The sequence below is a fragment of the Tamlana sp. s12 genome (assembly GCF_016767215.1).
Lineage (GTDB): Bacteria > Bacteroidota > Bacteroidia > Flavobacteriales > Flavobacteriaceae > Pseudotamlana > Pseudotamlana agarivorans.
Genome location: NZ_CP068547.1, coordinates 2,710,558 through 3,171,930 on the forward strand (window position 1 = coordinate 2,710,558; position 461,373 = coordinate 3,171,930).

357 protein-coding genes, 4 tRNA genes, 2 other RNA genes and 2 pseudogenes (2 of these 365 cut by a window edge) are annotated in these 461,373 nt (G+C 34.8%); 176 read left to right on the top strand and 189 right to left on the bottom strand.

Annotation, left to right across the window (positions count from 1 at the left end):
• The 27 genes from JJL45_RS11845 to JJL45_RS11975 form a co-directional block, all read left to right on the top strand.
• Nucleotides 1–195, top strand: partial view of an AbrB/MazE/SpoVT family DNA-binding domain-containing protein gene (locus JJL45_RS11845; protein ID WP_067145653.1) — the 3' portion only. 51 nt of this gene lie to the left of the window's left edge; 195 of the gene's 246 nt are visible here — the last part of the coding sequence; the start codon falls outside the window, past its left edge; its stop codon occupies nt 193–195.
• The gene (locus JJL45_RS11850; RefSeq protein WP_067145652.1) at nt 186–509 is read left to right on the top strand and encodes a type II toxin-antitoxin system PemK/MazF family toxin; all 324 of its coding nucleotides are present in this window, start codon (nt 186–188) and stop codon (nt 507–509) included. The genes JJL45_RS11845 and JJL45_RS11850 overlap by 10 nt, the downstream gene beginning before the upstream one ends.
• Before the next feature lie 349 nt (nt 510–858).
• On the top strand, nt 859–1,299 hold the full coding sequence (locus tag JJL45_RS11855) for a hypothetical protein (protein WP_068605360.1): 441 nt from the start codon (nt 859–861) through the stop codon (nt 1,297–1,299).
• Nucleotides 1,300–1,588: 289 nt separating this feature from the next.
• Nucleotides 1,589–4,714: a sacsin N-terminal ATP-binding-like domain-containing protein gene (locus tag JJL45_RS11860; protein ID WP_068605362.1), complete on the top strand. Its 3,126-nt coding sequence runs from the start codon at nt 1,589–1,591 to the stop codon at nt 4,712–4,714.
• Between the two features lie 2,109 nt (nt 4,715–6,823).
• A complete protein-coding gene (locus tag JJL45_RS11865; RefSeq protein ID WP_068605382.1) occupies nt 6,824–7,942 on the top strand; it encodes an ATP-binding protein in 1,119 nt (372 codons plus the stop codon).
• A gap of 174 nt (nt 7,943–8,116) precedes the next feature.
• Nucleotides 8,117–8,527: a hypothetical protein gene (locus tag JJL45_RS11870; protein WP_068605384.1), complete on the top strand. Its 411-nt coding sequence runs from the start codon at nt 8,117–8,119 to the stop codon at nt 8,525–8,527.
• An 824-nt stretch (nt 8,528–9,351) separates the two neighbouring features.
• Nucleotides 9,352–9,888, top strand: a complete 537-nt coding sequence (locus JJL45_RS11875) for a hypothetical protein (protein ID WP_202664147.1) — start codon at nt 9,352–9,354, stop codon at nt 9,886–9,888.
• A 797-nt stretch (nt 9,889–10,685) separates the two neighbouring features.
• Nucleotides 10,686–11,396 (top strand): hypothetical protein, encoded by a 711-nt coding sequence (locus JJL45_RS11880; protein ID WP_068605343.1) that lies wholly within the window; start codon nt 10,686–10,688, stop codon nt 11,394–11,396.
• Nucleotides 11,397–11,703: 307 nt separating this feature from the next.
• Entirely contained in the window at nt 11,704–12,048 is a 345-nt protein-coding gene (locus tag JJL45_RS11885) for a DUF3024 domain-containing protein (RefSeq protein WP_068605345.1), read from the top strand.
• On the top strand, nt 12,041–12,487 hold the full coding sequence (locus JJL45_RS11890) for a UPF0158 family protein (RefSeq protein ID WP_068605347.1): 447 nt from the start codon (nt 12,041–12,043) through the stop codon (nt 12,485–12,487). Before JJL45_RS11885 ends, JJL45_RS11890 begins: the two co-directional genes overlap by 8 nt.
• A gap of 198 nt (nt 12,488–12,685) precedes the next feature.
• Nucleotides 12,686–13,096 carry a hypothetical protein gene (locus JJL45_RS11895; protein ID WP_068605349.1) on the top strand — a complete coding sequence of 137 codons (411 nt, stop codon included), beginning with the start codon at nt 12,686–12,688 and terminating at the stop codon, nt 13,094–13,096.
• Nucleotides 13,097–14,407: 1,311 nt separating this feature from the next.
• Entirely contained in the window at nt 14,408–15,367 is a 960-nt protein-coding gene (locus JJL45_RS11900; RefSeq protein WP_082936010.1) for a transglutaminase domain-containing protein, read from the top strand.
• A 241-nt stretch (nt 15,368–15,608) separates the two neighbouring features.
• Entirely contained in the window at nt 15,609–15,950 is a 342-nt protein-coding gene (locus JJL45_RS11905) for a type II toxin-antitoxin system RelE/ParE family toxin (protein WP_068605352.1), read from the top strand.
• A complete protein-coding gene (locus JJL45_RS11910) occupies nt 15,937–16,239 on the top strand; it encodes a helix-turn-helix domain-containing protein (protein WP_068605355.1) in 303 nt (100 codons plus the stop codon). Before JJL45_RS11905 ends, JJL45_RS11910 begins: the two co-directional genes overlap by 14 nt.
• A gap of 160 nt (nt 16,240–16,399) precedes the next feature.
• The gene (locus JJL45_RS11915) at nt 16,400–17,026 is read left to right on the top strand and encodes a hypothetical protein (protein WP_202664148.1); all 627 of its coding nucleotides are present in this window, start codon (nt 16,400–16,402) and stop codon (nt 17,024–17,026) included.
• A gap of 738 nt (nt 17,027–17,764) precedes the next feature.
• Nucleotides 17,765–18,010, top strand: coding sequence for an AbrB/MazE/SpoVT family DNA-binding domain-containing protein (locus JJL45_RS11920; protein WP_067145653.1), 246 nt, complete (start codon nt 17,765–17,767; stop codon nt 18,008–18,010).
• Nucleotides 18,001–18,324 (top strand): type II toxin-antitoxin system PemK/MazF family toxin, encoded by a 324-nt coding sequence (locus JJL45_RS11925; RefSeq protein WP_067145652.1) that lies wholly within the window; start codon nt 18,001–18,003, stop codon nt 18,322–18,324. The genes JJL45_RS11920 and JJL45_RS11925 overlap by 10 nt, the downstream gene beginning before the upstream one ends.
• A gap of 189 nt (nt 18,325–18,513) precedes the next feature.
• Nucleotides 18,514–19,602 carry a toxin-antitoxin system YwqK family antitoxin gene (locus JJL45_RS11930; RefSeq protein WP_068605364.1) on the top strand — a complete coding sequence of 363 codons (1,089 nt, stop codon included), beginning with the start codon at nt 18,514–18,516 and terminating at the stop codon, nt 19,600–19,602.
• A 189-nt stretch (nt 19,603–19,791) separates the two neighbouring features.
• Nucleotides 19,792–20,921 (top strand): IS3 family transposase gene (locus JJL45_RS11935; protein ID WP_202664149.1). Its coding sequence is split into 2 segments (ribosomal slippage): nt 19,792–20,053 and nt 20,053–20,921, totalling 1,131 coding nucleotides; the frame shifts between segments, so codons are not numbered across the junction.
• A 70-nt stretch (nt 20,922–20,991) separates the two neighbouring features.
• A complete protein-coding gene (locus JJL45_RS11940) occupies nt 20,992–21,981 on the top strand; it encodes a hypothetical protein (RefSeq protein ID WP_068605367.1) in 990 nt (329 codons plus the stop codon).
• A 1,708-nt stretch (nt 21,982–23,689) separates the two neighbouring features.
• On the top strand, nt 23,690–24,316 hold the full coding sequence (locus JJL45_RS11945; protein ID WP_068605408.1) for a hypothetical protein: 627 nt from the start codon (nt 23,690–23,692) through the stop codon (nt 24,314–24,316).
• A gap of 774 nt (nt 24,317–25,090) precedes the next feature.
• Nucleotides 25,091–25,432, top strand: coding sequence for a type II toxin-antitoxin system RelE/ParE family toxin (locus JJL45_RS11950; protein WP_068605352.1), 342 nt, complete (start codon nt 25,091–25,093; stop codon nt 25,430–25,432).
• Nucleotides 25,419–25,721: a helix-turn-helix domain-containing protein gene (locus JJL45_RS11955; RefSeq protein ID WP_068605355.1), complete on the top strand. Its 303-nt coding sequence runs from the start codon at nt 25,419–25,421 to the stop codon at nt 25,719–25,721. Before JJL45_RS11950 ends, JJL45_RS11955 begins: the two co-directional genes overlap by 14 nt.
• Nucleotides 25,722–26,971: 1,250 nt before the next feature.
• Nucleotides 26,972–28,180, top strand: coding sequence for a hypothetical protein (locus tag JJL45_RS11960; RefSeq protein ID WP_068605369.1), 1,209 nt, complete (start codon nt 26,972–26,974; stop codon nt 28,178–28,180).
• Nucleotides 28,181–28,416: 236 nt separating this feature from the next.
• A complete protein-coding gene (locus JJL45_RS11965) occupies nt 28,417–29,220 on the top strand; it encodes a DUF4241 domain-containing protein (protein WP_202664150.1) in 804 nt (267 codons plus the stop codon).
• 599 nt (nt 29,221–29,819) lie between these two features.
• Nucleotides 29,820–30,086: a transposase gene (locus JJL45_RS11970; RefSeq protein ID WP_068602456.1), complete on the top strand. Its 267-nt coding sequence runs from the start codon at nt 29,820–29,822 to the stop codon at nt 30,084–30,086.
• A 35-nt stretch (nt 30,087–30,121) separates the two neighbouring features.
• Nucleotides 30,122–30,964, top strand: a complete 843-nt coding sequence (locus tag JJL45_RS11975; protein ID WP_242521433.1) for an IS3 family transposase — start codon at nt 30,122–30,124, stop codon at nt 30,962–30,964.
• A gap of 77 nt (nt 30,965–31,041) precedes the next feature.
• Here JJL45_RS11975 and JJL45_RS11980 read toward each other — a convergent pair whose 3' ends face one another.
• Entirely contained in the window at nt 31,042–31,896 is an 855-nt protein-coding gene (locus JJL45_RS11980; protein WP_068602482.1) for an AraC family transcriptional regulator, read from the bottom strand.
• A 201-nt stretch (nt 31,897–32,097) separates the two neighbouring features.
• Between JJL45_RS11980 and JJL45_RS11985 the strand changes: the two genes are divergently transcribed.
• The 6 genes from JJL45_RS11985 to JJL45_RS12010 all read left to right on the top strand — a co-directional run bounded on the left by JJL45_RS11985 (nt 32,098) and on the right by JJL45_RS12010 (nt 38,742).
• Entirely contained in the window at nt 32,098–33,258 is a 1,161-nt protein-coding gene (locus JJL45_RS11985; protein ID WP_068602454.1) for a cytochrome P450, read from the top strand.
• Between the two features lie 15 nt (nt 33,259–33,273).
• Complete coding sequence (locus JJL45_RS11990; RefSeq protein ID WP_068602453.1) at nt 33,274–33,582, top strand: 2Fe-2S iron-sulfur cluster-binding protein; 309 nt, start codon at nt 33,274–33,276, stop codon at nt 33,580–33,582.
• 6 nt (nt 33,583–33,588) lie between these two features.
• The gene (locus JJL45_RS11995; RefSeq protein ID WP_068602452.1) at nt 33,589–34,833 is read left to right on the top strand and encodes an NAD(P)/FAD-dependent oxidoreductase; all 1,245 of its coding nucleotides are present in this window, start codon (nt 33,589–33,591) and stop codon (nt 34,831–34,833) included.
• Nucleotides 34,834–34,845: 12 nt separating this feature from the next.
• Nucleotides 34,846–35,961, top strand: coding sequence for a Zn-dependent alcohol dehydrogenase (locus tag JJL45_RS12000; RefSeq protein ID WP_068602451.1), 1,116 nt, complete (start codon nt 34,846–34,848; stop codon nt 35,959–35,961).
• A gap of 30 nt (nt 35,962–35,991) precedes the next feature.
• A complete protein-coding gene (locus tag JJL45_RS12005; protein WP_068602450.1) occupies nt 35,992–36,792 on the top strand; it encodes an alpha/beta hydrolase in 801 nt (266 codons plus the stop codon).
• 111 nt (nt 36,793–36,903) lie between these two features.
• The gene (locus JJL45_RS12010; RefSeq protein ID WP_068602449.1) at nt 36,904–38,742 is read left to right on the top strand and encodes a carbohydrate-binding protein; all 1,839 of its coding nucleotides are present in this window, start codon (nt 36,904–36,906) and stop codon (nt 38,740–38,742) included.
• Between the two features lie 3 nt (nt 38,743–38,745).
• Here the strand turns inward: JJL45_RS12010 and JJL45_RS12015 are convergent, their stop codons facing one another.
• Nucleotides 38,746–39,504 carry an IclR family transcriptional regulator gene (locus JJL45_RS12015; RefSeq protein WP_068602448.1) on the bottom strand — a complete coding sequence of 253 codons (759 nt, stop codon included), beginning with the start codon at nt 39,502–39,504 and terminating at the stop codon, nt 38,746–38,748.
• A gap of 107 nt (nt 39,505–39,611) precedes the next feature.
• Here JJL45_RS12015 and JJL45_RS12020 point away from each other — a divergent pair, with 107 nt between their 5' ends.
• The 7 genes from JJL45_RS12020 (at nt 39,612) to JJL45_RS12050 (ending at nt 49,361) form a co-directional block, all read left to right on the top strand.
• Nucleotides 39,612–42,146, top strand: a complete 2,535-nt coding sequence (locus tag JJL45_RS12020) for a glycoside hydrolase family 2 protein (RefSeq protein ID WP_068602447.1) — start codon at nt 39,612–39,614, stop codon at nt 42,144–42,146.
• Nucleotides 42,147–42,271: 125 nt separating this feature from the next.
• A complete protein-coding gene (locus tag JJL45_RS12025; RefSeq protein WP_068602446.1) occupies nt 42,272–43,429 on the top strand; it encodes an extracellular solute-binding protein in 1,158 nt (385 codons plus the stop codon).
• 10 nt (nt 43,430–43,439) lie between these two features.
• Nucleotides 43,440–44,585, top strand: coding sequence for a CaiB/BaiF CoA transferase family protein (locus tag JJL45_RS12030; RefSeq protein ID WP_068602445.1), 1,146 nt, complete (start codon nt 43,440–43,442; stop codon nt 44,583–44,585).
• A gap of 2 nt (nt 44,586–44,587) precedes the next feature.
• Nucleotides 44,588–45,733, top strand: coding sequence for a CaiB/BaiF CoA transferase family protein (locus tag JJL45_RS12035; protein ID WP_068602444.1), 1,146 nt, complete (start codon nt 44,588–44,590; stop codon nt 45,731–45,733).
• Between the two features lie 12 nt (nt 45,734–45,745).
• Nucleotides 45,746–46,528, top strand: coding sequence for an enoyl-CoA hydratase/isomerase family protein (locus JJL45_RS12040; RefSeq protein WP_068602443.1), 783 nt, complete (start codon nt 45,746–45,748; stop codon nt 46,526–46,528).
• Between the two features lie 19 nt (nt 46,529–46,547).
• On the top strand, nt 46,548–47,999 hold the full coding sequence (locus JJL45_RS12045; RefSeq protein ID WP_068602442.1) for an aldehyde dehydrogenase family protein: 1,452 nt from the start codon (nt 46,548–46,550) through the stop codon (nt 47,997–47,999).
• 108 nt (nt 48,000–48,107) lie between these two features.
• Nucleotides 48,108–49,361 (top strand): Ig-like domain-containing protein, encoded by a 1,254-nt coding sequence (locus tag JJL45_RS12050; RefSeq protein ID WP_068602441.1) that lies wholly within the window; start codon nt 48,108–48,110, stop codon nt 49,359–49,361.
• Nucleotides 49,362–49,469: 108 nt separating this feature from the next.
• Here the strand turns inward: JJL45_RS12050 and JJL45_RS12055 are convergent, their stop codons facing one another.
• Entirely contained in the window at nt 49,470–50,555 is a 1,086-nt protein-coding gene (locus JJL45_RS12055; protein WP_068602481.1) for an MBL fold metallo-hydrolase, read from the bottom strand.
• A 245-nt stretch (nt 50,556–50,800) separates the two neighbouring features.
• Here JJL45_RS12055 and JJL45_RS12060 point away from each other — a divergent pair, with 245 nt between their 5' ends.
• Together JJL45_RS12060 and JJL45_RS12065 are read left to right on the top strand one after the other, a co-directional pair.
• Complete coding sequence (locus JJL45_RS12060; RefSeq protein ID WP_068602440.1) at nt 50,801–51,706, top strand: phosphatase domain-containing protein; 906 nt, start codon at nt 50,801–50,803, stop codon at nt 51,704–51,706.
• Nucleotides 51,703–52,599: a diacylglycerol/lipid kinase family protein gene (locus JJL45_RS12065; RefSeq protein WP_068602439.1), complete on the top strand. Its 897-nt coding sequence runs from the start codon at nt 51,703–51,705 to the stop codon at nt 52,597–52,599. The genes JJL45_RS12060 and JJL45_RS12065 overlap by 4 nt, the downstream gene beginning before the upstream one ends.
• 52 nt (nt 52,600–52,651) lie before the next feature.
• Here the strand turns inward: JJL45_RS12065 and JJL45_RS12070 are convergent, their stop codons facing one another.
• The 15 genes from JJL45_RS12070 to JJL45_RS12140 all read right to left on the bottom strand — a co-directional run bounded on the left by JJL45_RS12070 (nt 52,652) and on the right by JJL45_RS12140 (nt 78,485).
• Nucleotides 52,652–55,711: an FG-GAP-like repeat-containing protein gene (locus JJL45_RS12070; protein ID WP_068602438.1), complete on the bottom strand. Its 3,060-nt coding sequence runs from the start codon at nt 55,709–55,711 to the stop codon at nt 52,652–52,654.
• Nucleotides 55,712–55,979: 268 nt separating this feature from the next.
• Nucleotides 55,980–57,548: a SwmB domain-containing protein gene (locus JJL45_RS12075; protein ID WP_068602437.1), complete on the bottom strand. Its 1,569-nt coding sequence runs from the start codon at nt 57,546–57,548 to the stop codon at nt 55,980–55,982.
• A gap of 10 nt (nt 57,549–57,558) precedes the next feature.
• Nucleotides 57,559–59,286: a RagB/SusD family nutrient uptake outer membrane protein gene (locus tag JJL45_RS12080; RefSeq protein WP_068602480.1), complete on the bottom strand. Its 1,728-nt coding sequence runs from the start codon at nt 59,284–59,286 to the stop codon at nt 57,559–57,561.
• Between the two features lie 19 nt (nt 59,287–59,305).
• Nucleotides 59,306–62,380, bottom strand: a complete 3,075-nt coding sequence (locus JJL45_RS12085) for a SusC/RagA family TonB-linked outer membrane protein (RefSeq protein WP_068602436.1) — start codon at nt 62,378–62,380, stop codon at nt 59,306–59,308.
• 577 nt (nt 62,381–62,957) lie between these two features.
• Nucleotides 62,958–64,181, bottom strand: a complete 1,224-nt coding sequence (locus JJL45_RS12090) for a glycoside hydrolase family 117 protein (RefSeq protein WP_082935872.1) — start codon at nt 64,179–64,181, stop codon at nt 62,958–62,960.
• A 21-nt stretch (nt 64,182–64,202) separates the two neighbouring features.
• Nucleotides 64,203–65,234: an L-rhamnose/proton symporter RhaT gene (locus tag JJL45_RS12095; protein WP_068602435.1), complete on the bottom strand. Its 1,032-nt coding sequence runs from the start codon at nt 65,232–65,234 to the stop codon at nt 64,203–64,205.
• A 41-nt stretch (nt 65,235–65,275) separates the two neighbouring features.
• Entirely contained in the window at nt 65,276–66,322 is a 1,047-nt protein-coding gene (locus JJL45_RS12100; protein ID WP_068602434.1) for an aldose epimerase family protein, read from the bottom strand.
• A 14-nt stretch (nt 66,323–66,336) separates the two neighbouring features.
• Entirely contained in the window at nt 66,337–67,431 is a 1,095-nt protein-coding gene (locus JJL45_RS12105; RefSeq protein ID WP_066218867.1) for a mandelate racemase/muconate lactonizing enzyme family protein, read from the bottom strand.
• 14 nt (nt 67,432–67,445) lie between these two features.
• Nucleotides 67,446–69,629: a glycoside hydrolase family 3 C-terminal domain-containing protein gene (locus JJL45_RS12110; RefSeq protein WP_068602433.1), complete on the bottom strand. Its 2,184-nt coding sequence runs from the start codon at nt 69,627–69,629 to the stop codon at nt 67,446–67,448.
• Between the two features lie 5 nt (nt 69,630–69,634).
• A complete protein-coding gene (locus tag JJL45_RS12115; protein WP_068602432.1) occupies nt 69,635–71,209 on the bottom strand; it encodes a sulfatase family protein in 1,575 nt (524 codons plus the stop codon).
• 16 nt (nt 71,210–71,225) lie between these two features.
• Nucleotides 71,226–72,680: an aldehyde dehydrogenase gene (aldA, locus tag JJL45_RS12120; RefSeq protein ID WP_068602431.1), complete on the bottom strand. Its 1,455-nt coding sequence runs from the start codon at nt 72,678–72,680 to the stop codon at nt 71,226–71,228.
• Between the two features lie 18 nt (nt 72,681–72,698).
• A complete protein-coding gene (locus JJL45_RS12125) occupies nt 72,699–74,102 on the bottom strand; it encodes a sulfatase (RefSeq protein WP_068602430.1) in 1,404 nt (467 codons plus the stop codon).
• Between the two features lie 22 nt (nt 74,103–74,124).
• On the bottom strand, nt 74,125–74,889 hold the full coding sequence (locus JJL45_RS12130) for an SDR family NAD(P)-dependent oxidoreductase (protein ID WP_202664391.1): 765 nt from the start codon (nt 74,887–74,889) through the stop codon (nt 74,125–74,127).
• Between the two features lie 26 nt (nt 74,890–74,915).
• Nucleotides 74,916–75,932 carry a zinc-dependent alcohol dehydrogenase gene (locus JJL45_RS12135; protein ID WP_068602428.1) on the bottom strand — a complete coding sequence of 339 codons (1,017 nt, stop codon included), beginning with the start codon at nt 75,930–75,932 and terminating at the stop codon, nt 74,916–74,918.
• 15 nt (nt 75,933–75,947) lie between these two features.
• Nucleotides 75,948–78,485 carry a glycoside hydrolase family 2 TIM barrel-domain containing protein gene (locus JJL45_RS12140; RefSeq protein ID WP_068602427.1) on the bottom strand — a complete coding sequence of 846 codons (2,538 nt, stop codon included), beginning with the start codon at nt 78,483–78,485 and terminating at the stop codon, nt 75,948–75,950.
• A gap of 1,147 nt (nt 78,486–79,632) precedes the next feature.
• On the opposite strand from JJL45_RS12140, the gene JJL45_RS12145 reads away from it, so the two are divergent.
• Complete coding sequence (locus JJL45_RS12145) at nt 79,633–81,243, top strand: tetratricopeptide repeat protein (RefSeq protein ID WP_068602425.1); 1,611 nt, start codon at nt 79,633–79,635, stop codon at nt 81,241–81,243.
• A 501-nt stretch (nt 81,244–81,744) separates the two neighbouring features.
• On the opposite strand, the gene JJL45_RS12150 is transcribed toward JJL45_RS12145, so the two are convergent.
• Nucleotides 81,745–82,698 (bottom strand): family 16 glycosylhydrolase, encoded by a 954-nt coding sequence (locus JJL45_RS12150; RefSeq protein WP_169815710.1) that lies wholly within the window; start codon nt 82,696–82,698, stop codon nt 81,745–81,747.
• Between the two features lie 516 nt (nt 82,699–83,214).
• Here JJL45_RS12150 and JJL45_RS12155 point away from each other — a divergent pair.
• From JJL45_RS12155 to JJL45_RS12200, 10 genes are all read left to right on the top strand, one after another.
• Nucleotides 83,215–87,123 carry a two-component regulator propeller domain-containing protein gene (locus JJL45_RS12155; RefSeq protein WP_068602424.1) on the top strand — a complete coding sequence of 1,303 codons (3,909 nt, stop codon included), beginning with the start codon at nt 83,215–83,217 and terminating at the stop codon, nt 87,121–87,123.
• A 195-nt stretch (nt 87,124–87,318) separates the two neighbouring features.
• Nucleotides 87,319–90,489, top strand: coding sequence for a SusC/RagA family TonB-linked outer membrane protein (locus JJL45_RS12160; RefSeq protein WP_068602423.1), 3,171 nt, complete (start codon nt 87,319–87,321; stop codon nt 90,487–90,489).
• A 10-nt stretch (nt 90,490–90,499) separates the two neighbouring features.
• The gene (locus JJL45_RS12165) at nt 90,500–92,035 is read left to right on the top strand and encodes a RagB/SusD family nutrient uptake outer membrane protein (RefSeq protein WP_082935871.1); all 1,536 of its coding nucleotides are present in this window, start codon (nt 90,500–90,502) and stop codon (nt 92,033–92,035) included.
• Between the two features lie 13 nt (nt 92,036–92,048).
• Nucleotides 92,049–94,427, top strand: coding sequence for a glycoside hydrolase family 3 N-terminal domain-containing protein (locus tag JJL45_RS12170; protein ID WP_082935870.1), 2,379 nt, complete (start codon nt 92,049–92,051; stop codon nt 94,425–94,427).
• Between the two features lies 1 nt (nt 94,428).
• Nucleotides 94,429–96,114, top strand: coding sequence for a sulfatase (locus JJL45_RS12175; RefSeq protein WP_242521386.1), 1,686 nt, complete (start codon nt 94,429–94,431; stop codon nt 96,112–96,114).
• A complete protein-coding gene (locus JJL45_RS12180) occupies nt 96,104–97,675 on the top strand; it encodes a sulfatase (protein ID WP_082935869.1) in 1,572 nt (523 codons plus the stop codon). Before JJL45_RS12175 ends, JJL45_RS12180 begins: the two co-directional genes overlap by 11 nt.
• 47 nt (nt 97,676–97,722) lie before the next feature.
• A complete protein-coding gene (locus tag JJL45_RS12185) occupies nt 97,723–99,174 on the top strand; it encodes a sulfatase (protein WP_068602421.1) in 1,452 nt (483 codons plus the stop codon).
• 98 nt (nt 99,175–99,272) lie between these two features.
• A complete protein-coding gene (locus tag JJL45_RS12190; RefSeq protein WP_082935868.1) occupies nt 99,273–100,697 on the top strand; it encodes a sulfatase in 1,425 nt (474 codons plus the stop codon).
• Between the two features lie 6 nt (nt 100,698–100,703).
• Nucleotides 100,704–102,449, top strand: a complete 1,746-nt coding sequence (locus JJL45_RS12195) for an endo-1,4-beta-xylanase (protein ID WP_068602418.1) — start codon at nt 100,704–100,706, stop codon at nt 102,447–102,449.
• Nucleotides 102,449–104,122 (top strand): sulfatase, encoded by a 1,674-nt coding sequence (locus JJL45_RS12200; RefSeq protein WP_068602416.1) that lies wholly within the window; start codon nt 102,449–102,451, stop codon nt 104,120–104,122. Before JJL45_RS12195 ends, JJL45_RS12200 begins: the two co-directional genes overlap by 1 nt.
• A 156-nt stretch (nt 104,123–104,278) precedes the next feature.
• On the opposite strand, the gene JJL45_RS12205 is transcribed toward JJL45_RS12200, so the two are convergent.
• The 3 genes from JJL45_RS12205 to JJL45_RS12215 form a co-directional block, all read right to left on the bottom strand.
• Entirely contained in the window at nt 104,279–104,710 is a 432-nt protein-coding gene (locus tag JJL45_RS12205) for a type II toxin-antitoxin system VapC family toxin (RefSeq protein WP_068602414.1), read from the bottom strand.
• Nucleotides 104,700–104,954 carry a DUF6364 family protein gene (locus JJL45_RS12210; RefSeq protein WP_068602412.1) on the bottom strand — a complete coding sequence of 85 codons (255 nt, stop codon included), beginning with the start codon at nt 104,952–104,954 and terminating at the stop codon, nt 104,700–104,702. Before JJL45_RS12210 ends, JJL45_RS12205 begins: the two co-directional genes overlap by 11 nt.
• Before the next feature lie 111 nt (nt 104,955–105,065).
• Nucleotides 105,066–108,503: a T9SS type A sorting domain-containing protein gene (locus JJL45_RS12215; RefSeq protein ID WP_082935867.1), complete on the bottom strand. Its 3,438-nt coding sequence runs from the start codon at nt 108,501–108,503 to the stop codon at nt 105,066–105,068.
• Between the two features lie 186 nt (nt 108,504–108,689).
• Between JJL45_RS12215 and JJL45_RS12220 the strand changes: the two genes are divergently transcribed.
• The 10 genes from JJL45_RS12220 to JJL45_RS12265 all read left to right on the top strand — a co-directional run bounded on the left by JJL45_RS12220 (nt 108,690) and on the right by JJL45_RS12265 (nt 121,962).
• Nucleotides 108,690–110,165, top strand: a complete 1,476-nt coding sequence (locus JJL45_RS12220; RefSeq protein WP_068602409.1) for a sulfatase — start codon at nt 108,690–108,692, stop codon at nt 110,163–110,165.
• A gap of 52 nt (nt 110,166–110,217) precedes the next feature.
• Complete coding sequence (locus JJL45_RS12225) at nt 110,218–111,810, top strand: sulfatase-like hydrolase/transferase (RefSeq protein ID WP_202664151.1); 1,593 nt, start codon at nt 110,218–110,220, stop codon at nt 111,808–111,810.
• A 2-nt stretch (nt 111,811–111,812) separates the two neighbouring features.
• Nucleotides 111,813–113,066: a purple acid phosphatase family protein gene (locus tag JJL45_RS12230; protein ID WP_068602406.1), complete on the top strand. Its 1,254-nt coding sequence runs from the start codon at nt 111,813–111,815 to the stop codon at nt 113,064–113,066.
• A gap of 9 nt (nt 113,067–113,075) precedes the next feature.
• The gene (locus JJL45_RS12235; protein WP_068602403.1) at nt 113,076–114,641 is read left to right on the top strand and encodes a sulfatase family protein; all 1,566 of its coding nucleotides are present in this window, start codon (nt 113,076–113,078) and stop codon (nt 114,639–114,641) included.
• A 2-nt stretch (nt 114,642–114,643) separates the two neighbouring features.
• Nucleotides 114,644–116,359, top strand: coding sequence for an alpha-L-fucosidase (locus JJL45_RS12240; RefSeq protein ID WP_068602401.1), 1,716 nt, complete (start codon nt 114,644–114,646; stop codon nt 116,357–116,359).
• Between the two features lie 31 nt (nt 116,360–116,390).
• Nucleotides 116,391–117,818 (top strand): sulfatase, encoded by a 1,428-nt coding sequence (locus tag JJL45_RS12245; protein WP_068602399.1) that lies wholly within the window; start codon nt 116,391–116,393, stop codon nt 117,816–117,818.
• A gap of 115 nt (nt 117,819–117,933) precedes the next feature.
• Nucleotides 117,934–118,809: a sugar phosphate isomerase/epimerase family protein gene (locus JJL45_RS12250; protein WP_068602396.1), complete on the top strand. Its 876-nt coding sequence runs from the start codon at nt 117,934–117,936 to the stop codon at nt 118,807–118,809.
• A 168-nt stretch (nt 118,810–118,977) separates the two neighbouring features.
• On the top strand, nt 118,978–119,322 hold the full coding sequence (locus tag JJL45_RS12255) for a hypothetical protein (protein ID WP_068602394.1): 345 nt from the start codon (nt 118,978–118,980) through the stop codon (nt 119,320–119,322).
• Nucleotides 119,323–119,335: 13 nt separating this feature from the next.
• Nucleotides 119,336–120,757: a cellulase family glycosylhydrolase gene (locus tag JJL45_RS12260; RefSeq protein WP_082935865.1), complete on the top strand. Its 1,422-nt coding sequence runs from the start codon at nt 119,336–119,338 to the stop codon at nt 120,755–120,757.
• Between the two features lie 11 nt (nt 120,758–120,768).
• Nucleotides 120,769–121,962: a T9SS type A sorting domain-containing protein gene (locus JJL45_RS12265; protein WP_068602390.1), complete on the top strand. Its 1,194-nt coding sequence runs from the start codon at nt 120,769–120,771 to the stop codon at nt 121,960–121,962.
• Nucleotides 121,963–122,273: 311 nt separating this feature from the next.
• Here JJL45_RS12265 and JJL45_RS12270 read toward each other — a convergent pair.
• The 3 genes from JJL45_RS12270 to JJL45_RS12280 form a co-directional block, all read right to left on the bottom strand.
• Nucleotides 122,274–122,348 (bottom strand) — tRNA-Pro (locus tag JJL45_RS12270).
• A gap of 25 nt (nt 122,349–122,373) precedes the next feature.
• A tRNA-Ser gene (locus JJL45_RS12275) sits at nt 122,374–122,457 on the bottom strand.
• 93 nt (nt 122,458–122,550) lie between these two features.
• Complete coding sequence (locus JJL45_RS12280) at nt 122,551–124,605, bottom strand: HD family phosphohydrolase (protein WP_068602388.1); 2,055 nt, start codon at nt 124,603–124,605, stop codon at nt 122,551–122,553.
• A 206-nt stretch (nt 124,606–124,811) separates the two neighbouring features.
• Between JJL45_RS12280 and JJL45_RS12285 the strand changes: the two genes are divergently transcribed.
• From JJL45_RS12285 to JJL45_RS12295, 3 genes are all read left to right on the top strand, one after another.
• Nucleotides 124,812–125,990 carry an acetyl-CoA C-acyltransferase gene (locus JJL45_RS12285; RefSeq protein WP_068602386.1) on the top strand — a complete coding sequence of 393 codons (1,179 nt, stop codon included), beginning with the start codon at nt 124,812–124,814 and terminating at the stop codon, nt 125,988–125,990.
• A 9-nt stretch (nt 125,991–125,999) separates the two neighbouring features.
• Nucleotides 126,000–126,749, top strand: coding sequence for a C40 family peptidase (locus tag JJL45_RS12290; RefSeq protein WP_068602384.1), 750 nt, complete (start codon nt 126,000–126,002; stop codon nt 126,747–126,749).
• A gap of 82 nt (nt 126,750–126,831) precedes the next feature.
• Complete coding sequence (locus JJL45_RS12295) at nt 126,832–127,278, top strand: hypothetical protein (protein ID WP_068602383.1); 447 nt, start codon at nt 126,832–126,834, stop codon at nt 127,276–127,278.
• A gap of 97 nt (nt 127,279–127,375) precedes the next feature.
• On the opposite strand, the gene JJL45_RS12300 is transcribed toward JJL45_RS12295, so the two are convergent.
• Both JJL45_RS12300 and gyrA read right to left on the bottom strand, forming a co-directional pair.
• Nucleotides 127,376–128,629: a tetratricopeptide repeat protein gene (locus JJL45_RS12300; protein WP_068602381.1), complete on the bottom strand. Its 1,254-nt coding sequence runs from the start codon at nt 128,627–128,629 to the stop codon at nt 127,376–127,378.
• Between the two features lie 39 nt (nt 128,630–128,668).
• Nucleotides 128,669–131,212 (bottom strand): DNA gyrase subunit A, encoded by a 2,544-nt coding sequence (gene gyrA, locus JJL45_RS12305; protein WP_068602380.1) that lies wholly within the window; start codon nt 131,210–131,212, stop codon nt 128,669–128,671.
• Nucleotides 131,213–131,472: 260 nt separating this feature from the next.
• Between gyrA and JJL45_RS12310 the strand changes: the two genes are divergently transcribed.
• The gene (locus JJL45_RS12310; RefSeq protein ID WP_068602379.1) at nt 131,473–134,025 is read left to right on the top strand and encodes an ATP-dependent Clp protease ATP-binding subunit; all 2,553 of its coding nucleotides are present in this window, start codon (nt 131,473–131,475) and stop codon (nt 134,023–134,025) included.
• Between the two features lie 82 nt (nt 134,026–134,107).
• Here JJL45_RS12310 and JJL45_RS12315 read toward each other — a convergent pair whose 3' ends face one another.
• Entirely contained in the window at nt 134,108–134,566 is a 459-nt protein-coding gene (locus JJL45_RS12315) for an Lrp/AsnC family transcriptional regulator (RefSeq protein ID WP_068602378.1), read from the bottom strand.
• A 161-nt stretch (nt 134,567–134,727) separates the two neighbouring features.
• Here JJL45_RS12315 and metE point away from each other — a divergent pair, with 161 nt between their 5' ends.
• The gene (metE, locus tag JJL45_RS12320) at nt 134,728–137,031 is read left to right on the top strand and encodes a 5-methyltetrahydropteroyltriglutamate--homocysteine S-methyltransferase (protein WP_068602376.1); all 2,304 of its coding nucleotides are present in this window, start codon (nt 134,728–134,730) and stop codon (nt 137,029–137,031) included.
• Nucleotides 137,032–137,067: 36 nt separating this feature from the next.
• On the opposite strand, the gene JJL45_RS12325 is transcribed toward metE, so the two are convergent.
• Nucleotides 137,068–138,372, bottom strand: coding sequence for an MFS transporter (locus JJL45_RS12325; RefSeq protein ID WP_068602374.1), 1,305 nt, complete (start codon nt 138,370–138,372; stop codon nt 137,068–137,070).
• 82 nt (nt 138,373–138,454) lie between these two features.
• Nucleotides 138,455–139,273 (bottom strand): M48 family metallopeptidase, encoded by an 819-nt coding sequence (locus JJL45_RS12330; protein WP_068602371.1) that lies wholly within the window; start codon nt 139,271–139,273, stop codon nt 138,455–138,457.
• A gap of 158 nt (nt 139,274–139,431) precedes the next feature.
• On the opposite strand from JJL45_RS12330, the gene msrB reads away from it, so the two are divergent.
• Nucleotides 139,432–139,911 (top strand): peptide-methionine (R)-S-oxide reductase MsrB, encoded by a 480-nt coding sequence (gene msrB / locus JJL45_RS12335; RefSeq protein WP_068602369.1) that lies wholly within the window; start codon nt 139,432–139,434, stop codon nt 139,909–139,911.
• Between the two features lie 19 nt (nt 139,912–139,930).
• On the opposite strand, the gene JJL45_RS12340 is transcribed toward msrB, so the two are convergent.
• Nucleotides 139,931–141,220, bottom strand: coding sequence for an NAD(P)/FAD-dependent oxidoreductase (locus JJL45_RS12340; RefSeq protein ID WP_068602367.1), 1,290 nt, complete (start codon nt 141,218–141,220; stop codon nt 139,931–139,933).
• 106 nt (nt 141,221–141,326) lie between these two features.
• Here JJL45_RS12340 and lpdA point away from each other — a divergent pair, with 106 nt between their 5' ends.
• On the top strand, nt 141,327–142,718 hold the full coding sequence (gene lpdA, locus JJL45_RS12345) for a dihydrolipoyl dehydrogenase (protein ID WP_068602365.1): 1,392 nt from the start codon (nt 141,327–141,329) through the stop codon (nt 142,716–142,718).
• A 156-nt stretch (nt 142,719–142,874) separates the two neighbouring features.
• Here lpdA and JJL45_RS12350 read toward each other — a convergent pair whose 3' ends face one another.
• The 3 genes from JJL45_RS12350 to aroQ form a co-directional block, all read right to left on the bottom strand.
• Complete coding sequence (locus tag JJL45_RS12350; protein ID WP_068602362.1) at nt 142,875–143,327, bottom strand: hypothetical protein; 453 nt, start codon at nt 143,325–143,327, stop codon at nt 142,875–142,877.
• Entirely contained in the window at nt 143,324–143,860 is a 537-nt protein-coding gene (locus JJL45_RS12355; protein WP_068602361.1) for a hypothetical protein, read from the bottom strand. The genes JJL45_RS12350 and JJL45_RS12355 overlap by 4 nt, the downstream gene beginning before the upstream one ends.
• A 143-nt stretch (nt 143,861–144,003) precedes the next feature.
• Nucleotides 144,004–144,417, bottom strand: a complete 414-nt coding sequence (gene aroQ / locus JJL45_RS12360; protein ID WP_068602359.1) for a type II 3-dehydroquinate dehydratase — start codon at nt 144,415–144,417, stop codon at nt 144,004–144,006.
• 430 nt (nt 144,418–144,847) lie between these two features.
• Here aroQ and JJL45_RS12365 point away from each other — a divergent pair, with 430 nt between their 5' ends.
• On the top strand, nt 144,848–145,561 hold the full coding sequence (locus tag JJL45_RS12365) for a DUF481 domain-containing protein (protein WP_068602357.1): 714 nt from the start codon (nt 144,848–144,850) through the stop codon (nt 145,559–145,561).
• A gap of 91 nt (nt 145,562–145,652) precedes the next feature.
• Here the strand turns inward: JJL45_RS12365 and JJL45_RS12370 are convergent, their stop codons facing one another.
• A complete protein-coding gene (locus JJL45_RS12370; RefSeq protein ID WP_067146363.1) occupies nt 145,653–146,144 on the bottom strand; it encodes a hypothetical protein in 492 nt (163 codons plus the stop codon).
• A gap of 202 nt (nt 146,145–146,346) precedes the next feature.
• Between JJL45_RS12370 and xerD the strand changes: the two genes are divergently transcribed.
• Nucleotides 146,347–147,243 carry a site-specific tyrosine recombinase XerD gene (gene xerD, locus JJL45_RS12375; RefSeq protein ID WP_068602356.1) on the top strand — a complete coding sequence of 299 codons (897 nt, stop codon included), beginning with the start codon at nt 146,347–146,349 and terminating at the stop codon, nt 147,241–147,243.
• Nucleotides 147,244–147,406: 163 nt separating this feature from the next.
• On the opposite strand, the gene rny is transcribed toward xerD, so the two are convergent.
• The 4 genes from rny to JJL45_RS12395 form a co-directional block, all read right to left on the bottom strand.
• Nucleotides 147,407–148,981, bottom strand: a complete 1,575-nt coding sequence (gene rny, locus JJL45_RS12380) for a ribonuclease Y (protein WP_067146359.1) — start codon at nt 148,979–148,981, stop codon at nt 147,407–147,409.
• Nucleotides 148,982–149,039: 58 nt separating this feature from the next.
• A non-coding RNA gene (ssrS, locus tag JJL45_RS12385) (6S RNA) lies at nt 149,040–149,148 on the bottom strand.
• A gap of 62 nt (nt 149,149–149,210) precedes the next feature.
• On the bottom strand, nt 149,211–149,498 hold the full coding sequence (locus JJL45_RS12390) for a cell division protein ZapA (RefSeq protein WP_067146357.1): 288 nt from the start codon (nt 149,496–149,498) through the stop codon (nt 149,211–149,213).
• 15 nt (nt 149,499–149,513) lie between these two features.
• The gene (locus JJL45_RS12395; RefSeq protein WP_067146355.1) at nt 149,514–149,804 is read right to left on the bottom strand and encodes a hypothetical protein; all 291 of its coding nucleotides are present in this window, start codon (nt 149,802–149,804) and stop codon (nt 149,514–149,516) included.
• Nucleotides 149,805–149,982: 178 nt separating this feature from the next.
• Here JJL45_RS12395 and JJL45_RS12400 point away from each other — a divergent pair, with 178 nt between their 5' ends.
• On the top strand, nt 149,983–151,668 hold the full coding sequence (locus JJL45_RS12400; protein WP_068602354.1) for a M23 family metallopeptidase: 1,686 nt from the start codon (nt 149,983–149,985) through the stop codon (nt 151,666–151,668).
• Nucleotides 151,669–151,682: 14 nt separating this feature from the next.
• Nucleotides 151,683–154,142 (top strand): TonB-dependent receptor, encoded by a 2,460-nt coding sequence (locus JJL45_RS12405; RefSeq protein ID WP_068602352.1) that lies wholly within the window; start codon nt 151,683–151,685, stop codon nt 154,140–154,142.
• Here the strand turns inward: JJL45_RS12405 and JJL45_RS12410 are convergent.
• Nucleotides 154,139–155,284 (bottom strand): cysteine desulfurase family protein, encoded by a 1,146-nt coding sequence (locus JJL45_RS12410; RefSeq protein ID WP_068602350.1) that lies wholly within the window; start codon nt 155,282–155,284, stop codon nt 154,139–154,141. The genes JJL45_RS12405 and JJL45_RS12410 overlap by 4 nt on opposite strands.
• Nucleotides 155,285–155,393: 109 nt before the next feature.
• On the opposite strand from JJL45_RS12410, the gene JJL45_RS12415 reads away from it, so the two are divergent.
• Nucleotides 155,394–156,311, top strand: coding sequence for a hypothetical protein (locus JJL45_RS12415; RefSeq protein ID WP_068602348.1), 918 nt, complete (start codon nt 155,394–155,396; stop codon nt 156,309–156,311).
• On the opposite strand, the gene JJL45_RS12420 is transcribed toward JJL45_RS12415, so the two are convergent.
• Nucleotides 156,308–156,868, bottom strand: coding sequence for a Smr/MutS family protein (locus JJL45_RS12420; protein ID WP_068602346.1), 561 nt, complete (start codon nt 156,866–156,868; stop codon nt 156,308–156,310). The two genes, JJL45_RS12415 and JJL45_RS12420, sit on opposite strands and share 4 nt — an antisense overlap.
• A complete protein-coding gene (locus tag JJL45_RS12425) occupies nt 156,865–157,062 on the bottom strand; it encodes a hypothetical protein (protein ID WP_068602345.1) in 198 nt (65 codons plus the stop codon). Before JJL45_RS12425 ends, JJL45_RS12420 begins: the two co-directional genes overlap by 4 nt.
• Before the next feature lie 168 nt (nt 157,063–157,230).
• Here JJL45_RS12425 and JJL45_RS12430 point away from each other — a divergent pair, with 168 nt between their 5' ends.
• Entirely contained in the window at nt 157,231–157,512 is a 282-nt protein-coding gene (locus JJL45_RS12430) for a DUF2752 domain-containing protein (protein WP_067146341.1), read from the top strand.
• A gap of 10 nt (nt 157,513–157,522) precedes the next feature.
• The gene (locus JJL45_RS12435) at nt 157,523–157,855 is read left to right on the top strand and encodes a CCC motif membrane protein (RefSeq protein ID WP_068602344.1); all 333 of its coding nucleotides are present in this window, start codon (nt 157,523–157,525) and stop codon (nt 157,853–157,855) included.
• A 169-nt stretch (nt 157,856–158,024) separates the two neighbouring features.
• Here JJL45_RS12435 and JJL45_RS12440 read toward each other — a convergent pair whose 3' ends face one another.
• From JJL45_RS12440 to tssD (JJL45_RS12525), 18 genes are all read right to left on the bottom strand, one after another.
• Nucleotides 158,025–159,005: a type IX secretion system membrane protein PorP/SprF gene (locus tag JJL45_RS12440; RefSeq protein WP_067146337.1), complete on the bottom strand. Its 981-nt coding sequence runs from the start codon at nt 159,003–159,005 to the stop codon at nt 158,025–158,027.
• A 35-nt stretch (nt 159,006–159,040) separates the two neighbouring features.
• The gene (locus JJL45_RS12445; RefSeq protein WP_068602343.1) at nt 159,041–172,885 is read right to left on the bottom strand and encodes a T9SS type B sorting domain-containing protein; all 13,845 of its coding nucleotides are present in this window, start codon (nt 172,883–172,885) and stop codon (nt 159,041–159,043) included.
• A 534-nt stretch (nt 172,886–173,419) separates the two neighbouring features.
• Nucleotides 173,420–176,290, bottom strand: a complete 2,871-nt coding sequence (locus JJL45_RS12450; RefSeq protein ID WP_082935862.1) for a PorP/SprF family type IX secretion system membrane protein — start codon at nt 176,288–176,290, stop codon at nt 173,420–173,422.
• 1 nt (nt 176,291) lies between these two features.
• Nucleotides 176,292–177,761 carry a gliding motility-associated C-terminal domain-containing protein gene (locus JJL45_RS12455; protein WP_068602341.1) on the bottom strand — a complete coding sequence of 490 codons (1,470 nt, stop codon included), beginning with the start codon at nt 177,759–177,761 and terminating at the stop codon, nt 176,292–176,294.
• Between the two features lie 219 nt (nt 177,762–177,980).
• Complete coding sequence (locus JJL45_RS12460) at nt 177,981–179,297, bottom strand: hypothetical protein (protein WP_068602340.1); 1,317 nt, start codon at nt 179,295–179,297, stop codon at nt 177,981–177,983.
• A 372-nt stretch (nt 179,298–179,669) separates the two neighbouring features.
• Complete coding sequence (locus JJL45_RS12465) at nt 179,670–180,116, bottom strand: hypothetical protein (RefSeq protein ID WP_067146329.1); 447 nt, start codon at nt 180,114–180,116, stop codon at nt 179,670–179,672.
• A gap of 148 nt (nt 180,117–180,264) precedes the next feature.
• Nucleotides 180,265–183,414, bottom strand: a complete 3,150-nt coding sequence (ccsA, locus tag JJL45_RS12470) for a cytochrome c biogenesis protein (RefSeq protein ID WP_068602338.1) — start codon at nt 183,412–183,414, stop codon at nt 180,265–180,267.
• Between the two features lie 93 nt (nt 183,415–183,507).
• Nucleotides 183,508–185,004, bottom strand: coding sequence for an ammonia-forming cytochrome c nitrite reductase (nrfA, locus tag JJL45_RS12475; RefSeq protein WP_068602336.1), 1,497 nt, complete (start codon nt 185,002–185,004; stop codon nt 183,508–183,510).
• Nucleotides 185,005–185,018: 14 nt separating this feature from the next.
• Nucleotides 185,019–185,615 carry a cytochrome c nitrite reductase small subunit gene (gene nrfH, locus JJL45_RS12480; protein ID WP_067146324.1) on the bottom strand — a complete coding sequence of 199 codons (597 nt, stop codon included), beginning with the start codon at nt 185,613–185,615 and terminating at the stop codon, nt 185,019–185,021.
• Between the two features lie 278 nt (nt 185,616–185,893).
• The gene (locus JJL45_RS12485) at nt 185,894–187,720 is read right to left on the bottom strand and encodes a type VI secretion system Vgr family protein (RefSeq protein ID WP_068602334.1); all 1,827 of its coding nucleotides are present in this window, start codon (nt 187,718–187,720) and stop codon (nt 185,894–185,896) included.
• Between the two features lie 36 nt (nt 187,721–187,756).
• Nucleotides 187,757–188,266: a type VI secretion system TssO gene (tssO, locus tag JJL45_RS12490; RefSeq protein WP_067146320.1), complete on the bottom strand. Its 510-nt coding sequence runs from the start codon at nt 188,264–188,266 to the stop codon at nt 187,757–187,759.
• Nucleotides 188,267–188,305: 39 nt separating this feature from the next.
• Nucleotides 188,306–189,454, bottom strand: coding sequence for a type VI secretion system baseplate subunit TssK (locus JJL45_RS12495; RefSeq protein ID WP_068602332.1), 1,149 nt, complete (start codon nt 189,452–189,454; stop codon nt 188,306–188,308).
• The gene (locus tag JJL45_RS12500; protein ID WP_068602330.1) at nt 189,455–190,447 is read right to left on the bottom strand and encodes a PKD domain-containing protein; all 993 of its coding nucleotides are present in this window, start codon (nt 190,445–190,447) and stop codon (nt 189,455–189,457) included.
• 8 nt (nt 190,448–190,455) lie between these two features.
• Entirely contained in the window at nt 190,456–192,285 is a 1,830-nt protein-coding gene (locus tag JJL45_RS12505; RefSeq protein ID WP_082935860.1) for a type VI secretion system baseplate subunit TssF, read from the bottom strand.
• Nucleotides 192,286–192,294: 9 nt separating this feature from the next.
• The gene (locus JJL45_RS12510) at nt 192,295–192,726 is read right to left on the bottom strand and encodes a GPW/gp25 family protein (RefSeq protein WP_068602322.1); all 432 of its coding nucleotides are present in this window, start codon (nt 192,724–192,726) and stop codon (nt 192,295–192,297) included.
• Nucleotides 192,727–192,776: 50 nt separating this feature from the next.
• Nucleotides 192,777–194,129, bottom strand: a complete 1,353-nt coding sequence (locus JJL45_RS12515) for a DUF5458 family protein (RefSeq protein WP_068602321.1) — start codon at nt 194,127–194,129, stop codon at nt 192,777–192,779.
• A gap of 10 nt (nt 194,130–194,139) precedes the next feature.
• Nucleotides 194,140–194,592 (bottom strand): hypothetical protein, encoded by a 453-nt coding sequence (locus JJL45_RS12520; protein ID WP_068602319.1) that lies wholly within the window; start codon nt 194,590–194,592, stop codon nt 194,140–194,142.
• 145 nt (nt 194,593–194,737) lie between these two features.
• Nucleotides 194,738–195,127: a type VI secretion system tube protein TssD gene (gene tssD, locus JJL45_RS12525; protein ID WP_067146305.1), complete on the bottom strand. Its 390-nt coding sequence runs from the start codon at nt 195,125–195,127 to the stop codon at nt 194,738–194,740.
• 279 nt (nt 195,128–195,406) lie between these two features.
• Between tssD (JJL45_RS12525) and JJL45_RS12530 the strand changes: the two genes are divergently transcribed.
• From JJL45_RS12530 to JJL45_RS12540, 3 genes are all read left to right on the top strand, one after another.
• Nucleotides 195,407–197,881: an AAA family ATPase gene (locus tag JJL45_RS12530; protein WP_068602317.1), complete on the top strand. Its 2,475-nt coding sequence runs from the start codon at nt 195,407–195,409 to the stop codon at nt 197,879–197,881.
• Nucleotides 197,882–197,944: 63 nt separating this feature from the next.
• Nucleotides 197,945–201,055: a TonB-dependent receptor gene (locus tag JJL45_RS12535; RefSeq protein WP_068602315.1), complete on the top strand. Its 3,111-nt coding sequence runs from the start codon at nt 197,945–197,947 to the stop codon at nt 201,053–201,055.
• Nucleotides 201,056–201,067: 12 nt separating this feature from the next.
• On the top strand, nt 201,068–202,510 hold the full coding sequence (locus JJL45_RS12540) for a DUF5689 domain-containing protein (protein WP_068602313.1): 1,443 nt from the start codon (nt 201,068–201,070) through the stop codon (nt 202,508–202,510).
• A 152-nt stretch (nt 202,511–202,662) separates the two neighbouring features.
• On the opposite strand, the gene JJL45_RS12545 is transcribed toward JJL45_RS12540, so the two are convergent.
• Nucleotides 202,663–204,207 carry a hypothetical protein gene (locus tag JJL45_RS12545; protein WP_068602311.1) on the bottom strand — a complete coding sequence of 515 codons (1,545 nt, stop codon included), beginning with the start codon at nt 204,205–204,207 and terminating at the stop codon, nt 202,663–202,665.
• 241 nt (nt 204,208–204,448) lie between these two features.
• Here JJL45_RS12545 and JJL45_RS12550 point away from each other — a divergent pair, with 241 nt between their 5' ends.
• From JJL45_RS12550 to JJL45_RS12575, 6 genes and pseudogenes are all read left to right on the top strand, one after another.
• The gene (locus tag JJL45_RS12550; RefSeq protein WP_068602309.1) at nt 204,449–208,303 is read left to right on the top strand and encodes a T9SS type A sorting domain-containing protein; all 3,855 of its coding nucleotides are present in this window, start codon (nt 204,449–204,451) and stop codon (nt 208,301–208,303) included.
• Between the two features lie 143 nt (nt 208,304–208,446).
• Nucleotides 208,447–209,868 carry an L-serine ammonia-lyase gene (locus JJL45_RS12555; protein ID WP_068602307.1) on the top strand — a complete coding sequence of 474 codons (1,422 nt, stop codon included), beginning with the start codon at nt 208,447–208,449 and terminating at the stop codon, nt 209,866–209,868.
• A 204-nt stretch (nt 209,869–210,072) separates the two neighbouring features.
• Nucleotides 210,073–210,360: pseudogene (locus JJL45_RS12560) on the top strand (3-methyl-2-oxobutanoate hydroxymethyltransferase); the annotation flags it as partial.
• Nucleotides 210,357–210,509 (top strand): annotated as a pseudogene (locus tag JJL45_RS12565) (L-serine ammonia-lyase, iron-sulfur-dependent, subunit alpha); the annotation flags it as partial. The pseudogenes JJL45_RS12560 and JJL45_RS12565, both read left to right, overlap by 4 nt.
• Nucleotides 210,510–210,713: 204 nt before the next feature.
• Nucleotides 210,714–211,532, top strand: coding sequence for a 3-methyl-2-oxobutanoate hydroxymethyltransferase (panB, locus tag JJL45_RS12570; protein ID WP_068602305.1), 819 nt, complete (start codon nt 210,714–210,716; stop codon nt 211,530–211,532).
• 123 nt (nt 211,533–211,655) lie between these two features.
• Nucleotides 211,656–212,360 (top strand): RluA family pseudouridine synthase, encoded by a 705-nt coding sequence (locus tag JJL45_RS12575; protein WP_068602303.1) that lies wholly within the window; start codon nt 211,656–211,658, stop codon nt 212,358–212,360.
• Nucleotides 212,361–212,382: 22 nt separating this feature from the next.
• Here the strand turns inward: JJL45_RS12575 and JJL45_RS12580 are convergent, their stop codons facing one another.
• The 4 genes from JJL45_RS12580 to JJL45_RS12595 all read right to left on the bottom strand — a co-directional run bounded on the left by JJL45_RS12580 (nt 212,383) and on the right by JJL45_RS12595 (nt 215,711).
• Nucleotides 212,383–213,228 carry a sensor histidine kinase gene (locus JJL45_RS12580; RefSeq protein ID WP_202664152.1) on the bottom strand — a complete coding sequence of 282 codons (846 nt, stop codon included), beginning with the start codon at nt 213,226–213,228 and terminating at the stop codon, nt 212,383–212,385.
• Nucleotides 213,229–213,908: 680 nt separating this feature from the next.
• The gene (locus JJL45_RS12585) at nt 213,909–214,409 is read right to left on the bottom strand and encodes a hypothetical protein (protein WP_068602300.1); all 501 of its coding nucleotides are present in this window, start codon (nt 214,407–214,409) and stop codon (nt 213,909–213,911) included.
• 37 nt (nt 214,410–214,446) lie between these two features.
• The gene (locus JJL45_RS12590; protein ID WP_068602295.1) at nt 214,447–215,187 is read right to left on the bottom strand and encodes a hypothetical protein; all 741 of its coding nucleotides are present in this window, start codon (nt 215,185–215,187) and stop codon (nt 214,447–214,449) included.
• Nucleotides 215,188–215,195: 8 nt separating this feature from the next.
• The gene (locus tag JJL45_RS12595) at nt 215,196–215,711 is read right to left on the bottom strand and encodes a hypothetical protein (protein ID WP_068602293.1); all 516 of its coding nucleotides are present in this window, start codon (nt 215,709–215,711) and stop codon (nt 215,196–215,198) included.
• 692 nt (nt 215,712–216,403) lie between these two features.
• Here JJL45_RS12595 and nhaC point away from each other — a divergent pair.
• The 4 genes from nhaC (at nt 216,404) to JJL45_RS12615 (ending at nt 219,213) form a co-directional block, all read left to right on the top strand.
• Nucleotides 216,404–217,870 carry a Na+/H+ antiporter NhaC gene (nhaC, locus tag JJL45_RS12600; protein WP_068602291.1) on the top strand — a complete coding sequence of 489 codons (1,467 nt, stop codon included), beginning with the start codon at nt 216,404–216,406 and terminating at the stop codon, nt 217,868–217,870.
• A 138-nt stretch (nt 217,871–218,008) separates the two neighbouring features.
• On the top strand, nt 218,009–218,647 hold the full coding sequence (locus JJL45_RS12605; RefSeq protein WP_067146280.1) for a peroxiredoxin: 639 nt from the start codon (nt 218,009–218,011) through the stop codon (nt 218,645–218,647).
• A 13-nt stretch (nt 218,648–218,660) separates the two neighbouring features.
• The gene (locus tag JJL45_RS12610) at nt 218,661–218,975 is read left to right on the top strand and encodes a thioredoxin family protein (protein ID WP_068602290.1); all 315 of its coding nucleotides are present in this window, start codon (nt 218,661–218,663) and stop codon (nt 218,973–218,975) included.
• A complete protein-coding gene (locus JJL45_RS12615; RefSeq protein WP_067146275.1) occupies nt 218,956–219,213 on the top strand; it encodes a DUF6952 family protein in 258 nt (85 codons plus the stop codon). The genes JJL45_RS12610 and JJL45_RS12615 overlap by 20 nt, the downstream gene beginning before the upstream one ends.
• A 984-nt stretch (nt 219,214–220,197) precedes the next feature.
• On the opposite strand, the gene JJL45_RS12620 is transcribed toward JJL45_RS12615, so the two are convergent.
• Nucleotides 220,198–221,817 carry an ABC-F family ATP-binding cassette domain-containing protein gene (locus JJL45_RS12620; RefSeq protein WP_068602289.1) on the bottom strand — a complete coding sequence of 540 codons (1,620 nt, stop codon included), beginning with the start codon at nt 221,815–221,817 and terminating at the stop codon, nt 220,198–220,200.
• A gap of 194 nt (nt 221,818–222,011) precedes the next feature.
• On the opposite strand from JJL45_RS12620, the gene JJL45_RS12625 reads away from it, so the two are divergent.
• Nucleotides 222,012–223,433, top strand: coding sequence for a TlpA family protein disulfide reductase (locus JJL45_RS12625; protein ID WP_068602288.1), 1,422 nt, complete (start codon nt 222,012–222,014; stop codon nt 223,431–223,433).
• 183 nt (nt 223,434–223,616) lie between these two features.
• Here JJL45_RS12625 and JJL45_RS12630 read toward each other — a convergent pair whose 3' ends face one another.
• Nucleotides 223,617–224,420, bottom strand: coding sequence for an SDR family oxidoreductase (locus JJL45_RS12630; RefSeq protein ID WP_068602286.1), 804 nt, complete (start codon nt 224,418–224,420; stop codon nt 223,617–223,619).
• Nucleotides 224,421–224,574: 154 nt separating this feature from the next.
• Between JJL45_RS12630 and JJL45_RS12635 the strand changes: the two genes are divergently transcribed.
• Nucleotides 224,575–225,348 carry an XRE family transcriptional regulator gene (locus JJL45_RS12635; RefSeq protein WP_068602285.1) on the top strand — a complete coding sequence of 258 codons (774 nt, stop codon included), beginning with the start codon at nt 224,575–224,577 and terminating at the stop codon, nt 225,346–225,348.
• On the top strand, nt 225,345–226,682 hold the full coding sequence (locus JJL45_RS12640; RefSeq protein WP_068602284.1) for an exonuclease domain-containing protein: 1,338 nt from the start codon (nt 225,345–225,347) through the stop codon (nt 226,680–226,682). The genes JJL45_RS12635 and JJL45_RS12640 overlap by 4 nt, the downstream gene beginning before the upstream one ends.
• A 698-nt stretch (nt 226,683–227,380) precedes the next feature.
• Here JJL45_RS12640 and JJL45_RS12645 read toward each other — a convergent pair.
• The 7 genes from JJL45_RS12645 to mnmE form a co-directional block, all read right to left on the bottom strand.
• The gene (locus tag JJL45_RS12645) at nt 227,381–230,260 is read right to left on the bottom strand and encodes a hypothetical protein (protein WP_202664153.1); all 2,880 of its coding nucleotides are present in this window, start codon (nt 230,258–230,260) and stop codon (nt 227,381–227,383) included.
• 6 nt (nt 230,261–230,266) lie between these two features.
• Entirely contained in the window at nt 230,267–231,184 is a 918-nt protein-coding gene (locus JJL45_RS12650) for a hypothetical protein (RefSeq protein ID WP_068602281.1), read from the bottom strand.
• 12 nt (nt 231,185–231,196) lie between these two features.
• Nucleotides 231,197–234,094 carry an Eco57I restriction-modification methylase domain-containing protein gene (locus tag JJL45_RS12655; protein WP_242521388.1) on the bottom strand — a complete coding sequence of 966 codons (2,898 nt, stop codon included), beginning with the start codon at nt 234,092–234,094 and terminating at the stop codon, nt 231,197–231,199.
• Nucleotides 234,048–234,356, bottom strand: a complete 309-nt coding sequence (locus tag JJL45_RS16190) for a hypothetical protein (protein ID WP_242521389.1) — start codon at nt 234,354–234,356, stop codon at nt 234,048–234,050. Before JJL45_RS16190 ends, JJL45_RS12655 begins: the two co-directional genes overlap by 47 nt.
• A 168-nt stretch (nt 234,357–234,524) precedes the next feature.
• Nucleotides 234,525–234,656, bottom strand: coding sequence for a hypothetical protein (locus JJL45_RS16245; RefSeq protein WP_262895010.1), 132 nt, complete (start codon nt 234,654–234,656; stop codon nt 234,525–234,527).
• 68 nt (nt 234,657–234,724) lie between these two features.
• A complete protein-coding gene (locus JJL45_RS12660) occupies nt 234,725–235,810 on the bottom strand; it encodes a Fic family protein (protein WP_068602279.1) in 1,086 nt (361 codons plus the stop codon).
• A 205-nt stretch (nt 235,811–236,015) separates the two neighbouring features.
• Nucleotides 236,016–237,419 (bottom strand): tRNA uridine-5-carboxymethylaminomethyl(34) synthesis GTPase MnmE, encoded by a 1,404-nt coding sequence (gene mnmE / locus JJL45_RS12665; RefSeq protein WP_068602277.1) that lies wholly within the window; start codon nt 237,417–237,419, stop codon nt 236,016–236,018.
• A gap of 581 nt (nt 237,420–238,000) precedes the next feature.
• Here mnmE and JJL45_RS12670 point away from each other — a divergent pair.
• A complete protein-coding gene (locus JJL45_RS12670; protein WP_068602275.1) occupies nt 238,001–238,405 on the top strand; it encodes a hypothetical protein in 405 nt (134 codons plus the stop codon).
• 1 nt (nt 238,406) lies between these two features.
• Here JJL45_RS12670 and JJL45_RS12675 read toward each other — a convergent pair whose 3' ends face one another.
• From JJL45_RS12675 to JJL45_RS12705, 7 genes are all read right to left on the bottom strand, one after another.
• On the bottom strand, nt 238,407–239,237 hold the full coding sequence (locus JJL45_RS12675; RefSeq protein WP_068602273.1) for a S1 RNA-binding domain-containing protein: 831 nt from the start codon (nt 239,235–239,237) through the stop codon (nt 238,407–238,409).
• A gap of 136 nt (nt 239,238–239,373) precedes the next feature.
• Entirely contained in the window at nt 239,374–241,179 is a 1,806-nt protein-coding gene (gene menD, locus JJL45_RS12680) for a 2-succinyl-5-enolpyruvyl-6-hydroxy-3-cyclohexene-1-carboxylate synthase (RefSeq protein ID WP_068602271.1), read from the bottom strand.
• Between the two features lie 47 nt (nt 241,180–241,226).
• Nucleotides 241,227–242,342 carry a chorismate-binding protein gene (locus tag JJL45_RS12685; RefSeq protein WP_068602269.1) on the bottom strand — a complete coding sequence of 372 codons (1,116 nt, stop codon included), beginning with the start codon at nt 242,340–242,342 and terminating at the stop codon, nt 241,227–241,229.
• A 5-nt stretch (nt 242,343–242,347) separates the two neighbouring features.
• Nucleotides 242,348–242,773: a PaaI family thioesterase gene (locus JJL45_RS12690; RefSeq protein ID WP_068602268.1), complete on the bottom strand. Its 426-nt coding sequence runs from the start codon at nt 242,771–242,773 to the stop codon at nt 242,348–242,350.
• A gap of 93 nt (nt 242,774–242,866) precedes the next feature.
• Nucleotides 242,867–243,529, bottom strand: coding sequence for a hypothetical protein (locus JJL45_RS12695; RefSeq protein WP_068602267.1), 663 nt, complete (start codon nt 243,527–243,529; stop codon nt 242,867–242,869).
• 115 nt (nt 243,530–243,644) lie between these two features.
• Entirely contained in the window at nt 243,645–244,592 is a 948-nt protein-coding gene (locus JJL45_RS12700; protein ID WP_068602474.1) for an NAD(P)H-dependent flavin oxidoreductase, read from the bottom strand.
• Between the two features lie 64 nt (nt 244,593–244,656).
• Nucleotides 244,657–245,880: a class I SAM-dependent rRNA methyltransferase gene (locus tag JJL45_RS12705; RefSeq protein WP_068602266.1), complete on the bottom strand. Its 1,224-nt coding sequence runs from the start codon at nt 245,878–245,880 to the stop codon at nt 244,657–244,659.
• Between the two features lie 225 nt (nt 245,881–246,105).
• Here JJL45_RS12705 and JJL45_RS12710 point away from each other — a divergent pair, with 225 nt between their 5' ends.
• Both JJL45_RS12710 and JJL45_RS12715 read left to right on the top strand, forming a co-directional pair.
• Nucleotides 246,106–246,798, top strand: a complete 693-nt coding sequence (locus JJL45_RS12710; RefSeq protein WP_068602264.1) for a Crp/Fnr family transcriptional regulator — start codon at nt 246,106–246,108, stop codon at nt 246,796–246,798.
• A gap of 150 nt (nt 246,799–246,948) precedes the next feature.
• On the top strand, nt 246,949–247,479 hold the full coding sequence (locus JJL45_RS12715; protein ID WP_068602263.1) for a hypothetical protein: 531 nt from the start codon (nt 246,949–246,951) through the stop codon (nt 247,477–247,479).
• 92 nt (nt 247,480–247,571) lie between these two features.
• Here the strand turns inward: JJL45_RS12715 and JJL45_RS12720 are convergent, their stop codons facing one another.
• The 3 genes from JJL45_RS12720 to dnaK form a co-directional block, all read right to left on the bottom strand.
• Nucleotides 247,572–248,090 (bottom strand): lipocalin family protein, encoded by a 519-nt coding sequence (locus JJL45_RS12720; protein WP_082935859.1) that lies wholly within the window; start codon nt 248,088–248,090, stop codon nt 247,572–247,574.
• Nucleotides 248,091–248,097: 7 nt separating this feature from the next.
• A complete protein-coding gene (locus JJL45_RS12725; protein WP_068602260.1) occupies nt 248,098–248,616 on the bottom strand; it encodes a hypothetical protein in 519 nt (172 codons plus the stop codon).
• 196 nt (nt 248,617–248,812) lie between these two features.
• Nucleotides 248,813–250,717 (bottom strand): molecular chaperone DnaK, encoded by a 1,905-nt coding sequence (gene dnaK / locus JJL45_RS12730; protein WP_068602259.1) that lies wholly within the window; start codon nt 250,715–250,717, stop codon nt 248,813–248,815.
• Nucleotides 250,718–250,908: 191 nt separating this feature from the next.
• Between dnaK and JJL45_RS12735 the strand changes: the two genes are divergently transcribed.
• The gene (locus tag JJL45_RS12735) at nt 250,909–251,988 is read left to right on the top strand and encodes a BamA/TamA family outer membrane protein (RefSeq protein WP_068602258.1); all 1,080 of its coding nucleotides are present in this window, start codon (nt 250,909–250,911) and stop codon (nt 251,986–251,988) included.
• A gap of 29 nt (nt 251,989–252,017) precedes the next feature.
• Here the strand turns inward: JJL45_RS12735 and JJL45_RS12740 are convergent, their stop codons facing one another.
• Entirely contained in the window at nt 252,018–253,451 is a 1,434-nt protein-coding gene (locus tag JJL45_RS12740; protein WP_068602256.1) for an FAD-dependent oxidoreductase, read from the bottom strand.
• Nucleotides 253,452–253,453: 2 nt separating this feature from the next.
• Nucleotides 253,454–254,125, bottom strand: a complete 672-nt coding sequence (locus JJL45_RS12745; RefSeq protein WP_068602254.1) for a phosphoglycolate phosphatase — start codon at nt 254,123–254,125, stop codon at nt 253,454–253,456.
• A gap of 241 nt (nt 254,126–254,366) precedes the next feature.
• Between JJL45_RS12745 and JJL45_RS12750 the strand changes: the two genes are divergently transcribed.
• From JJL45_RS12750 to JJL45_RS12760, 3 genes are read left to right on the top strand one after another with little or no spacing between them, the layout of a single operon-like run.
• Nucleotides 254,367–255,845 carry a hypothetical protein gene (locus JJL45_RS12750; protein WP_068602252.1) on the top strand — a complete coding sequence of 493 codons (1,479 nt, stop codon included), beginning with the start codon at nt 254,367–254,369 and terminating at the stop codon, nt 255,843–255,845.
• Nucleotides 255,842–257,140: a GDSL-type esterase/lipase family protein gene (locus JJL45_RS12755; protein WP_068602250.1), complete on the top strand. Its 1,299-nt coding sequence runs from the start codon at nt 255,842–255,844 to the stop codon at nt 257,138–257,140. Before JJL45_RS12750 ends, JJL45_RS12755 begins: the two co-directional genes overlap by 4 nt.
• Complete coding sequence (locus JJL45_RS12760) at nt 257,133–258,791, top strand: MBOAT family O-acyltransferase (RefSeq protein ID WP_068602248.1); 1,659 nt, start codon at nt 257,133–257,135, stop codon at nt 258,789–258,791. Before JJL45_RS12755 ends, JJL45_RS12760 begins: the two co-directional genes overlap by 8 nt.
• Nucleotides 258,792–258,966: 175 nt before the next feature.
• Here JJL45_RS12760 and JJL45_RS12765 read toward each other — a convergent pair whose 3' ends face one another.
• The 10 genes from JJL45_RS12765 to ffs form a co-directional block, all read right to left on the bottom strand.
• The gene (locus JJL45_RS12765) at nt 258,967–259,383 is read right to left on the bottom strand and encodes a hypothetical protein (protein ID WP_068602245.1); all 417 of its coding nucleotides are present in this window, start codon (nt 259,381–259,383) and stop codon (nt 258,967–258,969) included.
• Nucleotides 259,384–259,474: 91 nt separating this feature from the next.
• Complete coding sequence (locus JJL45_RS12770; RefSeq protein WP_202664154.1) at nt 259,475–259,819, bottom strand: hypothetical protein; 345 nt, start codon at nt 259,817–259,819, stop codon at nt 259,475–259,477.
• A gap of 171 nt (nt 259,820–259,990) precedes the next feature.
• On the bottom strand, nt 259,991–260,401 hold the full coding sequence (locus tag JJL45_RS12775) for a hypothetical protein (RefSeq protein WP_202664155.1): 411 nt from the start codon (nt 260,399–260,401) through the stop codon (nt 259,991–259,993).
• Nucleotides 260,402–260,445: 44 nt separating this feature from the next.
• Nucleotides 260,446–260,853: a hypothetical protein gene (locus JJL45_RS12780; RefSeq protein ID WP_068602239.1), complete on the bottom strand. Its 408-nt coding sequence runs from the start codon at nt 260,851–260,853 to the stop codon at nt 260,446–260,448.
• On the bottom strand, nt 260,854–261,924 hold the full coding sequence (locus tag JJL45_RS12785; protein WP_068602237.1) for a hypothetical protein: 1,071 nt from the start codon (nt 261,922–261,924) through the stop codon (nt 260,854–260,856).
• A 50-nt stretch (nt 261,925–261,974) separates the two neighbouring features.
• On the bottom strand, nt 261,975–262,367 hold the full coding sequence (gene tssD, locus JJL45_RS12790) for a type VI secretion system tube protein TssD (RefSeq protein WP_068602235.1): 393 nt from the start codon (nt 262,365–262,367) through the stop codon (nt 261,975–261,977).
• A gap of 29 nt (nt 262,368–262,396) precedes the next feature.
• Entirely contained in the window at nt 262,397–263,263 is an 867-nt protein-coding gene (locus JJL45_RS12795; RefSeq protein ID WP_202664156.1) for a TssN family type VI secretion system protein, read from the bottom strand.
• A gap of 11 nt (nt 263,264–263,274) precedes the next feature.
• Nucleotides 263,275–264,189, bottom strand: coding sequence for a hypothetical protein (locus JJL45_RS12800; RefSeq protein ID WP_068602233.1), 915 nt, complete (start codon nt 264,187–264,189; stop codon nt 263,275–263,277).
• Nucleotides 264,190–264,216: 27 nt separating this feature from the next.
• Nucleotides 264,217–264,813, bottom strand: a complete 597-nt coding sequence (locus tag JJL45_RS12805) for a C40 family peptidase (protein WP_068602232.1) — start codon at nt 264,811–264,813, stop codon at nt 264,217–264,219.
• A gap of 323 nt (nt 264,814–265,136) precedes the next feature.
• An RNA gene (ffs, locus tag JJL45_RS12810) (signal recognition particle sRNA small type) lies at nt 265,137–265,235 on the bottom strand.
• An 88-nt stretch (nt 265,236–265,323) separates the two neighbouring features.
• On the opposite strand from ffs, the gene JJL45_RS12815 reads away from it, so the two are divergent.
• From JJL45_RS12815 to JJL45_RS12825, 3 genes are all read left to right on the top strand, one after another.
• On the top strand, nt 265,324–266,358 hold the full coding sequence (locus JJL45_RS12815; RefSeq protein WP_068602230.1) for a glutaminyl-peptide cyclotransferase: 1,035 nt from the start codon (nt 265,324–265,326) through the stop codon (nt 266,356–266,358).
• A gap of 102 nt (nt 266,359–266,460) precedes the next feature.
• A complete protein-coding gene (locus JJL45_RS12820; RefSeq protein ID WP_068602229.1) occupies nt 266,461–267,765 on the top strand; it encodes a cytochrome ubiquinol oxidase subunit I in 1,305 nt (434 codons plus the stop codon).
• A gap of 1 nt (nt 267,766) precedes the next feature.
• Nucleotides 267,767–268,786, top strand: a complete 1,020-nt coding sequence (locus JJL45_RS12825) for a cytochrome d ubiquinol oxidase subunit II (RefSeq protein WP_068602226.1) — start codon at nt 267,767–267,769, stop codon at nt 268,784–268,786.
• 254 nt (nt 268,787–269,040) lie between these two features.
• On the opposite strand, the gene JJL45_RS12830 is transcribed toward JJL45_RS12825, so the two are convergent.
• The gene (locus JJL45_RS12830) at nt 269,041–269,511 is read right to left on the bottom strand and encodes an ankyrin repeat domain-containing protein (protein ID WP_068602224.1); all 471 of its coding nucleotides are present in this window, start codon (nt 269,509–269,511) and stop codon (nt 269,041–269,043) included.
• A 76-nt stretch (nt 269,512–269,587) separates the two neighbouring features.
• The gene (gene katG, locus JJL45_RS12835) at nt 269,588–271,795 is read right to left on the bottom strand and encodes a catalase/peroxidase HPI (RefSeq protein ID WP_068602223.1); all 2,208 of its coding nucleotides are present in this window, start codon (nt 271,793–271,795) and stop codon (nt 269,588–269,590) included.
• A gap of 198 nt (nt 271,796–271,993) precedes the next feature.
• On the opposite strand from katG, the gene tpx reads away from it, so the two are divergent.
• From tpx to JJL45_RS12870, 7 genes are all read left to right on the top strand, one after another.
• Nucleotides 271,994–272,491 (top strand): thiol peroxidase, encoded by a 498-nt coding sequence (gene tpx, locus JJL45_RS12840; RefSeq protein WP_068602221.1) that lies wholly within the window; start codon nt 271,994–271,996, stop codon nt 272,489–272,491.
• A 1-nt stretch (nt 272,492) separates the two neighbouring features.
• Complete coding sequence (locus JJL45_RS12845) at nt 272,493–272,861, top strand: diacylglycerol kinase (protein WP_068602218.1); 369 nt, start codon at nt 272,493–272,495, stop codon at nt 272,859–272,861.
• Nucleotides 272,862–272,971: 110 nt separating this feature from the next.
• Entirely contained in the window at nt 272,972–275,389 is a 2,418-nt protein-coding gene (locus JJL45_RS12850) for a DNA translocase FtsK (RefSeq protein ID WP_068602217.1), read from the top strand.
• A gap of 11 nt (nt 275,390–275,400) precedes the next feature.
• Nucleotides 275,401–276,036, top strand: a complete 636-nt coding sequence (locus JJL45_RS12855; protein ID WP_068602215.1) for a LolA family protein — start codon at nt 275,401–275,403, stop codon at nt 276,034–276,036.
• An 8-nt stretch (nt 276,037–276,044) separates the two neighbouring features.
• Nucleotides 276,045–278,066, top strand: coding sequence for an LptF/LptG family permease (locus JJL45_RS12860; RefSeq protein WP_082935856.1), 2,022 nt, complete (start codon nt 276,045–276,047; stop codon nt 278,064–278,066).
• Between the two features lie 55 nt (nt 278,067–278,121).
• On the top strand, nt 278,122–279,288 hold the full coding sequence (ribB, locus tag JJL45_RS12865; protein WP_242521390.1) for a 3,4-dihydroxy-2-butanone-4-phosphate synthase: 1,167 nt from the start codon (nt 278,122–278,124) through the stop codon (nt 279,286–279,288).
• Between the two features lie 236 nt (nt 279,289–279,524).
• Complete coding sequence (locus tag JJL45_RS12870) at nt 279,525–280,679, top strand: serine hydrolase domain-containing protein (RefSeq protein ID WP_068602211.1); 1,155 nt, start codon at nt 279,525–279,527, stop codon at nt 280,677–280,679.
• Between the two features lie 66 nt (nt 280,680–280,745).
• On the opposite strand, the gene JJL45_RS12875 is transcribed toward JJL45_RS12870, so the two are convergent.
• The 4 genes from JJL45_RS12875 to JJL45_RS12890 form a co-directional block, all read right to left on the bottom strand.
• Complete coding sequence (locus tag JJL45_RS12875) at nt 280,746–281,417, bottom strand: hypothetical protein (protein ID WP_068602209.1); 672 nt, start codon at nt 281,415–281,417, stop codon at nt 280,746–280,748.
• Between the two features lie 408 nt (nt 281,418–281,825).
• A tRNA-Tyr gene (locus tag JJL45_RS12880) sits at nt 281,826–281,907 on the bottom strand.
• 61 nt (nt 281,908–281,968) lie between these two features.
• Nucleotides 281,969–284,680: a TonB-dependent receptor gene (locus JJL45_RS12885; RefSeq protein ID WP_068602207.1), complete on the bottom strand. Its 2,712-nt coding sequence runs from the start codon at nt 284,678–284,680 to the stop codon at nt 281,969–281,971.
• A gap of 26 nt (nt 284,681–284,706) precedes the next feature.
• Complete coding sequence (locus JJL45_RS12890; RefSeq protein WP_068602204.1) at nt 284,707–285,561, bottom strand: GLPGLI family protein; 855 nt, start codon at nt 285,559–285,561, stop codon at nt 284,707–284,709.
• Nucleotides 285,562–286,256: 695 nt separating this feature from the next.
• On the opposite strand from JJL45_RS12890, the gene JJL45_RS12895 reads away from it, so the two are divergent.
• Together JJL45_RS12895 and JJL45_RS12900 are read left to right on the top strand one after the other, a co-directional pair.
• On the top strand, nt 286,257–287,036 hold the full coding sequence (locus tag JJL45_RS12895) for a hypothetical protein (protein WP_068602203.1): 780 nt from the start codon (nt 286,257–286,259) through the stop codon (nt 287,034–287,036).
• A gap of 4 nt (nt 287,037–287,040) precedes the next feature.
• Nucleotides 287,041–287,655, top strand: a complete 615-nt coding sequence (locus JJL45_RS12900; protein ID WP_067146144.1) for a deoxynucleoside kinase — start codon at nt 287,041–287,043, stop codon at nt 287,653–287,655.
• Between the two features lie 174 nt (nt 287,656–287,829).
• Here the strand turns inward: JJL45_RS12900 and JJL45_RS12905 are convergent, their stop codons facing one another.
• Both JJL45_RS12905 and JJL45_RS12910 read right to left on the bottom strand, forming a co-directional pair.
• Nucleotides 287,830–290,175, bottom strand: coding sequence for a sodium-translocating pyrophosphatase (locus JJL45_RS12905; protein WP_068602202.1), 2,346 nt, complete (start codon nt 290,173–290,175; stop codon nt 287,830–287,832).
• Between the two features lie 428 nt (nt 290,176–290,603).
• Complete coding sequence (locus JJL45_RS12910) at nt 290,604–291,137, bottom strand: inorganic diphosphatase (RefSeq protein WP_068602199.1); 534 nt, start codon at nt 291,135–291,137, stop codon at nt 290,604–290,606.
• A gap of 338 nt (nt 291,138–291,475) precedes the next feature.
• On the opposite strand from JJL45_RS12910, the gene trmD reads away from it, so the two are divergent.
• From trmD to JJL45_RS12935, 5 genes are all read left to right on the top strand, one after another.
• The gene (gene trmD, locus JJL45_RS12915; protein ID WP_067146138.1) at nt 291,476–292,153 is read left to right on the top strand and encodes a tRNA (guanosine(37)-N1)-methyltransferase TrmD; all 678 of its coding nucleotides are present in this window, start codon (nt 291,476–291,478) and stop codon (nt 292,151–292,153) included.
• A 318-nt stretch (nt 292,154–292,471) separates the two neighbouring features.
• Nucleotides 292,472–292,822 carry a 50S ribosomal protein L19 gene (rplS, locus tag JJL45_RS12920; protein WP_067146553.1) on the top strand — a complete coding sequence of 117 codons (351 nt, stop codon included), beginning with the start codon at nt 292,472–292,474 and terminating at the stop codon, nt 292,820–292,822.
• A 799-nt stretch (nt 292,823–293,621) separates the two neighbouring features.
• Nucleotides 293,622–295,832: an NADP-dependent isocitrate dehydrogenase gene (locus JJL45_RS12925; protein WP_068602197.1), complete on the top strand. Its 2,211-nt coding sequence runs from the start codon at nt 293,622–293,624 to the stop codon at nt 295,830–295,832.
• A gap of 120 nt (nt 295,833–295,952) precedes the next feature.
• A complete protein-coding gene (murQ, locus tag JJL45_RS12930) occupies nt 295,953–296,774 on the top strand; it encodes an N-acetylmuramic acid 6-phosphate etherase (RefSeq protein WP_068602195.1) in 822 nt (273 codons plus the stop codon).
• A complete protein-coding gene (locus JJL45_RS12935; RefSeq protein ID WP_068602194.1) occupies nt 296,761–297,000 on the top strand; it encodes a DUF6095 family protein in 240 nt (79 codons plus the stop codon). Before murQ ends, JJL45_RS12935 begins: the two co-directional genes overlap by 14 nt.
• 9 nt (nt 297,001–297,009) lie before the next feature.
• Here the strand turns inward: JJL45_RS12935 and JJL45_RS12940 are convergent, their stop codons facing one another.
• Nucleotides 297,010–297,513 carry a hypothetical protein gene (locus JJL45_RS12940; protein WP_202664157.1) on the bottom strand — a complete coding sequence of 168 codons (504 nt, stop codon included), beginning with the start codon at nt 297,511–297,513 and terminating at the stop codon, nt 297,010–297,012.
• A gap of 162 nt (nt 297,514–297,675) precedes the next feature.
• Nucleotides 297,676–300,117: a helix-turn-helix domain-containing protein gene (locus tag JJL45_RS12945; RefSeq protein WP_068602191.1), complete on the bottom strand. Its 2,442-nt coding sequence runs from the start codon at nt 300,115–300,117 to the stop codon at nt 297,676–297,678.
• Between the two features lie 144 nt (nt 300,118–300,261).
• Between JJL45_RS12945 and JJL45_RS12950 the strand changes: the two genes are divergently transcribed.
• The 3 genes from JJL45_RS12950 to JJL45_RS12960 all read left to right on the top strand — a co-directional run bounded on the left by JJL45_RS12950 (nt 300,262) and on the right by JJL45_RS12960 (nt 304,862).
• Nucleotides 300,262–304,191, top strand: coding sequence for a two-component regulator propeller domain-containing protein (locus JJL45_RS12950; protein ID WP_242521391.1), 3,930 nt, complete (start codon nt 300,262–300,264; stop codon nt 304,189–304,191).
• Nucleotides 304,192–304,297: 106 nt separating this feature from the next.
• On the top strand, nt 304,298–304,435 hold the full coding sequence (locus tag JJL45_RS12955) for a hypothetical protein (RefSeq protein WP_202664158.1): 138 nt from the start codon (nt 304,298–304,300) through the stop codon (nt 304,433–304,435).
• A gap of 13 nt (nt 304,436–304,448) precedes the next feature.
• The gene (locus tag JJL45_RS12960) at nt 304,449–304,862 is read left to right on the top strand and encodes a lipocalin family protein (RefSeq protein WP_068602190.1); all 414 of its coding nucleotides are present in this window, start codon (nt 304,449–304,451) and stop codon (nt 304,860–304,862) included.
• 189 nt (nt 304,863–305,051) lie between these two features.
• On the opposite strand, the gene JJL45_RS12965 is transcribed toward JJL45_RS12960, so the two are convergent.
• From JJL45_RS12965 to JJL45_RS13025, 13 genes are all read right to left on the bottom strand, one after another.
• Nucleotides 305,052–305,756: a response regulator transcription factor gene (locus JJL45_RS12965; RefSeq protein WP_067146124.1), complete on the bottom strand. Its 705-nt coding sequence runs from the start codon at nt 305,754–305,756 to the stop codon at nt 305,052–305,054.
• A 4-nt stretch (nt 305,757–305,760) separates the two neighbouring features.
• Nucleotides 305,761–307,293 carry a sensor histidine kinase gene (locus JJL45_RS12970; protein WP_082935855.1) on the bottom strand — a complete coding sequence of 511 codons (1,533 nt, stop codon included), beginning with the start codon at nt 307,291–307,293 and terminating at the stop codon, nt 305,761–305,763.
• Between the two features lie 98 nt (nt 307,294–307,391).
• On the bottom strand, nt 307,392–307,982 hold the full coding sequence (gene coaE / locus JJL45_RS12975) for a dephospho-CoA kinase (RefSeq protein ID WP_068602187.1): 591 nt from the start codon (nt 307,980–307,982) through the stop codon (nt 307,392–307,394).
• The gene (locus JJL45_RS12980; protein ID WP_068602186.1) at nt 307,979–308,938 is read right to left on the bottom strand and encodes a hypothetical protein; all 960 of its coding nucleotides are present in this window, start codon (nt 308,936–308,938) and stop codon (nt 307,979–307,981) included. The genes coaE and JJL45_RS12980 overlap by 4 nt, the downstream gene beginning before the upstream one ends.
• 4 nt (nt 308,939–308,942) lie before the next feature.
• Entirely contained in the window at nt 308,943–309,941 is a 999-nt protein-coding gene (locus tag JJL45_RS12985; RefSeq protein WP_068602184.1) for a glycosyltransferase, read from the bottom strand.
• 108 nt (nt 309,942–310,049) lie between these two features.
• The gene (locus JJL45_RS12990; RefSeq protein WP_068602182.1) at nt 310,050–310,871 is read right to left on the bottom strand and encodes an enoyl-ACP reductase; all 822 of its coding nucleotides are present in this window, start codon (nt 310,869–310,871) and stop codon (nt 310,050–310,052) included.
• Between the two features lie 51 nt (nt 310,872–310,922).
• On the bottom strand, nt 310,923–312,575 hold the full coding sequence (gene recN, locus JJL45_RS12995; protein WP_068602181.1) for a DNA repair protein RecN: 1,653 nt from the start codon (nt 312,573–312,575) through the stop codon (nt 310,923–310,925).
• A 66-nt stretch (nt 312,576–312,641) separates the two neighbouring features.
• Nucleotides 312,642–313,529 (bottom strand): DUF4835 family protein, encoded by an 888-nt coding sequence (locus JJL45_RS13000; RefSeq protein ID WP_068602180.1) that lies wholly within the window; start codon nt 313,527–313,529, stop codon nt 312,642–312,644.
• Nucleotides 313,529–314,734, bottom strand: coding sequence for a bifunctional phosphopantothenoylcysteine decarboxylase/phosphopantothenate--cysteine ligase CoaBC (gene coaBC, locus JJL45_RS13005; RefSeq protein ID WP_068602178.1), 1,206 nt, complete (start codon nt 314,732–314,734; stop codon nt 313,529–313,531). Before coaBC ends, JJL45_RS13000 begins: the two co-directional genes overlap by 1 nt.
• 9 nt (nt 314,735–314,743) lie before the next feature.
• Nucleotides 314,744–315,073, bottom strand: a complete 330-nt coding sequence (locus JJL45_RS13010) for a DNA-directed RNA polymerase subunit omega (protein WP_068602177.1) — start codon at nt 315,071–315,073, stop codon at nt 314,744–314,746.
• A 12-nt stretch (nt 315,074–315,085) separates the two neighbouring features.
• Nucleotides 315,086–315,886 (bottom strand): outer membrane protein assembly factor BamD, encoded by an 801-nt coding sequence (locus JJL45_RS13015; protein WP_068602176.1) that lies wholly within the window; start codon nt 315,884–315,886, stop codon nt 315,086–315,088.
• A gap of 118 nt (nt 315,887–316,004) precedes the next feature.
• Nucleotides 316,005–316,883: a 4-hydroxy-tetrahydrodipicolinate synthase gene (gene dapA / locus JJL45_RS13020; protein WP_068602174.1), complete on the bottom strand. Its 879-nt coding sequence runs from the start codon at nt 316,881–316,883 to the stop codon at nt 316,005–316,007.
• Between the two features lie 3 nt (nt 316,884–316,886).
• Nucleotides 316,887–317,408, bottom strand: a complete 522-nt coding sequence (locus JJL45_RS13025) for a DUF6913 domain-containing protein (RefSeq protein WP_068602173.1) — start codon at nt 317,406–317,408, stop codon at nt 316,887–316,889.
• 58 nt (nt 317,409–317,466) lie between these two features.
• On the opposite strand from JJL45_RS13025, the gene JJL45_RS13030 reads away from it, so the two are divergent.
• Together JJL45_RS13030 and JJL45_RS13035 are read left to right on the top strand one after the other, a co-directional pair.
• A complete protein-coding gene (locus JJL45_RS13030; protein ID WP_068602172.1) occupies nt 317,467–318,225 on the top strand; it encodes a 5'-nucleotidase C-terminal domain-containing protein in 759 nt (252 codons plus the stop codon).
• Nucleotides 318,226–318,229: 4 nt separating this feature from the next.
• Complete coding sequence (locus JJL45_RS13035; protein WP_068602170.1) at nt 318,230–319,141, top strand: bifunctional metallophosphatase/5'-nucleotidase; 912 nt, start codon at nt 318,230–318,232, stop codon at nt 319,139–319,141.
• Nucleotides 319,142–319,332: 191 nt separating this feature from the next.
• On the opposite strand, the gene JJL45_RS13040 is transcribed toward JJL45_RS13035, so the two are convergent.
• From JJL45_RS13040 to JJL45_RS13055, 4 genes are all read right to left on the bottom strand, one after another.
• Complete coding sequence (locus JJL45_RS13040) at nt 319,333–320,055, bottom strand: hypothetical protein (RefSeq protein WP_068602168.1); 723 nt, start codon at nt 320,053–320,055, stop codon at nt 319,333–319,335.
• 91 nt (nt 320,056–320,146) lie between these two features.
• Entirely contained in the window at nt 320,147–322,147 is a 2,001-nt protein-coding gene (gene ligA / locus JJL45_RS13045; RefSeq protein ID WP_068602166.1) for an NAD-dependent DNA ligase LigA, read from the bottom strand.
• Nucleotides 322,144–322,992, bottom strand: a complete 849-nt coding sequence (gene prmC, locus JJL45_RS13050; RefSeq protein WP_068602470.1) for a peptide chain release factor N(5)-glutamine methyltransferase — start codon at nt 322,990–322,992, stop codon at nt 322,144–322,146. The genes ligA and prmC overlap by 4 nt, the downstream gene beginning before the upstream one ends.
• On the bottom strand, nt 322,989–323,480 hold the full coding sequence (locus JJL45_RS13055) for a GNAT family N-acetyltransferase (protein WP_068602164.1): 492 nt from the start codon (nt 323,478–323,480) through the stop codon (nt 322,989–322,991). Before JJL45_RS13055 ends, prmC begins: the two co-directional genes overlap by 4 nt.
• Before the next feature lie 54 nt (nt 323,481–323,534).
• On the opposite strand from JJL45_RS13055, the gene JJL45_RS13060 reads away from it, so the two are divergent.
• Genes JJL45_RS13060 through JJL45_RS13075 form a run of 4 tightly spaced genes read left to right on the top strand, consistent with a single transcriptional unit; the run spans nt 323,535 to nt 326,222 of the window.
• Nucleotides 323,535–323,990 (top strand): LEA type 2 family protein, encoded by a 456-nt coding sequence (locus tag JJL45_RS13060; RefSeq protein ID WP_068602162.1) that lies wholly within the window; start codon nt 323,535–323,537, stop codon nt 323,988–323,990.
• A 3-nt stretch (nt 323,991–323,993) separates the two neighbouring features.
• The gene (gene ribD, locus JJL45_RS13065) at nt 323,994–324,998 is read left to right on the top strand and encodes a bifunctional diaminohydroxyphosphoribosylaminopyrimidine deaminase/5-amino-6-(5-phosphoribosylamino)uracil reductase RibD (RefSeq protein ID WP_202664159.1); all 1,005 of its coding nucleotides are present in this window, start codon (nt 323,994–323,996) and stop codon (nt 324,996–324,998) included.
• Nucleotides 324,991–325,605 carry an HAD family hydrolase gene (locus JJL45_RS13070; protein WP_068602160.1) on the top strand — a complete coding sequence of 205 codons (615 nt, stop codon included), beginning with the start codon at nt 324,991–324,993 and terminating at the stop codon, nt 325,603–325,605. Before ribD ends, JJL45_RS13070 begins: the two co-directional genes overlap by 8 nt.
• 8 nt (nt 325,606–325,613) lie before the next feature.
• Nucleotides 325,614–326,222, top strand: coding sequence for an IMPACT family protein (locus tag JJL45_RS13075; RefSeq protein ID WP_068602158.1), 609 nt, complete (start codon nt 325,614–325,616; stop codon nt 326,220–326,222).
• A 1-nt stretch (nt 326,223) separates the two neighbouring features.
• Here JJL45_RS13075 and JJL45_RS13080 read toward each other — a convergent pair whose 3' ends face one another.
• Nucleotides 326,224–326,622 carry an acyl-CoA thioesterase gene (locus JJL45_RS13080; protein ID WP_067146542.1) on the bottom strand — a complete coding sequence of 133 codons (399 nt, stop codon included), beginning with the start codon at nt 326,620–326,622 and terminating at the stop codon, nt 326,224–326,226.
• A 190-nt stretch (nt 326,623–326,812) separates the two neighbouring features.
• On the opposite strand from JJL45_RS13080, the gene dnaA reads away from it, so the two are divergent.
• The 3 genes from dnaA to JJL45_RS13095 are packed head-to-tail and all read left to right on the top strand — an operon-like array spanning nt 326,813 to nt 329,426.
• Nucleotides 326,813–328,240, top strand: a complete 1,428-nt coding sequence (gene dnaA / locus JJL45_RS13085; protein WP_067146086.1) for a chromosomal replication initiator protein DnaA — start codon at nt 326,813–326,815, stop codon at nt 328,238–328,240.
• A 12-nt stretch (nt 328,241–328,252) separates the two neighbouring features.
• Nucleotides 328,253–328,708, top strand: coding sequence for a low molecular weight protein-tyrosine-phosphatase (locus tag JJL45_RS13090; RefSeq protein WP_068602156.1), 456 nt, complete (start codon nt 328,253–328,255; stop codon nt 328,706–328,708).
• Nucleotides 328,709–328,712: 4 nt separating this feature from the next.
• Nucleotides 328,713–329,426, top strand: a complete 714-nt coding sequence (locus JJL45_RS13095) for an SAM-dependent methyltransferase (protein ID WP_068602154.1) — start codon at nt 328,713–328,715, stop codon at nt 329,424–329,426.
• A 7-nt stretch (nt 329,427–329,433) separates the two neighbouring features.
• Here JJL45_RS13095 and JJL45_RS13100 read toward each other — a convergent pair whose 3' ends face one another.
• The 4 genes from JJL45_RS13100 to dapF all read right to left on the bottom strand — a co-directional run bounded on the left by JJL45_RS13100 (nt 329,434) and on the right by dapF (nt 333,077).
• Nucleotides 329,434–330,090: a peptidoglycan-binding protein LysM gene (locus JJL45_RS13100; RefSeq protein ID WP_068602468.1), complete on the bottom strand. Its 657-nt coding sequence runs from the start codon at nt 330,088–330,090 to the stop codon at nt 329,434–329,436.
• A gap of 648 nt (nt 330,091–330,738) precedes the next feature.
• Nucleotides 330,739–331,782 carry an endolytic transglycosylase MltG gene (gene mltG / locus JJL45_RS13105; protein ID WP_068602152.1) on the bottom strand — a complete coding sequence of 348 codons (1,044 nt, stop codon included), beginning with the start codon at nt 331,780–331,782 and terminating at the stop codon, nt 330,739–330,741.
• A complete protein-coding gene (locus JJL45_RS13110; RefSeq protein ID WP_068602150.1) occupies nt 331,783–332,307 on the bottom strand; it encodes a GNAT family N-acetyltransferase in 525 nt (174 codons plus the stop codon).
• The gene (dapF, locus tag JJL45_RS13115) at nt 332,304–333,077 is read right to left on the bottom strand and encodes a diaminopimelate epimerase (RefSeq protein ID WP_068602148.1); all 774 of its coding nucleotides are present in this window, start codon (nt 333,075–333,077) and stop codon (nt 332,304–332,306) included. The genes JJL45_RS13110 and dapF overlap by 4 nt, the downstream gene beginning before the upstream one ends.
• Nucleotides 333,078–333,251: 174 nt before the next feature.
• Here dapF and JJL45_RS13120 point away from each other — a divergent pair, with 174 nt between their 5' ends.
• From JJL45_RS13120 to JJL45_RS13135, 4 genes are all read left to right on the top strand, one after another.
• Nucleotides 333,252–334,661: a trypsin-like peptidase domain-containing protein gene (locus JJL45_RS13120; RefSeq protein WP_068602146.1), complete on the top strand. Its 1,410-nt coding sequence runs from the start codon at nt 333,252–333,254 to the stop codon at nt 334,659–334,661.
• A 126-nt stretch (nt 334,662–334,787) separates the two neighbouring features.
• Entirely contained in the window at nt 334,788–336,236 is a 1,449-nt protein-coding gene (locus JJL45_RS13125; protein ID WP_068602144.1) for a glyceraldehyde-3-phosphate dehydrogenase, read from the top strand.
• Between the two features lie 141 nt (nt 336,237–336,377).
• Nucleotides 336,378–336,980 carry a tRNA (guanine-N1)-methyltransferase gene (locus JJL45_RS13130; protein WP_068602467.1) on the top strand — a complete coding sequence of 201 codons (603 nt, stop codon included), beginning with the start codon at nt 336,378–336,380 and terminating at the stop codon, nt 336,978–336,980.
• 172 nt (nt 336,981–337,152) lie between these two features.
• A tRNA-Leu gene (locus tag JJL45_RS13135) sits at nt 337,153–337,237 on the top strand.
• Between the two features lie 340 nt (nt 337,238–337,577).
• Here the strand turns inward: JJL45_RS13135 and JJL45_RS13140 are convergent.
• Nucleotides 337,578–337,811, bottom strand: coding sequence for a helix-turn-helix domain-containing protein (locus tag JJL45_RS13140; protein ID WP_202664160.1), 234 nt, complete (start codon nt 337,809–337,811; stop codon nt 337,578–337,580).
• Nucleotides 337,812–338,006: 195 nt separating this feature from the next.
• Here JJL45_RS13140 and JJL45_RS13145 point away from each other — a divergent pair, with 195 nt between their 5' ends.
• From JJL45_RS13145 to JJL45_RS13160, 4 genes are all read left to right on the top strand, one after another.
• The gene (locus JJL45_RS13145; RefSeq protein ID WP_202664161.1) at nt 338,007–338,510 is read left to right on the top strand and encodes a hypothetical protein; all 504 of its coding nucleotides are present in this window, start codon (nt 338,007–338,009) and stop codon (nt 338,508–338,510) included.
• A gap of 184 nt (nt 338,511–338,694) precedes the next feature.
• On the top strand, nt 338,695–338,844 hold the full coding sequence (locus tag JJL45_RS13150) for a hypothetical protein (protein ID WP_202664162.1): 150 nt from the start codon (nt 338,695–338,697) through the stop codon (nt 338,842–338,844).
• A 16-nt stretch (nt 338,845–338,860) separates the two neighbouring features.
• Nucleotides 338,861–339,244 (top strand): hypothetical protein, encoded by a 384-nt coding sequence (locus JJL45_RS13155; protein ID WP_068602141.1) that lies wholly within the window; start codon nt 338,861–338,863, stop codon nt 339,242–339,244.
• Nucleotides 339,245–340,320: 1,076 nt separating this feature from the next.
• Entirely contained in the window at nt 340,321–341,076 is a 756-nt protein-coding gene (locus JJL45_RS13160; protein WP_068602137.1) for a hypothetical protein, read from the top strand.
• 434 nt (nt 341,077–341,510) lie between these two features.
• Here JJL45_RS13160 and JJL45_RS13165 read toward each other — a convergent pair whose 3' ends face one another.
• From JJL45_RS13165 to JJL45_RS13205, 9 genes are all read right to left on the bottom strand, one after another.
• Nucleotides 341,511–342,404 (bottom strand): hypothetical protein, encoded by an 894-nt coding sequence (locus JJL45_RS13165; protein WP_068602136.1) that lies wholly within the window; start codon nt 342,402–342,404, stop codon nt 341,511–341,513.
• Nucleotides 342,405–342,406: 2 nt separating this feature from the next.
• Nucleotides 342,407–342,727 (bottom strand): helix-turn-helix transcriptional regulator, encoded by a 321-nt coding sequence (locus JJL45_RS13170; protein ID WP_068602134.1) that lies wholly within the window; start codon nt 342,725–342,727, stop codon nt 342,407–342,409.
• A gap of 168 nt (nt 342,728–342,895) precedes the next feature.
• Nucleotides 342,896–343,750, bottom strand: coding sequence for a hypothetical protein (locus JJL45_RS13175; RefSeq protein WP_068602131.1), 855 nt, complete (start codon nt 343,748–343,750; stop codon nt 342,896–342,898).
• Nucleotides 343,751–343,752: 2 nt separating this feature from the next.
• Entirely contained in the window at nt 343,753–345,060 is a 1,308-nt protein-coding gene (locus JJL45_RS13180) for a site-specific integrase (RefSeq protein WP_068602127.1), read from the bottom strand.
• Nucleotides 345,061–345,344: 284 nt separating this feature from the next.
• Nucleotides 345,345–345,911, bottom strand: a complete 567-nt coding sequence (locus JJL45_RS13185) for a TlpA family protein disulfide reductase (RefSeq protein ID WP_068602126.1) — start codon at nt 345,909–345,911, stop codon at nt 345,345–345,347.
• 109 nt (nt 345,912–346,020) lie between these two features.
• Nucleotides 346,021–346,449, bottom strand: coding sequence for a DUF5606 domain-containing protein (locus JJL45_RS13190; RefSeq protein WP_068602124.1), 429 nt, complete (start codon nt 346,447–346,449; stop codon nt 346,021–346,023).
• A 54-nt stretch (nt 346,450–346,503) separates the two neighbouring features.
• Nucleotides 346,504–347,094: a peptide deformylase gene (gene def / locus JJL45_RS13195; protein ID WP_068602122.1), complete on the bottom strand. Its 591-nt coding sequence runs from the start codon at nt 347,092–347,094 to the stop codon at nt 346,504–346,506.
• 285 nt (nt 347,095–347,379) lie between these two features.
• Nucleotides 347,380–347,790, bottom strand: coding sequence for a Holliday junction resolvase RuvX (gene ruvX, locus JJL45_RS13200; RefSeq protein WP_068602465.1), 411 nt, complete (start codon nt 347,788–347,790; stop codon nt 347,380–347,382).
• An 86-nt stretch (nt 347,791–347,876) separates the two neighbouring features.
• A complete protein-coding gene (locus JJL45_RS13205) occupies nt 347,877–348,167 on the bottom strand; it encodes a hypothetical protein (RefSeq protein ID WP_068602120.1) in 291 nt (96 codons plus the stop codon).
• 338 nt (nt 348,168–348,505) lie between these two features.
• On the opposite strand from JJL45_RS13205, the gene JJL45_RS13210 reads away from it, so the two are divergent.
• From JJL45_RS13210 to JJL45_RS13220, 3 genes are read left to right on the top strand one after another with little or no spacing between them, the layout of a single operon-like run.
• The gene (locus JJL45_RS13210) at nt 348,506–349,321 is read left to right on the top strand and encodes a 2,3,4,5-tetrahydropyridine-2,6-dicarboxylate N-succinyltransferase (protein ID WP_068602118.1); all 816 of its coding nucleotides are present in this window, start codon (nt 348,506–348,508) and stop codon (nt 349,319–349,321) included.
• The gene (locus JJL45_RS13215) at nt 349,322–350,365 is read left to right on the top strand and encodes a glycosyltransferase family 9 protein (protein WP_068602116.1); all 1,044 of its coding nucleotides are present in this window, start codon (nt 349,322–349,324) and stop codon (nt 350,363–350,365) included.
• Nucleotides 350,366–350,393: 28 nt separating this feature from the next.
• Entirely contained in the window at nt 350,394–351,152 is a 759-nt protein-coding gene (locus JJL45_RS13220; protein ID WP_068602114.1) for a glycosyltransferase family 2 protein, read from the top strand.
• Here JJL45_RS13220 and JJL45_RS13225 read toward each other — a convergent pair.
• The gene (locus JJL45_RS13225) at nt 351,149–351,913 is read right to left on the bottom strand and encodes a lipopolysaccharide kinase InaA family protein (protein WP_068602112.1); all 765 of its coding nucleotides are present in this window, start codon (nt 351,911–351,913) and stop codon (nt 351,149–351,151) included. The two genes, JJL45_RS13220 and JJL45_RS13225, sit on opposite strands and share 4 nt — an antisense overlap.
• A gap of 95 nt (nt 351,914–352,008) precedes the next feature.
• On the opposite strand from JJL45_RS13225, the gene JJL45_RS13230 reads away from it, so the two are divergent.
• The gene (locus JJL45_RS13230; RefSeq protein WP_068602110.1) at nt 352,009–353,124 is read left to right on the top strand and encodes a glycosyltransferase family 4 protein; all 1,116 of its coding nucleotides are present in this window, start codon (nt 352,009–352,011) and stop codon (nt 353,122–353,124) included.
• A 60-nt stretch (nt 353,125–353,184) separates the two neighbouring features.
• Nucleotides 353,185–353,619: a VOC family protein gene (locus JJL45_RS13235; protein ID WP_068602109.1), complete on the top strand. Its 435-nt coding sequence runs from the start codon at nt 353,185–353,187 to the stop codon at nt 353,617–353,619.
• A 119-nt stretch (nt 353,620–353,738) separates the two neighbouring features.
• Here the strand turns inward: JJL45_RS13235 and JJL45_RS13240 are convergent, their stop codons facing one another.
• Both JJL45_RS13240 and JJL45_RS13245 read right to left on the bottom strand, forming a co-directional pair.
• Complete coding sequence (locus JJL45_RS13240; RefSeq protein ID WP_202664163.1) at nt 353,739–354,494, bottom strand: hypothetical protein; 756 nt, start codon at nt 354,492–354,494, stop codon at nt 353,739–353,741.
• Nucleotides 354,495–354,877: 383 nt separating this feature from the next.
• Nucleotides 354,878–355,627: a glycosyltransferase domain-containing protein gene (locus tag JJL45_RS13245; protein WP_202664164.1), complete on the bottom strand. Its 750-nt coding sequence runs from the start codon at nt 355,625–355,627 to the stop codon at nt 354,878–354,880.
• A 112-nt stretch (nt 355,628–355,739) separates the two neighbouring features.
• Here JJL45_RS13245 and JJL45_RS13250 point away from each other — a divergent pair, with 112 nt between their 5' ends.
• The 7 genes from JJL45_RS13250 (at nt 355,740) to JJL45_RS13280 (ending at nt 361,400) form a co-directional block, all read left to right on the top strand.
• Nucleotides 355,740–356,693: a hypothetical protein gene (locus JJL45_RS13250; protein WP_068602104.1), complete on the top strand. Its 954-nt coding sequence runs from the start codon at nt 355,740–355,742 to the stop codon at nt 356,691–356,693.
• 2 nt (nt 356,694–356,695) lie between these two features.
• Nucleotides 356,696–357,256 carry an L-threonylcarbamoyladenylate synthase gene (locus JJL45_RS13255; protein WP_068602102.1) on the top strand — a complete coding sequence of 187 codons (561 nt, stop codon included), beginning with the start codon at nt 356,696–356,698 and terminating at the stop codon, nt 357,254–357,256.
• A gap of 141 nt (nt 357,257–357,397) precedes the next feature.
• Complete coding sequence (locus JJL45_RS13260) at nt 357,398–357,772, top strand: GxxExxY protein (RefSeq protein ID WP_067146045.1); 375 nt, start codon at nt 357,398–357,400, stop codon at nt 357,770–357,772.
• A gap of 28 nt (nt 357,773–357,800) precedes the next feature.
• Complete coding sequence (locus JJL45_RS13265) at nt 357,801–359,219, top strand: CCA tRNA nucleotidyltransferase (RefSeq protein WP_068602101.1); 1,419 nt, start codon at nt 357,801–357,803, stop codon at nt 359,217–359,219.
• Nucleotides 359,220–359,316: 97 nt separating this feature from the next.
• Nucleotides 359,317–359,679 (top strand): four helix bundle protein, encoded by a 363-nt coding sequence (locus tag JJL45_RS13270; protein ID WP_068602098.1) that lies wholly within the window; start codon nt 359,317–359,319, stop codon nt 359,677–359,679.
• A gap of 153 nt (nt 359,680–359,832) precedes the next feature.
• Nucleotides 359,833–360,846: a COX15/CtaA family protein gene (locus tag JJL45_RS13275; protein ID WP_068602096.1), complete on the top strand. Its 1,014-nt coding sequence runs from the start codon at nt 359,833–359,835 to the stop codon at nt 360,844–360,846.
• A gap of 38 nt (nt 360,847–360,884) precedes the next feature.
• Nucleotides 360,885–361,400, top strand: coding sequence for an IS1096 element passenger TnpR family protein (locus JJL45_RS13280; RefSeq protein ID WP_067146037.1), 516 nt, complete (start codon nt 360,885–360,887; stop codon nt 361,398–361,400).
• Here the strand turns inward: JJL45_RS13280 and JJL45_RS13285 are convergent.
• Nucleotides 361,397–362,470 carry a hypothetical protein gene (locus JJL45_RS13285; RefSeq protein ID WP_068602094.1) on the bottom strand — a complete coding sequence of 358 codons (1,074 nt, stop codon included), beginning with the start codon at nt 362,468–362,470 and terminating at the stop codon, nt 361,397–361,399. The two genes, JJL45_RS13280 and JJL45_RS13285, sit on opposite strands and share 4 nt — an antisense overlap.
• Nucleotides 362,471–362,592: 122 nt before the next feature.
• On the opposite strand from JJL45_RS13285, the gene JJL45_RS13290 reads away from it, so the two are divergent.
• The 5 genes from JJL45_RS13290 (at nt 362,593) to uvrB (ending at nt 374,325) form a co-directional block, all read left to right on the top strand.
• A complete protein-coding gene (locus JJL45_RS13290; RefSeq protein ID WP_068602093.1) occupies nt 362,593–363,492 on the top strand; it encodes an ABC transporter ATP-binding protein in 900 nt (299 codons plus the stop codon).
• Nucleotides 363,493–363,514: 22 nt separating this feature from the next.
• On the top strand, nt 363,515–364,339 hold the full coding sequence (locus JJL45_RS13295; protein WP_068602091.1) for an ABC transporter permease: 825 nt from the start codon (nt 363,515–363,517) through the stop codon (nt 364,337–364,339).
• 25 nt (nt 364,340–364,364) lie between these two features.
• Nucleotides 364,365–367,067 (top strand): T9SS type B sorting domain-containing protein, encoded by a 2,703-nt coding sequence (locus JJL45_RS13300; protein WP_068602089.1) that lies wholly within the window; start codon nt 364,365–364,367, stop codon nt 367,065–367,067.
• A gap of 379 nt (nt 367,068–367,446) precedes the next feature.
• The gene (locus JJL45_RS13305) at nt 367,447–372,294 is read left to right on the top strand and encodes a T9SS type B sorting domain-containing protein (RefSeq protein WP_202664165.1); all 4,848 of its coding nucleotides are present in this window, start codon (nt 367,447–367,449) and stop codon (nt 372,292–372,294) included.
• 27 nt (nt 372,295–372,321) lie between these two features.
• The gene (gene uvrB / locus JJL45_RS13310) at nt 372,322–374,325 is read left to right on the top strand and encodes an excinuclease ABC subunit UvrB (RefSeq protein WP_068602085.1); all 2,004 of its coding nucleotides are present in this window, start codon (nt 372,322–372,324) and stop codon (nt 374,323–374,325) included.
• A 55-nt stretch (nt 374,326–374,380) separates the two neighbouring features.
• Here the strand turns inward: uvrB and JJL45_RS13315 are convergent, their stop codons facing one another.
• Nucleotides 374,381–374,794 (bottom strand): hypothetical protein, encoded by a 414-nt coding sequence (locus tag JJL45_RS13315; RefSeq protein WP_068602084.1) that lies wholly within the window; start codon nt 374,792–374,794, stop codon nt 374,381–374,383.
• A 346-nt stretch (nt 374,795–375,140) separates the two neighbouring features.
• Between JJL45_RS13315 and JJL45_RS13320 the strand changes: the two genes are divergently transcribed.
• The 3 genes from JJL45_RS13320 to JJL45_RS13330 all read left to right on the top strand — a co-directional run bounded on the left by JJL45_RS13320 (nt 375,141) and on the right by JJL45_RS13330 (nt 377,416).
• The gene (locus tag JJL45_RS13320; RefSeq protein WP_068602082.1) at nt 375,141–375,392 is read left to right on the top strand and encodes a DUF1456 family protein; all 252 of its coding nucleotides are present in this window, start codon (nt 375,141–375,143) and stop codon (nt 375,390–375,392) included.
• Between the two features lie 281 nt (nt 375,393–375,673).
• A complete protein-coding gene (locus JJL45_RS13325; RefSeq protein WP_202664166.1) occupies nt 375,674–376,957 on the top strand; it encodes a hypothetical protein in 1,284 nt (427 codons plus the stop codon).
• A gap of 21 nt (nt 376,958–376,978) precedes the next feature.
• Nucleotides 376,979–377,416, top strand: a complete 438-nt coding sequence (locus tag JJL45_RS13330) for a hypothetical protein (RefSeq protein WP_202664167.1) — start codon at nt 376,979–376,981, stop codon at nt 377,414–377,416.
• 362 nt (nt 377,417–377,778) lie between these two features.
• On the opposite strand, the gene sucC is transcribed toward JJL45_RS13330, so the two are convergent.
• Nucleotides 377,779–378,972 (bottom strand): ADP-forming succinate--CoA ligase subunit beta, encoded by a 1,194-nt coding sequence (sucC, locus tag JJL45_RS13335; RefSeq protein ID WP_067146010.1) that lies wholly within the window; start codon nt 378,970–378,972, stop codon nt 377,779–377,781.
• A 193-nt stretch (nt 378,973–379,165) separates the two neighbouring features.
• On the opposite strand from sucC, the gene lysA reads away from it, so the two are divergent.
• Complete coding sequence (gene lysA, locus JJL45_RS13340; RefSeq protein ID WP_068602078.1) at nt 379,166–380,401, top strand: diaminopimelate decarboxylase; 1,236 nt, start codon at nt 379,166–379,168, stop codon at nt 380,399–380,401.
• A 211-nt stretch (nt 380,402–380,612) separates the two neighbouring features.
• Here the strand turns inward: lysA and JJL45_RS13345 are convergent, their stop codons facing one another.
• From JJL45_RS13345 to JJL45_RS13360, 4 genes are all read right to left on the bottom strand, one after another.
• A complete protein-coding gene (locus JJL45_RS13345; RefSeq protein WP_068602076.1) occupies nt 380,613–380,870 on the bottom strand; it encodes a Txe/YoeB family addiction module toxin in 258 nt (85 codons plus the stop codon).
• 1 nt (nt 380,871) lies between these two features.
• A complete protein-coding gene (locus JJL45_RS13350; protein ID WP_068602074.1) occupies nt 380,872–381,126 on the bottom strand; it encodes a type II toxin-antitoxin system Phd/YefM family antitoxin in 255 nt (84 codons plus the stop codon).
• Between the two features lie 84 nt (nt 381,127–381,210).
• The gene (locus JJL45_RS13355; RefSeq protein ID WP_242521392.1) at nt 381,211–381,786 is read right to left on the bottom strand and encodes a hypothetical protein; all 576 of its coding nucleotides are present in this window, start codon (nt 381,784–381,786) and stop codon (nt 381,211–381,213) included.
• A gap of 112 nt (nt 381,787–381,898) precedes the next feature.
• A complete protein-coding gene (locus JJL45_RS13360) occupies nt 381,899–382,756 on the bottom strand; it encodes a PPK2 family polyphosphate kinase (RefSeq protein WP_067145999.1) in 858 nt (285 codons plus the stop codon).
• A 136-nt stretch (nt 382,757–382,892) separates the two neighbouring features.
• On the opposite strand from JJL45_RS13360, the gene JJL45_RS13365 reads away from it, so the two are divergent.
• Nucleotides 382,893–383,666 carry a hypothetical protein gene (locus JJL45_RS13365; RefSeq protein WP_068602070.1) on the top strand — a complete coding sequence of 258 codons (774 nt, stop codon included), beginning with the start codon at nt 382,893–382,895 and terminating at the stop codon, nt 383,664–383,666.
• Nucleotides 383,667–383,750: 84 nt separating this feature from the next.
• Here JJL45_RS13365 and JJL45_RS13370 read toward each other — a convergent pair whose 3' ends face one another.
• The 6 genes from JJL45_RS13370 to JJL45_RS13395 all read right to left on the bottom strand — a co-directional run bounded on the left by JJL45_RS13370 (nt 383,751) and on the right by JJL45_RS13395 (nt 390,216).
• A complete protein-coding gene (locus JJL45_RS13370) occupies nt 383,751–384,914 on the bottom strand; it encodes a sigma-54-dependent transcriptional regulator (RefSeq protein ID WP_068602068.1) in 1,164 nt (387 codons plus the stop codon).
• A 35-nt stretch (nt 384,915–384,949) separates the two neighbouring features.
• Entirely contained in the window at nt 384,950–385,879 is a 930-nt protein-coding gene (locus JJL45_RS13375; RefSeq protein WP_082935853.1) for a mechanosensitive ion channel family protein, read from the bottom strand.
• Nucleotides 385,880–385,885: 6 nt separating this feature from the next.
• Nucleotides 385,886–387,199, bottom strand: a complete 1,314-nt coding sequence (locus JJL45_RS13380) for an ABC transporter permease (protein WP_068602066.1) — start codon at nt 387,197–387,199, stop codon at nt 385,886–385,888.
• A gap of 6 nt (nt 387,200–387,205) precedes the next feature.
• A complete protein-coding gene (locus tag JJL45_RS13385; protein ID WP_068602064.1) occupies nt 387,206–388,132 on the bottom strand; it encodes an ABC transporter ATP-binding protein in 927 nt (308 codons plus the stop codon).
• 393 nt (nt 388,133–388,525) lie between these two features.
• On the bottom strand, nt 388,526–389,644 hold the full coding sequence (gene dnaJ, locus JJL45_RS13390) for a molecular chaperone DnaJ (RefSeq protein WP_068602062.1): 1,119 nt from the start codon (nt 389,642–389,644) through the stop codon (nt 388,526–388,528).
• 8 nt (nt 389,645–389,652) lie between these two features.
• Entirely contained in the window at nt 389,653–390,216 is a 564-nt protein-coding gene (locus JJL45_RS13395; protein ID WP_068602060.1) for a nucleotide exchange factor GrpE, read from the bottom strand.
• A 150-nt stretch (nt 390,217–390,366) separates the two neighbouring features.
• Between JJL45_RS13395 and JJL45_RS13400 the strand changes: the two genes are divergently transcribed.
• Nucleotides 390,367–391,029 carry a YceI family protein gene (locus JJL45_RS13400; protein ID WP_068602058.1) on the top strand — a complete coding sequence of 221 codons (663 nt, stop codon included), beginning with the start codon at nt 390,367–390,369 and terminating at the stop codon, nt 391,027–391,029.
• Nucleotides 391,030–391,086: 57 nt separating this feature from the next.
• Here JJL45_RS13400 and JJL45_RS13405 read toward each other — a convergent pair whose 3' ends face one another.
• Both JJL45_RS13405 and mnmD read right to left on the bottom strand, forming a co-directional pair.
• On the bottom strand, nt 391,087–391,989 hold the full coding sequence (locus JJL45_RS13405; protein ID WP_068602056.1) for a TIGR01777 family oxidoreductase: 903 nt from the start codon (nt 391,987–391,989) through the stop codon (nt 391,087–391,089).
• 158 nt (nt 391,990–392,147) lie between these two features.
• Nucleotides 392,148–392,846 (bottom strand): tRNA (5-methylaminomethyl-2-thiouridine)(34)-methyltransferase MnmD, encoded by a 699-nt coding sequence (gene mnmD / locus JJL45_RS13410; RefSeq protein ID WP_068602054.1) that lies wholly within the window; start codon nt 392,844–392,846, stop codon nt 392,148–392,150.
• 135 nt (nt 392,847–392,981) lie between these two features.
• On the opposite strand from mnmD, the gene JJL45_RS13415 reads away from it, so the two are divergent.
• The gene (locus tag JJL45_RS13415) at nt 392,982–394,049 is read left to right on the top strand and encodes a branched-chain amino acid aminotransferase (protein ID WP_068602052.1); all 1,068 of its coding nucleotides are present in this window, start codon (nt 392,982–392,984) and stop codon (nt 394,047–394,049) included.
• Between the two features lie 57 nt (nt 394,050–394,106).
• On the opposite strand, the gene JJL45_RS13420 is transcribed toward JJL45_RS13415, so the two are convergent.
• Together JJL45_RS13420 and JJL45_RS13425 are read right to left on the bottom strand one after the other, a co-directional pair.
• Nucleotides 394,107–394,493: a nucleoside triphosphate pyrophosphohydrolase family protein gene (locus JJL45_RS13420; RefSeq protein ID WP_068602049.1), complete on the bottom strand. Its 387-nt coding sequence runs from the start codon at nt 394,491–394,493 to the stop codon at nt 394,107–394,109.
• A 506-nt stretch (nt 394,494–394,999) separates the two neighbouring features.
• Nucleotides 395,000–397,039: a dipeptidyl-peptidase 3 family protein gene (locus JJL45_RS13425; RefSeq protein WP_068602047.1), complete on the bottom strand. Its 2,040-nt coding sequence runs from the start codon at nt 397,037–397,039 to the stop codon at nt 395,000–395,002.
• Between the two features lie 179 nt (nt 397,040–397,218).
• Between JJL45_RS13425 and JJL45_RS13430 the strand changes: the two genes are divergently transcribed.
• Both JJL45_RS13430 and crcB read left to right on the top strand, forming a co-directional pair.
• Complete coding sequence (locus tag JJL45_RS13430; RefSeq protein WP_068602045.1) at nt 397,219–398,241, top strand: SRPBCC family protein; 1,023 nt, start codon at nt 397,219–397,221, stop codon at nt 398,239–398,241.
• Between the two features lie 3 nt (nt 398,242–398,244).
• Nucleotides 398,245–398,616 carry a fluoride efflux transporter CrcB gene (crcB, locus tag JJL45_RS13435; protein ID WP_068602043.1) on the top strand — a complete coding sequence of 124 codons (372 nt, stop codon included), beginning with the start codon at nt 398,245–398,247 and terminating at the stop codon, nt 398,614–398,616.
• Here the strand turns inward: crcB and JJL45_RS13440 are convergent.
• Complete coding sequence (locus tag JJL45_RS13440; RefSeq protein WP_068602041.1) at nt 398,613–399,221, bottom strand: DUF1684 domain-containing protein; 609 nt, start codon at nt 399,219–399,221, stop codon at nt 398,613–398,615. The genes crcB and JJL45_RS13440 overlap by 4 nt on opposite strands.
• Before the next feature lie 98 nt (nt 399,222–399,319).
• Here JJL45_RS13440 and JJL45_RS13445 point away from each other — a divergent pair, with 98 nt between their 5' ends.
• Nucleotides 399,320–400,297 carry a YpdA family putative bacillithiol disulfide reductase gene (locus tag JJL45_RS13445; protein ID WP_068602039.1) on the top strand — a complete coding sequence of 326 codons (978 nt, stop codon included), beginning with the start codon at nt 399,320–399,322 and terminating at the stop codon, nt 400,295–400,297.
• Between the two features lie 5 nt (nt 400,298–400,302).
• Nucleotides 400,303–400,686, top strand: coding sequence for a VOC family protein (locus JJL45_RS13450; protein WP_068602037.1), 384 nt, complete (start codon nt 400,303–400,305; stop codon nt 400,684–400,686).
• Between the two features lie 48 nt (nt 400,687–400,734).
• On the opposite strand, the gene JJL45_RS13455 is transcribed toward JJL45_RS13450, so the two are convergent.
• Nucleotides 400,735–401,178 carry an Lrp/AsnC family transcriptional regulator gene (locus tag JJL45_RS13455; protein WP_067145956.1) on the bottom strand — a complete coding sequence of 148 codons (444 nt, stop codon included), beginning with the start codon at nt 401,176–401,178 and terminating at the stop codon, nt 400,735–400,737.
• Nucleotides 401,179–401,301: 123 nt separating this feature from the next.
• Here JJL45_RS13455 and JJL45_RS13460 point away from each other — a divergent pair, with 123 nt between their 5' ends.
• Nucleotides 401,302–401,697 carry a hypothetical protein gene (locus JJL45_RS13460; RefSeq protein ID WP_067145954.1) on the top strand — a complete coding sequence of 132 codons (396 nt, stop codon included), beginning with the start codon at nt 401,302–401,304 and terminating at the stop codon, nt 401,695–401,697.
• 434 nt (nt 401,698–402,131) lie between these two features.
• On the opposite strand, the gene JJL45_RS13465 is transcribed toward JJL45_RS13460, so the two are convergent.
• A complete protein-coding gene (locus JJL45_RS13465) occupies nt 402,132–405,569 on the bottom strand; it encodes a methylmalonyl-CoA mutase family protein (RefSeq protein WP_202664168.1) in 3,438 nt (1,145 codons plus the stop codon).
• 144 nt (nt 405,570–405,713) lie between these two features.
• On the opposite strand from JJL45_RS13465, the gene purU reads away from it, so the two are divergent.
• The 4 genes from purU to JJL45_RS13485 all read left to right on the top strand — a co-directional run bounded on the left by purU (nt 405,714) and on the right by JJL45_RS13485 (nt 408,002).
• Nucleotides 405,714–406,568 carry a formyltetrahydrofolate deformylase gene (gene purU, locus JJL45_RS13470; RefSeq protein WP_067145951.1) on the top strand — a complete coding sequence of 285 codons (855 nt, stop codon included), beginning with the start codon at nt 405,714–405,716 and terminating at the stop codon, nt 406,566–406,568.
• A 48-nt stretch (nt 406,569–406,616) separates the two neighbouring features.
• Complete coding sequence (locus tag JJL45_RS13475; protein ID WP_068602032.1) at nt 406,617–407,339, top strand: DUF4197 domain-containing protein; 723 nt, start codon at nt 406,617–406,619, stop codon at nt 407,337–407,339.
• 172 nt (nt 407,340–407,511) lie between these two features.
• Complete coding sequence (locus tag JJL45_RS13480; RefSeq protein ID WP_067145947.1) at nt 407,512–407,715, top strand: Lacal_2735 family protein; 204 nt, start codon at nt 407,512–407,514, stop codon at nt 407,713–407,715.
• Between the two features lie 89 nt (nt 407,716–407,804).
• Complete coding sequence (locus tag JJL45_RS13485) at nt 407,805–408,002, top strand: Lacal_2735 family protein (RefSeq protein WP_202664169.1); 198 nt, start codon at nt 407,805–407,807, stop codon at nt 408,000–408,002.
• Between the two features lie 193 nt (nt 408,003–408,195).
• Here JJL45_RS13485 and JJL45_RS13490 read toward each other — a convergent pair whose 3' ends face one another.
• From JJL45_RS13490 to JJL45_RS13520, 7 genes are all read right to left on the bottom strand, one after another.
• Nucleotides 408,196–408,999 carry an ABC transporter substrate-binding protein gene (locus JJL45_RS13490; protein ID WP_068602030.1) on the bottom strand — a complete coding sequence of 268 codons (804 nt, stop codon included), beginning with the start codon at nt 408,997–408,999 and terminating at the stop codon, nt 408,196–408,198.
• An 8-nt stretch (nt 409,000–409,007) separates the two neighbouring features.
• Complete coding sequence (gene pyrF / locus JJL45_RS13495) at nt 409,008–409,832, bottom strand: orotidine-5'-phosphate decarboxylase (RefSeq protein WP_068602028.1); 825 nt, start codon at nt 409,830–409,832, stop codon at nt 409,008–409,010.
• Between the two features lie 91 nt (nt 409,833–409,923).
• Nucleotides 409,924–411,000 (bottom strand): peptide chain release factor 1, encoded by a 1,077-nt coding sequence (gene prfA, locus JJL45_RS13500; protein ID WP_068602025.1) that lies wholly within the window; start codon nt 410,998–411,000, stop codon nt 409,924–409,926.
• Nucleotides 411,001–411,162: 162 nt separating this feature from the next.
• The gene (locus JJL45_RS13505) at nt 411,163–413,718 is read right to left on the bottom strand and encodes an adenosylcobalamin-dependent ribonucleoside-diphosphate reductase (protein WP_068602023.1); all 2,556 of its coding nucleotides are present in this window, start codon (nt 413,716–413,718) and stop codon (nt 411,163–411,165) included.
• A 341-nt stretch (nt 413,719–414,059) separates the two neighbouring features.
• Nucleotides 414,060–415,022, bottom strand: a complete 963-nt coding sequence (locus JJL45_RS13510; RefSeq protein ID WP_068602021.1) for a DUF3078 domain-containing protein — start codon at nt 415,020–415,022, stop codon at nt 414,060–414,062.
• A 77-nt stretch (nt 415,023–415,099) separates the two neighbouring features.
• Nucleotides 415,100–416,278, bottom strand: coding sequence for an AIR synthase related protein (locus JJL45_RS13515; RefSeq protein WP_068602019.1), 1,179 nt, complete (start codon nt 416,276–416,278; stop codon nt 415,100–415,102).
• A gap of 81 nt (nt 416,279–416,359) precedes the next feature.
• Nucleotides 416,360–418,546, bottom strand: a complete 2,187-nt coding sequence (locus tag JJL45_RS13520) for a glutamine synthetase III (protein ID WP_068602017.1) — start codon at nt 418,544–418,546, stop codon at nt 416,360–416,362.
• 266 nt (nt 418,547–418,812) lie between these two features.
• Here JJL45_RS13520 and JJL45_RS13525 point away from each other — a divergent pair, with 266 nt between their 5' ends.
• Entirely contained in the window at nt 418,813–419,835 is a 1,023-nt protein-coding gene (locus JJL45_RS13525) for a glutamine synthetase beta-grasp domain-containing protein (RefSeq protein ID WP_068602015.1), read from the top strand.
• A gap of 91 nt (nt 419,836–419,926) precedes the next feature.
• Here the strand turns inward: JJL45_RS13525 and JJL45_RS13530 are convergent, their stop codons facing one another.
• On the bottom strand, nt 419,927–420,871 hold the full coding sequence (locus JJL45_RS13530; protein ID WP_068602012.1) for a calcium/sodium antiporter: 945 nt from the start codon (nt 420,869–420,871) through the stop codon (nt 419,927–419,929).
• A 107-nt stretch (nt 420,872–420,978) separates the two neighbouring features.
• Between JJL45_RS13530 and JJL45_RS13535 the strand changes: the two genes are divergently transcribed.
• Nucleotides 420,979–421,131 carry an SsrA-binding protein gene (locus JJL45_RS13535; RefSeq protein WP_067145926.1) on the top strand — a complete coding sequence of 51 codons (153 nt, stop codon included), beginning with the start codon at nt 420,979–420,981 and terminating at the stop codon, nt 421,129–421,131.
• Here the strand turns inward: JJL45_RS13535 and mazG are convergent, their stop codons facing one another.
• From mazG to JJL45_RS13590, 11 genes are all read right to left on the bottom strand, one after another.
• Entirely contained in the window at nt 421,132–421,905 is a 774-nt protein-coding gene (gene mazG, locus JJL45_RS13540) for a nucleoside triphosphate pyrophosphohydrolase (RefSeq protein WP_068602011.1), read from the bottom strand.
• A gap of 166 nt (nt 421,906–422,071) precedes the next feature.
• On the bottom strand, nt 422,072–422,950 hold the full coding sequence (locus tag JJL45_RS13545; protein ID WP_068602009.1) for an anti-sigma factor: 879 nt from the start codon (nt 422,948–422,950) through the stop codon (nt 422,072–422,074).
• Between the two features lie 111 nt (nt 422,951–423,061).
• Nucleotides 423,062–423,733, bottom strand: a complete 672-nt coding sequence (locus JJL45_RS13550; protein WP_068602007.1) for a Crp/Fnr family transcriptional regulator — start codon at nt 423,731–423,733, stop codon at nt 423,062–423,064.
• A gap of 182 nt (nt 423,734–423,915) precedes the next feature.
• Nucleotides 423,916–426,186: an aconitate hydratase gene (locus JJL45_RS13555; RefSeq protein WP_068602005.1), complete on the bottom strand. Its 2,271-nt coding sequence runs from the start codon at nt 426,184–426,186 to the stop codon at nt 423,916–423,918.
• 124 nt (nt 426,187–426,310) lie between these two features.
• Nucleotides 426,311–428,635: a penicillin-binding protein 1C gene (gene pbpC, locus JJL45_RS13560; protein ID WP_317191950.1), complete on the bottom strand. Its 2,325-nt coding sequence runs from the start codon at nt 428,633–428,635 to the stop codon at nt 426,311–426,313.
• A 26-nt stretch (nt 428,636–428,661) separates the two neighbouring features.
• Nucleotides 428,662–434,160 (bottom strand): alpha-2-macroglobulin family protein, encoded by a 5,499-nt coding sequence (locus JJL45_RS13565; RefSeq protein ID WP_068602001.1) that lies wholly within the window; start codon nt 434,158–434,160, stop codon nt 428,662–428,664.
• Nucleotides 434,161–434,470: 310 nt separating this feature from the next.
• Nucleotides 434,471–437,248 (bottom strand): bifunctional aconitate hydratase 2/2-methylisocitrate dehydratase, encoded by a 2,778-nt coding sequence (locus JJL45_RS13570; RefSeq protein ID WP_068601998.1) that lies wholly within the window; start codon nt 437,246–437,248, stop codon nt 434,471–434,473.
• Between the two features lie 564 nt (nt 437,249–437,812).
• Nucleotides 437,813–438,766: an AAA family ATPase gene (locus tag JJL45_RS13575; RefSeq protein ID WP_068601996.1), complete on the bottom strand. Its 954-nt coding sequence runs from the start codon at nt 438,764–438,766 to the stop codon at nt 437,813–437,815.
• Nucleotides 438,767–438,769: 3 nt separating this feature from the next.
• Complete coding sequence (locus JJL45_RS13580; RefSeq protein ID WP_068601994.1) at nt 438,770–440,224, bottom strand: peptidylprolyl isomerase; 1,455 nt, start codon at nt 440,222–440,224, stop codon at nt 438,770–438,772.
• The gene (locus tag JJL45_RS13585) at nt 440,187–441,038 is read right to left on the bottom strand and encodes a peptidylprolyl isomerase (RefSeq protein WP_068601992.1); all 852 of its coding nucleotides are present in this window, start codon (nt 441,036–441,038) and stop codon (nt 440,187–440,189) included. The genes JJL45_RS13580 and JJL45_RS13585 overlap by 38 nt, the downstream gene beginning before the upstream one ends.
• 5 nt (nt 441,039–441,043) lie before the next feature.
• Complete coding sequence (locus tag JJL45_RS13590; RefSeq protein WP_068601991.1) at nt 441,044–442,999, bottom strand: peptidylprolyl isomerase; 1,956 nt, start codon at nt 442,997–442,999, stop codon at nt 441,044–441,046.
• A 136-nt stretch (nt 443,000–443,135) separates the two neighbouring features.
• Between JJL45_RS13590 and JJL45_RS13595 the strand changes: the two genes are divergently transcribed.
• Nucleotides 443,136–443,375: a hypothetical protein gene (locus JJL45_RS13595; RefSeq protein ID WP_067145903.1), complete on the top strand. Its 240-nt coding sequence runs from the start codon at nt 443,136–443,138 to the stop codon at nt 443,373–443,375.
• 15 nt (nt 443,376–443,390) lie between these two features.
• Here the strand turns inward: JJL45_RS13595 and JJL45_RS13600 are convergent, their stop codons facing one another.
• From JJL45_RS13600 to bshC, 5 genes are all read right to left on the bottom strand, one after another.
• Entirely contained in the window at nt 443,391–443,618 is a 228-nt protein-coding gene (locus JJL45_RS13600; protein ID WP_067145901.1) for a DUF3820 family protein, read from the bottom strand.
• Nucleotides 443,619–443,746: 128 nt separating this feature from the next.
• A complete protein-coding gene (locus JJL45_RS13605) occupies nt 443,747–445,687 on the bottom strand; it encodes a LysM peptidoglycan-binding domain-containing protein (protein ID WP_068601988.1) in 1,941 nt (646 codons plus the stop codon).
• Between the two features lie 292 nt (nt 445,688–445,979).
• The gene (gene guaA / locus JJL45_RS13610) at nt 445,980–447,515 is read right to left on the bottom strand and encodes a glutamine-hydrolyzing GMP synthase (protein ID WP_068601986.1); all 1,536 of its coding nucleotides are present in this window, start codon (nt 447,513–447,515) and stop codon (nt 445,980–445,982) included.
• A 62-nt stretch (nt 447,516–447,577) separates the two neighbouring features.
• Entirely contained in the window at nt 447,578–448,951 is a 1,374-nt protein-coding gene (locus JJL45_RS13615) for a pyridoxal phosphate-dependent decarboxylase family protein (protein WP_068601984.1), read from the bottom strand.
• Between the two features lie 93 nt (nt 448,952–449,044).
• Complete coding sequence (bshC, locus tag JJL45_RS13620) at nt 449,045–450,646, bottom strand: bacillithiol biosynthesis cysteine-adding enzyme BshC (protein ID WP_068601982.1); 1,602 nt, start codon at nt 450,644–450,646, stop codon at nt 449,045–449,047.
• Nucleotides 450,647–450,915: 269 nt separating this feature from the next.
• Between bshC and JJL45_RS13625 the strand changes: the two genes are divergently transcribed.
• From JJL45_RS13625 to JJL45_RS13635, 3 genes are all read left to right on the top strand, one after another.
• Entirely contained in the window at nt 450,916–452,445 is a 1,530-nt protein-coding gene (locus JJL45_RS13625; protein WP_202664170.1) for an alkaline phosphatase PhoX, read from the top strand.
• A gap of 6 nt (nt 452,446–452,451) precedes the next feature.
• Nucleotides 452,452–454,263: a cytochrome-c peroxidase gene (locus tag JJL45_RS13630; RefSeq protein ID WP_068601980.1), complete on the top strand. Its 1,812-nt coding sequence runs from the start codon at nt 452,452–452,454 to the stop codon at nt 454,261–454,263.
• A 77-nt stretch (nt 454,264–454,340) separates the two neighbouring features.
• A complete protein-coding gene (locus tag JJL45_RS13635; RefSeq protein WP_068601977.1) occupies nt 454,341–455,609 on the top strand; it encodes a carboxypeptidase-like regulatory domain-containing protein in 1,269 nt (422 codons plus the stop codon).
• A 5-nt stretch (nt 455,610–455,614) separates the two neighbouring features.
• Here JJL45_RS13635 and JJL45_RS13640 read toward each other — a convergent pair whose 3' ends face one another.
• From JJL45_RS13640 to JJL45_RS13655, 4 genes are all read right to left on the bottom strand, one after another.
• Nucleotides 455,615–456,652 carry an endonuclease/exonuclease/phosphatase family protein gene (locus JJL45_RS13640; RefSeq protein ID WP_202664171.1) on the bottom strand — a complete coding sequence of 346 codons (1,038 nt, stop codon included), beginning with the start codon at nt 456,650–456,652 and terminating at the stop codon, nt 455,615–455,617.
• A gap of 11 nt (nt 456,653–456,663) precedes the next feature.
• Nucleotides 456,664–459,270, bottom strand: coding sequence for a DNA gyrase/topoisomerase IV subunit A (locus JJL45_RS13645; protein ID WP_202664172.1), 2,607 nt, complete (start codon nt 459,268–459,270; stop codon nt 456,664–456,666).
• A gap of 3 nt (nt 459,271–459,273) precedes the next feature.
• Nucleotides 459,274–459,420 carry a hypothetical protein gene (locus JJL45_RS13650; RefSeq protein WP_157614075.1) on the bottom strand — a complete coding sequence of 49 codons (147 nt, stop codon included), beginning with the start codon at nt 459,418–459,420 and terminating at the stop codon, nt 459,274–459,276.
• A 174-nt stretch (nt 459,421–459,594) separates the two neighbouring features.
• Nucleotides 459,595–461,373, bottom strand: partial view of a DNA topoisomerase IV subunit B gene (locus JJL45_RS13655; RefSeq protein WP_067145881.1) — the 3' portion only. The gene runs 72 nt beyond the window's last position; only the last 1,779 of its 1,851 coding nucleotides appear in the window; its start codon lies off the right edge, out of view; its stop codon occupies nt 459,595–459,597.

Sequence of the window (461,373 nt, forward strand, 5' to 3'; positions counted from 1 at the left end):
AAGACTATTTTAGAAAAGTATAACATAAAAGACAAAGTTGAGATGATTTTGGAAAAAGGACAAATAATCCTAAAGCCAATTAGTAGTCCAAGAAAAAACTGGGAAAAAGCTTTTCAAGAAATGCATGAGAATAATGACGATCGATTATTATTCAATGATGTTTTTGAGGACGAAAATTTTGAGGAATGGAATTAGAACAGTATTCTATCGTACTCGTAAATCTTGACCCAACAATTGGTAGTGAAATTAAAAAAACAAGACCTTGTGTAATTATTTCGCCAAATGAAATTAATAAGTTTTTAAGAACAATCGTTGTTGCACCAATGACAACGAACTTGAAAAATTATCCGACCAGAATAAAAGTAAAACACAGCGGAAAAAAAGGAATGATTGCAATAGACCAAATTAGGACAATTGACAAATCCCGTATATTAAAAACCTTTGACCAATTATCGAAATCTGAAATACAGAATTGTAAAGATATTATTAGAGAAACTTTTGTAGATTAAAACTAAATTTTGAACAATAAAAAGTACTAATGGCAACAAGGTGTATAATTAATGGCTAGGTCGAGCTTACTTACGAATATTCCTGCGGAATATTCTATTCGGTTTTTATTTGTTAATTTCCGTGCTAAATCACGCCACTAATTATACACGAAACCGTTGTGCGTAATCCCTCATAGAAACCCAAAAATTCCTCAGTACATTGGCTAACGAAAAATTGAGTAAATTCGATCTCTAAATTCTAATAAATATGATAATATCTGAAATATATAAATTATTGATTTTCAGAAACATAATTTTAGGTTAGTCAGAATTTGAGAAACAGTACCCAGAAAACAAAATTTTACGATTTATGAACGAAGATTTACTAAATGAATTAACCGAAATGGACGAAATTCATTGTGTTTTAAGTTTACAGAAAGAAGCGGAAAACTATTTAAAAAGTTTTGACTGGTGTTTAAAAATAAAAAAATCTTGGTACGACAGCGGTTTTAGTTCTTACGACATAATTGGAGTTTTTCTTTTTGAAATTGAGCCTATAAATGAAAATGTGGATGATTTTATTTGGGTTATTGTTGGCGACTTACCAACTGTATATCTGGACAAAACTGTGACTTCTGGAATGGAAGCAATAGAAGTTTACTGTGACTTAATGGAGGATTGGATTGATAATGTCAAAAAAGGACAATCTTTGGAGGAATGTTTTCCTGTACCAAGTGAACCGACCATTGAAAATGCTGATTTATTAAAAACCCGAATAGAATTAATAAAAGAAATATTTTTAACGGAATAATAAAAACTACGCACAACAACGTATATAATTTATTGCTAGTTCTAGCCTACTTACGAAAATCCTTGCGGATTTTCTATTCGGTTTTTATTTGCTAAATTAGGTGCTTAAACCACGCAACAAACCATATACAATCACGTTGTGCATAATGCGAAAATCGTGCTGAAATTGAACATTTGAGCTAAAAAAGCCAGCCGCATAAACAGCACATTTGGTTTTTATCAACACATAAGCCAACGCTGAAAAAACTAAAAGAGCTGTTTTCAGCCTACGCTCAATACTGAAATATTAAATGGAAATTAAAAATACTGAAACGACTATAAACAGAGCACTATCAAGAGAAAGAGCGGAAAATGAATCTAAAAGAGCTGATGTCAAACAACACGCAGATAAATTAATTCAAGGATTTGAAAAACTGGAAGAAAGTCACGCAAAACGAGCAATTTGGGAACTTTTCCAAAATGCTATTGACCTTTCAGATAATTGCGAAGTTATAATTAGATTAACAGAAAATCACATAATTTTTGAACACAATGGAAAACCGTTTACATCTAATACGTTAAGCTGTTTAATAAAACAAGTCAGTTCAAAAAATTCACAAAATAACGAAGATGAAGTTGGTCAATATGGAACTGGATTTATCACAACTCATTCTTTTGGAAAAAAAATATTAATTACAGGTTCATTAAGGGAAGGAAACTACTACATACCTATCGAAGATTTTGAAATTGATAGAGTTGTTGATAATTCCGACCAACTCATAGACAAAATAATAGACCAACAACAGCAAGTATTTGATTTAGTAGGTCAAGGAGAATTAACATCAGAATGCTCACCATTTACAAAATTTGCTTATGAAACTTCAAGTACAATTGAAAAACAAAATGCAGTTAAAGCTGTTGAAAGTTTAAAAATCATCCTTCCTTATGTAATGATGATAAACAATAAATTGAAACAAGTACAATTTTATGATAAGCAAAATAACCTAACCACTTATACAAAAGGTAGTTCTCAACGAATTGACGAATTATTTGTAACAGACATCCATATAAATCATAATACAACTAAAATCTTCTCGCTTTATTCAAACGAAGAAGATTTGACAGTAATTCTTCCATTATCAGAATCTGATAAGAGCATCATTTTAGACGAAAATCTTTCTAAACTATTTCTTTACTATCCACTTATTGGTTCGGAAAACTTTGGTTTCAATTTTGTTGTTCATTCTAAAAGATTTGCACCAACAGAACCAAGAGATGGAATACATTTAAAAAGCAAAAACGAACAAGTCCAAGAAAAAGAATCGAGTAATCGAGAACTTCTCGACAAAGCTTCATCAATAATATTTGAGTTCGTTGAAAAAAATGCTACGAAAATTGAGCAACCTATAAATTTGGGCTATATCAATTTCAATACCGCAATACCAAATATTCATTTATCAGAATATTTTAAGGAGTTAAAAGAGAGATGGGTTGAGAATTTTAAGAACTTTCAAATTGTAGAAACCCAAGAAGGCAGGCTTAAACCTAAAGAAGTTCTTTTCTTATCTAATGAACTTTTATTGGATGACGAGTATTATGCTTCGATTTATTCTATCATAAATCTATTCTGGAAAAATATTCCAAAAAAAGAATTAGCAAAAGATTGGACAGAAAATATTAATAATTGGGAGGACGTCAATACTGATTTTATCAAGATTGAAGATATTGTTAGGAAAATAGAAGAAGTAAAAACTTTAGATTTTTTTCCAAACGAAAAAGAACTAATCAGCTTTTACGAGTATCTGCAAAAACATCAATTTGGCGATTTATTTAACAAACATTCACTACTTCCAAATATTAAAAATGAATTTAGATTGTTTTCTCAACTAAATTCAACACATAACATTGCTGAAGTATTAATAAAAGTTGCAGATGTTATTATTCCAGAAGTTCCAAAACGGTACATCAAAAAAGGATTTGAATTGAATCTTGGTTTTGAACTTTACGACAGAAAGCAATTCTCAAAGGACATAAATTCTCAAATTGCTGAAGTAAATAAGACTTTGGGAGAATCGTCTTTATTGGAAAATGAGGATTTGTTGGCCTTAATTGATTATTGCAAAATTTTCCCAACCAATGATTCTACATCCACACGAGCAAAACTCGTCAAATCTCTATGTAATTTCTATAATGTTGATTCAACCTTTATAGTCTTGCCTACAATTGTAAATCAAGAAATAGATTGGCTACAATCAACAAGATGTTTACTTAAAAATCTCATTTGGGACCTGAACACAAAAGATGCAGAATGGATTGAATCAAATATCACTTTCTTAACAAACTTACTCGATATTATTCATAATTACTATGAATTCGATGATATTGTACAGACACTTCCAATATTCCCGAATCAACTTTTCGATTTATGCAAACAAAGCGAATTAAAGACAGATGGAAGCATAAGTGAAGAGTTAAAAGATTTATTTGATGAAATCGTTAATCCCGAAAAAAAGATAAGAAGCACTTTGGTTTTGTCAAAATTTTCAAAGTATATCAAGGATAACGAAACAAAATATTCTCATAGCCTTGGAATGAGCATTGAAAAAGTATTTGAAGATGCTATGCCACTCACAAACATCAATAACCATCCTTACAAAAAAGAAATACTTTGGATTATTAAGAAAATATCAGATGACAATAAATGGTCCAAATATTTCTTAAATATTGAAGATGATAAAGCTACAATAATGATGGCAAGAATCTCTAATGCAGAAACCAAAAATGATTTGTTTTCGATTATCGGATTAGAGCCAAAACAGATTTCATTATTAGGAGAGTTAGCTAAACAAAGTGATTTAGAACGAATTATTAATTTGGGTAAAATCGCATTAGAAGAAGAAAAAAGAGAAAAACAAGATTTTCAATTCAAACATACAATTGGTACACATATTGAAAAATTAGTAAGAGATAAAATAGGTGCGGATTTGATTAACTTCAAAATTACTGTTCGTGACGAACAAGGAGGACAAGACATAATTGTAGAGTATAACGATTCTATTGTCTATTACATTGAAGTCAAATCACGTTGGGATGCTAGAAACTCTATATCTATGAGTGCATTACAAATGAAAAATTCAGTCATCAATAAAGACAAATATTCTCTTTGTTGCGTGGAAATGTCTGACTATAAGATTGGCGATGAAAGTAGATATGAGGGATCAGATATAAACGAAATTAAAAGTCGTATAAATGTAATAAATGATATCGGGAATAGAATAAAACCTCTTTTAGATGGCGTACTTTCTGTTAAAGACATTGAAAACGAGATTTCACTTGTTGGAGACTATCGTGGAACAATCCCTCAAACAATTGTCAAGAAAGGACAGTCTTTAGATGATTTTATTAATTTTCTGATTACTAAAATTAAAACAAATTGATAATATAGTGCCAACGCTTCAAGCCATACACATTTGCAATTCGCTTCAGCCATAACACAAGTCAAAAATTGCAAAAGAGTATGTCTCGCCAACGCTCACTTCCGAACTAAATAACAAACATCGGAAAACCAAGTTGAACGTGAAAAGCACTATGCACAACAACGTGTATAAAACATAGCTATTATAGGCTTTCCGAGAGGTTTTTGTATATTTACAAAGTACGCCAAATTTTTAATTTTGTTATATTTATAAAAGAAAAGTAAACATAAAAATTAAAAAATCGGCTCGTGCTAAATCCGAAAAGTTAGCGTTTATTTATACGCTACGTTTCATACACAAGACCGTTGGCGCTCATGATTGCGTAACGTAATAAAAATAGCCGTTTAATATTCCTATAAACTAATTTTACGGCAAATCTAAACGCTCTAATCGGAATTTTACACTCTTACAATTTCGGACCAAAGCAATACGCAAATATTACGGCGGACTGATAACCAGTGCGTATATCAAAACCTAATAAATCGGACTTCACTCACTCATGCGATTTCGGACCATAGCAATGCGCAAGCATTATGGCGGACAGACAAACTGTGCTGCATAACAAAGCACAATAATCGATTATATTAATCTTACCGTTTCGGATCCATAACAATACGCAAACTAGACGGCAAAGCAAAACGCAAAAACTAGTGTTTTAAGATTGGATAAGCAGATTCTTAAAAATGTCACGTGCGCCAACAATATGTATAAAAAATTGCTATTTTAGGCAAAACTTAATGGCAAGTGCATTTTAGGACGGCTGATTTTCCTGCGGAAAATCATTCTCCTTTTGTCCGCAACTTCCCATACATGAGACCGTTGGCAAACATGCTCACTCAGTTCTAAAAAAAGTGGTTTAATAAACAAAATCTAAAGCTCACTCCTACTCAATTCTAACTCAAAAATCATCTAATAACAATTACAGTTTATAAATTTTACGGCAAAGCAAAACGTAGCCAATCGGAATTTCTTACTCTTGCGATTTCGGACCATAGCATGACGCAACCTGGACGGCGGACTGATAAACTGGATGGAAAAGCAAAGCGGAAAAACTCGGATTAATTTACTCAGCCGATTTCGGACAAAAGCAATACGTAAGCAATACGACGGATTTATAAAAATTACGGCAAAGCGAAACGCAGATATTAGTTGTTTAGTCGTGGATATAGCAAAATCTTTAAAAACATACGTGTGCCAACAATATGTATAATTAATTGCTTTGGTTAGTCATTACTTGGAAAATTCCTTCGGAATTTTCTCGCTCTCGGTTTTGTTTGTTAAATTAGTCCCATAATACGCAACTAAATTATACATGTAGCCGTTAGCGTTCATGGCTCACTCAAATCGAAAAACAGTGGTTTAAAAGCTAAAAACCCCAGCACTCTCCTACTCTTTCCAAACTCAAAAAGTGCTTAAAATATAAATGGTTTTATAAGTTTTATGGCAAAGCATAACTTAACTAATCGGAATTTCTTACTCAGCCGATTTCGGACCAAAGCAATACGCAAAGATTACGGCGGACTGCAAAACATTACGTATATCAAAACCTAATAAATCGGACTTCTCTCACTCATGCGACTTCGGATCCTAAGCAATTCGCAAAGATTACTGCGGACTGATAAACTGGATGGAAAAGCGAAGCGCTTTAATTCGGATTTAATTACTCAAACGGTTTCGGATCAAAGCAACACGCAATCTATACGGAGGATAGACAAACTTGATGGAAAAGCAAATCGTCTTAACTCGGATTTAATCACTCAAACGGTTTTGGTCAAAAGCAAAACGCAATAAAATAGTTGTTTAAAAATGGACTTCCCATAATTCTATAAATAGCACGTACGCTAACAATATGTATAAAAAATTGCTACTTTAGGCAAAAAATTATGGCAAGTGCATTTTAGGACGGCTGATTTTCCTGCGGAAAATCATTCTCCTTTTGTCCGCAACTTCCCATACATGAGACCGTTGTAAACAAGCAAAAACTCTACTAAATACAATTTTAATTCACTAAAAAACATAACTATTAGTGAATATGTTTTATTATTCATATATTTGAACAAAGCTTAAATTATGTATGAAAGAATATTATCAGATAAAATTGAGAAAAAAATAGGTAATGGAAAAGCTATTATTTTAATTGGCCCTAGACAAGTAGGAAAGACAACTTTAATTAGAAAATTAATAGACGATAAAAAACACCTTTTCCTAGATGCTGATGACCCAACAGTTAGAAGCATCTTAAGTAATCCTAACACGGAACAGATTAAAAGCATCATAGGTTCTAATAAAATTATATTTATAGATGAAGCTCAGAGAATACCTGGAATTGGATTAACACTAAAAATAATAACAGATCAATTTAAAGATGTTCAACTATTAGTAAGCGGATCATCCTCATTTGATTTATCTAGAGAACTTAATGAGCCACTTACCGGGCGAAAATGGGAATACGAATTATTTCCTATATGCTGGGAGGAACTAGAAAACAAACACGGATATCTTGTTTCAGAACAGCAAGTTGAGAATCGAATGTTATATGGCTTCTATCCTGATGTTTTAAATAATCCTGGCGAGGAACAAGAAATTCTAAAACAATTAGTGAATAGTTATTTATACAGAGATATACTAGCTTATTCTAATATTAGAAAACCTGAAGTTTTAGAAAGACTTGTGCAAGCTCTAGCTTTACAACTGGGAAGTGAAGTAAACTACAATGAACTCGCTCAAATTGTTGGTGTCGATAAAAACACTGTTTCAAATTATATTGACATATTGCAAAAAGGATATGTAGTATTTAAATTAGACAGTTTTAGTAGAAATTTAAGGAATGAAATAAAAAAGAATAAGAAAATTTATTTCTATGATAATGGGGTTAGAAATATGGTTTTAGGAAACTTCAATTCATTAAATCTTAGACAAGATACAGGTGCATTGTGGGAGAATTTTTTGATATCAGAAAGACATAAACAAAACACTTACAAAAACACCTATACCAAAATGTATTTTTGGAGAACAAAGCAGCAACAAGAAGTCGATTTAGTTGAAGAAAATAATGGAATTATTACCGGATTTGAATTTAAGTGGAATGCGAAGAAAAAAATAAGATTACCAAAAACGTTCGTAAGTGAATATAATGCAAATGAAGAAATAGTTGATAGAACTAACTTTAGAGAATTTATAACAATCTAAAATGCCGGTTTACAACACGGTGTATAATTAATGGCTAGGTCGAGCTTGCTTACGAAAATCCTGCGGATTTTCAATTTAGTTTTTATTTGCTAACTTCCGTGCTTAATAACGCCACTAATTATACACGAGACCGTTGCCATTCATTGCGGAACGCACTCAAAAGGAAAAAATTGAATGAATAAAAAGAATAAATTTATTGCTTTAATACCTGCTTTATGGACCTGTCTATTTGATATTTCTATAACAATAACTCACCAACCAAAAGAATATTGGAATGGAAATCTTAATACGGGAAATGAGGCAAACCCAATTGGAGACTTTATAATGAAAACTCATGTTTCTGGAATATTTATTATTTCAATCCTTTGGTTAATCTTTATTGGAATTTGTGGTTATTATTTACCACGAAAAATATCTCGAATTTTTCTTCTTTTTGTTTTCCTGACTCATAGTGCTACAGCAATATCCTGGATTACACCGAATTATGGATTTTGGTTTACAATCATATTTATGTTATTTAACTCAATTTTATTTTATCAAATTGATGATAAGATTAATAAGAAAAATATTTCAATAAGAATTTAGCAAGTTACCGAATTTCTTACTCAATCGGAGTTGAAAAATATTGCGGAATAAAACGCTAACTGAATTCACTCAAACTCTGAAAAGGGGAGCACTAAATTTAGTGTAATAATTAAAAAATCTGAATAAAAACAACGAAATGGCAACAAGGTGTATAATTAATGGCTAGGTCGAGCTTGCTTACGAATATTCCTGCGGAATATTCTATTCGGTTTTTATTTGTTAACTTCCATGCTAATTCACGCCACAAATCATACACGAGACCGTTGGCGCTCATGATTGCGCAGCATAATAAAAATGGCGGTTTAATATTCCTAAAAACCAATATTACGGCAAATCTAATCCTGTAAATCTGACTTTCTTACTCAGACGATTTCGGACCATAGCATTACGCAAATATTACGGCGGACTGATAACCAGTGCGTATATCAAAACCTAATAAATCGGACTTCACTCACTCATGCGATTTCGGACCATAACAATACGCAAGCATTACGGGGGACAGACAAACTTTGCGGCATAACAAAGCGCAACAACCGAATTTAATTACTCTTGCGATTTCGGATCCATAACAATGCGCACGCCTAGCGGCAAAGCAAAACGCAAGAAATTGTGATTTAAGATTGGATAAGCAGATTCTTAAAAATTTCACGTGCGCCAACAATATGTATAAAAAATTGCTACTTTAGGCAAAATTTAATGGCAAGTGCATTTTAGGACGGCTGATTTTCCTGCGGAAAATCATTCTCCTTTTTGTCCGCAACTTCCCATACATGAGACCGTTGCCAGTAATGGGAAAAATATACTAAAATCAAAAAACAAATTTAATGCTTGGAACAATCCTCTTATTATTAATTTCATTCCTAATTGGACTTCCTTTTTATTGGCTTTACAAATTCATTTTCAAAAAGAAAAAAATCGATATAATTAATGAAGCAAAAATTGCCGAAATTAATTCAGAAACTAAAATTCAGGATTCAATTTCTGAAAGAAAATATCTTTTTATGGAAGATTATAAAATGTGGAAAGGCCTATCTATATCTGAAAAAAAAGACCGCTTAACTGATATTCAAGTTATTTTCGATTATGGAAAAGAACTTATCACAAAGGAAATGATAAAGAAAGGTTTTCAATCTGGATCAAAAATCATAGATATTAAATATTTTTCAGGATTAAGCGAATTTGGTTCTGGTATTATATCATTTTTAATTCAACATGAAGAAGGTGGTGAAATCAGAGAATTATCAATACGTCTTAATTTAAAAGATATGGAATTTATAGCAACCAGGAATAGTTTTTATAGTAATGGAAAAGAGAAATATTGGTATTTAAAAGACAAGAATAAAGATTTAATGAAAATATAAGTACTACTGGCAACAAGGTGTATAATTCATGGCTTGTTCGGGCTTGCTTACGAATATTCCTGCGGAATATTCTATTAGGATTTTATTTGTTAACTTTCCTGCTAAATCACGCCACAAATCATACACGATACCGTTAGCGTTCATGGCTCACTCAAATCGAAAAACAGTGGTTTAAAAGCTAAAAACCCCAGCACTCTCCTACTCTTTCCAAACTCAAAAAGTGCTTAAAATATAAATGGTTTTATAAGTTTTATGGCAAAGCATAACTTAACTAATCGGAATTTCTTACTCAGCCGATTTCGGACCAAAGCAATACGCAAAGATTACGGCGGACTGCAAAACATTACGTATATCAAAACCTAATAAATCGGACTTCTCTCACTCATGCGACTTCGGATCCTAAGCAATTCGCAAAGATTACTGCGGACTGATAAACTGGATGGAAAAGCGAAGCGCTTTAATTCGGATTTAATTACTCAAACGGTTTCGGATCAAAGCAACACGCAATCTATACGGAGGATAGACAAACTTGATGGAAAAGCAAATCGTCTTAACTCGGATTTAATCACTCAAACGGTTTTGGTCAAAAGCAAAACGCAATAAAATAGTTGTTTAAAAATGGACTTCCCATAATTCTATAAATAGCACGTACGCTAACAATATGTATAAAAAATTGCTACTTTAGGCAAAAAATTATGGCAAGTGCATTTTAGGACGGCTGATTTTCCTGCGGAAAATCATTCTCCTTTTGTCCGCAACTTCCTATACATGAGACCGTTAGGCAACATTAAAAACGAATGAGGTACCTTCAAATATTTACGATTTCAATTTTACTAATTAGCTGTTCATTTAGCAAGAATGTTACGACCGATTTAGAAAAAATTGGACTCACAGGAAAAGTTAAAAGCCTAAAGTTTGAACACGAAAGAAATAGTACGGAAAAAGAAAACACTTACTTTATTGATAACGAATTTTACTTCAATCAAAACGGTATGATTTACGAACAAAGGCAATATTCTTCGGAGGGTTTAATACATATTAATTCTTATAATTATGATAAAAAGAACCTTTTGATTTCGAAAACATATTTCAATGGTTCTAGGGAATTTGTAAATAAATCCAAAATTGAAAACGCAATAAATAAAAAAGGAAAATTAATTAAGCAATCTGAATACAGAGCTCTAGGAAACTCTTTAACAGATTCAATAAATTTAAAATACAGTGTATTTCCTGACCAAATAACAGAGTTTTTATATGATTCAAATTGGAATTTGATTAAGTATAATGTTTACGATAGAATGTCTTCATTTATCAAAGAAGTTACTGAATTGAATAACGGAGAAATAATGAAAAGCTCAACCGTTGTTATTGAAGATGGAGAAATTTTCAGCGAAAGTATTTATGATTGTGTCGAATATGATTCTAAAAAAAACTGCATCAGATATAAGGTTACGGAAAATGATTCAACGGAATCTTTTATAAATGCAAAAATTGAATATAATAAATAACGTTGCCTAACACCGTGTATAATTAATTGCTTAGTCACTGCCGACTTACGAACATTCCTGCGGAATATTCTATCTGTGATTTATTTGCTAAATTAGTTGCTTAACCACGCAACTAACCATACACAAACCCGTTGTGAGCAATCCCTCATAGAAACCCAAAAATTCCTTGGTATGTTGGCTAACGAAAAATTGAGTAAATTGCCTCTAAGAATTTTAATAAATATGAGAAAATCGAACATTTATAAACTACTGATTTTCAGGATCATATTTTTACATTAGTCAGAAGTTGAAAAAAGAACCGAAATAAATGAAAAATACTGCAATCGATATAAATGAATCTACAATAAAAAAATATATAGAATCATTACGGCCTGAAGATAATGAAATCCGCAAAAAGTTGGATTTTGGGTATTCTTATGATGGAAAAGTTGTAATTCTTTATGAAATTAGACCTTTTTGGAACAATCCAGAAGAAATAGAAAATATTGAATTTGCTAAAATCAGATTTTATAAGTCCAGAAAGGAATGGAATTTATATTGGATGCGAGCAAGTGGGAAATGGGAAATTTATGACCCTTTTCCAAAATCAACACACTTAGAAAAAATAGTTAACGTAATTAAAGAAGATAAACACGGTTGTTTTTTTGGATAATCTGAAACAAAATATCATCAAAAATATTGCGCAGGAATTGGATTGTGGATTCGACTGCTATTTTAATGTGAAAACAAGTGAAATTATATCTATTCCAGGGATTTCTTATGTATCAGACCAAGATGACTTTAAAAAATCTTTTGAACAGGATTTTAAAAGCATAGAAAATAACACAACAGATTTTATAAAATTCGCTGTTTTGGAAAGCTTTGAGTCATTTAAAATTATGGAATTATTTGTACAACAATTAACTGACCAAAATCTTAAGGCAGAATTGGGAAAAGTATTGGAAAACAAAAAGCCATTTCAGAATTTTAAAAGTAAAGTAGACCAATCAAATTTTAGACAAAATTGGTTTGATTTCAAGCAAAAAAAAATTGAGAAAAAAGTAGAAACTGAATTAAAAACAAATAAAGCCAGCTCACAACAATGGCTATAATTAATACGGGGTTAGGTGCTTAACCTAAATTTTAGTATGTTTTTGTAATGTCCGCCAAATCTTTTGATTTGGCTTTAGAACAAAAAATATAAAACAAAATAAAAAGTTTTGGCTAAGTGTTTAATTGGAAGTTAATTTCTTTTTTATTCCCGTACTAATCATAGCCGAGACCGTTGTGCTTAATGTCGGAAACCCAAAATGGAAGAACTGAAAAGGAAAATAAAGGAATTAGTAATCGGATTTGAAAACGGAAAGGAAACCGCTGAAAAGACGGTAGAAAACATTAATGAATTATCATCCTTAAAAATAGATGTGGATTTTCTGAGAAACCATTGGAGAAGCTCTGACTTAGAAAGTTTTATTGAATTAATATCAACACCTCAAATCGAAAACTGGACTGAAATTGATGATGACTATGCCAACAAATTAATTGCGGAAATTTTAGATAATTTGAGTAACGATGCGTTGATTAACAGAAACTCAACAGCATTGGAAAGGCGATATAAAAAAACAACTGGAACAATATCGGATTGGATTTTTTATAAGGATATTTCTGATAGAATAAAAATTTTGGAATTATTAAAAACGAACACAACAATTCAACTTTAAAACTGACTGAATTGATTGTGAAAAAATAAATAAAAAACACTAAGCACAACAAGGTGTATAATTAATGGCTAGTTCGAGCTTGCTTACGAATATTCCTGCGGAATATTCTATTCGGTTTTTATTTGTTAACTTCCGTGCTAAATCACGCCACAAATCATACACGAGACCGTTGTTTACAATGCTGCGCGACGTTTCCAAAACAGAACATCACTCAATTTTACCAAAAAAAATATTGTGGTTTAAGTCTAAAAACTCATAATATTTCGGATAAATCACTCAGCAGATTTCGGACACATAACAATTCGCAATCAGGACGGCGGACTGATAAACTTTGCGGCAAATCAGAACGTAAATAATCGGATTTCACTCACTCTTGCGGTTTCGGACACATAACAATTCGCAAGCAGGACGGCGGACTGATAAACTTTATGGCAAAGCAAAACGCATTAAATTGGATTTTTATCACTCTTGCGATTTCGGACATATAACAATTCGCAAGCAATACGGCGGACTGATAAGCTGCATGGCAAAACAAAACGTAAAGCAGATACTTAAAATACCCAATTCTACTATTCTCAGCAGCGAACTAAAAACTGTACGGTAAAGGTAGACGTTTAAAAAAGATTTAATTCTAAAGTTGTTTAAATATATAATGTTAAATAAATTGCACTGTAAACAACAAGGTGTATAATTAATGGCTAGGTCGAGCTTGCTTACGAAAATCCTGCGGATTTTCTATTCGGTTTTTATTTGTTAACTTCCGTGCTAAATTACGCCACTAATCATACACGAAGCCGTTGGCAAACATGCTCACTCAGTTCTAAAAAAAGTGGTTTAATAAGCAAAATCTAAAGCTCACTCCTACTCGATTCTAACTCAAAAATCATCTAATAACAATTACAGTTTATAAATTTTACGGCAAAGCAAAACGTAGCCAATCGGAATTTCTTACTCTTGCGATTTCGGACCATAGCAAGACGCAATCTGGACGGCGGACTGATAAACTGGATGGAAAAGCAGAACGGAAAAACTCGGATTAATTTACTCAGCCGATTTCGGACAAAAGCAATACGCTAGCATTACGACGGATTTAAAAATATTACGGCAAAGCGAAACGCAAAAATTAGTTGTTTAGTTATGGATATAGCAAAATCTTTAAAAACATACGTGTGCCAACAATATGTATAATTAATTGCTTTGATTAGTCATTACTTGGAAAATTCCTTCGGAATTTTCTCGCTCTCGGTTTTGTTTGCTAAATTAGTCCCATAATACGCAACTAAATTATACATGTAGCCGTTGCCACCAATTATGAAACAAACTTTCTGCTTTACATTTTTCATAGTGTTTTTCGCTAATTCAGTTTTCTCTCAAACAGAAAAAATAAAAGATTTGGTTGAAAAAACGAGTGAATTGAATCTTGAAATGTCGGATTTGATAACTTATGCAGAAGAAAATATCAAAGACGAAGAACAACTTGCAAGATTTTTTTACTATTGGATTGGTTCAAATTTAGAGTATGACAAAGGAACATATCAGAAAATCGTAGATGGAACAATAGATAATGAAATATTTTGGCAAAGTCAAGAAGAGTCTGTTGTATATAATACAAGAAAAGGTATTTGTGCTGGATATGCCAAATTATATCAATGGTTTTTAGATTCAGTAGATATTGAAACAGTAGTAATATCTGGACACATTCGTGACGAAAGAAATCATTATGTTGAATTGGCGGCTGATGATATCTATAGACACGCTTGGAACGCCATTAAACTAAATATTAAGTGGATGTTAGTTGATACAACTTGGGGAACTTCAAATGAGGAATCACAATCTGAATTTTATTTTAACATTAAACCTGAATATTCTATTATAACTCATTATCCTGAAAATAGCAAATGGCAATTACTTAAAAAACCTTTGTCATTAGAAGAATTTAATAATTCAAAATTTATTAAACCTATTTGGTTTTTTTCAGGATTTTCAGATATACCTAAACTGAAATCTGATAAAGATTATTACTACTTTGTATTTAAAAATAATCCAAATAAAGATTGGACAGTTGGGTTGCAATTTAGTATTGATAATTTAAATTTTAAACCTATACCTTTTATTAAAACTATAGTGCAAGATGGTTATACTTATTTTCGATTTGAAAAAAGTCTAATATCAAAGACCGCTTTTTTTAAAGTTAAAATTGCTGAATTTAAAAATACAGAAAACTCATATACATTAAAAGAATGCAACGATGTAATTAATTTCAAAATATAAATAACTGGTGGCAACACAGTGTATAATTAATTGCTAGGTCACTGCCGACATACGAACATTCCTGCGGAATATTCTATCTGTGAGTTATTTGCTAAATTCGGTGCTTAACCACGCAACTAACCATACACAAAACCGTTGCCAGTAATACGCCAAAATCCATTTTCACATTAAAAAACAGTTTTAAACTTTGAAATTGTTACCTTTTTAGGTAACTTTGTTCTGAATTTAACGACTAATAATATTGAGCGAATTTAAAAGAGAAATAGGATTATATGAAAATCACTTTAAAGATTTCTATTTAAAACAGTCGCTTACTGTTCGTAAGAAAATAGATTGGACTCTTTTACTTTTGAGAAATACTCGAATTGTACCAGAGAAATTTTTAAAAAACCTTACGAATACTGACGGACTTTGGGAAGTGCGAATTTCAGCAGGAAATGGAATATTCCGAATTTTCTGCTTTTTCGACAAAGGGAATTTAATAATACTATTGAGCGGATTTCAAAAGAAAACGCAAAAAACACCCAAGAAAGAAATTAAAAAAGCGGAACGATTAAAAAAGGAATATTATGAAAACAGATAAAAGAATTACATCCTTTGATGACCATTTAGACGAGCAATACGGAAAAATCGGAACTGAATCTCGTAATGAATTCCAAGAAGAATTTGAAACATTTAAAATTGGAATTTTAATTCAAGAAGCGAGAAAAAAACAACAATTAACGCAACAACAGCTTGCTGAAAAAGTTGGAACGACTAAAAACTATATTTCTCGAATTGAGAATAATGCAAGTGATATTCGACTTTCGACTTTGATGCGAATAATCCGAGAAGGATTAGGCGGAAGTTTGAAATTATCTATGGAAATTTAATAACAGAAAAATAAGTACTACTGGCAACAACGTGTATAATTCATGGCTAGTTCAAGCTTACTTATGAATATTCCTGCGGAATATTCTATTCGTTTTTATTTAGTAAATTTGGTGCTGAATCACGCCACAAATCATACACGAAACCGTTAGCATTAATTTGATGAAAATCCTAAACTACTATAGAAAAGCATTATCTTATTTTTCTATTATAGCTTTATCAACATTGTTATCTACCATAATAACAGGAAGCTTTAATATGGGAATAGATGGTTTTTTTCATCTATTGTTGCTTATTATATGTTTATCAATTTTTATTGGAACTATATTCTTTACCTACGATAAATATGTTGGACCGAAATTAAGGGTGAAAAAAATTAAAACTACAAAATTTACAGATTTCCTTAAAGTTGGGTTCAAAACAGAAAAAGACTATTTAATCGGAAAAATTAATGGGTATACTGTAATTATAGGTTATAATTGGAGAAATAGTAATGGATCAGAAAGTTTGATAACAATGATTCTTTTTGACCCTAGAATAAATGGTGAACATTTGAATAGTTATTTTTTAAACAAATGGCAAGAATCAATCAAGGATGATTATAATTATTGGGAATATGGTAGATTGTTTACCGATTGGCCATATGGAAATGGTACTCCAAAACTTAAAAGTGTTTTAAAAAAGTTAGATAAAAACACTAAATTAATTTCAAGAAAAGGTTTAAAAAAAATCGAATATCCGGAATGGAAAAAAGAAATTGAAAATTATATTTCTAAAGTAAAAAACTAATGCTAACAAGGTGTATAATTAATGGCTAGGTCGAGCTTGCTTACGAATATTCCTGCGGAATATTCTATTCGGTTTTTATTTGTTAACTTCCACGCTAAATCACGCCACTAATCATACACGAGACCGTTAGCCAACATTCTCACTCGGTTCTAAAAAGTGGTTTAATCACAAAATATCTGCTTACTCCTACTCCAAAATAATTTGCTAAAAACTGAATTTATTACTCTTACGATTTCGGACAAATAACTTTACGCAATCTGGACGGCGGACTGATAATCTATACGGTAAAGCAATTCGCAATAAATCGGATTTTCTCACTGTTGCGATTTCGGACACATAACTTTGCGCAATCTGGATGGCGGACTGAAAAACTGTGCGGCAAAGCAAAACGATATAAATTGGATTTTCTCACTGCTGGGATTTCAGATCTTAACAGTTCGCAAGCAGTAAATTGGATAAATAAAGTTTACAGCAAATCAGTTCGTGAAAAATTTGTTGTTTAAATTGGGTAATACAGATTCTACAAAAACAAACGTGGGCTAACAATATGTATAATTAATTGCTTTGGTCAGTGATTACTTGGAAAATTCCTTCGGAATTTTCTTGCTCTCGGTTTTGTTTGTTAAATTAGTCCCATAATACGCAACTAAATTATACATGTAGCCGTTGCCATTAATACTGAAAAAACTTTGCGGATTGAATGTTTTGTACTAACTTTGTAATTACAAATAAAATGTTATGGAAACAGCAATTATAAAAATCGGAAATTCTAAAGGTCTACGTTTAAGTAAGACTATTTTAGAAAAGTATAACATAAAAGACAAAGTTGAGATGATTTTGGAAAAAGGACAAATAATCCTAAAGCCAATTAGTAGTCCAAGAAAAAACTGGGAAAAAGCTTTTCAAGAAATGCATGAGAATAATGACGATCGATTATTATTCAATGATGTTTTTGAGGACGAAAATTTTGAGGAATGGAATTAGAACAGTATTCTATCGTACTCGTAAATCTTGACCCAACAATTGGTAGTGAAATTAAAAAAACAAGACCTTGTGTAATTATTTCGCCAAATGAAATTAATAAGTTTTTAAGAACAATCGTTGTTGCACCAATGACAACGAACTTGAAAAATTATCCGACCAGAATAAAAGTAAAACACAGCGGAAAAAAAGGAATGATTGCAATAGACCAAATTAGGACAATTGACAAATCCCGTATATTAAAAACCTTTGACCAATTATCGAAATCTGAAATACAGAATTGTAAAGATATTATTAGAGAAACTTTTGTAGATTAAAACTAAATTTTGAACAATAAAAAGTACTAATGGCAACAAGGTGTATAATTAATGGCTAGGTCGAGCTTACTTACGAATATTCCTGCGGAATATTCTATTCGGTTTTTATTTGTTAAATTCCGTCCTAAATCACGCCACTAATTATACACGAGACCGTTGTGTGTAATTTAAACCAGATAACCTACTAAATTGAAAAATAAACTTTTCATCCTTTTCTTAATACTTCTTTGCTCTTGTGAAGACAACCCAAATAATTCTAGATACAAAAATTCAGACTATGTTTTTTACGAGGAAGATGGCAAAAAAGGTTATTGGCAAAGAATAAGTAAGGATTCAGATTTTAAATACAAAAAAGGTACACTTAAATATTACTACGATAATGGTAACAGATTTGGAGAAATAGAAATATTGGATAGTCTACCAAACAGAATTGAAAAATTATTCGATAAAGAAACAGATAGCTTAATAAAAACAGTTTGGAAAAAAAATAATGAGGAATATAAACGGATTTATGAAAATGGATATTACAAGCATTTTTATTCAAACAAGGGAGAAATAATAATCGAAGAAGGTTTGGTTGAAAATAATTTAGAGCAAGGTCTTTGGAAAAGATATTGGAATACAGATGGTAGTCTTAAACAAACAATTAATTTCCGAGATGGACAAAAGCATGGAAAAAGAATAAATTATTGGAAAAACGGAAACACAAAAGATATCTCTTATTGGGAAATGGACAAACAAATTGGTCAAGGAATTATTTATTATGAAAATGGAAATATTGAGGAGTCTAACTATGTGAAAGATGACAAACTTCATGGTTTGAGCAAAAACTATTATAATGACGGAACACCTAAATTAATATGCAGCTATTGGTACTCAAAAAGCATAGACACTTGCAAGAAATATTTTCCTAATGGAAAATTGAAACAACTTGATATAATTAAATTAGACACATTAAGTTTAACTTCAATAGGACAGACCTTCACTTACTATGAAAATGGGAACTTACACAAAATGGTTGAATCTAAAAATTATAAAATAAACGGGAAAGCAAATATTTATTTTGAAAATGGGAACCTGAGTCAAGAATTAAATGTTGTTAATGGAATTAAGAATGGACAAGTAAAAGGTTATTATGAAACTGGCGAACTATGGTTTGATGGATTTCTTAAAAATGATGAGCATCATGGAAAAACAAAATATTTCGACAAAAAAGGTAAATTAACTAAAACAATTATCGCAGAAAATGGAATTGCTATAGATTCAATAATTCATTAAAAAACTACACACAACAATGTATAAAAATAATTGCTTGGTCATTGTTTACTCGGAAAATCCTGCAGATTTTCCTCTGGCTAGTTTTTGTTTGCTAATTTAGTGACTTAACCAAGCAACTATTCTTGTAAGCTCCCCTTAAAACCGAACTGTTTAAAAGTGTAAAAATAATATTAACTTTAAACAGTAATTATGAGAAAAAGTAAATTCAGTCCACAGCAAATAGCTAAGATTTTAAAAGAGTTCGATAACGGTAAGAGTGTTGAACAGATAACGCGTGAACATGGTGTAAGTACATCTGCCTTTTATAAATGGCGAGAACGTTATGCTGGTATGAATGGAAAAGAACTAAAGCGTATTAAAGAATTAGAAGAGGAAAATCGCAAACTTAAACAGATGTACGCAACTTTAGCTTTAGACCATCAAATGGCTAAAGAAATAATTGAAAAAAAGCTATAAAGCCCTGCCGTAAACGGAGTATTGCAAAGGAACTTATACATTACGGCATCAACAGGGCGTGTCGCGTATTGAATATGAGTAAGAGCGTCTATTATTACACACCATCACCCAAGGACGATCTCGAGATAGAACAAGCTTTACAGCAGAAAGCTGAAGCGCATTCTGAAGAAGGATTTTGGAAAGCCTATGACCGATTACGAGAAGAAGGCAAACCCTGGAATCACAAACGTGTGCATAGGGTTTATGTTTCTTTAGGGCTGCCTTTGAGAAGAAAGGTAAAGAAACGTTTGCCTGCTAGAGTAAAAGAGCCTTTAGAGGTCCCTAATGAGCTCAATCATACTTGGAGTATGGATTTTGTAACCGACGTTTTAGAGAACAAAAGACGTTTTAGAGCATTTAATATCATTGATGATTTTAACCGAGAAGTTCTTCATATAGAAATAGATTTTTCATTGACTAGTAATCGCATAGTCTGGGTGCTTAACCACCTAATAAATAAAAAAGGAAAACCCCAGAAGATACGAATGGATAACGGTCCTGAGTTTATCGCTAATATCACTAATGAATGGAGTCAAATGCATGGAATAGATTTTAAATATATTCAGCCAGGAAAACCAACTCAAAATGCTTTTATAGAACGCTTTAATGGAAGTTATAGACGTGGAGTCCTAAACAAATACATATTCGAAGATCTTGATCAGGTTAGAGAACAAACCCAGATATGGATAGATGACTATAACAACCACAGACCACACGATGCTCTAGGAAAAACTTCTCCTATTAAGTATGCAAAAATTAATTCTCTTGGGGCTAGCCCCAAGAGAATTAAAAACAGTAATTTTAAACCAGTTTTAGAAAATTAGGCAGTTCTAATATGGGGAAGCCTACATTCTTATACGAGACCGTTGTAACACATTTGACCAAATTAACAAAATGAAGAAATACAAATTAAACATTCTGACTTTTTTACTTTTAGTTCCAATTTTTGCGATTGGACAAATACCGAAAGGACATTTTTTAGATGCCGACAAAACTGCTGAAAGAGGATATAAGGCAAAACCGTTTAAACAAGAGAAAGAAGGAATTTATCATTATGCTGTTTTGACAGAACTACCATTTGAAAATGATTGCGATTCTGGACTTTCAGAAAAAGAACAAATCGCTTGTTCTGAAAAGAATTTGAGAAATTTTATTTACCCTAAACTTTCTTCAGAAATTAAATTTAAAGGAAATGTTTATGTTTATTTGACAGTCACAGAAGATTCAAAAGTTACAGATGTAACTGTAAGTTCATACCCAAATTCGGAATCGACAAAAAATCTCATAAAAGAAGCTCTTAATTCAATCGAATTTAGACCAGGAAAGTTTGAAAACGAAATTGTTAAATCAAGACTTTGGACTTCATTCACATTTCCTTCTTCTTCAAACGAGCTTTTTTCTGTGTCTTTAGCAAAAATGCAAGAAGATAAAAATCCTGAATATGAGAACTATGAAAATCTGATTTTTGATGCAAGTCAATATATTTTTTCGAACCCTGTTTATCCTAATGGAACTGAATTTAGAGCTGCTGCGCAAATCGTTGGATTTTGGATGAATAAAGATATTGGAATGGGAATCCCAACTTTTGGTGATTTTTTCACTTCTCTTACCAACAAAGACAAACAACAGTTTCTTTATTCTGTTGCAATGATAAATTACGGATTAGACCAAAAGATAAATCATAACCGAATTTTAGAATGTAAACCAAAAGACGGTGAAAAGTATAGCGAACAAGAAGATGTTAAAGAAGTACAACTTGGCGGAGCAAAAATTTTATTAGAATTTATAGGAGATGAGAAGAATAACGTTCCGATGACTTCAAAGACAAAAAAGTTTTACAAAGCCTACGAAAAGGGAAAACTTGAAGAAAAATTATTTAAATAAAAACGTGTTACAACAACGTGTATAATTAATTGCTTTGGCAAGTGCTTATTTGGAAAATTCCTTCGGAATTTTCTCTGGTTCGTTTTTGTTTAGTAAATTAGTTACTTAACCACGCAACTAACCATACACAACAACGTTGGCGCTCATGATTGCGGAGCGTAATAAAAATGGCGGTTTAATATTCCTAAAAACCAATATTACGGCAAATCTAATCGTGTAAATCTGACTTTCTTACTCAGCCGATTTCGGACCAAAGCAATACCCAAATATTACGGCGGACTGAAATACAATACGTATATCAAAACCTTATAAATCGGACTTCACTCACTCATGTGACTTCGGATCCCAAGCAATACGCAAGCATTACGGCGGACAGACAAACTGTGCGGCATAACAAAGCGCAATAATCGGAATTATTTACTCTTACGATTTCGGATCCATAACAATGCGCAATCTGGACGACGGACTGATAAACTATGCGGCAATGCAAAATGCAAAAATTAGTGGCTTAAAAATGGATAAGCAGATTCTTAAAAATGTCACGTGCGCCAACAATATGTATAAAAAATTGCTACTTTAGGCAAAATTTAATGGAAAGTGCATTTTAGGACGGCTGATTTTCCTGCGGAAAATCATTCTCCTTTTGTCCGCAACTTCCCATACATGAGACCGTTGGCGCTCATGATTGCGCAGCGTAATAAAAATGGCGGTTTAATATTCCTAAAAACCAATATTACGGCAAATCTAATCCTGTAAATCTGACTTTCTTACTCAGACGATTTCGGACCATAACATTACGCAAATATTACGGCGGACTGATAACCAGTGCGTATATCAAAACCTAATAAATCGGACTTCACTCACTCATGCGATTTCGGACCATAGCAATACGCAAGCAGTATGGCGGACAGACAAACTTTGCGGCATAACAAAGCGCAATAATCGGATTTAATTACTCTTGAGATTTCGGATCCATAACAATGCGCAAGCCTAGCGGCAAAGCAAAACGCAAGAAATTGTGATTTAAGATTGGATAAGCAGATTCTTAAAAATTTCACGTGCGCCAACAATATGTATAAAAAATTGCTACTTTAGGCAAAATTTAATGGCAAGTGCATTTTAGGACGGCTGATTTTCCTGCGGAAAATCATTCTCCTTTTGTCCGCAACTTCCCATACATGAGACCGTTGGCAAACATGCTCACTCAGTTCTAAAAAAAGTGGTTTAATAAACAAAATCTAAAGCTCACTCCTACTCAATTCTAACTCAAAAATCATCTAATAACAATTACAGTTTATAAATTTTACGGCAAAGCAAAACGTAGCCAATCGGAATTTCTTACTCTTGCGATTTCGGACCATAGCATGACGCAACCTGGACGGCGGACTGATAAACTGGATGGAAAAGCAAAGCGGAAAAACTCGGATTAATTTACTCAGCCGATTTCGGACAAAAGCAATACGTAAGCAATACGACGGATTTATAAAAATTACGGCAAAGCGAAACGCAGATATTAGTTGTTTAGTCGTGGATATAGCAAAATCTTTAAAAACATACGTGTGCCAACAATATGTATAATTAATTGCTTTGGTTAGTCATTACTTGGAAAATTCCTTCGGAATTTTCTCGCTCTCGGTTTTGTTTGTTAAATTAGTCCCATAATACGCAACTAAATTATACATGTAGCCGTTGTGCATAATACCTAGCAATGACAAAAAAAATAGAAAAAGAAATTCAAAAGTTAGAATTTAAAGAAACCCAACTCTTGGATGTAGCTAAAAAGCTAAATTCTGGAAAATTTTACCCCTTGGACTTCTTGTCAAACGCAGTAATTAATAGGTCCTTAAAATTGGTTTTTGGTTTCACAACATTATTAAAAGATGATAACTTCATAGCTGCATCACATTTAGTTAGATGCCACCTTGATAATATAATTAGATTCTCTGCTTGTTGGATTGTAAATGACCCTCACAATTTCGCAACAAAAGTAATTGACGGAATAAAAATAGATACCTTAAAAGACAAAAATGGAAAATTAATGAAAGATTGGTATTTGAGAAATCTTTTAAATGAAGAATACCCTTGGATTACTAATGTTTATAAGCAATCATCTGGGTATATTCATTTTAGCGAAAAACATATCTATAATACAATTCAATCAGCTGACTCAAATAAACGAACTATGCAATTTAGCTTTTCAAAAAAAGATAATAATATCGACGAAGACTTAAAAATAGAAGCAATTCATTGTATGGCAGAAATAACTGAAATTTTACTTGAGTATTTGAATGGCTGGAATTACACCAAAGTGAACTCTGATATTATTAAAACATAAAATACTATGCACAACATGGTGTATAATTAATGGCTAGTTAGAGCTTGCTTACGAATATTCCTGCGGAATATTCTATTCGGTTTTTATTTGCTAAATTAGTTTCTGAAACACGCCACTAATCATACACAAGACCGTTGTTTACAATGCTTCGCGACGTTTCCAAAACACAACTTCAACTAAATTTTGCGCTAAAAATATTGTGGTTTAAATCTAATAACTCATAATATTTCGGATAACTCACTCAGCCGATTTCGGACACATAACTTTACGCAATCTGGACGGCGGATTGATAAACTTTATGGCAAAGCAAAACTCATTAAATTAGATTTTTATCACTCTTGCGATTTCGGACATATAACAATTCGTAAGCAAGACAACGGACTGATAAGCTGCATGGCAAAACAAAACGTAAAGCAGACACTTAAAATACTCAATTCTACTATTCTGAGCAGCGAACTAAAAAAATGTAAGGTAAAGCAAGACGTTCTAAAAAGATTTAATTCTAAAGTTGCTTAAATATATAATGTTAAATAAATTGCACTGTAAACAACAAGGTGTATAATTAATGGCTAGGTCGAGCTTGCTTGCGAAAATCCTGCGGATTTTCTATTCGGTTTTTATTTGTTAACTTCCGTGCTAAATTACGCCACTAAATATACACGACACCGTTGCCAGTAATACGCCAAAATCCATTTTCACATTAAAAAACAGTTTTAAACTTTGAAATTGTTACCTTTTTAGGTAACTTTGTTCTGAATTTAACGACTAATAATATTGAGCGAATTTAAAAGAGAAATAGGATTATATGAAAATCACTTTAAAGATTTCTATTTAAAACAGTCGCTTACTGTTCGTAAGAAAATAGATTGGACTCTTTTACTTTTGAGAAATACTCGAATTGTACCAGAGAAATTTTTAAAAAACCTTACGAATACTGACGGACTTTGGGAAGTGCGAATTTCAGCAGGAAATGGAATATTCCGAATTTTCTGCTTTTTCGACAAAGGGAATTTAATAATACTATTGAGCGGATTTCAAAAGAAAACGCAAAAAACACCCAAGAAAGAAATTAAAAAAGCGGAACGATTAAAAAAGGAATATTATGAAAACAGATAAAAGAATTACATCCTTTGATGACCATTTAGACGAGCAATACGGAAAAATCGGAACTGAATCTCGTAATGAATTCCAAGAAGAATTTGAAACATTTAAAATTGGAATTTTAATTCAAGAAGCGAGAAAAAAACAACAATTAACGCAACAACAGCTTGCTGAAAAAGTTGGAACGACTAAAAACTATATTTCTCGAATTGAGAATAATGCAAGTGATATTCGACTTTCGACTTTGATGCGAATAATCCGAGAAGGATTAGGCGGAAGTTTGAAATTATCTATGGAAATTTAATAACAGAAAAATAAGTACTACTGGCAACAACGTGTATAATTCATGGCTAGTTCAAGCTTACTTATGAATATTCCTGCGGAATATTCTATTCGTTTTTATTTAGTAAATTTGGTGCTGAATCACGCCACAAATCATACACGAAACCGTTAGCCAACATGCTCACTCGGTTCTAAAAAAGTGGTTTAATCACAAAATATCCGCTAACTCCTACTCCAAATTAATTCGCTAAAAACGGAATTTCTTACTCTTGCGATTTCGGACACATAACTTTACGCAAGCAGTACGGCGGACTGATAAACTGTGCGGCAATGCAAAACGCAACAAATCGGATTTTCTCACTGTTGCGGTTTCGGACACATAACTTTGCGCAATCTGGACCGCGGACTGATAAACTGTGCGGCAAACCAAAACGGAATAAATTGGATTTTCTAACTGTTGGGATTTCAGATCTTAACTGTTCGCAAGCAGCACATCGGATAAATAAAGTTTACGGCAAATCAGTTCGTAAAAAATTTGTTGTTTAAATTGGGTAATACAGATTCTACAAAAACATACGTGGGCTAACAATATGTATAATTAATTGCTTTGGTCAGTGATTACTTGGAAAATTCCTTCGGAATTTCCTCGTTCTCGGTTTTGTTTGTTAAATTAGTCCCATAATACGCAACTAAATTATACACGAGACCGTTAGCCAACATTCTCACTCGGTTCTAAAAAGTGGTTTAATCACAAAATATCTGCTTACTCCTACTCCAAAATAATTTGCTAAAAACTGAATTTATTACTCTTACGATTTCGGACAAATAACTTTACGCAATCTGGACGGCGGACTGATAATCTATACGGTAAAGCAATTCGCAATAAATCGGATTTTCTCACTGTTGCGATTTCGGACACATAACTTTGCGCAATCTGGATGGCGGACTGAAAAACTGTGCGGCAAAGCAAAACGATATAAATTGGATTTTCTCACTGCTGGGATTTCAGATCTTAACAGTTCGCAAGCAGTAAATTGGATAAATAAAGTTTACAGCAAATAAGTTCGTGAAAAATTTGTTGTTTAAATTGGGTAATACAGATTCTACAAAAACAAACGTGGGCTAACAATATGTATAATTAATTGCTTTGGTCAGTGATTACTTGGAAAATTCCTTCGGAATTTTCTTGCTCTCGGTTTTGTTTGTTAAATTAGTCCCATAATACGCAACTAAATTATACATGTAGCCGTTAGCACACATACGAAAAAACCTATGGGAACATTTATTACTTTAGTTATTATTGGAGCAATTATAGTTTTAATTGCAAAGTCTTCAAAGAAAAATAAGCAACCGAAAAATATCATAAAGGAACAAAGTCCAATAACAGTTGAAATAAAAACTTCATATAGTTCAGGTTCAAGTTCGTACCGAGAAGAAAAATTTCCGCCAATTAAACAAGATGCTAATCAAGATTGGATTTTGAATCCTAAATCGCCTTTCATTATTACATTACAAAACGCTGAAAAACAAATAGCGGAAAAGCTACGAGCTATTTTAGATGACGATGAAAGTCGTGGATATAAAAAAGAGCAAGAAATTGTTGGATTATTTGCACTACATAATTTGCGGATTAAGGAAATAGAATCTTATAAATCAAAATATGCAAAACAGTATTTTGAGAAAATTGAAGAATTAAAAAAAGCATCAAAAGATTGGGAAATTTCAGGAATTAAAGACAAAGAAGATATTCTTGTGGATTTTAGAAAAGAGGCTATCAACGAACTTTACGAAAAAGCCAACTGCGATTTAGAAGTATTGTTTGAATACGAACCGAAAGACATCACGATTGACGATGAATTAATAAAGGAATACGGATTTGAAAACATTCAGACATATTTAAGCTATGCAGACAAATTGGACAAAGTTCGTGTTATGTCCGCAGATGCTTATGCTCGACCAATGTTTGAAAAACTTTCAGAATCAGGTTTAGCAAAACGTGGAAATGAAATTCCAAATGACGAGATATTATTGACTTTAACGCTTAAAGAATTAAATGAAATTGCAGATAACCCAGAAAAGCAATATTATAGGAAAAAACAAGCTGTGGAATTTATATTGGAGAAAGGTAATGCAGAAGAACTAATTGGAAAGAAAATTTCACTTCGAGAACTGTTTAAGCTAAACCCATTACCAGAAAAATATAATTCTATTAATCTTAACGAGTTGTCCCAAACTTGGAGATACCACGAAGAGGAAGTAAAGTTATTAACTCAAACTTTCAGAAATTCATATTATTCGTGGCGTGATTTGAAAGAAGATAAAGAGTATATTAAAGGCTATACAGTAGAACCATTACATAACGAAAATGCTTGTCCAAAAGCTGTCGAATGTTCCAAGAAAAAGTACTCGAAGAACTCACCACCGAAAGTTCCTTTTCATATTGGTTGTGATTGTTATTTGAATAAAGATTTGGACTTTTGAATTAGAAAACGGAATAAGTACGTGTGCTAACAACGTATATAAAACATAGCTATTATAGGCTTTACGAGAGGTTTGTGTGTATTTGCAAAGTCCGCCAAATTTTTTAATTTGGCTTTTTGAGAAAATTAAGATAAAAAGAAAATTAAAAAATTCGGCTCGTTTATAATCCGAAAAGTTAGCGTCTATTTATACGCCACGTTTCATATACAAGACCGTTGCCAGTAATTTAAGAGACATTGAGAAAACTATTAATATTTGCAATAATTCTAAGCTTTTTGTCTTGTAATTCATCGGACAAAAAAACTGAACCACAAAAAGAAAAGGAAATGTTTGGACTGTTTAAGAAAAAAACTGAAAAGAAAACCGAAGTGCTTTCTCACGCAGATTATAACCTGATTTTTGACAATAAAGAAATAGAAGAAACACCAATTGAATTACTTGAAATTGGAATGCTTAATGTTCCAAGCGGACAAATAGTAGTTTGTGACCCATTGGTTTATTCTGAAACAAAACCTTTGACTAGCAGAGTTAAACCAGGCAAATATCCAATCAAAATTTATATTGCAAAAACTAAAGATTCTGGAGATAGATATGCTATTGCAAAACTTGAATTTAGCGAGAAAAAGGCAGAGAAATGGGTAATGGCATTACGAGAAGAAGATAATATAGCAGAATTGACAGACGAAGCTGACTATTTCGGATTTCCTGTTGACGCAGGATTAGGTGGGTTTTATGACTTTCAATCTGGAAAAGAATATGTGAAATTTGAATCTGAGTTTATGAAAGCTAATCCAGACGGAAATATTTATGATGACCTTTTCGCTTCTGAATTTAAGAAAAATGCTAAAGACCAAAATGACGAAACTGATTATGGAGATTGGATAAACTTTCAATTACCAAACTCGGAATTAAATATAACTATGTTTCATTCAGGTTACGGTGACGGAACGTATCCATCATATTGGGGAATTGACAAAGACGGAGAAATTGTTTCTCTTGTGATTGATTTTTTAGTGTTGTTAGTGCCAGAATATGAATAAAAAACTACTGGCAACAACGTGTATAAAACATAGCTAGTAAGCGTTAAACCGAAAGGTTTGTGTGTATTTAGAAAGACCGCCAAATTTTTAAATTTGGCTTTTAAGATTGATAAGTTAAAAACAAAATATAAAAATTCGGCTCTGTGTTTATCCGAAAAGTTAGCGTCTTTTTATACGCTACGTTTCATACACAAGACCGTTGTACGCAATCCCCCATAGAAACTCAAAAATTCCTCAGTACGTAAGCTAACGTAAAATTTGTAAATTACTATTCTAATATTTAGCTCTTTGCAAGGCCGTTTTTCAAAGTGTTGCTGCTTTATGTAAGCACGTGCGCAATCCTGGTTAGAATGTTTGCCATCAGTACATTGGCGACCACGCTTTGTGTGTGGATCCCGTTCAGAATAATCTCTTAGCCTAAAGCACATTCTCTTAGAGCTTTTTAAATTTAAGTTTTATGGATGATAAAATCACACTTGATGTAATCAACAAAAATGCTGCTGGAATTGACATAGGTAGCCGGAGTCATTGTGTAGGCTTCCCTAAAAATAGGACAGTAAATAATTCGAATTTATTAACTTTAAATTCAAACTGTTACAATGAAACACAGCAAATTTAGCGAGAGCCAGATCATAAAAGCTCTCAAGGAAAATGAACAGGGAAGATCGGTAGGCGATCTATCGAGAGAATTAGGAATAGACAAAAGTACGTTCTATTACTGGCGAAAGAAGTATGGAGGTATGGAACAGCAGCAGCTTAAACGGCTTAAGGAGCTCGAAGACGAGAACAACAGGCTTAAACAGATGTACGCAGATGTGAGCCTAGATAACAAGATGCTAAAGGACGTATTGTCAAAAAAGTTCTAAAGCCTTCCGACAAAAGAGTTCGTGCAAAGTATCTTATCAAAGCATATGTTATCCCTATCATGCGCGCCTGCAAAGTTGTAGGCCTTAGCAGATCGATGTGGTATTACCATAGTAAAAAAGATGATAGCGAGGTTATAAATAAATTAACCGAGCTTGCTGAGTCATATCCGACCAGAGGTTTTGATGAATATTATTATAAGATCCGTCGCGAAGGCTTACAATGGAATAGAAAACAAGTGCTGCGTGTTTATCGAGAGATGAAACTCAGTTTAAGGCGTAAACACAAAAAGCGTTTGGTTAAACGTGTGAAACAGCCTTTAGAAACACCTTCTAGCCTCAATGAGTGTTGGAGCATGGATTTTATGAGCGATGCCCTTACCGATGGCAGAAAAGTGCGTGTGTTGAACGTTATAGATGATTGTAATCGAGAAGCACTAGCTATTGATGCAGGGCTTTCGTATCCAGCAAGAGCTGTTGTTGAAACACTAGAGCTCTTAAAGGAAGAGATAGGAACACCTAAATATATTAGATGTGACAATGGTCCAGAATTTATATCTAAGACCTTTATGAACTGGTGCAAAAGGAATTTTATAGAAATCAAATACACACAACCTGGTAAACCGATGCAGAACGGATATATAGAACGCTTCAATCGCTTCTTTAGAGAAGATATATTGGATGCTTATTACTTTAATGACACCTATCAGCTCCAAAGAATCAGTGATAACTGGAGAGAGGACTATAACTTTAATCATCCGCATAAATCTTTAGGTAATAAATCCCCTAAGGAATATATGCCCAGATTTGATGAAGAATTTAAATTCTTCATCAAATCTGACCTAAATAATAATTATTTGTCGAATTTAGAGGTGTCCTAAAATGGGATAGGCTACACCGACTAACCATTTAATAAACCAACAATATAGACACTTCTAAATGTTATTCGGTAATCTATCTATAACTTCCGATACTGTTTCCTAAAACTCAGGGGAGAACAGCCCTTATATTTCTGAAACTGCTTATAGAAAAACGGTAGACTTTCAAAACCACAGTTATAAGCAATTTGTTTGACTTGCTTATTGGTTTCAATTAACTGTTTGCATACCATGGTAACTCGGTACTCATTAATAAAAGCGAATAAAGATTTGTTTAGTGATTTTTTAAAAAACCGACAAAAGGCTTCTTCTCCCATAGACACTAAATTGGCCACATCGTGCAGTACAATTTTATTACTGTAATGGTTGTGAATGTAATTATAAACCTTATCGATCCTAGCGTTGGTTTTTGTGTTTAAATCACTTGCAAAATGCTCATTACCTAAAAAATGATAATCTGTTGTTAAAGCCAATTTCTGAAGCACTTCTACAAAAGCCATGAGTTTTTTAAAAGGCGGTAAATTTATAATACGATTTAAATCACTGTGAAATTTAGAGCTAAACATCGGACTAAATTTTATGCCACGAGCCGATCTTATCAGCAATTCTTTAATATTGTAAAACTCCTTTTTCTCGATCCAATTTTCACCTAACAAATCGTCATCCCATTGAAACACCAGAGATTTAACCCCGTTTTCATCAACCAAATCCTCCTTCCAACAATGCGGTAAATTACTACCTAAAAGCACCATATCCCCAGTCGTAAATGGCTCGACACTATTGGCAACATAACGGATTCCCTCCCCTTTTTCTATGAATGTAAGTTCAAATTCTGGATGAAAATGCCAAGGTGCCGTGAAAGTAGCGCCTTCATAAACAAAAGCGTGTACCGCCGTATTCTGAATCTTAGGTATTTTTTCAAACTGCGCTTTCAAATGACTGACTTTTAAAACTTCAAAATTAATCAACTTAAAGCATAAAAACATGTTTTACATACCTTAATTGAAGTGTTTTTAATCTATTTACAAATTTATAAGTCAAAATAAGTACTTAAATAGCTAATTCTGATTAATCACCGTTTCGCCTTTTTATTCAATTTTGCCACAACCACAACGTTTGAATGAAAGTATTAAACCATGAAAAAAAGCAATATAGACGATCCGTTTAAAGAAGCCCGGGAAACTAAAGGCTTTGGAACTATGAACGATCAGAATGATCCTGTAACCATGATTCTAGGTCATAAAGACGTTAGAAAATGTGCCCACAACTGGAAAACTTTTCAATCGGGAGGTGACGAAATAGGCAGAATTGTAGTACCCTCGGAGGTACACATTCGTGATACACGACAAATTCCGTTTGAAGTCGATCCTCCACAACATAAAAGCTATCGAGATCTTGTAGAACCTTGGTTTAAGCGTCCGTTAGAAGAAGAATACCAAGAAAAATTAACTGATATTATCAATATCATTGTAGATGAAGCCCTTACAAAAGGCAGTATGGAAGTTGTTTCAGAATTTGCTCTAAAATTACAATCACGCGCTCTAACCCTGTTACTCAATATTCCATTTGAAGAATCGGAACTTTGGATTTCCTGGGGAACGCACGTATTTAGAAGTGAAGACACGGCTTTAGATGGCGACAAAGCGAATATTTTATATGACTATATTGATGCACAAATCGACAAAGCCATTGCTAATCCGGGAGCCGATTTATATTCAAAATTATTAGCTTCCGAAATAGATGGCAAAACATTAACTAAAGAGGAAGTTAAAGGCGTACTCATTTTAACCTTCGCAGGTGGAAGAGACACCGTAATTAATGCCATCACTAATACCATAGCTTATTTTGCCGATAACCCTCAGGCATTGCAACAATTACGTGACCAACCAGAGCATCTTAACTCGGCAATTGAAGAACTACTGCGTTACTATTCTCCGTTAACACAAATGGGACGTGTGGTTACAGAAGACACGCAAGTCTGCGAGCATGCCATAAAAGCACAAAGCCGTATTTCCATGTGTTGGGCTTCTGCCAACCGAGACGAACGCGTATTCGAGAATCCTAACGAAGTTGTATTAGATCGTAAAGTGAATCCGCATGTCGCTTTTGGCTTCGGCACTCACAACTGTTTAGGTGCTACACATGCTCGTCAAATTTTACGTATTTTATTAAATACACTCACTCAAAAAGTGGGTTGCATGCAGATTACCGATGCAAAAGAGAATATTGAAGATTTAGACGAGTTTAATCGTAAAGTAGGTTTCGATAGCCTACAAGTTGCCTTTCATAAACTATAAACGAACCCATATATAATGAAAACCATAACATTTATTACCAGCGAAAACGATATTATTGAAACCCAAGCCAACTCTGGAAGTCTCATGGAATTGGCTGTAAAAAACAAAGTAAAAGGCATTGATGGCGACTGTGGAGGTGTTTGCTCTTGTGCCACTTGCCACGTTCATGTAAACCAAGAATTCTGGAATGCCGTTGGAGGTCCAAGCGAGTTGGAAAGCGACATGTTAGAATTTGATGACAATGTGAGCGATTACAGCCGATTATCATGCCAGATGCAAGTAAGTGAAGTTCCTGACGGATTGGTTCTTAAAGTCGCAAAATAACAAGCCATGCAAGCTACAACAGACCAAACCTGTGTTATTATAGGTGCCAGTCATGCTGGTATAAACTGTGCTTTTGCGCTACGGAAGGAAGGTTGGGAAGGCACTATTATCATCTACGATAAAGACCCCGAATTCCCATACCACAGACCACCGCTTTCTAAAGCCTATTTAACTAGCGAAGCAGGAACCGAACACAGTTTACTTTTTCCGAAGGAAAACTACGCCGAGGATAACATTCAACTAAAACTGGGGGTTTCCGTACTATCTATTCATGCTGAAAAACAAATAATTACCCTGAGTGACGGGAGCGAACAACCCTACCATAAACTAGTATTGGCCACTGGTGCCCGTCCGTTTATACCGCCAATAGAAGGCATGGCCACGGCAAAAAATGTTTTCCCGATGCGCACCGCCGCAGATGCGAATAACATCAGGCAAGCTTTTAGTACCGCTCCTAAAAAACGTGTGCTAATCATTGGAGGCGGCTATATTGGCTTAGAAACAGCAGCCTCATTAAAAAAACTAGGGGCTGAAGTTAGCGTTCTAGAACGTGAATCGCGGGTTTTGGCTCGTGTTACAACTCCCGAGATGTCGGCATTTTTCACAAAACTTCACGAACAAAACGGTGTAAATATCCTAACAGACAAAACGGTTACTAAAATAACACCATTACCAGAAGGAAATTTAGTGCATTGCAGTGATAACTCACAGTACGAAGCCGATGTTATTGTCGTTGGCGTAGGTATTTCAGTCAATACCGAATTGGCTCAAAGTGCCAATTTAATACTTGAAAACGGCATTAAAGTGTCGGCCTCTTGTCAAACTAGTAATCCAAATATTTATGCCATTGGCGATTGCACTTTTCATTACAATATACATTACCAAACCAACATACGCTTAGAATCGGTGCAAAATGCCGTAGATCAAGCTAAAGTAGCTGCCAAGGCCATTTGCGGTCAACCGGAAGTAATTTATGATAGCATCCCATGGTTCTGGTCCGATCAATTCGATGTCAAATTACAAATCGTCGGACTATCAGCAGGCTACAACAATTTGGTCATTCGAAATGAAGAAACCGAAAACAGTTTTTCTATGTGGTATTTTAAAGATGAGGAACTCCTTGCTGTTGATGCCGTAAATTTCGCAAAAGCATACATGCTGGGAACGCGATTTATAAAAGCCAAACAAAGAATAGACAAGATTAAACTTGCTGATACCAGCATTCCATTTAAACCAAACAGTTTTATTTAAAAACCATAACTCATGCCATTACAAGCTAAATCGGCCATTGCTACCGCCGATGGAAAATTTATTATAGATCACATTACCATTGCCGAACCACAAGCCGACGAAATTATTGTCAAAATCCAGGCTGCTGGATTGTGTCATACCGACCACGACTCCCTAAACTGGGGTAAGCCCATTATTCTAGGTCACGAAGGTGCCGGTATCGTTCACCAAATAGGAAGCGGAATAACCGATTTTAAAGTGGGCGATAAAGTCATTTTAAACTGGGCCACGCCTTGTATGACTTGTTTCCAATGCCAAGAAGGCAATCAGCATATTTGCGAAAACAATTCACCCGTAACAGCTGGCGGAAACGGCTACACACCAGGACATGCCCATTTAGAAGGATCCACATGGCATAACAAACCCATCGAGCGCTCTTTCAACATAGGAACTTTAGCAGAATACACATTAGTAAAAGCTTCAGCATGTGTAAAACTTAATAGCGATATGCCTATGCCTTCAGCAAGTATTATTAGTTGTGGGGTTATGACGGGTTATGGCTCGGTAGTCAATTCAGCTAAATTAAGTGCTGGTAGTTCTGCTGTTGTTTTAGGCACAGGCGGCGTTGGACTTAATGTTATTCAAGGTGCTAAAGTGTCGGGAGCTGCTAAAATTATTGCTATCGATATCAACCAAGAGCGTTTAGAAATGGCGAAACAATTTGGTGCGACACACACGATTTTAGCCGATAAAGCGGATATTGGCTTACAAAAAGCTGCCCAAACCGTTAAAAGTTTAACCGATGGACGCGGTGCCGATTACGCCTTTGAATGTACTGCCGTTCCAGCCCTAGGTGCTGCGCCACTTGCCATGATTAGAAATGCGGGAACAGCGGTTCAAGTTAGTGGGATTGAAGAAGAGATCACCATCGATATGAATTTATTCGAATGGGATAAAATTTATATCAATCCGCTTTACGGAAAATGCCGTCCAGACATTGATTTCCCTAAACTCGTATCGCTTTATGACAAAGGAGATTTGCTTTTAGATGAAATGATTACTAGAACGTATCCGCTAGAAAACTTGCAACGAGCTTTTGACGATATGCTTGCAGGAAGAAACGCTAAAGGCGTTATCGTTTTTGAATAAAAGAAACCGCATTAAAATCAACTAAAAGGCATGGCATCAATTTTTAAAACCACCGAAATTTCAAATCCTGAATTTGAAAGGAATAACTTAAGATTCATTACGGTTAAAACCAAGAATTTAAATGGTCGCGGCGATATTTGCGTATTTGTTCCGCCATTTAAAAACCTTGAAAACCTACCTATTGTAACACTTTTACATGGTGTTTATGGTAGTGCCTGGATTTGGGCGCACAAAGCCGGAGTTCATTTTACGGCTTTAAAATTGATGGAAGCAGGAGTCATTAAACCTATGGTCATTGCCATGCCTTCCGATGGTTTATGGGGCGATGGTTCGGCCTATTTACCACATAACGAAGCGAATTACGAAGCTTGGATTGTAGATGATGTTATTGCGGCTGTTAACGAAAACATTGCTTGCACCAGTGAAGCCTCACCCCTATTTATCTCGGGTTTATCCATGGGTGGGTTTGGTGCCTTACGATTAGGCGCTAAATACTGTAAAAAGTATCAAGGAATTTCAGCACATTCTTCAATCACCAATACCAATCAGATGCATTTGTTTGTGGAAGAAGACGAAGCAAACTACAAGCAAAAAAATCGCCATAATGAAGATGTGTTTCAAACCATGCTTACAAACAAAAACCAGTTACCACCAGTTCGATTTGACTGCGGAAAAAATGATTTACTAATTGAATACAACCGTGATCTTCATCAGAAATTAATTTCAGAAAACATCCCTCATAATTACCAAGAATTTGAAGGTGCTCATGAATGGTCCTACTGGCAAGAGCATGTGAAAAAATCCCTATTGTTTTTCAGTAACTTGACATAAACCTCTAAAATAGTAGGTTTTAACCAGGTTGTTTAGTTCGTGTCTAGTCTAGTTTTAAGGCTAAAAGCCTATTAATCTGTAATATTATCCAAACTAATTTAAAACCTACTTATGACTAATACACAACGCATTTTATGTGCATTATTATTTTCTATTATCCAGACGCAAGCCCAGGATTGGTCGGGAATACCGATACCAGCAAACGCAGGATCTGGAAAGATTTGGGAACTTCAAGACAATGTTTCTGATGATTTTAATTACAATTTCAACGCCTCCTCTTGGTCTAATTTCGGAAATAATAAGTGGTACAATTTCTATCACAACGCATGGGATGGCCCTGGGTATACCTATTGGAAAAATGGAAACGTTACCGTCGATGGTAGCGATTTGGTAATTAACGTTGGTTATACCTCCGAAAACAGTAAAGGTGGTAGCTACGGCGTTGCTTCTGGCTGTGTTACTTCCAACAATAAAGTTAAGTTCCCAGTATATGTGGAATCGGCTATAAGTGTTGCCAATATTTCCTTGGCTTCCTGTTTTTGGCTATTAAGCCCCGACGATACCGAAGAAATCGACATTATTGAAAACTACGGAGGGGTTAACGGCTTTAAACATTTAACCCACATTAGCCACCACTCTTTTGTTCGTAGCCCCTTTACCGATTACCAACCAAGAGATTGGAATTCCTGGTATCCAGACAGTAGAGTTTCTTCTAATTACGGTTGGGGAGACTGGTGTTATAACAATGGGGGTGCACGCCGTTACATGCGAATGGGGGTAAATTGGATTGGTCCAAAACACTTCGAATATTATATAGACGGCGAGCTAGTTCGTGTTATGTACTACAACGCCATCGCTACAAAATTCAACGGCACTTGGGAGTATACCTATTTTAATTCTATGAATTGGAATGTAAACGGTTATAACTTACCTACAAACAACAGTTCCGGATATACCGATGTTACCGTACATGCCACATCAAGCACGTATAATTTTAACACCCTAAAAGAAACATCCAACGCTTCTAACGGGTATAATGTTATAGATCCAGCTTGGTTTCAAGGTGGAGACGATAGCGATATCGATGGAAATGGTATTACTGTGGAAGCTAAAGGTTTCACCAAAGAAATGGACATCATAATTAATATGGAATCTCAAAGTTGGTTAACGGGCTCAACGCCTTCTAATGCCGATTTAAACGACCCTGCAAAAAACCAAATGAAAGTAGACTGGATACGTGTGTATAAGCCTGTAAACGACCCTTCATCTGGAGGCGGATCGGGATCGAGCTCCTCCTTAATTATCGAAGCCGAAGATTTCATCAACACACACGGTACTTACGATGACGGTTATGTACCGTACGGTGTAAATAAAAGTTCTGTTGGCATCAATTATGTTAACGAAGGCGATGAAGCAGAATACACCTTAAATGTAGCTAATGATTTGGCTGGCGAATACAACATTGCGTACCAAATTTCAACGCCTTTAGACGATACTAAAATAGCAATTTACTTAGATGGCGTTTTGGTTAGTGATGATGCCGTTACAAACAACGGAAGTTGGGATAGCTACCAGGCGCTTACTGCTGGAATTACTATTACCTTGCCTGCAGGAACACACAATGTTAAAATTGTAGCTTCCGGTACCAACGCATGGCAATGGAATTTAGATAAAATTGTGTTTTCCCTAGAAAACAGCTTATCAACACCAGAAATCACTCACGAAGATGTTGCTATCTACCCAAATCCGGCAAGTCAAATCATTAATATAAAAAGTAAAGTACTTATAAACCATATTGAAGTTTACAATGTACTGGGGGCAAAAGTGCTAGAAAAGCATTCAGAATTCAGTACGATTTCTGTAGCGGATTTAAAACCAGGAAACTATTTTTTACGATTAGCCACAGCAAATGGAAGCATAACTAAACATATTGTAGTAAAACATAATTAAAAATTAATCTAAACCCGATTCATTTTGAATAGCCTGGGAGGCTTCTAGCAATTTATCAATAAGAAGCTCCCCAATGCTATTTTTTTCATCAATAGAAGATAAGGACGAAATGGCCAAGGCACAATACATATTAGAATTCGGATTACCGATAGCTACGGCTATATCTGTAACCCCCATGGTTAGATCGCTTTGCGAAATTTCGTGCTTATCTTTATTTATACGTTGAAGACGTTCTTTAAAATCTTTTTGCTCTTTTTTAGAAAGGCTGATAAACTCTTGATTATTATTTAATAACTCATTCAGCTTATCGCCTTCTAAATGAGCCAATAATACACGACCCGAAGCGGTTTTTGTTAAAGGAAACAAACTCCCTTCTTCAATGGACAACGATACCGGCCCAGGACTTTTCATTTGAGAAACCACCATAAGCTGTCCATGATATATAATACTTAAATGGCAAGATTGCTTGGTACTATTAGAAAGCTCTTCCATAACAGGTTTTGAAGCTTTTAGCAAACCATCAATAGGACTGTGCCTATGAGATAACTGATAGAGTTTTAAGGACAACGAGTATTTACCAGATTGAGCACTTTTAAGTAAGTAGCCGCGCTGCTCTAAACACACGAGCATACGATATAACTCATTTGGCGATTTATTTAAGCCTTGGGCGATTTCCATTTGAGATTGCGGAATTTTTATCTGAGATAGATATTCTAAAATATCCAAACCCTTATCTAATGCAGGTGCTACGTATTTACTCATAATGCTGTTTTATTAGAAACCAAAAATAATGGTATTTGAAACAATAACCACAATTTTAATTATTCAAATATAAATATTATATTTACATCTGAATAAATATAACAACTATGATAACTAAATTTTCACAACTTTTACTGTACTTTTCTTTTCTGTTAAGCACAGTATTAACGTATGCACAACCCAACACCACACTTGCACTTGAAGACTCAAACCAACAAGTTATTGATTTAAGCGGCATGCGCTGGCGATTTAAAATGATGGCGCCAGGAGAAGGCGTTAAAAAAGGCCTGCATAAGTTACCTGCCGAAGACATTGAAACCTTAGTATGGAACAACGCTAAAGTTCCGGGCGATGTCTACACCGATCTTTGGAAAGCAGGCATTATTGAAGATCCTCATTTCGGACGAAACAGCGTAAAAGCACAATGGGTACAACAATACGAATGGTGGTACGCTTTACAATTTAGTGTTACCGAAGATGTAGAAAACCAATTAGTAGACCTAGTTTTTGAAGGCGTAGATTATGCCTGTGAGGTGTGGCTAAACGGTCATTATTTAGGAAAACATGAAGGGGTATTTTCTAAATTTTCTTTTGATGTTGCCGATTTTCTTCGTATCCATAAATACGATTTCCTAAAAGGCCGAAACATGCTCGTGGTTAAATTAGACACACCGCCGCAAGTAAACGCTTTTGTTGCCGGAAAAAAAACACCTTGGTTTGGCGATTATTGGAGAGACATCACTCCTATTGGTATAGTACGCCCTGTTAAATTAGTACGTACAGGAAAAATCCGTTTCAAAGATGTGTATGCCAACAATACCATCAATAAAGATGGATCGGCCGATGTAAATCTTGAAATCACCTTAGAAAACACCAATAAAGTTGCTAAAGAATTTTTATTTGAAGCGGCCCTTAACGGGAAAAACTTTAAGATGAAAGAGCAAAAAGTAAGCTTTAAGAAAACCATTCAACCGGGAACTCATAAAGTCATTCAGAAAATACATTTAAAAGAAGCCAAACTATGGTGGCCATGGGATTTAGGTGACCAAAACTTATACACTGCAAAAATTGCAGTTAAAGATGGTAAACTAAATCAAGATATTAACGAAACCACTTTTGGTATTCGTGAAGTCACTTCTAAATGGAATCCTGGTTTCGTTAAAGATGTCGATGTTACCTTCCCAAGATCTACTTATATAAACGGTAAGTTTCACTTCATCCGTTCGGCATGTTGGGGTGGCCCACCAAATATTTTTGTAGGGCGTACCGAAACAAGCGATTATAAAGAATTAATTCGTTTGGCTAAAGAAATGAATATGAACAATATTCGAATCTTCGGATGGCACCCACCAGAAGTTCCTGAATTTTACCAATACTGTGATGAAATGGGTATGACCGTTTGGCAAGACATGATTCCTTTAGGAACTGGAAATATTCCTTCAGACGAAAAGAATCTAGCTGAAATATTTAACGAAGGTGTTAAAGTGGTTGTAGAACGCAGAAACCATCCATCGTTAATTATGATGGAAGGTGGTGAAGAAATGATGTTCCGTACCCGTGACCCTAAATTTGGTCGTGAATTCTTAGAGCGTTTAGGCGATTCACTGCAAGCTTATGTCGATTTACCGTATGTGCCAGATTCTCCAATGACCGATCATGTTGGGCAACAAGCAGGTTTCAAACCTAAAGAAGCCGTTCATGCCTTACGTTACTTTTACGATATGGGGAAATGGCTGCACGAAGATTGGTACCAAACCAAAGCAGACGGCTACCCTATTGTTCCAGAATTTGCAATTACCTCGGTGCCTTCCGTAGAAAGTTTAAAGAAATTTATTCCTGAAGAAGAATTATGGACTCCTGGTTTAAGTTGGGGACACCATTGGGCTGACTTAACCCGTTTACGCATGCAAAACTGGGATGTTTTTGGTAGTGAAATGAAAGGTTCTTTAGAAGAATTTGTAAATGCTACTCAAGATGCACAAGGGATTATTTTCCAAAACGGGATTGAGCATTTCCGTCGTGATAAACCAAGTTTAAGTGGTATTGCGCTTTGTCATTATATTACTTACGGACCAGACATGAAATGGGCTATTGTTGATAATTACAGAAAACCTAAAAACTCATACTACTTTGTTCAAAAGGCTTACCAACCGCTTTTAGTGAATTTTGAATTTAAAAAACGTCGTTGGGATACTAAGGAGTCTTTTGTTGGAAATATTTGGGTGATTAATGATTACTATAAATCATACAAAGATTGTACGGTAAAGTTTGAAATGAAAGACGATTCTGGAAAAGTGATTGCTAACAAAACTTTCTCCATTGATAAGATTGAAGAAAACAGTGCAAAATCATTCTTCCCGATTAAAGAAAAGGTTTTAAAATCGGTAAAATCTAAGTTTTTTGTGAACCTAGAATTAACCGATAAAAGCGGAAAAGTCATCTCTAAAAACGATTATTTCTTCCTAATTGGCGATCAAAAAGAAGCCACAAAACATTTTAACGCTTGGAAAGATGAACGTTTGAAAAACGAAAACGAAAATGGCGGATATGGTTCATACTACCACTTCTTCAAAGATTTTACAGGAGAAGATGGACAACGTTACGAGAGTCAAACACAAATTCCAAGAGCATCAGGATTTTAATAACAACTAACATTATTACTAATTGCAGAGACTGTCTAAAAACAACACCCAAATCGAAACAACTACTTAGAAACTACCAATAAATTGGGTTTTTAGATGGTCTCTTTTTTACTAGACTACGAATTATGTCAGAAAAACATATAAAATTAAAAGGAATAACCTGGGACCACAGTCGTGGTTTCACATCGGCCGTTGCTACAGCCCAACGTTTCCATGAGTTAAATCCGAATATAGAAATCACCTGGGAAAAACGTTCGTTACAAGCTTTTGCAGACGAACCAATCGATGCCCTAGCAAAACGTTATGATTTACTAATTATAGATCATCCATGGGCAGGTTTTGCAGCGCGAACAGGCGTTATCATTCCGTTAAACGAACATTTACCGAAATCTTTTTTAGACGATCAAGCCGCGAATTCGGTTGGGAAATCACACGAAAGCTATTGTTTTGATGGCTACCAAAGTGCCTTAGCCATCGATGCCGCAACGCCCGTAGCAGCAAGCAGACCAGATTTATTAAACAAACTCGGAAAAACGCTACCAAAAACTTGGGCCGATTTAATCGACTTAGCAAAGGACGGCTTGGTAGCCATTCCTGGGATTCCGCAGGATACTCTAATGAGTTTTTATATGATTTGTTGCACGCTTGGTGAAGATGTGGCCCTAACAAAAGAGTATTTTGTTTCGGAAGACATCGGACTAAAAGCCTTAGATATTTTAAGAGATTTAGGTCAGTATATTGATGCTTCTTGCTACGACATGAACCCCATTAAGGTTTACGAAGCCATGACACGCAGCGATAAATTTGCCTACTCCCCTTTTGCTTACGGCTACACCAACTACTCGAAACGCGGCTATGCCAATCATATTTTAAAATTTCATGATACCGTTACTTTGGAAGGTCAGCATTTAATTACCACTTTAGGTGGAACGGGTTTAGCCATTTCATCAAATTCAAAACATAAAGAAACCGCTTTGGCTTACGCCGAATATGTAGCGTCGCCTAAAACTCAAAAAACCGTATTCTTTGATTATGGCGGGCAACCCGGACACCGAGAAGCTTGGTTAGATACCACGAATAATTTCAATGCTTTAGATTATTTTAAAGACACGCTACCCACTTTGGATAGAGCCTTTTTAAGACCACGTTACCACGGACACATGTATTTTCAGGATAATGCAGGGGCTCCTATTCGTGAGTTTATGAAAAACGGTGGCCATGCCAAATCGCTTTTAGATAGCTTGAATAAATTGTATCTTGAATCTTTAAAGAAAACAACCTAATCATTTATAAATGTTACCATTAGAAGGCATTACCGTATTAGAGTTTGCGCAATTCATGGCAGGGCCATCGGCTGGATTAAAAATGGCCGATTTAGGTGCTCGTGTGATAAAAATTGAACGTCCAGGTTCTGGTGAAGCGGGCCGACAAATTGCGCTTAAAAATATTTTTATTGATGAAAGCTCTATGGTGTTTCATACGGCCAATCGAAATAAACAATCGTATGCAGCCAATTTAAAAGACCCAGACGATTTAGAAAAGGTTAAAAAACTCATTGCGCAGGCCGATGTGATGACCCATAATTTCCGACCAGGCGTTATGGAAAAAATTGGTTTAGATTATGAAACTGTAGCTGCTATAAATCCTAAAATGGTGTACGGTGTGGTTTCTGGATATGGTCCCGTTGGTCCTTGGGCTACCAAACCCGGACAAGATCTACTTATTCAGTCCTTGTCGGGCTTTGTTAATTTATCGGGAAACGAAGCCGATGAACCCACAGCCACAGGACTAGCCACTTCTGATATTTTTACAGGAGTCCATTTAGTTCAAGGTATTTTAGCTGCACTTATTGCCAGAAACCGCACCGGAAAAGGCTCTAAAGTTGAAGTAAGTTTATTGGAGTCGACTTTAGACATTCAGTTTGAACTGTTAACTACTTTCTTAAATGATGACGAAACACTACCAAAAAGAGCAAAAAAAGGCAATGCCCACGTGTATCTAGAGGCTCCTTATGGTATTTATGAAACCAAAGATGGGCACATCAGTATTGCGTTAACACCTTTAGATACTTTGGCAAAAGCGATGAACTTGCAACTTCCTGATGCTTTTCAAAATCCGAAAGTATGGTATGAAAAACGCGATGACATCATGGCCTTTTTACAAGAACAACTCATTAAAGAAACCTCAGAACATTGGTTATCTATTTTTGAAGCTTTAGACTTTAGAGTTTCAGAAGTATTTGATTATAAAACTTTATTGAATCATGAAGGCTACAAAATCCTTCAAATGGATCAAGAGGTTGAAACTTCCGATGGTATTTCAATGAAAACCACGCGCTGCCCCATCCGAATTGATGGCAATCGTATTTTCAATAAAAAATCGGCACCAAAAGTGGGTGAAGATAATGCTTTAATAGAAAAAGAATTTAATCTAAGTTAATCATGAAAAAACCATTAGAAGGCATTTTAGTTGTAGACTTTAGTCAGTATTTATCTGGCCCTTCAGCGAGTTTAAGATTGGCTGATTTAGGTGCTAGAGTCATTAAAATAGAAAAACCAGAAACTGGAGATTTGTGTCGTGAATTGCATTTTTCGAATCTGGTCATGAATGGAGAATCTTCCATGTTTCATGCCATCAACAGAAATAAGCAGAGTTACGCAGCGAACATGAAAGCTGCCAATGAACGCGAAAAAGTCTATCAATTAATCCAAAAGGCCGATGTTTTAATTCATAATTTCAGACCTGGTGTTGTAGACAAACTAGGCATTGATTTTGAAACCATAAAATCTATAAATTCTAAAATCGTTTATGCTGAACTATCAGGTTATGGCAAAGAAGGCGTTTGGAAAGACAAACCAGGACTAGATTTATTATTGCAATCACTTTCAGGATTAACACAATTAAACGGAAACGATGGCGCAGGCCCTATCCCTATTGGATTGGCCGTAGTAGATATTTTATCTGGCGCCCATTTAGCACAAGGTATTTTAGCCTGTTTGTACAGAAAAGAAACCACGGGTGAAGGCGGTCGCGTGGAAGTTAGCATGCTGGAATCGGCCTTAGAATACCAGTTTGAATCCATTACCTGTTACTTTAGAGACGGCGGGCAACCAACCATCCGACCTAAAAGCAATTCGGCACATGCCTATTTAGGTGCACCTTACGGGGTTTACGCGACTAAAAATGGCGCTATGGCTTTGGCCATGGGATCTATTCCTTTTATTGGCGGTTTAATAGGTTGTGAAGCTTTATCAAAATATGAAACACCTGAAAGTTGGTTTAATCAAAGAGATGAGATTAAAGACATCCTTGCCAAACACCTAGCTACAAAAGACACGAAAGCGTGGTTAGCCGTTTTAGAACCTGCCGATATTTGGTGTGCCGAAATCATGGATTGGAAAACACTCATGGATCAAGACGCCTTTAAAATTTTAGAGATGATTCAGGAAGTTAACATGGCCGACGGCTACCGTTATAAAACGACACGTTGCCCGATTCAAATTAATGGTGCTTGGTTAACCTCGGAAATTGGCAGTCCCGTTTTAGGCGAACACAATGAGAAAATCAATAAAGAACTAGCATCGTAATAACTGAATTTTATGAGTGATTTATCAACCAACATACTAGTCAAAAAAGAAGCAGGCCTTGCTACCATTAGCTTAAACAGGCCTAAAGCGAATAGTTATTACAAAGACTTTTTAGAATTAATTAGCCAAGCTGTAAAAGAAGCTAGCGCAGACGATGCTATCAAAGTTATTTTAATCAATAGCACTTCCGAAAAGTTTTTCTGCGCTGGAGCTGATATTAAAATCTTCAGTAGCAATACTACCGAACAAAATGCCGAGATGGTAAAAGCCGCTCGCGAAGTTTCCGAAGCGATTACCTCAAGCAGTAAAATTGTTATTGCAGCCGTTAGCGGTCATGTTTTAGGTGGCGGATTAGAAATGATTATGGCTTGCGACATCCGTCTTGCTTCAGAAGGCAACTATTTAATTGGCTTACCCGAAGTTAAACTAGGCTTAATGCCTGGAAACGGCGGTACACCAAGACTCATCGATTTAATTGGAGCAAGTAGAGCCATGGAATTGTTGGTAACCGGAAACAACATATCACCACAAAAAGCTTATGATTATGGCCTATTTAATCAATTATACCCTGCGGATGCCTTTGAATTAAGCGTAACACATTATGTAAATGAATTAGCGCAAGGCGCCGGACAAGCCATGGCGACCATTAAACATTATGTGCAAAAACATAAAGGCATGAACTTACAAGAATCGTTAGATTACGAAACCACATCGGTTAACGCCTTGTACGATACGCATGATGCTAAAGAAGGTTTTTTAGCCTTTGTAGAAAAGCGTACACCAAAATTTTATTAACCAATAAAACATACTAATAATGGCAAAAGAAATTAAACATTACCCCTGTTTCATCAATGGTGAGTGGTTAGATTCCTCAAAAAGAGCACTTATTGAAGTAGAAAACCCAGCTAACAATGACGTTTTTGCAACGGTTACCGCATGTACAGAAGCAGACGTGCAATATGCTTTAGAAACTTCAGAAAAAGCGCAATTTGGATGGCAATTAACACCTGCTCAAACGAGAGCCAATTACATTTATGCCATTTGTGATCGTTTGAAAGCGGAACGGGAATATTTCGCCAAATTATTAGTTATGGAGCAAGGAAAAACCTACGCTGAAGCCCTTGGTGAAGTTGATGACACGATTCGCTATATGACCTATTCCGCGGAAGCAGGACGTCGTATTCAAGGTGCCATTTTTCCAACTGAAAATGCAAACGAGCGTTTAGAGATCCATAAAGTTCCTTATGGCGTTACCGTGGCATTGTGTGCCTTTAATTATCCTTTAGCTTTAATCGGACGAAAATTAGGTCCGGCTTTGGTTACCGGAAATACCATTATTTTAAAACCACATGAATTAACCCCTGTAACTGCTTCAGAATTTTGCCGATTGGTAGAAGACGCAGGCCTTCCTAAAGGCGTTGTTAATATGGTAGCGACACAAAATGCACAAACCGCTTCTTTATTAGTTGAAAGTCCAATTACCAAATTAATCAGTTTAACCGGAAGTACCAATGCGGGACGCGCCATGTATCGCGCTGCTGCGAATAACATTACAGGCCTAATTTTAGAACTGGGTGGTAAAGCACCATTTATTGTTTTAGATGATGCGGATATCGATAAGGCTGTTGAAGCTGCCGCCATTTCTAGATATGCCAACTGCGGACAAGTATGTATTTGCAACGAAATGGTGATGGTTGACGAAAAAATAGCTGATGAATTTACCGAAAAACTCATTAAACGTGTGGCACAGATTAAAACGGGTAACCCATTTGATACTTCGATAAATATGGGTCCCAATGTAAGTTCGCAAGGTTTAGCACGCGTGCAAGATTTAGTAAATCAAGATATTGCCAATGGCGCCGAACTGGTTATGGGAGGCGGCCGACCAGAAGGTGCTGAATTTGAAAAAGGCAACTGGTTTGCTCCAACCATTCTTACCAACGTTAAAAACGGCGATGCCACAACAAAACACGAATTATTCGCGCCTGTTTTACCCATCATTAAAGTAAATGGTTTTGATGAAGCTATGGCCTATTCGAATGCCAGAGAAGAAGGTTTATCGGCATACTTATTTACCAATAATTATAAGATTCATCAAAAAGCCATTGATCAATTACAGGTGGGAACAATTTTCATCAACAAACAAATTGTTGGCTATATTCAAGGCTATCATTCGGGGCATAAAACCTCGGGAATTGGTGGTGAAGATGGTATTTATGGTATAGAACATCATTTACAAAAACGCACGGTTTATTTGGAGTATTAATACTAAAATTAAAATCTAGACCTTTCAGGTTTTTTAAACCTGAAAGGTCTAATATATCAAAATTTGTGAGTCCGTCACAAATAATAAATAACTATAAAAAAGAAAAACATGACTTATAAACAATCTATTTTAACTCTACTCCTTCTGCCCGCATTTCTTACCAATTGCGGCTGTTCATCAGATTCAGAAAAAGACACATCTAACGGGTCTAAACCCGTAGCTGTAAATGATGTTTTAGAAGTTGAAGAAAACAGTACTTCAGGAACCACCAACCAAATTGATGTATCTAAAAATGATACTGTTGAAGATGTAGATTCAGCAACTTTCAGTCTCACTTCACAAGCCAACAACGGTACCGTAAGCGAAATTGATGAAGGTGTGTTTGAATACATTCCTAATGAAAATTACACAGGAACCGACAGCTTCGATTATAAACTTACAGACGATCAAGGCAACAGTGATGAAGCGACCGTTAATGTAACAGTAACCCCTTGGGTACCTAGCGCTGAGGATTTCGAAAATATAGACCCGAACTTCCCATCCTTTGTCTCGGTTAGAAACACAACGCCGGATAATAAAAAATGGGTAAAATTAGAAGCCATGTCTGATGAGTTTGACGCTTGGAACAGTTCAAAATGGTTTAAGTCCAATTGGCACTATGGGGTACCTGTTTTTATGTCGACTTCTAATAATAACTCGGGGGTTAGCAACGGTAATTTATGGATTAAAGCCACTTTAAATGAAAACAATCCTGACGATCGTTGGTTCCAGACTGCTAGAATTCATTCCAGAGCGAAAACCTCTTATCCGATGTATACCGAAGCACGCATTAAGGCTGCTCATATTTCGGCATACAACACGTATTGGTTAAACAATGGCGATATTAATAATAGAGATGAAATCGACATCATTGAAAACAACTCAAAACCGTCTTGTAATTGTCAGCCAGATTTCCCAAATCAGATGAATTCGCAATACTTTCAAGCTGATGACAGCAAAACACCGCAAACCATAAGAAATTATGGAAACTTTTTAAGATCAGATTTAGCTGCTACGAATCCGCTGCGCAATGTTGGCTGGAATGAAGACTACCACACTTTTGGCGTATGGTGGCAAGATTCGAAGCACATTCAGTTTTATTTAAATGGACAACCAGCAGGAAGCGTTGTAGTTGGTGAAGACCGAAATGGAAACACTTACTCCGAGCGTGAATTTACACGAGAATTAGAAATTATATTCGATTTATGGACCAACGCTGCCGATTATTTAGGAGGACTTCCTCCAAAAAGTGATTTAAATGATAATAGCATCAATACCATGTACATTGATTGGGTACGTACTTGGACCTTAGAAGACGAATAGCATTTGCTACTTTAATTTAACACTTGATTATACTTTAGCCCTTTAAGAACTAAACCTCTGAAAGGGCTTTTTAATGGCCAAAAGGAAAGTAGTCCATCATCATTATATTTAGAAATCCCACCACAATTTAAAGGTTTGTAAACTGTCGGTTAAATTAACCTGCTGCCCTATTAATGGCGTTATCACTCTTATGTTTTTGTTTTTAGCGGCTTCAACCATTTTTTCTAAAGGTTCATTCCAAGCATGATTTGCTAAAGTAAATTTAGCCGTATGCACAGGTAGAATGGATTTAGCTTGCAAATCGGTAGCGGCTACTAACTGTTCCCCTGGTAGCATATGAATGTATTTCCAATTTTTATCATACTGTCCGTTTTCTAAAATCACCAAATCGAATGGTCCGTACTGTTCTCCTATGGTTTTAAAATGCGTATAATAACCACTATCCCCTCCTATATAAATATTAGAACTAGGCGTTTTAAGTACGAAGGAAGCCCATAGCGTTTGGGCTCGTTTAAGGCCTCTTCCCGAAAAATGCCGTGCTGGAGTCATGTAAATTTCAAAACCGTTTTCGTTTACAACCAAGTCATTCCAACCACCTTCTACAATAATTTCTGGTTTATACCCCCAATGTTCTAAATGAGCACCATTACCAAGACCAGTAATCACCGTCTTTATTTTCGGCTGCAATTGTTTTAGGGTTCTATAATCCATATGATCCCAATGATCGTGTGACAGGAATAAGTAATCTATATCAGGGATATCTTCAGCAGTATACACATCGGTTCCTTTATAAGCTTTTGTTGTGAACGACAAAGGCGAAGCATTGCCACTAAACACAGGATCTACCAGGATTTTTTTACCATCAATTTGAATAAAATAAGACGAATGTCCCATCCAAATTAAAACAGCTTCATCCGCATTTAGCGATTTTAAATCCGTTTTCACTGAAGGGATTTCAGTAGGCTCTTTAGGTTTTGATGAAAACAAAAACTCCGATAACACCGTGCTGTAACGTACGCCTTCAGAAAGCATTGGGGTGTCATTTAAATTTTGAAAACTACCATTTTTATAATTTGGTGACTGTTTTATTCTAGCTAGACGTTCGCCGGAAGGGTGTTTACCGAAACGTTCGGTATTAAGAAACCATAGGGTTCCTATGCCTATGATGATGGCTACAAGTAATACTCCAATCATGATGTTTTTTATTAAACGCATGTTATTAAATATAACGACAAAGATAAGTTTAAAAGCACATCTAGTTTGATACAGATTTTCATAAGATGTATACTTTTTGGCTGCACCCAAAAATTTTATGTAATAGAAGTCAACGGTGACATCTAAATAACACAAGCCTAAATTATTATTCGTATATTTCTATAAAGTTAATCACATTGAGCAAAATTACCTCCCCCATAATTTGGCAATTAAACCTTATAGAAATGCCAACCAAAATCACGTTGGTTCAAGGCATTTTATTAAAAAATAACACCTTAAACATCAATAAAAGCACCAGCGTATTAAAACATTTAATGTATGTATTAAAAGCATATACATTAAAGCCCATTAAACACACAAACCTTAATATTTTTAGCAACAATAAGCTTTATTCATGTAGTACCGATAATACAGGAGCCTTTACAGCTAGCATCAACACGCCTTTAAAAGATTTTGACATTTATATTTCCGGAAATAAAACGCCATTAAAAACAGTTCAATCTTACCCTACTCATTTCCAACATAAAGACTATAAAATAAATGTTATTTCCGATATTGATGACACCATACTTGTTTCATATACTGCCAAAATTGCGAAAAGGATAAAAACGCTTTTATTGACACATCCTTCAAAAAGAAAAACAATCGCTTATACCAAATCCTTGCTTGATTTCTTTAGTAAAAATGATATCGGTATTTACTATTTATCAAAAAGTGAAAGCAATTTTTTTCAGCTACTAACACATTTTATAACACATCACAATTTACCAAAAGGACCGCTTTTATTGACACCATTTTTAAACTTCAAACAGTTATTAATGAGTTCAAAAAATAAAGCCTATAAAATAACGCATTTACGATTAATTTTTAAGAATAGTCCAAACCAAAGATTTGCTCTGATCGGAGATGATAGTCAAAAAGATTTAGAAGTGTATTACCAAATAGCGAAGGAATATCCAGAACAAGTTTTAAAAATATACATCCGAATTACCAATGATCACATTAATAAAAAACAACATGATATTAGAAATAAATATCAGAACTTACAGGTTCCTGTAACTTACTTTAAAACTCAAGACGAGATTGATTTAGACAACGAATTACAACAACTAATACAAAAATTGCCATGAAACTATTAATCGTTTTAAATCCTATTTCTGGAAATATTGACAAGAAAAGCTTTGTAAGAAAAGTAAAGGATACTTGTAAATATTATGGTATTTCCTATAAAATTTATAAAACGACAGGGCATGATGACTTAAAACAGTTAATTGAAACGCTTAAAACATTTAATCCTGATAGAGTTGCCTCTATAGGCGGAGATGGCACCACACTATTAACTGCTCTTAGCATACTGAACACCAAAATTCCGATGGGTATCGTCCCGCTTGGTTCAGCTAATGGCATGGCCGAAGAGTTAGCGATAAACAACACACCCATTGAAGCCTTTAAAGATCTTTTAACGACTCAAATAACTGGCAAACTTGATATTATTGAAGTAAACAACAAGCACTACTCCATTCACATAGGGGATGTCGGACTCAATGCACAAATTGTAGCCAACTATGAAGCCGATGAACAAAGAGGCATGATCACCTATGCTAAATACTTTTTTGACTCTTTAAAAAACACCCAACCTTTTTCTATAGAAGTACATGCCAACGGAAAAACAATTAAACGAGAAATCGTCATGGTTGCCATTTGCAATGCTAGAAAGTATGGCACTGGAGTTCCCTTAAATCTGCATGGCAGTCCTATGGATGGTAAATTTGAACTTGTTTTAATTAGTAACATTAATGTAAACAGCATTATAAGAGCTGGTCTTTCTAAATTTGATGAGAATTTTTACGCAAATAACAACGTAGAAATTATTTCCACACAACAAGCTCAATTACAATTTGAAAAAGCCCTAAAGTTACAATTAGACGGTGAAGTGATAGGTAGCTTTAAACATTTAGACATCAACATCCTTGAAGGAGCAGTCAATTTATTGACCACCGCAAACAACCCGTATCTAAAGTAATTCTAAGACTCTTCCTTTTTTTCTTTAATAAATAATCGAATTCGTATTTAGATTATTTAATCTCTAAGGGATACAACTCATCGCTATACATTTTACCATCACTCGCCGTAAAAGTAGCTCTAATCATATAAAATTGACCTTCAGGTAAATTTTTAGTAGGAACCATGTCTTTTAAAGAAAACGTTTTAACCGTAGTTCCTGATGTTTTATACAGGGCTGTTTCATCAACTAAAACTGTGTCTTTAATAGGTATCCATTGGTTTTTAAAGTGCCTAAACCATACACGAACACCACCCTCATCGGCATTAATAACTTGATGTTTTGAACCTGCATGATAGTTTACCTTCACTTGTATATGACTACCTGATTTTAGCTTCTGCAAAGCCTTTTTATTTACTATTTGAATACTAGGTTTTACCAACGGTTTCACGGTAATTTGAACTTGTTTTGAAAGCTTGGGGTTATCTTTTAAAGCCACTTTAATAGTTGTGGTTCCTGCATTCTCCAAAAAGAGCATGCCTGTATTTGATACATGAGCAACTTTAGGATGCGTACTTGTCCAAACCAATTCTTTGTTGTCGGCTAACTGCGGAGCTACTTGAGCTATAATTTGTAAACTATCTTTTTCATACAGGTCATCCTTTATAGGGTTCAGAATAATATTTTCCGCTGAAATGGGTTCATATTTCACAATCTCAAAGGTGGATTCAGTTTGCTTGTTGTTGGCAACGCTAGTAGCTGTAATTGTAGCATTCTCACCTACTTGGCCTACAGCTTTAAGCATGCCGTTTTTATCCACTTTTAAAATATTTTCATCACTAGAATGCCATAGCACTTCTTGCTCGGCATTTTTAGGCGTAAGTTCTACATCTAAAGGCATTGAAGTACCTTTTCTAATCTGTTTAGAAGTAGCTAAAAGGCTTATGTTTTCAGGATCCAAGGCATCGGTATCTAGAATCGTATTCGCTTTTTTATCATTAAAAACAACTGTTTCGCCATTTCGCCATTTTACTGTTACTTTTTTAATATGATCTTCTGCACCTAAGCCAAAATGAACGTTATTCAATAAACTTTGTGAAAATACTTCTCCCGAGGAACCAACGCGTTTGTGGTAAGTATGTTTTTCGGTTTCCAGAGTGACTTGTGCAGACGTCGCATCGATATGCGAATTTGGTGCATAGCCCACACGAACTATAGCGTAATGACCTTGCTTTTGGGTATTCTGTTTATAAAGATACCATTGCCCACCTTCACTTCCACTTAAAATATCTAAGTGCCCGTCTAAATCAAAATCAAAGGCTTGCCCCATATCTCCGTTACCAACATCACCAACGGCATTAGCACCGTGCATGGTTGTAGTTTGAAAACTATGATTTCCAGTATTTAACAGCATGTAATCTGAAGTTCTTTTTCCAATGAATCCCCAACGGTAAACGAATAAATCTTGATGACCATCGTTATTGAAATCGCCAGTAGTTACTCCCAATGAATTGCTTCCTTCGGGTAAATTCCATGCCTTTGAAACATCAACAAATTGGCCATTTTCATTTTTAAGGAGCACATCTTGTACGTTTCGGTTTTGTGGTTCAAATTCTGGTGTTACGCTCGTTATACCGCTTAAACTAAAACGGTACGCCCAAAATAAGTCGCCATTACGTACCAAAGCCGCTTTCCATCTATTTTCTCCTACAGCGCCAAAATACAAGCCATCTTCAGAGGTATCTTCTGGCCAACCTGCAGCGGTATTTTTATCGAAGCTAAAATCGTCACCAGAAACAATTTCGTGTCTTTCTTTGTTTTCTCCTAGAAAAATAGGATAGGTTGTTCCGCGGTAATTTCCTTGAGCTAAATAGTAGTAATTAGTAAGGTTAATGGTATGGTCGCCTTCAAATTCAAAGGCATCAACACCTTTATACCCTCGGGTTTTAATAGCCATTTCTTTATGAACAGGATCGCTATCTAAAAATGGAGGTTCGCCTTTTCCGCCTTCAACCGACATACCTCTAGCTAGATACAAATCTAAATCGCCATCATTGTCAATATCGATATCGCTAATCGCCATAACTTGTTCGTATTCGGGTAAATCTTTAAGCATGGTGTTAGTGACATCGGTAAAAGTAAAATCGCCGTTACCTTTCCAAATCGACATAGGTCCGTATAAAATAATATCATCGATGCCATCGACGTTAATATCAGTCACTAAGGCACGAGAAGGATGTGCATCTTGAATCCCTTCAACCGATTTAAACTTAAAGGTACCATCACCTAAATTTTCATAAAAGAAATGCTGTGGTTTTTCCTTCTTTAAACCTTCTTCATTGACTAACATAAAATCTAAATCACCATCCATATCAAAATCTCCCCAACGAGCACCACGACCACGAGCACCACGCGAAATGCCTACATCGCCAGTGTAACGAATAAATTTACCGTTATCATTTTTATAAAAATTAGCACGAGAAGGCGCTGTACCATTACCACCACCTTGGGTAAGAATTAAATCGAGATCACCATCATTGTCATAATCGCCTAATGCCGTACCATGCAAATCGTGCATAAACCATCGGGCTAAATCCTGATGATGTTTGGTAACTGAACCGTCACCATTATTCCAATACAGTTTACTGGTTTCTTCATTATGATTATTAACTATAAAATCGTAGTAGCCATCCTGATTGATATCAGCAACCGTTGGTCCACCATACTTAATAGAGTTGACTTTGTCGAGACCAGCAGACACACTAATATCCTCAAATTGGGGTATGGATAGTGTATTTTGATCTTCAACTTCCACTTTGTTTAAAGTGATATGGGCATCTCGTACTTCGATTTTTAACTGTGTTTGCCCTAAATCGGGGAAACTAACCAATGCATTTACCGTTTGCTTTCCTCTTTTAGGAATGTTAAGATTCTCAATTAACAAATGATCATTGGCATATAAACTTAAACTGGCATAATGGGCAGGATTATCTAAATAAAAATAGACCTTCTTCACCACAGTCCCAGAAATTTCTGTTTGAAATTCTAATGGATTTAGACTCGTAATGTCTGTTGCATTTGAAAAAATAACTACCTGATTCTTTTTGGAATCGTCGTGACAGGATTCTGCCATTAATAAAGTTATTAGTACAACAAAACAGACTACTAATATGGATTGAATGGATTTAAAGGTCATAAAAATGAAGATGTTAAAATTTATTCTGGCTTATACACGCGAATCCAATCTACTTTCATAATGGTTAATATTACGGTAGTTACGATAGGATCGGTTAAGAAATGATGTAAACATCACTCTGAATGTTCATCAAAATACAATTGAAAAAAAACTCCAAAACGTTTTAAGGCTCTGGAGTTTTAACAAACTAAACTAAACAAATGTATTAAGGTCTTAAATTCGCTTCAATTAAAGTTAAATTGTCCATGTAAAACTTAAGAGGTTCTGGATTGTTTTGATTATCAGCTCTAATGCTAATTGTTTTCTCGCCTGTTTCGAAAAAAGATACAATTTGCGAGCTATACACCCACTGCCCCACTTGATAGTCGACAGTGAACGTTGGATTCCCTGCTACACCCCAATTGGTGTCTGGGAACCAATAGAAACGTACATCTGGAGGGTTAACACCTGCATTAATTGTTCCTAAAGATTCTACATAAATCCAAACTCCCAGTTCGTATGATTTCCCTGCTTCCGCATGGAAGGTTACTGCGTTTTTATCACCATCTTCTTGCCCAACAATCATTCCACCATTAGCATGAACTTCCGCATAACCACTAAAATCACCTTCATACGCATGCGCACTACTAACACTAAAATCGTATTCTTTCCATGGTACTAGATCCCAATTTTGGAATACCCAACTGATATCGCTTGTTCTTTCAAAACTATAATCAAAAATACCATTATCGAAAATATTTTCTCCAACGAATACCATCGGAGAATCTGTAATGGCATCAACGGCAACTTCATCTAATGTTTTTAAGGTTCCAGGCGTGTAAGAAACAGTTACCTGATCATCATTATACACCACGTCGCCCAAGGTTAATACCACGATATTCCCTTCATTAACATCTACACTTGCATTAGCTATCATAGGATTTACAACTGTACCACCATTGCTCGCTGTCACAGTGAAATCTGCCAAATCTACAGTAGAAGGCTCAATTTCTCTACTAAATTCTAGATTTAGAATGCCTCCTGAACTATCTGCATTATAAACAGCGTCAAGAGTTACCGGGTCTGTAGAAGGGATTACAGTTATTAGATTGTCATACACTAAACTAAACTCACCAAATGGGCGATCGCGTCCCGCGACCAATTCTATTCCAAATTCTCCCATTCTACTATATTTAACATCTACAATCTCTGTATTCTCCATAGTTCCAGGTTTACCACCTTCAAATGACCACGTTGTTGAAGTTGGGGCTCCAACCGCAGTATACGTATATCGAATTGAACGCCCTGCTTGTAATTCATTATTAGCATTCTCTGCTAAGCTCAATGCCCCGCCAATAGTGCCATCTGGGTTAATGTAGTTTGCTGTAACAGAAACATCAATAGGTTCCAAAACGGTTACAACGATAGTTGTGTCTAATTCTTTACCCATTAAGGTTTGATCGACATAAGCGTCTTTCTTAAATACCTGATGCAAAGTTACGTCGAATACACCTGCCGTGTTAAAGTAAGCCTTAACAATATCTTCACTAGACGTTGCGCCTTCAACATTGGTAACATTTTCTGGGAAAGTCCAAGTACGTGAGCTTACCCCTGGAGAAACATCTCCAAAAGTGAGGAAACTACCCACCTCAATCTGATTATCAAAATCCATTTGACTGGTGTAGATTACTCGTTCACTAGGCTCTTGCAATTGCAAATCGTCCTCCTCATTACATGCCGTAAAACCTAGAGCAGCAATAAATAAGTATTTCGCTATATTTTTATTTAATTTCATAAGTTTGGTTTTAGTTGTTCAACAAGTCGTTCGTTTCTATTTCTTGAGCAGGTATAGGTAAATAATCATGCGCAGATGGATGATAATTTTCACTAGCTAAGATAAAATCTGGTCTTACACGCTCTTTAATAAAAAGTGGTGCTACACCCTCACTATCAATCTCTAAAACTACTTTATTTTGCTCTCTCCATACTTCGTCTGCACGTAATTCGTCAAACACTTCTTGCACAATTCCCCAACGTACAAGATCTTTCCAACGGTGTCCTTCGAAGGCCAACTCAACAGGACGCTCAACACGTTGAATATGTGTCAACACAGTTTCCTTTGACGGCGCCACAAAAGGTTGAGTAGAATGTACTTGTTTACTAATATGCAACTGAGGAAATTCTCCTGCATTTTCAGCCATATATTTACTCAAAGTTATAACACCTGCACGCTCTCTAACTAAATCGATATAATTGATAGCTTCAGTAAAATTACCAGTGCTTTGAAGTACTGCTTCTGCATACATAAGATATACATCAGCTAAACGAATATGTCTAAAATTAATACCCGAGCGACTGTTTGCATCTTCTTGAGGTAAATGGTACCAGTTAGTGTACTTTTTTATGTAAGCACTCTGACCAAAAGACCATCCTCCACGATCACCAATTGGCAATAGGTAATAGTCTGTTTCACCATTAATAGGACATATACTAGACGAAAATCGTGTAGAATGCATTTTTCCATCATTAATAGGGTTATCTACATCGATTTCATCATTAACATACAATTCATGTAAGTAATAAGAAGGCAGTAAGGTATTAAACGCTCCAAAATTTAATTGCCCAAATGCTGTTGCAATAGCCGTAGCCTCTGCTCCTGTTTCGTTTATATTATCATCAACAATATTCCCATTCGCTCCTGGATTTACATCAGCATTATAAGCCACTTCTAAAATAGACTCTTCATTAAACTCATTCAAATGAGTGAAGTTATCCATAACATTAGGCGTAAGCTCATAAATACCAGAATCGATAACTTCTTTAAATTCTGAAGCTGCCTCGCCATACATTTCACCATACAGATATACCTTACCTAATAAACTTGTTGCTGCACCCCAAGTCATTCTTCCTAAGTCTGAAGCAGGCCACTCTTGTGGCAGGTTATTTTTTGCAAAATTTAAATCTGGAATAATAATCGCGGTGGTCACATCATCTATACTACTAAATGGTTTTTGAAAATCAGCTTGAGTTTCTGCAATATTCGTATGGATTACAGCCCCACCATAAGTATGTACTAACTGAAAATAAAAGAAAGCTCTTAAACAACGTGCTTGCGCCTCTATACTTTCTTTTTCTCCTTCTCCAAACTGTACATCACCTGTTTGCAGTTTTTCAATTACTTGATTGGCTCTAAAAATACCAACATAAAGTTCGTTCCATTTCTCTCTTACGTAGGTACTACCATCATTGTACGTTAAATTTCTAAAGGAAAACGGGGCATACCAGGATTCTGTACCACCAATATCTCCTTTAATCATTTCAGAAACTAAACCCGTTCCACTTACACTTTGAAATTGTAAAGCACCATAAACTGTATTTAAACCTGTTTGAAATTGATTTGGAGTATTCCAAAAGGTATCCGATGTAATGGTATTCGGGTTCGTTTGCTCTAAAAATGTATCTTCGTTACATCCCAGTAGCAAAGAAAAGCCAACCATAGGAAGTAGCATGTATTTTTTTATTGTATTTTTCATGTTTGTCATTCTTTTTGCATTAAAAATTAAATTGCGCACCAATAATAAATCGGCGTGTTACAGGGTAATTTCCACGATCTACACCACGTGTAAATATTCCATCCCCTCCAACTTCTGGATCATACCCTGTATAATTTGTAAATGTAAACGGGTTCATTGCTGTAAAATATATTCTTGTACGTTTTAGAATGTTAGTATTAGGTAAGGGTATTGTATACCCTAATGTTAAGTTTCTAATTCTAAAGTAAGACCCGTCTTCGATAAAATAATCAGAACGTGCTCTTACGTTACTATGGTATGCATCTTGTCTATATGTAGGCACATTAGAATCTGCATTTTGAGGTGTCCACATATAGAACTGCTCTTCATGTCTTCCTTGAGTGTATGCATATAAACGCGCTCCATTATAAATTTCAGCCCCTTGAGAATAATAAGTTTGTGCGTAAAAATCAAAGCCTTTGTATTCCAGATTTAAATTGAAGCCCATTTCAAATTCTGCTTGTCCTGACCCCGAATAAACACGGTCATTATCATCAATTTTACCATCATTATTTTCATCAATATACATCATATCCCCAATTTGAGCACTTGGTTCAATAGCTCTATATTCAGCTAACTGTTCATCGGTTTTAATAACACCATCATGTTGCACTAAGAAGAAAGCACCAGCCTCATAACCTTTAGCTAAATAGGTTGTATAATCAATATTATCTCCTAATGAAATTACTGGACGTCCATTACCATATCCACGTTCCACACCGTTAAGGTCTGTCACTTCATTAACATTTTTAGTAAAGGTCGCTGCTAAATTATATTTCAATCCTCCAGTAGTTTCATTCCTATAAGAGGCCGCCAATTCAATACCTCTATTCACCATGTTACCAGCATTAGTTGTACGGACATCATACACCCCTAAAGCTCTTGTGTGATATGTTCCTGATGAAGGAGGTAAACGTTCTTCAATAAGCATATCCTCTTTCTTCGTTTCATATAGATCCGCTGTAAAGCTAAAACGGTTTTTGAACATGTTCAAATCGATACCAATGTTTGAAGACACACTTGTTTCCCACTTAATATTAGGATCGGCATAACGTCTTTGAATAGCTCCTACCGCTAAGTCTTCATTCGGTCCAAGCGGATAATTAATACCACTTTCTATCTGAGGAGAATACGAATATGGCGGTATACTTTGATTACCAACTTCAGCCCAACTTGCTCTCAGTTTTAAATTATTAATAGCATCAACGTTAAAGAATTTTTCTTCACTAATGTTCCAACCCCCTGAGAACCCCATAAAATCACCATAGCGATTTGAAGGTGCGAAATTTGATGACCCATCACGTCTGTAACTCGCTGAAAACAAATAACGCTCATCGTAATTGTATTGTACTCTAAACAGTTTACCAGTTAAGGTATTTACAAAATCATAACTACTTGGTTTTATCGCTTCAGTCCCTGCCCCTAATGCTGGTGTATCGTTACTTAATAAACCTATTACACCTGTACTTAGTGATTTAGATGTAAACTCCTCGTAACTTAACACACCTAGTAAGTTTAAGTTGTGCTTACCAAAGCTTTTTTGATACTTAAATAAATTTTCAAGTACACGACGCTCGGTAAAGATATAATCTTCATCTAGTATAGCATCAGGCCTAGAAGCCGTTGGATTATAATCTCCTTGAAAATCATAAACTAAATACTGTGGTCTGAAAAATTTACGTTGGTAGTTATAAGTATTCATACCACCATTAAGTTGATAACTAAAGCCATCAAAAAACTCATATTCCAAGTTAACAGCAATATTAGTACTGTTGGTTTTTCTAGTATCTTCATTTTCTAATTCTCTAGATAAATAACTGTAAAGAATAGCATTACGTACAGGAATTTCAACTGTATTTTCACCTGCACTCTGAATTTGATTTATTGCTGGTTGCCAAGGTTTTTGAGACATAGAATACTCATACAATCCCCATGGCTCTTGCTCTCTATTTTCTTGAGAAATAGCTAAACTTGCAAAAGCTCTAAATTTCCCTTTTGTAAACTGACCATTTAAACGTGTACTTAAACGATCGAACCCAGAATTAATTAAGACACCATCTTGTTTGAAATAATCGGTACTTAAGTTCATGGTCAAATTATCAGATCCGCCAGAAACACCTAAACTATAATTTTGAATACCTGCGTTGTTATTTTGAACATCGCCAACAAAATCTGTGTCATAATCCAAAGCATTTGGATTAAAGAAAAAGATTAAAGGCTCTCTTCCTAAAGCTTCCAGCATTACTTTCTCTGAATACATTTGCTGCTTGGTATTCTGTAAAGGTGTTCCTGAAGTAATGTTTTGAACCCCACCATAAGTGCTAAAGTTAACCTTTATATCTCCCTTAGTACCTTTTTTGGTAGTTATAATAATTACACCATTAGAAGCTCTTGTACCATAAACCGCAGCAGCGGCACCATCTTTTAAGATATCTATTTTCTCAATTTGCTCTGTTGGAATGTTTGGGTTTCCTTGAAAAGGAACACCATCTACTACATATAAAGGACCTAACGCTGTATTACTTACAGACCCTAAACCTCTAATTTGAATATTAGCAGCCTCTCCCGGTCTACCGCTACTAGATTGCACATTTACACCGGCAACTTGACCTTGAATAGATTCACCTAAATCGGCTACTGGTGCTTTAGCAATGACATCTGAAGTTACTAAACCAACAGCTCCTGTTACTTCTTTCTTCTTTTGTGTACCGTAACCAACTACGACAACTTCTTCAAGACTTTGAAGATCTTCTTGTAAGGAAATTTTGTATCTCCTTTGATCGGTGATTACCACTTCCTGAGCTTGGTAACCTAAAAAAGTAAAGACTAAGGTATTTCCCGAACTTGCTTCTATCGAAAATTCACCATCAAAATCTGTTACTGTTCCAACCGTTGTTCCTTTTATTACAATTGCAACTCCCGGCAACGGAATACCGTTTTCATCCACAACTGCACCTCCAACGGTGTTTTGTGCATAAGCATTTGTAATCGTTAGCAATAGAAAAGAACAAACCAATAAAAATTTGTTCCTCCATAATTTCAATTTTTGTTTCATACTTAAATAATTAGAAATAGTTAGTTTTAGTTATTCCTTAATTTAGAGTCAACTATTAACAATAGCATAACACCTAAAGGTTAACAATTGCTAATTTATAAATACCTTTAAGCGACACACAAAATTGAGACTCGATTAAAACTAGACAAACTCAAAATACTCTGATTTTCAACAAGTTAAAACTAACATTTATTCCCTTTGTACAGATTTTGTAAGTGAAAATCTATAAAAATATAGGGGGTAATTAGGCTTATTTTCACATTTCTTTAACTATTTACACCTATTAAACGTTAAATTATTCTAAAAAAGAAGACCATGCAAGCTAAAAAACAAGCAATTTTATCAATGTCGCAAAAATGATCTCTTTTAATTTCATATTACAAAATTTAAATACTCTTTTATTAACAAATAGAAACTTGACATGGCATAACACATTATTTAATATTTTGTAATTTTAAAGCATTTTTATCTAGCCATTTGAAGCTGAATTAAACCTAAATTTTTGGAAAAAAAAAGCCTTCTAAAAAATTAGAAGGCCCTCACAAAGTAAAAAATAACAAATATAAAATTATTCCCGCTAGTTACTTTCACCTTTGGCAACATGAGTTGTTTTTCTATGCGACTCAAAACGCATAATACTTTGATAATCGTAAGAATTATAAATATGAGATAAGCCCCAACGTAATATTTCTGTTGGTTCTTTTTCTACCTCTGCCGTTCTATTTAAACCAATAGCGTGGGCATTAACTCCTGGAATAACCGACATAATTTCGAAGTTTATACCATCTTCAGCCCATTGAATGGTATTTTTCTCAGGACCATCAGTAGTTATTAATGAAGCAATACCTCCATTATACGGCCATACACAAATTTCATGACCACTATTACTAATTGGGTTATACGGTGATTTTACATAAGGCCCTTTAGGATTATCGGCAATAGCCACACCATGACGAATTTGACGTCCGCCAAAAGTAATCGCTTCACCCATTTGCTCACCTTTATAATACAAGTAGAATTTTCCTTTGTAAGGAATAATACAAGGATCGTGTACTTTATGGCTATCGAAATCTCCTTTTTTCTCTACTAAAAATCTATTTTGCTCAGTTCCTTTCCAAACCCCATTATCTGCTGGACTTAAAATTGGTTCTTCACTTTTTGTCCAAGGACCATCAGGCGAATTCGACCAAGCTAAACCTACTTGATTTTTAACACGTACATTATAAGGTGATTTCACGGTTTGGTAACATAAGTAGTACATACCGTCGTTTTCCATAATTTCCACAGTAAAAACCGAACGATCGTCGTAGCTACCTTTTTCTCCTCTTGGCACTGCCATACCTTCTTCTTTCCATGTCCAACCATCTTCTGAAGTAGCATACCAAATATCACAACGGTCCCATGGGAATACTTTATCATTTTCAATATCTCCTGCAAAACCATCCGTTTTTCCAACAGATTTACTGTACCACACATAGTATTTTCCGTCGTGCTTAATCATCGCACTTGGGTCACGACGCACCACACCTTCTTCATATGCTAAATCTCCCTTTAAAGGTTGAAGTTGTGAAAACTCTATAAACCATTCGTTACCTAAATCGGTTGGCCATTGTAATGCTCTTTTTGAAGCAGCACTAAGGTGATTGGCATCGGTGATTCCTAAAAAGTCAATTTGCGCCTCAGTTGGCGCTGTGTCTGTTGTTTTGGTTTCTTCAGCTTTTTGAGGGTTCTCAGGTTTCTGATTACAAGCACTCATCATAAGTATTAAAGCTAATACGGTTAAATTTATTTTATGTCTCATGTTAATATATAGTTTTTAAATTTATAAAAAAGCAATGATTAATACACCAATGATCATAGCGGCTAATCCCAAATATAAAGCTGATTTTGCTTTTACAGGTGCCCCTTTCCATTCGTTGGCAAATACCCCTGCGGTTACTGCTGTTACTACCGACAAGGTATTGAAAATAGCATAACCAATAGAGCCTCCTTCACTACCTAAAACAAAGGATGAATAGGCAAATACGATTGAGGCCGCAAAATTCAAGGCTGCCATAAGCCCGGTTAAACTGATGTTTTTTCCAGCTTCTGGCACTTTAAAACTGCCCCATAACTTCTTTTTGCTTAACATAATAACGAAGTACGGCACCACAAAAACACCACCAGATACATACACGATAAACATAGAAGCCACAGACGTTAACCAGGCCGCATTGCCTTGAGCTACAACCATATCACTAATAATATTTTTAGCAACCTCACCTTCGTGTGTAATTTCTAAAGCCACATTAAAACCAGTACATAAAACACCACCAATTATGGCTATTATGATACCTGTAAGCATGGAACCATCATAAGTTTTATCGCCATCGGTATTCTCTTTAGCCGAACGCAATATTCCAGCTCTACCATTTAACATGATACCCGAAAAAATGATAAGGATGCCTACTAAAATGGTTATGATTTTCGCTCTATTAATACCTCCGGTTTCTAACTCTGGAAGACCAGATAGTCCCCATGGTAATAAGGAACCTACAACGATAATAGTGCCTATAAAAATGGAAAAACCCAATGACATTCCTATATAGTTGATGGCCTTTCCCCAAAGCATCATACCTACACCCCATAAGAATCCTGGAATTAACATTTTTAGGAGTACTGGAGCTCCTACATCGGTTAGCACTTGACTAAAATTATTAATCATAGAAAAGGCTACCACAAATGGTATCACCCATAACATAAATAAGTAACATAAACCCCATGCATTTTCGAAGGCATAGTTTTTTATGTATTTTTCAGGCATGGCCCAAAAGCCGAGCATAATGCCCGCGGTAATCGCTAATAAAATTCCCATAGTTTAATTTATTAAGTTAATGGTTTAATTGGTTCATGTTTCTACCAACCAAATTTAAAAATGGTGGTACTTTTAAAGATGTCGCCAGCCTTGGTTACAGACTTTGGAGACCCCTCAATATTTGGTCCGTTTGGATAGCGGTGTGTTTCGCAACAAAATCCGCGGTATTTTCCAAATTTCTGACCGTTTTCACGTTGTAAATCGTCTGAGGTGTATTTGCCTGTATACAGTAGCATACAAGGCTCTGTGGTGTACACATCTAAGCGTCTTTTTGTATTTGGATCTGTTATAGATGCCGTGTGTTTTAACTTAGAATCATCAGCATCAAAAATGTAGAAATGCTCGAAACCATCGTTCATTTGTTTATGCACATCGCCAATCATTTTTCCGTCTCTTAAATCGTCGGCTTCACCTTCAACATTTAAAATCTCGCCTGTAGCAGCTCCAGTTTCATCGGTTTCTAAGCGTTTGTCGGAAAACACTTTAGCGATATGATTTTCTATGTTTTCTGAAAAACCAGATAAGTTAAAGTAGGTATGATTGGTTAACGACAATGGTGTATCTTGATCTGGCGTTCCTTCGTACTGAATGGTTAATTCGTTATTGTTATTGAGTGTAAAGCTTACTGAAACCTTTACATTCCCCGGAAATCCTTCTTCTAAATCCTGACTTAACAAAGTCATTTTAATGGCTGAAGCATCTTTAGTATCGACTAAGGAAGCTTCCCATATTTTTTTATCGAAACCTTCAATTCCGCCGTGTAAATTATTATCGCCTGCGTTTTTTGCCAACTGAAATGTTTTTCCGTTTAAAGAAAACTCAGCATTTTTAATTTGTGAGCAATAACGTCCAACAGTCCCTCCAAAATAAGGCGAATTGTTTTTGTATGCTTCAGAAAAATAACTCTCTAAAGTATCAAAACCACAGGTGATGGTCTCAATGGTTCCGTTAGCTTTAGGCACTTTTATTGAAGTGATTGTCGCGCCGTAATTGGTTATTTTAACTTCAACACCATTGGCGTTTGATAAAGTAAACAACGCAATATCTTGATCTTTTAATTGTCCGAAATTCGTTTTTAATATCTTCATAAGTAGGGTTTAGTTTAGTTTTGTTCGTACGGACTTAATTTTTCCCAGTTGAAAACAACACCAACACCTGGATAATCTGGTGCTACGGCACGGTGATTCTCTACCACTAATGGTCTGGTTGTATATTGGTCTATAGGGAAACTATGCACTTCTAACCATCCTGAATTTGGTTGTGCAGAAACTAAACTCACGTGTAATTCTTGCATCCCATGCGAACAGGCTGGAATACCATGTTTATCGGCTAATCTAGCAGCTGCTAACCAACCTGTAACCCCACCACAATTGGAAGCATCGGGTTGTACAAAAGATAGTTTTGATTGCTCCATAGCATACTCAAACTCGTGAATGGTATGTAAATTTTCACCCATAGCTAAAGGAAATCCTGTAGCATCAACAATCTCGGCGTAGCCTTTATAGTTATCTGGAATAATAGGCTCTTCAAACCACGTAATATTTTGGTCTTTAAACCCTTCAATGGCTTTAATAGCTTGCTCTACGGTCATCGAATAATTCGCATCTACCATAAAGGTTACATCTGGCCCAATATATTCGCGAACCGCTTTGATACGCTCTAGATCTTCCTCTAAATTTTCACGTCCGATTTTAATTTTTACGGCATTAAATCCGCTTTCCAAATAGCCTTTCATATTACTTAAAAGCTTCTCTATTGGAAACATTAAATCGATTCCACCGCAATAGGCTTTACAAGTATTTCCTGCGCCACCAGCCATTTTCCAAAGTGGTTGTCCTGCTTTTTTACAACGAATATCCCATAAAGCAATATCGACTGCTGAAATTGCAAACGAAGCGATCCCACCACGACCTACGTAATGAATGTGCCATTCTAAGAAATCGTAAATACCTTCTACATCGGTACCATCTTTACCAATTAAAGCTTCAGTAAAATCGTGTTCTACCATGGCCTTAATGGCAAATCCGCCTTTTCCGCCGGTGTAAGTATATCCTGTGCCCTCGGTACCATCTTCTAAAGTGATGGTAACTGTTACCAATTCAAAATGATAGTGATCGCCATGTTTAGCGTCGGACATTACCTCTGGTAAAGGCACAGTGAATAATCTTGTTTTTATGTTTGCTATTTTTGTACTCATAATTTTATGCTTTTTTAATGTAATTTAATCCCAAATTCAACCGGTTTTGAAGCGCCGAGATTAACACTTCGCTCACTTGGCAAGGCATTTGAAATCGCAATTTTATAACGTCCTTTTAGCCATGCTTTTTTGCCTTCTAAATCGGTTTGATAAAAATCTTTATCGGTTAAAGTAAATGTCAATTCTTGTGATACATTAGGTTTCAATGCAACTCTTTTGAAGGCTTTTAAGGCATATTTTGGAAGAAAGCCTTTGTCGTCTTCAGGAATTAAATAAACCTGTACTACATCTTCTAAATGGATATCACTTTGATTTTTTACGTTAACTAAAAATGAAACCCCTTCCCCTTTTTTAATCGTTTTAGACTTTGGTGAAACGGCTTCAAATAAAATTTTGCCATAACTCAATCCAAAACCAAAAGGATACATTGGTTCTTTTTCCATGTATTTGTACGTGCGTCCTTTCATGCTATAATCATCGAAAGGTGGTAATTGCTCCACGTTTTTAGGAAATGTAATAGGTAAATGCCCTGAAGGTGATACATCGCCAAAAATAACATCGGCCACCGCGTTTCCGCCTTGTTCGCCAGGATACCACATTAAAACTATGGCATCTACATAAGGCTCTACTTCTTCTAAAGACACCGGACTTCCTGTACCTAGAACTAGAATTAGCGGCCCTTTTTTGTTTTTACTGACATCTTTAATGTAGTCGATTTGGCTTTGTGGTAATTTTAAATCTTGTCGATCGCCTTTGTGTTGCGAGGCAATAGCATCGACTTCTTCGCCTTCAATTTCGTTTGAAATTCCAGCGACTAAAATGGTAGCATCAACGGTTTTTGGCACTTGAACTGCCCAATTTAATGGGTTTAAATTATTTTGAAAAGGTAAAACGCCAAGACGGTATTCTACGGAAGTGCCTAGTGACACCTTATCGGCAACACCTTCTAAAACGGTTACCATATTTGGCGACATCCCGTAATAATTCGCGATTAAAATTTCGGTTGAAGCTGCGAATGATCCTGTAACATACAGGGATTTTATATTTTTATCTAATGGTAAAACGTTGTTCTCATTTTTCAATAAAACGATTGATTGTTGAGACGCTTTACGCGCTATGTTTTTATGCTTTTCGGAATTGATAACTTCTGTTCCCAATTTGGTGTATGGGTTACTAGCATCAGAATCAAAAAAGCCTAGTTTAAATCGGATTAAGAATAATTTTCTCAAACGCTCATTAATCAAGTCTTCAGAGATAAGTCCTTTTTTTACGGCAGATGCTAACTTTTGGTAAACCCATCCGCAGTTTAAATTCACACCTGCTAACATGGCAAGTGCAGCTGCTTCTTCTTGAGTTTTTGCTTTTTTATGACCTTTCATAATATCTCCCAAAGCCCCACAATCGGAAACAATATAACCGTTGAAACCCCAAGCTCTCTTCAAGGTTTCATCTAATAAAAACGTACTACTTGTTGATGGCTCGCCGTAAACAGCGTTGTAAGCGCCCATAACCCCTTGCACATGGCCTTCTTTTACCAAAGCTTCAAAAGCTGGCAAGTAAGTTTCATATAAATCTAATTTAGAAGGATTTGCATTAAAACTATGACGTAAAGCTTCTGGTCCCGAATGCACTGCAAAATGTTTGGCACAAGCGGTTGATTTAAAATACTTCTCGTCAGCGCCTTGTAAACCTTCAACAAAGGCTACGCCTATTTTAGAAGTTAAAAACGGATCTTCACCATAGGTTTCTTGTCCGCGACCCCAACGCGGATCTCTAAAAATGTTCACATTTGGCGACCAATAGGTTAATCCGGCATACATACCACGATTACCAATCGATTTTGATACTTGAAATTTCGCCCGTCCTTCATCTGAAATCGCATTAGCAACTTCCTTAATTAATTCCGGGTTAAACGTGGCGCCCATGGCAATCCCTTGAGGGAAAATTGTAGCTTTTCCGTTTCGGGCAACCCCATGTAAAGCTTCATTCCACCAGTTATATTCAGGAATTCCTAAACGTGTTATGGCTGGAGAATCTGACATAAATTGACTGCATTTCTCCTCTAAAGTCATAGCATCAAGTAAGGCGTCTACCCTTTTTTCAAAAGGAAGAGCTTCATCAAACCAAACAAAAGATTGCTGGCTATTTGCTTGAAACAGACTTATAAAAAGACTTAAAATGAAGACAGATTTACGCATAAATTTTATTTTAATTCTAAATCTTCAATGTTTGAATAGGCATTGCCACGCTTTGCATTGAAATGCTCAACCATCAGTTTTAATTGTTCTGGATTAGATTCTGAAAGGTTTTGTTGCTGACCAGGATCTGTTTTCAGATTATACAATTGATACTCTGGAGCTATCCCGATTTCTATTTGAACATCTTCATAATAACTTTTGCCCTCGTATGGCGGAATCATAATCCAATCGCCTTCACGATACGCAGTTCTAGTATTCGCTTCTAATATTAAAGACTCACGTCCCTTTTGACTTTCGCCTAAAAATGCTTTTAAAATGTCTTTGCTATCTGAAGGTTTTATGTCACCATCAATAAGTGTTGCAAAAGAGGCCATTAAATCCACCTGACATACTAAAGCATCAGACACTTGTGGTTTTATTTTTCCTTTCCAATAGGTAATAAATGGTACATGCGTACCCGCTTCAAACAAACTGTATTTTCCACCACGAAGTCCACCTTTTGGATCGTGATCTCCTAGTTTTTCAACCGCATCATCTTCATAGCCATCATTTAAAACAGGGCCATTATCACTTGAAAAAACAATTAAAGTGTTCTCTAAAAGTCCTTCAGATTTAAGGGTATTTATAAATTCACCAATTACCCAATCGGCTTCTAAAATCACATCGCCACGAGGCCCTAAACCAGATTTTCCTTCAAAACGCGGATGAGGTGTTCTAGGCACATGCGGTTGCTGTAGTGCGTAATACAAGAAAAAAGGTTGATCTTTATGACTTTTAACGTAGGACTGTGCCTTCTCTAAAAAGTGATCGGCCATATCGATATCTTTCCACTTGGCTGCTTCACCACCTTTCATATAACCAATTCTAGGAATACCGTTTACGATGCTGTTATTATGCCCATGGTGCCATTTCATTTTAAGCATTTCAGGGTTTGAAATTGCAGTAGGCTCCCCTTCAAAGTTTTTATTATAATTCACTTCTATAGGATCGTTTGGATCTAATCCAACCACATCGCCATTTTCAATATACACCGTTGGCACGCGGTCTTGAGTTGCTGCCATGATGTATGAATAATCAAATCCTACTTCGTTAGGACTCGGTGAAATGTGTTTATTCCAATCGACATGCCCAGAACCTAAACCTAAATGCCATTTCCCTACAACGGCTGTTTCATAACCTTTAGATTTAAAAAGTTTTGGAAGTGTTTCCTGAGTAGTAGAAATTAATAAAGGAGCTGTTCCTGGAAGAATTTTAGCATCCTTATTACGCCAAGGATACACCCCTGTTAATATGCCATAACGGCTTGGTGTACACGTTGCAGAGGTTGCATAACCGTTAGTAAAGCGTACACCACCGTTAGCCAATTTATCAATATTTGGTGTTTGTAAAGCCGTTGCACCATAGCTACTTAAATCGCCATACCCTAAATCGTCTAAATAAATAACCACCACATTAGGTTGTGTTATGGTTTTTTCAGCTTTAATTTCAGCTTGTTTTTTATCGCTTTTACAATGCATAAAAGTGATGCTTAACACAGCTAAAAGGAGGTATTTGAATTTAATCGGATTAGGGAAAATCATAATATTGACGTTTTAATTAAGCTTTATGTTTAATGTAGAATGTTTTCTTTTCTAAATACTGTTCGAAACCGTATTTACCATCTTCACCACCAGAACCTGATAATTTATATCCGTTATGGAAACCTTGGTGTTGTTCACCATGTCCTCTATTTACATAGATTTCACCGTATTCTAACTCATCATTACACTTCATAATGGTGTTCATATCGTTAGTGAAAACCATAGCCGCTAAACCGTATTCACAGTCGTTTGCATAACCAATAACTTCTTCAAAAGAAGAGAATTTAAGTACTGGTAAAATAGGTCCGAAAGACTCTTCATGAACAATCGTCATATCCTGTGTTACATTGGTTAAAACCGTTGGTTCGAACCAGAAACCTTTTTCAAATTGAGCGCCTTCAGGACGTTTTCCTCCTGTGGCTACTGTAGCGCCTTCTTCAATAGAAACGGCCACTAAATGCTCCATGTGTTTTAATTCTGAACCGTTTACTTTTGGTCCCATATCGGTTTCTTCTAACATCGGATCACCCACTTTTAAAGTTTTCACTTTAGCAATGAATTTTTCCATAAACACATCGTAAATACCTTCATGCACATACATACGTTCGTTACAGGTACATACTTGTCCGCAGTTATCAAAACGCGAATGTAAAGCCGCTTCAACTGCTGCATCAATATCGGCATCTTCAAACACGATAAATGGTGCTTTTCCACCCAATTCTAATTGAACATGTGTTAAGTTATTCGCTGCTAATCTTGCAATTTGCTGTCCTACAGGCGTAGACCCTGTCATGGTTACCATTTTGGTAATTGGGTTTTCCACTAAAGCATTCCCCATAACACGACCTGGGCCGGTTAAGATATTGATAACACCTGCTGGAATACCTACTTTGTTAGCTAAAGTTCCTAATTCTAAAGTAGCTAAAGGCGTTTCGGAAGTTGGTTTAATAACAATCGTATTTCCTGCCACTAAAGCAGGACCTAATTTACGACCAGCTAAAGCTAATGGGAAATTCCAAGCGGTAATAGCAACAACCACACCACGAGGTACTTTTTGAATCCAAATTTGCTCGTTAGGGTTGTCTGAAGGAATGATATCCCCTTCAATACGACGCGCACCTTCACAAGCATATCTAATAAATGAAGCCGTAACAGACACCTCAAAACGGGCTACCTTTAGAAGTTTCCCTTGCTCTTTAGTTAATAAATTGGCTAAATATTCGTTATTAGCGTCTATTTCATCCGCCAATTTATATAATAATTCAGCACGTTGACGCGCTGGTAATTTTTTCCACTCTTTTTGAGCTTTATCGGCAGCTTCTAAAGCTTCATTAGCTTCTTCGGCAGTTCCGTTTTGTACGCGCGCAACAACTTCTTCAGTTGATGGGCTTACAATATCAATCGTTTCTCCTGATGTTGATGTTCTCCATTCTCCGTTAATGAATAACTGATAGTCTTTTATTTTTGTCATAATTAACCGTTTTAATTATTAGTTTCTGTATTTATCTAATCGCTCTATGGCGTCTTTTTCATATTGATGTTTTAGCATCCAACGTGGGCGTTCCAAAGTCACTTCCCACTCAAAAAATTGCTTATATAAGTCGTTTACAATGTCTGGATGCGTTGTCGCTAAATTGTTAACTTCCGATTCATCTTCAGCTAAATTGTACAATTCTGCAGGGCGATCTGGATAGCGAATTAATTTCCAATCCTGGTGTCTAATGGCACCTCTAACCTCTTTCTTCCAATACAATGTTTCGTGCGGTCTCGATGTGTTTTCTCCTGTTACGAATGACAATAGGTTAACACCATCTAAACCTGCAATTTGCTTTTCATTTCCTCCTGCTAGATTATAAAACGTAGGAAATAAATCTAAGGTGCTTATGGGGTATTGGTAAGTTGTATGCTTTTGTTGCTGATTTGGTAAGGCCATTAAAAAGGGTACACGAATACCGCCTTCCAAATGATTGGCTTTAGTACCGCCTAAAGGTTTATTTAAAGACGCATTGGTATCTGAGGGGCCGCCATTATCATTGGTAAAAACAATGATGGTGTTGTCTCGTAAACCTAGCTCGTCTAATTTATCGAATACTTTTCCGCAGGCACGATCTAAAGCCAAGGTCATGGCTGCTAAAGTTTTTCGTTTGCCTTTTAACTTTGGAAACTTTTTTAAATCGTCTGGATGCGCTTCCATAGGTGTATGCACCGCATTAAATGACAAATAGACAAAAAATGGTTGTGCTTTGTTTTCTTCTATAAACTGAACCGTTTCATTAGCCAAGGCATCGGTTAGATACTGTTTAGTCTCTTCAAAAGTGCCAAAACCACGTTCCATGCGATCTTCTTTTCTAGAGCTTTTATTATTCTCATCAAACTCGTAATAACTTCTCGCACCGCCTCTAAATCCGTAAAAGGTATCGAAACCGCGTTTTGTTGGATGAAAGCGGTCGGCGTTGCCCATATGCCATTTTCCGAATAAAGCCGTTTTATAACCTTGTTCCTTAAGGTATTCTGAAATTAATTTTTGATCAAGTGGTAAGCCCATATCATCGCCTGTAGTTCCAGAAGCACTCATGTAACCAGGTACATTGTTTTCTTCGTAACCAAAACGTTGTTGGTATTTCCCGGTTAAAATCCCGGCTCTTGAAGGACCGCAAACCGCAGCAGATACGTAAGCTTGGGTAAAGCGAATGCTTTGTTCAGCCAGCTTATCTAAGTTTGGAGTTTTGAATTCCTTACTGCCTTGAAAACCAAAATCGGCATAACCCGCATCATCCGATAAGATGAATATGATGTTAGGCTGATTTTGACCATATACAAATGAAAACACTCCAAAAATAAACGCTGTTAAAATTGGAAATTTATAAGGTATTATGTTTAGAGTGTTTTTCATATTTATTTAATTGTGGAATAGATTAGCGTCCCATCCAACCGCCGTCTACTAACACGATAGAACCGTTCATGTAGCTAGCAGCTTCTGAAGCTAGGAACACTGTTGGACCAGCAAAATCTTCTGCTTTACCCCAACGTCCTGCTGGAATACGTGATAAAATTGATTCCGAACGTGCTGGATCGTTTCTTAAAGCTTCAGTATTATCTGTAGCGATGTATCCTGGAGCAATGGCGTTTACATTCACACCTTTTCCTGCCCATTCGTTAGCAAAAGCCATAGTTAACTGACCTATAGCGCCTTTACTAGCCGCATAACCTGGTACAGTAATCCCTCCTTGGAAGGTTAATAATGAAGCTGTGAAAATGATTTTTCCAGCGCCTCTTGCTACCATTTCTTTACCGATTTCACGAGTTAAAATGAATTGTGCATTTTGATTTACCTCAATCACTTTATCCCACATCTCATCTGGATGTTCTGCAGCAGGCGTTCTTAAAATAGTTCCTGCATTGTTTACTAAAATGTCAATTTGTGGATGATCGGCTTTAGCAGCTTCAATAAATTTATAAAGCGATTTTCTATCTGAAAAGTCACATTGGTATGCCGAGAATTTTTTTCCTCTAGCTTCCACTTCTTTAGCCACATCGCTTCCCGATAATTCTAAAGATGCCGAAACACCAATAATATTTGCACCAGCTTCGGCCAAACCAATAGCCATAGCTTTACCAATTCCTCTTTTACAACCTGTAACTAAAGCTGTTTTTCCTTCTAAACTGAATGTATTTAAAATGCTCATTTTTATTTATTTTTTAGAATTTATAACTGACAATCCATTAATACTTTTAAGCCATCAGGATTGCTGTCTATGTTTTCGAAAACTTGTTGAATGTTACTTAAAGGCTGTACATCGGTAATCATCTCTTCAAACGGTAACTCGTTTGCTGTGATCAGTTCGATAGATTTTTCGTAATCTTCCTTCTCATAAACTCGAGCCCCTATTAAGCTTAGTTCCTTCCAGAAAAATTTAAATAAATCCACTGGTTTTTTCTCTCCGTGAATAGCCACCATCACGATACGACCGCGAATTCCAGCAACTTCACACATAATATCTAATGCAGGTTGTACGCCAGCTACTTCAAAAACCACATCGGCTCTACGGTTTTCTGTTTTACTTTTTACGTATTCCACTAAATCCACATCAATCGGACTTACAGCATCAAAACCAAGAGCTTTTGCTTTTTCAATACGCTTCGGGTTCACTTCAGAAATGATCACTTGTGCGCCAACTTCTTTAGCCACCATAGCCACTAATAAACCAATTGGACCACCACCTAAAACTACAGCAGTTTCACCTTTTACTAAACCACTTCTGCGTACATCGTGTGTAGCAACCGATAAAGGTTCAATTAAAGCAGCCAGTTTTAAATCGGTTGTTTCTTTTAATTTGTGTAAGGTAAATGTTGGTACATTCCAATATTGTTGCATTGCCCCTTCACTATCGATACCGATAAATTTTAATTCTTCACAAATGTGATTGAAACCTTTATCGGAAGCTTTTACCTTTCTATCATCCAACGGACGAACTACAACTTTATCGCCAACGGCATAATCGGAAACACCATCGCCAACGGCATCAATAACCCCTGACATTTCATGCCCGATGGTTACAGGAATGTTTACACGTTTGTCCATCATACCGTGGTAAATATGAACATCGGTTCCGCAAACACCAACATAAGCGACTTTAATTCTAACTTCGCCAGCAGCTGGATCTGCCATTTCTTTTTCAATTACTTTGAAGGTTTTATCCCCTTCGTAACGTGTTGCTTTCATATCTTTTTTAATTTTTTATTTACTTTTTATTGAAATCGTTTCCGTTTTTAATCCGCGACCTTTAGCCTTCACATGAATGGTTCCTGGCGTTCCTGTAGCCTGAACAACTAATAAGGTTTTACCGTTATGTGTGGTGTTTATGTTAGACTGAAAAGGTTGTACACTCTTTTTCCAACCGTTATCGACACCTAATAATTTGGCAGGTCCAGAAATTTCAAAATGAATTTCACGATCGTCTGTAGCTACAGGATTTCCGTGTTTATCTTCCAATTGCAACACAATATTTGATACATCGTAATGATCTGCATCAAGTGTTAAGTCATCAGCTATTAACTCGATTTGAGACGATTTGGTGGCCGTAATAAGCTTCGATTCGGTTACAACACCATCTTTAGAGCCTTTAGCCAGTAAAGTTCCTTCTGCAAAAGGTACACCCCACTTATAGATATGATCTTCGAAATCTTTTAAATATTTTTTCCCTAGAGATTTACCATTTAAAAACAATTCAATTTCATCGCAATTTGAGTAGATTTCAACCGAAATCATTTTCCCTTTTTCATAGTTCCAATAGTCATTAACATCTTGCCATTCCCAAAGGGCGTGCTTCCATTTGTTAGGGTTTTTAGCCACAATGTTACCGTTGTCATCAATTTTATTTAATGACTTTTCAATGGTTTGTGTCGCAATATGAATCATTGGTTTTTCGGTCCATAAGGACTGCATCATATAATAAGACCCTTTTGGAAAACCAGCGGTTGTTAACAAGCCTGAAGGTTGTACCCGTACTGGCCAAGGCGATCTAATTTCACCCATATAATCAATACCTGTCCAAAGAAAAGTTCCAGAAATAAACGGACGCTCCATAATGGATTTCCATTCGTGGTACTGCGCTAAATTTTCGGTTCCCATAATTGGTTTATCCGGGTAGTTTTCGTGTCCGTAATCATATAAAATTCGTCGGTAGCTATACCCAACTACATCTAAAGCATCGGTGTAACCAGACAAATGACTTACCGATGGTAAAATTAAATTTGCTGTAACAGGACGAGTCGTATCTAAAGCTTTTGTCCAGCGTGACAACTTTTGAGCCGTTTCACCAATATCGTATTTACCTCTTGGTAACGTTTCTAGCTGTTCCTTAATTTTTTCTGGAGAATATGGCGGCTGGTCCCAAAAGTAATTTCCGTTCCAGTTCATATTTCCAAAAAAACCGGTTGCATCGGCATTTCTTGGGTAGGTCCACTCGATTTCATTACCAATACTCCACTGAAAGATTGAAGGGTGGTTACGATGACTTAACATGATAGCCGTTAAATCTTTCTTTGCCCATTCTTGAAAATGTTCTTGATAACCACGAGTAACGTAATCGACACTTTTTTCATTAGTATTTAAACGTTTATCTTTAGGGTTATCCCATTCATCAAAAAACTCATCTTGCACCAAAAAGCCCATTTCATCACATAATTCTAAAAATTCCTTTGAAGCTGGATTGTGAGAAATTCTTATGGCATTAACACCACCATCTTTAAGAATTTTAAGGCGTCTTTCCCAAACATCTTTTGGCACTGCTGCTCCAACAAGACCGCCATCGTGATGTAAACACACACCTTTAATTTTCATGTTTATACCATTTAAAAAGAAACCTTTATTGGTGTCAAACTTAATCGTGCGAATTCCGAATGGGGTTTCAACCACATCAATAACCCTATTGTTTTTACTAATAGTTGTTACTGCTTTGTATATATATGGTGAGTTAACATCCCAAAGTTGAGGATGGTTCACATTTAAATCCTGAGTGATTTCAGCTTTTGATTGCGCTTTAATAGCTAATTCAGAACTTGTTTTTGCGATTTCATTTTGTTTAGCATCAAAAATCTTAGTGGTAACAAAGACTTTTTCATCCGAATTGTATTCATTATTAAAAGTTAAATCCATTTTAACCTTTGCCAGATCTTCCGTAACAGAAGGTGTTGTAACAAAAGTCCCCCAAATAGGAATATGAAGTTTATTAGTAGTAACTAATTTAACGTTTCTGTAAATTCCTGCTCCAGTGTACCAACGGCTATCGGCAAAGCGGCTATGATCTACCTTTACTATAATAGTATTAGGTTTACCATTTGTATTTAAATGCGGTGTTAAATTGTAATAGAAAGGTGAATACCCATAAGGATGAAATCCTAATTTGTGACCATTTATATATACCTCTGAATTATTATATACCCCATCAAAAAGAATATAGGTTAATTCATTTGATTCTGTTTTTAAACTAAATTCCTTTTTATAATAGCCATAACCTACACTTGGAATAAAACCGGTAGCTTTAGCATCATCGCCTAAAGTCTCATCAAAACCATTTTCAACAACCCAATCATGAGGCAGATTAACTTTTTTGAATTTAGATTTGTTTATAGTCTTATAATCTTCATCGGATTCACTTAAATAAAAGTCCCAATTTAAATTAAAGTCCAATTCCCTATCAAATTCACTATTATTTTGAGAATAAGATAAAAATTGAATACAAATAATAAAAACAACACAAAATAGATTCTTCATTTTTAATAAATTATTAGAATACAAAAATGGTTTATAATATTAGATCAACAGGGAATTAGCACTAGACTAGAACTGTACAATAGTTACCATACCTCGATTTTTAACTACAAAAACACTCAACAAGCTGTTAATAACGTATGTATTTACATCATAAATAGATTAGTCTAAACCTAAACACGAAACCTTAAGATCACTTCAAAACTTATACTTTACATATAATAAATAGCTCCAAGGGGCATGCAAAATGAATCTATTGTTTTTTGTAGATTAAAACTAGTTGAACCACGCTCTACCCCATAAACCACCAGCTTTTTGTGTAATTTACAAACAAAACTGATAAACTTTTAAATCCTTTTGATTACGATCAGAAAATAATTTTTAAAACTACAGAACAACATAAATTCTCAAAAACGAGAAAAACACAGGCCATTTCTATTAAGAACCAAGCTCACTATAATATAAGATGTACATATTAGAAATACCTTTTAAAAATGTTTCACACGACTAGACAGGACATTCTGATAACTCACAATCAAGACTAAATAATTCCATATTTATAACATATGAACTGAATTTATTTCAGGTAGAAGCATTTTAAAGAAGTCATTTACAATAACAATCACATTACATAAAGCACTAACATACATGAGCTTGTGTTGATAACATTTGAAAAATGATGAAGTAAAATACACCTATATACTATTCACTCATTATCATATTTAACTCAACATTTTAGAAAAAGCATTTCTAATAACATCAAAATCTACTCGAGTAAACTACATTTTACACACGATAAGCAATATGGATTTGATGACAAAAACAAGTAAAAATTACCAATTATATATTTTAACGGAGATATTTAAAGAATTTAACACTAGACAACAACTGAACATTACAAAACAACAAAGCAGATGTGTACACGACAAATAAAAAACACACACACAACTTAACCAACTCATTTACAGGTATTTACTTCAATAATTTTATTTAAAATAAACAAAAAATCTAAAAACACACTAGACACAAACAAGTAGAACACAGCGAAGCCAACCCTTTTTGCACTGATTTTTTTATTTACATTTGAAAAAACAGAAATACCAACTCCACCACAATTATAGCGACTAAAACAAACTAACAATTAAATATTATGAAGTCCTTAAAATTCTTCCTACTAACTATTTTAACGCTTTTACAAGTTCAGACTATATTCAGTCAAAATCCAGCTGAACGAGATTCATTTTACCAAAAAGCAGATAAACTAAAATACGATAAGCCAGATAGTGCTGCCGTTTATTTTCAAAAAAGTGTTGATTTTCAACTTAAAGAGAAAGACACCTTAGCTGCTATAAACAGTTTAAAAGATTTATCTTTTTTATATGCCCACAACGTGAATTACGGAAAATCTTATGACGGCTACTGGAATGCCCTTCTTTTGGCCGATAAATCTAAAGATTCCGTTTCTATAGCAAGTATCTACAACCAACTAGGATGGCTTTATAGCTATTATAAAAGAGATGACGAGGCTTTAAAGTACTTCAACAAATCTATTGCTATTGATAAAACATTACGACTCGATCCTGTAGATTACAATACAAATTTAAGAAGCGATTATTTTTCTATTGCCGTTTTCTATAGAAATAATGAGGAATTTGATCTGGCACGAAAATATCTAGATAGTAGTAACGTATACCATAGCAAATTAACCGATAACCCACCGTATTTTGCGACTTCCGAGCTTGGATACATTATGTGTAAACAAGGTAGTTGTAAGGAAGGTATTGACATGTTGAAAGAATCTGAAGCCTATTTCAAAAGAGTTGATCCCTCCTACCTTACCATAATTTACTATTTATTTGGTGAAGTGTATCGCGACTTAAATGATTTTGAATTGAGTGAGAGTTATTTCAAAAAATCACTAGAGCTCGGTGAAAAATACCATACTCATAGTAATTATGCCCCAAGAAACTATGAATCTTTATCGGAATTATATCAAGCAAACCATAAATACAAAGAAGCTTACCAAGCGCTTTTACAAGCCAATGAGTTAAACAATAATATTTTTGGTGGCCGTAGTAAAAACAACCAGCATTTATTAGAGATTAAAGATGATTTTAGGGTTGAAAAACAAAAACAAGACGCCTTATTAAAAGAGAAACGACTAGCTGAACTAGAGCATGAAGACAAAATCTGGTTGCTAAAAACCATCCTTTTAGTTGTCGTTGTTTTATTTATTTCCTTGTTTGCCGCAGTCTTTATTAGAAACTTAAGAATCAAGCATAAATCGGAAAAACAATACATTAAAAAGCAACAAGAAATTGAGCGTAAAAGGCAAAATGATATTCTAGAGTTAAAAAACAAGCAATTGGCGTCTTCAGCTTTACAACTTATTGAAAAGGATGAGTTTTTAGAGTCTATAAACTCTAAATTATCCAAGCAGAATAACCAAATAGACACAACGGTTATAAAACGTATGGTAAAGAGCATTCAAGGCAATACGGCGAGTAATTGGAAGGAATTTGAAGCTAGGTTTACCAACATTAACCAAAGCTTTTATGCTAACATCACTGAAAAATTCCCTAAACTAAGCCAAACCGACCAAAAGTTATGCGCTTTAATTAAGCTAAATTTCTCAAGTAAGGAAATGGCATCCATTTTAGGAATAAGTGTAGAAAGTGTACACACATCACGCTACAGACTAAGAAAAAAATTAGGTTTAGAACGCAATGATAATTTATCCGATTTTATAAATGATTTTTAAAATTTAAATGAATAACATGTATCGGATTCGAATTGAATCTGTGTAACGCAAATATCTTAAACAAAACCTCATAAGTCTATTGATTTATGAGGTTTATTTAGTTTACAATTGAATTTCTTCGAAGTGATAGGATTTATTACGAATTCAAGTTTAGATTATATACTTATACTAACTAAAGTAGTCTCTTCATCAATTATTTAGGTTTTTAATAGCTTCTGCGGCTAAAATATCTGCTTGGTTTTAGAAACCTTTGGAGTCGAAATTTTTAATCCTAAAAGGCTTCAGTTCCGCCGCACCAGACACCCCATCTCCTTAATCCATGAAAAATTTCAAGTATTTGTACCATTATATCATCTTCTAGAGAAAAATTTCTAGCCGTTAAAACTGTTGCTGATGATGTATGCGAGCTATTTCTTTCTATTAACGTTAAAGGTCTATCATAAAAAAAAACGTCTAAAAATGTAAATTTTTAGACGTTTTATATACAGATTAAAAAGTGGTTTACTCAGGCTTAAATACCCTGATATAATCAAAATAATTTCTAGTTCTTTCTGGAGTTGTTACTCCCGGATCGGTAAGGTAGTCTATTCCACTATTCTCTCTCCAACCCTGTGCAGCTTGACTTATAATTAAATACATAGGTTTTACTAAACCAGTACCATTTGTGTAATTTTCTGGATCTATTTCATCTTCAGGAGTTCTTCTAACTTCTTCACCATCTACATAATATCTTAAATCTCTAGGGCCCCACCATAAAACGCCGTACGTATGGTAATCTTGCGACCAAACGGTGTTTTTACCATCAGCATACCAAGTTTCTGGGCCTGTTGGCTGATAATCTTGAAACGGATCTCTAATAAACACATGATGACTTAAATGTAATCGCTTAGAAAAATAGTCGTTTGTCACATCGCCATAGGCCTCTAGATTGTCTATTTCTTGCGTAGAATCTTCACTTAGCATCCACACAGCAGAAGACAATGGCGAATTGCTAATTTTAACTCGAGCTTCCATATACATAGGATACTCAACCATTTCTTTAGAGCTAATACAACCTGTTTCAACAGTTCCATTAACCACAGCAGCTTCAAATATCATTTCGCCATCTACAATTGAAGAACGCGACGCGGTATATCTCGTTTTATCAGGCCCTTTCCAACCATTGAAAAATTTATCCTGCCAATTAGCTGTAAATTCTTCAGATGATTTATCGGCTGAAAATTCGTTTGAAAATTTATCTTGGTACGTCCAAGTTTTACCTGCTTCTAAAACAGGCAGTGCTTCGGGAAGCATATACATATCTTCTTCTTCATTTTCACCACCTTCATTCTCATTACCTTCATTTTCATCACCTCCGTTTCCTGGATCTTCAATTTCTTGGTCATCATTAATAGGAGTGTCTGCTTTATCACAACTAAAAGCGAACATGACGCATAATAATATTACATATTTCATTTCATTCATTTTTTTAAATTTTATTTAGGTTAAATTGGTATATAGCTCGAATCCAATTTCTGGAGTCGTATTATTTTCTAAATTACTTAGTTCTTCATCGGTTGGAGTATAACAAGACAAAACACTAAACTCTGTTAGTAGTAATAAGAATTTATTTACTGGTATTTAATTTCATTTTATACTTTCCGCAATATTAGAAATTATAAATTATAAAATGCTTTTAGAAAACTAGACTAAAACTGAACACTTTTATAATCGACTGACTTAAAACTAATTAAACCCATTTTAGTTGAACCTTCTATGTAATTTTAAAACAATCTGAGGTGCCAAACGGTGTATTCAAAAAAAAATTTAAGTTTGTTTTAACAATGAGGGAATTACCATTTAAAAGTGTAGATTTTAAAGTCACAGGTTAAATTTAATCTGATTTTTTTTATTAATTAGATTTACAACTTCTATAACAATTGTATTCAATAAAAATAAATTAAGTACATTTATTTGCTAATAAACTACGCCTTGACATTAAAACTAAACATAAAACTGTTTATTTTCTTTCTTTTTATTCAATTCACTTTTTCTCAAAATAACATTGAATTTCAGAAATTAAAAGGAGAGAATGTATCTACACAAAGTATTACCTACGCTTTGGCACAGGATACTATTGGGAATTTATGGATTGCAACCGAAGAAGGTGTTTTAAAACATAATTCTAAATTCTATAAAATATACAATACGTATAGTGGTTTACCCGATTTTTTTAGCAACCGAACCAAAGAAGTTTTTATAGATTCCAAACAACGGGTTTGGATTGGACTAGAAAACGGCGTGTGCCTCTACGATTCTAAATTAGATGTTTTTAAACCGGTTAAGAATAATTCGGACATAAACCCCTCGTTAGTCACTACAATAAAAGAAGATAGTCGTGGTAATATATGGGTTGGCGGATTTAATGGTTTATGGAAATACGACACCACATCGAATACTAACGAATTGATTAGGATGGTTAGTAATCATAACATTCAATCATTAAACACTTATCAAGACCATATTATTTTCGGCACTCAAAAAGGACTTTATGTATATGATACTTCTCATGACACTTTAGAAAAAAAGAATTTAGACAACGAACTTAATAAGATTAGCCTTGTAACACGGTTAGACAACAATTTTATAATTGGTACAAAAACAGGGAAACTGTTTAAAATAAATACGAAATCTCTTGCGGTTACTAAAATAGATTTAAAAACAAACCTGACACACTCTATAACCGATGTGATTAAAAACAGGGACAATAGCTATTATATTTCTACCGATGGTGATGGGATTTATCACGTAACACCTACTTTTTCTATCCTCGATCATTTTATTGAAGACCCTAATAACCCAAACACCTTATCTAGTAATGGTGTTTATGATATTCTCTTCGATAAAGAAAATATTTTATGGGTTGCTACCTATGGTGGTGGTATTAATTACTTCGATTCCAATAGATTACCTTATATTAAAATACGTCACCGTTTTAATGACAAAAACAGTATTGTTTCTGATTTTACTAGGGCTATTGCCAAAGATAAAAATGGTAACCTATGGTTTGGCACCAAAAAAGGAATTAGTATTTGGAACAGACCCAAAAACACATGGCAGCACATCCCTAGCCTCTCTGGTCAACAAAATAACCAACAAGACATTGTAATGGCCTTAGAGCCCGACAATGATTATATGTGGGTTGGCACATACAACGACGGCCTTTTTAAACTGGATGTTAACTCACTTAAAATCACGCATTACAACAAAATACACCCGGAACTTTTAACCAAAATATATTCGGTCTACAAAGATTCTAAAAGCAACATTTGGGTTGGTGGTATAGAAGGTGATTTAGCTGTAATTAAACCAACTGGAGGTATTGAAACTTACCCCATACAGCAATTAAAATCTATTACAGAAACACATAAAGGAAACATACTTACTACTGGAAGATATGGTGTATATACCATAAACCCAATTACGAAAGATTTCAATTTAATTGAAGCTTTAAAACCTAATATTAATACATTAGGATACTCTACAATTAATAGTAGCTACGAAACCCAAAACGGCAATCTTATTTTAGCAACCAACGGTCAAGGTCTTGTATTTTATAATTCCGAAACAAATGCTGTAAAAAAACTCACCATAGACTCCGGAATGCCTTCTGACATTGTTCAAGGCATTGTAACGACGTCAGACTCTACTATTTGGGCAAGTACTACCAAAGGATTAGCTAATATAAACATTAACCAAAAAGACACCATTATAAATGTTTTTGATAGCCGTGATGGTTTAGCGAGCACCGAATTTAATTACGGAAGTTACAATAAACTAAGCGACAGTTTATTTGCATTTGGAGGCGTTACAGGGGTTACCCTTTTTAATCCGTATAGCATTAAAAACGACAGTTACACACCCAAATTAGTATTCGATTCCTTCAAGCTATTTAATAAAACCGTTCAACCTGGAGGAGGCATCCTAACAAAACCTATTAACGATACAGAGTCTATCACTTTAAACCATGATGAAAACTCTATCGAAATCCATTTTACAGGGGTTTTACACAGTTCGGCATCGAAAATCAAATATGCCTATATTCTAGAAGGTTTTGACAAAGCCTGGACGCCCCCTAGCCCTGCACATTATGCATCTTATACCAATTTAAGTCCTGGCCAGTATGTTTTTAAAATTAAAGCCTTCAGCAAATACGCTAATTCTAGTGATACACGCCAAATCAAAATCACCATTCTATCGCCTTGGTGGGCTACCAACAAAGCTTATTTCTTGTATTTTGTGCTTTTAATTGGCATTATTTTAACCATTATACATTTTACTAGTGTTATCGTAAAAAAGAAAAATGCCGATGAACAAATCGATTTTTTCAACAATGTTACGCACGAAATTAAAACGCCTTTAACCATTTTAATTTCATCACTTGATAGTGTTACCGAAAACGCAGGAACTAACGAAGATTCTAAAAAAAGAATAAAAACAACGGTTAAGCGCATCAATTCCCTTTTTGAACAAATGCTGAATTTTCAAAAAGCGACATCAGATTCTGCGGAACATATTGATATTACTAAAATCTACGTTGAACGCCACATCAAAAAACGCATTCATAATTTTGAACCTTTAACCAAAGAAAAAAACTTAAAAATTGAACTTAACAACCATTGGAATGAAGGCGAATTTTATTTTGATAAAGACGATTTCGATAAAATTATATTAAACCTCATCACCAATGCTATAAAATATTCCTTCGAAAACAGCACCATAACCATAAACCTCTACCAAGACAACATGCGGGAGTTGAAAATCGAGGTTAGTGATGAAGGTTTAGGCATCCCAAAAGACCAACAAAAGTTTATTCTTAAGCGTTATTACCGTGCTAGAAACGTAATTAACAGTCAGCGCCCCGGAACAGGTCTAGGTTTAATGATGGTTAAGAAACTATTAGAAAAAACAGGAGGTAGTATCGATTTTACCAGTGAAGAAAATAAAGGCACGACATTTACTGTAGTACTTAAGAATTTGAAATTTGAATACGATAAAAAAATATTTTCAAAAGAAAAACCAGTCGACAATATTATTGAATTAGAAAGTGAAGACCCTTCTGAAATTGAAACCTTTAGTGATAGCAAAATTTTAATTGTTGAAGATAATGATGAACTGCGAGACGTTTTGGTAAAAACCCTTGGGGTCTATTTTCAAATATTTGAAGCCTCTAACGGAAAAGAAGGCTTGGAAATGGCCTCGCAAATATTTCCGGACATTATTCTTACCGACCTTATTATGCCAGAGATGGATGGCATGCAAATGGCTAAACAGTTGAAAGACGATATAAATTTAAATCACATTCCTGTTTTTATGCTAACAGTGCTACAAAATTCGGCACAAAAACTAGAAAGTATAGAGAATGGTATTTCAGAATACATCGAAAAACCTATAGAAATTAAGTTTTTACTAGCCAAAATGGTAAATACTTTAAAGTGGCAGAAAAAATTACGCGATAAATTTATTCAGAATAACGATGCCGATAATGCGTCATTATTCAGAAATAAAAACGACCAGGATTTTCTAGAAAACTTAGAGGATACTATTATTAAGAATATTGAAAATGAATCGTTCTCTGTACACGATTTATCGGCAAGTTTTAACATGAGTAGAACATCCTTATATATGAAGCTTAAAAATCTGGTTGATTTATCACCTCAAGATTTTATTATACATACCAAATTAAAGCATGCTAAAAAATTGCTTATAGAAAATACTAGCAGCATTAAAGAAGTGGCTTACCGCTCCGGATTTTCAAATCCTAAATATTTTAGCACCTCATTTAAGAAGTTTTATGGCCTTACGCCTAGTAAGTTTTTAGATTCTTTGAAGGAAAAATAATCTAAAATCGTGTTTTACTTCTAGTATCACATTCATAAAAAACACATCTTTTTTTTATATTAATCAATTAACAAACCCTTAAAAACCCAGTATTTTTAAGGGTTTGACAATAATTGAACCTTTTATGATGTATTTCAAACTGCATTTTTAAACCAATAAAGTAGTTTAGCTAAACTAAATTCAAACTAAACCATTATGAAAAAACGTTTCTGTTTATTACTACTAATTCTACCCTTCGGATTGTTTGCTCAAAAAACAATTAAAGGAACCGTGGTAGACGACTCTAAGTTTCCCTTACCAGGAGCTTCTATAATCTTAAAATCTACTACTACAGGTACGGTAACAGATTTTGATGGATATTTTGAAATCACCGTACCAAACCTACCTGCTGTTTTATCTGTTAGCTATTTAGGATTTGTTTCTAAAGAAATTACTGTTAAAAACCAATTAGATTTAACTATAATACTTGAAACCGACCAAAAAGTTTTAGACGAGGTCGTTGTTATTGGTTACGGCCAGGTTATGCGTAAAGACTTAACAGGATCGGTAGGTACTGTAAAACCAACCCAAAATAGTGTCGATCAAACACAAGGTGTTGAAGGACTTTTACAAGGTAATGTAGCCGGTGTTACTGTAAGACAATTGGGTTCTGAGCCTGGTGCACCTTCTAGCATTAAAATTAGAGGTCTTAATAGTTTAACAGGAAACACAGAACCATTATATGTTATAGATGGTATTATTGTAGATTCTGCTACCGAAGATACTTTAGACCCTTTATCTGGAGGAAATAGTTATTTATCACCACAAGGCGGTATTACAGGAATAAACCCTAGAGATATTGAAAATATTGAAGTGTTAAAAGATGCTTCTGCTACCTCTATTTATGGTTCAAGAGGAGCTAATGGGGTTATTTTAATTACAACCAAAAAAGGAAAAAGTGGCGAAGCTAAATTTAATTTTAGCGCGGTTTCTTCTATTGGTACTATTTCAAACAATATTGATGTACTTGACACTAAGGGCTATGTTGATTATCAAAATGACATAAAAGCAAATGATGGTTTTTTACCTAGTTATTACACTTATCCTGATGGTAGTATTGCGCAATTTGTTAACAGTGAAGATTACATGATTAATAACGCCGATTCTATTGAAAGATTAGAAGGCGTAAATTGGAGCGATGACACTTACCAAACGGCAATCTCTACCAACTACAGACTTACTGTTTCTGGTGGTGGCGAAAATGGCAACTACTATATAGGTGGAGGGCATTCTAATACAGAAGGTATTGTTCCAAGATCATTTGCTAAAAGCACCGATTTTGTTGTTAACTTAAATAACGATTTAACTAGTAAATTAGAATTAGGTACAAAATTGTCTGCTTCATACACCGAAAATTCAGCATCTAAAGGCACCGATAATTTAGGAGGAACAAATAACAACTTGATTAGACAAATTGTTTCAGGAGCGCCTTTTCTAGGTTTTGAAGACAATAATAATGCTGGTGATGATTTTGAAGAAAATTTAGATGGACCAAGAGCGTGGATTTCAGATTATGATGATTTATCAAACGAACTGAGATTACTAGGTGCCGTTAAATTAGATTACAAACTGACTAACGATTTAACTTACCGTTTACGTTTTGGTGCAGATTACAGAAATAAAGAACGTCAAGTTTGGTATGGAACAGGGCTAGACAGAGGTAACAGAGCTAATGGTGAAGCTGGAATGAGTACATTAAATCGCTTTAGATATAATGTTGATAATACGTTAATGTATAAAAAACGTTTCAACAAAAACCATAGAATAAACGGAACTGTAGGTACAGTATTTGATCAAAGCATCATAAAACGTACTACCAACCAGGCATCCGATTTCCCTAATGAAGATTTAAGAGCAGATGGTATTTCTTACGGGCAAGTTTTTCAGCCTATGTTTTTAGACAAACAAAGAGAAACTATTATTTCATTCTTAGGGCGTTTTAATTATACCTTATTAGACCGTTACTTATTTACCGCTACGTATAGAGCTGATGGAAGTAGCAAGTTTGCTAACGGAAACCGTTGGGGGCACTTCCCTTCTTTTGCGCTTGCTTGGAAAATAAACGAAGAAGCCTTTTTAAGAAATTCTGAAAGTGTTACCGAAACCAAATTACGTGTAGGTTGGGGATTAACAGGAAACCAAGGCATTCCTAATTACAGAACTATAGCACCTTATGGCCCAACCCAAAGCCCTTATTCTAGTGCAAATGGTGGTGCTTTAACAGCAATTACCCCTATTAATTTGGCAAATCCAGATTTAACTTGGGAAACTACTAGCCAATATAATGCAGGTTTAGACTTAGGGTTATGGGATAGCAGAGTATTAATTACAACAGATGTTTATTACAAAGACATTTCAGATTTATTACTTAATGTTGAAATAGGCCCTTCTACTGGATTCTCAAATTACTATGCCAACCAAGGAAATATTACTAACAAAGGTGTCGAATTCTCTATATCAGCAGATATTATCTCTAAAGAAGATTTCACATGGAATGTATATGGGAACTTTGCTGTAAACAGAAATGAAATTACAGAGTTAGACTTACCTCCCGCACAATTTGGAACCGAAACCTACTCTGCCTTTTTAGGTCGTCAAATTTCTGGTGGTAATTACTTTAAAACACCTGCAAACATTTTTATTGAAGGAGAAGCACCAGGTTTATTTTACGGTTATGCTACCGATGGTATTATTTCTAACGATACAGAACTTACCAATGCTGCCGTTTTTAATGGTATGGCCCCTCAATTAGGTGATGTTAATCTTGTAGACCAAAATAATGATGGTGTTATTGATGATAGCGATTTAACAATTATTGGAGACCCTAACCCAGATTTCAACTACGGTTTTGGTACTAAGTTCGATTATAAAGGTGTTTCATTAAGCTTATTCTTCTACGGAACAGAGGGTAATGAAATTGCTAATGGAAATTTACTTCGTGAAGCTTATGCTGATAACAACTCAAACAATGTTAGAACAGAAGCTTACACCAAAGCATGGACTCCAACAAACACTAGTGGAACTTACCCAAGAGTTGGTTACGATTTAGCCGACGATACAGGATTTACAGATCGTTTAGTTGAAGATGGCAGCTTCATGCGTTTAAGCTATATAACCCTTGGTTACAATCTTCCTGTTGATGACATTGGTTTTATTGATAATGCTTACCTGTCGGTATCCGGAAGAAACCTGTTGTTATTTACTAAATACAGCGGATTTGATCCTGAAGTTAACAGCTTCTCTTATGACCCAGGTCGTGTAGGCCTTGATTGGAATTCATTTCCAAATCAAAGATCTTTTGCAATCTCATTAAACCTCACATTTTAGAAAATTAATTATGAAAAAATATATAACACCCTTCGTTTTAGTACTCGTGATATTTGTTCTAAGCAGCTGTGAAAAAATGTTAGACGAGGAACCTCAAACTTTTTTCAGTGAAGATCAAATATTTTCAACTGAAGACGGCTTAGAATCAGCCATTAATGGTTTATACCAAAGTTATGCAGACCCAGGATACCACGGGTCGTCAATCCACGGCTTGGTAGCCCCTATGTCTGGTAAATTTTGGTCTAACCAAGGCGCCAGTCAAGATGCTACAAGTTTAAACTGCTTACCAAACAATACTTGGTTAACCCGTTTATGGCCTGCTATGTATACTACTGTAAATGTAGCTAATGGCATCATTAAAAATCTTGAAGACTCAAATCTTACTAATAGAGATATTGCTTTAGGTCAAGCCCATTTTATTCGTGCAGCCACTTATTTTGATTTAGTACGTTATTTTGGAGGTGTACCTTTAAAATTAGAGCCAACAACTGCAGAAACGCTTCATACGCCAAGAAGTAAAAAAGAAGATGTTTACGATCAAATTATAGCCGATTTTGAAATGGCAAAATTATTATTGCCAAACCCAGGTGAATATCTTGTAGATCGTCCTGTAAAAACAGCAGCAAATATGTTTTTAGCTAAAGTTTATATGACATTAGCTGGCGAACTTAACGAAGACTTTTTATGGCAAAAAGCGTACGACGAGGCTATTCAAGTTTATGGTGCTTATAGCTTAACGCCTACTTACGCCGAACTTTTTGTACCTGGAAATGAGAATACCACCGAAGCTATATTTGAAATTCAGTATGGTGAAAATGGTGCGGTACGAAATTCTGATATAATCAGATCTTATACTTTAAAAGGTTACTACGAGTATGATACTTTTGGTAGAATTCGCCCTAACAAAGAAGTATATGACCAACATATCACTCAATACCCAGGTGATCCAAGGATAGAATCTACTTTTTTATATGATAGTTTCGAACAACACAACCCGAATAACGGTTCATATAAAACTAAAAAGATATACCCGAAACAACTTAATGGTAACGATGGCTATGCTGCCATTAAAAAATATTTAGAGCCTGATTTTAACGGGACAACCACCAGTAGAAATTTATTAAAATTAAGATATGCCGATTTATTACTGATGTTAGCTGAAATAACAAATGAAATAAATGGCCCTACTGCTGAAGCTTTAGGTTATGTTAATGAAGTTTTAGCACGTGCTAGAAATACAGAATCTGGAACAGCAACAGAGCCGGCAGATTTTCCAAGTACACTTTCTCAAGACGATTTTAGAACCCGTATTATGAGAGAACGTCAATATGAGTTATTAGCTGAAAACCATGAGTTTTTCGATACGAGAAGACGTGGGTTTGACTATTTCTTAGAAGAAGTGATTCACACACATAACAATTCGGTTATGGGGAATAAAGATTTTGTTTACCCAGAAGATGAAAAAAACATGTTGTTACCAATCCCTTCTACTGAATTATCTGGAAATCAAGCGATAACTCAAGACGACCAAAACCCAGGATATTAATAGCAAATAACATATGAACATTTTTAAAAACATAAGCATTACCGCATTCTCACTACTAACAGTACTAGTGTCGTGCAAAAACCAAGATAATACTAAAGCAAGTTCAACAGATGGTAATCCACTGTATTTGGACGCGACTGCCTCTGTGAACGATCGTGTTTCAGATTTAATGTCTCGTATGACGTTGGAAGACAAAGTCTATCAAATGTGTCAGTACGTAGGTTTAGAGCATATGAAACATGCCGAAAACGAACTGACACCTGAAGAACTTGAAAAAAATGATGCTTTAGGATTTTATCCAGGGGTGCATAGCGATAGTATTGGGCGTTTAGCTGAAGCTGGTCACGTGGGGTCTTTTCTTCATGTGGTAACACCTGAAGAAGCCAATCACCTGCAACGTTTAGCGCAAAAATCACCATTAAAAATTCCTTTATTAATCGGTATCGATGCCATTCATGGAAACGGGTTGGTAAGTGGTTCGACCATTTACCCCTCGCCTATTTCGCAAGCTGCAACTTTTGATGATGCTTTAATTAAAGAAGGTAGCCGCCAAACAGCATTAGAAATGCGAGCAAACGGAATGCACTGGTCGTTTACTCCAAACATAGATGTTTTACGCGACCCGCGTTGGGGACGTACTGGCGAAACCTATGGTGAAGACCCTTTTTTAGTGGGAAATATGGGAGTTGCCACAATAAACGGTTTACAGTCTGATGATTTTTCGGGAACAGAAAGCGTTATTGCTTGTGCCAAACATTTAATTGCAGGAAGTTCTTCAATTAACGGTTTAAATGCCTCTCCAACCGATGTGTCTAAACGTACTTTATTCGAAATATTTTTACCACCATACCGTCGTGCTGTACAAGAGGCAAATGTGTATTCAATCATGGCTGCACATAACGAAGTTGCTGGATTACCAGGACATATGGATAAGTTCATGATGAACGATTTAATGCGCGACCGTTGGGGGTTTGAAGGCTTCTACGTAAGCGATTGGAACGATATTTCTAGAATTGATATTTGGCATCACGTAGCTAAAGATTTTAAACAATCCATCGAGTTTTCTATAAATGCGGGTATGGATATGAACATGCACGGCCCTATTTTCGACAAACTTCTTATCGAATTAGTTAACGAAGGTAAAGTTGATGAAGCGCGTGTAGATTATGCATGTCGTAAAATTTTAGAAGCTAAATTTAAATTGGGACTTTTTGAAAACCCTTTTATAGATGTTGAAAAAGCCAAAAGCACAAACTTTGCAAAATCACATCAAGAAAATGCCTTAGAGCAAGCTAGAAAAGCCATTGTTTTACAGAAAAATGATAAAAACATTTTACCATTATCAACCAATGGTAAGAGTAAAACCATTTTTATTACAGGACCAAATGCCAATAATCAAACCACTTTAGGTGACTGGGTATCTCCACAGCCTGAAGAAAATGTTGTTACTATGCTAGAGGGCATCACTACAATTGGTGAAGCTAACGGTTATAGCATCGATTATTTTGATGCTGGCGATCGTTCTAAAGAAATTACCGATGCCAACATTTCTAAAGCGGCTCAAAAAGCAAAACAAGCCGATTTATCGGTATTAGTTTTAGGTGAAAATTCTTTCCGTCACGATTGGGGTCGCAAAACGACAGGCGAAAATGTAGATCGAGCTACTTTACAGCTTTCTGGAAACCAATTAAAACTGGCTAAAGAAATTATAGCTTTAGGGAAACCTGTAATTGTAGTTTACGTTAGTGGAAGCCCTATTGCAGAACCTTGGTTAGAAAATAACGTTGCTGCGGTTTTAAACACTTGGGAAAGTGGTGCATTTGCAGGACAAGCTACTGCCGAAATTTTATTCGGACAAGTAAATCCTTCAGGGAAGTTACCATTAACCATTCCGCGTAGTGTTGGTCAATTACAAATGGTGTACAACCACAAACCAACCGCTTATATTCATAAATACAACACCGAGAAAAAAGTGCCTTTACACCCTTTTGGATTCGGATTAAGCTATACAACTTTCAAGTTTTCAGAACCTAAATTATCAAAAACTTCCTTTTCCGGAATTGACGATGAAATTACGGCTACTGTCGAAGTTACCAATACAGGAAAAGTTGCTGGAGACGAAGTGGTTCAACTCTACATTCACGACGAAGTGAGCTCGTACACACGTCCTGTAAAAGAACTAAAAGCATACAAACGTGTATCGCTTAACCCTGGAGAAACAAAAACGGTATCATTAACTATTAATGCGGAAAGTTTAGCCATGTACGACAGTGCATACAATTTTGTTGTTGAGCCTGGAGATTTCACGATTATGACTGGAAACTCGTCATCAGATAAAAGCTTGAAAACAACCATGCTTAATGTTCCACAACTAATTAAATTAAAAAATTAAGATGAAAAGACACACACATAAACTTAAGTACTTCATGCTAACCACAGCATCACTGGCTATGGTAGTTATGACAATTGCTTGTGGTCAAACAAAAAAGTCTACAAAAATTGCTAAAGCAGATCACCAAGAGGACACCCAAAAGCCTAATATTATTTATATCATGGCTGATGATTTAACAACCCAAGCGATTAGTGCTTACGGTGGCATTTATAAAGATCTTGCACCAACGCCAAACATCGATAAAATTGCTGACGAAGGCATGTTATTTCAAGATGTGTTGTGTACAAACGCCATTTGTGGACCAAGTCGTGCCGCTATTCTTACGGGCGATTACAGTAATAAAAATGGCTTTTTCAAAAATGAAAGCGGAGGGAAATTTGATGAAACAAAATGGACATTCCCTCAAGAGTTTCAAAAAAACGGTTACCAAACGTCACTTTTTGGTAAATGGCATTTAGGCTCAGAACCAAAAGGATTCGATGAATTTAAATATCATAATTCCGCAGGACAACAAGGTCATTATTGGGATCCTGTGTATAACGAAAACGGTAAGGATGTTAAAGAAAAAGGATATTCTACTAATTTAAGCACCGAATTTGCTTTAGAGTGGTTAGAAACAGGAAGAAAGCAAAACGATCCGTTTTTAATGGTGTTACAATACAAAGCACCACACCGTCCTTGGCAACCAGATACCAAATATGAAAAATTATGGGATGATGTCGAATTTCCTTATCCTGCAACTTTTAACGACGATTATAAAGGTCGTGAGTTAACGGCTGGAGATACCGAAATGACCATGGATTACTTTTCGCGTCGTGATATGAAATTTGAAGAACCTGCGAATTTAAAAGGTAAAGAAAAAATTCAATGGGCGTTTTATGGAGCCAAACCAGGAGAAATTGTTCAACCAGATGGCATGAGCGCCGAAGAAGGTAAAAAATGGCGTTACCAAACCTATATTAAAGATTATTTAGCTTGTGTAAAATCTGTAGATGATAACATTGGTCGTATTTTAGAGTATTTAGATAAAAACGGATTAACAGATAACACGATTATTGTTTTAACTTCCGATCAAGGCTTTTACCTTGGCGATCATGGTTTTTTCGACAAACGTTTTATTTACGAAGAATCCTTACGTATGCCATTTATGGTACGCTACCCAAAAGCTGTTAAAGCGGGAACTGTAAACGAAGATATTATTACTAATATCGACTTTGTGCCTACCCTTTTAGATATGGCTAATATTAAAACCGACCATAAAATGCAGGGTGAAAGTTTTAAATCTATTTTACACGGAAAAACGCCTAAGGATTGGCAAAAAGGAATGTATTACCATTATTATGAGTTTCCTTACTGGCACCATGTGCAACCACACTATGGCATAAGAACTAAAAAATACACTTTAGCGCATTTTTACTATAATATCGATGTTTGGGAACTTTACGATTTAGAAAAAGATCCTGAACAAATGCACAACATCATCAACGATCCGCAGTACAACAATGTGATTAAAGATTTAAAGGCACAGTTGAAAGATTTAATGATTAAATACGAAAACAATAAATCGCTTGCAGATTTTAGAGTGATTACTGATGCCGATTTTGGTTCGATTGTAGATCATGAAGATGATGAAACTTCGGTTCAAGATATCTTAACGAATAGAACTGGTAAAAAAAATGAAAAATAATAAGCTTATTTACATTATGTTACTGTGTTTTGCTACAATTTCGTGCAAAACTCAGCAGCCTTCAAAAGTAGTTTCAAAAACGTCTACCGCTAAAAAGAACATTCTTTTTATTGCGGTGGATGATTTAAAACCATTATTATCCAATTATGGTGAATCGCAAATGATTACGCCTAATTTTGATCGCTTGGCTCAAATGGGTATGACCTTTACCAATGCGCATGTACAATATGCTGTTTGTGGGCCTTCACGTGCTAGTGTGATGACGGGCGCAAATCCTGATAAAACGAAAGTTTGGGATTTACATACCAACTTTAGAGAATCTGCTCCAGAATTAATTTCAATGCCAGAGTATTTAATTTCTCAAGGTTATGAAACCACAGCGGTAGGAAAAATTTACCATAAAGGTTCTACCTCTGGAGGACACGATGCTAAAAGCTGGACTATGCCACACCAGTTACCAGATAATTTTGATCCTGCTGCTGGTAAAGCTGCCTTTTCTTATTATCAAAACCCTGAAACCAAACGGGAGTTTGAACGTTTAGAAAAAGAAGCTAGAGCGAAAGGCATCACAAAAAACGGAAAAATTAGAAGCTATGTGTTTAAGAAATTAAAACCTTCAACCGAATGCATCGATGTGAGCGACACCGCGTATCAAGATGGGCTATACACACAAACTGCTTTAAAACAATTAGGTGACCTAGAAAAATCGGGTAAACCTTGGTTTTTAGGTGTTGGTTATCAAAAACCACATTTACCTTTTGTAGCCCCTAAAAAGTATTGGGATTTATACGATAGAGATAAAATTGAGTTGGCTAAATTTCAACAATTGGCTGAAGGCACACCAAAGTTCGCCTACCATAATTATGGTGAGTTAAGAGCTTTTAGTGATGTTGATGACAACTACAATATTGGCGATATTATTGACGAAAACAAGCAACGTGAATTAATTCATGGTTATATGGCTTGTACCTCTTATATCGATGCACAATTAGGCTTGCTTTTAGACGAATTGGAACGTCGCAATATATTAGACAATACCATTATTGTACTTTGGGGCGACCATGGTTGGCATTTAGGCGATCATACCGAATGGTGTAAACATTCAAATTTTGAGCAAGCCACACGCATTCCGTTTATGTTTGCAGGACCAGGCATTGCTAAAAACAAGAAGGAGCATCACCCTGTTAATTTAGTTGATTTATTTCCAACTGTTTTCGAATTATCAAACGTACCACAAAGCACTCAAACCGACGGAAAATCTTTAGTGCCTTTGTTAGATGATGATGCTTCAACAACCATAGAAATGGATTATGCTTACCACCAATATGCGCGTCAGAAACGTATGGGCTACTCCGTAAGAACAGAACGTTACCGTTATACCGAATGGCATGATAATAACTATAGAAGTTATAAACCTTATAAAGACAATGAAATAGTAGGACGCGAACTTTACGATTATGAAAAAGATCCGTTAGAAACTAAAAATTTAGTAAACGAACCGAGTTATAAGAGCACCGTAGCCGCTTTAAAAGCGAAGCTTAAAACACATTTAACTCAATAATTCATAATTTTAAAACGCATCATAGTCCTAGTTAATACAAATACCATATGAAAAAGTACAGCTTCATTTTTATGTTTTGTGTGTCGTTAATCAGCTTAGCACAAAACAAACCAAATATCTTAATCATCCATACCGACGATTTAGGATATCATGATTTAAGCTTCACAGGTTCTCAATTGTATAACACCCCTAGTATTGATAAACTAGCAAGCGAATCTGTTGCCTTTACAAATGCATACAGCAGTTATCCGCGTTGTACACCATCGCGATATGGTATGATGACAGGCACGTATCCGGTTAATGAAAACAAAGGATGGTTAGGGAATATTCCTGAAGATAAAAATTTAATAAAACAATTTGGTAATGCTGGATATCATTCAATTTACATTGGAAAATGGCATTTAGGTGAAGGCGATAGCACACCGAAAAAATTTGGTTTCGATGAAAGTTATGCCGCTGGACGATCGGGAGGTATTGGTTCAAGGTTCTACCCTTTTAACACCCAATTAAACGGTAAACCAGCTAAAGAACCTGTTGAAAACCTTGAAGAAGATGGAAAAGAAGGTGATTATGCTTCAGATTTGTTAACCAATAGACTGTTAGAGTTTATTACTAACAGACCAAAAGGCCAACCATTTTTAGCCGTATTGGCTTTTTATGCGGTACACACGCCTATTGAAGCTAAACCTGAAGATGAAGCTAGAAACAAAGAACAATTAAAGTCCATCGATTTTGGTGATACTCCAGAATATATTAAAGAAGGCGAAGGCCGAAGAAAAATGCGTCAAGACGATGCTGCTTATGCCGGTATGGTTGAAAATGTTGATGAAAATGTAGCCCGTATTTTAAAAACCTTAAAAGCTGCAGGCATCGATAAGAATACCATTATTGTGTTTTCATCAGATCACGGCGGATTATCAAACGACGGAAATAAAAACGAGCGTCATTTAGCAACCACCAACAATCCGTTAAAAGCAGGAAAAGGCCATTTATACGAAGGTGGTATTCGTGTACCACTTTTCATTAAATGGGACGGCAAACTAAAACCAAGAGTAGAAAACGAATCTATCGTGCTTGGTATGGACGTGTTCCCTACCCTACTCGATTTAGTTACAAACAACACCGTTTCTAGTATTGACGGTAAGAGTTATAAAAAGGTTTTAGAAGGTAAAGACAATTGGAAAGACCGAACTGTATATTGGATTTCACAAAAAGCAAGACCACATAGTACAGGCGATAGTAAAGCGGCTGTTGTTCGTTCTGGCGATTTTAAATTGATTCAGTTTTTAGACACTAATAAAGTTGAGCTTTTTAATCTTAAAAAAGATATTAGCGAGGCGCACGACCTTTCAGCTTCAAATCCTGAAAAAACAAAAGAACTCTTAGGGCTTTTAGAGTCCTGGAAAAAAGCTTATTTAATTCCTGAAAAAACTAAAATTTTAAAACCCAAGGGAAAAGGAAAAAAGAACAAAAATAAAAACAAGAAGAATAAGAACTAAAACACGATAAAAACCTATTGGCGTATCATCTAAACAAGATTTATACGCCAATTTACTTTAACGCCATTCGGAACCAACTAATCAAAACCTCTCAATTGATGAAAAACAACTCACGCTACTACTTTCTTTTATTTGTATTGATGTTCACTTTTGGTTGTAAATCAAAAGTAGCTAACACCACAAAAAAAAGTGCTTCAACCGAAAAGCCAAACATACTCATTATTCATGTCGACGATTTAGGTTATCATGATTTAAGTGTAAACGGATCAAAAATATATCAAACACCAAATATTGATGCCTTATCAAAACAATCTGTTGTATTTGATAATGCCTATGCCAATTATCCGCGTTGCGTACCCTCTCGTTTTGCGATGATGACTGGCAACTACCCCGTTCAAAATGGCGATGTTCCAGATGATGGGTTTGAAATGAACAACGTAAAAGACAATAAAAACTTCGTAAAAAACATTAAAGCGGCTGGCTACCAAACTGCTTATTTTGGAAAATGGCATTTGGGTAGCGAAGAAAGCTTAAAAGACTTTGGTTACGACTTTAGTTTTGCTGCTGGTCACGCTGGATCGCCAATTAGTTTTCTATATCCTTTTAATGAGAAAAAAGGAAAGGGAGCTAATAAAAAATCACCTATTCCAGATGTTGATGCCGTAAGTAAAGCAGGTGATTATTTAATGGATGTAATGACCGATAATGTTGCGAAATACATTAGCAATGCCGATAAAAGCAAACCATTTATGGCCATTTTTTCATTCTACGCGGTGCACCAACCTTTAGAGGCTAAGGAGAAAGATATTAAACGTAACCGAGAAGAAATTAAAAATTTCGACTACGGAAATCTACCTGAATACATTAATGAAGGCACAGGACGAACAAAAATGCGTCAAGACAACCCCACTTATGCTGCAATGGTTGAAACCATGGATGAAAACGTTGGGAAATTATTACAACTTTTAAAAGATTTAAAAATAGACGATAACACCATTGTTATTCTGTCTTCAGATCATGGCGGATTATCCAACGATGGCACCAATAAAAGACATTTAGCCACCAGTAATTATCCGCTTCGTGCCGGAAAAGGTTGGTTATACGATGGCGGTATTAAAGTGCCCTTAATGGTGAAATGGAACGGGAAATTTCAACCAAAAACAGACAAAAAATCCATTGTGATGCTTATGGATGTATTCCCTACGGTATTAGACATTGCAGCAAATAAAAACTTAGACACAAACGGTAAAAGCTTATTACCATTACTTCAAAACAAAGAATCCTGGGATGACAGAATGGTATTTTGGCACTCATCAAAAGCACGTCCTGTAAATACAGGCGACACCAAATCTTCAGCCATTAGAAAAGGGGAGTATAAGTTAATTAATTGGTATGAAGAAGGTCGCACCGAATTATACAATATTGCTTTAGATCCTTCTGAAACACAAGACCTTTCAGAAAAAATGCCTGAAACCACAACACGTTTGTTAACGAAACTTAACGATTGGAAGTCTAAATTCTAAAACATTATGAAACAACTATTTTATATCATTCCATTTTTATTTTTCAATAGTATTTTAGCTCAAAATAATCCTAAAGGACAAGATTTAATTATAGCCGAACGCTTAAAATTTATTTCAGCAAATCCAGACTATGGTAAAGTTGAAAAAATGAACGTTGGAACCGATAGCTTAGAGCTTCTTTTTAAAACCGAAAAAGAACCCAAGTTTATACACAATTTATCATCCAACTTTCACATAACAAAAAGTGATTATAAAAAAGGGCGTGTTTTTCTTTTATCTTTTCAAGCGAAAACGGTGACCTCAAGTTTAGAAACTGGTGAAGCCAAAGCCCTATTTATCTTCAAACAACTCGATAATTATCAAGGTAATATTGCTTCTACACAAACGTTTTCTAGCAATTGGCAAACCTACTACATCCCTTTTGAAACGAACCGATACGTTAAGAAAGAAGATTTAGGCATTGTGATGCAATTCGGATTTAGAGAACAATCTTTTCTTCTTAAGAATTTGAAATTTGAAAGTTTCCCAGAAGGTACCGCTTTTGATGATTTACCAAAAACAGAAATCACTTATGCAGGCATGGAAGCCGATGCCCAATGGCGTACAGAAGCCAACAAACGTATTGAAGCCATTAGAACAGGTCAATTTCAATTACACTTAACAAAAAACGGAACGGTAGTACCGAATAAAAAGGTACACATCAAATTAATAAAACACAGTTTTCCTTTTGGTGCAGCACTTAATGCCAAAGATGTTGTTGAAGACAATTCAAAATATAAAAGCTTTAAAAAAGCCTTCAATCTTGCGGTTTTTGAAAACGATTTAAAAATTAAAAGTTGGGAAAAACCAAAATCTAGACAAGCAACTTTAGATGCGATTACGCATTTAAGAAGCGACGCTATTCATGTTAAAGGTCATGTTTTAATTTGGCCAGGCTTTCGTTATTTAACGCCTAAAATTAAGGAAAACAAAGACGACCCTGAAAAAGTAAAAAGCTTAATGCACGAACATGTAACCAATGTATTAACCCTTACAAAAGGGCAAATTTCTAACTGGGATGTGGTTAACGAAGCTTACACCAACAAAGATTTACAAACCATAACCGGCTCGGAAGATATTTTATACGAAGGTTTTAAAAGCGCAAAAGCTTTACAACCTCAAGCCCGACGTTTTACTAACGAATACGGCATTATTAGTAAAGGTGGTTTAGATACCCAAAAGCAACAATGGTATTACGATTTTATAAAACGTATAGACGAAAATACCAACGGTTTAGTACAGGGCATTGGTATACAAAGTCATATTGGTAGCGACCTCACACCACCAGAACGCGTTTTAGAAATTTTAGCCTTTTATGCGACGCTAGGAAAACAAATTAGTATTTCAGAGTTTACTATGGACATTCAAGAGCCTAAAATTAGAGAACAATACACCCGTGATTTTATGATTGCTGCCTTTTCGCACCCGAACGTCTCTGAATTTTTGTTTTGGGGCTATACCGAAAACGCCAAGAAAAAAGTAGATATCTTTAAAGAAAACGGCGACATTGGTGCTATGGGTAAAGCCTATTTCTCTTTAGTTGATGGCGCCTGGAAAACCGACTTAAATGCGGTAACCGATACCACTGGAAACTTAAAAGCAAAAGGTTTTTATGGCGAATATGAATATGCTTTTGTTGAAAATGGTAAAGTGGTAACCGGAACATTTTTAGTGCAACCAAGACATCAAAACTTTATAAAAATTGAACTGTAATGAAACCTATTTTATTTTCACTTTTAGTTATTTTAAATCTATCCTGTAAAGTAGAACAGGACAAAAAAGCCCCTGAAATTGCTAAACAACAACCTAATATCCTTTGGATTGTTTGTGAAGACATTAGCCCTACCCTTTCTTTCTATGGCGATAACACGGCTAAAACACATCATTTAGACGCTTTATCTAAAGAAAGTTTAATTTACGATAACGCTTATGCTGTTGTTGGTGTTTGTGCACCAAGCCGATCTGCCATTGTAACAGGTATGTATCCTACAACTTTAGGTACCATGCACATGCGCACAGGAAAAGATATTCAATCTTGGGGAAATAGAAATTATAAAAAGGAAACTAATGTTGTCGATTTAGAAGGCAACCCCGTTATTGAATATGCCGCAGTGATCCCAGAATACGTTAAATGTTTCCCAGAATATTTACGCGAAGTGGGATATTTTACGAGCAATCATCAAAAAACAGATTATCAATTTGCAGCGCCTGTAACGGTTTGGAATCAAAATAACGCACAAGCACATTGGAGAAATCGTGCCAAAGGCCAACCCTTTTTCTCAGTGTTTAATTTTGATATAACCCACGAAAGTAAAATCTGGAAGAACAGCAAATTACCCATGACGGTTAATCCAGACAGCGTACCTCTACCCCCTTATTACCAAGATACCAAAACTTCTAGAACCGATGTGGCTCGTAATTATAGCAATATTGAACTGCTAGACCAACAAGTGGGGAAATTAATTGCTCAGCTTAAAAAAGACGGACTTTACGATAACACCATCATATTTTTCTACAGCGATCATGGAGGACCATTACCAAGACAAAAACGCGATATTCACAAAAGTGGATTACACGTACCTTTTATGGTGAAGGATTTAAAAGGCACTAAAGGCCGTACCGATCGTTTGGTTTCCTTTGTAGATTTAGCGCCTACTATTTTAAGTTTGGCTGGTGCCGAAATTCCAGATTACCTCCAAGGCAAAGCTTTTATGGGTGAAAAGGATAGCCAACCGCGTGATTATGTTTTTGGAACCTCCGATCGTTTTGATGAAATAACCGATCGTTCGCGTGCGGTTTACGACAAACAATACCTTTATGTGATTAATGATTTTCCTGAAAAATTGTGGTATAAAGATATTTCATACCGCTTGCAAGTCCCTATGATGAAAGAAATGATTCAGCTTCGTGATGAAAACAAATTAAACGCTGTACAAAGCACTTGGTTTCAACCGAAACAAGATGAAGAATTATTCGATATAAAAAACGACCCAAACAGGTTACATAATTTAGCCAATAACCCAAAATTTGCTGATGTTAAAAAACGCATGCGAACGGCTTTACTAAAGTTTCGTGACTCCCATACCGATTTAGGCATGTTGCCTGAAAGCCAATTAATAAAAAACATGTGGCCTAATTTTGAGCAGCCTGTAACAGCTTCAGTAGAAGTAAAAAATAATAAGGGTGTAGTTTCCTTGAATTCTAAAACCAAAGGCGCTTCAATAGCCTATATTATTTCAGATACATCTGAAGAAAAACTCGATTTTAATAGTCCATGGCAAGTGTATTCAAAACCAATCAATGTAAAACAAGGGCAATACATTTACACCATGGCACAACGTATTGGTTATAAAGAAACTGAAATTTCAAAAACCAAAATAGAGTAACCTTTTAATAAAGTCGGAGTTTACCGTTACCTAAAACGGTCTCGGCTATGAGTAGTTTCGTGGGTTTAGCGGTTGATTTAACAAATACACATCAGACTAAAAATCCGCGAAGATTTTCAGAAGTAGGCTAGAACAAGCAATTACTTAAAGCCAATATTAGCTCTCATTTTTTTCTTTCATTTTTAGAAAATTCAGCGGTGTCATAACGGCAATCGAAGAATTTCTGTAATCTTTTACATTTCGCGTAATAATTGCGTCCAAATCTTTAATTGTTAAAGCAGAAGAATATTGAACGGAATCCTCATAATCAGTAAAATTATTTTTCAATGCTTGAATAATTTCCTTTTTTGTTGTTCCAATAATTTCCGTCATTTCGGTTAGCAACTCAACGACTTCAAGTGTTTTTTTATGTCCTAAAAATCTTCTTGTTATATAATAAATGTTATTAATGCTTAAAGCTGACAAGTACAATTTTATATTTCCTTGTTCGTTAAGTTCAAAGAGTTCACTTGCAGGGTTTACGTGAGGCGCTCTATCGGTAAAAAAGTCAATGACTACATCCGAGTCAACAAAAAGCTTATACTCCATACTTTTTTGAAAGTTCTTCAGTTAATATTTTTTTGTAGTCAAGGTCATTTTCAGATTTTATAATTCCTCTAAGTTTTCTAACTTTAGGTGAAAGTTGTTTTTCTTTAAGGTTAATCCTTTTTACCGTAACAAATTTGAAATAGTTTTCTACCATTTCAGAAAGACTTAATCCTTTCTCTTTTGCATATTCTTTGGCGATTTTGATGACTTCTTTTTCTATTGTCAAAGTTAATTTCGTATTCATACTATTTGCTTTTTAACAAAAATACGTGTTTGTTTTTACTTTTGCAACACGTGTTTGTTTAAAATGAGAGCTAACAACCATGTAAACTGCGACTAATATTTGTTATAAGTTTTACTCTTTAACGATTTTAAGTAAAGCGTTTAAATTGTTATCGCCAGTAATCTTCACAAAATACAAGCCCACTGGCCCATTGAATTGCAGTTGGGTATGGGTTAAATTATCAAAGTGATTTAACAACACGGTTTGTCCCAATAAATTATAAATACTAATATTTACATTATTGTAATTCTTATTTAGCTTTATATTTAAAAACCCTTCCGTAGGGTTTGGATATACTTTAATTAAGTTTTCGGCAATAGGATCATTACTTAAAGTTCCTGTATAGGTACGTCCAACCACTTCAATTTCTGCGAATTTAAGTTTGATATTGCTTGGGTGCGACGACTGAATTCGCATATACCGTCCAATAGCATTCAAATTATTTTGAGAAAACTTACGGGTTGGTGTCGCATTTTTATCGTACTGATAATCGGCTTCCGACTTAGAGCCTGCATAAGTTGTGTTTGTAAATGGTGTATCTGAAATAAATACAGAGAAGTTTTTAAAATGATTAGAAACGGTTTCAATATCGGAACCATTAAGTTCTACGGTGTTCCAAATATCGAAATAACTAATCTGCTTAATTTCTCCGAAATCTAAATCGTAGTAAGGTTCACTTTCTTCTTTAGTTTGAGAAAAACTCCCCACTGGCACTAAACCTCTTTGGTAATATTGCGCATTTATGCGTCCGTTATTATTTCCATCTACAGCCTTTTCTGCTTCTAATGTAATGGTAGCTGTTGGGTGTGTGCCATCGGTATAACTTAAATTACTTTGTGTAGAACTTTGGGAAACAGTTGCCAAACGACTAATCATTTGATCTTTTGGTTCTAGAGCTGCCGCAGTTTCTACTTTAGCGTTTGCAAAGACGCCAGATGTTGGCGCGTTTTTAATTTTCACGCGAACTGGAAATTCTGTATACTTAAAAGTGCGTCGGTTGGGTAAACTTTCTTTAAGTATAAAATACAGTTGGTTATTATCGTTTTCATCTTTATAAACACCGTTTGCAGCCAGATATTCTTCAAATTTAGCATGAGAAGCAAATTGATAGATACGTTTAGGGTACCCATAGCGTAAAGTCCCTTGAGCCCAAGCTTGTTGAATCCCCATATCATAACTTCCAAAATCATCGGTAATAACACCATCAACTTCAAAACGCAAGGCATTCTCTCCTGTTTCAGCATAATCAACTTCTAAGGTAGAATCGTCAATAACGGTGAATGTTGTTGGTCTAGAAACAATATCAGTAGCACTTAAATGAATGGCATTATCGGTATGCTCTGTATAATTAAATGTACCATTGACACTCGGATTATCAACTTCCAAATCGTAAAGTTCATCAACACTAATCGTTTCTAAATTCACAAAAACCCAGGGTGTAAATCCGTTATTTCTTGTTTTAGGTCCCTGAGAATTGCTCAATACCGTTTTAGATACTTTAATACCATGTTTTAAATCCACCATTTTTATGTTTTCAAAAGTTTGGTTGTGTGAGTGTTTCCACATATCGACACCTAAAGTTTTACTAGAATTATCGCCAGAAATAAAAACATTTTTAAAGCTATAATCGGCTTGATAGGTAATAGATAGACCCGTTTTTATTCCCCAGGCTACAAAACCATCAAAAACAGAGCGCGACTCATGGTTAACCCCCATATCGCGTTCAATAGAACGTAACCCCATATTAGAATCTATCACCAAGGTATTTTCCATAATTAATGCGGCTTCAACAGGCATAACCCCATCGCCTTCCTTACTATAACCGTTTATGCTTAGCGGAAAATTATCAACCTCATGCCCCACTCGAGTAGTAGCCAATGCTTGTGCATCTAGGCGGTCTAGGTTATTAATGGAGTTATTCATATTAATAACCCCTACGCCCTGTTTTACATTGGCAATCACGTTATTTCTGCATAGTACAGCACGACCTTTCATGGCTAAACCTTGCCCTGAAAACAAATAATCATCATGATATAATGACGCTGTATAAGGGTCTGTTTTATGGCCTTCGGCAACATTTACTACCAAATTATTATCCCAAGTTCCGGTTTCGCTTCCAGTTTCTGAAACAATACCTGCGCCTATAATTTTATAAACGACGTTTTTAGAAACGTCGGCATGAGAATCGTGATGCGTAATACCCCAACCCGGATTATCCCAAACCACATTTCCTATAACCTCTGCCATGCTTGCGTTATACGCAGCGCCTAATTTATGTAAATGAATAGAATAGCGTCCTCTAGGATTTGTAACTTCATTGATTGGTACGGGGCGCATTTCAGCACATTCTTGACCTAATGCCGATATTTTTGAAACAAAAACTTTAGGATCAAGCCAATTGTTCCAGATAAAATCATCTAATAATTTTGATTTATCTGTACGTCCTAATCTTAAAAATTGGGCGTTTTTAATTTGTACATTATCAGCGTTATGCATGGCCATAATATGACCACGTTGCGATACCACTTGAGTTGAAGGCGATTTAAATACAATATTACGTGTTAGGTTCCCCACATAACAATGCAATTGATCGGCCGATCGACCTTGATGGTTTTTAGAGAGATTTGAAGTTAATGAAATGGTTGTCCCTGAAATATTCTGAATTTTCACTTGATCCTCACCATTGTTTGAAGCTATAGCATTCCCTCCACTGGTAATAATAATATCATCGTTAATTTTCCAACCTGTAGGTATTTCAGAAAGCTCAATACTGCTTTGTCCAGAAGTAGCATCGGTTGCTAGTTTAGCCATATTCAGTTTTTCTTGTCCGATAATTTCTAATTGCCCCATAGTTACCAATCCCAAACTTAATTGCGTAGGGTCCCAACTGTAACGGCCTAAAACGCCCGCGCCATCGTTAATAACAGTACCTGCAGATTCAATAATTTGAAAATCTCCATTATTAGCTTGTTCTATAGTATTGTATCTGTCATCACCTTGTCCCGATCTGTTTTTAAAAGTAACGACATCATTATCTTTAAAATGATTTTTTGCCGATGCAGACCAATTATTCGTTCCCGATTTATAAGCTTCGATATCGAAAGGGGCAATTTCAACTATAATTTTTCCGTCTGAAGCCTTATTTGCCAAGAATGTAACATAAGACGAATGCATAGAAAAGAAAGTATCAAATTTCAACCTTGTAGTTTGATTGGCATTGGTTTGTTTGCAATTAAAAACCCCATCAACACGAATTGCAAAAATGTGGTCACCGGAAGAACCTTCATAATTAACCGTGATATTTTTAGGAATGTAAACGATCGCTCCTGTTGAAGGAATTGTTCCTGTATTCCAAGTATTGGTATCAAACCAAGAGCCAGTTTGTTTCGCGGTATGCGTAGCGAGATTAGATGGAATTACATTCATCATATCCATTTGCGCATTAACCTGTGTAACAAATAGAATACACAATGTAAAAAACAAAAAATGTTTGTAGTAAAAATGTTTCATAAGTATAGTTTAGTTATGCTGGTAAAATTATCTTTAAAACAAACAAAGGAGGTTTGCTTTTTAACCTAAAAGGTTTCATTTAAGTCTATTTCGCTATTTTTTTGACAATTATTGGTGCATTATTGTTTAATCTCAAACCTTTGTTTTAGTCTATAGTTCTAATTTTATAATTCCAAATAAGAGCCTATGGTCTTTAGATTCATTTTAAAATTAATTTGTGTTCTGAGCTTCACATGTCTAATAACATGTAAAAATCAAAACTCAATAAACACCGTTCAAAAACCCAACATACTTTTGCTTTACATGGACGATCTGCGTCCGGAATTAGGTAGTTATGGTCTTGTACAAATAAAATCACCAAATATCGATGCCTTAGCTTCAAAAGGCGTTCAATTTAATAACGCTTATTGCAATGTTCCTGTTTGTGGTGCTTCAAGAGCAAGTATGCTTACGGGCATGTTGCCAACTAAAAACAGATTTTTAAACTACAATACTTTTGTAGAGCAGGAAACGCCAAATGCAGTGACACTTCCGCAGTTATTTAAAATTAATGGTTACAAAACCATTTCTAACGGAAAAATCTATCACCATTTAGATGATAGAGAATCCGATTGGGACGAACTTTGGCGCCCTTATGCTTTTGATGAAAATGATAAAAACTTAGCGCCAATCGATTATTGGCAATCCCTTTGGAAAGATTACCAAAATCCAGAAAATATGATGGAATACAAAGCCACAAATACAGGTCCTGCTTTTGAAAGTGCCAACGTAGCAGACTCGATTTATATTGATGGTTTGGTCACTCAAAAAGTGATTCGTGATTTAAAAAAGCTAAAAAACACGAACCAACCTTTCTTTTTAACCGCTGGATTTATTAGTCCGCATTTACCATTTAACGCGCCAAAAAAATACTGGGATTTATACGATAGAAACAGCATCAAACAACCCGAAAACTTCAATTATATTCCTAAAGATGCTCCAAAAATGAGCATTAGTACTTGGCCAGAAATGCGCGCCTATTCAAATATTCCTAAAAAAGGACAGGTTTCAGATTCGCTAGCCGTAACTTTAATTCACGGTTATTATGCCACGGTAAGTTATGTTGATGCGCTTATTGGAAGCATTTTAGATGAATTAAAAGCTCAAGATTTAGACAAAAATACCATTGTGGTTTTGGTTTCCGATCACGGTTATAATTTGCAAGAACACACGCAATGGGCAAAATTCACGAATTACAACACCTCCACGCAAGTGCCTTTAATTATTTATAATCCGTTACAACATAAAAAAGGACACACTAATGCGTTAGTGGAGTTGGTAGACATCTATCCTACTTTAGCTGAATTATGTGAATTAGAGCACCCTAAAAACCAATTGGACGGGACAAGCTTGGTTTCTGTTTTTAATGATTTGTCTTCGGAAGGTAAACCCCATGTTTTCATCAAAAAAGGAAATGGGTTTACTTTAAAAACGAAAGATTTTAGTTATACCGAATTTATAAAAGCAGAAGACAACGCAACCATAACATCGATGCTATACGACCATAGAACCGATAAATCTGAAAACGAAAATGTAGTCAATCATCCAGACTATAAAAACGTGGTTTCACAACTAAAAAATACCCTTCATACGGCATATAAACAGCAAATTGAAGGCGAATAATACGAACTAAATAATGTATAAAATTGCTATTAAACCTAATACAATCTCAAAAATGAAAAAAATTGCCATCTTATTAACACTAGTATTGCTGGTTTTTAAAACCACAAACGCTCAAAACACAGACCCTAATAAACCTAATGTTTTATTAATTTGTGTAGACGATTTACGAAATAACTTAGGCGTATATGGCGATATCCAAGCCATTACACCAAATATTGATGCCTTGGCAGAACACGGCGTAACGTTTAGAAATCATCAAGTACAATATGCCGTTTGCGGTCCTTCTCGTGCAGCTTTAACAACCAGTTTAATGCCAGAAGAAACGGGTGTTATTGGTTTTAAACCCATCAGACAAAAACTGCCTAACGTGACTTTCTTACCTCAATATTTTAAAAATAACGGGTATATAACAGCTGCAGCAGGAAAAATTCACGATCCAAGAACTGTTGGTAATGGTAAAAATGGCGATGGCGACGACCCTGCTTCATGGAGCATTCCGTATTTAGCTCCAAGAGGCGGCCACAACCCTAAAGGTGTTGCTATAGATTTTCAAGATTTACCCGATGAAGATTATGTAGATGGTATTATTCGTGTAAAGGGCAACGCATTATTGGAAGAAGTTGCTAAAAAAGACCAACCTTTTTTTATGGCTATCGGGTTTAAAAAACCACACGAACCTTTTATCGCTCCAAAGAAATATTGGGATTTATACGCGAATACAAAATTTGAGGTTGCAGCCAATCAGAAAGCACCAATTGGTCGCGACGATTTAAAAACTTATGTGCCGCATGGTGAAGATGTGAAGCAAAATATAGATCCAGAAACAGGACGTATTAATGATGCCTTTCAATTGGAACTTAAAAGAGGGTATTATGCCTGTACATCGTATGTAGATGCACAAATTGGATTGGTTGTAGAAAAACTGAAAGCATTAGGAGTAGCTAACAATACCATTATTGTAATTTGGGGCGATCATGGTTTATTTTTAGGTGAACATGGCCGCTGGAACAAACACTCGAATTTAGAAGTGGCTTCGTCTTCCCCGTTAATTATTATCGATCCTAGAAACCCAAAAGCAAAAGGTGAAACTTTTTCGGCAGTATCTACCACCGATATATACCCAACACTTTGCGAATTGGCAGGGTTAGCAATTCCAGAACAACCAAAAAATGCCAATAGTACAACAGGTAGACCTCTTAAAGGACGCAGCTTAGTACCTATTTTAAACGATACCAATGCCGAAGTTAAAATTGGAGCTGTTACCGTTTATAAAGGGCAGCGTGGTTTAGGTTACGGCTATCGTGTAAACGGAAAATACCGTTACATCGAATGGGTAAAAAAGGGAAAAGAAAATTTTTATGAGCTGTATGATTATGAAAGAGACCCCAACGAAACTAGAAATTTAGCGGTGGTTGAACATGAAATTTACGAGCCTTTACTACATAAATTCTCAAGAAATATTAGAAATGAAGGCGAAGGTGATGGATGTATGGCTTTGCTAAAAACGAAACCTTATGAAATGTCTTCAAAAAACAAAGGAAAAATTTTAGTTCGTGATGCCGATAACGATGGCATTCCAGACGACATGGAAGGCGCTAGTGACTCAGATAACGATGGTATTCCTAACTATTTAGATAAAAATTAAAAATGAAACGCATTGCGCTAATTCTTGTTATTTTACTTAGTTTCTCAGCATGTAAATCTGCAAAAGAATCTCAACCGGAACTTGTAGACCTTAAGGCGGAACCTGTTTTAATTCGTCAGCCCTATTTACAAATGGTTAGACCAAACACGGTAACTATTACTTGGAAAACCAATGCCGTTACAGGACACTGTAAAGTTGTTTATAACGACCTTAACAGCTTAGAAGAAAATGAAGTCGCAGGAAAACTGGTACTGCATGAAGGTGATAAATTCAACGAGGTGGTTATTAAAAACCTAAAACCACAAACGGCGTACAACTATGCCATTTATTCCAATGGTTATTTATTAGCCAGTGGTAAAGATTATTTTTTTACTACGGCTCCAGATAACAAAAACACGGCTTTTAGTTTTTATGCCTTGGGAGATATTGGTGCCAAAGAAAAACAAAGTTTTGCCATAGAACCTGCAACACGCATTACAGAACTAGGCATTAAACCCGATTTTGGCTTAGGTTTAGGCGATATTGTTTACCCAAAAGGCGAAAGTAAAAATTACGACAACCACTTATTTAAACCCTTTGAAAAGGTTTTTAAAAACACCCCGTTTTACCCAGTTGCAGGAAACCACGATTGGCTATCGGATCCTGAAAAAAACTTTGAAAAAGAATGGGCCTTGCCTGATAACGAGCATTACTACGGATTTTCGTATGCTAATGCCTATTTTATTGGTTTAGATTCCAGAAATGGAGGTTTTTTCGAACTCGAAAAGCAAACCAAATGGTTAAATAAAGAATTAAAAAAAGTACAAGGTAAATACGATTGGATTATAGTGTTTTTACATCACAATGGAAAAACCTGTACCTATAAAGAGAATTACCATCATGTTGAAAACCTCTACCCTATTTTTGCCAATTCTAATGTCGATTTGGTTTTAAACGGACACGCACATACTTACGAACGCTTAAAACCTTATGATGCCTCTGGAAACGTTGATAGATCTGTTACAAACCAGTCTGAATATAAAAATTTAGAAAACCGTTTTATATCCATAACCTTAGGTGCTGGTGGAAAACTAAACAAAAAATGGTTTCCAGACCCGTTTAATTTAGAGCACTATAAAGATGGCACTATAGTAGCTCATGCTGAACACGTTGGGAGTTTTGGATTATTCGAAATTAATGGAAAGTCTTTAGTTTTTAAAGCTTATAATTCCTTTACAGGTACCGTGTTGGACAGTTTTATCATTAAAAAAAACTAATTACTACTCATGACTAAGACATTTTTTCTCATGGTATGCTTGCTTAGCTTTTCGCTTTTTAACGCGCAAACCCCGCAGCCAAATATCGTCTTTATTTTAGCAGACGACATGGGTATAGGCGATGTTTCTGGTTTAAATCCCGAAGCAAAAGTAAACACGCCTAATATCGATTTATTGATAGATAACGGCATGAGTTTTACTGATGCTCATACCACATCATCGGTATGTACGCCTTCTCGATATAGCATTATGACTGGAGAATACGCTTGGAGAACTCGATTAAAATCTAGAGTATTGGATGGCTATTCTAAAGCAATGATTGAGGACACAAAAGATACAGCGCCTAAACTATTACAACGAAATGGTTATGAAACGGCTATGATTGGAAAGTGGCACTTGGGCTGGAATTGGGTTATTGAAGATGAGGCTAGCCTTGAAATGAATCCGAAAAACCCATATCAGTTTAATGAAGATATCAGTAAAAAAGTAGATTACAGTAAACCCTTTACAGGAGGCCCAACAGATTGCGGTTTTGATTATTTCTTCGGGTTAAATGCCTCGTTAGATTTTCCGCCTTATGTCTATTCAGAAAATAATAAACTCATAGCTCTCCCTACAGAAACCATGAAAGCCGATGGGAAGGATAAAGATTTTCCTGGTGGTAGAAAAAATGATTTAGTTGGTGGACAAAAATTAAAACGTAAAGGGGATAAAGCTCCAGGTTTTAAAGCCGAACAGGTCATGTTAGATTTAACCAATAAATCGGTAGCATACATAAATAATCACAAAAAAGACAAACCATTCTTTTTATACATTCCTTTAACTGCTCCCCATACCCCTGTTTACCCAAGAGATGAATTTTTGGGCACCAGCAAAGCTGGAATTTATGGCGATTTTATTCAGGAATTAGATTGGACGGTAGGTCAAATTGTTTCGGCTATAAAAGCTAATGGTATAGAAAACAATACCATCATTATTTTTACAGCAGATAATGGCGCATCAAAATCTTCTTTCCCTGTGGAATTTGAATCTAAATACCAACATAAACCAAGTAAAAATTTACGAGGCAGAAAAGCCACGTTACATCAAGGCGGACATACAGTTCCCTTTATTGTGCAGTGGAAAAACGTAGTGCAACCCAATTCAAAAAATAATACAACAATCTCCTTAAGCGATTTATATGCCACCTGTGCCGATATTTTGAATGTAAAAACAGATCCTAATCAAGGTGTAGACAGTTACAGCATTTTATCATTGTTGAAAGGCAAGAATGACTATAGCCGAGAAGCCTCGGTGTATAGCAATTTTGCTGGTCGTTTTTCCATTAGAAAAGGTGATTGGAAAATGGATTTAAATCCTAAAAAAGGAGGTAGTTATTTGTTCAATATTGCAAAAGATCCTTCAGAAAAAAATAATTTATTTTATGATAACGCTTACGCGGATAAAACACAAGAACTCACATCAACTTTAAACAACATCATTTTTAACGGTAGAAGCACCGAAGGAGAAAATCTAGAAAATGAAGGTCCGAAAACATGGAAAGCCCTGTTTTGGTTGAAAAACAAACACAACTAAGCATGATAATAAAAAGAAACTGCTTACTAGCCATTGCTATAGTATTTGCAATTTACACCAATCTATTTGCTCAAAAAGATGAAATTCAGTCTTATAAAGTAGACAAAAACGTAAAAGTTGAAAAAGCCAGTCCGGAAGCTGTAGAACGCTTTAAGGACAAACGTTTTGGGATGTTTATTCATTGGGGACCTATAAGTCAGCTAGGCAAACAACTCAGTCATTCTCGAAACAGTAAAAGTCATAAACCAGGAGGAAAACCATATAAAATAGCAGATATTGAACCCGAAGTTTACGATGTGCAATACAAAACCTTTAATCCTACTAAATACGATCCTGACTATATTGTAGATTTAGCCAAACGTGCGGGGATGAAATATCTGGTATTTACTGCAAAACATCACGCTGGGTTTTCCATGTTCGATTCTAAAGTAACAGATTACGATATCATGAATACCCCTTATGGAAAAGATATTTTAAAGGAATTAGAACAAGCCTGTAGAAAACAAAATTTCGATTTCGGATTTTATTATTCACCTCGAGATTGGTATAATCCTGATTGCGATTCCAAAGATCATCATGATAGATATATTACTTTCTACAAGGCTCAAATGGAAGAGTTATTAAACAATTATGGTAAAATAAATGAAATTTGGTTTGATGGTTTAGGTCCTGGCGATTGGAAAAATACTTCTGCAGAAGTCATGACAAGAATTCATAAATTACAGCCCGATGCAATGGTAAATGACCGCGGTGGTGTTGGTGCCGATTTTTACACGCCCGAACATACGGTTAGTCAGTTTAACAACCAACAACTTTGGGAAGCTTGCCATACCACAACAAGCCAGTGGGGATACAACCCAGACACAAACGCAAAAAGCCTTAAACCATTAATGCAGATTCTGCTTTACACATGGGGAGCCGATGGCAATATGTTATTAAATATTGGTCCAATGGGAGATGGTGCTTTAAACCCTGAAGAAGTAAAACGCTTGGAACAAATTGCCGATTGGTGGGCAGTAAATGGCGAAAAAAGTATTGCAGGAAGCCGTGGTGGCCCCTACTTTCCAAGTAATTGGGGTGTTTCAACGCGAAAAGGCAACAAAGTATTTTTACATGTTTTCAATTGGCAAAAAAACGGCACATTAACCTTGCCTAATTTCCCTAATAAAACAATTAAATCGGTTTCATTATTAAATGGGAAGAAGATTGAATTATCTCAAAATACTGAAAATTATACCTTAACTATTCCAAAGCAATCTTTAGAAAGTATAGTAACGACTGTAGCCATTGAATTGAATGCTAGTGCCATGGATATGACACCAATGTACTCTATAAAAACCTTAACACAACAAGCGACTTTAACGGCTTCACAAAACCAAGAAGCCACAAAAAATGTTATAGATGGTAACCCAACAACGGTTTGGCATGCGTCTACTAAAAAAAATAAAGACATTTGGATTCAAGCCAATTTTGAAAAACCCGTAACTATTGAAAGTTTTGTTGCTGGTCGTGGTGAAGAATGGGTAACGAAAAACAACCCTGAATTACAGATTCCCGATGGTAATGGTGGATGGAAAACGATTTATAAATGGAAACCTAAATTCGAGCCATTAAAGTACTTAAAAACCCCTGTTACAACCGATAAAATTCGTTTGAAAGTTAAAAACACGAAAGATTATTATTTGGCCGAATTTGAATTATACGCACCATTGAAGTAAAATGTACTCAAAATCATAAACCATTTTTAAGATGAATAGAATAGTTTTTTTAGTGTCTCTTTTAGCTTTCAGTTTTTGTAATGCCCAGAAACCGAATGCCAAATCCGATAAGAAACAACCCAATATCGTTTTTATTTTGGCCGATGATTTAGGAGTAAATGCTCTAAACTGTTACGGGAATACATTAGTTGAGTCGCCCAATATTGATAAACTATATGCCGAAGGTTTACATTTTACAAATGGCTATTCCAACGACCCGACTTGTGCGCCATCGAGAGCATCCATCATGTCTGGACACTATGTACCAAGACATAAAGTATACCGTGTGGCAGATCGCTATAAAACAGATAAAAAAACATTGCAAGCCATGCGCTTTCTCCCACCCGAAATTAACAGAGTAAAAGGTTCGGGTGCCGGATTATCTTTAGATGAAATTACTATTGCCGAAGCATTAAAAAATAACCATTACGCCACAGCAGCTTATGGCAAATGGCATTTAGGAAAAGGCGCGTTACAAATTCAAAATCAAGGCTTTGATGAAGGTTACGAAATTACAGGACATTATAATTTTAAGACATTTCCTGAGCAAAACCAGTTAGATAACACGCCATATTCAGCCGATGTAATAACTGAAAAAACCATAAGTTTTATTAAAAAAGCGCAATCTGAAAACAAAGCATTTTTTGCTTATGTACCGTATTATTTAGTGCATAAACCTTTAGAGCCAAAAGCTGAATATCTCAAACATTTCAAACAAAAACTAAAAGGATACAAAGACGTTGGCCCAGATGAAATCAAGGTTTTAGCCATGATTAAAAGTCTAGATGATAGCGTTGGTCAGTTATTAAAAACCTTAGAAGATTTAGGTTTAGAAGACGACACCATCATTGTTTTTACCAGCGATAATGGGCATTACAAAACGGAAAGTAATATTTTTAATCAGCCATATCGAGGCGTTAAAGGTCAGACTTTAGAAGGCGGCATTCGTGTGCCATATATTTTCAAATGGAAAAATAAAATAAAAGCAGGTTCTACTTCCGAAGCACCAATAATTCATGTGGATCTTTATCCAACACTTTTGGGTTTAACTCAATCTCCAAACCCAGAAAACTACGTTTTAGATGGTGAAGACTTATCGCCAATTTTATTAGGTAAAGCTTCAAAAACTAAACGTGATGCACTTATTTGGGAATACACCAATTACGCACGGTATAACGAAAAAACAAAAACTTTTGCCAGCGCATGGGTGAATGTGATTCAAATGGATGAGTATAAAATGACTGAAGCTGTAGAAACGTCGACCTATACCCTATTCAATTTAAATTCGGATCCTTATGAAACCAGAGAGGTTTCTAAAGAAAATCCGCAAGTCATTTCAAAATTAAAAAAACGTTTAGAGCTTTGGAAAAAGGAAACTGGTTATGAATCTCCAAAACCAAACCCTGATTTCAAACACTAACCAAACCTGTCATTTTGTGATGTTTGACGATAATTGCTACTAATCAAACAATTATCAAACCTTATTGCCAGTACTTAGTTTTAGATTTGAAATAACTGAAACAAACTAAGCATACATGAAAAAAACGCTGTATTTAATCGTTTTAATTATTAGTTTTTGGAGTTGCAAAACTTCTAAACAGGAAAGTACAAATCGTTATCCTTTTGAAAAAAGCAACCTTGTCCCTTGGTCTATTGTAGGTTTCGATGTAAAAGAAAGAAGTCCAAAAGCCCGTATCGACATGCTGAAACATTTAGGATTCGAGCGTTATGGCTACGGAAATAGGCCAAAACACATTCCAACCATGCAGGAAGAATGGGAACTTGCTCAAGCCGAAAACATAAAAATTGATGCGGTTTGGCTGTATTTAAACTTGGACAAAGACCAACCAAATGACTTAAGAGACCAAAATGAAGCCGTTTTTAAAAACTTAAAAGTTGTTGGATTAAAAACGCAAATCTGGATAGGATTCGACCCCAAGCATTTTGAAAATTTATCGGATGCTGAAGCTTTAGATGATGCTGTAAGCATGGTATCCTATTTATCAAATCGTGCATCAAAATTAGGCTGTAAAATTGCCCTTTACAATCATGGTGGTTGGGCTGGACAAACCGAAAATCAATTAAAAATTATAAAGGCACTTCCTAACACAAATTTGGGTGTGGTTTTTAATTTTCATCATACCCATCACGATTTAGAAAACTACCATAAACATATAAAAATGTTAATGCCCTATTTATGGTGTGTTAATTTAAATGGCATGAAAAAAGACGGTCCGAAAATTATAACTATCGGTGACGGCGATCTTGAAAAAGACATGATTCAGCAATTATTGGATTTAAATTACAAAGGCCCTTTTGGAATTTTAGGCCATGTAAAAGGAGGCGATCCAGAAGTGATTTTACAAGAAAATGTAGATGGATTATGGAAATTGTTTCCTCAAAACATCTAATTTTTTTAGTTCATTATTTAACAAAGTAGCCATTAAACCCTCCGTAAAAATCCTCATATTCGTCAATAAACATAGGGTTTTCACGATTTTCAAACCTTTTCAGACTCTAATCAAACCTCATTAAAGGTCTAGTTATATAATTTTACAGAACAAACAAATCACGTCATTATGAAAAAAATAATATTTGCAGCCCTTCTATTCATAGGACTTGCTCTTTCAGGCTTCGCACAATCCGAAAAGCTTATTGAAAAAGCAAATCAAAAAGTTGAGGAACTAAATACTGAAATAATTGCCGGTGATAAAACTCAAGCATTATCGGAAGCTCAAAAATCAGAAATTCAAAAATTATATATCGAAAGAACTCAAGCTATAAGAAAAGCAAAAAAAGCTGGTGCCGATGATACGGAGACCAAAGCAATCATAAAAAATTATAATCAGAAAGTATTTAAAGAAGTACTTACTAAAGAGCAAATAAAAGCACGAAAAAAAGGCAAAGAACAGGAGGAGAATTAATAGCAATTTGTACATGAAACACTATTCAATGTTTATTATCGCATTTGTAATTTATGGCTTAGGCTATGCTCAAATTACGCCTCATACTATGGTTGGGAATATGGGGAGAGGTATAAATATTGGTAATGTTTTAAGTGCTCCTAAGGAAGGAAATTGGGCGCTAGCTTTAACTGATACGTATTTAAAAGACGTTGCTAGTGCCGGATTTACTTCAGTTAGAATCCCGATAGATTTCTTTGGAGATAGAACTTCTGGTAATACATCGGTTTATTCAAAAGCTGAAAACACTTCTGCTTCATATACGGGCACACCTTCAGATTATGTTGTAAATCCAGCTTATTTAGACCGTATTGAAGAGGTAATTACCTGGGCTTTAAATGAAAACTTAATTGTTGTTTTAGATTTTCATGGCAATACCTTAAAAGATGAGTTTCTGCATACGTTTAGTACAAAAAGTAAAGATGCCCCGTACTATACACATCCTACTTCAGCAAAAAGAGCAGCAGATAATGAGAAATTCAGAACTATTTGGTTGGCCATTGCAACGCGCTTTAAAGAATATTCAGATCAATTGGTTTTTGAAATTGTAAACGAACCTTACTTTTCACTATCAGCCACCGAAATGGATATTTTAAACACGGACATTATCAATATAATTAGATCTACGGGCGGCAAGAACACTTACCGAAATATTATTATTACCGGAGGAGGCAAAAATTCATTTGAAGCACCACTCCAGATTAGTGATCAGGTTTTGAATATGGACAACTATTTAATAGCAACCTTTCATTATTATTGGCCACGAGATTTCACAGCTTCCGCTAGTGAAAATCATAATGATTATGATTGGGGTACCCCTACTGATAAAACTGAAATAGACAAAAATTTCGGAGCCGTTCAAACTTGGTCTGCAGACAAAAACATCCCCATTTATTTAGGTGAATTTGGCGCAGATAATGAAGGTGGATTCAATTACAATAAAAACACGTATGGTGCTTTTGGAGGACCTGAAGAAGCTTCTCGTATTTTGTATCATGAATATTTAGCTGAAAAAGCCATCGATTTAGGGTTTTCGTTTTCAGCCTGGGATGCCGGACACAAATCGGGAAAGACCATTTATATAGCTCCATCACGAACTTGGGCCAAAGGTATAAAAGAAGCCTTACTTGGAAATACTTTAAGTAATAATGAAAGTAATAAATCGGAATTTATAAAAGTGTATCCGAATCCTTCAAGGGACCATATCAACATTAAAAGTAATCAAACTATAGATAACGTAGAGCTTTATAACCTTCATGGCAGCATGATTTATAAAAATAACACTAAAAATATAACCCAACTACATTGGCCACCAATAGCCAATGGCACCTATATTTTAAAAGCCAAATTAACCAATGGCGCACATTATAATACTAAAATATTAATATTAAACTAAATTCGAAAATCATGAAAAAAATTACATTTTTATTATTAGCAATTATCCCAGTATTCGGGTTTTCTCAAACCTTTGATTTTACAAATTCAGATGATGGATGGGATGTACTTAGTGGTTTTAGTGCCACAAACAACGCAAGCTCCATGACGCTTACAACAGTTGATGGCGATGGTACCAAGAAAAACCCGACTATAGGGACATTAGCTGCAGGTGTAGTTACTGGAACTAATTCATTTGTAGGGATAACCCTTAAAAATAGTAGTGCCATGGGACCTGACTATTTAAGAGTTTCTTACCCTAAACCTGGATCAGGAAGATTTTATGTTAATTTAGATATTACAACTGGTGATACTGATTTTGTAACCTATTGGTTTGATTTATCTAGTGCAGTAAATTGGGTAGGCACTATGGACGATATTAAGCTTCACTTTAAAACAGCTGGTAATAGCGATTATGTTTTACCTGATAGTCCTAATAACATCACTATTGAAATCGACAAAATTGAATTTGCTGCTAGCATTCCTACAACTCCTAAGAATTCGTACCAATTTAACATCAATAATGATACAGAAGGTTTTAGTGCTACAAATGGATCCATTACTGGACCAACAGGTGGGGTGTTAACTTTTGAGCCTGTTGCTACAAAATTTGCCAAATTAGACCAATTGGTTTATCATGTTGATGCTTCTGTGTTCAAGCAAATTCATATAACCTTAAAAAACAATTCTGCATTAAATGATCAATTACGTTTTATATCAGAAAACGTTCCAAATCAGACGCAAACTATGACCACAAGTGATTCTGCAGAAAAAACATATTCATTTGATATGTCTAGTGTTGCTGAATGGACAGGAAATAAAACGTTTACTATTGGTATAGGCTCTCTAGCCGACGGGAAAGCAACTGATAATGGAACTGTAGAAATTAGTTCTATTGTAATAGATAATACCTTAAGCAGCTCTGATGGTCTTGAAACAGCTTCATTCGCTATCTATCCAAACCCTGCAACTTCTCAAATTACAATTAATGGTATTCAAAAAATTTCAGAAGTTAGCATTTTTGATGTCATGGGTAAACAAGTATTAAGATCGAATACCCTTATCAACAATCAGCTTAATATAAACCAATTAAATTCGGGTGTTTACCTTGTTCGCATTCAAGATGTAAATAATTTTATTACTGTAAAAAGAATTATAAAAAAGTAGGAACTTAAAAAAAACCTTTAAGTCTACTTAAATCATATTGATTAAAAAAAGGTAGGTTTTTGACTAACTCTAATTTGCGGTTAAATGAAGATATTCTTTATTTAGCCGCTCTTTTTTTTATAAAATTGTGTGACCCTGAACTACTTGTTAAAGAAAACCTGAGTGCATTGAGCACATACTAAGCTCTGGATATGGGAAACATTGTAGAGGGATTATTCTATATTCTAAAACGCCAACTTATAGAAGAGAAATAAAAAAAACCTTGATAATAAAATTACCAAGGTTTTTAATCAAATTGATCTTTTAAAAAGTCGGGGTGGCAGGATTCGAACCTGCGACCTCCGCGTCCCAAACGCGGCGCGATAACCGGGCTACGCTACACCCCGAATAATGGTTATCATAAAAAATTTGCGGAGAGACCGGGACTCGAACCCGGGCAACACTTACGCGTTGACAGATTAGCAATCTGCTCCATTACCACTCTGGCACCTCTCCTAAATTTTAATAAGAACTTGCAATAAATTTGCGGTTGCAAAAATATACTAAAGAAGCGTATAACACAACTTTTTTTTGCCTTTTTTTCTTTTTTTATTCTGGGTATTCTATTCGTAAATGGTAAATGTTTGCTAGCTTGTGTTTTAGCACTTTTTTTATAGATTCTATTTCTTTAAAAGTAATGTTCGCATTTAGGAACTGACCCTCCTCGATTTGCTTATTTATGATATTTTCAACGAACGCTTCAATTTTAGTAGACGTAGGTTCTTTTAAACTTTTAGAAGCAGCCTCAATACTATCGCACATCATTAAAATAGCCGTTTCTTTACTAAATGGTTTCGGGCCTGGGTAACTAAATTCGGCTTTATCAATTTCTATATCAGGAAAGGCTTTTTTCTCCTGCATATAAAAATAATACACCACACTAGTACCGTGGTGCGTGCGAATAAAGTCGATGACACGATCGGGTAGATTATTCTTTTTGGCGATTTCTATGCCGTTTATAACATGATTGGTGATGATCCTAGCACTTTCCCTAGAAGATAACTCGTCATGAGGATTAATGCCCGTAGCTTGATTTTCGGTATAATACGTTGGGTGTTTCATTTTACCAATATCATGATAAAGAGCTCCTACCCTTACTAACATAGCGTTTGCACCAATTTCATTAGCTGAAGATTCGGCTAGATTGGCCACATTTAAAGAATGGTGAAAAGTTCCAGGTGCTTGATTGGCTAATTCTTTAAGAAGTTTTGAATTGGTATCAGATAATTCTAAAAGTGACACATCAGATACGAGTCCGAATAACTTTTCATAAGCATAAATTAGTGGCTGAACAAACAAGGTTGCCAATCCGCATAAAATAAACCAAATGAATGTTTCCCATTTCAAATCATCTACACTGCCTTCATGAATCACGAAAAATGCAAAATAGGCTATGATATAAATCAATGTGATCTGTCCTACCGAAATAAATAAATTCGCGCGCTTATAAAGCTCAGAAACCGTTAAAATGGTTACAATTCCAGCTATGATTTGAAGAAACATATATTCGTAGCTATTCGGAACTATAAAACCGATAAGCAGTACAGTAAGCACATGAGAAAACAAACCTAAACGCGCATCGAAAAAAGCCTTAAATATTAAAGGTAGAATACAAATAGGAACAATATATATGTATTTTGAATTATAATTAACTACTAAAGTGGTGATGAATATAATTAATGAAATATTAAAAAATATAAATGTGACTTTCGTGTTATTTTCAAAAACTTCATAACGGTATTTCATTAAAAATAAGAGCAACATGAGTAATGCTAAAGCCACTAATAAAGTATAAGCGAACAATACCCAATTATAATCGGCCTCATTCCAGACTTGAGATTCGTATTCTAATTGAAGTGATTTTAAAATTTGATATTTTCCAACATCAACAACTTCACCTTTTGAAACTATAAGCGTCCCTTTAACAACGCTTCCTCTAATATACACGATACCATCCAAATCGTCTTGAAGCGCCTTTTCCGTAAAACCTTTATTGAAGGTTAAATTAGGATGAATTAAATCAAAAAATAAAGAAACAAAGGCCGTTTTAAACTCTGATAAGTTGTTTTTATTAAGTACTTTGTTAATAATAGGCGTTACTTCATTTTGACTTATAAGATTCGAATAAAAGCCATCTTGAACCTTTTCTCTTCCATCGATAATGGCTATACTTTGATCATATGAAAAATCGTAGTTTTCATTTAATACACCGTATTCATAAAGCTCTGAAATAATAGCCTCACCCACTTTTTTGAGTTCCTGAGCATTATAACGGTTTAATGAATCGCCTAACTGCGTTTGAAAAGCCTTCGAATACGAAGCTAAAACACTTTTCTCTATAGAATCATTTAAATCAAAATATAAAACAGAGTTTTCCTTGGCAATACGTTTTTCTTCAGTGATTTCGGCTTCTGTCTTTCGAATAGCAAAATCAAAAGGCGCATATAAATTCTCTGACTGCCAAGGCTTTCCCTTTTCAAAATTGTATTTAAACTTTCCACTTTTAGGAAATAAATACACAATTAAAAAAGTGGTAAAAATGAATAATAACCCTTTGTAAATTAAAGAATGATTTCGATATAATCTATTGATGAAGTCTTTCATATGGCGGTATGGAATCCACTTTTATAAATAAATTGTAGCATCCATATAATCATTGTGTTAAACATGATGTTTAACTTTTTAATGTCCTTTCTAATTTCCAAATGTAATAAAATTATGAACTTTAACCATTTTTTATAATAATTGAATCGTTCCAAATTCTACCAAAAATTCGTTATTTTCGCAAGTACTAATTAAAACTTCCATTCATGAGTCAAGAAGTCGTTATAGTTTCTGCTGCCAGAACCCCAATTGGGAGTTTTATGGGGGCTTTATCTACCGTTCCTGCTCCTAAATTAGGGGCTATTGCTATTTCTGCTGCTTTAAAGAAAGTTAATTTAAAACCAGAATTGGTTGATGAAGTTTTTATGGGACAAGTCATTCAAGCCGGTGCTGGTCAAGCTCCTGCAAGACAAGCGGCCATATATGCAGGTATTCCAAACACAGTACCATGTACAACCGTAAATAAGGTTTGTGCTTCTGGAATGAAAGCGGTGATGCAAGGCGTACAATCTATAGCGCTTGGTGATACCGAAATTGTAGTCGCTGGAGGTATGGAAAATATGAGTCTTATTCCTCATTATTTATATACAAGAACAGGGACAAAATTCGGACCTTCAACCCTTGTTGATGGCATGCAAAAAGATGGTTTAGTTGATGCTTACGATCAAAATGCCATGGGTGTTTGTGCTGATGCTTGTGCCAATAAATATGAATTTAGTAGAGCAGATCAGGATGCATATGCCCTACAATCCTATAAACGTTCAACCGAAGCCTGGGAAACAGGGAAATTTGACAATGAAGTCGTTCCTGTTGAAGTCCCTCAGCGTCGCGGTGAACCTATCATCGTTTTTAAAGACGAGGAATTTTCTAATGTGAATTTTGAAAAAATACCTCAACTCCGTCCAGCGTTTACTAAAGATGGAACGGTTACAGCTGCCAATGCCTCTACTATAAATGATGGTGCAGGTGCCGTTATATTAATGAGTAAAACTAAAGCGGATAGCTTAGGCTTACAACCATTAGCAACCATAAAAGGGTATGCCGATGCTGCTCAAGAGCCAGAATGGTTTACTACTGCTCCAGCAAAAGCCCTTCCTAAAGCTTTAGGTAAAGCAGGAATTAGCCTTAGCGATGTCGATTTCTTCGAATTTAATGAAGCCTTTTCGGTTGTTGGATTGGCCAATATAAAATTGCTAGGTCTTTCAGATAAAAATGTAAATGTGAACGGTGGTGCCGTATCATTAGGTCATCCGCTTGGGTGTTCTGGGGTTAGAATCATCATTACACTACTTAACATATTAGAACAGAATAATGCAAAAATTGGTGCAGCAGCTATTTGTAATGGTGGCGGTGGCGCATCGGCAATTGTTATAGAACGAAATTAAAAGTATTTAATGCAATACGGAATTTGTAATTTAAGCATTGTTCCTCTACGAAATGAGCCTGCAGACCCTAGCGAATTAGTTTCGCAAGTGCTTTATGGTGAAATTTTTAAAATTATTGAACAACGCAAAAAATGGAGTAAAATAAGACTGGCTTTTGATAAATATGAGGGTTGGATAGACAACAAACAATACCTTGAAATTTCGGAAGATCACTATAAGACATTAAATCAACAACCTATTAAGCTTTCCACCGATTTAGTAGAGTTTATTGAAGATGAAAACCAGCAAATATTCCCCATTTCAATTGGCTCAAGTCTAAACGGTCTTACCTTATTAAACCATGTGTATGATGGCAATTTTGTTGAGCATCAAATTGAAAAATCTAACATCATTAAAACCGCGTTTCTTTACCTGAATACACCGTATTTATGGGGAGGAAAAACACCTTTTGGTATTGATTGTTCTGGATTTACACAGATGATTTACAAACTTAATGGTTACAAATTACTACGTGATGCCTCACAACAAGCCACACAAGGTGAAGCGCTGAGTTTTATTGAAGAAAGCGAACCAGGAGATTTAGCTTTTTTCGATAATAGCGAAGGCGCTATTATACATGTCGGCATCATCATGGAAAACAACTACATTATTCATGCTCATGGCAAAGTGCGCATTGATCGCTTAGATCATTCTGGTATTTATAACGTCGACAAGAATACGCATACACACAAACTACGAGTTATCAAGAAGATTATTTGATAAAGTTGTCATTTTTTAAAATTAATTTTTATTAAAATTCCTTATATTTAATACAAGTTAATTAATTAAATATGAGACACTCATGAAAAAAAAACTTAGCTACTTGTTCGCAACCCTATTAGCTGTTTTTCTATGCTTTCAAAATGCAAATGCACAGTACCGAAAAGGAGTTCATACGGTAAACAACCACAACAATCAGGTTGGAAAGTGGGTGAACCTTGGAACCACTCATGCCAATCATACGGCGGATCATGATAGAATAAACGTCCCAGGACCTTATGATTATTACCGTAAACTAAAATTTAAAGTAAGAGATTCCCCATTAAACATACAACGCATGATCGTTACTTACGATGGTGGCGGTGCTCCCGAAAAAATTGAAACGCGTTTTTCTATACCTAAAAATGGTGAAAGTCGTGTTATCGATTTAAGAGGTGGAAAGCGCAAATTACGAAGCATCGAATTTTGGTACGATACCAAAGGTATCTTAAATGGAAAGGCAGACGTAACAGTTTATGGACTAAGGTAATTATAAATACTTCTTTTATTGATCCTTTTAAATATAAACATAAAAAAAGCCGCTTTCAAGAAAGCGGCTTTTTTTATGTTTATATATTAGGTTTTCATTACATACCTGCTTCTTCAAGCGCATCAACTTTTTCTTTCAGTCCCTTAGCCTTTTCTGTTTCGCCAAGGATACTGTAGATATTCATTAAAGTTTTAGCAGCATTAAGGTTATTATGATCAATTTCTAATGCTTTAGATAAATAAGGCACAGCATCTTTATATAAGTTTTGACGCTTTTCTCTTAATTCATCGTAACGTAAGTCATCCTTTTTAGAACTTCCTAAACCATTCATTTCTTCAATAATTGGTTTCTCTTCTGCTAAAATTAAGGCTGATAAGTTAATGTAAGCATTTACGTAATTTGGATCCAATTCTACAGCTTTTTCATAGTATTTTCTAGCTTCATCTGGATGCTTTGTTTCCGCTGCAATTACTCCTAAGTTATACTGTAATTCAGGGTTTTTAGGATCCATAGCTACAGCTTGCTCTAGTAATTTCTTAAACTCTTCGGTATTGCCCATTTTGTAATGCACATTAGCCTCAGATAAAATTAAGTTTACATCATTAGGGCTTTCTGCTCTTGCTTCTTTCATAGCTGCGATCGCTTTTTCATTATCACCATTACTTACATAAATAAGGGCAATATTTTTTACGATTTCAGGCTTTTTAGATTCAGTTGTACGCTCACCTGGCTTTATATGTGTTTTTGATTTCACATATAAATCTCTTGTTGCTTTGTCTAAAATCTCCTCTTTACCAGTCTCTACATTAGTTGCATAATATTCTTTAGCAATACCAGTATATCCTAAATCTTTCAATTCTTCATATAAAGTTAAAGCTCTATCGTATTCTGGAACACTAACAGACATAGTTGCAGCATAATAAAGATATACCGTATCCTTAGTGCTCAATCTGTATGTTTTCTCGAAGTAATTAGAAGCTTTTGAAAAATCTTTAGCTTCATAGGCAGTATTACCAGTTTTAAGTAAACTATTTACCATTTTCTGCTTCAACTCTTCAGACTCCTTAACATAGTCTCCTTCTACTTTAGACAAACTTGCAATGGCAGAATCAATATCTTTCATTGAGCCCTTACCGTTTGCATATAATGCCTCTGCATTTAAATAATAATATTTAGCTTTAAGCTTATCATCCATAGCAGACATTAATGATTCTGCTTGACCTAAAGCCGATTTCGCTTCAGAATAATTACTTGATTTGATAGCTTTTTCAGCTGTTTTCAATTCCTTTTTTTGTGCAAAAGAAAAAGCACTAATTGAAATCGCCAAAGCTATTATACCTTGTTTCTTCATTTTTGTAATATATTTAATTTAATTCTATTTATTTATAATCTAATTATTGTCAAGATTCCCTTCATCTCCATTAGGATTAATGTTTTCAGGAGCTTCTACCCCATCCTCTTCAACGACTTCTTCTTCATGGACAACTTTAGCAACGGCTGCAATAGAGTCGTTACCTTTAAGGTTAATTAATTTTACACCTTGAGTGGCTCTTCCCATGACTCTTAAGTTTGCAATAACCATTCTAATGGCTATTCCCGACTTATTGATAATCATTAAATCATCATTATCCGTCACACTTTTAATAGCTACTAAATCACCTGTTTTTTCGGTAATAGAAATGGTTTTAACCCCTTTTCCACCACGGTTGGTAATTCTGTATACTGGTTCTCCATCTTCCGGATCATCAATGTAAGTACGCTTACCGTATCCGTTTTCAGAAACTACCAATACCGATTCTTCTTGAGAGTTCTCAATAGTTACCATGCCGATTACCTCATCTTTATCATGAGCCAAAGTAATACCACGAACACCAGAAGCACCACGACCCATAGGACGTGTTTTAGCCTCTTCAAAACGAATAGCTTTCCCTGATTTTAGAGCTAACATAACCTGACTGTTTCCAGTGGTTAATTTTGCTTCTAACAACTCATCGTTATCCTTAATAGTGATGGCGTTAATACCGTTTGTTCTCGGACGTGAATACTGCTCTAAAGAGGTCTTTTTAACCTGACCATTTTTAGTAGCCATAATCACATAATGACTATTGATATAGGCTTCATCCTTTAAATCTTGAGTACAGATAAAGGCCATAACCTTATCATCTTGCTCAATATTAATTAGGTTTTGAATCGCTCTACCTTTAGATGTTTTACTACCTTCTGGAATTTCGTAAACACGCATCCAGAAACATTTTCCTTTTTGTGTAAAGAATAACATGTATTGGTGGTTAGTCCCCACAAACAAATGCTCTAAGAAATCCTCATTACGTGTGGTTGAAGCTTTTTGTCCCACACCTCCACGGTTTTGAGTTTTATATTCCGAAAGTGACGTTCTTTTAACATAACCCGCGTGAGAAATGGTAATCACAACCTGCTCATCTGGAATCATGTCTTCAATACTTAAATCACCTCCAGCATATTCGATTGTAGAACGACGCTCATCACCATATTTATCTTTAATCACTTCTAACTCCTCCTTAATGATACTCATTCTTCGCTCTTTATTAGCTAAAATATCTTTAAGGTCTTCAATTGTTATCATGATCTCCTCGTATTCGGCACGTAATTTATCTTGCTCCAGTCCTGTTAATTGTCGCAGACGCATTTCTACAATGGCCTTGGCTTGAATTTCAGAAAGCTTAAAACGTTCAATTAAATTGGTACGGGCTTCATCAGCATTAGATGACGCTCTAATGATTTTAATTACTTCATCAATATTATCAGAAGCAATAATTAATCCTTCTAAAATATGAGCTCTTTCTTCCGCTTTACGTAATTCATAAGTTGTTCTTCTTACAACAACTTCATGCCTGTGCTCTACGAAATAGTGAATAAGCTCTTTTAAGTTTAACAGCTGCGGTCTTCCATTTACAAGCGCAATGTTATTCACACTAAATGAGGACTGTAGCGCCGTGTACTTAAATAATTTATTTAATACGATATTTGGAATAGCATCACGCTTTAACACGTAAACAATACGCATTCCATTTCTATCAGACTCATCTCTAATCGTAGCAATCCCTTCAAGTTTTTTCTCATTTACCAAGTCAGCAGTTTTCTTAATCATATCTGCTTTATTCACTTGGTAAGGAATCTCCTCAACAATGATACACTCGCGACCGTTAACCTCTTCAATATTGGCTTTAGCACGTATAACAATACGTCCTCTTCCTGTCAAGAAAGCCTCTTTAACACCGTCATATCCATAAATTGTTCCTCCGGTAGGAAAATCTGGGGCTTTAACGTGCTGAATCAGTTCTTCTATTTCAATATCGTTATTTTCAATGTAGGCGATCGTTCCGTTAACGACTTCTGTTAAATTGTGTGGTGGCATATTCGTTGCCATACCAACAGCAATTCCTGATGCACCATTTACTAAAAGACCTGGGATTCTTGTAGGTAAAACTGTTGGCTCTTGAAGTGTATCATCAAAATTCAACATATGATCTACGGTTTCCTTTTCGATGTCTGCAAGCATTTCTTCTGAAATTTTACGCATACGAGCCTCCGTATAACGCATTGCTGCAGGACTATCGCCATCAATAGAACCAAAATTCCCTTGTCCGTCTACTAGCATATAACGCAAGCTCCATTCCTGAGCCATACGCACCATAGCATCGTAAACTGATGAATCACCGTGTGGGTGATACTTACCTAGAACTTCTCCAACTATTCTTGCGGATTTTTTATGTGCCGAATTTGCTCTAACTCCCAGTTCGTGCATACCGTAAAGTACACGTCTATGAACTGGTTTTAAACCATCTCTTACATCTGGTAAAGCACGAGACACAATGACTGACATCGAATAATCGATGTAGGCCGATTTCATCTCATCCTCAATATTAATAGGGATCAATTTCTCTCCTTCTGCCATAAATATTCTTATTTAATTTTATGTCTTTTTCAAAACACGCTAATATAAGACTTTCATCAGTCATAGCAGGACAAAGAGGCGTGTTTTTTAATGTTATTTATTAACAATTAATACGACTATATTATTAATAAGTTATAGGCGCTAAAATTTTGATTTTATAAAGTTTTTTTCGTCAATTAGCACTTTACCCACAAAAACAGGTACAGTTTTTGTCTTTGGTAAAATGTTTTATTATTTTTAATGCAGAAAGGATAAGATATATGGATGATAATTTTTCCCCAAGAGTAAAGGATGTGATTGCTTACAGCAAAGAGGAAGCCCTGCGTTTAGGTCATGATTTCATTGGCACTGAACACTTAATGCTTGGCCTATTGCGAGATGGAAACGGAAAAGCGATAAGCATCTTAAATGCTTTAGATATTGATTTAAATCATTTAAGAAGAAAGGTTGAAATACTGAGTCCTGCAAACCCCAATATAAATGTAGCTTCAAATCAAAAAAAGAACTTACACCTTACTAGGCAAGCAGAACGTGCTTTAAAAACAACATTTTTAGAAGCCAAGTTATTTCAGAGTACCTCAATTAATACAGCGCATTTATTGCTCTGTATCCTGAGGAATGAGAATGACCCAACGACCAAGCTTTTAAATAAGCTGAAAGTTGACTATGACAATGTTAAAGAACAATTTAAACTTATGATTACAAACGATAACGACGATTATATAGACCCAAAGGCCGAGTTTCAAGATGATGATGCACATACGGAAGACGATTCGGCTAAAGACAATATTTTTAACACCCCCACTGGAAACAAAGCCAATAAGAAATCTAAAACCCCTGTTTTAGACAATTTTGGACGTGATTTAACCGCACTTGCCGAAGAAGGTAAACTTGACCCTGTAGTGGGTAGAGAAAAAGAAATAGAACGCGTTTCACAAGTTTTAAGTAGAAGAAAGAAAAACAACCCTTTACTTATTGGTGAACCTGGTGTTGGTAAATCTGCCATTGCTGAAGGTTTAGCGTTAAGAATAATTAAGCGAAAAGTTTCTCGAATTCTATTCAATAAACGTGTGGTAACCCTTGATTTGGCCAGCTTAGTAGCAGGTACAAAATACCGCGGACAGTTTGAAGAGCGCATGAAAGCCGTGATGAACGAGCTTGAAAAAAACGATGATGTTATTTTGTTTATTGACGAGATACATACCATTGTTGGTGCCGGTGGTGCCACAGGAAGCTTAGACGCTTCAAACATGTTTAAACCTGCCCTTGCAAGAGGTGAAATTCAATGTATTGGTGCTACAACTTTAGATGAATACAGACAGTATATTGAAAAAGATGGCGCTTTAGAGCGTCGTTTCCAAAAGGTTATTGTGGAACCAACTACGGTTGATGAAACTATAGAAATCCTTAATAACATTAAAGGGAAGTACGAAGAGCACCATAATGTTAACTATACACCAGAAGCTATTGAAGCTTGTGTGAAGTTAACCAACAGGTATATGTCGGAAAGATTCCTACCGGACAAAGCTATTGATGCTCTTGATGAAGCAGGATCTCGTGTTCATATTACAAACATCGATGTTCCAAAGCAAATTATCGAGCTTGAAAAGCAACTTGAAGACATTAAAGAGTCTAAAAATGCCGTTGTAAGAAAGCAGAAATACGAAGAGGCTGCTAAACTTAGAGATGACGAAAAACGCATCGAAAAAGATTTAGCCATGGCCCAAGAAAAATGGGAAGAAGAAACGAAACAACATCGTGAAATTGTAACAGAAGACAATGTGGCAGATGTGGTATCTATGATGACTGGTGTTCCTGTGAATCGTATTGCACAAAAAGAAATTAACAAATTGGCCGAACTTCCTAACCATATTAAAGGAAAGGTTATTGGTCAAGATGAAGCCGTAGCGAAAGTCGTTAAAGCCATTCAGCGTAACCGAGCAGGCTTAAAAGACCCTAATAAACCCATTGGATCATTTATATTTTTAGGTCAGACTGGTGTTGGTAAAACCCAACTTGCTAAAATTTTATCTCGTGAGTTATTTGATAGTGAAGATTCTTTAGTTAGAATTGACATGAGTGAATACATGGAAAAATTCGCTATTTCTCGTTTAATTGGAGCACCTCCAGGATACGTTGGTTACGAAGAAGGTGGTCAATTAACAGAAAAAGTAAGACGTAAGCCTTATGCTGTTATTCTGTTAGATGAAATTGAAAAAGCACATCCAGATGTTTTCAATATGCTTTTACAAGTACTTGACGATGGTTATTTGACTGATAGTTTAGGAAGAAAAATTGATTTTAGAAATACTATTATCATTATGACTTCTAATATTGGAGCTAGAAAATTAAAAGATTTTGGTACAGGTATTGGTTTTGGTACTGCTTCACAAAAAGCTCAAGAAGACGCAAATGCAAGAAGCGTTATCGAAAATGCACTTAAAAAGTCATTTGCTCCAGAGTTTTTAAATAGAATTGATGATGTTATTGTATTCAATCCTCTTGAAAAAGAAGACATCAACAAGATTATAGATATCGAATTAGAAAAGCTTTTAATCAGAATTGAAGGCCTTGGTTATCATTTAACTCTTTCGGAATCGGCAAAAGATTTTATTGCTGAAAAAGGATTTGATAAGCAATATGGTGCAAGACCTCTAAAAAGAGCTATTCAAAAATATGTTGAAGATGCTTTAGCCGAAGAAATTGTTACTTCTCACTTAGAGGAAGGTGACAAAATTAAAATCGATTTAGATTCCGCTACCGATGAATTAAAAATCTCTATAGAAAAGGCTGAAAAACCAGCTGAATCTTAGTGATCATTATTTATAACTACATAAAAAGCCCGATATATTTATCGGGTTTTTTTATTTCATCAATTTACTACCTTGAACAGTACTATATAGGAACAGCGTAGGTGTTTTTAATTTCTCCCATAACAAACGTACTATGTGCACTACCTATATTTTTAATTCCCCCTAAATGATCAAGAACAAAATTTTGGTATTCTTTCATATCACTTACCACTATTTTTAGGAGAAAATCATAATCTCCTGAAATATTATAACACTCCACCACTTCTTTCAGTAATAAAATATCTTTCACAAACTGATTACCAATCTCACGTGTGTGTTCTTTTAAAGTTACATTGCAAAACACCATAAGACCTTTATTCAACTTTTCGGCATCTAAAACAGCGATATAGTTTTTTATATAACCGTTTTTTTCTAACCGTTTTACCCTTTCAAAAACTGGAGTCGTCGACAAGTTCACTTTGGCTGCTAAATCTTTTGTAGTCAGGCTAGAGTTTGTCTGTAGTAATTTTAAAATCCGAATATCAATATCATCAAGCATCATTGTAGAATTATTTTCTGTTTAGCATAGCATCGCAACTTCTTAAAAGATAATTTAACTTACAAATCATCATATTTCAGAATATAGAACCAATTTTTAAGCTAAATTACTTAAAAACATTCTTTAAACATAATTTTGAACAGTAATAAAAACTACAACAAATTATGAAAACAACAATTTTAGGACACCCTAGAATAGGTCGTAAACGAGAACTAAAAAAAGCATGTGAAGCTTTTTGGGCACATAACATAGATGAGCATACCCTCCAAGAAACAGCATCTTCCATTAAAAAACAAAATTGGTTACAACAGCAATCTTTAGGCGTAGACTATATTCCTTCAAATGACTTTTCGTTTTACGACCAAATACTAGATGCTTGTTTAACATTTGGCTGTATCCCTAAGCGTTATCAAAACATCAATAAAGACAACTTTTTAGAGTTATATTTTGCTATGGCACGTGGCCTTCAAAATGAGCATATTGATGTCACTGCTATGGAAATGACTAAATGGTTTGATACGAACTACCATTATATCGTTCCAGAATTTGAAGAAAATCAACAATTCGAATTCTTTTCAAAAAAAATAATTGATGAGTATCAAGAAGCTTTAAAACTAGGCATTAAAACAAAACCTGTATTAATAGGTCCTGTCTCCTTTTTACTTTTAGGAAAGGAAAAAGAATCAGGCTTTCATAGACTGGAACTCCTAGAGCGTTTATTACCTGTATATTTCGAAATTCTTACCGAATTAACCGCATTAGATGTAGAATACATTCAAATAGACGAACCTTGTCTTGCTTTAAACCTATCCAACCAAGCCCGTAAAGCCATTGCTTCAACCTATAAAGCGATTGCTGAACGTTATCCAAAGTTAAAAATATTTCTAGCAAATTACTTCGATTGCTATGGTGAAAACCTAGAAACAGCCCTTCAGCTTCCGGTAGACACCCTTCACCTCGATTTAGTGCGATGCCCGCTTCAATTAGATGATATTTTAGCGTCTAAATACTTCAATCCGCATGTCAATTTATCATTAGGACTCATTGACGGGAGAAACATTTGGAAGAATGATTTTGAAGCTTCATTAAAACTTATTGAAAAAGCTTCAAAAAAGCTACCAATAGAAAATTTATGGATTTCAACATCCTGCTCCCTACTTCATACGCCTTATGATTTAGATCTTGAAACAAATATCGATTCTGAAATCAAACAATGGCTTGCGTTTTCAAAACAAAAAATTGAAGAAGTCATCGCATTAAAACATCTTTCTTCCGAAGAAAACAACAGTTATTTATACCTTTTTGAAGAAAACAAACTAGCAAACCTTAATAGAAAGAAATCTAAACTGATAAATAACGAGACTGTAAAATCTCGCATTGAAAACCTTAAAGTATCAGATGCGCATCGCGAAAATAGATTCCCGATTAGGCAAGCCAAGCAAAAAGAAGCTTTAAAACTACCTCTATTTCCAACCACCACTATTGGTTCCTTTCCTCAGACCAAAGAGGTAAGAAGCTGGCGTTTAAAACATAAAAGAGGATTAATTTCTGATGAAGCATACGATAAGTTAATTGCCAAAGAAATTGAAAGCTCCATTCGTTTTCAAGAAAATATTGGTCTTGACGTTTTAGTTCATGGTGAGTTTGAACGTAATGATATGGTTGAATATTTCGGTGAAAAACTTAATGGTTTTGTGTTTAGTAATTTTGGTTGGGTTCAAAGTTATGGTAGCCGTTGTGTAAAACCTCCTATTTTATTTGGTGATGTTTCGCGCCCAGAAGCCATGACCGTAAAATGGTCAAAATATGCTCAATCCTTAACCGATATTCCTGTAAAAGGCATGTTAACAGGCCCTGTTACCATATTACAATGGTCTTTTGTTAGAAATGATCAACCCAGATCAACCACGTGCAACCAGATCGCTTTAGCTATTAGAGATGAAGTCATCGACCTTGAAAACAATGGTTTAAAAATTATTCAAATTGACGAGCCAGCCATCCGAGAAGGACTTCCTATTAGAAAAGAAGACTGGAAAGCCTATTTAGACTGGGCAGTAAAAGCTTTCCGTATTTCAGCCTCTGGTGTTAAGGATGAAACCCAAATTCACACACACATGTGTTATTCTGAATTTAATGATATCATTTCAAATATTGCTGATATGGATGCCGATGTTATTACCATTGAAACCTCCCGTTCGGAAATGGAATTACTTGACGCTTTTGTTAATTTCAAATATCCTAATGAAATTGGGCCTGGTGTTTATGATATTCACTCGCCAAGAGTCCCTTCTTTAGAAGAAATTGAACATCTTATTAATAAAGCGAAAAATGTACTTCCTAAAGAACATATTTGGGTAAATCCCGATTGCGGATTAAAAACTAGAGATTGGCCAGAAACCAAAACAGCGCTTAAAAACTTAGTAAAGGCCGCCAAAAAACTACGCGAAAACGCACTGGAATTGGTGTAATTATTTGAGATTTTGTCAGGACTATTTAGACATTAGCTAAGTAGTCTTGACAGTTTCTTTTGGGACACGTAACAACAATAAAATACCTCCTAAAAAGAACACAAACAAAAATAAAATGGAATTACGCATACTCCCTGTTATTTGATCGATGGTTCCATAAATAACCATACCAATTACAATTCCAATTTTTTCAGCAACATCGAAAAAACTAAAATACGAAGTCGTATCTTCTGTTTTTGGCAAAAACTTAGAGTAAGTTGATCGCGCTAAAGACTGTATCCCTCCCATGACTAAGCCTACAAATGCAGCTGCAATATAAAATTCCATGGGTGAATGCATAAAATAAGCATAAAAACAAATGGCAACCCAAATGACATTAACATAGATTAGTGTTTTAATATTACCAAACTTTGCAGAGGCCTTTGAAGTTAAAAAAGCTCCTAAAATAGCAACCAACTGAATCACTAAAATACTCACAATTAGTCCTGTTGTTTTTTCATCGTCACTACCCCAACTTATTTCTTCCTCACCAAAATATACGGCTACTAGCATAATGGTTTGCACAGCCATACTAAATACAAAAAAAGCATATAAATAACGTTTCAACCTCAAGTTGTTTTGTAAATCACGCCATACTTCGCGCAGTTCTCTAAATCCGTTAAACACAATAGCACGCGTTACTTTCGCTCCTTTATTAGTCCCTTTAGGTAAATAATAAAAGGAATACTGACTAAACAAAACCCACCATATCCCCACTGAAACAAAAGCATAGCGCATCATTAACCTTTTAGCTTCACCTGTTTCCTGGCTCATAACCATAGCTAAATTAATGACTAACAAAATAACACTTCCTATATATCCTAAAGAAAATCCTTTCGCACTAATATGATCTTGCTGCTCCTTAAAGGCAATGTCTGGCAAATAAGAATTATAAAACACCAAACTCCCCCAATACCCAAGTAAGCCCATAAAATAAAATACCAAACTCAAATGGATATGCTCTAAGCTAAACCAATATAAACCGATACAGCCTGCACTTCCTAGGTAACAGAAAAACTTCATGAAGTTTTTCTTATTTCCAACGTAATCGGCAATTCCTGATAATAAAGGTGATAACACAGAAACCACTAAAAAAGTAAAAGCAGTAACAAAAGTGATAAGGGCTGTATTTTTCAATTCAAAACCAAAAGCCACTACAGTTTTTACTTCGGAAAGAAATAATGACGAATAAAAAATCGGAAAAAGCGATGATGCAATGGTTAAGGTATATACAGAATTCGCCCAGTCGTAAAATGCCCAGGCATTTAGAAGTTTTTTACTTCCTTTTTTAATATTTTCCATAAAAAAAGCTGCTCATTTTTTAGCAGCTTCTAAAGTAAACAAATATTTTAATTTGAGTTTATTTTTCCAAGATCAACTAAATCTATTCTCTAAATTTAGTTACTCCAAACTTTTTAGCTTCCGCAATAGCACTAGGAGCAAGAGCTCGTAAGTTCGCTATACGCGAATCGTTTGAAGGGTGCGTACTAAGTATTTCAGGTGGAGCCCCTCCTGCACTATTAGCTTTCATACGCTGCCAAAGTGCTGCTGCTTCTGTTGGATCGTAACCTGCTACAGCCATAATATACAATCCTATTTTATCAGCTTCCGTTTCATGACTTCTACTAAAAGGCAACATAACACCTACCTGTGAACCTACACCATAATATTGATTAAACAAATTTCTATCACTTTCATTTTGTAACACCACATTTCCTGCAACAGCTCCAAACTGTTGTAACATACCGGCGCTCATACGTTGTTGTCCATGATTTGCTAAAGCATGTGCAACCTCATGCCCCATAATTACAGCCACACCTGTTTCATTTTTTGCCACAGGCAAAATACCTGTGTAAAAAACGATTTTTCCACCAGGCATGCACCAAGCATTTTCTGTTTTATCATCTACTAAGTGATACTCCCATTTATAATCATTTAAATACCCATGGTAACCATTGGCATTTAACCAACGTTCAGAAGCTGCCGCTATACGTTCGCCAACACGTGTAATCATTTGGGCGTCTTTAGTACCTGTTACAACTTTATGTTCAGACAAAAACTGATTATATTGTGCGAATGACGTTGGAAACAAATCGGAATTAGGTACCAAAGCCATGGTTTTTTTCCCTGTAAACGGATTTGTTGCACATGAATAAATAAGGGTTATTACTAGTAATGAAACTATAGTTTTAAACTTTAGCATTGTTAAAATTTATTTAGATAGAGTTATTTTCGATTAGCTAAAATATATCATATTAATCAAAAAATTTAACGCTATTGATTTAAATTGTTTAAAAATCAATTTTGTTAAGAACCATAAATATATACGACAGATTATAATAATATATTAAATGTAATCTTATGTACAAAATTCTTGTTGCACTTTGCTTTCTATTATTTAATTGTAACTCTTCGGCTCAAAAACCCAAAAATAGAACTTCTGAAACATACGAAATTACCAAAACGGATGCACAATGGAAAGCACAATTAACAGACATGGAATACCATGTATTACGTCAGGCAGGTACAGAGCCTAGATATAGTAGTCTGCTAAATAAAAACAAACAAGCAGGAACCTATGTATGCAAAGCCTGTAATACACCATTGTTTAAAAGTGAACATAAATACGACTCTGGATCAGGATGGCCAAGTTTCGATAGAGAAATTGAAGGCAACGTCGCTTTTTCAACCGATAACGATTTAGGCTATACCCGCACAGAGGAACATTGTGCTACATGTGGCGGACATCTCGGTCATGTTTTTAACGATGGTCCTAGAAACACCACAGGTAAAAGACATTGTATCAATGGTGTCGCTTTAACTTTTATTCCGAAACACTAAATTGCTACTTAGGTGGGTTCTATATTTTTTCCTTCAATTTTTTTCGATAAGGTCTAATAATTAAACGTGCTTCTCGATCAAAACGCACATAATTATAAACCCAATTTATAAAAACGACCATTCGGTTTCTAAACCCAATAAGAAAGAACAGATGTACAAACATCCACACATACCAAGCAAAAACACCTTGAAATTTAAACTTTTTTAAATCCACAACAGCTTTATTTCGACCTATAGTTGCCATAGCGCCTTTATCTGAATATTTAAAAGGCTTCATTGGTTTTTCCTCAAGTAAACGAAGTAGATTATCACCCAATTGTTCGCCTTGCTGAATAGCCGGTTGTGCCATCATAGGGAAGCCATTAGGGAATCCGTCGGTAACCATACAAGCAATATCGCCAACGGCAAAAATATTTTCAAAACCTTTTATTTGATTAAACTCATTTACCAAAATACGGTTTCCTCTCGTTACAAAAGATGCACTATCCAAACCTTTAATTAAAGCTCCTTTTACACCCGCTGCCCAAACTAAAGTTTCGGTTCTAAAAGTTAAATCGGTATTCGTGGTAGCCACCCTACCGTCATAGCTTGTAACTCGCAAATTTTTCCAGACATTTACACCTAATTTCTCAAGAAACTCTTCGGCTTTTTCCGAAGCTTCTGCACTCATTCCTTTAAGTAAACAATCGCTGGATTGCACTAAATTAATTTGTGCCATTCGGGTATCTAAATCGGGATAATCTTTAGGAAGAATGCCTTTTTTAATTTCAGCCAAAGCACCTGCTAATTCCACCCCTGTAGGTCCTCCACCAACAATAACAAAATTCATTAAGGCGTTGCGTTCATTTAAATCAGAAGTCAATAAAGCATCTTCAAAATTTTCCAGAATCAAACTCCTCAAATCTAAAGATTGGGGTATGGTTTTCATGGCCATACTGTGTTTTTCAATTTCAGAATTCCCAAAATAATTGGTCTCTGAACCCGAAGCCACGATTAAATAATCAAATTTAAGATGTCCAATGTTCGTTTTTAATTCGTTGTTCTCCGTATCTATAAACTCAACATCGGCTAATCGGAAATAAAAATTAGGAAAGTTTTTTAAAATTTTACGAATCGGGTAAGCTATAGAATCTGGCTCTAAACCGCCAGTAGACACTTGATATAGAAGTGGTTGAAAATTATGATAATTATTTCTGTCTAGTAGTACGACTTGTACTTCTTGCTTAGATAATTTTTTAGCTAAGGCGACCCCAGCAAAACCTCCGCCTATAATAACCATGCGGGGATAACTTGTTCTTGGTATATTCATAAAATAAAACTTGCTTAACAAAGGTAAGATAAAGATGTAAAAATTAAACGGACATTATTCCATATTCGGTTTCGATTTCGTAAATTCGTAGCCTAAAAAATAACAAATGAGTAAATACGACATCATCATTATTGGAAGTGGTCCTGGCGGATATGTAACAGGAATTAGAGCCTCGCAACTTGGATTTAAAGTAGCGATTGTTGAAAAAGAAAACCTTGGAGGAATCTGTTTAAACTGGGGATGTATTCCTACAAAAGCTTTATTAAAAAGTGCTCAAGTTTATGACTATTTAAAACACGTTGATGAATACGGATTGAAAGCTGAAGCTATCGATAAAGATTTTGAAGCGGTTATTAAACGTAGCCGTGGCGTAGCTGAAGGTATGAGTAAAGGTGTTCAGTTTTTAATGAAGAAAAACAAAATCGATATTATTAAAGGTTTTGGTAAAATTAAAACAGGAAAAAAAGTAGATGTTACTGCTGAAGATGGTACTGTGACAGAATACAGCGCTGATAACATTATTATTGCTACTGGAGCAAGATCTCGTGAATTACCTAATTTACCTCAAGATGGTAAAAAAGTGATTGGTTACCGTCAAGCCATGTCTTTACCAAAACAACCTAAGAAAATGATTGTTGTTGGTTCTGGAGCTATTGGTGTTGAGTTTGCACACTTTTACAACTCTATGGGAACAGAAGTTACTATTGTAGAGTTTATGCCAACCGTAGTACCTGTTGAAGATAAAGACATTTCTAAAGCTTTTGAAAGCTCATTAAAGAAATCTGGAATTAAGGTGATGACAAATTCTTCTGTAGAATCTGTTGATACTTCTGGAGAAGGTGTTGTAGCTACTGTAAAAACTAAAAAAGGCGAAGAAACTCTTGAAGCCGATATTTTATTATCTGCTGTGGGAATCAAATCTAACATTGAAAACATTGGTTTAGAAGATGTTGGTATTGTTGTAGATAGAGATAAAATATTAGTTAACGATTTCTACCAAACTAATATTCCTAGTTATTACGCTATTGGTGATGTAGTTCCAGGACAAGCTTTAGCACACGTTGCTTCTGCTGAAGGAATTACTTGTGTTGAAAAATTAGCTGGATTACATACTGAGCCTATCGACTACGGAAATATTCCAGGTTGTACTTACGCATCTCCTGAGATTGCATCAGTAGGTTTAACTGAAGCTAAAGCCATTGAAGAAGGATACGATATTAAAGTTGGAAAATTCCCATTCTCTGCTTCTGGAAAAGCAAGTGCTTCTGGAAACAAAGAAGGTTTTGTTAAAGTAATTTTCGATGCTAAATACGGCGAATGGTTAGGATGCCACATGATTGGTGCTGGTGTTACCGATATGATTGCTGAAGCTGTTTTAGGTAGAAAATTAGAAACTACTGGTCATGAAGTATTAAAAACAGTTCACCCTCACCCAACTATGAGTGAAGCGGTAATGGAAGCTGTTGCTGATGCTTACGATGAAGTTATACATTTATAAGAAGAGCCCCTCCTAGCCTCCTCAAAAGGGAGGAACTTTTACCCGGACGGGATTAAAAATATAAAATGCGATTCAAAATTTGAATCGCATTTTTTTATTCGTCTGATTTCTACAAAATAAACAATCCTACGTTCTGAGAAGTAAAGAAAACGCCATTTAAAACCTTAATTTCGAACCCAATGTAAAAGATTGTTTTGAACCAAAAGTATAATCCTTTTCCATAGGTATTTCACCAGTAAAACGCTGATTAAATTTAGCCTCAAATAATAAGTTTTCGGAGGCATCGTATTGAACACCAAGTACACCTGATGCCGTTGGTATCCCAACCCCATTAATATCATTATAGAGATTAATTTTTGACCCTATTAGTAAACTTAGTTTTTCAGTAACTTTATATTTAAGTAGTAATGGAAATTCGTAAACACTATAATCTGTTTCTACCCTAGATTCTCGTTCTCCTATAATGGCCCAATCATCGTTTAATTTGTATTGATTAAAAAATGATGATTTCTCAACTTTAGAATCTTTGGTTTGCTTTTCATTTATATTAGTTTGCGCTACTAAGTTCATGGTAGACAATATAAATATTGTAATGATTTGAGTTTTCATAACCTAAATTCTAATCCTACTGTAATCATATCCATAGTTTTATCAACTATATAGAATTGGCTTCCTTCACTAATTAATACATTAAAATTGGCTAACCTATAACCTAAAACAATATCAGCATAATCAAAAATTTGATATTGAATTTTTGGTGCAAAATAAAGTCCGTCATTAACCGCTATATCTGTATTTACTGCAAATGCATAACCTAAATCGAGCCCTATATCTAATCTTTTTACCAGATTAAAGCGTGTGGTTAACGCTACAGGAATCATAGAAGCCTGATCTTCTTTAGCTACCTGTAATCCTCCTCCTAACTGATACGTTGGCATTTTAAACCAAGTAGCAAAACCCGAAGTCAATCCGACTTCAAAGGCATCTGTAATTGGTAAGACATAACTAACATCTAATGCAGCAGCATGTCTTGTCGTGTCAAAAACAGGTAAAGTTGAACTAATAGCAATTTTAAAATCTTGAGCTTGTAGTTGTCCCAAACTCACCATTGTAAACGCAAATAAGAATAATTTTTGTTTCATAATAGAAATGTTTTATTGATTAATAAAAACAAATCTAATACGTCAACATCTTAAAATTCTCACAAGACAATCACAATAAAAGTAAAAACGAAAGTTAATTATATGTGAAAAATCTTAATAAAACTTTAATGTTTTTCTTATAATCAAAAACTTTGTATCGCTAGCTCATAACTTTGCATACCAAAGCCAAGAATTACCCCTTTAGCATTAGGAGAAATATACGATTGATGCCTAAATTCCTCTCGACTAAAAGTGTTAGAAATATGAACTTCTACCACTGGTGTTTCAATACCCTTTATAGCATCACCAATACCTATTGATGTATGGGTGTACGCACCTGCATTCAACACAACACCATCAAAACTAAAACCAACGTCATGTAATTTGTTAATCAGTTCACCTTCAACGTTCGACTGGTAGTAGCTTAATTCTACATTAGGATATTTGCTCTTAAGTGTTTCAAAATAGTCTTGAAAACTTAAGCTTCCATATATCTCAGGCTCTCTTTTTCCCAAAAGGTTGAGATTTGGTCCATTGATAATAATTATTTTCTTCATTAATTTACTTTATATAGAAGGTAAAAATACAAAAGTTATACTTGACATTCATTTACCATTTAAAAAACGAAAAAAATAAAATGCTTTTCTGTAATTAAAAAAATTCAAAGTTTAAAGCGTATATATAATTAAGATTTTTGATAAACACTTAAATAACATCTTTTTAAATTTTACAACAATGGAACTCCTTTCTAAATCTTAGATAAATATTTAGCTTCAGGAATTATTTAATTTTGCTCTAGGACTATTTAACTGTATATTTAACGCATAATCTTAGCAGATTTTCTAAACACGATTTTGAATTCATAAGGTTAGCAAACACATAATAGTGAAAAGTATTATAGAGAAAGTGCAATACAACTTCGTGAAACCCTCATTTTTTATTCTTATTCTATCGTTTAGCCATGTTATTTATGGTCAAATATTTAATATGGAAAATTTTATTATAGAAAAGGATACGGTTGGGTTTTCTGGCGGCATTGAATTGAATGGTAGCTTGATAAAAAACACGAAAAATATTTTCACATTGCACAGTTACTCCTATGTTGAATATAAAAAGGAGAAAAATACCTTAGCCTTAATTACCTCTATAAATAGGAAAATAACCGACAATGAGGATGATGTAAACAACACAACCATACAGCTTCGATATGACTACCGTTATAAGGAAAATTTATTTTGGGAATCCTTTGTTCAATCATTTGTAGATAGGGTTGCTAATATCGACCATAGAATGGTTCTTGGTAGTGGCACGCGATTTCAGCATACCAAAAACAAAAAGTTCATGTATTCCTTCGGCACCTATCTGATGTTTGTATATGAACATGAAGATGATAATATCGAGGATGATGAAGTTGATAACCTTCCTACGATCTATCGCTATGAAGTTCGATTTAATGGTTATGCCTCCTTTGTTTATGACATCAATGAAAATATTTCAGTAAAATTAGCAGGATATTATCAACCTCGAGTAGATTTTATTAAGGACCATCGTATTGATGGCATGGGAAGATTATCTATTAAAGTGTTAGAGAATTTAGACTTCAACCTCACTTACGTTATTAATTTAGACCCCTATCCTGCGAAAAATATCCCCACAACACAGTATCAATTAGTGAACGGATTGTCCTATACCTTTAAGTAAGTCACTTATTTACTGCAATCAATTTTACATAAAAAAGAGGTTTAAAAGGTATTATAACTTTTTAAACCTCCTTTTAGTTTATAATATAACTTTAGAATTGAAATAGCACACCACAGTTTAAATTTCCATAATTAACATAATCAGAAATATTTTCATACGAAACAAAAACTTCAATGATATCTGCGACATCAACAGAAACTACTGGCTTCACATAAAATCCACCATCTAAAAAATCTGATAGACCAAAGGCATATCCTAAATCAACGCCACCAGAAAACAAACCAAATAATTTAACACGTGCAGCACCAGCTACTGGTAAAAATAAAGAATCTTCACTTTCAAGGTTTAAAACGCCGTCATATTCCTTTCCAAAAAAGTTTCTAAAACCCACGTTTCCTCCTATTGAAATAAACTGATCTATATTCGTAAAATAATAATATACATCAGCACCAACTACAACAGAGCTAAAATCGGAAGCATCAGATAAAGGCACACCTACTGAGCCTCCCACTTTAAACGTTTGAGCATTCATACTTATTAATGCGAATAGACCGAAAATTGAGGTAAATAGTAATTTTTTCATAATTAATTAATATTTAAATAGTTTATACTTCAACAAGTTAAAACAATTCTGTGCTAATTAAAAACATACATGTTTAACTTTTCAACATATTGATTAACAAATTATTAAATAGCACATTGATTTTCTATAAAATAACTAAAACACACTTTCTTTAATAACAAGAAGATTTACATACCACAACTTTTAACTATTTTTACCAACTATGACGTGGCAACAAGCACTTAAAGATTATCAATTATATCTCACCATCGAGCGCGGGTTATCGAAAAACTCTATAGACAACTATGTGTTAGATGTAAAGAAACTCATTACTTATTTAGAGACGAACAAGCATGCTGTTTCTCCACTATCAATTAGTTCCGATACCATACAACAATTTATATACGAAACGGCAAAACACATTAATGCGCGTTCACAATCACGATTAATTTCAGGCTTACGCAGCTTTTTCAGTTATTTGATTTTTGAAGATTATATCAGAATCAATCCCTTAGAACTTATTGAAAGTCCGAAAATAGGTAGAAAACTTCCTGATACTTTATCCGAAGATGAAATAGACGCTATTATAAAAGCCATTGATTTAAGTAAACCTGAAGGCGAACGCAATAGAGCTATGCTTGAAACTTTATACGGTTGTGGTTTAAGGGTAAGTGAACTTATCAACCTTAAGCTTTCCGATTTGTTTTTTGAAGAAGGTTTCATCAAGGTGACAGGTAAAGGCGATAAGCAACGTTTCGTGCCTATTGTTGAAATCACCCAAAAGTATATTAACATATATAGAAAGGAAATTAGAACCCATTTAAACATACAGGTAGGCTTTGAGGACACCCTCTTTTTAAACCGCCGTGGAAAGCAATTAACCCGTGCCATGGTATTTACCATCATTAAGCAATTGGTTGAAAAAATTGGACTAAAAAAAACAGTTTCACCACACACCTTTAGGCATTCTTTTGCTACGCACCTATTACAAAACAACGCCGATTTAAGATCCATTCAACTTATGTTAGGCCATGAAAGCATCACTACAACCGAAATTTACGTGCATTTGGATAGAAGTCATTTAACCGAAGTTGTTGAAAAGTATCATCCTAGGAAATAGTTAATGGTTAATGGATAATGGATAATGGATAATGGATAATGGATAATGGATAATGGATAATGGATAATGGATAATGGATAATGGATAATGGATAATGGATAATGGATAAACAAAAAATCCAGCAATTGCTGGATTTTTTGTTTTTATAATATGAGACGTATTCCTATTTAGCAATATTAACGGCTCTAGTTTCTCTAATAACAGTAACTTTTACTTGTCCTGGGTAAGTCATATCGGTTTGAACTTTTTGCGAAATACTGAAAGATAATTCAGCAGCTTTTTGATCGTCTACCTTCTCACTTTCTACAATAACACGAAGTTCCCTACCAGCCTGAATAGCGTATGCTTTTTTAACCCCTGAGAATCCAAATGCAATATCCTCTAGATCTTTTAAACGTTGGATATAACTGTCTAAAACTTGACGTCTTGCTCCTGGTCTAGCTCCAGATATAGCATCACAAACTTGAATGATTGGTGCTAATAGCGACTTCATTTCAATTTCATCGTGGTGCGCTCCAATAGCATTACATACATCAGCTTTTTCATTAAACTTCTCAGCCCACTGCATACCTAAAATAGCGTGCGGTGTTTCCATATCAGCTTCTGCATCTGGCACTTTTCCGATATCGTGTAGTAATCCAGCACGCTTCGCTAATTTCGGATTTAAACCAAGTTCTGCAGCCATCACACCACAAAGTTTAGCAACTTCACGCGAGTGTTGTAGTAAATTTTGTCCGTAAGAAGAACGATACTTCATTCTACCTACCATTTTAATAAGTTCTGGGTGTAAATTATGAATACCTAAATCGATAACGGTGCGTTTACCAACTTCAATAATCTCTTGTTCGATTTGTTTTTGGGTTTTCTTAACCACCTCTTCAATTCTCGCTGGGTGGATTCTACCATCGGTTACTAACTTGTGTAAAGATAAACGCGCTACCTCTCTTCTTACCGAATCAAAACAAGATAAAATAATAGCTTCTGGGGTATCATCAACAATAATTTCAACTCCTGTTGCAGCCTCTATCGCTCTAATATTACGACCTTCACGACCAATAATACGTCCTTTAACATCATCAGATTCGATATTAAATACAGAAACGCAGTTATCAACCGCTTCCTCGGTACCAATACGCTGAATCGTATTAATAATCACTTTCTTAGCTTCTTGCTCTGCTGTTAGTTTAGCTTCTTCTAAGGCACTTTGAACAAAAGCCATGGCATCATTTTTAGCTTCTCCTTTTAAAGACTCCACTAATTGCTCTTTGGCCTCTTCTGCAGAAAGACTAGAAATCACTTCTAATTGCTGCACTTGACTTTTATGCAAACGATCGACTTCTTCTTGCTTTTTTTCAACCACATCAAGCCTGTGATTATAGTCTTTTATTTTACTTTCAAGACTTTCATTAAGTTTTTTAGATTTTGAAAGCTCGCTAGACACTTGAGATTCTTTATCTCTGGTACGTTTCTCGGCATCAGCCATTTTCTTATCACGTGATAAGATCACCTTTTCGTGCTCTGATTTGAGCTCTATAAATTTTTCCTTTGCCTGAAGTATTTTATCTTTTTTAAGGTTTTCACCTTCACTTTTTGCTTCCTTAAGTATTAAAGCGGCATTTTTTTTAGCTTCTTTTACTAATTTAGAAGCATTTTTTTTCTCTAGTGTCTTTGCTATTATAAAGCCTATTACAAGCCCTAAAACGACACCTCCTACTACAAATATAATTGAGTTATCCATCGTTGATTGGTTAATTTTCGTATATAAAAAAAGCCTACACCAGCATAAAATTTTGTATAAACTCCTTAAAAACAAGTTTAGGGCTAACAAGCTGATCAAGGGTCTGCTAAAAATGCAGCATGCTTTTACAACTTAAACTCACCCTTTTTAAAGAATTAACGTTGAGTTTATCAAAAAAAATAACCAATGTAGGCAGTAACTTTAGTTTATTTTAAAGAACGTTTAGAGTCTATACATAAGATTCTAACAGGCTGTCTAAAGCTTTAAGCTTCTCTTCAACATGTTCAGACATATTTTCTTTATCTATAGATTTCTGTTCAACTTGAGTTGCAAATTGCAAAGCACACATGGCTAACACATCTTGCTTATCTCGAACAGAATAACTTTGCTCAAATTGTTTTATCATATTTTCAATGTTTTTAGCAGCTTTTCGTAAACCTTCTTCTTGACTTGCATCAATGGTTAAAGGGTATACACGATTTGCTATAGATAGCTTTATTTTAAGCTTTTCAGACATTGAATTTAACTAGCTTTAATCTGATAATTGAGCAATACAATGATCAATATCTCGAATTAAGGCATTTATTTTAAGCTTTGTTTCTCTTTTATTATCGTCACTACCGAGTATTGAATTTGCCATTTTTAAAGCTTCATATTTTTCTTCCCAATCTGAATTTCTTTCTTTTTGGATCAAAATTTCTTGCTTCGAAACCTCTAATTCTTCCAATAATTTCAAATTATCAAGCTTTAAAAGCTCCATCTTGCGTAGTAATTTTTCAATTTTGCCTTCTAACGAATTTACAATATCTTCAATATTACTCATTTACAATTTTCAATACTTACCTCACAAAGTTAACATACCTTAGCTTAAATAACAATTGTTTTCTCATAAAATTTTAAAATGTCATTTTGCGATAGCATAGATAAACAGTGACTTGATTTTTGTTTTATTCTTTGCTTTTTAATGCCATGATTGATATTTTAGCCCGAATACTTTTTATATGCGAATCATACTATTTTCTGTTTTTTTTATTTCATTTTTTTCTAATGGTCAATCGAATTATCCTCAAGATTATTTTACCAACCCTTTAGAAGTCCCCATTGTTCTTTCTGGAACTTTTGCAGAGCTACGCTCCAACCATTTCCATTCTGGTATGGACATCAAGACGCAACATCGCACGGGTTTGAATGTGGTAGCATCTGCCGATGGTTATATCAGTCGTATAAAAGTATCACATTGGGGCTACGGAAAAGCATTATACATCACACACCCTAACGGTTATACAACAGTTTATGGCCACCTTTCAAAATTTGCTCCTGAAATAGAAGCTCATGTTAAAAAATTGCAATATGAGCAGGAATCTTATGAAATAGAAGATTTTCCTAAAGCTGGGGTTTTAAATGTTACCAAAGGCAGTCTTGTTGCTTACAGCGGAAACACAGGGGGTTCTGGTGGTCCGCATTTGCATTTTGAAATTCGTGATAAAGAGGAGCGTCCTATGAACCCGATGCTTTTTGGAATTAATACCGCAGACACCACAAACCCAATAGTCAAATCCATTTATGCTTTTCCTTTAGACGATAAATCTTTTATTAATGGAAAAAACAGCAAGCAAAAACTAACCTTAGCACCTCTAAAAGGAGGCGATTATACTACCGAAATTATTGACGCTATAGGAAACATTGGATTCGGAATTGAAACCATAGACCGGTTGGATTTGGCACCTAATTCAAATGGTGTATACAACATTCAATCCTTTGTAAATGGCACACAAAACTATGAGCTTGATTTTAAACGTTTTTCTTTCAGTGAAACTAAGCATATCAATCAACTCATCGATTACGAGACCTATACAACATCCAAAAAACGCATTCAAAAATTATTCAAAATCAATAATCCGCTTAGCATTATTAAACCATTAGTTAACGATGGTATTGTGGAAGTTCAAGATCAAACGAGTATGGTTTATAAAATTCGAGTTTCCGATTTTGAAAGCAATTCATCATGGGTAACTATTCATATCAATGGTAAAACAGATAGTCTTGCTCAGGCAGAAACTCCTAAAGTGACGCCTTATTTTATAAATGCCAACCAAACTACAAATTTAAAAGAAGGACGGGTTTCGGTTGATTTCTATAAAGACACGTTTTATGAAAACTTCTACATGGATTTTGAAGTTAAAAATGATACGGTTAAACTTCATGAAGACGTTAAAGCCACTAAAAAGAATTTTAAAATAACTTTTGATGTCAGCCATTATAATGAAGCTGATAGAAGTAAATTATACATTGCTCAACTTATTGGAAACATCCAAAAACCTAGTTATATATCTACAAAAAAAGAAGATAATTTACTGATTGGCAGCACGAAAAAACTAGGAACCTACACGATTGCTTCAGATACTATTGCTCCTACTATTAGGCCTGCTAATTTTAGCAATGAGCAATGGATAAGCAACCATAGTGAATTAAAGATTAAGATTTCTGATGATGCTTCAGGCATTTCAAAATACAGAGCAACCATTAATGGTAAATGGATTTTGATGGAATATGAATATAAAAACAACACACTAACTTACGATTTTAGTGATCATATTATTAACGAAACTAAAAACAATTTTAAGCTTATTGTAACCGATAATGTGGGAAATAATTCTACTTTTGAAGCGTTATTTTACAGAAAATAAACCAACACATACCTTTGAAAGCTAAATCTTTACTAACCTCCATCTTATTTTTCGTCTTAATTTATACTAGTGCTGCCCAAACAGCTACTATAAAAGGAGTTATCCTAGATGATCAGAATTTACCTGTTGACAAGGTGAATATCAAGTACCTGAATCAAGGAACTGTAAGCAATGAAAACGGGTTTTATTCACTATCGATTCCTGCAAATCAGGATATCAAAGTTGTATTCACTCATGTTTCCTATAAAAATATTGAAAGCGTTTTCAATTTAAAAAATGGTGAAACTTACGAGTTTAATCCTATTTTGAATACTTCTGTAGAGCAAATTGCAACGGTCATCATTAATAGCGGACAAAGAAAAGAAGTTGAAGGCATTACTACCCTAGATCCTGAAGCCATTAGAAAAATACCTGGAGCCAATGCTGGTGTGGAAAACCTATTGCTAACCCTACCTGGCGTTAGTAATAATAATGAGTTAAGTACGCAATACTCGGTTCGTGGTGGAAATTATGATGAAAATTTAGTGTATGTAAATGATATTGAGGTTTATCGTCCTTTTTTAATCCGTTCGGGACAACAAGAAGGCTTAAGTTTTGTAAACACCAATATGGTAAAGAATGTTGATTTTTCTGCTGGTGGTTTTCAAGCAAAGTATGGTGACAAACTATCTTCTGTATTAGACATCACTTACAAAACACCATATCAATTTGAAGCGAATGCCGACGTGAGTTTGTTAGGCGCCAGTGTTTCTGTTGAAAATATGAGTAAAGACTCTAAATTTTCTGCTATTGTAGGAGCGAGATACCGAGATAACAGTTTATTGGTAAATGCTAAAGAAACCGAAACTAATTACAGACCAGCTTTTGGTGATATTCAAGGTTTTTTTACCTATAAATTTTCAGATAAATTTCATTTGAGTTTTCTTGGAAACGCTTCCTTAAACAAATACAGTTACGAACCTGAAACACGACAAACCAATTTTGGAACATTAGCCGATCCTATGGCACTATTAGTGTTTTATGAAGGTCAAGAAAAAGACCAATACCAAACCTTATTTGGCGCTTTTAAAGGTAGTTATTTTGCGAACGACAAGTTAACTTTACATCTTATCGCCTCTATGTATAATACCCAAGAACAAGAGCACTTTGATATTTTAGCACAATACCGATTGGGTGTTGTTAACGCCAATATTGGAGACGAAGACTTGGGTGAAGTTGAATATAGTGAAGGCATTGGCGGACAGTTAACCCATGGGAGAAATGACCTGGATGCGCTTATAACCAACATTGAACATAAAGGAAACTTTAAGGTTGAAGACCACCGTATCGATTGGTCTTTAAAATATACTAATGAAGATATTCGAGACCGCTTGGTTGAGTGGGAAGTTATTGATTCTGCCGGATTTTCAATTCGCCCACCTAAAATTCCTGCAAACGAACAGCCTTACGAACCATACACGGGGCCACTAGAACCCTTTCAAAACGTGAGAGCGTTTAATCACACTCAAATTAACAGAATTCAAGCTTATGCGCAATGGAGTAAGCGTGATAATATAGGATCTAGCCAAGTTTGGTACAATGCGGGTGTTCGTATGCACAATTGGACGGTTAGCGGCGATGGTATCTCCTCATCAAATCAAACCGTATTTAGTCCAAGAGGTCAATTTTCCATAAAACCAGATTGGAAAAAGGACATGCTTTTTAGAGTAGCCACAGGTTTGTATTATCAGCCTCCCTTCTACCGAGAGCTTCGCGATATGTATGGTGAGGTTCAGCCCGATGTTAAAGCTCAAAAATCATTTCATTTGGTTATAGGAAACGATTACAGTTTTAAAATTTGGAAACGCCCTTTTAAATTAACTTCGGAAGCATATTACAAAAAACTTACCGACGTTAATCCATATACCCTTGAAAATGTCCGCATCAGATACCTCGCTAATAACAATGCTGAAGCCTATGCTTATGGCCTAGATTTGCGTATAAACGGCGAGTTTGTTCCTGGAACTGAGTCGTGGTTTAGTTTTGGATTTTTAAAAACTGAAGAAAATATTAATGACCGTGGATACATTGCTAGACCTACCGATCAACGCTTAAAATTTGCTGCATTATTTCAAGATTATGTACCCAATGTACCAAGCTTGAAAATGTATCTGAACATGGTTTATAACACAGGTCTTCCTGGAGGTTCACCAAGTTACGCCGATCCTTATGAATACCAACAACGCTTACCCGATTACAAACGAGCGGATTTAGGTGTGCAATATGTTGTAGTGGATCGTAATAAACAATTTAATAAAGGGTGGCGAAAAGCTTTCAAGGAATTGTCATTCGGTATTGAGATCTTTAACATTTTCGATGTTCAAAACTCCATAACCAATACTTGGGTTAGAGATGTAAACAGTAAACGACAAATTGCCATCCCTAATTATTTAACACCACTCGTGTTTAATGTTAGAACAACCATGAAATTTTAAGCATTTACAAAGTCCTTTAAAACATCTACGACGTAATCAACCTCTTCTTTTGTATTAAAAACACTTAAAGAAAAGCGAAGCGATGGTTTTTGTAAGTCTTCATCACATAGTATCGCTTCTAAGACATGTGATTTTTTAGTGCTTCCACTTTGGCAAGCACTACCTCGAGAACAGGCTACACCCTTTAAATCCATTTGAAACAAAATCATAGCTGCCTTATCTTCGGGTAACGGCAAACGCACATTTAATAAGGTATGGCTACTTTTTTCTAAATCATTAGACTGTCCGTTAAAGGCGATATTAGGAATCTCGGTGGTTAATTTTTCAATAAAATAGTGCTTTAAGGATTTTAAAAACTCGAACTCCGTTTCAAAATTGTTATGAGCTAGAATTAATGCGGTTTCCATACCCACAATGCTAGGCACATTTTCTGTTCCAGCTCGAAGGCCACGCTCCTGCTCTCCACCTACAATTAAGGGTTGTATTCCAGAGTTTTTTCTAATAAAAGCAAATCCTAAGCCTTTAGGACCATGAAACTTATGAGCAGAAGCCGTTAGAAAATCCACGGCAATAGCCTCTAAATTCAATTTATAATGTCCTATAGATTGAACGGCATCGGTATGAAATAAAGCTTGGTGCGCTTTACACAGGTCTGAAACACGTTTTAAATCTAAGATATTACCAATTTCATTATTAATATGCATCAAACTCACTAAGGTTTTATCCTCAGTTTGGAGTAATGCTCCCAAATGATTAAAATCGACATCACCATAGGCATCCAAATTCACATAACTTACTTTAATCGAATTATCTAATTCCAATTGTTGTACGGTATTTAAAACTGCATGATGTTCTATACGCGACGTGATAATGTGTGTTATGCCTAAATCTTTTATAGCACTTTTTAAAATGAAGTTGTTGGCTTCTGTGCCTCCAGATGTAAAAATAATTTCACCAGCAGATACATTTAAGTATTTCGCTATGGTTTTTCTCGATTTTTCTACTAAAGTTTTTGATAAGCGGCCAAAGCTGTGTGATGAAGATGGGTTACCAAATTGACTTTTCATAACTTCAGCCATACCTGTAATTACCCCATCTCTAAGAGGCGTTGTCGCTGCATTATCAAAATAAACCTGTACCATCTTACTTGTGAAATTATGTTTTAAGCTCAAAAGTAATTCAAATAAAATTATTATCAATATGATGCGTTATAATTTACAATTCCATTATTTTTGCCTAAAATAACATGCTATGCGTAAACTGTATTTTGTCTTAACTTTATTGAGTTTAGTGTTTAATTTATCTTGTGATGACGGTGATATCATTACAATAGAATTAGATTTTGATGACACTTTTTATAGTTGTGGCATAGATAACTTAGTATTTTATAAAACAAAAGATGACCCCTCAGAATCGCTTTCTCTAAAACTCACAGGCGTTACTTTAGATGATATTCTCACTGTAGATGCTGGTGGTATTTTTGAGGAGGATTATATTATTAGTTCCACAAACCCTTTCAATTATAGAACGTATAGTAACACGACGTTACCAAATGATTTATTTTGTAGCGATGTACCTAATTCTGAAGTAGATATTACAAAAGACATTCAAAGTACCAGTGGGATAGCCGATGTTAAAACCGTTTTAACGGAAGCTGATGATGATGGTATCCTTTCTGCATTGGAAGACCCAGATAATATCGGAGATATAACCAAAGTCGACACAGATAATGATGGTATTCCAAATTATCTTGATGCCGACGATGATGGTGATAATATTTTAACCAAGGATGAAAACCCAGACCCTAATGGTGATGGCGATCCGAGTGATGCTCAGGACACCGATGGCGATGGTATTCCAGATTACTTAGACGATGATGATGATGGTGACGGTGTAAAGACACGTGACGAAGAAAACGACTCCACAGATAATAACCCTGCTAACGATATCACTAATAGCGCTATAGGACCAGATTATCTTAACCCACAAGTAGCAACAGTAGTTCCTGCAACGGGTTATAGAGGTCATGTTTACACGCAATATTACAAGGTAACTGTCATTCTTAGAAATATTGATATTGATATTTTATCGGCTGATGAACTTGATTTCGGTGAATTAGAAGACAGTGCTTTAACCAAAACCGTTACAGCAAATCCTGTGTTCAACTAATCGGCTGAAACATTCTGGTAAATATAAACTTCGGTGGCTCCTAGACCATATTTCTGGTAATTGGCATCGTAAAATTTGACGTTGTTATAGCGCCCGAATAAATACTCCAGTTCTGTTTTAAGCACCCCCTCACCCACGCCGTGAATGAACACTATTTTTTGAATACGTTTCGAAATAGCGAAATCTAGTTTATGCCTAGCGGTATCTAATTGCAAGGTCAACATATCGTGATTAGTCATCCCTCGGGTAGACTTTATCAGTTGATGAATGTGTAGATCAACTTCCATAGTGGGCTCGTACCTGTCTTTAGTACGTCTTTTAACCTGCTGTTTACGCTTTGGTTGCTCTTTTTCTGAAATAACTGAATGAATACTCGATTTAGAAAATAAACCTGTTAAATCAGCTTCTTTTTGACTTTTAACCAACTCATTGCTTTGGAATTCTAACAAAAATCCATCTTCGGTTTCAATGGTGATGGTTTGTGTTTTAATTTGACTTACGGTTCCAGAAATATCTTCATCCAAAACCAAAACATAATCACCTATTTTAAAATTCATAAGGCATCATGGTCTTGGTTATCTAAATCTTCATGATCACTTTTACTTGGTACCGTTCTAGCCACTCTATAAATCCCAAGCATAAGCACTACAATACCTCCAATTAATACATATTGATTTTGATTAGCATTGGTTTTAGCATACATCGCTACAAAAGCGCCTATAACAATGAGAATATAATTTAGGTATTTCATGATCTTTATGATAATTGAATCATGTACAAATTACGGTAAAATTTAGGACTCATTTTAAATTCTTAAAAATAAAATCCAGTAAGAAGAATTTCTTATGGATAAAAATCAGGCTATATTTCGTACGTTTTAGTATTTTCGTTTCATCAAAATCAGATTATTTTACCTTCTATGGAAGAATACATGCTACCATGTTTCAATAAAAAGTATTTAGGTTTTGAATGCTTAGGTTGTGGTATTCAAAGGTCTCTAGCATTTATTTTACAAGGTGATTTTATAGCAGCTTTTAAAATGTACCCAGCTATTTATACGCTGATTCTCCTTTTTGGACTTATTGCCATTCATGCTGTAAAAAACATAAAATATGGAAATAAAATTATTACAGTTTTAGCCATCCTTAATGGTTTTATAATTATTACCAGTTTTATAATAAAAACATTTATAACCAATTAATCAATTACATATGGAACAACAAAAACTCCCCAATTCAACCCTTATTTTAGTATTTGGAATACTATCTATTCCTTTGTGCTGCTGTTATGGTATTGTTAGCATAACACTTGGTATTGTAGCCATCGTATTGGCTAACAAAGCCGCTAAATTATATGCCGAAAACCCAGAACTTTATACAGGATACCAAAATGTAAAAGTTGGAAAGATATTAGCTATTATTGGTATTGTTTTAGGAGTATTATATATCGTATTTATTGTTATGTTAATCTCCATGTTTGGATGGGAAACATTACAAGACCAAGAATTATTACAAGAAAGAATTCAAGAACTTGTACAACCATAAGTCTAGAATTATGCTCAATAAAAAAGTTGGCTACTCAATTCCATATTTAATGAATTTTGAGTAACCAACTTTTATTTATAATCTATTCAAGAAGGCCCATATTTTTTAAAGCAAGTTTTTTACACGAATAAACTTCTTGTTATATATCATGGTACTTACACACTAACAATTAATAATGAATAGGGCTTTGTGTACACGGACAGTTACTAATACCTTGTAAGAAGTTTAAACCTAAGGTTATTAGGTGTGTTCCAGAGTTGTATGCACCGATATCATTTGTGGTTACTTGATACGCATATCCGAAATAAAACATACCCTTTTGAAAGCCTGCCATTGGTCCGATACTAAGCGGTTTTAGAAATTGATCATTTAAGAATCGGTAAGATACGCCTCCCCAAATGTAATCTTCTTTTCTGTTATAAGCTCTAACTTTAAAATTCACATCGGTACTAGAACGTTTATCCGAGCTAAACATTTGGTAAAACACAGAAGGTTCATATTCTACTCTACCATATTTTCTTCCTAAAGTAATACCTGAATAGATTTGATAATTAAGTAACAAATCAGGCTCTAAAGTACGGATGGCTTCATCGATATCTTTAGGTAAAATGTTGTTTGCATTAAAACTTAGAAAATAGCCTTTATTTCTATACAATAATCCCACATCGAAGTTATTATTAGAAGTTCGGCGATCGTCTGTTACGGCCCCATCTATAACCTGATTTTCATAACCTCCGTCAAAGTTGTGAATATTTAGCTTAAAACTATTCAAATTATAAGATAAACCAAAGGACAAATATTGCTTTGAATAATAATCCAAAATAATATGGTGTGCAAAAGAAATTTTTAAACCCGACTGGAGGGTATTTCCATTTCTATCATTATACAAAGACAACCCCACTCCTGTTCTATCGGCAATTCTTACATCCCCATAAAACGCTTGGTTATCAGGTGCATTCTCTATACCAACCCACTGTGTTAAGCCATTAAACCTAAGTTTAACATTATCCCCAATACCAGCGTAAGTTGGAGATATCACAAAATTATTATCTGCTAAATACTGTGTGAATACAGGTAAGTTTAACTCTTGGCCATAGCTTTTTACTACGACCATGAGTACTAGATATATAATGAATTTTCTTATTTGCATAATTTTAATTTCAGCGGTTAGTGCTACTAAATATTCTACCTATAAAGCGTAAAGTGTCCTACATAATCTCTATCGTAATTAGGATCATTAAGGTTGATAACATACCAGTAATCTCCAGAAGGCAACTGTTTACCTTCATAAGTACCATCCCATTTCTCATTCACTTTTAATTCGGCAAGTTTACGGCCGTAGCGATCGAAAACTTGAACTATTAAGTCTTTGTATTGCGTTGCACATCCAGGACCCCAGCCATCAAAATTATTATCACCGTTAGGTGTAAAGTAATTTGGTATACATACATCAATAAATTCGAAATAACCAGTTCCTGAAGCCTCACAACCATAGAAATCACGAACAGTAACCGTATAGTCACCAGACTCATAGATTAAGAATTTATCGGTGCTACTAAAAGGACCTCCGTTTAATGAGTACTCATAAGGTGCAACACCTCCAGTTGCAGTAACAACAATTTGATTTAAATCACCTTCGTCTAGAAGCACTTCTAACTGCGTTACGTGATCAACATCGAACAATCTAGTTTGCTTAATACAGCCATTCGCATGTCTAACATCCACATATTGATCGAAACCACCAGGAACATCAATAAAAATATTACTAGCTTGATAAGGACCTCCATTAAGTGAGTATTCAACTAAACTTAAATCTTGCACACTATCATCTACCGAAACGATCACGCGGTTTGTAGACGTATTATTTAAACAATCGTATTCAACTACTACTGTAGGATTTAAGTTCACAGACTCAGGGAAATCAATCTCCCATTCCGAATCACAGCCTTGAGCATCCACCACATAAACCGTATGGTTACCTCCTGCAAGTCCTGTAAAATCAAATTGTGTTTGCGTTAAAGTTCCAGTCACATAGTTTCCATTAATATCATCTAAGGTTACGCTATATGGAGCTGTACCTCCTGTAATATTAACACTAAAAGCTCCATTTAAATCTCCTGCACAAACTTCAGGAATTATAGACGTTGGAATTTCAGTAAGAATAACTGGAGTAGGTTCGCCAATGGTAAAGTCAATAACTTCAAAACAACCCGCTTCATCTTGAACTACTACTTGATAAACTCCTTCTGCTAAATCCTCAAACAGACCTGAATCAAAGAATTGATTTAACTGCGGTGAAATCGCATATTTAATAATTCCTGTTCCACCTGTACCCATAACTTCAATGCTACCATCGTTACCTCCAGCACAAGCGACATCAGATATTACAAATGGCGCAGTTAATGGTGCACTAGGCTCACTAATAGTAACTGGTACTGAAGTTACCTCACAGTCTACACCACTAGTAACATATACTTGGTAATCGCCTGCAACAAGCTCGGTAAATACACCAGGACTATTTTGAACTACAGGTGTGATATCGTTTCCTGAAGCATCTTGTAAAGTATAAGTATAGTTACCTAAACCACCTTGCGCTTTAGCAACAATAACTCCTGTGTTATCTCCATAACAGTTAATGTCGGCATTAGTCGCATCAATATCTACAGTTAATGGCACTAACGGATCAATTTTCACTTCATTAGAAAGTCCAGTAGCACAACCATTAGCATCTCTAATATAGTACTGATATGTCCCTGGGCCCACGTTGATATCTACAGTTGAGATAAAAGGAACTACTGTTGTAAACGTATCATCGACACTGTAAACATAAGGTCCAGTACCACCAGTTGCAGATAATGTAAGCGTTGTTGAATTAGGCGCACAGGTTTGTGTTTTCGTAATCACCAAGTTACTTTGAATCGTTGTTGGTTCTGTAATGGTAATATCAGCTGAAGTCGCTGTACAGTTCCAACCATCTGTAACCGTTACATTATATGTTCCTGCAGTTAAACCAGTAAAACTTGTTCCAGTTTGCGGACCAGTTTGACTCGCTGTAGGCCCCACTCTATTTAGTACATAAGTATAATTTGAACCTTGTCCGCCAGTACTTGTCACATTTATGATTCCTGTAGCATCACCGTAACATAGTAGTGCTGAAGCTGGATCAAATACGGCTGTAATAGCTATTGGCGTAGGATCAACAAGCGTTACTAGAGTTGTAGCAACACAACCACTAGAATCTCTAACGTTTACATTATAATCACCTGCATCTAAGCCAGTAAAATTAAATGTTGAACCAAAGGCCGTTGCTGTACCTCCTACTTTTTCTAATTGATATTCATAACCACCTGGCCAACCACCAGTCGCACTAGCAGAAATGATACCATTTGCTAAATCACATGTAATTTCTGTATGTGTTTCTAATGCTGTCAATGCAGCTGTAGGACCTGTAATCGTGAAGGCTTTACTTACTTCACATTCTGGTCGGTTAGTTAAAGTAGCTGTAATAGTATATGTTCCAGCTTCCAATCCTGAAAGTGTTTCTGGACCAGCATTCGCAACTGTACCCGAAGACACAGGGTTACCTAAAGCATCAACAATACTATATGTGAATGCTCCCGCTTCATCCGTTGGCGTAGGTACACGATCGATAAAAGTAACATTAACAGCTCCATCGTTTCCACCGAAGCATGTCAAATCAACAACATTATCAATAGTTAAGTCGAATGTATTTGGATCACTCACATAATGGAACTTTCTTAAGAAACAATTAGTGTCTATATTTTCAACAGTCACTAAGTAGTTTGCAATATCTAATCCTGTAAACAGCCCGGTAGAGTTAGTAGCTGAATAACCACCTGAAGTTGGTGTGCCATCAGCTTCAACCTGCACTACCGTATATTCTAAATTAGGTGTTCCTCCCGTAGCTGTAACAGCCACTTGAATCTCTTCTAGTGAGGTACAAGTAATCGCATCATTAACAGTTATGGTTAAATCTTCAATAGAAATAAAAGGATTAATTGTTGTTGAAATCGTACCTGAACATCCTTTGTCATCATAAACATTAATATCATACGAGCCACCTAATAAATCAGTTTCAGTATAAACGTTTCTAGCTGAACGTTGCACCACAGTACTATTTCTAACAAACTCATAAATCGCATAGTTACCAGAACCGCCTGTTATAAGTAACTCATCAATAGTTATGGTTGCAAAATTTGAAGTATTGGTATTAGCTAAACATGCATATTCAACAACTGTTGGATTTGGTACTACAATTTCGGCTGGTTCATTTACATGAATAACCTCTGTCTCAACACAACCTCTTTCAGAAGTGACTTGAACTGTATAGGATCCAAATAACAAATCTGAAAACACATTAGAGGTTTGCTCTGCCTTTAATACTGGCCCTGCAATGATTTCATATTTATAAATAGGATTATCCTGATTAGCATCTAAAGTTACTGTAATGGTTCCATCATCACCACCATTACAGCTTACATCGGTTGATGTTGAAGTAAAGGACACTGGAGTCGCAGCCTCTAAGTTTGTAGAAACTGCTTGTGTACAACTTGTGATATTATCGGTTACAACCACATCGTAATCTATAGACGCCGATAAACCGTTAAAGACACTTGTTGCTCCTGAAACCGTTCCTGCACCAAGAGAAGTTCCTGTTCCATCAAACAATTCAAAACCATAGCTTCCTGATCCTCCTGATGCAGTAACCGAAATTTCTCCATCACTAGTACCACAAGTAGGAAGTGCTACTATAGTTAGACCTGCCTGAATATCTGGGTAAACCGTAATAATACCACTATTAGCAGTACAACCGTTACCATCTTTAATTGTAACTGTATAATCTCCAGGAGTTAATCCGGTAAATGTCGCACTAGATTGGAATCCGTTACCAATTGAAAACTCAAATGGAGGTACACCAGATACAGTTGTATTGGTTGCTGTAAATTCGAATCCATTAGATGTTCCAGAACAAACAGCGTTAGGATCTACCGTTACTGAAGGTGCTTCATCTTCTAGAATAGTATGCGTTGTCATTTCAGTACACCCATTCGCATCTTGAACATAAACATCCCAAACAAGGTTTGCACCATTATTTGTATCGACAGTAATCACATTTCCGTTAACTACATAGTCTGAAGCAGCAGGTGTTCCTCCTGAAACTACAGCCTGATAGCTGTAACTTGTCGTACCTCCTGAAACGGTTACTGTAATTTGAGAATCGTATCTTGAACAGTAAACGTTAGTTGACATTACATCCTCTATAATTAAATCGGTTCGTTCAGTAATTACAAAATCTGCTGTATCTGTACATCCTGTCGTATCATCAGTAATCTGAATCGTATAGTTTCCAGCTATTAAACCAGTTAAAGTAACTGTATTTCCTGACTGTGCAATAGTTCCTGTTCCGTTAACAAAGCTAGCTGTATAGGTTGTTGGCACATTAGCTACCGTAAACGTAGCGGCACCATCGTTACCTCCAAAACAAGACACATCGTTATCTACTATTCCTGTTACTTGAACATCGACTGCAGGAAGTACTTGATATGATTCATCATAAAAACAACCATTAGCGTCAACTACTCTAAAGGTATACGTGTCTGGTGCAAGACCTGTAAACACATTTCCTGTAGGCGTGTTTCCTATAGCACTTGCAGGAGCAATAATCTGGTATGAATAAGGAGCTACTCCATCGGTAACATTTGTTATTGTAACATCACTTGTAGTTTGCCCTGGATTACAAGTCACCGTAGATTGAGCGAAATCCAAATCACTTGGTGGTACTAAATCTGGTATACCGATTGAAATCGTATCCAAACAACCATTAGCGTCTTTAACAGTAACCGTAACCGTTCCAGGAAGATTTGTTGTAAAGGTATTGGTAGAAGTATATCCTCCTCCATTAAAGCTAAACAAGTACGGTGCTGTTCCATCCATTGCAGAAGCTGTTAATACGGCACCTTGAGTATTATTTCCAGGGCCACATTCAAGTCCGTGTGAAATCACCAAACCTGCTTGGAGTAAATCTGGCTGTGTAATAGCAACTGTTGTTGGCATAGATTCACAACTTTTACTATCTCTTACAGCAATATCATAATTTCCTTCTACTAAGCCATCAAACACATTAGAAGCTTGGAAAGTTGTACCACCATCAATACTATATTCGAATGGTGCTATTCCATCAACTCCTGTTATGGTAATACTTCCGTTATTACCTCCATTACAACTTACATTGGTATGTATTTCACTATGTGTAGGTGTAATAGGAGTGTCGACCGTTATAATCTGAGAATAAGCCTCACAAGCTTCTCCATCGGTTACTCTAAATTGGTAATCGGCTGCATTTGCATTATCATACGGTAAAGTAATCGTATTATAAACACCGCCATTTATACTAACAGCATAAGTGTAAGTACCATCACCACCATTAGCATTAAAAGTAAATTCTGCTGGATTAACTACACAATCTAATTCGGTTGCCGTAACATCTAATGTCAATTGAGGTTTTACCTCGTATGTCGTTGTTGCGACACAACCATTCCCATCTTTTACAAAGAAATCATAAGTTCCTGCTGCGGAAATAGAAAAACTAGAAGTTGTTGTATAAGCACCTGCTACCCCACCGGTTCCCATACTGAATGTTAATGGTGTGATGGCTCCTGTTGTATAAGTTGATAAATCTACAATTATAGGTGTTGATCCGTCAAAACATTGTAATGGAATATTTACTATTGTTGGTAAAGGATCTACCGAAATAGATTCATTAACAAGGACCTCACATCCATTAGCATCTCTTACTATAATATCCCAATTTGTATTTATACTAGGATCTAATTCTAAAACATTACTAGTTCCAAAATCTGATGGAGACGGTGTAAATCCTACTGCTCCAGCAGCATATTCGTAAGGACCCGTACCACCTGTTGTTGTAAGAGTTACTAAGGCACTTGAATTACAATTCGCATTAACGTTGTTAGTTACAATGGCCTCTAAAGCTTGAATTGGTTGTACTATTACAAAAGGAATTGTATTTGAACATTCTGTTCCACCTACTTCAGTTACTTGTAAAACATAATTACCAGCTGCCAAATTAGAGATACTTCCACTCGCTGGATTCGATAAAGGCCCTGCTATTGAACCACTAGTTCCTGCTATCGGGTTTAAACTTAACGCATTTAAAACTTGATAATTAAGAGCAGTTGCCGTTAAATCAAAATTTTCTACTTCAAAACTAATATTTCCATCTGTAGTTCCAAAACAATTAACGTTACTAGTAGTTACATTTATTATGTCAATATTAGAAGGTGGATCTGGCATGGTTTCCTCTAAAATTGAAACACAACCATTAACATCCTCTACTTGGAAATAATATGTTACTCCGTGTATCAATCCTGTAAAAGTATGTGTTGTATTTGTAGTAGACGGAGTTGCTGTACCAGCTTGTCCAAATATAGAGTATACAAATGGAGGCACACCACCAGTAGTTACTTCTACCTCATAATCTACACCTGTCGAACAATTATTGCTATCCACTATACCTTCAAACTCAAGATAAGGCGGAGTTTCAATTCTTAGTTTTCCACTTCTATATTCACAACCATTCGCATCTACAATACTAACATAATAATCACCAAAACCTAAACCTCCAAAAGTATGAACAGGAGTTGCTGATCCACTTGTTTCTGTATGCGTACCAACAACGGCAAATGCATTATCCAATAAGGTATATTCAAACGGCGCAACGCCACCAGAGGCAACACTTACATCGAAACTACCAGGCACCGTAGAATTACATATGATAGGGTTTGTACCAATAACAGGAACAATTGGGTCAGGCTCTGTTAAAGTAATTATATCACTAAATTCACAACCTTTGCTATCTCTAACCACATAAGTATAACTACCATCTGCTAAGCCTCCAAACACATTCGTTCCTACAAAAGTAGCTCCTCCATCAATACTATATTCAAAAGGTGCTTCTCCAGCCGTTCCTGTTAATTGTATTGATCCATCAGCAGCTCCATTACAAGTTGGGTCAACTTCCACTGTAGAAACAGTTACTGGTACGGTTGGATTAACGGTAATTACACCAGTTTCAACTTCACAGCCATTAGCATCTATAAACTTAAATTGGTAGGTTCCATCCACACTTATTAAATATGGTGACGTCGCAGTAATAGTATTATACGTTCCACCGTTAAATGCCACTTGATATGCATAAGCCGTACTAGTATTTCCTCCAGATACTGATAATTCAATTGTAGCTTCTTGTGGGGTACTACACGTTAAATCTTTGGTTAAAATGGCAGAACCAGTAAGTGGTTCGTAAATATTTATATCGCCACTATCTGCTGTACATCCGTTAGCATCTTTTACTCTAACGCTATAAGTGCCAGGTGTATTTACTGTAAACGTTGGGCTTGATTGGTAACTAACGCCACCATCTATACTATACGTTAGTGGGGCTACCCCTGTTCCTGTTGCGTCAAAGGTAAATCCGCTACTTGCAGTACATTGATTTGGTGCTAAAGCAGGAATAATAACTGTAGGAGTTGGATCGGCAGTTAAGGTAACTGTCGTCATGACTGTACAACCATTATTATCTTCTACATAAACATCCCAAACTAAATTGGTTCCTGAATTAGTATCTACAGTAACTACATCACTTGTACCAAAGGTTGTTGGAGCCGTAGATCCACTAATTACCGCTGCATAGCCATAATTTGGTGTTCCACCAGAGGCCACTACTGTTATTTGTGACGAATCATCATCACAAAATACATTCGTTCCTGTAGCCGAATCTAAACTTAAGGCTGTAGGTTCTGTAATCGTTACGGCATCATTACTGATACAACCGGTGATCTCATCTACAACTTCAATATTATAAGTTCCAGCGGTCAAATTATTTAAAGGAATCGTTGCTGCCGACTGCCCAGTAACAGCAGCGGCACCATTAACCGAATAACTATATGTTCCTGAAAAACCAGAAATCTCTAATTCAATGGCTCCAGTGGCATCTCCTTGACATAATACATCACTTTGTTTTCTTGCAATAACGGCAATAGGAGTTACCGCTCCAATGGTATAAGATTCTATATATGAACAACCATTAGCGTCAGTTACTTTAAAAACATAAGTTCCTGCGACTAATCCCGTAAAGTTTCCATCGTTATTAGAAGTAACTGCTGAAGCTGGATCGGTAATTTCATAAGTTAATGTTCCTACACCTCCTGTAGAAGTAACGGTAACCCCAGTCGCTGGAGCATTACATGTTACGGCGCTTGAAGCAAAATCTAAATCGGTAGGAGAATCTAATGGGTCTATAGTTAATGAGCCTGTAGCTGTACAACCGTTAGCATCTTGAACAAAATAGCTTACAGTTTGCATAGAACCGTTATCATTAACATCTAATGTGCGCGTGCTACTAAAATTCGTACCATCAAAACTATATTGATATGGTGAAGTACCAGTAGTTGGTTCATCTATGGTAACAACTGCCGCTTGCTCTACATTAGAAGCATCACAAGTTAAATTGGTTGCCGAAGCAGAAGCCATTAATGTTGAAGGTGCCGTTAAAGTCACTGTTCCAGAAACTTCACATTGCAAAGCATCAACTACGGTGTAGTTATAAGTACCTTCAGCTAAATTTGCATACGTTGTAGCCCCAGCCACAAAAGGACTTCCGTTAAAACTGTATTCAAATGGTGCTTGACCGTCTGATACCACAATTTCCACAGAACCATCGGTGCTTCCATTACAACTAGGGTTTACCTCAATAGTTGAAGCCGTTGGACTCGTTGGAGCATTGACATTGATGATGTTTGATAAGGCCACACAACCTTCTGAATCAGTTATTCTAAATACATATGCACCTGGTTGATCTGTTAAATGTGCGAAAGAGCTCCCTGTTGATACAGGAGAATCATAGGTTGCACCATTATCTTCCGAAACCTCATATTCATATGGAGGATAACCCTCTGTTATATTTACAGTAATACGAGCGTCTGGAGCAGGCGAACAATCAATAACTTTATCTAAAGTAATATTAACTTCTATTTTCTTGGCAATGGTTTGGGTAGGTAGTACAACTTCACAACCATTAGCATCCTGCAACGTTATTGTATAAGTACCAGGTGGTAAATTTGTAAATTCCTGACTAGCTACAAAAGGACCATTGTTTATACTGTAACGGAAAGGTCGCTTCCCTCCGGTCCCATCGACTCTAATAGTTGCTCCATTTGCTAAATCTAAACAAGGCTTAGTTATTTCGATATCTGCAGTCGGTGCATCCGTTGACGTGATGCTAACCAATGCTGAATCTGTTGTACAATTATTTGCATCCGTAAGGCGCACAATATAATCGCCTGCAGCAACATCAGTTAACAAACCGCTTGTAGGGAAGGCATCTATTAAAGTACTTCCTGTGCTATCATATAATTCATAACTATATGGCGCTGTTCCTCCTGTGGCAGAAGCCGAAATGGTAGAATTACTTATACATGTAATATCTGTAGCATCTACGGTTAATACAATTTCTGAAGGCGCTCCAATGGTCTCTGGAATACTTACTTCACAACCTGTAGATGTGGCATCGTAGCGAATTTGAACATCATAATTTCCTCCACTTAAACCTGTAATAGTATAAGGTGATGTAGTTAGAGTTACCCAGGTACTTCCGCCATCAATCGAATATTGATAGCCATTTGTTGCATCGAAGTTAGATGCTGCTATTTGAATTTCTCCATCATCAACACCAAAACAATTCACATCGGAAGTACTAACTACTTCAGCAGTAAAAGCTTTTTCTGCTTCAATTATAATAGGGAAGTCTACTTGATCAATACAGCTTTCCGGTAATTGATACACTCTAATATCATCTATCGCTACATCGTTACCATTTGTTTGTCTTACTGTAGAGCGTACTAAGAATTCTAATGTCGTATTATTTCCTGGATTTAAGGTTATAGGAGTCTTTGGGTAATTTTCCCATTGTTCGGTTTTAGGAACATTGCCAGTAGCAAAAGATGAAATTTCATTACCAGAAGCATCAACTAAAGCTATAGTTAAGTTAGGATCATACTTAGTTGTATGACTTTGCATCAAATTATATACAAAGAGCTCAAAATTAATTGGTTGATTTGGTATAATATCATTAATGGTTTTCTTATAAAGTACATCATTCTCTGGCAATTGATCTCCAATATTAACAACCAAAGCACGTCCTTTTGGATCTGTATTATTTGAAGTGTGGTCACCTGGTTGACTCCAGTCCCCGTAAGGTGATTCGATATGAGCCGTTACGGTGTAATCTCCATCCTGAATATTTTGTTGCCCTTTACAATACGGATATACTTGATTCTCCCAACAATAATATGCCGTATTAATTCCTGGTGACTCAGTGTCTTCACCAGATCCAAAGGTTTCTAAAAGTAAATTACTATACGTTGGTGCATCAACTAATTTGTAGGTTACACTAATCGTATGTGAACCCTGCGGCACATTAAGGAAGGTTGTTGGATCGGCGGTGTTTGTATTTTCAACACCATTTAATAAGTAGGTGTATTCAAAATTAGCCCCTCCGGTATTTGTTACATTAACCGTTGCGTTTGCTGTACCATCACAATTATAAACTGGATCTATATTGTCATCAATGGTTGGCGGAGTTGGTTCTGGATCTAAAATGATACCCGGCATGGCAAAAATACAACCTTGACTATCTCTTATATACAATGTATAGGTACCAGGGAGCACTTCTGCTTCATTAGAAGTTACCCAAGTCGACTGATTATCAAAACTATACTCATAAGGAGGCACACCACCTTGAGGATTCGTAATACGAACTGTTCCTTCTCCATTTGCTCCACATCCAGCTAATTTTGATACTCCTGCTGAAGCAGTTAAGGCATCATCTGGGCCGTCAATTACTACATTTTCAGGCGTACTAAAACACTCAACACCATTTAAAGTATACCTAATCATGGTAGCGTAAGTACCTGTATTTAAATTAGAGAAGGTTGGATTAGTATTATATGTTGTACCATTATCTATACTATATTCAATAGTATAACCATTTGCATTAGTAACATTAAAATCTATTTGAGCAGAAACATCACCATAACAGTTCACATCGGCTCCAGATACAGTGAAAACTGGAGGATCTAAACGGTCTACCGTTACACTTAAATCAACACTACAATTATTGCTATCTAAAACAGTAATATCATACACCCCTGGCGTATCTACTATAACAGTTCCTGTTGTTTGAAAATCGGTAGTACTATTTATATAATAATAATACGGTGCTGTTCCTCCAGCAGGAATAACTTCAATTTCTCCATCTACACATGTTATATTAGTAACATTTGCTGTCGCTGTAAGTGGCGATGGATTAATTAATTCTACAGTTTCTGAAAGTACACAACCATCATCTGTAGTGGCCTGAACATCATAAATACCTGCATTTAGGTTTTCAAATAAATACGTTCTCTCTGTAATTGGCCCTACCGTGCTTACAACAGTTCCTCCTTGTGAAATTGTATATGTATATTGAGCTTCTGCATCGTTTACAGAGAGTCTAATACTACCCTGTTCATTATGACACAACGGTTGATTATCTGTAATAACCAATTGCGGATTTAGCTCACTTATTTGAATGTTAGGAATAGTGAAAATACATGGGTTAGGAGAAACATCCTTCTGACGGATGTATACAGTATAAAGTCCGGCAGTAGGAATAGTAAAGTCATTTTCGTCTTGCCAAGAACTATTATCTAAACTATACTCATACCCTGAAGGCACATCATTTACTGTTATTTGTCCTTGTGTGTTACAAATAATATTTTGTATAGTATGAGAAGGGTTTAAAAGATTGGTATAAACATTAAAATAGAAACGGTTAAAACAACCTCCTGGATAGTTAATTGTTAATCGGTATTCCCCTGCAAGATCAGCCATAAAATTAGGCCCTGTTCCTACTTCACTCCAAGAACATCCAGGGTCTTCATTAGCACAGGCTTCATTAATTACAGCGGAGCAACTAGTTGTGTCCAATGTTTCCCAAACAATTGAAGTTGTATCCGAAAGGTTGGTTTCTATGAATTTCCCTCCATTTCCTCCACAAAGAAAAATATATGGTAATTGTTTTCCATCATTAGGACACTGAACAATTTGATCGGCATATGGAAATACCGGATTTGGTACATCAGCACCAAAAGTAACAACATTAAATTCTTTTTGAGTAGACTGACAAGGCGCTAAGGCAGTGTTATATACATAATAGGTGCCAACTTCATCTATAGTGATCGTTTGTTCGGTACCAATTACAGGACTTCCTGAAGCACTTGTAGACCAAGAATAGGTATCGTAACCGTCTGGAGCCGTTAAGGTGGTTGTTTCGCCACATAATATAACTTCTTCTGAAAAGGTACAACCAGAAATATCTGCTAAAAAGTTGGTTGATTGAGGCGTTAATAAACATCCATTTATAGCATCGTAACTTGGATCATCAGAAATAGTAAGCCCACTGATTTCGCCTGTATAAGTCGCATATGCTTGATTTCGTACTATATTAGAGCAAGCATCACTCAGTTCATCACAGGAGTTTACAACCTGTACACTAAACTCAATTTCACTTATTAGACCGCTATCTTTTTCAACCAAGCGGTCTTCTACTGCAAAAATAATTTCACGAGTCGCAGGATCATAACTTACGACTGTAATACCATCAGATAAAGAAATAATATCTGAAGCACTATCAAAATTAACATTTATAGGTAAGATATCTCGGATGGTTAAATCTATCGCATCATCGTTACCAATATTTTCAATACCTAAAACATAATTTAATTGTTCTCCAAGGTTAACTACCTGTCCTCCAATATCATTTCCTTGATCGTCTTGAACCACTTTTGTTAAACGAATGTTAGGCTCTATAATATCAACAGCAAAACTTGCTAAAAAGGCTGCATAACCATCACCTTCACTTGTCAACCTAAAGGTTCCTGAAGTTTCGTCATTAGGTATAATATCATTATTAGGATTTGGTATATTAACAGATTTAACTTCAAACCCCATAGTATTTTCACTATTAGGATTTCGGCTAGTCATATAAGCGCCACCCTCGGTAATTCTAGAATTGAAAAAATTACTAGCATCATTTAACCCATCACTAATATCGGTGTAGTTAGCATTAGATCCCGCTTTAAATTCAAAAGAATCTCCAAAAATACTATAATCCCCTTCAAGTGCAGCAACCCCAACTTTTGCGTATACAGGTAAATTATCAGGTAAGGTTTGAAAACCACTAACATTAAATTCTGCTACAGAAGTCCCCTCGTTTCTAACACCAGCAAAACCATCAAAAACCGAGATAAACTTACTTGGCTCTGACGGACTTTCATAAATAACGACAAGGGTCCAACCTGCTGAACACCCACCTCGTTTATGACCTCTAGTGGCATGCTGATTAGCGATGGTATAAGTACCATCTGCATCAGTTAAGCCCTGTATTAGACTAGTTACATCTTTAAAACAAGCATAAGGTGCATCAGGAAAAGAACCATCTACTGGATCAGAAGGATCAAAACCATCAAAAATAGTTTCATCCGCCGTTATATCCATAAAGGAGGCTGAATTTGGCAATTTAAATTTCACTTGCGTAAAATCATAGGCCCTTAAATTATCGTCGTCTACATATTCACTTCTATCGTTTGCATATTCATTACCATAAGCTGCCGACCAATATAAACCGGCCCAAACTATTTGCTTACAATCGTTATTAATAGCTAAATCGGCAGAACTTGAACTAAAAATTGAAGAATCACCTCCACTTGCTTCATTAATATATACCCCTTCATAATCATTATTAACTGCAGTGCCATTATAAGGTAATGGTAAGACATTGCTAGAATTATTATGGCGTTCTCCACCAGTAATAATATTATTCCCTATAAGTTTTATATCTCCTTTAACCTTAATGCTCCCCCCAGAAAGTCTCGGGGTAAAAGGTACCACTACTTGAGAAAATGCACTATTCCCAAATAATGTTAAGAAAAATAGTAAAAGAAAAGTGATTTTTTTTCCCTTTATGCTACGGGTTATAAGACTAGCCTTAGTAAAAATTTCACATAGGAAAGACCTAAATGTCAAGCAAGTAGTTTTTTTCATGTTGGTTATAGTTTGGGGTTGTTTATATTTTGATTTCATAAGAAAACAGAACATAAACTGAGCTTAACTACAGTTTATTAGTAATTACAATACTTCAAAACATGCAATTAAACTATTTTTTTGGTTTTTTAACGTTATAAATATCGGAAAATAATTTGAAAACAAACATAGTGTTCATTAAAATTATGCATTTTATCGATGAAACAACACCTTTTATATGATTTGAAAGATTAACAAGTAGTAAAAGGATTACAATTTAGATACTGACTGAAATTTCATCAATTAATATAATAAATTTTGACTGGTAGAATACTACTTATAAACAAAAACATCAGCCTAATTAATAGTCTGATGTTTTTTCTTATTACAAAATATTAAATTTTACTTTTCAATTTTAACAAGCGACATTTTTCCATTAAATGGCTTATTCCCTTTTTGCTCCAGAGCTCTTTGAGCACTAGATAGTCCGTCATAATTTTCATAGTAAATATAATATTTACTTGTATTTACATCGAAGAAGAAATTAATATCCTTTTGTCCTGCTGCGACAGCTTTTCTAAGGAATTCATCTCGTTTACTAACATCAGAATGTACCGCTACAACAAGGTAATACCCCTCTTCTACATTATTAATGCCTTTTAATATTTGGATATTACTTAACTCTTCACCATAATCAAAATCTTCAGCGGTTAAAGGCGTAGAACTCACTGGCGTATTTTGCCTGATAACATTAAGAGCAGCCCTATCTTTTTCATAACGCTCTTGATCATTATCGTAAAGGGCACGTTTAATACGACGTTTACGCTCTTCTTTTATTTCTTCTTTTAATTCTTCTATTTTAAAGATAGACCCTTCTCTAATCTGGAAAACTTCAACTTGTTCAGCCTTTAACTCTTCAATTCGCCTTTTATAGTATTTATTAGTTGCATCATTAACATCTGGAACATTTTCAAGACGCTCTTTATAAATTCTATCTAGTCTTCTAATTTTATTATTTTGAGCGGCAACAACATTATCTATTTCCATTTTCAAGGCTTCTAACTCTCTGTTTTCAGCAGAAATACTTCTAAATGCTTTTGGAGCCATTACAATACCTTGTTCACTTAAGTTATTTTCTTCAATTAAATCGTCAAGATCTTTTTGTTTAAGGGCTACTTTTTCTTGTAATTTTTCAATAAGTTCTTTTTGTTCCTTACTAGACTCCATAGCCGACCTTGTTACGTCGTTCATTAATTTAGTAGCCTCATCGGTAGGTACAATAGCTTTCAGTTCTTCCTCTTTCTCAGCTTTTAATCTCGCAGCTTCTGCTATAGCGGCAGCCTCTTGCTCTGCTTTAAGTCTGGCTTCTTCTGCTAGTCGAGCGTCTTCTGCTTGTTTCAATTGTTCTGCTTCAGTTAAGGCTAAAGCCTCTTGCTCTTTCCTCAAACGTTCTGCCTCGGCTAAAGCTGCAGCCTCTTGTTCCGCTTTAAGTCTCGCTTCTTCAGCTAAACGTGCTTCTTCTGCTTGTCTTAATCGCTCTGCTTCTGCTAAGGCTAAGGCTGCTTGTTCTTCTTGTAATCTCTTCTCTTCTGCAAGTCTCGCTTCTTCCTCTTTTCTTAATCGTTCAGCTTCAGCCAACGCGGCAGCTTCTTGTTCTGCTTTAATTCTTGCTTCCTCAGCTAAACGCGCTTCTTCTGCCTTTCTTAATTGCTCCGCTTCTGCTAAGGCTAAGGCTGCTTGTTCTTCTTGTAATCGCTTCTCTTCTGCAAGTCTCGCTTCTTCTTCTTTTCTTAATCTGTCTGCTTCTGCTAAAGCTGCAGCTTCTTGCACTTCTTTAATTCTTGCCTCCTCAGCAAGGCGTGCTTCTTCTGCTTTTCTTACTCGCTCTGCTTCTGCTAAGGCTAGGGCTGCTTGTTCTTCTTTAAGTCGTTTTTCTTCCGCAATTCTCGCTGCTTCCTCTTTTCTTAAACGTTCTGCCTCAGCTAAAGCTGCGGACTCCTGCTCTGCTTTAGCTCTAGCTGCTTCAGCTAAGCGCGCTTCTTCTTCTTTTCTTAATCGTTCCTCCTCAGCTAATAAGGCCTCTGCTTTTAAGCGTTTTTCTTCCGCTATACGATCGGCCTCTTCTTTTTCTGCCAAACGATCTGCTTCTACTTTTCCGTTCAATGCCGCTGCTGCTGCTACCCTCTTTTCTTCAGCAATTGCTGCTGCTGCCGCTGCTTCAGCCGCACGCTGCTTTTCTAAGGCATCAGATTTTCTTGGTAAATTCTTAGGCGTCTGACTCTGAGTTACCTTTTTGCTACTTCTATTTTTACTTTCAGAAATAAATAATCCGTCTTCTTCTTCATCACCAAAATAGTCATAACGATCTTTTGATTTAAATCTATAAGCTACAGTAATATCATGGGAATTTCCTAAAGCAGAAATATCACCCATAGATTTTTCATAATTATATTCTATAGCTATTTGTGATGTAATGTTTAAACCAACACCTGCTGAAAATCCATAAAAAGAATTGTAACCCGCTTGTCCCCAAAAACCTTTAGGAACCATAAGCATGACGATTCCTGAAAACACCGTTTGATCCGTTTTAAATTCAGAACGAACCAAGGCTGAAAATCTACTATCCTCAAAAAATCCACGCGTATTCATATAGCCTGTATACATACCATGAACTTGAATACCTTGCTCTGGATTTTCCTCTATCATAGATGACGATGTTAAATTATAAGCCACTATATTGTTTAGAGAAACTCCAAAATCAAAAAACTCTGTTCCATAATTTATTCCAGGGTTTATGGTTACAATGGAATTTGAAGGAATATTATCAAGTGAAGGGTCTGGCGTATTTGTAATAATTGCTCCATCATTAATACTACTTCTATAAAACCCGAGATTCATTCCAAAAGTTAAATTCCCAGACCGATTTACAACAACATTATAGGCAAAATTGGCCATTCCTCCAAAAGTGGTTAATGCACCATAATTTTGTTGGAATAAACTTAATCCAGCTCCTATACTTTCTCTAAATCTTCCGGAATACCCAAAAACATATGTTTCTGGTGCATTATCGAATTGAGCCCACTCTCTTTTATTACTTATAGAAATATAACGATGACTTTCTCTTACAAAACTAAAAGTAGGATTAATAAAGGTTCTATTAAATTTTAAAGAATTTCTAACCGGAATATTTAAGCCTACAACGCCATCATCTTGTGCAGAAAATTGCTGAATGAAACAGAAAAATAACAGAATATGGAGCAGATACTTTTTCATGTTATTTTATTACTGTTAAAGTTCCTTTTCTTGTGCTTCCATTTGAAGTCGTAATGATATAATAATACACAGGATTAACACTTTTAAAATCGATATTATTTTCTGGCCAATTATTTAAATAGTCATTAGTTTGAAGTACTGTTTTGCCTTGTGGGCTTATAATAATTACCTCTGTATTAGTACCTGAAACATATGCTTGAGGAATTATCCAAGTATCGTTAATACCATCACCGTTAGGACTCACAATATTTGGTATTTCTTCAACATTAGGAAAATAATTATCACCCCCGGATACCGTAAACAGGTACTCCATAGAGGCTACACAACTACCTGTAGAAGAAGGTTGTGAGACCGTTACTTTATAACTTCCAAACTGATCAATATCAAAACTATTACTTGTTGCTCCAGAAATTTGAGCATCATTACGATACCAAGTATAAGTAGGATTTAAAGCATCTGTTGTTATCGTAACTGTTATAGTTTCTCCCTCTTCTAAAACATTATCTTCATCAGGAATAACACCATCAATACTACTAGAAAAACCAGAATTATCTAAAAGAATAGAGGCTGAAGCGGTACAACTTCCTAAATCAACATTTACAGAATAATCACCTGATTCATTGGTAATATAATTTTGTTCGGTAGCACCGTCTATAGGCACACCGTCCTTACTCCATTGATAACTATCTCCAGCAGTAGCGGTTAACGTTGTTGGTCCGTCGCTCATACAGAAAGGGTTACCCAAACTGGAGTTGATAGCAACTGTAACACCTGTGGATATTTCATTAACTGTAACACGATTTGAATAGGAATTTGAGGTACAAGTGCCATAATTTGTTTCAACAAAGTATTTACCTGAAGTGGTAACCGATAAACTACTACCATTTGCAACAAATTCTTTGGTAGTGGCGCTAGTTTCTCTATACCAATTATACGTTAATGACGGATATTGTAGTGGGGAATCATTGTTTTCATCACCTGGATTGTCAATGGTCAAAAGATAGCTTCCGCCAGAACAAAAATTAGCCGTTGCTACTAAATTATTAATCGTAAACGGACTATCTTGAAGTTTATAATACGCAGGAAACGCATTAGAGCCCGAGCTTGTTGCTGCTGGCTCAGTACTTTTAACTCGAACTTTATAGGATTCACCCGATACCGTTTTAGGTACAGCAAAGGTTATTGTTGCTGGTGATGAAACGATAGCTCCAGCTGTCGATGTATAAACCACTTCACTATTTGCAAAACTACCATCGGCATCGGAAAGTTCTAAAATAAATTGATTAGATGCATCAAGTGCTGTTTCTGGTGAAAAAGAAAAAGAAACATTATATTCATTAAACCCATCACTAGCACAAGCTTGATTAAAACCAAGCAAATTAGGCTTAGTAATAACGACTTGTCCTTGCACTAAATTCGAAAAAATAAAAAGGAAAAAAGCAACAATATGTACTAGCGTGAAATTTTTCATTTGAGGTTTTCACACAAAAAAGACATAAAACTCACGAGTCATTTTTACGAAAAAACGTAATTAAGACTTATACATCATATAGTTTGAACACACAAACTATATGATGTAAGCAATAAGTTTTAGATAAAATGTGTAGAACGATTTGGGTTAGTTAGTTTGTTTTTATCTACTATTATTATCTTAGGTAATTCTATTTAATCTAGAAATAATTAGATGTTTTTAATTAGAATCAGAATCGTTTGAAGCAATAATTTTATTGATACGTAATCTATAATCTGGTCTTCTAAGATTGTTTATTTCTATAAAAGTTTCAGCGTCATGCCCTTTAGAATAAACATTAAAAAACGCATGATTACCATACCAGTTTTCTAAATCTTCATTATTTGCATTATTTTCAACAAAAATGTTTCCATTACAATTATTGAAATACATGTTAGTGAATTTTATTTTATCTAAACTTTCTTGGTTAATTTGAATCTTATTTTCAAAAATAACAGCTGGATTAAATCCTGAAATCACACTTTTATTCATATCAAGAGATGCGTGTTCTCCAACATAAACTCCTTCTTGAACTAAGCCCATTCTAATATCCTCTCTTAAATCTTTAGAAGTATTTAAAACAGTGATATTTTGAACACTAACAGATGTTGATGGTTTTGAAAAATCTACTTCTTGTCTTTCACTATAAGCAACAACTTCTAAGCTTCTAGCTCCACTACTACTTGAAACATATGGAGACCTTACAGCTAATGAATTAATTAACTCACCTTGAACACCATAGTTGAATTTATAATCTGTTTGACTAGCCTTATAGGACACAAATTTATTTAAGGCAACATTTCCTCCCCATACTTCTACTGAGTTACCTCCAGAATTACTAACCATAACGTTTTCTAAAACAGTTTCCCTTCCTACTCCTGCTAATAATAAACCATTATAATTCAACCCAGTTTTAACACGACTCCCAGCATATTCAATTCTCACATATTTTAACAACCCAGAGTTAGAATTTGGATTTTCACCACCAAAATTTGTAAAGGCATAATTTGCAGGGTTAAGTCTCGTATAGTACGATGAAACCGAACCATTTCCAAATTTATTAGATGCTGCATCACCAAGAATAATTAAACCTCCCCAATCTCCTGACTTTTTAACACGACGGTTTGAAGTAAAGATAATTGGGTCTGTTTCTAATCCGTTTGCAACAATGCTTGCTCCCTTTGCAATTGTTAAAGAAGCTTTACTTGCATAGTCACCAATAATTACAGTTCCAGGCTCAATCGTTAAGACAGCATTATTAGTTACGAAGATACTTCCAACCAACAAGTACACATGCCTTTTAACCAAACGTTTATCTTCTGTAATATTTCCTGTTAAAATCTGAGTAGGCTCTACATGGTTATCTTGACCACTAGACTGAAAGTCTGTCCAATTGTTAAGCCAGTTGTCTTTTCCTATAATTCCTTTCTCTTGTTGAGCCACAAGATTTGCAGCCACAAATAGGAACATGAAAACGGTAAGGGTAATTTTTCTCATAATTAAACGATTTGGGGTTAGAACCAAAGTATGATTTTTAGATCAATAATTAATCAAATTTAAAAAAAAATCCACGAAATACCAATTATTTCGATTAAATACATAAAATAAGTTCATTTGCAAGGAAATTCTATCGACGAAATGCACTATTATGTTGTTAAAATTGTCCTTGTTTTACTATCAAAGACAATTCTATAAAAAATCCAAGACAATAACTAATGCCAGCTTTTTATTTTATCAATAAATAATTAACAAAGTAAAACCTGTACCTCTATAAAATAAAAAATGCTATTGCAGTATTTTAAACTTTAGTTTAATACTTCAATAGCATAATTATATTAAATGATGTTATAAAATTTAACGAAATTCTATTTAACGATATTCATTAAAGGTATGTAGTGATTTCATGATCTCTTCATAAAACAAAATGCCTGAAATCAAATTTCTAGTATCTGCATATGGTAAATACTCATTCAAGAAAAACGTTGTACTATTAACGTAATCATCTGCCGCTTCTAATTGATTATCTAAAGCCTTTACGTTATCACTATTTGTAGGAATCCCTAAAGTAACCATAGTAACCCCTGGTTTTGTAGCAAATGCAATATAAGGCAATATTCTAGTTAGAACTGTATTTCTCTCTCTATAAAGCGCTAACACTTCACCCTTAGCCATTCGTTCTAACTCTTCAATATTATGGTATTTTTTTATCTTAACTTTATCACTAATGATACTTTTTGGACCATCAGACTTTTGAGCAAAAGAAATGCTCGATACTAGGAAAAGGCAAAAACCTAGTAAGATTAATTTAATTCTCATGTTAAAGATTTTAGGGTTAGTGGAACAAATTTATGTAATTAACCGAAATTACCAAGCGTTTTATCGGCTTTTTTTCAATTTTTTCACGTATAATACCCGAAAAAATCAAAAAAATCGATTAAATCACAATAATAAGGGTTGAACAGCGTTAAAATCTTTTAGATTTGTTTTTTTGAAATTTTTGTTTCCTTAAGAATGCCACAAAAGCGACTAGTATAACTAAGGATATTAAAACATAAATAAATTTTGGAATAGGCAATGGATCACCTGCTGCATAACTATGTAATCCAGACAAATAATAATTAACCCCAAATGATGTCATAATAATAGATCCGAAAGCAAAAACACTAGCCGTATTAAGCACATACATGCTTTTTACACCGGGAATTAACCTTAAGTGCAACACTACGGCGTATACAATTATACTAATTAGTGCCCAGGTTTCTTTGGGATCCCATGCCCAGTAACGACCCCAAGATTCATTAGCCCAAATGCCACCGAGAAAAGTACCAACCGACAGTACAAACAACCCTATGGTCATAGAAATTTCATTTATATAGGTCAATTCTTTTATTCGTATATCAATTTCCTTTTGTGTTTTTTCTGTTTTAAAGATCATTAATAAAAGTGCCATAAAACCTAAAACAGCAGAAAGCGCTAGAGGTGCATAACTGCTTACAATCGTTGCTACATGAATTTTTAACCAATACGATTTTAATACCGGCATTAGATTAGTGATCTCAGGACTTAACCAATCTAAATAACTCACAAACAACAAGGCTCCTGAAAAAAGTGTTGCCAAAGGCAATGCAAAATCTGACTTTCTAAACGTAAGCAAACCACATAATAACAATACCCAAGACACAAACACCAGCATTTCATAGCCATTACTCCATGGTGCATGTTGTGCGACATACCACCTTAATATGATATTTCCTGTAAAAGCAATAAAACTAACAAGGGTTAATACTATAATTAGATTCCATGTATAATCAATTACTTTACCTTTAGTAAACACCTTTAGGATAGCTAGAAATAATAGAAGCGCTCCTAACGTAAAGAAAACTTGAAACAGCCAAAAATTTAGGTTAAGCTCATTATACCACAGCTCTGCCTCTATTCTTTTTCGTGAAGGAATAATATCTTTACCCAAAACATCTTGAAACGTTTTGATGTATTCCAACTTTTCACTGGCAGCAATCCAATCCTTTTTATTGACATCATTAAAATAACTTGGAATAATTTTTTGAGCAAATTGCGCATCTTCTTCAGGGAAATCTAAAAAGTCATGAGTTTGACTATGCCACTTGTTGTTTTCGTCCTTACTATTTGGAAAGACCTTTAAATAATTTCCAGCAAATACATTATATAGTATATTAAATCGCTCATCAACTTTTATAATCTCCTCATCGAACTCACTTCGTTCTGCAGGTTTCTTTTTATTTGCAACCTCCACAACTTCACCCAATCTATATTTTCCTTTATCATCTAAGAGTCCAACAAAAGATACCAAGCCATCTTCACTAACTTCTAATGCTTTAAAGACCTCACCTCCTTTTTCAACGTCAACCTTAATTAAAGGAATATATTGCCAAATATTAGAAGCCGCTTGCATAGCAAGAAAAGCTTGATTCGCACTTAATCTAATACTTTGACCGTTTTGAGTAAATTTAAAATATGGTTTTCTAGTTAGCTTTCTTAAGAACTCGGAAGCTAGGGTGTTCATTGGCTTAATCCGTCCATCTAAATCCTGAACCATTAATCGTCCAAACAATTCAGCATGCTGTTCATCAACCTCTAGCTGTTTTATGGTTTGGATGTTAATTTCTGGAGCTTTATTTTGCGCATAACTCCCTAGTGTAAAACACAAACCAATTAAAACTAAGGCAGCACTTTTCGTTTTAAGTTTTTTCAACTTGTTATTTACCACCCAAAAACGGGAGTTTTTATTAAACAGTGTAAAAAACATCCCCAACATCATTAAAAAATATCCTAAATACGTCACGTTGGTACCTAGAGCATCATGGTTTACGGCTAGAACTGTTCCGAGTTCATCGGTATCATAACTCGCTTGAAAAAAACGATACCCTTCATAGTCTAACACATGATTCATATATATACGATACGGCATCACTTCGTCACCATCAATGACACTAACTTCACTAGCATATGCTGAGGGACTTGTAGAACCGGGATAACGCTCCAATTGAAAGTCGTTTAACTTAATTGAAAATGGTGTTATAATAGATTCTGCTCCATAGGACAAGGTGACCTGTATGTCATCAAAATCTATATCATGTTTAGTTGGTAAAAAACCTTCTCTATATAACAAGGTAGCAACTTTTGAATTATCCCCTATTTTAACATCGACAAGTAAAGCATCATCTTTTTGCTCATCATTGTCCTTTGGTTTTTCAGAAACGGATATTAATCCAATTTTAGCCTTAGGATGATAAGATAGTGGAACAAAAGAGGCATCACCGTCTCGATATAAGGTTCTAAGTGATATGGTATGCAGACTATCTTTAACTATGGTTCCAGCCGTTTCGGTGGCCATTACAAAAGTGCTTAAACTCCTTGGCGACCTAATTTTAAACAGACCGTCTTTTTCGGTAATATTAATCACATCAGCTTGATCTACTTCAAAACCTATTTTGTGTTGATGTTCGCCAATACTTTCAATTTCTCCTTTTTCCAAATACACGGTTTCCCTTCCGTTTCCTGCAGACACTACCATTTGAATTAGCGGTTTGCCATCTTCAGCATCATCTATAATTTCGGGTACCGCATCTGCGATAAATTCATTATACGATATCGTAATGGGAAGGTCTTGAAAATCGGTTTTTATCTCAAAATCATTATTACTTAATGGTGAAAAGTTGATTTTTTTACGAAGTGTTTTTGTTTTTGCTCCATTAGAAAGGTGAACGTGTAAATAATTATTCGTTGAAATAATCATGTTTGAAGTAGCGCCTTCACGAATACGCATTACGCCTCCATAAGAAGCGTATCGTGTGATGCCTGCTCCTAATAAAATAATAATAAAAGCCAAATGAAAAGTGAGTATTGACCATTTTTCGAGTCGCCATAATCTGTACTTATATATGTTCATCATAAAACAAAGCCCCAGGCCTAGCATAACAAGTTCAAACCACCATGAATCATAAATCATTTTCCAAGCTGTTGCAGTTCCAAAATCGTTTTCAACAAAAGTGGCGGTTGCCATAGAGACTGCAAAAATTAATAAAAGGAAGACAGCAAGTATTGGTGAGGCAAATAGGCGGTAGATTTTATTCATATATAAGTATGTGGCCTTATTTTAAATTGAAAGATACCTTATTAATTTAAACAAGGTATCTTTCATATAAATAATATTCAGAAATTATAACTTTTAGTTCGTTGCAGAAACCGCATTGATGGGCATTTTATCCTCACGCTTTTTGGCTGCTTCAAGCCATTTTGGAACAACGTTCTTTTTGAATTCTTCTTTTTCAGCTCTCAATTTTTCCATATCTAAACCGATATACTCTTGAGCCTTTTCTTTAGTAGAAATATCAGGCATTTCTACAGGTGAATTATGACCTAATTCAGCCAATAGTCGTGCTAACTTTACACGTGCTTCTTGGGCAATCACTAAACCTCCACCAATAACTCGAGCCGTTTCAACTGGCGAATGGAAAGAAGCTCCATGTGCCGCTGCAGAATAATCCCAGCGCCATTGTCCGTGACGAATATCGGTTAATATCGGTTTCATTTGTTCTTCGGTAGCACCAAGATCCCAACATTTTTTAGCTTCAACATGGGCTTTCACTAATAACTCTTCTAGCTTTAATCGATTTTCGGTTGCTTTTCTTTGGCGATCATAAACATTAGCAATTAACTTACTAGATTCTTCTCTATGACAAACCTGACAGGCATTTGAAGTGTTATTTAAAGGCGATTGAATGTGATGATCTGTAAATTTTTGTCCGCCCTCACTCTTATACGGCATATGGCAATCGGCACAAGACACACCACGATCGGCATGTACCCCAGTAGTAAACGTTTCGTAACCTGGGTGTTGTGCTTTAAGCATAGGTGTTTTACTAAGCTGATGCGTCCAATCTGAAAACTCTAAATTATCATAATATTTCTCCATATCTTCTACGGTCATACCGTCTTTCCAAGGAAATACGAGATATGGCACACCTTCTTTTCCTGGTAAATTTTTATTAAAATAATATTCAACATGACATTGCGCACAAACTAAAGAGCGCATTTCATTATGAGTCGCCTGATTGATATCTTTCCCCATAGCATCAAATGCTTCAACCAAGGCAGGCCTAGTAATACGCAACTTCATGGTTTTAGGGTTATGACAATCGGCACAACCAATAGGGTTTACTATTTCTTCTCCTTTATCGGCCCATTTTCCACTATAAAATTCGGCAACACCAATTTCATTCATTAAACGAGGAACATCAGGGCTTTTACAAGTCCAGCACGTAGAAGGCATTGGTCCGTCACCCTTACCTTCAGGCGCTCCAGTTCTTAAAATATTACGCACATCCTCAACAGCATAAGCATGTCCGCGGCCTTGATTATATTCTTTAGAGAACGCATATCCAGCAAATAACACCACTAAATTCGGGTCTTCTTCAAGCACATCGCGCATCGCAGAACCACCTTGCATAGAAGCAAACGTCGTATCTAAAGTTTGCATATACGATTGATATTCTAGAGGGAAGTTTTCACCCCAAACCTCATTTCTTGGTTCATTTTCGGCTATATTAACCTGAGGAACATATTTATATTTGGCTTCAGATTTTCTATTGACGATGCTTGAAGCCAAAAGCCCCAATAGAAATACGACAATAATGGTTACGATAAATAAGACTTTGTTTTTCATCTGCTGTACTTTTATTATTCTTTAATCTGCTCTTGCATCCACTCAGGGATAACAAGTTCATCCTCGCGATCTGTAGGTATAGGTGCTATATTAAATTTTATGGTTGATAATCCGTGTACATTTCCATGAGGCACTTGTTTGTGGCAACTCCAACATTGACGCCCTAACCTATTCTCTTTATGCCCTTCAATCCAGCCATTATATTTCACCTGAGTGACTTGCTGAACATGACAACGAATACAATTGCTTTGAACCACTTCTTGTGAAGCTTCCTTCATTTCAATGACATCTGGTTCGGCACGCATGGTAAAAACAGAAGCATGATAAAGACCATCTTTAGCTTTAAAATAATATTTATTGAAAACGTTATCATGGGGTACATGACAGTCATTACATTTGGCCCATTCGCGATGAGAACTGTGCATCCAACTGTTATAAACAGGAGTCATCACATGGCAATTCACACAAGCTTGGGGATCGTCAGACATATAAGAAATAATCTTAGACTCTCTTGCCATAAACAAGGCTAGACCAATAATCACAGCAATAAAGAATACTGCTGTTGTTCGCCATTTGGAATCCTTTGGTGGTAATATTTTCTTGTTTCGCATCAAATTGATTTGATCTTAGAAATAATTAATAACACATCGCTCTGTCCAATCCTACCAACATTCTTTTGAAGAATGGATCATCTTGACAAACCAGTCCGTTTTGATATGTTAAATTTAGTTAATTTCTAATTCCACTCAAACAATTCTAAACTAAAATTTACCTATATTTTACTATAAAGAATAAATTTAAATAACTTCAGCAGAAACCATTATAATATTTCAGAATAATACTACAACCTTTAAAAAACAATTTTGAAAGTTTACAACATCACATGATGCTATATAATTTCAATTTTACCACTAGCGCCTTCTAGAGCCGTAATTTGACCTTGGATTTTAGTTTGCTGACCCTTTATTTCTGCTGAAACTTGCCCTTCAGCACGAATACTTTGCGCTTGAACTTCCATATTAGCGTCAGAGTCAACCTTAATATTCGCAGCACTTTTCAAGGTTAAATCATTGTCTGATTGCAAATTTAATAGCCCCTGACTAGCGATTTGGGTGTCGCCTTCAGAAGCCAGTGACAAATTATTTTTAGCTTCCAATTGTATATTTTCTTCAGCGGTCATTTTAATATTTTTCGCCTGAAATTCTAAATTTTCTGCTGTAGTGATGTATAAGGATTTTGCCTGAGTATCGAAGGTGATAATACTCCCAGCGTTATCATAAATATTAATCTTTTCTTCGCCATCTTCATCGTTGAGCTCTATGGTATGTCCGCTACGGGTTCGTATCGCTTTAATCGCATTCGTATCTGATTGCCAATCTTCAACTTTCTGTTTACCGTTATACAAGTTTCCCAATACATAAGGATGTTCTGCTTTCGAATTTTCAAAACCAACCAAAACTTCTTCCTCAATTTCTGGAATAAAATGAAACCCTTTTTCATTCCCAGCATGCGGAGTTAACACGCGTATCCATGGTGTACTTTCATTATTCCTGATTTGCCATGGAAATTGCACTTTTACTCGTGACAAACCTTCTGGATCGGCATTTTCGATTACCACAGCGGTTTGTGAATGACTTTTAGGTGTAGCTTCAGGATTATTAAGTGGACACTTATCAATATCGGCACTTATGCCTTCAAAAATATTGTTGTATTGTCCATTTTCAAAATTACTATGCGATACTTTAATGATGCGGTAACGTCCTCGACTTCCTGCATCATCGGTAATTTCAATAATTTTCCCAAGAGACACTCCGGGGTTATCGCTGTTTCCCTTCAAAAAAACTTGCCTAGCTTCAACAACTCGTTTTTGCTGTTCCTCTTGGTCATTTAAACGCTGTTGATGCTCATCTCCAGAAAAACCATTTACCCAAACCTCAGCTTCTTCAGTATATAAATTTCGACTACAATCATTTACAAAACCATGATAGCCGGAAGCTTCTGTAATATTTTCAGAACTTTGTGAAGCATAAGCTTCATTATTTATATAGTCTTTACTTGCATAATGAAAACTATTAGGTAATGGCATTAAATCAATAGAATACCCCTGTAAATCAAATCCATATTTTAAGACCACGTCGTCCCCGTCTTCTGGGGTTCCGAAAATTAGTTTTTTACCATCGTAAAATAACCATTCACCATATTGCATAGCCAAACGCTTCACATAATGCCAAGCACTTTCCTTTTGCTGAACGGAATACGTTATTACATCGGTAAAATCAGGATTAAAACTTGTGCTTAATTTAGATGTATCAACATTTTGAAACACCTCCGATAAAATAGCATTCAAACTTTTATCTTGAAAAGAATTAAAATGCAAACCAGCATCACAAATCACTGTTGGGCTCTCTGCCTTTATCAACATGATGTGCTCGCCATTTTTCCCTCTTTTATTCGACACAGCCGTTACCACGCCCTTAAAATCAAGACGTTTATAATTTTCGAATTGAGCTAGCGAAGTTACTTGAAGCGTTAAAATCTCGCCCAAATACTTTTTTGCGGTGTTTAAGAAATCTTCATTTTGATCTTCTAAAACATCAATTCGGCACTCCAAGTTTAAAACGTGGTGTGCGCTAATATTTTGATTTAAAGTAAACGTTTTAAAAGCGTTTATTGGGTTGCTACCAATATAAATTGTTGTTGCAGACTGTAATGCCATATCATTTTATAATCATTTAATTGAACTGAACCTCAATTAGTTTCTAGAAATTCTTAAAATATCAAGGTCTCTTTTTGTTTGTTCCAATTCAGTTCTAGTCTCATCCAAAACCTCTTTATACTCATCAATACGTTTTCTGGCATTTTCTAAACTAAGGAGATCATTTTTTGTGCTTTGTAAGCCTACAAGCGCTTCAACAATATCAGTATACATATTATAAAGATAGGTTGAGTCCTTTTGCGGAATAGAACTTTGTAAATCGGCTAGCTTACCATGAATTAAAGTGTTTGTAAACGCTATGTTTTGTCCAGGAGCACCTAACGAATCAATCATGGCTTGTACATTATGCACTCTTAAAGCAAAACTTTTTTGAAAATCGATTTCTTGCTGTATATTTCTTGTGCGTTCCTTTAATAGGGTATTTTCCTTTAAGGGCACACTATAATTAAAAAACACAGCCCCCACAATGGTTGTTACCGTTAGCATGAACAGTAGTAAAAATTTAATAAAACTGGACCTTCGTGCTTTAATATTCTTTGGTTTCATATCTCTTTTTTGATTTTAATTTTTGAATGACGTCACTTATTACTCCATAAAAAAACGACGTCGCTTTTTCTCTGGTTCCTTTATAATAACATCTTCTTTTACGAAAATGCTGGAGTCTGATTTCTTTCCGATATATTCTAATTCATTTAGTTTTTTAAATAAACTATGGGTAAGTAAAGTGAATTCAGATAACTTATCGATGGCTTGAGTAGTATCGTGATGACAATACTCCAAATTCACCATATTATCAATCACATTTTCGAAAGTCACCTGGCTCACATCACACCAATCTGAAATATAATTTAGCAAGTTTTCCTTTCCAGACCCTATACTCAAATCTATGCCGCCTTTAATGATTCTTGCCAAACTCATCACCTTGGTAATCATGTCAATCGGGGGAGCGTATTTATCCATATTTCTAAAACTAGACATCGTGCTTCTTAAATAATATAGTACCTCCTTGGCTATACTAAGGACGATTTTGGACAACTCGTTAGTTTGATTTTTTTGCTGAATTTTCAATATGATTTGAAGACCATACAATTCCATTTTATTCAGATATACATCAACATCTATGTACGTTTGCTTTAATTCGGAATGACTTTGTATGGATGTGCATGGCGGGATATAATCATCGACCAAGTTTACGGAATCGCCGTCTTGTAAAACCTTAGCCACTACGATATTATTTAGTCCTGTGTCGTTAGTATTCAAATCCTTTTCTGAAACCAAAGACAACTCATACGCTTGTGACACATATGGTCTTCGATAAGGCTCTTCGCTTGGATTAACCTCCCCAATAGCTACTCTTTGAAAAGGTTTAGCCGCTAACAGGATATATCCTATCTGGTTTGTGTCATTCTTAATAAATTCACGTATGTTGATACGTTCTGAAATTTCCTGAGCATCTTGGATCGTATCATCTATTTCAATATGAAAACCACCTAAAGTCACCGCTAAGCACTTATGGATAATGACACTTAAAGTATCCATACCGTCAATAGATAGAGACAGTTTTACAGCATCTTCGTTAGATCTCGTATGCGGTAGCAATCCATAATTATTTTGATGCACAAACTGGCGGTTAATTTGGATCATTTGCTGCATCATAGCATCTTCAAAACCAATAAAATGATCTTTATTAATTTTCATGCCATCCACCCAATTAATTCTATGTTTATAGGCCATCTAAAGGATTTTTCTATTGTATTCTAGGTTAATATTTTCAATACAGTTGGTTGATTCATTTCTAAAAAGTGTTAACCTCTTAATTTTTATCTTCTTACCTCTTATCTTTTGGCAGAAGACTAAAAACGTCATGTTTTTACCATCTACGACAATGTTTTTATTAATATTTCCGCAGAAATACGGTTCAAATTCTTTCTCTGTAATCTCTTCTTGAGACACTTTAATCAACGCTTTAGCAAAATCTTCTTCACTTATAAAAGGCACTTTTTCATCCTTTTTTTCAACCTCTTTAACCACAGGTTCATAAGGTATGTCCCAACCAATTTCTCGTTTCTTAGGTTTAATAGTTTTTATTGGAGCTTCGTCAAGTACTGTGTTTTCATACACTTGAATACGTTTTTTAGCCATATGCTTAATATCTCCATTAACAATAAGGGTAATGGTTTTTAAACCAAAACTTTCGTAGCTATAGGATGCTGTTTGTGTTGTGGCATTGGCATGAGCCGTTTCTCCAAAACGCCATTCCCAGCTATGTGCTTCTGGGGTGCTATCGGTTAAAACCAACGTTTGACCAACCGTGATACTGTCTGGAACCTTCAGATTGGGTATTTTATTCGGATCAATCAATACTTTTTTATCTTTAATAACAAGGGTAGTCTCCTTTATACAATTGCCATTAACTCGCAATCGCACGACGTATTTACCAGGCTTGGTATACACATGCAGTACTTCTCTTTTATCGCTAACTGCTGTACTATCTCCAAAATACCATTGTCTGTTTTTACTGTGTTCTGTGAGGTCTGTAAACTTGATAAGTTCGCCTATACGATAGCTTCTGGCATTGATATCCATGACCAACTGCTCACATGGAAAACTGTTATAAAACCGGTAACCCAAAGCTGATCCTGATACCAGAAAAACACATATAAAAAAATAAATAACAGACTTATCTAGGTACTTTGCTGCCGTTTCGTGACCATTTGTACGCATCATACTTTTATTTAGGATTTATTAATTATTTGGAAGGGAAAAACATTAGTCGACTGTTTTTCTAAAATGGTCTTTAAACGATGATTTAGATAATCCCATTCATAGGGTTTCAGATTCGAATTTTCACTTGCTGATAAAGTAATTTCAATACACGGCGTCATACCTTTGTTTACAGACAAATTGGTAGTTATTCCTTTTTTTATTTCAACCGATGCAATTTGATTTGTGTATAATTCATAGCAAACCGCCTTGATATCTTCTTCGGTAACAATTTTATTTTGAGTTAAAGCTGCCCGTCTGTATGCCTGCAAGCGTTGTTCTGAATTCAATTGGTGTCGACCGCCAAAAACAGGAGTTATCAAATAGCAACTTTTCGTATCTAAATGTTTGCCTTTATAAACCTCTAAGGCCTTTCTAGCCTTGATATGATTCGCTTCTGCCCCATTTGTAGTCCAATAAGTAACCTGAATAGTTTCATTGCTTTCATACGGATTTAAATAAATATAATGGGCATGAGTACCTTCTTTAATAACCTCCTCTAACTTTTTTTCGATGACAGCAACCGTTTGGTTTAAAACATTTAAATCGTTCTGTAAAAACTCATGATTATAAAACTGAAAAGCAGCGCTTTCATCTTTAATCAGCCCTATTAAATGACTTAGATATTCCTTAGCATTGCGGGAGTCGAGTTTACCAACATGGGCATTTTTTAAAATATAACCTCCTTTATCTGCTTCGGAAACCTGAGTTCCTTGGTTTTTATATGTTTGACCAGAAGTATTTTCAATGGATTTAATATCAAAAAAGGGTGCTTCAGAAATAACAGGTATGATATCAATGATGTTTTTCATTTGATAACTGAACTGATGCATTTTTCTATTCACTACAGGAAATGCATTTATCCCACAAAACAATTGCTCTAATGTTTTTGAATTCACAATGCTTGAAAATTCAACCTCAATCCACAAAGTATTAGGAAAATCGAAGTATTCGGCATCATGGCTATTTAAACTTTTAAACGCTTCATACCTTGGAAATTCTTCTATATTATTTACTCCCTTTAAGGTGACAAAGTGCTTTTTATAATACTGATTAATCTCTTCACAAACTGCTGTTGCTCTATTGTCTTGTCCGTTAATGATAGCGTCCAAATCCATAGCATCTAAACCTTCAGAGTTAGCATAACCTGATACTGTATCGATTTTTTGTTGTCCTAATCGCCAGGTTGCATGTTTCAAATGATGATAAAACTGATCGGATTCATCTACACCTAAATATTCAATATAAAAAGACACATTTTCCAAATCCAACCCAGCATTACTACTTTCTATACCCAAATACAGGGTTGTTCGGTCTGCATCACTTCGGTGGTCTATGATGTGTGTGAGTTCTTTTGATTTACGTCCTGAAAACGTAAACAATTTATTTCCTGTAAACATATATTTCACTCGAGCATCCAATAACGTGGTCTCTTGTGTTGGCGTAAAAAACACATCATTTTGATGATGATTAGAATTAGAATCTGCCTGCTTATCCTTATAAAAAAATTGATCGCTTGGTGTTATAATCGTCTTCGGAAGCGTCGATTCGCAATAAGCAATCGCATGTGCTGGCCTTACTTCACAAGAAGACAAAGGTGCCATAAGCTGAATAAGTCGTTCTGTCGTGTTTATTTGTGTGTCATTAATAGCTACAGAAATCTTTTCCAACTCGGATGCACACGCCGAAAACAATAAAGAGACCAAAGGATCTATGGTTTCATTGATTTCGTTTACAGGAATATTCCATAAACGGGCCGCTTTTTTCATCATGCGATTTGTAATCGCTTCTTTAGCATTCATTCTCATAACTTAATACGATAAGGGCGCGATATAAAAATGAGCCTTGTAAGTAAAATTTTCATTGGTTTTATTGATTACGCCTATCACATGCACTAGCACCATTTTTTTCACGCGGCTCACTGTAGCTCTGCCATCCATTTCATCTTGTTCGATATTGACATTTATTTCGATTTGAGATAGCCTTTTTTCGTAGTGTTTTAAAGACTTGGTTAATGAATCTGCGATCACAGCACGAAGTTTATGATTAGAACCCATGTTGTTAAAATCAACGTCCCATAACGCACATCCAAAAGATGCATCTGACTGACATTCGCCAAAACGGGTTGTCATAATCAAATGCAAATAGTTTACAATAGATTCCTCTAAACTCACCATTTCAGAGCTCGCATTGGTCATTAAACCCCTTGCCTGAATAGGAAGTTTATAATATGTAACAGTCATTAAAAAAAGGACGTAGGTTAAGCATCATTTAAAAGATATGAGGTTGTTTTTTATTGCTCGGCGTAATCGGTGTCCCATTCTGTGCCTTCATCACCTTTTTGTCCATCCATAGAAATCAAAAAGTTCTTGGCTGGGAAATAAGGTTTTAAACGAATATCGACATGAATTTTATCTTTTTGATTTTGATCTTGCTCGAAACGTTTGATATCAAAATTCTCTATCAGTTTATCTGGTCCGGTCACACTATCTAAAAACTTAACGATTTGTTTTAAAATCTCGTTTCTCGTTTTAGTATTGAAATTTTCAAATGCCCGACGATTTAAAAAATCCATTAAAACTTTCGAGATATAATCAAACACACGCACCACAGAGTAGGTTTGCAATCCAATATTATCACCATTAAATAAGGTTTTTGCTGAAAAAGCCATGACTTTACCGTATTCGTTCACCATAGGAACCAAGCCTAGGTTTTCTAAAACAGCGATTTCACTCTTTTTTAAATCGAAACTTACCGCCTCAACTTCACTTAAACCACCGTGTTTTTTACCGGCTGTAACTTGCGACATTAAGGTTTTATAAATGGTTCCTGCTAATGCTGTAGACGGCGGAATGAACAGATGGTCTTCCTCACCCAATTCAGCTATCTTGTCACGTCCCACGAGCCAATTGCAAGTCATAATCACATTCGACAAATAGGCATCACCACTAGCTAAATTTGCGCTTTCAAAAAGCTCAATAACATCATCAGGCTCATCCAGATGCACAAAATCGGTTATTAAAGTGACTTTATTTTCATGAGCCATTTTAGCCCATTTGTCTACAACAGACTTACTTCCCAAATATCCTGGAAGCACCAATAACGCATAATTATCCCTTAAATCTAAACGGTCATAGTTCGATACAATTTCCTCTCGGATATAGTCAAAAAATCTTGGGTTATCAAGATCTGCCAATTGCTCTAATTCGGCGTTTACAATACTTAAGTTTTTTATAGCCGATTCATCGGTGTTTTTATAGAACAATGCCACCGAACGGTATGACGATTCCAATACTCGGGTTTCATCAAGAGCCAACTTTAAATTTCTTTGCAACACATTTTTGGTACGTGCAGCATTTTCAGTGGTTTTTTCAATGATATCAATTATATCACCTTCAGAATTTAAAGTTTCCACCCATATATTCAACACTTTAAGCAGATCCTCTCGCTCTTGTTTTTTACCGTTCTCAGATAGAAAAATTTTCTTTCTAGCCTTACGTTCTGGATTCAGGTTTTGAACATTATCGATAGCCGACTCAATTAAATCAAATCCGCCAAACTGTGCCAAGGCATTAGAATTTTCTAATACTTGTTCTGCATAAGATTTTTCTAATACTTGTTCTGCACTATTTTCTATTTGCGCCATAATTATCTATTTATTTAGCAGCATTTAACTCTTCAATAAGCAGTTCTAAAGTCGCAATCAGTCCTTTTTTAGAGGATTCATTTTGCAAAGCCTGTTTCAGAACTTTATTGGTTTTTAGCTGTTTTATTATTTTATTGTATTGCTCACTTTCAACCTCCAAACCTTTCAAAAAACGGCTGTTTTTCGTTAATCCTTGAGCTCCAAAGTCTCCCAAATTATTGAACTGAACGGTTTCATTTACAGTACCACCGTCTTTATCTTCGTAAGCCAAATTTAACTCTGGAGAAAAATGTTGGAAGACAGCCTCTACTGTTTTTAGCCCTTCAACGGCTTCTGGTTTTATGGGTGTATTCGGACTCAATTTCCCTGCGATAAGGGTTCGATTTTGAGGAATTTCATTTAATGCTTCTCCTGCATCGGTTTGGACCACCTGCCCTCCTAATCCTACGCTATTTGATGCCATAACTTATATATTTAAAAATTTGATTTTCAACTTGATTACATGCTTATTTTTAATTAAAAGAACAAAAAGAGCATGCTTAAAAATGATAAGCACCCCTTTTTGTTTTGTCCTTCATCAGAGTGTTTAAAACATCTATTTAGAACAACTACACTGGCCATTCATTTTCATGAATACCACCTCCGCTAGAAAGTACTTTAGCAGAAATTGTAAAGGTTTGAGTTAACGGGTTTGTTCCCGTAGCATCGAAATCTTCTCGGTAATAGGTTAAGTAACCTTCTTCGAATTTAATTTCTTTAAGTTTCGCATCAGTGTCTCTTTTGGTAAATTCAATAGAGCCGTCTTTGCGTTCAAAACTGCTACATTGCCATTCGAATAACTCGGTTCCTCCAGTAGATTCGATAACAACTTTTACTTCACCTCCTCTGGTTACAGAAGAAGGTCTTCCAGTTGCATCTGTTTCTTGCTTAAGAGCGTAGCTACAACTTAATACGTTGTACTCGTTTCCGCCTACTTTCAACTTTGTTTTAAAAGCCATAATAACTTGTTTTTTTGGTAAATACTACCTGATTAAATATATGTAACGGCATAAAAGCCAACGACAAAGCTATAAAATCACATTACATTTGCAAGAATTTTATTTCAAAATTTGTAAATATTTTCCTAACTATCACGTTTTCAGAATGAAAGAAAAAATTTACAAATTTCCAGATACAATTATGATAATTCCTACAAAAATATATTACATTTGGCTCATTTTAGGCTTAGATTTTACTATCTAATCCGCATATTTCATTTTCTAATCACAACATTTTATATGTCAGATTTAAATAAAATAACCCATATCGCCATACAAATTGCGAAAGACCATCAGCATGAAAGCTATGGTTCAGCACATCTTATCAAAGCTGTTTTAAATAAAGATTTTAGTCTCCTTAGAACCCTTTTTAATAAGGATGTTGATGTCTATTTTATAGATGAATGGGCTACCGTACATTTAGAAAATTTTCCAAAAAGAAATCGAAGTAATTGGCTTCCTTCTGAAAATGAACAGGTTTCAAAAGTTTTAGAAGAAGCCGAACGATTAAAGTCTATTGACGATAATAAGATTTCGGAATTACTATCCATTTTTATCGCCTGCCTCACACCAGATATCGGATTTAGTTACGACCAACTTAAAGCCTTACCAGTAACACATTTACAACTTATAAGTTTATTCGAGCAGAGCTCTTCTCTACCTCATCAAGAACATGCTAATTTAGAGACGGTACTTTCGAATCCCGCCATTAAAAAGTATACCACCGACCTAGTTTTAGAGGCTTCCAAAGGGACCTTTGATGATTTTACTGGTCGTGATCGTGAAATAAAACAGATTGCTGAAATTTTAAATAGAAAATCAAAACCACACGTCACCATTATAGGTGAATCTGGTGTTGGTAAAACCACATTAATACAAGGTTTTGCGGCTTCCATAAGTGATAAATCTACAATAACTAGCCTACAAAAAGCTACCATTTTAGAAATTAACACCGCTAAATTATTAACCACGTCCTCATACAAGGGAGAGGTTGAAGATCGCTTATTCGATATATTTAAGGCAGCAAAAAATTATGAGAAACCTATCATTTTTATCGATGATTTTCATATGCTTTTGGAAGATAAAACCACAGGAAAAAGTCTTGGACATGTTATTAAATCGGAATTAAATTCTGGAGCAATGACACTGATCACTTCCACAACTCCAGAAAACTATCGAAAATTAATTGCCACTGATGAAGCTCTAGAACGTCGAATGGTTACGCTTAATATCGAAGCCCCAGACGATGCTTCAGCATTTGATATGCTAAAAAACCATGCTGAAACTTATGGTAAACATCATGAACTCACTATTTCTGAGAATGGTATAAAGACAGTCATTCAGTTAGCAAAACGGTATTTGAAGGAAAAAAGTCTTCCGGATACGGCCATCGATTTAATCGACCGTACTATGTCGGCTGTAAAAGTGAGCAACCAGTCGCTTGGTAAAGATATCGAAGCGTTAAAATCAAATTTCATCAGCTTACAAAAGAACACTATAAACAAATCTAATCGAGAAGTTTTAGAGACACTGGATGCGTTTTATCATACCATTTGCTATAAAGTTCATGACATGGTATTGAACCTATATCTCGATCAGAATTATAATAAAACTAAAACTGTCACAGACAAGCTAACGTACATCAAAGCTTTACTAGAAAAGCTAGAACATCATACTCAAAAGGATGTAAATAGCATTTCCGAAAAGGACATAGCCACCATGACATCTATACTTACAGGGATTCCTATAGGTAAAGTGCAAACGCAAGAAAAAGCACGACTTATGAATATGGAAGCTATTTTAAAACAACGGGTAATTGGGCAAGATAACGCTATAAAAACCATATCGGATGCTATTATAGAGTCACGGTCTGGTTTATCGAAACCTGGGCAACCCATAGGATCCTTTTTCTTTTCAGGTCCTACAGGTACTGGGAAAACCGAACTCGCTAAAACATTAGCCGAATTTTTATTTCAAGATGAAAACGCCATCATTCGTTTTGATATGTCGGAATTTAAAGAAGAACATGCGGCAGCTTTACTCTACGGGGCACCTCCAGGTTACGTAGGTTATGAAGAAGGCGGTGTGTTAGTCAATAAAATTAGAGAAAAGCCCTATGCTATTGTATTGTTTGATGAAATTGAAAAAGCACACCCATCGGTATTTGATGTTTTTTTACAGATTCTAGACGAAGGTAAACTTCATGACCGCTTGGGTAAAACTGGAGAATTTTCAAATGCCGTGATTTTATTCACCTCGAACATTGGATCTGATTATATTGTTAAATCCATGGAAAAAGGGCAACTACCAAGCCCTACGCAACTCACTGAAATCATGAGTCCATATTTCCGACCAGAATTTCTAGGGCGCATTACCGAAATAGTTCCTTTTGCTCCCATTTCTGAGAAAATTGCTGTTTCCATATTTAAATTACACTTAAAAAAGGAATTGTTCAATTTGGCTGAAGACCAAGGTTTTTCACTACATGTTTCCGATGACACTTGCAAATACTTAGCCCTAAATGGCTTTTCTTCTGTTTATGGCGTGCGACAATTAAAAGCAGTGATCAGAAATCGATTAAAACGCCCACTATCTAGACTCATTATTTCGGAAACTTTTAAAGCCCCACAAGAAATTGAAGTCGTTTTAAACCAAGGCAACATTGAATTCAACCCTAAAGTGCCTAGCGAAATATTAACTGAACCAACACTTTAACATAACCCTTTAATTAATAAAAAACTGACGTTGCTTACACAAAGTAGCGTGATAAACCTATTTATGAGAAGAATTAATATGGTCCTTTTATCCCTTTTACTAAGCCATTTTGGCTGGTCTCAGGAAGCATCAATAAAAGGTAACATTATAGATCACAACACCAAAAAACCTATCAGCGAAGCCTTAGTCACCATAGTAAACGCCAAGGTAAACCTAGAAACTAATGCTCTAGGTGAATTTGAATTTAAAAGTGATATGCCTCAGGGAACTATCACACTATCTATCGAAAAGCCAGGATATCGCTCTAGAAAATTCGATATAGAAATTAAAGAAGGCCAGCATGCGCATATTGAAAACATCAACCTATATACGAAACAAAAATCCGATAAATTAAAGCCTGTTACTGGCACTGCCATTACAGGTATAGTCACCCATAAAGAAACCCAACACCCCATTCCAGGAGCCAGAGTCAGTATTGTTGATTCTTATGTAACCACTACAACCGATGATGAAGGCCGGTTTATTTTAAGCCACCATGTCCCAGAGGGTCCCGTAATGCTCAAAATAACCAAAGCTGATTTTACTACTAAAACCTATCCTTTTTTTGTGAGCCTTGGGAAAATAGCCCATGTTGACGGCATCACTTTAGGCGGTGAGCTTTTCCAGCTTCAAAATCAAATTATAAACACCTTTGCGGAAGATCAACTTCACACGGATTATAACACTTTAACCAACAATTCAAGCTTCTATCAAGCCTCAAATGCAACTTTTTTAAGAACAGCAGCTTACCAGTTTGGATCCGCGTTTTTTAAAGCACGTGCTCAAGACTACTCAGAAAGTAACGTGATGATTAATGGGGTGCCCTACAATGCGCCGTTGAGCGGTGCGACCGATTGGAATGCCCTTAGTGGAATTAGCGAAACCCTTGAAAACAACAAACTAGACTACGGTTTATCATTTTCAAAATACCAGGTAAACGGTAATTTAGGAACCTTAAACACCAATACTAGGGCCTCTGCACAACGTGAGGGCGGACAAATAGCTTACCTATCTTCAAGTCAGCGTTATCGTCATGGCATCCTAGCTTCTTATGCGACAGGAATATCATCAAAAGGGTTTTCCTTAGCCATATCGGCAAGCAAACGAACGGCCTTTGACTCGGGATATTTCGATGGTACAGATTATGACTCCAACGCCTTTTTAATTAGTGCTGAGACGCGTTTAAACAGTAACAACATCATCAATTTTAGCGGTTTTTTCAACAGTACGAATCGTGGTGGTAGATCAGCAAACACTAATGAAGTCTTTGAGCTTAAAAACCATAAATACAATAGTTATTGGGGAACACTAAATGGAGAGGATGTCAATGCCAGAACGCAAACGGTATCGAATCCCTTTTTAATGTTGAACTATTATTTGAATTGGGGTGCTTATGTAAAAATTCAGACCAATATCGCTTACAATTTTGGTTCTAGCACCCGAAGTATGATAGATTTTCAAGGGGTTGAATTAGATAATTCTGGTCAGATGACCGATCCTATTGGCGAGAATCCAGACCCCAGCTATTACACCAAACTTCCAAGTTATTTCCTGGCAGACGCTCAAAACCCAGATTACGAGGATGCCTATCTGGCACAAGAAGCTTTTAAAAACAACGGACAAATTGATTGGACGAATTTGTTTGACACCAATATAAACAGTGGTTTAACCAGTGCCGCTTATGCACTATACAACCATGTTGTCGATCATGCCAAATTCGACATCAACAACATCGCCGAAATAAAATTAAATAGCAAATTCGATTTAAACACAGCTATTGGGTATTCGCATTTTGAGTCCAGTCATTATGCTCAAATGGATAATTTGCTAGGTGCCCAAAATTACCTCGATGTGAATACTTTGGATGGCGATGGTGATAGCGCTCAGTCAAACTTACTGACACCAAACATAATGGTTTCTAATAATGACATTTTCAGGTATCAATATGACCTAAACCGTAGTGCCATAAACGGATCTGTTCAATTGCGTTATACCAACGAACCACTCCAAATGTTTTTAGGCATACAACTGAATCATTCGAACCAATACAGAGTTGGGAAATACCAAAATGGACGTTCTCCAAATCTATCCTACGGAGCTGGGCGACATTATAGCTTTCTAGATTTTAGTTTTAAAGGCGGATTTGATTATCAAATAAATCCGAAGCACCAATTAGGAATACGCGCTTTGTTTGGCAGACAGGCTCCTACCCTTAATAACATCTTTTTAAATCCGTTTGAAAGCGATAACCCAAGAGATTTTCAAAATGTAAGCACAGCATCCGAATTAGATCAAGCGCCAGAATTGATCCCTATTCAAGCCGCCCATAACTTTTCAACAGAATTAAATTACAGCTATCAATCCACTTCTTTTGAAGCGACCATCACGGGATATTTCACCTCACAAACAAAGGGTATTTCTAATAAACGATTTGTAGGTGACAGCATAGATGGTCAAGCTTCCTCAACCATACAGGAAGTCATGAGTGACATCGATAAAAGATACATGGGACTCGAAATAGGGGCTTCTTATGAATTTTTTGATGGCTTAAAGCTTAAAACGGCAGTAGCCTTAGGTGATTTTGTTTACACCAACAACCCAGAATTACATTACGTCATTTCAGAAAGCGAGGTCATAAATCTCGGTCAGGTAGCGCTTCAAAACTACCACCTTTCCAACACGCCTTCACAAGTATATTCCATCGGATTTGAATATCGAGATAAACACCAATACTGGTTTGAAGTCACAGGAAATTACTTTGCTAATCACTATATCGACATCAATCCCTATTACAGAACAGAGGATTTTTTCCGAGACACTAACGGTACCGTTTTTCCAAATTACCAACCAGAATATGCTCGCTATCTATTGCAGCAAGACCGTCTTAACAACTACCTCAACATCAATCTATTTGGCGGTAAATATTGGAAGATAAAGGCGGATATCATAGGTTTTAAAGCAGGTATTAATAATGTTTTAGGACAGAACTATGATGTAGCTGGATTTGAAACACCCGGACAATTAAAATACGATGCGCTTCTCGAAGATGCTACGCGCAAAAAACCTTTATATGGCAACCGTTTCTGGAAAGGCTACGGTGCCACTTACTTTCTAAACCTTTACTATAGATTTTAAATACACATAAACATGAAAAACAACCTAATTAAACCACTTCTTGTACTAAGTTTTTTTATCGCTCTGGTGTCTTGCGGCGATGACGACCTTATGGTTCCCAAATTAAACCTTGATGATCAAGAAAATGAAGAGATTACTGAAAACACTGTAGATGAAGATATAGACATCAGACATTTTACTACAACCTCCCTTTCCGACATTGAAAAACTGTATGACGGTGAGATTCTAGAATTTTCAACGTCATCTTTAGAAGCTCATGAACTTCTTACTAGCGGATACGTGATTTCTAGTGATGCAAGTCAAAACATCACACAACAAATTTTTATTCAAGATCAGGCCGAAAACCCTACGATGGGTGTTGTAATCCATGTGGCTTCCGAGCATATTTACAACCAATTCCAAATTGGTGTTGGTCATGAAATTCAACTTAAACTTCAAGGTTTAGGACTTCAAAAAATCAACAATATTTATCACATAGGAAAATTTACCAACGGTGCCCTTTCGGCCATTCCAGAAGAAGAAATTGAAACCTACATTTTAAAAACCATCCAAACCCAAAACATCGTTCCTAAACCGGTAACCATAGCCGAAATTTTACAAAGTTTAGATCCTGAAAGCACTAACGAACCGTTTCCAGCAATACTGGTAAGCCTTGATGATGTTCAACTCATTGATGAAGAATTAGGGAGCGCCTACGGTAAAAATGCCCAAAACAGAGAAACACAACTTCAGGCCATAAAAACCTTAATAGACTGTAACGACCATCTGGAACTAAGCCTACAAAACAGCGGGAGTTCAAGCTTTAGCGAGCACATGTTTCCTGAACTTAACGGTAGCATTACTGGTATTCTTTACGGAAATAGATTAATTATAAGAGATACCAATGATGTCGATTTTACCCAAGAACGCTGCCAAACAGCATCTCAAAGTATAGAGGAAGGCATTTTATTCTCCGAAAATTTTGAATCGATTAGCACCCAAGAAGAACTCATAGCTTTAGAAGGCTGGAAAAACATCAATACCGCTCAAGACATCCCTGTTTATTGGTTAGCAAACGCCTATAACGACAACGTATATGCTGAAATTAGAAAAGGTGGCGAAAATGAAGCCTATGAATCATGGTTAATTACAAAACCCATAGAAATTAATAATAGCAGACAATTAAAGCTATCTTTAGATATCAATATTACCAACAGAAATAGCGATAATTTAGATATCTTTATTGTTGATGATGTTACTGACACTGAAATTATATACAGTTTTGAAAACAACATCAATATGGTACCGCAAACGGAAAACGCTGCGTATGAATTTAGTACCATTGAATCTGTCATTAACATCCCCGAGAATCTAACTTCTTTTAGAATAGGCTTTCGCTATAAAAAAATACTCTATCCAACATTAACTGCAACTACAGCATATAAAATCGATAATATTTTAATTACGGAAGAATAGAATAACGTAGACAGAACAAGATAATCAAAAACCTTTTATAGATGAGCTTAAAGCTTAGCTGTAAAAGGTTTTTTCTTATTAAAAACAGACCTCAACAGCTTATTTCTTCAAGGCTGTAGGCACTATTTGATTAATAATAGATTTAAATCAAATCAACCTTTCTGCTCGTAATGCGCTTCCCAAGAAGTAGCCTTGCCAGAATCGCCAATTTTACCATTTAAATGAATTAAAAAGTTTTTTGCTGGAAAATAGGGTTCCATGTAAAGTTCCAAATGCACACGATCTTTATATTCCATATCTTGTTCTAATCTTTTGATGCTAAAACTTTCAATGAGTTTTTGGGCTCCTGTATTTTTATCTAAAAAGCTCACGATATCTCGCATAAACTCCCTTCGGGTGCGCACGCTAAAATTCTCGAAGGTTTTTCGGTTAAAATAATCTATAAGCACTTTACTCACATAGTCAAAAACGCGCACTACAGGATAAGTTTGTAAGCCCAAATTATTACCGTTAAAAAGTGTTTTTGCCGAGTAAGCTATAATTTGACCATTTTCAAAATACATGGGAATCAAGCCCAAACCTTCTAAAATGGCTAAATCATGCTTTATAAGCTTAAAACATACACCTCCTACCCCATTTAATGCGCCATATTTTCTTCCCGCACTTGCTTGAGACAAGCTGTTACTATAAAGTTTCCCTGCTAAAGCCAACGATGGAGGTAAATACAGATCGTCTTCCTCAGCTATAAAATCATATTTTCCTCGTCCTACCAACCAATTACAGGTCATAACCACATTAGATAAATAGGTTTCATTACGCACATGATTGGTGGTTTCAAAATAGGCCACAACATCATCAGGGCCATCCAAATGTGCATAATCTGTTATCATGAATACTTTATGATCGAAAGCCATTTTCGCCCAACGGTCCAAAACCTTATTCCCTCCCAAATAGCCAGGAATCACAAGTAGTGAATAGTGTGAACTTAAATCCAAGCGATCGAAGGCCGAATTAATTTCATCCCTAACAGCATCAATAAACACTGGGTTATCTAAATCTTTGAGTTGATGTAAATCGGCATTCATAAGGCTCATTTTACCTATCTTTCGCTTTTGCGCATTTTCAAAAAACAAAGCCAACCCTTTGTATGTAGCCTCTAAAGTTTTAGCCTTGTTAACAAATTGCATTAAGCTACGCTTATATATATTTTGGGCCTTATTCATTTTTCTAGTTATAGCAGCAACCATTTCCGAAAGGTCCTTAGTTCTTTCCTTTAAATCATCACACAGTTCAACCGTTTTAAAAAAGGGTTCTTGACCACCTTTATCATAAGTAACAGCCTTAAAAGTTTCTTGAGATTGTAATGTTTTTAGCACATCAAAATAGCTATTAATTTTATGGCTTATGGCTCTTAGATAAGGACTTCTAAAGGCCATACGCGATACATCAAAATCAGATATATTTCTAAAAACCATGGTTTCATTTACCTGCTCACCAGATAATCCCTCTAAAACCACAGATATTTGCGGTTTAAAATGACTAAAAACATCTTGAAGCGTTTTTAAATCCTCTATAATTTCAGGAAGCAAAGGTGTCTTTTCAGTAAACCGATGTATCAAAAATGTTCTGTTTGTTGGTAGTTCTTGAACACCTTCTTGATATTGATCACGTTCTCCAAATTGATACCCTGTAGCCATATATTATAAATTTTAAAACTTTAAATATATCGTTTTACAATCTAAAAAACGGGATATTTTCCTACTTTTTACAATCCGAGTTTTGCGTATTAAATTTACGTTGTCATCTACTTTAAATTAATGTTAATTACTAAACACAGTGTTAATATTCAGGCCTTCGGGGTAACAGTATTGTAATCTTTAGTTTTCATGTTCATAAACTTAACAAAGTACATTGCGCCCTTAACCAAATTATGTACACATGAAGAAAATTACGCTATTTAGCGCACTTTTACTGACTTGCTTTATCGGGACATCCCAAGCATCATTAAAAGTAACCGAAATCTGGCCTGGTAATGAACCTGGCAATAATTTAACATCCGATTGGTTCGAAATTACCAACGAGGGATCATCTGCTTGGATATCTGGTGTTGATGCTGATTTATACTATGATGACGACTCTCAAGACCCTACTAAAGCAGTAATCATTGAAGGGATTACAGAAATTAAACCTGGAGCACATGTTATTGTAATTATTGGAGAAATCACAGATATTGATGAATTTAACCATGTATGGTCTCAAGATTATAACATGACAGGTATTCAACTCGGCTATACCGATGGCCCTGGTCTTGGCGGCGGCGGTGATGGTGTGACTTTATTCTTAGGAGATCCTACAGTAACAAGTAACATTATTGACTTTCAAGCTTACCCTGATGCTGATGCTAATGGGGGGCAATCATACGACGTAGCCTTAGCTGCATTTAGTACGGCTGCGAACGCTAACCTTGCTGCTGCTACGGCACAAACGGTAAACGATGAAGGCCAAGCCGCTATCGGATCGCCTGGTAACCAAGGACCTTTAGCTGCTGGTTTCGATTTAATGGTAACCGAAATCTGGCCTGGAAACGATCCTGGCGATAATTTAACTGCAGACTGGTTTGAAATTAAAAACAACGGTTTAACGGCATGGGCTGCCAGTACTGATGGTGCCCTGTACTATGACGACGATTCACAAGATCCTGCAAGTGCCGATATCATTGAAGGTATTACTGCAATCCAACCTGGCGAACGTGTTATTGTGATTTTAGGAGACGCTACCGAAGCCAACGATTTTAAAACACTTTGGACTTTAGATTATGATATGACGGGTATCCAAGTAGGCTATTGTGCTGGTTCTGGTCTTGGTAAAGGAGGTGATGGTGTTACCCTTTTCTTAGGTGATCCATTAGTAACTGCAAACATGATTGATTATGCAACGTATCCAGATACTAATGGTTTTGGCGGACAATCATACGACGTTGAATTTGCTACCTACAGCACAGTTGGTAATGCTTCTCAAGCTGGTGCAACCAACACAAAGCTAAACGACGAAGGCCAAGCCGCTATCGCTTCTCCTGGAAACCAAGGGCCTTTAGCATATACAACACCAACATTAACTATTACTGTTGATACTGCTAACCTATCTAACTTTTTAGATTTACCAGAACAAAATATAGGTTCTGCTAGTGGTGTGGTTCACGATCCTACCGATCCAGCAAGCATCTACGGGATTCCATTCCTTGTTTCAGATGTTGAAACTCCTGTTGCCGATTTACAAGTATCGGTTGCTAGTAGCGACGAATCTGTTGTACCTAACGCCAACTTAGTGTTAACTGGTACCGATGCTAACCGATTATTAAAAATCACCCCTATCGCGCTAGGTTTTACAACCATCACGGTAACTGTTCAAGACACCGATTTAAACACAGCCACTTACACCATTAATTATGCGGCTTCTGAAGCTTCTGTGTCACCAACAACAAGTCATTTTTATACGGGTGCTTCCGATGGATCAACAGGAATTACTGTTGAAGATGATTACATCTGGATTGGCGATGATGAAGATCAAACCATCCGATTATATAACGGAAACCAATCAGGTTTACCTGTGAAATCTATCGATTTTAACGCCGATTTAGGGTCTACCGAAGAAGTGGATATTGAAGGTTCATTCCGTTTAAACAATACGATTTACTGGACAGGTTCTACTGCCGAGGCTGATAGATCGGTAATCTTTACTACCGAAGTTTCTGGTTCAGGAGCTAATTCAACCCTAACTTACGGCGATAAATACAATAGCCTACACGACGATTTAGTGGCTTGGGATACCAATAATGATCATGGTTTAGGTGCTAATTACTTCGGATTAAGTCAAGTTATAGAAATTGAAGCGTTAGCTTTAGCACCAAACAGCACCACTACAGCTTACTTAGGCTTAAGAAGTTCGACTTCTGAAAACAACGCCACTGTAATCCCGGTAACAAACTTTACAAGTTTACCAGGTATGGCTGCTGGTTCTGCTACTTTTGGAACGCCTATATTTTTAGACCTTAACGGAAGATCTTTAAGAAGTATGGAGTGTAACGATGGTGGTTGTGTTTTAATTGGCGGGCCTTTTAATATTCAAAATGATTTTAAATTATACACTTGGACAGGTCTTGCTACCGATACTCCTGAAATGCGTAGTGCCGATTTAACAGCGCTTCATACCAACGGGTCTTTTGAAGGTATTGCAGATTTACCAAACAGCACTTTTTTAGGCACCGATGGTGATACAGATACGATTAAATTATTAGTTGATCTTGGAGCCACTGTAATTTACAACGATGGTAACGAAAATAAAGACCAACGTGTGCAATGGAAAAAATTCAGAACCGATATCGTGACTTTAGGTCCTGTAGCACAACCAATCATTCAAACACCAGTAATTAATGAATTTGTGGCTAATCATGCTGGAAATAACACCAATGAATTCATTGAAATATTTGGCGCACCATTTACCGATTACTCAGCATATACCGTTGTCGTTGTTCAAGCTGATGAAGGTAGTACGGGTAACATCACATCGTCTCATAACTTAGGAACAACAGACGAAAATGGTTTCTGGAGCACAGGTTTCCTTACCGATGTGATTGGAAATGGAAGCATCTCGCTTTTACTTGTTGAAAACTACACCGGATCTGTTGGAAATGATATTGATACCGCTGATGATGGTGCTATCGATACCGTTTACTGGAGTACGATTGTTGATGGTATTGGTGTTATTGATGGAGGATTAAATGACTTCGCTTATGTGGTGTCTTTAGTTCCTAATTTTGATGGCGGTTCAACGACCTATGGTGGAGCCTCTCGTATGCCTAATGGTACAGATACAGATAGCCCTAACGACTGGATTAGAAATGATTTTAATGGTGAAGGATTTTCAGGGTTTACAGGAACACCAACCGAAGGTGAAGCATTAAATACGCCTGTTAGCAATAATAAACTTGTTGGCCCTATTTTAAATATTACCGAAATCTGGGCTGGTAACGACCAAGGAAGCAATTTAACGGCAGACTGGTTTGAAATCACAAACAACGGCCCTATAGCATGGATACCTGCTTCTGGTGGTTTATATTTTGACGATGATTCACAAGACCCTAATGCAGCAGTTTTAATTAGTGGAATCACTTCTATCCAACCAGGCGAATCGGTAATCGCTATTGATGATGCCAATGCCGATGAATTTATAGCCGTTTGGGGTACTTACTATAACCTTACCGATGTGCAGATAGGAACTTACGCTGGCGCTGGTTTAGGTGGTGGTGGTGATACCGTAACCTTATGGATTGGTAACCCAACTACCGTAGGAAATATTGTTGATGCACAAGCTTTCCCAGATACTGCTACAGCACCAGGACAATCTTATGATGTTGAAAAAGGTGCCTTTAGTGTCATTGGAGATGGGATGTACAAACCTGTAGCAACAGCGGTTAACGATGCTAATGAAGCTGCTGTTGGTTCCCCTGGAAATCAAGGTCCAACCTTAAGCGATCTTGAAACCAATGCTAGTGCAAATACTGTAAAAGTATTCCCTGTACCGTTTAACGACTACCTGAACTTACAATTAAATTTACAAGCACCTGTAAGCTCTAATGTACAAATTATAGACATTTTAGGAACTTCGGTTTACAATGAAACCATGGTATTGTCAAGTGGAAAAACAACACTTGGTTTTGTATCTAATTTACCTTCAGGAATCTATATTTTACGTATTGCAGCATTAAACACTGCTATTAAAATCGTTAAGCAATAATTAAGCTTAAACACTATTAAAAAGGTCGGTTTACTAGATGTGTAAACCGATCTTTTTTTTTTACAATTATTTTAAAATACCTCAAGTGGTTGGCGGCATAAATCACTTTTAAAAACAATATATTTGCAGAAAAATGCTGCCCTATGGAATGTATCTCTGTTTTCGACATGCTTAAAATTGGTGTAGGACCTTCTAGCTCCCATACTTTGGGACCTTGGCGTGCCGCCGAACAATGGATAGCCGAACTAAAAAAAGCCAATACCTTTGGCCAAGTCGATAACATACAAATCGATTTATATGGGTCGTTGTCATTAACTGGTAAAGGACATGCTACCGATTTAGCCATCATGTTAGGCCTTACAGGTGCCGATCCCGAAACCATGCCTACAGAAGATATAAACCGTATTATTTCAGAAATAAAGGAAAGCAAAACCCTCAATTTCAATAACGAAAACCGTATCCCATTCGATCCGAGTACCGCTATTGTTTTCAATAAAAAATTTCTGCCTTTTCATTCCAACGGACTTCGATTTTCAACGGTTATAAAGGGCAAAAAACAAAGTTCTACCTTCTACTCTATTGGAGGTGGTTTTGTGGTTAAAGAAACCAAAAACAACGCAAAAAAGAATTTCGAGATAAAATGCAGCTTCCCCTATCCTATCGATAAAGGCACCGAGCTGCTTCAATTTTGTAAAACCTGGGACAAATCGGTTTCAGAAATTGTTTTAGAAAACGAAAAGTCCATTCGTAGTGAGGAAGAAATAGACGCCGAATTAAAACGCATCTGGGACACCATGCTAGACAGCATGTACTTGGGCTGCCATACCGAAGGGACACTTCCTGGCGGATTAAAAGTACGTCGCCGCGCCTTCGATATCCATCAAAATATAAAAGGCACAGCGCCTTATACGAATCCTGTCGAGTGGATTTATTCCATCAGGCAAACCGAAGTTAAATTCCGTCAAATCCTAAAATGGGTAAGCTGTTTTGCACTTGCTGTTAACGAAGTTAATGCCTCTTTAGGCCGTGTGGTTACGGCACCTACCAACGGAAGCGCAGGCGTAATTCCTGCCGTGCTCATGTACTATTTGGTTATTGAAAATCACGATGGAAATTTCGAAGACATCAAACGTTTTTTACTGGTTGCTGGCGAAATAGGAAGCATCTTTAAAAAAGGCGCAACCATTAGTGCCGCTATGGGCGGTTGTCAGGCCGAAATTGGCGTATCTTCAGCCATGGCTGCTGGAGCTTTATGCGAACGCCTTGGTGGCACACCAGAACAGGTTTTGGTTGCTTCCGAAATTGCTATGGAGCATCACCTCGGGCTTACCTGCGACCCCATTGGCGGACTCGTGCAAATTCCGTGTATCGAGCGCAATGCCATGGGCGCCATCAAAGCCATTAATGCAGCAGAATTAGCGCTAGACACCAACCCCGAAAACGTCAAAGTACCTCTAGATAAAGTCGTTTCAACCATGTGGGAAACCGCCAAAGACATGAGTAGAAAATACAAAGAAACCAGCGAAGGCGGACTTGCCGTGGGCGTTCACCTCACCGATTGTTAGTTGTTTTTGGGCGCAACCCTAAGGGGTCGGGCTATCCGTTGCAAGTCCGCGGTCGTACCTCCCTGTGGGCTTTTCACTCCTATCCCTTGCGCAACCCGCGTTAAATGACAACCCCATCGTAAAACAAGAAGCTAAAGCCATAAAAATTTAGCCATATCTGCTTTATTTAGTATTTTTGCTGCTCATAAATTTTATACATAAAAAATGTCTACAGCAAAAAAAGAATACAAACGAGTAACCGTAAAAACATTAGTCGATATGAAAGCTCGTGGCGAAAAAATATCGATGCTTACCGCATACGATTATACCATGGCTAAAATCGTAGATGGCGCTGGTGTCGATGTCATTCTTGTTGGCGATTCGGCTAGTAATGTGATGGCAGGTTACGAAACTACGCTGCCTATTACCTTAGACCACATGATATATCATGCCTCATCGGTAGTACGTGCTGCAAATCGCGCTTTAATTGTTGTCGACTTACCTTTTGGAAATTAGCGCTAGACACCAACCCCGAAAACGTCAAAGTACCTCTAGATAAAGTCGTTTCAACCATGTGGGAAACCGCCAAAGACATGAGTAGAAAATACAAAGAAACCAGCGAAGGCGGACTTGCCGTGGGCGTTCACCTCACCGATTGTTAGTTGTTTTTGGGCGCAACCCTAAGGGGTCGGGCTATCCGTTGCAAGTCCGCGGTCGTACCTCCCTGTGGGCTTTTCACTCCTATCCCTTGCGCAACCCGCGTTAAATGACAACCCCATCGTAAAACAAGAAGCTAAAGCCATAAAAATTTAGCCATATCTGCTTTATTTAGTATTTTTGCTGCTCATAAATTTTATACATAAAAAATGTCTACAGCAAAAAAAGAATACAAACGAGTAACCGTAAAAACATTAGTCGATATGAAAGCTCGTGGCGAAAAAATATCGATGCTTACCGCATACGATTATACCATGGCTAAAATCGTAGATGGCGCTGGTGTCGATGTCATTCTTGTTGGCGATTCGGCTAGTAATGTGATGGCAGGTTACGAAACTACGCTGCCTATTACCTTAGACCACATGATATATCATGCCTCATCGGTAGTACGTGCTGCAAATCGCGCTTTAATTGTTGTCGACTTACCTTTTGGAAGCTACCAAAGTGATCCTAAAGAAGCCCTGCGTTCGGCCATTAGAATCATGAAAGAAAGTCGAGCACATTCTGTAAAATTAGAAGGTGGTAAAGAAATTAAAGAATCTATAAAGCGTATTTTAAATGCTGGAATTCCTGTTATGGGCCATTTAGGTTTAACGCCGCAATCTATTTATAAATTCGGTACTTATACCGTTCGTGCTAAAGAGGAAGAAGAAGCAAAACGCCTTATCGCCGATGCTAAAATGTTAGAACGTATTGGTTGTTATGCCATCGTTTTAGAAAAAATCCCTGCTCAATTAGCCAAAGAAGTTGCCCAAAGTGTTAGTATTCCTATTATTGGTATTGGTGCTGGTCCAGATGTAGACGGACAAGTTTTAGTACTACACGATATGTTAGGAATGACCCACGAATTTCATCCTAGATTTTTACGCCGCTATTTAAATCTTTACGAAGACATGACCACAGCCATCGGCCAATATGTAGACGATGTAAAATCAACCGATTTCCCCAATGAAGAGGAGAAGTATTAATTTTTTGGTTGTTGGCAAGCATACAGCCTAAATCAAACTTTTAACTTTCAACTTTTAACTTTTAACTTTTAACTTTTAACTTTTAATATTTAATATCTAACTTCTAATATCTAATATCCAAAATTGACCGCCTCCAAGATCCTTTCTAACAAATCCAACCTTCAAGTACTTTACGAAGACAATCATATTATTGTTGTAAATAAACGTGCTGGCGATATTGTGCAAGGAGACAAAACAGGCGATAAACCTTTAAGTGATGTGGTTAAGGAGTATATTAAAGACAAATACAATAAGCCTGGCAATGTGTATTTGGGCACGGTTCATCGTTTAGATCGCCCCACAACAGGCTTAGTAATTTTTGCAAAAACCAGTAAAGTTCTACCGCGATTAAACAAACTGTTTATATCCAAAGACATTCAAAAAACCTATTGGGCTGTGGTAAAAAATCAACCACCAAAAACAGCCGAGACCCTAACACATTGGCTGGTTAAAAACCCGAAAAACAATAAATCTAAAGCCCACAATAAGGAGGTTACCGGGAGTAAAAAAGCCGTACTGCATTATAAAGTTATAAAAAAGCTAGACCATTATTTTTTACTTGAAATCAATTTAGAAACAGGTAGACATCATCAAATAAGGTCTCAACTCGCCACTATAGGTTGTGCCATAAAAGGCGATTTAAAATATGGTTTCGACCGCAGTAATAAAGATGCTAGTATTCATTTACACGCCAAACACATTGAATTTATTCATCCGGTTAAAAAAGAACCTATAACCATTGATGCGCCGCTTCCTGAAGATGTTATTTGGAAGGCCTGTGCTTTATAGTTTCTTAGAGTACAACGTAACTTTAAACATCAACCTCTTCCTGCGTAGCATTGTCTAGCGGATAACGAATAATCAACTCCACCCCTTCTCCAGGTGCACTATTCATAGTTAATTCGGCATTAATCAATTTTGCACGGCCATTCATATTAATTAGTCCGGAGCCTTTTTCTATGGTATTGATGTCAAATCCTTTCCCATCATCTTTAGCGGTAACAACCAAATAATCTGCTTGGTAATCTAAAGTAATATGAATGTTTTTGGCTTGTGAGTATTTTACAGAATTCGATAAAAACTCTTGAAGGATTCTAAAAAGCATGACTTCGTCTTTACTACGAGGAAAAAGCTTGTTGTCCCCAACAACCTCAAGTACTGCTTTATCAAAGCGCATGCGCTCGAGTCGAATCAGTTCGTTTGAAATCGATTTTTGAAAACCTAAATCCAAAACCACTTCGCCGTTAAGCGTTTTAGATAAGGCTCTTACTTCGGTCAAGCTCGAATTAAAGGTTTCATTAACTTCAGCAACTTTAAATTCTAAGGATTCCGGACTCAAACGCAGTAATGAGCGAGACTGCATATTTCCAAATATTAATAATTGTCCGACGCTATCATGTAACTCCCAGGCAATATCTTTTAAAATCTGTTCTTGAGTTTCGGCTTTAGCAGTGGCAATTTGGGTTTCAAACTCCTGTTCGCGTTTAATTCTTTCTTGCAGAAGTTTATTTTTACGAATATTAAACATCACGAAAAACGCAATAAACAGCACTACTATAATAGCCAAAACATTAATCATGTATATCAGCATATAACGCTCTGCCGAAGATGTACTGGCCAAGCGTTCACCTGCTTCCATAATGCTTAAAACAATCATAAAATAGTGGGTTAGTTGTTTCTCTCTCTAGAAAACTTGAAACGACTACTGTATAGATTAAAAGTGTCAAGTTTTCTTAATGAGTCTAAAGATATTGAATATATCACGAATAATCGAGCAGGAACAGCAGTGAATGTGTTACAAACGCTTCTTAGGGTAGAGATTCTTAAGTCGAACCTCCTTCTGAATCACAGCATAACGCCTAAACCCAGCCCATGTCACCCTGAGCTTGTGGAAGCGCTATTAAGGGTAAAAGTTAAATTTTAGATATTAGAATTGGAATTGGTTATTGGTTGTTAGTTACTGGTTATTGGCGGATAGCGTACGACCAAAAGCAATAAACCTCTATGTTACAACAACTTCTTAGGGTAGAGATTCTTCAGTCGTACCTCCTTCTGAATGACAGCATAAAGCCTATTGCGTAAAGCGTACGACCTAAAGCAATAAACCTCTACGTTACAACAACTTCTTAGGGTAGAGATTCTCCAGTCTTGCCTCCTTCTGAATGACAGCATAAAGCCTATTGCGTAAAGCATACAGCTTAAAGCATAAAAATACAAAATAAAAAAACAGCAGTTAAAGCATAGCTCTTCAAAAGAGAATATGGCTAAAACTGCTGCTAAGATTATTACTTGTATTTGACTTAAATGTAAATGCTTACATGCAAATGAGTTAAAAAATTATGGATTATACCCTCCTGCTCCTCCTGCTCCTCTATTCAACGGCCCTACAGGGATATCTTCATCATCACCAAAAAAGCTCAAATTTAGAACACTGGCTTTAACTGTATTTTCATATCCTGTAGGCGCGATAAATAAGGTGTTTTGACCTTCTTTTTCTGGATAAGCGGCTAGATAAACACGAATACCGTTCATGTTGTAACCTTTGTCTTTGGCTTCTTGTTCGGCGTAATCTAAATAATTACGTATATCTTCTAACGACCACCAAAACGATTGGTGTTGCTCACTAAACTTACTAGAACCCGCTTTATTAAATAAGGCGGCATTTTTATCTTGCCAAGCCTGATGTAAATCTTGTGCCTCGTTGATAGTAATAACTCCCTCTGGCTTGTAAAAAGAAGTGTTACCAGAGTTTTCGCTGTCATCTTTAGAACAGTTAAATGCCAAAAAGCCAATCACCGTAATAAATACGATGCGCTTTAAATAAATTAGTTGTTTCATAATAAAATGTTGATATTTTTTACAAACATAATCAATTTTACTTACAGTCAGCTATTTCCTTTTTTCGCGGTCTACAATATATTAAAGCAAAGGTGAACATGCCGTACATGAATAGGTTGGCTATAATGTAGATGCTTTGTCTTAGAATGAAAAATTCTTTATCTCTATTATGGCTTCCTACTTCATAAACAAAATACACATCATAAAAGGTTAACGGGGTAACAACAATCCACCATAAAAAAATGGTGATACTGATGTAAAAATTCAAATCTTTATAAAAAAATAATATTTTATCACTTTTTAAAATTTCAATAAAATATAGTGAGGTACAAAGGACAATAATAAGTGCCCCAAAAACAACAATACTGTCGTAAAACTCAGTGAAAAACATATCATTATTGACTATAATATAACTTATGGAAAAAACTAAAAAGCAAATTCCTGCAATTGAAATTATGGATTTAAAGATCTGAGTAACTAAAATTTTTTTAAAATAATAAACATAAAACAATACAGCTCCTATATCCCAAGTAATTGTGTAAAACCAATGATTCTTTTCAAAATTAGTCCCAATAATAAAACTAAGTATGTTATTTGGGACTACTAATATGGTATAAAACCCTATCACCTCTAGGATAACAATATAAAAAAGAAAAAAAACAAAAAATTTAGCAGCTGTAGGTTTGTAAAAATTATACACTATTCCCCCGATAACAGCTGCTATAATCTCAACGGCTACTATAAATAACCTATTGTTATTTATAAGAAAATCAATCACAAATTCAATTAAGGGTTATATCCGCCTTGACCACCTCCGCCTCTATTCAACGGATCCACAGGAATATCATCATCATTACCACGTAAACTCAAATTCAAAGCGCTAGCGGTTGCTTTTGATTTTTTCCCTGTTGGTACGATAAACATGGTTGATAAGTTCTTTTTAGCTTGGCCTTGGTTTTCACCATACACGCCTAAATACACACGAACGCCTGTCATATCATAACCTAAACTATCGGCTTGGTTTTTAGCATAAGTGATGTAGTTTTCAATTTCATCTAAATCCCAAGAAGTAGAACGGGTATCTTTTTTTCTACCTTGTTTCGCCGCTGCAGAGTCTACGGCTTTTTCTCTGTGCTTGGTCCAATTGTTATTTAATGTTTTGGCTTCATCAATAGTAATTAAACCTTTTGGTTTTACAATCTTTTGCTCAGCCACCTCTTCTTGAAGCGGTCTTGGACAAAAATAATAAGTAATAACGGCTCCTAAAATAAAGCCTAATACAAGTAGTACTAATTTTTTCATGTGTAATGGTTGTTGGTTTGATTAATAATGCCTAAATGTACTAAAAAGATTCTATTATGTAAGATTTTGATTGTTATGGATGGATGGGGTTTGTTTATATGTTTAATCGTGGATTTGTTTAATTGTTTAATTGTTTAATTGAAAAGTGAAAAGTGAAATGTCAATAGTGAAACGTTAATCGTAAACCGTCAATGGTTTTTGTAATTTGTTGAATCGTTGATTTGTTAAATCGTTTAACTGAGACGTCAAAACTGAAACGTCAATGGTCAATAGTCAACCGTCAATGGTTTTTTATTTTGTTTAATTGTTGATTTGTTTAATTGTTTAAATGAGACGTCAAAACTGAAACGTCAATGGTCAATAGTCAACCGTCAATGGTTTTTTATTTTGTTTAATCGTGGATTTGTTTAATTGTTTAACTGAGACGTCAACCGTGAAACGTCAATAGACAACCGTCAATGGTTTTTGTAATTTGTTGAATCGTGGATTTGTTTAACTGAAAACTGAGACTGAAAACTGAGACTGCGACTGAAAACTGAGACTGAGACTGAAAACTGAGACTGAGACTGAAAACTGAGACTGAGACTGAAAACTAAAACTGAGACTGAAAACCGAGACTGAGACTGAGACTGAAACCGAAACTTGTATAACTTCTACGAAAATCGTAACATTACCGTTACAAAATCACCTTCATGCAAGACGACAAAAATATTTCTGAATTTGAAGCCCAAGGGCAGCATATTATAGAAAACAAAGCCCTAAATTTTACTGCAGCCCTAATTCCTGTTCTGGTTTTAATGAGTTTTTTAGCCTACAACATTTTTTTTGCTAACGGCGAAATGTTTGGGGAATATTCTAATCAAATTATTTTATTAATTGGTGCGGCTACAGCTGCTGTAGTAGGTTTTTTAAACAAAGTATCCTACCAACTCATGCTGCAAGAAATATGGGAGAATTTAAAAAGTGTTTTTGTTCCTATTATGATTTTGTTTTTAGTAGGAGCCTTAGCCGGAACATGGCTAATTAGCGGCGTTATTCCTGCTATGGTTTACTATGGTTTACAGGTTTTAAGTCCGCAAATATTCCTACCCGCCTCTGTGGTTATCGCAGCGGTTATTTCTATAGCTACGGGCAGTTCCTGGACCACCTCGGCGACTGTAGGTATTGCACTTGTGGGGATTGGTACGGCTTTGGGGCTTCATCCAGGAATGATTGCTGGGGCTGTTATTTCTGGGGCTTACTTTGGTGATAAAATGTCACCATTAAGTGATACCACCAACCTAGCACCTGCTATGGCGGGTACCGATTTGTTTACACACATTAGGTATATGGCCATTACAACGGTACCTACCATTGTAATCACCTTAATCGTTTTTGGGATTTTAAGTGCAACCACAGAAACTTCGGGAAATGCCGATGTTAGCGATTTACTGCAAACCATAAAAACAACCTTTAACATTACCCCTTGGTTATTCGCGGTTCCTGTGGTGGTGGTTGGTCTCATATTATTAAAAACCAAACCTTTGGCCGCTTTACTGGCCGGGGTACTTTTGGCTGCTATTTTTGCTTTTGTGTTTCAACCGGATATTTTAAACGGTTTAGGAGATTCAAAATTCTCAGCGGTAATCACTTCCATTTTAACAGACACCCAAATAAGCACCGATAACGAGAAACTCAATGAACTTTTTGCTTCTGGCGGCATGAAAGGCATGTTATGGACCATCTTTTTAATTATTTGTGCCATGATTTTTGGTGGGGTGATGGATGGTATTGGAGCATTAGCTCGTATTACACAGGCTTTATTAGCCGTAGCGAGTTCTGTATTCGGCTTGTTTGCTAGTACGGTAATTAGCTGTTTGGGATTAAACATTATTGCTTCCGATCAATACTTAGCCATTGTGATTCCTGGGAAAATGTTTAAACAAGCTTACGCCGATAAACAATTAGCTCCAGAAAATTTAAGTAGAACCCTTGAAGATTCGGGTACCGTAACCTCGGTACTTATTCCTTGGAACACCTGTGGGGCTTATCAATCGGGCGTTTTAGGCGTTGGTGTTGGCGAGTACTTTATCTATGCCATTTTTAATTGGTTGAGTCCGTTTACCACCTTATTATTCGCTGCGCTAAACATCAAAATAAAGCAACTGACAGCCAAATAACTGAAAACTATTCAGTTTAAATTTTACTATAACAAAAATCTATAGTTTGATAAATTTTTAGGATTTAATTATTCTAAAAAATCTATATTCTATACTACATTTGCAGTAGAAAATAATTAATAACTTAAAAACAGAAATATGTCATTAGTAGGAAAAAAATTCCCAGATTTAAACGTAGACGCCATGAACGAAATGGGTGATACTTTTAAACTAAACGTTTTAGAAGCAGCAAGAGATAACAAGAAAAAAGTTGTTTTATTTTGGTATCCAAAAGACTTTACATTTGTTTGCCCTACAGAATTACACGCTTTCCAAGCGGCTTTACCAGAATTTGAAAGACGTAACACCGTAGTTATTGGAGCTTCTTGTGATACGCCAGAAGTTCACTTCGCATGGTTAAGCACGCCAAAAGATAACGGAGGTATTGAAGGTGTTACTTACCCAATCCTAGCTGATAGCAACCGTAACTTATCTAGCATTTTAGGTATTTTAGATATTACTAACGAAACTTTTGATGAAGCTACTGGAACCGTACAAGTTGAAGGCGATAACGTAACATACAGAGCGACTTACATTATTGACGAAGAAGGAACAGTACAACACGAAAGTATTAACAACATGCCATTAGGAAGAAATGTTGGTGAGTACATTCGTTTAGTTGATGCCTTAACACACGTACAAGAAAAAGGAGAAGTTTGTCCTGCAAACTGGGAAGAAGGAAAAGATGCTATGCAAGCTAACGCTAAAGGTACTGCTGAATATTTAGCTTCACACTAAAAACACAAAACTCATGGTTCAAGAATTAGATAAAGACAATTTAGGCGAATTAGTTTCAAACAACGACATAGTTGTAGTACAATACTCTGCAACATGGTGCGGTAACTGCCGAATTATGAAACCTAAATTTAAAAAGTTAGCCACCGAAAACGAAAACATTACTTTCGTTATCGCTGATGCTGAAAAATTCCCAGAATCAAGAAAATTAGCTAATGTTGATAATTTACCAACCTTTGCTACTTTTAAAAATGGGAACTTTTTAAACCAAGTGCAAACCAATAAATTTGATCCTTTAAAAGATTTAGTCGATGAAGTTACCAGTAATTAAACATCTTACTCAATTTATTGAGGAGAATGACGAGGATTTCGTAATTGAAACCATCGAAACGCTAGAAGCTTTAACCGAATTATCGTCTTTAAAAGATGAAGAATTGGATGTTATTGGCGAGCTTATTTCTAACATGTATGGAGCCGTTGAAGTTAACAAAATGATCAAAGATGGCACGCCTAAAAAAGAAGCATTAAATGCCTTTATGAAGCGTGTTATGGGATCTATAGATAATTAATTTGAAGTGAAACGGTAGAAGTTAAAAGGGATTCGTAGAACGTGATTGTTATCTCATGAAGCGTATCAACCTATAGCCTTCAAACTTTACTTTAAATTAGTTTTCCAAAACAAATCAAACATTTATAAAACAGTCTGGAATTTTCTAGGCTGTTTTTTTTGTGGTAGATATTGGTTGTTGGGTAAGAAAATTGACTATTTATTATTGATTATTAACCCACTTCTGAAACTCTCCACTACGGTGTCACACTGAGCTTGTCGAAGAACCATCAAAGGTAAAAGTTAAATAGTAGATATTAGAAGTGAAAATTAGTTGTTGGTTACTGGCATAAAACATACAACCTAAGGTAAAAAACCTTCATAAATCTATGTTTTACGACAAGTTATTGAGTTAAAGATTCTTCAGTCATACCTCCTTCTGGAAGAAACCACCTTTTTAATGCTGTAACCTTGTAACTTAACTTCTCGACTCCGCTCGAAGACCGTAGATAAAACCATGTCATAAGTATTCAGCATAAAGCCAAAAAAAATTGATTATTTATTATTGACTATGGATTATTAAGCTACCTCTGAAACGTGGTCCCAACTTGTCACTCTGAGCTTGTCGAAGAGTCTTCAAAAGTTAAATAGTAGATATTAGAAGTGAAAATTAGCTGTTGGTTACTGGCATAAAACATACAACCTAAGGCAAAAAACCTTCATGAATCTATGTTTTACGACAAGTTTTTGAGCTAAAGATTCTTCAGTCCTTCCTCCTTCTGAATGTCACCACCTTTTTAACGCTGTAACCTTATAACCTTGTAACTTAACTTCTCGACTCCGCTCGAAGACCGTAGATAAAACCTTTAAAAAACTCTGAAACTATGCACTACGATGTCACACTGAGCTTGTCGAAGGGCAGCAAAATCAGTATACACAGCTTCAATGAAACGAAGTTACAAGCCTTCAGCATAAAACATACAGCATATTGCCTAAAGCCTAAACCCTACGCCCCATACATTTGATTACGTAATTCTTTAATTTTAGGATCCTGCATATAATCATCCCAAGTGGTGTAGCGGTCTATCACACCGTTTGGTGTTAATTCAACCACTCTATTTGCTACTGTTTGTGCAAACTCGTGATCATGTGTGGTAAATAATATGGTGCCTTTAAAGTTTTTTAAGGAGTTATTAAAAGCTGTGATACTTTCAAGGTCTAAGTGGTTTGTAGGCTCATCAAGTTGTAACACGTTCGCACGTACCATCATCATTCTAGATAGCATACATCTAACTTTTTCACCACCCGAAAGTACCGTCGATTTTTTAAAGGCTTCTTCACCACTAAAAATCATTTTTCCTAAGAAACCACGAATATTAACTTCTTCGCGCTCTTCTTCAGTTTTTGCCCACTGACGTAACCAATCAATTAAGGTTAAGTCGTTATCAAAAAACTCACTATTATCTAAAGGTAAATACGATTGTGTTGTCGTGACACCCCACATGAATTTACCGGCATCGGCTTTTTCTTTATCATTTAAAATCTGATAGAACGCTGTAGTTGCTCTCGAATCACGTGAAAACACCACCACTTTATCGCCTTTGGCTAAGTTTAAGTCGATGTCTTTAAACAACACTTCACCATCCATAGAAGCTGCAAGGCCTTCAACATTTAAAATTTGATCACCTGCTTCTCTTTCGCGTTCAAAAATAATAGCAGGATATCTTCTACTGGTACGTCTAATATCAGCTACATTCAATTTATCAATCATTTTCTTTCGACTAGTAGCTTGTTTACTTTTAGCTACGTTGGCAGAAAAACGACGAATAAACTCTTCTAATTCTTTCTTTTTCTCTTCAGCTTTTTTGTTTTGCTGTGCATGTTGTCTTGCGGCTAATTGCGAAGACTCATACCAGAAGGTATAGTTTCCTGAGTAGTGATTAATTTTTCCGAAGTCAATATCCGAAATATGTGTACACACCGCATCTAAAAAGTGTCTATCGTGCGAAACTACAATCACACAATTGTCATAATTAGCCAAGAAGTTTTCTAACCAAGAAATGGTTTCGTAATCCAAGTCGTTGGTAGGCTCATCCATAATAAGCACATCTGGATTTCCAAATAAAGCCTGTGCTAATAACACACGTACTTTTTGTTTACCGTCTAAATCGGCCATCATGGTATAATGCAAGTCTTCTTTAATATCTAAGTTAGATAACATAGAGGCTGCATTACTATCGGCGTTCCAGCCATCCATTTCTTCAAACTGCACCTGTAACTCCCCTATTTTCTCGGCGTTTTCATCGGTGTAATCGGCGTAAAGGGCATCAATTTCAGATTTAATTTTGAAAAGTGGTTTATTCCCCATTAAAACGGTTTCTAACACTGTATGCTCATCATATAAACTATGGTCTTGCTCAAATACCGACATACGCTTTCCTGCTTCTAGCGACACATGACCAGAGGTTGGATCTAACTTCCCAGAAAGAATCTTTAAAAAGGTAGATTTACCAGCCCCATTGGCGCCAATAATACCGTAGCAATTACCATTGTTAAAAGAGGTATTTACTTCATCGAAAAGCACACGTTTTCCAAATTGGACAGAAAGATTTGATACTGATAGCATAATTTATATTAAAATTTTTGCAAAAGTAGAAAAATGAATTGGTAAGACGAAACTTAAGCGTAGCAATTTTAAGCGATAAAATCAATTAGAAACGACTCTAAATTTGTAAGAAAAACAACTTTTAACAGCCTCTTAACAGCCGAATCCCGTAACAACCTATACTTTTGCTTCTCCAAAGACACCTTATCATATTTATGAGAATTTACTTTTCAGTTGTAGTTTTACTATTAACCTTTTTTGGCTGTAAACAAGACAGTGATAATGAGAGAGATAGTTATGCATATATTGGTGGTGAAATTATAAATCCCAATACCAACTACGTTGTTCTTTCTAGAGATCAAAAAGTTATAGACACTGTAAAACTAAATGGTGTTAACCGATTTCTTTACAAGTTAGACTCGCTTACTCCAGGAATTTATACCTTTAAACACGGTGTTGAAACACAAATGGTGCTATTAGAACCTAGAGATAGTGTCTTGTTTCGATTAAACACCTTAGACTTTGATGAATCTTTGGTTTTTACCGGTCATGGTGATAAGAAAAACAACTACTTGATTAATGATTTTCTTGAGCACGAAAAGGAAGAAAAATACATTATTAAACTTTGCCAACTCTCTCCTGATGCCTATGAGCAAAAGATAGACTCTATTAGAGATCAAAAGGATAAACTTTTAGCTAGTTTTATAAACCGATATGATCCTTCTCCTTTATTCATTAAAATAGCTGAAGCCAACAACAAATACAGTTATTACTCCAATAAAGAGGTGTACCCCTTTGCGCACCACGGGAAGAACAAAATGAAAAACCTTAAAAGTTTACCTGATGGTTTTTATGATTATCGAAAAACCATCAATTATAACGATACCTTTTTTAGTGATTACCACAATTACCGTACTTTTTTAAAGCACAACATAAGTAATTTAGCGCTTAAAAAGCACGCTAAACACGACGATGAAAAATCGCGTAAGCAACATGCTTTTTGCTACAATTTCGAACGTTTAAAACTGGTTGACAGCCTAGTTTCAGACCCTAATATTAAAGATGATTTACTTTATCATTTCACTTTAAAATACTTATCGAAACATGATGATGAATCCTACAACCGAAAGGTTTTAAATTTTTACCTGGATAAGAGTAGTAATGTGTCTGAAAAAGAGCGTATGACTAAATATGCTAATTCCATCCATAAATTAAAAAATGGATCGCAATTACCGCTTGTTGACCTTGTTGATTACAACCATGAAGCGATTGAACTTAACACGCTTATTAACGAACTGACCGTTATTACGTTTTGGTCTAACGTTTATTATCAGCATTTCAAGGACAGTCACTACAAGATTAGAGAATTAGAACTTAAGTACCCTGAAGTGCATTTCATTACTATAAATGTGGATGATTATGGTTTAGAAAAAGCCGAGAAGCTTTTAGATAACTTTAATTTTAATCATGAGCATGAATACCAGTTTCAAAACTCTAAATTGGCTTCAGAAAAATTAATCATCTACCCGATTACTAAAACTATTATTGTTGATAAGGACAAAAAAATTATAGAGAGTAATGCGAATATTTTCTCTTATAAATTTGAAGATGATATTCTAGGTCTCATCAACAGATAATTTCTCAATAAAATATAGTTCGTATTAGAGTCCTTCTGAAAAGTTAATAAAATTTGATTTGTCTGGTAGATTTGTCGAAACCCTACTTTTTATAAAGCGTTTCTTCAGATAATTAGTCTGGTTCTATACAGCAACTTAAGCCTTTAAAAGACTTCCCGTTTTTATCAAAACCTGAACTACAGCTTAAAGCTTATAATGATTCATTAAAAGTTTTTCATAAACCGTACCTGGTAAAATACGTTTTAAAACAATGGAAAACTTCTGCATAAACGCCCCTACTTTATAGTGTACCTTAGGGTTATTGGTTTCAATGATTTTACAAACCGCTTCGGCCATCATATTAGGATTACTCCCGTGATCAACATGTGCATTCATCAACTCTAAAGTACCCTTATACGTTTTATAATAAGGCGAATCGTCTAACAGCGGTGCATGATAACGTCCTGCTGCAATATTAGTAGCAAAATCGCCAGGGGCCACATTGGTCATTTTTATATTAAAGTTTTTCAACTCCATACGATAAGCCTCTGTGATAAGCTCCAGAGCGCCTTTACTCGCACTATAAACACCTCGGTAAGGCAAACCCATATAACCAGCTATTGAGGTGATATTAATAATTAATCCGGCGTTTTGCTTTCTCATTTGTGGCAACACCGCTTTAATCACTTTTAGGGGTCCGAAAAAATTCGTCTCAAAATTGTTTTTAATTTCAGTGTCTGGAATTTCTTCTATAGGTCCTGTTATACCAGCACCTGCATTGTTTATAACCACATCCAATCTCCCCTCCTTCTTAATCACATCTTGAACGGTATTGGTTATAGTTTCACCATCTTTAACATCGAGAGCAAGTATAGGAAATGGGCTATCTTTATAATGCTGCGGATTTCTACTCGTACCATATACAACATAACCTTTAGAATTTAAAAACGTTCCTATAGATTTCCCTATTCCTGAAGATCCTCCAGTGATTAAAACAACTTTCGACATGAAATTTTAAAATTTAAGGTCGTAAAAGTACAATAATTATTTAAGGCTTTTCTTGATCTGTCGTTGGTTGCACCTATGCATCTTAAAATATTTTTTATCGGACACAAAAAAACAGCTACAAAAAAAAGTATTTATTACTTATATTTGTAGCATCATGAAAATAATAGCTAAAAACATAAAACATTTACGGACCCTAAAAAAGTTGTCTCAAGAAGTTCTTGCAGATGAACTGAAGGTGACACGATCTCGTATTGGGTCTTATGAGGAAGGCCGTTCGGCACCAAGCATTGACATGCTTATACTGCTGTCTGATTATTTTAAATTACCTATAGATATTTTATTGCGTAATGATTTAACTAAGGCGACAGACGCTTCTTTTATTGAAGTAGGTAATCAGCGTGTGTTATTCCCCATTACCATAGATAGCGATAACGAAAATTTAATTGAAGTCGTTCCTATTAAAGCTTCGGCGGGGTATTTAGCCGGTTATGATGATCCGGAATACATTGAGCAATTACAAAAAATAAAATTGCCTTTCCTACCCACTGGAAAACACAGAGCCTTTCCTATAAAAGGAGATTCCATGTTACCAATGAAAGACGGCTCCTTTGTTATTGGGCGTTTTATAGAAGATAGAAATGACATAAAAACAGGGCGTACTTACGTTTTAGTTACATTAAATGATGGCATGGTGTATAAGCGTGTTATGAATAACATCGACTTTAACGGCTCCCTTTTATTAATGTCTGACAACAAGAAATACAATGATTACAGCATTCCTATGAATGAAGTTTTAGAAATTTGGGAATACACCTGTAGCATTAATACCCAAGAATATAGCGAGGAAGAGCTCAAGCTAAGCAGTATTATAAATATGTTTACCGAACTAGGTATTGAGCTCAAAGCTTTAGAACGATTGGTGACATGATTTATACCGTAATTGACGTAGAAACTACGGGGCCAAGTAATAAGATTACTGAAATCTCCATTTTTAGATATGACGATGCTGTTTTAGTTGATGAATTTACAAGCCTTGTTAATCCAGAAACATTAATTCCGGATTATATAACAGATTTAACTGGAATCGATGATTACATGGTGTCTAAAGCGCCTAAATTCCATGAAATTGCTGAAAACATCTTAGCCATCACACAACAAGCGGTGTTTATAGCTCATAATGTGAGTTTCGACTATAATGTTATAAGAAACGAGTTTAAAGCCCTTGGTGTCGCTTTCAACCGAAAAAAACTATGTACCGTAAGGCTGTCTCGAAAACTCATACCCGGACATAAATCGTATAGTTTAGGTAAAATATGTCAGGATTTAGGTATCCCTATACACGGCAGACACCGCGCGAAAGGCGATGTAGAAGCTACGGTTATTCTTTTTCAAAAATTATTAGAGCAACCAGATGCTCAAGATGTCATTCAGGTATTTCTGAAAAAAGACGCTAAAGAAACTAAGTTGCCTAAAAACCTGAAAGCAGAAACTTATAATCAATTACCGAAAGCCATTGGGGTTTACTATTTTAAAGATAAAAAAGATACTGTTATTTATGTAGGTCATGCTACCGACATTCAAAAACAAGTTTTAAAGCATTTTAATAGCAAAGCAGAAAAAGAGTTGCTTTTAACACAAGAAACGGTCGATATAGATTTTGAACTTTCTGGAAGTGAAACCATTGCATTACTTATGGAAGATGCTGCCATAAAAGAATACAACCCTAAATACAATCAAGTATTAAAAAGGGCTCCCAAAGCCTACGGTATCTTTAGTTATCAAGACCGCAATGGCATCATACATTTAGCTTTTAACACCCTAAAAGCAGCCCCCTCACCTTTTCATATCCTGTATAGCATAAAAACATGTCAGCAATATTTAGAAAAACTGTGCAAACAGTTCAATTTATGTCCTAAATACTGTCATTTACAGGAAGGTCTTCAAGAATGTTCTGGTTACGAAGTTCAATCCTGTAAAGGTGTTTGTAGAAAAACAGAATCGGTAGCACTTTATAATATTCGTGTTAAACAAGCTATTGAATACTCCAAAACCAACTCAAAAAATATGATCTTAAAACAACAAGGCAGACATGAAAATGAAAACGCTTTTATCATGATAAAAGATAGCTTGTATTGTGGTTATGGGTTTATAGATAAAGAAGAACAAATGATGACTTCGGAAGATTTAGAACCTTTTTTAATACAGCAGAATGATAATGTTGATGTTCAAAGAATACTACGACCTACGTTGTTGAGTGTATAGTTAAAAGCATTGATAATATAGCGTTGATTTGCGGAGTTTATCTATTTAAAATTCATCTTCAATAACCTACTTTTCAATGTAATTAATGCCGGATTACAATATGAAAACCCAAATTTATAATGCAACTTCAATTTAATATTAAAAAGACAAACAAGCTCCTGGTTTTTGTTGATTTCACACTTGTTCTAGGTTAAATACGCGGTAAAAAAGGATTACTTATTATAGTTTTGAGCCGATTAAACGACTTAATCGGCTCAAAATTTGACTGAATTTGAGTCGATTAGGACAAACAAACAACTCATATCACTATTACCCCTTGAAAACCAGACGTTTGTTTTTTAACAGAAACGTCTTGTACATTTCAGAAAAATAAAGCTCACAGCGAAATCTTTTCTTAATTTTTAAAAGCATATAAAAATACAAGGTGCCCTAAGACTTACTTCCCGATACAATATGTAATTACTCTGGTTTCATAAGGGTTAAGGATATATGTGGAGTACATATGTAGTACAAATAGTGCTATTTATTTCCAAAAAAGCTAAATAAAAGAGACTCTTTATTTCCAAATTTTAAATAACACCCAATATTACACCCAATTCTTCTAGAATTGGGTGTTTTTTTGTTCATTATTGAAATTTGATTTCATACATTCAACCTATTATAAATGATTTTTATATTAATATTTTGATAATGTCTATTTAAAGTCCTAAAAAACCTTCTTCATCCGTTATTTCTTCAATTTTTATATTTTTTTTGTAAGCCTCTATCTCACTAATTGCCCATTCTCTGACATCTTTTATTTTATGATCTTTAAGTTGTTCAACTAATTTTAATCTTGATTTTAAAAATGGAACCCTAGAGCCCCATGTAGTCATTGAATGAAGATTACATGATAATTCATTTATAAAATGTTTGTCTTTACCAAAAACATTTATTAATTCTTCTGTAAACAAAAACCAATCTTGGCCATTTTCATCAAACAGCGGAGCCACTCTAACTACCCAAGGCGCTATTTCTCTATTATTTAAAAGCCAGCTGAATAATTTTTTATTTCTAGTTTCGTTACAAAAAAATGGATGTTTTGAAGTCACACCACTGATCCAACTCATATCAAAAATGTTCCAAAACTCAATTGTATGTTTTTCTAAGATTAATTTTGAGTAAATATTCCAGCAGTTTTCAAAGTCAATATCCAACGTTAGATTAGCAATGTTTGCTATATGAGGTTCTCCACTTGATAAAAACGATAATGCTTTTTGATACCCAACAATATGATTTGCTATATTCTTACAAATTTCACTTTGAAATTTTTTTATCAAAAAAGCCATTATTTCTTCCCAAGTGTATAAATCTATTGTTCTCGTAGAATTGATCTTAATTAATATATTTTCTTCTTCAATTATTGATTTAATATACTTTAAGATGCCTTCATCTATTTCCAATTGGTTGTTTCTAGAATTCCATATTAGAATACTGAAAGTATCCATAATTAAAATATGACCATTTTCGAAATTTTTAATCAAACGGAAATATTGAATTAATTCAGACGGATTTAATTTGACAATATCGTATTTAATAATTTCTAATTTATTCGATTGAATATTATGATTTTTAACTAAATCAAGAAGCTTTAAAACACTCTCAAAATTATTCTCATCAAAGCGAAAAATATTAAATGCAAAAGATGATTGTTTGGAAATCAAAATATTGAAGATATCATTAGTTTTTTTTGGTTCCAAAACAGAGATGTAGCCAAACAAAAAAGATAAATTATGTGGCTTATTTTCAAGTGTTAAGAGTACAGATACAAGATCATCAACAAAATCTTGATTATAAACACTTAATTCTGAAAGTTTTTTTCCAAAATCATAAGTATAAAATTGATTACCTGTTAAAAGATTTTTGAAGTATGGACGAATATCAATTTTTTCAGATATAACATCTTCTGCAAATTTTTCAGCAAGTCTTTTACCTTTATCATCGTAACTGTCCCCTTCTTTTATCGTTCGTATAATTATTTTTGGTTCTGAGACATTATATAATATTCTTTCTTCTATTGAATTAGTCTTTAAATCTTCGATATAACCATTAATAAATTGCCCTTGAGATTCACTTATTTTTTGATAGCTAAGTTGAGAGTGTAAACTTTTTAATAAATCATCTCTGTCAACAATATTTTTACATATTAAATCAATAATAATTTTCAGTTTATCTATTTCGTAATTGAATTCAAACAAATTAGATATGTTATTATAAATAGCTCTTTGAGCAGATAATTGAAATTCATTTTTATGAGAAATAAATCTTGACAATAATTTCAATATTTTTTCTCGATATTCATTTATTTCTATAGCTGAATTAGGTCTATAATCTTCTAATGGCAGGAGACCACCTTGATTTTCTGCACCTCTGGTTTTGTGTAAATTTGCCAAAGGGGTGAATGCTCTTTCACTAGCTTTTATTACTAAAGTATCAAAGTCTGAATCTTCTTTATCTAAAGCCCATTTTAAAACTTCAATACGTGGATCATAACCAATCTCTGTGCCTGCTAAAAATATTCTAAAAAGTTGTGTAAAATAACTAGTTGCATTATTGGAATAATACGTTTCATTCTCAGCAACCGCAAAACACATTAAAACCTTTGTAGATTCAATAAAAGTTTCTTTTCTAAAACATAATTTTTCTAAAGCCCAAACAAGGTTTTGTCTCCCTTCTACTATTGCTTCAAGATATTCTTTAGGTTGATTTAAGAATCTCTTAGACAATACTTTAACAGTTTCCTTTGGATTCACGGTTACAATTGAGCGAAAAAGGCGTGAACCCATACTAGAATTTAAAATTTCCGCTGTCGAAAAATTTCCATCAACACCCCATATAGTCTTAACAAGTTCTTTAGCTTTACCTACACTACCTAGTTGGCTAAGTTGATCAACTAGAGGAGTAATTAAATTTTTTGGAATGCTTCGAATGAATGATTCATATTTTACAATATTTAATTCATCCCAAAATAAAATTGATAGTTTTAACGAAAGAGGATTGGGTCTAATTACTATTTTATTTCCTCTTCTCTCAAGGACAACTTTTTCTAAATATTTTTTTATTGTACTCTCAACACTATCCGGATCTATATTTAAATAGCTTGAAAAAAAGTTAACATGTTCTAAAAGTAACATATAGCCATCTTTATCTATAGAATAAAAATCTTCAGATGGATATTCAAAGTATTTGAAAACGGAGCATAACTTTAAAATATTAAAATCTATTTCATTAAGAGATTCTCTTCCAAAGATTAATTTTTCAAGCAGTTCCTTGTCAAAACCTTGATTTAAATCAGTTTTGTTGATTGCTGCTTTAACAAAGTTAATTGCCATTTTAGGATTTCCCTCTGAAAATTCAATAAGATATTCAATATCTTGAGTAGATAATTGGCTGTTTAAATACTCATTTTTAAGAATTTCCTCAACAACTGAATTAAACATTTCACCCTTGAGTTGAAAGGTTTTACAAAACTCGTTGTTAGTACTATTTATTTTCTCGTAATCAATAGATACTAAAGTTTGCAGACTACCTGTTCTCAAAGTTTCTTAAAGAAACTTATCATGATTGATTGGGTCACAATTGTCTAAAATTAATATTGAGGGGTATGTTGTAACAATACTTCTTATAAAATCAAAAATATTTTGGGGATTTCCTTTTCCAATATCGAAATAAATTACACTATCCGAAAGTGATTTTTGAATCATATTGAAATTACAATCTGTATTACAGCTACCTGGCGAAAAAGCCTCACAGACTAATCTAGTTTTTCCAATCCCCGAAACTCCTTCTATTCTAATATGTTTTTTATTAAAAGTATCTAATCTAATTTTTTCGATTAAAGCATCAATTTCTGGGTTTGTTTTAAAATTTGATGAATTACTGGGATGCGATTTTAATTCACCCCAAATTTGAAGTCCATGGGGTCTTTGAATTCCACACAGTAACTGAACATAAGAAACAGCGGAAATATATTCATTAGTCCAATCTTTTATTAAATTAGCATCATAAATTTTAATTTTTGCTTTGTTGCCATATTCTTCACTTTCAACTAACTTTACAGCTTCTCTAAAACCATCAATTCTGTCTTGTAAATTCTGTTCAACATAATCATCCGTTGTAATTAATATATAAGTACCATTTTTATCAATAACTTCTTTAACTTGAGCCTTTAAAGCGTCATTTTTTGTGTTTAAAATTTCACTTTTACACTGTGCCCTTGACATTGAAGTCGCTTTAGCTTGAAATAGACAAAAAACATCAACAATCCATCTTGAATTTTTGCGGTCTGATATTGTTATTCTTCCATCTTCTCCACCATCTGAAGTTGTTATATTCTGAGGTACGCTTATATAACAGTTAGGAAAATTATACTTCTTGTGTTCTAAATGTAAAAGCATCAATAGAAGTTGAGTTAATTGTTCTGCTTTTAATTTTTTTATATTTTCTAAAGTAATTGAATTCATTTTTTGCAAGTATTAACTATTCTCCACAATTGCAATTTCATCATCCGTCAACCCATACAACTCATACACCATAGCATCAATTTCTTTATCTGTTTGGTTTATTTGGTTTTGCAAGTCTTGGGCTTTTTTCTTGTTTTCTTCAAAGAGATCTAGCCATTCAAACTCATCTTTTTTGGTTAGGGTTGACACATCTGTTAAACCCTCTTTAACACGTAATTTATTATTCGCTTTTATAGCTTTGTTTAGTTCTTTTATGAAATCACCAAATTCTAACTCGTACCAGTTTTCGAGTTTTTTTGATAGTTTTTGTAATTCAAACTTTTGTTTAAGGTAATTTTGAAATTTGACACATAGATTGAATAAGTTGCTATTTGAATGTAACATAATATTAACTGATTCAATAAATGGTGTTTGAAGAATTTTTCTATTTACCTTTATTGGAAGGTCTTTATATTCACCAATTTTAATTTTTGGAAAAAGTGCATCAAATTCATTTGCTTTATATCTAAAATAAAAACTTAATAATTTTGAAGATAACTGAGCTAAAACAAACTTTGGATTTAACTTATCCGTTTGGTCTTTATCAAATTTGGCTATAAAAACACTTTGGTCAATAATAAAATCCGAATCTAAAAATGTACAGTTTAAATTCTTACCTAAAACTTGCCTACAAATAATTCTATTACCTTCAAAATATTTTGGTTCTCTAGGGGCTGCTAACCAATCCCCATAACTAACAAAGGTTTCATTATCCCACTCTAAAGAGTATCTATTCACATGCCTTCCTCTTATTTCAGGAATAAAAGTGTTATCTTTTTTGTGATTTGAATGATATAATTTATTCTTTATAACATCAGCAGATTGTCCTCTGTACTTATCATATGGATTTATTCCTCTTGTAACATCTGAAATATCACTTAATCTAATACAATGTTTGTCTATTTTAGTAAAGATTGATTGTGATTCTTGAGATATTTCAACATCAAATATTAATTTATTATTCTTTCTAAATCTTTCTTGATTAACTGAATGTTTTTTTGCGTATTCAAGTTTTTTAAATTGACCGATTTCTATCTCCTTTTTCCTCTTTCTCGATTTTGATGCTATAAATATCATAGTATCAACCGAAGCGTCAGTAAATATGTTTTCTAAATTTGGAATTATTATATCAAAAATTAAATTATCAAGTACATACAACCTACATTTATCAAACATTAAATTTTTCAACCATGAATTTGGAATAATGTAACTTATTTGACCACTATCATGAAGTAATTTAGTTCCTTTTTCCAAAAAAGAAATATAAAGATCTAATTGATACTGAGCTGTTGAATATTTGTCATGATAATATTTTTTCTCAACATCTGAAAAAGATTTAGAAACATAAGGTGGATTCCCAATAACCACATCAAAACCACCTTTTTCAAATACTTTAGGAAATTGCTCTTCCCAATTAAAGGCTTTATCTCCTGCAACAGCTTTACTGTCTATTAAGGAGTTTCCGCATTTTATATTAGAGCTTAAATCGTTTAATTTACGTCTTGGTTGTGCGGTACGTAACCATAAGGATAGTTTTGCAATTTCTACAGATTCTTCGTTAAGGTCTACACCATAAATATTGTTTTCTAGAATGGTGTTTTCTATATCTGGAAACTGTAAACCACCACCTAAAACTTTGGTCTTTAATTCATCTATATAAGTGTGTTCTGCTATTAAAAAATTTAAGGCTTGGTTTAAAAATGCACCAGAACCACAGGCTGGGTCGCAAATAGTGAGTTGTAGTAACCAATCTCTATAGACATCTAGTGTATGTACCAGTTTTTCTATGGTGCGCTTATTCCTGTTTTTACGTCCTTTAAAGTATTCTTCTTCCTTAAAGCCTAATTCGTTTTTCTTTTCATCGCAAAGTTTGCCAATCGTATTTTCAACAATGTACTTGGTAATATATTTTGGGGTGTAAAATACACCGTCTTTTTTTCGTTTAGATTTTTGTTTATCGAAGTCGCCACCTTCAATTTCAGCATTTACACTTTCTATTTCATTTAAGGAGTTTTCAAAAATATGCCCTAGGATGTTAACATCAACTTGACTTTCAAAATCGTACGCGGCTAATAAATTGGTGTATTTATATAGTAGTTGGCTATCTATTTCAAGATTATCCAAAAGGGTATCTTCTTTAAACAGTCCGCCATTGTAAGCATAAATTTCAGCTCTACTAGCTGTGCCTTTTCTGCCCTGATCTAAGAAATTAAAATACTGTTTAAATAAGTCGTAAAGTGGTCTTTCGTCTCCAAAGTCTAAATCGGCTTTCCATTTGTCAAGAATTTGCTGAGTACTGTTTGGTGGTAGTAAACCTCTGTCTTCAGCAAAGAAAATAAACAGGTAACGGTCTATTAATTTTTGAGATTTTTTAAAGAGTGTTAACTTAACATTCTTTTCTAATTGCAGTTGTTCTGCTTTCTGTGATTCTGTTAAAATTACATCAGATTCACTTATTGCATTTCTATTTTGCTTTAATCGCTTAGCATTTCCCTTTACTAGATCTCTGTATAACTCCCTTTTAAATAACGAATAGTCTTTATAGAATTGTTTGGTAATCTGTTCTTCAATAACTAAAGATGATTCCTTAATTTTTAAAGGCACATGGTTTATAATATTGCTTTTCTCAAGGCATAAGTACAAAAGAGAAAAACGCTCTAAAGTCATTTCGAATAAATTGAATTCTTCAAATTCTGTTGCATCATTTATGTAGAATCGCAACTTTTCGAAGTTAGATGTAATAACATAAACACATCCTTTTTGATTCACTTTATAGTCGAATGCCTGTTTACGAATGCTTTCAAGGTCTTTAGTGTTTGTTCCCTTAAGTTCTATAACACCAATAGCAATATCGTTGAAGGATGGCGCCATCGGCTTTCCGTGAATTGGTTTGGTTTTTATACTCAGCAACCAGATTAAAATTCGCATTAGGTTTTAAGGTATAACCTAAAATATTTACAAACAATTCGGTAAGAAAGATACCTTGGTATTCTTCTTCTTTAGAACTTCGAATGTTATCTTGTATGGTTGGGTTTAAAAAGTATTTTACGTACTTCTTGTAAGCTGTGTTTAATTTAGATTGGTCTTGTAGGCTAAGATGACTTTTAAGAACAGATTGTTGGTATAGAGACATTGAAAATTCCTTGCTATTATTGAATAATTCAATAAAAATAAGGTTTTAATTTATAAAGCTATTATAGTAAGTTGTAAAAGTATTTTAGATTACGATGGAATTGAATCACTTTGTGTTTTCCTTCTTGTAAAATCGGTTTAAGTCATCGTTTTATAACATCATTCCTTTTTAAAAATCTTCCAAAGTATATAACCTACAACAATTACCAAAAGCCACTAAAAAAGAAAAGGGAAATTCCTCTGCTTCAAAAGGCTTTAATGCCAATTCCGATACTACTTCTTCTATTTCTACTGCGTTCATTTAAACTAATTATATCTTGATTATAAATTTGCTCCTAAGGCATTTAAAGCTTTTTACTCATCATAAAATTAAGCCTGCTCTAAAACAGCCATTAATCTATGATTAAGATATAGTTTTTCCTTACCAACTTTTTCGGACGTTAAAAAGCCAGCACCCTCCAAATCCATTAAATAATTCCCTACTGTTTTAGGGGTTCCTAGTTTTTCGTCAATTAAAAATTGTCGTTTGGTGTATGGTAATCTGAATAGTATCTCTACTAGTTCTTTAGTATATGCGTTAGGCAATTTTTCTTTAATTTCAATTGTCATTTGCTCCATTAACTCGGTCACATCTTTTAACCGTTTTAAGCCTTTTTTAGCGGTATATTCAACCATTTCTAACATATATAATATCCACGCCTCCCAATCATTATTTTCGGTAACTTCACGTAGTTTATTATAATAATCCGCTTTATTTTTTATTATATATTCGCTTAAATAAATAGCAGGTGTATCTAATAGTTTCTCTAGTTTTAAATAGAGTAATAGCAAGATGCGTCCTGTTCTACCATTACCATCACTAAAAGGGTGTATGGCTTCAAATTGATAATGCATTAACGCCATTTTTATTAATGGGTCTATGGTATCATTTTCATTAATAAACGTTTCCAAATTGGCTAATTTCTCTCTTATAACCGTTTCTCCTGTTGGTGGTGTGTATATCGTTTCCCCTTTTGCATTTTTTAGAGCAGTACCAGGAGTTGTTCTTATTCCTGCGGTGTTTTTTTTAATGCTTTGTACAATATCTATACATAAATTTGTGCTTATAAAAGGACGCTTTTCTATATCATGTAATCCATTCCAAAGCGCTTCTTTATAACTTAGCACTTCTTTTGTAGCCGGGTTATCAAACTTTTTATCGGCAACTAAAGATTTGTATAAATCATCGTTAGTGGTAATAATGTTTTCTATTTCGGAACTTGCTTTTGCCTCTTGTAAATGAATAGTGTCTAAAAATAATGTTGGGTTTGGCAAATTAGTGAGCATACCATTAAGCTGTGCTAATGCTCTACTGGCATCAATAGTTTTCCGTAAAACTTTTGTTGTTTCTAATGTTTGTTTTGGAGGCAATAGCGGTAAGCTATTATAAGGCGTATCTCTATTAAAATCTGTCATTTTGAACAAGGGTAATAATTACTCACGTTTTTTCAACGAGGGTAAATATAGTCAAAAATTACCTTTGTATAATGTGCAAGTGTAAAAATTACTTCTATTTTATTTAATTCCAGAGTTCCTCATTTTAAACCCTTTATTAAAGCCTTTAATTTCTAATTATATAAACAAAATAATCAACCCAATAAGAAACTTATAGTAACATCATCTACTTCCCGATACAAAAGTTAGCAAATATATTCCCAAGTAACTCATCGTTAGTCACTTGACCAGTAATCTCCCCAAAGTGATAGAGCGCCTGACGGATATCGATAGCCATTAAATCGCTAGATAAATTGGTGTCGATGCCTTCCTGGACTTTTTGGATTTCTTCAAAAGCTTTTATTAGAGAATCGTAATGGCGGGTATTGGTAACAATGGTTTCATTGTTTCGTAAAGCACCTGTGTTTACAAAACCAATCAGTTGATTTTTTAAATCCTCCACACCCCTATTCTCCTTAGCAGCTAATAAAATGTATTTAGAATTTTCAATACCGCTTAAAAACGCTTCCAATTGCGCCACCTCGTCCGAAGAAAGTTTATCAATTTTATTAGGAACTATTAAAAGTGGCTTTAAAGGGTATTTGTTTTTTATTTTTTCAATTTCCACTTGAAACTGTGCTGCATTTTCAACAAACTGCGTCGCATCAAACAAATACAAAACCACTTGTGATTGCTCTATTTTCTCGAAGGTCTTTTTAATTCCAATGCCTTCAACCACATCTTTAGTTTCTCGAATTCCAGCCGTATCAATAAAACGGAATCCGATACCTTCAATAACCAATTCATCTTCAATGGTATCTCTAGTGGTTCCTGCAATATCACTTACAATGGCACGATCTTCATTTAAAAGCGCATTCAGTAAGGTGGATTTCCCTACATTTGGCTCGCCAACAATGGCTACTGGAATACCGTTTTTTATCACGTTACCAACAGCAAACGAGTCTATTAAACGTTTTAAAACAAAAGTAATTCTTGAAATGAGTTCTTTAAACTGTGTTCTATCGGCAAACTCGACGTCCTCTTCAGCAAAATCTAATTCTAACTCAATTAAAGATGCAAAATTTAGAAGTTCTTCACGGAGTTTAGCAATTTCCGAAGAAAACCCTCCTCGCATTTGCTGCATGGCTATTTGATGACTAGCCTCATTATCGGAAGAAATTAAATCGGCTACAGCCTCTGCCTGACTTAAATCTAATTTACCATTTAAAAAAGCACGCAAAGTAAATTCGCCTGCAGTAGCCATTCGGCAACCATGTCGCAAAAATAATTGAATAATTTCCTGTTGGATATAGCTTGAGCCATGGCATGATATTTCAACCACATTTTCGCCGGTATAGGAATTCGGGTTTTTAAAAACCGATACTAAAACCTCATCAATGGTTCTTGAACCTTCAATAATATGTCCTAAATGAATGGTATGCGTGGGCTGTTTTGCCAACTGCTTACCTGAAACCGATTTAAATTGAGCCTCTGCTAAAGTGATGGCATCTTTTCCCGATAAGCGAATTACAGCTATAGCACCTGCTCCAGAAGGTGTTGCTAAAGCGACTATGGTATCTTGATTAATCATGGCACAAAAATAAATATAATTAACGAAGCATCGTAGTAAGACTATCCATTCTTTATCTCACCATTAAAAGATTTCAAACCAATCCCCTTCTAAATAAATAATACTCCTATTCATTTTTTCCATTGATGAAAAAACGAACCAAAAAAATCTAGGCTTACGAATATTTATCTAAATTTTTCATTCAACACCTAAATTTCAGGAACTCGCTAAGATGCTCAGAGTTAAATTAAAAATTAGTTTAGCTCAAACAGCCTGAAATTTTACGGTGTTTTCATTTCAAATTTCAAGATAAATTTTCGATAGGCCATAAAAACACGTTTCAAAATTAAACGACTAAACAATCCATCAATCTCTTGAACTCCTTTTAAATTATAGTCTTTAAGAAACATTTTTACAAACATTTAATATGCTTTTTATTTTAAAACACATTCAATCTTCTTATTGATTCAGTAATTTTTTAGTACAAATATTATTTATTATCTTAATACTCCCCTAAAAACTACTTGTAAATTAATAATTTAATAATATTTTAAATTAAAGATTGGCAAGCGTATATTTGCATCGCCCTAAAAAATAGCAACATGTTAGTAGCAAAATCTCCCTTAATTACACATCACACTAAAATTGAAAAAACCAATATAGCTGATCTGTATTTTTTTAAAAACTACGTAATCGCCGAATTTTATGAAGGTGTAGAAATCGATTATTTGAGTTTTGAACAATGCCAAACCCATATCAAAAAGTATTTTGGAGAAAATGATTTCGGATTTATAAGCAATCGTATTAACTCTTACTCTGTAGTCATTACCGAAGCCTATCTTTTTAACAAAGCTTTTCCTAATGTTAAAGCCTATGCTACGGTAAGTTATAACGTTTTTACTCAAAAATCATTTGAAGTAGAAAGTCATTTCTTCAAATTTAATAAACGAAACTTTTTATCATTAACAGAAGCCGTGTCCTGGGTTGAAAGCACTTTAAAGAACTAATTTAAACCAAATAAATACCGTCTGATTTAATTTCAATCTGACGTTCTTTATAAAGCGCACCAATGGCTTTCTTAAAGTTCTTTTTACTCATTTGAAGTTGCTCCTTGATGGCTTCTGGACTCGATTTATCGGTAAGATTCATATACCCCGAATTATCTTGCAATTCATGTAAAATGCGTTCGGCATTAGGCTCGATATTACGGTATCCTATTTGTCCTAAAGAAATATCTAATTTATTACCCGGGCGTATTTTCTTAACAATGCCTTTTAACTTGTCACCTACACTAATATCTTTAAAGATTTGATCTTTATAAATTAAACCCGAATGAATTTTATTGACAATAACATTCATGCCAATATCTGATGGGTGAGACACGATAATATCGACCTCATCAAACTGCTGAACGGTTAAATTTGTATTATCTAAAAAACGATTGGTTTTACTAGAAGCGACCAATCTATCTGTTTTTTCATCTAAATAACAGTGAACCAAATACCAACCTCCAGGTTTCATTTTGAAAGCCTGTTCTTTAAATGGACAAAATAACTCCTTAACCAAGCCCCAATCTAAAAAAGCCCCATAATCGGTAACTTGATTACAACGTAATAAAGCAAATTCATCACGTTTAACATATGGCATATCGGTTGTAGCTACGGGACGTTCTTCATTGTCTAAATAGACAAAAACATCTATTTTATCCCAAATTTTGAAGCTTGTTGGTACGTAGCGATTAGGGAGTAAGACTTCGTTGTCTTCGTTATCCATTAAATAAATACCGTGATCTGTTTCACGTATTATTTCTAAAGTATTTACTTGTCCGAGTGTTATCATGCTGCAAAGGTAATGATATTAGCGAAAGTTCGGTTTATGAAAAAACAAAAACGCATAGTAAATATCCTATGCGTTTTATTTTTAATCTTTATTATATAAAAAGTGAATTAACACCCTGTTTTATAGATTTAACAGACTAGTTTTCAGCCTCATCACTATCTACTTTTTTCTTAGGCGTTTCTTTTAAGTGCTCAAAGTATTTTAGAAGCACATCGTCGTTTACTTTTTTAGGCGTAAAAATCTCTAACAATTTAGGCTGATTGGCGTCAGCATAAAAAGAGGTTAAGGATGAAGCTAAAGCTTCTTCATTGTCAACCGATTGATAATCTAAGCCATACATTTTACACAAATGCTCTGCGGTTAGGTTATGATTGGTTTCAAAATAGGTATCGAAGTTCTCGGTGTCTTTATGTCCTGGCAGAATTCTAAATATACCTCCACCTTGGTTATTCACCACAATAATTCTAAAATTACTAGGAATATGATTGTTCCAAAGGGCATTACTGTCGTATAAGAAACTTAAATCACCAGTTAATAACACTGTAGGTTTATCTTCTCGAGCTACAGCACATCCAATAGCTGTTGATGTACAACCATCAATACCACTGGTACCACGGTTGCAGTACACTTCTAAAGTTTTGTTTACTTTGAATAATTGTGTATATCTGATAGCGGAGCTATTCCCAACTTGTAATATGCTATCGTCTGGAATCGATTTTAAAACCCTATTAAAAACTTTTAAATCGGAAAACGGAATGTTTTTAATATAATCTTTATGCTTTTTAAGGCGCTTCGCTTTTACATCTAGCCAATGGGTTTTATAATGACTTTTTACATAGTGTAGTATTTTAGGTAAAAAGGATTCAAAAAACGTATTAGGTGTCGCTTCAATATGGTTGTCTAAACAGAAAAAGGTATCGTAGGCTCTTTTTCTATCGATATGCCAGTGGTGCTTTGGTTGATAATTTCTTAAAAACTGTTTTACTTTTTTAGAAACAATTAACCCTCCAAAGGTTACTAAAATATCTGGTTGTAGCGCTTCTTTTTCTTCTGTAGATAATCCGTCAATTAATTGATCGATGCTAGGAAAAAATCCACTATGGTGAATGTTTGAAGTAGACTCGGTTAGAACAATAATACTATCATCTTCAGCTAATTCATCAAGCCATTTCATTTCAATCTGATTAGGCATATTAGCACCAACTAAAATCATTTTTTTAGGCGACACATCCCATTGTTCCAAACAAGTTTGTAAAACATAGTCTTCAATGTCGTGAGGCTTGGCTACCGCTTCAATAATTTTTGGTTTTACACTTTCCTTTTCAACCACATCATAAAGAGGCTCATCGAATGGAATATTAATATGAACAGGCCCTTTTTTCATCAAAGCCATGTTTAAAGCCATATTAATTTCTTCTTCATTATAGCTTTGAATGTTTTTCTGTAAACCTAATAAACGTTCAAATCGATCTTCAACTTTAACTAAAACTGGTACATCCTCATTAGAATGAATGTGTTTTTCATCCTTTAAATCCAATTTCAAATCTGTTGAAAACAAAGTATGAGAATCAAAAACATTCTTTTGGTTAATAGTTTGGCCATCACCTACATCAATTAAGTTTTTTGGGCGGTCTGCCGATAACACCACTAAAGGAATATTGCTGTAATACGCCTCTGCCACCGCTGGATAATAGTTTAACAAAGCACTACCAGAAGTACAAACAACAGCCGTTGGCTCCTGCAATTGTTGTGCAATACCTAAAGCAAAAAATGCCGCGCAACGCTCGTCAATTATGCTATAACATTTAAAAAATGAATCGTTGGTAAAACCTATAGTTAATGGTGCGTTTCTACTACCTGGAGAGATAACAATGTGCTTAATACCTTTAGACTTACACAGGGAAACTAAAGTTTGGGCGAGTGGTATTTTAGGATAAATCATTTAATATAATAATCTTGGTTACTTACCAAAAATAAGAAATCGATTAATTATATAACACTTTTAATCACTAAAGATTTTAAAACGGTTTCTTGCCACTCTTTTTCGGCATCAGAACTTTGGGTAATTCCACCACCAACATAAATCATGGCAGCTCCTTTTTTTAACTGCATACAACGCAAATTCACATACAATTGTGTGCTATTTCGGGTTAGCGCATAGGCTCTGTTTTCTATATTACGTCGTCCAGAACGTGGTGCAATTTTGGTCTCGAAATTCAATTCGCCTAAGAAACCGGTGTAAAACTCGCGGTTATAATTTTCTTGATCTAAAATAAATTCCTTAGCCTCTTGCTTAGGCAATCCACAAACTGCTGGTGTGGGATGTATGGTATTTATAATACTTGAAAGGGCTACATCATCTTTAAGTTGGGCGGAAATCATTGTTTTTAAATGCACCAAATTTCCTGCTTTCACAGTTTCCACAGCCGAAGTATTAAAACTTTCGGATAAGGGTTTGATATGATCTAAAATAAAATCGGTAACAAATTGTTGTTCTTGAATTTCTTTGTCTTCCCAAGTTACGTTTAAATCACCCGTATAATTTTGAGTACCCGCCAAGGCCATTATAGAAAAACGTTTTCCTTCAATTTTAATTAATGTTTCTGGCGTAGCCCCCAACCAAAGTCCAACTTTAGGATGAAACCAGCAGTAAACAAAAGCCGATTTATAGCGGTTTAAGAGATTTTTAAAGATTTTAATTGGATTTGTATCTGATAGCTTGACTTCTTCCTTTCGAGATAGTACGACCTTTTTAAAAGCTGACTTCTTAATGGCATCCACCCCCTGATTTACAAGGTTAATATGAAACACCTTATCTGTAGATTCTTTTGTTTCTATAAACTTTGAGGTTTGTAAATCTTCTGAATACTCATAAAATGACGTATGTACTTCTGAAGCATCAAAAGGCATAATCACGGTTTTTTGAGCATTATCAAAAGGTGCGAATACAAATCCTTTTTCAGAATAATCTTCTGTATAAAACAAATCGGCATTTTTTTGAAATACCCCTTGTACTTTCGATACATGAGGCTTCCTATAAGCCACAAAAGGCAAATGGTTTTCGTATTGCGTTTTAATACGTTCAAAAAAAGCTTCCGTAGTCATGCGATTTATTTCGATTTTGGGAGTGCAATAGTAGTTAATTTACACAACGAAATCAAATTATCATGGTCGTCGGTAACACGAATTTCTAGGAGTTGGGTCGTCCTGCCTTTATGCAAGTAAACAGCACGGGCATAAACATAACCCTCTTTAACACTCTTTAAATGGTTTGCAGAGATTTCAATACCTCTTACAAACACATCTTTATTATGCATTAAAATTTGTACAGCAAAGCTCCCCATGGTTTCAGCAAGGGCTGCTGTAGCACCGCCATGTAACACCCCATCGGGCTGATACACTTTTGAGGTTACCGGCATTTTTCCTAAAATAAAATCGTCGCCAACATCGATAATTTCGATGTCTAAGGTTTCCATTAAGGTGTTTTTGCAAACGGCATTGGCTTTTGCTAACACGGCTTCTTTAGATAATTCCATTGAATACAAATATTTAAAGTTCTAAAATAAAAAATACCGTTTCCAAAATATAGGGTTTTGAAAACGGTATTTTAATCTTTTAAAAGCAGATTTTTACTTAGTAAACTGAGCTAATACTTTTTCTGCGTAAGGTTTAGCGATTCCTGAAGCTGAATCTGGATCTGTAATTTCTGATGCAACAACAGCAACCAACTGTTTACTAGTATCTTTAGTTAAATCGTAAACTACAGTTTCTAACTTATAGATATCCGATTCGTAAGTACGTTGAGAACTTGGCACATACATACCGCCCATTCCATAAGGAGAATAGAAAGAACCATAATAACCACCAAATCCACCATAGAACCCAGGGTAATAACCTCCGGTAGCGTACCCTCCAGATTGTTCGGTATTAAGTTCTGTTTTTACATCTTTTACCACAGTTAAAGCAACCGCTTGATAGCCATCACTTTTAAATTGCTCGATTTGTTTATTAACTTGGGCTTCTGTTAGTTTTTTATTTACAGCAACATTAGGATAAGCGATATAGCTAGCCATAGGGTTCATACCTGCCTCTTTTAGAGCACTCGCAATTTCTTGTTCAAATAATTGTCTAGAGGCCAAATCGTCCATTCTAGCAATTACTAGGATTTTATCTTGTTTTATTTGGTTAACATCTGGAGATTTCCAAGTGCTAGTTACTTTAATGGAAGGTCCGCAGCTATAAAATACAATAGCAACTAAAACTGCGCTTAAAAATGTAAATTTTCTTTTCATTGTTTGTTCTTTTATAAAATTATTCTTGTGTTCATTTAGATTTTAAATCAAATATAAGCATTAAGTTCAAGTGCATAATTAATCTTTTTAAAGATTTAAGCCCTGAATAACCATTTTAACATACCAACCGTCTAACAATTTCCTTTACAGGCAAAATTTTATTACTGTGTTCTATACTAGGTCCAGCAACCCAGACGGTTTTATAAGTAGCCTTAGTCGCTGCGTTTTTGGTCGCATTCATACCTATGGCAAAACGAATCATTTTCACCCATTTTTTAAGTGCTTTATTTTTATTTAAAACGGACTCCAACCAAGTTTGATCGGTTCCAATACGTTGCACATAAGGCGTGTTAATCACTGTACAGGGTGTTCCTGAAATGCGCTTGGTCATGACAATATCATTTTTACCGTAGTCTACGCAGGCCTGTTTATACTCCTGAGTGACACCAGCTTCTTCTGAAGCTATAAATATACTTCCAACCGAAACTCCACTAGCACCATAGCTTAGGATTTTTTCAATATCGGTTTTAGTGCCCACCCCACCGGCAGAAATAATGGGAATATTACAATGTTGGTCGAGTTCCTGAATTAATGCTTGCGGTGATAATTGGCCACGATGACCACCAGCTTCGTTGTTAACTGCGATAATCGCATCGGCACCCAAAGATTCTACTTTTTTAGCATAATTTAAATCGACCACATCACAAAACACTTTTATGCCTGCTTTATGAGCTTCCTTAATTGTCACTTCTGGACTCCCAAGTGATGTGATAATAAAATCGCAACCCAATTCACAAATAACATCTAACTGACTTTTAAACTTTACATTAGATTTATTTACAATAAGGTTAAAACCAAAAGCGCCATACTTAGGTTTTGCCGCATTAAGTTCCCTAATAGCCACTTTTAATTCGTCTAAAGTTCTATAATTTAATGCTGGAATACAGCCTGCTATCCCACAGTCCATAGCTGCTTTTACCATATCTACATTTGATACGAGAAACATAGGTGCCTGAATAACAGGATATTTGATCTCTAGGAGTTGTGTGAGTTTAGTAGGCATCATACATTTTTTTCAAATATAACAAAATATTATGCACGCATAACGCCTATGTAAAAACCAAAAACTAAAACCTATAATAACCACACTTTAAATAGGCACCTTCAGGAAATCCTATGGGGTGATCGGTATCGTGTTCGGTTTTTAAAATCATTTTATAAGGACGGTTTGTCTTATCTAAAACGCCTCTATTGATTTCAAAAAAATCTTGAGCCAGTACTCTTGATGAGCAAGAAGCTAATACGAGTAATCCTTTTTTTGCCGTTAACCGTTCCCCTAACTGTGCTAATTGTGCATATTTCTTTTTAGCAAGGTTAATTTCTGAAGCTTGCTTGGCGAAACTTGGTGGGTCGATTACCACAACATCGAAGGTGATGTTTTCATTAATAAGATTGGTCAATGCCTCAAAAGCATCACCAACAATCACTTTATGCTTTCCAATGTAATCATTAAGTTTACCATTTTGTACAGCAATTTCTAAGGCTTGTGCACTAATATCCAAACTAGTAACTTCCTTAGCACCGTTAAATAAGGCATGCACCGAAAATCCGCCAGCATAAGAAAACACATCTAAAACTGTTTTTCCTTTACTCCACTGTCCAACTTGTTTTCGGTTAGCGCGATGATCTAAAAAATAGCCTGTTTTATGTCCTTTAATTACATTAGCTGAAAAATTAACGTTGTGTTCCACAAACTTTACCACTTCATTTTCTAATGAACCATAAATCACTTCGCCATTTTCAAATTGATGTAACTTTGATTGTTCTAAACTGCGACTTAATCGCAATACGACGGTTTCTGCCTTTGCTGTTTTTTGCAGGCTTGGAATAATACTTTCTAAATAAGGTAACCAAATTTCGGAATAAATTTTCACCACTAAAACTTTAGCATAAACATCGGCTATAAGCCCTGGAAAACCATCATTTTCACCAAATAACAAGCGGTAACTGTTGGTATTAGATTTTAAAAGTCCTTTTCTTTTTGAAAAAGCTTCTTCAATTTTCTTATGAAAAAACGCGGCATTAATTTCGGCCTTTTCATAACCACTATGTAGCATTTTAATTCGAATAGGTGAGTTTGCATCATACAAACCAAGTCCGATAACACGATTTTTACTTTTTCCAAAAATAATAGCCAAATCACCCGACTTGGCGCCGTCATTAATTTTAGTAATATTATTCGAAAACACCCATGGATGCCCTTGTAAAACAAATTGTTCACCTTTGGTATTTAGTTTTACAGCTAGCCTTTTGGGTTTATATTTGTTTTCAATTTTTGGAGAAAAAAGCATAATCTATTTTTATAACAAAAGTAGGCGTTTTTATAATTTAATTAGCTTAAACGCTTTTATAATACCTTCTTATCTGCTATATATCTCTTATCATTAAAAAAACACAAATACCCACCCAACTTTAGTTTATTGATTACTAAATGATTACCTTTAACTTTCTCTCAGATTATTAATAACAGCCATCCCCCATTCTTTATTAGCCTATTTCTTAAGTGCTGTATTATTATGATGTTAAGTCAGTCCAATAATGTTTTAAATGAACTAAAATCAAATCCGCTATTTCAAGATGTTTCCGAAAACGGTTTAAACCAATTGTTGGAACATGTAGTTATAGAAAATTGGCCAAAACGATTTTGTTTTTTAGGAAGTTCAAAAACCCAGCGACAATTTTATATTATATGTACTGGACGGCTTAAAATATATTTTTATAACGCTGAAAAAGACCGAAAAATAACCTTATTTATTATTACAAAACAGGATGTTTTCGACCTATATCAACTTTTTAAATGGAACCATCATGACGTTTATTATGAAGCTTTGGATGATCTTCAAATCTTTTCCATACCATTACCCTTTATAGATCAATGGATGCGTGAACATGATTCATTTTACAAAAATGCGTTACCATATATTATCATTAAAATGAAGTCTTTAGAAAGTGCTTTTACAAGTTCTAATATAGACACTACAGCTACACGACTTGCAAAATTATTATTAAGACATACCAATGAAACGACACAAAAAATTGAGACCATTAATGGGTTACCACACAAAGAATTAGCACAATTAATTGGCACAACACGAGCTGTACTAAATAGAAATATCCAACAATTTAAACAAGATGGTATTATTGACATTAAAAACAAACATATAGAAATCATCAATATGAACTTGTTAAGCAAAAGATCGAAAGGATGAATGGATTTTTTTAACATAAAAAACTACTAATGTGATACTTAGGTAGCGTTTTACTTGAGATATTAATTCTAAATTGCACTAACTATTAAATAGTTTCTCTCTCAAGTATGAATTTCTACAAACAAACTGTTTAATTTAATTCTAATTGCTATGAAAAATTTTTTAATTGCTTTACTCTCTTTAGGGGTTAGTACCCTTATGTTCTCTCAATCAAGTTTCGAATCTGACGATTTAATCTTATTAAAATACAGAACGATAACCGCCGTAAACAGTAACTATTTAAGTGCTGTTATAGAATCACGGAGTGCCAAACGCATTGATGCCTTAGAAAACAAGGTAGCTCATTACGACATTACTAAACAAGCTGTTTTTGATAATAAATCGAGCGAATACCGTGTAACTTTTGAAGAACTAAATGGTTACAACGGCTACATTACTGCAAATTTTGATGCCAAAGGAAATCTAACAAGCTCCTTTGAACGTTTTAAAGATGTTAGTTTACCTTACATTGTCCGATACTCAATTAGTATTGCCTACCCTAATTGTGTTTTTAAAAATAACACCTATTTCGTAAATCATTGTGTAAAAAAAGGAACAGAAAAAATTTATAAAATTAAAGTGATTACAGCTAATGGGGCAAAGAAAACATTAAGAGTTGATCCTCAAGGTAATTTTTTATAAGAACCTATTGTGTAAATACTAAAAACAAAAAACGCTCTGAAAATTAAAATAATTTTCAGAGCGTTTTTTTGTTAAGTTTAGTAACAACGCGGTTATAAACGTTCGAATGTTACGATACTTTTTATAGTTGTAACAACGGTTAAACCATCAACTATTGACTCTTCAACTTTATTAATTTCAAAAACCAGGGTATCATCTGAAACAAAAGAGAAATCGGCAGGAGTTTCTTCACCATTATTTGTAATAATTAATTTATTGCCTTCAATTTCCCAAGTTCCATTTTCAAGAAACTGAACATCTTCAACATACTCTGTTTGTGTAACACCATTAAAATCATAAGTGAGTTTAAGGCTATAACTACCTTCAGAGACTAATGTATTTGGCGACTCATTAAAGGTCAAGGTATTGGTCATATCATACGCTTCACCTTCAAAATTTGAAGTAATGGGAAAGCCTTGAAATGAAGTTTCAACGGTACCGTCATAAGTTAATCCGGTTCCTATCCAAGTACCTACGATATCTCCAGAAATATTTGAACCTTGATCATCATCTGTAGAACAAGAGGACAAGATACAGATGAAGGCTAAACAAAGTGTTGTGATTTTTTTCATAATATTATTAATTTACACTGCGATACTTGGCTACAACCTCAAAATCTACCGTAGTTGTTTGTCCGTCAATCACCACAGTTTCCTTTTGTGAAGTTGTGAGCGTCATGGTTGATGGAAGTAATTCATCGATATGATAAACTTCCTCTTCACCGTTATTATAAATTGTTAGTTTTGAACTATTTTGAACCCAACTATCACCAACTAAAAGTTGTTGTGAAGGTGCTGGGTGCACTTCATCCACACCGTTAATGGTAACAACGAGCTCTAAATTAAATCTACCCTGAGTAAATAACGTTTTTGGGGCATCGTTAAATCTCGTCGTCATATTATTTACATTTAAACCATTACCTACAATATTAGCTTTTGATGACTGCCCGTTTACAGTTACTGTTACTGAGCCTGTGTAAGTCACCTCAGTACATTGCCAATTACCGATAAGATCTTCGGAAGTAAAATTATCATCGTCATTAGAACACGAAGTCAAAGCGACACTTAATACGGTAAATAAAACAAGTATTTTTTTCATTTGAAGGAATTTAAAATTTAAGCAATATTACAAGAATTAGGCGTATTATACCAATTCCATTATAAAATAAATGTTCTTATTAATACGGTTTATACGCTATGCTATCATAAAAAAAAGAGCGCAACCGTTATGGTTACGCTCTTAGGAGTTTTGACTTTAAAATTTAAAGTCTATATGTGAGTGTTTCTAATATAAATTATTTCACTTCTTCGAAGTCTACGTCTTCAACGTCGCTTCCTTCGTTTTGTGGTTGCTCACCTGCACCAGCATCTGGTCCTGGTTGTCCACCTTGAGCTTCAGCTTGCGCTTTGTACATTTCTTCAGAAGCTACTTTCCATGCCTCGTTAATTTTATCTAAAGCTGGTGTGATTACCGCGATATCTTTAGACTCGTAAGCTTTTTTCAATTCTTCTAAAGCTTCAACGATTGGTTGTTTTTTATCTTCAGATAATTTATCACCAAACTCTTCTAATTGCTTTTCAGTTTGGAAAATCATAGAATCAGCTTCATTTAATTTCTGAGCGTTTTCAGCTGCAGCTTTATCTGCTTCAGCATTTGCTTCAGCATCAGCTTTCATCTTTTGAATTTCTTCCTCACTTAATCCTGAAGAAGCTTCAATACGGATATCTTGTTTTTTACCAGTCGCTTTATCTTCCGCAGACACTTTAATAATACCGTTCGCATCGATATCGAAAGTTACCTCAATTTGTGGTGTACCACGTCTTGCTGGTGGAATATCACTTAAGTGGAAACGTCCAATAGTTTTGTTATCCGCTGCCATAGCACGCTCACCTTGTAATACGTGAATTTCTACTGATGGCTGGTTATCTGCTGCTGTAGAGAAAACCTGAGATTTTTTTGTTGGGATGGTTGTATTGGCTTCAATAAGTTTTGTAAATACATTACCCATTGTTTCAATACCAAGAGATAAAGGTGTTACATCTAAAAGTAATACATCTTTAACATCTCCAGTTAATACACCACCTTGGATACCTGCTCCTAAAGAAACAACCTCATCTGGATTCACACCTTTACTTGGCGTTTTTCCGAAGAATTTCTCAACAGCTGCTTGTACTGCAGGGATACGTGTAGAACCACCTACTAAAATAACCTCATCAATATCAGATTTTGATAAACCTGCTGCCTTTAAAGCCGACTCACATGGCGCGATAGTACGTTTTACTAAATCGTCGATTAATTGCTCGAATTTAGATTTTGTTAAAGTACGCACTAAGTGTTTTGGTCCACTAGCAGTAGCTGTGATATATGGTAAGTTGATTTCTGTTTGCGCTGAAGATGATAATTCAATCTTCGCTTTTTCAGCAGCTTCTTTTAAACGTTGAAGTGACATTGGATCTTTTCTTAAATCCATGTTTTCTTCCGCATTAAACTCATCAGCTAACCAGTTAATGATTTTCTCATCAACATCATCACCACCTAAGTGTGTATCACCATCTGTTGAAAGTACTTCAAATACACCATCTCCTAATTCTAAGATAGATACATCATGTGTTCCTCCACCAAAATCGAATACTACTATTTTTTGGTCTGTTCCTTTTTTATCTAATCCGTAAGCTAAAGCTGCAGCAGTAGGCTCGTTAATAATACGCTCTACTTTTAAACCTGCAATTTCTCCAGCTTCTTTAGTAGCTTGACGTTGAGAATCGTTAAAGTAAGCTGGTACTGTAATTACAGCACGAGATACATCTTGACCTAAATAATCTTCAGCCGTTTTCTTCATTTTTTGAAGAATCATAGCCGATAATTCTTGAGGTGTGTATAAACGACCGTCAATATCAACTCTAGGTGTGTCATTATCACCCTTTACCACTTTATATGGTACACGTTCTGCTTCTTTTTGAGATTCAGAATATTTATTTCCCATAAAACGTTTAATTGAATAAACTGTTTTAGTTGGGTTTGTTACTGCTTGTCTTTTAGCTGGATCACCAACTTTAATTTCGCCGCCTTCAACAAAGGCAATTACAGATGGTGTTGTTCTTTTTCCTTCTGCATTAGGAATAACTACAGGCTCATTACCTTCCATTACAGAAACGCAAGAGTTGGTTGTTCCTAAATCAATTCCAATAATTTTACTCATAACTTTTTATTTATATTGTTGAATATTAATTTTTATTTTCGAGTTGTATAAGTCAATCTTTGTGCCATTACAAAAAAACTGACAAGCTGTCACTTTAAAATTTCTAAGACTAACAAATAAAGCGCTCAATGTTTCATTAATAGTTAAATTCATAGTAAATTCACTTACCAAACCACTATTTACCAAATTCCATGAAAAAGTGCTTCTTAATTATATTTTGCTTCACTTTATTCTTTACAAACGCTTTTGCACAACAAGAAAAAGAGAAAGCGGCTAAACAGCATGACACTCTAAAACAAAAAAAAGTGGATTTCAGTGTTATGCCATATTTAAGTTACAATAGGAATTTAGAATTTATGTTTGGTGCGATTCCTATGATGATGTATAAATTAGACGGTCAGGACACAACCTCTCCCAAATCACTATCAGGCCTTTCTGCCGTGTACACAACAAATAGTTCGTATTTTATAGCTTTTTTTAATAAATGGTATTTTAAGGAAGATTCTTGGCGTGGTAAATTATTTGTTATGACTGGTGACAAAAATTCTCAGTTTTACATGACAGATATTGAGGCTCCTGGCTTTTATGATTATGGTACAAACATTACGGTGGCTAGTGTTGGCGTACAGCGGAAAATAGTTAAAAATTTATATGCAGGTCTAACATATACCTACGCCCATTATGATACCTTATATGAAGATGATGTTCAACCTGAAGACATCACAGAAACAAATGCCATAGAATTAAACGGTTTATACGATTCTAGAGATGCCGTATACTACCCAACAACAGGCTCTAAGGCCTTATTAAGATATTTATCCTTTCCTACTTGGTTTGGCAACGACGTGAAGGCCCAAAAAATATTATCAGAATATAACACTTATTTTCCAACTAGGAAGGGCAAAGACGTTATTGCCGCTCGTTTTGCTGGTCAATTTGGTTTAGGTGATATCGCGTTTCAACAGCAAGTAACCATTGGCGGAAAAGATATTCGTGGTTATTCTGAAGGTAAATATCGTGGTGATGGTTTAATGGCATTACAAGGCGAATATCGTTTTAATTTTAATGACAAAATGGGACTGGTTGGTTTTGCTGGTATTGCCACCATGTATGGTTCTGACACCGAAGAATTTGACTGGAAAGCCTACCCAGGTTTAGGTATTGGCTACCGCTATGCCGCTTTTAAGAAAGTAAAATTTAATATCGGTTTAGATGCTGCTGTGGGTAAAGACGACTGGGGTATCTATTTTAGAATTGGTGAAGCATTTTAAAATAAATACTCCAAAAAATCTATTCATAATTAAGAATTCCTTGGAATAAGCAACTGGGATAGCGCTTCGGGGTAACCGCGTTGCATCGTAAATTGACGTGCCAAAGCATCGATTTCTTCCTTTGAAACGCTTTCTAGCAAGGTGTTTTCCTCCCCTTTTTCATCTAAATTCGAAATAATCCCAACGTCTAGAATTTGATGTATTATTTGATTGGCAACCGTTAATGCCGAAGACGCTTTAACAATTTCACTACGGGCGTAAGTTTTACAAGGAAAACTCACCTCGCCTACTCTTAAACTCGGATCATCCCCAGGGATTTGTTGAGCACCAAATAACGGTGGTCCGCCTACGGTTGCCGATTCAAAGGCAGGTAAAAAATTGGTAACCGAAGCTATCGCTTTTTCAGTGCGATCATTAACTTCATTAGCTTCCCAGCCATGTTTTAATTTTTGTGTAATGGCTTCATCAAATTCAGGTTTTATTTCGGCATACGATTTCACCAAGCCTTTTTCAAATAAAGTAATCGCATTGGTCATGGCATGTATTTGATAGTAGTGATCGCGATATGGTGTAAGCTGTACCATACCTCGAGGTGTTCCTCTTTCGCCATGAAATATGAGCTCTGGTATTAATCCAGAAATAGGTTGCCACTTCGATACATAAGCTGCCTTAAACTCAATTAAACGATCGGCTTTAATACGTAACGAGGCATCAAAATCTCCTGTCTTAAAACCCGACGAATTCACTAAATAGCGCACCTTAAAAACATCATCTTTTGTATGGATTTCCCAATTATAGTCAAGATTTTCATGCCTCACATCCTTAATGCTCCTTACATTAGTCTGCATTTTTAAATCACAATACGTGCTTTTCTCTAAAGCTATCTGAGCCTGTGCTCCTAGCCTAAATAAATTCCAACCATATTCTTGAACTAGAATAACGGGAGTTTTTAATTTACTATAATCAACAAGTTGAAGCGTATTGATCATCCATTGATCAGGTGATTTTGGCACCGAAACAGTTGGCTGATTCGCTAAAGCAGCCAAATCAGATTGCCTATACACTTTATAATAGGCTTCCGGTTTACCAAGAATGGCATTGGCTTCATCTTCCTTAATAAGGGATTTATAATATGAAACGAGTGCATCCAAACGTTCTGTAAGCTGTGCTATTTCGTATTTTTCAGTTTTAGGTACACTTATAAATGTTGGTCGCTCATCAATAGATTCTGGGAATAAACGTGCCATTTCTATAGATTGCTTCATAAGCAACTTACATTGTTCTATAGAAATGTCGGGATAAAGATTACCGCCAGCATGTAAATGACAAAAAGGTGGTCCGTTAACCACACTTTTTTCCTGTTCAAACAATACAGAATCTATGTTATGTTTTGCCAATTGCAATGCCGTGACGACTCCCGAAACACCCGCACCAATAATACCAACATTATAAATTTTACTCATAGCTATAACAGGTTTTGCAACTCGGAAAACGCATCAACTACCACGTTAGGATGATAATCTGCAATATTTTCGTTGTAGTTATAACCATAACTGACGCCTATACTATCCATTTTTGCATTTTGTGCTGCTAGAATATCATTTTTAGAATCGCCAACCATGATACTATTTTCAACCGTAGTTTGCATGGCCACTACCAAATGATGAAGTGGTAAAGCATGAGGTTTTTTCTCTGGCAAGGAATCTTCACCAACCCAAAGATCAAAAAATGCTTTAATCTCTAACTTATCTAAAATAGGCTCTATAAATCCGTAAGGCTTATTGGTACAAATTGCCAATTTATATCCCTTGTTTTTTAAGTCATTTAAGGTTTCTAGCACCCCAGGATACATAAAGGTATCTTTACAAGTTTCTGCTTCATATGCCGCTAAATAAACCTGATAGGCTTCATCAAGAAAATCCTCTGTAAGTTCTTTTTGTGGCAACCCTTTAGCCAAGGCTCTTTTCACCAATGGCATAGCGCCATTACCAATAAAAGGCGTTACCTCCTCAATGGTTAAGGGCGAAGCTTGGTAATGCTTCAACATTTTATTTACTGCTAAAGTAAGGTCTGGAATACTATTGATGAGGGTGCCATCAAAATCAAATATGATAAGGTTCTTGTTTTTAAAATCCACAGCGCTAATTTTAAGGCAAAGATGCGGAAGTTTTCCTTAAATATTAAGGGATTCAGCCATTTTATAGGGTTAAGTTCTTGTTAAAACAGTAGGGATGCACGCTTTTAAATGACCGTTACATGATAAAACCTTACAAGAATATTATTTTGGTTTATAATATTACACATTGATAATTTTAATTGATAAATGTATCTTTATGCCCTGATACCACGTTTTACTAAAACACCTAACTTAAACCGACTTGAAATACACACCGTTAAGAATTTCTGTATACCTAATCATCGTTTTGTTGATTTTATTAGGTTTAACCTTCCTTACAGACTCCAAGCCGTTGCCTAATGGCACATTTCAGGAAGGCTTTTTTATTGGAGATGTTACCGTAAAGTATCCCAAATCGGACACCTTTCTTCAGAAGGAAGACATATCAGAACCTCAGGTGACAACTATTGACAGTATTGTAACCAATGTAGAAACATTCATTGAAACCAATGAGGTTGAAATAGCAGAAGTTGAAGATCTTCCACCACCTCCAAATTTCAGGAAAATAGACACTTCAAAAGTACAGCGTATTGTCTATCCTGAAAATAAACTTGAATACTTAGAGAAACTAAAAAATAGCTTAAGCTCAAGTGAGTGCCGCATTATCCATTACGGTGATTCCCAATTGGAAGGCGATAGAATTTCAGCTTATTTACGAAACAGGCTTCAAGGTATTTATGGCGGAACAGGACCAGGCTTTGTGCCTATTGTTCAAGTTTATGAGCAAATTAGTAATGAGGTGGCAGCTTCAGAAAATTGGACCCGCCATGCTTATTTCGATAGAAGAGAAAAGCCTTTTGAGCACAAAAAATATGGGGCTTATTCGTCATTTTCAAGGTTTACTCAAAGTCATGACAGCATCAATGAAGCTCTATTAGACTCCTTACCTATTGCTATAGGGAATATTTATATCAGTCAGCCTTCAAAATCCTATAGTCGATTAAAAACGTTTACCAAAATTGGTTTACACTACGGCAATTCGGTAACACCTACCACCGTAAACGTATATAACAATGGGGAACTTATTAAAACGGATGAACTTATTAATGATGGTGATTATCATGAATATAAAATTAACCTAGCTACAACGCCTACTAATTTAAAAATAGAACTGGCTAGTAAAATTAGTCCGGATTTTTACGGACTTACCTTAGATGGTGATGGCGGAATAAATTTAGACAATGTTGCCATGCGTGGATCGGCGGGTACGATCTTCGCTGGAACAAACGCTGCGAATTTTAATCGGATGTACAAGAAATTGGATCCTAAATTGGTGATTTTTCAATACGGCGGAAACTCGGTGCCTTACTTTCAAGATTCCCTGCATGTAAGACGCTATGCCGGTTATATTAAAAATCATGTGAATTGGGTGAAACGTAAAACTAATGATGCCAGTATTTTGTTTATTGGACCTAGTGACATGTCTACTTCTGAAAACGGCAAAATGGTTACCTATCCGCTTTTACCTTACTTAAATACCTGTTTAAAGGATATTATGACTGAAAACGGTGCTGCATATTGGAGTATTTATGATGCTATGGGTGGAAAAAATTCCATGCCCTACTGGGTGGACCAAAAACTTGCAGGAAATGATTACACCCACTTTTCGCCCTCGGGAACTAAAATTATTTCCGAAATATTGTTTCTGTCCCTTTACTTAGACCTAACAGATATTAAATGAAAATAGTTCTTTTAATTTTCTCCCTATTATTAAGCACGTCGATTTTTGCTCAGCATTATGTGTTGGACAGCATCACACCAAGCTTAGGTCATCTTATAAATTTTGAAGCAAATAGCCTAAAATTTGCTGATAAATCACCTGCTTTTGATCGTTTTTTCGCCAAATTAGACAGTATTTACTCTGGGAAAAAAGACAAACTTCACATCTTTCATATTGGAGGTTCACATATTCAAGGTGATTTTTACTCGAATAAAATGAGAACCTATTTACAAAACATGAACGCCAATAGCACAGGGCAACGAGGTTTTGTTTTTCCGTATCACTTAGCACATACCAACAACCCTTTAAGTTATAGAATATCAACAAATACCGAAAGTAAGTGGCAGGGCTACCGCTGTTCCATTACCTCCGATAGTATTGCTTGGGGTTTGGCAGGCATTACAGGTGCCTTTCGTGATGTTAGTGATACCATAACTGTAAAGGCTAACCACAGAAACTATAATAGAGATCGCTATAACTTTAATAAATTACGTGTGTTTTACAGCACTTGGAAAGACGATTATTATTTAAATGTTTTAGACAGTACTTTGGTGAGTTCTGATACGATTAATTACGACAAAATGTACCGTGAGTTTCGTTTTAAGACTGCGGTAGACTCTGTCGCTCTTGCTCTTCAACTTAAAGACACCACGAATATTCAACCAGAATTTGTCATGATGGGCATGGAGTTTATGAACAACAATCCTGGTATAGAATACACTTCCATAGGCGTTAATGGGGCGAGCTTTAAACTCTTCGATCGCAGTGCTTATTTTGAAAAGCAATTTGACTTATATCATCCCGATTTGTTTATCATTTCAATAGGAACAAACGATGCCTATATGCCAGAAGACAAGTTTGATGCAGAAAATTTCAGGTATTATTACAAGTCTTTTATAGACATGATACAACGTAAAAATCCCGATTGTGCCATACTGCTTACCGTTCCGAACGATAGCTATTATAAGCGTAGAAAACCCAACCCTAATACCATTACACAAGAACAAATTATTTTAGAAATAGCTCAAGAATACAAAATGGCAGTTTGGGATTGCTTTGAAATTATGGGCGGTTTGGGTTCTTCCCAAAAATGGTATAAAAACAATTTAATGCCCAAAGACCGTGTACATTTTACACTTTTCGGATATAGTGTTAAAGCCGATTTAATGTTGGTAGCACTGGTCAAGGCTTGGGCTGCTTCAACCGGAAGAAACGCAGAAGAATTACTTAATTATTTTAAACATTTAGATGAATAGGCTTTACGACATTTTCACCTTTTCGGAAGAATTTCCGTTAATTTTTACACAGGTTAATTTCTGGATATTCTTTGCAGTAGCCTATACTCTATTCGCTGTATTTTATAAAAAAATAAAACAACGAAATGCCTATCTATTTCTAATTTCCTTGTTTTTCTATTATAAAACTAGCGGACTGTTTATTGGTATTTTGATTTTTAGTACCATAGTCGATTTCTTTATTGGAAGAAGTATTTATAACAGTGAAAATAGTAAAAAGCGTTATGCCTTAGTGACCATAAGTGTAATTACAAACCTTAGTGTGTTGTGTTATTTTAAGTATGCTTACTTTTTTACCGATTCGTTTAATATGCTGTTTCATACCGATTACCAAGTAGTGAATTGGTTAGCCCAGTTTGGAAACAGCTTTAATGATCAAAATTATTTCACGGTTGATAAAATTATCCTTCCTGTGGGGATTTCATTTTACACCTTTCAAACCATAAGTTATAGTGTTGATATTTTCCGTAGAAAATTAGTGCCTTTAAAGTCTATATTAGACTTCGGATTTTACGTAAGTTTCTTTCCGCAGCTTGTAGCCGGTCCTATTGTACGAGCTGAAAATTTTGTGCCTCAAATCTCGGCACCTACGATTTTAACGAAATCAGACTTCGACAAAGGCACATTCATGATTCTAAAAGGACTCATAAAAAAAATGATATTTGCCGATTTTATAGCCATGCAGTTCCTGGATCGTGTTTTCGATACTCCCGATATGTTTTCCGGTTTTGCCAATGTGATGGCTATGTTTGGATACTCTTTACAAATTTATGGCGATTTCTCAGGCTACACCGATATTGCTTTTGGGCTAGCCTTACTCATGGGATTTAAGCTCCCTGTTAACTTTAATTCACCTTATAAAGCTATTAATACTGGTGATTTCTGGAGACGCTGGCATATTTCGTTATCTACATGGCTACGAGATTACTTATACATTCCATTGGGCGGAAATAGAAAGGGTTCTGTGGGATCCTACATTATCCTATCGATCATTATTTTAGGAACTTTATATGCGTATCAAAATTTATTGGTAGTATTTATCACCTTAGGGATTTGTTTAACCATTTTTATTCTGGCACAGTATAACAAAACTGTAGAAAATAATATTAATACCAACATTAACCTGATGCTTACCATGCTTATTGGCGGTTTATGGCACGGGGCTTCTTGGAAGTTTGTTATCTGGGGTGGATTAAACGGACTAGGGATTGTGGTTTACAAATACTGGCGTAAAATTAGTCCGTATGAAAACTACAACCAATGGTATGTGCGTTGGTGGAAAATTTCAATAACTCTAATATTTATAACGTTTACACGGATTTACTTTAGAGGAGAAAGCATGGATCATATTGGAAAGTGGTACAACCAAGTGGCGTATCATATGGACTGGCATTATGCTTGGGATGTCTTAGTAAGTTACAAATCTGTTTTCATTGTGATGCTTATTGGGTACATTACACATTGGTTACCATCTTCGACTAAAAATCACATTGAAAATCTATACGCGAACAGCCCTATTTATGTAAAAGCTGTAGCGTCTGTTATCGTAGGTGTTATTTGTTATCAAGCCTTTTCAACCGATTTCCAACCATTTATATATTTTCAGTTTTAATAGAATCAAAAAGGTAACTTATATTTTGAAGCATAAACAAAGAAGAACACCTATTAAAATAGTATTAGAATTCTAGATTCTTTTTCCTTGAATACACATCTTTTGGCATGGATAAGTTTGGACAAAATATTCCTGTAGCGATCATTTATAAGGCCGTTGAGTTATCTAACGATTATTATTCTATCAAATACCCTTCCATAAACTTTGCTCCAAGACATAAAAATACCCCAAACCCAATCCAAAAAAACAGAAAAGCAAGGGTGTTTTTATTCCAACGTTCATTTTTTGAAAGTGACTTATATTCCTTCTCTATTTGCCATTGATGAATGGCTTTTTTTATTTTTTTTTCTAAAAAAAACTGAAATGGCAACATTATTATTCCTAACCCAATGAAGGTCGGCAAGAAAGATGTAAACTTAAAATCTAAAGAACCTAATATCCAACAATATATGCCAGCCATTATAAAACTAAAAGGTGTTGTAAAAATATGAAGCGTTGCTGGAATAATTCTTTCAGGATTTTTTTTGTTAACCCAACGTTTAGCAAAACTATAGTTCGCTAACAATAAGTTTTTAAATAAAATTTCAAACATTTAATCTTTATAGATATTTGATGTTGTTTTAAATTTTGGAGCTACGTAAGTATGATCTTTTTTTCTTTTTTTTTGCATTCTAACGTTATGCCTATTCAATTAAATATCCCCCAACATATGTGACGCCTAAAAAGAAAAACAAGAAAAAAGCTACCCCAAAAAATAAGAAAGCAAAAATGTTTTTATTCAAACGGTCATTTTTAGAGAGGGTATTAAATTCCTTTTCAATTCCCCATTTAAAAATTACTTTTTTAGCCCTTTTCTCTATATAAAATTGTAATGGTAACATGACTCCCCCTAACCCTATTAAAATAGGTAAATATGTCTCAAACCTATAACTAATTGTACCTATAATTACAAAATATAATCCCGCTCCAATAAAAGCGAACGGTGTTGCAAAAAAGTGTAACGTAGAAGGAATAATTCGTTCAGGCATTTTTTTATTTACGAGCCATTTTGCTACACAATAATCTGCAAGCAACAAACGTCTAAAAAAAAAATTTATACATTAATATTTAAATTTATAACAACGTAAATATTAAATAGCTTAACTATTTAATTTTCTCTAGTAGGAATATTAAGTTTAACCGATTACCCACAAATAAATCTACTTCGAACTTAAAGCAATATTTGCTAGCCAAAATTGAAAAATAAACGCACCCCAAAAAAAGATAAAAGCAGTTACTATTTTATTTATGCGTTCATTTTTAGTCAAAAATTTATAATCCTTTTCAATTCCCCATTCATGAATACCGTTTTTAGCAATTTTTCCAGAAAAATAATAAACAGGACTAATAAATAATAATACACCTACAACACACACTATAGGACTTTTAATAGTATTCAATATACGCTCTAATATATACATACAAAATATTCCTGTAGCTATAAAGGTAAAAGGAAAAGAGAAAGTCAATATAGTTGATGGCACCAAATTTTGAGGCGTCTTTTTATTCACAAGCCATTTTGAGATACAGTAAAACGCCAGCAATAATGGTTTAAATATAGTTTTGGTCATAATTAAAACCTCAATTATAAAGTCATTGAGTTATCTAACGATTATTATTCTATCAAATACCCTCCCATAAACTTTGCTCCAAGACATATAAACACACCAAATCCAATCCAAAAAAACAGAAAAGCAAGTGTGTTTTTATTCCAACGTTCATTTTTTGAAAGTGTTTTATATTCCTTCTCTATTTGCCATTGATGAATTGCTTTTTTTACTGGTTTTTGTAATCCAAACCCAAAAACCAAGGCTATTAGAACTAAAACAAGCTCAGGATATTTAATTTTATATACAATACTACCTAATATAACACATGCTAAACCTGAGGTAATAAAAGTAAAAGGTGATATAAAAATATGTATAGTTGCTGGAATAATTCTTTCAGGCATTTTCTTGTTTACCCAACGTTTAGCAAAACTGTAGTTCGCTAATAATAAGTTTTTAAATAAAATTTTAAACATTTAATCTTTATAGTTATTTGATGGTACTGTAAATTTAGGAGCAACGTAAGTATGGTCTTTTTTAACTTCATTAAACAAAGGAGTTCTTCGTGTTCCAAAATTATGTATCGGCTTTTTATCCCAAAAAGCAGAATTTCTACCAAATTGCTCGTCTATGCCCTCACTTATATCAAAAGTATAATCTAAAAGTCCGTAAATAGCGATGCCAATAACTACAGCCGGTGCTCCAAAAGAGGCTGCAGCTACTCCTACAACTAAAAAAGCTCCATCTACAACAGTATGTGCGTCCCAAGTATCAGTTTTATATTCATAACCTATAGTTCCTATGGTCAAGGCATTCCCTAAAGGTCCTAAAAACTTACCTTTTTTAGCAATCCTCTCTGCTCCATGAAATATTTTACCTGCTTTTGCCGGTTTTCCCACTTTTTTGGTAACCTTTGATATTTTATAAGCGTAACTACGTTTAAATTCTTTTGGAATTCTGTTATAAAGTTCGGTAAGATTGTGTAACCCGCCTGTATGCTTTTTTGTAGCACCATAAGCTTGAGAAGCTAAAAGCATCCAATCGTGTTCTTCCTTACTAATATAATCATCTTCCAGCTGTATAGAGATATCATGCCCATATAATACTTTATTCTGTTCTTGATACGATTTTAAACGCTCTGTAGAAGTAAATGTTGCATAGTTACTTCCGTGACTAATAGTAACCGAAAATGCGCGTTGTCTACTCAAAGAAGTCGTTTTAAAATCGACACAAGCATCATTAGGAACTAGCACCCATTTATCACCAACAAAAACCTCCTTGTGTGATAATAGAGTACTTGAATATCTAATATATTTCGTAAAATCAGGTGGTTCTGGAGTTTTCTTTTGATCCTTTAATTGCTCTTTTGCTATTTCACTTAAAAGAAAATTAATTTCATGATTTCTAGAATTCAAAAGAAACTCAAGGTGCTTACCCATGCCTGTACAACTAAAACCGCTCTGATTATCACTTAAACTAAGTTCTAAAGCATAATCAGCTTGACTTTGTACTAAGTCTTTTAGTTTTTGTAGGTTTCCGTTTTCCATAAAGCAAAATATAAATCAATCAAGCTACAATATCATAATACATTATTGTCTTATTTTATAGGCCAATTATTGGAAAAAGTAGTTCCTTTTATAGTAATTTCATGAGCCGAAATCATCAATAGGGTTTGCATAGGCTCAGTATCATGCGCATTGAAATGTTCATGATAACGCAAACAATAAGCGTTTTTAAACTCTATTTTTTTTAGGCTTGCCATATTTTCTCGTTTGTAAAAAGTAATGGTACCGTTTTTTACCATTCCTGGCGAAATGGCCCAATCCATAAAATCGGTTTTAGAGGTCGATTCTACAAGTAATTGTATTTGTCCGCCACGCGGATTTTCAGCTGGACGACCATTATAATCGGCTTGCTGAGAAAATTCGAATGCACAATCTAGCACATTCATTTCATCGCCTTCAATGCTCAATTTAGATAAAAATGACATAATTATTGGTATTAAATTATTGTTTGAGTTTAAGCTTCAACACGTTGAACTACGATGCTATTTTCCTCCCGAATCCCATTCCATTCAATGGTCTTATTAGCATCAATATGTCGCAAAGCACGCCACCATCGTGGCTTAAAATAAAAGATCCAAGCCGAAGCCTCACCTTCACCATCTTCAATTTCAATTTTACGTTCGGGGTGCAAAGCGTTATAATCGTCTACAAAAAAATAAAACAACTTACCAAACTCCATCTGCTCTGGTGCTTTTACTTTAAAACGACTTAATTCTTTATCTCCGCTTTTCTTTTTAAATTCTAAGGATATCACCAGAGGGTTACTCAGCTCTGACGAAGTAGGCTCTTTAATTTCTTGACGTATTGGGAAAAACCATTTTTTATAAACCTGAACCGGAATAGCCATCGCATATTCGAACGTTTTTAGAACCAAAAACGGCGTGATAAAAACAAGTCCGGCTGTCATGTAAATGCTAACAAATTCTGGTCTAAATCGACTAACAACCTGAATAAAAACAAATAGAGCTACACCTAGGAAAACGAGAGTCAACATAAACTCATTTAAAAACTCTAGCTTTTGTCCAATCACGGATTTAAAGGTATTACGCATTGTAAACACATGAATGATTCCCAAAATAAAAAAGATAAGCTCAATAGCCACAAAAGCCTGGGTAGGCGAATTATTTAAAACTTTATCGTATGCTAAAAATCCTGTAAGTGCAAAAAGAAGTGCCAAAACTACCACATAAATTAATGCTTTGAGTTTGTTCTTAGAAAAAATAGTTCTCACTTCTTTAACCAAGACAATAAGTACAGAACTTATTAAAAGCAATATTAAACTAATCTTAAAAACATCACTGTGAGCGAAACTTGTCATCATAATTATCATTTTTAAACTCTGGTAGCCATTCCCAAATAAGCATCATATGCGCTTCCTAGAATAAATTCATCGGCTTCTTTAACCTGAATTTCAGTTTTGATATGGTACTCAAAAGGGATAAAAAACTTGTAAAACACCTGCAGAAAACGCGTAAAACCTTGACTTCCTACAATTGGAGCTAGATCACTATTAGATTGAGGCTGTACCTTAATGTGTAAAGTTGGTTGTTGGATGGTTAAAGAATCTTGTTGTAAGACAAAATTAACGCCCAATTTGTTTTCTGAAGGTTGATCAATACGCAACTCAAGGGATTCAAAGCCTTTTTTATAATTAATATCAACACCTAAAATTTTCTTTAAGCTAAGAAAAGTGAGCTCTAAATTTCCTGAAATCTGATGGGCGTACGGCAATAATCGTAGTAATTTAACCGCTAAATCTTTGGGTATTGATGGATCAATTTTCCAAAAATTCAACAAAAATGGATCCTTTAAATTACTAAAATCACGAATGGTTTTGTCTTGTTTTTGTTCTGCTTCAATACGACACCTAAAAAAAGCATCTTCCAATGGCGCAAACAAAGAACGAGCTTGACGCTCTTCTTCTTTTTGACGCTTATTTAGCTCCTTATAGGACGCTGTTTTGTGCTTTGATTCCACACTGTGAAACACGCCTTCAGGCAGTAAATCATAAATCCCATGTCGAGACAAATCCAGCTTCAATAATTCTTGATCTCCTCCATGACTGTCGATTGATACGTTTATGATGTCATTTCGGTAAGACCGATTAAAATCACTCTGGTTTGAAACCGAAATGTGGTCTGATGTGACGGCAGTTTTAGCTTCAATTTCAGCAACCAACACTTCCGCTTTTACATTGTAGTGAATATCTTTGAGTTCGTTATGTATGGCTTGTAGGTCCTTTTTCATGACATGACATTTCGTTAACGCGCTCAGCTATTGTAAATCATTTCGTTTACCCCCGGCTACATAACGTTTCTCCCAAAACGGCTCCGTAATGTCACAAATTTTAACACCTGCAATACCACTTTTACCCTTATAGGATGTCGCGTTAACAAACTTATTATTCATCAAATAGACACCCACGTGACTTATCGTTTGTTCGCCTTCCCTATTGAAAAACAACAAATCGCCTTCTTCTAAAAACTCTTTACCTCTAAATTTACTAATGTATTCAGATTCAAATTGCTTATGTGCCGTGCGCTCGATATACTTTTCAAAAACAACCATATACAAAAGCTGTGAGAATGACGAGCAATCAATGCCATCTTTGGTTTCGCCTCCAAGAAGATATTTGGTACCCTTCCACTCATCAATAAATTGGTATAATTTTACATTTTGCAATGAATCAGGAACTGTATTGAGAATTTTGGCATATTCAATTTGAACAGGCAAGAAGGTCTTTTCTGGAATAATAGGTTTGTAAGTCACCACAATATCATCATTATTCTTAGTGGTTTTGGAACTCTTACAGCTTAACGGAAGGTATAAAAACAAAATACCAACAATTAATTTAGCAAATACTCTTATCATCTATATTATTGTAAACATCATGTAATTAAACTTATCAAAATCAAGAAGCACTAAATTTTATAATTTATTTCTTATTATTTCATTAAGTTTTTTCTTACTAATTTTGCCAAATCTACAATATTTTAATAAATCAACCTTAATTTTTTGTAGTAATTTTTCTATGAAAATTTAGAACTAATAAGAGAACAGATTTGCTATAAGGACTTTAGAATATATATTAAGATGTTTTTGTATACCGCAGTATGTAAACCCAAAAAGATGCCCTGTAGAAATAAAAAAATCTTGAAACTATAGCCGTTCAAGATTTGAGTATTGGGTACAAAAAAAGGCAAGCTACCTACATCACACCGCTACGACCATTTACCTTTGCTTCGTTCCCGACCTGGAGGATTCAACAGGAGCTGGTTGTGTAGGACTTGCCGGGTGCAAATATACAACCTTTTAAAAATATCACAATGATTTTTTAAACTGATTTTAAATAAATATCTTGCCTTAAATTACATAATTAAGATGACAAGACTTAAGCAATTCACAATCACAATTTTAACAGCCACTTTAATCGCTTGTGGATCTAATGGAAATCATAAAAAAAGTGATTTTTCAATCATAACTAATGCTTTGAAAGGGAATATCTCGAATCAAAAAACGCTAAAATTAGATTTAGAAAACAAAAAAGGTCACACTATAGACTCGGTTTCTTATAAACTAGATGGAATTTCTGTTCCTGAAAGCTTTAGCTTAGAAAATAAAAAACTAGGTAAACACACTATTGAAGCCACTGTATATTTCAATGGGGAAAAACAAACAACAACTTCGGTAGTTACTATTTTAAATCATGAGTTACCTAAGGTTTACACCTATAAAATAATTAATGAGTATCCTCATGATATCACCTCTTACACCCAAGGTTTAGAGTTCTATAATGATACGCTATACGAAAGCACCGGTCAATATGAAGAATCGAAACTTAGAAAAGTGGATTATAAAACTGGTGAAGTTATAAAAAACACCGATTTAGATCCCGCCTATTTTGGTGAAGGTCTTACCATTTTAAATGACAAAATTTATCAACTTACTTGGCAAAAAGGTACTGGTTTCGTTTATGATGTGAATAGTTTTGAAAAATTAAGCACTTTTAAATACGGAAACAGTAAAGAAGGATGGGGTTTATGCCATGTTGACCAAACCATTTATAAAAGTGATGGTACTGAAAATATTTGGATTTTAGATCCTGAAACTCTAGTGGAAGAAGATCACATACAAGTATACACCAACAAAGGGAAAATAATAGGTATCAATGAAATGGAATGGATTGAAGGGAACATTTACGCAAATAGATACCAAAAAGATGGCGTGGCTATTATAAACCCTAAAAATGGTGCTGTTATTGCGGTGGTAGATTTCACACCTCTTAAAAACTTAGTGACTCAACATGAAGGTTTAGATGTGTTAAACGGTATAGCTTATAACCCAAAAAGCAAAACCATTTTTGTTACAGGAAAACGTTGGGACAAACTCTTTGAAATTGAAATTGTGAATGAATAATATTCCGCTTAGGGTGTTTTTTCGTCATTTTACTACAAAATAATTAGGGTTTACAGAACGATATCTTTTATATTTGTTTCAATACATTAAACCCTCTTTTTTATGGATAATTTAGATGCCGCAAGACTGCAAATGGCATTTACCCTTATTTTTCACATTGTATTTGCTTGTGTTGGTATGGTTATGCCTTTTTTTATGATTGTAGCCCATAAAAAATGGTTAAACACTAAAGATGTTATCTACTTAAAACTTACCAAGTCTTGGCAAAAAGGTGTTGCTATTTTCTTTGTGGTTGGTGCTGTTTCTGGCACTGCCCTATCCTTTGAACTGGGTTTACTCTGGCCGGAATTCATGAAACATGCCGGCCCTATAATCGGGATGCCTTTTTCATTAGAAGGTGCTGCTTTTTTTGTTGAAGCGATCGCCTTAGGGTTTTATTTATATGGATGGGATAAAATTCCTGAAAAATTTCATTGGTTTACAGGAGTTATCGTTGGTGTATCGGGTGTTGCTTCAGGGATTCTCGTTGTTTCGGCTAATGGGTGGATGAATGCCCCTTCAGGCTTTGATTATATTAACGGCGAATTTGTCAATATCGATCCTATTAAAGCCTTACTCAACCCTGCTTGGTTTACTCAAGCTTTACACATGACTTTAGCCGCATTCACCGCTACAGGTTTTGCTGTTGCAGGCATTCATGCTTACCAAATCTACAAACATCGTCATGTGGAGTTACATAAAAAAGCATTCAAAATTGCCATTACCTTTGGTGCCGTAGCCGCAATTTTACAACCTATTAGTGGCGATTTATCTGCCAAAGACATTGCGAAACGCCAACCAGTAAAATTGGCTGCCATGGAAGCGCATTATGAAACTCAAAAGGGAGCCCCCCTTTATATTGGTGGTATTGTAAATGAAGAAACTAGAGAAGTTACACATAAAATAGAAATCCCGAAAGCCTTATCTTTTTTAGCTTTTGGCGATTTTGATGCCGAAGTTAAAGGTTTAAACGATTTTCCTAAAGATGTGCAACCCAACGTACCTATTGTGCATTATGCATTTCAAACCATGGTCGGTTTAGGAACTATACTTTTAATTTTCGGACTCGTTTTTTTTGTGAGTCTTGCGAAAAAATCATGGTGGACAAAACGAAAATTCTGGTTAATCTTTGCGCTTCTAGCCCCTTTAGGCTTCATAGCTTTAGAGGCCGGTTGGATTGTAACTGAAGTCGGTAGACAACCTTGGATTATTCATAACATCATGAAAACTAAAGATGCCGTAACACATATGCCTGGTATGATATATAGCTTTTACATGTATATGGGACTTTATGCCATATTAACTCTTGCGGTAACTTGGCTTATGATGCGTCAAATAAAATCACTTAACCACCCAAACTTGAATTAAAATGTTAAACGTTGTTCTGTTTTTCTTAATGGTGTCGTTATTGCTCTATGTGATATTAGCTGGAGCTGATTTTGGTGCTGGTATTGTTGAATTATTTTCCACCAAAAAAAATCAGCAACTCACTAAAAAAACCATATATCGCGTGATGGGTCCTGTTTGGGAAGCCAATCATATTTGGATTATTATTTTAGTGGTTATCCTTTGGGTAGGATTCCCTGAATTTTACAATGTTTTGGTGGTGTATTTACATATTCCTCTCACTTTAGTATTACTGGGCATTACCATGAGAGGCGTCGCTTTTGTCTTTAGACATTATGATGCTTTTAAAGACAAATCTCAAATTTTATACGATTGGATGTTTCGCTTTTCTAGTTTGGTAACCCCGATTTTCCTGGGAATGACCGCTGGTTCTATGTTATCAGGGCAACTTGTAATCACCGATGATTATGCCAACTACAGCTTTATAGATCTTTTTGTACAACCTTGGTTTAACGGCTTCTCCATTCTAGTTGGTGTGTTTTTCGCATCGCTTTGTGCCTTTTTAGCCTCCATTTTACTCATTGGAGAATCGCATGCAAACGACCGAAAGATCTACGTTTCTAAATCTGAAAAAGCCACCGCTGCCGTTGTTGGTATCGGTTTTATTATCATCTGTTATGGCTTTTATCACAACATCACTTTTGTAACCGATTTTATTAAAAACCCAGTAACCGTAGGATTAGTTATTCTGTCCTTTATCTTAATTTTTCCGTTGATAATAAGCATTAAAAAAGCTAAAAAAGTTACCACAAGAATGTTAGCAGGCATACAAGTTACTTTAATTTTAGTCGCTGCGTTTGTAACACATTTCCCTGTACTCATTATAGCCTATAACAAAAACATTAACCTATTAGAAACAGCTTCTCCTGATAAAGTAATTAACGTTCTTGGTATCTCCTTAATAATTGGTGGTCTCGTTATTCTTCCTGGATTATTTCACTTAATGAAGTCTTTTAAAATGATTAAGGTTTTAGACGATTAATAGAAGGCTTAATTGATTATTAACTTACCAATAATTGTTGAATGTCTCAATAGAATTCTACTTCACTTAAAGCCTCGAAATGTCACTCTGAATCTGTTGAAGGATTAGAAATGGTAGAAGTTAAATATTAGATATGGGAAGTGAAAAGTATAAAGTTTAAGGTTTAAGGTTTAAGGTTTAAGGTTTAAAAGTTACGTCTAACGATTAACATTATCCAGACACGAGTTACACACATTTAGCATAAAGCTTACAGCCTATTGCAAATAGCTAACTACCTCCTCAAACCCTTTCGACTCTGCATGCTGAAGCGCGGTTTTTCCTTCGTTATCTTGAAGTGCTTTATCGGCACCTTTACCTAAAAGAAACTTCACCATATTTGATTTATCATACATCGAAGCAAAAATTAAAGCTGTAACACCATGATTATTTTTTGCATTAATATCTGCGCCATGAGTAAGCAAATATTCGGCTACCTCTTGGTTGTCTTTAAAAGCTACGCCTATTAAAGCGGTATTTCCCATGGCATCGCGCGCATCAATTGGCGCATTTTTATCAATTAAAACTTTAGCCAAATCATTCTTATCAAAATAGGACGCTAAAATTAAAGGTGTAAACCCGCGAGCGTCGGTAGCATGAATTAATTCAGGTTGATCGTTTATTAAAGATTTCACCGCTTCAAGGTCCCCTGATTGTATTTTACTAAAAAAAGTTTCTACGTTTTCCATTACTTTATATTTTAAAATAGAATTGGGATAAGCATAACGTACGCCTATCCCAATATTAATAAACTATTTATTTCAATTATTTTAAATCAAAACGATCTAAATCCATCACCTTAGCCCAAGCCGCAACAAAATCGTTTACAAACTTTTCATGCGCATCATCGGCTCCATAAACTTCAGCAATAGCTCTTAACTCAGAGTTTGAACCAAAAATTAAATCGGCACGAGTTCCTGAAAAAGTTTCAGTTCCAGATTTTCTTTCAGAACCAACAAAAAAGGCATCATCATCAGAAGACGCTTTCCAGGTATATCTAAAATCTAAAATATTGGCAAAGAAATCATTCGTTAAATGCCCCACTTTATCAGTAAAAACACCATGCTTTGAACCATCATAATTGGCACCTAAAACACGTAAACCACCTACTAAAACGGTCATTTCTGGAACGGTAAGTGTTAGTAAATTCGCTTTGTCAACTAATAAATCTTCCGAAGAAACTGATAATCCTGGTTTTAAATAATTTCTAAACCCATCAGCTTGAGGCTCTAAATAATTAAATGACTCGACATCGGTTTGTTCTTGCGAAGCATCACCTCGACCGCCAGAAAACGGCACATTAACAATGTATCCTGCATTTTTAGCAGCCTCTTCAACGCCAAGTGCACCTCCTAAAACGATTAAATCGGCAATAGAAATTTCACCACTATAATTATTCTGAATATCCTCATAAACCGCTAAAACTTTAGCCAATGCTGGTGGGTTATTTACTTCCCAATCTTTTTGAGGCGCCAGTCTAATACGTCCGCCATTAGCACCACCACGCATATCCGAACCTCTATAGGTTGATGCTGAAGCCCAAGCAGTCGTTACCAATTGAGAAATACTTAATCCTGAATTCGAAATTAAATTTTTCAACGTAGCCACATCATCATCACTTAAGGTATAATCTACTGTAGGAATTGGATCTTGCCATAACAATTCCTCTTGAGGTACCTCTGGTCCTAAATAACGAGAAACAGGTCCCATATCACGGTGTGTTAACTTATACCAAGCTCTGGCAAAAGCATCTTCAAAAGCTTTGTGATCTTTATGAAAACGTTTAGAAATTTCTAAATAAGTAGGATCTAGTTTAAGTGCCATATCTGCAGTACTCATCATCAAACCTTGAGTTTTTGACGAATCTCCCGCACGAGGTGCCATTCTAGCTTTTGAAGCCTCTGTTGGTTTCCATTGGTGCGCGCCAGCAGGACTTTTTGTTAACTCCCATTCATAATTTAATAAAACATCAAAATAATCATGATCCCATTGTGTTGGATTCGGCGTCCATGCCCCTTCAAGTCCACTAGTAATAGTATCATCTAAAACCCCTGTTCCGAAGCTATTTTTCCAACCCGTACTCATTTCTTCAATGGTTGCTCCAGCTGGTTCTGCACTTAAATACTCATCAGGATTAGCGGCACCATGGGCTTTACCAAAAGTATGACCTCCTGCTATTAAAGCTACAGTTTCTTCATCATTCATAGCCATCCTTCCAAAGGTTTCTTTAATATCTATGGCTGAGCCATGCGGATCTGGCTTACCATTAGGTCCTTCTGGGTTTACATAAATTAATCCCATATGCGAAGCCCCTAATTGTCCTTCTAATTCATCATCTTTATAACGTTCTTGGTTGCCTAACCATTCGCGTTCTGATCCCCAATAAATATCTTGTTCTGGTTCCCATATATCTTCACGTCCGCCGGCAAAACCATAGGTTTTAAAGCCCATAGATTCTAAAGCACAGTTTCCTGCTAAAATTAATAAATCGGCCCAAGAGATGTGTTTTCCATATTTCTTTTTAACTGGCCATAATAATAAGCGAGCTTTATCTAGGTTTCCATTATCTGGCCAACTGTTTAAAGGTGCAAAACGCTGATTCCCGGTTGAAGCACCTCCTCGTCCATCCCCTACACGGTATGTTCCTGCACTGTGCCATGCCATCCTAATCATAAACGGCCCATAATGACCGTAATCGGCTGGCCACCAATCTTGAGAATCGGTCATCAATTGCATCACTTCATGCTTCAAATTTTTAAAGTCTATACTATTAAAAGCTTCAGCGTAGTTAAAATCTTCACCCATAGGGTTTGATTTTACAGTGTTTTGACGTAGAATATTTAACTTCAACTCATTAGGCCACCAATCACGATTTCGTGTACCGCTACCCGATGATACTTTCTGTTCGCCTCCAAAAAAAGGACACTTACTTTCACTACTCTTTGATGAATTTGAATTTTGATAACTTTCCATTGGTAATATGATTTAAATAGTTCCGAATAATTACAAATTTACTAAATATAGCTCCTAAAATGATGTCAAGCAAATGTTAATAATCTATAAAAGAATAAGTAAAATCGATAGAAAAGAAATTCTTAATAGAAAAATCAAATTCTTATATTCAATCACATTTATTTATCCTAATTTTATAAAAATTTAAAAACCAAAACAATGGCTAAAGTAACATTAAAAGGAAACGACATACATACCTCAGGAAGCCTACCAGAAGTAGGATCTAAAGCTCCTGATTTCACATTAACAGGAACCGATTTATCATCAAAAAGTTTAAGCGATTTTGCTGGAAGTAAAGTAGTTTTAAACATTTTCCCTAGCGTTGATACAGGAACTTGCGCACAATCGGTAAGAACTTTTAACAAAGAAGCTAGTAATTTAGAAAACACTAAAGTACTTTGTATTTCACGTGATTTACCTTTTGCTCAAGGACGCTTCTGTGGTGCTGAAGGTTTAGACAATGTAGTTAGCTTATCTGACTTTAAAGATGGAAGTTTCGGAAAATCATATGGATTAAACTTTGTTGATGGACCATTAGAGACTTTACATTCACGTTGCGTTATTGTATTAGATGAAAATGGTACCGTAAAACACACCGAGCAAGTAAGTGAAACCGTTGATGAGCCAAATTATAAAGCTGCTTTAGAAGCGCTTTAAAATGCCGAAAAAAGAATCACTTTTAAAAAACCGATTAAAAAGTGTTGGTTACGCCTTTAAGGGCGCAGTTTTATTATTAAAAACAGAAGCGAGTATAAAAATTCAATTCGTTATCGCCTTAATCGTAACCCTATTCGGATTTATTTTTAATATTTCGGGATACGAATGGATGGCTCAAACCTTTTCTATTGGACTCGTTATGAGTATGGAAGGTATGAACACCTCGATTGAAGAAATAGCAAATTTTATTCACCCCGAACAACACTCTAAAATTGGTTTGATTAAAGATATAGCTGCAGGGGCTGTTTTTATAGCCTCTGTTTTTGCTTGTATCGTAGGGTTAATCATCTATCTTCCTAAGATTTTTTAAATACTTTTACCTCTAGGATAAACGTTAGTAATTTGTATTTTTGTTGCTTTGTGAAAACATGAAAGAGCAGCATGTATTTTAGTATGACATTTTGAACCAACAACGCATTAATGGCTAAAAGCAAACCCAAAACTAAAAAAGCACCTAGAAAGAAATTTAAAATGCCTAATTTTAAGTTATCTAGCCAGCAAAAACTGGTATTAGGTAGCTTTCTTGTTATTAGTGGCCTACTCATCTGTATCGCTTTTGTTTCACATTTATTTACTGGTAAAATTGACCAAAGTGCCTTATCGGAATTTACTTCTCGGGAAGTTAAAACTGAAAACTGGCTTAGTAAATTTGGCGCCTGGTTAAGTGATTTATTCATTCAACGTGGTTTTGGTATTTCTTCATTTATATTCTCTGGCTTAGTTTTTCTTTCTGGCGTATTTGTTTTAATGAATTTAAGCCTAAGCAAACTTCGAAAACACTGGTTTTGGGGCATGTTTATTATCATTTGGATATCCATTTTATTTGGGTTTTTCGGTGATAGAAATGATGTTTTAGGAGGCACTATAGGATTTGAAGTCAACAGCTATTTACAAGATTACATTGGTAAAACAGGTACCGTTCTTTTACTTGTTTTCGGGCTCATCACCTACTTAGCCATCCGATTTAAAGTCACGTTTGAAAGCATTATTAATGTGTTCAAATCGGCTAAAAAAGACATCAAAGACGAGCTTTCTAATAACGCAGAAGACCAAATTGTTCCTTTAGATAATAATTTAACTGAAGAAGCCGAAGCTATTAAAGAGGCTTATAAAATATCGTTAGACCAAACTGAAAGCAAAGAAGAAGTTGAGGAAGAAGAAAAAGTAGCTGTTACCACATTAACACCTGAAGTACCTTCAACATCATTTGAAGTTAAAGTCACTGAGGAAGAGTCTGAAGAGGACGATCCTTCCCTAGAAATTAAAGTGGAAGAAGTTAAAGAAGAGCTTTCTGAAACTGATAATTTAGCCAATAAACTGGTTGAAGATTTTGGACAATTTGATCCTACTTTAGAGCTTGGAAAGTTCCAATTCCCAACCCTCGATTTATTAAAAAAATACGATACCGAAGGGATTAAAATTAATCAAGAAGAACTCGAAGAAAATAAAAATAGAATTGTAGATACCTTAAGCAATTATAAAATTGGAATTGCAAGCATCAAAGCGACGATTGGTCCTACGGTAACCCTCTATGAAATTGTTCCAGAAGCCGGCATTCGTATTTCTAAAATTAAAAATTTAGAGGACGATATTGCACTCTCTCTTTCGGCCTTAGGGATTCGTATTATTGCGCCAATTCCAGGAAAAGGAACTATTGGTATTGAAGTACCTAACAAAGATTCTACTATTGTATCGATGCGTTCGGTAATCGCTTCTAAAAAGTTTCAAACCACCGATATGCAACTGCCTATCGCCTTAGGTAAAACCATTAGTAACGAAACTTTTGTAGTTGATTTAGCTAAAATGCCTCACATGCTTATGGCCGGTGCAACAGGTCAGGGTAAATCAGTAGGATTAAACGCTGTTTTAACTTCTTTACTTTACAAAAAACACCCTGCTGAAGTTAAGTTTGTATTGGTCGATCCTAAAAAGGTTGAGCTTACTTTGTTCAATAAAATTGAACGTCATTATTTAGCAAAGCTACCAGACAGTGAAGAAGCCATTATCACCGATAACAACAAGGTTATCAATACCCTAAATTCACTTTGTATTGAAATGGATAACCGTTATGAACTGCTTAAAAACGCCATGTGTCGTAATATTGCAGAGTATAACGAAAAGTTCAAATCTCGAAAATTAAATCCGAATGACGGACACCAATTCTTACCATACATTGTCTTGGTGGTTGATGAGTTTGCCGATTTAATTATGACCGCAGGGAAAGAAGTTGAAACTCCTATTGCACGATTAGCCCAATTAGCACGTGCCATTGGTATTCACTTAATTATCGCCACACAGCGTCCTTCTGTAAATGTTATTACCGGTATTATTAAAGCAAACTTCCCTGCGCGTATTGCGTTTAGAGTAACTTCTAAAATTGATTCGCGAACCATTTTAGACGGTTCTGGAGCCGATCAACTTATTGGTCGTGGAGATATGCTTTATACCCAAGGAAACGATTTAATTCGTGTACAATGTGCCTTTGTAGATACACCTGAAGTAGAACGCATCACCGAATTCATAGGTTCACAAAAAGCTTATCCCGATGCTTACCTCCTACCCGAATATGTGGGTGAAGAAGGTGGCACAAGTCTTGATATAGATATCTCCGACCGAGATAAACTGTTTAAAGATGCCGCTGTCGTTATTGTAACGGCACAACAAGGTTCGGCATCATTATTACAACGAAAATTAAAATTAGGATATAACCGAGCAGGAAGAATCATCGATCAACTTGAAGCCGCTGGTATTGTTGGACCTTTTGAAGGCAGTAAAGCCAGACAAGTTTTAATCACCGATTTAATCGCTCTTGATGCACACTTAGAAAACGAAATTTAATTTCTTAAATCATGAAAAAATTTATTGCAATACTTATAATCGCCGTCTCTTTTAACGCTTTCGGACAGAACGATGCTAAAACCTTATTAAATCAGGTTTCCAAAAAAATAAAAAGCTACGATAATATTTCTTTAGACTTCAAATACAGTCTTGAAAACCCATCAGAAAATATAAAACAAGAAACTAAAGGTGATGTTATTTTACAAGGCGAGAAATACCGTTTAAACATTTTAGGGGTAACGCAGCTTTTCGATGGTGAAAAACTTTATAGCATCAGTACTGAAGACGAAGAAGTAACCATATCTTCTCACATCGATCAGGATAAAGATGTTATCACACCAAGTAAAATGCTTTCATTCTACGAAAGTGGTTACACCTACAAAATGGACATCAAACAAGATATAAAAGGTCGAAAAATTCAGTATGTGAAATTAACACCTATTGATTCTAATTCTGAAATTAAAAACATCCTTTTAGGTATTGATGCACAAACAAAACACATTTACAACCTTATTCAAATTGGTAATAATGGTACACAAACAAAACTTACTGTAAATTCTTTCCAAACGAATGAGCAATTACCAAACCATGTGTTTACTTTTGATGCCACGAAATACAAAGATTATTACATCAATAATCTAGACTAAATGAACTTGTGAAAATACTAGATCGCTACATACTTACGTCTTATTTAAAAACTTTCATCAGTGTATTTCTAATACTCATGATGATTTTTGTTTTACAAACCATCTGGCTATATATTAAAGAGTTAGCTGGAAAGGATTTAGACATCATCGTCATTGTAAAATTTCTGTTTTACTTTATGCCGAAACTAATTCCTTTGGTGCTGCCTTTAACCATCCTACTAGCTTCCATTATGGTTTTTGGTAGTTTTGCTGAAAATTATGAGTTTGCAGCCATGAAATCCACAGGGATTTCACTCCAACGTGCCATGTCTGGTTTAAGTATTTTTATTGTAGGTTTAGGTATCGTAACCTTCTTCTTCTCAAACAATGTGATTCCTTGGGCTGAGTACAATTCTTATAATTTAAGACGAAATATAGCCAAGTTAAAGCCTGCCATGTTATTGGCTGAAGGTCAATTTAATGAGATGGGTGATTACACCATAAAATTTGATAAAAAACACGGTGATCGCGATCAGTTTCTAGACAATGTCACCATTCATATTAAAGGAAGCAACGGAAGAACCAATGCCACCGTTATTAAAGCCAAATTAGGAGAATTGACTAGTAAAGAAGACTCCAATGTGCTAACGCTTATTTTAACAGATGGCCATTATTATAATGATGTGGCTACAAAAACTCATAAGTCTCGTGAGAAAAAACCTTTTGTAAAAAGTAATTTCGATAAAAAACTGATGAATATCGATTTGTCGGAATTAAATAAGGTTGATTTTGACGATAAATCCCAAACCGATAAATACAACATGCTTGATGTTCCTGGTTTGAATAAAGCCATCGACTCATTAGTACAAAAAAGTGAATCGGACTATGAAGGATTTACCAAAAACCTCTATCAGCGTACAGGTTTTATACGATACCTCGCTCCTTCTAAAACCATTGATAAGGATTCACTTTATACTGGTGAAATTCTAGACATTTTTGATACGAAAACCCAATTGCAATTGGTAGATATCGCTAATAAATCACTTATTAGCTCCCAACAAATATTAACTACAAAAGAAAAAAGTCTGAGAAACTCACAGACATGGCTTAACAAACATATTATTTCGTTACATGAAAAATTCGCCTTGGGTTTTGCGTGTATCATTCTGTTTTTCGTAGGTGCGCCATTAGGAGCTTTAATTAGAAAAGGAGGTATAGGCTTACCCATGGTCATTGCTATTTTACTATTTTTAACGTATCACTTCATTGGGATTTTCTCAACAAACAGTGCTAAGAGTGGTGGTTTTAATCCTATTTTGGCCAGTTGGTTTTCAACGCTTATTATGCTCCCATTAGGTATCTTTTTAACCAGACGTGCCACTGCCGATCGTGGTCTTTTTGAAAGTCAGGGTATTCTAGAACCGCTTAAAAAATTATTCAGACTTAAAATTAAGCCTCAGGAAAAGGACTTGTCAACTTTCAGTACTGAAACCGATGAGTACACAACTTTAACCACTTATGATAATGCTAAACTTATTGATATCATAAAAAATTACAAACACTACAATTATGATATTAAATATAAAAACTCGGCATTAGAGATATTAAATGAAAGAGGCGTTACCAAACAACAATTAAAGTTTACTGGTGAATATTCTGATGAGCGTTTTGATGAAACCATCCGACTTAAAAACGCATGTGATGAAGATGCTAATCTTGCGCTTATCCTCTATCTGTTTTTTGCCCCATTAGTATTGGTAGGTAAAATTTTAGAAAACAATCATTATGAATCCATTGGAAAAGGCTTATTTATTGCAGGTGTGGTCATTGGAGTGGTTTACCTCATTGCGCTTTCACGTTCGTTTATTAGTTTTTCAAACTTCAAAAAGCATGTAAAAAAGGAAGTTTTCGCCAATTCGATTCTATACATTTTAGTTGGATTACCACTGTTCTTTATTGTGTATATCGTGCAAAAGCGTATGCTTAACAAAGATGTGAAAGAAGATGAAATCCATGATCCGTTAATCCAAGTTTCCAAAAATCAGAATTAAAATAGAGCTGTAATCAAATTGTTTGATTTCTATAAAATAGCAATATCTTTGCAGCATGATATTAGAAGAACCTATGACACAAGATACCACACAAAAAATCAAGCTTGATACCATCCATTCTGCTATTGAAGATATTAGACATGGTAAAGTTATCATTGTTGTGGATGATGAGAACCGAGAAAATGAAGGTGATTTTCTAGCTGCCGCAGAAAAAATAACGCCTGAGATTATAAATTTTATGGCCACTCAAGGTCGCGGACTCATTTGTGCACCGCTAACCGAAAATAGATGTAAGGATTTAGACTTACACATGATGGTTAGAAACAACACCGACCACATGGAAACGGCTTTTACCGTGTCGGTTGATTTAAAAGGTAAAGGTGTAACTACAGGGATTTCTGCAGCCGATAGAGCTTTAACTGTTAAAGCCCTTGTTGACGAAGACACAAAACCGCACGATTTAGCAAGACCAGGTCATATTTTCCCATTAGTAGCCAAAGAAGGTGGCGTTTTAAGACGTACAGGACATACCGAAGCTGCTATTGATTTTGCACGATTAGCAGGCCTAAAACCCGCTGGTGTGATTGTTGAAATCATGAATGAAGATGGCACCATGGCAAGACTTCCTCAACTTATGGAAGTAGCTAAAAAACATGATATCAAAATCGTATCTATTGAAGATTTGGTTGCTTACCGTATGCAACACGATTCTTTAATTGAGAAAAAAGAAGATTTCCAAATAGAAACTCGTTTTGGTAGTTTTAGGTTAAGAGCCTACGAACAAACCACAAACAAGCAAATTCATCTAGCTTTAACTAAAGGCGTTTGGAAAGCCGATGAAGCTGTTTTAACTAGAATCAATTCTACATTAGTTAATAACGATATTTTAGGTACGCTAACCAATAAAGCCGACGATGATTTAAACGCCATGTTTAAAGTGGTTAATGATGAAGGTAAAGGCGCTATCATTTTTATTAATCAAGAAGCACAATCTATGAATATTCTTAAGCGATTGGCTTACTTGAAAAACCACCAAGTGGAAAATGAAGTAAGTAAAGCTCCAAAAATTAATATGGATAATAGAGATTTTGGAATTGGTGCTCAAATATTACACGACTTAAACATTCATAAACTGCGTATTATTTCTAACACACAACAACAAAGTAAGCGTGTAGGTTTAATAGGCTATGGTTTAGAAATTACCGATTATGTAGGCTACTAACCTTATAAAGTATACTACAAAGAGGTTGTTTGAAAAGTCAATAACATTTGATTTGTCAGGTTGCATCTGTCGAAATCCCTAGTGATTTTAATGCATTGAAGCATTTAGACAAGATCAGTTTGATGGTGAATTTACTTTTCAAACAGCCTCTTTTTTATTTTTCAACCGTTTATTTACAAGATATCATTAAATTTAACTCAAATTAAATGATTATAATCTCCTTTTAAATTTAACTCATGAAAAAAATTACCCTCTTAGCTGTTTTTTTAATTACAATCATTGCTTGTAAAAAAAACACCTCCAACACCACGAATAACGACATTAAACCGAAGGTTGAAACGGCAACCGTACAAATTTCCGATTCCATAAAAACACGTTTTGATTCCATCGTTTATAAAGTAGCAAAAACCAATGGCTGCAAAATGAAAGCCGTTATTAAAGGTCCTAATACATTACCTTATTACAGTGGCCTTGATGCTAGAACCAATACAAAACCAAGCGAATTTGATGAATTGTTTGAGATTGGTAGTTGTACTAAAATATTTACTGCCACATCGATTCTTCAGCTTATAGAACAAAATAAATTAAACCTTGACGATCGTCTCACCACTATTTTACCAAATGACGAATTATATAAAAACTTACTTGTTATAGATGGGAAGAATTATATCGACTCGGTAAAGGTTATCAACCTATTAAACCACACTTCAGGGCTGCCGGATTACGTAGAAAGCGACGAGGATAAATTAATCGCACACTACAGTGATCCAAGCGAAAAATTCACTTATGAAGCCCTTATTGAAATGGCGAAAGGCAACCCTGAAAAAAAACTTTTTATTCCTGGGTCGAAATTTGAATACTGTAATACCAATTATATTCTTTTAGCATTACTTATTGAAAAATTCTCGAAGCAAACGTACCAAGACTACGTTAAAGCGCATATTATAAATCCTTTAGAACTTAAAAATACTTATTTCGGATCATTATACCCAGAAAATAAAAGACCACAAGGTTATTACAAAGGTAAAGTTGCACTAATGCCTTTTACTTTAGCAGGACCAGCAGGAGAAATTTTATCCAATTTAGATGATATGCAAACATTTATAGATGCATGGAATAAAGGTTTGTTGTTTGAAGATCCGAATACCATAAAAAATGTTAAATCTCAAGATTTCCAAACTATGGTAGCAGGAGCCATAACTTACGGAAAAGGGATTATTAATATCATGGACCTTTCTTATGGGCATGGCGGACAATCGTTCGGGTACCAATCTTATGTTGGTAGCATGAAATCTAACAACTATTCTTTTGTATTTTATGTTGATGATGCTAACGTTTCATCATGGTATCCAGCCATCGAAATATCAAGTTTACTTCAAGAAATAGAGTAATAGTAGTTTAAAACCACGCCTCAACTTCATCATTTTTTGAGATTAGGATTATGGGGCGTGGAAATTTTAGTGCCTTTTTAGAGGCTTAGTCAAAATAGAATCTAAGGCTGGCGTTGGTCTATATTTTACGAAATCGTCATCATCTGTAATAAAATCGGCTTTGTAAAATTTAAGCTTTTGGTCTATTAATTTGGCATAGCTTTTAAGGGTTATTGAAGGACAACAATGAGCATCGTTATAATGACAAACGGCACGCCCTGTAAACAAGCCATTTTCAATTTTCTGATTTCTAAATATATTAGGCCACCCCTGCTCTTCACATCCCGCTAGATCGGATTCGCAAGCCACATCTACCAGTTTAAAGGAATCACCTTGGTTTAAAAACACGTAAAAAAAGTGAATTTCGTTATAACCATTAGAGCGAACACCGGTAACCACAGCATCATTTAAACCATCCATGTTTAAATCACCAAACACAAAATCATTGCTACTATAGGTCTTTGTATTTGCTTCTGTTGGTAAATTAGAATAGTTTAATTCATCATAAGGCGTTTCACTAAACCAACCTGGTAGCTTGTTTTTCTTATCGTAAGCTTCAATAACTTCTATATAGTTGCTTTTTGTTTTAAATTCTTCAAATGCTTTTTTAGAAATACTATTTGGTTCTTGGGCTTCTATAAGATTTTCAATAAGCACTTCGCTACTTAAGACAGATTTCGGTGGATCTGTTTTAGGCATTTCACTTATGTTTGATTTACAAGCTAGAGCACAATATAGGATGAGAATGACTAAAAAGGAAATAGAGGTGGTTTTCACGGTTGGTGGATTAGATTGTTAAGTAAGACTTCTTCAGATAGATATGTGATATAGCACTAAAACATATACCATTCACCATTTGTATAGGAGCTAAATTTCTAACGCCACCATTTATAAAAAAGTATAGCTGGTAGATAATATACTGTTCTAAAAATTCAGTTATTGGTAGTATTTGAAAAAAATGATAAAACCGATCTTTCAGTAATTTCCACAATTTTTGCATAAACACAACAATTAGGATTGATCCCTTTTTTTTTGACTGTACTTCAGAAATATAGAAAAGAGTTAAAACAAAAAAAGCAAGCTTTTTACAGCTTGCTTTTTGTTTTGTGGGGAGAGCAGGATTCGAACCTGCGAAGACGTAGTCAGCAGATTTACAGTCTGCCCTCGTTGGCCGCTTGAGTATCTCCCCAAAACCGAGCGCAAATATATAACGCATTATTGGTTCTGCAAAATAAAATACTAAAGTTTTTTTATAATTCGTAACGCAATCTAAAGGTTACAAATCGCGGTTGAATGTAATACTCTGTGGCACTTACAGATAAATTACTTGAACTACTTGTATTTTGAGATTTGGTATCTAAAATATTTGTCGCTTTTAACTCATACTCCCACTTACTATCTTTATTATTTCGATAAGATAGCGAAGCATCCCAGAATTCGAAGGTGTTTAAAGTACCAGACTCGTCGCTAAATCGGTTATGAGCATAATTGGTTTTAAATGTGAATTTCTTAAGAATTAGGGCATCAAAATCTATTGAAGGTGCATTAGTATAAAATTTTGTACGACTAGCCCCTTGATCGTTATCCTGAATGGTAAAACGATATCCTAGTTCAAAATTTGGAGCTTCTCGAAAATTAGTACGTACCCTAGCGCGGTAGGTCTGGGCATAATTTTCGTTGGTTGAGGCCTGATTATTTACAAACTGATTAAACTTATTATAACTCAGGTTAGCATTTAAAGTTGACCTGAATTTACCAATGGTTTTATCAATGTTTCCACTAACACTAGCAGTTTCGTCGGCTAAGCCCGAATTAAAAGGCGAGCTTACACGTACCACACCTCCCGGAACGAACTGCGAACTGGTTCTTATTCTATCTACCGTTTTACTATAATTAATACGTGCTCGCACATTGGTATAGTTGAACATATTAAAACTAAAATAAGACAGGTTCAAATTATGAGACAAGGCACTTTCTAACTCCGGATTTCCAGAAAATATCGAACTGTAACTGTTTAGTACCAACCCTCGTGCTAACTGATTAACATCGGTAAAATCGGTTTGCATGGCATAATTGAATGTGATTTGTTCGCTTTTTTTAAGTTGTAAAATCACATTAAAATCTGGTAATAAACGGAAGAAATTATCAATATATTCTTCATTAAACTGTTCGTTTTTAGAACTGTAAGCATGGGCAGAAAGCCCTGGAGTAAAGGTAAACAACCCAGATTTCAAACGGTAATGCGCCCCTAAATACACATCGCTAAATCGATAGCCAATATCATTAGTGGATAAACCATCATTTATGGTAGGCATAGCCTCGACTTGCGTACCATCGTCTAAGGTTTGAAAAATGTTAGAATCAAAATCCTGCTTACTATAGATGGTTCCCAAAGTTATGTTCAAATCACTTTTCTGATTTAAAATATGCCAATAATCCAATCTAGCATCCAATTGATTGGATTTCACACGTTTCTCTTGGGACACGTTGTACGCCGATTGTAGATTGTTAAGCCCCAAAGCATCGGCTACATCATCATAATTAGCTTTATCTTCAATAAAGGCGTTGTAAAACGGATCTTCATCTTGAATTAAACTTTGCGCTTCAACAGCAAAAATATTTTTGTCGTTTAAGGTATAATAGTAGTTAAAATTCTGATTGACACTATAAGGATCGGCACTTTCTAATTCATTCACATCACCGTTCACAGAAGAGTAAAACAGCTGTTCTTGCGATTCTTTGGATACACGTCCTAAAATATCATAATCCAACTGATTATTGGTATTTGGCTTATAGGTAGCACTTAGCTTTAGCATCCCCAAATCACTTCTTTGTACCGTATTGCTTTCAGTATATTCGTCTGGTATACCTAATTCGGGATCGGTATATTGGGTTGCCCGATGCTCTTCCATTAAGGTTTTATTATTTGAAAAAATAGCAAAACCACTTAAGTCTAAGGTCTCTTTTGGTGAATAACTGAAATTAGCCGCACCAAACTTGGTGTTTATCTCTTTCGCTCGATTGTTTTGAGCGGTTAAAAAACCTAGGCTGTTGCTTCCTAAATTGATATTGGTACCACTGTTCCGACTTGGACTCCTAAACCCGCCAGTGAAATTAAAGTAATCCCGACGTGTAAAAGCCACTTCGCCTATATTGTTTATATCGCCAATCACATTAATGCTATACTCTGGACTGTAATAAAACAATTTAGGCTGAGCGAGATATAAACCAGCATCATCGGCAACTCCAGTACCTCCAGTAACATTTCCAAACCAAAAATTCTTCTTGCCTTCTTTTAATTTGATATTGATGGCAATATTATCTTGATTGTTGGTCACCCCACTTAATTGTCCGATTTCAGCATAATTTTTTAAAACCTCCACTTTATCAATCGCATTAGCCGGAATGTTTTTAGTTGCTATTTTCGAATCGCCATCAAAAAAATCTTTACCTTCTACCATCACTTTTCCAACCGTCTTCCCTTCTACTTCTATCTCGCCGTCATCATTTACCTCGACACCAGGGAGTTTATTTAAAACGTCTTCCAATTTACGTTCGGTTCCCGAAGTAAAAGAATCGGCGTTATAAACTATGGTGTCGCCCTTCACAGTCACAGGCATTTCGTAGACCAACTCTACAGCATCTAAAGCATTGTCATACTCCAGTGTGAAATTTTTAACCACATCATCAGTGGTTGTGATTAATTCTGTTTGAAGGGTTTTCATACCTATATAACTTACTTGAATATTATAGGCTGTATTTTTTTCAACAGATAAGCGGTAACGGCCTTCGGGTGTTGTAATCCCATAAGACTCTAATTTTTGTGTTTGTTTGTTAATAGCAATAACATTGGCTAGCTCTAAAGGCGCACCAACACTATCTTTTACCACGCCTTCCAATTTTATTTGTCCGTTTACGGCAAATGCCATCAAAAAGAGGGTTAAAAAGATGAGTTTTTTCATGAATAATGTTTTAGTTGAAGTTTAAATTATCGACGTCCGCCACGGCCACGACCTCTATACATGTCGCGCATTTCTTCCATTTTCTCTTTTGAAATTTTATCAAATTCGGCTTGAGTCACTTCTTTACCTTTGGTTGGCGCTTTAATATCTTCTTTATCGGAAGGGTTAATCACAATTTTAGAACACAATATGGTTGTGTTATCTGCACTAATTTCTAAAATTAAGCCAGGTAGCCCCCAGTATACATCAGGTCCAAGATTTACTGGAATTTGCGGCGTATACCAAGCGACAACTTTAATATCATTTTGCTGCTCCGCTTCAGGTTGATCTTCTTTTTTTGATGACTCTTCTGCTTTATCGCGTGGTGGTCGTCTAAAGTCTCTGAAATCAAAACCAGTTTTTGGTTTTACTGCTTCAGCTCTAAAACAAGTGTATTGCCCTATAATTTTAGATTCTCCTGTTAATTTCCAATCCAAACTCTGTAGACTATCCTTAATTAGAAATTGCTTTCCGAAAAGGTCTTTTTTCTGAATAAATGCCTTCGACTTGACATTTTTATATTGATCGCCACCAGACGTATTCATCATACCAAATCGCATCCCTCTACCTCCAGTTGGAGCATCTAGACTTTCTTCCTCTTCATATAAAGCTTCAGATTGGTTAAAGGTTAGAATGAATGTTTTTTCTAAAGCGCTTTTCATACGCTCTGCAATCTGTTTTTTACGTTCCTCGGTCATGTCTCTACCACCGAAACTGCTCATATCTATGGAGGTTTTAGTTTCATAATAGGCTTTCCCTTGAAAATCTTTTTGAGCAAATAAGGTACTTGAAACGGTTAAAAAAAGTAAGATGACTTGGATTCTTAAATGTTTGAAAATCATATAAAATGTATTTATGCGTGCTATAATTATCTTGTTCAAAAAATTCTGATTGTTAATCTATATTTTTTAATTTTTAGTAAGAGATTCTTCAGTCGTACCTCCTTCTGAAAGACAACATCCAACGTTTCACAAAACACTGATTGTCATGCAGAACGTAGTGATGCATCTCTTTTCTATTAAGCAAAAGATTCTTCAGAAGTAAGTCCTTATGAATGACATCTCCTATCCACTAAAACCCATTGGACTAAATAAACACCCTAAGGTTTAATGCCGATATGTTAAAAAGTGAAAATAATTGAATATGTTAAAAATCAACATCGATTTATTTGTTGGCTATAAAGTTGTTTTAGATGAATCGAGTTTTATGGCATATCGAAAATTTATCGTAAAATTTGAAGTGAAAACAACGTAAAATTTCAGGCTGTTTGAGCTAAACGAATTTTAAATTAAGCACTGTACATCCCAGCGAGTTTCTGAAATTTAGTTGTCGAACGAAAAATTTAGATAAAGATTCGTAAGCCTAGATTTTTTTGGTTCGTTTTTTCATCAATGAAATCGACAAAGGAGATTCATGAACTCATTAATTTAAATTAATAATCACTGAACTAAAAAAATGAACAACAATATTGTTTATTTAGGTCGGAAAAGATTTTATACACTAAAACCAGCTGGAATTTTGTAATTTTCCAAAGTCTATGAAATACACCTGCTTTATATTATTTTTTTTTACAGCCCTTCTATTTGGTCAAACTACTATAGAAACCGAGTTTATTAAAAAAATTGAACTTAAAGTCGATGCATTTATTTCGATTGATAATTTCGGAACGACCTACTACATCACTAACAATGTGTTTCATAAAAAAGACAAAGGTCAAACCACCAACTTTAGCGCTTTACAATTGGGTAGTTTATATGAAGCTAACGTTTTTAATCCTTTAAAAATCAATCTCTTTTATAAAGATTTCAATACGGTAATTATTCTTGATAATCGATTGGCTGAAATTTTTAAAATTGATTTCAATCAAATCACACCATACAAAAATGTTTCAAAAATTTCTACGGGATATGATAATATGATATGGATTTTCAATCAGGATCAGCAAAAACTTGAACTTTTCGACTACAAATCGAAGACCACTAGAGCGCAAACCGTTCCTGTACAAAGTGCGGTTTTAGATTTAAAAAGCAACTATAATTACTGCTGGTTACTCACCGAAAAATTCCTTTACGTCTACAATTATTTTGGAAGTTTGATTAAAAAAACTGAAAATAAGGGCTTTACTGCGATGGTAGAAAGCAATGAAAATATCATCCTTAAAAAAGAAAATTCTTTATTTTATTTGAAAAAAAACAGTGACACTATAAATGCTCTCGATACCGGAAATTTATTAATAAATGATTTTTTTGTAACCAATGAAACCTTGTATATTTACAGCAACGAAAGCGTACATCAATTCAAATTAAAAATAAATTAAGACCATGCACATTGCTATTGCAGGAAATATTGGAGCAGGAAAAACGACACTTACCCAATTACTCGCTAAACATTATAAGTGGGAACCGCAATTAGAAGATGTGGTGGACAACCCTTATCTGGATGATTTTTACAATCAGATGGAACGTTGGAGTTTTAATCTACAAGTTTACTTTTTAAATAGTCGTTTCCGACAGGTTTTACAAATTCGTCAGAGTGGAAAAGATATCATTCAGGATCGAACCATTTACGAAGATGCTCATATTTTTGCCCCTAACTTACATGCTATGGGTTTAATGACCAATCGTGATTTTGAAAACTACCGATCGCTTTTTGAATTGATGGAGTCCTTAGTTCAAGGTCCTGATGTTTTAATTTATCTGCGAAGTTCTATTCCTAATTTGGTGGCACAAATACAAAAACGTGGTCGCGATTACGAGAACACGATTAGCATCGATTATCTAAGCCGCCTGAATGAGCGCTACGAAGCATGGATTCACGGATACAATAAAGGAAAGTTACTTATTATAGATGTAGATAAGCTGGATTTTGTTGACAACCCTGAAGATTTAGGTTACGTTATCAATACCATTGACGCCGAGATAAACGGCTTATTTTAAATACCCTACCAAATACATAAAACAAGATCACCATGAAAATTCAGTTCAAATTGTTTTTTCATGGTGATCTTATTGATTTATCATGTTGAGCTTGTCGAAACTGACTTTGACCATCAGTTCACTAAATTTATTTCGACAAGCTCAATATGACAACACATATAGTTTTTAGGAAATTTATTCCAATTTTATTGCGTCAACTTTAGCCTTAACTTCAGCTTCTGTGCCTTGAAAGGTATCATAACTGGTAACCACCTCTTCATTTGTTGTAGTAATCGTTGTCACTACAGCCTTTACAGTACCATCACCGTTATCTGTCATTTCCACTTTAACCTCTTTAGACATAGAATTAGGAGCCACCTGTTCTGTTATATTGTCTTCGGAATTGTATGCATTTAAAGCTCCAGATGAAACGGCAATACTTGGCGCAATCACCAAAGCAACAACCGACATTAATTTTAATAAAATATTCAATGAAGGTCCCGACGTATCTTTAAAAGGATCACCAACAGTATCCCCTACCACAGACGCTTTATGAGCCTCTGAACCTTTTCTTCCTTCTTCCTCAATAGTTTTTTTCGCATTATCCCAAGCACCACCTGCATTCGATTGAAAAATAGCCATCAACACCCCGCAGGTTGTAACTCCAGCTAATAAACCACCTAGCATTTCAGCGCCACCAATAAAACCAATAGCAACCGGTACGGCAATGGCTAATAAACCTGGAAGAATCATTTCTCTAATTGAGGCTTTCGTTGAAATATCAACACATTTATCATACTCGGCATACCCGTGAGCAGCATCGAATATCGCACGATCTTCAACAGTAGCTTTAGACATATCAGAATCATATTTACGCATCACATTTAAGGCTGCCTTTAATTGAGGAATATCTCTAAACTGACGGCGTACTTCTTCAATCATAGCCATAGCTGCACGACCAACGGCATTCATAGACAGCGCTGAAAACACAAAAGGTAACATCCCACCTACTAACAAACCGGCCATAATATCTGGTTTAGACACATCTATCGCAACCACATTAGCCGTTTTCATAAAAGCAGCAAATAAAGCAAGTGCTGTTAGCGCTGCTGAAGCAATAGCAAACCCTTTCCCGATTGCAGCAGTTGTATTTCCTACGGCATCAAGTTTATCGGTACGCTCGCGAACCTCATTTGGCAATTCGGCCATTTCTGCAATACCGCCCGCATTATCAGAAATTGGTCCATAAGCATCTACAGCTAATTGAATTCCTGTGTTAGCTAACATACCAACCGCAGCAATAGCGATTCCGTAAAGTCCTGCAAAATGATGAGAAACTAGTATAGCCGCAGCAATAAGAATGATTGGAATGGCTGTTGACATCATGCCAATACCTAAACCAGCTATAATATTGGTAGCTGCGCCAGTTTCCGATTGTTTTACTATGGATAAAACAGGCTTCTTTCCTGTTCCTGTGTAATATTCTGTGACTTTACCAACGGCTAAACCTGCTACCAAACCAGCGATTGTAGCCCAAAACACCCCCATCGCACCAAAGCTTAAACCTTCCACAGACTCTGGAATTAAGGCGTTAATTATAAAATATGACGCTATAACCATAAGTCCAGCCGAACCAAACTCACCTATATTTAAGGCAGATTGCGGATTTCCACCATCTTTAACACGCACGAAAAAAGTCCCTATAATAGACATAACAATACCGACTGCCGCTAATACCAAAGGCAGATAAACCGCGCCTAAGCCATTAAATTCTGGTGTAATAATAAAAGCTCCTAAGACCATGGTTCCTATGATGGACCCCACATAGGACTCGAATAAATCGGCTCCCATTCCAGCAACATCACCTACATTATCCCCTACATTATCGGCAATAGTAGCCGGATTTAAAGGGTGATCTTCCGGAATACCTGCTTCTACTTTTCCTACTAAATCGGCACCCACATCGGCAGCTTTGGTATAAATACCACCACCAACACGTGCAAAAAGTGCAATAGAAGATGCACCAAGTGAAAACCCTGAAAGCACATTAAGCACTTCGCTAATACCCCAGCCCATTTCGCTATAAATCATAAATAAGCCACTAAGACCAAGAACCCCTAGTCCAACAACACCTAAGCCCATAACAGCACCCCCAGCAAAAGCCACTTCTAAAGCTTTTCCTAATGACGTTCTCGCGGCATTGGTGGTACGCACGTTAGCCTTGGTAGCGACTTTCATACCTATAAAACCAGCCAATCCAGAACAAATAGCTCCTACAATAAACGAAACAGCCACCATACCATTGGATCCTATTTCAGCATTGCCTTTAAAATAAAGTAGGATAGCTACAGCAATAACAAAAACCGACAATATTTTATATTCCGCTTTAAGAAAAGACATGGCGCCATCGGCAATATTCTTGGCAATGCTTCTCATTTCATCATTGCCTTGGTCCTGTTTAGTGACCCAAGCACTTTTAATAAATACAAACGCTAAGGCCAATACACCAAAAAGCGGTAAAAATTTTACAATTAGTTCCATAATAGTTAGTCATTTAATAATTAGTTATTTTTTTATCCTGCTAAAAATAGAAAAATATAAGTGATAAAAAAAGCAAGGATTAATTAAAGATTTCTCAACAAAACCTCTGTTTAAATATCTTTTTTATAAAACAATGACATTTATCAGCTTCACAAACTTCAAATTGGAATAGATAAATCCAGAGTTCAATTAATATATATCTAAATGAAACTCCAATTAAAAATGAGGAGATTTATAAAGTTAGAATTTGCGTCATTCTGTGTTCGACATAGAATTTCATCACAATACATTTATATGACTATGAGAATCTGAAATAAATTCAGATTGATGAAATAATAATTTAGTTAAAAGTAGGTTGGGTTTTGACAAAAAAAGACCACCTTCAAAAATTTGAGGTGGTCTTTAAAATATAGTATTAAGAAATCGTTCTAAATAGTGAACGTTCTTTTTTTCTTGTGTTCACTTTCATCGTAGCGTTTAACACACTCGTGATAAATTTTTACTGCAGCTTCGGCATTACCCCATCCACCAGTATCTACTTTTTTCTTTTCTAAATCTTTATACACTTTAAAAAAGTGCTCGATTTCTTTTAATCTATGTGGATTTAAATCAGAAATATCAGTTTTATTACTCCAAATAGGATCTGAAACTGGTACACAAATTACTTTTTCATCTGGCCCTTTTTCATCGGTCATGTAAAACACGCCAATAGGTCTTACTTCCATAACCACCATAGGATAAGTTGGCTCATGTCCTAAAACCAATACATCTAAAGGATCTTGATCCAATGCTAATGTTTCTGGAATAAACCCGTAATCACCAGGGTACATCATTGATGAAAATAATAAGCGATCGAAACGAATTTTATGTAATGTAAAATCGTATTCATACTTATTTCTACTACCTTTTGGAATTTCAATTAACACATCGAAAGTTACTGATGCTTTTTTTTTGTCACTCATTGTTATTTGTTTAGTTATATATTTAAGTAGTTTTCTTTTTATTTAAGGTAACAAATGTACTGAAACCGACCGCTTTTAACAACAAAAAACAGGTTGATTTACCCTCCTTTACAAAAGCATAATTGGTACTTGTTACTTAGAAAATTTTCAATTTATAGCATAAAAAAGACCTAGAACGAATTTTTGCGTATTTTTTAACGTTTTTAATGCATTCGTTTTAATATTTAGGGCAATAGATTGAGTTTCATTTTCTGCTGATTCTTTAAAAAAAGACATAAAAATTTAAGTTATGAAACTCTCAAACAATTAAATTATCTTTGTCCCTCTTAAATAAAATCATGCGCATAGATATTATTACGGTGTTACCGGAGTTACTTAAAAGTCCGTTTGAAGCTTCCATTCTAAAACGAGCTATAGAAGCGAATTTAGTGGAAGTCCATTTTCATAACTTACGGGATTATACCAGCGACAATTACAAATCCATTGATGACACCCAATTTGGAGGTGGCGCTGGCATGGTGATGATGATTGAACCTATAGACAAATGTATTTCGGCTTTAAAGGCGGAACGTGACTATGACGAAGTGATTTACATGACTCCCGATGGAGAAACCTTAAAACAAGGCATCGCCAATCATTTATCTTTAAAAGAGAACATTATTATTTTATGCGGACATTACAAAGGTGTAGACCAACGTGTACGTGATCAATTTATAACCCGTGAAATTTCGATTGGTGATTATGTCCTATCGGGAGGTGAATTAGGAGCTGCGGTACTTTGTGATGCTATTATAAGGTTAATACCAGGGGTTTTAGGTAATGAGACTTCTGCCCTAACCGATTCTTTTCAGGATAACTTACTAGCGCCACCTATTTACACAAAGCCACGTGAATACAAAGGATGGAAAGTTCCTGAATTACTATTTAGTGGCAACTTGCCTGAGATTGAAAAATGGCGTGAAGAACAAGCCTATTTGAGAACCAAGGAACGACGCCCAGATTTGTTGGAAGATTAGGGAGGCTATTCAAAAAAATTTAACCCGTTTAAACATAAGGTTTACTTGTGTTAAGGATAGAAGCGGCATCCTTTTTTGTGTTTCACGCATTTTAAAGCTACTATAGTGTTAAAATGGCACCTGAAATTTGACTAAAAAACACAGGTTTTCAACAAAAAAGATATAGCGGATAGCCTGACCTGCAAGGGAACACCAAAATAAATAGAATAAAAAATTGCAAATAATTAATTAATGATTATTTTTGCAGCCAATTTCGGGTTAACCTCTGGCGAGAATCGTGAATGTTGTTCTGAATTAAACATAATAAAATTTAAAGATATGGAATCTTTAGTAAAATTTGTACAAGACGAATTTGTAGCAAAAAAAGAATTACCTGAATTTTCAGCTGGTGATACAATTACTGTATACTACGAAATTAGAGAGGGTGAAAAAGTGAGAACTCAGTTTTTTAGAGGTGTAGTAATCCAAAGAAGAGGAACTGGTGCTTCTGAAACTTTCACAATTAGAAAAATGTCTGGAACTGTTGGTGTAGAGCGTATCTTCCCAGTGAACTTACCAGCATTACAAAAAATTGAAGTTAACAAACGTGGTAAAGTACGTAGAGCAAGAATCTTCTACTTTAGAGGTCTTACTGGTAAAAAAGCCAGAATTACTGAGCGTAGACGTTAAGCATAATACAACTACAATTGTAGTGTTTAAAAGCCTTGATTTTTATCAAGGCTTTTTTTTATGAACAAATGTTAACAACTCCTGTTTATAAACCGTTGATAATTAAAATGTTAAAACTCTTGGCAATAGCGGTTATTTTTCGTAATTTAGTAACAGAATAAACGTTCTTATATATTTAAAGGTTGCTTTTTTAGATCGCTATTTCATATTCGTTATGAAGTAATTAAAAAGATCAAGTTGCGTTTCAAGAGTTGCAGATTTATAATGTAATGTTTATTATTGAAACAAGACGCTTTAGTCAGGATAATCAAAATGAATATACTGCTAGAAAGTATTACTAGATAAATCATCGTTTAAACGAGTAAGGATTTATTAGTATAAAAAAGCAATTAACAGAAGCATTTAGTTAATAAGTCAATACATTTTGAAAATTAAATGAATGTTTCATTGAAATAACAATACTTAAGCTGAAAGTTTAATTGAAAATTTTAAAATTTTTAGTGAAATGCTAAAAATAGGTTTAGTAAGGTTATTTCGAGAAAGCCATGTCACAGTAGATTTAGTTCTGCAGGGATATGGCTTTTGTTTTTTAACAAAATCTTCACAATTATTTTGTCATATCCATACTTTATCAATACTATTTTTTCATTATTACAAAAATTTTAAGCAAAAAAACCATTCGTATAATGATTGATTTAAATTACGTATCTAATTTCGTATATTCGCGTGGCTAAAAATGTTACAATTACTAACTACAACGTTTTAGCTCTAAATAATTCATTAAATAAATCCGACACTAATGTCTAAAATAATTTACACAAAAACGGACGAAGCTCCGGCGTTAGCAACGCGCTCATTTTTACCTATTGTTAAAGCGTTTGTTAAATCTTCTGGTATTGACATTGAAACCAAAGATATATCATTAGCAGCCCGAATTCTAGCTGTTTTCCCAGACTTTTTAACAGATGATCAAAAAGTATCTGACGACTTAGCTATTCTTGGCGAGTTGGCAAAAAAGCCTGAAGCTAATATTGTAAAATTACCAAACATTAGTGCTTCTGTACCTCAATTAAAAGGGGCTATTAAAGAATTACAAAGTTTAGGATTTAACATTCCTAACTACCCGGATGAGACTGCAACCGATGCTGAAAAAGACATCAAAGCCCGTTACGATAAAGTTAAAGGTAGTGCCGTAAACCCTGTTTTACGTGAAGGAAACAGTGACAGACGTGCGCCAAAAGCTGTTAAAAATTACGCTCAAAAGAATCCGCATTCAATGGGTGCTTGGACAAGCGATTCAAAATCTCACGTAGCTACTATGAGCGAAGGTGATTTTGCACATAATGAAAAATCTACAACCATTGCTAATGCGACTACAGTAAGTATTCAACATACCTCATCTACTGGAGAGACTACTGTTTTAAAAGAAAACTTAGCTTTATTGGATGGTGAAATTATCGATGCAACGGTAATGAACAAAAAAGCCTTATTAAGCTTTTTAGAAGCTCAAGTTGCTGATGCTAAAGAAACTGGCGTATTGTTTTCATTACACATGAAAGCTACGATGATGAAAGTGAGCGATCCTATTATTTTTGGACACGCAGTTAAAACTTTTTTCAAAGATGTTTTCGCTAAACACGCTGAAACTTTTGAAAAAATAGGTGTAAATGTTCACTCTGGGTTTGGTAATGTTATAGAGTCTATTCAAAAATTACCAACTGAAGAGCGTCAAGCTATAGAAGCTGATATTCAAGCGGCTTATACCAACGGTCCTGCCATCGCGATGGTAAATTCTGATAAAGGTATTACTAACCTACACGTTCCTAGTGATGTGATTATTGATGCGTCTATGCCTGCAATGATTCGTACGTCTGGACAAATGTGGAATGCTGCTGGTGAATTACAAGATACTAAAGCTGTTATTCCAGATAGTAGTTATGCTGGAATTTATTCGGCTACCATCGATTTTTGTAAAAAACACGGTGCTTTTGATCCTACAACAATGGGAACAGTTCCTAATGTTGGACTTATGGCTCAAAAAGCCGAAGAATATGGATCACACGATAAAACATTCGAAATGGCATCTAACGGTACTGTAAAAGTGATTGATGCTTCTGGAAATACTTTATTAGAGCACAATGTTGAAGAAGGTGATATCTGGAGAATGTGTCAGACTAAAGATGCTCCAATCCAAGACTGGGTTAAGTTAGCCGTAACACGTGCTAGAGCTTCTGAAACTCCTGCTGTTTTCTGGTTAGATGAAAATAGAGCGCATGATGCTGAAATCATTAAAAAAGTAAATACGTATTTAAAAGATCACGATACGGATGGTTTAGACTTAAGAATCTTATCACCTGTTGATGCTACTTTATTTACTTGTGAGCGTCTTATAAAAGGAGAAGATACTATTTCTGTTTCTGGAAATGTATTACGTGATTACTTAACCGATTTATTTCCAATTTTAGAAGTTGGTACTAGTGCAAAAATGTTATCTATCGTACCTTTAATGAACGGTGGTGGTTTATTTGAAACTGGTGCTGGTGGATCGGCTCCAAAACACGTACAACAACTTGTTGAAGAAAACCACTTACGTTGGGATTCTTTAGGTGAATTTTTAGCCTTAGCCGTTTCTTTAGAACACTTTAGTAACGTAAACAACAACCCGAAAGCTAATATTTTAGGAGCTACTTTAGATGATGCTACAAGCACGCTTCTTGAAAATAGAAAAGGACCATCTCGTAAAGCTGGTGAATTAGATAACAGAGGAAGTCATTTTTACCTGGCTTTATACTGGGCTCAAGAATTGGCTAAGCAAAATGATGATGCCGATTTAAAAGCAGAGTTCACTCCTATTGCTGAGCAATTAGCAGCTAACGAAGCTAAAATCATTGCTGAATTAAACGATATTCAAGGTAAGCCAACTGATATTGGTGGTTATTACGAACCAAACGAAGCATTGGTTAGCAAAGTAATGCGTCCTAGCAGCACGTTTAATGCGATTATAGATTAATCTCAATTAACATATATATTTTAAAAGCTCCTGAAAACAGGAGCTTTTTTTATACCTAGGTTTCCACTTCAAATTAAGAATACAACTGAAGTTAAACTAAAAAAAACGTATTTTTGGCGCATGAGTTTCACAAAAACAACCGAACAAGATTCTAACTACAACCATCTGGAAAAGATGTCGGTTTCAGAATTATTACAAAACATCAATAACGAAGATAAAAGTGTACCCTTAGCGGTTGAAAAAGCTTTACCACAAATTGAAGCCTTAATTTCACAAACTGTAGAGAAACTAAAACGTGGCGGACGCCTTTTTTACATGGGAGCAGGCACCAGTGGTCGTCTTGGTATTGTCGATGCCTCGGAATGCCCTCCTACTTTTGGTGTGCCATACGATTTAGTTATCGGCCTCATTGCCGGTGGTGATACAGCCATTCGAAAAGCGGTAGAATTTGCTGAAGACTCAACCACCCAAGGCTGGGAAGATTTACAAGCCTATCAAATCTCACAAAATGATGTCGTGATTGGTATTGCAGCATCTGGAACGACACCTTATGTGATTTCTGCTTTAGAAACCTGTAATAATAACAACATCGTTACAGGGTGTATTACTTGCAATCAAAATAGTCCGTTATCACAAACCGCACAATTCCCCATAGAAGTTGTTGTTGGTCCCGAATTTGTTACGGGAAGCTCTAGAATGAAAGCAGGAACGGCTCAAAAGTTAGTTTTAAACATGATTACGACAACGACTATGATTCAACTCGGACATGTAAAAGGCAACAAAATGGTAGACATGCAGTTAAGCAACAACAAGCTTGTTGACCGTGGCATTCGTATGATCATGGATGAAATTAAAGTCTCAGAAAAAACAGCTTCAGAGTTACTTGAGCAATATAAAAATGTAAGAGAAGCTATAAAAAACTATTCAAATGGAAGAAACTAAAACCAAAAGAACGGATAAAACGGTATTATTTAAAGGCGTTAAAATATTAGTATTTGCTGCATTAAGTCTTTTTATGGGCCCTATCTTATTAAGTTTTGCTTACAGTAAGCCAGAATCTCCTTATTACTTACCGCTTTTAATTGTAGGTTGCGCAGTATGTGCTATGGCTGTTTTTATGGTTTTTAAAGGTCTTAAAACCATTATGGATAGTATGTTTAAGAAATAAACGCTGTAGCTATTTATTAATCAAACTCTCTTTTGGCGTACTCGGGTTAAATCCGAAGTCAGAATCGTTTATTTTTATATGCAATCGATCAAAAATATAATTGATAATAGCATAATGGTGAATGGTATGACTATTTGCCTGGGATAACAAAGCTCCATAGGTGTATGGAATTTCAATTTTTCCGGTTCCCAAATCATCCACGACCCTTATTAATTGAGTTTCATTAAATTGAAAAGCTTTAAGATGATCTATTATTTTATTTAGATAATTTAAAGCTTCATGGCAATCTTCTTCAACCCTTTTATTTCTGCTTCTAGCGGTAAGGTCAACCTTATTATTTGGTGTCCCCTTTAAAATACAGTCGTAAAAATCTAAAATATGTCTAAAATGCGTTCCAATACTAGAATAATATGGTGAAACTGTGGCATCAGACAATTGGGTATTGCACAATTGTTTTAAAATAACTTCAGATTTATTTAATGTTTGTAAAGAAGCTTGAAGAATGATATTCATGAGTCTAAATATAGATAATTTTTAATTTAACTAGCTTGTTTTACATCAACAAAAAGTGCACTTAAAAGGTAAACATGAAATTTTAGCGTTATGACGATGGTATCATGATATTAAATCTCGGTGGTGTGGTTATTAGTTAATGACTATTCAAAATTAAGATGATCACTCCTTAACATGCTCCAACTCATTTAATACCAAGCGAATCTCCCCATAAGTATATTTATCATCCAACTGATGTTTTAAATCTGAAATGGTCTCGTAGGTTTTCTGTGGAATAAGCGTTTTTAGATCATTATAATTAGCAACAGACATTAAATCCAAGACTTCAACTTCCCCGGAAGGGATAAAGCTCGCCAGGTGTCCGAAAATGGTATTTTCATTTAACTCACGTATATCTGAAATTTCCTTAATGGTTTTTCCCTTTTTAAATAACTCTAAAGAATCTAATTTGGTTTCGCCAACTTTCCTCTTTGGCTTATCACTAAATATTTCGATGTCTTTCTCTATTTCAATGTCATTTTCCTCGCAATAATCAATAATTTCCTTTAAGATGGCATCACCATATTTTTGCACACGGGTTTTTCCCATACCATTAACCTTAAGTAAAGCACTTTTAGTTGATGGAAGGTTTTCACACATTTCGTAAAGCGCTTTTTGAGTAAATACTTGAAAATGCACCAAGCCTTTAGCTTCCGCGATTTCATTTCTGAGTACTCGTAAGCGCTCAAAAAGTTCCACATGACTTGTACCGTCGACCACCGATTTTCTAGTACGTTTCGGTTTATTTTTCTCTTGAAATATGGCTTTGGTACGTAATTCTAAAAAGGACTTGGTTTGAAACCCTTCATTTAGCTCATTAAAGTACAATACTTTAAAATCCAGAAGTTCCTCTAAAGCATCTAAGTTTTTGGTGATATCTGAACCTACAACTTGGTTATCTGTCGTAAAAGCAAAAGATTTTAATGGTGTTGTAAAATGTGTAGCAGTCTCGGTTTTAAAATAGGTAATCGCCTTTTTAAACCGCTCTTGAATTAAGGGACTGGTCTCTGGCAAACCTTCTTCTTCAGAAATTTGTTTGAGTTGCACCATAAAACCATTGGCCACTTTTAAGAAATCGGCCAACTTATCTTTAAGAGGAATCATGATCGCTTCTATATTACCTTCTACAACCGATTTGTTTTTGTAATAAATATCCAAAATGCGACTTACGGGGTATAAAAAGGCATAAAAATCGAAAATCTCATGAATGAGATCCAGTTGAAACCGTTTTTTTGAAGCTTCTAAAACAGCATCATCCGGTGAATTTTGTTCGGCCTTTTCATTAAAAGCAATCACATTAATGTCGCTTATAATTTGATTAGACTGAATTTTACTTTTTAAGACCAAGCCTTCTAAGGATTTACAACGACTTAATGCTACGTATGTTTGCCCGTGTGCAAAAGCACCTTCAGCATCAATAATGGCTTTATCGAAGGTTAACCCCTGACTTTTATGAATGGTTATCGACCAAGCCAAACGTAATGGCATTTGGGTGTAGGAACCTATTTTTTCTTCAGAAATAGCCTTGGTTTCTTTATCTACCGTGTAATTAATATTCTCCCAAACTTCTGGTTTCACTTCAATATTGAAGTCATCGTCTGGACAATGCACAACAACTTCATCCTTATCGAGATATAGGATTTTACCAATTTTACCATTAAAATAACGTTTGGAAGGATCGCTATCGTTCTTTACAAACATAACCTGTGCGCCAACCTTTAAATCTAAAGATTCATTATTTGGATAAGCATACTCTGGAAACTTCCCTTCTACTTCAGCTTTATAGGTAAATATTTTAGAATCCAATTTATCAAGTTCTGCTTGATTTGTGGCTTCAGCCTTTCTATTGTGAGTCGTTAATGAGATGTATCCTGCATCTGGTTTGGGCTCAAAATCGGCGATATAGCGTTTATTTAATTCTTCCGCGGAAGCGATACTTAACTTATTGTTTCTAATTTCATTTAAGATATCAATAAACTTAGGGTTCTCTTGGCGGTAAATATGTTTTAATTCTACCGAAATAGCTTCACATTGCATATAGGCATGACTACTAAAAAAGAAGCCGTTTCGGTAATGGGGTTTTAAAAGTTCCCATTCTTGTTCCTTTATTACAGGCGATAATTGCTGTAAATCCCCTATCATGAGCACTTGCACACCACCAAAAACTTTGTTTCTATCTCTATAACGGCGTAGGGTTTTATCAATACCATCTAGTAAATCGGCGCGTACCATACTAATTTCATCTATAACCAGGAGATCCATAGACTTAATAATATTGATTTTGGTTTTGCTAAATTTTCTATTAAATCCTTGTGAAGCATTTAAATCGGCGTCTGGCAAAATAGGTCCAAAAGGCATTTGAAAAAAGGAATGTATAGTAACCCCTTTCGCATTGATAGCAGCTACTCCTGTAGGAGCCACAACAACCATACGCTTTAAACTATCTCTTTTTAAACGGTGTAAAAAGGTCGTTTTTCCTGTGCCTGCCTTTCCTGTTAAAAATATAGATCGGTTTGTATTATTTACAAACGCCCATGCCAATTCGAGTTCCTTGTTTACAGCCATTAAAAGTTGAAAAAATAATTTAATTTTTGAAGGTAATAAATTCTTACGTTTCTAATCTGCCCTTTAAGTCATAAAAATTGCTTAAATTCATTAAACTATTGATAATAAAGTTCTTTCGCCCCAAAGACGAAAAAATAATTATTATTGAAACCGCACTTTATAAATACCATTGTTTTCTATGCCATCTTTACAATCGGGGTGTTATCTGTTCAATGGGGTTTTTCGCAAAATATAAAAACCCAAAAAACGCTTGATAAGCAGTTTGCATTTAAAGCGCTTACTATAGAGCACGGCTTATCACAAAACTGCGTAATTAGCATCGCTCAAGACAGTATTGGGTATTTGTGGCTCGCAACGCAAGATGGGCTAAACAAATACGACGGTAGGGAATTCAAGTATTACGATAAACAGTTTGAAGACAAAACGCGATCGCGATTTAGTAAATTAGGCAAGGTCTATATAGACAACCAAAACAAACTTTGGCTAATTACATATAGCGGAAAATTGGAATACTACCATCCAAAAACCGACACCTTTATTTCAGTTAAAACACCATACGGTATTAACTCCATTTATCAGGATAGCAAAAATGACTTGTATTTAGGAACCTATAATCACGGGGTGATAAAAATAAATCCCTCAACCAAAGAAACGACAGAGCTTTCTTTTAAAGACTTGAATAATCAGACCGTTTACGAATTTTTAGAGACCAATAACAGCTTATTCATGGCCACCTCTCATGGTGTTTTTAATTATTCTGAAGCTTCTGGTCTAAAAAGAATAGATGTTGACCATACAAACCAGTGCAACTACAGTACTTTGGCAGCTACTAAAGACGGTACGTTATGGTTGGGTTCCTATGGTGATGGTATATTTTATAAACCTCCCCATACTCAAGAATTTAAAAAGTTTTATCACGATAACGTACCTAATAATATAAATGTCGAAGATTTACTAGTAGACAGTAAAAATCGCTTATGGATTGCTACTTATGGCGATGGCATTTTTCTAATAAACCATGAAACCCAAGAAGCAAAAAACTTTAAAGCTAACAAAAGCAATCCTTTTGCCATTCATTATAACGACATGCTTTGTTTATTCGAGGATAAAACAGGGGTTGTCTGGTATGGATCGGATGGTACCGGCGCTAATTATTACGATGAACATCTCATTAAATTTAATATTTTAACGAATAACCAAGTACCTCATGATATAAACGTGGATATGGTGAGGTGCATAAATACCGATGCTTTAAACAACGTTTGGATTGGCACATCAGGAAAAGGACTGACTTGTTTCAATTTAAAAAATCTATCGTATAAAACCTTTACGGAAAACAATTCAACATTATCAAGTAATAGAATTATAAGTTTGAATGATTTTGATCATGAACTTTGGATTGGACATCAAGTCAACGGCCTAAACATTCTGAATAATTCAGGAGTTTTTATCAACTATCCAGAACTATCCAAACATACCATTTGGCGAATTTTAGCGGAAACTAAAGATAGACGTTGGTTATGCACCGAAAGTGGCATTGTACTTTTTGATAAAAACTTAGGGATTCTTAAAACCTATAATCAAAGTAATTCTAGTCTTCCTATTAACAACGTTAGAGCCATAGTTAAAGAAAACGATAGCATCATTTGGGCTGGAACCGATAACGCAGGTGTTTATAGAATAAATACCAAAACCGATGAAATAAAAGAGGTTAAACAACTCCACTATAAAATTAAAACCTTATTTATAAAAAACGGAGTCCTTTGGATTGGTTCGAACGGTTCTGGATTAATTAAATACAACATTAAGGAAAACACACTTATTACATATAAGAAAGAAGACGGTCTCCCCAATAATGTGGTTTATGGCATTTTAGAAGGGACTTCAGACGATTTATGGTTAAGTACCAATAATGGACTTAGCAGATTTAGCACTTCCAAGTCTAATGGGGCCTTCGAAAACTTTAGCGCTGACGATGGCTTACAAGGTTCTGAATTTAACACGGGGGCTTATTTTAAAAGTGAGGATGGCACCCTATTTTTTGGCGGTTTAGAAGGCATAAATTGGTTTAAACCTAATGAACTTACTTACAATAAAGTAAAACCTAAAACCATTATTTCCTCTTTTGAAGTGTTTTCTAAAAATCGAGAAATGACCAATAACCTAGAATTAAAGCATAATGAAAATACCATAAGCTTTACTTTTTCTAGTCTTCATTTTTCTTCGCCAGAACGTAGTACCTTTAAATACAAATTAGAAAATCATGATGAGAATTGGGTTATTTCAAAAAATTTCAATCTTGCACACTATACCAATTTACCCCCAAACACTTATACTTTCAAAGTTATTTCTAGTAACTATGATGGCGTATGGAATGAGAGCCCGGCCAAATACACATTTAAAATAAATAAGCCTTGGTATTTAAGTGTTTATGCCATAATATTCTATAACATTATTTTTATTCTTCTAAGCTATTTAGTGTACTATTTGGCCAAAGTACGGTGGCATATGAAAATGCAATTGCAGTTTGAAAATACAGAAACCAATCGTTTAAAGAAATTGGATGAATATAAAACGAAGCTATACACCAATATCTCTCATGAAATTAGAACACCATTAACGCTTATTTTAGGACCAATAACAAATCAACTAAACAAAGCTGAATTAGCTCCTAAGGATAAAAAGGAACTTAATTTAGTGAAGCAAAACGCTAATCGCCTTTTAAATTTAGTAGACCAAATGCTGAACCTGTCTATGATAGATTCCGGTCAGATAAAACTTAAGGTGGCTCAAGGAAACTTGGGGTTATTACTTAAACAGATTGCAAATGCATTTCAGTATCATGCGAATAAAAATGATTTAAAAATAGTGTCAAAGATTCATAATTTAAATGATGTATGGTATGATAGTGACATGATAGAAAAAATTTGTTCTAATTTACTCTCTAATGCTATAAAATATGCGACTAAAAAAACAGACATCATTTTTGAAGCCAATAGGCAAGACTCATTTCTCGTACTGTCGGTAATTAACAGCAGCGAACAAATCGGAGAGAAAGATTTGAGCCTTCTATTTCAACGCTTTTATCAGAACAATGAAATGTCGGATGGTGTAGGTGTAGGTTTAGCTTTAGTTCGTGATTTAGTAAATCTTTCTAAAGGAACCATTGTCGCCAATAGCTTGGGCAATAACAGAATTCAGTTCACCGTTTCTCTGCCGATAAATAAGGAAGCTTTTAATGAAAGTGACTTCGTTTGCTCAGAAACAACTCCAAAAAATTCAATTATACCTAATATAAAACATAAGGAAACTTCAGAAGACACAGCTCTTATTTTGGTTGTGGAAGATGACATCGATATTCTAGAGTTTACCACATCAATATTTAAAAATGAATATCAAATCTCCAAAGCTTCTAATGGCCAAGAAGCCTTTCAAAAGGCGATAAAAACAAATCCAGATATCATAATTAGTGATATCATGATGCCTATTAAAAATGGTATCGACTTGTGTGAATCCATAAAAAATAACCCAGCCACCAGTCATATTCCCGTTGTTTTATTAACTGCCAAGGTTGGTGAACAGCATGAAATTGAAGGTTTAAAAACAGGAGCAGATGCATATATTACAAAACCATTTAATTCAGATAAGCTTAAAATCATTATTAGGAATTTACTTGAAAACAGAAAACAAGTCCATAAGCACTTTAGTGAAACACTAAGTATTAGTCCGAAATTAGCTGTTTCTTCTACAGAATCTGAATTCTTAAAACATTTGCAAGAGGTCATAGACACAAACGTTACCAACCCTGAATTTAATAGTGAAATGTTTGCCTCAAAAATGGCTTTAAGTCGAACACAATTACACCGCAAGTTAAAAGCGATAACCAATACGAGTACTAGCGAGTTTATTCGTCTACAACGCTTAAAAATAGCAAAAGAGTTGCTTAAACAATCCGATGTCACCGTTGCTGAAGTTGGCTACCAAGCAGGTTTCAATACCCCCTCCTATTTTATTAAATGTTTTAAAGAGGTTTATGCTTGTACCCCGCACGAGTATATTGATAATCCGTTTTAAACTCAGAAAACACTTCTTTGGAACATATATTCTATACTTTGAAACATATGGAGTATCCTATCACGCTTTATCCTCTTAATTTTACCCTAGGCAATATTTAAGGGTCATGAACAACAACACTGATAATACTGATAAAGAGGCTACGGTATTTATGAGTATCGACCATCTTAAAAAAGGAAAATATGAACTTAAAATCCTATTAGACAATAAAGTAATTAAAACAATAAAATTTATTAAAACCTAAACCATGCAACATTATGAAAATTCTAAAAACAATTTGCTTTGCGTGCTTAATAATATTTGCACCAAGCTGTAGCAACGACGATAATGGTGACTCTTCAGAAAAAACAACCAGGGAGTTATTAACCACAGGAAAATGGTATCAAGAATCTAAAAGCCCAGGTAATTTTACCGATTGCGAGAAAAACGGCTACGTGGAATTTATGGATAATGGGGATGCTATTCTTGATATTTATGATGATAACTCTGGGACCTGCGAATCGCTCGGGGCCATTATTGCTGAATATACCTTATCAAACAATATAAAAATCACCATTACTTTTGGAGCTGATGTTACTGAAGTAAATATCGAGGAAATCTCTGATGATGAACTGGTCCTTAAAAATGTTAATGACGGTGAAATAATTAGGTTTGACAGAACTCCAGGCTAGTAAACAACATACTTCTTGAAAAGATAAAACATGCTATTATCTAGAACGCCCTTAATCACCTACCAGTCCTCTTAAATTTCTGGTCTCTCTTGGTCAAATACAGAAAATAAAACCTACCTATGTTATGGAATTCTACAAAAAAAAAATCCAGCGTATTGCTGGATTTTTATTTATTATCATGGTTAGATTTTAATTATTTACAACCAACCTAAAACCTTCTCCGTGGATGTTTAGTATTTCTACTTTTTCATCAAGCTTTAAGTATTTACGTAACTTTGCAATATAAACGTCCATACTACGCGAAGTAAAATAATTATCGTCACGCCAAATTTTTGTAAGCGCTAATTCACGAGGCATTAAATCATTTTCGTGAAGGGCTAATAAGCGTAATAACTCATTTTCTTTAGGAGATAATTTAACAGGCTCTCCACCTTTAAACTTTAAGAAGCGTAATTTTGAATTTAAATCGAATTCACCAATTTTAAACTCAAATTGCTTGCTATCGGAAATAGTTTCTGTAGCCTTACGTTGAATAATGGCCTTAATTTTCATTAAAAGCACTTCACTATCAAACGGCTTATTTAAGTAATCGTCTGCCCCAACCTTATAACCTTTTAAAACATCTTCTTTCATTGTTTTAGCGGTTAAGAAAATAATGGGAACATCTGTGTTTTTCTCTCTTATCTCTTTAGCTAAGGTGAAGCCATCTTTATAAGGCATCATAACATCTAGAATACACAAGTCAAAATCATCTTTTTTGAATTTTTCAAAACCTTCCATACCATTTTTGGCATGTGTGACTTCATATTCATTCATCATTAAATAATCCTTAAGAACCGTTCCAAAATTAGGATCGTCTTCTACTAATAATATTCTCTTTTTTTGCTCTTCCATGATATTATGATATTAGCGGTAGCTTTATTGTAAATGTGCTTCCTTTGTCTTTTTCACTTTCTACTGATACATGACCTTGATGGTCTTCTACTATTCTTTTAACATAGGCCAAACCTAACCCGTGACCTTTAACGTTATGAATATTACCGGTGTGTTCTCTATAAAATTTCTCAAACACTTTTTTAGCGGCTGTTTTACTCATTCCGCTCCCGTGATCTTTTACTTTTAATAAAACATTAGTGCCTACATTTTCTGTATACACTTCTATTCTTGGGGCTTCAGGAGAATACTTTATAGCATTATCCAGCATATTAACTATCACGTTTGTAAAATGCGTTTCATTGGCTAAAACCGATGTCTTCTCCGCATTTAAAAACGTTTTTATATAGCCTTGTCTATCCTCCACAATTAACTCAACATGAGTAATAGCATCTTCGATTAACTCATGTAGGTTTACCCTATCTTTATTAATGTTAAGCTCGTTCTTTTCTAATTTAGATATCCTTAAAACATTTTCTACCTGAGCATGCATTCTTTTATTCTCCTCCTTGATCATCGATAAATAACGAACCACTTTTTCTTGATCGGCAATCACTTTCGGGTTTCTAATCGCATCCAATGCCAAGTTAATAGTAGCTATTGGTGTTTTAAACTCATGGGTCATGTTATTAATAAAATCGGTTTTAATTTCCGAAATTTTACGTTGTTTCACCAGTTGATACAATGCCAAACCAGAAGCCAAAATAATAATTAGTGTAAACATTATGGAGAGTGTTATCATCCCAATAACGCCAGATAAGATAAACTTTCTTTTATCTGGAAAATTAACTAACAACCTATAAAGACTACGGTTATTTTCATCATAAAAAATAGGCACTCCGAAAGTAGAATCTTTATGATAATCGAAATTATCACTATGTACTTTGGTTGCTAAATCATTACCGTAAATGGCAAATTCAAAATCAATACCAATACCATATTTAGCCAATTTTTCGGCTAATAAAGTTTTGATTTCCTCTTCAGAAACCCTTTTATGAACCGGTTTTCTTTTTAAAACCTCTTTGAAGTTTTTCTCAAAACTCAGTTTTTGGGCTTCATCGATGGTACCACTTCTAATAATTTTAGAAATCGGACTTTTAAGATCTTTATCTGCCGACTCTAAATTACTATAAATTTCGGTAGTTGAATTTCCTATGATGTTTGTTATATCTAGGCTATCTAAACCAATATCAAAGAGCGATGAGGACAATTTATAATCCTCTTGTAAAACGTTACTTTTATAAATAAGTGTTTCTTTCGTGCTGTTGTTTTTCCTGTAAATTAACAGTTGAGAGACAGCATCCTCGTCAGCTTTTTTTTCTTTATCTAAACTTAAATACTCTGTAAAATATTTTTCGAATTCATTTTCTTCAATCGTATTGGAAACGTTGTTTAAAACGGTAACGACATTGGACTTGAACCGATTTCTTTCATTATTTACAGAATCATTAATATAATAAGCCTGAATAGCAATAATACCGATTAGCGACAAGCTCATCAGTATAATTAATAAGATAAATATCCTTTTACTCATCGATCAAAATTAACATTTTAACATTAAAAATCTTATCATTTAACCTTACATTAACAAAAATGTTAAAATTTAAGATTTCTTAAAATTTCCTCATGTATTTTTAAGACTTGAGTATAAGTTTCCTCTAAAACAGTGTTAAAAACCACAAAATCTGAAAGCTTTATTTTTTCTTCATCAGACCATTGATTTTTCATGATATTTTCAATCTTTTCAACCGTTGTATCATCTCTCTCTAACAAGCGTTCGATTTTAATATTTTTAGGTGCTGTGACACTTATTACGAGATCGCAAGCCTTATGGCCTCCGTTTTCAAATAAAATGGCCACTTCTTTTATAACATAAGGTGATTTTTGTTCTAAAACCCACTTCTTGAAATGCTCGGCAACCCTAGGGTGCACAATCGAATTCATTTTTTGGAGATAGGTTTTATCATTAAAAATAATATTAGCTATATAAGGCCTATTTAAACCATCATTAAGATACGCATTTTCTCCAAATAATTGCGTTAGTTCTTGTCTCAATACACTTGATTCATTCATGAGCTTTTTAGCTTCATCATCAGCAATGTAAATGGGTACACCGAGTTCTTGAAACATTTTTGCAACAGTGGTTTTCCCACTGCCTATACCGCCTGTAAGTCCGACTTTTTTCATTTTGTAATAATAAATTCGATACGTTGCTGACTAATTTTTGAATGTTTCGCTAGTTCTGGGGCCTTAACCAATTCGGGCATTAAGAAATTTTGATCATCATGCATTTTCTCAAAATCACATACCACTTCAAAGTCTTTCTTTGTAATTCGTTCAAAATTATTTAAGCTTACAAAATAGGAGACACTAACCGCCTTTGGAAAGTAATTCACAACACTATTTTTTGGTGTATTAATGACCTTTACTGGAATTTTCAAGGTGCCTTCTGTAAATTTCTCAACGTTAGCTTTTAAGTTCACTTGAGAAACAGAATACTGCACTTCTGATTTGTTTTCTGGGAATTTAAGCTTCAATGGTTGGTTTAAATGAGTTCGAACCTCATTAATTTGCTTCGCTTCTGTTTCTAGGTATTTGATTTTAGAAACCAAAACGTCCGGACCCACTACTACTACCGAGTCGGGCTCAACTCGAATCTCATCAGAAGTATTAAAACCAAGGGCATAATGCACTTCAGCTTTGATTTTAACAGGAACTTTTTTGACCAAATTTACGCCATAGCGAAAGGCTATTTTATCTGGTGAAATATTTAATATCTCCACTTCCTTATCAAACTGCGTATTATTTAAATAGGCTTTTGTTTTATTGTATACAAAGGCTTGGTCATTTTTCTGAACGTCTTTACTAAAATCTACTGTCACTTTAGGCTGTGTAAAATAATACTTCAACCATCTAAAACCGTGTGTTTTTAAAGTGATGTTCATAGTTACAGAATCATCTAAAATCACATACTCTTGAGGAATTTTTACTTTTTCAACCTTAAAAGGAATGGTGTCTGTATAGGATTTAGATAATTTAGAAATAATTAAGATGACAAAAGCAAACAATAGAAATAAAAGAAACACATTGATTCTTTTATTTTTTATTGAACTTAATAATTTAGACTTTAAGGTATTAAGCATACGATTAAAAAAATAGTTTTGGGAATTGAATTTCTGGTTTTTTACCTAATACAGAAACCGCCCATGTTGATCTTAAAAAACCATATCCATATCCGAAAAACTGAATCATAATGGCTGGAATAACTAATAAAGCAACACTTAGGCTTTTAGAACTCACTAAAGCTAATATAAAAGCTACTACAAAATACAATAAATAGGCTATTAAGAAGATTTTTATTTTGAAAAAACTAAGCCCTATGGCACATAGTAAACCTGCACTAAACAGTGTAGGAAACCAATAGGTTATCTTTTTAGACTCGGGGTGCCATAAATTTAAAATAGGACGTACCAATCCGAATTTATGAACTTGCGTATAGAATTTCTCCCAGGAAATTCGGCGTTTATGATACACGAAAGCCTCAGGAATCAATTTGGTTTTAAATCCCAGTTTCCATAATCTAATAGACAAATCAGGATCTTCTCCAGGATGAATTTTACCAAAGCCATGAGAGGATTCAAAAGCTTGCTTGGACAATCCCATGTTAAAACTTCTTGGCTGAAACTTATCTACACTCCCCTTTTTACCCCGTATACCTCCTGTGGTGATAAAAGAGGTCATTGAAAAATTAATCGCCTTTTGAAGGTTTGAAAACGATTCATGAGCCGTATCTGGACCACCAAAACAATCAACAAAATCGTGAGTTAAACTATTATCAACGGCTTTTAAATAGCTTGTTGGTAATATACAATCGGAATCTAAAATGATAAAATAATTGCCTTTAGCCTTACGCATACCAAAATTCCTAGAATCTCCAGGTCCAGAATTGGGTTTGTAATAATAAGCGATATTTAGATGCGACTGAAAGGCCTTCACGATAGCTTCCGAAGATATATCAGAACCATCTTCCACAATAACAATTTCATATGAAAAATTACCTTCTAGAGATTTGAAACTCTCTAAAAGTTCTTGAATTTCATCGGGCCGGTTGTAAACAGGAATTATAAATGAAAACGCTATAGACATATTACAAAAATAAAGAAAGCAACATCAAAACAAATGATAATAACCGATTAACTTTAAACCAAAAAAGCCACCTAACAACAGGTGGCTCTTTCATATTTTATAGTGTTTTTACTTTGTTTCGTTTTCAACAAAGGCTTCCATAACTGCGGTACTTACACCCATGTTACTAAACCCACCATCGTTATAAAGATTTTGTAAAGTCACACGTTTTGTTAAGTCACTAAACAGAGAAACCGTATAATTAGCACAATCTAAAGCGGTTGCATTACCTAGTGGAGACATTTTATCGGCATAAGCAATAAAACCATCAAATCCTTTTACACCACTACCAGCAGTTGTAGGTGTTGGAGATTGTGAAATAGTATTTACTCTTACATTTTTATCTTTTCCGAAGAAATAACCAAAACTACGCGCAATACTTTCTAGATATGCTTTATTATCGGCCATATCATTATAATCAGGAAATACACGTTGTGCTGCCATATAACTTAACGCTACAATACTACCCCATTCGTTCATAGCATCTGCTTTGTACAAGGTTTGCATCACTTTATGAAAAGACATAGCAGAAACATCAGTTCCTTTTTGCGTGAAATCATAATTCTGATTGGTATAATGATTTCCTTTTCTAACGTTAATAGACATCCCAATAGAATGTAGTACGAAATCAATTTTTCCTCCTAAAATCTCCATAGATTGCTCTACAAGTTTTTGTAAATCTTCAAGAGAAGTGGCATCGGCAGGAATAATTTGAGATCCTGTTTTTTCAGCTAACTCATTAATTTGTCCCATTCGCATAGCAACAGGTGCATTAGTTAATACAAACTCACCGCCTTCTTCATGAACGCGTTCGGCAGTTTTCCAAGCAATTGAATTTGAGTCTAATGCTCCAAAAATGATCCCTTTCTTTCCTTTTAATAAGTTGTACATATATCTAGTTTCTTGTTTTTTAATAAATTAATTCGGCGACAAAGATAGTAATTAATTGAGTAATTCTTTAGCATGAGCAATAGCCGATGATGACATTTCTTTACCACCAAGCATTTGGGCTATTTCTACAATACGTTCATCAGGATTTAACCTGATTAAGTTTGTTTGGGTTTTATTGTCCACATCTTCTTTAAACACTTTAAAATGCGCGTGACCTTTAGCAGCAATTTGTGGTAAATGCGTTATTGAAAACACTTGCATGGTTTTACTCATTTCCAGCATAATATCACCCATTTTATTTGAAATTTCTCCAGAAACTCCTGTATCAATTTCATCAAACATCATGGTTGGTAACTGAATATATTTGGCTAGTATAGATTTTATAGACAGCATAATACGAGACAATTCACCTCCCGAAGCTGCTTTTTTCAACTCATTAAAACTACCACCTTTATTTGCGGAAAATAAAAATGTTAAACGGTCTTTTCCATTGATAAAAAATTCCTTGTCAAGGTGGGCTTCAATTTTAAATTGAGCATTAGGCATACCTAAACTGCTTAGTAGTGCCTCCAATTGAACTTTTAAATCTGGGATGACTTTAACACGATTATCGTGAATCTGTTTAGCAATCTTATTTAATACTTCCTGTTGAGAAGCTATTTCTTCATCTTTCTGTTTTAGAGTCTCATCGAGGTTTTCGGTGACAGAAACTTTGTCTTCTAGGCGATCTCTAATCTCTATAAGTTCTAGAACCGTTGTTGCCACGTGTTTTTGCATCAAACTATGTAGTAACTTCAATTTAGCATCAACAACCTCTAAACGATTTGGATCGGCTTCTAAATCTTCTTGAAAACCGTTTACTTCCCCAAACAAATCATCCAATTCAATCAAACTGCTATTGGCTCTTTCAAAAAGTGTCTTGTATTTTGAAGAATAGCCTTCTAACTTTTGTAATACATTCTTTAAAGTTGTTAAAGAAGCAATCACACCAATTTGCTCATCATCTAACAACTGATAGGCTTCAGATAGTTTTTCCTTTACGCCTTCAATATTGTTTAAGGTTTCATATTCTTCTTCAAGACTCTCAAGCTCACCGTCAACAAGGTTTGCTTCAATCAATTCATTCAACAAAAAAGTATTATAATCGTGTTCTTTAATAGCCTCTGCTTTAAATACTAACAATTCATCACGTTCTTTTTGTAATCTTTTATAAACTTTAAGTTCTACTTTGTAGTTGTGTAGTAAGTCTTCATTTCCTGCCAAGGCATCGATAACCTGAAATTGAAAATCGTTACTAGTAAGTTGCATGGTTTGATGCTGCGAATGAATATCGATAAGACGCTCACCAAGCACCTGTAGGCTTGATAAATTTACAGGTGTATCATTCACAAAGGCTCTAGATTTCCCTGAAGGTAAAATTTCTCTACGGATGATGGTATTAGCATCATAATCAAGATCTTCGGCCTCAAACAGCGCTTTTAAATGATATTTTGACACATCAAAAACAGCTTCAATAATACATTTTTCTGAAGCATCTTTCAAACTACTTAAATCGGCACGTTTACCAAGAATAAGGGACAATCCTCCTAAAAGAATGGATTTACCAGCTCCAGTTTCACCAGTAATGATAGAAAAACCCGAATTAAAATCGACCTGCATAGCATCGATAAGGGCATAATTTTTTATAGAAAGTGAGGTTAGCAAAGCTTTGAAAAGTATTAGAAATAAAAATTAAATATAGTGAAAGTGGCTTAAAAAATATACTAAGTTTTAGTACTTAATATTTTGCCATTTACTACTGTACATAGGGGCTACTTTTTGAAGTAATTCCTTCACTTTAGCAACATTTACATTGGGTCCTTCGGTGAAAATGTCTTCAATTTCGTCGGATTTAGCATCAAAAAACACACGCAATAAAAAAGAATTTGGACGGCGTTTGTTCATGGCGTCAAATTCCATCAAACTTGCTGCTATGGCTTCCTTTCCTTCCTTTACATCTTGATGCATAACATCCAAGCCTTTTCTATGGTAATCGTATAGTACACTTCTATACTCTTTAAAGGTTGGTGACAAAATATTGTCTATAAGCGCGAAACGACTTTGTAAACCGTCTTCAACTTTCCACCCTTTGTAATTACCTTGATGTGAATAATTTGTAATTACCTGAGCTTGTTCATAGTATGCTTCTCCCCCATGATGAGAAAACGTATCGGCATCCAAAGCTAAAATCATATATACATGAAAAGATAACACTGAAATTAAGTTCGATTCGTATTGAGATTCGTTATAGATGAGATTTTGAAATTCTAAATAATTAAAATTAAAGTCTTTATCATTAAAATTATATACCGGTGTACTATAAGAAGAACCATAAATAGGGCGTGAAGATTGCACTTGAATCGTACCTTGAAAAGATTCGCCACTATAGTTCGTTACATTAATAACCATACTGCAATTTATACGTTCTTGAGACTTAAACGTTTTATTCGACCATTTTCTATTATTAACAAATTCGGTAAGTTCCTTTTCTAAAGTATTAAAAATGGGAAAATTTTCATTTCCTGTTAACTGCGCATTAACGACAACTTTACAGTTTAGTTCTTGCGAAACACCTTTAAATCCGATAAAAATTAGTAATAAAACGACTATGCTACGCATTAAATATGAGATATAATTTTGTTTAGTAAGTCAATGGCGACTTCAGATTTGGTTTTTAATTCAAATGCTGTGATGTTATCTTGATCGTCAATAAAAGTAACTTTATTAGTGTCACCTTTAAAACCAGCTCCTTTATCTTTTAACGAATTTAAAACAATTAAATTTAAATTCTTTCTTTCTAGTTTTCCTTTGGCATTTTCAAGTTCATCATGAGTTTCAAGAGCAAAACCAACGAGGTATTGTTGTTTTTTAATGGCACCTAAGGAAGCTAAAATATCTTTTGTCTTTTCCAGCTCTAGTGTTAACGTCGAAGACTTCTTTTTTATTTTTTGATGAGCTACTTCTTTTGGTCGATAATCGGCTACTGCTGCAGAAAGTATAGCAATATCACACGAATTAAAATACGTATGCACAGCATTAAACATATCTTCAGCACTCACTACTGGAACCTGTTGAATTAAACTGTGAGATACTTTTTGAGCAGTAGGACCGCTAATTAAGATCACTTCGGCACCAAGATTAGCAGCTGTTTTGGCTATTTCAAAGCCCATTTTACCACTAGAATGGTTGCCTATAAAACGAACAGGGTCGATAGCCTCATAAGTTGGCCCTGCTGTAATTAATACTTTTTTACCTCTTAAAGGTAATTTCCCTAAAACATCGGCTTCAATAAAACTAAGGATTTCTTCAGGCTCTGCCATACGGCCCTCTCCTACCAATCCACTAGCTAGCTCTCCACTCGTGGCTGGAATCATAATGTTTCCAAAGGTATTAAGCTTTTCAAAGGATTGTTTTGTTGTCGCATGCTTATACATGTCTAAATCCATGGCAGGCGCAAAATATACGGGACACTTTGCAGAAAGGTAAGTCGCCATCAATAAATTATCGCATACCCCATTAGCCATTTTAGCTAAAGTATTGGCGGTTGCTGGAGCAACAATTAAAAGGTCTGCCCAGAGTCCTAAATCGACGTGATTATTCCACGCCTCAGTACCTTCGTCTTCGTTTGTAAAAGTCGAATAAACCGGATTTTTAGAAAGTGTAGATAGTGTTAAAGGTGTTACAAATTCTTTTGAAGCTGGTGTCATCACAACTTTTACGTTGGCACCAGATTTCACGAACAACCTTACAAGTGAAGCTGTTTTATAAGCGGCAATACCACCCGTAATGCCTAACAGTATGTTTTTGCCGCTTAAAATACTCATATAAAGAAATTATTCCTGAGCGTCATCCTCAGTATTTCTGAAATAAATTTTATCAGTTAACCATTCTTGAACGGCTAAAGCATGAGGTTTTGGTAATTTTTCGTAAAATTTAGAAACCTCAATTTGCTCTTTGTTTTCAAAGATTTCTTCAAGACTATCGTTATAAGTAGCAAATTCTTCTAACTTATCGATAAGTTCTTTTTTAATCTCTGTATTAATTTGCTCAGCACGCCTTGCGATAATAGAAATTGACTCATAGATGTTCTCTGTAGGCTCATCTATTTGATTTCTGTCGTACGTAATCGTATTAACTGGAGCATTGGTTTTTTTTAAATCCATTGTTATAAATGTTTAACTTTGTGAGCTGTAATTTTGTAATTCTTCTTCTATTTCAACTGCCATTTCTTCAACATCTTCCTGATATTTTGAATCGGCATAATCATTTTTAAAATCTAAATAATATTCTTTAGCGGCCTCTAAACGACCTTTCTTCTTACTTTCAATACTATTAACAGCCAACTTAAAAGCCGAATCTAGCTTATAAAAGTAAGCATCTTCCAAATACGAAGACCCTGGGTTTTCGAAAATAAAATTATCAAATGACTTAATGGCCGCTTCGAAATCTGAAATCGTATTGTACTGCTTAGCTATTTCAAAGGCTTTCTTTTCTAGTTTATCAGACAACTCCTTGGTTAAGGCGTTAGCTTCAGGAACGTATTTAGATTCTCTAAAGGCATTGATAAAATCTTGAAGTTTTTCTATAGCATTCTTCGTTTCTGTTTGATCCTTACTATACACCGGTGATAGCATATAATAACTTTTAGCGGCTAAAAAAGAAGCTTCTTCTAATTTTTCACTTTTAGGATAACTGGAAGCAAATCGCTCGAACTGATAACCTGCAACGTAATAATCTTTAATCTCATAAAAAGATTTCGAATACAAGTACATGAGTTTTTCAGCCTGAGGCTTACCTCTATAGTTGGGAACAATTTGAGCAAAAAGCGCATTGGCTTTAGTAAATTCTCCCTCATTGTATAACGACTCACCTAATTTAAATTTCGCGGAAACATCTTCCGCCTTTAAAGTCTTGTGATATTCGCTACAACTTGTTAAAACTGTGAATACTACTAGTAAATATAAAAGCTTGTTCATAAATTTTTAAACAGGATGCAAAATTAAGTGATTAATATGGATTTTAAAAATATAATTTCAAAGCTAAATTAAATGCTTAACCTCTATAAAAATAAGGTTTAAGTAATATTTAACACGACTAATAATTATCAACAAAGGCTTTGATCTTAGCTTTTAAAGCATCCGACGCAGGAACTAGAGGTAATCTCACTGTATCTCTACATAAGTTTAAAGCTTCAAACACCCCTTTTATACCCGCTGGATTATTTTCCTCAAAGATATATCCAATCACATCAATCAATTTAAAATGCAATTTAAAGGCTGCACTTGCATCACCTTTTAATCCTAAACGAATCATTTCTGAAAAGTCCTTTGGGAAACCTTGTCCGATTACAGAAATCACTCCTGCTCCACCAGCTAAAACAACCCCAAGCGCTAAATCGTCGTCTCCAGAAATAATTAAGAAATCCTCCGGCTTATTTTTAATTAAATCGTAGTACTGAGACATGTTATTACCAGCCTCTTTAACCCCGATTATATTTTCAAAGTTCTGAGCTAATTTAATGGTGGTTCCTGCCTCCATATTTTTTGCAGTTCGACCAGGAACATTATAAAGAATAATGTCTATTGGGCAAACTTCTGAGATAGCCTTAAAATGCTGATAAAACCCTTCTTGAGTTGGCTTACTATAATATGGAACAACCGATAAAATAGCATCAATACCTCTTAAATCGGTACTTTCAATTTCATCGATAACTGCAGCAGTATTATTTCCTCCAATACCTAAAACTAAAGGCACACGACCATTATTAGTCTTAGAGATCGTTTCAATTACCTCCTTTTTTTCTAACTTCGTTAAAGTTGCGCTTTCAGCCGTAGTACCACAAATCACTAAGTAATCTGTACCATTTTCAATATTATAATTTACAATATTTGTTAACGCGCTATGGTCGATACTTAAATCGCTATTAAAAGGTGTTACCAACGCCACTCCAGTTCCTAGAAACTTACTATTCATGCTTTAATTAATTTTATTTAATATCGTTAGGTATTTAAAAAGCTCTGTTTTAAATACTTTAAAATCTTTTAATTCAGTTTTAATTATCAAATCGTTTATACGTTCATCCTGTTGCAGAATACCAATTTTTAGTTTTGCTTTAGAAAGCACGCTTAACAATTTCAATTCCAATATATCTTCAGCGTAATAATTAATCAAAATATCAAAATCATAATCCAAAAAGGATTGCAACTCAACATTTTTCACTTGACCATTTCTGTTAAAATCTTCTAGATAATAACAAGTCCCTATAGCATTAAGCTCGTTTTTCTTATTTACAGAAAACCCTATAATTTTAAAATTATTAGGCTGAATTTTAATCTCCTTAGCCATTTTTTCAAATACAGCTACATCATTAAATTCATCTATATTTATAAGGACTCCTAATGTTTTTGCAGCCGAGTTATCAGGTTTCACTACGCGTTCAGCTAACAATATATTAATACGCTTTTTTATAGATTTTTCTTTAAAAACCTTTAAAATCATTTATCTTTATAATTTGCGCAAAGGTAGCAAAAGTACGTTCAATATTTAAGATTAAAGAATGAGGTTTACACATTTAATTTATTTGTTATTTTTTTTCCTTTTACTCCATTGTAAAAATAGTGATGTACAACTTTCTAAAATAGAAGGAAAACAAATACAAGTCACTGATAAGCTAGAACTTGATTCCGAAATAGATCAATACATAGCGCCGTATCGCGAACATATTCAAAAAGATTTAGATAGTGTTATTGCAATTTCTCCTAAAACCTACGATAAAACAGACGGTGAATTAAATACAGCTCTTGGCAATTTAATGGCCGATATAGCCTACGAACAAGCCAATCCCATATTCTTAAAAAGAACCGGCCATAATATTGATATGGTCTTATTGAATTACGGAGGCATTCGCTCAAATTTACCTAAGGGAGCGATTACAAAAGGAACCGCTTTCAAGTTAATGCCTTTTGAGAACAGCCTTGTGGTCGCCGCTATTAAAGGAAACCAAGTCAATGACTTGGTGAACTACCTTGTAAAAGCACGAAAAGCGCACCCAATTTCAAAATTACAAATTACGATAGACAAAAATAACACCTTAGTTGCATCTAAAATTAATGGGACACCTATCGATCCAAACAAAACTTATTACGTTGCCACCAATGATTATCTATATCAAGGTGGAGATAGCATGACTTTCTTTCAGCCAAACGAAAACTTATACACATTAGATTATAAAATAAGAAATACATTAATTGATTATTTTATGAAAGTAGATAGCATCTCCCCTGTTCGTGACAACAGATTTATTAAGATAAATTAAGATTATGAAACGTAGAAATTTTATACAACAAGCATCAGCAGGCACAGCATTAATATCACTTGGAGGGCTGGGGTTACAATCATTTTCAACTATAAATAATTTTAAGAAAATTACTATTTTACACACCAATGATGTTCATAGTCACATCGATACTTTTCCAGCTGACGACCCTCGGAACCCAAACCAGGGCGGTGTTGCAAGACGAGCAACATTAATTGAAAGTATCCGAAAAGAAAACCCCAACACGCTGTTATTAGATGCTGGCGATATTTTTCAAGGCACACCATATTTTAATTACTACGGTGGGGAATTGGAATTCAAACTCATGAGTAAATTAAAATATGACGTTGCAACTATCGGAAATCATGATTTCGATAATGGTATAGAGGGACTTTATGCTCAGTTACCACACGCAGAATTTGAGTTTATTTCGGCGAATTATGATTTTACAAATACAGTAATGGACACCCATTGTAAACCTTATAAAATCTTTAAAAAGGACGGTATTAGCATCGGTGTTTTTGGATTAGGAGTTGAGTTAAAAGGCTTAGTTACGGATACGAATTACAAAGAAACCAAATACCTAGACCCCGTTGAAATTTCCCAAGATATGACACGAATTTTAAAGGAAGAGAAAGGTTGCGATTTGGTTATTTGTTTATCACATCTAGGATACGAATACAATTCTGATAAGATTTCAGACATCAAACTTGCAAAAGCGACCAAAAACATCGACTTAATTATAGGAGGACATACACACACTTTTTTATCAAAACCTACAGTCGTAAAAAATATTGAAGGCAAAAATACGCTTGTTAACCAGGTAGGATGTTACGGCATTAATGTTGGGCGTATCGATTTTTATTTTGATTCCAATAAAAACATTTCTGCAGAAGGGGTTTCCATTAGCGTTTAACCCTCTGATATTAGACCGGTTTAGAAGGCTAACTGAAAAGTCCATAAAATTTAATTTATGAAGTTAAGCTTTCCTAAATCGATTTTGATTCACACTTAGGTCAAAATTTTTAGAGAAGCTTTACATGACATAAAGCTTCAACTATCAATATTGTCTACTTTTCTCTAGTAACATTATCTGAGATTCATTCCTTAAAATTCATTATCGAGTGCCACCCGCGACTCTTCACCTTCTTCTACAGAATATTGCACCTGCTTATAAAAGCAAAAGAAAGCACCTAAAGCTAAGGTTGAAGAAATAATGGTGAGTAGATTTTTCTTAACAATGTAATTATCGGCCACCCAAATAAATTCGGAAAACACAATTAAAATAACACCCAGAAATAAAAACAAAGCTTTTTTATTTTCCTTATGAATATAATTCAGCAAGGCTAAAGATAATAACGCAACTAGTAGCGCATTATATACGATTTCTATATAATACTTATTTGTAAACTCTACAAAGGGACTTACTATATCCTGAAGCACATAAATGAGATACACACTTAAACCAAACAGTACGACCAAATGAATTTTAAAACGCTTTTTCAGATAATTAAAATCCGTAGATTTTAAAATTTCCAACATTAAAAATGAGTACCCGAACATATATAATATATTACCCACATAGTAATAAACATCGTAATTAATGTAATCAACAATAAAATCTAACAGATCTGAAACCGCATAAAGTAGAATAAAAAGGGAAAAATAAACCGTTTTCTTCTTTTCAAAAATCAGGTACCCTAAAGCCACTAGAGGCACCAAGAGAGCCTCTAAATAGTTAGCCACAACGTCATTATCTTTTATCTGTAAATAAATAAACAACGAATAAACAAGCGCTATAAAAACACCAAGAACTCTGGGTTTTACCATATAAACAATGATTCATTTCTAATTAAGAACAAATATAAACGAAAATAGGACGAAACATTTAAGATAAGCCTTATTTCACATACCAAATAAACTAGACTCCAACTTTATGTAAGAATTCGTCCTCAGAAATTAATAAAACGCCCAATTTTTCAGCTTTTTCCTTTTTACTAGGCCCCATATTTGCTCCTGCTACAATATAACTGGTTTTAGATGAAATCGAACTACTCACTTTTCCACCGTTATCTTCAATAAGTTTTTTAAGCTCTGTTCTAGACACTTTTTCAAAAACACCTGTAATGACAACGATGTCTCCTTTAAGCAATTCTGTTTGACCTTTTAACTGCTCCTCACTCATTTCTAATTGTACACCAAAGTCTTTTAATCGGTTTACAATGTGCACGTTCTCTTCGGCATCAAAAAACAAACGAACACTTTCAGCGATTTTAACACCTATTTCGTCCACGGCAACTAAATCTTCTTGAGAAGCAACCATAATAGCATCAATACTCTTGTAATGTTTCGCTAATTTTTTAGCCACCGTTTCACCTACATAACGAATACCTAAAGCAAATAAAACACGTTCGAAAGGAATATTTTTAGACTGTTCAATACCTTTAATTAAATTGTCAGCACTTTTTTCAGCCATACGCTCCAAAGGCACTATTTGCTCTTTTGTTAACGTATATAAATCGGCATAATTTGAAATTAAATGCTCATTAACTAACAAGGCTACTGTTTCACCACCCAAGCCATCAATATCCATCGCTTTTCTAGATATATAATGCTGAATCCTGCCAATTACCTGTGGTTTACATCCATTATAATTAGGACAGTAATGCTGTGCTTCTCCATCTTGACGTACCAAAGGCGTGCTACATTCCGGACAATGCGTTATATATTGTGTAGGGGTCGATTCTGGAACACGTTTAAGTAAATCAACTCCCAAAATTTTTGGAATGATCTCACCGCCCTTTTCAACATAAACTTCATCGCCTACTCTTATATCTAATTTTTCAATTTGATCGGCATTATGCAAGGAAGCACGTTTTACTGTTGTTCCGGCCAGTTCGACAGGTTGTAAATTGGCAACCGGAGTTATAGCTCCCGTCCTTCCAACTTGATAACTAATACTGTTTAATTTTGTTGAAACTTGCTCGGCTTTAAACTTATAAGCCATAGCCCAGCGCGGGGCCTTCGCGGTATAACCAAGCTCTTCCTGGTGCTGTAAACTATTAACTTTGATCACCACGCCATCGGTTTCATAAGCTAAATGATGTCGGTTTTTATCCCAATAGTTTACAAATTCTAAAACATCATCAATGGAATGGGCTAATTTAGACGCATCTGGTACTTTAAATCCCCACTGTCTTGCTTTTTCTAAACTTTCAATTTGAGAAGAAATGCCTAAATTATTTCCAGTGATATTATACAACAAACACTCTAATGGACGTTTAGCTACCTCGGCACTATCCTGAAGCTTTAAACTCCCTGAGGCCGTGTTCCTCGGGTTTCTATAAGGCTCCTCACCTATTTCAATGCGCTCTTCATTCATTTTATTAAAGCCATCAAAAGGTAAAATTATTTCTCCTCGGATATCAAATTTATCAGGAAAATCACCTTTCAATCGTAAAGGCACCGATTTTATGGTTTTTACATTGGCCGTCACGTTATCACCTTGAAATCCGTCACCACGCGTCACAGCTTTAACTAACACCCCGTTTTCATAAGTTAAACTAATAGAAGCGCCATCATATTTTAATTCACAAGCATACTCAATCTCGCCATCAACCATTTTTTTTATCCGGTTTTCCCAATCTTGTAAATCTTCTTTAGAATACGAATTATCTAAAGAATACATGCGATGTTCATGAATTATGGTTTCAAAATTTTTGGTGACTTCTCCGCCTACCCGTTGTGTTGGCGAGTTCGAATCAAAAAACTCTGGATGTTTTAATTCTAAATCTTGAAGCGTTTTCAGTTTTAAATCAAAATCGTAATCCGATATCTCCTTCTGATCCAAAACGTAATAACTGTAATTATAAGCGTTTAACTCGTCGCGCAGACGCTTTATTTCTTGTTCAACTGTATTCATGAATGCTTTACTCCTTTTATCATTCTATCTTTTCTAAAGATATCTTGTTTTAATTCTATGTTAGAAAATTGATGTTTTTGTAATAGACGAATCATTTCATTTCCTAAAAACTCATTAATTTCAAATAATAATTCGCCATTTTCAACCAGATTATGTACTGAAAACTCTGTAATGGCCTTATAAAACTGCAAGGCATTATCGTCTTTAACGAACAAGGCCAAATGCGGTTCGTTCTCCAAAACATTAGGCTTCATTAGGCGTTGTTCCTTTTCTCTTATGTAAGGCGGATTCGAAACGATAATATCAAACTTTAAATCTTTTATGGAATCGATTGTAAGAATATCAGCATTAATAAACTCAACATGAACATCATTAAGCAATGCATTTCCTTTAGCGACTTCTAAGGCTTTTTCGCTAATATCGAGTGCATACACCGACGCATTTTTTAAATGTTTAGCGATAGAAATGGCTATACAGCCGCTACCGGTACCAATATCTAAAATATTAAGCGTTTCATCTTCTTTTTTATGTTTTAAAATCCACTCGACAAGCTCTTCTGTTTCTGGCCTAGGGATTAACACATTTTTATTCACTTTAAACGGTAAGCCGTAGAACTCAGTTTCCCCAATAATGTATTGAATAGGCTTGTGTTTTATAAGTTGATTTAAAGCCTTTTCAATGGGTTCATCGTCATCAATACTAAGCTCGGTATCCATCGCTAAATCTATACGCGAAACTTTATAAAACACATCGATAAGCGTATAGAAAAAACTATTGACTTCCTCTGTTGCATAGAGACTATCTAATTCGGCGTGAAACTTCTTTTGTATATCTTTTAGTCTCATAATTCTTTTATCATCCATATACCACAAGCATGATGTCCTGTGTTTCCTAATGCGGCATCTAAATGAACGAAGCCATTTTCTTCATAAAGGTGAATAGCCGCTTTTAATTGTGGTGCTGATTCCAAATAACACTTTTTATAACCTAATTCTTTTGCTGCACTAATACATTTTTGCAACAAAAGATGACCAAATCCCTTACCTCTTACTTGGGGCGAAAAGTACATTTTCTGAATTTCGCAAATTTCAGACTCATGATTTATCAACGGTTTTAGTCCGCATCCACCAAGAATTTCACCTTTAAAATCGAGTACAAAGTACACGTCATTTTCATTTTGGTAAGCCTCAAACATAAGTGATGTTTCGGGGTCGGTGTAAGCTGTACCTTCCAAAGGAATATTAAATTCGTAAAAACACGCTCTGATAACACCCTCAATTTGAGCATTATCCTTAGCTTCAATTTCTCGAATAACTGTAGTATCTTTACCCACTTTAATTAGACTTTAAGAATACGTGAAGATACGCCAAATCAAAACTAAATAGAAATGAAAAAGCTATTAATCTTATCAACATTATGCTTAGCACTTTTTAGTTGTTCAGTTCAAGAAAAACCTGAATTTCTAGGTGTTCATCATGTCAAAGTTTCAGAATACAATGCCCAATACATCATTTTAAATGCTGAAGCCCATTTTAAAAACCCGAATTCTGTTGGAGGCGAACTTTCAACCAACGGACTAAAAGTTTTTGTTAATGATAATGATATAGCAACCGTAACTTCTGAGACCTTTGAGGTTCCGGCTAATAAGGAGTTTTCAATTCCTTTAACTTCAAAAATCCCAACAGATAGTTTGTTTAGTAGTAAAAACCTAAGCAGCATCTTGGGCAGTTTTTTGAATAAAAACATTAAAGTACAATATAAAGGAGACATAAAATATAAAGTTTTTGGATTTTCAAGAACCTATAATATCGACAAAACCGAGAACATAGAAATAAAACTATAATTAGTGAACAGTAACGAAGTCTATATAAAACGCTGCATTGAAATTGCTAAAAACGGATTAGGCTCCACCAGACCTAACCCAATGGTGGGCTGTGTAATTGTTCATAACCATAAAATTATTGGCGAAGGATTCACCAGCCCATTTGGAGGAAACCATGCGGAAGTTAATGCCATCCAATCGGTTGAAAATAAAGACCTACTTAAAGAAGCGACCATTTACGTCACCTTAGAACCGTGCTCACACCATGGTAAAACCCCACCTTGCAGTGATTTGATTATCAAACATCAAATCCCTAAGGTTGTTATTGGTTGTATCGACGATAATGAAAAAGTAGCGGGTAAAGGCATCACCAAATTAAAAGAAGCAGGTTGCCATGTTACTGTGGGTGTATTAGAAAGCCTCTGTAAATCGCATCACAAGCGCTTTTTTACCTTTCACAACAAACAACGTCCTTATATTATTTTAAAATGGGCCGAAAGTCAAGACGGTTTTTTATCTCCAGAAAAAAAAGAAGTTCAAGCTCCCGTGTGGATTACCAACCCTTATTCCAGAATTTTGGTACATAAATGGCGCATGGAAGAACAAGCTATTCTAGTTGGTACAAACACCGTTATAGAAGACAACCCTAGCCTAACTGTTAGAGATTGGACGGGTGAAAACCCGATTAGAATTGCCATTGATAAAAACCAGAAGCTTTCCAGAGACCTATCTGTTTTTAATAATGAAGCAAAAACTTTAAGCATCACTAAAGACCTTATTGATTTCTCAAAACCTATCGCTTCACAAATTTGCGCCCTTTTATTTGATATGGAAATCAATTCTGTCATTATTGAAGGTGGCGCGCAAACTTTACAAACCTTTATTGATGAAAATCTTTGGGACGAGGCCCGAGTTTTTACAGGACCTGTTCACTTCCAAAAAGGCACCAAAGCACCACGATTCTCTGGTCAACTAATACACGAAGAAAACATCATTTCTGATACTCTTAAAATTTACAACAATGATTAATACTATAATATTCGATTTTGGTAATGTTTTTATCAATTTAGATATTCCCGGCTCTCAACAAAACGCCTTTGAAACCATGGAAATAGACAGCTTTCCAGATGAAATTTTAGGCTTCAACAGTTTTTACGAACAAGGCTTAATTAGCACAGAAGAATTTTTAGATTTTTATTCTGAAAACTTCCCAAAACTTTCGAGAGAAGCATTAATAGATCTTTGGAATTACATGCTGAAAGATTTCCCTAAGGCTCGATTAGAGTTTATTAAGACCTTAAAAAAATCAGGTGATTACAAACTCATTTTATTGAGTAATACTAATGCGCTTCATATTGAGTACATCAAACAAAACGTTGATTTTTTTGATGAATTTAAAGCCTGTTTTGACAAATTTTACTTATCGCACGAGATCAATCTTATAAAACCTAATGCAGATATCTTTGAATTTGTTTTAGCAGACAACAATATTAAGGCCAATGAATGTCTTTTTATAGATGACAACAAAGACAATATAGCAACCGCCAATAACCTAAACTTTAAAACTTGGCACATCACCCCTGGCACTGAAGATGTGTGCACACTTTTTGAAACCAAAAGCAACCTTTTTAAATAAATATTTTTTTGACTAAAAAAGACACCTATAAAACCATTACTAAATCCATTGAACCTACCTTATTCAAAGAAAAAAACAGCAAGTTCTTTGGGTATGCATTTCCAGTTACTAATGAAGATGAGATCAAAAATCATTTAGCAGATGTTAAAAAGGAACACCATTCGGCCAGACATTGGTGCTACGCCTACCAATTAGGCACAGAAACAATCACCTATCGAGCGAATGATGATGGCGAACCTAGTAATTCTGCGGGCATGCCTATTTATGGTCAAATTCAGTCTTTTGATGTTACAAACGTCCTCATTGTTGTAGTGCGCTATTTTGGAGGTGTAAAATTGGGGGTTGGCGGACTTATTAGCGCCTACAGAACTTCAGCACAAATTTCACTAGAGACTGCAAAAATCATTAAAAAAACCATTAATAAGGATTTCCTCATAACATTCGACTATAAAAATATGAATACGGTTATGAGGATCATAAAAGAGAAAAATTTAAACATCACGCACCAAAAATTAGAATTGGATTGTCAGATCACCATAACGGTAAGAAAGAAAGATGCTTCATCAATTTTCGAGATTTTTAATAATCTTTATGAAATAAAAATAAAAACACTTTAAGTTAATCACCAATAGCGTCTAAAATATATTTTGGCGGTCTGGTGGGCTTATTCGTTTTTTTGTCTATAAAAACTAAAACGGTACTCGCTGTGGTTAAAATTTCACCCTTTGAGTTGGTAATTTCATAGTCAAATTCAATCTTTACAGAAGGGATCTTTTTGAGTTGTGTTTTCACATTAATTACATCATCATAACCCGCTGATTTTTTATAGTTTAAGGTCATAGAAACAACTGGTAACATGATACCATCCTCTTCCATTTTTTTATATGACACGCCTATCTTACGAAGCCACTCAATACGCCCCATTTCAAGGTATAACGCGTAGTTTCCGTGATAAACGACACCCATTTGGTCGGTTTCACCATAACGAACTCTTATTTGTATTTCATCGAATTTCATCTTCATAAGTGGATATTTTTTTGTAGCTTCGGCTACGGGTTAAACATGCGTAAAAAAATCTAAATATTCAATAGCTATTGATTTTTTTTTTAAGATTTTTGTTCACATATTTGCCCCACTATTAAAGAGGGTGCGAAAGTTCGATTTTCGCTGATTTCTAAACTAACAATTAAAATCTATATTAACAAAAATGAGTGTAACTGCGCAATCGGTATGGAATAACTGTCTTGAATTTATAAAGGATAATATCCAACCGCAAGCCTACAAAACTTGGTTTGAACCTATTGTAGCAGTTAAACTAACGGGCACTGCATTAAGTATTCAAGTACCGAGTAAATTTTTCTACGAATGGCTTGAAGAACACTATGTGAAAATCCTAAAAGTTTCACTCACCAAGGAGTTAGGAGAAACCGCCAAGTTGGTTTACATAATTAAAATGGAAAACACTTATGGCAACAAACAACCCTTCACTGAAAAAATTCCAAGTGCGAACCGTTCGGCTGTAAAATCGCAAAATGTTGATATTCCTTTAAATAATAAGAGTCCAGAATTACGCAATCCGTTTGTCATTCCAGGTATTAGAAATGTAAAGATTGAATCGCAACTAAATCCGAATTACAGTTTTGAAAATTTCTTAGAAGGTGATTCTAACAGATTGGCACGAAGTGCTGGTTTAGCTGTAGCAGCCAAACCTGGTGGAACTTCTTTCAACCCCTTATTAATTTTTGGAGGAGTTGGTTTAGGAAAAACACACTTAGCTCATGCTATCGGTGTTGATATCAAAGATAAATACCCAGAAAAAACCGTTTTATATATTTCAGCTGAAAAATTTACGCAACAATATATAGATGCCGTTAAAAAGAACAACAGAAATGATTTCATCCATTTTTATCAAATTATTGATGTATTAATTATTGATGATGTTCAATTCCTTTCTGGAAAAACAGGAACTCAAGACGTTTTCTTTCACATCTTTAACCATTTGCACCAAAACGGCAAACAAGTTATTTTAACAAGTGATAAGGCTCCTGTTGATATGCAAGATATTGAACAACGCTTACTGTCTCGTTTTAAATGGGGATTATCTGCAGAGTTACAAAATCCTGATTTCGAAACCCGAGTTTCCATTCTGAAGAACAAACTATACCGAGATGGTGTTGAAATGCCAGAGGAAATTATCGATTATGTGGCTAAAAACATAAAATCGAATGTTCGTGAGCTTGAAGGCGCTATCATTTCTTTAATTGCTCAGTCTTCTTTCAACAAAAAAGAAATTACCATTGACTTAGCGCGTGTTATTGTTGAGAAATTTGTAAAAAACACAAAACGCGAAGTTTCTATAGACTATATCCAAAAAGTGGTATCTGATTATTTCCAAATGGATATCGATACTTTACAGTCTAAAACTAGAAAACGTCATATCGTTCAAGCCAGACAATTGGCTATGTTTTTTGCTAAAAAATACACTAAAGCTTCTTTAGCTAGTATTGGATCTCAAATAGGAAAAAGAGATCATGCCACCGTATTACATGCTTGTAAAACAGTGGATAACTTATCTTCAACAGACAAGCAATTCAAAAAGTACGTTGAAGACATTACTAAAAAACTTTCGGTTTAAAACTTTTAAATCATGATTAATATACTGATGGTTTGCCTGGGAAACATTTGCCGTTCTCCCCTAGCTGAAGGCATCCTAAAATCTAAACTCCCATCTGAAGGATTTTACGTAGATTCTGCTGGCACTGCCAGTTATCATATTGGTGCTTCACCAGATAAGCGCTCGGTTGAGGTCGCTAAGAAGCATGGTTTAAATATTTCGAATCTTCGCGGTAGACAACTTGTAGTTTCAGATTTTGATAAGTTTGATTACATTTATGTGATGGATGCTTCTAATTATCAAAACGCAATTAAGCTGGCTAGAAATGAAGACGACCGTAAAAAAGTAAAATACATCTTAAACGAAGTGTATCCAAATCAAAATTTTGATGTTCCAGATCCCTATTATGGTGGTGATGAAGGTTTTCAAAATGTATATAACATGCTTGAAGAAGCCTGTGAAAAAATTGCAAACGACTTAAGGTCTTAATAAAATGACAAACCACGGCAAACTTTATTTAATTCCAACGACTTTAGGTGATAACAACCCTTTGGAAGTGTTACCCATTACGGTAAAAAACATCATAGAACAAACCGACATCTTTATTGTTGAGAATGAAAAAACAGCAAGACGCTTTATTAAAAAGATTTGCCCGGATAAACCTCAACCATCGTTAAAACTTTTTCTTTTAAACAAATTTACGAATGAAGCTGATTTGCCAAGCTTTTTAGACCCGTGTTTATCAGGGACTTCAGTAGGGCTTTTATCAGAAGCGGGATGCCCTGGCGTTGCTGACCCTGGAGCCGATGTTGTTAAGATCGCTCATGATAAAAACATAAAAGTAGTGCCTTTAGTTGGGCCATCATCCATACTTATGGCGATGATGAGTTCTGGTATGAACGGACAGAGTTTTGCTTTCAATGGTTATTTACCTATTGATAAAGGCGAACGTAAAGCTGAGATTAAACGTTTAGAGCGCTTATCTTACGAACAAGATCAATCACAATTATTTATTGAAACACCCTATCGAAACAATAAAATGATTGAAGACTTGGCGAATTTTTTAGAAAACAACACTCAAGTTTGCGTGGCTTGTGACATCACTTTACCTACAGAATTCATAAAAACACAAACAGCAAATGACTGGAAAAAAAATAAGGTAGACCTTCATAAAAGACCTACCCTATTTATTATTCATAAAAGTTAAAGACGTATTAAATCGCTTTAGCTTTTTTATCTGGTTTGATAAACGACGTATCGTAACCAGAAAAACGTTTCATATAATGACCAACAGTTGTTCCATAACCATCGGCAAAATTATCGATACCGTAACTTCTTAAGAATTTTTTCACACTACCAGGACCAGCTAAATGCGCTGCTGCAAGGATTCCAGATTCGGTAACCAAAATACCATTCACTTTTTTACCAACAAAGTTTTTAATATCACGCCTTAAAATCCATTTATTACGTGCTGTATTGGCGATAAAGGCATTTTCCTGTAAACTAGGACTGTTTAAAAAGTGATCTGGATTCGTAACCCCTAACAGTTTTAAAGTCCCTTTTCCAAATTGATACTTACCTAAGTACCCATAAGTATTCACTACTGTATATTTCCCTCTAGACTCCTTAAAAGCTAAAGCTTCTTTAAAACCAACAAATGATTTTCCTAAGTAAGGGGTGAAAATTTCCTCGTTATATTTTTGAGGCGCTGTACTTTCATCTATAACATCCAAACTTACGGTATAATCTAAATCTAAACCTTCAGTTGAATATTTACCAGAATCAAAAGTTTCATTTGATTGAAATGAGAAATACGCTAGTGTTGATATTGTAAGTGCGATAATTCCAATACTTCCAATATTTTTAACCATAATTTTAAATTTTTTCGGTGTGTTTTTCAATTAAAACCACCTTTGAAATTTGAGCCGGCAAAATTAAGCCTTTTATCAGTAACTTCAAAATTAATCGTTTAACTGTTTCTTTTTATTGAACAATAGACGAAATACACTGGTTTCTATTAAACATTTTCTACAAAATGAGTTCAATCATTAAGATTAAATCCATCATAAATTCGTCTGTAAACGTCCAAAACTAGGACTTTATTTCATTCAACTTTAAAACATTAACAAATTATAACATTTTAAAAAACAGAACCTTATACTTTACAAATCACTATTTATTCGGTATTTTACTTAGCCTCAAGCTAGAAAAACATCCTATAAATAGGACTCAAACTTTAACATAAATTACGAATTCTAATAACTTTTATTCGTCCCTTATATTAACAATCAGTTGACAGAACAGATGTCTTTTCCATAATATTTTTAACTAAAAATAGTTGTAAAAACACGTTAGAAAGTCATTTCACTGCATCTCAACTTAAAAACTTAATTAAAGTTACACCTATTTTCAATCAAAATTTACGACATAGCATGTCCTAGATCGCATTTGAATATTCAATTTGACATTATACGTAAAGTTGGTTTACATGGATGTTTGAAAAGTCACTAAACAAAAAACTATTTTCTAATACCTTGTGAAGAAAGGTAACGCCAATATTCTGCAGCGTTCCTATTATGTTGTGCCAATGTTTTTGCAAACTTGTGAAAACCTAAACGTTTTGCATCGGCTACAAAATAATAATAACCATGTTTTTCGTAATTTAAAACAGCATCAATCGCTGTAATATCTGGCATGGCTATAAGCCCAGGAGGTAACCCTGTGTGAAGATATGTATTATAAGGAGATTGGATTTCCTTGTGTACATTTAATACACGTTTAATTACGGTATCTTTATATTCTGGTAATTGGTAGGCGGCGTATTTAAGCGTTGGATCGGCCTGTAAAGGCATACCCACTTTAATTCTATTCATGTACACCCCTGCAATTCTGGGTAATTCGGCTGCTTGCTTTGATTCTTCATGAACGATAGACGCTAAAGCAATCACTTGATCTTGAGATAACCCTATTGCTTTCGCTTTTTTAAGTCTGGAATCGTTCCAAAAGGCTTTGTATTCTTTTAACATGCGATCTCTAAAACCTTCCGCAGACGTATTCCAGAAAAACTCATAACTATTAGGTACATACATCCCTAATGCTGTAGCAGAACTAAATGCATTGTTTTTTAAAAAAGTCGCATCAGTCATCGCTGTTAATAAAGATAGACTATCAGCTTCGATTTGCTCGGAAACACGTCCTGCAAGCTTTTCAAGAGATTCTTGATTATTAAATGACACTCGAATAGGCAAATTTCTACTTCTTATAGAATTAATAATATCATTATTATTCATGCCCTTTTTTATCTCAAAACGACCAGCTTTAATGTTAGATATGTATTTTTTCTGTTTCGCTAGATCATCAAAAGTCTCGATGTCGATTAATAAAGGCTCTAATTGAGCTCTTACATCTTGATAAGTTGCTTGAGTAGGTACAAAAATGTAAGCAGATTCATTGTTAAAAGCAGTATTAGGCTTTAACATCGTCTTATAAACAAAATTTGCAAAAAACACGGCGGCAACAAGCCCTAAACCAACAATAGCAAGAAGTATCTTTTTTATATACATTTAATTATTAATAAGTTGAAATAAATATTCGTTTTTATATGTGCCTCGAACACAGGTCCAATCTTTTTTAAGTCCAATTTCTTTAAAACCATGATTAGAAAAAAGCTTTATACTAGCCATATTACCTTCGGTGATATTACAATATAGCTGATGCAAATCTAAGTGTGTAAAACAGTAATCTATAAGCAAGCCTAGAGCTTCCTTTCCATAGCCTTTTAATCGATCGCTTGGCGTTTTAACCAAAATTCCCACTCCTGCCCTTTTATTTTTAACATCGAAATCGAACAAATCGATCATTCCAACAGCAACATCTTCATAAGTGGAAATCACCAAGCGTAATTGCTTTGCTTCATATATATCCTTATGAGCATTCTCTAAATATTGTTTTATTAAAAATCTAGAATAAGGCGTTTGGGTGCAGCTCATTTCCCATATGGATTCATCATTTTCTACCTCGTAAACAAAGTCTAAATCCTCAGGTTCTAAGGCACGTAAATAAATGATATCACCTTTTAAAGTTATCATATGTTTCCTTCAAACACGTAAGTTGCTGGACCGATTAGCCAAACATTGTGGTAATGGCCATTTTCTACATCGAAACGTACTTGAAGCTTACCGCCTTCAACATTTAAATTTACAGTACTCTGATTGGTTTCACCTGTAGCATGCATGGCGATGGCTACGGCAGTTACTCCTGTTCCACATGACAAAGTTTCATCCTCAACACCACGCTCATATGTGCGTACTCTAAAAGTGGTATCTGAAATTTTCTGAACGAAATTCACATTAGTACCTTCTTGATTATAAGGTGCACCATAGCGAATACCAGAGCCTTTACTTTTAATATCAAAATCTTCAATAGCAGTTTCGAACTGTACGTGATGTGGTGAGCCTGTATTTAAAAACACATGATTATCATGTTTTTCAACAACATCAACATCTAACATTTGTAAATGAACTATGCCATTTTCTATAGTAGCATGATGTAAGCCATCAATAGCTTCAAAAACAGCTTTATTGGTAATAACACCTAATTGCTGAGCAAAAGCCACCAAACAACGCCCCCCATTACCACACATGGTACTTTCGTTTCCATCGGCATTATAATAGACCATTTTAAAATCATATTCAGGGTGATTTTCTAATAAAATTAAACCATCTGCCCCTACGCCAAAACGTCTGTCACATAAAAAAGCAACTTGTTTGGTATTATTTTTGTCGAAAGTTTGCTGACGATTATCAATCATCACAAAATCGTTTCCTGTTCCTTGGTATTTGTAAAAAGTCTGTTGCATAATAGGCGGCAAATATAAGATTTTATACGGTTTTTTGGGTTGTTAAATCGCAGTTAAAGTTGAAATCAAAACTCAATAAATATTTAATTTTAATCATTATTATCGTTAATTACTTAGAGAAACAGAGGTTTGAACTCAATAAAATAAATTTAAAATAATACTTAAAACGAAATTATGAAGAAGATTTTTTCCATGCTATTAGTTTCAGCTTTAGGTGGTATTTTCACCTTAAGCGCATACAAAATTTTTATAGAAAACAACCATGCGGAATTGGTTACAACTACCGATACTGAAGCCGTAAGCATACCAACAACCCCTGTTAATAACATGGGTAACTACAAAGCTTATGAAGCCCCTGATTTTTCTGTAGCTGCAGAAAATACCGTTAATGCCGTGGTGCACGTAAAAAATGTGACACTAAGCTCTGGCCAAATGACCTTTCAAGATTTCTTTTACGGAAGAAGTCCGCAACGCGCACAAGTTGGCACTGGTTCTGGGGTGATTATTAATACCGATGGTTACATTATCACCAACAATCACGTGATTAAAAATGCACAAGAACTATCGGTAACCTTAAACAATAACAAAACCTACACCGCCCAACTTATAGGTGCCGATTCAAAAAATGACATTGCATTACTTAAAATAGATGCTGATGAAGCATTGCCTTTTGTGACTTTTGCTGATTCTGACAATGTTAAAATTGGTGAATGGGTATTAGCTGTTGGTAATCCTTTTAATTTAACATCTACAGTGACCGCTGGAATTATTAGTGCCAAGTCGAGAGATTTGTCTGGAACCAGTTCACAATCCTTTCTTCAAACCGATGCAGCGGTTAATCCTGGAAATTCAGGAGGCGCTCTGGTAAACACAAAAGGGGAACTTGTTGGTATTAATACAGCCATCTCGTCTCAAACAGGATCATATATAGGATATTCCTTTGCCGTACCTAGTAATATTGCCAGAAAAGTTATTGAAGATATTTTAGAATACGGCAATGTGCAAACTGGTATTTTAGGTATTCAAGGTGGTGCATTAAACAGTTCTGTCGCTGAAAAAATTGGCATCAACGACACCGAAGGTGTTTATATCGATAGTGTTGTTGAAGGTTCTGGAGCAGACAAAGCGGGACTTAAAAATGGTGATATCATCAAAGAAATAGATCAGATTAAAGTTTCAAAATTTTCAGACTTAACGGGACACTTAAGTGCAAAACGTCCTGGTGATGTTGTAAACCTAACTTTACTAAGAGACGGATCGATAAAAAATGTGAATGTGACGCTCGCAAAAAACAATACGTATAACATGCCTTTAGTCGGCCGCATTAAAAATACCACCAGTAGCGATCTAAAAAAACTGAAAGCTAATAATGGCGTAAAAATTATTGAGTTGAATGGTGAATATGAACAATACTGGAAAAACAACGGCATTTTAGAAGGTAGTATCATCACCTCCATAAATGATGTTAAAGTAAACACGGTTGATGATGTTCAAAACATCTTAAAAGAAAGGTCGACTTATGAGCCTATAAGACTTGAACTTATTAATACAAACGGACAAAGAGAACGTTTCAATTTTAGATAAAACACACTTAAAAATTTTAAATAGCCCTTCAGTTTTGAAGGGTTATTTTTTTTGTTAAAACAAATTACGAAAACGTTTGAAATATGGTATTTTTGAAAAAACAACACCATTAAAAAACTAAACTAAATGACTTCTAACAAAAATTACGAGAAGGAATTAGCCTTTCAGGCAGACCGCAGAAAAGCTACCGTGGCCTTTATTAAGATTGTAAGCGACCTTTGGTATGACAAATCAATCGAATTGGTTCTTTTTAGAAACCAGCTTATCGACAGAAATGTAAGTCAGATTTTAAACTTACATGAATATGCTGGCAAATTTGTGCAAAAACCTATTTCTATTTTTGATACCGTTGAAATTGCTGAAGCTATTAAAACCTTAGACATCCCTCCTGCCAAACTAGATATTGGAAAACTCACTTACGAGTACCATATCGAGGAGAACAAATCTATTAATGCGACTGCTTTCGTTGCTGATAAATTAAAAGATGCTCATAAAAGTGGTAATATAGAACCTAAAGATGTGGTTTTATATGGCTTTGGACGTATTGGAAGACTGGTTGCACGCGAACTTATGGTGCGAACAGGAAAAGGCAGTCAATTACGATTACGCGCCATTGTTACACGTGGTCAAATAGACGCCAAAATATTAGAAAAGCGTGCTGCCCTACTACGCAACGATTCTGTTCATGGCGATTTTCCTGGAACTGTTTCCATTGATGAAAAAAAAGAAGCCCTAATCATTAATGGTACCACTGTAAATATTATTTCTGCCAATACCCCTGAAGACATCGATTATACCAAATATGATATTAATAATGCGCTTGTCATTGATAATACGGGTGCTTTTAGAGATAAAGCAGCACTGTCTAAACATTTAAAATCGAAAGGGGTTGACAAAGTTTTACTCACTGCACCAGGTAAAGAAGTTCCAAACATTGTTTACGGTGTTAATCATAAAACCTATAACCCAGACGAAATCGATATTTTTTCAGCAGCATCATGTACTACTAATGCCATTTCACCAATTTTAAAAGCTGTTGAAGATTCTTGTAAAGTTAAAAGTGGACATTTAGAAACCATTCACGCTTATACCAACGATCAAAATTTAGTGGATAATTTTCATAGTAAATACCGTAGAGGTCGTGCAGCAGCACTTAATATGGTAATCACCGAAACTGGAGCAGGCAGCGCTGTTGCTAAAGCCTTACCTAGTTTGGAAGGTAAATTAACCTCTAACGCCATACGCGTACCAGTCCCGAATGGGTCATTAGCTATTTTAAATTTAGAGATCGAAAAAGAAACCACCGTTAACGGTATTAATAGTGTTTTAAAAAAATATGCTTTAGAAGGCGATTTGGTAGAACAAATAAAATTTGAACTTAGCGACGAACTTGTTTCCAGTGATATTGTAGGCTGTTCGGCCCCTTCAATTTTTGATAGTAAAGCCACTATAGTTAGAAAAGATGGTAAAAATATCATTCTTTACATTTGGTACGATAACGAATATGGTTATAGCCAACAAGTGATTAGACTGGCAAAATATATCGCCAAAGTGAGACGATATACATATTATTAAAATAAAATAATCTAAATCACGTTTAAAATCGTATCTATACCAGCCTCCCTAGTTGAGGCTTTTTGTATATCTTGAATTATATACTAAACATTATTTTATAAATTGCGAAAATTAGAAAAATCACGAAACACCATGCCAAAAATGACATTCATCAAATCATCACTATGCATTGCCTTTACTTGCCTTTTCACACTACACTCAACTGCCCAAACGGATATCGATGAAGATAAATTATCCTTAAACAGCGGTACTATTGATAGTCAGTTTGAATATGTTATTCAAAAATCAAATAAATTTCAGGATTACAAGGTTGTAAAAAAAGATTGGTTATACACTTTAAAATCGCATACTATTGATTCTTTAAATGCCGTAAGAAAAGATTTAGCAGCAACACAAGGTGTCGTTAAAACTCAAGAGCAAGAGATTTCAGATCTCAAATTAAAACTCACGAACACCCAAACAGACTTAGATCAAACGAACATTGAAAAAGACAACATGTCTTTATTTGGGATCCAATTAGGAAAAGCGAATTATAACGTATTAATGTGGTCTATTATTGGAGTTCTTCTGGCCTGCTTGATATTCTTTATCTACAAATTTAATAACAGTAATATCATTACCAAAGAAGCTAACCGTAACTTAGCTGAAGTTGAAGAAGAATTTGAAGAACACCGAAGAACAGCTTTAGAGCGTGAACAAAAAGTACGTCGTCAACTTCAAGACGAACTGAATAAGAATAAGTAGTTATCCTTATAACTCATTTAAATTATAAAAGAAGGCTAAACCTAAGGCTAAACACCAAAGGTTTAGCCTTCTTTCATTTGAAGTACTGGGATATAAACTGTAATTCTTCAAAAAACATAAGAACAAGTTGAGGAAACTTTTAAAACTTCTGTATATTTGCGCCTCAAATTAAGCGCACGTGGCGGAATTGGTAGACGCGCTGGCTTGAGGGGCCAGTATCCGTTTAGGATGTGGAAGTTCGAATCTTCTCGTGCGCACGATTATAATCCTTATTTTCCTTTATTTATAAGGGTTTAAAGGGTTTTTAGTTTTAATATTCCCCCAAAATCACCCCTAAAATATTTTTTGATTCACTTTTTAATGAAGATTTGCAGATTTCCAGTAAAAAGTTAGAATACTTAATACTTTTCAAAAATCTAACAACAATGCTAATATAAGCATTTTTGAATTAACTAATCTGAAAACGAAAATCGGAATTTATGAAATTTGTGAAAAATGGGGCGGTATGGAGAAAACGGAAAATCGATGTGGGGGTGTTGACAAAGGTACCTTAAGCCTCCCACGAATAAGATACCTTGAAAAAAATTATAATTATTTTTAAAAATCCAGCAGTTCTTTCAATGGAACTCCTAGAGCTTCTGAAATTGCTTTAATGGTAGATATTGAAGTATTTAATATCCCTCTTTCAATTCTACTTATTTGTGAAATATCCACATAAATCTCATTCGCTAATTTCTCCTGTGTATAACCCTTTTGCTTTCTGACTTTTCGGATATGATTTCCTAAATCAATAAGAAACTGCTCATTTATTAAATATTCCTTTTTTCTCACATTTAAAAGTGAGTAATTAGGCAAATAAACCTATAAGCAAATTTGCCTACTTTTTAAAGTTTAAGTATTATTGTATACGTGACTTATCTATGATAATCATGGGTTCCATAATAAATATATATTATGAATACTTAGCATTACAAGTTAGTTTGTGGAATAATTGACTGAATATATAATTACCGTAAAAAAAAATCAATGAGATATTTAATTCTATTTCTATTCTTAGTTATCACCAATTTAAGTAACGCTCAATCTGTAACTCAAAAATACAATTCACTATACAACAGATATGAATATTTTAATGAGACTGGTAACATGATTGGGTACAAAACTTATAATTCACTTCTAAAACAATGGGAGTTTTATAGTAGTGATGATAGCAAGAGAAAGACAGATTTTGGTTCTTATGTATCTCCAATAAACCTAAATTTAGTTTACTCGTCTTTGCAAAGTCGGCAATCAAGATATGACGAGAATAGAAAAATAGCGGAGAACTATGTTATCGACTTGGCTTTAAATATATACAATTCTTCTGAATCGGTTAGTAAAGGGGATTATTATTCAAGCTTATTCATTGAGGAAATCAATGAAACAGCTACATTTAGAAATATTGATTTTAGTAAGACAAACCAAGCCAATGTTGCAATAAAAGTAATCAAAGAAGTTTTTATCGAATTCAAAGAGAAGTATTTTAATTAGTACATGTCAAAATATTTTACCAGGAGAGTTTTTGATAAGCGATAAATTACCCAGGCTCTCAAAGGAATGCGTAAAATCATTAAGTAAATTATAGAATTAATTTTAGTTCATTAATGGTTAAAATCGAAAACCAAAATCAATTATCATAATGGAAAACAGAAAAATTCATTTTTCCCTCTTAACAATGATTTCATCATTACATACATTTTCGCAACAAGGAGCATACCATGATGCCATGATAGAAGAAAAAAAATCTGGAGGTCAGTTTCCCTTTATTATTGGGCTAATTGTGGTTATCACTATCATTTATTTTTCTGCCCAATCTGATAATTAGAGCAAGGACAATTGCAATGAACTATGATATAGAATATCAAAAAAAGCTTCGGGAAGTCTTTAACGCTTTAAAAGAAAAGAACGAAGTACTTGAAGCTAAACAGGTAAAGCTTGGCTATCAGCAACGAAATGAATTGATTTCTCATGTGTATTCTGGATACAATAATGATGAAAAACTCTTATCCAAAAAATGCGAATGGGAATCTGTAGGATTAGAGCAAAGAACTGTCAACTGGATTTATAACCTAATGAGGTCTAAAAGGGATTTGTATGGGGATTTTGAGAAACCCGAAGAAATTCTAGCTGAACTCAAAAACCTCATAAAACTATCAGAAGAAAAGGAGCTGTTTGAGATTGCTAGTATTTTAAACTATTGGAGGCTGCAACTTGTTGAAAGGTAAACTATTATTTTATGTATTAACTAATATTTAATGAAGGTTTGAAAAGAGCATTATTTTATCTCTTAGTGTTTTTAGCCCCAATTTCATTAGTTGTAATAGTTAATGAAGCGGTTAGGTACACTACTGGGAATAAAGAGTTTCATTTGAAAGGAGTTAAAACAATAAATTCTAACAAAAATTTATTGGATAGATGCTCCTGGCACTGTTATTATGAAACCACTAACCATTGCAAAAAATATCATGTAGCTTTCATAAGACCCTATTTTAAGTGCATTGACCCTCTTTATTTCGGTTTAATTAAAGCTATGCATTCAGGTAGTAATTATCAATTGATGAATATTATCTTTTTAGTGTGTATAATACCTCTAATAATATTCTTTTTACTAGTACGAACAATCGAAATGGGGTATAAAATTAAAGCCTTAAAATAACCTTGATATGGAAATAGTAAATGAAATATTTGTATACTGTACAGATTTTGTAATAAACTGTGCTAACCTACTGGGAATATCCTACTATGAAGTAAATGCAATCATATTCTGTATCTTATATCCTGTTACTTTCTCAATTTGTCTTGTGTTTTTTCTAAGAAACAAATATGTTTTAAGAAAACTGAATTAGATGGATTATGTAATACATGTTTGCAGAACCGCAATATAGGCTTTTATATAGGTCTGGATTTACCAAAAATGGTGGGTTTAAGGTAAGGTTGAGTTGATAAAGAACACAGTGATTATTTGACCATTAAAAAAATAAGAAATATAAAAATAGGTGGTCAATTTTTAAAATGATGGTTTTATGTTTAGGAATAAGATTGTCATTATTTCAAGATTTAAAATATGAAATACATAAGAAAACCAATTATAATAATCCCTACAATAATTCTGGTCTGTATGTGCAAGAATTGTAATTTCATCTTAAACAATTACTGCCTATTCAACATTGATTATTATTGAGTTTAAATAGAACATTGAATTTGACCTAAATTAAAAATTAGTTCATAGATAAATCAGCATATATAATTTCTGGTTTAATGTATAATAGCAAAATATTTTCCGAAAATTAACTAGTAAAACATGAGAATTACTTTAAGCTTTATTGTAATCATATTTTTATATGGTTGCAAAAAAAACACTACAAATAATAATATAATTATTCCTGATAAAGTAAATATCAAAAATGAGTTTGAATACAAACTAAAAAATGAGTCAAAAATTTTCTTAAAATTTTGGGAAGGGATGACCCATAAAGAATTTTTAATGGTAAAGAATTTACTGGTTAAGGAAAATATTTTAAAAGACCAAGTAATATCTGGTGCGTATATAACTGGAATTTGTGCTCCATCTGATATAAAACCTATATTTGAAAATGATAATTTAGTAAGTATTGAACTTATAGGAAATGAATGTCTTTATTCAATATTTAAGGAAAAATATGATTTACCAGATTTGATTGAAAGAAAATATTTCAATATTGATTTAAACAAGCCTAATGCTAAAACAGATACAATGATGTATACGGAAATGGTTCTCCCCCAAGAAAAACCTTTAACATATGAGGAAGGTGAAATTGTAATAAAACAAAATATAGTTATTCGAATTGAACACCTTTGGCATAAGCGAGATAGACTGAGAATATTGAGAGACACCAAAAATTACTATGTAAATCGTTTTGGTTCTTATGGCGGAAGTATTGCAACTATCGTTTTTACTTATATGAGCAAAAAACAATTCCAAAAAGAGGATAATGAATTAAAAAGAACTTTAGAGCGTTATAAGACTAAAAAGGATAATTATAAGAAAAGAGAATCTTCTGCCAAATCAGAAATATAAATACTAAAAAAAACTGAGTAACTTTAAAGTAATTGACTCATTTCAATTAAATAAGAAACTTTAGATTAATAAAATATTTGTGTATTGCACCGATTTCATAATCAATCTAGCAAACTTATTAGATATATCTTACTACGAAGAAAACGCTATCTATTCTGTCTCCTGTATCCCCTAACCTTATTAATTTGTCTAGTGCTTTTTTTAAAAAACTGGTATATTCTTCGAAAACTAAATTAGATTGATTATGTAATACGCGCACGTAGGGCTGTATTTTGAATTTAAAAAAAATTATTAAAAAAGGGTTAAAATTGAGGTTTGAAGGGTAGGTTGAAAATTGCGTAAATATATATTAATCTATGCTAGATATTAAAATGTAAGATGTCTTATAGTTAACAATTTAGTATAAAACTACAAAATGTAAGAGTTTATTAATATTAAGCGGAAAGTAGTTGATGGTATTTACTAGATATAAGTTCTTGTATTTGGGTTTTAGTTGAATCATATCCTATCTTCTTTATAAATGACATTATTTTCTTTTTATCTTTTCTAATTTCCTGTGAAGATTTAGTATCCCTCAACTTTACCCAGTAACATGGATTTGTATAATTCTCATAGAACACTCTTTCGTGAGTTTCAAGAGCATTCCATGGAGAAACAGAATCAATTATTAGCAATTTATTATAACGCTCCACAAAGGCTTTAAACAGCCTAGAAACCGCTATCTCATCTACTTGGTCAAGTGAATTTACACCAATATTATTTAAAAATCTTTTTTGAATAATTTTTAGTTCAATTCTTAACAAATTCTTTTGCTCTAATTTAGATTCCTTTCCTTTATCGTAAATCTTGATTGAAAAATCAGATTTTTTGAAAATTTTAAACGATGTTCCTGCACGAGTTGTAATTCGATTATCGTATGGTTGAAAATCAAACATCTGAACACTCTGCTCTATGAAATAACTACTAGGCTTGTTAATTAAGACATTAAATCCAAACTCCAAATTTGTGATTGTAGTTTTTGTTTTATCAATTAAAAAAGTATCACATAAATAATCAATAGCGCTGTAAAAGTCCATAAGTGTAAAATCGTTATAATTTATATTCCCCAAACCGCTTATGTTATTATAAAACTTATGAATACTACCCGAAATTACCGCTTCCGTTTTTGTGATTCTAAATTCCATATTGTAAACCTTCCCAACAATGGGATAAAATAATCCGTCCTCATTGGAATAAGCTTTATATGTTTTTTTAAAAGCGGTATTGCTCTGAACAAATGATTCAAAATCCTCTTTATCATTTATTCTAATTTTAAGAAAATCTATCATAATTAAGCAGCTGTTAAAATAGACCCTCGGTTGTTTCCTTTTAAGAAGTTTTCAACATCCTGCCTTAAGTAAAGCGGTTTTTTTCCCGCTTTTCTTTTCGGCACAAGTTTCCCCTTTTGCTCCCAATTCCATAAAGTTGTTAGTGAAGTTACTTTACAGATTTCAGCGACCTCTTTTCTAGTTAAATATTCGCTCTTTTGTTCCGTATTGACAACTTGATTAATTACCACTTCTTTTTTATTTAAGATAATATCCTCAATATTTTTAGTCAGAAGTTGCACCAATTCATTTAAGTCAATCGAAGTTAAAACTACTTGTTCCATATTCATAATATTTACAGTTAAACACATGACAAAGAGACAAATAAACAACCCTAAAACAAATACTCCGATTTAATAGTAAGAGTATTTTACTGATTTAAAATCATGAATTCATACCGTTCAAAGAATTACAACAGTTGAATTAGCTAATACAAGAATATTTATTTTTAATTAAGAGTTTTCAGATAATGCCTGGGCGAAGGATTCAAGGCATTTCCTTTTACTTTTGTTTTGGGTTTCTTTTTGATTCAGAAAATCTTTAGGTAAAAGAGCCTCTCCATTTAGCAAAAAGAATTCAGAAGTAATTTCCCAATGCTTGTTTTTTGGGTTTCTAACTACCTTATACTCTAAAAGAAGCTTAATGAAATAATACAATGAAGACTTTTTGTCTGTCCAATTTATTTTGTTTTCCAATTGCTTTGCCTCAAATAGGCATTTAAAAGTGCTGAAATTTGTCAACTCAGAAACAAACCCCTTGGTTAAATATTTACGGTATAGAATTTCTAGTCTTTTATCTTCGGGGTGTTTATTAAAGGAGAAAGAAACAATAGCTTTTTTTAAGTAAAACCATTTAGACAATACTTCCCTATTAGTGTTATTAAGTTCAAGATGATAAGATATAAATATTGATTTAAGAACGTCCTTAATTGAGCCCAGAAGTAACAGTATTAAGTTGTTAATAGCCCTATGCTTCTCTATACCTTTTTTTCTTTTTATTTGTCTCAAATCTTTTTGAACTTCTAATAACTTTGAGACGATTTGATTTAAGTATTTTATTCTGTTTTCTTGAAGTAAAGTCAATTCCAACTCAAAACAGTTATAAGCTGCCTCCTTGTATTCTTTTATATCATTAAAAATTGCTTGTGCCTTTTCAAAAGTGCTCACTGATGGATAAACATTAAAATCATGAATATAACTCTCAATGAAAACAAAAGGATGCTCCACCCTATCTTTTAAATCTTCATCCTTAGCCCATGGGTTATAATTGATTATATAGAACTGACTAAAATCCTTTTGCTTTAACATATTTAACTATTAACAAATTCATTTACATTAATATTTTCCCAATACTTTTTAAGCTTAACAGCATATTCTCTAGGAGTAATTTTTATGTACTTTAAAAATTGAGATTCAGTCTTATGTCCAGTAATCTTCATAATAGTAAGAGTATCTAGTTTACCATAATGATTTGTCGCAAAACTACGTCTACAAACATGGCTTGAAATTAACTCATATTTTTTATACACACCACTTACTTTGCGGTGTATAGTTTTCTTTTTACCATTCCTCTCTATTTCTATTGGAGACATTTTAGCCCCTTTAATTTCATAAGTCAATCCTACATCCTTACAAACCTCTTTTATATAGTCATTAAACTTCGGGTCTGAAATTCTCCTGGGAAACTTACCATTTCTTTTTTCCAATATCTTCTTAACGTTATTGTGCATAGGTACATAAACTGGAAAATCTGTTTTCAGGGTGTCTTTTTGGATAAAGCCTCCATCTAAATTAGACTTTGTTAATGTTAAAAGGTCTGATACCCTAAAACCAGTCCAACAACCTATAATTAACCAGTCTCTCGCATTATCCAAATAATCCTTATCAAATTTATGATTATTGATTTTATGAATCTCCTCCAAAGTCAAATAAGTATCTACTGTTTTGTTAGAAGGCAATGAGAAGTCTGAACTTTTATAATTTATATTTACTTCGTACCCCTTCAATTCAGCTTTTCGACAAACTCGCTTTATAACAGATAAATATCCTCCAATCGTATTAGGGTTTAATTTCTGCTCCGTATCCAAGTATTCTATAAATGCTTCATGGAAAATTAAATCAATATCAGTTAACTTAACCAACTTTCCCGAATGATTCTCATAATCATTAAGCTTATTTTTTGTTGTCTCATAATGCTGAATAGTTCTGTAACTAATTGGGTTGTTAGGTTTATCAAGTCTTTTCTTTGCAGTATCTATAAAAGAATCCATGAATGTTGACAAAAACTGCCTTTCATCAATAGCTTCCTCATTAGATTTTCTATTCAAAAAACCATCAATATTATTTCTAAGCCATTTATTATTTATGATAACTCCATCAACGGAATCTGAACTGTATTGCTTTTCAATATGAACTTTTAAATCCCTGAGGGTAGCATTAATTTTTTTATAATTAACTTCATCAGTAGGATTTATTCTTTGTAAAGATGAACTAAATTTACCTTTGGGTGCTTTTATTCCAGTTGAAGCTTCTGTATCAAACTGGCTACCTTGCTTAAATCTTAAAAAAATTGAATTTGATTTATTATTCGTTTTAATCCTGTATTGAGTTGATGCCATAACTAAAATATTTCAGCAAAGATACAAAAAACAAAATCTCAAACACCCCTAAAAACACCCCTAAATAGAGTGAATTTTAATGAATATTTAAAAATCATTTAGATTCACAAAATTTTAAAAATCTAAAAACCTCTTTTAAAAAAAGGGATTTGTAGTGATTATGAATTAAAATGGAATCATTAAAAACCAAGGGGTATAGTCTTCTCGTGCGCACCACTTATTATAAGGTTTTATTAATCATTTTAATAAAACCTTTTTTTATACTTCAAAACCTCATAAATCAATCAAACTTTACGATCTAACAAGGCATCAATGGTAGTCCTTACTGTTTCACTATTCCAATTGGCAGCTCCTGTTTTATCGATTATTATATGTCCAGATTGATCGATTAAAAAAGTCCGTGGAATATTAGTCACATCTAACAGATCTGGCAACTGACTTTTAATCGTATAGGTTTCAAACGTATAGCCCTCTTTCTTTATAAAGGCTTTAATTTTTTCAGGAGGGTCACTTGAAACAAAAACAAAATCTACTTGATCTTTATAATCCTCATAAAGCAATTGTAGACTAGGCATTTCAGCAATGCAAGGCGCACACCAGGTTGCCCAAAAGTTTAGAAGCACTACTTTGCCCTTACTTTGTTCAAAACTTATAATTTTCCCTGATTTTGTTTGTAAAGCCCATTTATAATCGGTTAGAGCAGCTTGCTTATTTTCATCAACTACGGCTGGACTAAATAGAGCTAAACCCTTATTTAGCCACACTTGAATTGGGTGTCTTGTTTGAGGGATTAACAGTAAAACTATTACAACAATAAACAGAATATTTTTTGTGCTAAAATTAGATTTCATACGAGTTCAGTTGGATTGGATTTGGGTTGGCAACTTTACAAGTTAATAAATTCCCATAAAAAAACCTCCCAAAAAAGGAGGTTTTAAATATTAGACAATGCTAAATCGTTTAGGCTTCTTCTTCTGAAGACTCAGTCGCTTCAGCTTCAACTAAATTATCAAGCAACTTATGTTCTTGTAATAAGTTATACCATTGGATAACTTTTTTAATATCGCTAGCATACACACGATCCTCATCGTATTCTGGCAATATTGAAAAGAAATATTCTTCAAGTTTATCTTTGCTATCTTTAGGTTTTACCGACGCTTTTTCGCCATTTTCTTTCACCTTGATGTTTTCAAAAACCTGAGCTAAAGGCACTTCTTCCGTTAAGGTATAAATAGCTATTTCACTTAATACACTTACATTGTTTTGTACGCTTACAGAAATGCGCTTTTTATCTATTAAAGACTCTGCAACAAAACCACCACGGGTTTGTGTTACCAATTTATATAATCCTGGTTTACCTGAAATTGATATAACTTTTTCTAAACTCATATTTTATTTTTTAAGGGTCACAAATATCAACTGATTATTGATGTATTGCAAACATTATCGTTTCTTTTTTTGATCTGGAAAACGCATTCTATAATCTACATTTATCTTTCCTTTAGAGATATTAGTAAGTCTTCCTTTTATTAATTTTTTCTTTAAACTTGATAGCTTATCGGTAAATAAAACACCATCTATGTGATCATATTCATGTTGAATAACACGAGCTACTAATCCATCAAAAGATTCCTTTTGAGGCTGAAAATTTTCATCCAAATATTCAATAACAATATTAGGCTTTCTAAAAACATCTTCTCTAACGTCTGGGATACTTAAACACCCTTCATTAAAAGCCCATTCATCACCCGATTCCTCAACAATTTTAGCATTTATGAAAACACGTTTAAAACCGATTAATGTCTTTTGCTCTGCCTCAGTTAAATCTTCATCTTCTGAAAAAGGCGTCGCATCTACTACAAATAATCGAATAGGCAATCCTATTTGAGGTGCTGCCAAACCAACCCCATAGGCGTTGTACATGGTTTCAAACATGTTTGCTAATAAATCCTGGAGGTTAGGATAATCATTTGTAATATCGGTGGCTTTCTTCTTTAAAACGGGATCGCCATAGGCTACAATAGGTAAAATCATAAGGTGCTTTATTAAGGCTTGCAAAAATACAACTCTTATTAATTATGTAACGAACTTATTTAAACTTTTTCCATTTGCTAAAAAATTGCCCTTTTTCATCCCTTTATCACCTTTTCATTCTTTCGTAGCCCAGCTATGGAACTCAAAAAAACTTTCAAATGGCCGAAAAATGTCTAATTTTCGCTTAAACGCAAAAAGACTAAATCAGTTCAATATGTTTAACATCAATTATTCTGAAAAAATTAAGAAATATTGTCACTTAAAAAATATGATATCGAAAAAAGATTACTTCGAATGTAAATAATCTTGTAGAATAATCGTGGCACTAATTTCATCAATTAGAGCTTTATTTCGACGCTGTTTCTTTTTTAACCCACTATCAATCATCGTTTTAAAAGCCATTTTAGAAGTAAAACGCTCGTCGACGCGTTTAATAGGCATATTAGGAAATGTTTTTTCTAGTTTTTTTAAAAAAGGTGCTATATAAGCTTCACTTTCTGATGCCGTATTATCCATTTGTTTGGGTTCGCCAACTAAAATTAATTCTACATCTTCCTGTTTTATATAATCTTTTAAAAAAGGTAAAAGCTCTGTAGTAGGTACAGTAGTTAAACCTGAAGCTATAATTTGTAAAACATCGGTTATTGCTATACCTGTTCTTTTTGTTCCGTAATCTAATGCTAAAATGCGAGCCATCTTTTTTTTTACAAAAATAGTGTATAAAAAAAGGTTACCGTAATATGGCAACCTTTTTCTAATCATATATAGGTAATGGTTAGTTTTTAAGCTAAGGCTTCTAAATTCATTTTAGGAAAAACTAAGCTGATATTTCCAATTTTTTTCTGCCTTTTGTAATATAATTTGATATCACTTTCTAATCGTACGAATTTTAAATTAACTTTTAATTCGTCTAATAATATAACATTTTTTGGAGTTAGTTCATTAACAGAAAAGTTTCTAGTTTCTGAAATATGCTGCTTCTTTCCAGTCTCCAAAGTTGAATCAGGATTTTGAGCACTAACAATAGAACCAAAAAATAAAAATATTAAAATGAAGTAAAAATTGATTTTCATCTGCGTTTTAATTAAATGATTACTTATGATTAAAATGATTAAGGTAATATTGGCCCGAACCTAATTATAGATGGAGCAAACCATAAAGCTTTAAATGTAGTGAGACAAAAATTACCCTCTTGTAAACACCGTTAAAAGTCATATTTTAACGATGAACGAAGTAAATCTAATAATTTTTTTTCAATTACAAAAAATACGTGTTAATAAACTCACAAAATTTTATAAAAAACCATCAGTTTTAAAAATACATCCGTATATGGGCCCTTTTTATATTAATTTGATAAATCCTTTATTGTATTTAAATCATAGCTAGTATATTTGCTCAAAATAATTTTACAATGACAGAATTACAACAAATCATAGAAAACGCTTGGAATGACAGAGCGTTATTAAGTGAAGAAAACACTATTGCTTCAATAAGAAAAGTAGTAGATTTAATAGACAAAGGTGAGTTACGTGTTGCTGAACCAGTTGAAAACGGTTGGCAAGTAAACGAATGGGTTAAAAAAGCTGTTGTCTTATATTTCCCGATTCAGAAAATGGAAACTATTGAATGTGGTCCATTAGAATTTCATGATAAAATTCCTTTAAAAACAGGTTACAAAGAAAAAGGTATCCGTGTCGTACCTCACGCTGTAGCACGTCATGGTGCTTATATTTCTTCAGGAACTATTTTAATGCCTAGTTATGTAAACATTGGTGCTTATGTAGATGAAGGTACTATGGTTGATACTTGGGCTACTGTTGGTAGTTGTGCTCAAATTGGTAAAAACGTTCACCTTTCTGGTGGTGTTGGTATTGGTGGTGTTTTAGAACCATTACAAGCTGCTCCAGTTATTATTGAAGATAACGTTTTTGTAGGGTCACGTTGTATCGTTGTTGAAGGTGTTCGTGTTGAAAAAGAAGCCGTATTAGGTGCTAATGTTGTACTTACCATGAGTACAAAAATTATTGATGTAACTGGCGACGAACCTATTGAAATGAAAGGTCGTGTTCCTGCCCGTTCTGTAGTCATCCCAGGAAGTTATACTAAAAAATTCGCTGCAGGTGAATATCAAGTACCTTGTGCTTTAATTATTGGAAAGCGTAAAGAAAGTACTGACAAGAAAACCTCTCTAAACGATGCACTTCGTGAAAACGACGTAGCTGTTTAAATGAAAATTCTTGTTATACAACAAAAAATGATTGGCGACGTGCTTACAAGCAGTATTCTGTTTGAAGCACTTCGCCATAAATATCCTCAAGCTCAATTACATTACATCATTAACGAGCACACCTATCCTGTTGTAGAAAACAATCCTTTTATAGATCACTGTATTTTATTCACCAAAACTGAAGAAAAAAGTAAAAAGGCTCTAATAAAGTTTGCTAAAAACATTCAATCGCAACATTATGACATTGTGATTGATGTGTACTCCAAATTATCTAGCAATATCATCACCGCTTTTTCAAAGGCTAAAACTAAAATTTCCTACCATAAATCATACACCACATTTGTATATGATTATAATATAAAAAGGCAACAAAATCTTGAAGCAAATAGTCTGGCTATAACTCATAGACTTCAATTGCTAAAACCTTTGGGAATTGAAGTTGAAGACCTTCAGCCAAAAATTTATTTAACTGAAAAAGAAATTCACGATAGCAAACAGTTTTTAGAAGATTCGGGTATTGATTTAAATCATCCCCTTTACATGATAAGTGTATTAGGTAGCGGAGAAAACAAAACCTATCCTTTTGATTATATGGCTAGGCTTATTGATGAGATCATTAATGAAAAACCTAAAGCTCAAATTCTGTTCAACTACATTCCTAATCAAGAAAGTGAGGCACGAGCTATTTACAATTTGTGTACACCAATAACTCAAAAACAGATTTATTTTGAGATTTTCGGAAAGAGTTTACGTGAATTTCTAGCGATAACAAAGCACTGTGATGCTTTAATTGGTAACGAAGGTGGTGCTATTAATATGGCTAAAGCGCTTAACATTAAAACCTTTGCTATATTTTCACCATGGATTAACAAAAACACTTGGAATCTTTTTGAAAACAAAAACCATGTTAGTGTGCATCTAAAAGACTTTAATCCTGAAATTTACAACCAGGAAGAAAAGAAATTCAAAAGTCAAACAGAAATCCTATACAAACAGCTTAAACCTGAATTGTTTCTAGATACACTTAGAACTTTTTTGAAATAATTACTTTTGCCAAAATTTAGAATTTATAATGATAAAACTTTCGGGCGTTATTATAACCTACAATGAAGAGGAGCATTTAGAGAAATGCCTACAATCCCTTGTAAATATTGTTGATGAAATTGTTGTAGTGGATTCGTTTTCGACGGATAATACCCCTGAAATTTGTGCAAAATACCACGTTAACTTCATTCAACATCAATTCGAAGGCTATATAGAACAGAAAAATTTTGCGATCTCCCAAGCAAAACATGACTACATTTTGTCGCTAGATGGCGATGAAGCCCTTTCTGAAGCGTTAAAAAACAGCATCCAAAAAGTCAAACAAAATTGGACTCATGATGGTTACTATAGTAATCGCTTAAACAATTATTGCGGACAATGGATTAAGCATTCCGATTGGTACCCCGACAGAAAACTACGTTTATTTAAAAAAGGCAGTGGCGAATGGCAAGGCATTAATCCGCACGACAGCTATACCTTAAAAAAAGGGTATAAAGCAGGTTTTTTAAAAGGAGACTTATTGCATTGGATTTATAGAGACTACCAAGAACACAATCAAAAAGTAGAGCGTTTTTCAACGATTGCAGCTCATGCTTATTACAAATTAGGTATTAAATCGTCTGTATTTAAAATCGTATTCAGACCCACTTGGGCATTTTTCAAAGCTTACTTTTTACGTTTAGGTTTTCTAGACGGCTTAAATGGTTTTGTAATTTGTGTACAAACCTTTAATGTTACCTTTTTAAAATATTTGAAACTTTACGAGTTACACAAAGGAAAAGATTAATCTTTTTTCCAAAACTTCAACTTCTTCTTTAATCGTTGTTTATTATGGTATTTTTCTTGAAACGCTTCCGTTTCTCCCCACATTAAATCAAAAATAGTTTGATAATCTTCGCCTGAGCATTTAGCATATTCATCGCTCATCACTTCAACCATGGATTTATGAATGGTAAGTCGTGAAAAATTCTTAATACGTGTTTCAAAATCTAAAGTCCCAAATTCCATGCGATTTAAATCCACTAAATAAAATTTATAATTACCTTTATTATATTGAATTAAAGTGTTTCCTGGAGAATGATCTAGAAAATGCACACCGTTTTCATGTAACTTAAACGTAAACCTCGTAAAAGCACGAAGAATGTTTTCGTAATTGGGGATATTGAAATCTGTGGTTAATTCTCGGTACGTAATATCATAATCAACATACTTACTTATATAATAACTTTTTTTAAACAAATAAGGGGTTGTTTTTTCAAAATAAGCAATAGGTTCTGGGGTACCAATTCCTAATTCTAGTAATCTCGTAGCAAACTCAAAAGAGCGTTGGGCTTTACTTTTTCTAAAATAATTATAGGCAATTTGATTTACGAGATTCGGGATTTTAAAGGCTTTTATACTAATTTTTTCACCATTAAAATCAAATAATTTTATGGTGTTTCTATCGCCGTCAACAAAACGTTCACCGAGTTTATTAAATTTTTTTACAAAACGCTTTAATTGTTTTTTATCGCCTTTATACGCTGGTGTAAAAACTTTCTTTTTCATCCTGCGAAATTACGAATTTTATGTTTATAGTTTAACAGACTAAACCCCCACATATTTCTTTTGTCTTTTTTACCTTTGGTGTTTAAAACAAAATTATGCGCTTATTACAAATCACTGCCTCTGGAGTTTGGAGAGGTCACGAACAAAAAATCGTTTACCTCTATGAAGCTTTTAAAGACAAGGGGTATGTTGAAGATCAGTACATCGTTTGTGCCAACAACACGCCTATTTTTGATGTTGCGACTTCTAAAAACATGCAGGTTATTGGGTTTGATTATAAAAGTGAATACGATTTAGGTTTTGCCAAGCGTTTATCGAAAATTGTAAAAGAAAAAAATATTGATGTTGTGTTTATTCACAATAGCAAAGCCCATACATTGGCGGTATTATCGCATTTATTATTCAAACTTCCTGCTCCACTTGTACTTTGCCGCACTCTTATTAAACGGGTTGATTCTAACGCGTTACGCAAGTGGAAATACGATTACTCTGGAATCAGAAAGATAATTTGTGTGTCCCATCCTGTTGTTGAGATTTTAAAACCAGCCGTTAAAGACCATAGTAAAATGTGCGTTGTGGGTAGTGTAACGGATGTGAATAAATTCACTAAAAATACAAAAACCGGATTACTTCATAAAGAGTATAACATACCTAGCGACTACAAGATTATTGGTAACATAGCTGCTTTTTCTGAGTTTAAAGACCATTATACTTGGGTGGATACCGTAGATATTTTAGTAAAAAGAAACAGCTTTAAAGCTAAATACCTTTTGATCGGTGAAGGCGAATTAGAAAATGATATTAAACAATACGTCACCGAAAAAAACTTAAACAATCATATTATTTTTTCTGGCTTTAGGAAAGACATTCCTGAGGTCTTACCAGAATTTGATTTATTCCTATTTACATCTAACAACGAACCTACAGGTGGTGTTTTATTAGAGTCTTATGCTTGTAAAGTACCCATCGTGGCAGCCAATGCAGGTGGCATTCCAGAAGTGATTGTTAATAATAAAACGGGACTACTTGCCGAGGTTGGTAATCCAGAAGATTTTGCAGATAAAGTTGAATTTTTAATCGAAAACGAAACTTTAAAACAAGAACTCACTGAAAACGGCTATAAATATCTCTTAGACAATTTTACCAAAGATGTCATTTCAAAAAAGATGTTTGAAGAGTTACAGGATGTTGTAAACAAATACAAACGTTAATTTTTAATTATTTTTTTTAGAAAACATTATATATCAATACCTTAGACATAAAAATATTTTATGGCTACTACAAACACATATTTAAATTTTAATGGCAATTGTGAAGAAGCTTTCACTTTTTACAAGTCCGTTTTTGGAGGTGAGTTCAGTTACTTAGGTCGATTTAGTGACATACCTTCTAGCGAAAATTTATCGATTACTGAAGCAGATAAAAGCAAAATTATGCATATTTCGCTTCCTATAGGAAATTCTATTTTAATGGGCAGTGATTCTGGTGGTGAATGGGCACCTGATTTTAAACAAGGTAACAATTTTTCAATCTCCATTTCGGCTGATAGTAAAACAGAAGCTGATAAACTATTTAAAGAGCTTTCTAATAACGGAAAAATATCCATGCCTTTAGAAGATACTTTTTGGGGTGATTATTTTGGCATGCTCACCGATCAATTTGGCATCAGCTGGATGGTAAGTTTTAATGAACAACAAAATCAATAGAACTTTCTTCTAGACCTTAAATCATTTTAATTTCAAAAAAACCCAGCCAATAGGTATAAAAAAAAGGCGATCGACTAAAACATTTTAGCCGACCGCCTTTTTAAAAATTTCTATAATTATTAGTCTCTTTCAACTTTCACACTTGAAATGTGATCATTCCAACCATGTTCTAAGCAACCGTTATCTTCATATAAAGTTTTGCTGCTTCCTCTCCATCCACCATCTTGGTAAATAATAATTTTATAGCCTCTTGGTACACGAATAGAAGATATTCTATCATTTCCAACACCAAGTTGATCATGATCGTAACGACCAACACCTAGAGTTTTGTGACTTCCCTTAAAACTACAGTCTCCGTATAAAGTTACACCATGATCAGCCCCACTACTGTGATGACTGCTGTTACTGTGTCCATTATAGTTATTGTGTGAGCTGCTGCTAGAACCTCCTTTACACATACTTGAATTTGGCATTTTTGTTACTGAAGTAACACGGTCATTTTTAACCTTCATAAGTAAACATTTGTCATTTCTCTCCTTATACCAATACAAAGAAATTACAGAAGTTCCTGCTGATTTAGTAACTCTAAACCCTTTATCCTGCAATCTTGTAGAAGCATCTGGTTCAGACATACCACTTAAACTTGATAAATTAAGATTATCATTATTTGAGGAATTGTGTGAACTACCAGAACCCGACTTACCACAATCAAAGGCCTCTGTATTGACAGCTGATTTTACTCTACCATCTTCAATACGTACCGTTACACATTTACCTTTTCTGCTGTTCCACCAGTTTTGATAAATAGTACTAGAAGACTTATCAACTTTTTCTAGATGATATCCTTTATCTTGTAATACAGTTTCGGATGACATACCTTTCAATCCGATAATTTCATTTAGATCCGTTGCATTACTTTGCCCGAAAACTAAGGTGTTAACTACTAAAAATGCTATAATAGCACATATTTTTTTTGTATTCATAATTAGAAAATTTAAATTATTAAGTTCAATGAATCGTAAAATAAAGGTAGTATAAAATATTCATTAAAATTTAAATAAATTAAAATTTCCCGTCTAAGTCTTAACAAACCATATGAATAAGATTACCAAATTAGAATGTAATCTATTCATAATTAATCGTTTTACTATAACGAATAAACTCACAAGACAATCAAGAAAATAACCGTTAAATCTAAGTCGGAATTAAGGATTCTTTCCTCAATTCTGCCTATTGAGACGCTTGTTTCATAAAGCTTTTACTCAATTCTCAGAAACCGTTTCAGTTTCAGTTTAAAAATTTTAAAAGCATAACTATCTCTGTGTCTTATCGTATAAAACCAAGGATTTCCTTCACGAACATCACCATCAATTAAACTAAAGCTTGTGAAATTATGCTTCCAAGCCACATAATTAAAACTTAATTGATCCCGTTTACTTTCATTTAATACAACTTGCCACCAGGACTCCATTACCGTTATAAGCTCTTTATCAAAATGTTTTCTTATTAATACTGGAGCTGTTATGAGTCCGTTATGTTCAGGATAGCCTTCTGCCCTAAATCGGTCCATTTGCTTTTTCATAACCTCAGGATCGTCCTTTTGAGAATCATTTCTTTTAGCGAAGTCTAAGATAGCTTGATACTCTTCATAAATACAATCACGCTTTCCAAAAGCATTTTGATTGTGATCGAAACAAGCCATTTTTGCTATTTTCATCTTCTCTTCAACCAATTTATTGATATCCTTCATCACCCAAATATTAGCATCTATATAAACACTAACCTTATATTTTTCGCTTAAATGTTTATGGGGCAATATTTTAAAATAGCGATTACTTCTCGTATTATCGTTTTCAACAGGTTGCTTAACCTTAATAATCTTCCAGTTTTTTGCTTTTATATCTTGATCCGTATAACAAATAAAATCAACATTTTTAATTTTTGGCTGGTCTATTAAACCACTATAATCACCAAAAAGCGCTGTATATACCACTATTCTATCATTCATATCTATACTCATTATTATCCTTTAATACATCACAAAAATACGTTAAACATTATTTCTAACCTTGAATAGCGAAAACATTACAATTGAAAATAAAGTCATAATTTTGCAGTCTATGAAGGATAAAAATATACTTTTTATCACTTATGATTTAAGTGGATATTACAAAGCGATAAAAAACGAGTTAAAAACACATTACTACAATGTTGAATATTACAATATCGCTTCATTAAAAAAATATAAATACAAACATATTTTTGAGAAGGGTTTCGCTGCAATTTATAAAGTGGCCTCTAAAAAAAAGATTAAAAACTATTATCAATTACAGCCTATAATCGATAAAACAAGTTCTAAAACCTATGATAAAATAATTATAATTAGACCTGATTTGTTTTTTGATTCTCAACTTAAAGCTTTAAAAAGTCGAACAGATCATTTTATTGCTTATTATCACGACTCCATAAGTAATATTGAACGTAAAAAAGAGGTGGTTCATTTTTTTGACAAGGCTTATTCCTATGAAAAAAAAGATGTTAAGGATTATCAATTAGAGTTTCTTCCTAACTTTATATACCTTGATGATGAGCCTGTAATCGAAACGCCCATATACGACGCTTTTACCATCATGTCTGATGACTACAGATTAAGCACTTTAGAAAAACTAGGTCGTTATTTACAGAAGTCTAATATTAATTATAAGTTTCTAGTACAATCGGATAAAAAAACAGTTTCCGCTCAAGTTACTTTTGTAAAAGAGCGAAAAAGCAATAAACAGGTTTTAAACTACCTAAAAAAAACAAAGGTTATAGTCGATATTCACAAGTACGGTATTCAAGATGGCTTAACTTTTCGTGTATTTGAAAGTCTGTATTTTGAAAAGAAACTTATCACAACGAATGCCGATATAAAAACCTACGATTTTTATAACCCTAACAACATCTTAGTCATTGATCCAAATAATGCCATAAATATCCCTGAAGACTTCTTTAGTACACCTTACGAAAAAGTACCTTCAGAAATTTATCAGAAATACCATTATACCAACTGGTTAAAAACCATTTTAAGTTAATTATGCAAACAGAAATAAAAAACGCTTTAGACACTTTAAAACAAGGCGGGCTCATACTCTACCCTACCGATACCGTTTGGGGTATTGGCTGTGATGCTACAAACCCAGAAGCCGTAAAAAAGGTTTACGATTTAAAGGAACGTATTGATAGTAAAGCGCTAATTTGTTTAGTTGCCGACGACCGAATGCTTGCTAAATATGTTAAACAGGTACCCACTGCAGCTTTAAATATTATTGAAGTAACCGACAAACCCACGACGATAATATATGATGATGCTCAAAATTTAGCAAAAAATTTAATTGCCGATGATGGGTCCATTGCGATTAGAATACCAGATGACGAATTTTGTTATCAGCTCTCCAGAAAACTAAATGGTGCCATCGTATCTACTTCGGCAAATATTAGCGGGCAGCCAACACCAAGCTCATACAAAGAAATAGCACCGGCTATTTTAAAAGGTGTAGACTATGTTGTAAATTTGCATCACGAAAAAATTTGCGCAAAACCGTCGTCCATTATTAAATTAAGTAATAATGGCGTTGTGAAGATTATACGTAAGTAAAAACAGCCACGAATACACGAATAATTTTGCTTTTAGCCATTTAAAAAAGAAACAAACTAGAATAAATGTTAAGTTCTGGTTTTAGAATGGCGTAAAGCATTTTAAAATGTTGGTGAATTGGGGCAAAAAAACAATAATATAATGTCTAAAATTGTATATAAAGACGAAAGCTATGAAATTGTTGGTGTTTTATTCGAAGTTTACAACAACTTAGGAAGTGGCTTTTCTGAAATTGTATACAAAGATGCTATTGAACATGAATTTAAGTTAAGAAATATTCCGTTTCAAAGAGAAAAAGAATACTCCGTAAACTATAAAAACATTGTTTTAAAACACAAGTTTTATGCAGATTTTGTAGTGTTCGATAAAATAATATTGGAAATAAAATCTGTAGAAAGTTTACACGACAAACATATTTCACAATGCATTAACTATTTAAAAGTCTCACAAAACAAACTCGCACTTTTGGTGAATTTTCATAAAGATTTTCTAGACCATAAACGCATCGTATTATAAAAACATTCGTGTATTAGTGGCAAATAAAATGAATTACAAAGAAGCATTACATCATCCAATATTTAAAATCATTTCGCAATCGGCAAAAGAACTACAATTAGATTCTTATGTTATTGGCGGTTTTGTACGCGATTTTATACTTAAAAGAGGTACGGCCAAAGATATCGATGTTGTCGCCATTGGTGATGGCATAAAATTAGCGAAGCAAGTCGCGAAAAACTTACCAAATAAACCTAAGGTTCAAGTATTTAAAACTTATGGTACAGCCATGCTTCGTTATGATGATATTGAAGTTGAATTTGTTGGTGCCAGAAAAGAATCGTACACCGAAGACAGCAGAAATCCTGCAGTTGAAAACGGCACTCTTGCCGACGACCAAAACCGAAGAGATTTCACTATAAATGCCTTGGCCTTAAATTTGAGCACAGAAAATTTCGGTGATTTATTAGATCCTTTTAATGGTGCTCAAGATTTAGATGATAAAATTATCAGGACGCCTTTAAATCCAGATATTACTTATAGTGACGACCCTTTGCGCATGCTTCGAGCCATTCGGTTCGCAACGCAATTAAATTTTACCATTGAAACCAAGTCTTTAAAAGCCATAACCAAAAATAGTGATCGCATAAAAATTATCACTAATGAACGTATTGTTACCGAAATCAATAAGATTTTAGAAAGCAAAGTACCTTCCATTGGCTTCTTATTGCTAGAACAAACAGGTCTTTTAAAACATATTCTTCCTGAACTCACGGCTTTAAAAGGCATCGACGAAATTGAAGGGCAACGACACAAAGACAATTTTTATCACACTCTTGAAGTCGTAGATAACATTGCTGAAAACACAGATAATGTTTGGCTACGTTGGGCAGCATTGCTTCACGATATTGGTAAAGCACCTACCAAAAGGTTTAGTAAAAAAGTAGGCTGGACGTTTCATGCCCATGAATTTGAAGGCTCGAAAATGGTGTATCACCTATTTAAACGTTTAAAAATGCCTTTGAATGACAAAATGAAGTTTGTTCAGAAAATGGTATTTATGAGTTCACGTCCTATTGTTTTAGCTCAAGATATCGTAACCGATTCGGCTGTTCGCCGTTTAGTTTTTGATGCTGGTGAATATGTAGAAGATTTAATGACCCTCTGTGAAGCAGACATCACTACTAAAAACCCGAAGAAGTTCAATAAATACCACAACAACTTTAAAATTGTTCGTGAAAAAATTATTGAAGTTGAAGCCCGTGATCATGTTCGTAATTTCCAACCTCCTATTTCGGGAGAAGAGATTATCGCCGCTTTCAACTTAAAACCATCAAGGGAAATTGGCATTATTAAAGAAGCCATTAAAGAAGCTATTTTAGAAGGCGTAATTCCGAATGAATATGAAGCAGCACATGCTTTTATGTTGGAGAAGGGACGAAAATTGGGGCTTACTGTTGGAGGTTAAATTTATAGTAATAGAGGCTTACAGCAGCAAAGTTCCAAAGTCGCAAAGCTACAAAGTAACTTTGAAACTCTAAGTTACGAAGAATAAGTGATTCAATATGCAAAACAGTTACACCTATAGAAAGTTATTAGTTTGGCAAAAATCTATGTCTTTAGTCACGGAAGTGTATCGTAGTGTTAAAAACTTTCCTCAAGACGAACTGTATGCACTCACTTCTCAAATAAAAAGATCTGCAACATCTATTCCCAGTAATATTGCTGAAGGTTATGGAAGAGACGGCACAAAAGATTATTTACGATTTTTAAATATAGCTTTAAGTTCTTTATTCGAATTACAAACACAACTAGAAATAGCTTATAATTTATCATTTTTAAAAGAAGAAAATTTCAATAAATTATTTTTAGACACAAGAGAAGTTGAACGTATGCTCACCAGTTTCATCCGAAAAATTAAGGGTTAAGCGTTAGAGTGGAAAGTAACAGAATCGCAGAGGGAAATGTGCCTCTGATTGGAAAAACAATTAAAATAAAACAAAAATTAACAAACTATAGAACACTTTGAAGCTATGAGTCTTTGAAACTTTGAAGCTTTGAAACTCAGCAACTCCAAAACCATGAAAAAAGACAACAAAAACGTAATATACTGGCTACTAACAGGCTGTTTCCTGATTTTCATAATGGTTGTTGTTGGTGGTATTACCAGATTGACCGACTCAGGTTTATCCATTTCAAACTACCGATTAATTACTGGAACCATTCCGCCTATTGGGGATCAAGAATGGCAAGAAGCTTTTGACCTCTACAAACAACATCCAGAGTATCATGCCTATAATAACCATTTCAATATTGAAGATTTTAAAAATATTTACTTCTGGGAGTGGTTACACCGTGTTATAGGGCGTTCCATAGGATTGGTCTTTATTATTCCGTTTGTATATTTTTTAATTAGAAAACAACTTAGTAAAAGCACCATAAAAAAATGCATCGTATTATTAGCTCTTGGAGCCTTTCAAGGCTTTTTAGGCTGGTACATGGTTAAAAGTGGCTTGGTAGATATGCCAGATGTGAGTCACTATAGATTAGCAGCACATCTCGTAACCGCCTTTTTAACTTTTGCCGCTACACTTTGGGTGGCCTTAGATCTCATGTTTCCCATACGCAAACCCGCCAATATCCCCATGAAAAGACTGCTTATTTGGGGCTACATCGTTTTAATTATTCAAATTATTTATGGCGCTTTTATTGCTGGTTTAAAGGCTGGTTTAATGCACAACCATTGGCCCTTAATGAGTGAAGGCAAGTTTATACATCACACCGCTTACGTATTAGATCCTTTTTATAAAAACCTAATTGAAAATCCAAGTGGGATTCAGTTTGTGCATCGTATTTTAGCTTTTGTCGTGGTGTTATTCATCTTCTTAATTTGGAGAAAATCTAACAAGTTCACGCTAACAGCACATCAAAAACAAGGTGTTAATTCTTTAATACTTCTCGTATTATTACAGTTTTCATTAGGGGTTTTTACCCTTATTTATCAAGTTCCCTTAGGTTTAGGAATTGCCCATCAAGTCGGAGCCTTTTTCTTGTTAACGAGTATGACTTTTACATTACATCGTTTTACTAAATAGTTTAAATAACATACCTTTGTGCTTTAATTTTTTCACCGATGATATACAGATTTAGAGTCATATTAGACAACGATACCACCGACGAAGACGTTTTTCGCGATTTAGAAATTCGTGATAGCGATACGCTTGAAGATTTACACAATATCATCACGCAGTCGTTTGGCTTTGATGGTACCGAAATGGCCTCTTTCTACGTAAGTAATGATATCTGGGAACAAGGTGAAGAAATCTCTTTATTCGATTTAAGTGAAGAAGCTACAGCGCGTTTAATGCACGAAACATCTTTAGATGGACTTCTAGATGAAAACCAGACAAAACTTATCTACGTTTACGACTTTTTAAGTATGTGGACATTCTTTGTGGAATTAGCAGAAATCGTTGAAGAAACCGAAGGTCATGACTATCCTAACCTGATGTACGTACAAGGTCAAGTGCCTGAATCTGCTCCAGAAAAAACTTTTGAAGCCGATGCCCTTGATGATTTTAACGAATTTGAAGATGATTTCGATCCTGAAGATTACGACCAGTTAGATTTTGACGAAAACTGGAACTAGTATTTCTTCCTTTTTAACGCTTCTAAATTGACATTCTCGTAGTTTCTTGTTAGAAACGCTAAAGAAAACCTCAAAATTTCACCCATGTTTTTGCTCTTTTTGAAGTTAACATCATGGGTATAATTAAAGATGGTTGTTTTTAGTAATTGGATATTTTCTTCAGTGGAAATCACATCATTTTCTAAGCTATCCAACAACATTTCTACACGAACATGTGAACTTTTGAGACGTTTAACCAAAATAGAACGTTCTTCAGTTTTATATTGATCTATAGATAATTTCTGAATAATATTAGAGACCAATTGTACCATTTCATAGTTTTCTTTAAAAAACTGAGGTCGGTAAATATTAAATTTCCCTTCATAGCACTGTTGATCAAAATCGATGGCTCTAATTTTATAAACCACTTTATCAAAATCATGCGTAGGTACAATTACATAATTATAGGAGCGCATATCGCCCAATAAACGAATCATACAGCGCTCATTAAATTTCACAAACTCTTTAGCTATTTGCGCTTTTTCCGATTTACTACAGTTTGGCAGCATATTCTTTATAAACTCATCACCAGGAATACCCGCAATATGTTCTTCAATTAAAGTATTTTCATAAACCAAGTAATTCAAATTATATGGCGATAGCATATGCTCTAACTCTAAGCCATATACACGAGATGCATCAGCGGTTTTAATATAAAAATACGTCGAGTTGTCATTTAAAACATTTCTAATTTTAATCCTAAAAGGCTTCGAATTACCAAAGGTGCAGTAATCAATAGCATCAACACTTAAAAACGGCAAGATGTTTTCATTTCCATCAGAATGAAATATCGTATACACTTTTTTTAGCGAGGACTCTATCTCCTCACGTTCAAATTCATTAAAGTAAACGCGAATCCAAAGCGTATCGTTATCATCTTTATCGTATACTACAACAGAGCCTTGAAATCGAAGTAAATCATCATAAAAAATAGGGATTTCTATATTTCTATTATATCGTGATAAATACTTTTGTAACTTCGGGGTTATAGGATAAGATGGTTTTCTCTTTGATATTTTTAAATCTTGCATAACGACTAATCTTCCTCAAATTTAAGCTTTTTAAAAAGATATTGTGTAACAATATGGCATAGGATTCGTCATATTTATGATTACCAAAAAGCCTAAAAAGTTAACTTTTAAAATTTACACTTTTGGAAACCATTCTAAAAATTGAAAATCTCACTAAAAAATTCGGGTCATTAACTGCCGTTAATAATTTATCCTTTACCATTAAAAAAGGTAATGTTTATGGTATTCTAGGTCCCAATGGTAGCGGAAAATCGACCACCCTAGGTATTGTTTTAAATGTTGTAAATAAAACGGAAGGCCAATTTCAATGGTTTGATGGAACGATGACCACACATGAAGCATTAAAGCATGTTGGTGCTATTATCGAACGCCCCAACTTTTACCCTTACATGACGGCTGTTCAAAACCTGAAACTCGTTTGTAAAATTAAAGGTGTTGATATTAGTAAAATTGAAGAAAAACTAGAGATCGTAGGCCTTTTAGAAAGAAAACACAGTAAGTTTAGCACTTTTTCTTTAGGTATGAAACAACGGTTAGCCATTGCCTCTGCCCTTTTAAACGATCCAGAAATATTAATCCTCGATGAGCCTACAAACGGTTTAGATCCTCAAGGCATACATCAAATACGAGAAATCATAAAACAAATTGCCACTAAAGGCACTACCATTTTGTTAGCCTCCCACTTGTTAGATGAAGTTGAAAAAGTATGCTCGCATGTGGTGGTTTTACTAAAAGGTGTTAAACTGTATTCGGGGCGTGTAGATGCCATGATTTCTACTCATGGTTTTTTTGAAGTGACATCCAATAACAACTCTAAATTAATTGAACTTTTAGAAAATCATAATGCGTTTGGAACCATTAAAGTTAACGACAACCAAATGATTACCGCCCACTTAAATGAACCAATGCAATCTGAGGACTTCAACAAATTCATGTTCGACAACCAAATTATACTGACTCATTTGGTACAGCGTAAAGAAAGTTTAGAAGAACAATTTTTACAACTTACAGACCATAATTAACTGTCAAAAAAATCCATTTTAAATGTTCCGACTTTTAAACTTAGAATTGCAAAAGCTCCTGCTCAACCGCGCCAGTAGAGTCTTAATTTTTATATCGTTTATATTACCTTTTTTCGTTATACTTCTTTCTTCATTAAAAATTAACGTCTTTGGTTTTTTTACTTTAGAACTGGGTGAACTTGGCGTTTTTAATTTTCCGCTAATCTGGCACCTAACCACCTTTTTTGCTTCACAATTCAAATTCTTTTTTGCCATTGTAGTGGTGAGCATGATTGGTAACGAATACAGTAATAAAACGATTAAACAAAACCTCATCGATGGCCTTAGTAAAAAGGAATTTATTTTATCAAAATTCTATACTATTGTCTTCTTTTCGTTAATTTCTACCATTCTTATTTTCTTTATTACCTTAAGTATTGGTTTATATTATTCGAGTTATAATGAGGTATCAATAATCTTTACTAACATTGAATTTTTATTGGCTTATTTCGTAAAACTTGTTGGCTTTTTTAGCCTCTGTTTGTTTTTTGGTATGTTGGTAAAACGCTCGGCCTTTGCTTTAGGATTTTTATTCATTTTGTTCATTGCTGAATGGATTTCATTTGGTATTCTAGCTTGGAAATTTAACAGCAAAACAGCCGAAAGCATTCAAAATTTCTTTCCTCTAAAATCAATGTACAAACTCATAGATGAACCCTTTCAACGTATAACTATGTCCAAGTTTCCAGACAAGGTCAACTTGGTATACGACTATAGCGTACATGCCTATGAAATCATTATCGTTCTCGGATGGACCTTCTTATTTGTGTTTTTATCTTATAAACTATTAAAACGTCGCGATTTATAATATCTTTACCTCTTTATCCCTAAAGATGTTAAGAAACTTTATCGCTTTATTTTGCATTATTTCCATACATACTTTCGCACAAAATCAAGCTGCAAATTGGTATTTCGGAAAAAATAGTGGTATTCATTTTGATTCTAGTACCAATACCGTAACCCCTGTTTTTAATGGTAAAATTAACACCCTGGAGGGATGTACTTCGATTTCTGATAATTCAGGTCATTTATTATTTTACACCGACGGTATAACGGTTTGGAATAAAAACCATGAGATTATGGTTAACGGTTTTTGGCTCTATGGTAATCCTTCTAGTTCGCAATCGGCCATAATCGTTCCTAAACCTAACCACCCCAATATTTACTATATTTTTACAGTTGATCATTATGGTGGCCCTTCTGAACCTAGTAAAGGTTTAAATTACTCTGAAGTCGATTTATCTTTAGATGGTGGCTTAGGTGCTGTAACCTCTAAAAACATCAACCTCCTTAGCAATTCGACCGAGAAAGTAACAGCGGTACTTAAAGATTGTCGAGACAAATCTATTTGGGTGCTTAGTTATGCATCTAAAGATGGGACATCTGACGTGTTCGACACCTTTCATGCTTTTGAAATTACCGATGCAGGTGTTAACACCAATTCTGTAAAATCGACTTTGTCAAAACAAGTATTAGATCGTCGAGGTTATTTAAAATTATCGCCAGATGGTTTAAAATTGGCTTGTGCTAATTCGTACGACGGACTCGATTTATACGATTTTGATATTTCTACAGGTCTTATTTCGAACCATACACCGCTCATTCTTCCGGGCATAAGGTCTGCCTATGGTGTGGAATTTTCACCAAATAGTGAATTATTATATACACAGACTTCAAATATTCTACCAGATTTTGCTGATATAAATGACCCTAATATTCATAATTCGCAGTTAGTCCAATTTGATATCTATGCCGCTAACGTCGCTGGTTCGGTAACCATTATTGACAACAGAAAACTGTACAGAGGTGCACTACAAATGGGACCTAATGGTAAAATCTATCGGGCTTTAAGCGCGTCATACAATACCGGACTCCCTTACTTAGGAGTTATTAACGAGCCCAATAAAAGAGGCCTGGCCTGTGATTATGTTCATGATGCTATAGACCTTTCTCCTTCGTTTTCAACACAAGGCTTACCACCTTTTATCAGTTCTTTTTTTAATAAACAGATTGATATTATTAAAAATGGTAAACAAAACACAAGTTTAAGTCTATGTGAGGGCGAAACCTATACTTTACAAGCCGACCCGATTTCTGGAGCAACCTATTCTTGGTTTAAAAACAATACGCCCCTACCTGAAACCGGCCATAAACTTCCAGTTTACGATTCTGGATATTATGAAGTTATTGTTAGTCCGAATAATGGCGAATGTGACATAGAAGGTGCCGCGAGCGTTATTTTTAATCCGAATCCAACTGCTCTAGACATGACCCTTTTGCAATGTGAAGATGATCTTGTTTTCGATGGAAAATCTATTTTTAACCTCAACGAAGCAATTAATGATCTCACTGGTAACGCCACCGATGTTTCAGTTAAATTTTATTTAGATGCCGCTAGAACTAACCAAATTCTAGATCAGGATAAATTTGTAAATACTTCAAACCCACAAACCATTTATACTTCTGTAGTTAATGATAATACAACTTGCATTTCTTTTTCTGAACTGACGCTTGAAGTGAGCAATACAAATATTAAATCTGGACAACTCTTTTCTTGTGATGATGATGGCATTGAGGACGGCTATTATATATTTAACTTAAAAGATGCCGATGCCTTTATTCTTGATGGTAGCTCTATTGGTTTAGATATTACATATTATGAAACCTATGAAGATGCTCTTTTAGAGCAAAACCCTTTGACTGACCAGTATCAAAACTTAACCCCTTATTCGCAAATCATTTTTGCACGAGCAGAAAACGCGAATAATTGCTATGGCATAAATGAAATAGAACTTAAAGTACAAGAGCCATTCACTTTTTTAGACGACAGCACTACCTATTATTGCTTAAACAGGTATCCAGAAAAAATTGCTATTGATGCTGGACTAACAAGTAATAATTCGAGCGATTACTCATATCTTTGGAGTACAGGAGAGTCAACTTATAGTATTGATATTAACGCCGCTGGCATATACTCGGTGACTCTAACCAACCTGTTAGGATGTGAAAGAACCAGATCCATAACTGTAGAAGCTTCAAATATTGCCACAATTAATCATGTAGAGGTTAAGGATGCCAGAGAAAACAATGTAGTTTCTATAATGGTTACAGGAGAAAGTACTTACCAATACCAACTAACCAACACAAATAATAATTTTAGTACAGATTACCAAGACAGCAACGTATTTGAAAACGTCCACCCTGGACTCTACACAGTGTCGGTTAAAGATGTGAAAAATGATTGCGGTACGACAAACGAGCTTATTTCGGTGATAGGCTTTCCTAAATTTTTCACCCCAAACAATGATGGAATTAATGATACTTGGCAAGTTTATGGTGTTTCTGAAGCCTTTCAAGCCAATACTAAAATTTTAATCTTCAACCGCTATGGTAAACTACTCAAAGAACTTCATCCGCTTGGCGAAGGTTGGAATGGTACGTTTAAAGGAGAAAAATTACCACATGATGATTACTGGTTTTCAGTTAAACTAGCAGATGGCCGCCTGTTTAAAAACCACTTCACTTTAAAGCCCTAGAGCTTAAAAACCAATTAAATTGTATTTCAACTAAAGTTTTTTAAAACAAAAAAATTATACACTACTTTTCTCGCAAACTTAAGCCCCAGCACCTTAAGTTTTATAACTGTTTTGATTAAAACTCAACGAGGCAGTATGAAAGTTAATAAATTTTGATTTGTCAAGTTGATCTTGTCGAGACCAATACTAATTAGTTAGTTAAAAGTATTTCGACAAGATCAATATGACATAAACGAGACTATGACACCGCTTCATATAATGGTTTGTGAGACTTTTACGTTTATAAATAGTTATTAACGAAAAAATCAAACTGAAATACCTACTCGAAATGAGATTAAATTACTTCTTGGTCATATTTACACTTTTAAGCTGTAAGTTTATGTTCTCACAGCGCATAATCGTTAACGACGCAGTAGACTTAACCACATTAATTCAGGACAATCTTGTTGATGGTTGTGTTAACATCAGTAATATTAACTCTCCTGTTAATGGTACATCAAGCGGATTTTCAAGTTACGCCTATTTTGAAAGAGGGAACTCAAATTTCCCGTTTGCCAATGGTATTATGCTGAGTACAGGAGGGGCTTCATCAGGGGGGAATTCTGTAATCACCCCTACCCTTAGTGAGGGCTCTACCACTTGGGGTACCGACCCCGATTTAGAAGCAGCTTTAGGAACATCTAACGTCCACCTCAATGCCACGGCTATAGAATTCGATTTCGTTTCAATTTCCAACCAGTTTCAATTCAATTATATTTTAGCTTCAGAAGAATATTTCGACGTTTACCCCTGTCATTTTTCAGATGGTTTTGTTTTTTTAATCAAAGAAGAAGGCACCGCAGACCCTTTCCGAAACATCGCTCTCATTCCTAACACTAATATTCCTGTAAATACCAATACTGTTCACGATGAAATTTTTGGAGTTTGCCCTGCCGAAAACAAAGCCTATTTTGATGGTTACAATGTTGGCGACACGAATTATAACGGACGTACCACCGTATTAACGGCTTCGGGTACCATTAAACCTAATGTTAAATACCGTATCAAATTAATCATTGCCGACCAAACCAACGGAGGGTATGATTCTGCTGTTTTTATTGAAGGTGATAGTTTTAGAGTTTTAGACTTAGGAGAGGATATTACAACATGCGAACCTACAGTAGCTATAGATGCCAACATACAAAACCCAGCTGCTTCTTATGCTTGGTATCTAAATAACACTTTAATTCCAGGTGCGGGAAACGCCACCTATAATGCCACACAAGATGGTACCTATCGTGTTGAAGTTTCTGTGCCCGTTAACGGATCCATTTGTGTAGAACAGGATGACATTGCTATCGTTCTCAATACTGAAGAACCTATGCAAACACTGTCCGATTACACACTATGCGACGATGGTAGTGTTAGTAACACGCGAGAATTCGACTTATCTACTAAAGATTCTCAAGTTGCTTCACTAAGTCCTTTTACTAACTTTGACTTTAGCTATCACTTATCAGATTCCGATGCTCGGAACAACCAAAACCCAATTACGGCACCAATAACGAATAATAGCCCTACTCAAACCATTTATGTTAGAGTTCAAGATTTAGATGGCAATTGTTATGCCTACTCAACCTTTAACATTGCTGTTAACCCATTACCTAACATTATCACCCCTACACCATTGGAAGTATGTGATAGCGATGAAACCCCAGACGGCTTTGCGGTTATAGATTTAAGCGTAAAAACCGATGAAATCACTGGAGGCAATCCCGATTTATATGTGTCTTACCATTATAATGCTCTTGATGTTACCACTGGGGCCAACCCAATTCCTTACCCGTACATCAACACCAACACGCCAAATGAAATGGTTTATGTTCGTGCGGTTGACATCAATACACGTTGTTCTACAACCACAACTCTCGATGTTAATATTCAAATTAGTCCGATTGTTAATACCGACCCGCAATACATTGATGCCTGTGATACCGATTTGGACGGGCATGCTTTTTTCGATTTAACTGAAGTTTTAGATGATATACTAAACGGCTTAACAGGCGTAACAACAACTTTTCATGTTAGTTATTCTGATGCCGATAATGGCACCAATCCTGTGGCAGATGAAACCAATTACGAGTTTATAAATGGTATCGATGAGCCCGGATACACGACTATGTTTTTAAGGGTTGAAGATAATACAACAGGCTGTGCCTCGGTGGTTCCTTTTGAAATTCACACCAACTTGTTACTAACAGCGACTGATACTGGCGATTTTGCCTTGTGTGATGAAAATGACGATAGCTCCGATACGGCCTTATTTAATCTTTTTTCTGTTGAAACTTTTATTATTAATGACTTGCCCTACCCGATTACGGTTGATTTTTACGAATCTGAAGCCGATAGAGCTAGCGGAAATAGCTTAGATAAAAACCAGTTTTTTGAAGCAACGAGTCCGCACACCTTATACATTTCCATGGGATATGGCTCCTGTACCAATGAAGCCGAAATAAACCTAAGAGTGAATCCTATTTTACTTTTTAATAGTCCGCCATTAGCGTATTGTGATGATGATGACGACGGATTTACGAGTATTGATTTGGAATCCTTAGACGACACTATTACCAATAGCAACCCTAATTTTACGGTGAGTTATTTTGAAACTGAAACTGCTGCTGAAAACAACGACACCTCACAACGATTACCTCGTTTTTTTAACAATACGACTGCCACAACCACATTATATGCTCGTATTGAAAGCATTGGAGCTACAGGCTGTTCTACTGTTAATGAATTTCAAATTGAAGTACTTACTGCTCCCGCAACCAATCAGCCAAGTGATATTGTTATTTGTGATAGCGATCAGGATGGCTATGCGGTTATCAACTTGAATAATAAAATCTCTGAAATTACTTCAAGTACTTCTAGCTTTGACGTTTCTTTTTATACCAGTCTAAACGACGCCAATAATAATACCAACGAAATCCCTGTCTCCGAGCATACCAGCTACAATACCAATACACAAACTATTTTCGCGCGTATCAAAGATCCTACAGATCCAACGGGTTGTTATGCCATTGAAACTTTTGAAGCGATTATTAATACCTTACCTGTATTCCCTGCTATAAGCAATTATCAAATCTGTGAATCATCAGGAGCCAGTGTAGCCGATTTTTATCTTTACGAAAAAGATGCTGAAATTTTAGATGGCCAAACCGGTAAAGAGGTGTTTTACTTTGAAGATGCTGCCCTAACCATACCTATTCCTAAAAATACGGCCTACCAGAATACATCTAGAATGCAAACCATTTACGTTCGTGTAGAAAATATTTCGGATCCTAGTTGTTTTGGCACGTCTTCATTTACCTTACAGGTTTCTCCCGATCCGATTTACAATCCAATAAGACCATATTTAGTGTGCGACGATATTACGAACGATGGAAAACATGAATTTCATTTTCAAGATAAAGTAGACGAAATCACTCAAGGTATATCAGATGTTTTAAATGTTTCGTTTCACGAATCACGACATGATGCTGATAATAACCTCAACCCCTTGCCTGAGGTCTATACAAACATAACCAACCCACAAACCGTTTACATTAGAATTGAAAGTGACGATTCGCTTTGCCATGTGGTTGAGGAGTTAGGTATCAACATTATTGTTGCCCCTGAAATTACAGAAGCTTCGCCGCTAATTAATTGTGACACCGATTATGATGGCATCACTACTTTCGACTTAACGACAGCGGATTTCGACATATTAGATCGTGTGCAAACCGATCTTATAATCAATTATTTTAATGCTTTTGAAGATATCAATCACGATGATGGCTTAGACAATGCTAAGGAAATTACCGATCCTGCAAATTTCATGTCAGAAGCAAAAACGGTTTACATTAAAGTTGCTAATACCCTAACGGGATGTTTTAGTGTTATCCCTTTAGAACTTTTAGTTAATCGTCCTCCAAACATCAATACGATTGGCAGTTACGCCATTTGCCACAATGCTTCTAAAACGGTAGATCTAACTACAATAAGTCCGTTGATAGTTGATGATCCTTCTGCTGTTAATATTAACTACTACAACAATTTAACCGATGCAGAAACCAGCACGGCACCGTTAGCTCCAACGTATAATTACACAGCCAATAGGCACACGCTATTCGTTCGAGTGTCTAACCCTACTACCGGCTGTTATATCATTGATGCATTCGATTTGATTATTAATGAAAACCCTTTAGCTCATACCCCTCCAGATTTAGAACATTGCGATGACGATTTTGACGGACAATATGTTTTTGATTTAACGTCAAACACGGCCGCTATTCTGGGCACACAATCACCATCACTTTTTACGGTGAACTACTTTATGACACTAAATGATGCTGAAGAAAATACCAATCCGTTACCTTCCTCATATACAGCCTTCGACGGCGAAACCATTTTTGCTCGTGTAGAAAACACGAACACTGGCTGTGTTAGTACTACCGAATTCAATATCATTTTGCATCCCTTACCTATAATTCCTATTGAAGATGTAGTGACACTTTGCCGGGAATCGTCACCTTTGTACATTGACGCCAATACGGGTGAAGCCGGAGATACCTACTTTTGGACAACCAGTGTAAACGCGTCGGTGAATAATTCAACAGCCTCTAGTATTTTAATAGATGCCAGTCAGTTAGGCGAATATTCGGTTGAAGTGACTACGCCAAATATGTGTAGTTATACTAAAACTTTCACGGTTATAGAATCAGAGCAAGCCGAAATCAACTTCACCTCCAGCATTGATTTTTCAGATCCCAATCAAATTTCCGTAGATATAAACATGGGAAGAATTGGCGACTATGTTTATATTTTAGATGGAGGCTCCCCTCAAACCTCTTCTGTTTTTGAAAATGTGAGTTTTGGAAATCACACCGTTACAGTTCGTGATTTAAATGGCTGTATGGATATTTCTAAAGATGTTTTTGTTTTTGACATTCCTAAATTTTTCACACCAAACAATGATGGTTTTTATGACACTTGGCACATCATTGGCGCCGATCAGCTCCCTGGAAGCTATGTGTATATTTACAACCGCTTTGGAAAACTCCTAAAAACACTAAGACATTCATCACCAGGATGGAATGGTACATTTAATGGCGAAAACATGCCTACTGATGATTATTGGTATGTGGCAAAAATTATCCAAAATGGAAATGAAATGGAAATAAAAGGCCACTTTACTTTAAAACGATAGCTTGTAAATTTTGCTTAATTTTGCAACATGCAATTTAAAGTCGAATCAGAGTTTAGTCCCACTGGAGATCAGCCGCAAGCCATAAAACAGCTAGTGAATGGCATCAATGAAAACGAAAAATATCAAACCCTTCTAGGTGTTACCGGTTCGGGAAAAACCTTCACCGTGGCCAATGTTATACAAGAAGTACAACGCCCTACCCTAGTTTTAGCACATAATAAAACTTTAGCAGCACAGTTGTACTCGGAGTTTAAACAGTTTTTCCCAAACAATGCGGTAGAGTATTTTGTGTCCTATTACGACTATTACCAGCCCGAAGCTTACATTCCCGTTTCAGGTGTTTATATAGAAAAAGACCTCTCTATTAATGAAGAAATAGAAAAAATGCGATTAAGCACGACCTCGTCACTCCTTTCTGGAAGACGTGATGTATTGGTTGTCGCTTCTGTGTCTTGTTTATATGGTATCGGGAATCCGGTAGAATTTCAAAAAAACGTGATTACTTTAGAATGTGACCAGGTCATTTCCAGAACCCAGCTTTTACATCAACTTGTGCAAAGTTTGTATTCTCGTACGGAAGCCGATTTTAAACATGGTAACTTCAGAATTAAAGGCGATACAGTAGATATTTTTCCGAGCTATGCCGATGATGCTTTCAGAATTCATTTTTTTGGTGATGAAATTGAAGAGATCGAATCTTTCGACATTCAAACCAACCAAGTTGTTGAAAAATACGAGCGCCTAACCATTTACCCTGCCAACATGTTTGTGACATCACAAGATGTTTTACAAGGAGCCATAAAAAGTATTCAGGATGATTTAGTAATTCAACATGATTATTTCAAAGAAATAGGCAAACATTTAGAAGCCAAACGCCTTAAAGAACGTACCGAATTTGATCTTGAAATGATTCGAGAATTAGGCTATTGTTCTGGTATTGAAAACTATTCGCGTTATTTGGACGGACGATTACCAGGCACAAGACCTTTCTGCTTACTGGACTATTTTCCTGATGATTACTTGATGGTTATCGATGAAAGTCATGTTACCGTTTCGCAGGTTCACGCCATGTACGGTGGTGATAAAAGCCGAAAAGAAAACTTGGTTGAATATGGTTTCAGATTGCCTGCTGCCATGGACAACCGTCCTTTAAAATTTGAAGAATTCGAGTCTTTACAAAACCAAGTGATTTATGTAAGCGCGACGCCCGCCGATTATGAATTGGAAAAAACCGATGGTGTTTATGTCGAACAAGTCATTCGCCCTACAGGTTTACTAGACCCCATCATTGAAGTACGCCCTAGTTTGAATCAAATAGATGATTTAATTGAAGAAATCCAGCAACGGGTTGAAAAAGATGAACGTACTCTTGTAACGACTTTAACCAAGCGTATGGCGGAAGAACTCACTAAATACTTAGATCGTATTCAAATTCGTTGTCGTTATATCCATAGTGATGTGGACACTTTAGAACGGGTTGAAATCATGCAAGATTTACGTAAAGGCCTATTTGATGTTTTAGTTGGTGTTAACTTACTTCGTGAAGGTTTAGATTTGCCAGAAGTGTCATTAGTTGCAATTATAGATGCCGACAAAGAAGGTTTTTTACGTTCGGCTAGGTCTTTAACGCAAACGGTTGGACGTGCCGCAAGAAACTTAAACGGAAAAGCTATTATGTATGCTGATAAGATTACAAAAAGCATGCAAAAAACCATTGATGAAACCAATTACCGTCGTGAGAAACAAATAGCATACAACACTAAGCATCATTTAAAACCAAAAGCACTAAATAAAAGCTTAGATAATGTGCTATCGAAAAACTCGGTAAGCACTTACAGCTACGAATTGGAAGCTGCTAGAGCTGCAGAGCCAGAAAGCGCATACCTTAGCAAACCAGAACTTGAAAAGAAAATACGTGAAAAGCGAAAGCTTATGGAAGAGGCTGCTAAAGCATTAGATTTTTTAGTAGCAGCAAAATTACGTGATGAAATAAAAAGCTACCAAGATAAATTAGAAAAGCTAAAAGTGTAAACTTTTAGCTTTTAATGGGCTATCAATGGCCTATAAAATGAAAAGAGAGAACGGTTTAATTATAATGCGTTTTAAAAATATCGATTAATACATCGGGCGGTACAATTTTATTCGGAAAGCTCTCCATGAGATAGAGTACTTTCGTTATTGACTCGTGACTTAAACCCATACGCAATCCGAAATTATATAGCTTTATAGCGCCTTTAGAATTATTGTTATCACCAAACTTCTGTTCAATATTTAATAACAATACTAATCTATGAAACTGAACGATGCGTTCGCTATGCGATTTTAAATGCGTATAGTCAATAGGGTTATCTAGTAAATAATCAAAATCATGTCTAGATATTTCCAACTGTTTAGCAACACCTAATAAAAAATTGTATTCTATACGATTAATGTCATTATCATATTTTGCAAAAGCAATCATTTCAGACAATAGACTTAATTTCTCGAGCTTATTAATCATGTTTTGAGGGAGTTAATGCGTTACACTATAAATTTAAACAGAAAAAACCATTATATATCGTTGAATCTTAACGTCTTATCGAAAAAATGCAGGTATTTTATCGTAAATTTTATTGCGTTTATCAGTTTCACTTTAAAATACATCTTAAATAATTGCATTTTATCTAAACTACTTTTAAATAACAATTACAAACACACAACACAAATAATTGATTATTAGATTTTTAGACCAATAAAAATAAGACTTCATAGTCTTCAATAAAAAAAGTACCTTTACCGATGCATCAAAACGCTAAATCTTCGTCTTTTGTGGTTACAAATAGATGAAATGAGTAAATACAGAAACTATGACGAATAATGATATCTTTAAAAAATTACGTGTAGCCCTAAAACTTCGGGATGATGACATAGTAAAAATTTTAGAGCTCGTTGATTTTAGGATTACTAAAAGTGAACTTGGCGCTTTTTTCAGAAAAGAAGATCACCCAAAATATATGGAGTGTGGTGACCAAATTCTTCGTAATTTTTTAAATGGACTGGTCATTCATATGCGTGGACCGATGCCTAAAAAAGGAGAAACTCCCAAACCTAAAAAATAAGTATTTGGTTTTCTTAACTACATACACCTCGACATCGTTACTTTTTTATTATAAGTTGAATTAATAACCCTATGTTAATATTGGGTAAATTAATCAATCATTAGATTGCCAATAACTTAACATTTTATCGAGTACATATCGCGCTATTACTCTTAATATACCAATAACCTAAGCGTAAACTAGAATTTTAACATTTCCCTTTTTCATATTATAAATTTGTGTTTCATTTTTTCTTGATGCTATGCCTTGAGAAAATTAATGTAAACCCCAAATAAATTATTATGAAAAAGAACTACACATTACTGTGTTTATACTTTTTTAGTATAAGCATAACGTGTCTCCACGCACAAACAGATACCTCCAGATGGATGCATGGTTGGACAAATTTTCAACCCAATTTAGAACGTTACTTTGAAGCCGATACCAAAATTCCTGCAATGATTACTGAGGATTTTACGCTTACAAAAAACAAAGTATATCTCATGTCTGGTAATGTTTACGTTGTAAACGGTGCCACATTAATCATTGAACCTGGTACAACAATTCGATGCGATCATACTAACCCTGCTAGTTTACTGGTAGCCAAAGGTGCAAAACTTATTGCTGAAGGATCGAAGTTTGAGCCTATCATATTCACGTCTAATAAACCCGCCAAATCAAGACAAACAGGCGATTGGGGCGGAATTGTCATCTTAGGAAATGGCAAATTAAACACAGGCTCTGGCATTGCAAAAGTAGAAGGGAATTTTGCTCCACAATACGCTTTGTATGGTGGCGATAACCCAGAAGAAGAAACAGCCATAATAAAATATGTACGTATTGAATATCCTGGTCGTAAAATAAATGAAGCTAAAGAGTTAAACGGATTAACACTTTGCGGTATTGGCTCCAAAACCATTTTAGAAAACATTATGATTAGTTATTCTGCCGACGATGCTTTTGAGTGGTTTGGAGGCCAAGGTGATTTCAGTAATTTAATTTCATACAAATCTAAAGATGATGATTTCGATATTACCAACGGATTTCAAGGTAGTCTAACACATATTCTCGCGGTAAGACATCCTTATATTTCAGATGTAAGTGGCTCTTATGCGATTGAAATTGATGGTTATACTTCTGAAAATTTCCAACCAATGGACGAGCATTTATCCTCATTAAAAGTGTCGTATGCCACTATAATAAACTTGGCTAATCTAGAAAGTACTCCTTTTATAAAAGCGGCAATTTCTGCAAAGTCACATGCCTATGTTTCAGTGGAGTATTCATCTATTTCTGGATTTGCTCATGTGATAAAACTAGACCAATCTTATGTGGATTCCAGTGACATTGTGAATAAAATAAGCCTAGAAAACAACCTATTTAATATTAGCGATCAGGGATTAAACTACCGAAAAAATACCATTTACCACCCTAATGGATTCTTTGCTAGTAATGTTTTCACTAAAGGATTTAGCAATCCGGAAGATCTATACATTGCGCCCCTAGATGATGCACGCCCATCTTTCGTTTTAAAATCTACCGAAATGAAAAATAACCTCGGACAACCTATTTCATTAAGTCATTAACAATTAACTAACCATCCAAAAATGAATAAAATTTTACTTAGTATCTCCATTATAATAATGGGAAGCTCAATTATAAACGCACAATCGGTTAATACATTTTTTACCAAATCAGATCGTATAAATAAATTTCATACCATCGATGACTTAGAAGGATTGGGAAAAGGAGATTTGGTAAGTCTATACGCCGATCGCTTTGCTGAAATAACTAAAATAATGCCTTTCATGGCCATTACTACCAAATCGGATCAAAAATTACAAGATGTTGGAATCCGTGAAAACTCCGAAAACTTAAAATTATTAAGCAAGTATAAGGAAGATGAACGTGAGCGCATCAAAGCTAGCAACAACTTAATAGCTGACTTTGTAGCTTATGCCGATAGCGAAAATATAATATGGTCTATTCTTTATATGGAGGATATTATTAAGAAGCTGAGACTTGGCTTTCACGGGAATTTTTAGACTCTATCGAGAGTTATAGGTTTTATGCAATGGGTAAGTATATTATTATTTTATAAGGAAAAGACATAACGCTTGAAGGTATTGATTATTTATTATTGATAATTGATTATTAATTCTTTAATTAAACCTCGTTCAAAATTGTCAAACCTATTCTATTGTCGAGGTATCTCTTTATGACTTTACAGTTCAGCAATTTTCTGTGATTCATATGACCAATAATGACACGAATTGTAATATCGAGTTTATCAAGGTACATCTGTAACCTTATAACTTTATAACTTCAATTCTATAAAACAAAAATCTCCGAAAGTTAAAACTCTCGGAGATTTTTTATGTAAAGTGTTTATTTAAAACGCTTATAACTATTCAGCAAGTACTTGTTGTACTTTATCTGCAGCTTCTTGGAATTCAGTAGCACTTAATACAGCTAAACCAGAATTGTCAATTAATTCTTTAGCGATATCAGCATTTGTTCCTTGTAAACGTACAATAATTGGCACATTGATGTTACCCATGTTTTTGTAAGCATCAATAACACCTTGAGCTACACGGTCACAACGTACAATACCACCAAAAATATTAATTAAGATTGCTTTTACAGCAGGGTCTTTTAAGATGATTTTAAAAGCTGCTTCAACACGAGCTGCATCGGCAGTACCACCAACATCTAAGAAGTTAGCTGGCTCTCCACCTGCTTGCTTAATTAAATCCATAGTTGCCATCGCTAAACCAGCACCGTTAACCATACACCCAACGTTTCCGTCAAGGTCAACATAGTTTAAGCCAAGTTCTCCAGCTTCAACTTCAATAGCGCTTTCTTCACGAACATCACGTAAATCTACGTAATTTTTATGTCTGTATAAGGCATTGTCATCGATAGTTACTTTAGCATCAACAGCCATGATTTTATCATCACTTGTTTTTAACACAGGGTTGATTTCAAATAAAGAAGAATCAGATTTTACGTAAGCAGTATATAAAGCAGTTACGAATTTTGTCATCTCTTTAAAAGCAACACCCGATAAACCTAAGTTAAACGCGATACGTCTTGCTTGGAAAGGCACTAATCCTACGATAGGATCAATTTCTTCAGTAAAAATTAAATGAGGTGTTTCTTCAGCAACAGTTTCGATATCCATTCCGCCTTCTGTAGAATACATAATCATGTTACGACCTGTTGCTCTGTTTAATAAAACAGAAACATAAAACTCACTAGTTTCACTTTCACCTGGATAGTATACATCTTCGGCAACTAAAACTTGGTGTACTCTTTTACCTTCTGCAGAAGTTTGAGGCGTTATCAAATCCATACCAATGATTTGTCCTGCAATTTCTTCAACTTCTTGAAGGTTTTTTGCAAGTTTAACTCCGCCACCTTTACCACGACCACCAGCGTGAATCTGTGCTTTAATAACATGCCAGCTCGTTCCGGTTTCACTAGTTAATTGCTTTGCAGCAGCTACTGCTTCTTGAGCATTCTGTGCAACAATACCTCTTTGGATACGAACTCCAAAACTACTCAATATCTCTTTACCTTGATATTCGTGTAAATTCATAATTTGCTAATTGTTTAAGAAAAAAGCAAATATATATGATAGGCTTTACTTACCCTAATATTTAATAGTGAAAACAAGAATAAGTTTTCATATAAAAGTTAAATAATTAACACTTTGTTTATTTTGTATAATTTTTTATTTATTCCTTTTTTTTATTCAACAAAGAAATATCTTTGCCAAAAATTTTAAAATTATGTTAGATAGTCAATTGCTTAAAATTGCAGAAGATTTTGGAAGTCCTGTTTATGTTTATGATGCTGAAAAAATTGAATTTCAATATCACCGATTAACAAACGCCTTTAAGAATGTTAAGAAATTAAAACTTAATTATGCGGTTAAGGCACTATCTAACATCTCTATTTTAAAGCTTTTTAAATCTTTAGGTTCTGGCATTGATACCGTTTCTATCCAAGAAGTACAACTTGGATTAGCCGCTGGTTTTTTACCTGAGCAAATTATTTTCACGCCTAATGGGGTTTCGTTATCAGAAATTGAAGAAGCGGCTAAATTAGGTGTAAAAATTAATATCGATAACCTTTCTATTTTAGAGCAGTTTGGTACCAAACACCCTAACGTGCCTGTTTGTATTCGTATTAATCCACATGTAATGGCTGGAGGAAATGCTAATATTTCTGTGGGACATATAGATTCTAAATTTGGAATTTCAATCCATCAAATACCTCACATTTTACGTATTGTTGAAAATACTAAAATGCACATTAACGGTATTCACATGCATACAGGAAGTGATATTTTAGATATTGAAGTATTTCTTTACGCTAGTGAAATTTTATTTGAAACAGCGAAACAATTTAAAGATTTAGACTTTATTGATTTTGGGTCTGGATTTAAAGTACCGTACAAAGCAGGAGACATTGAAACCAATATTGAAGAATTGGGTGAGAAATTATCGGCTAGATTTAATGATTTCTGTAAAGAATATGGAAAAGATTTAACCTTAGCTTTCGAACCTGGAAAATTTTTAGTGAGTGAATCTGGTAGTTTTTTAACGCATGTTAACGCCGTTAAACAAACGACATCAACGGTTTTTGCTCAAGTTGATTCAGGCTTTAATCACTTAATTCGCCCCATGCTTTACGGTTCGCATCATGATATTGTAAACATTTCAAATCCTAACGGGCGTGAGCGTTTCTATACGGTTGTGGGATACATTTGTGAAACAGATACCTTTGGTAACAACAGAAGAATTAACGAGATTACAGAAGGTGATGTTTTATGCTTTAGAAATGCGGGTGCTTATTGCTTCTCTATGGCTAGTAACTACAATTCAAGGTTTAAACCTGCTGAAGTTTTATGGTATAATAATGAAGCGAAGCTTATTAGAAAACGTGAAACTTTTGAAGACATTCTTAAAAATCAAGTTGAAGTAGATTTTTCACCTAAAAAGAAAGTGGCTGTTTCTAAATAAATAGAACTTTCAATAAAAATTAAAAATCCTCTTTAAACGATCTGTTTTAAAGAGGATTTTTTATATCTATTAACGGTCTCATGTATGATTAGTGGCGTGATTTAGCACCGAATTTAACAAATAGAAACCGAATAGAATATTCCTGCGAAATATTCGTAAACAAGCTCGAACTAGCCTTTAATTATACACCTTGTTGCTAGTAGTACTTTTTTCAATCGTAATGAAATCTGCATTTTGCAATCAATATTTCATCTTCTCTATATTGATAAATCAGTCTATGTTCGCTATCAATTCGTCGTGACCAAAATCCTGCGTATTTATGCTTTAGCGGTTCGGGTTTTCCAACTCCGTCAAAAGGGTTTCTAGCGATGTCTTTGAGAAGTTCATTTATTTTCTTCAGCTTTTTTTTGTCCGTTTTTTGCCAATACAGATAATCTTCCCAAGACTCGTCAACGAATATATACTTCATTTTAACCTTCGATTAGGTCTTTACTAAAAGCAGTTCCGTTTTTTAGCTTGTTAATTGCAGAGTCTAATCTTAACTCATTCTTTCGTGAGGAAAGTTCGTGATTTGTAGCCATTAAAGAATTGTATTCTTGCAATGACATAACCACAATCCCAGAATCTTTTCCACGATTTATTATCAAAGTCTCAAAGTTCTTCACAACTCTGTCCAAGTAGCTTTTAATATCTTTTCTGAAATCAGAAACAGTTGTTATTAGCATAATGTCGTATTTTATTAAGTACAAATATATGTACAAAACATGGTTTACGCAATTTTTTTGTATTGCTGGCAACTATAAAAGTATTTATGCTTTCAACTTTCCTGCAAAAACACTCACCTTAGAATTAAACGGATTTCCAGAAGCACGCCTTAGCATTACTATTTGTCCGCAATGCCAAGTAGCATCAGCAATTGGACCATTAATGATATTCCAAAAAGGAACTTCAGTTTCGTCTAAGTTAATAGGGTTTTCAGTGTCTCGCAACATATCAGATACTAATTTCAAATTTAATAGGGTCTGCCTTCGCTGCGCTTCAAAACCTATTACTTCGTTATTTAAATCTTTATCATGGCTAAGCATCGCGTTTCTAATAAATTTAGACAAGCCATAGATATGTTCAATAGTTTCCGCACTTGTTCTTCCTGACTCGCTGCATTTGTGATTCAAATCTTTTTCAGTTAAGCCATCTGTAGCCCAAAAATATCTAAATCCTAAGCCATCAATCATACGAGCTGCAACAGTTCCTGCTGTATAGGTTTCTGGTGCCTCGGGAATTTCATAAAATGGCAATTTTTCTGAAGTCATATTATCTTGTGCATTTCCTGTAAATACTATCAGACTTAATATTATAAGGAGTTTGAATTTGTTCACGAACATCATAAATTATTTTTAACGCCAAATATAATACTTCTAAAAACCTTTAAGTAATCTCCTAATTCAACTTCCAAAACACGTCAAACTGTCCTGGTTTATCAAGAATATTACTTAAAGATTATTCGGTTTCTAATTGCTTTTTATACTCCTTAAGATGTACTTTAATGGCATCATCTAATTCTGGTTCCTTAATGTCATCAAATTGTTTTAGGGTTTCGTATATAATTTTTGCAACTAATAAACGTGCAGAAGGTTTGTCGTCGGCAGGGATATTATACCAAGGCGCATGAGGTTTAGAAGTTCTATTAATAGCATCTTCATAACAATCTTGATAAAGGTCCCAAAGTTTACGTTCCTTTAAATCACCAGGCGAGAATTTCCAATTCTTTTCTTGTTTATTCAAACGACGTAGCAACCTGTGTTTCTGTTCCGATTTAGAAAGATTTAAAAAGAATTTAAAAATAAGTGTTCCGTTTTGAGCCACATGTTTTTCAAAATTATTTATTTGCTCAAAACGTTTATCCCAAAAAGCATCATCGACATCATCAACGCTATGGATATTTGGTAAATTTTCACCTAAAACATATTCAGGGTGTACACGGGTTACCAAAACATTTTCATAATGTGTTCTATTAAAAACACCAAATTTTCCTCGAGCAGGTAAAGCGATGTAGTGGCGCCAAATAAAATCATGTTTTAACTCTAATTCTGTAGGCACTTTAAAGCTGTGAACTACAACACCACGGGCATTAAAATCTTTAAAAACCTCACGAATTAAACTATCTTTCCCCGCTGTGTCCATACCTTGTAAACAAATTAAAACGGCATATTTACCATGCGCATATAAGGTATCTTGAAGCTTTCCTAGTTTTTTTCTAACCTTTTTTAGTTCCTTTTCAGCATCGTCAAAAACGACTTTGGTTTGGGAGTTTTTTAAAGATATTTCTGATGTGATTTTATAGTGATTAATATCCATACAAGTTCATTTTAGTTAACAATTCGATTAATTATAGGTTAAATATAGTAAATCTAAAATTTGAAATAGAAGACACCGCTTGGTTTCATATATTTTCTATATCTTGGACCTACCTATTTATGTTAACCCTAAGTTTATGAAAAATTATTACCTACTATTTTTTCTAACGGCCTCTATGGTTGTTAGTGCCCAAACCAGATGTGACAATGCAAATTCCTACCTCGGAAATGCCTATTCTCATGTTAAAGATTCCTATGAATCCAATAATATTAGTCACTTAAAACACTATGCCAACAGATCGGTAGAGTCTTTTAAACTTGCTAAGGAAGCTCTTAGTTTTTGTAACTGTGATAAAGCTGTAGAACTTGCTGAAAAAAGCATCGAAGTGTTAGCTAAAGTTGAAGCTGCTGAAACTTACGAAGACGGACGCTTTTTTGTAAAACGCGGTCGTGAATTTAGCAAAGAAAGTCTGATTGAAATTGACAAATGTGCTTATAATCAATATCAAAAAGTAGCACCATTAACGACAAGTGTCGCTGTTTCTAATACTTCTAATAGTCCTGATTTATCAGATTTACAACAAGAGCAGTTAAAATTAAAGCAACAGCAAGAGGCTTTAAAGTTAAAGGCTGAACAAATTAAAATGCAATTGGCTCAGCAAGAAGCTCAAGAATTAGCGCTTAGAAAGCAGCAAATTATCAAATCTTATAAAGCAAGGATTTTAGAAAATGTGAAATCTTACAATGAAACTTTAAAGGTTTATGGCAGTAACACTCCAATAAATTTTGAAGAAACTGTTATTGATATGGAAACAAAGTCTGTCACTGAGATTAAAAGTCATTACATCAATGAAATGAAAGCTATCACCAAAAACTATTTGGATGCTTTAAACCAATGTGAAGCAAGTTAAAACGAACTTGTTAATATCATAAAAAAAGCTGTTAGACGAATCTAACAGCTTTTTTTATACCCTAAAGATATTAATATGTCTAAATTATTTAGAAGCAAATAACTTAACATCTTGTTCACTAACTTCTTGTCCGCCTAAAATAATTAAACGCTCAACAACGTTGCGTAGTTCTCTAATATTACCAGTCCAATCGTACTCCTGAAGCTGTTTAATGGCCTTATCGGAAAAACCCTTTTGAGAAGACCCGTTATCTGAAGCTATTTTTTCTGAAAAATGACGAACCAACAAAGGAATATCTTCTCTCCTATTATTTAAAGAAGGAACTTCAATTAAAATAACTGCTAATCGGTGATATAAATCTTCTCGGAAACGCCCTTCTTCAATCTCCTTTTTTAAATTTTTATTGGTAGCAGCAATGACGCGCACATCAACTTTAATATCTCTATCGCTTCCAACACGTTGGATTTTATTTTCTTGTAAAGCACGTAACACTTTAGCCTGTGCCGACAAACTCATGTCTCCAATTTCATCTAAAAAAATGGTGCCTCCATTGGCAGCTTCAAACTTTCCGGCACGATCTTTATTTGCACTGGTAAAAGCACCCTTTACATGACCAAACAACTCACTTTCAATTAATTCCGACGGAATAGCGGCACAGTTAACTTCTATCAAACTGCCTTTAGAACGGGCGCTTTTTTCATGCAACCAATGCGCTACCAACTCCTTCCCTGTTCCGTTTGGCCCAGTAATTAATACCCTAGCATCAGTTGGAGCTACTTTATCTATCATGTCTTTAATTCGAGAAATCGCTTTGCTTTCTCCAATCATGTCATACTTCTTGCTAACTTTTTTCTTCAATATTTTGTTAGCCACTACCAATTCTTTTCTATCTAAAGCATTTCTAACCGTATTCAATAACCGGTTTAAATCTGGCGGTTTAGAAATATAATCGAAAGCCCGTAAACGCATGGTGTTTACCGCTGTGTCTAAATCTCCATGACCAGAAATCATAACCACAGGAACTTCAGCTTTTATTTTTTTTGTAGCTTCAAGAACCTCTACGCCATCCATTTTAGGCATTTTGATATCACAAAGAACCAAGTCGTAATCTTCATTTTTTATTTTTTCAATGCCTTCTAAGCCATCAACAGCTTCATCAACTTGGTAGGTATCGTTTTCTTCAGAAAGAATTTTAACCAAAACACGTCTAATGGCTGCTTCATCTTCAATAACTAATATTCTTGGCATAATGCTATTTTTAGTTCAATTATTAAATTCAATATTTATTGTGGTTTTTGAATGATATGAATATCGCGCTGCGGAAAAGGAATACTCACATTGTGCTCCCTAAAGAGTCTATCAATTTCAAAACGGATATCACTTTTAGGAAATTGAGCTCTAAAGCTATTATTTATTGTAAACACGAGTTTAAAGTCTAAGGAACTAGCTCCAAAATCCATAAAAACAACCGAAGGTTCGGGCTCACTCAATACCAATTCATGGGTTCTTGCTGCCTGAAGCAGTAATTTTTTAACCAACTGCACATCGCTTCCATAGGCCACACCAACATTAACAGACTCTCTTGTTAATGTCCCGTTTTGGGTCCAGTTATAAAGCATATTTTCTAAATACAAATGATTAGGTATCACAAGCACCTTATTATCAATAGTTACCGCTCGGGTGGTTCGTAATTTAATTTCTTCAACACGACCAATTTTTCCTTCAATTTCAATAATATCCCCCACATGGACCGTTTGATCTACTAGTATAAAAATACCAGAAATAATATCTTGAAATAAAGTTTGAAGCGCTAAACCAATACCAATTAAAAGGGCTGCGGAAGCTGCAAAAATAGCGGTTACATTAACCCCTATAGAATCGAAAACTACAAGAATAACAATAATATAAATCAGCCATCGCGCAAATGAAAATACCGTCGTGAATTTCACCTTATCGTCTGGCGGCATTTTTCTGGTAACAATACCTTTAACCCATCGTAAAACATAAGTCGTTACCAATAAAACAATAGCCACTAGTAACACGTATTTCACCTTAAGAACGATCTCATGAGTATCTCCTTCACTCGCGTATGAAAAATCGATGATTTTAAATTCTAAAAACTGAACAATTTTAGCCCAAACACCACTTTCGGTAATGGTTTCGCTAACAGCTTCTACACTTTTCTCTATTTGTTCTGCGGTATCTTGCTGCATCGGTTACTAATACTTAATCCATTTTATTAACTCTTTGTAAGTTGGCTTTTTTCCATACATTAAAATACCTACACGATAAATTTTTGAAGCAAACCATACTGTTGCTATAAACGTAGCAATTAATATGACTAATGACAAAATTTGTTGCCAAATAGGCACTCCAAATGGGATGCGCATGAGCATCACCACAGGCGATGTTAAGGGGATAAATGAAAACACTGTAGAAACCGTACCGTGCGGATCTTCTATCACCGTAAAGAAACCAATATATACCGCTAAAATTAATGGCATAATTATAGGCATCATAAACTGTTGCGTATCGGTTTCGTTATCAACAGCGGCACCGATAGCAGCATAAAGTGAGCTATAAAATAAATACCCTCCAACAAAAAATAAAATAAAAGCTATAATTAAATTCGTTAAAGGTAGGTGATAAAAAGCATTGGCTATATTTTGAACTTGAGAGTTTACTTCCGGATTTTCCATGGCTTGTTGCATAGCTTGTTGCTGTGGACTTTGCATTTCAGCCAGATCTACGCCAAAAACTAATGAGGCAACCATAGTTAAAATACCTCCAAATATAATCCAGATAACTACTTGAGTGATTCCTGCTAAGGACGTACCTAAAATTTTACCCAGCATAAGTTGCATAGGTTTTACTGAAGATATAATGACTTCGATAATACGACTGGTTTTCTCCTCTATAACGCTACGCATAATCATATTGCCATAAATAATAATAAACATGAACAACAAGTAACCTGCAGCGCCACCAAAAATGAGTTTGATAACACTATCTACTTTTGAAGTTTTTTCACCTTCAAAACTTTCTTGAGCGATGGTTATTTTTACTTTTGAATTGTTAATCATCTCAACATCAACCCCATTTTCCTGAAGTTTGATGTTCGTTAGGCGCTTTTCAACTTTATTTTCAATTTCTGAAATTAAACTCAATGAAGGCGCTTCTTCGGAATAGAACGTAATATGTTGTGAGTCTATCGTTTTATTTTCTAACTGATGGATATGTAACAGCCCTGTACCTTCGGTTTCTAAAACCAAAGCTTTTGCATCTTCAAGCGACACCCCTTGAAAAATATTATAGGTTGTATGCTCGGTATTTTTAAATACATTTTGAACAGTTTCTGATTCGTCTAAAACAGAAATGACACGAACCTTATCATTGTTCAATTGGGTGAGATAAGCCACAAAGGCAATGAGTGCGATAAATATTATCGGACTCAAAAAAGTCATAATAATAAATGATTTATTTCTAACTTTTGTTAAGTATTCGCGTTTTAAAATTAGCGGTAAGTGGTTCATAAAAAATTAGTTATTCTTTACGGTTTGAATAAAAATATCGTTAACACTAGGAATTAATTCTACAAAATGAGAAACTTCCCCTCTTGAAGTTAAATAGTTAAGTAAGTCGTTTGGTTTATCTTCCTTATCTAATTTAATATTCAATTTTAATTCGTCATCAAGGGTTTTAAATTGAGCTCTAGACACATTGAATTTATCATTCAATTCCAATCTAAGCTTTTCCTTATCTTCCGCTCGAATACCGACTTCGAAGGTATTGCTTTTATAAGCTCTCTTGATATCTACTAATTTACCGTCCAGAATTTTATTGGACTTATTTATTAAGGCGATATCATCGCAAAGCTCTTCCACAGATTCCATGCGGTGTGTTGAAAAAATGACCGTTGCACCTTCTTCGCGCAAGCGTAAAATTTCATCCTTAATTAAATTGGCATTTATAGGATCAAAACCTGAAAAAGGTTCATCAAAAATTAATAATTTAGGTTGGTGTAAAACGGTAACTACAAATTGAATTTTTTGAGCCATCCCTTTAGAAAGTTCTTGGATTTTTTTGTTCCACCAATCTCCAATTTCTAAGCGCTCAAACCAGTAGTTCAGTCGTTTTTTAGCTTCAGATTTACTTAAACCTTTAAGTTGTGCTAGGTATAAAGCCTGCTCTCCTACTTTCATCGATTTGTACAAACCACGCTCTTCTGGCAAATACCCAATGTCTTTAATATGATGTTGATTAAGTAATTCACCTCCCAAATGCACCGTTCCTTTATCTGGCATGGTTATTTGATTTACGATACGTATTAAGGTGGTTTTACCCGCACCATTTGGCCCTAATAAACCAAAAATACTGCCTTCGGGAACCGAAACAGAAACATCATTTAAGGCTCTAAAGTCTCCAAAATGCTTTGAGACCTTATTAACCTCTAATAAATTACTCATAGATATACTTTTGATGGTAAAGATATTAAATGTATAAAAGTTACCCCGTGCTTTTATAGGATTTATACGCTATTTATCCGACAAACTAAGATTTACCCATCATGATGACCTTGACAACCCTAGCCTTGATTTATTAATTTGCAAACACCTCTTAAATAAACCGAAAACACTAAGAAAACTCAAAGGGTATTAAAAACAAAACCCACCCTTAAAAAAAATTAAGGATGGGAAAAAAATTGCTATGAAAAAGAAAAATTACCACCAAATAAAATTTAGTGGTTGCCAAATATAGTTTTTTTTTCCAAACTTTTAACAAAATTATAAGATATCTTACTTTTATTGACAAAAAAAATCCGCCTTTTAAGCGGATTTCTCAATATTTTATATGTTTTATTACGAAAACATATCTTTAACTTTTTCAAAGAAAGACTTATCTGAACTCTCTGGTTTAGGGTCAAAGTGCTCATCATCTTGCATGGCTTCAAAAAATTCTTTTTGCTGTTTGTTTAACGTTTTCGGTGTCCATACATTAACATGTACTAACAAGTCGCCTTTACCGTAACCGTTTATACTTGGAATCCCTTTTCCGCGTAAGCGTAAAATTTTTCCAGATTGCGTACCAGCTTCAATTTTAATACGCACTTTTCCTGTAACGGTATCTATTTCTTTGGAAGTACCTAACACAGCATCTGGGAAACTCACATACAAATCGTAGTGTAAATTATCGCCTTCACGCTTTAAACGATCATGTTGTTCTTCTTCAATAACAACAATTAAATCGCCTGAAATACCATTACCTGGTGCTTCGTTTCCTTTTCCTGAAACTTTAAGTTGCATGCCATCTACAACACCTGCAGGAATTTTAATAGAAACCGTTTCTTCCGAAACTTTTAAACCTTGTGCATCGGCATCGCTAGGTTTTTTATCGATCGTTTGTCCTGCGCCACCACAATCATTACATGGTGCCGAAGTTTGCATACGCCCTAAAATGGTGTTTGCAATTCTTGTTACTTGTCCGCTACCTTGACAAGTAAGACAGGTTTTATAGGTTGTGCCTGGTGCTTGAACTTTACGTTTTACTTTAACTTTTTTCTCAACACCATTAGCAACTTCTTCTAAAGTTAGCTTCACACGTATACGTAGGTTGCTTCCTTTGGCACGACGTTGACCGCCACCAAATCCACCTCCGAAGCCGCCACCAAAACCGCCGCCTCCGAAAATATCGCCAAACTGACTGAATATGTCATCCATATTCATACCGCCACCGCCGTATCCGCCACCGCCATTCTCGAAGGCTTGGTGACCATACTGGTCGTAACGTGCTTTTTTATTTTCGTCGCTTAAAATTTCGTATGCTTCGGCTGCTTCTTTAAATTTTGCTTCAGCTTCCTTATCATCAGGGTTTTTATCTGGGTGAAATTCAATCGCTTTTTTTCTATAAGCTTTCTTAATTTCAGCGGCAGACGCCCCTTTACTAATTCCTAATATTTCGTAAAAATCTCTTTTAGCCATATTTTATTTTATTGCCCAATAACTACTTTTGGAAAACGGATAATTTTCTCACCTAATAGGTATCCTTTTTCAACTATATCAATAATTTTTCCTTTTAAATCGTCGTTTGGTGCAGGTATTTGTGTAATCGCTTCGTGTGAATCGGCATTAAACACATCGCCTTTTTCAACTTCCATAACTTTTAAGCCTTTTTGACCTAAAGTGTTCACTAATTTCTGATAAATTAACAATACACCTTTTCGCAATTCTTCAGCCTCTTTATCGTCTTCAATATGACTTAAAGCACGCTCAAAATCATCTAAAACAGGTAGTAATGTTTTCATCACACCCTCACTTGCTGTAGAAAACAACTCCATGCGTTCCTTAGAAGTTCTTCGTTTATAATTTTCAAACTCAGCAAATAAACGCAAAAACTTTTCCTTCTCTTGTTTTAATTCAGCCTCAAGCTTTTCTTCTACGGTTTCTTCTACCGCTTGCTCTTCAGCAACTTGTTCTTCTACTTCAACGGTTTCGTTTTGTACACCGTCTACTTGTTCACTTTCTATATCGTTGTTTTTATCTTCTTTACTCATCGTAAATTCACGTTTTGAAATACTAAATTTAAAGTTCGCAAAAGTACTGCCAATATTGTAAAAATGTCATAATGTCATTAAATTATTTTAATTTTTTTTGAAGGTAGGTTTCATTACTTTTGAGACTTAAAACCCAAAAAACATTATATAATGAAGAAGAATTTATCAGCATTTGTTCTATTAATCGCTTTATCGGCGGCATTTACATCATGTAAAGACAAAGCTAAGGAAGCTGAAACAGCTCCTGAAGCCGCTATTGAAGAAACCCATAACAATACCGAAGGTGTAACATTCAATGTTGATCCCGTAGCCTCTACTATGGAATGGAAAGGTACGAAACCAACAGGTGAGCACTTTGGAACCATTTCTTTTGCTGAAGGTACTTTAGTGAGCCAACAAGGTCAAATTTCTGGAGGTAACATTGTTATCGACATGAACTCAATCGTTGTGGTTGATATTCCTGCGGAAGACGAAGGTAATGCAAAACTTTTAGGCCACTTAAAAAACGAAGATTTCTTCGACGTAGAAAATCATCCTACATCAACTTTTGAAGTAATTGATTTCGTAGAATCTGAAGGTAAAAAAGAACTTATCGGTAACTTAACCATTAAAGGAATTACTCATAAAGTTACTGTTCCTGTAACTGTAAATCAAACTGAAAACGATTTGACTATTACTAGTGAAACTTTTACTATTGATAGAACGAAGTGGGATATTAAATACGCTTCAAAATCTATTTTTGGTGATTTAGGAGATAAATTCATCAGTGATGATATGGAATTTAAGATTGTAGTTAAAGCGACTAAAGCTTAAACAAAAACGCTATAAATATAAAAAGCTACTCCTTGAAAAAAGAGTAGCTTTTTTATTTTATAACAAATCGGATAAGGCGGGTTCTAAATGGTGAAATTTAAAGTAAAAGCCTTTATCTTCAATCTTTTTTGAACTTACACGCTGACTCTCATACAAGATGGTGTGCATTTTCCCTAAAACTAATTTCATGACTGCTTTGGGAATATTAGGAAGAAATAATGGTTTTTCCTGAATGGATGCAATGGTTTTAACCAGCTCATTATTTGTAACTGGATTAGGTGAAACAGCATTATAAACACCTTCCAACCTATATTTTAAAACATATAAAAACAATTGAGCCAGGTCGTGAACGTGAACCCAAGACTGCCATTGTTTCCCCGAACCAAAGGCTGCTCCTAATCCGTAATTTACTGGTTTCACCAATTCTTGTAGAGCACCACCTTTATCAGAAAGCACTAAACCAATTCTTATTTTAGAAACCGTTATACCTAAAGTTTTAAAAGCATCGACTTCATGCTCCCAGTCACAAACTACTTTACTTAAAAATGATATTTTTTTTGTTTTATAATTTTCATCATAATAATTGGTAATCGAATCTGGGTAAACCCCTATCGCACTTGCAGATATGACCTGTTTAATGTGATGAGATTCTCCTTTTAAATTATTAACTAATAATTTAGTGCTTTCGGTTCTACTTTTTAAGATTTCCTTTTTGTAACAAGGTGTCCAACGTTTTGAAATGGGAGCTGCCGCTAAATGAATAATAGTATCGACATCGGTAAAACAATTGGTGTCTATATCCAATGTTTTGGGATTCCAATAAAAGCCTTTGTAGTTTTCTTCCTTAGAAATTTGAGATTTGCGCGTTGTGAGATAACTCACCTTGATATCCTGCTGGTGACAAAGCTTGACTATCTCCTGACCGATTAAACCTGTAGCTCCTGTAATTAAGACGCGCATCTTCTTTTTTTTACAAAACTACAAAATGGCGATACCTAATGGGCTGTATTTATATTAGGTTTAACAATATTGGTTAATGGTTAAGGGTTAATTAAAAAATTCCATTTTACATTTTCGGTGTTCTAAGGAGCTTCTTTTCACTTTTCACTTTTCACTTTTCACTTTTCACTTTTCACTTTCTCCCCGCGAAGCATTTCTCGTTTACCCGGAGGGCCAGGCAATTTTGTCACTGTAAAACCAACGGCCTGCATAGCGCGACGCACACTGCCTTTGGCAGCATAGGTTACTAAAACACCGCCCTCTTTTAAAGCCTTAAACATGATTGAGAAAATGGCTTCCGTCCAAAGTTCTGGTTGAACACGAGCTCCGAAGGCATCAAAATATATGAGGTCATACAAATTGGAGTCCGTAATATCTTTAAAGAACTTTTTTTGTTTCGTTAAAGAAAAACCTTCGTTAATCTCATGTTTTACTTCCCAACTAGAATTATGAATGGCTTCAAAAACTCCTGATTTCTCTTCAATATGTAATTCAGAAACGTAATTGAGATGATTAACTTCTTCATCTGAAATAGGATAAGCCTCTACACCACAATATTCAATTTGAACTTGTTTTTTTTCAGCTTCAATTAAAGTGATTAGCGTATTCAAACCCGTACCGAAACCAATCTCTAGAATGGAAATCTTTTCACCTTTTGTAGACGTTAACGATTTGTCTAAAACATACTCAAGTCCATGTTTTATAAATACATGATAAGCCTCCTGAATAGCACCATGTTTTGAATGATACTGCTCATTCCATTCTGGAATATGAATGGTTGAGGAGCCATCGGAAGTAATAATAATTTCTCGTTTCAAATTAAGATTTTCTAGTAAAAAGTCGGTTTTTAGTCATTTGGCCTCAAAAAAATTAATTGAAACCACGATTTGTTGTAAATATAGCATTTTTTAAGAACGAATTTGTTTAAATTTGTGTCATAAAAATACGAGACTATGAGTGCTATAATCAACGATATTGAGATTATAAAATCCGAAACTACAAAAATAAATGATGTAGATTTTAACAATTTAAAATTCGGACATGTTTTTTCTGATCACATGCTTGAATGTGACTATAAAGATGGAAAATGGCAAGCACCTAAAGTAGTTCCTTATCAAGGTATTACTTTAGATCCTTCTGCTAAAATTTTCCATTACGGACAATCAGTTTTTGAAGGTATGAAAGCCTACAAAGATGCCGATAAAAAAGTCTGGTTATTTAGACCTCTAGATAACTTTAAGCGTATCAATATCTCTTCAAAACGTTTGGCGATTCCTGAGCTTCCTGAAAACTATTTTATGGATGGTTTAAAAGCTTTATTGGAAGTTGATAAAGATTGGATTCCTTCCAACGAAGGAAGTTCCTTATATATTAGACCGTTTGTTTTCGCTTCTGGTAATGGCTTCCACGCGTCACCTGCCGATGAGTATAAATTTATTATTTGTACAGCGCCTTCAGGATCTTATTTTTCTGGTGATGTTAAGGTTTTAATTGAAGAAAAATATTCGCGTTCTGCTAATGGTGGTGTTGGTTTTGCTAAAGCTGGTGGTAATTATGCCGGACAGTTCTATCCTACTCAATTGGCTATAGAAAAAGGTTATCAACAAGTTATTTGGACAGACGATAATACACACGAATATATTGAAGAAGCTGGAGCGATGAACATTTTTGTTCGTATTAACGACACTTTAATTACAGGTCCGACTAGCGATAGAATTCTAGATGGTATTACACGTAAAAGTATTATTGAGTTAGCAGAATCTGAAAACATTCCTGTTGAAGTTAGAAAACTTACCGTTGCTGAAGTGGTTGAAGCTGCTAAAAATGGTTCGCTTAAGGAAATGTTTGGAGCAGGAACTGCTGCAGTAATTTCACCTATTTCTGGATTTGGCTATAAAGGTGATGATTATGAGATAGCAAAAATTGACGACACATACGCTAGCTTTTTGAAAAAGCGTATTACAGACATACAAACCAATAAAGCTGAAGATCCTTTTGGATGGCGTTATGAGGTTAAGTAATAACAAAAAAAATGGTCTATTTCTAGACCATTTTTTTTTATCTTAAAATTAAATACATTACTGTTCTAAAATAGACTTGATATTAGGCTTAAAATAATTAGGGCCTTTTAGAACTTTACCATCTTCTCGATAAATAGGCTCTCCTCCTTCTCCTAATTTACTCATATTACTTCGTTGAATTTCATCAAAAACCTCTTCTATTTTATGCTGCATACCATGTTCAATAATGGTTCCGCATAAAATATAAAGCATATCTCCTAAAGCATCGGCAACCTCAACAAGATCGTTGTTTTGTGCAGCTTCTAAATACTCTTCATTTTCTTCCTTCATTAAATTAAATCTTAGCATGTTTTTAGCCTGACCTAAATCTGCTTTTGGTGACTCCAGATGTCCGATTTTAAAGGCCGTATGAAATGCCTTTACCGCTTCTATTTTATTTTTCATAATGTGATTATATATTGGGGTTTTAAATGCTTGTTATTCCTTAAATTTGCATAAAAATATTATATGTTCAGTAAAGGCCAAATCATTTTCGGTGTTTTATTTTTTATCGTTTTCGCAATAATTATTGCATATACCTACAGAAAAGACTTGAAATTACACAAGCGATTTTACGCAGGCAGCTATTGGATGCTTATAGCGTTTATTGCCTTTATCGCTTTAATTTCGGCTATTAAATTCTTTTTTAAATAGCAGTAGATCCCAAGAAAAACCGAGATATTCATAAAAAAAAGACGTATTTACAAAAAAATTAATACTTTAGACGCAACCTTTTTACAGATTAACCATCTATCATCTAGAATACCAACCTAAACATAAAAAGATGACCATTATTTTAATTTTAAGTGCGCTTATTGTTGTTAATATCATTTTACTCATATTTAGTGTAAATAAAAAAACAGAACCTTAATTAGGGTTCTGTTTTTTTATTTTACTTATGTATTAACTCCTTAGTTTACTTCTGGAAGGAAACTGTAATTTTTACTATAGTTCAACATCTGACCATCAAAAGTTTCTGGTTGAGTCACTTTTATTGCTGTGATATCTCCATTAGCATCTGTTTCTGGTACTAATACTGGGTTTACAAATCCGCTATAAGGTGCCGATGTAAACTGTTTGTTACGCTCTAGAACTTCAGCATGAATGTCTTGATCTACTTTCACACCATAACCTTCAACTAAAGCTTCGCAAGCAGCAAAATCACCTTCAGATTTAATTCTTTGTGTTTCTCTTAATAATTGTCCGAATAAGTCATGTAATTTCTCGTAATCATTAATATTGAAATACGTTTTTCCGTCTCTTGTAATTTTTTCAATAACGTTATCAGCTTTACCTTTTTCAAAAACCCAAGCCGATACCCACTGTCTGTTTCTCATGTGTGCTTCTTCAACATCGTCACCTAAATTTAAACGAATAAGTTGCGTCATTAAACCATTTCTAATATAACCATCGTAAGCTGCTTTTCCAACAGATTTCCAATCGTCAACCAAACCTAATTCTTGAAGTTTCGGGTCGTATAAATAATAAAGTCCTACTAAATCGGCACGCCCTTCTTCTAAGGTTGAGGCATAATTTTTTAGCGTTTCTTTCGTTTCACCAACCCCAGGATTTAACTGTCCTGAAGCGTGACCAATAACCTCGTGTAAAGCCGTATGTAACTTATCAGCTAATTGTCCGTATTTCTCTTCTAATTCCAGTTCTTCTTGATCGTTTACAAACTCTTTTAAACGCTCTGAACCACCTGCATTATTATAGGCATTAATAATATTCCCTAAAGATACCGACTTGCTACCTACAGCAGCACGAATCCAGTTTGCATTAGGTAAATTTACTCCAATTGGCGTACTAGGAGAAGCATCTCCAGCCTCGCCAGCTACACTCACCACCTTATATGAAACACCAACTACATTTTTCTTTTTATGAGCATCCATTAATGTAGAATGATCTTCAAACCATTGTGCGTTATCCGATAAGACTTTCATTTTTTTAGACATATCGAAATCATTAATTTGAATGATACTTTCGTATGAGCCTCGATATCCTAAAGGATCATTATACACTTCAATGAAGCTATTTATATAATCGATATTTCCTTCGGTAGCTCCTGTCCATGCCACGTTATAATCGTCCCATGTTTGTAAATCTCCTGTTTTGTAATATTCAATTAACAATCCAAGGGCATCACCTTGAGCCTTATTTTCGGCTACACCTTGCGCAAATTCTAACCATTTAATGATTTCATCGATAGCTTCGCCATACAATCCACCAGACTTATACACACGCTCTTTTAACACCCCATCCTCTTTAACCAGTTGCGAGTTTAATCCAAAAGACAACGGCTTCTCAGGATTTGGAGACACTTTAGTTTTATAAAAACTTTCAACATCTGCATTAGTTACATTAGGACCGTAAAAGTTAACTGCAGAAAGCGCCACATTGTCAACTCCTTTAGCTTGGTTTACTTTCTTGGCATCCTTATCGTTAAACAAAACAGCAAAGGCTTCACCTTCTAAAGTTGTTTGCGTAGCCTCAAGTAAAGTTTTTAAATATTCAGGAGAGAAACCTGGCTTCAACTTATCGTTAGAATAATGATGATGAATACCATTACTAAACCAAACACGCTTTAAATAGGCTTCGAAAGCATTCCAGTTCTCATTAGTTTTATCGCCTTCAAAAGTCGTATATATTTTTTCTAAAGCTTTTCTAATGGTTAAATTATGACGGTAGTTTTGATCCCACATAATATCACGTCCAGATAAACCAGCCTGCGTTAGATAATACACAAGTTTTTGCTCCTTAAGGGATAAATTTTCCCAACCTGGAATTTGATAACGCAGAATTTTTATATCTGCAAATTGCTCGACATTGTAATCAAATTTAACAACCTCTTTTTCGGCCATTTTATGATTAACGGTTTCAGACTTCTCATTGCCACAAGCCCATAAAAGCGAACTTACTAAAGCTATGCTCAAAATTGTTTTTAGTTGCATATTATTAAATATAGTTAGAGATTAAAATCATTTTAAAAGAAACAACAGTATATTAAAATCCTTTTAGAGTTTTCACCCCTAAAAGACTAATCAATTTCACGCGAAAATAAGAATTTATAAAGTAAAAAATTAAAATGAGTATCTTTGATTTATAAATTTTACTTAAAACCACCAGTATAATGAAAGCGCTTAAATACATTCTTCTACTCTTATTAATTATTTTTATTGGGACCGCAATGTATATTGCTGTGCAGCCTAATGAGTTTAGTTTTAGTAGAAGTAGAACGATTAAAGCCCCTGCTTCTCTACTGTATAATAAAGTAAACGACTATAAACATTGGCCAGAGTTTTCGCCTTGGATAGAACACGAGCCTGATGCCACGCTTACTTACGAAGATAAAACAGCTGGTGTTGATGGTGGATATTCTTGGTCTGGAGAGGTTTTAGGTGAAGGCAAAATGAAAACACTGTCGGTTGATAAAAATAAAGCCATTTCACAAAAAATAACTTTCGTTAAACCTTTTAAATCTCAATCTGATATTAATTGGACATTTGAAAATACAGAAGAAGGCACAAAAGTAACTTGGGCTATGCAAGGGGAACAAGATTTTATGACGAAAATGTATACCATTTTTGCGGGTTCTATTGAAGAAAATACCTCTCCGGATTTCGAACGTGGACTTTTCAAATTAGATAGTATTGTTACAGCCGATATGCAAAAATATAGCGTTACCGTAAATGGTATTACAGAACATGGTGGCGGTTTTTACATCTACAATACAACGTCATGTAAGATTTCTGAAATATCAAGAAAAATGCAAGACATGATGCCTAAAGTTAGTGCCTTTGCTAAGCAACACCACATCAAAATGGCTGGTGCGCCTTTTGTACATTATCTTAAATGGGATGTTGCAAATAACGCCGCTATCTTTTCTTGTTGTATTCCAACTACAGAAAGAGTTATAACCACAGAAGACAATATTCTAACTGGTCAAATGGAGCCGTTCAAAGCTGTTAAAACGACATTAAAAGGCAACTACGATAACTTAAAAGAAGCTTGGGACACAGCTATGAAATACATTCATAACAACGGTTTAGAATTTGCTGAAAGCGGCCCGATGCTTGAAACATACATCACCGATCCTAGCTCTACAGAAAACCCTGCTGAGTGGATTACAGAAATCTACATCGCTGTTAAGTAAATTATGAAAAACCTCTTACTTGTTTTTATTGGTGGTGGTTTAGGAAGTGTACTCAGGTTTCTAATTGGTAAATACCTAAATAATTTAGATACAAGTATTCCGTACGGCACATTCGCAGCCAATGTTATGGGAAGCTTATTAATCGGATTCTTTTTAGGCTTAGCAACAAAAAATAACGCTTTCAGTCAGCAACACTCGCTACTATTAGCGACTGGTTTTTGTGGCGGATTTACAACTTTTTCAACTTTTGCTCATGAAAATCATGTCTTCTTAAAATCAGGAGATTTTCTAACTTTCGCTATTTACACGACTATGAGTTTTATAGTAGGTTTATGCGCCGTTTTTCTTGGAATCTTTTTAGCAAAAAATTTTTAATCCTTTTTAAAAGCTTTAACTCCCGCTTCGACTCTAGTTTTTAGATAATTTTCTCTTGGAACAATCGGACAAGAATAAGCCTCATTATAGGCGCAATATGGATTATAGGCTTTATTGAAATCTATTATTAAGGAATCACTTTTAGGAATCCTAACATCGATATAACGCCCACCTCCATAAGACTCAAAACCATTAGTTTCATCTAAAAAAGGTAAAAACAAATAATCCTCAAATCCTTCTTGAGTCATGAGTTCCTTCCCTTGATATACCTTTAACTTAAATGATTCTCCTTTTAATTGAAAAGATAAAACCCCATAAACACGCTCTTCTGAAAGGCGATCTGTAGTCGTTTTCATTTTAAACCATTTAGTATCTGGGGTGCGCTCTAATTTAGCGTGAACCATATATGTAGAATCGTGCTTAAAAAAATCAAGTCCTTTAAAAACTTTAAGATCACTTGGTTTTAACGGTGATTTGGATGCATCCTTGAAATCGGCATTTTGTTGCCTTTGATAAGGCGTGTCTCCTTTAATGGGGCGCATCTTCTGAGTGCAACTTGCAAATAAGACGAAAACCAGGACAAAAATCATTTTTATTTTCTTCATGGGGCTATAATATTTCTAAATTTTATCCTTTCAAAAATACAATTTACAAATGTTTTAAATAGTTTTGATACTTTAAAAGCATTGAAAAAACGGTTATTTTGAAAGAAAATCAATTTGATATTATTATTGTTGGTGGTGGTCCCATAGGGATTGCTTGTGCATTGGAATGCAAAAAAAGAGGTTGGAATTATGTTATTATTGAAAAAGGTACTTTAACCAATTCGTTGTTTAATTACCCTAAAAACATGACATTTTTTTCAACTTCTGAAAAACTTGAAATTGATGAGATTCCGTTTATCAGTAATAATCCAAAACCGAATCGAGATGAAGCTTTAGAGTACTACAGAAGAGTTACTACCTCAAATCAATTAAACATACATTTGTTTGAAACGGTCCTTGCCATTGAAAAAACAACGGCTGGAGGTTTCATCATAAAAACAGATAAATCTACGTATTCCTCTAAATACACCATAGTTAGTACGGGGTTTTATGACATTCCAAAAATGCTTGATGTTCCTGGGGAAAATCTTAATAAAGTCACCCATTATTATAATGAAGCACATCAATATGCGCTTCAAGATGTCCTTGTTGTTGGTGCGAGCAATTCGGCTGTCGATGCTGCATTAGAAATTTGGCGTAAAGGCGGACGAGTAACCATGGTTGTTCGAGGAGAAAGCATTGGGGAACGCGTGAAATATTGGGTGCGTCCAGATATAATTAACAGAATTGAAGAAGGCAGCATTAAAGCATATTTCAATGCTAATATCAAAGAAATAAAAGACCGAGAAGTGGTTATCTCTACTAAAAACGGAGAAGAAACCATTCCTAATGATTTTGTAATCGCATTGACAGGATACCTCCCTAATTTTAAACTATTAGAAAGTAGTGGTGTAAAGCTTTCAAAAGACGAAAAAAACATTCCTTATTATGATCCTGAAACCATGGTTTCAAACGTTGAAGGACTCTATTTAGCTGGCGTAGTTTGTGGAGGAAATGAAACCCATAAATGGTTTATAGAAAATTCTAGAATACACGCCAAACGCATCGCAGAACATCTTGAGACCCAATCTTTATAAAACTTATGAACCTAAATCAAGTTACTGTACCCTCTTTAAATGTCGAAAAATCGGTAGAATTTTATAAAGCTTTAGGCTTAAAACTGATTGTTTTCACGCATTCGAAATACGCTAGATTTGAATGTCCTGATGGCGATGCTACATTCTCAATACACGAAGTTGAAAACCTATCTGATGGCTTTGGAATTACGGTTTATTTTGAAGAAAAAAACCTCGATGAGGCTGTAAAACAATTAAGGGATAAAGGCATCGTGTTTGAGCAACTACCAACAGATAAGTCTTGGCTATGGAGAGAAGCTCAACTTAAGGACCCAGACGGTAACCGGATTATTTTATATTATGCTGGGAAAAATAGGAAAAACCCACCTTGGCGTTTAGCATCGGAGTAATTTAAAAGAACTTTTATAAGTTTATTTAAATTACTTCTACCACTACTATTACTTTATAGGCGTCACTTCTTTTTGCTTTACCACATTTGACAATACAATTTGAGTTTTAGATTCACCATAAGTAATTAATTGATCGATAAAAGTCTCTAAGTGCTTTTGATTTTTTAAAACCACTTCCATCACTATATTTTCATCTCCCGTAATTCGGTAACAATTGATTACCTCATCATAGGTTTTTACTTTATCTAAAAACGGTCTTAATTTCCCCATAAATGCTCTCAAGGTGATAATGGCCTTTAGCTGGTAACCGATTTCAAAAGGTGAAACTATAGTTTTATAGCCTTCAATTATTCCCAGATCTTCCATTTTTTTGATGCGCTCGGAAACAGCAGGCGAACTTATACCAACTTGCCTACCAATTTCAGCATTAGAAAGCCTTGCGTTTTCCTGTAAACATTTCAAAATTTTTCGGTTCAGACTATCAACTACCATTCAAAGGAATTTTAACACTAATTAATTAATAATTAAAGCAAATATACAATTTTACCTTAACTATTAAAGTTGATTCTCCTGCGTTGTGAGTAATTTTGAATAAATGCTAAGAAACAAATAATTATGTCGTCTAATACCCCACTAAATCTATCGGAATTACCGATTTATCAGAAAGCTTTGGAGATTTTCACCCTGTCTCAAAGCATTTCTTCCTACTTAAACAGCGACTTATCTTCTCTAAATCAAGACGGTAGCGAAAGCCATCATATTTATTTTTCTGGAGATATTATTCAACAATCTGTTTCATTAGCTCCAGAAATTCTAAACGCAGAATTACAAAGACATTCAGAACGCAGATATAAGCATATTGAATCTTTAAGAAAATTAACCAATAAGCTTTATAAAAATTCATATCGATTAGAGCGTTCTAACAGTAACGGAAAAGATTTTTTACCAATTTTAAGAAGTGAATTAAAAAAATTTAAAAAACTACAAAGTACTTGGATGCTTACATTATAGAACTTAACCCCTCTAGGTTATATAAAAAACGCTCAAAAAATTTAAATTTCTTGAGCGTTTTTTCATGTTCATCGTAATGCTATCACGCGATAAACTTTGTTTTCGTATTTAAGACATGGCCTTCAGTTAAGTGATATTTTTCTGATTTGACCGTATAAAATAACCAATCTAAATAGTTTTTTGAACGCCTTTTAAACTTGTATTTGAGGGTACATTCCATAGTATAAAATTGTTTTTAGGGTTAAACAATACTAAATAAATAGCTCTAGAAGATTAATTTACACTTAGATAGTTAAAGCAAAAAAATAACGCCTAATTTTTAGATTAAGCGTTATTAAATTCCTATAACTTGTATTATAATGTCAAAAATAAGGTTGAAATGACTTTTGTATTTAACTGATTATAAGGCATTAAAAAACATATAAAATAAAAAACTACATGTTTCGTCTGTACTGCCCACCGACTTCAAATAAGGCTTCAGTAATTTCTCCTAAAGAACAAACTTTACATACTTCCATAAGCGCATCAAAAATATTCTCGTTTTGAACGGCCTTTAGCTGTAAATCCTTTAACAAATCGGTGGTGTTATGAGTTTCATGCAAGTTCTTCAACGTTTTAATTTGAAGTTGTTTTTCTTCTTCGGTAGCACGAATAACTTCTGCCGGTAAAACTGTTGGTGACCCTTTACTGCTTAAAAAAGTATTCACACCAATAATGGGGAAATCACCATTATGTTTTAACGTTTCGTAATACAAACTTTCTTCTTGAATTTTACTACGTTGGTACATGGTTTCCATAGCTCCTAAAACGCCACCTCGTTCATTTATTCTATCAAACTCAACAAGTACCGCTTCTTCTACTAAATCGGTTAATTCTTCAATAATAAAAGATCCTTGAATTGGATTTTCATTTTTAGCCAAACCAAGCTCTTTATTAATTATAAGTTGGATGGCCATGGCACGACGCACAGACTCTTCAGTTGGTGTTGTAATAGCTTCATCGTAAGCATTGGTATGTAACGAATTACAGTTATCATAAATCGCATAAAGGGCTTGAAGTGTGGTTCGGATGTCGTTAAAATCAATTTCCTGAGCATGTAAACTACGTCCTGAAGTTTGAATATGATATTTAAGCATTTGAGCTCTTTCATTAGCGCCATACTTATGCTTCATGGCTTTAGCCCATATTTTACGAGCTACACGACCAATAACAGCATATTCTGGATCGATACCATTGGAGAAAAAGAAGGATAAATTGGGACCAAATTTATTGATATCCATACCGCGGCTTAAATAATACTCTACATAAGTAAAGCCGTTGGATAAGGTCAATGCCAGTTGCGTAATAGGATTGGCTCCAGCTTCTGCGATATGATAGCCTGAAATAGACACCGAATAAAAATTTCGAACGTTATTCTCTATAAAATACTCTTGAACATCGCCCATTAAACGCAAAGCGAATTCGGTTGAGAAAATGCACGTATTTTGCGCTTGATCTTCCTTTAAAATATCAGCTTGTACAGTGCCTCGAACTTGAGCAATGGTATTGGCTTTAATAGAATTATACACATCTTTAGGTAAAACCTGATCACCTGTTACCCCTAAAAGCATCAAACCTAAACCATCATTCCCTTCGGGGAGGGTACCGTTGTATTTAGGACGAGCTCCATTTTTATATAATTCCGCTAATTTCGCTTCAACAGCATCTTCTAAACCATTTTCTTTGATGTAAATTTCACATTGCTGATCTATGGCTGCATTCATAAAATACCCTAACAACATGGGCGCCGGACCATTTATAGTCATACTCACAGAGGTCATAGCATCGGCCAAATTGAAACCAGAATACAACTTTTTAGCATCATCTAAACAGCAAATTGAAACGCCTGCATTACCAATTTTACCATAAATATCAGGTCTAATATCGGGGTCGTTTCCATAAAGTGTTACACTATCAAAAGCCGTAGACAAGCGCTTTGCTGGCATACCCTGACTTACATAATGAAAACGTTTATTGGTACGCTCTGGACTTCCTTCGCCTGCAAACATACGGGCTGGGTCTTCCCCTTTTCTTTTAAAAGGATACAATCCAGAAGTAAAAGGAAACTCTCCTGGAACGTTTTCTTGCAAACACCAACGAAGTATGTCACCCCAAGCTTGATACTTTGGAAATGCCACTTTTGGTATTTGAGTATGTGAAAGGGATTTGGTGTGTGTTTCAATTTTAATTTCTTTATCACGAACCTTGAAACTATAAATCGGGTTTTTGTACTTATTCACTTTAGCATCCCACCCCGTTAGGATCTCCCAATTGAACGGATCTAAATTCATTTTCACACGATCAAATTCGGCTATTAGTAATTTTACAAAATCACCGTTATCTTCAGAGGAGCTTTTTAAAATAGTGTCTTCTTCGAGGCCTAACTTTCCTATAAAAGTTAATTCATCTACTTTCTCATTAACATCAACTACTGTACAAATCGTTTTAAAGATCCCGTAGAGTTTTTGAGCTATGTCAACTTGCTCATTAGCCTTTTTATCATAGGCTCTATTATTTTCAGATATTTCAGATAAATAACGGGTTCTAGCAGGCGGAATTACAAAAATTTTCTCACTTTCACCTAGAGATTCCACCAGGTTAGATTTTAAATCAGCTTCTGTTTTTTCAACCAATTTATTAATAACAGCCTGATATAACGTATTCATACCAGGGTCATTAAACTGTGAAGCAATCGTTCCAAAAACAGGTAAATCTTCTTGAGGTGTCTCCCACAGCAAATTATTACGCATGTATTGCTTTTTCACATCACGTAAAGCATCTAAAGCGCCTCTTTTATCGAATTTATTTATGGCTACTAAATTGGCAAAATCTAGCATATCAATTTTTTCTAACTGTGTGGCCGCACCAAATTCGGGTGTCATCACATAAAGTGACACATCGGAATGTTCAATTATTTCGGTATCTGATTGTCCGATTCCCGAAGTTTCTAAAATAATTAGATCATAATTGGCTGCTTTTAAGACCTCAATGGCTTCATTTACGTGCTTAGAAAGTGCCAGATTTGACTGTCTTGTAGCTAAACTACGCATGTAAACACGCTCATTATTTATGGCATTCATTCTAATACGATCTCCTAGAAGCGCACCACCAGTTTTACGTTTAGAAGGATCGACCGATATGATACCTACGGTTTTATTAGGGAAATCCATTAAATAGCGACGAACCAATTCATCAACCAAACTAGACTTTCCGGCACCTCCAGTACCGGTAATTCCGAGAACTGGTGTTTTTGAAGTTTTATTTTTAGAATGTATCTTATCTAAAGTAGCTTTGGCTGTTTCTGGAAAATTTTCAGCGGAAGAAATTACACGAGCGATATCTTTAACCGATTTACTCTGAATAACCTCTAAATCTATATCAAGGGTATCCCCAATCGCAAAATCAGATTGCTGCACCAAATCGTTTATCATTCCTTGAAGTCCCATTTCACGGCCATCATCAGGTGAATAAATACGGGTGATGCCATAATCCATTAAGTCTTTAATTTCTGAAGGTAAGATAACGCCGCCACCGCCGCCAAAAATCTTGATATGTCCAGCACCTTTTTCCTTTAAAAGGTCGAACATATATTTAAAATATTCGTTATGACCACCTTGATATGAGGTTAAACAAATAGCATTCACATCTTCTTGAATGGCTGTATTAACCACCTCTTCAACACTTCTATCATGACCTAGGTGAATCACCTCAACACCAGTGGCTTGAATGATTCGACGCATCACGTTTATTGAGGCATCATGACCGTCGAAAAGGGAGGCTGCGGTTACGATTCTAATTTTATTATTTGGCTTATATATTGCTTGCTGATTCATTCGTAAATATTCTCTTAATTAAGTCCGGCAATTTACGAAATATTCAAAAATTTAAACCATTTACTTGATATTATCTAAAACTATATTCTAAGTTTAGTCTTTTATAATTTTAACCTAATTTTGAGCATTAAAGCTTGAATTCTAATGAATAAGATAACCATATTAATACATTGTAAAGACAAACCAAATATCATTGCCTCAATCACCAACTTTATTGCAAATAAAGGCGGAAACATCGTTTACATAGACCAATATGTCGATCGAGAACAAGATATTTTCTTTATGCGTTTGGAAAGTGAATTTGTTTCGGATAGTTTTTCTACAATAGACTTTAAAACTGATTTCAAAAGTGAGCTAGCAGAAACTTTTAAAATGAAATGGCGCATTTATTCTTCTGAGAAAAAGCCTAAAATGGCCTTATTTATATCAAAATACGACCATTGTTTATATGATTTATTAGGAAGATATAACTCTGGCGAGCTCAATCTAGAAATACCTTTTATTATAAGTAATCACACCGATTTAGAGCATATCGCTAAAAACTTTAACATTCCTTTCTACCATATCCCAGTAACCAAAGACACCAAAAAGGAGGCTGAAGACAAACAATTGGAGTTACTTTTAGAACATAAAATAGACTTTATCGTATTGGCCAGATATATGCAAATTGTATCTGACAAACTGATCAATCAATACCAAAATAAAATTATAAACATTCACCATTCGTTTTTACCTGCGTTTATTGGTGCTAAACCTTACCATTCTGCATACAAACGAGGTGTTAAAATTATAGGTGCTACCAGCCATTATGTCACAGAAGAATTAGATGCCGGACCTATTATTGAACAGGATGTCACCCGTGTATCTCATACACATGCCATTTCCGACCTTATAGCTAAGGGCCGTGATTTAGAAAAAGTGGTTCTTGCTAACGCCGTAAAACTACATGCTAACAGAAAAGTAATGGTTTATAATAATAAGACTGTAATTTTCACCTAATCGCATTTAAAAACAACAATTCAATATTATTAAAACAATAAACCCCATATGATACGCAAATTTTTAGCCATTACCTTACTACTTAACCTAACTGCTTGTGCCGAGTTACACGAAGTAGCCAAGCAATTACCTCAAACACAAACCAATATTCCAAACAGCACTATTGGAAATGCTGATATCGCTGCCGGTTTAAGACAAGCTTTAGATTTAGGTATCGATAAGCAAGTATCAAAACTTACGCAAACTAATGGTTTCTACGGAAATGACATGGTTAAAATTTTATTACCAAAAGAATTACAGAAGGTTGATGATGGTTTAAGAAAAATAGGATTAGGAAGCCTCGCTGATGAAGGCTTAAAAGTGCTTAACCGTGCTGCTGAAGATGCCGTTAAGGAAGCAACCCCCATTTTTGTCGATGCCGTAAAAGGTATTACATTTAATGATGCTAAAAGTATATTAGTTGGAAGCGATAATGCCGCAACACAATACTTAAGTTCAAAAACAGAAACCTCGTTGTATAATAAATTTAATCCGGTGATTAAAAACTCCTTTAGCAAAGTAGGCGCTGATAAAATTTGGTCTAATTTAATTAGCAAATACAACAGTATTCCTTTTACAGATGATGTTAACCCCGATTTAACTGACTACGTGACAGAAGAAGCTTTAAAAGGTGTTTTCACGATGATTGAGGTTGAGGAAAAAGAAATTAGAACGCAATACTCGTCTAGAACTACAGACTTATTAAAGAAGGTATTTGCTTTACAAGACTAAAGGGTTTTTATCACCTATATTACCCTTAAAAAATTTAAAACCGGATGAAACTTCATTCGGTTTTTTTGTGCGCTTAATCTTTTAGTTAAAATTGATTTAATTTTTTAGTCCGTTTTTTAAAATTTAAACAAAAAATATGTATATTTAAATTCCTGTTAATCAAGGAACAAGAATGAAACGATTAGACGCCATAAAACTTCATCAAGATAAACTCCACAGAGACTACAAAGCTCTTGTAGAGCAGGCGTATAATTTCCGACAAACCGATTCAGAACTTAGTGATATTTCAGAATATCGCGCTATAAAACTGCTAAACAAACTCAACCGATTAAAATATCTATACCGAGACCGAGAACAGCAGCAATCAGTAATCTAATATTTAATTACCATTTATTTAACTTTTTAAAAATGTATGAGGCATTAAAATTGCTCATGCATTGATCTATAATTAAAAATTTAACAATTATGAATACGTCATATATAAAAACACAACAAGCGAAACTATTAAGCACTTACAAACAGCTTATGGAACAAGCGTATAATTTTAGACAAATCGACTCTGCTCTGAGTGACATTCTAGAATTCAAAGCCATTAAATTGCTTAACGAATTAAACGGTTTAAGGTTTTTAAACTCAAATCAATTGATATACTGTAAGATATAATTTTTATTTATCGTTATTTTAACCTTATATAAACATCTATACAGCCTATTATCACGTACTTTATATAAACAAAAAAAACAGAACGTTATGAACCCTCACTTTTGTCGCGTAGGAAAAATTAAGCCTAATTTGAATAAATTAATCAGCTTAAAACAATTAGAAAATAGAATTGCAAACTTTGTAGAAGACACTACTAAAGTTGAGTATGAAGATTTAAACGGAGCGTTTTAAAATACTTAAACGCCGCCATGAGCCTTGATCCATACCAAGAAAACATTTCCCCATCTACAAGTATAGCTTTACTTTTGGGAAAAATTTCTTGTGCCTCATTCTTATGAATTTCCTTAAAAGGAAAAGGCTCTGAGGATAACAAGACAAATTCAGGCGCTACAACTGTATCTAATTTATTAGGTTCTATTTCAGGATATCTTTCTAAGTGACCGAATACGTTTTCAAACTTATTTATATTCAATATATAGTTTATAAATGTATGATTTGCGGCTGCCATCCAAGGAGATTTCCAAATAAAATAAGCAACTGAAACAACAGGCTTATCCTTCACAAAGTCTTGAAATTCATTAAACTCTGCTTTAATAGTTTCAACAATTTTTTCCGCTTTTAATTTGCAATTAAATAGCGCGCCATATTGTGCGATTAAATTTAAGCTATCTTCTAAATTATAGATATCGGACACATGTACCAGGCAAACACCTTCACAAGCTTCTACAATTTCCTTAGTATTCTCCTCTTTATTACAAAGAATAATATCCGGATTTAGTGTCTTGATTTTATCCAGATGAATTTGCTTCGTCCCCCCAACAACAGTAACCTTTTTACGCAGCTCTTTTGGGTGAATACAAAATTTGGTTATTCCCACCAATGCATCCTCCATACCTAAATCACAAAGTAATTCGGTTTGACTAGGCACTAATGAAATGATTCGCTTCGGAACAGTTTCTAAAGAAATTACTCTATGCAGTTGGTCTTTTAACTCCATGACATCATTTAAAATGATGATGCGTCCAGAATATCGGCCATTTCCTTTTGAAGTTCTTCAGATTTTTGGGCTGCTGATGCTGCAAAGTCAGTATCGTTTGAGGCATAAATAATCCCTCTTGAAGAGTTTATAAGTAACCCCACAGTGTCATTCATACCGTATTTACAAACGTCCTGTAAATTTCCGCCTTGAGCTCCAACTCCTGGCACTAATAAGAAACTGTTTGGAATAATTTTTCTGATATCTGCTAAATATTCAGCTTTAGTAGCTCCAACCACGTACATCAAGTTATCTGAATTTACCCAGGTTTTTGAAGTTTCTAACACCTGTTTGTAAACCTCTTTACCTTCTACGGTTTTGGTTTGAAAATCAAACGCCCCTTGGTTGGATGTCAAAGCCAAAAGAATGGTATGCTTATTATCAAAAGCTAAAAAAGGTTCTACGGAATCTTTCCCCATATAAGGTGCTACGGTTACCGAATCGAAAGCTAAGTCTTCGAAAAAAGCCTTGGCATACATTGTACTCGTATTCCCGATATCGCCACGTTTAGCATCGGCAATTGTAAAGATTTCAGGATGGTGTTCATTTAAATAATTGATCGTTTTTTCTAAAGCTTTCCAACCTTTTAATCCGTAAGCTTCATAAAAAGCCGTATTGGGTTTGTAGGCTACACACAAATGATGGGTGGCATCGATTATAGCTTTGTTGAATGCAAAAATCGGATCTTCTTCTTCCAAAAGGTGCTTCGGAATTTTATTTAAATCGACATCCAATCCTATACATAAAAAGGATTTCTTTCTTTTAATTTCCTGAATAAGTTGACTTGTTGTCATGACTTTTATTTAGAACAGATACGCTGCGTTTCACAAGGACTTCGTCAAGAAACACAGCGTACAATATTAATTTTTATGGTATGAGGTTACACTAAATTTGATCACTATTTGCCTTTAACTTTTCGGTGTTTTCAGCAAGTTGTAATTCATCAATAATTTTTTGAATATCACCATTAACAATATTCGATAAATCGTAAAGTGTTAAACCAATTCTATGATCGGTAACACGACCTTGAGGATAATTATAAGTCCTAATTTTAGCACTTCTATCACCACTAGTTACCATGGTACCACGTAAAGCGGCATCTTCTTCCATTTTTTTAGCCAACTCTAAATCGTATAAACGCGAACGTAATACTTTAAAAGCTTTCTCTTTATTTTTATGCTGAGATTTTTGATCTTGACACTGTGCTACCAATCCTGTTGGAATATGGGTTAAACGCACAGCTGAATAAGTCGTATTTACAGACTGTCCACCAGGTCCCGATGAACAGAAAAAGTCGATACGAACATCCTTAGGATTAATTTCAACATCAAATTCTTCAGCTTCAGGGAAAACCATTACTGTTGCTGCCGAAGTATGTACTCGACCTTGTGTTTCTGTTTGTGGTACACGTTGTACACGGTGAACACCTGCTTCAAATTTTAAAGTTCCGTAAACATCTTCACCAGAAACTTCAAATTGAATTTCTTTAAATCCGCCATTGGTACCTTCACTAAAATCTACAGTATCAACCTTCCAACCTTTGCTTTCACAATATTTTGTATACATTCTAAATAAGTCACCAGCAAAAATACTCGCTTCATCACCACCTGTTCCAGCACGTAATTCAACTACTGCATTTTTAGTATCTTGAGGATCTTTAGGTATTAAAAGCACTTTAATTTCTTCCTCTAGTTTTGGAATCCCTTCTTTTGCTTCATCGTACTGTAATCTAGCCATTTCAACCATTTCGGCATCACTACCATCGGCGATTATTTCTTCAGCTTCAGCTAGATTATTGGTAAACTCAATGTATTCCTCACGTTTCCCCATAAGGATACGTAAATCTTTATATTCTCGATTTAACTCGACATAACGTTTTTGATCTGCAATAATATCAGGTTGAATGATTAAATCACTAACCTCATCAAAACGCTGCTTTACTATTTGTAATTTCTCTAACATCTGCCTTTTTTAATTGGATGTCAAAAATACGATAATTTATCAATTTTCAATGCCTTGAAATAGGGTTAAAATTTATGTCGATTTCATGGAACAAAAAAGGAGGTAGTTAATAAAACAACCTCCTTTTCTTCTTTATTAAAATACTTTATACAGTAAATTATTCTATCCGCATTTAGAAGAACCACAATCTTTACAAGTCAAGCAACCTTCTTGATAAATTAAGTTTGTAGACTTACAAGCATCACATTTCTGTCCTTTAGCTTTAGTACCATCTTCAACATAACGTTTTAAGGCACGCACCACACCATTTTTCCAGGTGTTGATAGACTCGCTATCCAATTGTAAACTGTTAATTAAATCTACAATTTTATCGATAGGCATACCATGACGTAAAGTACTCGAAATCAACTTAGCATAATTCCAAAATTCAGGATTAAACTTATGAGATAACCCTTCAATAGTTGTTTTATAACCTCTTGTGTTTTTGTACTGGAAATCGTAACGTCGCACCCCATCTTCACCTCTGTTTTTTATAATAACTCCTTTGTTTACCCAACGCGGAATTAAAATACCATCCTCATCATCGGCAAGACCTGTAAAAACCTCGTAAGGCTTCCCGTCAATAATCCCAATAAAAGCAATCCACTTCTCTTTACTATTTTGAAAACGAACTACATCAGCCTCTAAAGACTGTGGTCGCTTGGTAGGAAATGCTGTTAAGGTTTCTTCGGTTTCTTCCTTCTTCTTTTCATCATTAGAAATTAAAACTCCAGAACGAGAACCATCTCTATAAACTGTTACACCCTTACATCCAACTTCCCATGCTTTTAAATACAGGTCGCCTACTAAATCTTCCGAAACATCGTTTGGTAAATTAATGGTTACACTAATCGAGTGATCTACCCATTTTTGAATAGCACCTTGCATACTCACCTTACTCAACCAATCAACATCATTTGAAGTTGCTCCGTAATAAGGCGATTTTTTGATTAACTCGTTAATTTCATCTTGAGAATAATTAACAGTAGTATCCATACCATTAACTTCCATCCATTGTTTAAAACGGTGATGAAAAACCACATATTCTTCCCATGAATCCCCTACTTCATCTACAAAATCTACACGAACATCTTTATCATTAGGGTTTACCTTTCTTCTTCTTTTATAAACCGGCATAAATACAGGTTCGATCCCAGAGGTTGTTTGCGTCATTAAACTCGTGGTTCCTGTTGGGGCAATCGTTAATAAAGCAATATTACGACGACCATATTCAAGCATTTCATAATACAATTTATCATCGGCTTCTTTTAGTCGTTTAATGAATGGATTATTTTTCTCGCGTTCAATATCAAAAATTCCAAAGGCTCCACGCTCTTTTGCCAAATGCACCGATGCTCGATAAGCCTCAATAGCAATGGTTTTGTGTACTTCAAGTGAAAAAGCATTCCCTTCTTTACTTCCGTATTTAATACCTAAAGCCGCTAACATATCGCCTTCCGCAGTAATCCCTACACCAGTTCTACGACCTTCTTCTGCTTTACGCTGAATGTTTAACCATAAATTTTTCTCTGTTCTTTTTACCTCATCTAGTTCAGGATCTTCATCTATTTTCTTAAGAATATTATCAATTTTAAGAAGCTCTAAATCGATAACATCATCCATAATACGTTGAGCAGCTGCGACGTGTTTTTTAAACAATTCGAAATTGAATTTCGCGGCACTTGTAAACGGATTTTCTACATATGAAAACAAATTAATCGCTAAGAGACGACACGAATCATACGGACATAAGGGAATCTCACCACAAGGATTAGTAGAAACCGTTTTATAACCTAAATCGGCATAACAATCTGGCACCGATTCATTTATTATAGTATCCCAGAATAAAATGCCTGGCTCGGCAGATTTCCATGCATTATGAACAATTTTTTTCCAAAGCGCATTAGCATCAATAGATTTTGACACTTTAGGGTTTGCACTAAAAATAGGATATTTTTGAGTGTATTCCTTACCAGCTTTAACCGCTTTCATAAACTCATCATCAATTCTTACCGATACATTGGCACCAGTTACTTTACCTTGTTCCAATTTAGCATTGATAAAATCTTCAGAATCGGGATGATTAATAGAAACTGATAACATTAAAGCACCACGTCGACCATCTTGAGCAACCTCTCTTGTTGAGTTTGAATAACGCTCCATAAAAGGCACAATCCCCGTAGAAGTTAATGCAGAATTTTTAACAGCAGAACCTTTTGGACGAATATGAGACAAATCGTGACCAACTCCTCCACGACGCTTCATAAGTTGTACTTGCTCCTGATCAATTTTCATGATTCCTCCATAAGAATCAGATTCTCCGTCATTTCCAATTACAAAACAATTAGACAGCGAGGCTATTTGAAAAGGGTTCCCGATGCCTGCCATCGGACTCCCTTGAGGAACGATATATTTAAAATCCTTAATTAAATCGAATATGTCATTTTCCGATAACGGATTAGGATACTTAGACTCTACACTAGCTATTTCTTTAGCAATACGCTTGTGCATATCATTTGGTGTTAACTCATAAATATTCCCATCAGAATCTTTAAGAGCATATTTATTTAACCAAACACGAGCAGCTAGATCATCATTTTTAAAGTACTTTAAAGAAGCTTGAAAAGCCTCTTCCTGGGTATACGTTTTTTTTGGGACTTCAGTTAGTTTTTCGTTCATGGATGTTTTGAGATATTAAGATGGATTAAATATTTTTTATGTGCTACAAATAAAAAACAAAGATACAACTTAAACCATGACGCAAATCATAAAGTTGTCAACAAAAATGCGATAAAATACTGAAAACAAGAGTGTTAAAAATTTATCAACAACAAAAAGTTAACAATTTTTAAAAAGAATAATAACACAAAACATTAAAGAAATCGAAAAATATTTATAAGGAAATATACAATAAAAATTCGAAAAAACACATCTATTTGACTCTCAGCACCGAATAGTTCACCATTAAAAGAAAGACTTTCAATCTTGATTTACCAATTATAAAAACGACTTAATTATAATTAAAAATCGAATGCCACACCAACACCTAAAAACTGTTTCCATTGTACTTTAGCTCCAGCTTCATCAAACTCCCCTTCAACATCGGAAGGCACTAATGTTTTTACATCGTCGTCGTAACGCAAATGGGTTCCAAAATTAGCCCGAACAAAACTATTTACTTTAAAGTCGAAATCTAATCTCCAATCGACATCTACATTTCCGAAGTTATTAATATAGTCTGAATACAAACTAATTTGATTTTTTACATTAATGTTTTTAACTAATTTTCTCTCGTAAGTATTCGTTAATAACACACCAACCTCACGTCGAAATTGTTCTCCAGGAACTACCACATTACCTTGATCATCAAATTCCGCACCTGTCACACCAAATGCACCTGCATTTGCTAACCTCTCATCTAACACAAAGGTGGCTTTTAAAGTTAAGGGTGAAAAATACAATAAAAACTTCTTTTTGTTTTTACTATACTCCATTCCCCCACCAAAAAACAAGTAACCAGGTGCCATAAATTTAGAAATAGGATCCCCGTCATTTGTCGTCCCAGCATATCCATTTGTTAACTGCGTTCTAAAATTAAGTCGGGCCATATAATACCACTCTGAAGCCTGATCTGGTTTATACCCTAAATTTGAATTGATTTCAAATATATCATCTGTTTTTCGAACCTCTTTTTTTTGCTGCTTGTTGATCCCATAACGTATATGCGCATCGTTATTCCAAACGTAATAACTATCGGTGTAGTTCAAAACACTCTTAAAATCTAGCAGTCCAGAAATAGAATTGGTTCCCCCTTCACTCCAATTAACAAAAACAGCTTCATTAATATCTAAGGCTACTTTATTGGTTTGCACCCATTCTGGTCCTTTATAATCATCTTTATCTTCTTCAATGTACAACCAATCGGGCTGTGCTGATAAAACATTAAACATTAATAAAGTAATCAATAAGACAGAAGTTCTCATGAAAGGCTAAAATTTAATTATACAAGTCCTGATTTCATCAACAACTATTCCATAATTTAGTGTATACAAAAAAAGAATCAATAGGTAAACTCACCAAATTCCGATTTTATTGTAAGCTTCTTATTAGGAGAAGCTTCAACACGGCCAATAACCTTAGCATCAACATTAAAAGATTTTGAAATTTCAATAATATTATCTGCTACCCCTGGAGTTACATATAATTCCATACGATGACCACAATTAAAAACCTGATACATTTCTTTCCAATCGGTTTTTGATTGCTCTTGAATTAGTTTGAACAATGGTGGAATTGGAAACATATTATCTTTTACAATATGAAATTCATCTACAAAGTGAAGTATTTTAGTTTGCGCACCTCCTGAGCAATGCACCATACCATGAATGGCATCGCTATTATATTCCGAAAGAATCTTTTTAATAATTGGCGCATAAGTACGTGTTGGAGATAAAACGAGTTTCCCGGCATCTATCGGTGCGTTTTCAACAGCATCAGTTAATTTCACACCACCTGAATATACCAAATCCTCTGGTACTGAAGCATCAAAACTTTCAGGATATTTTTCAGCTAAATATTTATGAAATACGTCATGACGCGCAGAAGTTAATCCGTTACTACCCATACCGCCATTATATTCCTTCTCGTAAGTCGCTTGTCCGAAACTTTCTAGTCCAACAATAACATCACCAGCTTTAATATTCGCATTATCAATCACGTCACTACGTTTCATACGCGCGGTAACTGTTGAATCTACAATAATGGTTCGAACTAAATCACCAACATCGGCAGTTTCCCCTCCCGTAGAATGAATAGTCACTCCAAAAGATTTTAAATCTTCTAACAGTTCTTCAGTACCGTTAATAATTGCTGAAAGCACTTCTCCTGGAATTAAATTTTTATTCCTTCCAATAGTTGAAGACAACATAATATCATCAGTAGCTCCAATGCACAATAAATCATCGATATTCATGATCAAGGCGTCTTGAGCAATACCCTTCCAAACTGAAATATCGCCAGTTTCTTTCCAATACATATAAGCCAAGGATGATTTTGTTCCTGCTCCGTCGGCATGCATTACTAAACAATAATCTTCATCGTTTGTTAAATAATCTGGAACTACTTTACAAAATGCCTTAGGAAATAATCCTTTATCAATGTTCTTAATAGCATTATGTACATCTTCTTTTGACGCAGAAACACCACGTTGTGCGTATCGTTTTGAAACCTCTTGACTCATAATATAAAATTGTGTTGCAAATTTACTTCTTTGAATTAAAAAATCCCGCTTTTTACAGCAGGATTTCATAAGTTTTACTCTCTATCTGGTAAATAATAGTTCTCTGTATTTTGTTAATGGCCAAATTTCATCGTCAACGAGAAGTTCCAATTTGTCACAATGGTAACGAATGGCATCAAAGAAAGGCATCACCTTTTTACTGTATGCTTCTGCTCTTTTATCCATTTCCATTAATTTGTTTGCACTTCTTCGTTCGTCAATCATTTTAGTAACGTTTGAATTGATACCTTCAATGTGACTAGAAATTTCTTCAATTAAGGTTATTTGCTCCTTAGCGACATTTTTAAAATTTTTATCAAAGATTTCTTTTAAACCTTTTACGTTTTCTATCAGAACATTTTGATACTTCACCGCTGTAGGCACAATATTATTTCTTGCAATATCTGCCAACACGCGACTTTCAATTTGATTATGCATTACATAAGCTTCAATTTCTATTTCATAACGGGCCTTAGTTTCAATAGCGCTCATCACATTCATTTCCTTAAACAAGGCTACTGTTTCCTTTGAGATACTTGCTTTTAAAGCTTCTGGTGTCGACTTACTGTTACTTAAACCACGTTTTTTAGCCTCCGCTTCCCAGGCCTCACCGTAGCTATTCCCTTCGAATAAAATATCTTTAGTTGACTTGATATATTCACGCAATACATTAAAAACAGCTTCATCTTTCTTAAGATCCTTCTTGTCAATTAATGCATCAACCTCTTTCTTAAAATCTTTTAATTGCTTGGCTACAATGGTATTTAAAACCGTCATCGGGTTTCCACAGTTGGCCATAGAACCAACAGCTCTAAATTCAAACTTATTCCCTGTAAAAGCAAATGGAGAAGTTCTGTTTCTATCGGTATTATCTAATAACACATCGGGGATTTTTCCAACCACATTCAGTTTAAGCTCTGTTTTTTCCTGTGGGGATAACTTCCCTTTTGTCACGCCTTCAAGCTCTTCTAAAACCTTTCTCAATTGTTCTCCAATAAAGACAGAAATAATCGCTGGAGGCGCTTCGTTAGCACCTAAACGATGATCGTTACTTGCAGATGCAATCACTGCCCGGAGTAAGGCTTCGTGTTTATGAACCGCTTTAATCGTATTAACAAAAAAGGTTAAAAACTGTAAACTACTCATTGGTGTTTTTCCCGGCGCGAGTAAGTTCACACCTGTATCAGTAGAAAGAGACCAATTATTATGTTTTCCAGAGCCATTTACTCCTGCAAAAGGCTTTTCATGAAAAAGTACTTTAAAATTATGTTTAGAGGCAATTCTTCCCATAATATCCATTAATAAGGAATTATGATCTACCGCTAAATTCGCTTCTTCGAAAATGGGCGCGACTTCAAATTGATTTGGAGCTACCTCATTATGTCTTGTTTTCACAGGAATACCTAAAAGCATACATTCTGTTTCTAGCTCACGCATAAAATTTAATGCACGATTAGGTATCGATCCAAAGTAGTGATCGTCTAATTGCTGTCCTTTTGCCGAAGTATGTCCTAGCAATGTTCTACCTGTTAACATGATATCGGGACGACTAGCTGCCAGAGTTTTATCGATCAAAAAATATTCTTGTTCCCACCCTAATGATGAAGTTACTTTTTTTACATTTTTATCAAAATATTTACAAACGGCTGTAGCTGCAGTATCTACAGCTTGTAAGGCGCGTAACAACGGTGTTTTATAATCCAACGCCTCACCGGTATAGGCCACAAAAATAGTTGGAATACATAAAGTTGTTCCATAAATAAATGCGGGTGAAGTAGGATCCCAAGCCGTATAACCTCTTGCTTCGAAAGTATTTCGAATACCGCCGTTTGGAAAACTAGACGCATCAGGTTCCTGCTGTACTAATTGTGATCCCCCAAATTGTTCAATAGCTAAATCATCACCTAAGGTTTCAAAGAAAGCATCGTGTTTTTCAGCCGTTGCCCCGGTTAAAGGTTGAAACCAGTGGGTATAGTGGGTTACTCCTTTCGCTAGCGCCCAATCTTTCATAGAAGACGCTACTTGATCGGCTATATTTCTGTCAATTTTTTTACCAAATTGCACCGCGTTTTCAACACCTACAAAAGCATCTTTCGTTAAGTATTGGCGCATGGTTTTCATGTTAAATACATTTTTACCAAATATTTCAGATCTTCGCTCTACCTCTTCAATTTTGATAGGTTTATAAGCCAGTGATTCTTTTATAGCATGAAATCTAAGTGTTGACATTTTTTTAAAACTTTGATAATTGAATACTAACACAAAAATAGTTAGCTTTTATTAATAATGTAGTACCTTAATTAAAATTTATTGTTAACACTTTTTCAGTATTTAAATAAATATTTCAACTTTTTTCTAAATATACCTTAAAAAAATAGGGTATAAATAAAAATATAACAGCCTTCCGTTAAAAGACCCCCATTAATTTCAATTAAATACATAAAAATTTATATTTGTGATATTAATACTAATATTTCAATTATTATATAATTATTATGGCAAAAATTAAATTAGAATACATTTGGTTAGATGGGTATTTCCCAACTCAAAATATGAGAAGTAAGACCAAAGTTGAAGAGCACGAAAACTTTCAAGGAACTTTAGAAGAAATAGGAAACTGGTCTTTTGACGGTTCTTCTACAAGACAAGCTGAAGGAGGTTCTTCAGATTGTTTACTTGTTCCTGTTGCTATCTACCCTGATCCAGATCGCATAAACGGATGGTTAGTAATGACTGAAGTTATGAATGCAGACGGTACGCCTCACGTTTCTAACGGTAGAGCTACTATTGATGACGAAGATGATGATTTCTGGTTTGGTTTTGAGCAAGAATACTTTATCATGGATTCAGCAACTCAATTACCTTTAGGATTCCCTGTTGGTGGTTACCCTGCTCCACAAGGTATGTACTACTGTTCAGTTGGTGGAAAAAACACTCATGGTAGAGATTTAGTTGAAGAGCATGCTGATTTATGTATTGACGCTGGATTAAACTTTGAAGGTATCAACCAAGAGGTTGCTTCTGGACAATGGGAATTCCAATTATTCGCTAAAGGTGCTAAGAAAGCAGGAGATGAAATTTGGATTGCTAGATATTTATTAGACCGTTTAACTGAAAAGTACGGATACTATATTGAGTACCACCCAAAACCACTAGGTAAAGATATGGATTGGAATGGTTCTGGTATGCACGCTAACTTCTCTAACAATGTATTAAGAACTTGTGGAGATAAAGAAACTTACGCAAAAATTTGTGAAGCTTTCCGTCCAGTTGTTGATGAGCACATCGCTGTTTACGGTGAGTTTAACGACCAACGTTTAACAGGTTTACACGAAACTGCTGCTATTACAGATTTCTCTTGGGGAGTTTCAGATAGAGGTGCTTCAATCCGTATTCCATTAATCGCTGTAGAAAAAGGATACAAAGGATGGTTAGAAGATAGAAGACCAGCTTCTAACGGTGATCCATACAAAATTGCTGCAAGAATTATCAAGACTGTAAAATCAGCTAAGATTTAATTCAAACAACAACATTGTTTTGTTCATAATAAAAGGCTAACATGATATCATGTTAGCCTTTTATTTTTGACTTAATTTAATATTAAGTAAGCTATTTATTCGTAAATATTAAAAACATAAACACGCCGTAGGCCGCGACTAAAACGAGACCTTTTATTCTGTTTATTTTAAGTTTTTTAGGCAAGAAAATGAGCGGAACTAATACAGCAGCAAAACCAAGCATCCATAAAATGTCGTTGGTAAGAATTTCTGGAGCAGTCACCGGAATAGGTTTCACCAGTGCTGTTAATCCTAAAACCGAGCCAATATTAAATATATTAGAGCCTATTAAATTCCCTAATGAAATGGCTTTTTCTTGTTTAGCGGCCGCAATAACCGAAGCAGCCAATTCAGGCACACTAGTACCAATGGCAATCAAAGAAACGCCTATTACAGCCTCACTGACTCCCATGGCAAGTGCTATTTCTTTTGATCCTTCAACAAGCCATTCACTTCCAAAATAAAGCGCTGCAGCTCCTATCAATAACCAAATAATAATTTTAAAATTTGAAACCACTGCTAGAGTCTCATCCACTTCATCGGAAACTACATCTTTTCTAGCACTCCTCACTAAAACCACAAGAAATAAAATAAGTCCTGCAAACAGCACACCTCCTTCCAACATGGATAACACCATATCATTACTTAAAAAATAATATAAGGCTATTGAAAACACCATCATGACAGGCCAGTTAAGCTTATAAAAAGAACTATCTACATCTATAGCGCTTACCAAAGCGGTAATTCCTAACACCAATCCGATATTAGCAATATTAGAACCAATCACGTTATTAATGGCGATAGCGGGTGACCCAGAAAAGGCCGCCTGGACACTTACCAACAATTCTGGGGCAGAGGTTGCAAAAGACACCACCGTCATTCCAATAACCATTTTAGAGATGTTAAATTTAAAAGAAAGTGCTACCGATGAACGCACTAAAAACTCGCCACCAATCACTAACAAAATAAAACCTAAAATCACCAATACAATACTCATATAATATTTTTTATTGCGAAGATAATATAATACCGATTATCATCTAAAAGTATGTGTAATTCATTTAGAAACTATTAGAGTCCTTTTAGTTTTAGTATTTTTGAAATATGAAGAAGCAATTTTTTAAATTTTTAGCGAAAGTAAACAAGGCTGTTCTTCCTAGTTATTCTAAAAAACAGTTAGATATTTCAAAAGCCAATAAGATACAGCTTGCTATTATAGGTTGGCGCTGGTATGTTACCAAAAGAGCACTTGACTAATTAAATCGTTTTAGCTTCTTCCCAAAACACATCCATTTCGGCAAGAGTCATTTCCTTTAAAGGTTTATTTAAACTTTTTGCTTTTTCTTCAAGATATTGAAACCGTTTCTGAAACTTTTTATTGGTGCGCTCTAAAGCATTTTCAGGGTTAATATTTACAAATCTTGCATAATTTATCATAGAAAAAAGGACATCACCAAATTCACTTTCCATAGCGTCTTGATCACCTTTTTCAACTTCATCCTTAAATTCAGCAAGCTCCTCTTCTACTTTCTCCCAAACCTGATTTGGTTCTTCCCAATCAAATCCTACTCCAGCTACCTTTTCTTGAATTCTATTTGCTTTTACAAGCGCAGGTAAACTTTTAGGCACGCCTTCTAAAACACTTTTTTTACCTTCTTTAAGTTTTAAATTCTCCCAATTTCTTTTGACATCAGCTTCATTTTCAACTTTAACATCACCATAAATATGAGGATGTCTATGAATTAATTTTTCACAAATCTCATGACACACATCAGCGATATCAAAATCATTGGTTTCACTACCAATTTTAGAATAAAAAACGATGTGTAAAAGCACGTCTCCAAGCTCCTTTTTTACTTCTTCTAAATCACCATCCAAAATTGCATCACCGAGTTCGTAGGTTTCTTCAATAGTTAAATGCCTTAAAGTTTCCATGGTTTGTTTTTTATCCCACGGACATTGTTCACGAAGTTCATCCATAATGGTTAATAAACGGTCGAAGGCTTTAAGCTGATTCTCTCTAGAATTCATAGGTCTTGATTTTTGGTAAAAATACAATTATAAATTATTTATGATGGATGCCTTCAAAGAAAAGAGCGCGACACGAGGTCGATTATAAACGAACCAAATAAATCATTTAACAAAAAAAAAGTCGTCTAATTAAGACGACTTTTTTTTATTATAAGTTAAAACAAATTTATCTTGATGCTGTTCCTGTCGGAAAATTTAAGTTTTGTGACATCGAATAGGTAACATGATCCATGGCATCGCTAGGAATATTACCAACCAATGGTTTTAACAGAAAAGGAGCAGGACTATTATCCGGGTAAGGTTCTATCGAAATTACAGCAACACCTCCTGCTAAATCTAAAGGAAAACTAACACCTGTTGGTGCATTCATTAAAAAGTCTTCACCTGGAAAAGGAGGGCCTGACATGGTTCCACTGAAGCCGTCAAAATCATCGGCCTCATCAACCATTGTAAAAGCTCCAGTAGTTAAAGGCTGTCCTTGAACACCCCAACCTTCATACTTCCATCCTTCAGGCAACGTTGGTAAATTTAAACCTACACTTGGACTCCCCGATGACAAGTTTAAAAACCAGATACCGCTATTTTCATCATTATTGGAACCATTAGTAGGTGTCGCTAAAATATAATCACCTGAAGCAGTATCAAAATTATTTCCAAAGGCAGCAGCGTGTGAAATAGACAATGCTCCGGTATCTCCTGAAAAATCTCCTGCTAACAGTTTTGTTTTACTCGGTGCTGGATCATCTCCAACAGCAGGTTCTATAGTTAAAATAAATGCAGTTGCAGTAGATAAATCTTCGCTCATCATTGGAAAACTAGATTGCGATAATTCTCCACTATCATTCACCGTAAACCGTCCTGTAGTTAACGGGCTACCATCGACCATAATCCAACCTTCATAAACATAATCGGTTCCTAATTTTTCTAAACCACTTATATTTAAATCTAAATTGGTTGTACTTGATGAATCATCATCATTGCTTGAGCAATAAGTTAAACTTAATGCTAAACTAAACAATGCTAAAAGTTTTAAGTTCTTATTCATAATGTGTTTATTTTTAGTTCTTATCAAAAATAAAATCTAAAAAGAACTTAAAATGTAAGCTAGCTTACATAACCCTTAAAACTTCCATATCCTTGTATAAAAAAAGATAATTTAGCTCGTTTTTTTCAAAACTAATATTTCATTTCTATTAAATTCAATGAGATTTTCATCGCGAAGTTCATTCATAATAGTATTAATAGTAGGTCTTGAAGTCCCTATTAAACTAGCCATATCCTTTTGAGTATAGGGGTGGCTAATTTTCACCGTACCTGTTTTTTCACAACAAACACCGTATTCATCACATAGCTCCTGAAGAAACTCCATTAATCTAGTACGAACATCTTTAAATAACAAGAGCTGAAGTCGGCGCTCTAATTTTCTTATCCGGAAGTTTATGAGTTTATATATTTTTAGGGAAAAGGTTTTATTGTCTCGCATTAAATCATGTAAAACAGAAACTTTCATGGAGCAAACTACAGTATCCTTTAACAGAGCTTGAGCAAATTCATTACGTTCTTCTTCTCCTAAAAGGGCTTTTTCACCAAAAACATCCCCTTTTCTTAGTACTGCTTTTACAACTTCATCTCCTTCCGCAGTATAATACCCTATTTTAACTTTACCTTTTTCTATTAGAAACATTTTACATGAATGATCCTTTTCAAAATATATATAATCTCTAGGTTGAAAAACATCAAAATTATGACATGCTTTGTAAGACTTAAATTTATGCGGACATAATATTTTAAAAACGTTAACATCATCCAAATACCAAAGATGCTCCATAAAAAGTTTGTTTTTTCTAATTCTGAATTACTTAACCGTAATTTCAAAACAGATTTGTTTTAGTTTGAATATTTTGACGACAAAAACAGTTTTTACTTACAAAAAAAGTCACCTTTATTGGTGACTTTTTTATAATATTAGTTTTCTACTAAAGTAGAATTCGTTTATTTATATGATTTAAACTATTTTGCGTTTTGCTTTTTTATCAAATTAAGAGCCGAACCTTCCTTATACCATTCTATTTGAGCATCGTTATAAGAATGATTTAAAGTAATCACATCTTTAGACCCATTGGCGTGAACAATTTCAAGCGTTAAAGGCTTGTCGGGAGCGAACTCATTTAAATCTAAAAAGTTAAAAGTATCATCTTCTTGAATTAAATCGTAATCGGATTCGTTAGCAAATGTTAAACCTAACATCCCTTGTTTTTTCAAGTTGGTTTCGTGAATACGAGCAAATGATTTAACAATAACCGCAGCCACACCTAAATGTCTTGGTTCCATAGCAGCATGCTCACGAGATGAACCTTCACCATAATTGTGATCACCCACCACAATAGATTTTATTCCTGCAGCCTTGTAAGCTCTTGCCGTATCCGGTACACCTCCATAATCACCAGTTAATTGATTTTTAACGAAGTTGGTTTTGTCGTTATAAGCATTCACGGCCCCAATTAAACAGTTATTAGAAATATTATCTAGATGTCCGCGGAAACGTAACCAAGGCCCTGCCATAGATATATGATCGGTAGTACATTTACCAAAGGCTTTAATTAATAATTTCGCACCTGTGATACTATCTCCTAGAGGTTCAAACGGTGTTAACAATTGTAATCTTTCAGAGTCTTCTTTTACTTTAACTTCTACATGACTACCATCGGCCTCGGGCTCTAAATAACCATTGTCTTCAACAGCAAACCCTTTTGGAGGTAATTCCCATCCTGTAGGTTCATCGAACATGACTTCTTCACCATTTTCATTAATCAACTTATCTGTAATCGGATTAAAATCCAATCGTCCTGCTATCGCAATAGCAGCCGTTATTTCTGGTGAAGCTACAAAAGCGTGTGTATTTGGATTTCCATCGGCACGTTTCGCAAAATTTCTATTGAAAGAATGTACGATACTATTTTTAGGTGCGTTTTTAGGATCGCTATACCTTGCCCATTGCCCGATACACGGTCCGCAGGCGTTTGTAAATATTTTAGCGTCTAAGTTCTCAAAAATTTGAAGAATCCCATCGCGTTCAGCAGTATAACGTACTTGCTCAGACCCCGGGTTAATACCCAAATCTGCTTTAATTTTTAATCCTTTATCTAAGGCTTGTTGCGCTATAGAAGAAGCTCTTGACAAATCCTCATAAGATGAATTGGTACAAGACCCTATTAAGCCCCACTCCACCTTTATAGGCCAATCGTTAGCTTTAGCCTTTTCAGTCATCGAAGCACCTACCTCAGTAGATAAGTCTGGCGTAAAGGGTCCGTTTAATAAAGGACCTAATTCTGATAAATTTATTTCAATAACTTCATCAAAAAACTGCTCTGGATTATTATAAACTTCAGGGTCACCCGTTAGGTGTTCTTTAATTTCATTGGCAGCATCGGCAATATCGGCACGGTCTGTAGCACGTAAATAACGTTCCATAGACTCGTCGTAACCAAAAGTTGATGTGGTTGCACCAATTTCTGCTCCCATATTACAAATGGTTCCTTTTCCTGTACAAGACATGGCCGTTGCACCCGGACCGAAATACTCAACAATAGCTCCTGTTCCACCTTTTACAGTAAGAATTTCAGCTACTTTTAAAATCACATCTTTTGGTGCTGTCCAACCCGATAATTTACCAGTTAATTTCACACCTATCAATTTAGGAAATTTCAATTCCCAAGCCATATCAGCCATAACATCAACAGCATCAGCACCTCCAACACCTATGGCCACCATACCTAGACCTCCAGCATTTACTGTATGTGAATCGGTACCGATCATCATACCTCCTGGAAAGGCATAATTTTCTAAAACCACTTGGTGGATAATTCCAGCACCTGGTTTCCAAAAACCAATACCATATTTATTAGAAACAGATTCCAAGAAATTAAAAACTTCACTACTTACCGTATTGGCATGTTTTAAATCCTTCGCAGCACCCTCTTTGGCCTGAATTAAGTGATCACAATGCACCGTTGTTGGCACGGCAACTTTTGCTTTTCCAGCTTGCATAAATTGCAACAAAGCCATCTGAGCTGTTGCATCTTGACAGGCGATTCTATCTGGAGCAAAATCCACATAATCTTTCCCTCTAACGAAAGCTTTGGTTGGATTACCTTCCCACAGGTGGGCGTATAAAATCTTTTCTGAAAGCGTTAAGGGTTTACCAACAATTTCGCGAGCTTTATTTACGCGTTCTGCCATATTCTTGTAAACACCCTTGATCATGTCTATATCAAATGCCATATAATATATTTTAAGTTTGATTTATTAAATATTACAATATACGAAATAAAGCAGGATATTTAAAGTTCTTCTTTTGCTTTATCGAAGGCATTTTGAACGCTATCACTTAACTATTGGAGGCTCTTTATTTTACAATGATTCTTTTCGCAATACTATTCCCTTTTTCATCTAAGGCAGTAACCGTGTGATAACCTGAAGTTAAATGGATGGCTAATTCATTAAAATTTTGTGTCACCTTTAAAAACTGGTTATCCAAATACCAGTAAATTTGAGCTTCCGGGTTGGTATGGGCTATTTTAAAAATAATTTTATTTCTTTCTCCAGAAATGCCCTTGGGTACGATTATAGTATTCGTGTTTAATGGTTCTGTAAACGCCATCACAGGGGTTTCTTCTCCTTCGCAACCTGCTTTTAAAGGTGGTAAATATTTATAATCGTCATGATTAGTTTTATAATACCAAGCCATTAATGGAGGTAGTACAAATTGTGAGGTTTTAACCATATCATCTAATCTTTCACAAGAAGCATTAACTCTGTAGGTCCGATCTTTGTTTAAATAAACCAGCTTATGATACATGCACAAGCCGCTATCCAATCCCTTTAAGGGGATTTGTTTAATCGTATACGGACAAATATCGGAGGCTAGCTGACCGCTTTTATCACAAACCTTGGCTTCTACCAAATCGTCTATAGGTTTTAAAAACCATGCTGATTTTGGCAAAGCATCAAACACATCAAACATTACTGGAGCTGCTGTAGCGACGCCCGTCATCCCTGACCTACCTTCACCATCTGCATTTCCAACCCATACTCCAACGACATAATTCGATGTCACACCTACACTCCAAGCATCGCGATTACCAAAACTGGTACCTGTTTTCCATGCGATTTCTTGTGCAGATTCAAAATGGCGCCATGAATTATCAGCACTAGGTCTATTTAGTTCCTTCATCGCTTCAAAACCGAAATAAATACTGCCAGCGTTAAAAACATCTTTGTCAAAATTTAATGCTCCTAAATTCGGTTGAAAATCACTGGAAAAACCAGCTTTTTGAAATTCATTGGTGTAATACTGACTCGAATTTTCATTAAAATGATTTAACGTACCAGCCAAATTACAATAGGCATTGCATATATCCCACAAACTTGATTCGCTACCTCCAAGAATTACTGACAACCCATAATGATCTGCCCCCTTATTTATATGGGACAACTCTAATTTTTGTAATACATCATAAAATCTCGTTAAGCCAAAATCTTGTAACATCCTTACTGCAGGTATATTTAGCGATCTAGCAAGCGCTTCTTTAGCTGAAACAGCCCCTAAATAATTAAGACTGAAATTTTCTGGCTTATAGTTCCCTATCGTTGTAGGGACATCCGCTAACAATGTTTCAGGTAATAACTCACCTGCATCTAACATAGCCATGTACAAAAAAGGTTTTAAAACACTACCTGTACTTCTTGGTGCGAGAATAATATCAACATCTTTTTGGTGCTGTTTTTTGGTATTTGTATTTCCAATATAGCTAAGCACTTTTTTGCTTTTTACATCTAAAATCAACACTGCCATATTATGAATGCCGTTTTGGGCATGTTGCTTATGATGTCTATTAACAATCTGAAGCGCTAATTCTTGAAAATGCGTATTAATAGTACTTATAACACGTTCTCCTTTTTGGGTCATTGCTATTTTTTGCAAAAGATGCGGAGCTATTTGTGGCAACATTTGAGGCTTAGTTGGAACCGGTTCTTCTGTGGATAATTCATAGGTGGTTTGATCAATGACTCCGGTGTCAAATAATTTCTTTAATAATGCATTTCTTTTATTTATAAGTTGTTTAGAATTTTTTCCAGGATAAAGTAAACTAGGTGCATTGGGTAATACAGCCAGTAACGCACACTGCCCCCAAGATAATTTATGAGGAGATGTTTTAAAATAGCGCCACGAAGCTGCTTCTAGGCCCACTACATTTCCGCCATATGGAGCGTTTGAAACGTAGGTATTTAATATGGTTTCTTTAGAATCTCTTAACTCCAATCGAGTGGCTAGGATGATTTCAATAACTTTTTCAAAATAAGATCTGGATTGATTTTTTCGTGATAATCGGATAACCTGCTGCGTTATCGTACTACCTCCTCTAACAACTTTGCCAGCCTTTAGGTTTGCCTGAAAAGCCTTAACCATTGACACAGGGTTAAATCCAGGGTGCTTATAAAAATAAGCATCTTCAAATGTTGTGATGCATTGTTTAAATTTATTAGGTACCGAATCTAACTTCGGAAAACGCCATTGTCCATCATTGGCTATTAATGCCCCAAGTAACTCCCCGTCACGACTTTCTAAAATTGTAGAAGTTGGACTTTCAAATAATTCATTTGGTAAACAACAGGCATATCCTAAAAGCACCACTAGTAATACCAGTACTTTAAATTTATTCTTAATCAAAAAATATTTGATATGCCTTAACATCTTTATTTCGTTACTTCAACCCAATGCCCCTCTGCACGGGTAAAATAATTTTGATCATACATAGCCTCTGCCTGTAACCCTGGTAAATAATAACTCCCCAAATACGATGCATTTAATAACACTTTAAACCTTTTTGTTTGATTCGGATTTAAGTCGAAATAAAAATTAACCCGATCATCTCTAATATCTTCATGGGTAATTTGAGAATTTAAACTTGCTCCCATATTAAATCGTGTATTAATAATTTCCCATCCTGAAGGAAAAAGAGCTTTTAACGCCACGTTATCTATTTTAGCTGAAGTTAGATTCGTTAACTTAATATGGGCAACAAAGTTTGTGCCTTGACTGATACTAGAAACATCTATATGATTTCCTGATTTATCTGTAAAAGTTATTTCTGAAGTCAAGTTATTATGAATAATCTTTTCACTTCCAATAGGTAATATCCCCATATTAGCTAGTCTTACATAAATAACATTATCATTTTTATTTTCAATTTTAAAGGTATTAAGTTCCTTATTAACTTTAATGCCCTCAAGTATTAAAGCTTTATCTGCTTTAACAGATTGCATTTTTTGTCCGTTAAAACTGTACATTAAGTCAATACCCTTATTCCCGACATAATTGGCGTATTTGGACATGGCCAGAAGACAATATGCCGTCGTTTGAGTACTCATATATTGATTGCTAGATAATTCAGTTGCTAAAATATCCGCAATGGTTTTGGCTTTTAAGTGTTCATCTAAAAGCATATACGTTTCTAAAATCATTGCTAAATTTCGCTGTTTAGAGCCATAATTACTTTCACTTACATCCATACTGCCTAAAGCTTGATGAATATCAAAATCTCCAATTAATTCTTTAGCAACGCTATGTTTCCCAGATAAAGCATAAGCTGCGGCTAATCGTAATTTCGACACATCATTTAATGTATTTTGAATGGCCAATTCACGAAACCTATTCATAGAATATTTGTCTGGTTCCTGAGCCAATGCCAGCGTATACAATCGATAAGCCTGAGCCAATTGATTATCTGACTCACTCCAACGCTTCGCTTCCTTTTCTTGATAGTCTATCCATCTTGTTTTGAAATCCAACGGAAGTACATACCCCTTTTTCTCAGCTTCCAAAAAGAAATGCCCAACATAGCTCGTAGCCCAATCATCTGCAAAACTCTGACCTTGCCAATATGAAAAGCCACCATCGGCTTTTTGGAATTTAGATAACTTATCTATGGCTATTTGAATGTTTGACTGAGTTTTATCTTTCTTGGCATCCGAAATTTTAAAAATATCATTAATAAATAACTGCGGAAAAGCAGCAGATGTTGTTTGCTCTACACATCCATGAGGATAAGCAATTAAATAGGCTATTCTGCTAGTAAAATCAATGGAAGGAAAAGCAGAAACTTCTAATTGCACCTCATTGGTTCCTGATACACCAAAAGTATTAAATTCAAATGTTTGTGAGCTTTTAGGCTGCATGATACCAGCTATAGATTCAATCGTTTTTGGATTAGGATTAAAGGCATTTAGCTCTAAACTATAAGATGCTTTTTCTCCTTGTCCACTAACATTCACATCAATTTTTCCAATACCATCCTTAAGCACTTCTACATCAAAATATGCTATTTTTTCATCGGGACCAGAAAAATATATTGTTTTTGTAGACCTCCCAATGACTTTAAATACATTATTAACTTTGATGGATATATTGGCACTTTTAATTTTATTTTCCATAGCAAAAACCGTAACTGGAATTCTAACTTTTTCGCCAGGAACCACCTTTCTTGCCATAGAAGCCAATACCATTAAAGGTTTACGAACTGGCGTAGACTTTTCAGCATGACCATAAGCCTCCTTTTCAGGATTATGAGCCACCACCATCGTTTTAACAGCGCCTATATATTTAGGTATTTTGATTTTATGAGTTTCACTCTTACCGGCATCTAGTTTAAATGGCCCTTGATAAGTAACGACGGGCTTAAATCGATTTGCTTTTTTATTCTTACTTGCTTGAAGCATATCATCACCACCAATACTAAAAACTTGATTAATTTTTCCTCCAAAGGCACCAATAACATCATCATAAATATCCCAGGTTTTCACACCTAATGCTTGCTTTTGATAAAAAGTATCCCAGGGGTTAGGGGTTTTGAATCGGGTTAAATCTAATAGACCTTCATCTACAATAGCGATAGAATAGGTCATTGCCTTGCCATTAGCTTCCGCAACTTTGATAGCCACCTCTTTTTCTGGTGCTAAAACATCTGGCATGGAAATTTTAGGTTCTAAACGCGTTTCAGGGTTTTCAACATGAATGCCTTTTAATCCAAACGTACGAATAGGCAAATCGTTTTGGGTATTATTATGGTTTTGTAATGCACTGATGTTTATATAAACATTGGGAGTCATATCTTCCGTAATTGGCAACTCAAACTTCGTATCTCCTTTCTTAGACTTTACCCATAATGATGACATCACGCCCGAGCCATTTTCTATAGTAACTAAAGCCCTTCCAGAACCTGATGAAGGAAAAGTAACAAGTGCCTTCTCTCCTACCTTATACTGTTCTTTGTCGGTTGAAAAAGTAAGCATCGTTGCCGCCGAAGGATCACCTTTTCGTGCCTTTCCTGCCCATCCTGGCCAATCGATAAAAACCATTTTTCCTGTGGAGTGTCCAGACTCATTATTAAAGACATATACTAAATAGCGACCCCATTCAGGATATTTCAACTCAAACTCGAAAGTGGCTTTTCCTTCAGAATTTGTAGAAACCGTAGTTGAAAACGTTTCCTCATGGTTAGAACTTGTATCAAAAGATGATAAGTTATCTTCATCTTCATTCCACCACCAGTTATGGTTCACTTTAAAAATCTTTACTTTTATATCTTTAATAGCTGTTGGTTTTCCATAGCCATCTACAGTTGCCACTTCAAATTTATGTTTCGTATCGGTTAGTAGCATATTTCGAGCAGCATCACCTTTTGGTGTTAAGATTCCAACATAAGAAGTATAAGGCGAACAGTTTGCAGAGAAAGCATCCGTACTAAAATCACCGCCCTCCTCATAAACTTTAGAAACAAATGTGGCTTTTAATAAACCTGGAGCCGTACGACTTATATTAGGATTGAATGAAAACTGCCCCTTGCCTCCACCATCTAATTTACTATTAAAAACCTGCTTTTCATTTCCTGAAAACACCTTGGTTGGATCATCAAATTCATAACTAGGAAAAGCTTTAAAAGTTGTTTTTATTGGGCTAAAAGTAACATTCACATCAGCCTTTAAATTCTTCGCAATAGCGCCATGTAACCACAGTGCCTCAAGGTCTCCTTGAACCTCTTTATTAGTTATTAGTTTATTTAGAATTGAAGTTTTAATTTTTAATCTATTAGGTTTAATAAATTCTATTCTTAGTTTTTTTGTAAATACGGCACCACCAACACTCACTTTAGCCATCCAAGAACCTGTATAGCTATCATCATTAATAGGCACTGTAAATTTGTAAAAGTTGTTTAATCCATTGGTTTTAATCTCTGAAAAATACAAAGCGCCAGAAGGTTCTAAAACTTCTAATTTGACTGGGTGATTTTCAGGTAATTTGTTTTTAATATCATTAAGCATAAAGGATAAATGCAAGGTGTCTCCTGGTCGCCAAACCCCACGTTCACCATAGATAAAACCTTTTAAACCTCGTTTTAATTCAGCTCCTGAAACATCAAATTTACTTACAGATAAAGCGTTTCCATCATTTAACTTAACATAGGTACTTACTTTGTTTTTTGTAACTACAGCAAAATATGCTTTTGACGTTATAGGAAATACAAGTTTACCGTCGGCGTCTGTTTTTTGTTTCCCTATTAATTGTTGCTGATAGTTATAGAATTTAACCTCGGCATCTGAAATGGGGTTGGTTGTAATAATATCACTAACCGCTATAAAGTAATTATTATCCGCCCCTTGTTTTACAATAACACCTATATTGGACGCTAATAGATTGGTACTAACTTTTTTATTTCTGTAATAGGAATGTTCGCAAGGATTATCGGATGCTCTCCAACTATATTCATCACTACCTTCATTATAATAGGAGCTATCCCAATTACTCGACTCTGCAGCTTCTTGATCGTAATTAATTACAGTTTCTTCAATTTCACTAGTGTCCTCACCTGCACATTGATAATTAGAATATTTCTTTTTGAAATTAAGTTCCACACGATAAATAGCACCAGGATCGGGATTGATGATGTTTTTTAAATCTACTGAATAGGATTTCCAATTTGATAAATCGGTTTTATATTTCGCTAAATTAATGGTCTTCTTAGCTATGGGTCTAGCAACACGTAAAAGTTCGGTGCTATCTCTTAAATTATTATTTTGAAGAAATTGCAATACATTATCTTCATAAATTTTAATAACAGTAACATCAACAGCCTTTAAGTTTACTGCTTCAAAATTAAATTTAAGGTTTTCTGAAGTTGGTAAGATAGTACCATTTTGTAATAGTTTTACATTGGGTTTAATTTCTTCAAAACTAATTTCTTTAGATAAAGACCGCTTAAGTTTATATCCATATTGGTTTATAATACCACTTTTAATGGTTAATGTTTTGGTTTCTTCCAAATGACCTACATAAACACGAACCACATTGTTAATAAATGAAAATGATAAACTTTTTTTGCCTTCAACAGTTATAAAACCACTTATGTTAAAGTCCTTTTTTATGGGATCGGAAAAATTAATTTCTATGTATTTATTCTTTTCATCAAAAACATTGATATCGACAACTTTAAAATTGTTTTTACCTGGAACATTAAAGGTATAATCACCTTCTGTATCGATATCAAACTCACTACCATCCCATTCTATTTCAAGGTAACTATCCTTTTCATAACGCCTGATACTGTCTATTTTAAATTTAAAATAATTGTCCTCTAAACTCTCATTTAGGATTTTTACCGGTAAGGATTTACCTTTAAGTTTAGCCGTTATTAACTTTTCTGCTACTGATTTTGAAATTACATCACTAGATCTTAAAGTGCCATTTAAATACTGCCAATCTCTAGAGTAACTTTCTAAATTATTTGTAACCACTTGAAAATCCTGTTTGATTGTTTTTACGTCAAAAACAAAACTTTCATATTCACTGCTTACGTCTTGAAGCGCTCCCAAATCTAAAGTAAACGTATATCTAGTATCTGATTCAAATTTATTATCAGGAATAAAGGCAATCGTTCTATTGTTTAGTGCAACAACTTTACCTGAAACCTTCGGAGACACTTTTAAAATACTTTTGTCTAACTCAACTTCAGAAGAAACATCTTTCATCGGATTAATTAAAACCACTTTAATGTCCGATTTAGTAGAAATAATTCCAGTGGATACTTCAAATATATGATCTTTAAACTTTTGAATGTTGTTTAAAGTTTCACTTGAATCGTCTTTACATCCAGTAAAAAACAGAATAGCTAACGCTACTACTACAGAAAAATATTTCATGAAATTATGGTTGAGTTTGGTTTACTTATTTTAAAAACACGATAATTTATATTGACGGACTTGTTATTTCATTTTAAATTGACCATCATTAAAAACTCATGTATTTTACAAGCTTGCAAAACTAAGAAAAAACCTACATAATTTACATTCAAATTGTAGGAATTTTAAAAATATATCCCGAGAATCAATAAGAAGCTTGTACATCCTCGATGTAGAGAAAAAGAGAAATGCCTATATCTTAATTTAGCGAACAAAAAAGCCCGAGTAAAAAAACTCAGGCTTTTATATTTATAAGAAATCAGTGTGCTAATTACACCACTAACAACTTGCTTGAAGGCTTAAACTTTGTAAGGTTGATACCTTTTACAGCAGCTTGATATTCTACTAAATCAGGAGTTCTTCCTAAAATAGTTGATAATACAACAACTGGTGTAGATGATAATAAAGATTCACCTTTTTTCTCACCAGAATCTTTTACCACACGACCTTGGAATAAACGTGTAGAAGTCGCCATTACCGTATCACCTGGCTCAGCTTTTTCTTGGTTACCCATACAAAGGTTACAACCTGGACGCTCTAAATAAAGCATGTTTTCGTATTTCGTACGTGCAGCTGCTTTAGGATCGTTATCATCAAATTCGAAACCAGAGTATTTTTGTAATACTTCCCAATCTCCTTCTGCTTTTAACTCATCAACAATATTATATGTTGGAGGAGCAACAACTAAAGGTGCTTTAAATTCCACTTTACCATGTAAATCTTCAATGTTTTTCAACATTTGAGCTAATATTTTCATGTCTCCTTTGTGAACCATACAAGATCCAACAAAACCTAAATCTACTTGCTTCGTTCCACCGTAGTAAGATAATGGTCTGATCGTATCATGCGTATAACGTTTAGAAACATCTTCGTTATTTACATCTGGATCGGCAATCATTGGCTCTTGAATTTCATCAAGATCAATTTCTACTTCAGCAAAATACTTCGCATTAGCATCTGGAGTTAAAGCTGGTTTTTCTCCAGTTTTAATTTCATTAATTCTCTTATCGGCAATCGCAATTAAACCTTTAAGCACGTTAAGATCATTATCCATTCCCTTATCAATCATGATTTGGATTCTACTCTTAGCGATCTCTAAAGATTCAATTAAAGTAGCATCTTCAGAAATACAAATCGATGCTTTAGCTTTCATTTCTGCAGTCCAATCTGTAAACGTAAAGGCTTGATCGGCAGTTAATGTTCCTAAGTGTACTTCAATAATACGACCTTGGAATACGTTGTCTCCACCAAACTGAGAAAGCATTTGTTGTTGTGTAGCGTGTACCACATCACGGAAATCCATGTAAGGTAACATTTCACCTTTAAAAGTTACTTTAACCGATTGTGGAATTGGCATAGACGCTTCACCAGTTGCAAGTGCTAAGGCTACGGTTCCTGAATCTGCTCCAAAAGCCACACCTTTAGACATTCTCGTGTGAGAATCTCCACCAATAATAATGGCCCAGTCATCAACAGTGATATCATTTAATACCTTGTGAATAACATCGGTCATCGCGTGATATTTCCCTTTAGGGTCACGCGCTGTAATCAATCCAAAATCATTCATGAATTTCATCAATCTTGGAATGTTAGCTTTAGATTTATTATCCCAAACTGAAGCGGTATGACAACCTGATTGGTATGCCCCATCAACAATAGGAGATATAATAGTCGCTGCCATCATCTCTAATTCTTGAGATGTCATTAATCCTGTAGTATCTTGAGATCCTACAATATTAACTTCAACACGAACATCAGACCCAGCGTGTAATACTTTACCTGGCGTTGTTCCTACAGCATTTTTATTAAATATTTTTTCAACAGCAGTGAGTCCCTGACCTTCAATAGAAATTTCTTTTGATGGTGCATATACCGGAATAACATCTGTTCCTAAAACTTTAGATGCAAACGTTTGAAGTTTTTTACCAAAAACAACAGCATAAGATCCTCCAGCTTTAATAAACTCCACTTTTTGAGGTGTTAATGACGCTGAAATATCAATTAATTCTTGGTCACCGTGGTATAATTTTTTCTCTTTAGTATTAACAGTAAGTACTGTTCCTGTAGCTACAGAGTATTTTTCTTCTAAAACAGGATCGCCATTTTCATCTTTAATAACATTGCCTTCCGCATCGGTCTTTTTAACCCAGTTTTTTAAATCGATTCCAATACCTCCTGTTACACCTACAGTCGTTAAGAAAATTGGAGAAATACCGTTTGTTCCAGCAATAATTGGAGCAATATTTATAAATGGTACGTACGGACTAGCTTTAACACCTGTCCATAAAGCCACATTATTTACACCTGACATTCTAGATGAACCTACACCCATTGTTCCTTTTTCGGCAATTAACATTACACGTTTATCAGGATGTTGCGCTTGTAAGGCTTTAAGTTCTTCTTGCTGTGCTTTATTATGCTCAAAAATACATTGACCGTGTAACTCACGATCTGATCTTGAGTGGGCATCACCTCCAGGAGATAATAAATCGGTAGAAATATCACCTACACCGGCAATAAAAGTAACCACTTCAATTTTTTCTTCTACTTCAGGAAGCTTCGTGAAAAATTCTGCTTTAGCATAACTTTCAATAAGTTCTTTAGCGATACTATTTCCTGCTTTATAAGCTGCTTCTAAACGAGCAGTATCAGCTTCATAAAGGAAAACTTGAGTTTTTAAAACTTCAGCAGCCTCTTTAGCGAGAGCTTCATCATCACCAAGTGCAATATCTAAAAGTACTCCAATTGATGGACCACCTTTCATATGTGACAATTGCTCTAAAGCAAAAGTAGGAGTGATTTCTTTAACAACAGACTCTCCAAGAATGATTTCCTTTAAAAATTTAGCTTTTACACCAGCAGCGCTTGTGGTTCCAGGCAAAACGTTATAGATAAAGAAGTTTAGAGAATCTTCTCTGTGTTCATTATCTACATCTTTAATTTGCTCAATAATTACGCTTAATAATTCTGCACCATCAATTGGCTTAGGGTGAAGACCTTGTTCTTTTCTTTCTTCAATCTCCTTGAGATAATCGTTATAAATATTCATAAAATAGAATTAATCTGGTTTGGCATTACTTGTAGGTCATAATTTAACAGCTGTTAAATTATTCTTATGTAGAACTCGAATTTACTGTGACACAATAAAGCAAGCGACCTAAAGGCCATTTATTTTTTTAGGCTTCGCAAAATACAAAATAAAAACCTTATTTTTAAAAGGAATTCCTCTTATACGATAAGTAATACTTCCAAATTATTATTGTGTCATAATTATTTAAAATCATTTAATTTTTGACATAAATATTCATAAATAATTACCGAATTGACAATAGTGACACCTTAATTAATTTTGATTTCTTGTATTTAAACCTTATTTAGAAGTTGATTATTCATACTGGTCGAATTTCCCAATGTATTTCTTCATTAAAATTTATGCTTTTAAATACCTGAAGAAGTCATCTGTTTTTTGGAAAACGAGTATTTGACGATTAATATAAAGAAAAAGTCAATATAATATTTTAAGACCTATGAAAATTGTATTACAGCATAAGACCAGGAATATATTAGAAAAGCACGCGCTCTAAGTAATGGATAAAACTAAATGGGATACCTCTTAAAATAAACTGGCAATAATCTGTGCTTCGGAAACACCTTCTGCTTCTGCCTTGTAGTTTTTAATAATTCTATGTCTAAGTACACCAAATGCCACTGCTTGAATATCTTCTATATCGGGAGAAAACTTACCTTTTATAGCGGCATGTGTTTTTGCGGCTAATACTAAGTTTTGAGACGCTCGAGGCCCTGCTCCCCAATCGATATATTTTTTCACTAATTCTGGTGCTGCATCAGAGTTTGGTCTAGTTTTACCTACTAAAGTTACGGCGTATTCAATCACATTATCGGCTACTGGAATTCTTCTAATAAGATGTTGAAATTGTATAATTTCTTCTGAAGAAAACAAAGTATTCAGCTTAACGGTATTATCTGTAGTGGTTGATTTAATAACTTCAACTTCTTCATCGAAAGTTGGGTAATCTAAATGAATCGCAAACATAAAACGGTCCAACTGTGCTTCAGGTAATGGGTAAGTACCTTCCTGCTCGATAGGGTTTTGAGTCGCTAATACAAAATAAGGTAAACTAAGTTTATAATGATGTCCCGCAACGGTTACCGCGCGTTCTTGCATGGCTTCTAATAATGCCGCTTGCGTTTTTGGAGGCGTTCTATTAATTTCATCCGCCAAAATGATATTAGAAAAAATAGGGCCTTTTATGAATTTAAAGCGACGATCTTCATCTAACACTTCACTCCCAAGAATATCACTAGGCATTAAATCTGGCGTAAACTGAATGCGTTTAAAATCTAAACCTAGCGTCTGTGCAATGGTATTTACCATTAAAGTTTTTGCTAATCCAGGTACTCCAATTAACAAGGCATGGCCTCCAGAAAATATGGAAATTAAAATTTGAGTAACAACTTCATCCTGACCAATAATAACTTTAGCTATTTCGGATTTTAAATTTTTGAATTGTTTAACGAATGATTCTAGTGCTGCTACGTCTGACATATTTTATTTTTTTAACCAATTTCCAGTAAAATCGCAATTTCTAAACTCACCGCTAATTTTAATATAGGTATCTAAAATATGTTCATCCTGCCACTCTTCAATCGCTTTAATCTTTTTCTGATCTAGCGCTAACTCTTTAATTTTTAAATAATCCCTACCATAATCAGCTTTATGCTCGTCGATTCTATCGGTTACTTTTAAAATTTTAAACTTTACTTTTCCTGTTCTATCTTCTTCTTTTAAAACCAAACTTACTTCATCATCCTTTAAGTTTTGAATTTGAGCATATAACTCAGGATCCATTCTAGTAAGTTCAAAATTATAATCTTGTGTTGTTGGGTTAATTAATTGTCCGCCATCATTTTTAGTTTCCTTCTCATCACTTACCTCTTTTGCGGCTTCAGCAAATGAAATATCGCCATCTATAATACGCTTTCTAACTTTCTCTAAGCGCTCTTTTGCTTCGTCAATGGCTTTTTGGGAAACCTTAGGAATTAGAAGTATGTGTGCAACATCATATTCTTGACCTCTAATCTTTTCAAGCATAATAATATGGTACCCATAATCAGTTTTAAAGGGCTCTGAAATCTGACCTTCCTCTAAAGAAAAAGCTACTTGTCTAAACTCTTTAACCATTTTAGGTTTTTTCTTATTCAACGTATACTTTCCACCTTTACTTGCCGATCCTGGATCGTCAGAATACAACACCGCTTTAGAACGGAAACTTGCACCGTTCTCAACAATATCTTTTTTGAAACCTTTTAGGCGGTCTATAATTTTTTGCTTCTCTTCTTCTGAAACTTGAGGCTCGGCAACGATTTGTGCTACTTTAAGTTCAGCCCCAAAAGTTGGACGTTCGTCTTCAGGGAGGCTATTAAAAAAAGTTCTAACCTCTTCAGGAGTAATTTCAACTTCTTCTACGATATGTGCCTGCATTTTATTAGCCAACTCATTGGCCTTATTAATTTCAAACATATCATCCCTAAAACTTTTTTCATCCTCTTTATTATAGAACTCTAAAAGTTTTTCCATGGAACCGTTGGTTTGTTGTAAAAACTGTTCAATTTGGTAATCTACATTTTTTCGAATTTCGGCATCCGAAACCGGAAGACTGTCTTGAATCGCGTGGTGGGCATATAATTTACGCTCTAACATCAAACCAAATAATTCACAATCATCTACCCCTTCTAAAGAACCTCCAGCAGCCTTAACTTGCTCTCTTTCTTTTTTGATATCAGAATCTAAAACGATATAATTTCCTACCACTGCTGCGACGCCATCAATCTTTCTCGCATTTTGAGTTTTGGTTGTATCAACCTTAGTAACGACTTGTTCTGGCACCTCATCTTCAATAATTTCTTGGCCAGTCATAACTCCTACAAAAAGGAAAGTCATGCTAAAAACCCATATATGCTTCAAATTATTTATAAATTTCAAATTGTTTATTTTTAATGGCATCTTTTGTGATATCTTTTTCTAACTCTTTAATTAATTCTAGCTTTCGTTTATTAATCACGATTTGATCAATAGTAGGCTTAACATACTCTAACGGGGCAGTATTATTACGCAGTAAAACATCATTAATTTGCATCAAATATACTCCTAATGAATCTTTGAGCTGTATAAAATTAGATTTTTTTAACAGTTCGTCTTTATTTTCAGAATTTACCGCTGGAATTTTGTTTACCACCTGACTCAACTTAATCCAAATTGAATCATTTAAGGAATAAGATTTAAACTGAATAGAGATGGAATCTAATACTTTTTTATCATTTTCGCTATACCTCTGAAATCGTTCGTTTATATCGTTATAATTGATGATATTTTCATCAACATGAATGTATCGGAATTTTATAAGTTCTTCGTTTAGTTTGAAAACTTCTTTATTTTCCTCGTAATAACTGTCAGCCTCGTCAATAGTTACAAGGGTATCTATACTGCGTTTTACAAGTGCTTCAACATAAGCTTTGGTGTATAAATCATTTTTATACTGAACGACAAGTTTATTAAAAGCGTCCTGTTTTTCCTGACTTAAATTTACCATGGCACCATCAACAAGCAATTGTTGCGTTGCCCAACGATTAATAAAATTATGGACAATTAAGATGCTATCTGCTTCTGAAGCGTCGGCGGGAACCAAGCCACTAATATCATCGTGATATAAATAACTGGTATTAACACGAGCCACAGCATCAATTTCTTCTGATTTATTAAAATAACCACAAGAAACTACCAACAACCCAAGCAATAATAAACTAATTCTAATGCGCACCCTTTTTATTTAAGTTGATTTTTTACTTTTTTGAAAACGTCCTGGTTCACTCTAACTTCATACTTTTCTTCTAAACTACCAATCCATTTTTCTTCTTTTAGAGTTTGGTAATCGTTAACTACCAATCCTTTTGCTTCTTCAAATGTTTTTTGTTTCTTAGGAAAAACGTCTTTAACCTGAACTACCACATAAGCATCATTGTGTTTAAAAATTTTAGAAACACCTTTTTTAAATTCGAAATTCTTTGGTAGTCCTTGATGGTCGGCTTCCACTACACCAGAGGTAAAGATAACATTAACATCACCGTTTTTATTTACCGCTGACTTAATCGTTTCTACATCTTCATTTTGCTCCAATAATTTAGAAACCGTTTTTAAGTCTTTTTTCTTAGAAGAAGAAGCAATTACCGCATCAATACGTTCAGGAAAGTTATAGTCTGATTGGTGTGATTCATAATATTTTTTCACTTCTAAAGAATCGGTTTGAGCCGTGTTCCAAATCGTGTTTTCCATAAGTTCGAACAACAATAGTCCGTCTCTGTATTCGTGAACTACGGCAGCATATTCTTCGTTTTCAGTTTCTAAATGCGCCTCTTGATATTCGATTAATTGATCTTTTAAAAAGGCTTGATATTTTTCCTCTACGAGATCATTAAGAGGATTTTTTTTTCTTGATTGACGCTGAGTTTTCAAAAGATAATCACCGAATTCTTTATAAGAAATTTGCTCTTCTTGAATGTTTAGGAAAACCTTTTCTGAAGAAAAATTGCTAGGAAGTCCCCATGAGTTTTTAAAATAATTCTCGTTTAAAATTGATTCGAAATAAGATAATGGCACTTGTGTGTCATCAATATTATATTTTTTCTTTAAGCTATCTATTAGAGCCTGATCAATAATTTTAGATCTTGAATCTCGTTTCACTTTTTCTACAAGCTCCGGTTTCATCGTTTCAAAATCAGGAACTGGAATAATTTGGTACAACTTAATAATATGCCATCCAAATTTTGTTTGAAACGGTTTGGAAATATCACCTTCATTTTTCAGGTTAAATGCGACATTTTCAAATGCTTCAGCACTTATTTGTCCGCGACTAAAAGGGCGTAATTTCCCTCCTTTTTCTGCTGAATTAGCATCTTGTGAAAATTGCTTTGCTAAAGCCTCAAAAGAATCCCCTTGATTAATTTTAGCATAAACTTCATTAATTTTCTCTTCAGCTTGACGGACAATCGAATCGTTCGCTTCTTGTCCTGTAGTAATCATGATATGCCCTACTTCACGTTCACCTTCAGATTTTCGCTTATCGATAACATGCAAAATATGATATCCAAATCGCGTTCTAAAAGGCTGAGATGTCGCTCCAACAGGAGTATTGTAAGCCACGGTTTCAAAAGCATATACCATTTTAAACCCAGAAAAATATCCTAAAGTCTCACCATAAATGGTTTTTCCATTATGTACTTCTTTTCTAACTTTTTCGAAGCCTTCCTTTTCGGTACGCTCCCTCAGTTTTACAATTTTATTATAAGCTGCTAAAGTGTCTTCTGGACTCGCATCTTCGGCTACCTTTACCAGAATATGATTGGCGTTTACATCTTCAGTAATACGCTCGTAGGCCTCCTCTACCAATGCATCGGTAACTTTAGGATCTGAAATATAATTCTTTGCAAGTTGTTTTTTATAGCTTTCTAGTTCTTTTTTATAGCCTGGTTTTTCATGAAAACCCTGACTTCTTGCTTCCTTAATTTTCAACTTATAGCTGGTAAAAAGCTTTAAGTATTCATCAACATCTTTTTGTGATTCATCTTGAACCAGATCTAAGTTTTTTTGGTACACTCTAATAAATTCCGAAGCATATACTGGATCATTTCCTACGGTAAATAAGACGTCTTCTTCAGTAGATTGAGCCAAAGCATTAAAGGCCATAAAAGAAGAAAAAAATAGAAAAAAATATTTCAATTTCATAGAGTTAAATTATTTTCAAAGGATACAAAAATAGCAATATTAACGTAGATTGCAAGTTGTTTTATGAACGATTAAAAGAGGCATATATTTCATCCCTTTTATGTATTTTTACCTTCTGAATTTTTAAAATATTCACATGCGCAAACTCAAACTTATTTGGGACTTTCACGGGCCAAATGCAGAACAAACCGCAATTCACCATAATATTCATTTAAAAGAATACATTAAAATTGAAAACCTTGATATTAGTATTACAGGAGTTTCTAACTTAAGTGATATGCATAGCATTGCATTTTTGGTTGTTAATGAAAATGAAATGAAACCTATTCGTGATGCATTAAAACCACATCGTGGTCAAGTTTATACCGCAGAGTAACATATCAGCTTTAAGCTATTTGGGGAATTGCCTTTTTATATTACGAATAATATTCTCTAAACCATTTAATTTGAGTTCGTATACTTGTTCTAACATAAGACCTAACTTCCCTTTAGGAAAGCCTTTGCTATGATACCAAACTACATAATACTCGGGTAAATCAATTAAATACCGATCTTTATACTTACCAAAAGGCATTTTGGTATGCGCTAAATCTATTAAAAACTGTTGATCTGGTAACATGCCTATTTTAACTAATCGGTTAATTTTAACTCTATTTCTTAATAAAGATTCTTAAAAAGAAAGCTGTTTGAATAGTCAATAAAACTTACTTTTCAAACAGCCTCACTTATTATACAATCCATAAAGCGTTAATCTTGAACTTTAACTATGGTTAAATTATCGTGCATTACTAAATACGCTGAATCATTATAATAACCACCTAGGTGTTGTTTTTTATAGGCAAATTTATTCTCAACGTATTCCGTAAGTGGTGCATTAATTGTGGACATGTATAGATCTTTAGAAGAAGCCAATCGCAGAGCAACATCCATAGCTAGATCGAAACCTTTAACAGCACGTTTATTAGGAATAGTGTTGTAAATACGATTATACGTTTTTACAAAAGAATTATCCTGACTTTCGTTATACTCCAATGAGCCCGTAGCAAAGTGAAAACGCAGTTTAGACAAATGGTTGTTATTAATTTGATCGCTTTCAAATGCTGTATTTATGTTCGTAGTCACTAAAATAATTTCAACGGCTTGTTGCTGAGTTTCCGTATTTTCTTTACGAATTAAAGAAGCCAAAATACTCGTAACATTGGAAGCAAACCCATCGTCCTTAGTTTCTAAAAACACATAGTTTTTTCCTGACTTGAGGCCTTTACTAATATCTTCTCGAGTAGCAAAAAACTCATCTTTACCATTTTTGCCTTTTCTCGATTCGACATGATGAGCTACTGGAAAATCATTTTTAAGATCTCTAGCTATCGCTGAAGTTTTAGAATCGGAAACAATTAATACGTTATAATTAAGTGTATCTGCTTTTACAAAATTGACGATTTTTTGTTTTAACAATTCATCTGAAGGACGAGATTGAAAAACATTATCACGTAAGTTTAAATTTAATCCTATAGGTGATACCACTGGGATATGGTCGGCATTTAAAGCAGACGCTACTTTATCGAAACACATTGAGGTTAACGGCCCAATAACAGCATCGACATCTTTAAAATTATGGTCTTCCACAATTTTACTTACTTCGCTTACACTATTTTTAGTATCATAAACATCAAGTTTCAATGAAATTCCAAGTTTTTTCAAGGAATCCACAGCAACTAATACCCCTGAATAAAATTCTAAAGAAGCATTTAGGTACGGATCACTCTTGATGCTGTTTTTTGCATGTGAGACAGAATCAAAATCTACACGATTTAATCGGAAAGGCAACATCACTGCAATGTGCTGTGTTTTACGATTCGAAATACTATCAACAAGATTTACTTTTTCAGCTACTGAACCTCCTACAATAGGAGCAACTGCTTCAGAAAACGGAATTTTAAGAATCATACCAGATTTCAGTCCAGTTTCAGCTAAACCTGGATTGAGCGCTTCTAATTCCGATTGCTCTAAATCTAATTTTATTTTAAGCCTGTAAAAGCCTTCTTTAGGTAAAACTTTATAGTAGCTGTACTTTTGTTCATCGATAACTTTTTCTTCAGTCTCTTCAATATTAGGCACCAATAAAACTTGTCCTTCATTTAAAACATCACCCATACCTGGATTTAGCGCTTCCAATTCTTTTAAAGTAATACCAAATTTATAAGCTACACGCCACTTCCCTTCTTTAGGTAATACAATGTATTTTTTAGTGGGCTTCACTTCTTCAACAACCTTTACTGTTTTGTAGACAGGAATTTGAATCTTATCTCCTTTACGTAATGGGCTGGAGTATAAAAAGGTGTTATATTTTTTGATATCGGCTTCCTCAACATTGTACGTTTTAGCTAAGCTATATAATGTCTCTTTTCGCTTAACTCGATGTGGTTTTAATCCTTGAAACTCTCTTGAAACTGTAGTTGTGGTTTTAGGTTTTTCGGCTTTCGATATAGGAATTATTAATATCGTATTCGGTTTTAACCCTCTTTTAGCATCTGGATTTAACTTGTAAATATCTGAAGGTGTTACAAAATAACGTTTGGCTAAACTTTCAACGGTTTCTCCTGCTTTAACGTTATGTGTGCTAAAATTTTGAGCCTTAACACTTGTAAAAGTCAATACAAAAACCAGTACTAATAATATTCTATTCATAGTTTGTTATTATCTGCTAATATAAAGATAGTAAAACGTAAATAACTACGCCGTATTACATTAATTGTAAATAAAAAAGAGGCGGTCTAAAAAGTATTAAACACGTCATTCTGAATTTATTTCAGGATCTCATCATACTGATAACCAGTCGTTATGAGAACCTGAATCACGTTCAGGTTGACGAAAATTTTACTTTTTGTACAGCCTCTCTATTTTTTCATATAGTATGCTGAAACCAAAATTATGTAATTAATCCTAAATCACAAAATTTAAAGGTTTTCAGTCATCATCTTTATTCCCACTCTATAGTTGCAGGTGGTTTTGAACTAATATCGTAAACTACTCTGTTTACACCTTTTACTTTATTTATAATATCGTTTGATGTTTTTTGAAGGAACTCGTATGGTAAATTTACCCAATCGGCTGTCATACCATCGGTACTTTCAACAGCACGTAGTGCCACACATTTTTCATAGGTACGCTCATCACCCATAACACCAACACTATTTACAGGTAGTAACATGGCACCAGCTTGCCATACTTTATCGTATAGCCCCCAAGTTTTAAGTCCGTTTATAAAAATAGCATCAACTTCTTGAAGGATACGTACCTTTTCGGCAGTAATATCACCTAAAATACGGATTCCTAATCCTGGACCAGGAAAAGGGTGACGACCAAGTAATTCTGGATCGATACCTAAAGTGGCTCCAACACGTCTTACCTCATCTTTAAAAATAGCTCTTAAAGGTTCTACGATTTTAAGTTTCATAAAATCAGGTAATCCCCCAACATTATGATGACTTTTAATTGTTGCTGAAGGCCCTCCGGTTGCTGAAACACTTTCAATAACATCTGGATAAATGGTTCCTTGAGCTAACCATTTTACGTCTTCTAATTTATGAGCTTCATCGTCGAATACTTCTATAAAAGCATTTCCGATGGCTTTACGTTTTAATTCTGGATCTTCAATTCCTGCTAAAGCGGCTAAGAATCTATCTGAAGCATCAACGCCTTTTACGTTAAGTCCCATACCTTCGTATTGCTTTAAAACGCTCTCGAATTCGTTTTTACGAAGCAAGCCGTTATTTACAAAAATACAGTATAAGTTTGCTCCAATAGCTTTGTTTAAAAGTACTGCAGCCACGGTAGAATCTACACCTCCTGAAAGCCCTAAAACCACTTTGTCGCCGCCTACTTTAGCTTTTATAGCCTCAACGGTTTCTTCAACAAAAGAATCTGGTGTCCAATCTTGATTAAGTCCTGCAATACCTACTAAAAAGTTTTCTAAGAGTTGTTTACCATCTGTAGAGTGGTAAACTTCAGGATGGAACTGAATAGCAAAGGTTGTTTCTCCTTCAATTTTATAAGCCGCATTTTCAACATCGGTGGTACTTGCTAGTAACACACCATTTTCTGGTAATTTTTTAATGGTATCAGAATGGCTCATCCATACTTGGCTACCTTGACTGATATTTTCAAAAAATGCTTCTTCTGTTTTGATAAATGACAAATTCGCACGACCATATTCTCTCGTATTTGAAGGTGCCACTTCGCCTCCTGAAAAGTGTGCTAAATATTGCGCACCGTAACACACGGCTAGCATTGGCTTAACCCCTCTAATTCCTGATAATTCAGGGTGTAAAGCGTCTTCGCCTCTAACTGAGTTTGGGCTACCAGAAAGAATCACTGCTTTGAATTCTTCTACGTTGGTTGGAATTTTGTTAAATGGATGTATTTCGGAGTAGATGTTGAGTTCTCTAACTCGACGAGCAATAAGTTGAGTGTATTGCGATCCGAAGTCTAAAATTAGTACCTTATCATGTTGCATGCGCAAAAATATGAATTGATTTTTTATTGACGAATTACCTAACCGTTTTTTTGAGGTTTTTTTTAAGCCATGGTTTCTAAAATCATGCGAATATCTTCCTCGGTAGTATCTGGATTAATAAAGCAAAAACGTGAAACCGTTTCAAAAGTACTACCTGTTTTCCATTTTGTAGGCGTAACTAAAGCAAAGCCTGACTTATGATTTTCGTAAGTCCAATGCGTATAATCCTCCGGTTCCCATCCTATTCTTCTGTATAAAACACAGGACAAACTAGGGTCTCTTACTAATTCAACATGTGGCATTTCTTCAATTAAACGCCCTGCTATTTGAGCTAATTCTATACCGCGTTCTACAGCTTCTTTATATTTATCGGTGCCGTGCATGGCTAATGAAAACCATAAAGGCAAGCCTCTCACTCGACGTGTTAATTGTATTTGATAATCGGTTGGATTAAACCCATGAGCGCCTTCATCTTTAAAAATATCTAAATAGGAACCTTCCTGAGAATGCGCAGCCTTTGCTAACTCCGGGTTTTTATAAATTACCGCACCACAATCGTATGGAGAAAACATCCACTTATGCGGATCGATAGTAATACTATCAGCTTTATCGATACCTTTAAATAAGTGTTTCACAGAATCGGCCATTAAAGCCCCTCCGCCGTAAGCGGCATCCACATGAAACCATAAATTCTCTTTTTCACAAACTTGAGCGATACCCTCCAAATCATCTATAATTCCAGCATTTGTAGTCCCTCCTGTCCCTACAACAGCAAACAAGCGTTGTTTTTCTATAGGCGATAAGGCATTTATAGCATCTTGTAGCGCTTCTTTTTCTAAGCAATCTTCGGTATCAACAAGAACCACATCGATATCTGCAACTTTTGCCATGGCTTTCACCGACGAGTGTGCACCGATAGAAGTAATAATAAGTCCTTTTTGAGATTTATGTTCAGCATCACTATTTCGCCAATATTCGCGAGCAGTTACAATCGCCGAAAGGTTTGCGGCTGTTCCACCACTTGTAAACACACCAAAAGCCCCTTCAGGTAAACCTGTTAAAGACACCATCCAGCGCATGGCTTCGTTTTCACAAAAAATACCTCCGGCACCTTCCATCCAATACGCACCATGAATACTTGAAGCTGCTGTAACTAAATCGAACATAATGGCTGCTCTGGTTGGCGATGCTGGTACAAAAGCTAAATTTCTTGGATGATCTACAGGTACATTAGCCCCAGCAAGGTGTTTACGCCATAACTTAAAAGCATATTCGCCACCAATTCCTTTATCGGTAACGGTTTCGCCAACTAAGGCCTTTAACTCTTCAGCTTTTTTAGGTTTTCCAATTTTTGTGGTTGTAGAGGACACCCTATCGATAACATATTTCATGGTATCCATAGTCATCTCTACCAAATCAAAGTCAATCTTATGCATTTAAGTTATATTTTATATAAAAATCCAAAATTAAGCTTATCATTAGAAACTGTGAAATTTTAACAGCATTTAATCGAAAAGCTTTTCAGAAAACTATAAAGTCAATATCGAAAAGGCACCACCTAAAGGGTTCAGGTTTTCAATAAGACTAGGCACAAGCTTTTCTCCATACTCCAAATAAAATTGAGAAAAATTGGTGTTTCGTTCTTGCAGACTCTTATTTGGGAATAAAGCATTTTGAAGGTCGGTCATACGCAAAACCTCATCGGATAATTTTCGTTTCTGGGCTTGCAACAAACGTTTTTCTAGATGATCTAAGCCTTTTAATTGCTTCACTTCTTGCGCTTTTACTGCGCCTAAAAAAGATTTATCGGTTTGTTCGGCCAGATCGTATAAAGCCAAAAATTGCTCTTTTAGGTGTTTTTTCTGTGCAGAGAAATCAATATCTATATTAGAGATTTCACGTACTTTTTTATTGATGAAGGTACTTTGTTTCAAAAATAAATCTTGTGTAGAAATATCTAAATTTTTTAATTTTTTAAGCTGATTTTCAGTTTGAATTAAAACAGAATTTCGCAACAACAGCATGGGAAAAGGTACATCAACGGCATTAAAAAAGCCTTTCAACTGAAACCAATAGGCCAATTCTCCGCCTCCACCAATATAGCATAGGTTGGGTAAAATGACTTCTTGGTATAAAGGACGCATGATAACGTTTGGCGAAAAGCGTTGGGGATTTTTATTTAATTCCTGTAACAATTCATCTTCGTTCCATTGAAGGTTTGTGTTTAAAACTTTATAAACCTCATCTTCAAAAACGATACGCTCTCGTAACCGATCTTCAATGTAAAATAAATTTATTTCTCTAGGATTAACCTGTATTTTATAATCTTGAAAAGCTTCTGTAAGAGCATCGTTGGTTTTAGAAACCGCTTGAAACGACACTTGATTTAAAAGCTCCTGCTTCATAAAAGGAATAAAGTCCCTTTTCAAACACTTATTATTGGCATCTAAAATAACCAAGCCATACTCTTGAAATAAAGCATTGGCTAAAAAACGAGTCGCATCAGCTAAATTATCATGATCTAAATACGCCTTCTTAAAAAGTTCCTTAATGGTTTCGGCATGTGTAGTAGAACCTAATTCTTCTGAAAATACATCAAAAACGGCTTGCAAGCCTTCTGTAGATAATTCGCCTACAGGCCCCGTTGATTCGCGATTCCACTGAACTTTTTTTCCTTTAAAATTAAAATAGTTGATTTCATCGAAATCATGATCTTCTGTAGCCATCCAATATATAGGAACAAAATTGCTTTCTGGATGTTCCTTCTTTAAGGTTTTAGCGAGGTTTATGGCCGAGACGATTTTATATAAGAAATATAAGGGCCCGGTAAATAAGTTTAATTGGTGCCCCGTAGTAACAGTAAAAGTGTTTTCGGACTGCAACAATTCAATCTGACTTAATACCAGTTTAGACGTTTCCAGGTTTTTATATTGCTCTTTTAGAACAGCAACTAACGTGTTTCGAGACTCCAAACTAAAGGATTTACTTTTTTCTTCAATCTGAAGTTTAAAATTATCCAAGTTCGGAAACCTGTTATAAAACGGCTGTAATGTCTCACTTTCAGCTAAATAGTCACAAATTAATGATGAAAAATAGCCGGTTTTATTAAAAGGAAGGGTTTTATGCTGCATGTTCAGTAAAAAATCACGTAAATATACTGTTATTCTATTTTAACAAATCTAAAAATTAAGTTAAGATGCTTCAATTTGGCTTAACCACTAATTAATCCTGAGGTAACTTTTAAAGCTTTGTCTAAGCACTGTATTAATCCTTACTTAACCTTATTAACTTTCAACTAACTCTATGATAAACATTCAACATCAATCACATAACAAGTTTCCCGTGCACTCATAATACATTTGGTAATAACATAAACCAAACAAATTATCAATTTTTAATTATGAAAAACTTATTTAAACTTTTACTGCTTTTATTAGTACTTACAACCACGAGTACTGTGTTAGTCGCTTGTGATGGCGAAGACGGAAAAGATGGTATTGACGGTACTAACGGTCAAGATGGACAAGACGGTGAGGATGGCGCCGATTATTCTGTTGAAGACTTAATTCCTCTTGAATCGTCAAGAACACCTAACTTTTATAAGGTAGACCCTGCATTTTCTTCTATTGTTGTAACACCTATTTTATCGTCTGAAGATGTTCTAGAAAGTTCTCCAGAGTTCGTTTACGGTTCATTAGCTGACGGTGCTGGATTATTAGCTGAAGATGATGGGACATTTACTTTACTTAACAACATTGAAGGTGATTATTCTATTGCTAGAATTAAATTAAACAAAGATTTAAAACCAATGCACGGTGAATACATTTTAAATGCGTTTGCTACAGCTTATACCGCGCAATGTTCTGGATCTATGATTACTCCAGAAGAACATGGTTTTGGTCCTTTATATTTATCTGGAGGTGAATGGGGAGGTTCTTCTAAAGGTGTTTTTGCAACCAATCCATATAAAACTGCAGATAATGCTGATACTGCAATTATGCTTCCTAAACTAGGCCAATGGTCTACCGAAAATGCTGTAGTTATTGGTAAAGATGCTTACCCAGATGATACGGTTGCTTTTATTGGTGATGACCACTCTGATAACTCGGTACCTTCTGGACAATTAGGTATGTACGTTGGAAGTCGTGGAAATTTTGACGATGGACAACTTTACGGATTAAAAGTAACAACGGCTGGTATTGATTTTGAAATGGATATGGCTGAAGGTGTTGAATACGATGCTGAATTTGTTGAATTAAACGAAACACAAATCGATTTATTAGATGCTGAAGCGAAGGCTAAAGGCGTTATGGGCTTCTCAAGATTAGAAGATATCGATTGGAGACGTGGTTCTGCAGCTAACCAAAGAGAAATTTATTTTTGTGTAACAGGAAGAGATAAAGCTGATTTAGTTGGTAAGGGGTCTTTATTAGGACGTATTTACAAGGTCGTTTTAAATGAAAAGGATCCAACTGGAGCTGCGAAAATCACTTGTGTTTTAGATGGTGATATCGTTGGTGGAAAAGCTGATGGTTTCCACTCTCCAGACAACATCCTTGTTACCGAAAATTATGCATACATTCAAGAGGACCCAAATGGATACGCCTATTTAAACTCGAATATTTCAGGTTATGCTAAAATGTATCAGTACAACTTAAATTCTGGCGACTTAAAAACCGTTTTAGAGTGTGATCAAGATGCTGCTGCAGCTGCTGGTTATGGAACAACTTCTAACTATTGGGAAATTACTGGGATGATTGATGTTACTGATATTGTAGATAACGGTGAAAACACCTTTATTATCATTAACCAAAACCATGGATGGGAACCAGCTGATGGTTCGTCTTTTACCGACCCTAAAGCTAACTCATCTGATAGTGCCACAAAAGAAGGTTCTACATTATTCACCATTACAGGATTAGAGCGATAAAAAAACATGAATATATTCTTACTTAAAGTAAGAGCAAAGGCATATACTTTTGGTATATGTCTTTTGCTTTTATCAGGACTAGCGTGCAAAAGTGAAACCAGTAGTGAAACCCCAAAGGCTACAAAAAATGGCATTGAACAGATTTACTTAAACAACATAAAGCAAAGCATTGTAAACCTAGATGCTATTAATACTGTTGAAAACACGAATGATAAAATTGATAGCTACAAAAAAGCTAGACAGTATTTTAAATTGGCCGAACCTATTTTAGCGTATGTCGATCAAAACAATTACAAATCGATAAATGCGCCAAACATTTTACAAGTTCATGAAGACAGCCCTACCGATATAAAAATTAGAAACCCTTTTGGATTTCAAGTAATTGAGGAACTGCTTCATGAAACCCCAGTAGATACAAATAAAATTACCGAAATCGTTAATATTACCAGTAGTCGACTAAAACTGATAGAACAAAACACCCATATAAATTTAAAGGATTATCATGTTATTTGGTTATTACGAAACCAAATCGTGCGCATTGCAACTACAGGAATTACAGGATTTGATTCACCTGTTCTGGGACAATCTTTAAAAGAAAGTCAATTCACGTATGAAACTTTAGAAGCCATTATAAAACTTTCAGAAGATAAATTCACTTCAGAAACTTTATATAAATCACTTTTAGATGCTATAGAAAAGGCTAAAACCACTCTAAATGCCGACTTCGATACTTTTGATCGTTACGCCTTCATTAAAAATCATATTCATCCGCAGTTAAAACTTTTAGTAGACGCACAAAACGATTGGCAAGTAAGCTTTCCTTTTAACCTGGCTTTATCCAACGAACTCACATCATTGTTTACAGAAGAAACTCTTAATATGGATTTCTTTACAGATTATAAAAGTGATACCACCAATTTGGCAAACAAAGTGGCCTTCGGAAAACAACTTTTTAATGATAAAAACCTTTCCAAAGATCGAAACATGGCCTGTGCCACCTGCCATATTAAAGAAAAGGCTTTTACTGACGGACGTATCACTTTTGACAAGCGCCAAAAAAGAAATACCCCTACCCTTACCTATGCTTCCAATCAGCAATTGTACTTTACCGACGCTCGTGTGGGGAGTTTAGAAGGTCAAATTGTTGGTGTGGTAAATAATCACGATGAGTTTAATATGTCTATGGACTCGATCATAACAAGGGTAAAAAGTGATAAACACTATAAACATGATTTAGACACGCTCTACCACAACAAACGAGAAGATTTCAATATAAGACACGCTATAGCATCTTACATTAGAACCTTGAATACCTTCAATTCAAAATTTGATAATAACATAAACAACCTAGAAAACACATTAACCGCAGAAGAAAAACGCGGCTTTAATTTATTTATGGGTAAAGCGGCTTGTGCTACTTGTCATTTTCCTCCTATGTTTAACGGTACGGTTCCTCCAAATTTCACTGACACCGAATTGGAAATTATAGGCGTTCCGGAAACCAGTGAAAACAAAACACTTGATGACGATTTAGGGCGATACGACATTTTTAAAACTAAGGAACGCATTGGCGCTTTTAAAACTCCAACAGTAAGAAACATCGAACTTACAGCACCCTATATGCACAACGGTGTGTATAACACATTAGAAGAGGTTGTTAGTTTTTATAATGAAGGAGGAGGCGTTGGTTTAGGCTTTAATCTAGAACATCAAACACTCCCATTTGACCAATTAGAGCTAACTGAAGATGAACAACATGCTATTGTATTGTTTATGAAAAGCCTTACTGATTATACCGAAACAAACTCAAACTTATAACTCAACAATCTGAATAGTAGGATTTTACACATTTTTTTCGTATCTTAACAACATGTTACACCACAAAAAACGACATCATGAAAAAACTATCCTATTTAAGTACTTTAATGGTGTTTGCTTTATTTTTATTTGGAGCAAACACCTTAAACGCACAAGACGACACTAAAGAACAATTTACAGAAATTGAAGGCAAAGTGATTGACGCAGAAACTCATAATGATTTAATTTTTGCTGATATCGTATTAGAAAACTCCAACATAAGTACCGTAAGTAACAGCGACGGGCATTTTGCATTAAAAATACCATCCACTTACGCTGATGGTCATATTGCCATTTCTTACTTGGGTTATGAAAAAATCATCATACCAATCTCCGATTTTGAAAATCACCGAAAAATAAGTCTGAAACCCGTTAACACCACTTTAGATGTTGTGCAAATTTCAACCACTCCAAAAGATGCTGAAGCTGTAGTTTTAAACTGTTTAAGCAAAAAAAGTAGTTTATATAGCAATAAAAACACGTTAATGACGGCTTTTTATCGTGAAACGATTAAAAAACGAAGAAAAAATGCTTCATTATCTGAAGCTGTTGTTCAAATCCACAAACAACCTTACGACAATGTAAAAAGTGATTATATTGAATTGGTTAAAGCTCGAAAAACAACAAATTACAAAAGGTTAGACACAGTTGCTCTCAAATTACAAGGCGGACCATTTAGTAATTTGTATACTGATATGATTAAGTATCCAGAATACATTTTTACTTCAGAGACTATGCCTATGTATGACTTTAAATTTGATAAAGCTACAAAAATCAATGAGCGCTTAATTTATGTGATTAACTTCAAGCAAAAGGCTAATATTACAACACCACTTTTTTACGGTAAACTATTTATTGATGCCGAAACTTACGCGTTAACAAATGCTGTGTATAGTTTAAATGTATCTAACAAAGTATTATCAAGTGAAATGTTTGTTAGAAAAAAACCAAGAAAAGCTGATGTTTACCCTATTGAAACGGCTTATCGGGTAAATTACAGAACCAAAGATGGTAAATGGCATTATGCTTACAGCAATATTTCATTAACTTTTAAAGTCAATTGGGAAGGCAAATTATTTAACAGTACGTATACCTTAAATAGTGAAATGGCGGTAACAGACTGGGAAATTGCTGAATCAAAACTGGCAAAAAACAGAAATCAAATTTTAAGACCTACCACCATTTTAACCGAAAAAGCTTCAGGCTTTTCAGATCCTAGATTTTGGGGTGCTTACAATATTATTGAACCTGAAAAATCGATCGAATCGGCGATTAAAAAAATTCAGAAACAATTAAAACGAACATAGTTCTGCTAATAATTGTTAGTAGTTAATTTAACCAATATAGGCTCATGATCAGACCATTTTAAATTGAAATTTTCATGAGCCCATATTTGAAAACTTTTATCGGGTAATACATAATCCAAGCGCATTGGGTAACTTAACAAGTGATAGGTACCACCAAAACCAGACCCCTTTTCAAGAAAGCTATCCTGCCTACCTTGACTGATTAAACGGTAGGTTTCAGAAAAAGGTGTCGCATTAAAATCACCTGCTACAATATACTTTCCTTTAAAGCCTTCTATATTTTCTAGTAATAACTCGGTTTGTGCACTTTTCATTTTCTGACCAACGTCTATTTTGGGATAAACCGCCTCTAAGCCTTTTTGTGTAAAAAACTCTGAATCCACTTCTACACCAAAAGATTGTAAATGCACATTATAAATTCTAATAACCTCTTCCTTATACTGTACATCGGCATACATGGCATTATTAGACGTATTGGGAAAATCGATATATCCTGTATTTACAATAGGGAATTTAGATAGAATAACTTGCAAGGATTTACTAATACCACGTCGTTTTCCAACAAAAGAATATGGGTAATTATCAAAGCTGTGTTTCTGTATGGTCCAAAACTCTTGAAACACTACAATATCAGCATTCTGAGTATTAACAAAATTGGTTATCGCCTCAATTCTGGGTTTTATTTGGGTCCTATCGGAAGTGTGACCAGCACCTCCTCCGCCTCTCACATTAAAAGTTAAAAGCGTTAGATTATCATGTTCAACGTTATGATTATCAAAATTAAAATTGAAAAATAGCACATGAGAGCAAGCATATACCACTAAAGCGAACCCAGCGAAAAAAGCGTCCTTTCTTTTTAGAAAAATAAATACAGTAAAAAGGAGCCCGTTTAAAACAACAAGACCAGGTAGTATAACAGAAAAAATTAGAGACCATACATTTTCGAAGTACCGAGTAATGATACAACCAAAAACGAGAAGTAGTGGTATAACAATAGCTATAATACTACGAAGCACGACATAGGTGCTTTTAAAGATATTCAAAAGGCTTTGTTTTAGAATAATTTGGTTTGGGTGTCGTCATCCTTAGAGTTTTCTGAATCAGAGACTTCAGTTTCATCAACAACCTCTAGATCATCGGCATGAACTTCTTCGGGCCCTTCAAAAGGTAATGGTTCCATTAAATTCACTTGATTCACCTTATCTTTAGTTAATTGATTACCTAGGGCACTAATTCCTTTAATGGCTATAAATTCTTCCAAATTAACCTCTAGGTTTTCTTTACGGTCTTTTCCGCGTTCTTTAGCAAACACGATTTCGGCCATAGGACGCCAATCTGTTGAAACGATTTCCAATTGTGACTTGGGATCGTCTGGAATAAACATTTCCTCCTTACCTTCTTGCTCAATTAAGAAACGTTTCACGTAATACAATTCCTTTTCACCATTAAAATAAACCACAGAGATTGGTTTTTTAGGTTGCCATTTTTCCATGACAATCATATCATCATCAAAATGCATAGTAACTTCCGGTGTAACCGTTTTAAGCATCCCCGATTGTGTGATAATAAGTAGTTTATCTTCCCCTCTAAACTCACCAATCAATTCGCCTCGACCATCAACATTTAAACGCTGAACGGTGTCATCAAACCATATTTTACGTGGTTTTAAGGTTGAAACGCCTTTTTCTTTAAGTTCTACACGCTTTACAGGATATTTTGTGACTAAATTTCCTTTAGACACCCTGCCTTTAATAAGAATATCGGCAAAATCGATATCCCATTTAAGCTTCTTAATACTACCCGCCTGACGGAGTAATACGGTTACGACTTCTGCTTCCCCATTCGGATTCGCTGAGAAATACAAACAAGTAGACCCTTTAGTACCGTTAGTGAGATCGTATTCTCGATCACGGGTTACACTAGTCACCGCGAAACGTTTTATATAGGATGGTCCACTTTTTCCATCGCGATAAATCATATTATAAATGGTGCGCTTATCCTTCTTCTTAAAAACAGCCACATGAATGATATCTTTACCTATAAAGGTTTTGGAGTCTACTTTGGTGACCATCATTACCCCTTGTTTGGTAAACACAATAATATCATCAATATCACTACAATCGCAAACGTATTCGTCACGACGCAATGAGGTACCAATAAAGCCCTCAGCACGATTCACATAAAGTTTTGTGTTTCGAATCACAACTTTAGTCGCATCAACATCATCGAAAGTTCTAATTTCTGTTTTACGCTCTCTACCTTCACCGTATTCCTTTTTAAGTCTGGTGAAATAAGCAATAGCATAATCGGTAAGATGTGCCAGATGATGTTTAATTTCAGCAATTTGTTCCTCTAGGGCTTCAATTTTTTGCTGTGCTTTATCAATATCAAATTTAGAAATACGCTTGATACGGATTTCAGTTAAACGCACAATATCGTCTTCAGTTACCGCGCGTTTTAGGTGTTTAATATGTGGTTTTAATCCCTTATCAATAGCAGAAATAACGCCTTTCCAGGTTTCTTCCTCTTCTATATCGCGGTAAATTCTATTTTCAATAAAAATACGCTCTAAAGATGCAAAATGCCATTGCTCTTCAAACTCACCTAACTTTATTTCCAGGTCTTGCTTTAGTAGCTGCACCGTATTATCGGTTGAACGACGAAGCATTTCTGTAACACCAACAAATAATGGCTTGTTATCTTCAATAACACAACCTAATGGCGAAATAGATGACTCACAACTTGTAAAAGCATAAAGGGCATCTATGGTTTTATCTGGCGATAATCCCGTTGGGAGATGCACCAGAATTTCAACTTCTGCAGCGGTATTATCTTCAATCTTTTTAACCTTGATTTTACCTTTATCGTTCGCCTTTAATATAGAATCAATTAGCGAAGATGTTGTTGTTCCAAAAGGTAATTCGGTAATAACTAAAGTATTCTTATCGAGTTGCGAAATTCGAGCACGTACACGTACCTTTCCGCCTCTTAATCCGTCATTGTAATTTGAAAAATCGGCAATGCCTCCTGTTGGAAAATCAGGTAAAATAGTAAAGCGTTTGCCTTGTAAGTGTTTTATTGAAGCATCAATAAGTTCAATAAAGTTATGTGGTAATATTTTTGTTGAAAGCCCAACCGCAATTCCCTCGCCGCCTTGTGCCAATAACAACGGAAACATAACCGGTAAGTTAACGGGCTCTTTTCTACGACCATCGTAACTCGCTTGCCATTCGGTAATCTTAGGGTTATAAACCACATCGAGCCCGAATTTAGAAATTCGAGCTTCAATATAACGGGAGGCCGCAGCATGGTCGCCCGTTAAAATATTCCCCCAGTTTCCTTGGGTATCAATTAATAAATCTTTCTGCCCGATTTGAACCATGGCATCGGCAATACTAGCATCACCATGAGGATGGTATTGCATGGTATGACCAACGATATTGGCTACTTTATTGTAACGTCCATCATCCAAATCCTTCATGGAATGCATGATGCGACGCTGAACGGGTTTAAAACCGTCTTCAATAGCAGGAACAGCACGTTCTAAAATAACGTAAGAAGCATAATCTAAAAACCAATCTTTATACATTCCCGTAACACGGGTAATGGTTTCTTGAGGTTCGTCTTGTTCGTTAATTAAATCGTCGCCGTTTTCAATCATTAATTATTTTTTAACTGGTTTTGGTTTGCCATTAAGCATTACTCTACCACCACGCGCTTGTAATCTTGCTATTTGTTCGGTTGCAGGGTGCACATATAGATGCTCGTATGAACGTACCACTTCTAATTCTTCTTTCTTAGTATATAACATCTTATTTAAGTTTTTTGCTTCCCTAAAGAGGGATAATTTTACAAATTAATTTATCTTTTTTAGTCGCCGCAAAGGTACATTTAAAGATAAATTACTTAAATAATTTTAACTAAAATTTATTACGATTTTACCCCAATTTTTTATTAAAAATAAGGATAAAAAATTCGATTAAACTTACTCAATTATATCCAACTCAACTTTCAAGTTTTCAATAATAAATTCCTGTCTAGACGGTGTGTTTTTCCCCATATAAAACTCCAATAAATCTTCGATAGACATGTTATGATCTAACATAATGGGATCTAAACGAATGTCTTCTCCAATAAAATGTTTAAACTCATCTGGAGAAATCTCACCCAAACCTTTAAATCGAGTAATTTCAGGTTTTGGTTTAAGTTTTTCTATGGCATTTTTGCGTTCTTCTTCAGAATAGCAATAAATGGTTTCTTTCTTATTTCTTACACGAAATAAAGGCGTTTGTAAGATATACAAATGACCTTCTTTAATCACCTCTGGAAAAAACTGCAAGAAAAACGTTATCAATAACAAACGGATGTGCATCCCATCAACATCGGCATCGGTAGCAATCACCACATTATTATAACGTAAATCTTCTAAAGATTCTTCAATATTTAATGCTGCTTGAAGCAGATTAAACTCTTCATTTTCGTAAACAATTTTTTTGGTGAGACCGTAACAATTTAATGGTTTCCCTTTTAAACTAAAAACGGCTTGAGTATTTACATCTCGCGATTTTGTGATACTACCAGAAGCCGAATCCCCCTCGGTAATAAACAAGGTGGTTTCTAAGTTTCTTGGATTTTTAGTGTCTCCAAAATGAACGCGACAATCTCTTAGTTTTTTATTGTGAAGACTGGCCTTTTTAGCACGGTCTTTCGCTAATTTTCGAATACCGGATAACTCTTTTCGCTCGCGCTCGGCTTGTAAAATTTTACGTTGAAGCTTATCGGCAGTCTCTGGATTTTTATGCAGATAGTTATCTAAGTAACGCTTAACGAAATCGTTAATATAGGTCCTTACCGTTGGTAATTCGCCACCCATATCGGTAGACCCTAATTTTGTTTTGGTCTGACTTTCGAAAACAGGTTCCATTACTTTAATGGCAATGGCACTTACCACCGATTTCCTTATATCGGAAGCATCGTAATTTTTACCATAAAACTCTCTAATGGTTTTTACGAGCGACTCTCTAAAAGCATTTAGATGTGTTCCACCTTGAGTGGTATTTTGTCCGTTTACAAATGAATGATATTCTTCGCTGTACTGCGTTTTACTATGAGTAAGCGCGATTTCAATATCATCGCCTTTTAGATGAATGATAGGATATAAACGATCGGTATCGTTAATATTTTCACTCAGTAAATCCTTTAAACCGTGTTCGCTATAATATTTTTCACCATTAAAAACTATGGTTAAACCTGGATTTAGGTACACATAGTTTTTAAGCATTTTCACTATATATTCACTTCTGAACTTATAATTTTTGAAAATGATGTCATCCGGAATGAAAGATACTTTGGTTCCTTTTCTACGCGAAGTTTCTTCTAAAAACTCTTCATTTATAAGGTTACCTTGTTCGAATTCCGCGGAAGCGCTTTTACTATCACGTGTAGATTCTACTCTAAAAAATGACGATAAGGCATTAACCGCTTTGGTACCAACACCATTTAAACCCACCGATTTTTTGAAGGCTTTGGAATCATACTTACCACCAGTATTCATTTTAGAAACTACGTCTACAACTTTCCCTAATGGAATACCACGACCATAATCGCGAACCGTAACTTTCGTTCCTTGAATAGAAATTTCAATCGTTTTTCCAGCTCCCATGACATACTCGTCAATAGAGTTGTCTAGAACCTCTTTAAGAAGAATATAAATTCCGTCATCTGGCGAAGACCCATCACCTAATTTTCCAATATACATTCCAGG

What these genes read in the sequence shown, in the direction of transcription:
- JJL45_RS13650 (WP_157614075.1), bottom strand. Translation starts at nt 459,420, where the DNA reads ATGTTATATACTAAGAAAGAAGAATTAGAAGTGGTACGTTCATACGAG.
- JJL45_RS13130 (WP_068602467.1), top strand. Translation starts at nt 336,378, where the DNA reads ATGACATTCATCAAATCATCACTATGCATTGCCTTTACTTGCCTTTTC.
- JJL45_RS13515 (WP_068602019.1), bottom strand. Translation starts at nt 416,278, where the DNA reads ATGAGTCAAGAGGTTTCAAAACGATACGCACAACGTGGTGTTTCTGCG.
- JJL45_RS12390 (WP_067146357.1), bottom strand. Translation starts at nt 149,498, where the DNA reads ATGTCTGAAAAGCTTAAAATAAAGCTATCTATAGCAAATCGTGTATAC.
- JJL45_RS13250 (WP_068602104.1), top strand. Translation starts at nt 355,740, where the DNA reads ATGAAGGATAAAAATATACTTTTTATCACTTATGATTTAAGTGGATAT.
- JJL45_RS12760 (WP_068602248.1), top strand. Translation starts at nt 257,133, where the DNA reads ATGAATAGGCTTTACGACATTTTCACCTTTTCGGAAGAATTTCCGTTA.
- JJL45_RS11955 (WP_068605355.1), top strand. Translation starts at nt 25,419, where the DNA reads ATGAAAACAGATAAAAGAATTACATCCTTTGATGACCATTTAGACGAG.
- JJL45_RS12220 (WP_068602409.1), top strand. Translation starts at nt 108,690, where the DNA reads ATGGTCTTTAGATTCATTTTAAAATTAATTTGTGTTCTGAGCTTCACA.
- JJL45_RS12800 (WP_068602233.1), bottom strand. Translation starts at nt 264,189, where the DNA reads ATGAAAAAGGACCTACAAGCCATACATAACGAACTCAAAGATATTCAC.
- JJL45_RS13420 (WP_068602049.1), bottom strand. Translation starts at nt 394,493, where the DNA reads ATGAAAAATAAAATAGAAGCGGTAAAGGCATTTCATACGGCCTTTAAA.
- JJL45_RS12075 (WP_068602437.1), bottom strand. Translation starts at nt 57,548, where the DNA reads ATGAAATTAAATAAAAATATAGCGAAATACTTATTTATTGCTGCTCTA.
- guaA (WP_068601986.1), bottom strand. Translation starts at nt 447,515, where the DNA reads ATGCAACATGATAAGGTACTAATTTTAGACTTCGGATCGCAATACACT.
- JJL45_RS12910 (WP_068602199.1), bottom strand. Translation starts at nt 291,137, where the DNA reads ATGAGTGACAAAAAAAAAGCATCAGTAACTTTCGATGTGTTAATTGAA.
- JJL45_RS11855 (WP_068605360.1), top strand. Translation starts at nt 859, where the DNA reads ATGAACGAAGATTTACTAAATGAATTAACCGAAATGGACGAAATTCAT.
- JJL45_RS12850 (WP_068602217.1), top strand. Translation starts at nt 272,972, where the DNA reads ATGGCTAAAAGCAAACCCAAAACTAAAAAAGCACCTAGAAAGAAATTT.
- JJL45_RS13100 (WP_068602468.1), bottom strand. Translation starts at nt 330,090, where the DNA reads ATGGTTAAAAATATTGGAAGTATTGGAATTATCGCACTTACAATATCA.
- nrfH (WP_067146324.1), bottom strand. Translation starts at nt 185,615, where the DNA reads ATGCGAAACAAGAAAATATTACCACCAAAGGATTCCAAATGGCGAACA.
- JJL45_RS12055 (WP_068602481.1), bottom strand. Translation starts at nt 50,555, where the DNA reads ATGATTGGAGTATTACTTGTAGCCATCATCATAGGCATAGGAACCCTA.
- JJL45_RS13110 (WP_068602150.1), bottom strand. Translation starts at nt 332,307, where the DNA reads ATGATAACTTTAAAAGGTGATATCATTTATTTACGTGCCTTAGAACCT.
- tssO (WP_067146320.1), bottom strand. Translation starts at nt 188,266, where the DNA reads ATGAAACCAAAGAATATTAAAGCACGAAGGTCCAGTTTTATTAAATTT.
- JJL45_RS13570 (WP_068601998.1), bottom strand. Translation starts at nt 437,248, where the DNA reads ATGAATATTTATAACGATTATCTCAAGGAGATTGAAGAAAGAAAAGAA.
- gyrA (WP_068602380.1), bottom strand. Translation starts at nt 131,212, where the DNA reads ATGGCAGAAGGAGAGAAATTGATCCCTATTAATATTGAGGATGAGATG.
- JJL45_RS12065 (WP_068602439.1), top strand. Translation starts at nt 51,703, where the DNA reads ATGAAACTATTAATCGTTTTAAATCCTATTTCTGGAAATATTGACAAG.
- JJL45_RS12830 (WP_068602224.1), bottom strand. Translation starts at nt 269,511, where the DNA reads ATGGAAAACGTAGAAACTTTTTTTAGTAAAATACAATCAGGGGACCTT.
- JJL45_RS12450 (WP_082935862.1), bottom strand. Translation starts at nt 176,290, where the DNA reads ATGAAAAAGTATCTGCTCCATATTCTGTTATTTTTCTGTTTCATTCAG.
- JJL45_RS12425 (WP_068602345.1), bottom strand. Translation starts at nt 157,062, where the DNA reads ATGAAATACCTAAATTATATTCTCATTGTTATAGGCGCTTTTGTAGCG.
- murQ (WP_068602195.1), top strand. Translation starts at nt 295,953, where the DNA reads ATGAGTTTCACAAAAACAACCGAACAAGATTCTAACTACAACCATCTG.
- JJL45_RS12505 (WP_082935860.1), bottom strand. Translation starts at nt 192,285, where the DNA reads ATGAATGCTAAAGAAGCGATTACAAATCGCATGATGAAAAAAGCGGCC.
- JJL45_RS11865 (WP_068605382.1), top strand. Translation starts at nt 6,824, where the DNA reads ATGTATGAAAGAATATTATCAGATAAAATTGAGAAAAAAATAGGTAAT.
- JJL45_RS12885 (WP_068602207.1), bottom strand. Translation starts at nt 284,680, where the DNA reads ATGAAAAAACTCATCTTTTTAACCCTCTTTTTGATGGCATTTGCCGTA.
- JJL45_RS13605 (WP_068601988.1), bottom strand. Translation starts at nt 445,687, where the DNA reads ATGAATAGAATATTATTAGTACTGGTTTTTGTATTGACTTTTACAAGT.
- JJL45_RS12280 (WP_068602388.1), bottom strand. Translation starts at nt 124,605, where the DNA reads ATGAAAGACTTCATCAATAGATTATATCGAAATCATTCTTTAATTTAC.
- JJL45_RS13150 (WP_202664162.1), top strand. Translation starts at nt 338,695, where the DNA reads ATGATTTCATCATTACATACATTTTCGCAACAAGGAGCATACCATGAT.
- JJL45_RS13345 (WP_068602076.1), bottom strand. Translation starts at nt 380,870, where the DNA reads ATGAAGTATATATTCGTTGACGAGTCTTGGGAAGATTATCTGTATTGG.
- JJL45_RS13080 (WP_067146542.1), bottom strand. Translation starts at nt 326,622, where the DNA reads ATGAAATTCGATGAAATACAAATAAGAGTTCGTTATGGTGAAACCGAC.
- JJL45_RS13285 (WP_068602094.1), bottom strand. Translation starts at nt 362,470, where the DNA reads ATGCAAGATTTAAAAATATCAAAGAGAAAACCATCTTATCCTATAACC.
- JJL45_RS12230 (WP_068602406.1), top strand. Translation starts at nt 111,813, where the DNA reads ATGAAACGCATTGCGCTAATTCTTGTTATTTTACTTAGTTTCTCAGCA.
- dnaJ (WP_068602062.1), bottom strand. Translation starts at nt 389,644, where the DNA reads ATGGCTAAAAGAGATTTTTACGAAATATTAGGAATTAGTAAAGGGGCG.
- sucC (WP_067146010.1), bottom strand. Translation starts at nt 378,972, where the DNA reads ATGAATTTACACGAATATCAAGGTAAAGAGATATTGAGTAGTTTTGGA.
- JJL45_RS13070 (WP_068602160.1), top strand. Translation starts at nt 324,991, where the DNA reads ATGATTAATACTATAATATTCGATTTTGGTAATGTTTTTATCAATTTA.
- JJL45_RS12400 (WP_068602354.1), top strand. Translation starts at nt 149,983, where the DNA reads ATGCGAATCATACTATTTTCTGTTTTTTTTATTTCATTTTTTTCTAAT.
- JJL45_RS12715 (WP_068602263.1), top strand. Translation starts at nt 246,949, where the DNA reads ATGAAAAATTTTTTAATTGCTTTACTCTCTTTAGGGGTTAGTACCCTT.
- metE (WP_068602376.1), top strand. Translation starts at nt 134,728, where the DNA reads ATGAAAACAACAATTTTAGGACACCCTAGAATAGGTCGTAAACGAGAA.
- JJL45_RS12150 (WP_169815710.1), bottom strand. Translation starts at nt 82,698, where the DNA reads ATGAAATATGTAATATTATTATGCGTCATGTTCGCTTTTAGTTGTGAT.
- aldA (WP_068602431.1), bottom strand. Translation starts at nt 72,680, where the DNA reads ATGACAAAAATAAAAGACTATCAGTTATTCATTAACGGAGAATGGAGA.
- xerD (WP_068602356.1), top strand. Translation starts at nt 146,347, where the DNA reads ATGACGTGGCAACAAGCACTTAAAGATTATCAATTATATCTCACCATC.
- dnaA (WP_067146086.1), top strand. Translation starts at nt 326,813, where the DNA reads ATGAGTGTAACTGCGCAATCGGTATGGAATAACTGTCTTGAATTTATA.
- JJL45_RS13355 (WP_242521392.1), bottom strand. Translation starts at nt 381,786, where the DNA reads ATGATGTTCGTGAACAAATTCAAACTCCTTATAATATTAAGTCTGATA.
- ccsA (WP_068602338.1), bottom strand. Translation starts at nt 183,414, where the DNA reads ATGAATAAAATCTACCGCCTATTTGCCTCACCAATACTTGCTGTCTTC.
- dapF (WP_068602148.1), bottom strand. Translation starts at nt 333,077, where the DNA reads ATGCAACAGACTTTTTACAAATACCAAGGAACAGGAAACGATTTTGTG.
- JJL45_RS12105 (WP_066218867.1), bottom strand. Translation starts at nt 67,431, where the DNA reads ATGAGTACAAAAATAGCAAACATAAAAACAAGATTATTCACTGTGCCT.
- JJL45_RS13280 (WP_067146037.1), top strand. Translation starts at nt 360,885, where the DNA reads ATGATATACAGATTTAGAGTCATATTAGACAACGATACCACCGACGAA.
- JJL45_RS12945 (WP_068602191.1), bottom strand. Translation starts at nt 300,117, where the DNA reads ATGGCTGTAAACAAGGAACTCGAATTGGCATGGGCGTTTGTAAATAAT.
- JJL45_RS12955 (WP_202664158.1), top strand. Translation starts at nt 304,298, where the DNA reads ATGAACAACAACACTGATAATACTGATAAAGAGGCTACGGTATTTATG.
- JJL45_RS13490 (WP_068602030.1), bottom strand. Translation starts at nt 408,999, where the DNA reads ATGGAGTTAAAAGACCAACTGCATAGAGTAATTTCTTTAGAAACTGTT.
- JJL45_RS16190 (WP_242521389.1), bottom strand. Translation starts at nt 234,356, where the DNA reads ATGTCTCTATACCAACAATCTGTTCTTAAAAGTCATCTTAGCCTACAA.
- JJL45_RS13480 (WP_067145947.1), top strand. Translation starts at nt 407,512, where the DNA reads ATGAAACGATTAGACGCCATAAAACTTCATCAAGATAAACTCCACAGA.
- JJL45_RS12530 (WP_068602317.1), top strand. Translation starts at nt 195,407, where the DNA reads ATGTCAGATTTAAATAAAATAACCCATATCGCCATACAAATTGCGAAA.
- JJL45_RS12690 (WP_068602268.1), bottom strand. Translation starts at nt 242,773, where the DNA reads ATGGAATTATCTAAAGAAGCCGTGTTAGCAAAAGCCAATGCCGTTTGC.
- ribB (WP_242521390.1), top strand. Translation starts at nt 278,122, where the DNA reads ATGATATTAGAAGAACCTATGACACAAGATACCACACAAAAAATCAAG.
- JJL45_RS11985 (WP_068602454.1), top strand. Translation starts at nt 32,098, where the DNA reads ATGAAAAAAAGCAATATAGACGATCCGTTTAAAGAAGCCCGGGAAACT.
- JJL45_RS12700 (WP_068602474.1), bottom strand. Translation starts at nt 244,592, where the DNA reads ATGCCTACTAAACTCACACAACTCCTAGAGATCAAATATCCTGTTATT.
- JJL45_RS13225 (WP_068602112.1), bottom strand. Translation starts at nt 351,913, where the DNA reads ATGAAAAAGAAAGTTTTTACACCAGCGTATAAAGGCGATAAAAAACAA.
- JJL45_RS12985 (WP_068602184.1), bottom strand. Translation starts at nt 309,941, where the DNA reads ATGTCTATAGCGTTTTCATTTATAATTCCTGTTTACAACCGGCCCGAT.
- JJL45_RS12940 (WP_202664157.1), bottom strand. Translation starts at nt 297,513, where the DNA reads ATGAATATCATTCTTCAAGCTTCTTTACAAACATTAAATAAATCTGAA.
- JJL45_RS12815 (WP_068602230.1), top strand. Translation starts at nt 265,324, where the DNA reads ATGACAAGACTTAAGCAATTCACAATCACAATTTTAACAGCCACTTTA.
- JJL45_RS12210 (WP_068602412.1), bottom strand. Translation starts at nt 104,954, where the DNA reads ATGAATACGAAATTAACTTTGACAATAGAAAAAGAAGTCATCAAAATC.
- JJL45_RS13090 (WP_068602156.1), top strand. Translation starts at nt 328,253, where the DNA reads ATGATTAATATACTGATGGTTTGCCTGGGAAACATTTGCCGTTCTCCC.
- JJL45_RS13425 (WP_068602047.1), bottom strand. Translation starts at nt 397,039, where the DNA reads ATGCAACTAAAAACAATTTTGAGCATAGCTTTAGTAAGTTCGCTTTTA.
- JJL45_RS12740 (WP_068602256.1), bottom strand. Translation starts at nt 253,451, where the DNA reads ATGAGTAAAATTTATAATGTTGGTATTATTGGTGCGGGTGTTTCGGGA.
- JJL45_RS12415 (WP_068602348.1), top strand. Translation starts at nt 155,394, where the DNA reads ATGCGTAAACTGTATTTTGTCTTAACTTTATTGAGTTTAGTGTTTAAT.
- JJL45_RS12370 (WP_067146363.1), bottom strand. Translation starts at nt 146,144, where the DNA reads ATGAAAAAATTACTATTTACCTCAATTTTCGGTCTATTCGCATTAATA.
- JJL45_RS12460 (WP_068602340.1), bottom strand. Translation starts at nt 179,297, where the DNA reads ATGAGAAAAATTACCCTTACCGTTTTCATGTTCCTATTTGTGGCTGCA.
- JJL45_RS13190 (WP_068602124.1), bottom strand. Translation starts at nt 346,449, where the DNA reads ATGAGTTTAGAAAAAGTTATATCAATTTCAGGTAAACCAGGATTATAT.
- JJL45_RS13590 (WP_068601991.1), bottom strand. Translation starts at nt 442,999, where the DNA reads ATGAAATTGAAATATTTTTTTCTATTTTTTTCTTCTTTTATGGCCTTT.
- mnmE (WP_068602277.1), bottom strand. Translation starts at nt 237,419, where the DNA reads ATGATTAATCAAGATACCATAGTCGCTTTAGCAACACCTTCTGGAGCA.
- JJL45_RS12410 (WP_068602350.1), bottom strand. Translation starts at nt 155,284, where the DNA reads ATGGTACAGGTTTATTTTGATAATGCAGCGACAACGCCTCTTAGAGAT.
- JJL45_RS13440 (WP_068602041.1), bottom strand. Translation starts at nt 399,221, where the DNA reads ATGAAGAAAATAAAAATGATTTTTGTCCTGGTTTTCGTCTTATTTGCA.
- JJL45_RS11850 (WP_067145652.1), top strand. Translation starts at nt 186, where the DNA reads ATGGAATTAGAACAGTATTCTATCGTACTCGTAAATCTTGACCCAACA.
- JJL45_RS12025 (WP_068602446.1), top strand. Translation starts at nt 42,272, where the DNA reads ATGTCAGAAAAACATATAAAATTAAAAGGAATAACCTGGGACCACAGT.
- JJL45_RS13615 (WP_068601984.1), bottom strand. Translation starts at nt 448,951, where the DNA reads ATGCATAAGATTGACTTTGATTTGGTAGAGATGACTATGGATACCATG.
- uvrB (WP_068602085.1), top strand. Translation starts at nt 372,322, where the DNA reads ATGCAATTTAAAGTCGAATCAGAGTTTAGTCCCACTGGAGATCAGCCG.
- JJL45_RS12430 (WP_067146341.1), top strand. Translation starts at nt 157,231, where the DNA reads ATGGAAGAATACATGCTACCATGTTTCAATAAAAAGTATTTAGGTTTT.
- JJL45_RS13060 (WP_068602162.1), top strand. Translation starts at nt 323,535, where the DNA reads ATGAAAAAGCTATTAATCTTATCAACATTATGCTTAGCACTTTTTAGT.
- JJL45_RS12675 (WP_068602273.1), bottom strand. Translation starts at nt 239,237, where the DNA reads ATGATAACACTCGGACAAGTAAATACTTTAGAAATAATACGTGAAACA.
- JJL45_RS13395 (WP_068602060.1), bottom strand. Translation starts at nt 390,216, where the DNA reads ATGAGTAAAGAAGATAAAAACAACGATATAGAAAGTGAACAAGTAGAC.
- JJL45_RS13450 (WP_068602037.1), top strand. Translation starts at nt 400,303, where the DNA reads ATGAACCTAAATCAAGTTACTGTACCCTCTTTAAATGTCGAAAAATCG.
- JJL45_RS12205 (WP_068602414.1), bottom strand. Translation starts at nt 104,710, where the DNA reads ATGGAGTATAAGCTTTTTGTTGACTCGGATGTAGTCATTGACTTTTTT.
- JJL45_RS12190 (WP_082935868.1), top strand. Translation starts at nt 99,273, where the DNA reads ATGAAAAACAACTCACGCTACTACTTTCTTTTATTTGTATTGATGTTC.
- JJL45_RS12030 (WP_068602445.1), top strand. Translation starts at nt 43,440, where the DNA reads ATGTTACCATTAGAAGGCATTACCGTATTAGAGTTTGCGCAATTCATG.
- JJL45_RS13000 (WP_068602180.1), bottom strand. Translation starts at nt 313,529, where the DNA reads ATGCGTAGCATAGTCGTTTTATTACTAATTTTTATCGGATTTAAAGGT.
- JJL45_RS12725 (WP_068602260.1), bottom strand. Translation starts at nt 248,616, where the DNA reads ATGAAAAAAATACTTGTTTTATTTACCGTATTAAGTGTCGCTTTGACT.
- JJL45_RS11895 (WP_068605349.1), top strand. Translation starts at nt 12,686, where the DNA reads ATGGAAGAACTGAAAAGGAAAATAAAGGAATTAGTAATCGGATTTGAA.
- JJL45_RS11970 (WP_068602456.1), top strand. Translation starts at nt 29,820, where the DNA reads ATGAAACACAGCAAATTTAGCGAGAGCCAGATCATAAAAGCTCTCAAG.
- JJL45_RS12010 (WP_068602449.1), top strand. Translation starts at nt 36,904, where the DNA reads ATGACTAATACACAACGCATTTTATGTGCATTATTATTTTCTATTATC.
- JJL45_RS12935 (WP_068602194.1), top strand. Translation starts at nt 296,761, where the DNA reads ATGGAAGAAACTAAAACCAAAAGAACGGATAAAACGGTATTATTTAAA.
- JJL45_RS12140 (WP_068602427.1), bottom strand. Translation starts at nt 78,485, where the DNA reads ATGAAGAATCTATTTTGTGTTGTTTTTATTATTTGTATTCAATTTTTA.
- katG (WP_068602223.1), bottom strand. Translation starts at nt 271,795, where the DNA reads ATGGAAAGTTATCAAAATTCAAATTCATCAAAGAGTAGTGAAAGTAAG.
- trmD (WP_067146138.1), top strand. Translation starts at nt 291,476, where the DNA reads ATGCGCATAGATATTATTACGGTGTTACCGGAGTTACTTAAAAGTCCG.
- JJL45_RS13545 (WP_068602009.1), bottom strand. Translation starts at nt 422,950, where the DNA reads ATGAATAAGAACTTAAAACTTTTAGCATTGTTTAGTTTAGCATTAAGT.
- JJL45_RS13040 (WP_068602168.1), bottom strand. Translation starts at nt 320,055, where the DNA reads ATGGTAAAACCCAGAGTTCTTGGTGTTTTTATAGCGCTTGTTTATTCG.
- JJL45_RS13320 (WP_068602082.1), top strand. Translation starts at nt 375,141, where the DNA reads ATGACGAATAATGATATCTTTAAAAAATTACGTGTAGCCCTAAAACTT.
- JJL45_RS13525 (WP_068602015.1), top strand. Translation starts at nt 418,813, where the DNA reads ATGGCAAAAATTAAATTAGAATACATTTGGTTAGATGGGTATTTCCCA.
- JJL45_RS12160 (WP_068602423.1), top strand. Translation starts at nt 87,319, where the DNA reads ATGAAAAAACGTTTCTGTTTATTACTACTAATTCTACCCTTCGGATTG.
- JJL45_RS12435 (WP_068602344.1), top strand. Translation starts at nt 157,523, where the DNA reads ATGGAACAACAAAAACTCCCCAATTCAACCCTTATTTTAGTATTTGGA.
- JJL45_RS12350 (WP_068602362.1), bottom strand. Translation starts at nt 143,327, where the DNA reads ATGAAAACTCAAATCATTACAATATTTATATTGTCTACCATGAACTTA.
- JJL45_RS13330 (WP_202664167.1), top strand. Translation starts at nt 376,979, where the DNA reads ATGAATAAAATTTTACTTAGTATCTCCATTATAATAATGGGAAGCTCA.
- panB (WP_068602305.1), top strand. Translation starts at nt 210,714, where the DNA reads ATGTCTACAGCAAAAAAAGAATACAAACGAGTAACCGTAAAAACATTA.
- JJL45_RS13205 (WP_068602120.1), bottom strand. Translation starts at nt 348,167, where the DNA reads ATGAAAATCAATTTTTACTTCATTTTAATATTTTTATTTTTTGGTTCT.
- JJL45_RS13275 (WP_068602096.1), top strand. Translation starts at nt 359,833, where the DNA reads ATGAAAAAAGACAACAAAAACGTAATATACTGGCTACTAACAGGCTGT.
- JJL45_RS12015 (WP_068602448.1), bottom strand. Translation starts at nt 39,504, where the DNA reads ATGAGTAAATACGTAGCACCTGCATTAGATAAGGGTTTGGATATTTTA.
- JJL45_RS13600 (WP_067145901.1), bottom strand. Translation starts at nt 443,618, where the DNA reads ATGTTACCAGATCAACAGTTTTTAATAGATTTAGCGCATACCAAAATG.
- JJL45_RS12125 (WP_068602430.1), bottom strand. Translation starts at nt 74,102, where the DNA reads ATGAAAAACACTCTAAACATAATACCTTATAAATTTCCAATTTTAACA.
- JJL45_RS13305 (WP_202664165.1), top strand. Translation starts at nt 367,447, where the DNA reads ATGTTCTCACAGCGCATAATCGTTAACGACGCAGTAGACTTAACCACA.
- JJL45_RS13125 (WP_068602144.1), top strand. Translation starts at nt 334,788, where the DNA reads ATGACTTCTAACAAAAATTACGAGAAGGAATTAGCCTTTCAGGCAGAC.
- JJL45_RS13145 (WP_202664161.1), top strand. Translation starts at nt 338,007, where the DNA reads ATGAGATATTTAATTCTATTTCTATTCTTAGTTATCACCAATTTAAGT.
- coaE (WP_068602187.1), bottom strand. Translation starts at nt 307,982, where the DNA reads ATGAAAAAAGTCGGACTTACAGGCGGTATAGGCAGTGGGAAAACCACT.
- JJL45_RS12135 (WP_068602428.1), bottom strand. Translation starts at nt 75,932, where the DNA reads ATGAAAGCAACACGTTACGAAGGGGATAAAACCTTCAAAGTAATTGAA.
- ligA (WP_068602166.1), bottom strand. Translation starts at nt 322,147, where the DNA reads ATGAATACAGTTGAACAAGAAATAAAGCGTCTGCGCGACGAGTTAAAC.
- JJL45_RS12905 (WP_068602202.1), bottom strand. Translation starts at nt 290,175, where the DNA reads ATGGAACTAATTGTAAAATTTTTACCGCTTTTTGGTGTATTGGCCTTA.
- JJL45_RS12020 (WP_068602447.1), top strand. Translation starts at nt 39,612, where the DNA reads ATGATAACTAAATTTTCACAACTTTTACTGTACTTTTCTTTTCTGTTA.
- JJL45_RS13230 (WP_068602110.1), top strand. Translation starts at nt 352,009, where the DNA reads ATGCGCTTATTACAAATCACTGCCTCTGGAGTTTGGAGAGGTCACGAA.
- JJL45_RS13095 (WP_068602154.1), top strand. Translation starts at nt 328,713, where the DNA reads ATGACAAACCACGGCAAACTTTATTTAATTCCAACGACTTTAGGTGAT.
- JJL45_RS12235 (WP_068602403.1), top strand. Translation starts at nt 113,076, where the DNA reads ATGACTAAGACATTTTTTCTCATGGTATGCTTGCTTAGCTTTTCGCTT.
- JJL45_RS12510 (WP_068602322.1), bottom strand. Translation starts at nt 192,726, where the DNA reads ATGACTGTTACATATTATAAACTTCCTATTCAGGCAAGGGGTTTAATG.
- JJL45_RS13485 (WP_202664169.1), top strand. Translation starts at nt 407,805, where the DNA reads ATGAATACGTCATATATAAAAACACAACAAGCGAAACTATTAAGCACT.
- JJL45_RS12115 (WP_068602432.1), bottom strand. Translation starts at nt 71,209, where the DNA reads ATGATTTTCCCTAATCCGATTAAATTCAAATACCTCCTTTTAGCTGTG.
- JJL45_RS12110 (WP_068602433.1), bottom strand. Translation starts at nt 69,629, where the DNA reads ATGCGTAAATCTGTCTTCATTTTAAGTCTTTTTATAAGTCTGTTTCAA.
- JJL45_RS13015 (WP_068602176.1), bottom strand. Translation starts at nt 315,886, where the DNA reads ATGAACAAGCTTTTATATTTACTAGTAGTATTCACAGTTTTAACAAGT.
- JJL45_RS12080 (WP_068602480.1), bottom strand. Translation starts at nt 59,286, where the DNA reads ATGAAAAATACAATAAAAAAATACATGCTACTTCCTATGGTTGGCTTT.
- JJL45_RS11960 (WP_068605369.1), top strand. Translation starts at nt 26,972, where the DNA reads ATGGGAACATTTATTACTTTAGTTATTATTGGAGCAATTATAGTTTTA.
- JJL45_RS13505 (WP_068602023.1), bottom strand. Translation starts at nt 413,718, where the DNA reads ATGAACGAAAAACTAACTGAAGTCCCAAAAAAAACGTATACCCAGGAA.
- JJL45_RS12085 (WP_068602436.1), bottom strand. Translation starts at nt 62,380, where the DNA reads ATGAAACAAAAATTGAAATTATGGAGGAACAAATTTTTATTGGTTTGT.
- JJL45_RS13315 (WP_068602084.1), bottom strand. Translation starts at nt 374,794, where the DNA reads ATGATTAATAAGCTCGAGAAATTAAGTCTATTGTCTGAAATGATTGCT.
- def (WP_068602122.1), bottom strand. Translation starts at nt 347,094, where the DNA reads ATGATTTTACCTATTGTAGCCTATGGCGATCCCGTTTTAAAGAAGAAA.
- JJL45_RS12765 (WP_068602245.1), bottom strand. Translation starts at nt 259,383, where the DNA reads ATGTTTGAAATTTTATTTAAAAACTTATTGTTAGCGAACTATAGTTTT.
- JJL45_RS13300 (WP_068602089.1), top strand. Translation starts at nt 364,365, where the DNA reads ATGTTAAGAAACTTTATCGCTTTATTTTGCATTATTTCCATACATACT.
- JJL45_RS12820 (WP_068602229.1), top strand. Translation starts at nt 266,461, where the DNA reads ATGGATAATTTAGATGCCGCAAGACTGCAAATGGCATTTACCCTTATT.
- JJL45_RS13645 (WP_202664172.1), bottom strand. Translation starts at nt 459,270, where the DNA reads ATGATTGAAAACGGCGACGATTTAATTAACGAACAAGACGAACCTCAA.
- mltG (WP_068602152.1), bottom strand. Translation starts at nt 331,782, where the DNA reads ATGTATATAAAAAAGATACTTCTTGCTATTGTTGGTTTAGGGCTTGTT.
- JJL45_RS13295 (WP_068602091.1), top strand. Translation starts at nt 363,515, where the DNA reads ATGTTCCGACTTTTAAACTTAGAATTGCAAAAGCTCCTGCTCAACCGC.
- JJL45_RS12615 (WP_067146275.1), top strand. Translation starts at nt 218,956, where the DNA reads ATGAAGTTACCAGTAATTAAACATCTTACTCAATTTATTGAGGAGAAT.
- JJL45_RS11880 (WP_068605343.1), top strand. Translation starts at nt 10,686, where the DNA reads ATGAGGTACCTTCAAATATTTACGATTTCAATTTTACTAATTAGCTGT.
- JJL45_RS12515 (WP_068602321.1), bottom strand. Translation starts at nt 194,129, where the DNA reads ATGGCGCAAATAGAAAATAGTGCAGAACAAGTATTAGAAAAATCTTAT.
- JJL45_RS12580 (WP_202664152.1), bottom strand. Translation starts at nt 213,228, where the DNA reads ATGATTGTTTTAAGCATTATGGAAGCAGGTGAACGCTTGGCCAGTACA.
- JJL45_RS13010 (WP_068602177.1), bottom strand. Translation starts at nt 315,073, where the DNA reads ATGGATTTAAAAAAAACCAATGCTCCAGTTAATACGATTACGTACGAC.
- JJL45_RS12070 (WP_068602438.1), bottom strand. Translation starts at nt 55,711, where the DNA reads ATGGCAGAATCCTGTCACGACGATTCCAAAAAGAATCAGGTAGTTATT.
- JJL45_RS12585 (WP_068602300.1), bottom strand. Translation starts at nt 214,409, where the DNA reads ATGAAACAACTAATTTATTTAAAGCGCATCGTATTTATTACGGTGATT.
- JJL45_RS12295 (WP_068602383.1), top strand. Translation starts at nt 126,832, where the DNA reads ATGAAAAAAAAACTTAGCTACTTGTTCGCAACCCTATTAGCTGTTTTT.
- JJL45_RS12875 (WP_068602209.1), bottom strand. Translation starts at nt 281,417, where the DNA reads ATGCCTAAAACAGATCCACCGAAATCTGTCTTAAGTAGCGAAGTGCTT.
- JJL45_RS12970 (WP_082935855.1), bottom strand. Translation starts at nt 307,293, where the DNA reads ATGAGCTTGTCGCTAATCGGTATTATTGCTATTCAGGCTTATTATATT.
- JJL45_RS12040 (WP_068602443.1), top strand. Translation starts at nt 45,746, where the DNA reads ATGAGTGATTTATCAACCAACATACTAGTCAAAAAAGAAGCAGGCCTT.
- aroQ (WP_068602359.1), bottom strand. Translation starts at nt 144,417, where the DNA reads ATGAAGAAAATAATTATTATCAATGGACCAAATCTCAACCTTTTGGGA.
- JJL45_RS12145 (WP_068602425.1), top strand. Translation starts at nt 79,633, where the DNA reads ATGAAGTCCTTAAAATTCTTCCTACTAACTATTTTAACGCTTTTACAA.
- JJL45_RS13255 (WP_068602102.1), top strand. Translation starts at nt 356,696, where the DNA reads ATGCAAACAGAAATAAAAAACGCTTTAGACACTTTAAAACAAGGCGGG.
- JJL45_RS12090 (WP_082935872.1), bottom strand. Translation starts at nt 64,181, where the DNA reads ATGAGACATAAAATAAATTTAACCGTATTAGCTTTAATACTTATGATG.
- JJL45_RS11885 (WP_068605345.1), top strand. Translation starts at nt 11,704, where the DNA reads ATGAAAAATACTGCAATCGATATAAATGAATCTACAATAAAAAAATAT.
- JJL45_RS13175 (WP_068602131.1), bottom strand. Translation starts at nt 343,750, where the DNA reads ATGTTAAAGCAAAAGGATTTTAGTCAGTTCTATATAATCAATTATAAC.
- JJL45_RS11915 (WP_202664148.1), top strand. Translation starts at nt 16,400, where the DNA reads ATGAAAATCCTAAACTACTATAGAAAAGCATTATCTTATTTTTCTATT.
- JJL45_RS13625 (WP_202664170.1), top strand. Translation starts at nt 450,916, where the DNA reads ATGAAAAACTTATTTAAACTTTTACTGCTTTTATTAGTACTTACAACC.
- JJL45_RS13035 (WP_068602170.1), top strand. Translation starts at nt 318,230, where the DNA reads ATGAAACGTAGAAATTTTATACAACAAGCATCAGCAGGCACAGCATTA.
- nhaC (WP_068602291.1), top strand. Translation starts at nt 216,404, where the DNA reads ATGCAAGACGACAAAAATATTTCTGAATTTGAAGCCCAAGGGCAGCAT.
- JJL45_RS13405 (WP_068602056.1), bottom strand. Translation starts at nt 391,989, where the DNA reads ATGCGCGTCTTAATTACAGGAGCTACAGGTTTAATCGGTCAGGAGATA.
- JJL45_RS13555 (WP_068602005.1), bottom strand. Translation starts at nt 426,186, where the DNA reads ATGGCATTTGATATAGACATGATCAAGGGTGTTTACAAGAATATGGCA.
- JJL45_RS13595 (WP_067145903.1), top strand. Translation starts at nt 443,136, where the DNA reads ATGCGCAAACTCAAACTTATTTGGGACTTTCACGGGCCAAATGCAGAA.
- JJL45_RS12895 (WP_068602203.1), top strand. Translation starts at nt 286,257, where the DNA reads ATGAAATACACCTGCTTTATATTATTTTTTTTTACAGCCCTTCTATTT.
- JJL45_RS13030 (WP_068602172.1), top strand. Translation starts at nt 317,467, where the DNA reads ATGAGGTTTACACATTTAATTTATTTGTTATTTTTTTTCCTTTTACTC.
- JJL45_RS12465 (WP_067146329.1), bottom strand. Translation starts at nt 180,116, where the DNA reads ATGAGAATTAAATTAATCTTACTAGGTTTTTGCCTTTTCCTAGTATCG.
- JJL45_RS13370 (WP_068602068.1), bottom strand. Translation starts at nt 384,914, where the DNA reads ATGCCAAGAATATTAGTTATTGAAGATGAAGCAGCCATTAGACGTGTT.
- JJL45_RS13465 (WP_202664168.1), bottom strand. Translation starts at nt 405,569, where the DNA reads ATGAATCAGCAAGCAATATATAAGCCAAATAATAAAATTAGAATCGTA.
- JJL45_RS12655 (WP_242521388.1), bottom strand. Translation starts at nt 234,094, where the DNA reads ATGGCGCCATCCTTCAACGATATTGCTATTGGTGTTATAGAACTTAAG.
- mazG (WP_068602011.1), bottom strand. Translation starts at nt 421,905, where the DNA reads ATGAATTCTAGAGAGAATCAGCTTAAAGCCTTCGACCGTTTATTAACC.
- dnaK (WP_068602259.1), bottom strand. Translation starts at nt 250,717, where the DNA reads ATGAGTAAAATTATTGGAATTGATTTAGGAACAACCAACTCTTGCGTT.
- JJL45_RS13365 (WP_068602070.1), top strand. Translation starts at nt 382,893, where the DNA reads ATGAAAAATTATTACCTACTATTTTTTCTAACGGCCTCTATGGTTGTT.
- JJL45_RS12685 (WP_068602269.1), bottom strand. Translation starts at nt 242,342, where the DNA reads ATGACTACGGAAGCTTTTTTTGAACGTATTAAAACGCAATACGAAAAC.
- JJL45_RS13380 (WP_068602066.1), bottom strand. Translation starts at nt 387,199, where the DNA reads ATGAACCACTTACCGCTAATTTTAAAACGCGAATACTTAACAAAAGTT.
- JJL45_RS13265 (WP_068602101.1), top strand. Translation starts at nt 357,801, where the DNA reads ATGAATTACAAAGAAGCATTACATCATCCAATATTTAAAATCATTTCG.
- JJL45_RS13530 (WP_068602012.1), bottom strand. Translation starts at nt 420,871, where the DNA reads ATGAGTATTGTATTGGTGATTTTAGGTTTTATTTTGTTAGTGATTGGT.
- JJL45_RS13510 (WP_068602021.1), bottom strand. Translation starts at nt 415,022, where the DNA reads ATGAGAACTTCTGTCTTATTGATTACTTTATTAATGTTTAATGTTTTA.
- JJL45_RS12555 (WP_068602307.1), top strand. Translation starts at nt 208,447, where the DNA reads ATGGAATGTATCTCTGTTTTCGACATGCTTAAAATTGGTGTAGGACCT.
- JJL45_RS12780 (WP_068602239.1), bottom strand. Translation starts at nt 260,853, where the DNA reads ATGTTTAAAATTTTATTTAAAAACTTATTATTAGCGAACTACAGTTTT.
- JJL45_RS13430 (WP_068602045.1), top strand. Translation starts at nt 397,219, where the DNA reads ATGAAAGCGCTTAAATACATTCTTCTACTCTTATTAATTATTTTTATT.
- JJL45_RS12255 (WP_068602394.1), top strand. Translation starts at nt 118,978, where the DNA reads ATGAAAAAAATAATATTTGCAGCCCTTCTATTCATAGGACTTGCTCTT.
- pyrF (WP_068602028.1), bottom strand. Translation starts at nt 409,832, where the DNA reads ATGACAACAAGTCAACTTATTCAGGAAATTAAAAGAAAGAAATCCTTT.
- JJL45_RS12485 (WP_068602334.1), bottom strand. Translation starts at nt 187,720, where the DNA reads ATGGCATTACAGTCTGCAACAACAATTTATATTGGTAGCAACCCAATA.
- JJL45_RS12550 (WP_068602309.1), top strand. Translation starts at nt 204,449, where the DNA reads ATGAAGAAAATTACGCTATTTAGCGCACTTTTACTGACTTGCTTTATC.
- JJL45_RS12325 (WP_068602374.1), bottom strand. Translation starts at nt 138,372, where the DNA reads ATGGAAAATATTAAAAAAGGAAGTAAAAAACTTCTAAATGCCTGGGCA.
- JJL45_RS12050 (WP_068602441.1), top strand. Translation starts at nt 48,108, where the DNA reads ATGACTTATAAACAATCTATTTTAACTCTACTCCTTCTGCCCGCATTT.
- JJL45_RS12625 (WP_068602288.1), top strand. Translation starts at nt 222,012, where the DNA reads ATGAGAATTTACTTTTCAGTTGTAGTTTTACTATTAACCTTTTTTGGC.
- JJL45_RS12495 (WP_068602332.1), bottom strand. Translation starts at nt 189,454, where the DNA reads ATGGCCTATAAACATAGAATTAATTGGGTGGATGGCATGAAAATTAAT.
- JJL45_RS13635 (WP_068601977.1), top strand. Translation starts at nt 454,341, where the DNA reads ATGAAAAAACTATCCTATTTAAGTACTTTAATGGTGTTTGCTTTATTT.
- JJL45_RS11940 (WP_068605367.1), top strand. Translation starts at nt 20,992, where the DNA reads ATGAAGAAATACAAATTAAACATTCTGACTTTTTTACTTTTAGTTCCA.
- JJL45_RS13185 (WP_068602126.1), bottom strand. Translation starts at nt 345,911, where the DNA reads ATGAAATCTAATTTTAGCACAAAAAATATTCTGTTTATTGTTGTAATA.
- JJL45_RS12735 (WP_068602258.1), top strand. Translation starts at nt 250,909, where the DNA reads ATGAAAAAGTGCTTCTTAATTATATTTTGCTTCACTTTATTCTTTACA.
- JJL45_RS13580 (WP_068601994.1), bottom strand. Translation starts at nt 440,224, where the DNA reads ATGCCATTAAAAATAAACAATTTGAAATTTATAAATAATTTGAAGCAT.
- JJL45_RS13210 (WP_068602118.1), top strand. Translation starts at nt 348,506, where the DNA reads ATGACAGAATTACAACAAATCATAGAAAACGCTTGGAATGACAGAGCG.
- JJL45_RS12595 (WP_068602293.1), bottom strand. Translation starts at nt 215,711, where the DNA reads ATGAAAAAATTAGTACTACTTGTATTAGGCTTTATTTTAGGAGCCGTT.
- JJL45_RS11900 (WP_082936010.1), top strand. Translation starts at nt 14,408, where the DNA reads ATGAAACAAACTTTCTGCTTTACATTTTTCATAGTGTTTTTCGCTAAT.
- JJL45_RS12610 (WP_068602290.1), top strand. Translation starts at nt 218,661, where the DNA reads ATGGTTCAAGAATTAGATAAAGACAATTTAGGCGAATTAGTTTCAAAC.
- JJL45_RS13325 (WP_202664166.1), top strand. Translation starts at nt 375,674, where the DNA reads ATGAAAAAGAACTACACATTACTGTGTTTATACTTTTTTAGTATAAGC.
- JJL45_RS12795 (WP_202664156.1), bottom strand. Translation starts at nt 263,263, where the DNA reads ATGATGACAAGTTTCGCTCACAGTGATGTTTTTAAGATTAGTTTAATA.
- JJL45_RS12170 (WP_082935870.1), top strand. Translation starts at nt 92,049, where the DNA reads ATGAACATTTTTAAAAACATAAGCATTACCGCATTCTCACTACTAACA.
- JJL45_RS12060 (WP_068602440.1), top strand. Translation starts at nt 50,801, where the DNA reads ATGCCAACCAAAATCACGTTGGTTCAAGGCATTTTATTAAAAAATAAC.
- JJL45_RS12710 (WP_068602264.1), top strand. Translation starts at nt 246,106, where the DNA reads ATGATGTTAAGTCAGTCCAATAATGTTTTAAATGAACTAAAATCAAAT.
- JJL45_RS12290 (WP_068602384.1), top strand. Translation starts at nt 126,000, where the DNA reads ATGCAATACGGAATTTGTAATTTAAGCATTGTTCCTCTACGAAATGAG.
- JJL45_RS13520 (WP_068602017.1), bottom strand. Translation starts at nt 418,546, where the DNA reads ATGTCAACACTTAGATTTCATGCTATAAAAGAATCACTGGCTTATAAA.
- JJL45_RS12250 (WP_068602396.1), top strand. Translation starts at nt 117,934, where the DNA reads ATGAAAAAAACGCTGTATTTAATCGTTTTAATTATTAGTTTTTGGAGT.
- tpx (WP_068602221.1), top strand. Translation starts at nt 271,994, where the DNA reads ATGGCTAAAGTAACATTAAAAGGAAACGACATACATACCTCAGGAAGC.
- JJL45_RS12340 (WP_068602367.1), bottom strand. Translation starts at nt 141,220, where the DNA reads ATGAATATACCAAGAACAAGTTATCCCCGCATGGTTATTATAGGCGGA.
- JJL45_RS13260 (WP_067146045.1), top strand. Translation starts at nt 357,398, where the DNA reads ATGTCTAAAATTGTATATAAAGACGAAAGCTATGAAATTGTTGGTGTT.
- JJL45_RS12100 (WP_068602434.1), bottom strand. Translation starts at nt 66,322, where the DNA reads ATGAAGATATTAAAAACGAATTTCGGACAATTAAAAGATCAAGATATT.
- JJL45_RS12195 (WP_068602418.1), top strand. Translation starts at nt 100,704, where the DNA reads ATGAAACAACTATTTTATATCATTCCATTTTTATTTTTCAATAGTATT.
- JJL45_RS12990 (WP_068602182.1), bottom strand. Translation starts at nt 310,871, where the DNA reads ATGTACAACTTATTAAAAGGAAAGAAAGGGATCATTTTTGGAGCATTA.
- JJL45_RS12175 (WP_242521386.1), top strand. Translation starts at nt 94,429, where the DNA reads ATGAAAAGACACACACATAAACTTAAGTACTTCATGCTAACCACAGCA.
- JJL45_RS12260 (WP_082935865.1), top strand. Translation starts at nt 119,336, where the DNA reads ATGAAACACTATTCAATGTTTATTATCGCATTTGTAATTTATGGCTTA.
- JJL45_RS11945 (WP_068605408.1), top strand. Translation starts at nt 23,690, where the DNA reads ATGACAAAAAAAATAGAAAAAGAAATTCAAAAGTTAGAATTTAAAGAA.
- lysA (WP_068602078.1), top strand. Translation starts at nt 379,166, where the DNA reads ATGTTAGATAGTCAATTGCTTAAAATTGCAGAAGATTTTGGAAGTCCT.
- JJL45_RS12695 (WP_068602267.1), bottom strand. Translation starts at nt 243,529, where the DNA reads ATGAAAAGAAAATTTACATTTTTAAGCGCAGTTTTAGTTGCTATTGTA.
- JJL45_RS12310 (WP_068602379.1), top strand. Translation starts at nt 131,473, where the DNA reads ATGGATGATAATTTTTCCCCAAGAGTAAAGGATGTGATTGCTTACAGC.
- JJL45_RS12285 (WP_068602386.1), top strand. Translation starts at nt 124,812, where the DNA reads ATGAGTCAAGAAGTCGTTATAGTTTCTGCTGCCAGAACCCCAATTGGG.
- JJL45_RS13155 (WP_068602141.1), top strand. Translation starts at nt 338,861, where the DNA reads ATGAACTATGATATAGAATATCAAAAAAAGCTTCGGGAAGTCTTTAAC.
- JJL45_RS11910 (WP_068605355.1), top strand. Translation starts at nt 15,937, where the DNA reads ATGAAAACAGATAAAAGAATTACATCCTTTGATGACCATTTAGACGAG.
- JJL45_RS13165 (WP_068602136.1), bottom strand. Translation starts at nt 342,404, where the DNA reads ATGATAGATTTTCTTAAAATTAGAATAAATGATAAAGAGGATTTTGAA.
- JJL45_RS13385 (WP_068602064.1), bottom strand. Translation starts at nt 388,132, where the DNA reads ATGAGTAATTTATTAGAGGTTAATAAGGTCTCAAAGCATTTTGGAGAC.
- JJL45_RS13160 (WP_068602137.1), top strand. Translation starts at nt 340,321, where the DNA reads ATGAGAATTACTTTAAGCTTTATTGTAATCATATTTTTATATGGTTGC.
- prfA (WP_068602025.1), bottom strand. Translation starts at nt 411,000, where the DNA reads ATGTTAGAGAAATTACAAATAGTAAAGCAGCGTTTTGATGAGGTTAGT.
- JJL45_RS12660 (WP_068602279.1), bottom strand. Translation starts at nt 235,810, where the DNA reads ATGACAGATTTTAATAGAGATACGCCTTATAATAGCTTACCGCTATTG.
- prmC (WP_068602470.1), bottom strand. Translation starts at nt 322,992, where the DNA reads ATGAGACTAAAAGATATACAAAAGAAGTTTCACGCCGAATTAGATAGT.
- JJL45_RS12315 (WP_068602378.1), bottom strand. Translation starts at nt 134,566, where the DNA reads ATGATGCTTGATGATATTGATATTCGGATTTTAAAATTACTACAGACA.
- JJL45_RS11860 (WP_068605362.1), top strand. Translation starts at nt 1,589, where the DNA reads ATGGAAATTAAAAATACTGAAACGACTATAAACAGAGCACTATCAAGA.
- JJL45_RS12215 (WP_082935867.1), bottom strand. Translation starts at nt 108,503, where the DNA reads ATGAAACATTTTTACTACAAACATTTTTTGTTTTTTACATTGTGTATT.
- JJL45_RS11990 (WP_068602453.1), top strand. Translation starts at nt 33,274, where the DNA reads ATGAAAACCATAACATTTATTACCAGCGAAAACGATATTATTGAAACC.
- JJL45_RS12045 (WP_068602442.1), top strand. Translation starts at nt 46,548, where the DNA reads ATGGCAAAAGAAATTAAACATTACCCCTGTTTCATCAATGGTGAGTGG.
- JJL45_RS13215 (WP_068602116.1), top strand. Translation starts at nt 349,322, where the DNA reads ATGAAAATTCTTGTTATACAACAAAAAATGATTGGCGACGTGCTTACA.
- JJL45_RS11925 (WP_067145652.1), top strand. Translation starts at nt 18,001, where the DNA reads ATGGAATTAGAACAGTATTCTATCGTACTCGTAAATCTTGACCCAACA.
- tssD (WP_067146305.1), bottom strand. Translation starts at nt 195,127, where the DNA reads ATGGCTTTTAAAACAAAGTTGAAAGTAGGCGGAAACGAGTACAACGTA.
- JJL45_RS12000 (WP_068602451.1), top strand. Translation starts at nt 34,846, where the DNA reads ATGCCATTACAAGCTAAATCGGCCATTGCTACCGCCGATGGAAAATTT.
- JJL45_RS13180 (WP_068602127.1), bottom strand. Translation starts at nt 345,060, where the DNA reads ATGGCATCAACTCAATACAGGATTAAAACGAATAATAAATCAAATTCA.
- JJL45_RS13455 (WP_067145956.1), bottom strand. Translation starts at nt 401,178, where the DNA reads ATGGTAGTTGATAGTCTGAACCGAAAAATTTTGAAATGTTTACAGGAA.
- JJL45_RS12440 (WP_067146337.1), bottom strand. Translation starts at nt 159,005, where the DNA reads ATGCAAATAAGAAAATTCATTATATATCTAGTACTCATGGTCGTAGTA.
- crcB (WP_068602043.1), top strand. Translation starts at nt 398,245, where the DNA reads ATGAAAAACCTCTTACTTGTTTTTATTGGTGGTGGTTTAGGAAGTGTA.
- JJL45_RS12705 (WP_068602266.1), bottom strand. Translation starts at nt 245,880, where the DNA reads ATGCTTTTTTCTCCAAAAATTGAAAACAAATATAAACCCAAAAGGCTA.
- JJL45_RS12395 (WP_067146355.1), bottom strand. Translation starts at nt 149,804, where the DNA reads ATGAGTAATATTGAAGATATTGTAAATTCGTTAGAAGGCAAAATTGAA.
- JJL45_RS12825 (WP_068602226.1), top strand. Translation starts at nt 267,767, where the DNA reads ATGTTAAACGTTGTTCTGTTTTTCTTAATGGTGTCGTTATTGCTCTAT.
- JJL45_RS12520 (WP_068602319.1), bottom strand. Translation starts at nt 194,592, where the DNA reads ATGGCATCAAATAGCGTAGGATTAGGAGGGCAGGTGGTCCAAACCGAT.
- JJL45_RS12755 (WP_068602250.1), top strand. Translation starts at nt 255,842, where the DNA reads ATGAAAATAGTTCTTTTAATTTTCTCCCTATTATTAAGCACGTCGATT.
- dapA (WP_068602174.1), bottom strand. Translation starts at nt 316,883, where the DNA reads ATGAATAGTAAGTTTCTAGGAACTGGAGTGGCGTTGGTAACACCTTTT.
- JJL45_RS12185 (WP_068602421.1), top strand. Translation starts at nt 97,723, where the DNA reads ATGAAAAAGTACAGCTTCATTTTTATGTTTTGTGTGTCGTTAATCAGC.
- JJL45_RS12770 (WP_202664154.1), bottom strand. Translation starts at nt 259,819, where the DNA reads ATGCCTGAACGAATTATTCCTTCTACGTTACACTTTTTTGCAACACCG.
- JJL45_RS13550 (WP_068602007.1), bottom strand. Translation starts at nt 423,733, where the DNA reads ATGGAGCATCTTTGGTATTTGGATGATGTTAACGTTTTTAAAATATTA.
- JJL45_RS12640 (WP_068602284.1), top strand. Translation starts at nt 225,345, where the DNA reads ATGATTTATACCGTAATTGACGTAGAAACTACGGGGCCAAGTAATAAG.
- JJL45_RS12180 (WP_082935869.1), top strand. Translation starts at nt 96,104, where the DNA reads ATGAAAAATAATAAGCTTATTTACATTATGTTACTGTGTTTTGCTACA.
- tssD (WP_068602235.1), bottom strand. Translation starts at nt 262,367, where the DNA reads ATGTCATTTTTATCTAAATTGAGCATTGAAGGCGATGAAATGAATGTG.
- JJL45_RS12855 (WP_068602215.1), top strand. Translation starts at nt 275,401, where the DNA reads ATGAAAAAATTTATTGCAATACTTATAATCGCCGTCTCTTTTAACGCT.
- JJL45_RS13120 (WP_068602146.1), top strand. Translation starts at nt 333,252, where the DNA reads ATGAAGAAGATTTTTTCCATGCTATTAGTTTCAGCTTTAGGTGGTATT.
- JJL45_RS12535 (WP_068602315.1), top strand. Translation starts at nt 197,945, where the DNA reads ATGAGAAGAATTAATATGGTCCTTTTATCCCTTTTACTAAGCCATTTT.
- JJL45_RS12455 (WP_068602341.1), bottom strand. Translation starts at nt 177,761, where the DNA reads ATGAAAAATTTCACGCTAGTACATATTGTTGCTTTTTTCCTTTTTATT.
- JJL45_RS12870 (WP_068602211.1), top strand. Translation starts at nt 279,525, where the DNA reads ATGAAAAAAATTACCCTCTTAGCTGTTTTTTTAATTACAATCATTGCT.
- JJL45_RS12245 (WP_068602399.1), top strand. Translation starts at nt 116,391, where the DNA reads ATGAATAGAATAGTTTTTTTAGTGTCTCTTTTAGCTTTCAGTTTTTGT.
- JJL45_RS12005 (WP_068602450.1), top strand. Translation starts at nt 35,992, where the DNA reads ATGGCATCAATTTTTAAAACCACCGAAATTTCAAATCCTGAATTTGAA.
- JJL45_RS12420 (WP_068602346.1), bottom strand. Translation starts at nt 156,868, where the DNA reads ATGAATTTTAAAATAGGTGATTATGTTTTGGTTTTGGATGAAGATATT.
- JJL45_RS16245 (WP_262895010.1), bottom strand. Translation starts at nt 234,656, where the DNA reads ATGAACGCAGTAGAAATAGAAGAAGTAGTATCGGAATTGGCATTAAAG.
- JJL45_RS13575 (WP_068601996.1), bottom strand. Translation starts at nt 438,766, where the DNA reads ATGTCAGACGTAGCAGCACTAGAATCATTCGTTAAACAATTCAAAAAT.
- JJL45_RS12630 (WP_068602286.1), bottom strand. Translation starts at nt 224,420, where the DNA reads ATGTCGAAAGTTGTTTTAATCACTGGAGGATCTTCAGGAATAGGGAAA.
- JJL45_RS12540 (WP_068602313.1), top strand. Translation starts at nt 201,068, where the DNA reads ATGAAAAACAACCTAATTAAACCACTTCTTGTACTAAGTTTTTTTATC.
- JJL45_RS13630 (WP_068601980.1), top strand. Translation starts at nt 452,452, where the DNA reads ATGAATATATTCTTACTTAAAGTAAGAGCAAAGGCATATACTTTTGGT.
- JJL45_RS12095 (WP_068602435.1), bottom strand. Translation starts at nt 65,234, where the DNA reads ATGGGAATTTTATTAGCGATTACCGCGGGCATTATGCTCGGCTTTTGG.
- JJL45_RS12265 (WP_068602390.1), top strand. Translation starts at nt 120,769, where the DNA reads ATGAAAAAAATTACATTTTTATTATTAGCAATTATCCCAGTATTCGGG.
- JJL45_RS12200 (WP_068602416.1), top strand. Translation starts at nt 102,449, where the DNA reads ATGAAACCTATTTTATTTTCACTTTTAGTTATTTTAAATCTATCCTGT.
- JJL45_RS12785 (WP_068602237.1), bottom strand. Translation starts at nt 261,924, where the DNA reads ATGGAAAACGGAAACCTACAAAAACTAAAAGACTTAGTACAAAGTCAA.
- JJL45_RS13400 (WP_068602058.1), top strand. Translation starts at nt 390,367, where the DNA reads ATGAAGAAGAATTTATCAGCATTTGTTCTATTAATCGCTTTATCGGCG.
- ruvX (WP_068602465.1), bottom strand. Translation starts at nt 347,790, where the DNA reads ATGGCTCGCATTTTAGCATTAGATTACGGAACAAAAAGAACAGGTATA.
- JJL45_RS12500 (WP_068602330.1), bottom strand. Translation starts at nt 190,447, where the DNA reads ATGATGCGTACAAATGGTCACGAAACGGCAGCAAAGTACCTAGATAAG.
- JJL45_RS13415 (WP_068602052.1), top strand. Translation starts at nt 392,982, where the DNA reads ATGAGTGCTATAATCAACGATATTGAGATTATAAAATCCGAAACTACA.
- JJL45_RS12900 (WP_067146144.1), top strand. Translation starts at nt 287,041, where the DNA reads ATGCACATTGCTATTGCAGGAAATATTGGAGCAGGAAAAACGACACTT.
- coaBC (WP_068602178.1), bottom strand. Translation starts at nt 314,734, where the DNA reads ATGAGTATTTTAAGCGGCAAAAACATACTGTTAGGCATTACGGGTGGT.
- JJL45_RS11920 (WP_067145653.1), top strand. Translation starts at nt 17,765, where the DNA reads ATGGAAACAGCAATTATAAAAATCGGAAATTCTAAAGGTCTACGTTTA.
- JJL45_RS13360 (WP_067145999.1), bottom strand. Translation starts at nt 382,756, where the DNA reads ATGGATATTAATCACTATAAAATCACATCAGAAATATCTTTAAAAAAC.
- JJL45_RS13350 (WP_068602074.1), bottom strand. Translation starts at nt 381,126, where the DNA reads ATGCTAATAACAACTGTTTCTGATTTCAGAAAAGATATTAAAAGCTAC.
- JJL45_RS12620 (WP_068602289.1), bottom strand. Translation starts at nt 221,817, where the DNA reads ATGCTATCAGTATCAAATCTTTCTGTCCAATTTGGAAAACGTGTGCTT.
- JJL45_RS11995 (WP_068602452.1), top strand. Translation starts at nt 33,589, where the DNA reads ATGCAAGCTACAACAGACCAAACCTGTGTTATTATAGGTGCCAGTCAT.
- JJL45_RS12365 (WP_068602357.1), top strand. Translation starts at nt 144,848, where the DNA reads ATGGAAAATTTTATTATAGAAAAGGATACGGTTGGGTTTTCTGGCGGC.
- JJL45_RS12890 (WP_068602204.1), bottom strand. Translation starts at nt 285,561, where the DNA reads ATGATTTTCAAACATTTAAGAATCCAAGTCATCTTACTTTTTTTAACC.
- JJL45_RS12545 (WP_068602311.1), bottom strand. Translation starts at nt 204,207, where the DNA reads ATGGCTACAGGGTATCAATTTGGAGAACGTGATCAATATCAAGAAGGT.
- JJL45_RS13375 (WP_082935853.1), bottom strand. Translation starts at nt 385,879, where the DNA reads ATGCAGCAAGATACCGCAGAACAAATAGAGAAAAGTGTAGAAGCTGTT.
- purU (WP_067145951.1), top strand. Translation starts at nt 405,714, where the DNA reads ATGAATAAGATAACCATATTAATACATTGTAAAGACAAACCAAATATC.
- JJL45_RS12635 (WP_068602285.1), top strand. Translation starts at nt 224,575, where the DNA reads ATGAAAATAATAGCTAAAAACATAAAACATTTACGGACCCTAAAAAAG.
- JJL45_RS13170 (WP_068602134.1), bottom strand. Translation starts at nt 342,727, where the DNA reads ATGGAACAAGTAGTTTTAACTTCGATTGACTTAAATGAATTGGTGCAA.
- lpdA (WP_068602365.1), top strand. Translation starts at nt 141,327, where the DNA reads ATGAGTAAATACGACATCATCATTATTGGAAGTGGTCCTGGCGGATAT.
- bshC (WP_068601982.1), bottom strand. Translation starts at nt 450,646, where the DNA reads ATGCAGCATAAAACCCTTCCTTTTAATAAAACCGGCTATTTTTCATCA.
- JJL45_RS13220 (WP_068602114.1), top strand. Translation starts at nt 350,394, where the DNA reads ATGATAAAACTTTCGGGCGTTATTATAACCTACAATGAAGAGGAGCAT.
- JJL45_RS12960 (WP_068602190.1), top strand. Translation starts at nt 304,449, where the DNA reads ATGAAAATTCTAAAAACAATTTGCTTTGCGTGCTTAATAATATTTGCA.
- JJL45_RS13025 (WP_068602173.1), bottom strand. Translation starts at nt 317,408, where the DNA reads ATGATTTTAAAGGTTTTTAAAGAAAAATCTATAAAAAAGCGTATTAAT.
- JJL45_RS12035 (WP_068602444.1), top strand. Translation starts at nt 44,588, where the DNA reads ATGAAAAAACCATTAGAAGGCATTTTAGTTGTAGACTTTAGTCAGTAT.
- JJL45_RS12650 (WP_068602281.1), bottom strand. Translation starts at nt 231,184, where the DNA reads ATGAATTCAATTACTTTAGAAAATATAAAAAAATTAAAAGCAGAACAA.
- JJL45_RS12720 (WP_082935859.1), bottom strand. Translation starts at nt 248,090, where the DNA reads ATGAAAAAAATCACAACACTTTGTTTAGCCTTCATCTGTATCTTGTCC.
- JJL45_RS12670 (WP_068602275.1), top strand. Translation starts at nt 238,001, where the DNA reads ATGTTAGTAGCAAAATCTCCCTTAATTACACATCACACTAAAATTGAA.
- JJL45_RS13240 (WP_202664163.1), bottom strand. Translation starts at nt 354,494, where the DNA reads ATGTCATCCGAAACTGTATTACAAGATAAAGGATATCATCTAGAAAAA.
- JJL45_RS13270 (WP_068602098.1), top strand. Translation starts at nt 359,317, where the DNA reads ATGCAAAACAGTTACACCTATAGAAAGTTATTAGTTTGGCAAAAATCT.
- JJL45_RS13535 (WP_067145926.1), top strand. Translation starts at nt 420,979, where the DNA reads ATGAAGAAGCAATTTTTTAAATTTTTAGCGAAAGTAAACAAGGCTGTT.
- JJL45_RS12240 (WP_068602401.1), top strand. Translation starts at nt 114,644, where the DNA reads ATGATAATAAAAAGAAACTGCTTACTAGCCATTGCTATAGTATTTGCA.
- JJL45_RS12980 (WP_068602186.1), bottom strand. Translation starts at nt 308,938, where the DNA reads ATGCTTAATACCTTAAAGTCTAAATTATTAAGTTCAATAAAAAATAAA.
- JJL45_RS12165 (WP_082935871.1), top strand. Translation starts at nt 90,500, where the DNA reads ATGAAAAAATATATAACACCCTTCGTTTTAGTACTCGTGATATTTGTT.
- JJL45_RS13475 (WP_068602032.1), top strand. Translation starts at nt 406,617, where the DNA reads ATGATACGCAAATTTTTAGCCATTACCTTACTACTTAACCTAACTGCT.
- JJL45_RS11875 (WP_202664147.1), top strand. Translation starts at nt 9,352, where the DNA reads ATGCTTGGAACAATCCTCTTATTATTAATTTCATTCCTAATTGGACTT.
- JJL45_RS12300 (WP_068602381.1), bottom strand. Translation starts at nt 128,629, where the DNA reads ATGAAGAAACAAGGTATAATAGCTTTGGCGATTTCAATTAGTGCTTTT.
- JJL45_RS12965 (WP_067146124.1), bottom strand. Translation starts at nt 305,756, where the DNA reads ATGGAAGAGCAAAAAAAGAGAATATTATTAGTAGAAGACGATCCTAAT.
- JJL45_RS13245 (WP_202664164.1), bottom strand. Translation starts at nt 355,627, where the DNA reads ATGAATGATAGAATAGTGGTATATACAGCGCTTTTTGGTGATTATAGT.
- JJL45_RS12775 (WP_202664155.1), bottom strand. Translation starts at nt 260,401, where the DNA reads ATGACCAAAACTATATTTAAACCATTATTGCTGGCGTTTTACTGTATC.
- rny (WP_067146359.1), bottom strand. Translation starts at nt 148,981, where the DNA reads ATGGATAACTCAATTATATTTGTAGTAGGAGGTGTCGTTTTAGGGCTT.
- nrfA (WP_068602336.1), bottom strand. Translation starts at nt 185,004, where the DNA reads ATGAAAAACAAAGTCTTATTTATCGTAACCATTATTGTCGTATTTCTA.
- JJL45_RS12845 (WP_068602218.1), top strand. Translation starts at nt 272,493, where the DNA reads ATGCCGAAAAAAGAATCACTTTTAAAAAACCGATTAAAAAGTGTTGGT.
- JJL45_RS13235 (WP_068602109.1), top strand. Translation starts at nt 353,185, where the DNA reads ATGGCTACTACAAACACATATTTAAATTTTAATGGCAATTGTGAAGAA.
- JJL45_RS13460 (WP_067145954.1), top strand. Translation starts at nt 401,302, where the DNA reads ATGTCGTCTAATACCCCACTAAATCTATCGGAATTACCGATTTATCAG.
- JJL45_RS13565 (WP_068602001.1), bottom strand. Translation starts at nt 434,160, where the DNA reads ATGAAATATTTTTCTGTAGTAGTAGCGTTAGCTATTCTGTTTTTTACT.
- JJL45_RS12805 (WP_068602232.1), bottom strand. Translation starts at nt 264,813, where the DNA reads ATGATAAGAGTATTTGCTAAATTAATTGTTGGTATTTTGTTTTTATAC.
- JJL45_RS11870 (WP_068605384.1), top strand. Translation starts at nt 8,117, where the DNA reads ATGAATAAAAAGAATAAATTTATTGCTTTAATACCTGCTTTATGGACC.
- menD (WP_068602271.1), bottom strand. Translation starts at nt 241,179, where the DNA reads ATGATTTATCCTAAAATACCACTCGCCCAAACTTTAGTTTCCCTGTGT.
- JJL45_RS12355 (WP_068602361.1), bottom strand. Translation starts at nt 143,860, where the DNA reads ATGAAACAAAAATTATTCTTATTTGCGTTTACAATGGTGAGTTTGGGA.
- JJL45_RS12330 (WP_068602371.1), bottom strand. Translation starts at nt 139,273, where the DNA reads ATGCTAAAGTTTAAAACTATAGTTTCATTACTAGTAATAACCCTTATT.
- JJL45_RS12225 (WP_202664151.1), top strand. Translation starts at nt 110,218, where the DNA reads ATGAAAAAAATTGCCATCTTATTAACACTAGTATTGCTGGTTTTTAAA.
- JJL45_RS12925 (WP_068602197.1), top strand. Translation starts at nt 293,622, where the DNA reads ATGTCTAAAATAATTTACACAAAAACGGACGAAGCTCCGGCGTTAGCA.
- msrB (WP_068602369.1), top strand. Translation starts at nt 139,432, where the DNA reads ATGTACAAAATTCTTGTTGCACTTTGCTTTCTATTATTTAATTGTAAC.
- rplS (WP_067146553.1), top strand. Translation starts at nt 292,472, where the DNA reads ATGGAATCTTTAGTAAAATTTGTACAAGACGAATTTGTAGCAAAAAAA.
- JJL45_RS12605 (WP_067146280.1), top strand. Translation starts at nt 218,009, where the DNA reads ATGTCATTAGTAGGAAAAAAATTCCCAGATTTAAACGTAGACGCCATG.